Here is a 446533-nt window from a genome sequence, read left to right on the forward strand (position 1 = left end):
CCAGGGCCACCACCCCCAGGCTGTAGAGATCCATCCAGGCCGCTGCCGGTGCGCCGCGGCCCAGCTCCGGCGGGGCATAGCCAGGCGTCGCGCCCGTGGCAGCACGACTGTCGTTGCCGAGGCCAGTCGTCAGACCGAAGTCCAGCAGGACGGGCAACCCATCGCGGTCGCGGCGCAGCAGGTTGGCGGGGCAGAGATCGCCATGGACCAGCTCCTGGCCATGCAGCACCGCCAGCACCGGCAACAACTGGCGCAGCAACAGCATCACCTCCCCGTTGCCGAAGACCAGCTGGCGTTCACGCCTCGCCTCGATCAGCTCCCGGTAGGTGCGACCCCCCTGCCACTCGCGCACCAGCCAGAGATCGCCGTCGCGGCTGATCACCTCTCCGAAGCGGGGGACCTGGGGGTGAAGCACCCCCCGCAGCTGGGCCCAGAGCTCCTGCAGCCGGGGCTGGTCCTGATCGGGCCCCAGTTGCCGCAGCACAATCGGCGCCTCAGCCGCCAGCTGGTCGCTGGCGCGCCAGAGCTTGCCCTGGGTTCCATCGCCCAGTTCCGCCTCCAGTCGGTAACGCTCGGCGATCACCACTCCAGGTGCCGCGCTGGCCATGCTTTCCATCAGGTTGCCGCGTCCATCAAGGCGCTCGCCGGGGCTGGCTGAGCCCCTTGGCGGCCAGCCAATCGTGGTTGTAGAGGCGGGAGCGGTAGCGGTCGCCGCTGTCGCAGAGCACCGTCACGATCGTGTGGCCAGGCCCGAGACGGCGGGCGGTCTCGACGGCCGCGGCCACATTGATGCCCACGGATCCTCCGAGGAACAGCCCTTCGCGCCAGAGCAGGTCGTAGATCGTGGCGAGGGCGCTCTGATCGTCGATCCGAACCGCGTCATCCACCGGAGCCCCTTCCAGGTTGGCGGTGATGCGGCTGTTGCCGATCCCCTCGGTGATCGAGCTTCCCTCGGCCTTCAGTTCGCCAGCCGTTGCCCAGCTGTGGAGGGCGCTGCCATGGGGATCGGCGAGCACGCAGCGCACGGCGGGCGAACGCTCCTTGAGATAAAGCGCCACCCCGGCATAGGTGCCGCCCGTGCCGGTTGCCGACACCCAGGCATCCACATGGCCGCCGGTCTGCTCCCAGATCTCCGGACCGGTGGTGCGGTAGTGGGCGCGCCGGTTGGCGAGATTGTCGAACTGGTTGGCCCAGATGGCTCCGGGGGTTTCGGCCGCGAGCCGGCCCGAGAGCTTCACGTAATTGTTGGGGTCGCGGTAGGGAACCGCCGGCACGGTGCGCACATCGGCCCCGAGCGAGCGCAGCAGGTCGATCTTCTCGGCTGACTGGGTGTCGGGAATGACGATCAAGCTGCGGTAGCCGCGGGCATTGCAGAGGTGGGTGAGGCCGATGCCGGTGTTACCGGCGGTGCCTTCGACGACCGTGCCCCCTGGCTGCAGCTGGCCGCCTTCCTCCGCCTCCAGCAGGATTCCCAGGGCGGCCCGATCCTTGACGGAGCCGCCGGGGTTCATGAATTCGGCTTTGCCGAGGATCTCGCAACCGGTGAGCGCACTGAGCTGGTGCAGGCGAATCAGCGGCGTGTTGCCCACCGCCCCCACGAATCCCTGGCAGATCGTGCCTGGACGGTTCGTGCCCTGGTTCACCGTTGGCTGGCTGCTGCCCATCACGCCGGCCCTGCAGAAGTGAACGAACTTTGCTGATCGTACGGTCGGCGGCTGACCCGCCTGCGCCCCTTACGATCAGAATCAGCAACAGTTAGGCCATGGCCACCGCCGCCCCGACCGAGGCCTTGTTGGAACGCCTGGGGTCCACACGGCGGCGAAGCGAAGAGATGGTGGCGGGGCTGGAGCCCGAAGACCTCGGCCTGCAGGGGATGGCTGACGCCAGCCCGCCGAAGTGGCACCTCGGCCACACCACCTGGTTTTTCGAAACCTTCCTGCTGCGGCCCCATCTGCCCGGCTACACCCCGGCCGACAGCCGCTGGGGCTACCTGTTCAATTCCTATTACGACGCCATCGGCGCCCGCCATCCCCGTCCGGAACGGGGTCTGCTCAGCCGCCCGGTGATCGCTGAGGTGATCGCCTGGCGCCGGCGGGTGGATGCCGGCCTGACGGCCCTGCTGGAGCGGCTCGGCAAGGAATCGGGCCCCGAGGCCGAACCCCTGCTGGAGCTGTTGGAACTGGGGCTGCAGCATGAGCAGCAGCACCAGGAGCTCCTGCTCATGGACCTGCTCGACGGGTTCAGCCGCAATCCGCTCGAACCGGCGGCCTGGGCGGGGGGCGCTGGTCCCGAAGCCGGCTATGGCCCCAGCCAGGTGGCCGGCCCCTTGCGCTGGCTGGCTGGCCCCGCCGGATTGGTGGAGATCGGCCATCCAGCCAATGGCGGCGGCTTCCACTTCGACAACGAGGCTCCCCGTCATCGCGTCTGGCTGGAGCCCTACGCCATCGCCAACCGGTTGGTGCGCAACGGCGATTACGCCACCTTCATCGCCGATGGCGGCTACCAGCGCCCGGAACTGTGGCTGAGCGAAGGCTGGGCGGCCGCGCTGGCTGAGGGCTGGCAGGCGCCCCGCTATTGGCGTGGCAGCGGGCCTGCCTCCGGTTGGGAGTGGGAATTCAGCCTGGCCGGCCGCCGCCCCCTGCATCCCGAGGCTCCCGTTCGCCATCTCAGCTGGTTCGAAGCCGACGCCTATGCCCGCTGGGCCGGTGCCCGGCTGCCCAGCGAGGCCGAGTGGGAGGCCGTTGCCTGTGCCGAAGAGCTCCAGGCAGGGGCAGATGGCTGTGGCGAGCGGATCGCAGAAGTGGATGGGCTGCTCTGGCAGTGGACGGCCAGTCCCTACCGCCCCTACCCGGGCTTCCAGCCAGCGGCCGGTGCCGTGGGCGAATACAACGGCAAGTTCATGAGCTCCCAGATGGTGCTGCGCGGCGGCAGTTTCCTGACGCCGGCGCAGCATGCGCGCCCCACCTACCGCAACTTCTTTCCGCCGGGCAACCGCTGGATGGCCAGCGGCCTTCGCCTGGCTAGGGACGCCTCATGAGCACCCAGTTCCTGGAGCGGCAGTCTTTCCTGGAGCGACAGGCCGTTGCCCTGATCGATCTCCACCCGGTTCCCGCCGATCTGGAGCGGCTGGCAGTGGAAGGCCTCAGCCGCGTCCCTAAACAACTGCCCGCTTGGTTCCTCTACGACGCCGAGGGCTCCAGGCTGTTCGATGCGATCTGCCGGCAACCCGAGTACCGCCTCACCGCCACCGAAACCGCCCTGCTGGAGCAAGAAGCGGTGGCGATGGCCGCGGCGATCGGCCCCGGCCTTCCTATTGAGTTCGGTGCCGGCAGTGCCCGCAAGGTGTCGCCCCTGCTGGAGGCCCTTGCCCCTGCGGCCTATGTGGCGCTGGACATCAGCTCCAGCCACCTGACGGCAGCCTGCGGCACTCTCCAGGCCCGCCATCCGGCCACCGCCGTGCTCGGCATCTGCTGTGATTACAGCCAGTTGCAGGACCTGCCGGCCCATCCCCTGCTCGAAGGCCAGCGCCGGATCGGTTTCTACCCCGGCAGCTCCCTGGGCAACTTCGAGCCCCCCCAGGCCAGGGCGTTGCTGGCCCAGTTCGCCCGGCTGCTCGGCCCCGATGGCTGTTTGCTGATCGGTATCGATCAGCCACGGGCGGTGGCCAGCCTGGAGGCGGCCTACAACGACCGAGCCGGCTATTCCGCCGCCTTTGCCAGCAACCTGCTGGTGCGGCTCAACCGTGACCTCGGCGGCAGCTTTGACCCCGAGGCCTTCAGCTATCGGGCCCGCTGGCAGCCTGATCAGTGCCGCATCGAGATGGCCTTAGTCAGCCAGGGGCAACAGGTGGTGCGGCTCGCCTCCCAGGACTGGACCTTCGCCCCCGCTGAAGCCCTGATCACTGAGTACAGCTACAAGTACACGCCGGAGGCCTTCGCGGCCCTGGCCGGCTCTGCAGGCTGGCGGCCGCGCCAGCGCTGGAGTGATCCGGCCGGTACGTTCTCTCTGCATCTTCTGGAGCCTCAGCCATGAGCCGCGACGACCAACGCCAGGCGATGCGCCAGGTGCGGGAGGGGCTGATCGACCAGCTCGAAACGCTCTACCGCCAGGCCTTCGACAGCATCGGCGCCCAGGATCTGGGCGAAGGGGCCATCGCCCGGCTCACCCAGCTATTGCTGCGTTCGCGCGAAGCGGCGATCACGCCGCTGCAGGAAGAGATCGAGGCTCCGCTGATCACGCGGGCCCCGGAATGAACCACTTCTGATGGGCCGTCGCCGATGACCTCTCCCCGATGAGCAGCAGCTGGTTCGATCAGCTTGAGGCCCAGCTGGATCGTCAGCTAGAGGCCTTTTTGGGCTCTCACCCGGAGCAGCAGGTGCTGCTTGAGCTGGAGGAGCGCCAGGAGCGGCAGCGGCGCCTGAACCGCCAGCGCCTGCAGATTCAGGGCCAAGCTGAGAGCGCCCGAGCGGCGCTGCTGGAGCTGGCGGCCGAGATCACCCAGTGGCAACAGCGGGTCGAGCGGGCCCGAAAGGCCGGTGCCGAGGCGCTGGCCGATCAGGCGGAGGCCCACCTGCGCCAGCTGATGGGGCAGGGCCGCGACCGCTGGCAGGTCCTCAACGACCTGGGCCTCACGTTCAGCCAGGTGGAGACGGAGCTGGCGGAGCTTGAGGCCTCTGGCGGCCCGGCCACCCCGTCGGGTGGACGCCCCAAGGCCGCTGCTGATCGCTCCGAGCCACCTGACCTGGAGCAGGCCTGGGCCAGCTTCGAGAAGGAGCAGGCCCTGGAGGATCTGCGCCGCCAGCGCCGCTCCCCGAGGGCCTGAGCAAGCAACGGCGATGGGATTTCTGCTCTCCAAGTTGCTGCCGCTGCTCGCCTATCCCCTCGGTCTCAGCCTGGTGCTGCTGCTGGCCGCCCACTGGGGCCGCAGCCGCCGCTGGTCTGGCTGGCTGGGCAGCAGTGGTCTCGCCCTGCTCTGGATCAGTGCCATGCCGCTGACGGCCCGGCAGCTGGTCTGGGGGCTGGAGGAAGCCAGCGCCGCCCTCACCCCGGTGGTGGTGCCCCGCGCCGATGCCGTCGTCGTCCTGGGCGGCGGCCTGCAGGCCCAGCTGCCGCCCCGCGCTGCCGTGGAGGTAACAGGCGCCGGTGACCGGCTGCTCACCGGGGTGCGGCTGATGCGGGCCGAGAGAGCGCCGCTGCTGTTGCTCAGCGGCGGCAAGGTCAGCTTCCGCCGTGACGACCCCGCCCCGGCTGAAGCCGTCACGGCCCGCACCCTGGCCCTGGAGCTGGGTGTTCCCACAGCCCGCATCGCCATCAGCGACACGGCGCGCACGACCGCCGAGGAGGCCGCCGCGGTGGACCAGATCGCCAGGGAACGGGGCTGGAGCTCGGTGCTGCTGGTCACCAGCGCGCTGCACATGCCCCGCGCCCTTGCCAGTTTTCAGCGCCGCACCGGCCTCACGGTGATCCCGGTGGCCTGCGATTACATCCTGCCGAGCCGTAACCAGCTCGGCACCGTCACGCCTGGATCGCTGCTGATGTCCCTGCTTCCCGATGCCAACGCGCTTCAGCTCACGACATTGGTGGTCAAAGAGCGGATCGGCCTGCTGGCCTATCGCTGGCGCGGATGGGGTTGAGCTGAACCCAACGGAGCCGAACGGGCTCGGGCCAATTACTTCTTGGGGGCCGGTGGTACCAGGCTCACCCCTTCCGGCGGCGGGGTGGGATCGGGATCGGCGATCAGCATGTGCTGCAACACGATCTCGGGGCGCTCACTGTCGCGCCAGCGGATGCGGTAGGCAGGCATCTTGGTGCCTCGGCTGGTGGTCTGCTCCACCGGCTCCATCACCCAACCCCGACGGGACCGGCCCTGGGGATTCCGCTTGACCACCGCATCGGCGTGTTTGAAGCGAAACCCGACGCGCTCACCACTCATGGGCTGGGATGGATGCCAACGTCTCCCAATTATCCACTGTGGCCGTCTGCGCCTCCAACCGGAGCCGCCACCGCCACCGCCTCAGCAACCGCACCGGTCTCTGGCCTCATCAGCGGAAAGGCGATCACATCACGGATGCTGGGGCTGTCGGTGAGCAACATGGCCAGCCGGTCGATGCCGATACCCAGCCCGCCGGTGGGAGGCAAGCCCACCTCAAGGGCTGCGAGGAAGTCTTCGTCAACGCCCTGGGCCTCGAGGTCGCCGGCGAACCGGCGCTCCTGCTGGGCCTCCAGCCGCCGGCGCTGGTCGAGGGGATCGATCAGCTCGCTGAAGGCGTTGGCCGTTTCGCGCCCGACGATGAACAGCTCGAAGCGTTCCACCAAGCCCGGCTTGCTGCGATGGGCCCGGGCCAGTGGCGAGATCTCCACCGGGTAATCCAGCACAAAGGTGGGCTGGATCAGGTTCGCTTCCACCGTCTGCTCGAATGCTTCGTTGAGCAGACGACCGACGCTGTCGGCCGCCGCCGGCACCTCCAGGCCCACGGCGGCCATCGCGGCCGCTGCTGTCTGCCGCTGCTCGAAGTTGTTGAAATCGAGGCCGGTGGCCTGCTCCACCAGCTCATGCATGGTGGCCCGGCGCCAGGGGGGCGTCAGGTCGATCGGCGTGCCCTGATACGCGATCTGCGTGCTGCCGCAGACCTGCTGAGCGGCCTCGGCGATCAGCGCTTCGGTGAGCGCCATCATGTCGGTGTAGTCGGCGTAGGCCTGGTACACCTCCACCGAGGTGAACTCGGGGTTGTGGCGGGTGCTGATGCCCTCGTTGCGGAAGATGCGGCCGAGTTCGTAGACCCGCTCGAAGCCGCCAACCACTAGTCGCTTGAGGTGGAGCTCGGTGGCGATCCGCAGGAACAGCGGCAGATCGAGGGTGTTGTGGTGGGTGGTGAACGGCCGGGCGTCGGCGCCGCCGGCCTCGGCATTGAGCACGGGGGTTTCGATCTCCAGAAATTCGCGCTCATCGAGCCAGCGGCGGATGCAGCTGACGAGCTTGGCGCGGCGGCGGAAGGTCTCCCGGGTCTGGGGAGAGACGATCAGATCGAGATGGCGCTGCCGGTAGCGCTTCTCCACATCGGCCAGGCCATGCCATTTGTCGGGTAGCGGTTGCAGCGCCTTGGAGAGCATCTCCCAGCGCTTCACCTTCACCGACAGTTCGCCCTTGTCGGTGCGGCGCAGACTGCCATGCACCCCGATCAGGTCACCGGCATCCACCAGGGAGGTGAGCTGGGCGAAGCTTTCGGGCTGGTCCGGCAGCGCGGCGGCGAGGGTGGCCTTCTCAATGAACAGCTGGATGGGGCCGCTTTCATCCACCAGGGTGAAGAAGGCGAGCTTGCCCATCACCCGCCGGGTCATCACCCGCCCGGCCACTGCCACGGCGAAGTCGCGGTCCTGGCCATTGGCCAGATCGGCATGGGCCTGCTGCAGCTCGGCGTTGCGGTGCGTTGGATCGAAGCGCAGGGCATAGGGGCCCTGGCCGATGGCCGCCAAGGCCTCAGCCTTCTCCAGGCGGGCCTTCTCCAGGCGGTTCAAACGCGGCTCAGGCAAGGGAAGAAGGAGCGGTTGCAGCCCTCCATCCTGCAGGAACGGGCCTGCACGGGGTTGGCCCCAGGCCGTTTTCACCGGATCTAGGTGGTGGCGGTGCCCACCGGTTCACCCGTCCGCTGGGAGGAATAGCCGGTGCCGCGCACGGTGAGGATCAGCTCGGGGTTGCGGGGATCCGGTTCGAGCTTGCCGCGCAGGCGGGCCACATAGACATCAACAACGCGCAGGTCGGCGGCGCGACGTGGTGGGTAGCCCCAGAGCTGCTCGAGGATCTCAGCGCGGGGCACCACACGGCCGGGCTCGCGGAACAGCATCTCCAGCAGGCTGAATTCGGTGTAGGTGAGCCCGATGCGCTCGCCGGCCCGGGTCACCTGGCGGCGGTTGGTGTCCACCATCAGATCGCCCACCCGCAGGATGCCCTGACCAACCGGAACGTCGCGGGGCTCGATCGTGGCCGAGCCCCGCCCGACCCGGCGCAGGATCGTTGAAATCCGTGCTTCGAGCTCCTTGGGGCTGAACGGTTTGGGGAGGTAGTCGTCGGCTCCGAGATCGAGGCCAGACACCCGCTCGGTGATCGCATCGAGCGCCGATAGAAAGATGATCGGAACGCAGGATTCAGCCCGCAGACGCCGGCAGACCGCGAAGCCATCAAGCTTCGGCAGCATCACATCGAGAACCACCAGATCCGGCTGCTCCCGGTGGAAGAGGGTCAGGGCCTCTTCGCCATCGACGGCGCAGAGCACCCGATAGCCAGCGAGTTCCAGGCGCATCTGCAGCACCCGCCGCACCGTGGCTTCGTCATCCACCACCAGCACCGTGGCAAGCGGTGCACCGACTGGTTCTCTGGAGGCTTCACCCTGAGCAGGTCTGGGTTGTGCTTCCAGGGACATGGCACCAGAGGCATTAAGAAACGCAACCCTACAACTCAGCAAGTCGTCGCTGAGAGCTGGCAGCCACTGGGGAGTGGCCCCATCAGGGCCAGCGGCCCACCGCATAGCTGTTCCACTCCCGCTCGGCGGCAGCCAGCGCTTCATCGCTGCTCGACTGGCCCAACATCGCCCGTTGCAGCTGCCTGTAGAGGATGGCTTGCAGCCGTTTCACCCCCGGGCTGGCGGGCACCAGCACCTCGGCCATCTCGAGCGTCTCGAGGGATTGCAGCCGGGCCCGACGCACCAGCTCTTCCTGCGCGTCGCCCAGGGCTGGCTGACGCAGGCCCTGCTCGATCTTGGCGAGGGCGCCGCTGGCGGAAGGCAACACCCGGGCTTCCTCGGCGAAGCGGGCCTGGTTGGTGGCATTGGTGAGGAAGAGGGCAAAACTCAGCGCTTCCTCTGGAAAGGCGCTCTGGCGTGGCACCGCCAGGTTCATCATCGCCACATTGGCTCTGTCCTTTGGTCCGGTCAGCGGGGGGTGCGGTTCGGTCTCCGCGGCGATCTGGGGGGCGTTGGTCTGGATGCTGCGCAGGAACTCGGCGCCGCTGGCCAGGGTGGCCAGCTCTCCGCTCTGGTACAGCTCAACGGCGCGGCGGTAGCCCTGGCTGACCACCTCCCTGGGGAGCAGGCCGCGGCGGTAGAGATCGGTCCAGAAGGCAAAGGCACGGCGGCCGGCAGGGCTGTTGAAGGCGGCACGGCGCCGCTGGTCCTGGAGGGTCACCCCCATCTGTACCAACGACTCCAGCAACTCGGCGGAGTCGTCGGGAACTGCGGTGACGAACAGGGCGTAGCGCCCGGTGCGGCGTTTGACCGCTTCAGCGAAGGCGGGAACCTCCTGCCAACGGCGGGGCGGAGCGCTGTAACCGGCGCGTCGCAGCAGGTCGTTGTTGGCCAGCGTGATGCGGGCGGTGAGATACCAGGGGATGCCGATCTGCTCGCCTTCGATTCGGCCGGCCTGCCAGATCCGTGGCAGAAAGGTGTCGCCAGCGCCAGGTGGCAGCAGTGGATCCAGTGCCAGCAGTCCCCCTTTGCTGGCCAGGTTGGCGGCGAACAGGGGGTTGAGGTTGACCACATCCGGTGCCGTTCGGGCGAACACCGCCGCCAGCAGCTTGCGCTCCACCGATCCCCAGGGCAGGTCGGTCCAGCGCACCTTGATCCCGGGATGGAGCGCTTCCCAGGCGGCGATCACCGAGGTGATGTAGGTGTCGAACTTCGGTGAGAGTTCGAGGCTCCAGAACTCCAGCTCCCGGCCCGGGCGGCGGCGCGGCGCGCAGCCCGCCGCCAGCAGCAAGGCCGACCCCAGCACGGCGCGCCGGCTCCAGCGAATCCCGCCGCTCATCGCTGCCGCCCGCTTGCAATCGGCCGCCGGCCGGCCTGGCATCGGTTCAAGTTCATCAGATCGGCTCTTCTAGATCGCGCCCTGCCGTCGCCAGAGCAGCAGCAGTAATGAACAGATCATCGGTGCCAGCAGCGCGGTGACCAGGGTCTGGGCCAGCAGGGTGTGCAGGCCAGCCTGCCGGAGGAGCGGTTCCGACAAGCTGATGCCATGGCGCTGCAGCAGCAGGCTCAGGCCAAGAAAGAGGGTTCCGAGGAGGGCCAGCAGCCCCAGGCTCAAGCTGCGCTCGATCGGGGCCCCCTTGCGGGCCAGGCGCCCCCACCACCAACCCAGCAGGGCCAGGGCGGGGATCTGGGTTTCCGGGCCCACCTGCAGGGAATCAACGAGCAGCCCCAGGCCCACCCCGGCCAGGGCGCCGGAGAGCGGGCCATCGGCCAGGGACCAGGGCAACAGCCAGAGCACGGCCCAGCTGGGCGACACCCCAGCCACTTTCAGAAAGGACGGGGAGGCCAGGGTGAGCAGGGGCACAACGCCAGCGCTGGCCACGGCCCACCGAAGGCGATGCAGGACCCCCATCGCTCAGGGTGCCTGCCTGCTGGCGGGCGACGTCACCAGCACCTGCACCCAGTCGATCGCACCAACCGGTGCGCTCAGCTGCACCACCGCCGTGGGGGCCGGCACCGCCTTGTCATCCACCGCCTGGAGGACCCCCACGCTCAGCCCCGGCGGCACCAGGGTGCTGGCCGGAGAGGTGACCACCAGATCCCCCGGTCGCACTTGTGGGTCTTTCTCCAGGAAGACGAGCTGCGGCCGGCTGGTCCCCAGGCCAGTGAGCAATCCATGGCGCTGGGTGCGTCCCACCCAGACCCCCACCCGGCTGGTGCGATCGGTGAGCAGGGTCACCCGGGCCGTGGTTGGGGTCACGCTGGCCACCCGGCCGATCAATCCGCCCGGACCCACAACCGCGTCGCCTGGGCCGATTCCCTGAGCCTGACCGGAGCCGAGCACCAGCTGCTGCCACCAACCCTCAGGCTCCCGCGAGATCACGGCGGCGGTGAGTTTGTCGGGATTGGCCCGTTGCAGGTCAAGCAGCATGCGCAGCCGGCGGTTGTCCTGCTCCAGATGGGCCTGACGGGTCAGCAGCTCCAGACCCGTGCCCGACTGCAGCCACTCGCGCTGGGCCGTACCGGGCCAGAACGGCCTGCTCAGTAGGGCATAGGCGTCGCTGAGCACAGCCCCCTTGCTCAGCCTCACCGCAACCAAGGCCAGTACCAGCAGCCCCCAGGGCCAGGAGCGGAGCACCAGCCGCAGGGGCTGGAGGCGTGGCAGACGCCCTATGGGCATGGCGATCAGCTGGAGAGGCGGCTGAAGCTAGGGGTGTCGAGAACCCGCTCCAGTCGCTTGTAATCCTCAAGCACCTGACCGCAGCCGTTGACCACGCAGAGCAGGGGGTCCTGGGCCACGTGGGTGAGGATGCCGGTTTCGTGGCTGATCAGATCACCGATGCCGCGCACCAGAGCGCCGCCGCCGGCGAGCATGATTCCTCGATCGACGATGTCGGCGGCGAGCTCGGGCGGGGTGCGCTCCAGGGTGCGCTTCACCGCCTCCACGATCACGTTGAGCGGATCGGCCATCGCCTCGCGGATGTCGCCGGCGCGGATATTGATCGTGCGGGGCAGGCCCGAGAGCAGGTGCAGGCCGCGCACGTCCATCGAGCCGTTGTCGTGGGCGTCGTCGGGGAAGGCCGAGCCGATCCGGATCTTGATCTCCTCGGCGGTGCGTTCGCCCACCACCAGGTTGTGCACCTTCTTGAGATAGACGCTGATGGCGTCACTGATTTCATCGCCCGCCACCCGCACCGACTCGCTGACCACCGTGCCGCCGAGGCTCAACACGGCCACTTCGGTGGTGCCGCCGCCGATGTCCACGATCAAAGTGCCGACCGGTTCGGTCACCGGCAGGCCGGCGCCGATCGCGGCTGCCACCGGTTCGTCGATCAAATGCACCTCCCTGGCCCCGGCCAAACCGGCCTCGCGCACGGCCCGCCGCTCGACGCCGGTGACGCCGCTGGGGATGCCGATCACCAGCCGGGGCGCCACGATGCCGCGACCCTCGTTGCCCTTGCGGATGAAGGTCTTGATCATCATCTCGGCGGCGTCGAAGTCGGCGATCACGCCATCGCGCAGCGGCCGCACCGCCCGGATGTTGCCGGGGGTGCGGCCGAGCATCAACTTGGCCTCATCGCCCACCGCCAGGGGGATGCCGCGCTCGAGATCCAGGGCCACCACCGAGGGCTCCTGCAGCACGATCCCCTTGCCGGACACATACATCAGTGTGTTGGCCGTTCCCAGATCGATGCCGATGTCACGGGAGAGCTGGAACCGTCTGAAAAACACGGATGTGCCGCACTGCGGCGCGAATCATAGGAGTGAAGGATCGAGTGCTTGGCCTACGTCAGCGCCAGCTGTTCAGGCCCGCCGTGCGCTGGCGATGGAGCCCGAACCCTTCGCTGAAAACCTGGCTGAAACCCGTTTCTGATACATCCGGGTCAAAGGGTGGAACCTGCGGAGTGAAGCGCCTTGAACCAATGGCGCATCATTGATCCAATCAACCTCTAGCCCCCGTCCAAGGAGAACCCCATGGGTGTCAATTCCATAACCCTCGTCGGCCGTGCCGGCCGTGATCCCGAAGTGCGCTACTTCGAATCCGGCACAGTGGTGGCCAACCTCACCCTGGCGGTGAACCGCCGCAGCCGCGACGACGAACCCGACTGGTTCAACCTCGAGATCTGGGGTAAGCAGGCACAGGTGGCCGCCGACTATGTGCGTAAAGGCTCCCTGCTCGGCATCATCGGCAGCTTCAAGCTCGACCGCTGGACCGATCGCAGCAGCGGCGAGGAACGCTCCAAGCCGGTGGTGCGGGTTGACCGGCTCGAACTGCTGGGCTCCAAGCGCGATTCCGACCAGGGCGCCTATGGCGATGGCGGCCCCAGTGGAGGATCGAGCTACCAGGGTGAGCCGAGCGACCAGGAAGTTCCGTTCTGAAGCAGCGGGGTTGCAGGTGGGAGAAGCAAAGGGTTAGTGGTTGTGGATGTTCTGGCGTTGGCGCCAGACCCGCAGCCCGAGCCACACAACGAGGGCGAGCCCGCCGATCACCACCGCCACCTTGATCACCTGGGCCACCGGCTCGATCCACACCTCCACGTTGGTGTAGCCCTCACCCAGCAGGATGCCGGCCACGGTGAGCAGCACGGTCCAGATCAGGCTGCCAGCAGTCGTCCAGATCAGGAACGGCACCATCGGCATCATTTCGATGCCCGCTGGCACGGAAATCAGGGTGCGAATGCCGGGTACCAGCCGGCCCCAGAACACCAGGGCGGTGCCGTGGCGGCTGAACCAGGCGCGGCTGCGGCGCAATTCCTCGGAGCGCACACCGATCCAGCGGCCGTGGCGATCGAGCCAGTGCTCGATGCGCTCCTCATTGACCAGCCGGCCGATGCCGTACCAGGGCAGGGCCCCGAGCACGGTGCCGAGCAGGCCGGCCAACACCACCGGCACCAGGGCCAGCTGGCCTTGGTGCACGTAGAAGCCCCCGAGGGGCATGATCAGTTCCGAGGGAATGGGCGGGAAGAGATTCTCGAGAAACATGGCGAGAAAAATCGCGCCATAACCCGCCCATGGATTGGCTTCCACCGCTGCACCGATCAGTTCGGGCAGTTTCTGGACCAGTTCAGCAAGGCCCATCAATACCGGTAGTGCTCGGGCTTGTAGGGGCCCTCCACCGGCACGGCGATGTAATCGGCTTGTTGCTGGCTGAGTTCGGTGAGCTTGGCGCCGATCTTCTCGAGGTGGAGACGGGCCACCATCTCATCGAGGTGCTTGGGCAGCACATAGACCTCCTTGCCGTAGGCGTCGGGTTTGGTGAAAAGCTCGATCTGGGCCAGCACCTGGTTGGTGAACGAGTTGCTCATCACGAAGCTTGGGTGGCCGGTGCCGCAGCCCAGGTTCACCAGCCGGCCTTCGGCGAGCAGGATGATCCGCTTGCCATCGGGGAAGATCACATGATCCACCTGGGGCTTGATCGTGTCCCATTCGTATTGCTTCAGCGAGGCCACATCGATTTCGTTGTCGAAGTGGCCGATGTTGCAGACGATGGCCTGATCCTTCATGCGCAGCATGTGCTCATGGCCGATCACCTGGAAGTTGCCCGTGGCGGTCACGAAGATGTCGACATCGCCGACCACCTCTTCGAGCCGCACCACCCGGTAGCCCTCCATGGCCGCCTGCAGGGCGCAGATCGGATCCACTTCGGCGATCATCACCGTGGAGCCCAGGCCCCGCAGCGACTGGGCCGAACCCTTGCCCACATCGCCGTAACCGATCACCAGCGACACCTTGCCCGCCACCATCACATCGGTGGCGCGCTTGATCGCATCCACCAGGGATTCGCGGCAGCCGTAGAGGTTGTCGAACTTGCTCTTGGTGACTGAATCGTTGACGTTGATCGCCGGGAACGGCAGCTCACCAGCCTTCTGCATCTGGTACAGGCGAGCCACGCCGGTGGTGGTTTCCTCGGTTACGCCCTGGATCTGGGCATGGATGCGGGAATAGAAGCCCGGCTGAACCGCCAACCGCGCCCGGATCGAGGCGAACAGGGCGATCTCCTCTTCGCTGCCGGGGTTATCGAGCACGGAGAGGTCTTGCTCCGCCTTAGTGCCGAGCACGACGAGGCCGGTGGCATCACCGCCGTCGTCGAGAATCATGTTCGGCGTGCCGCCGTCGCCCCACTCCAGGATCCGGTGGGTGAAGGCCCAGTATTCGTCAAGGGTTTCGCCCTTGTAGGCGAACACGGGAATGCCCGCTGCCGCCATCGCCGCAGCGGCGTGGTCCTGGGTGGAGAAGATGTTGCAGGAGGCCCAGCGCACCTCGGCGCCCAGGGCTGTGAGCGTTTCGATCAGAACGGCCGTCTGAATCGTCATGTGGAGGCTGCCGGCGATCCGGGCTCCCTTCAGCGGTTGTTCGGTGCCGTACTTCCGGCGCAGGGCCATTAGCCCCGGCATCTCGGTTTCGGCGATGGCCAGTTCTTTTCGTCCCCAGTCGGCAAGGCCGAGGTCGGCGATCACATAGGACGAGGGGGCCGGGAGGCCGGATGCAGTCGTTGCTGTTGCGGGCGTTGCTGTTGCGGCCGTTGCGGCGTCAGACAGCACAGAGGTAGGTGCAGCCACCATGGTGGGATAGCTCCCATTCGGGAGGAAGAAGTGGACGGGGAATATCTGCAGAGACGCCGAGGCTTCGGGCTCGCTTCTGGCGAATCTACAGGGACCTCGGTGAGCCTGGAGACAGGCACACGGTTTCGGGCCGACCTGGTTCTGGCCGACCTTGCGGCCACGCGCGCCTTGGGCAGTGAGCTGGCGGTGTGGCTGTTGGAGCTGGAGCCACCGCGGCCGCTGCTGCTGCTCAAGGGCGAGCTGGGGGCCGGCAAGACCAGCCTGGTTCAGGGGCTGGCAGCCGCCCTGGGCATCGAGGAGCCTGTCACCAGCCCGAGCTTCGCCCTCGCCCAGCACTACAGCGGCCGCCGCGAGGGCCGTATCAGCCATCTCGTCCATCTTGACCTCTACCGCCTGGAGCAGGCCGCTTCCGCCGATGAGTTGTTCGCCCAGGAAGAGGAAGAAGCCCAGTCGCTTGGTGCCCTGCTGGCGGTGGAATGGCCCGAGCGCCTGAGCCAGCCGCCCGCGCTGGCCTGGACGGTGGAACTGTTCCATGGAGGCGAAGGCCGCCATGCCCTGATCACGCCGGCGGATTCTCTGGGTTAGCCCCGCTGCTGTCTGCAGAGAACTGCTGCAAAAAGGTTTCTACCTCTGCCGCGCTGGGCTGGGGCTCGATCGCGCCGGACCCCGCGCAGACCAGGGCCCCGCAGGCACTCCCGAAGCGCATGGCCTGCCGCACCCCATCGGGATTGGCGGTGGTGTTTTCGGCAGCAGTGAGCAGGCTTGGATCCAGGCAGAGGCGATGCAGCAGGCCGGCCAGGAAGGCGTCGCCGGCGCCGGTGGTGTCGACCACCTCCAGCTTGAAGGCCGCCATCGAGCCGGCCTGGCCGCCCAGCCACCAGGCCAGGCCGTTGGCGCCGTCGGTGACGATCACCGCAGGCTTCTGGGGTAGGCCGGCGCTGATCGCGGCCGGATCCCGGCTGCCGGCGATCCAGTCGGCCTCTTCGGCGGAGAACTTGAGCAGGGCGGCGTGGCTGAGCAGGGGCCGGATCGATTCGAGGGCCTCAGCGGCCCCACAGCTCCAGAAGGTGGGTCGCCAGTTCAGATCGATGGCCAGGGCCACGCCGCGGGCGGAGGCCCGATCAATCGCCAGCTGCAGCGCAGCGGCGGAGGCTGGGCTGGCCAGGGGGATCGTGCCGATCAGCAACCACCTGGCCCCTTCCAGCAGTGGCTCCAGGGGCGACGCCAGGGCCGCGGCCTCGATCGCCTGGTCGGCGAAGCCAGCGCCTTGATCGCCGCTGAAGCCACCGAAGCTGCGCTCGCCATCGGCATCACGGCGTACCAGCACGATGCGGCTGGGCCGGAGCGGATCGCTCTGCAGGGCGGTGGTGTCGACGCCGCGTTCGGCGAAAAGCTGGTTGAAGGCTGCAGCGATGCCGTCGTTGCCGAGCCGGCCGATCAGGGCGGCGCCGCTGCCGAGCCGGGCCAGGGCGCAGGCCACGTTGGCCGGGGCCCCGCCGAGGCAATCCTGCAGCGGGCGATCGCTGGCCGGATCACCCCCCAGCGGCCCGAGCCGGTCGATCAGGGCCTCACCGAAACAGAGCACCTGGGGGGGCGAACACCGGTTCATCAGCAGGCAAGGTGTGAGCGCCCAGCATGGCTGGATTCACTGCTTCATTTACTGCCTTTAAGTAGCGCTGCTTCGGCCCAGCTGCTCTAACAGGGCCGCCATGATCCGGCTGTTGGCGGCGGGGAAGGGAAAGTCGGCCAGCTGCTCCGGCTCCACCCAGCGCACCTGTTGGCTGGCCAACGGGCGGGGATCACCGGAGCACCAGCGGCAGAGATGGACGATGAAACGCAGCCGCTTGTGGCTGTAGATGTGCTCCAGGGTGATCAGCTCTTCGCCGACCTCCACCGTGATCCCCAGCTCCTCGGCCAGCTCCCGCCCGATCGTGGCGGTGATCGCTTCGCCGGCTTCCTGCTTGCCGCCGGGGAACTCCCACAGCCCGCCCAGCAGCCCCACATCTAGGCGTTGATCGATCAGCACCCTGCCGCCGGCATCCAGCACCACGCCCACGCCAATCACCTGAAACGGCAAGGGTCTCGTGGCGTCTTTCACGGGGTAAGCAGCGGGATCGCCGGCAGCGTAGGCAGCGCAGTGCCCCTGCCAGGGGCAGCGGTCGCAGGCGGGTTGGCGGGGCGTGCAGACCGTGGCGCCCAGGTCCATCAGGGCCTGGTTGAACGCCCGGGGCCGCTGCGGGTCGAGCAGTGAATCACTGAGTTGCCAGAACCCGGCCAGCTGCCGCTGCGGAGGCCGGGGGCTGGCGGTCAGTCGCGCCAGCACCCGTTGCACGTTGCCATCGAGGATCGAAAACGGCAGGTTGTAGGCGGAGCTGAGGATGCTGCCGGCGGTGCTGAGGCCGATTCCCGGCAACGCCAGCCAACCCTCCAGCTGCCGCGGCCAGGGATCGACCGCCGAGGCCTGATCGCCGTCCAGCCCCGCTGCCAGCAGCTGGCTTGCCCCCTGCTGCAGTCGCCGGGCCCGGGCGTAATAGCCCAGGCCCTGCCAGAGCATCAGCACGTCGTGCTCGCCTGAGCCAGCCAGCGCCGCGAGGGTGGGGAAGGCGGCCATCCAGCGCCGCCAGAAGGGCAGCACCACCGCCAGCTGGGTCTGCTGCAGCATCACCTCAGCCACCCAGAGCGGGTAGGCGGGCAGGGGCTCCCCATCGCCAGGCCGCTGGCCGTCGGGCCTCAGTTTCCAGGGGATGTCGTGGCGACCGTTCGCCTCCCACCAGGCCAGCAACAAAGCGCGCAGTGACGGGGCCTGCTCCAAGACCCCTTCCCAGCCGCCATCACAAGCCCAACGTAGGGGCCAACTGAAAAGGTGTTCGTAGGGTTGGTCTCTTTGGCTTGGAGGCCTTGGTGCCAGCGCTCATTGCCGGAATCTGGCCTGACTCCCGCAGCCATGGGCTGCGTTCCATTCGACGACCAACGACATCCCGCTCGCTAGGCAGGGCCTTGCCGCCCTTGTGTGGCGCCACCCTGGCTCTGGCTACCGCCTTGGCCACAGCTTTTGCCACGGCCTTCGCCTCCTTCTTCATCCCTGTCCGTGCCGCCGAGGGTCTGCCGGGCTTTGCCCCAGGCAAGGGCGTGGATGCCGCAGCGGCAAGGCGAATCAGCCGCTGGGCGCTCAACACCTACGCGGTGCCCGGGATGGCGATCGCCCTGGTGCAGGACGGCCGGCTGGTGATGGTCGAGGGCTTCGGGGTTCGCGATCTCGCCACCGGCGCGCCCACCAGCGCCGACACCGTGTTTCAACTGGCCAGCGTGTCCAAGACCTTCACCGCCGCCACGGTGGCGGCTTTGGTGGATCGCAAGCAGCTGGCCTGGGAGCAGCCGATGGTGGAACTGTTACCGAACGTCCGCCTCCAGGACGCCTACGCCGGCCAGTGGGTGAACGTCCGCGACCTGCTGAGCCACCGCGCCGGCTTTCCGGCCTTCTTCGGCGACCTCTTCGACCATCTCGGCTACGAGCCCCGCGATGTGCTGCGCCGCATCCGCTACGTGAAGCCAGCCACCAGCTTCCGCGACCGTCCTGCCTATTCCAACATCGGCTTTTTCCTTGCCGGCGAACTGGCGGCAGCGGCCGGCGGCCAGCCCTTCACCGATCTCAGCCGCAACTTGATCTTCCAGCCGCTGGCCATGACCCGCACGGGCATCGCCTCGGCCCTGATCGGTGAGCGGCCGGGCCAGAGCGGCGCGCTGACGGATGTGAGCCGTTCCCACGCATTGGTGGGGGATCGCCTGCAGGTGGTGCCCCCGAACCTGAGCGGTGTGTTCATCCCCGCCGGCGGCTTCGCCAGCAGCGCCAACGACCTCGGTCGCTTCGTGGCGATGCTGGCCCGGGGCGGCGAGCTGGGCGGCCAGCGGGTGCTCTCGGAGCAGGCCGTGAAGGATCTGTTCGAGCCGGTGATCGCCGAAGAGCCCGGCTTCGCCGAGTTTCCCCCGATCGATGAACACTCCGGCTTCGACTACTCCCCCGGCTGGGGCGTGTATCAATACAACGGCCTGAAGGTGCTGGAGAAGGGCGGCGCCCTCGATGGCGTGCGCACCCTGCTGCTGGTGGTGCCCCAGAAGCGCTTCGCCGTGGCGATCGTGGCCAACCGCAACCTCACGGCCTTGCCGGAAGCGGTGCGCGCCGCCCTGCTGCAGCAGGCCTTCGGCCGACCGGGCGAACCCGACATGCAGCCGGAGATCAGGGCCAAGGCCAACGAGCTCGAAAGCCTCCTTCTGGCTGTCGAAGTGAAGCCCACCAACTCAAAGCCCCCCTCGTTGCCCCTGCCGGCCTACACCGGCACCTATGTCAACGATCTGTTCGGCTCCTGGACCGTGGCCCAGCGCGATGGGGCCCTGCAAGTGCTGGCGGGGCCAGCCGACTACCGCGGTTCGTTGACGCCCTGGAACGGCGATACCTTCCAGTTGCTCTGGCCCGGAGTGATCTCCTCATCGGTGGATGTGCCGTTCCAAACCGATGCCAACGGGCAGGTGAGTGGCTTCCTCTACGAGGGGTATCAGTTCACCCGCCGCCCGTAGAGCGCTGCCGCACGGCTGACGCGATGAACCCTCAGGCAAACCCCCCGGGCCGTTGCCGCGAGCTGGAGAGGGAGATATTGGTAGCAGCGGCCGGTGCCGGCCCAGCAGGCTGCGCCGGCGTTGGCACGGCCACCACGTTGAAGGCCAGAGACCAGCGCTCGCCGTCGCCACGGAAGGGCGGCACCGAATGGGGTTGCCAGGCGGGGAACACATACAGCTCGCCGGCCACCGGCAGCATGTATTGGGCCATGCCGGTGCGAAAGCTCTGGATGTGCCACTCCTCGGGGCCGTGAAAACAGAGCTGGCCGTCGAAGCTGTCGTTGTGGATCTGGGGCGGCACCTTAAGGAAGATCACACCGGAGAAGGAGCCACCGTGGGTGTGCATCGGGTTGTAATCCCCCGCCACCTGGGAATTGAGCCAGACATCGATCATCTGCAGCCGGTAGCGGCCAGGCGTCCACGGCCCCCGACCCTGGGGCGGCTGGCGGTCGATCACATGGCGGATCCAGTGCTCACAGGCCGGCAGAATCACTTCGGCGCAGAGGGCCTGAATACAGGGGTGCTGGGGGCCCAGCTCCCGCTGCTGGGCCAGCTGACCGGCCAGCTTGGTGGAAGCATCGGGGCTCTGCTCGGGGCGCTCCAGCACCTGAACTCCCAGTTGCAGCAGCTCAGCGAGCAGGGGCACGGACAGCCGGCTCTTGAGCACGTAGCGCGGGAAGAGGGCGAGAACTTCGGTGCTGCTGTCCATGGCAGGGGAACGATCAGCTGGCCGCGTAATCCTCCACGCAGGCGCTCAGGCGCCGCAAGCCCACGAGGCCATCCCGCTCCAGGTTGCGCACCCGATCACGGCTCATGCCCAGGATGCGGCCGATGCCGGTGAGGCTCATCGGCTCCTCCACGTCCATGCCGTAGCGCATCTTCAGCACATCGCGCTGCAGCTCCGGCAGTTGCTCCAGCAGCGCCCGCATGTCACCGCGTAGGCACTCGTTATCGACGTTTTCCTCGGGCAGGGTGCCATCGCCCTGCAGCAGATCGAGCAGCTCGGTGTCTTCGCCGTCGCCCACCTTTGTTTCCAGGCTCACCGGTTGCCGCGCCCGGCAGAGCAGTTCCTTCACTTCCTCCTCCGGCAGCTCCACCGACACCGCCAGCTCGCTCAGGCTCGGGGTGCGGCCCAGTTCCTGGCTCAGCTCACGCTGACCTTTCTTGAGCTTGTTGAGCGTTTCGGTGATGTGGATCGGCAGCCGGATCGTGCGGCTCTTCTCGGCAATCGCCCGGGTGATCCCCTGGCGAATCCACCAGTAGGCGTAGGTGGAGAACTTGTAGCCGCGGGTGGGGTCGAACTTCTCAACGCCGCGCACCAGACCGATCGTGCCCTCCTGGATCAGGTCGAGCAGCTCCATGTTCCGCTTGGTGTATTTCTTCGCCACGCTCACCACCAGGCGCAGGTTGGCCGCCACCATCCGCTCCTTGGCGCGGCGCCCGCAGGCCAGCTTGCGCTTGAGCACGGGCTGACTCAGGCCCAGGGCCTGGGCCCACTCCAACGAACTCGGCTTGGCGCCGCTGCGGATTTCCAGTTCCTGCTCCATTTCCTCGAGCCGCATCAGGTCTTGAACCTGGCGGCCGAGGGTGATCTCCTGCTCATGGCTGAGCAGGGGCACCCTGCCGATGTCGCGCAGGTAGGAGCGCACTAAGTCGCCATCCACCGGAGGCATGGAGCGGCCGGCCGTGGCGGGCTTGGCGTCAGCAGCTGCCTTGGGCTGCGAACCAGCCTTCGTTTCCGAACCAGGCTTCGCTTCTGAGAAAGCCTTGGACTTGGACGGGCGATCCAACGAGAGTGCGACAACCACAGCGAAATCCAGAACGTGTGTAAAGCCTAACCTGAAGAAGTGTGAAGCAACTCTCAGGAAGCCTGCGGATTTCCACCGTTCAGGGGGTCAGGCCCACGTGGTTCAGCAGCCAGGAGGCGGTCTGCAGGTAGATGAACACCCCGGCCACGTCGGTGGCGGTGGTGATGAATGGAGCCGACATCAGGGCTGGATCCAGGCCCAGCCGGTGAAACAGCAGGGGCAGGGACGCCCCGGCCGTGGCCGCCAGGGTGGTGATGCAGACCAGGCTGATGCCGGCGGCGGTGGCCACCAGCATGCCGCCGCCCACCTGCCAGGCCCAGGGCACCACCACGATCACCAGCAGCAGGCCCAACAGCAATCCTGAGAACGCTTCGCGGCCCACCGTGCGCCACAGGCCCAGGGCCTGGATCCGCTGGGTGCTCAGGCCGCGGATCACCACCGTGGAGCTCTGGGCGCCCACGTTGCCGCCGGTGCCGATCAGCAGCGGGATGAAGGCGGCCAGTCGCACCACCTCCTGCAGCACCCCCTCCTTCGAGGCGATCACCGCCGAGGTGCCGGTGTTGGCCACCAGCAGCACCAGCAGCCACACCACCCGGCGCCGGGCCACGGTGAACAGGTTGCTCTGGAAGTAGTCGTCCTCGTCGCCGGCCTGCACGGCACCGGCGGCGTAGAGGTCGCGGGTGGCCTCCTGCTGGATCACGTCGATCACGTCGTCGACCGTGACGATCCCGACCAGCCGCTCCTCCCGATCGACCACCGGCACGGCCAGGAAGTCGTAGCGCTGGATGATCCGGGCCACCTCTTCCTGGTCGGTGGTGGTGGTCACGTTGACCAACTCCCGGGTCATCACATCGCCAATGCGGTCGTCGGGCTCGGCGGTGACCAGATCCCGCAGCGAGAGGATGCCGGTGAGATGGCGGGAGCCATCGGTGACATAAAGGCTGTAGACGGTCTCGGTTTCGCGGGCCCGGCGGCGGACAATGGCGAGGGCCTGGGCGGCGCTGTGGAATTCCTTGAGGTCGATGAACTCGGTGGTCATCAGCCGGCCTGCCGTCTCGGCCTCATAGCCCAGAAGTTGGGCGGTGACGCGCCGCTCGGCCGGGCTGAGCTGCATCAACAGCCGGCGCACCACCTTCGCCGGCAGCTCGTCGAACAGCCGCACCCGGTCGTCTGGTGACATCTCCTCCACCAGCTCCAGCACTTCGCCGGAGCGCAGCCGCTCCAGCAGGCTCTGCTGCACACCGGGATCGAGATATTCGTAGACCTCAATCGCCTCGTTTTTGACCAGCAGCCGAAAGGCCAGGGCCTGCAGGGTGCGGGGCAGGCGGCCGATCGCCTCGGCGCAGTCCACCGGCTGCACCGGCTCCAGCAGCAGCTTGACCCCGTCATAATTGCCGGCCGTGAGCAGGCCCTGCAATTGGCGGGCCACCACATCGGCCACCTGCAGGCTGTTGTTTCCCGCCGCAGTGGGACTGCTGGCGCTGGTTGCCTCGCTCATCGCCCCAGAGGATCGCAGCCTTCCGAAGTGTATGGGGAGAGCCCGAACGCCTAGGGTCCGCTTCGACTGCACTTGGTCCCATGACTGTGAATGTATCGGACGTGGTGGTGAAAAACGCCATCGGCAGCGAGCAGCGGCTCGGTGATCTCGGCGGTGAGGTGCTGCTGATTGTCAATGTGGCCAGCCGTTGTGGCTTCACCCGCCAATACGCCGGCCTGCAGGCGCTTCAGGACAGCTACGGCCCGCGCGGCCTGAAGGTGCTCGGCTTCCCCTGCAACGACTTCGGCGCCCAGGAGCCCGGCAGCCTCAGCGAGATCCAGCAGTTCTGCGCCACCACCTACGGCGCCAACTTCACCCTGTTCGACAAGGTTCACGCCAAAGGGAACAAGACCGCCCCCTACGACCTGCTCACCCAGGTAGAGCCGGCCGGAGACGTGGAGTGGAATTTCGAGAAGTTCTTGGTGGGCCGTGACGGCACGGTGCTGGGGCGCTTCAAGAGCGCCGTTGAACCCGACAGCGCCGAGCTCAGCGCTGCGATCGAGGCGGCCCTGGCGGCCTGATCCACAACCAGCGGCTGGTCGCCAGGCCGGCGGCGGCGGCGGCCAGGCCCAGCACCAGGCTGAGGATCAGCAGGGCCTGGGCCTCTTGGGGTTGACCCTGGCCGTTGAGGCGCACCAGATCCAGCATCCAGGAGCTGAAGGTGGTGAGCGATCCACAGAAGCCGATGCCGCCGAGCAGCAGCAGGGGAGTTCGCCGGGGGATCGGTCCGGCCAGCACGCCGAGCAGGAACGATCCCAGCAGATTGGAGAGCAGGTTGGCTGCGGCTACCCCGGTGGCGCCGTCGGCGAGGAGGGGCCCGATCTGCACCCCCAGGCGCCAGCGCAGCATCGCGCCGGGCACAGCACCGGCGGCCACCAGCCCCAGTTCCCATAGGGCGAAGCGCAGGCGGCGTTTCATCTCAGCCTGCTCCCAGAAGCAAGCCCAGCTGCACGGCCAGGACGCCGGCGAGCACCGAGGCGGCTGCCAGCAGCGCCGCATCGCCGGGTTGGCCCTGGCGCAGGTTCTGCAGAACTTCCACCATCAAGGTGGAGAAGGTGCTCAAGCTGCCCAGGAAACCGGTGGCGATCAGCAGCAGCAGCTCTTGGCCGTCCGGGCCGCCACGCTGCACCAGGGCGACCAGCAAGCCGAGGGCGAAGGCGGCGCCCACGTTCACTCCGAAGGTGGCCCAGTGCCGACGGGGCAGCATCGGCTCGAAATGGTTGACCAGGCGCAACCGCAGCCAGGCGCCCGGCACCGCTCCGAGTGCCACCAGAAGGGTGCTATGCCAGGTCAAGAATCAGGCATGTGATCATCCGGGCAGCCAGCCGCGGCGGGGTTGGCCGACCGTGGGGCTGGAAGCTTGAACCTGCAGCCAGCGGTTGCCACCGGGTTCCCGCCAGGTGCGCAGCAGCCGCACGGGCTCGCTGCGCTGCAGTTGGGTCAGGACAGGGGCGGAGTGCTGGGGCGCGCAACGCAGCGACAGCGGCCCGGCGGCCAAGAGGGGATCTTTGCTCTGGCGCCGACGCAGCTCCGGCGAGCGGCGCTCACCGCCCCCGGCCGGCAACGCTGCTGGAGCGATCAAGGCCAGCCCCAGCACCCATGGCAGACGCCAATCCATCAGATGTCGAGCTGGGCGAAATCGAGTTCGGCGCTGTGGGCCTCGATGAACTCCCGCCGCGGGGCCACCTTGTCACCCATCAGGATTGTGAAGATGCGATCGGCTTCGGCAGCATCTTCAATCTCGACCCGCTTCATCGTTCGGGTCGTTGGATCCATGGTGGTTTCCCAGAGCTGCTTGGGCATCATTTCGCCCAGGCCCTTGAAACGCTGGATTGTGTAATTGGCCTTGCCGCCAAAACCATCGAGGGTGGTTTTGAGATCCTGCTCGTTGTAGCAATAGGTGTGATTTTTACCGCGCTCCACTTTGTAGAGAGGCGGGCAGGCGATGTAGATGTAGCCACCTTCCAGCAGAGTTTTCTGATAGCGATAGAAGAAGGTGAGTAGCAAGGTGCGGATGTGGGCGCCATCCACATCGGCGTCGGTCATGATCACGATGCGGTGATAACGCAGGGCCGATTCGTTGAACTCCTCCCCCTTGATGCCCAAGCCCAAGCCTGTGATCAGGGCCTGAATTTCGGTGTTTTTATAGATCTTGGCATCGTCGGTTTTCTCGATGTTGAGGATCTTGCCGCGCAGCGGCAGGATCGCCTGGAAGCGCCGATCCCGGCCCTGCTTGGCTGAACCACCGGCGGAGTCGCCCTCCACCAGGTAGATCTCGGATTCGGAGGGATCGCGGGAGCTGCAGTCAGCCAGTTTGCCCGGCAGGGTGGAGCTCTCCAGCACCGATTTACGCCGCACCAGCTCCCTGGCACGCCGCGCGGCCTCAGCAGCGTTGAAGGCCTGGATCGCTTTCTCCAGGATCAGGTCGATCACCTGGGGATGGAATTCCAGAAATTCAATCAGCGATTCGCCCACCACCGTGTCAACGATGCCACGAACCTCGGTGTTGCCGAGCTTGGTTTTGGTCTGGCCTTCGAATTCAGGATCCGGCACCTTCACCGAGAGCACAGCGGTGAGGCCTTCGCGGATGTTCTCGCCGGCCAGATTGGAATCGGCGTCTTTGCGTTTGCCGCGCTTTTTGGCAAAGGTGTTGAAGGTGCGGGTGAGCACCGTTTTGAGGCCCTCGATATGGGTGCCCCCATCGACGGTCCGGATGTTGTTGGCGAAGCCGAGGATGCTGTCGGAGTAGGCATCGACGCACCACTGCAGGGCGGCTTCAACCTGAACGCCGTCCTTCTCGTTGTTGACGTAGATGATGTCGGGATGGAGAGGATCCTTGCCCGCATTCATGTAGGTCACATATTCGCGAATGCCGCCTTCGTAATGATAGATCTCCTCATGGGCTTCACCCTCAGGGCTCAGGGCTGCCGCCCTTTCGTCGCGGAAGACGATCCGCACCCCGCCGTTGAGGTAGGCCAGCTCGCGCAGGCGTCCTGAGAGGGTGGCGTAGTCGAAGACGATGCCGACGGTGAAGATCTCGGTGTCGGGCTTGAAGCGCACGGCTGTGCCGGTTTTGCCGCTGCTGTCGGCTTCAGAGCGCAGTAATCCGATCGGTGTGCCCTGCTCAAAGCGCTGGCGGTGCACCTGGCCCTGGCGGCGCACGGTGACTTCCACCCATTCGCTCAGGGCGTTGACCACCGAGATGCCCACCCCGTGCAGACCGCCGGACACCTTGTAGCCGCCACTGCCGAACTTGCCGCCGGCGTGCAGCACGGTCAACACCGTTTCCAGGGCCGACTTGCCGGTGCGGGGATGGATGTCGGTGGGGATGCCGCGGCCGTTGTCGGTGACTTCCACCGAGCCGTCGTCGCAGAGGCGAACGAAGATTTCGTCGCAATGGCCCGCGAGGGCCTCATCCACAGAGTTGTCGACCACCTCATAAACGAGGTGGTGCAGACCCCTTGGCCCGGTGGTGCCGATGTACATGCCCGGGCGCTTGCGCACCGGTTCCAGCCCTTCAAGGACCTGGATCTGCTCGGCGCCGTAGGCGTGCTCGATTCTGGAGGGATCGGTCATGGTCAGATGCTCAGCGGCTGGCGCCGGTCGGTGGAAACGGCCCTAGCCCCAGCGGCGATGGCCAGATCTGCGCCAGCCCCATCGGCGAGATTCATCTGAATTGGGAACGCTGAGATTGGAAAGCGAGGTTCTGAGGGCTTCAAGAGACGCTCAAAGCCCAATCAAGAGGTTGACTTTATCACCCTGGGCCCTGAGAGGCTCCCAGGGGGCTCTGAGAGCCTGTTCGGGTATGGAGACCAACCATGCCTGGACTGTCTCCTGCTCCAGTCCCCTGTTTTCGCCTCCGCCCAGCGGCCGACCCGATGGCTCCCCAACCCCTGCCCGTGATCGTTCTGCTCGGCCCCACGGCCGCCGGCAAGACCGACCTGGCGATCGAGATCGCCGGCGCCCTCGACCTGGCTGTTCTGTCGGTGGATTCCCGCCAGCTCTATGCCGGCATGGACATCGGCACCGCCAAGCCCACAGCGCTGCAGCGGGCCCGGGTACGCCATGAGCTGCTCGAACTGCGCTCACCGGATCGGCCGATCAACCTCCACGACTTCCGCCAGGCCGCAGACGCCAGCATCGCCGCCGAGGGGGAGCGTCGGGGTATGGCCTTCCTGGTGGGCGGAAGCGGCCTCTACCTCCAGGCCCTGATCCAGGGACTCGAGCCCCCGGCCGTGCCACCCCAGCCGGCCCTGCGTGACCAGCTGGGGCGCCTGGGTCAGGCCAGCTGCCACCAACTGCTTGCCCAGGCCGACCCGATCGCCGCCGCCCGGATTGCCGCTGCCGATTCGGTGCGCACCGTGCGCGCCCTGGAGGTGCTCTATGCCACCGGCCGCCCCCTCACGGGCCAGCGCAAACGCAATCCGCCTCCCTGGCGCGTGCTCGAACTCGGCCTCGATCCACCTGACCTGCCAAGCCGCATCGCCGCGCGCAGCCGCCAGTTGTTCAGCGGCGGCCTGCTCGAGGAAACCGCCGCACTGATTGGTCGCTACGGCGAGGCTTTGCCGCTGCTCGACACGATCGGCTATCGGGAAGCCAGGCAGACCCTGGCCGGCGAGCTCAGCGAAGCCGAGGCCATCGCTCTTACCGAGCGGCGCACCCGCCAGTACGCCAAACGCCAGCGCACCTGGTTCCGCCGCCAGCACCAGCCCCTCTGGCTCGAAGGCCAGGATCTGCTGGGACAGGCCTTAAGGGCGGTCAAGAGCGGCCTAGAGTGAAGGTCTGGGTGTTTCCAGGGATTGATCTGTCGATCAGGCTCTCGGAAAGTTCAAGCTCTTGCCTCCCGCCCAGACGTCCTAAGAGCGGCACCTCCGCTCCGTCCCCTCGCTTCTTTGAATGCCACCTCGTCCCCGTTTTGATCGCCGCGCTCCTGTGCGGGAGCTCCCCAACATCAACGACCGCATCAGTTACCCCCAGTTGCGGGTGGTCGATGCCGACGGCAGCCAGCTCGGGGTGATCACCAGGGAAGCGGCCCTGGAGGTGGCCAAGGATCGGGATCTGGATCTGGTGCTGGTCAGCGAGAAGGCCGATCCGCCGGTCTGCCGGATCATGGACTACGGCAAGTTCAAATTCGAGCAGGAGAAAAAGGCCAAGGAAGCCAAGAAAAAATCTCACCAGACGGAAGTCAAGGAGGTGAAGATGCGCTACAAGATCGACTCCCACGACTACCAGGTGCGCATCAGCCAGGCCGTCCGCTTCCTCAAGGACGGTGACAAGGTCAAGTGCACGGTGATCTTCCGTGGTCGGGAAATCCAGCACACAGCCTTGGCTGAAGTGCTGTTGTATCGCATGGCCAAAGACCTCGAAGAGAGCGCTGAGATCCAGCAGGATCCGAAGCGGGAAGGCCGCAACATGAGCATGTTCCTCACCCCGCGCAAAACTCCACTCACCAAGGAGAAGGATGCTGCTGCCCTGGCAGCCAAGGCGGTGCGCACCATTCCCTCACCGGTGCGTCAGATCACCACGGCCGACCACGCCCCTGCCGAGGCCTGAGCAGCGCTCCTGGCCCCAACCGGCACAGCCCCGTATGCCAAAGGGGGAATTGTCACCGGGACAGAAGCTCCGTAGGGTGGCGGCAAAGCTGCAGGTTCCCACCGGCGTGCGATTCCACATCCAGCAGGAAAGCGACATCCCGGCGTCGACCCAGCTGTACAACCAGATCTGTTTCGCCATCGCGGCGCGCCACTACCCGCCCGGCCACCGGCTGCCCAGCACCCGCCAGCTGGCGATGCAGACCGGCCTGCACCGCAACACAATCAGCAAGGTCTACCGCCAACTCGAAAATGACGGCGTTGTAGAGGCCATGGCTGGTTCCGGCATTTATGTGCGCGACCAGCAGAAGCCCCGCGAGCTCAAGGTGCCGCCGGGGCTGCGCAATCGCCTCCGCCCCGACATTGACCGGGAAGTGCGGCAGTCGGTCGACGGGCTGCTTAATGCCGGTTGCACCCTGCAGCAAGCCCGCGAGCTGATCACCCGCGAGATCGACTGGCGCCTGCGCTGCGGCGCCCGGGTGCTGGTCTCCACACCCCGGGAGGACATCGGCGCCTCCCTGCTGATCGCTGAGGAGCTGGAGCCTGTTCTGGAGGTGCCGGTGGAAGTGGTGCCGCTCGAGGAGCTCGAAGCGGTGCTCGAAACCTCCAGCAACGGCACCGTGGTGACCAGCCGCTACTTCCTGCAGACCGTCGAAGAGCTGGCCCATCGCTATGGGGTGCGGGCGGTGGCCGTCGACCTCAATGATTTCCGCCACGAGCTCGACCTGCTCAAGGAACTGCGCACCGGCAGCTGCGTGGGGCTGGTGAGCATCAGCCCCGGCATCCTGCGGGCGGCCGAGGTGATTCTGCACAGCATGCGCGGCAACGATCTGCTGGTGATGACCGCCAACCCGGATGTCGGCAGCCGCCTGCTGGCGCTGCTGCGTGCCGCCAGCCATGTGCTCTGCGACAGGCCCAGTTTGCCGCTGGTTGAGCAGACCCTGCGCCAGAATCGGTCCCAGCTGATGCGCCTGCCCCAGGTGCACTGTGCCCAGAGCTACCTGGGGGCTGCCACCATCGACCTGCTGCGTAAGGAGATCGGCCTGACCTCCCCGCCCGACGGCCTCCTGGATCGGGAGTCAGCCCAGGCCGGCTGAGCTGCCTCGCCCCCCTCCCAGCAGGCCTTCCCCGTTCTTCTCCCGTCCACCTTTCCCCGTCTGCCTTGGGTTCCTCGTTCCGGCAACTCCTGAGCACCGTGGCCGCCGATCTCCGGATCATCCGCGAGCGCGACCCTGCCGCCCGTGGCAACCTGGAGATCCTGCTCTGCTATCCGGGATTCCACGCCCTGGTGCTGCATCGGTTCAGCCACCGGCTCTGGCGCTGCCAGATTCCTCTGCTGCCGCGGCTGCTCTCCCAGCTGGCCCGCAGCCTCACCGGCGTGGAGATCCACCCCGGCGCCAGGATCGGCTCCGGGGTGTTCATCGACCACGGCATGGGCGTGGTGATCGGCGAAACCTCCGAGATCGGCAACCGCTGCCTCCTCTACCAGGGCGTGACCCTGGGCGGCACCGGCAAGGTGCACGGCAAGCGTCACCCCACCCTGGGGGAGAACGTGGTGGTGGGCGCCGGCGCCAACGTGCTCGGGGCGATCAGCGTTGGATCGAACACCCGCATCGGCGCTGGATCGGTGGTGCTGCATGACGTTCAACCCGACAGCACCGTGGTGGGCATCCCTGGCCGGGTGGTGCATCAATCGGGGGTGCGCATCGACCCCCTGGCCCACTCCCAGCTGCCGGATGCGGAAGCCAGGGTGATTCGCAATCTGATGGAGCGCATCGACGCGCTCGAAGGCGACCTCAGCCGTCTGCAGCACTGTCTGCGCGAGGTGGCCGCCGGGCGTCCGCTGCAGGAAGCCTGCGGCGGCACCTCCCAGAACCTCAAGGATCGCGAAATCATCCAGTTCCTCGGCGAGGATGCTGCCAGTGATTCCGCCGCCACCAGCACCAGCAACTGAGCGGGGCGGGGGCCGCTGGGCGGCTCGGCTTCAGCCGGTGGCCACGGCCGGGCTGTTTTCCATGCGGGGCTGGAACATGAACATTGAATAGATCACATTGCGGCGCATCGAAGTCATCATGTCGAGGAACATGTCGTAGCCCTCGTTCTTGTATTCGATCAGGGGATCTTTCTGGCCGTAGCCGCGCAGCCCCACCGATTCACGCAGGGCGTCCATGGCCTGGAGATGCTCGCGCCAGAGGGTGTCGATCTGCTGGAGGATAAAGAAACGCTCGGCCTCGCGCATCAAGTTGGGACGGGATTGATCCACCTGGCTTTCCTTGAGGTCATAGGCATTGCGCAACTGCTCGCGCAGGAAGGCCTTGAGCTCCTCCATCGACAGGCCCTGCAACTGCTCAGGCGTGAGATCGGCCAGCAGATAAACGAATTCCTGCACCTTCGAGACCAGCCGGGCCAGATCCCACTCCTCCGAGGGCAGGTCGGGGTTGACGTAGGCCTCGACGACGTCGTCCATGGTGCGCTCCCCGTAGCCGATCACCTGCAGCTTCAGCTCCCGGCCCTCCAGAACACGGCGGCGTTCGGCATACACGGCACGCCGCTGGTTGTTCATCACTTCGTCGTACTCGAACACCTGCTTGCGGATGTCGTAGTAGTAGGTTTCGACCTTTTTCTGTGCTCCCTCGAGCGAGCGGGTGAGCATGCCCGATTCGATCGGCATGTCCTCTTCCACCCGGAAGGCATTCATCAGACCGGCCACCCGATCCCCACCGAAGATGCGCAGGAGGTTGTCTTCCAGCGAGAGGAAGAAGCGGGTGCTGCCCGGGTCCCCCTGGCGGCCGGCGCGGCCACGCAGCTGGTTGTCCACCCGTCGCGATTCATGGCGTTCGGTGCCGATCACGTGCAGGCCGCCGGCCTGCCGCACCCGTTCCTCCTCCTCTTGGACCACGCCATCGTATTCGGCCCGCACCCGGGTGATCAGCTGGCGCAGGCTCTGGATCTGGGCGTCGTCGGTGGGGGCCTTCTCGGCCGCCTGGGCGATGCGGTCTTCGAGTTCAAGCACCGAGAGGGCCCGATCGCCCCAGGCCTTGACCAGTTCCCTTGCCAGCTCCACCAGGGATTGTTCGGTGGCGTCGGTGAGGGCGCAGGGGTAGAGGGCGCCGATGGCGCGGGCCTCGCTGGGGGCATGGGCCAGGCCGGAGGGGCTGCTGCCGAAGCCACCGCCGGCAGCCTCCCGCGGCAGTGGAACGGGGGGACGGTGGCCCTCCTCCGGACGCACCAGGCGGGGCAGCAGCACCTCGCGCAGTTTGAGGCGGGCCATGTAATCGCTGTTGCCACCGAGGATGATGTCGGTGCCGCGTCCAGCCATGTTGGTGGCGATCGTGACGGCCCCGGCCCGGCCGGCCTGGGCGATGATCTCAGCCTCCCGCTCCACGTTCTCCGGCTTGGCGTTCAACAGGTTGTGGGGGATGCCCTGTTCGGCAAGAAGGGCACTGAGCAATTCTGATTTCTCCACGCTGGTGGTTCCCACCAGCGCCGGCCGATCGGCCCGGTGGATGCCAGCGGTTTCGGCGGCCACGGCGCGCCATTTGGCGGCCTCGTTCTTGTACACCTGATCCACCAGATCCAGGCGTGAACGGGTGCGGTTGGTGGGTACAACGGTCACTTCGAGCTTGTAAGTTTTCTCGAATTCCACTTCTTCGGTCTTGGCGGTGCCGGTCATGCCAGCCAGACGCGGATAGAGCAGGAAGAAATTCTGATAGGTGATGCTGGCAAGAGTCTGCGTTTCCGGTTGAATCGCCAGGTTTTCCTTGGCTTCAATCGCCTGGTGTTGGCCGTCGCTCCAACGGCGACCAGGCATTACCCGACCAGTGAACTCATCGACGATCACGGCATCCTCGCCGCGCACGATGTAGTTCACATCCTTGATGAACAGGGATTTGGCCTTGAGGGCGTTGGTGATGTAGTGGGCCCAGGGATCTGCAGGATCGAACAGATCCTGAACATTTAGCAGCTCTTCTGCCTTCGCGTAGCCCTCGTCGGTGAGCGTCACGTTGCGCTGTTTTTCATCTACCTCGTAATCACCTTCGGGGTCGATCCCGTCTTTGGAGGTTCCTTCGGCCCGCAGTAGCTGATCGGCGATCTCGGCAGCCCGTCGATACTTTTCCTGGGGCCTCTCGATCTGGCCTGAAATGATCAAGGGTGTGCGCGCTTCATCCACCAGAATGGAGTCGACCTCATCGATGATGCAGTAATTGAAGCTTCGTTGTACTACCTCTTCGATGTCGTTGGACATGTTGTCGCGCAGATAGTCGAAGCCCAGCTCACTGTTGGTGGCATAGGTGATGTCACAGCCGTAGTTGCGCCGTCGCTCGGACGGGGGCATGTCCTGTTGGATCAGCCCCACCGAGAGGCCAAGGAAGCGATGCACCTGGCCCATCCACTCGGCATCGCGGCGGGCCAGGTAGTCGTTCACGGTCACCACGTGCACCCCGGCGCCGGTGAGGGCGTTGAGGTAGGCCGGCAGGGTGGCCACCAGGGTTTTGCCTTCGCCGGTCTTCATTTCGGCGATCTGGCCTTCGTGCAGCACCATGCCGCCGATCAGCTGCACGTCGAAGTGGCGCATGCCCAGCACCCGCTTGCCGGCTTCGCGCACCACCGCAAAGGCTTCCGGCAGCAACTCATCAAGCAGCTGGCGCTGCCTGGCCGGGGATTCCGCCTTCGCCAGCATCTCCTTGAAGCTGGCAGTCTTGCCACGCAGCTGGTCGTCGCTGTATGGGGCGATCTCCTCCTCCAGCAGGTTGATGTCCGACACCAGGGGCTGAAAGCGCTTCAGCTTGCGGGCATTGGGATCACCCAGCAGGAATTTGAGCATTGCAGCGGCCACCTTATTGGCTTCAGCTTATCACCGCTGAACCTCTGAACGTTTGCAAGAAGCAAGGCAGGGCAAGGGGTTTGGCCTCACCAGCGTCCGCTAATGACGGCTCAAGGCAGGGTCTGCCGGCAGATTGGAAAGGGGCTGGCCGGTGAAGCTTGAGGATGGCAGCCGGCCCTGGAACGCCATGCCTGCCCGCCCACCCTCTGCTGAAGCTGTGTCTGGCCCTGCGGCCATCAGGCTGATCGCCCACGGACCGCTGAAGCTGCGGCTGCTTTGGCGTCTTGGCGCCCTGCAGCAGTTTCTCGATGCCCACAGCTTCTGGGCCTGCGGCCGCAGCCGCCACGACCTGCGCCGCATGCTGGGGGGCAGCAGCGCCGTGGTGAGTGCCTGGCGGGAGGGCGAATTGCTCGGCTTTGGCAGAGCCACCAGCGATGGGGTGTTCCGAGCTGTGCTCTGGGACGTGGTGGTGGCCGAGGCAAGCCAGGGTCAGGGGCTGGGCCGCAGCATCGTCGAGGAGTTGCTGCACGCACCGGCGATCAAGCGGGCCGAGCGGATCTACCTGATGACGACCCAGGGAGCTGGCTTCTACGAGCGACTCGGTTTCAGCTACGGCCACGCCCAAACCTTGCTGGTGCGCGACCGATTGGCTGATTCAAGCGGATGAAGAGATTCGAACTCTCGACTTTCTCCTTGGCAAGGAGATGCTCTACCACTGAGCTACATCCGCGATTCGACGCTTCCGCCGAATCAAGAGCATGCCCTAAAGGGTGCCCCCCAGTCAAATCAGAGGAGCTGGTGCCGTCGCTGGGGTCGTCTAAGTTCAAGTCCATGACACCGCGTTTCGTCCAGAGCCTCTGGAACAATCGGGAACTCTGGTGGACCCTGGCAACAGGGCGGATTCAGAGTCTCAGCAACGATTGGCTTCTGGCTGTTTCCGTACCATTGCCAGCAGTTAATTGATGTCGTGGGACACGAACTGCAAGCCGGCCTGGATCTGTTGAAAGCCGGCCAGCCTCAGCAGGTTGAGCGCTGCTGTTCAAAAAATCGCCAAGGCACCCGCCTTAGTGGTGCACATCAGAATTAGGGACGAACTAGCTCATCACTTCGAAAGACCTCCTTGCGTCTTCGCTTCCACTTCTATTGCCCCATATTCAGGAACCAGGGCTCGAAAGCAATTGCTCTAAATGGCTAAGCAATTAAATAGCACCAGTCAGATGCTGGCTCCTGCTACTCTGGACCTGGAAAACACCACTCTGAAACCATATGATACCACTCAGGGACTAGAAAACGCTAATCTGAAACTACAAAATGCCAGTCATGAGCTGAATCAAAGTAATTCCAGCAAAAGCTGCAGATTTATTCATTAAGTTGGGGAAACCACTCTATTCCTCGAATTCTAATACATAACAAATGAGCAACACAGCACTCATCGCCGGCATCACCGGCCAAGACGGGGCATATTTGGCTCGCCATCTACTTGAGTCGGGTTACCGGGTAGTGGGCAGTAGTCGCGATGCCCAAAGTAGTGATACCAGTCGTCTGCGCAGGCTCGGCGCCGATCAAGACATTGAGCTCATCTCCTTGGCCCCCAACGATTTCCGAAGCGTGCTTAAGGCACTGTCATCTATCGAGCCAACTGAGGTATATAACCTTGCCGGGCAAACGAGTGTGGGGCTCTCGTTTGAGCAGCCTGTTGAATGCATGGAGTCAATCGCCAGTGGTACGTTAAATTTTTTAGAGGTGCTGCGCTACCTTGACGCACCAACACGTCTCTTCAGTGCTGGCAGCTCGGAGTGCTTCGGTGATACCCAGCAGAAACCGGCAAATGAGACAACTGCCTTCCATCCCAGAAGCCCCTATGCCGTCGCCAAAAGCACAGCCTTCTGGCAGGTGGCAAACTATCGTGAGGCCTATGGTATTTTCTGCTGCACGGGTATTCTTGCCAACCACGAATCACCGCTCAGGCCTTCACGCTTTGTGACCCAGAAGATCATTGAAGGAGTACGAAGCATCAAGCGGGGAGATAGCCATGAGTTAAGACTCGGCAATCTCGACATTTGGCGCGACTGGGGTTGGGCGCCTGAGTATGTGCTGGCCATGCACCAGATGCTCCAGGCCCCAGAGCCCAAGGACTACTTAATTGCATCGGGTGTTACCACATCACTGCGTGAGTTTGTACGCCTGGCCTTTGTTGCTGCTGGGCTGGACGTAGAAACCTACCTGATCAGCGACGCCACCTTCCTGCGGCCAAGTGATCTTAGATACTCTGCCATGGATCCTAGCCTCATCGCCGCCGATCTCGGCTGGAAGGCTCAGGTGTCACCGGCTGAGATCGTCCAACGAATGTACGAAGAGAGACTCATCTAACACAGAAAACTACGTTCTGGATCCCTGCGTTTTGGTGACCTTCACTTCTCCAATCAACCTTTAACTTCTATGGCCAAAACGCATTGATCACTGGAATTACCGGTCAAGAGGGTTCCTGTCTTGCGGAACTACTGCACTAGAAGAGTTGTGAGGTACAGGGGCATCCAGCGACGCGCCAGCAGCTTCAACACCAACCGCCTCGACCACCTCTATCAGGACCCTCATGAACGCAATCCACATCTGAACCTGCACTATGGCGATCTCACGGATAGTACCAACTTGATCCGCATCATCCAAAAGGTGCAGCCCGCATAAATCTATACTCAAGGTGCTCAAAGTCACGTGGCTGTGAACTATGAAACTACTGAATACACAGCCAATTCCGACGCTCTGTGAACCCTTCGCCTCCTCGAAGCCGTGGCGGATCCCCTTGGGCTCACCAGCAAGGCTCGCATTTATCGGTCCTCTACAAGTGTGTTGTATGGCTTGCTGTAGAAAATATACAAGAAGGAGAGAGCTATCTTCTTTCCCTGCAGCCACTATGGTGTTGCCATCCTTTATGCCTGCTGGATCGGGGTCGATTACTGTAAAGCCTATTAAATGCATGCTTACACTGGCACTCTGTTCAGCCATGAATCACCACAGTGGGGCGAAATCTTCGTAGCCCGCAAGATCACACGAGGCCTTGCCCGCATTGATGGCGGGCTTGACGATTGCATCTTCATGGACAACCTCGACTCGCTTCGCGATTGGGGCCATCCACGTGATTATGTGGAGATGCAGTGGCTGATGTTGCAGCAGGAGGGGCTACCGGAGAATTTCGTGATCGCCACAGGCCGTCAGGAAAGTGTAACGCGGTTCATTGAACTCACCGCCAAGCACCTGGGATGGAATGGTATCACTTGGAGCGGTGAAGGCCTCAGCGAGATCGGCTCTCCAGTTGACAATGGAACACCCATCGTAAGGATTGATCCCCGCTACTTCCGTCCAGCGGAAGTGGAAACGCTCCTGGGTGATCCCACCCGAGCCAAGGAAAGACTGGGCTGGACGCCCACCACCACACTGGAAGAGCTGGTGGCAGAAATGGTCGCCTGCGACAAGGAAGAAGCTGCGAAGGAATCCATTCTAAGGCGGGAGGGATTTGACGTTGTGGGATCAATGGAAAACCCCACGACGAAACCCTTGTCATTAACAACAAAGCAAACAGCTGAGTCCTGAAACCGTGTCTTCTGTGGCCTGCCTTCTGCCAAGAAGGCACATCAGAGATGTGAGCCAAAACGGGCGTAGGCCTCAAGATGTTGCCGCACTAAACGATCCATTTCGTAATGGCGGCGAAGACGCGTGTAGTCCTCAGACCCGAGGCGATGGCTGGGGCGCTGCTGATCCACAGCTTCACCACTCCCGAGCCAGTCCGCCCATGCCTGAGCATTGAGAGGCGACAAAAAGGTCACGAAACCCTGACCAACCTCCCGATGCACTTCAAGATCGGAAGCTACAACCGGCGTGTCACAAGCCAAGGCCTCAATCAGGGGTAGGGAGAAGCCCTCGGCAAGCGAGGGAACCAGCACCGCCTCAGCATGGCGATAGAGCCAGGCGAGCATCGGGTCAGTCACCGAAAGCTGGAGAACGGCATGCTGGAGAGCGTGGTTGGCGATGCACTGATGCTCTTGAGGGGTCCAAGAACCGCCACCTGCGAAGACAAGGAGCGGAAGATCACAGCCTGCCGAGCAACCACGATGCAATATCGCCAGTGCTCGCATCAAGGTCTGACCATTCTTGTAGGCGTGGCGTTTACCCACCATCAGCCAGAAGCGCCGATCCACAAGCCCATCCACCTGCTGGGGGGGGATCTGATCCATGGCCGTAGCCAGATGAATCACATGGACAGGGGTACGAATACGCGGGTAAAAGAAATTGAGGTCATCAACAGATGCTGCACTGATGCTGATGATCAAATCAGAGGCAGCAAGCCAGCCTGGCTTGTTTGCATGGGGGGAGCGCAGAGCTGGAAGAAAGAAGTGTTCAGGATGTCGCTCTGGGGTCATGTCAAACAGGGAGCTCACAAGACGCTGCTCGCTGTGTAGCCGGTAGGGGCGGCCGCCATAGAAGGTGGCATGAACCACATCAGCCCGACGCCATGATGACGGGTTCAGCCAACATCTGGGTGGCCTTGAGGCACGGCTCACGCATACACCAGCCTGCAGAAGCTCAGCGGCAAGAGAATCGAAATAACGGCTGATACCACCTCGGCTCTGACGCCGAAAGATCTGAGCGTCAAAACCAATGTGCAGAGAATCCACAGATTGAACGCCGGTTGGAAAGGATAAGGAATAAAACGCTTGGGATGAAACAAGCGCGGATTGCCTAACAATCGACCTGGAACCATGATCGCTATGGCAGGCTGTGATCAGCTTACAAGCTCCCAGCCTATGGCCAAAGCCCCTGAAGGCATGGACTGTGAGGTATCTGATCAGACTGACACAGAGGCCGCTGGCCATCCACAACCGTTGATCACGGTCATTACACCCTGCCTGAATGCGATTGCCACCATTGCCGAAAACCTCCTGAGCGTCCTGGCGGCCCGTGAAGCTCTGAAACGAGATGGATGGCTTCTGGAACATCTCATCATTGATGGTGGCTCTGACGACGGCACGACCGAACTGGTGGCTGAGTATGCGGACAGATATTCATTCTGCCGGTGGATCGCCAACATCCGAGGCGGCCCCTATGCGGCCATGAATGCAGGGCTGGAGCAGGCCAGCGGCCACTACACCCACGTGCTTAATTCCGACGATCTGCTGCTGGATTCAGCTGGCTATGCCGCGTTCTTACAGGAGGGGCACAGGAAGGGGGCCAAGGTACTGATCACTTCCATCGGCTACTTCCGGAGACCCGATCGTCAGCTCAAAAGCCTATGGCTCGTGAATCCTGTGCCGATGAACACAAGCGAATGGAAACAGCAGCTCTTACGAGGGCTGCATTACCCACATCCGGGCTTTATTGCAGAGACAGAACTATACAGAGATGAAGCCTTTGACGAAAAGTACAGCCTATCGGCAGACTACAAACTGATGCAGAAACTTCTGCTGGGGCCCGCACGACCAGAAACAACGCTGCTTTACACCCAACCGCTCGTGGCGATGGCGGAGGGAGGAGCAACAGGCAGCTGGAGAGCCATCCTCAAGGGCTGGAAGCAACTGACGGCCATCAATCAAGAACTGGGGATCCAGGCATCGAGCGCGAAGCGCTATTGGAAAAAAGCACGACGTAGGTTACTGCCCCTGGCTGAAAAGATCATGATCGAAAAGCTGGAAGGCTGTGAGCGATGAGTGGATTAAAGGTCGCCTTTGATGTGAGTCAAACGGGTGGGCGCAAGGCTGGATGCGGATACTATGCGGCCTCTCTGATTGAGGGTCTGCTGACCTCAGACGTGACCAATGAGTTCACATTGCTGACCAGCTTCGGTGACTTCTTCCATGACCCCACACTGGCTTTTGCCCTGCCCCATCTCGGCCAGGGTATTCGCTATGGGCCACGTCTTCTGCGCCGAAAAGATGCAGAAATCTTTTGGCGCGACCATGACAGGGGTGGTCACTTTCTGGAGCAATTTGACGTCGTTCATGCCAACAACTTCTGGTGCCCTCCCTGGCCGATGCCAGGAGCACTCATCTACACGCTCTATGACATGAGCTTTCTCGACCACCCCGAATGGACAACCGAAAAGAACCGACGGGGCTGCCTTGAGGGCGTTGAACGGGCCGTCACGCTGGCCGACAAATTCGTGGCCATTTCCGAAGCAACCAAGCAGTCCTTTCTCAAGCACTTCCCACAGATCACACCAGAGAAAGTGCATGTGATTTATCCAGCCTCTCGCTTTGGTCAACCTGGCTTCAATGCAGCACCAAAAAGACCAAGACAGGAGATCTTCAACATCGGAAACCCTTTCTTCCTATCAATAGGAACCATTGAGCCAAGGAAGAATCAGACCTTCCTCCTGGACGTTTACCATCAATATCGGCACCGAGGTGGAGAAGCGACTCCTCTTGTACTGGCTGGCAAGAAAGGATGGCTAATGGATGACTTTGAAGAAAAGATTGTGGCATCACCCTGGGCTAGCGACATTTTCATATTGGGCTACGTGAGCGATGGTGAGTTGGCTTGGCTTTACCAGCACTGTCTTGTCAATCTCTACCCCAGTCACTATGAAGGGTTTGGTTTGCCCGTTCTGGAGGGAATGGCCTTTGGAGCTTGCACGCTCTGTTCTAACAGTACGTCCATGCCAGAAATAGTAGGAGATGCAGGGATCCTGCTCCCGCCAGATGATTTGGAGAGGTGGGTTCACGCTCTGGAATCGGTGGTGTCTGAAACCGAAAAGCGCATCAGCCTTAAGGAAGAAGCTCTAAAACGCTCAACCAGCTTCCAATGGGAACAAAGTATTATGCAGACTTTGAGTCTATACGAAAAAGCAACAAGGTGATATCCTCCTCAAGCCCAAGTGTAGATGACCAAGACTCAACGGATGGCCAAGAATATCTAGGGACTCCTAAAAAAGGAGCGTCTACCTACCTACCATGTAACCTTCCAGAAAGGTTAGCTAGAAAATGGGACAGGCTTTGTTGATGTCCGAAAGGGAAAAGACTCCTCGCATTGAAGGAGCATAGTAAGAAGCCGCTTTGAGCAGGAAGACAAGTCCAACTCCACGGCTACAGAGGTGTCGTCAGATGCAAGATCAATATATTCGATCATAAGCGTATGAGACTGGATACTTTTTCTGCCCTTAATCCAGTCAAGCAGCCCATCCGCTACTTTTCTAGAAATGCATATCGCGCCATAGTCTTTAACAACTACCTCAAGCCAATTCGCGAAGCTATCGGCCAAAGGAGGAGGGCAGTGATAATAATGCTCAACCAAGAGCAGATCATGGATAAAAAACTTCACCTTCAAGCCCCGGCAGCGAAGATACTGATAATAATCCGCATAATTAGACTGAAATTCAGGGCGTAGATCCATAGCAAAGAAAATATCGCCTGATGCGAAGTCTATAGGATCATCATTCAACCCCTCATTCTGCACATCAAGGAAAGTAGTAGTGAATTTACGAGCATATCTGTATGACTGATCCAATGTGGCGTAAACAGGTTCAATGCGCCAGCCGACAGGAGGATTTAACAACCACTCTCTCAATATGTACCTAACGTCTTGCGCAATCCCGGTAACTACTTGGTTGTTGATCAGGCCTGAGACATCTACGAGTAACTGCATTTGCGCCTGCGGTGGCGGGAATGTCAAGGCAATCGCTTGAGCAATCGACAATAAATCATCATCAGATGGCTCTTCGGAAGAAAGTGCCGCAATAGAGGGAATCAAGGTTTTAGGCATGAATCGTCTAGTAGAATAAAAATGCTCAACTGCATTCATATAGCGCTCAGCACATCGTAAAGGATCATGCGTTGTACGTATTTCGTTCAAGGCATTAGTACCAAGTTGTTGGCGCTTTTCGCAATCACGCCAAAGAGCCTCCAAAGCTTCAATAAGATCTTGGTCTGTAAAATCATCTGGCAACATCAAAACATTATCGTTGGCCAAGTCGGCCATGCTGCCATTGGCATTAACGATCGTGGGGTGGCCATAGTTCATGCAGTCAAGAACGGCTGCCGAAGTTTCACCACGCGTGAGTGATCGCAACTGAATCGTCAAGTCTGCAGCAGCCAGATATAGACGATAAACCTCCTGCTCTAACCAGCCAGTGATGCAGACTCTTGAACCGCCGGGGTGGCGAGTGATGGATGAGAGAAGTTGTGATCCGTAGTCACCAGGTAAGCATTCACCGACAAACATTAAGCGACAACTACTTGCCTCCGCCAGATCAGAACTTTGCCATGCTTGCAACAAGCGGTGGTTGAGCTTTGTGGGTGCAATGATCCCGAAGGAGCAAACCACAAAATCAGTAGGAGACAATCCGAGCGCAATACGCGCTTCAGGCTTATCAAATTGCAATACGGGCGCACGCAGAAGTGGAATCACCGTCAAACTATGCTCGTCAAGCCCATACCACTTCTCGGCGAGTTTGAGCGCATGATCTGAGTGAACAACTGTGCCCAAGCCATCTTCAATCACCTCCCTACTACAAGGATACTTCAATACTACTTCTGTAGCATCCTTGCATTGGGCTTTGTCAACAAGGCCAAGGTATCCGTGAGAACGATAAATGCTTCGATTAAAGTAGCCAAAAGCATATCCATGCATATCTATATGATGAAGTATGCCAGAAAGAAAAAAGTCATGTAACACAACAACACCTGGAACCACTTTCAGCAATCCGAACATGTGTTCATGAAATGTGGAGTTACCAAAGTGGTAAAGAACACGGTCAAAACGGTCAGCGTTGGCGACAAACCATTCAAGAGTGCGGATTGGGCAGTTGGCCATTATCCAAGGATCCGTAACATTCGCTTGAGCAACTACAACTTCAATCTCGTAATATTTCGACAATGCAGGCAGCAATGCGGCGCTGTAGTCGGAAATTCCCGAGCGCTCCGGCGGAAGTGGAGAAAGATAAGCAAGGAGAGGCCGAGTAAGATCGCTAATATTAAGCTTTTGTTCTGCATCGCGCTCGGCATATTTACGTTCCATTGCAGATATTGAACGCCGTGCGCTTTCGTTCCACGAAAATCTTGCCGCCTGTTGAGTGCCATGCGAGATAAGATGCTCGCGGAATGCAGCATCGGCAAGAGCACGTTCCATTGCGTTAGCTATGGCAAAATCGGAATATGGATCAAACACGGCTTCTGATAGATCAACAACTTCCGGCAGGCTTGATGTATTCGCTGCAATCACCGGTGCCCCGCAGCGCATGGCCTCCAGTGCAGGCAAACCAAAACCTTCATGCAATGATGGAAAAACAAATAATGCACACAAGTTGTAGAGAGATATCAGATCTTGTTCAGGGACGAAGCCGGTCAGGATAAGTTCATCTGCTCCGAGCCCTTGTTCCATCGCCAGTTTCACCAGAAGGCGTCGGCTCTCCGGTTGCACTGAACACACTATGGCCAATTGATGGTTTGTTCTCAGTTGAGTTTCCAGCCGAGCAAATGCGCGAATAAGGCCTTCTATGTTTTTGCGATGATCAATACCGCCGGTATACATCACAAATTTGCGAGTAAGGCCATACTTTATCCGTAAACTTTTCTGAGCATCAGGAGATATCGTAATTTTCTTGAAGCAACTGTCCGCGTCTGATGAAATATTTATGCAGCGCTCAGACGGCAGGTCTAGATGATGACAGCCTTCTTGTCGGGAAGACTCAGAGATCGCTAACCATAAATCAGCTCGACGCAGATATTGGGCCTTCTCAAAGTACCAGCCCTTGACTAGCGGATTATTCAGATACGATTTTGAATGTATGAGCGGGATAAGGTCGTATAGGATAACCACATATATAATGTCTGTCGAAAAGTGCTTGATGCTGGTCACAGCATCGTCAACCAACCCTTCGAAGAGGCTACTGACAAGAACTATATCTGGTTTAAGGCTTACGAGAAAAGCCTCTCGGATCAGCTCACTGGCTTGACACCGCCAATAGTTGGCAGCATCCTTTCTAGCCGTAGACCTAGGAGAATTCCAGATACGAATACATTCCGGTTGTAATAAACTTACGAAATGAGCGCGCACACGAGCAATAGAGTCTGGGAATGCGCCATTCAATACAAGAATAACTTCATGAGATCCGCGGTTGCTAACGATCGCAGAGGCAAGTGACATTGTATAGCGTCCAATCCCACGATTCCATGAGCCTGTAGATTGAGCGCCTTGCATATCGATAACGATCCGCATCAGCGTTGCCCTTCCTGATGAACTTTAATCGCGCCCTTTAGATCAGCATAGATCTGTCTAGCTCGAGGGCTTAACTGGTTAAGATCCTCAGGCGCTTTAGGTAAAAAATGCTGGAATCCAACAGGGTGAACTTGCCAAGCGAAATACAACTCTCCCAATTTGTTAGCAGCGCCAAGCCTTGAGGCCGAAGTGATGACGGCGCGTTTTAGACGTGGGTGATTATTGACAACCCGGATCGCCCGGAACAGCATACGTTTAGAAACCTCCTTCACCTTTACCTGAACACGAAGTCTCCTCATTCTGTGAATGAAGTCCATCGACCAACGCAGTGGCTTGGTTAGGTGCCAAGAGGTGCTTGCAAGAACAGCAGCAAGTTGAGCATGGTATTGATCTGCAGTGGCTAGAACTCGCAGGGCTTTGCTCTCAGCTTGCTGGGCTTTGTTCTCGGCTTGCTGGACTTTGTTCTCGACAAACCTGCAGAAAGGGTGCGAGGCACTCCCACTCAAGACAAAACCATCAAATACATTTGGCGGAGAACTAAATGAACTCACAAGTTCAAAATGTCTATGGGAAACATAGAAACGATTCAACCCATCGAAATATACAAACTTATAGCCCTTGCGTAGGAGTAGTTGCTCCCACTCGTTATAGCTTTTGTCTTGCGTCAAAGGGCGAGTACTCTCTATCACTAACACCCAAGGGAGCATCAACTCGCTCTGCCAACTCTCCAAAACAGGCCCCTCCGACTCTTCGACATCAATCTTCATCCAATGAATATCCTGAACACCAATACGGTCAAACAACATGTCAAGTGATATCACTGGGACCAATGTTTCATGATACCGAAAGCCTTCTTCTTGGTGCCTCAGAGCGAGATCAGTGACGGCGGTAGAAAGACCGGTGTCTGCAAACTCATAGAATTTTAAGGTGCCCGATTGGTTGCCAATAGCCACCTGCATTACAATTTCATCTGGGCGAGCCAGCTTTAAAAGCTCTGAGTATTGCTGCGTCGGCTCGACATTTACACCCCGCCAGCCATGCTCATAAAATGCAAGGCTTACAGAATCAACAAGCGGGTCTTGCGCACCGATATCAACATAAAATCCCTTCTCGACATGCTTAAGCGCACGCCAAAGCATAACGTCCTCAAAGTTCTGAGCATATGAAGTAATACCCATTAGATTTCTTTTCGAATGATGATCAGCATAGAGGTACTGACATACTCGCCAATCATCAGCTTTACATGCTGACGACCATGGGTATAGTAAGGAGGGTAATCAAACGCAATATCATGTTGTTCCGATCCTGCATCAAAATCCAGTGCCTCGATAGCACAGCCAAGCTTTCGTAAGCGATAATCAAAAGCTTCAATATCTCCCTTGCGATAAATCACGCTTTCACCCACTTCAATGGTATCCTGGTTTGAAGATACGTTAAACTCTGTAGTGTGGACTGCTATCCCACCGGGCTTAAGGCAGTCCAAAGAATTTATCAGAAATTGCAAGCCAGCTTCCAAGCTGCCTAAGTGTTCGAAAGAGCAGGAGCTCCAACTGAAATCATACATCTCACTTGGAATACGACTCAGATCGCGCATGTCGATGTTTTGATAACTTACTCTGGCATCAAAGTCGCAAAAACTGAGAATGCCGGGCCAATGAATACTAGCGAGTGAGTCTCCAAGCTGGCCTGTTTCCTCCCAGCTGGAATCATCAGTTTCGCCATGAAAATCTGACGCGATCAATTGAACACCGCGTTCAGCAAAGAGTGAGGCCAATGGCTCCATTCCTACCACAAAACCAATGCCTTTATGATCCGGAACCAGCAGGCCGCGTTCTTCCAGCACTTGTGCAATAGCACACCATTCCCAGAGTTTTCGGTGCATCGTCTTCTCGTTATTCATACCGTCCCATACAACGCCCCAAATGGCTTTCCTCTCGAGCTCTAGTAGCGGGGCTCCTTTGGCAATACGTTGCCTCCAGATCTGGTACCAAGAGGATGCGAAATGTTCTTGCCGGCATAACATAGAACGAATAACAGGTAAACTAAATTGCTTAGGCATGACACTCGCCCTGTCGCGACGACTTCATGACACGACAGATAAAGTCTCCATCGACAATATCCTCCACAAGCTGTAGATTAGCCAGTTGCATCAAGAGATCTTTTGATTTTCCGGTGAAGAAGTGCAAGTGAAACCTCGTGTACTCATAGAGGTATTCAAAACATGGTGTTGCGTGTGCCATGCTCCCCCCTTCATGTAGCAAGCGTTCCATTCGTTGCAACTCCTGAACAGGATGCCTAAAGTGCTCCAAGACATTGTTCGAAAAGATTCCGTCAAAGCGCATAAGTTGTAATTGCTCTGAAGAGCAAACACACCAATCTTGAGCTAAGCTGTGAGTGGCAGAGATATGAGGCTCATAGGCATAGACAATCCATCCTTGAGCTCGTAATTCCTGAACAGTGCGGGACCAACCACCTGCCCCATAATTCAGATAAACACCGCGTTTGTCTGGATTGAGTGCAAAAAACGCCCGTAGCTCACGCTCAGTCGAGTCTCCTTCTTGATAGACTTGATAATGCCATTCATAGTCCTCGGCGAGTCCAGCCTCAGTTAAAGCAAACATCTTGTCTGGCCCATAGATTACTTCGCATGCAGGGCAAATATGTCTCAGTAAATCACCACCACCAAAGATACAGTGAGACCTTAGTTTGCTAAATTGGTTGTCTGACGCCTTAAATCCGCATAACGGACAGCCTCTTGTTGACGTCTCCTCTAAGTTCTTCCTGAAAACGAAATCAACAATACTCCACTTGGCAGCTATCTGACTGCGTAGGAGCGTGCTCTGGATTTCCTTCAACAACGCATCAACACCGGCTAAGCCTAGCGAATTGGATGTCTCGCCAACAGGCAAGTTTCTGATAGCACTACGTGGCGCAATTACCATGCCAGTAGGGCCTAATATGTTATTAATTACTTGTAGAAGACTCACGGGTGCTCCACTTGCTGTGAATGAACAACAAATCGTGCATCTAGCCAAGTACACCCTGCAAAAAGGGGTTTTCCAACATTAATGACACTAAAGTGCAATGCTTGCTCACGCCATTCATGGTTGTCAACAAAGTGTGTGCCTGAACTGGTAAGCGCCGTGTGAATAGAGTAAGTACCAGGTCCAAGAAGCATTAAAAAGCTGATTTCGAAGTAAACGATGCCATCGGGTGATATGCTTTCAACAGCTTGACCTTGTAAATCAGTATTGGTTCCGTAGATCATTAGCCCGAGTCTGTCTTTGATACCAAAGCCTAGAACTAAGCGCTCATTGTATTGCCGAACCTGCACTGCAATGCGAAGTAAGACCGGCTGTCCGACGCGAACTACGTCAACTCGCAAGCCCTCACTGTCGAACAATGCAATATCCGTAACTTCAGCCTTGCCGGTCCCCGAAATGATTTGTATCTTGTTATCTTTCCCAGCCTGCTGGGAAATTTTGGCGGCTGACTCAACGCTGAGCAGCAAGGCATTATAGTAATCCATGACTTCTTCCGGCTCCCCTTCCCTGACCAATCTACCAGAATTGAGTAGTATAGCTCGGTCACAAATAGCCTGAATAGCTCCTTTATCGTGACTGACAAGTAACAAGGTCGTGCCCCGCTCACGGAACTCACGAATGCGGGCAAAACTCTTATGTTGGAAATAGGCATCTCCCACTGACAGCGCTTCGTCGACGATCAACACATCAGGGCGATGGGCTGTGGCGACACTGAAGGCCAAGCGCATTTGCATACCGCTGGAGTAAACGCGCACCGGCTGGTCGATGTAGTCTCCGATTTCGGCAAAGGCCTCAATTTCCGGCATCAGATGGGCGATCTCATCGACCCCGTAGCCAAGGAGCTGGCCCGCCATGAAGGCATTCTGACGGCCGGTGAAATCGGGATGGAAGCCCATGCCGAGCTCAAGCATCGCCGCAACACGACCGGTAATGTGCACTCCGCCAGTGGTGGGCTGGGTGGTACCAGTGATCATCTTGAGCAGGGTGCTTTTCCCCGCGCCGTTGATGCCGATGATCCCCACCGCCTCGCCGGGATTCACTGTGAAGTCAATGTCTTGCAACACCCAGTGCAGGTGGTGGCGACGCTGATGGAATGGACTGATCCACTCGGCCAGCCGAGCCCAGCGGCTGGGATACTTCTTGTAGGCCTTGCCTAGATGGGAAACTGTGATCGTGCCCATTACAGTTCATCCACCATTTCACCCGAGTGTCTGCGGAACAGGCGTAAGCCGACAGCACACAGTGCAAACGCGCATATCGTCATATAGGTCAGGCTGCTCCAAGCCGGCCATGTTCCCCTCACCAACACACCCTGAACCGCGCCAATGAAGGCGGCCAATGGATTGAACGCCATCAATGACTGCGTCCACGGCGGCAAGATGGTGGGAGAATAAACGATCGGCGTCAGCCAGAACCAGAACGTGACAATGATACCGAAGGCCTGGCCGACATCCCGGAAAAAGACGTTGAGCACCCCCAGCACCATGCCCAAGCCTGTCGAAAAAGCGACCAGCAGAACCAGCAGCGGAAACAATGCCAAGTAGGCCGAACCAGGAAAACTGCCGCTGATTAACAGAAAAACGGTGAACAACGAAAAAATAATGGTAAAATTTAGCAAAGCATTAGCAACCACCACGGCTGGTAAGCAGATGCGCGGAAATCTCAGCTTCTTCAGAAGATTCGCATGTTCGATGAACATCGTTTGCGACCGGCTCGTGATCTCGGCAAACAAGCCCCAGGAGAGAACGCCGGCGCAAAGGAAGATGCTATAGCCAAATGTATTGTCAACTCCTGGGAGCCTGGTACGCATGATTTGAGCAAAAATCACAGTATAAACAAGGATCGTGGCCAAAGGATTGACCACGTTCCACGCAAAGCCAAAGATCGAATTCTTGTATTTGCTCTCAAACTCTCGCTTCACACTGCTGGAGATGAATCCGCGGTAGGCCCAGAGTTCCCGGATCAATCGCATCAGTCAAAAACCTCCGATAGCACATGGGTAGATGATGGTCGCAAGACGTCTCATTGTTACGAAGGAACGAATGCAGTGCTTGAGTGCAAACTAATTTAAGCAAAAGGGCGAGCGGTACTAACATTCTCCATAGGAAGCAGTATCGACAATCTAGGTCATTGGATTGTCTTGATCCACACACCCTTAATCATACAATAACTCCCTTGGCCCCGGGCGTCACAAAGAAGCATCCTTGTGAATCGAAAGGCCTTGATGCTCGGTCTGATCGGAACGAGCCCAGGGCTGATTGAAAGTCTGATCAAGTCGCCCATCCTGGCCTGATCCCAGCCATTGTGAGCAGCTTGGCGATGTCGTGGGCCACCTCAGCCAGCCCAGCTCTCACCGAGTAGTGGCCGTGCAGCCCGAGCAGGTTGAGGGCCAGGGTCCTCAGCGTGGCCAGCACGGCAGCGCCGGGGCCGCCATAACGGTGTTCATCTTCATGGAGCTGGGTATCGCGGATCCAGTGCCAGCTTTCAATGCACCAGCGGTCCCTCACCAGTTGCAGCAGGGCTTTTGGCGTGGTGCGCAGGCTGGTGAGAAAAAGGTGCCGCTGGAGGGAGGGCTTGCCATGACGCTTGCCACTGACGACAAGTTCAACAATCCAGCTACTGCCGGGCCAGGCCTCGTTGATGAAGTCAGGAGCCTGTTTGGCCCTGAGTATCCAGGTGGTGTCGCGTCCATGGCTGCGTTCAGAAACCATTGCTGTGAGAGGGATCTTGCGGGAGTAGAGGAACTGCTCGCCGATCTGGCGATGCAGGGTCCTTTGGTTTGCTTTCACTGTGAGGAGGAAGTCGGCCCCCTGCTCCGTGAGCTGCCGAAAAACGGTTTCTGGGTATGAAGCGCGTCGGCCTGGATCAAGACGCCGTCGAGATCCATCGTGGCCAACAGCTCCCGCAGTACGGCACGCTCGTGAGATTCACGGGTGTCGTAGGTGGCCTGGGCAATGGCCACACCCAGGGTCTTGGAGTAGAGCGTCACCTGAGAAATGAACGCACCGCCGCCACCGTCGGTCTGGACAATCGAGCCGCGGAGTGTCTTGCCGTCGCACACGAGCTGATCAAGACCCATCGCACCACCTGGGATCTGGGCGAGCATCCACCCCTGCAGCTGCCGGCAGATCTCGGCCACATCAACCTGCAGGAACAGATAGCGGAAGGTGGAATCAGTGGGTGGCCGCCTGAGCTCAAGACCCAACGCCTGGTTCAGCGCAGCGTGATGGCGGAGGGCAAAGCGCTCCAGATCCCGCAGGCTCTGGCAGCCACTCAAGATCCCGAGGACCGCCACCAGGAGCAGAAACCACTGGGGGAAGCGCACCCCACGACGCATCCGTCCCTCTGGGATCGCCTGCAGAAAGCTGATCAGGTCGGCAGAGGCATTAGCAGGAGAGGGTTCTGGCAAAGAAGGGATCCATTCCCGCCGACCAAACCCAATGCTCGCAGCAACGCCAAGCTCGCTTGTGACAGACTTTCAATCAGCCCTGGGAACGAGCCAGAATAGATTCAACTCAATTACAATTAGCAGTAAGTAGGGCTGTAGCCATTCAGTGGTCGTGACAGCGAACATCGCTACGGCTGACCCTGACGGCGGCCTGATTGCCGGTTGTGTCTCATGTAGAGACTGCCTGAGACGAGAGCCCCTCCTGCCGGGATTTCAGAAGCGGACTGGTTGGCATGGCCGGCCAGTGCCCGTTTTCTGATCCTGCATCAACAGCAGGAGATTCAAGTGCTGCGCCAAGAGAACGAACAGCTCCGAGCTGAACTCACCGCCCTGGCGACGGAACTGGCCAGCCTGCGCGACCGGATCGGGCGAACGTCTCGCAACTCTTCCAAACCACCCTCCAGCGACGGGTAGGGTTTTAAGCCGTCTGAACGCCGTAAAGGCAGTGGCCGCAAGCGGGCTGGCCAGCCGGGCCATCCCGGATCCGGGCCGGAGCTGCTGCCGATCGAGCGGGTGGATGAAGTGCTGGAGTACCACCCCCAGGCCTGCCGCCGTTGCGGGCAGCTGCTGGACGGTGTGGGTCCAGATCCGCTGCGCCATCAAGTGATCGAGATCCCGCCGATCACACCGCTTGTGATCGAGCACCGGCTGCACCGGCTGGTCTGCCCCTACTGCTCGACCAGCACCTGTGCCACCCTGCCGGCGCATGTTGGGGGCAGCCGTTATAGGCCAAGGCTGAGTGCTCTGGTGGGCCTGTTTGGCAGTGCTTTCCCGTTGAGTTTCAGCAAGACCCAGGCGCTGCTCCATCAGCTGCTGGGGGTGGTGATCAGCCGCGCAGGGATTGCTGGGATCCGCCAGCGGCTGAGCCCAACCCTGGCCCCACCGGTGGCAGAAGCGCTGGCAGCTGCTCGGCAGCAGCCGGTGGCCTACGTCGATGAAACCGGCGCCCCCACAGGCAATGCCGACGGCCGCAATCCCGATGGCCGCAGAGGTTGGCAGTGGGTCATGGTCACCCCGGTGGCAACGGTGTTCCTGCAGGGCCTGAGCCGCTCGGCTGCAGCGGCCACGGAGCTGTTGGGGGACTCTTTTGGCGGAATCGTGGTGAGTGATCGGTTCTCTGCCTACAACCATCTGCCACTGGGGCAACGCCAGCTGTGCTGGGCGCACCTAATCCGTGATCTCACCGCTATCGCCGAACGCACAGGCGCCAGCGGTGAGATCGGAGCGGAGCTGCTAAGCCTGCAGCAGCAGCTGTTTGGGCAGTGGCACCGCTGGAAGGACGCCGCGATCGACTGGCCGCAACTCCAAAAGAACTGCCGGCCAATCCGACAGGCATTTGAGGCCACGCTGCAGCAGGTGGTGGAGCTGGGATACCAACGCGGCGAGCGAACGCCATGGGCCCAGACCGTTCGCACCTGCCAGCAACTGCTGCAACGCAGCGATGCCCTCTGGACCTTCCTGGAGCACCCTGGCGTGGAACCCACCAACAACGCCGCCGAAAGGGCCCTACGCCAGTCGGTGATTCAGCGCAAAATCAGTCACGGTGTCCAGTCGACCAGCGGCGCCATCTGCCGCAGCCGATTGCTCACGGTGACCACCACTCTGCGCCAGCAAGGCCGTGATGTCTGGCAGTTTCTGGAGCAGGCCTGGATTGCCCACCACCGCGGCGGACTAATGCCATCACTCCTGCCCAATACCTGAGCCGCTCAGCTCACAGCCTCAAGTCCTTGGTTGCTCAGCGCTGCGGGATCAGGACGATTGGCGCCATCGGCTTCCCGACCCCTGAATCGGTACTTGAAGTCTTACTAAAAGCCAAGTGAGGCACTGGCGCCTGTTAGCCCGGCAACACCCCCATCAAACTCCCCATCTCCAGCGCCTGCAGCGCGTAGCTCCAGCCCATGTTGCTCTTGATGCCGGCCCGCTCCAGTGCCTGCTGCATGGTGTCGGTGGTCAGAACGCCGAAGATCACCGGCACGCCCGTGTCGCGGGCCACGCTCGCCACTCCCTTGCTCACCTCGGCGCAGACGTAGTCGAAGTGGGGGGTGTCGCCTCGGATCACGGCCCCCAGGGTGATCAGCACCTGATAGCGGCCAGTGGCAGCGAGGCGCTGGGCGACCAGGGGAATCTCAAAGCTGCCGGGTACCCAGGCCAGGTCGAGCTGGCTGCTGCTGGGAGTCACATCGATCCCGTGCCGCGAGAGGGCATCCAGGCAGGCGCTCAAAAGCTTGCCTGTGACCAGGTCGTTGAAACGACCAACAACCACGGCAATCTGAAGGTCACTGACCTCGGTGAACCGTCCTTCAAAAACCGCCAATGGAACTCAGACCACGAAGTAGCTCATGCCCCAGTTGAGCAGAACGAGGACCAGCCAGGTTGCTCCTCCGAGCAGGATCAGGCGGTTGGAGCGGCCGCTGTCGTCGGTGCTGGCGTAGAGCACGGGCACGGCCACCACCAGGGCGAACGACATCACCACCAGGGCCAGAACGGTGAGGGTGTTGAGAATCTGCATGGAATCTGCGGGGCCTGGGCGGGCAGAAATGGATTGTCCCACGGCGTCTCTGGCTGCCTGGAAGGCGCCCTTGGATCCTTCACAACTTGTCGGGAGGTGACCCTCGTCTTACGATTGCCTCATCGATAACTTTGTTGTGGAATGGCGACGACGACAGTCTCTTCCAAGTTCCAGGTGGTGTTGCCCAAGGCGGTGCGTCAGCTCTACGACCTGAAACCAGGCCAGGTGCTTCAGCTGATCTGTCTGCCCGATCGCATTGAGCTCCTGCCCCTGCAGGCTGCCTCGGCCCTGCGCGGCTTCCTCAAGGGGGCGAACAGCTTTGAGCGGGAGCCCGATCGGCTGTGAGTGAAAGGCTCGTGGTGGATTCCTCAGGCTGGATCGAGTTCTTCACGGATGGCCCCAACGCTGACCCCTTCGCCGAAGCCATCGAGCAGCCGGAGCGCTTGGTGGTGCCCACCATCAGCCTGTTTGAGGTGTTCAAGTGGATCCTGCGTGAGCATGGCGAAGGCCCAGCCCTGCAGGCCATCGCTTTGATGCAGGGCGCTGAGGTGGTGGGCTTGAGCCCCGAAATCGCCCTCCATGGGGCCCAACTGAGCCTGGAGCTCAAGTTGCCCATGGCCGACAGCCTGATGCTTGCCACCGCACAGGCCTTTGGCGCCCTCTTGATCACCCAAGACTCGGATTTTCAGGGGCTTGCCGGGGTGCGCTGGCTGCCCAAGGTCGCGGGCTGAGCCTCCTACGATCGGGGACGTGCTGCAGGGGAAGCGTGGCGGGGGAAGCCCAGGAACAGCTTTCGCTGATGGCCGCCCCGACGCTGCAGGGATGTCTGTTCGGCCCTGCCGATGCCTCCACGGATCGATCACCCCAAGCTCCTGCCGGGGCCGATCCAGGAGAAGCTGATCCAGATGAAACCGGGCTCGACGACACAGCCCTGATCTCCCAGGCTGCCGCCAGGCCCCGTCAGCGCCAGGTCAGGCCCGAGGCGAGCCCAACGGAAACCAGCGCCGCCGATGGATCCGAACTGCCCCGTTGGCACCACCACAGCCTGTTGGATCCGGCGGCCCTGCCGCCGATGCTGCGCCACTACGTATCGCTCAAGGCGGCCCACCCCGATCGGGTGCTGCTCTACCGCCTGGGGGATTTCTTTGAGTTCTTTTTCGAGGACGCCCTGCTGCTCTCGCGCCTGCTGGAGCTGACCCTCACCGGCAAGGAGGCGGGCAAGGGGATCGGCCGCGTGCCGATGGCCGGCATCCCTCACCACGCCGCCGAGCGCTATTGCACCGAGCTGGTGCGCCATGGCCTGAGCATCGCCCTCTGCGACCAACTCGAAGCGGTGGCCGCCAAGGGCAGCCTGCTCAAGCGGGACATCACCCGGGTGATCACCCCCGGCACCGTGCTGGAGGAGGGCATGCTGGCCGCCCGTCGCAACAACTGGCTGGCGGCGGCGGTGGTCGAGCAGGGCCACTGGGGCCTGGCGATCGCCGATGTCAGCACCGGCGAATTCAGGGTCAGCGAGCGGGTGGGCAGCGACAGCCTCTACCAGGAGCTGCTGCAGCTGGAGGCCGCTGAGCTGCTCTGGCCGGCCGTAGAAGCGGCCTCTCCCAGCTGGTGCCCTGACGCTCTCCACCTCACCCGCCTGCCGCTCACGCCGTTTTCAGCGCCGGAGGCCCGCCGCACCCTGCTGGAGCGCTTTGAGCTGGCCAGTCTCGATGGCCTGGGCCTGGGCGAAGCGCCACTGGCGCTGCGGGCGGCCGGCGGTTTGCTTCGCTACCTCGATGACACCCAGCCAGGCCAGGGTGGCGAGCCGGGCGAAAGAGCGGATCGGGCTGATGGCCGCCGCGCCGTGGTGGTGCCGCTTGATCCCCCCACGCTCACGTTTGCTGGCGATCAGCTGGTGCTCGATGCCCAGACCCGCCGCAACCTGGAGCTCACCCGCACCCAGCGGGACGGCCAGCTGCAGGGCTCCCTGCTCTGGTCGTTGGATCGCACCATGACCGCCATGGGCGGGCGGGCCCTGCGCCGCTGGATCGAGCAGCCGCTGCGGGCTTTGGAGCCGATCCGTGCCCGCCAGGAGGCCGTCTCTGCCCTGGTGGCCCAGCGTCCCCTGCGTCAGGCCCTGCGCCGCCTGCTGCGGCCGATGGGGGATCTGGAGCGGCTGGCAGGCCGTGCCGGGGCGGGCAGCGCCTCAGCCCGGGATCTGGTGGCCCTGGCCGATGGCCTGGAGCGGCTGCCCCAGCTGGGCTCGCTGCTGGAAGCGGCGGACAGCCCCCCGCTGCGGGCGCTCCACCAAGCGGCCCCCGAGCTGGCTGAACTGGCCGCCAGCCTGCGCCATAGCCTCCAGGATCCGGCGCCGCTAAGCCTCTCGGAGGGTGGCCTGATCCATGACGGCGTCGACCAGACGCTCGATGGCCTGCGCAACCGCCTCGACGATCACCAGGCCTGGCTGGCTGAGCAGGAGGCCCAGGAGCGCCTGGCCAGCGGCATCCCCTCCCTGCGCCTGCAGTTCCACCGCACCTTCGGCACGTTCCTTTCGGTGAGCCGGGCCAAGGCCGCCACCGTTCCCGGCCACTGGATCCGGCGCCAGACGCTGGCCAACGAGGAGCGCTTCATCACGCCCGAGCTCAAGGCCCGCGAAGCGAAGATCCTGCAGCTGCGCGCCCGCGCCGCCGGCCGTGAATACGAGCTGTTCACCCAGTTGCGGGCGCTGGTGGGCGAGCAGGCCGCCCCGATCCGGGCCTGTGCCCGCCGGGTCGCGGCCCTCGATGCGCTCGCCTCACTGGCCGAGGTGGCGGCCCTCGGCGGCTACTGCTGCCCCGAGCTCAGTGATGACCGCGGCCTGTTCATTGAGGCCGGTCGCCACCCGGTGGTGGAGCAGCTGCTGGTGGCCGAGCCCTTCGCCGCCAACGACATCCATCTCGGTACGCCCGGCCAGCCCGACCTGATGGTGCTCACGGGGCCGAACGCCAGTGGCAAGAGCTGCTATCTGCGCCAGACGGGCCTGCTGCAGCTGATGGCCCAGATCGGCAGCTGGATTCCGGCCCGCTCCGCCCGGCTGGGTCTCTGCGACCGGATCTTCACCCGGGTGGGTGCCGTCGATGATCTGGCCGCCGGCCAGTCCACCTTCATGGTGGAAATGGCTGAAACGGCCAACATCCTGCACCACGCCTCCGACCGCTCCCTGGTGCTGCTCGATGAGATCGGCCGCGGCACCGCCACCTTCGATGGCCTCTCGATCGCCTGGGCGGTGGCCGAACACCTGGCTGAGGGCTTGCGGGCCCGGGCGGTGTTCGCCACCCACTACCACGAACTCAATGAGCTGGCCTCCCTGCTCCCCAACGTGGCCAATTTCCAGGTGATTGTGGAGGAAACCGGCGACAGGCTGGTGTTCCTGCACCAGGTGCGCCCCGGCGGGGCCAGCCGCAGTTATGGCATCGAAGCCGCCCGCCTGGCCGGGGTGCCGGCGCCGGTGGTGCGCCGTGCCCGCCAGGTGCTCGGCCGGATCGAGGCCAACAGCCATGTGGCCGTGGGCCTGCAGAGCGCGGCTGAACCCTCAATGGCCGAGGTTGAGCCCCTTAAGCCGAACGATCCAGATCCAGCCAGGCTCGCCGCAGCAGGGCATTGACGGCCGCAGCAGCGAGGCCGGCGCCGCCCCTGCTGCCCTCCAGCCGGATCTGGCTCAGGCCGCTCTCGGCCAGGTGACGCTTGCTGCGCTCCACCCCCACGAACCCCACCGGCATGCCGATCACCAGGGGCGGAACTGCCTCCCCCCTGGCGGCAGGCCCGGCGATCAGCTGCAGCAAGCGCTCCAGGGCGGTGGGGGCGCTGCCGATCAGCACCACCGCCCGTGGATGTGCAGCCAGCGCCGCCGCCATGCCCTCGGCGCTGCGGGTGCCCCCCTCCGGCGCCAGGGCGGGGGCCCAGTCGAGGATGGAGTGCACGGGGTTGGCGAAGGTGCGCCCGGCCATCGGCCTCACGGCCGCCGCTGCCATGGCGGTGTCGGTGAGGATCACGGCCCCGGCCGCCAGGGCGTCCATGCCCGCCTCACACGCACCGGGGCTGAAGCGCAGCGCTGGGCCAAGGGTCAGGTCGCCGCTGCTGTGCACCAGCCGCTCCAGCACGTCCTGGTGCACCCCATCGAGGCCGGTCGGCCCCAGGCATTGGCGGATGTGCCGCACGCTTTCGGTGAAGATCGGGTGATCCACGGCCTGCCCTGATGCCGATCCATCTCTACTGGGGAGACGACGAGGCCGGCCGGCAGCGGGCCGTCGACGCCCTGATCACGGCGGTGGTGGAATCCAGCTGGCAGAGCATCAACCTGACCAGGCTCGATGGCAACGATGGGGCCCAGGCGGCGCAGGCCCTCAGTGAGGCGCGCACGCCGCCCCTCGGTGGCGGTCACCGGGTGGTGGTGCTGCAGCGCAGTCCCTTCTGCAGCGCCTGCCCTGCCGATCTGGCTGGCCCCCTGGAGGAAAGCCTGGGGCTGATCCCCGAGCACACCCATCTGGTGCTGGTCAGCCCGGGCAAACCGGATGCCCGGCTGCGCACCACCAAGAGCCTGCGGGCCGTGGCCGAGGAGCAGAGTTTTGCCCTGCCGGCGGTCTGGGATGGCAGTGGCCAGCTGGACCTGGTGCGGCGCACGGCCCAGGGCCTCGGCCATGCCCTCACCCCCGAGGCGTTGGAGGCCCTGGCTGAGGCGATCGGCAGTGACAGTGCCCGCCTCGCCAGCGAGCTGGAGAAGCTGGCGCTCTATTGCTGCCAGCGGCCGATTGATGGCGCCGCCGTGGCGGCTCTGGTGGGCAGCCAGGCCACAACCAGCCTGCAACTGGGCGATGCCCTGCTGCGCGGCGATCTCGGCGAAGCGATCGCCCTGCTCGATCACCTGGTGACGGCCGGGGAGCCCCCCCTGCGGATCGTTGCGGCGCTCACCAGCCAGATCCGCGGCTGGCTCTGGGTGAGCCTGCTGGAGGCCCAGGGGGAGCAGGACGTGGCTGTGATCGCCCGGGCCGCCGGCATCGGCAACCCGAAGCGGATCTACGTGATGCGCAAACAGATCCGCGGCCGGCCCGCCCAGCTTTTTCTGGCCCTGCTGGGCCAGTTGCTGGAGATTGAGGCGTCGCTGAAGCTGGGAGCCAAACCTGGCGACGCCTTCCGCGATGGGCTGTTGGCGGCAGCCCCCCGATAATCAGCTCCTCACGACAGCGTTGCGCGCAGACCGGGATGGCCCTGCTGGTTCAGAAGTTCGGGGGGACCTCCCTCGGCAGCATCGAGCGAATCCAGGCCGTGGCCGGGCGCATTGCCGCCAGCCGCGAGCAGGGTTACGACCTGCTGATTGTCGTCTCGGCGATGGGCCACACCACCGATGAGCTCACCGGCCTGGCGCACGCCATCCATGCCGATCCACCCCAGCGGGAGCTCGACATGCTGCTGGCCACCGGCGAGCAGGTCTCGATTGCCCTACTGGCGATGGCCCTCCACGCCCTGGGGGTGCCGGCGGTCTCGATGACCGGCACCCAGGTCGGGATTGTCACCGAGTCGGCCCACGGCCGCGCCCGCATCCTTGAAGTCCGCACCGATCGGCTCAGGAAACTGCTCGACGATGGCTGCGTCGTGGTGGTAGCCGGCTTCCAGGGCACCAGCTGCGGCAGTGCAGGCACCCCGGAGATCACCACCCTGGGCCGGGGGGGATCGGACACCTCGGCCGTGGCCCTGGCGGCGGCGATGGGGGCGGAGGCCTGCGAGATCTACACCGATGTGGCCGGGGTGCTCAGCACCGATCCCCGCCAGGTGGCCGGGGCCCAGCTGATGGAGACGGTCAGCTGCAACGAGATGCTGGAGTTGGCCAGCCTCGGGGCGGCCGTTCTCCATCCCCGCGCCGTGGAGATCGCTCGCAACTACGGCGTGCCGCTGGTGGTGCGCTCCAGCTGGAGTGAGGCCGCCGGCACCCGCCTGACCAGCGGCTCGCCGCGACCGATCGGCAGTGGGGGTCTGGAACTGGGCAAGCCGGTGGATGGGGCTGAACTCGAGGATCACCAGGCCGTGGTCGCCCTCACCTACGTGCCCGATCGCCCCGGCGTGGCGGCCCTGCTGTTCGAAGCCCTCTCAAACGCCGGTCTGAACGTCGATTTGATCGTCCAGGCCACCCACTCAGGCGCCACCAATGACATCGCCTTCACCGTCAGTGAAGACCAGCTGGAGGCGGCCACAGCCGTTTGCCGCAGCTTGCTGGCAGAGCTGGGGGCCGATCAGACGGCCCTGACCAGCCAGGCTGGGCTGGCCAAGCTGAGCATCTCCGGGGCAGGAATCATGGGACGGCCTGGTGTCGCCGCCCGCCTGTTCGACACCCTGGCCCGCTACGGGATCAACCTGCGCCTGATCGCCACCAGCGAAGTGAAGGTGAGTTGTGTGCTGGAGGGCAGCCAGGCCTTCAAGGCCCTGCGGGCCACCGCCGAGGTGTTTGAGCTGCAGGATCAGCAGCTCCGCCAGAACCCGGTCCCCTGCAACCTCGGTGATCCCGCCGTGCGCGGTGTCGCCCTCGACCGCCACCAGGCCCAGGTGGTCGTGCGCCAGGTGCCCGATCGCCCCGGCAGTGCCGCCGCCGTCTGCCGCGCCCTGGCCGATGCCGGCATCAGCCTTGACACGATCGTGCAGTCGGAGCGCACCCACAGTTGTGAGACCGGCCCGGCCCTGCGCCGCGACATGAGCTTCACCCTGCGCCGCGACGACCTCGGCAGAGCCAGCCTGGCGCTGCAGCCGCTGCTGATGCAGTGGCCTGCCGCCAGCTTTGAGGAGGGGATCGCCATTGCCAGGGTGAGTGCGGTCGGTGCCGGCATGCCCTGCACTCCTGGCACCGCCGCGCGCATGTTCCGCGCCCTGGCTGAAGCGGGGGTGAACATCGAGATGATCGCCACCAGCGAGATCCGCACCAGCTGTGTGGTGGGCGAGGCCGATGGGGTTCGCGCCCTGCAGGCCGTGCACGCCTGCTTCGGTTTGGATGCGGCCTGCGTTGAGGCGGCCTGTTAGATGCACTGGCTGCGCCACCGCCGCTTGCTCGCCCTGGCCGCGAGTCTCGACGCCCTCGGGGTCAGCCTGTTGGCCGTTTGGATCGATCGGGCCCGCAGCGGCCAGATCGAACAACAACTTGGCCTGCTGCTGCTGATCGTGGCGATCTATTGGACCCTGGGCTGGTTGCTCGGCTCTTACACCCTGCTCAAGCAGGCCCGGCTGCGCTGGAGTCAGCTTGTGATCAGGGTGGGGATAGCCTGCCTCGGCACGGTGCTGGCGGCGGCAGTGCTGGGCTGGTTGCTCCAGGCCCCGCCTGCGATCACCCTGTTGCATCGGGGCAGCCTGATCCCCTTGTTCGCCTTAGCCGGCCTCTGGAGCGCCGGGGTGAGGCTGTGGATTCGGCGGCTGTCGCAGACCAACGGCGATGGGTCCTGGCTTGTGCTGGCCCTGGCGGAGGAGAAGGCCCCGGTTGGCTGCGAATGGCGGCGCCTCGGCCCCCAGCCACTGCCATTGATCGAAAGCCTGCCGGCCTCCCTGTCGATGCCAGAGGCCCTGGCAGGCCAGGGCCGGGTTCCGGCCGGAGTGGCCTTCAGCCCGGGGGTGCTCGCCCAGGCGAATCTCCAGGCCGATGTGGAGGCATTGGTGGGGCGCGGATGGTCGGTCACCACACTGGCCCAGCTGGCTGAGCGGGAGCTGCAACGCATCCCTCCCCAGTGGGTGGGTTCCCAGTGGCTGCTGTTCGCTGCTCGGATCGAAGCCAGCCGCTTCGGCTTTGAGCACCAGCTCAAGCGCTACGCCGATGTGTTGATCAGCCTGCTGTTGCTGCTGTTCAGCGCACCGTTGTTGGTTGTGGCGGCCCTGCTGATCAAGCTCGGGGATGGGGGCCCGATCCTTTATCGCCAGTGCCGCAGCGGCTTCCTCGGACAGCCCTTCATGGTGATCAAACTGCGCACGATGATCTCGGATGCGGAAGTTGCCCAGGCCGTCTGGTCGCAGCCCAACGATCAGCGCATCACAGCGGTGGGCAGCTGGCTGCGACGCACCCGCCTCGATGAACTGCCCCAACTTCTCAACGTGTTGCGCGGCGAGATGAGCCTGATCGGGCCGCGGCCGGAGCGCCCGGAACTGGAGGAGGAACTGGAGCGTCGCATCCCCCATTACCGGCTGCGGCACTGGGCCCTGCCTGGGCTGAGCGGCTGGGCTCAGGTGAACATGCCTTACACATCCTCAGTGGAAGATGCCGCCCTGAAACTCAGCTATGACCTCTTCTATCTGCGCAACAGCAACATCTGGCTGGATCTGTTGATCCTGTTCAAAACAATCAAGATCGTACTTAAAGCTGCGGGCCGTTAGGCATTGCTTGCACTGCTCTTCTGAGTGATCACTTCAGTGACGGCCCACCAGCTTCTGGCGCAGTTTCTTGATGCGGTCACGCAGGTTGCCGGCCTCTTCAAATTCAAGATTCTTGGCCGCCACTTTCATCTTGTCTTCGAGCTCGAGGATCACTTCCGGTAAGGCGTCGAGGGGCACATCCCTGTACAAGGCCCAATCGTCAACCACCTCCGGGATGTCATCGTTGAGCCGGCGGCTGAACTCAAGAGAGGAGAGGATCGAGTTGCCGGCCCGCTTGCCGGCCGGAGAGGGGGTGATTCCGTGCGTTTCGTTATATGTTTGCTGGATGACCCGGCGCCGTTCCGTTTCGGAGATGGCTTTGGCCATCGAGTCCGTGAGGTTGTCGGCGTAGAGCAGGGCTCTGCCATCCACATGGCGGGCGGCCCGGCCGATCGTCTGAATCAAGGAGCGCTCGGCCCGCAGGAATCCTTCCTTGTCCGCATCGAGAATGGCCACCAGAGAAACCTCCGGCAGGTCGAGGCCTTCGCGTAGCAGGTTGACACCAATAAGGGCATCAAAGAGGCCATTGCGGAGATCCTGAATGATTTCAATCCGCTCGATCGAGTGGATCTCCGAGTGCAAATAGCGGACTCGCACCCCATTCTCGGCCAGGTAATCGGTGAGATCCTCGGCCATCCGCTTGGTGAGGGTGGTGATCAAGCAGCGTTCCTGGCGCTCGGCCCGAACCCGGATCTCCCCGAGCAGGTCGTCGACCTGGCCCGCACTGGGGCGCACCTCCACAACCGGATCGAGCACGCCCGTCGGACGGATCACCTGCTGGGCCACCTGGCCAACACTCTGCTCCAGCTCCCAGGTGCCTGGGGTGGCCGAGACGAAGATCGTCTGGTGGGCTTTTTCCCAGAATTCCTCGGCCTTGAGCGGCCGGTTGTCGGCGGCGCTGGGCAGCCGGAAGCCGTGGTCGATCAGCACCTTCTTGCGGGCCTGGTCGCCGTTGTACATGGCGTGCAACTGGGAACAGGTGACGTGGCTTTCGTCCACCACCAGCAGCCAGTCATCGGGGAAGTAGTCGATCAGGCATTCCGGCGGAGTTCCCGCTTGGCGGCCGGCCAGGTGGCGGGCATAGTTCTCAACCCCGTTGCAGTAGCCCACCTCCTTGAGCATCTCCAGGTCGTAGGCGGTGCGCTGCTCCAGCCGCTGGGCTTCAAGCAGCTGGCCCTGGCTGTTGAGGACGTCGAGTCGTTGCTTCAGTTCTTCCCGGATAGCGGCGATGGCGCCTTCCAGTCGGTCTTTGGGTGTAACGAAGTGTTTGGCCGGATAGATGTTCACCGTCTCCAGGCTCTGGAGAATCTCACCGGTGGTGGGATCCACATAACGGATCGCCTCCACCTCATCACCGAACAGTTCGATTCGCACCAATCGGTCTTCATAGGCGGGGCCGATCTCGAGCACATCGCCCTTGATACGGAAGCGACCTCGGCTCACGTCGATATCATTGCGCGAATACTGGTTATTCACCAACTCCCGCAGGGAGCCGCGCAGATCGAGGCTCTCGCCCACCTGAAACTTGACGGCGGCCTTGAGGTATTCCGAGGGGATGCCGAGCCCGTAGATGCAGCTGATCGAGGCCACCACAATCACGTCCCGCCGCTCGAACAGGGAGCGGGTGGCCGAGTGACGCAGCATGTCGATCTCTTCGTTGATCGAGGCCGTCTTGGCGATGTAGGTGTCCGAGACCGGCACATAGGCCTCGGGCTGGTAATAGTCGTAGTAGGAGATGAAATATTCGACGGCGTTGTTCGGGAAGAATTCCCGCAGCTCGTTACAGAGCTGGGCCGCCAGTGTTTTGTTATGGGCGAGAACCAGAGCTGGCCGCCCCGTGCGCTCGATCACATTGGCGATCGAAAAGGTCTTGCCGGTGCCGGTGGCACCCAACAAGGTCTGGAAGCGCTCCCCACCATCCACTCCCTTGGTGAGAGCGGCGATGGCGGAGGGTTGGTCGCCTTTCGGTACGTAGGGCGCCTGAAGATCGAATCGGGCCATGCCCGTGGGAAATCAGGCGGAGCCTGGAGAATGGGGCAATCAGTCTACGGAGGGTTCAGGCCACACCGCCGCTCACCAGGGTCATGGCCCGGGTCAGGCCCACATCCAAACCGAGCAGTCGCAGGATCAGAGCGCTCAGAACGCTGTACACCAGGGCACCGAGAATGGCGCTGACCAGCCCGTTCTTGAGCTGGAAGCCCTTGATCAGCCAGGCCGCCAGGGCGAACAACACGATGGTGATTAGCCAGTTGAACAACAGCGACACCGGGCTGATCAGGCCACCGAGCGACGTGACAGCCCAGATCGGCCCGAGCAGGAGCCGCAGCGGAAAGATCAGCAACGTGCCCAGCAGGCCGATCACGACCGCCGAGAGCAACGCCGTGCCGAAGTTCGCCATGACCACGCCGAGGGGCAGGGCCGCGACGATCAACAGCACCACGGCCCGGATCGGCCATTGCAGCAGCCAGATGAAAGCACCCATGGATCAGGGAAAGCAACGCTGTAACCGTAGGCAGCGAAGGGCCATGGCGCCAGAACCAGGCGGTCCACTGCCATGGACTGTTACTGGATCAAGAAGCGATCCCAACCGCCAGCGGTGCGCCCAGGGCTTCGCGCAGGCTGCGCACCGCGGCTATCATGGCCGGCTCATCATCGAGGCGGCTCACCGCTGAGCCGACGCCCACACCGCTGGCCCCTGCGGCGATCGCCAGCGGCAGGGTCACCGCTGAGAGGCCCGAGGCGCAGAGCACCGGCAGCGGCGCCTCCAGTGATTGCAGGGCCCGGCTGATCGCATGGGCTGCGGCCAGGGTCGGAGCCGCCTTCTCGATCAGCCCCAGGGTGCCGGCGCTGAACGGACGGGCTGCGGTTCCCCCCTCGGTCTGGATCAGGTCGGCACCAGCCGCCGCCAGATCGATCGCCAGCTGCTCCTGTTGATCCAGGGGAAGGATGTGGGGAACGGTGACCGAAAGCACCACGCTTGGAAGCAGCCGACGGGTCCGGCGGGTCAAGGAGAGCACCTCGTCGGCGCCGAAGCGGCGGCCCAGGGGGTAAAAAGCATCGAAGTTGCCGATCTCCACGATCGTCGCTCCGGCGGCCACAGCCGCCGGAAACAGGTCAGGATCCACCGCTGATGCGCAGATCGGCAGCCCGGAAACCTTGGCTGCCAGCTGAACCAAAGCGGGGTCGCAGGCCACATCGATCAGATCGGCGCCCCCACCGCCGGCGGCCCGGCTGATGCGCTCCACCGCCAGCGGATCGCGATTGGTGAGCCCCGTGATCACCTTCAACAGACGCCGTGACACCAGCGCCGCATGGAGTTCGGCGGGCAGGCTGGAGAGACGCGACATCGGCAGGGTCAGCAAGTGGCAGCCATTCTCCCACCTGAAAGCACACCAGCCCAGACCAGTCCCCGGCATCCAGGGCCGGGCTGGGGGCCCCTGCACCGGCGGCTGCATCGGCAGTTATTGGCAGACCCATTCCTCCTGCCCAGGGGAGAGCGGTTGCTGGTGGCTGTCTCCGGCGGCCAGGATTCGATGGCGCTGATCCGGCTGCTGCTTGATCTGCGCCGTCTGCACCACTGGGAGTTACGGCTCTGGCACGGGAACCATGGCTGGCGGCCGGAAGCCGCCGCCCAAGCGGAGGCCCTGGCTGACTGGGCTGGGTCGTTGGGCTTGCAGGTCCAGCAGGATCAGGCGCAGCCGCCACCGAGCAGCGAAGCCGCCGCCAGGGACTGGCGCTACGCCCAGCTTGAACATTGGGCAGCCGAGCTGGATTGTGGCCATGTGGTCACCGGTCACACCGCCAGCGACCGGGCCGAAACCGTGCTGCTGAATCTGGCCCGGGGCGCCGATCGGCGTGGGCTCAGCAGCTTGCGCCGCCGTCGCCGTTTAGGGGAGAGCCGCTGGCTGGTCCGCCCGCTGCTGAGCCTGAGCCGCGAGGAGACGGCAGACTTTTGTGCCGCCTGGGAGTTGCCGGTCTGGATCGATTCGAGCAACGCCAGCCCCCGCTTCAGCCGCAACCGCATCCGCCACGACGTGATGCCCGTGCTGGAGGCCCTCCATCGCGGCGCCAGCCGCAGGATCAGTGCCCTGGCCGAACGCCTTGAGCAGTACCCGGGCGAGGAACTACTGGGCCTGGCCCTGGTGCCGCTGCTGGATCCAGCCGAGCCGAGACGGTTGTGCCGCCAACCCCTGCAACGGCGTAGCCCGGCCTGCCAGGAGTTGCTGCTGCGCCATTGGCTGGAGCAGGAAACTGGTAGGAGTCCGGCGTCGCGAACGCTGCTGGAGCTCTGCCGCAGCTTGCGCAGCTCTTGCGAGCCTGGCAGCCTCAACCTGGGCGGGGGCTGGCGGCTGGCGTGGCAGGCCCAACACCTTCTGCTTCTGGAGCCAACAGTCCGATGACGTCAGACCGTTTCGATTCCGACGCGTTCGATCAGTCCTACAAGGAGGTGGAACTCGCCTACAGCGAGAGCCGTTTCCAGAAGGCCTTTCGCCAGGCTGATGCGTTGCTCAAGCAGCAAGCACCAGAGGAAGGAGACCCCAGGACCCAGCGCCTTCAACTAATCCTTGGCCATATCCACCTGCATGGACTGCAGGAGCCTGAGCTGGCCATTCCGCTTTACCAGACCGTTCTGGAAAGCGGAGACAGTGCCACTTACAAGGAGCTGGCCGAGCAGGGTCTGGCGTTGTGTCAGGAGGCCCTAGCCGCACGTGACATGAGTGAGAAACCCGATCTGCTCGCGGCTGACCAGGGCGTCGCTCCGGCTATGCCATGGCTGGATCAGCCAGAGGCGCTTGACCCGAGCCCGAAAGCCGACCTGAGGATCGAAGCGGTCAGCGTCGATGAACTCAGGCCGGTGGCGACGGCAGAGGAGAGCGAACTGGCCCAGGGCCTGTTGCGCGTGGTGTTGGGCTGAGGCTTCAGCCGGCGGCGGTGGAGCGGCGGCGACGCACCCGGTTGGCGGGCATCTCCGGCTCAGCTGGCACAGAGACCGCTGGGGCTGCTTTGACCACGGGGGTCACGGCTGCAGCCGGAGCTGCGGTAGCTGTTACTGCTGCCGGGGCCGGCAGGGTGGCCACGGCTTGGCGCGCGCCAGCCGGAGCGGCTTCGCTGCGGGAGCCGACGTTGCGGATGATCTCCCGGCTGGTTTCCCGACCGCCCTGGCGACCACCCCGACCAGCCGGACGGCTGTCGGGCTCGGCATCGGCACGGCCCTTGTAGGCGGGCGTCCCGGCCGGTGCCGGTTGAACCAGGCAGATGATCAGAGGTTCCACCTGCAGCTCGCGGCGCAGGCGGCGCTGCAGGCCCACCTCGATTTCGCGTTGCACCCCCACCCAATCCACATCGGGGGCGGTGCCACCGGTGTGGCGGCAGAGCTGGTTCCAGCGGTTCTCGAGCACCCATGTGATTTCCCTCTCTGCCCAGATCGAGAGTTTGCGGGCATCGGCGGTTGTGACCACGCCCCGCAGGTTGACCCGTGGCGGTGCACCCATGGCCCCGTCGGTGCTGATCACGGTCAGCAGGGTGATCACGCCGTCTTCGGCGAGTTGCTGGCGTTCTTTCAGCACGCGGGCATCAACAATGCCGTTGCGGGACGCATCGAGCAGTTCGATGCCGGCCTTGACCGGATCACCCTTACGGATGGAATCGGGGGTCAGTTCGACCACGTCGCCGTTGTCGATGATCAACATGTGATCGGCCGGCACACCCATCGATTGGGCGGTCTTGGAGTGAGCCACCAGCATGCGGTGCTCACCGTGAACCGGAACGAAGTACTTGGGCCGGGTGAGGGCAATCATCAGCTTGTGGTCTTCCTGGGAGCCGTGCCCGGACACGTGGATGCCCTCGCCCTTGCCGTAAACAACCTTGGCGCCCAGCATCATCAGCCGGTCAATGGTGTTGACCACGGAGATGGTGTTGCCCGGAATCGGGCTGGCCGAGAAGATGATCGTGTCGCTGGCTTTGACCTGCACCTGGGGGTGCTCGCAACGGGAGATGCGGCTCAGGGCAGCCAGCTCCTCGCCCTGGCTGCCAGTCATCAGCAGCAGGGTTTCACGGTCGGGTAGATCACGGATCTGCTTGATCGGCACGAACAGTTCATCAGGGCAGCGGATGTAACCGAGTTCCCGGGCCTTGGCGATCACGTTGAGCATGGAGCGGCCGAGCAGGCCCACCTTGCGGCCATGCTTCATGGCCAGTTCGAGAATCATCGAAACCCGGTGCACCGAGCTGGCGAAGGTGGTGACGATCACCCGACCTTCGGCCTTGGCGAAGTTGCGATCCAGGTTCGGGAACACGGCCCGCTCCGGGAGCGTCGAGCCGGGAAGCTCGGCGTTGGTGGAATCACTGAACAGGCAGAGCACGCCTTGTTCGCCGTAATGGGCCATCCGCTGGATGTCGAAGTATTCGCCATCCACGGGCGTGTGATCGAACTTGAAGTCGCCGGTGAAGACAATCACACCCACTGGAGTGGTGATCGCCAGGCTGAAGCTGTCGGCGATGGAGTGGGTGTTGCGGATGAACTCCACTTGAAAGTGCTGGCCCACCTTGACGATGTCGCGGGGGCTCACCGTCTGGATGATGGTGCGATCGGTGACCGCCGCTTCCTCCATCTTCCCTTGCAGCATCGACATGGCCAGGCGTGGGCCATAGATCACCGGAATGCTGAAGTTCTTGAGGTGATGCGGGATGCCGCCGATGTGATCTTCGTGGCCGTGGGTCACGATCATGCCGCGGATGCGCTTCTGGTTTTCGCGCAGATAGCTGGTGTCGGGCAGCACCACATTGACGCCGTGCATGCCATCACTGGGGAAGGCCAAGCCGGCATCGACGAGCATCAGCTCATCGCCGTACTCGAACACGCAGGTGTTCTTGCCGATTTCATGGAGGCCGCCGAGGGGAATCACCCGCAGGGTGGGCTTGTTGCCGTTGGTGCTTGTGGGCATGGGTTGGGAATCCGGGGTGGTCCCGGGAGAGGGAAAACTTGGGGGTGCTGAAGCTGAAATCACCGGGCCAGGCTGCACCGGAGAGAAGCCATCGCGTCAGGTAGGACGCAGGGCAGCCAGGGCGGTGGTCAGGCGGTCGCGCACGTCGCTGTCAGCGGAAACAAGGGGAAGCCGGGGGGCGCCGACGGCCCAGCCCTCAAGCTCCAGGGCGGCCTTGACGGGAATCGGATTGGTGCAGGAGAACAGGGCCCGGCAGAGGGGCAGCAGCTGATCGTGAATGGCCAGGGCGCCGGGATGGTCACCGCCCAGGAAGGTCTGGATCATCTGCTGGATCTGGCGCCCGACCAGATGGCTGGCCACGCTGACCACACCAACGGCTCCGACGGCCAGCATCGGCAGGGTGAGGGCGTCATCACCGCTGTAGACCGCCAGACGGGAGCCGCAATGCTGGCGCAGGCGGCTCACCTCATCGGTGCTGCCGCTGGCCGCCTTGAAGCTGACCACGTTGGGCAGGTCCATGAGGCGGGCGGCGGTTTCCGGCGCCAGGCTGCAGCCGGTCCGACCGGGGATGTTGTAGAGCATCACCGGCAAGGCTGGCGCCGCGGTGGCGATCGCCCGGAAATGGGCTTCGAGGCCGTCCTGGGGAGGCTTGTTGTAATAAGGAACCACCACCAGCGCCCCATCCGCCCCGTGGGCCTGGGCCTGGCGGATCGCCTCCACCGCTTCGCTGGTGCAGTTGCTGCCAGTGCCGGCGATCACATGGGCCCGATCAGCGACGGCGCGCTTGACGGTGGCAAGCAGTTGATGCTGCTCCTGCCAGCTGAGGGTGGGCGATTCACCCGTGGTGCCGGCGACCACCAGACCATCGGAGCCATGGCTCACCAGGTGTTCGGCCAGCCTGGCCGCCTGGGGCAGATCCACGGAACCATCGCTGGCGAAGGGGGTCACCATGGCGGTGATCACGCGCCCGAATGGAGCGGTGCTGGCGGCTATGGCACTCAAAGCACACCTCCGGCTACGGCTGAGTGGGCTGGGTGAGCGGCCTGGGCGGCTGGATGGAGCAACAGCTCGGCGATCTGGATCGCGTTGAGGGCAGCGCCCTTGCGGATCTGATCGCCGCAGAGCCAGAGCTCAAGGGCGTTGGGGTCGCTGAGGTCCTGACGGATCCTGCCGACCGCCACCGGGTCCCGCCCGGTGACATCGGTGGGCATCGGGAAGCGGTTGGTTTCAAAATCTTCGATCAGCTCGACGCCGGCCGCCGCCGCCAGGGCCGCGCGCGCCTCCTCCAAAGGGAAGGGCTCGGTGAAGGCGATGTTCACCGATTCGGAGTGGGCCCGCAACACCGGAACCCGAACGCAGGTGGCGGACAGCCGCAAGCCCGGCAAGCCGAGGATTTTGCGGGTTTCATGGAGCATTTTCAGCTCCTCCTCGCAGTAGCCGCTGGGCTGAAGCGGTGAGTTGTGCAAGAAGAGGTTGAACGCCAGGGAGTGGGGCAGCACGGTGCTCACCGCTTCGCCGCCATCAAGCACGGTGCGGCTGAGCTGGCGCAGCTCCTCCATGGCGCGGGCGCCGGCCCCACTCGCGGATTGATACGTGCTCACCACCACCCGCTCGATCGCCCGGTGGGCCTGCAGCGGAGCCAGGGCCAGGCAGAGCAGGATCGTGGTGCAATTCGGGTTGGCGATCAGGCCCCGATGGCGGATGGCAGCCAGCGGATTCACTTCCGGCACCACCAGCGGAACGTCTGGATCGAGGCGAAAGGCGCTGGAGTTGTCGATCACGATCGCCCCAGCGGCCATGGCCACAGCAGCCCATTCCCTGGAGATCGAACCGCCAGCCGAAGCCAGTACCAGATCGACACCGATGAACGATGCGGCGCTGACCGCCTGCACCGTCAGGGTCTCCCCGTTCCAGCAGATGGTTTGGCCAGCCGAGCGGGGCGAGGCCAGCAAACGCAGTTCGCGGATTGGAAAGTGGCGCTCGGCCAGCAGCTCCAGCAACTCCTGACCAACGGCGCCGGTGGCACCGAGGATCGCCACGGTCAGGGGACGGTCGGGGAGTTGGGAGGGAGGTGCGGCGGTGGTCAAGGGCAGCGGGGAATCGGTACGGAGGAGGGAGAAATCAGTGGGCTAGGGCCAGGCTGAGGGTTGCTGTTCGCGTCGCTCTGGTGCGTCAAGACCATGGACTCAACCAGGTTTGTGGCCCGATGCTTCCGCCTGATGAAGGGGGAATGGGGCTGGGAAGCCTGAGTTGAAAATCGAGAATGGCCGAAGCGCTGGTCGGTGGCTGAGCGGAGAAAAGGCTGTAAATTGAAGGTTGCGTTAGGTGCTGAGAAATGAAAAGAAAAAGCTGATCAACTGAGCGAGCATCCGATGAATCACAGGGCACTGACAGGCCTCTATGAATTCAGGCTTATTCAATCAAGCCTGCCCAGATCTGTCCCAGATCCGTGAAAAACCTTGCCGGTTTCAGTCACGTCGTCGTTCTTTAACCATAGTACCCAGAACTGCTTCTCTGTTGTCAAGATTCTGGGTTGTCAAGCCGCTGAGCGGTTGCCCGGCACGCCGATGGCAGAGCCCGGTTTGCAGAGCCTGTTGCATGGGTTTCTAGGATCAAAGGCTGTCCTGCATTGCCGGTCCGGCCGGTTCAGCCATGAGCTCCGCCCTGAAGGTCAAGACCAGCCCCCGTCCCGGCAGCCGCTTGGCGCTGGAGGTGGAGATCCCGGGCGGCCGCTCCAAGGCCAGCTACGAAGCAGCGGTGACCAAGCTCAGCCGCAGCGTGCGTCTGCCGGGCTTTCGCCAGGGCAAGGTGCCCCGTCCGGTGTTGCTGCAGCAGATCGGCCCCCTGCGCATCCGCGCCACGGCCCTCGAGGACCTGGTCGATAGCGTCTGGCGCGATGCCCTCGAGCAGGCAGCCATCGCTCCGCTCAGCCAGCCTGAATTGAGCGAGGGATTCGAGGCCCTGCTGGCCCGCTTCAGCCCCGGAGAGGAACTGACCCTCACCCTCGAACTCGACATCCAGCCCTCCCCCAGCCTGCGCACCACCAAGGGCCTGGTGGCGGAGGCCGAAGCTGTGGCCTACGACCCGGCCCGGATCGAGGAATTGATTGAACAGTCGCGGAAGCAGTTGGCCGCGCTGGTTCCTGTGGAAGATCGCCCCGCCGGCCGTGGTGACCAGGCCGTGGTCAGCTTCAGCGGCACCTATGTCGACAGCGGCGAAGCGATCGAAGGTGGCAGCGCCGACGACCTCGAAGTGGAACTCGAAGAGGGCCGGATGATCCCGGGTTTTGTCGAAGGGATCCTCGGGATGGCCCTGGGCGAGAACCGTGAGGTCAGCTGCCGCTTCCCCGACGACTACCCCCAGGAAGACGCGCGCGGCCGGGAAGCCTGTTTTGCCATGACCCTGAAGGATCTCAAGGCTCGCGAGCTGCCCGAGCTCGATGATGCCTTCGCCCAGCAGGCCAGCGAAAAGGCGACCCTCGCTGAGATGCGGGCCGATCTGGAACAGCGCCTTCGCGATGATTCCGAGCGCCGTTCGCGCAACAACCGCCACGAGGCCCTGCTCGCCGCCCTGGTGGAAGAGCTGGAGGTGGAGCTGCCGGAAACCCTGATCCAGCAGGAGATCCGTGCCTTGATCGAGCAGACCGCCAGTCAGGTGGCCCAGCAGGGCATGGACATCAAGAGCCTGTTCACCCCGGAGCTGGTCCGCAGCCTGATGGAAAGCTCGCGCCCGGAGGCCGAGCTGCGCCTGAAGCGCAACCTGGCGCTTGAGGCTCTGGCGACGGCAGAGCAGATCGAGGTCGAGGCCGGGGCGATCGACGCCAAGCTCAAGGAGGTCAGCAGTGGCCTCAAGCAGCAGGAAAGCATCGATCCGGCCCGGCTGCGCGCAGCCCTGGCTGAAGATCTGCTCCGCAACAAGCTGCTCGACTGGCTGGAGGAACACAGCACGGTTACGGAGAAAGCACCTGACCAGGCCGCTGACCAGGCCGCCGATGGGCCCGATGACGGTCAACCCGCCAGCGGCGAGGGCTGAGTCGGCCATAGATTGCAGCCTCCACCCGTTCCATTCGTGCCTGCCGCGTGATCAACGCCTCTCGCCCCCATCCGATCCGTAGCCAGTGGCAGGGACCCTTCCCTGCGGCGGTTTCAGGGGCTGCCCGCCCGCTTGCTCCCCAGGGCGCTCCCGGTGTGTTGCCCACCGTGGTGGAGCAGTCGGGCCGGGGAGAGCGGGCTTTTGATATTTATTCCCGGCTGTTGCGGGAGCGAATCATCTTCCTGGGTACTGGCATCGACGACGCCGTTGCCGATTCCCTGGTGGCGCAGCTCCTCTTTCTCGAAGCCGAAGACCCAGACAAGGACATTCAGATCTACATCAACTCACCGGGAGGTTCGGTCACCTCGGGTCTGGCCATCTACGACACCATGCAGCAAGTGGCCCCTGATGTGGTCACGATCTGCTATGGCCTGGCCGCCAGCATGGGGGCCTTCCTGCTGACCGGTGGAGCCAAGGGCAAGCGCCTGGCCCTTCCCAGCGCGCGGATCATGATCCACCAGCCGATGGGTGGTGCCCAGGGCCAGGCCGTCGATCTCGAAATCCAGGCCAGGGAAATCCTCTACCTCAAGGACACCTTGAACAGCCTGATGGCTGAACACACCGGCCAGCCACTGGCCAAGATTGCCGAAGACACCGATCGCGATTACTTTCTTTCTCCACCTGAAGCCGTCGCCTACGGCCTGATCGATCGTGTCGTGGATGACGAGACTCCAGCCGATGCCGAACAGGTGGGAGCCAGCCTGGCCTGAGCTCTACCGTTGCATCGACGCGATCGACATTCCCCCGCGCTTTCGCCGCAGCTTTCCCCTTCGCTCTGAAGCCTCCGCCTGATGGCCAAGTTCGACGCCTATCTGAAGTGTTCGTTCTGCGGCAAGTCCCAGGAGCAGGTGCGCAAGTTGATCGCCGGGCCCGGGGTCTACATCTGCGATGAATGCATCGATCTCTGTAACGAGATCCTTGATGAGGAACTTGTTGAGGTTCAGGGCGGTACCCGGCCCGCTGCGGATACGGCCCGCAAAGCCGCGCCGAAAAAAACCGCCAAGCCAGCTCCCACCCTGGCCACGATTCCCAAGCCCCTGCAGATCAAATCGTTTCTCGATGCCCAGGTGGTGGGCCAGGAGGAGGCCAAGAAAGTGCTCTCCGTGGCTGTCTACAACCACTACAAGCGCCTGGCCTGGCAGGGCGATGGCAATGGCGAGATCGATCGCACCGCCACCCGGCTGCACAAATCCAACATCTTGCTGATCGGCCCCACCGGCTGCGGCAAGACCCTGCTGGCCCAGACCCTGGCCGAACTGCTTGATGTGCCGTTTGCGGTGGCGGATGCCACCACGCTCACCGAAGCGGGCTACGTCGGTGAAGACGTGGAGAACATCCTGCTGCGGCTGTTGCAGAAGGCGGATATGGATGTGGACCAGGCCCAGCGCGGCATCATCTACATCGACGAGATCGACAAGATCGCCCGCAAGAGTGAAAACCCCTCGATCACCCGGGATGTCTCGGGTGAGGGGGTACAGCAGGCCCTGCTGAAGATGCTGGAGGGCACCGTCGCCAACGTGCCGCCCCAGGGGGGCCGCAAGCATCCCTACCAAGACTGCATCCAGATCGACACCAGCCAGATCCTGTTCATCTGTGGTGGTGCTTTCGTGGGTCTCGACGATGTGGTGCAGCGGCGGCTGGGCCGCAATTCGATCGGCTTCCTGCCCAACGACGGCCGCGCCCGCCACCGCAACCAGAAGGAACAGCAGGCGGCCCATGTGCTGCGCCACATGGAGCCCGAAGACCTGGTTCGCTACGGCCTGATTCCAGAGTTCATCGGCCGCTTGCCGGTCAGCGCGGTGCTTGAACCCCTCGATGTGCGCGCCCTCAAGGCGATCCTCACCGAGCCGCGCGATGCACTCGTCAAGCAGTTCCAGACCTTGCTGAGCATGGACAGTGTCCAGCTGGAGTTCGAGCCCGAGGCCGTCGAGGCGATTGCCCATGAGGCCCACCGGCGCCGTACCGGTGCCCGAGCCCTGCGCGGCATCATCGAAGATCTGATGCTCGACCTGATGTATGACCTCCCGACCAGCACCGATGTCAGCACCTTCACGGTTACCAGGGAGCTGGTCGAGCAGCGCGGCAAGGTCAAGGTGCTGCCCCATCCCAGTGTGATCAAGCAACAGGAGTCGGCCTGAGGCCGGAAGGACGCCGCCATGGCCGCCGCTGACCATCTGCAGGTGCCTCGCCAGCATGGTCTGTTCGACCATCACGGCATCGACCTGGGCGACGGCACTGTCGTCCACTACCTCGAAGGCAGCCAGATCCTGCGCAGTCCGCTCGAGCAGTTCCGCCGCGGCGAAGACGCCACCGTGGTGTCCTACGACCCGGCCGCCATCTCCCCTTCGGGCGTGACCCTCAGGCGGGCCATGGGCCGGCTCGGCGAGCAGCGCTACAACCTGGTGTTCAACAACTGCGAACACTTCGCGATCTGGTGCAAGACCGGCCACCACCGCAGCACCCAGGTGGAGGACTGGCTGCGCAACGGCAGCTTCGGCGCCCTCGCCATCGGCCAGTTCGTCCCAGCGGCCCTGCTGGTGGCCGTTCGTCTGCTCCTGCGCCAGGGCCTCTCGCTCGATAACGGCCGCGACCTGGCCCTGAAGAGCCTGGAGCAGCTCGATGGCCTGCGCCAGCGCCTGCAGCAGCGGCTTGAGCAGGAACTGGAGCAGGCGGAGCTGTGGTGGTCGAGCAAGAAAAGCGCCGACCAGTTCGGCAGGCTGCAGCTGCAGGCCCAGAACCTGGCCGACCAGCTCGCCACGGTGGAGGAGCTGGAAGGAAGGCTGCAGAAGCTGATCGGAGAGGGGACATCCGGCCCGGGACCCACCGCCCCATGAGCGAGGCCCGCGCCTATGAACCGCTGCACCAGAAGTACCGGCCGCAGCGGTTCGACCAGCTGGTTGGCCAGGAGGCGATTGCGGCCACGCTGCGTAACGCCCTGCTGCAGAACCGGATCGCCCCCGCCTACCTGTTCAGTGGCCCGCGGGGCACCGGCAAGACCTCCAGTGCCCGGATCCTGGCCCGTTCGCTGAATTGTGGCGCCAGCGCCGCCCCCACCCCGGAACCCTGCGGGGTCTGTGAGATCTGCCACTCGATCACCGCAGGCAACGCCCTCGATGTGATCGAGATCGACGCGGCCTCCAACACCGGCGTCGACAACATCCGCGAGCTGATCGAGCGTTCCCGTTTCGCACCGGTCCAGGCCCGCTGGAAGGTCTACGTGATCGACGAGTGCCACATGCTCTCGACCGCGGCCTTCAACGCCCTGCTCAAAACACTGGAGGAGCCGCCGCCCCGGGTGGTGTTCGTGCTGGCCACCACGGATCCGCAGCGCGTCCTGCCGACGATCCTCTCCCGTTGCCAGCGCTTCGATTTTCGCCGCATCCCGCTGGCGGCCCTGGAGGGCCACCTGCGCTACATCGCCGAGCAGGAGCAGATCGGCATCACCCCGGAGGCCCTGCAGGTGGTGGCGCAACGGGCCCAGGGAGGGCTGAGGGATGCGGAGAGCCTGCTCGACCAGCTCAGCCTGTTGCCGGCTCCGATCGAAGTCGGGGCGATCTGGGAGCTGCTCGGGGCCGTGCCGGAGCAGGAACTGCTCAACCTGGGCATGGCTCTGGCTGCCTTTGAGCCCCTGGAGCTGATCGAGGCCTGCCGCCTGCTGCTTGACCGCGGCCGCGAACCTTCCGCGGTGCTCCAGGGGCTGGCCTCCCTGTTGCGCGATCTGGTGTTGGCCGTAGCCGCCCCGGATCGGCCCGAACTGAGCAGCCTTTCCCCCCAGTACCGGCCCCAGCTGCTTGAGCTGGCCCAGCGGCTCAGCAGTGATCGGTTGCTGCGCTGGCAGAGCCAACTGAGGGGCAGCGAACAACAATTGCGCCAGAGCATCCAGCCGCGGCTCTGGCTGGAGGTGTTGCTGTTGGGGTTGCTGGCCGAACCAGCAGCCGTTGCCATCGCCAAGCCGGTACACCCAGCTCCCTCAACCGCCCCTCGCGTTCAGGCCGCCCCTCTGCCCGTCCCCCGATACGCCGCTCCTCCGCCCCTCGCCCCTGAACCCAGCCCTGATCCGCCGCCGCTTCCCGTTGGGGTGCCAGATGCGACCAGCCAGAACCTGGCTGAGTTGTGGCAGCAGATCCTTTCCTGCCTGGAGCTGCCTTCGACGCGCATGTTGTTGTCCCAGCAGGCGTCGCTGGCGCGGCTCGACAGCCAGCGGGCCGTGGTGCAGGTCAGCGGAAACTGGATCCCGATGGTGCAGAGCCGGTTACCCCTGCTGGAGAAAGCACTGCTGAGTGCGCTGGGCAGCCCGCGCCAGCTGCTGCTGGAAAGCCACCAGGGCCCTGCAGTCCAACCTGTGGCCCCGAGTCCAAGTGCTCCGGCTGTCCCAGCTGCGATCCCCAGGGCCCCAGCGGTTCAACCTGTGGCGCCCGTTGCAGCATCGCCTGCGCCCCAAGCCCCTAGTCCCGCTGCTGCTCTGGCTCCCACGGCCCCAGCTCCGACGGCCCCGGAACCCCAGCGGATCGCGCAACCGCTTGAAGAGCAGGCCCGCCGGCTGGCGGAGTTCTTCAACGGAGAGGTGGTCAGCCTGATCGAGGAACCTGGGAGTGAGGGCGAAACTCTTGCCGAGTAAGTCAGCAGCCGACTAGGACACCTGGGTGGTCAGATCGGGATCGCCGGGCAGGGCGTCGTCGTCGTCGGGATCGTCATGGAAGACGCCGAGATGGAGGGTCTTGGCCCAGACCAGTCGCTTCGGCAAGAGGGCCATGCGCAGCGCCACCCAGGGGATCACCACGAACCAGTGGGCCAGATAGCCCATGCCCAGGGCGATGGAGAACGGGTTCATCGGCGGCAGGGCAGGCCCCTCGGCTGAACGGCGGCAACCGATCACCATGGCCCCGCCCGTCAGTCCTGATGCCACGAAGGTCAGGGGCCAGATGGCTGGCTGGGAGCGGGTCAGCAGGGCGGTGAACAGATCGAACGCTCCAATCACCGGCAAGGCGTACTGGATGAAAAAGAAGACACCGAGATCCAAGCGCTTGCGCAGCGATAGGCGGGAGGAGGTAAGGCCTGGCCAGTAATCGAAGAAGCGCTGCAGCCCCCCTTCGGCCCAGCGCTGCCGTTGTCTCCAGAGCGAGGGCAGGGTCAGAACCGCCTCTTCCTCCACTGGCGGATTCCACAGCATTCCAACCGGATGCCCAGCCAGCAGCAGGCGGAAGCTGAGGTCAAGGTCATCGGTAACGGTCTCTTCGTTGAATCCACCGCAAGCCGCGAGCGCGTCACGGCGGAGCAGCTGGCCATTGCCGCGCAGCTCAGCGATTCCGCCGGCAAGCAAGCGCCCCTCCTGGATCCCAGCGTCGAGAGCCATTTCCATGGCCTGGCCCCGGGTGAGCAGGTTGCGCTCGGTGTTCACCACCGCCTTGCGCAACTGAACCGCCGACCAACGGCCGGTTTCGGCATGGGCCACCAGCCGCTGGAGCAGATCGGCCTGCAGCCCGGCATCGGCATCGAGCACCAGCATCCAGCGGCCCTGAAGGCGGTCGAGAACGGTGTTGAGCGCCCCTGATTTGCCGCCGCCCGCCTCGCGGCTGCGCCGGATCACGGTGAGCTGGGGTGTCTGACGCTCAAGATCGGCCAGCAGCCCTGCCGTGCGGTCTTCACTGCCGTCATCGACCACCCACAGCCTCAGGCAGTTGGGCGGATAGTCCAAACGGCAGACCCGCTGCACCAGCCGCACGATCACCGCTTCTTCGTCCCGGGCGGCCACCACCACATCCACCTCGGGCCAGACCTGATCACCACCAGGCCAGGGCGAGGGGGGATCCGGCGTCGTTGACGACGGACCGCGCCAGAGGGACTGAAAGACGGTGCGCGCCAGGTAGGTGGCCATCAGCAAGCTGACGCTGATCGCCGGCAGCAGCATGCGGGGTGGCTCAAGCCAGTGGGGAGCTACCCCGGCCCAGCCGCAGAGGATCACAAACACGGCCGCCTTGCCCCTTCGCCGCCCTGGGGCGGCCATGGCCTTCGCTGTGCCTGTCACGACGACCTCTGCAGCTTCAAGACATCACCTTCAAGAACGTGCCCTCCAGGGCCTGGATCCGTGGACGTTGAACGGTGTGGTTTCAATTCTAGAGGTCACCGCCAAAGGAGCTGATCGGCCTTAGATCCGTGCCCGGGTAGTAGTGCTCGAGGATGCGCGTCAGGCTCCAGCCCCGTGCCGCCAGATCGATGGCTCCAGCCTGGGACAACCCAGCCCCATGGCCAAAGCCGCCTCCGACGAATCGCCAGGCACCGGCACCATCAGGAACCAGCTCGAACAGGGTGCTGGGCAGTTGGCGGAAGGTGCGACGGATCGCATCGAGCCGCAGAACCCGCTCCCCGGCGCTGCCCTCGACGGCCAGTGCCACCACCCGCCCGCTCGGCCCCCGCTCCAAGACCTTGAGCCGCAGGGGGGTGCCAATGCTGGGGCCGCCGCTGCGAGCTAAATCCTGGCCAATCTGGGCGCCAGTGAGCCTTCGTTGCCAGCGGAAACGGGGGTGGTCGGCGCCATAGGCGCTGCCGCCCTGGCTCAGGAGTCCGGGCAGCAGGGTCGCTGGCAGAGGGACGGCGAAGCGTTGGGCAAAGGCGCTCGGCCCATCCGGACGGGCCTGCAGATAGGGGCGGGCCTCGCCGCTCCAGACCTCCTCGAACCCAGCGGAGATGCCGCCATTGGTGGCGTGATACACCGCGTGAATCGGTTCGTTCCCAAAGCTGAGTACCTGGCCCTGGGTGGCCTGAATGGCCCCACGCACGGCAGCGCCGGCCTGGCGGGGATCGGCATAGACCTGGCACTGGGTGTCAGCGCAGAGGTGGTAGCCATCGGTGGCGAAGCGGTGGCGGTTGCGCAAGGCCCAGGTGCGTGCCAGCACCGCCTGGGCCGCCAGGGCCGCCGCTGGCGAGCGGGCGCCAATTTCGTGGGGAACCACCCCGAGCAGGTAGCGCTCGATCGGCACCTGCTCGATCAGGCTCCAGCCGCCGTAGGCGTTCGCCTGGAGGCGGAACGGTCCTTGGAACACCCCGCCGTCCCAGCGCAGCCCACCGGGAGCGCTGACCTGAATCGGACCCTCCAGCAGCGCGCCCGCCGGGGTTTCGAGCGTCAGACGGCTGTTCAGCACCTGCCTCTGCTCGCGGGCCGTGAACCCTTGCGGAGCGGTCGATCCCAGCGGTGCCCACACCTCAAATTCCCTGGGGAAGGCGACCTGGGCTGGCACACCGAGTGCTTGCCAGGCCGTGGCCGCCTGCTCGGCACTCTCGAAGCTGGCGAACGGCCCCAGCACACTGCGCTCCAGGGGCAGCGGTTCGGCGAGGGGCCGCTCCCGCCAGCGCAGGGTCAGGCTGGCCGCGCTGCTGCTCTGCCCGGAGGCATCGGTGAGGGTCACAGCTCCACTGGCCGCCTGCAGCACCAGCGGAGCTGCAGGGCCCAGCCTTGAGGCCAGACCAATCCAGAGCACGGGATTGTTTCCGTTCAGTGGCGGCGGCGGCTGGGTCGGCCAGTGCAGCGCCACTGGAGCGGACGCGGCACGGCACCCCGCCGCCATCGACAGCGAAGCACCGAGACCCAGCAAGGCGGCCGCTAGGCGTTGCTTGGAAAGGAAGTGCCTGGAAGGGCGGTGACTGGAGCGGGCCTGAAGCAGGGTCAGGTGAGGCATGGGCGGCAGCAAGGCGGCAGGGGTTCAGAAAGGACAGGGAAGCAGGGGGGAGTTGGCGGAAGGCGCTTCCACGTCGTACTTTGGTTGTTTGTGGTTGGGCGGAAGAGATGCCGAAACTCAAGACCCGCAGAGCTGCGGCCAAGCGCTTCAGGCTCAGCGGTAACGGGAAATTCATGCGCCGCCGCGCTTTCCACAATCACCTGCTTGATCACAAGAGCCCGAAACGCAAGCGCTATCTCGGCACGATGGCTGTCGTCGACGAGCGCGATGTGGACAACGTGAGGGGCATGCTCCCTTACGCCAACTGATCGACCACCCCATTCACTCCCGAAACTGATCCATGGCTCGCGTCAAGAGGGGCAACGTTGCCCGCAAGCGCCGCATCAAGGTTTTAAGACTGGCCCGCGGCTTTCAGGGCAGCGGCAGCAAGTTGTTCCGTACCGCCAACCAGCGGGTGATGAAGGCCCTGTGCAATGCCTACAGGGATCGCCGCCGCCGCAAGCGTGACTTCCGCCGCCTCTGGATTGCCCGCATCAATGCGGCGGCACGCCTGAATGGCCTCAGCTACAGCCGCCTGATCGGTGGGCTCAAGCGGGCCGATGTGCAGCTGAACCGCAAGATGTTGGCCCAGCTGGCTGTGGCCGATCCCGCCAGCTTCGCCAGTGTCGTTGGCGCAGCCAATCGCTGATTCACCCTGAACCGGGAGGCCCCATGGACATGCTCCTGCCTCAGGCTTACCTGATTGGACTGATCGTCCTGTTGGGTGCCGCTGCTGTGCTGATCGGCTTCCAGTTGGTGCGGGTGCGCCGGGATGAAGCCACCCTCTCCCGGCTGGAAGGGAAAGGAAAGGAAGCGAGCCAGGATCCGGCCACTCTCTATGAACTGGCTTCGGTGCAACTGCGCAAGCGGATGTATGCCCAGGCCGTCGCCTCCTTGCAACTGGCCCTGAAGCGCTCAGCCGGTGAGCCCGATGAGGCCCAGGCCCTGATGCAGAACGCTCTGGGCTTCTCACTGGCCGCCCAGAACAACTTCAGTACGGCCACCCGTCACTACAAGGCGGCCCTGCAGGCCAAGCCTGATTATCCCGTTGCGCTCAATAACCTGGGCTATGCCCTTGAGCGTCAGAGCAAACCGGACGAGGCGCGGCAGGCGTACCAGCAGGCTCTTGTTCTCGACCCCGGCAACAAAACAACGGCCAAACGACTCAAACTGCTTGATCGCCGCAACCCTCAGGACGCTGTCGATCCCGCTCCCAGCAGTGGGGCAGGCATGAAGAAGGCGTCGTCAGTTGTGAGCAAACCATCGCCATCCTCGGCGAAGAAACGCAAACCGCCTTCTGGAAAGCCGCCGTCTGGCAAGAAAGTGGCCTGACGTCTTCAGGAATTGCCTGCGGATTCAGAAGAGCTCTGCGGAACCTTGCTTCGCCTCACCACAGACCTCGGATCGCTCCAGGAGATTGGTTGCCCAGCGGCGCTTGGTTGGCTGGTCCAGCCCCTTGCAGTGGTGACAGCACCAGCCGTCCGCCGGGATTGGTCAGCCTGGGTGCATTCCAGCCGCTCAAGCTCAACCCCTCCAGGCCGAGAAAGTCACCACCGGGCTCCAGGCCGGTGCTGAGATTGTCGATCAGGGGCAGCAGCTCAAATTGATCCGACTTGGCATTGAGATTGCCCTGCACGGCCGTCGTGACGGATCCGATCGTCATCGCGCCGCGCAGATCAACGATCTGCCCGATGGCGGTGAGCGTGTCGAGCCGCAGCTCCACCGGCACAGGGGTGGCCGAGCCGAAAGCCTGATAACTGCCCCCCCAGCGGCGGGGTAGTTGCTCAACCAGTTGCAGGGCGCGGAGGCTGGGATCGAAGGTTTCAACCGAGCCGAAGTCAGTTTGGAACGATTCGACCGTGTTGGGATTCGGCGGGTTGAAGGGCACCATCGAGCCGATCGGAACCGGCGTGGCGGCGAGCAGCAGCGGAAGGACCAGGGACAAGGGGCTGACCAAGCTTTGATCAAGATTAAGGGCCAGCGCCAAGGTCAGCTGCGCTGATGAAGCCACGCGCTGCCGGAGCAGCTGCCTGAGGCCCGGTGGCCTGATCCCGATGGACCCCGCCCACGCCTGCGACCTTAAAGTTGCTGATTCATCCGCAGCGGCAACCGTGGCCGAATCGGAAATCCTGGCTAGACGCGAAGCAGTTGCTGTGCCGGAAACAGTGTCTGCAACGGATCCAGCCGCATGCGACAGCCTGATGATCGGTGGCCGGCGCTTCGGCAGCCGGCTGATGACCGGAACCGGCAAGTACCCCAGCCTCAGCGTCATGCGGGCCAGCCTGGCGGCGAGCCGCTGCGAGATCGTCACCGTGGCGGTGCGCCGGGTGCAGAGCTCAGCTCCGGGCCATGGCGGCTTGATCGAGGCCATCGACTGGAGTGCGATCTGGATGTTGCCCAACACCGCAGGCTGTGCCACCGCCGAAGAGGCCGTGCGGGTGGCGCGGCTCGGCCGGGAGCTGGCCAGGCTGGTCGGTCAGGAAGATAACAACTTTGTGAAGCTGGAGGTGATCCCGGAGGGGCGCCACTTGCTCCCCGATCCCTTCGGCACGCTCCAGGCGGCCGAGCAGCTTGTGGCCGAGGGCTTCACCGTGCTCCCGTACATCAATGCCGATCCGCTTCTGGCCAAACGGCTTGAAGAGGCCGGTTGTGCCACGGTCATGCCGCTGGCCTCACCGATCGGCTCCGCCCAGGGGATCCGCAATGCCGCCAATATCGCCCTGATCATCGAAAGCGCCGGGGTTCCGGTGGTGGTGGATGCGGGCATCGGCGTTCCCAGCGAAGCGGCCCAGGCCATGGAGATGGGTGCCGATGCCCTGTTGATCAACAGCGCCATCGCCCTGGCCGGTGACCCTGCCGCGATGGCTGAGGCCATGGCCATGGCCACAGAGGCTGGTCGGATCGCCTGGCGGGCTGGCCGCTTGCCCTTGCGCCAGGAGGCTCGGGCCAGTTCTCCCGTTCAGGGGCTGGTCGGCCAGGCGGGCGGGCGGAGCGCATGAACTTCCCCCCGAGCATGCCGATCCGCCAACGACGCGTGCTTACTCTTGCCCTCTCTTCAGGGGGGTTCTGCGATGTCGGTGACACGGGAAGACGGCGGCCGCCTGAATGCCTTTGCCAAGGAGCCCCCGATCCAGGTGGTGGTCCCCGGTGGTGGCCTCAGCCGCCCCACGCTCCTGTTGCTGATCGGTGGGTCCTTGCTGGTGCTGGCGATGCTGGCTGTGGCTGTGGGGATCAGCTGAACGGGCCGGGCCCCGGCGGAGGCGCTGAATGCCTGTAGTAGCTTGCCAACAGGGAGCATTCGCTCGTTCAGCAGGAGTTCAGACGTGAAGGTTCTCGTTCTCGGTGGCGATGGCTTCTGCGGCTGGCCGTGCGCGGTGAATCTGGCCGATGGCGGCCACGAGGTGGTGATCGTCGACAATCTCAGCCGTCGCAAGATCGACATCGATCTCGGCGTTGAGTCGCTCACCCCGATCGCCAACCTGCAGGACCGCCTGCGGGCCTGGGAGGAAACCGGCGGCCAGCCCATTCGCTTTGTGCCGCTCGACATCGCCCAGAACTACGAGGGCCTGCTGGAGTTGCTGCGCCAGGAGCGGCCCGAAGCGGTGGTGCATTTCGCCGAGCAGCGCGCCGCGCCTTACTCGATGAAATCCAGCGCCACCAAGCGCTATACCGTCGACAACAACGTCAACGGCACCCACAACCTGCTCTGCGCCATCGTCGAGAGCGGCCTGGATGTGCACATTGTCCACCTCGGCACGATGGGGGTGTACGGCTACGGCTCCCACCGCGGCGCCACGATTCCCGAGGGCTACCTCACCGTTGAGGTTCCCCAGCCCGATGGCACCCGGTTCCGCGAGAAGATTCTCCACCCCACCGATCCGGGCAGCGTCTATCACATGACCAAGACGCTCGACCAATTGCTGTTCTTCTATTACAACAAGAACGACAACATCCGTGTCACCGATCTCCATCAGGGGATCGTCTGGGGCACCAATACCGATCTCACTGACCGCGATCCCCGGCTGGTCAACCGCTTCGATTACGACGGCGACTACGGCACGGTGCTCAACCGTTTCCTGATGCAGGCCGCGATCGGCTATCCGCTCACCGTCCACGGCACCGGTGGTCAGACCCGCGCCTTCATTCACATCCGCGATTCAGTCAAGTGTGTGGAGCTGGCCGTCGCCAACCCGCCCAAATCTGGCGAAAAGGTCCGGATCTACAACCAGATGACCGAAAGCCACAAGGTCAAGGATCTGGCCGAGAAGGTGGCCGCCGTCACCGGCGCCAAGGTGAGCCATCTGCCCAACCCACGCAAGGAAGCGATCGAGAACGATCTGATCGTCGATAACCGCTGCCTGATTGAGCTGGGCCTCAAACCCACCACCCTGGAAGATGGTCTGCTGGCCGAAGTGGTCGATGTGGCCCGCCGCTGGGCTGACCGCTGCGATCGCTCCCGAATCCCCTGCGTTTCCGCCTGGACCTCCTCCCAGGCGCTGGCCGTCGAGGCCAAGGTCTGAACCCGCCAAGACCTCACCTGGACATGCGGCCCCCCTTGAAGATCGTCTTTTTCACCGAAACCTTCCTGCCCAAGGTCGACGGGATCGTCACCAGGCTCACCAAGACGGTCGAGCATCTGGTGGCGGCGGGCGAGGACGTGCTGGTGTTCTGCCCTGAAGGGGGTCCAGACACCTACATGGGCGCCCGGGTGATCGGCGTTCCGGCCATGCCCCTGCCGCTCTACCCCGAGCTCAAACTGGCGCTGCCACGGCCGGCGGTTGCCGAAGCCCTGGAGGCGTTCGCGCCGGATCTGGTCCATGTCGTCAATCCAGCCGTCCTCGGGCTGGGCGGCATCTGGCTGGCCAAGTCGCGCCAGATCCCTCTGGTGGCCAGCTATCACACCCATCTGCCCAAGTACCTCGAGCACTACGGCGTCGGCCTGCTGGAGCCCTTGCTCTGGGAACTGCTCAAAGCCGCCCACAACCAGGCCGAGCTCAACCTCTGCACCTCCACGGCGATGGTTGAGGAGCTCAGCCAGCGGGGCATCCAGCACACCGCCCTCTGGCAGCGGGGCGTTGACACCGAACTGTTCCGGCCGGAGCTGCGCAATCCCGGCATGCGCCGCACCCTAATGGGGCAGCACGCCGACAGTGACAGCCTGCTGCTCTATGTCGGCCGACTCTCGGCCGAAAAACAGATCGAGCGGATTCGGCCCGTGCTCGATGCCATGCCCCAGGCCCGTCTGGCGCTAGTCGGTGACGGCCCCCATCGCCAACAGCTCGAAAAGGTGTTTGCCGGCAGCGCCACCACGTTCCTCGGCTACATGGCCGGTGAAGAGCTGGCCAGCGCCTATGCCAGTGCCGATGCTTTCCTGTTCCCCTCCAGCACCGAAACCCTGGGGCTGGTGCTGCTGGAGGCCATGGCGGCGGGTTGCCCGGTGGTGGGCGCCAACCGCGGCGGCATCCCGGACATCGTTACCGATGGGGTCAACGGTTGTCTCTATGACCCCGATGAGCCCAGCAGCCTGGCGTCGGCAACAGCCCGCCTGCTGGCCAGCCCGCAGCGTCGCGAGGAATTGCGGCTGGCCGCCCGCTCAGAAGCGGAGCGCTGGGGCTGGGCGGCCGCCACCGACCAGCTGCGCGGCTTCTACCGGCAGGTTTCCAGGCCGAAGCTGCAGTTGGTGGGCTGATCGGCGGCTGGCCCGATCAGTTGCTGGCAGGCGTTAGTGGGCGGATTTCGTTGCTGGGCGGTGTGGACTTGAACCAGGTGGTCATCAGGGCCTTGACCATCGGCGCCGCCACGGTGCCCCCGTAGCCCCCACTGTTTTCCCCGAAGGCAATGATCACCAGTTCGGGCTTGTCGGCCGGCGCATAGCCGCCGAACCAGGAGTGGTCCTGCCGGGGTGGGTCTTCGGCGGTGCCGGTTTTGCCTGCCACCGGCGGCAGGCCGGGGATGTTCAGCAGGGTGGCGGTGCCGCTGGTGACCACCTGACGCAGGCTTTGTCGCAGCACCTTCAAGGTGGAGGGCTTGAGCCCCAGGTTCTCGCGAGAGCTTGGACCCTCCACCAGATGGGGCGTGACCAGCCAGCCGCCGTTGGCGATCGCGGCGTAGAGACGGGCCATCTGCAACGGTGTCACCGAGACCGCGCCCTGGCCGATCGAGGAGGTGATCGTGTCAACGGAGGTCCACCTCTCCTTGAGCGTCTCCAGCTTCCAGGCGGGATCCCCCAGCAGGCCAGCGCTCTCCTCCTCATCGAGCTCGATCCCGGTGGGGCTGCCGAAGCCCAGCCGCCGGGCGGCCTTGAACAGGTCTTCGGCCCCCAGTTGCAGGCTGAGCCGGTAAAAGAAGCTGTTGCTGCTCACGGCCATGGCAAAGGCGAAGCCGATGCTGCCGTAACTACCGTGATCGGCATAGCACTGGCCGTCAAAGCAGAAAGACTTGGAGGTGAGAATCTTGGAGTCGGGGTGGAAGCGACCCGATTCCAGCGCGGCCAGGGCCGTGATCACCTTGAAGGTGCTGGCGGGCGGAAAGGCCCGCAGCACCCGGTTCAGCATGGGCGCTTCGGGTCTGTTGAGTTCGTTCCACTCGGCGGTGGTCGGACCCTTCGAGAACATGTTGGGATCAAAGTTCGGGCGACTGGCCATCGCCAGGATGGCTCCGGTCTGGGGATCCATCGCCACGATCGCCCCCTTTTTCACCCCATCGAGGGCCTTCTCCGCAGCCCGTTGCAGTTCCAGATCCAGGGTGAGATTGAGATCCTTCCCGGATCGGGCCTGCTTGTCGCCCAGCACCCGCTGCACCTCCCCTGCCGCATTCACCTCCAGCTGCTGACCGCCCCACTCACCACGCAGGTGGGACTCGAACACCCGCTCCAGGCCGCTGCGGCCGATGCGGTCCTGAACCCGGTAGCCCTCGCGGGCCAGGCGGCCGTATTCCTCCTCGTTGATGCTGCTGGTGTAGCCGAGCAGATGGGACGCCAGCGTTCCATTCGGGTAGGAACGCAGGTAGTCGACGTCGATGTTGATGCCGTCGAAGGCGGTTCCCTGCTCCTTGAAACGCAGCACCTGGACGCTGCTGAGTGGTCCGGCCAGCGGAATTCGATAGCCGTCGCCGCTACCGGCGTTGCGCCGCTTCTGCTCCAGCTCGCCGACGGACACATCCAGCACGGCGGCGAGCCGATCGCGCAGCGATAGCCAGCGTTCCTCGGTGACCACCCGGGGTAGGAGGTAGAGGTTGTAGCTGAGGAGGTTGGTGGCCAGCACCTCGCCGTTGCGATCCAGCAGGCGGCCCCGCATCGGGTGGCGGGGCAGCAGCCGGATCCGGTTCTGATCGGCCATCTCCCGGTTCTCCTGGCCGTGGACCAGCTGGAGCCAGGCCAAGCGGCCGCCGATCGCTGTGGCGACCAGAAGAACCAGGCCCAGCAGCCAGGCCGGTTGGTGGCGCATCCCCGCCTGGCGTGACCCGCCAGCCAGCAAGCCGATGGCCATGGCCTTCAGGCCTCAAGCCGTTGATCCAGCAAGGCCAGCCGTGCGGTGATCCCGGCCAGCGCCCCGTGCAGGGCTTCACGATCGGCGTTGAGGTCGCCCTCGCCCGGGCCGGCTGGGCTGGTGGTCACCGCTTCACTGACTGGGATGTCACGCACCTCCACCTTCATCACCGGATTTCCCAATCCCGGCTGGATCTGATCGAGGCTCTCGCGCACGGCCTGTGCGGCGGGATCTCCCTCCTGTTTGAGCCGGGCGAGGGGATCGGTCGAACCGGTGAAGGCATCCACCACCTGGCGGGGGCCGCCACGGCGGGCCCGCTCGACGACAGCCATTCCCACCGGCAGCAGATCCTGCATCAAGGAGAGCCTCAGGGCATCGAGGGGATCAGTGGCCATGGCACGGGCAGCAGCGCGGCGCAGCAGGAAGAATGTCCTGTTGCAGATGTCCCAGTTTGCCGCCCTTCGGACCTGGGCTGCTCAGAGATTGCGTTCAATTCCTGGCTGGACCAGTCCGGGCCGGCAGAATTGCCTCGATCCCAGCCAGGATCCGGCCAGTGCCGAGAGCACCAGCAGGGTGGTGAGGGGCAGCAGGGCCTGGCGGGTTGTGTCCAGACCCAGCCATTCGCCCCAGCCACGCAACCAGCGCTCCCGATCAAAGCGACGCCGCTCCCTGCGTTCACCCTTGAGCCGTCGCCCCAAGGCCTTCTCCACCCAACGCTCGAAGGAGCGCTTCTTGGTGACCGCCATCTTGCGCTCCACCTCGAGCAGATGGCCGGCACTCAGATCGGGGTTGAAGGTGCTGATCAGCTCGAGGGTCTTGAGAAACATCTCAACGGCCCCGTCCTTGAGTTGCCGTTCCTGATCGGACAACTCATCCCAGAGCAGTTCGGGGTAGAAACGGCTGCGGTTGGCCTGGATCTGCTCCTCCGGGAGCTGACCTGGCTCGCGCAGCCAGCGGTCGGTATTGGCGTCGAAGCGCCTCCAATAGAGAAAGGGATTCAGGAAGATCGTCTTGGCGCCGAGCTGGATGCTGTCCTGCTGCAGGCGGCGCTGCAGCTGGGGATCCGGCTGGGTGGCGACGGTCACGGGAATCACGCTGGTGCCCGATGGTATCGAAGCTGCCGGGGGCTTACCAGTGGAGAACGCGCGCTCTGGCGGCAGGTTTCCTCATTCCCACTCGATCGTGCCGGGCGGTTTGCTGGTGATGTCGAGCACCACGCGGTTCACGCCCTTGACTTCGTTGACAATCCGGTTCGAGATCCGCTCCAGCAGGTCGTAGGGCAGCCTGGACCAGTCGGCAGTCATGCCGTCTTCGCTGGACACGCAACGCAGCACGATCGGATAGGCATAGGTGCGCTTGTCGCCCATCACCCCAACGCTGCGCACCGGCAGCAGCACGGCGAACGCCTGCCAGATCTCGTGATATAACCCCGCCTCCTGCACTTCCTCACGCACGATCAGATCGGCGTCCCGCAGGAGGTTGAGTTTCTCAGCGCTCACCTCACCGAGGATGCGGATCGCCAGGCCGGGGCCAGGGAAGGGATGTCGGCGGACGATCTCCTCGGGCAGGCCCAGGCTGCGGCCCACCTTGCGCACCTCATCTTTGAACAGGCGGCGCAGCGGCTCCACCAGCTTGAACTGCAGATCCTTGGGCAGGCCGCCCACGTTGTGGTGGCTCTTGATCTTCACCGCCACCCGTTCACCGGTGTTGGGGTCCACGCCCGTTCCAGCCGATTCGATCACATCGGGGTAAAGCGTGCCCTGGGCGAGGAAATCGAAGGGACCGAGGCGCTTGCTTTCCTCCTCGAACACCCGGATGAATTCAGCGCCGATGATCTTGCGCTTGTCTTCGGGATCGCTGATGCCGTCGAGCTTGTCGAGGAAGCGATCGCGGGCGTTGATGTATTCGACGCGAATGTGGAATTGATGGTCGAAGAACTCAGTGAGGAATTCAGGTTCCCCCTTGCGCATGAACCCCTGGTCGATGAACATGCAGGTGAGCTTGTCGCCGATGGCCTTGTGCAGCAGGAACGCCAGAGTGGATGAATCCACCCCTCCAGACAGGGCCAGCAGCACGCGCTTATCACCAACCCGTTCGCGAACATCGGCGAGGGCTTCATCGATGAAGGCTTCTGTGGTCCAATCAGGCTGGCAGCCACAGATCTCGTACACGAAGTTGCGGATCAGCGTCATGCCTCCGCTGGAGTGAATCACCTCCGGATGAAACTGAACGCCGTAAAGATGGCGCCGGTGATCAGCGATCACCGCCTCTGGCGTGTTGGCGGTGTGGGCCAGTCGCACGAAACCCGCGGGCATGGTGGTGACCGAATCGCCATGGCTCATCCACATCGTGGAGCCATCGACCACGTTGCTGAGCAGACTGTTCGGATCGTCCACGAGCAGAGGCGCCTTGCCGTATTCGCCCCGTCCGGCTGCTTCCACAGCCCCACCGAAGTGCTGCACCATCAACTGCATGCCGTAGCAGACACCGAGGATCGGAATGCCGAGATCCCAGAGGCCGGGATCGCAGAGCGGTGCCCCCTCGGCATAGACGGAGTTGGGCCCACCGCTGAGGATGATTCCCTTCGGGGCAATTTGGCGTAATTCTTCAACGCTGGTGCTGTAGCCCATCACCAGCGAGTACACCTCCGTTTCCCGCACCCGGCGGGCAATCAGCTCGGAATACTGCGAGCCGAAGTCGAGGATGACGATGGCTGGATGGCGCTTGGATTCCGGTTGTTCAGAGGATTGTGAAGCGTTCGACATACGACCGTTGCGGCGGCCAGGCCCTTTCAATTCACCCTAGAGGGTGCCCGAAAGCCTGCAGCAACCGCTTTCCCTCAGAGCCGCAGGCGCGCAGCTGGCGCGCCTGATCGAACAGCACCGCTCCGACACGCGTGTCGAAATCGCCGTAGCGGGCCAGGTAGGCCTGGCTGCGCTGCTCGATCGTGTCCGCCAGTCGCTGCTCCAGCCGTGCCGCCAGCTGGGGATCGAGCAATGCAAGTCCAGCGAGGGCTGCCTCCACCGTGGCGGCGCCATGGAGCTGGGCCAGGGGCTCGCCGCTCACCCCCTCCAGGGCCGCCAGGCTGGTGAGGATTTCGGCTCTGCCGTCGGCCAGATGGTGGTGGGTGTGGAAGATACCGCCAGCCAGCTTGATCAACTTGCCGTGGTACCCGAACAGGATCAGCTGCCGCACACCCGCCTCGCCCGCGGCCACGATCACCGGCCCCAGCCAGTTGCCGGCCTTGAGCAACAGCTCCGCCGGCAGGCCCAGCCGCGGCGCCAGATCCAGGCCGTTCTCGCCGATCACCACCACCAGATTTCCGCTGAAACCGGGTGCGGCGGCACGCTGACGCAGCTCGGCCAGGCAAGCCTCCAGCTGGTCGGGGGCGGCACTGCGCTGAACGATGGCCTGGGTGCCAATCAGGGCCAGGCCATCCACCACACCGAAGGCCGCGTTGCTGGTGCGCTCGGCGAGCCGGCGCCCCTGGGGAAAGATGATCCGCAGCCGCAGGCCCTCGCCGTCGGGCCAGAGCGGCCGCAGGTTCACGTCCAGCAGCTGACGGGCGTAGTTGGAGAGGCAAAGCTCGGAACTGCCTCCTTGGCCAGCCCCCCCATCGATACTCCCCGCGTGCACACCGACGCCTTCGCCTGCCTCCAGCCGCAACCACTCGCCTGTGCCCTGCCGGGGGGGCGCTTCGCCGGCAGGCCAGGCGCTCGCCCACACCCAGATGGCCAGATCGCGGGTGAGATCAAGCCCCTCGCCGGGTTGGCAACGGCTGATGCCCAGGGCCGTTCCCCCTCCCAGGCGGGCGGCGGCTTCGACGGGCACAGGCCGCAATCCCGGCGGATCGAGCAATTCCAGCAGTGGAGCTGGATCCAGCGGACCGGCGGCCTGATCCGGGCCAGCCACCAGGGCCTGCACGGCGGCGCGCGCCGCTGCTGCCACCCAGACCGGCAGGGTGAAACCGCTGGGGGAGGTCATCGCGGCGGCGCTGATCGGAGGGTCGCAAGGCCGTTTTTTAAGCTGGATGATCGCGCCGCCGCGCACCCACCTTCCGCGCCACTGCCATGCAGGACAAGCTGACCCTGATGATCCCCGGTCCTACCCCGGTGCCGGAGAGCGTCCTGCTGGCGATGAGCCGCCATCCGATCGGCCACCGCAGCGCTGAGTTCCAGGCGATTGTCCAGCGCACCACCGCCCAGCTCAAGTGGTTGCATCAGACCGAAGCGGATGTGCTGGCGCTCACCGGCAGCGGCACGGCGGCGATGGAAGCCGGAATCATCAACGTGCTCAGCACGGGCGACAAGGTGCTCTGCGGGGACAACGGCAAGTTCGGCGAGCGCTGGGTGAAGGTGGCCAGGGCCTACGGGCTCGAGGTGGAGGTGATCGAGGCGGAGTGGGGCCAGCCCCTGGATCCTGAAGCCTTCCGCACCGCCCTTGAAGCTGACACCGACAAGCGGATCCGGGCCGTGATCCTCACCCATTCGGAAACCTCTACCGGCGTGATCAATGATCTCGAAACGATCGCCCGCCACGTTCATGCCCATGGCCAGGCCTTGGTCGTTGCTGACTGTGTCACCAGCCTTGGCGCCTGCAACGTGCCGATGGACGCCTGGGGCCTTGATGTGGTGGGCTCCGGTTCCCAGAAGGGTTACATGATGCCGCCTGGCCTTGGCTTCGTGGCGATGAGCCAGCGGGCCTGGAAAGCCCAGGAACGCTCCAATCTGCCGAAGTTCTATTTCAACCTGGCCACTTATCGCAAAGCCGCGGCCAAAGACAGCAACCCCTTCACCCCTCCGGTGAATCTCTACTTCGCCCTGGAGGCAGCCCTGGAGATGATGCAGGCCGAAGGGCTTGAGGCCATTTTTGCCCGCCATGCCCGCCACCGCCGCGCTGCCCAGGCGGGCATGAAGGGGATCGGTCTGGCGCTCTATGCCGCCGACGGCCACGGCAGCCCCTCGATTACCGCCGTGGCACCGGAGGGGATCGATGCCGAAATCTTGCGCAAAGCCGTGAAGGAGCGGTTCGACATCCTGCTGGCCGGCGGACAGGATCACCTCAAGGGCAAGGTCTTCCGGATCGGCCACCTCGGTTTCGTCTGCGACCGCGATCTGCTCACCGCCGTGGCGGCCATTGAGGCCACCGTGGCGGCGCTGGGACTGGCCAAGGGAGCGGCTGGTGCGGGGGTGGCCGCTGCTGCCGTCGAGCTGGCCAAAGGCTGACACCCAGGGGCGGCGGTAAGTTCAGGCCGAACAAAACGCCCTGTCTGACATGCGCCGCTCCCTCGCGCTGGCTCTGGCTGTTGTCTCTCTCGCTGCGGCGGGCTGCCAGCAGGACACCGAGAAGACCGAAGCAGAGCTTGAGGCCAAGATCTGCAACAACCTGGCGGGCGTCGGCACGGCTCTTGAGGAGGTTGCGGCCCTCGAGCCAAGCTCCACGGTGGGGGAGGCCAAGGTGGCCAACCTGGCTCTCAGCTCTTCCCTGGCCAGCCTGAACCAGTCGGAAGCTTTGCTAGAGAAATATCGCCTGCGCGATTTCCGCGACCAGCTCAAGGCCTTCGACGCCGCAGCCACCCGGGTGACCACCAACAAGACCCTGACCCTCCAGGAAGCCGCCGGCGAGCTCAAGACCGAGGCTGCCCCCGTGATCGCTGCCCGCCGCAGGGTCTCGCAGCAGGTGAATTGTCCAGAGGAATCGGCAGAAGCCTCACCCACCGCCCCGCCAGCGCCGGGCAACGGCACGTGATGGGATGGCCCCGCGAGCAAGAGGTTTGCTACTTTGGGTGAGTGCGGGTGTAATTCAGTGGTAGAATGTCAGCTTCCCAAGCTGAACGTCGCCGGTTCGAATCCGGTCACCCGCTTGCTATTAACAGTTTAAAGCTTTTTCAGACAAAAGGCAAAAGCGCGGCCAAAAATTGAGTCAGTTCATCCAGCGAAACGTCGCGCGCGCAACCTCTTCCTGCTGGCCGCTGGGCTGGATGAAACAAAAATGGGTCTGTAACGCTTAACCCTGAATTGAGAAGCGTCTGGCTGGATCAAGAACGGGGCTTGATCAATTGGAGCACCTGTGGGCCCAAGCCGCTGACGCGCCTCTCGCAATCAAGAATCTTGAGGATTCCACGGCCCGCCTTGCCCAGGTCTCCTTGGGCTGCTGCCTGCTGTGCTTCAGCTTCCAATCCTTCAAGCTCCAGCAGCAGGGCCGCCCGCTGCCCTTTTTGCTGGAGGCTGACGTTGCGCAGGGAATCGTTCAGATGAACAGCGTTCGTTTGCGTCAAAACAGACGTATTCCTCTGCGAAGTCCTCGGTGAATTGTCCTTTAAGATGGAGCGGGGCTTGCTTAAAAGTTGAAAAGGAGCCACAGAAAAATCAACTCTGATTGCCAAACCTCTGCAGATTACATTGCAGCGTTATCAAGTGCCTGGTTCTTCCCCTTCTCCGCCGAGATCAGCAATCATGGAGCGGAGCTGATCAGCCCTCGAAAACTCCCCTTTGGCCATGGCGACAGCAAGGGAGAATTCAAGTTTTTCAAGCTGATGTCCTCCCTCGATGAACACCGAAGCGGGCTGACGGGGTGAGCCTGACTTGTGCTGCTCTGCGCTGAGGGGACGGGGCAGAGGGCAGGCCGGAAACGAAGGCGCCATGGTTGCATTTCTTTTCATTTTGACATCCCAGGCCGTGTGATGCGATACGGGCTCAGTGCTCAAGCGGCGTTGGCGAAGCCTTCCGGTTTTTCGGCGGCCGTGGTCAGCGGCGTCGAGAACGGTTCCGGTCCCTGCACGGAGTTCTCAACGGAGTCCTGCAGGGAGTCCTGAATGGGAGGATCGGAAGCCTCGGATGAGTCATCTAGAAGCAGCCGGCAATCACGGAGCAGCCCCTCCACATTCGTCAGAGCAGCCAGTTCGCCGGGATCGCCCTCCTGGCGATGATCCAAAGCCAGCTCCAGCGTCCCGAGCCGTTGTTCCAACTTCACCAGTCGGTGGGACAGGGCGCTCACCGTCTGGGCGAGGTCTTCGGCCGTGCGCGTGATCCGAAAGGAAACCGATTCAGGTGCCATCAAGGAGCGGCAGTAGAGCCGATGACAGCACAAAAACTCGCCGGACTCAAGTCAGCGTCCAGACTGCGGAAGCTCTGATCGACCACCCGGGCATGGCCCTGACGAGTTCTTTGCTGCCCTACATGCTCTGCGGTCTGGTGGGTGGGCTTTTGGCACTGCGCACGGGGATTCCAGCGGCCCCCCTGGCTGGCGCCCTGCTCGGGGCTGGCCTGGTCAGCATGAGTGGCCGTCTTGAGGCCGCAGAGTGGCCGATGGGAACGCGCACCCTGTTGGAAATCGGCATCGGCACGGTGATCGGTACCGGCCTGACCGGTTCGGCGCTGAGTGAACTTCGTCTGCTCTGGCGGCCGGCCATCTTGATCACCGTGACGCTGGTGGCGGCCGGCCTGGTGGTCGGGCTCTGGTGCAGCCGGCTGCTCGGGGTTGATCCGGTGATCATGTTGCTCGGGGCCGCGCCGGGTGGGATCACCGGCATGAGCCTGGTGGGCGCGGAGTTCGGGGTTGGGGCCGCGGTGGCCACCCTTCATGTTGTGCGGCTGATCACCGTGCTGATCGTGCTGCCGCTGGCCGTGCGCTTGCTCGCTTCGACCACAACGGGTCATCCCTCCGGTTGATCAAGACAGGCCCTGGCCCTCGACAGTTGGAAGTTGGCCGATACGTTGGGCCCATAGGTCCGGGTTCACCAACGCTTTCCATGGTTGCTCTGCGTTCGCTTCGTCTCTCGCCGCTGCTGCGTCTTGGCGTCGTTCTGGCACCGGTGCTGGCTGCCTTGGTGCTGCCGGCACCGGTTCGCAGCCAGACCACGGTGGCTGCAGGCTCCGATCCTTCCTCCAAAGGGGCGGAGGTGTATTGCTTCATGCGCCAATCAGGCAATGACCATGAGGTCAGTTGGACGGCCGCCTATGCCTTGATCAAACGGCAGAGCGCCAGCCTGTTCAAGACATCGCCTCAGCACGGGGCGGTGATGATCACCGAGGCCGTGGTCAACAATCCCAGTGCCTTCCCCGATTGCGGCCGCTACCTGGGGGCTTTGTTCGGCTCGGAACAGGGAGCCTCCGCCCCGACCCAGCGGGGTACGGCGGACAACAGCGCTTTCGCTGAAGGCCCCATGGCCATTCCCAGTGGTGGGACCACCAGGGATGATCGCTACAACTATTGAGATCCGTTCTGCGGTGATCCGTTCCCTGCGGCTTTTGGTGATTGCTCTTGTCGGGGTCTGCCTGGGGGCCTGCCGGGCTTCGCCACCGCCGCTCGACCCCAATCGCCTCAGCCGTGACGACTGCCTGAAGGACGTCAGGGTGGACGCGCTGGAGAAGGCCTTGCTGGCCTGTGATCAGGTGGTAGCGCAGTTCCCCCAGGATCCGCAGCCCTTGAACGATCGCTTCGTGCTTCATAGCCTCAACGAAGATCCCAAGGCAGCCTGCAGGGATATCGATCAAGCCGCCGCCCTGCTCGATAGCGGTGAGGTCGATGGGGATCCCCAGCTGGGCATTGATGTCCGCGTCCGCCAGGAAAGCTGCCGCGAGCGTGCCCCGCTGCCGCAGTCGTTGCGTTAATCCGGCTGATCAGGCCCAGCTCTACCAGCCTTCGAGCAGCTCCCGAACCATGGCCGGCAGGGCCCGCCGCCGCAGGCTGGTCTGCCGCCCTTCAAGCAACAGGGCGATGCGTTCGGCCTTGCTGGTGATCAGGCCATCGACCAGCTGATCGGCAACGCCAAGTTGGAGCCAGTGGCTGGTCAGGGGGCCCGCCATGCCGATGCGATGGCAACGGTCTTCGGCCTGCTCGGCGTCGCCTGGGGTCCAGGGACGCTCGATCAGGATCACGTGGGCTGCGCGGTGCAGGTTGAAACCAATGCCGCCGCTGCCGAAGGTGGCGACCAGCAGTGAGGTTTCGCCGGCCTGAAAGCGATTCACCTCTCCCTGGCGTTCGGCGGGCTTCAAGCGGCCGGTAATCAAGGCACCGCCCAAATGCTGCTGCAACAGCTCGGCGGCGGCCACGAACGCCGTGAACACGACCACGGCCTCCTGGCGCTGCAACAATTCCGCCACCAGCTCCCGGGCTGCGGGCAATTTGTACTGGGCCCCGATCTGGCGCAGGGCGGTGAGCATGGCCAGCGATTCGGCGCCGGGGCGCACCTCGCCGCGGGCCGCCCGACGGCGGTAGTCGTTCACCTTGGCCTGCAGCAGGTGTTGGAATCCCCTGCCTTCCGTTGTGCTCAGATCCACCGCCTGAAATCGGCGCCGTTTGGGGGGGAGTTCCAGGCAGTCCTGCTTGCGGCGATGCAGTAACAGGGGACGGGTCAGAGCCTGGAGCTCTTCGAGGCGTTCCGCACCGCTGGCCTGCCACTGACGCCGTTCGCCGATCTGACGCCAATGGCCCTGGCAGTAGCGCTGCTCAAAGGCCAGCTGATTGAGACCAAGTGGGTGGCCGATCGCCATCAGCAAGGGGAACAGCTGGGCTGGACGGCCGTTCTTCATCGGCGTGCCGGTGAGCAGCCAAATGGCGCGCAGACGGGGGTGACGCGCCAGGCGCAACAGGGCCTGGGTGCGGGCGGCGCCAAGATTCTGGGCATAGTGCGCCTCATCCACCAGCAAAACGGTTCCGGCTGGGGGCAGGCAGCGGGGAAGTCGGCCCCAGCTGATCAACTCCAACTGCAGTCCGAGTGCGATCGCTTCCTGGCGCCAGTGGGCATGGAGTCCGCCCGGGGCGATCACGGCGATGCGGCAGTCGGCCAGGCGGGCCATCGCCCGGGCGGCGGCCAGGGCGGTGAGGGTTTTGCCCAGGCCCATCGGATGGGCCAGCAGGGCGCCGCGGCGGGCCAGCAACCAGCGGACGGCTAACCGCTGATGGGCATACAGCCGGCGACCATCGGGCAGGCAGCGCTCAAGATCGGCGGCGGCAACAAGCTCGCGGTGGGCCGGCAAGGGCGGCAAGGGCTGCTCCAGCCAGTCCATCCACTCGCTCAGTTCGGCGTCGATGCGAAACTGTCTCCCCAGCAGCTGGCGCAGGGCCAGCGAGGCTTCCAAGGGAAACTCCCAGCAGTGCCGACGGGCCCGCCACTCACCCCGGGGCCTGACGGCGCGCAACTGCGCCTGGGTGACGGGATCGAAGGGAGAGATCACCTCGATCAATCCGGCCGGGCCCAGGGCAAGCCGGCAACTGGCACCGCTGCTGCTGTTTGCTGCCGCAGCAGCGGTGGGGGCTCGGCTGACCGGAGCAGGAGGGGCGCCAGACAGAAACAGGCCGCGCAGCTCGGTTGGAATCTAAGCCAGCCCCCCGGAGGACAAGCCGGATGGCAAGCCGTTAAAATGCAGTGGTCGACACATTGACAGCAGAGCTTTCCGGTGCAAACTGGCCCAAATTGAATCAAGGAGATGCACGCCAGAGATGCGGTCTTTCTTGAAGAACTCTGCCCCAAACTTAGGGTCAGACACTGGCGTCAATCTCTCCATAAATACACCCATCACCGTTGCATTTATTGCGGTGATCGCTCCGAATCCATTGATCACCTCATGCCCCGTTGTCACGGTGGTCTGAGTGTGACCGCCAATTGCGTGCCGGCCTGCCTGGCCTGCAACGGCCACAAGAGCGATGCCGATGCCTTCGATTGGTACCGGCAGCAACGCTTTTACGATCCCCGGCGGGCCATGGCGATCCGCGCCTGGATGGACGGTGATCTGCGGCTGGCTGTGCGACTGCTGCAGTGGGCCACCCCAGAGCTTGCGGCTGCGACCCAACAGACCCCCACGGAGCAGGGCCCTGCCGGCATGGTCTGGCAGGCCGCCTGAACCGGTGGCCCCAGGTCACCAGACCCGGCAGGCCGCAGGGTTCTGGTGACGCTGGCAGATCTGGCCATCAACCCAGGGGCGCTCCGGTGCGATCACCACGGCGGCCGCCAGCAGAGCAAGGGCACAGGCGGCGGGCATGGCCCGTTGCCAGGCCTGGCTTGATCGCCGGCGCGCGGCCCGTTGTTGGCCGCTGGCGACGGGCCTGCGGGCAGCGACCACGGAGCGGACTGGGTCGCGGGATAGGGAGCTGGATGTAGAGAAACAGGAGGCCGCCATCGGTCAACAGAACAACACTGATACAGGTGTACTCATGCCATCGAGCGATGTCAAGGCCGCGGCCGCGAAGCTGCTGGTGATCGGCGGCGGCTACAGCGGTCTTCGTTTCGCTCGCGCCGCTGCGGCGCAGGGAATGGCTGTCACGCTCACCCGCCGCCAGGTGGCCGGGAGCGATGCGTCCCCTGGCCTCCGCTGGCTGGTCTGCGACCCTGACCGTGGCCTGGTGCCGCCGTTATCCGAGCTGGCAGGCACCACCGAGGTGTTGGTGACGGTGCCACCGGACCGGCAGGGACGTGACCCCGTGTTTGCCAGCCTGGCGCCGCTCCTCGCCCAACTGCCGCTGCAATGGCTGGGCTATCTCTCCACCACTGGGGTCTACGGGGATCAGGCCGGCGGCTGGGTTGGCGAGGGCGTGATCCCAAGGCCGGGTCTGCCGCGCAGCCAGGCCCGGCTCGCCTGCGAGCAGCTCTGGCTCGGAAGCGGCCTGCCGGTGCAGGTGTTCCGGCTGCCGGCGATCTATGGCCCCGGTCGTACTCCTTTTCAAAAGCTGCGTGATGGCAGCAGCCGCATGATCCACAAACCCGGCCAGGTGTTCAGCCGCATCCACGTCGATGACATCGCCTCCAGCCTGCTGTTCTGCCGCCAATTACCGGCAGCCCAGCGCCCGGAGTTGCTGAACCTGGCCGATGACGAGCCCTGTTCATCGAGCCAGACCCTGGGCTATGCCGCCCACCTGCTGGGCTGCAAGTTGCCATTGGTGGAGTCCTTCGACCAGCTGGCTGGCGAGCTCAGCCCGATGGCCCTGAGTTTCTGGGCCGAAAATCGCCGCGTCAGCAACCGCCGGCTATGCCGTGAGCTGGGCTACCAGCTGCGCTATCCGAGCTACCGCCAGGGCTATCGCGCCTGTCTTGCCGAGGAGCTCAGCGGTGTCGGTACACCAAAATGACGTGGAGGCTCATCGGCCGGCAGGAGTGGCCTGGCCGGAGACCACCGAAGGGCAGACCACAGGGGCTTCCGGTTGAAGACTGTTCAGGCTTGGCAAATTGGTATCCGCCAGGAAACGACACCAATCGATTGCCACCCAGCCCCGTCGCAGCCCCGTTCCCAGGCCGAAAAACATTGAACCAATCAGCAGCCAACGGATCATGAGCGAGGCGATCCCCAAACTCCAGGGTAGGCAGCGGCGCATCGCCCTCTCCCTCGGAGATCCCGCCGGCATCGGCGTCGAGGTGACCCTCAAGGCACTCGCCGAGCTGGAGGGCCGGGGCCTTGAGGTGGTTCTGGTCGGTTGCCGCCGCTGGTTGGAGCACAGCCATGCGGCCTTGCAGGGGGTCAGCGCAGTGCCCCTGGCCAATCCCGCCAACTATCCGATCCTCGATCTGCCCCTGGCCGAGGACCTGCCGCCCGGCTGCGGCAGTGCGGCCAGCGGCCGGGCCAGCTTCGCCTGGCTGACGGCAGCAGCCGAGCTGGTGGAACGCGGCCAGTGCCATGCCCTCACCACCGCCCCGATCGCCAAACAGGCGTGGCACGCGGCCGGTCACGCCTACCCGGGCCAGACCGAGCGGCTGGCGGAACTCAGTGACAGCGCCGATCCCTCCATGCTGTTCACCGCCCGCTCCCCCCACGGAACCTGGCGACTCAACACCCTGTTGGCCACCACCCACATCCCCCTGGCAGCGGTGGCCCAGCAGCTCGGCCCCGCCCTGGTGGAGCGCAAGCTGGAGGTGCTGCTGGCCTTCTGCCGTCGCTTTGTCCCCAAACCCCGGCTCGTGGTCGCCGGGCTCAATCCCCATGCCGGCGAAAGCGGACTGCTCGGCTGCGAGGAGCAGGACTGGCTGATTCCAGTGCTGGAGCGCTGGCGGCGCTCCCATCCCGAGGTGGAACTCATCGGCCCCCTGCCACCCGACACCTGTTGGCTGGGTGCTGCCGCCGCCTGGCGCGGTGAGGCCCTTGGTCCGGATGGCTACCTGGCGCTGTACCACGACCAGGGCTTGATCCCGGTCAAGTTGCTGGCCTTCGATGCCGCAGTGAACACCAGCCTGGGGCTGCCCTTCTTGCGCACCTCACCGGATCACGGCACCGGTTTCGACATCGCTGGCTTGGGGATCGCCCGATCGATGAGCATGCGGGCCGCCCTGGAAACCGCCTGGGAGCTGGGTTGAGCGGCGCCCCTGTTCAGCCTGGTTTGAGGCGCACCAGCACCTGGCCATATTCCACCGGTGTGCCGTTTTCCACCAGGATTTCGACCACTTCGCCACTCACTTCAGCCTCGAGCTCGTTCATCAGCTTCATCGCTTCGAGGATGCAGACCGGCTGTCCAACCGTGATCCGGCTGCCGAGTTCAACAAACGGCGGATCATCCGGGCTCGCCGCCCGGTAGAAGGTGCCCACCATCGGCGCGGTGATCTCGACCAGATCGGCGCGCAGGGCAGGGGCAGCCGGTGGTGGGACCGAGGGGGCGGTGGCCTGGCTGCCGCTGACGGCCTGAGCCGGAGCTGTGACAGTGGCCGCAGGGGCCTGGGGCACGGCTAGGGCAGCCGGGGCAGGCAGATTGCGGCGCACTTCAAGCCGGAAGTCGTCCCCTTCGAGCTTGAACTCCTGAATATCGCTCTGCTCAAGGACGGCGAGCAGACGATGGAGCTGGTCATGGTCGAGCTGCATGGTGCCTCAGGACTCCCTGCCGAGATAGCTGTCGTTGCGCGTGTCGATCTTGATCTTCTCCCCAATCGTGATGAACAGGGGCACCATGATCTGGGCCCCGGTTTCGACGATGGCCGGTTTGGTGCCCCCCGTGGCGGTGTCACCCTTGACGCCGGGATCGGTCTGGGTGACCTCCAGGACGACGGAGTTGGGAAGTTCCACTTCCAGCGGCACGTCGTTCCACGACACCACATTCACCTCCATGCCCTCCTTGAGGTACTTGCGGCCGTCGCCGATCTGTTTGGCGGACAGGCGGGTTTCTTCAAAACTCGCCATGTCCATGAACACGAAGTCCTCGGCTTCCATGTAGGTCAGCTGAAGCGTCGATTTCTCGAGCACGGCCTGGGCAACGGTTTCACCGGCGCGAAAGGTCTTGTCGACAACGCTGCCGCTTTGAACGCCTTTCAGCTTGGTGCGCACGAAGGCCGAGCCCTTGCCCGGTTTGACATGAAGAAATTCGACGACTCTCCAGACCTGGCCATCGAGCTCGATCGTGGTACCGGTGCGAAAGTCGTTGCTGGAGATCATTCCGGCGGAACGTTTGAGCGGGATTGTACGGCTGCCCTTCCTCGGCGGGTCTTCCGCTGCCGGGCTGGCTGTGGGGGGCTGGCCGGCTGGTTGTGCCAAAGTCCGCTGAGAGACTCAATCAGCCATGAAAGGGATCCGGTTGGCTCTGAAGCAACGCCTGCTGGCCCCGGGGCTAGCCCTGCTGCTGGCGCTTGTCGTCAACCTCTTGGCGGTGCACCCCGCCGCCGCTGGCCTTCCCCCGGCAATGCGGTCAGCGATCCTTCCGCTCTGCTGCGCAATGCCCTGCCGATTCCAGAGACGGATCTGCAAGACCTCCAGCACCGCCTGGAGGGCACCAGTGACGACCTGCGTGCCAAGCGCTGGAGCTCCCTGAGCAACGCCGTGCGCCGCGGCCAGTCGTTGCTGACCAGTCGCCGCGCCAGGCTGATCAGCAACTTTCCCTCCGAGCAGCAGGCAACGGCCGAGAGCCTGCTCGACCAGCTGGAGCTGGATTGGCGGACGCTTGCTGAAGCAACCGAAGCCCGCGACCGCGACGCCTTTCTCACCAGCCGCCGGGCTGCCTTGAGCACGATCGGCAGCGCGGAATCGTTGCTGGTGGGGCCGTTCCCCTTCGAGATCCCCGAAACGTTCGTGGCTCTGCCACGGCTGCTCGGCAGGGCCACGATCGAGCTGGCCACCACCAAGGGCACCCTTACCGCCGTGGTCGACGGCTACAACGCCCCCCTCACGGCCGGGGCCTTCGTTGATCTGGTTCAGCGCGGCTTCTACGACGGCCTGCCGTTCGGCCGCGCCGAGGACTTCTATGTGCTCCAGACCGGAGATCCCATCGGCCCCGCCGATGGCTACATCGATCCCACCAGTCAGCAGCAACGCCGCGTTCCTCTGGAAATCATGGTGCCCGGCGAGGACCAGCCCTTCTACAACCAGACATTCGAGGATCTGGGGATCTTCAAGGCCACCCCCGTGCTTCCCTTCGCCACCAAGGGAACATTGGGCTGGGCCCACTCCGATGAGGCCCTCGACGATGGCTCGTCCCAGTTCTTTCTGTTCCTGTTTACGGCGGAACTCACCCCCGCTGGCCTCAACTTGATCGACGGCCGCTACGCCGCCTTCGGCTATGTGGTCGATGGCTTTGAGGTGCTCGAGGAGCTGACCGGGAGCGATGGGATTGTTAAAGCCACCGTGCTGGAAGGGGCCGAGAACCTGCGGCCCCATGGCTGAGGGCAGCGATCCGACCCTGGCTGACCTGGGCGAATCAGGGCTGCTGGAGCGGATCGCCGCTTTTGCGCCGCCCGGACAGCTCGATGATGATGCCGCCCTGCTGCAGGAACGCAGCGGAGGTGTGCTGGTGCTCAACACCGATGTCTTGGTGGAAGGCGTTCACTTCAGTGATGCCACCCTCGATCCCGAGGATCTGGGCTGGCGCGCCGCAGCCGCCAATCTCTCTGATCTGGCGGCGATGGGCTGCCAGGAGGTGATCGGACTCACCGTCGGCCTGGTGGCGCCACCCGCCACTCCGTGGAGCTGGGTGGCGGGGGTGTACCGGGGCCTGGGCCAGGCCCTCGATCGCTATGGCGGCGATCTGTTGGGCGGCGATTGCAGCAGCGGCCAGCAGCGCCTGCTGGCGATCACCGCCCTGGGACGCCTGGGGCCGGCCGGGGCGATCCGGCGCCGCGATGGACGGCCCGGAGACCGGTTGATCAGCACCGGTCCCCATGGCCTGAGTCGGCTCGGTCTGGCGGTGCTTGGCCGGGAGCCGCTGCCGGCCTCCCTGCCCGCCAGCTTGCTGGAGCGGGGCCTGGCGGCCCACCGCCGCCCCCAACCCCGCTTCGACGCCGTGGACGCCTTGGTCGACGCCAGGCCCGCCGCTCAGCCCTGGCGGGTGGCCGGAGCCGACAGCAGTGATGGCCTGGCCGCCGCTGTCGCGGCGATTGCCCGCAGCAGCGGTTGCGATGCCCAGCTCGACCGCGGTGCCCTGCCGATGGCCGCCGGCATGGATGGTCTTGCCCAGGCCGAAGCCTGGTGTCTGGGGGGAGGTGAAGATTTCGAGTTGATCCTTGGCCTGGATGCGGCCTGGGCCGAGGCCTTGCTCAAAGCCCTGCCTGGGGCCAGCCCGATCGGCCAGCTCTGCGCGGTTACCGGTTCAGAGGCAGGCGGACACCTGAGCTGGTGGCCCAGCGGCGAACCGCTGGATCGGCGGATGATGGGTTTCAGTCACTTTCACTGAAGGGCCTTGAAGTTGGCCCGGCAGGTCAGTCAGGCCTGACTGAATCAGGCCCAGTTGCGGGCGACAATTTCGGCCAGGTCGACGACCCGCTGGCTGTAACCCCACTCGTTGTCGTACCAGGAGATCACTTTGACCATGTTGTCGCCCATCACCAGGGTGAGGTCAGCGTCAACGATGGCTGACTCATCGGTACCGGCGTGATCAGACGAAACCAGGGGCAGATCGCAGTACTTGATGATTCCTTTCATGCCATTTTGCGAGGCATTTTTGAGGACTTCATTCACCTCTTCCTTGCTGGTGCCGCGGCTCACTTCCACCACCAGGTCCACCACCGACACGTTCGGGGTCGGAACCCGCATGGCAATGCCGTTGAGCTTCCCCTCCATCTGCGGATAAACCAACGCCACGGCCTTGGCGGCGCCAGTTGAAGTGGGCACGATGTTGATCGCCGCAGCCCGGGCCCGGCGCAGATCGCGATGGCTTGCATCAAGAATGCGCTGGTCACCTGTATAGCTGTGGGTCGTGGTCATCGTTCCTTTGATGATCCCGAAGTTCTGGTCAAGGACCTTGACAATCGGAGCTAGGCAGTTGGTGGTGCAACTGGCGTTGCTGAGGAGGTCGAAATCGGCATGGTTGTAATCACCTTCGTTGACACCGACCACAAACGTGCCGATGCCGGGACCCTTGCCGGGGGCCGTGATCAAGACTTTTTTGGCGCCAGCCTGGATGTGCTTGCTTGCTCCATCTTTGTCAATGAAGACGCCTGTGGCTTCGATCACCAGATCCACTCCCCATTCTTTCCAGGGAAGGTTCAAGGGGTTGCGGTCTGAGAAGCAACGGACCGTTTGGCCGTTGATGATGAGTGAATCTTTGGCGTAATCAACCTCAGCATTACGAATCTTGCCGAGCATCGAATCGTATTGAAGGAGATGCGCGTTGGTGTGCGGATCAGATGTGTCGTTGAGACCAACAACCTCAATATTCGTGTCAGTCCCGCGGCTCAGCCAGCAGCGCATGAAGTTGCGACCAATTCGGCCAAATCCATTGATCGCAACACGCAAGGTCATGGCAACGGCGGGAAACCCGCAAACGCAATAGGTTTTGGATGCTGATCATACAGAAATGGCCTCTGGCAACCTTTCAGGGCCAGCGAGGCCAGCTCCCAGAAGCTTCTGACTGGCAGCGCTGACAAGGGGGGTCATCCACGATTAAGTTTCTGGGCGTCTGGGTGGGGCCGTTGGGACTTCTGCTTGATCGTCAGCAGCCGCTGCATTTCATTGGAATCGGTGGCATCGGCATGTCCGCGCTAGCGGTGATCCTCGTGGAGCGGGGCTTTCAGGTCAGCGGATCTGACAGCCGCGAGAGTGCCGTGGTTGAAGACCTGCGCCGTCGGGGCGTGCGCATCCACACAGCGCAGGACGCCGCTTCGTTTGAGGCCCTGTGCCAGGCCATGGCTGTTCCACCCCAGGTGGTGATCAGCACGGCGGTAAGGGAGGGCAACCCTGAGCTGGAAGCCGCCCGTGCCGCCGGTCTGCCGATCCACTACCGCTCGGATGTGCTGGCGGCCCTGATCAATGCCCAGCCTTCAATTGCTGTGGCCGGCAGCCATGGCAAAACGACTACCAGCACCCTGGTCGCCACGCTCCTGGCCGTCACGGGCCAAGACCCCACCGCCGTGATCGGTGGGATGGTTCCGGCCTTTCAGAGCAACGCGCGGGTCGGCCAGGGACCGCTGCTGGTTGCCGAAGCCGACGAATCCGATGGCTCGCTGGTCAAGTTCAGGCCCAGCCTTGGGCTGATCACCAACCTGGAGCTGGATCACACCGACCACTACCCCAACCTCGAAGCCTTAGTCGAGACCCTGACTGAGTTCGCCGACGGCTGTGGCCTTGTCCTGGCGAACAGCGATTGTCCGGTGCTGCGGAAACATTTCCTGCCCGGTGCCTGGTGGTCGATCGAAACGTTTGAAGGGGTGGACTTCGCCGCCCTAGCCGTCGAGGCCCATGGCGGCGGCACTGTTGCTGATTTCTATGAATCCGGGATCTGTGTGGGCCGCGTTCGCCTGCCCCTGCCCGGCCGCCACAACCTCAGCAATGCCACGGCCGCCCTGGCTGCCTGCCGGTTGCAGGGCCTGTCCTTCGCTGATTTGAGCGTCGCGATTGAATCGCTGCAGTCGCCCGGGCGCCGCTTCGACTACCGCGGCTGCCTGGACGGGCAATTGATTGTTGATGACTATGCCCACCATCCCAGCGAGGTCGACGCCACCTTGAAGCTGGCCCATCTGATGGTGGAGAGCGGCCGCTCGCCTCTGCCTGCCACCCCCCAGCGGGTGGTGGCCGTTTTCCAACCCCATCGCTACAGCCGCACAGCGGAGTTCCTCCTCCCGTTCGCCGCAGCCCTGGCCCAGGCCGATGCGGTCTTGCTGGCACCGCTCTACAGCGCTGGCGAAGCGCCCCTTCCAGACATCTCAAGCCAGCGACTGGCCACGGAGATCCGCCTGGTTCAACCGGCGTTGCCGGTTCAAGTTGCCGCCGATCTCGATGATCTGGCCCAGCTTGTTTGCCGTTACGGGCGCCAGGACGACCTGGTGCTGGTCATGGGCGCCGGGGATGTGAACAGTCTCTGGGACCGGTTGCAGGTCCAGCGGCAAGCGCAGGCAACGCCGCCCCCCCTGGCCGCATGACGGCGGCTTCTCCACGGCCGGCCAGCGGCAGCTTCCAGCCTGCTGGGCTGCGCCAGCGGGTGCCGCTCCTCAACTACACCACCTGGAAAGTGGGCGGAGCGGCCGAATGGTTCGCCGAGCCCGCCGCCTGCGATGAACTGATCGCCCTGGCCCGCTGGGCCGGCAGCGAACAGCTGCCCCTGCAGCTGATCGGCGCCGGCTCGAACCTGTTGATCAGTGATGAGGGGCTCGATGGGCTGGTGATCTGCAACCGGCGCCTGCAGGGAAGCCGGCTCGATGCCAGCAGCGGCTGGCTGGAGGCCCAGGCCGGCGAACCCCTCCCCAGCCTGGCCAGGCGGGCGGCGAAGGCCGGGCTCAGTGGCCTGGAATGGGCGGTGGGCATCCCGGGCACGGCCGGCGGTGCTGCGGTGATGAATGCCGGCGCCCAGGGGGGCTGCACGGCCGAATGGCTGGAGACGGTGACCGTGCTGGATCCGGCGGCCGGCGGTGAGCCCTTCACGCTCAAGGGCTCCGAGCTGCAGTTCGCCTATCGCCACAGCCGGCTGCAGCTGGAGCCGCTGCTGGTGCTCTCGGTCTGTTTCAGGCTCAGTGCCGGCCACGATCCAGCCGAGATCAGCCGCCGCACCACCGCCAACCTGCAGAGCCGAACCAGCAGTCAGCCCTATCACCAACCCAGCGGCGGCAGTGTTTTCCGCAACCCCGAACCGCTCAAAGCAGGCCGGCTGATCGAGGATCTCGGCCTCAAGGGCCTGGCTGTCGGCGGAGCGATGGTTTCGCCGCTGCATGCCAACTTCATCGTCAACACCGGCGAGGCCAAGGCTGGGCATATCGACCAGGTGATCCAGCAGGTGCAGGCGGCCGTGCGCGCCAGTCACCAGATCGACTTGCACCCTGAGATCAAGCGGCTCGGTCACTTCGCCCCCTAGCGGCCGGCGGGAGTGAGCTGAAGCCCAGGCCCTAGCCTGTGGGCCACACGCATGTCAGGCATGGCCGGCTTCGGGCTTCCCAACTTCGGACAACTGACCGAGGCTTTCCGCAAGGCCCAGCAGATTCAGCAAGACGCCCAGAAACTCCAGGACGAGCTCGATGCCATGGAGCTGGAAGGCACCAGTGCCGATGGCCGCGCCAGTGTCTGGGTCTCAGGCAACCAGCAGCCCCTGCGGGTGCGCCTGGCGCCGGAGCTGGTGGCGGAAGGTGCCGCTGTCACCGAAGCGGCCACGTTCGAGGCACTCAAAGCCGCCTACGACCGCTCCACGGCCACGATGAAGGAGCGGATGGAGGAGCTCACCGGCGGCCTCAGCCTGCCGGGGCTGGGGGGATGAGCTCGCTGGGGGCCTCGTCGCGGTCGCGCTCCTGGGCTTCCCCCTGCTGCGACAGGCGCCGCCGCGATGACTCCCGCCGCCGGTCGATTCTGAGCTCGGGCCGTTGGCCCGCCGGCTGCCGGCTCGCTGCTGGTGCGCGGGATTCGCCCAGCTCCTGCAGGCACTGCCGATAGATCGCGAAGCGGTCCCAGTCGGTGCCGACCCGGCAGCCCGGATCGCCTTGGTGCAGGCAATTGCTGTAGCGGCAGCCGCCTTCGGCCAGGGCTGGGGCCAGCTCCGGGAACAGGGCGGCCAGCCGGGTGGGATCAGCGGGAAGGTCCGGGCGGTTGAAGCCGGGCGTGTCGGCCAGCAGGGCACCGGGGCCCAGCGGGAACAGCTCGACATGGCGGGTGGTGTGGCGCCCCCGCTGCAGCTTCCCGCTCACCGCCGCCACCCGCAGGCTCAGGTCGGGGATCAGGGCATTGAGCAAGCTGCTCTTGCCCACCCCCGACGGCCCGCAGAGCACGGCCAGGCCTGGCCTGGCGAGCTGGCGGCGCAGGGCGAGCAGCCCTTCCCCCGTGGACAGGCTCACACTCAAGGCCTGGTAGCCCCAGCCTGCGGCCCGCTCTGTCCAGGCCAGCACAGCCTCCGGGGCCAGCAGATCGGCTTTCGAGAACACCAGCTCGACCGCCTGGCCGGTCGCCTCGGCGCTGAGCAGGAAGCGGCTGAGTTGCAGCGGATCGAGATCGGGCTCGGCCAGGGCCACCACGATCACCACCCGGTCGCAGTTGGCCACGGCCGGGCGCTCGAGCAGGCTCTGGCGTGGCCGCACCTGGGCGATGGCACCCCGCCTGGCTGGCCAGTCGATGCCGTCGAGCTCCACCCGATCACCCACGCAGACCTGCAGGCCGGTCTTGCCGAGGCGGGTCCGCCGGATGCAGAGCAGCCGTTGGATGGCTCCTGGGCCCGGGAGATCCAGCTGCACCTGGCAGAAATTGGCCTGCAGGGCCACCACCAGGCCGGAGACGACCACGCCTAGGCGCCGTCGCGGCGGATCAGTAACCGCACCGCTGCGGGGGCCTCGGCGGCGCTGATCGGGTTCTGCAGAGGGCTGGATTCGACCCAGTGTCCTTCCGATCTGAGGCCCTCGCTCACCATCCGCTCGGGCTCGCCGCCATCGAGGTCCACCTGGAGCCAGGCGCCAGGCGCGATGGTTTCCAGCTTGAGGCGGCTGCGAATGAAATTGACCGGGCAGGGGGTGCCGCGCAGGTCGACGCTGGCCTCAGGATCAACCTGTCTTTGGGACTCTGGACCGTCCACCTTTTCATCCACCCCCTTGTCCACCGCCATTCAGTGCCGCTGCAACGGTCCTAACCGAACAGGCCTCCGAACAGGCCGCTCTTGTGGGGATGCCCCTTGTCGGAGTGGTGTCCGGCCAGTTGTTCGAGCAGCTCCCGTTCATGGCTGCTGACCTTGGTGGGAAGTTGCACCTTGATCGTGATCAGGTGATTGCCTCGCGCCACGGGATTGCCCAGCCGCGGCACCCCTTTGCCGCTGAGCGTGAGCACGGCGCCAGGTTGACTGCCGGCCGGAATCTCCATGGTTTCAGGGCCATCCACGGTGTCCACTTCGATCTTGTCGCCGAGGATGGCCTGGAGATAGTTCACCGCCACGTCGGAGTGGATGTGGATGCCTTCGCGGTGCAGCTTGTCGTGGGCCTGCACCGACAGGTAGACGTAGAGATCGCCAGGGGGGCCACCCCGCTGGCCAGCGTTGCCTTCACTGCTGACCCGCAGGCGGGTGCCGGAATCGACGCCGGCTGGAATCGTGATCCGCAGTTTCTTGCGCACCTGCTGCACCCCCTGGCCGCCGCAATCGCCGCAGGGGTTGGCAATCACCTGGCCGCTGCCTTCGCAACTGGGACAGGGGGCCACCTGGGTGAAGCTGCCGAAGGGGGTGCGGGTGGCGCGACGCACCTGGCCGGCTCCTGCGCAGGTGCCACAGGTGGTGGGGCCGCTGCCGGTCTTGGCGCCCGAGCCAGAGCAGGTGCTGCAGGTTTCCAGGTGGCGGATCTGGACGTCACGCTCCTGGCCGAACACCCCTTCGTTGAAGCTGATGTTGAGGTCGAGCCGCAGGTCGTCGCCCTGGCGGGGGCCGCGGCGACGGGGGGCGCCGCCCTGGGCCCCGCCACCGAAGCCGCTGAAGAAGGTTTCGAACAGGTCGGCGAAGCCGCCCACATCGCCCATGTCCGGCGCCCCGCCGCCGCTGACGCCGGCCTCACCGAACTGGTCGTAGCGGGCGCGGGTCTGGGGATCGCTGAGGATTTCGTAAGCCCGACCGATCTCCTTGAAGCGGTCTTCGGCCCCGGGATCCCTGTTCACATCAGGGTGATACTGACGGGCAAGACGTCGGTAGGAACGCTTGAGTGAGTCGGCATCGGCATCGCGCCCCACCCCCAGCAGGTCGTAGTAGTCGGCCATCAGAGTGTTGCCCCATCTCCGGCTGAACTGTCCTGGCCTGCGTTGGGCTCGGCCGGGTCCGTCGTCGGGCCTGGACCCATCGACACTTTCACCAGAGCATGGCGCAGGACCCGTCCGTCGAGCTGGTACCCACGCTGCAGCTCTTCGACGATGAAGTCTTCGGGGTAGCGCTCACTGGGCTCGCGCAGCACCGCCTCGTGCAGCATCGGATCAAACACTTCCCCCTCCACCCGCATCGGGGCCACCCCCAGCTGCTTGAACACTTTCACCAGCTGCTCGTAAAGCACCTGATAGCTGCGGTGCAGGCCCTGGGCTTCTTCGCTCTGGGGATTGAGCTGCTGCCGGGCGCGATCGAAATTGTCGACCACCGGCAGGATTTCGCTGAGGGTGGAGCAGGTGATCTGCAGACGCAGATCCTCCTGATCCCGGCTCTGGCGCTTGCGGAAATTGTCGAAGTCGGCGGCGATCCGCATGTACTGGCTTCGGACCGTGTCGTGTTCCAGGCGCAGGGCAGCCAGCTCCTGGGCGATCTCAGCGGCGCTGGGGGCGCCACTGCCCCGGTCCGCGCCTGGCTCCTCCGCAGGATCTGGGCCACCCGCAGGCTTGCCCTGTTGATCACTCTGAGAGCCGCCTGCGGGTTGTTCACCCCCGGCTACAACGGGGGAATCGATCGTCTGGGGATGGCCATCTTGCAGGGCATCCGCCTCGGCGAACGGTTCCCGACCAATGGGTGAGGCTTCTCCACTCATGCTGACTTAACCGCCAATCGCTCCTAGACATGTTGGACGCCAGAGCGTGCCTCCCACAAGCGGCGGAAGCCCGCACCTCCTGAACACCCCCAGCGGCCATGACGCGTTCCAGCCACGGACCGGTCCCCAATGCCACGGAACGCGAAGAGCCGCTGCTCCGCATCGGTGAGCTGCAGCAGGCGGACCGGCGGGCGATCGAGGCCTGCGCGGCGATCGATGCCCGTGGCTGGCAGCAGCACAGCTGCCTGCCGCTGCAGCAGCTCGGCGAGAGCCTGGTGGTGGCGGTGCCGGCCAATTGGGAGGCCCAGCAGCGCAACGCCCTGGCAACGGCCGTCGCTAAAGGCGGGCTTCAGATCGAGTTCCGCTTCGCTCTGAAGCAGGAGATCGATACCGTGCTGGCCGAGCGGATGGCGCAACGCCAGCTTGAACGGGCGCCCAGGCCGGCCAACCCGGGCCTCCCCCCCGCACCGGCCGCTGCCGTGAGCCGGTTTTCGCTGCTCGATGACCTCAGCCTCGAGGATCAGCAGACCGAGGTGCCGGACGACCAAGACCGGGACGCCACGCTGGATCTGGAGGCCAACCTCTCGGCCCCACAGTCCTCACCGGTGATCAGCCTGGTGAACCGGATCCTGATCCAGGCCCTCGACACCGACTCCAGCGACATCCATGTAGAGCCACAGGAAGATGGGTTGCAGATCCGCTTTCGACAGGACGGGGTGCTCCACCCCCTGGAACAACTGCCGAAACGGCTGATCCCAGCGATCACCTCCCGGCTGAAGATCATGGCCGAGCTGGATATCGCCGAGCGCCGCATGCCCCAGGACGGGCGCATCCGCCGGATGTACAAGGGCCGCCGCATCGAGCTGCGGGTCAGCACCTTGCCGGGCCGCTGGGGAGAAAAGGTGGTGCTGCGGCTGCTCGACAGCAGCAGCACCCAGCTCAGCCTCGATGCCTTGATTACCGAACCCGCTGCCCTGGCCCAGGTGCGGGCCCTTGGCTGCAAACCGTTCGGAATGATTCTGGTCACCGGACCGACCGGATCGGGCAAGTCCACCTCCCTTTATGCCCTGCTCTCGGAGCGCAACGAACCGGGCATCAACATCTCGACGGTGGAAGATCCGATCGAATACATGCTCAAGGGAATCACCCAGACCCAGGTGAATCGGGACAAGGGCTATGACTTCAGCACGGCCCTGCGGGCCTTTATGCGCCAGGACCCCGACGTGCTGTTGGTGGGCGAGACCCGCGATGGTGAAACTGCCAAGACGGCGATCGAGGCCGCCCTGACGGGACATCTGGTGCTGACCACCCTGCATTGCAACGATGCGCCGAGTGCGATCGCTCGCCTGCAGGACATGGGCGTGGAGCCGTTCATGGTCAGCGCCTCCCTGCTGGGCATCGTTTCGCAGCGGTTGCTGCGCCGGCTCTGCATGACCTGCCGCAGCCGTTACCACCCCAGCGAAGAAGACCTGGGCCATTTCGGCTTGTTTGCCAGCCAGGAGGAAACGATTACTTTTTATCGGGCCAATCATTCCCCCAATGCCGAACAGTCTGTCTGCCCAACTTGCCAAGGAAGGGGATACAAGGGACGGGTCGGAGTGTATGAGGTGCTACGAATCAATGAGGCCCTGTCTACCGCAATCGCCCAGGGGGCCAGTACGGATGTGATCCGCCGACTTGCCTTGGATTCAGGCATGAAAACCTTGCTCGGTTATGGCCTGGATTTGGTCAGGAGGGGATACACAACCCTGGAAGAAGTTGAACGAATGCTGCTCACGGATACCGAACTGGAATCCGAGCGCCGTTTGCGCGCTCTCACCACCTTGACCTGCCAGGGCTGCGGAGCTGGCCTCAGGAGTGAGTGGCTGGAATGCCCCTACTGCCTCGCGCCAAGGGCCTGATCTTGTGCCAAGTGCCTGACCAGTGGCTCGGCTGCAGTATTGGACTGGCGGGGAGATCAGGAGATCCATTGGATTCAGCTCTAGATCCTGAGCGATTCTTTCGTTAAAACAAGCCAATGGAGCTGCAGATTCAAGACTTGATGGGGCAGCTGATCCAGGAGAAAGGCAGCGATCTCCATCTCAGTGCTGGCCAGCCCCCCTTCGGCCGCTTCAATGGGGAACTGCGGGTCATGCAGGCCGCCAGGCTCTCAGAGGACGACTGCAATCGCATGATCTTCTCGATTCTCAACGATGGGCAACGCCAGCACCTAGAGCAGACCTGGGAGCTCGATTGCGCCTATGGCCTTCGTGATATCGCCAGATTTCGCGTCAATGTCTATAGCCAGAATGGGTCCTACGCTGCTTGCCTTCGTGCTCTGAGCAGCAAGATCCCGGCTGCTGGGGAGCTGGGACTGCCTGCCGTTGTGATCGAGACAACAAAACGACCTTCCGGGCTTGTGCTGGTCACAGGGCCGACCGGCTCCGGCAAGAGCACCACCCTGGCTTCGCTGCTTGATGAGATCAATCACACGAGTTCTAAGCATATTCTGACGATTGAAGATCCGATTGAGTTCGTCTATCAGAGTGATCGCAGCTTGATTCATCAGCGCCAGCTCAACGAAGACACCAAGAGCTTCAGCAATGCCCTCAGAGCAGCGTTGCGTGAAGATCCCGACGTGATCCTGGTGGGGGAACTGCGCGACCTCGAAACGATTCAGTTGGCGATCACGGCCGCCGAAACCGGTCATCTCGTTTTCGCCACGCTCCACACCAGCTCCGCCGCCCAGACGGTGGATCGGATGGTCGACGTGTTTCCCTCCAACCAGCAGACCCAGGTACGGGTCCAGCTCAGCGGCAGCCTCGCGGCGATCTTTGCCCAGACCCTCTGCCTGCGCAGCGACCCCAGTGGCCATGCGTTCGGCCGGGTGATGGCCCAGGAAATCATGGTCAACACACCGGCTGTAGCCAACCTGATCCGGGAAGGCAAAACAGCTCAGATCTATTCCCAGCTCCAGACCGGCGGCCAGTTCGGCATGCAGACCCTGGAGAAGGCCCTCGCCGCGTTGGTCGCCGAGGGTGCCATCAGCTTCGATGAGGCCCGCTCCCGATCCACCAGGCCCGACGAGCTCAGCCGCCTGATCAGCAGCCAGCGCTGAGCGGATCGCCATGGCCGCCTTCCTCGCCACCTTCACCACACCCCGAGGAGTCACCAAGCAACTCCGGGTCACGGCGCACGACCTGGTCAGTGCCAAACGGGATCTGCGGCGTCGCGGCATCCTGGCTCGCTCGATTGTTCCGCTCACGGCCAGTTCCTCCGCTTTGGCCGCCAAAGGCAAGCCGGGCCATCGACTCCAGCTCGACCTCGGCAAAGTGTTCGAGGCCAGCCCCAGCGTTCGGGACAAGGCGCTGTTCGCGAACAAGCTCGCGGTGCTGATCGACTCGGGTGTGCCGATCGTGCGCAGCCTGACGCTGATGGCCAATCAGCAGAAGAAGCCCCTGTTTCGGCGATCGCTGGAGGCGATCAGCCAGAACATCAGCCAGGGCGAAAGCCTCAGCAGTGCGATGCGCCAGTGGCCCAAGGTCTTTGATCGGCTCAGTGTGGCGATGATTGAAGCGGGAGAAACGGGTGGTGTCCTCGATGAAACCCTCAAACGATTGTCGATTCTGTTGGAGCAAAATGCCAAACTGCAGAATCAGATCAAGGGAGCCTTGGGGTATCCGGTCGCCGTTCTGGTTATCGCGGTGGCCGTGTTCCTAGGGATGACGATCTTCCTGATCCCCACGTTCGCGACGATCTTCGATCAGCTCGGTGCCGAACTCCCTTGGTTCACCCAGATGATGGTTGGCATCAGTGCGTTGTTGCGCTCACCGTTTTCGATCTATTTGATCGGTGCCCTGATTCTGGCGGCCTGGTTGTTGCGTGGCTTTTACAAAACCCCGACTGGCCGCCGCAGGGTTGACGCTGCATTGCTGAAGCTTCCCCTGTTCGGCGATCTGATTCTGAAAACCTCCACGGCTCAGTTCTGCCGCACGTTCAGTTCCTTGAGCAAGGCGGGTGTTCCGATTCTCACGGCCCTTGAAATTGTGCGCGATACGGTCGGCAATGCGATTATTGCTGATGCAATCGCCTTCTCAAGTCAGGAACTCCAGAACGGGATTCCCTTGAGTGAGGCGCTCGCCCGAAAATCCGTCTTTCCAGACATGGCACTGAGCATGCTGGAAGTGGGAGAAGAAACCGGTGAAATGGACAAGATGCTCTCCAAGGTTGCCGATTTCTACGAAGATGAGGTTGCATCCACGGCAAAAGCGCTCACGGCCCTGCTGGAGCCAGCCATGATCGTGATTGTGGGCGTCATCGTGGCGGCCATTCTGCTGGCCATGTACATGCCGATGTTCTCGGTTTTCGACAAGATCAGGTAGGCGTTTCCCGGGTTGGCAACTTTCCTGTAGGCACCGCTGCCACCGCCTCAGTTGCAGCCGCTGCCGCAATCGCCTGGCCGGCCAGCCAGCCTGAGGTCCAGCAATGCTGAAAATTGAACCCACCGGTCACGCCGTCGATATCGAGCAGTTCCCCGGCGAAGAACAGCCCAGGTTGCAGGCGGCTCTCCATCGTGGCCATCGTCACCTCCCCCAGGTTCACTCCACCGGCGGTGACGAATTCCTCGCCGAAGGGGCCGCGGCCGCTCACCGCATAACAGCTGGCGCGCAGGGCCGTGATCAGGCGCCGTTGCTCGCTGCGGCCCAGGTCAGCCCAGCGCTTCTGCCCGCTCACGTCGTTGGCTTCCAGCAGATGGATCCAAAGCCGCCGGCTCAGTTCCGGCCACGGGCGCCAGTTGCACAGCAGCCGCTTGGCTTGCTCGATCCGGGCCGAGCTGAAGGCCGCCTCCAGCTCGGCGGCGGGCCTGCCGCCGCTCCAGTCGACCCGCAGCTGGGCGTGGTAGTTCTGCTCTTTGAGGGCACGGGCGGCGAAGGCGGTCAGCCGCAGGGTGGCCGGGCCGCTCAAGCCCCAGTGGGTGATCAGGGCCGTTCCCTGCTGCTCGAAGCGCTGGCCTGGCAGTAGCAGTTCCAGACCCACCGGGTCCATGACAACGCCGCTGAGCTCAGCTAGGGGGTTGGCGTCCAGCGCCAGGGTGAACAGCGAAGGCACCGGAGCCACCACCCCATGGCCCAGCTGGGTTGCCAGTGCCCGCCCGCTGGGGTGCCCGCCGGTGGCCAGCAGCAAGCGGCGGCTGCGCAGCTGGGCTTGTTGGCCGCGCTCCTGGCTGTGGGCCGGCAAGCGCAATTGCAACTCAAATCCCCCCTGCTCCAGGGGCTGGGCGCCCCGCAGGGCCGCGCCGCGCCAGACGCTGACCCCGGCGGCGGCGGCCGTCGCTTCCAGCAACGCGACCACGGAGCTGGAACGGTTGCTGCGCGGGAACAGGCGCCCATCGGGCTCTTCCACCAGCTCCAGGCCGCGGCTGGCAAACCAGGCCAGGGTGTCGCCGGCGGCAAAGCGACTGAAGGTTCCGCGCAGGGCCTTGCTGCCCCGGGGGTAATGGCCCACCAGCGCTCGCGGATCCCAGCAGCCATGGGTGACGTTGCAGCGGCCACCACCACTGATCAGGACCTTGCCGAGTGGCTGCAGGGTGGCTTCAAGCAGCAAGACTCCTTTGAGCCCCCTCTCCGCTGCTGTGATGGCAGCCATGTAGCCGGCCGGACCACCGCCGGCCACCACCAGGGACTGATCAAAAGGCAGCATGGGTGGATGGGAGAGGGGCACGGTCAGCCGACGGCGACAGCCGCGTATCGCTTCAGTGTGGCGCCGATGATGGACTGCACCGATCGCCACTTCCGGGTGTTGATGCGGCAGATCACTCGCCACAGCCTTCTCTACACCGAGATGGTGGTGGCGCAGGCCCTGCACCACGGCCGTCGCGACAGCCTGCTGGATTTCGACCCCTGCGAAAAGCCCCTCGCCCTCCAGGTTGGCGGTGACGATCCCCGCCTGCTCGCCGAAGCGGCCCAACTGGCAGCGGCCTGGGGGTATGACGAGATCAACCTGAACGTGGGCTGCCCAAGCGAGCGGGTGCAGAAGGGGCGCTTCGGCGCCTGCCTGATGGCTGAGCCTGCCCATCTGGCCCGCTGCGTCGAGGCGATGGCCCAGGGGCCCCTGCCGGTGACGGTGAAACACCGGATCGGCATCGACGACCAGGATTCCTACGCCGAACTCCTGGCCTTCGTGGACACCCTGGCTGCCGCCGGCGTCGCCCGCTTCAGCGTCCATGCCCGCAAGGCCTGGCTCTCGGGCCTTGATCCCAAGCAGAACCGCACGATTCCGCCGTTGCGTTACGACCTGGTGCACCGGCTTAAGCGCGAACGACCGGAGCTTCTCTTTGAGCTCAATGGCGGTCTGCTGGAGTTGGCCGACTGTCAGGCCCAGCTGCCGCATGTGGATGGGGTGATGGTGGGTCGTGCCGCCTATGACCACCCGCTGCGCTGGGGGAGCGTGGATCGGGAACTGTTCGGGGTGGCTGACCACCAGGCCGCGTTGGCCTCGGCGGTGCTGCGCGGCCTGATTCCCTACGTCAGCCGTTGGTGTGAGGGCGGCGGCCGGCTCTGGCCGATCGCCCGTCACCTGGTGCACTTGGTGGAAGGTGTGGCTGGTGCCCGCCACTGGCGGCGTCAGCTGGGGGAGGCCGCTGGTGTGCGAACGGCCGGGCCCGAAGTGCTGGAGCAGGCCGCTGTGACGCTGGAGCAAGCAGGCCTCTAAGGCGGTTCGCCACCGGCCTTCACGGCTTGCTCAGAGGGGGCGACTGCGGTCTTCCCAGCCCACGCTGCCGCGCTGGTAGCGCGGACGGGGGCCTCCATCCACCGGCTCAGGGCGCGGCGCGGCTCCCCGGGGCTCCGCCTTGTTGATGCGCAGGGGACGACCCATCAGCTCTGCGGCCTGCAGGGCCTCAATGGCCCGGTTTTCGCTGGCCGGCTCCGCCATCTCGACAAAGGCGAAACCGCGCTTGCGGCCGGTTTCCCGCTCTACAGGCAGGTTGCAGCTGGCAATGGCGCCAAAAGGAGCAAACAGTTCGGCTACATCACTCTGCTCTGCATGAAAGGGAAGATTACCTACGAAAATACTCACGACAGGAAGGGATTGAATAGATCAGCAGTTGATGCAAAATGCTGCTGCGAAGCGAAATAAAGCTGACTCAAAAATATGAATTCCTCAATCAAATTCATTATCCAGATTCATCGTCTGATGATTTTAAGGCCGATCTGCAAAGCCAGCAGGTTCTGGATCAAAGATTTAAGAATCAATCCCTGATCGGTGGTTGCTCGCCAGTGGTCCCGGGGCCGAGCCGCACGCGGGCGAGGCGAACCTGCTCCTTCACCTGGGCAAATCCGGTGCCCCCTTCGCTGCGACGGGCCGCCACCACCTGGCGCGGGGCGATGGCGGCGTAGAGGTCGGCGGCAAAGGCCGGATGCAGCAGCTGCCAGCGCTCCAGGGGCAGGTCGCGCAGCAGCACCCCTTCGCCCAGGCAGGTTTTCACCACACCGCCGACCAGCTGGTAGGCCTCCCGGAACGGCACCCCCCGGGCGACGAGATAATCGGCCACATCGGTGGCATTGGAGAAATCGGCCGCCACGGCCTGCTCCAGCCGCTCGGGGCGGAAGCTGATGCCCTCCTCGATCAAAATCGCCATCGCTTCGAGGCAATCTTCGGTGGTGCGGACCACATCGAAGAGGGCTTCCTTGTCTTCCTGGAAATCTTTGTTGTAGGCCAGGGGCAGGCCCTTGATCATCGTCAGCAGGCCCTGGAGATGGCCGAACACCCGCCCGGTCTTGCCGCGCACCAGCTCCGGCACATCCGGGTTCTTCTTCTGCGGCATCAGGCTGCTGCCGGTGGCGCAACGGTCGGTGAGCCGCACGAAGCTGAACTCCTCGCTGGCCCAGAGGATCACCTCTTCAGCCAGGCGGCTGAGGTGCACCAGGATCAGGCTGGCGGCGGCGCTGAATTCGACGGCGAAATCGCGATCGCTGACCGCGTCGAGGCTGTTGGCGTAGAGGCTTTCAAACCCCAGTTCGGCGGCGGTCTGGCGCCGGTCGATCGGGACGGGGGTGCCGGCCAGGGCCGCGGCGCCCAGGGGGCAGATGTTCACCCGCCGGCGCACGTCGGCCAGCCTCTGTCGGTCGCGCTCGGCCATCTCCAGGTAGGCCATCAGGTGGTGGGCCAGGCAGAGAGGCTGGGCCCGCTGCAGATGGGTGTAGCCGGGGATCAAGGTGTCGGTGTGGGCTTCGGCCTGCAGCAGCAGGGCCAGCTGGAAGCGCTCCAGACCTTGATCGATCCCGTCGATCTTCTGGCGCAGCCAGAGGCGCAGATCGGTGCCGACCTGATCATTGCGGCTGCGGCCGGTGTGCAGCTTCTTGCCCAGCGGGCCGAGCAGCTCGATCAGGCGTCGCTCCACCGCGAAGTGGACGTCCTCCGCTTCCAGGCCAGGGTTGAAGCTGCCGGCGGCCGCCTCGGCCCGCACCGCCTCAAGCCCGGCGATCAGGCCGTCGGCCTCAGCGAGGCTGATCACACCGCAACGGCCCAGCATGCGGGCATGGGCGATCGAGCCATCGAGATCCTGGGGAAGCAGGGCGAGATCGAAGCCGATCGAGGCATTGAAGCGCTCGATCGCCGGATGCAGGCCCTGCTCGAAGCGGTCGCTCCAGCCGCTGCTGCTGCCTGTGGTTCCGCTGCCAGTGCTCAGCCCTGCCTCCGCTGAGGAAATCTCCCCTTCCATCCAACTCCGTTGCGGCCCTGGGGCTCAGCTTGACGCATCAGCCGGGCAGGAAGGGAAGCCTCACTTCGTCGCGCACTTTCAGCACCACCATCGAGGCATCGTCATCGAGTTGGTGGCCAGCGCCGACGAAGCGATCCAGGCGGGCGAACAGGCGATCAAGGATGCCCTGGGCAGGCAGACCGGACCGGCTGGCGGATTGCAGGCATTGGATCAGCCGGTCTTCATCGAAGCGCTCCCCGCCCGGGCCGGCGGCTTCACTGACCCCATCGGTGTAATAGAGGATGACATCTCCGGGTTCGAGCACCACCTGCTGGCAGCCATAGTCCGCTTCGAGCTGCAGGCCGATCAGCAGGCCGGGGGCATCGAGCCGCTCGACCCGGTAGCCCTCGCGACGACAGATCAGTGGTGGATTGTGGGCCGCGTTGGCATAGCGCAGCACCCGGGTGAGTGGATCGAAATCGGAATAGAACAGCGTCACGAACCGATGCGAATGGGCCAGGTCTTCCTGGGCCAGCGCGTTGAGGTCGTGGAGGATGCGATCGGGCGGCAGACCGCTGAGCACCTCGGCCCGCAGCATGCCGCGCAACAGGGTCATCAGCAGGCCGGCCGGCACACCCTTGCCCATCACATCGCCCATCACCAGGGCCCAGGGCGAGGTTTCCCGCTGACGGCCGAAATGCTGGGGGTGGGTCGGGATGAAGTCGTAGTAGTCACCGCCCACCTGGAAGGCCGGCCGGCAATGGGCTGCCAGCTCGATCCCCTCGATCACCGGGCAATCGTTGGGCAGGAGCTGGGCCTGGATTTCCGCGCCCGTACTCAGCTGGCGATCGAGCCGTTCATGGCGGCGGCTGTCCTCCTGCAGCCATTCACTCTCGATGGCCACAGCGGTGAGGTCGGCCACCAGCTGGATGTGACGGCGATGGCTGTCGCTCCAGCTCAGGCCCTGGCTGGAGCCGAACACGTACAGCCGTCCCCACGGGTGGTTGCGGGCCACGACCGAGGTGCCGAACACCTGGGTCTCACCCAGCAACATGCCGACGTCCCGATCGAGCCGCAGGGCCACGGCTTCCTCTGCCGCTCCTTCCACTGGGGGTTGATTCGCCGGGGAGTGATGGGCCCTTGGCTGATCGGCCAGGCTGATCAGCTGTCGCAGCAGGTCGTGGCTGCGCTCCGGCGGCGAGGCCTGGAACTGCTCCTTCCAGAGGCGCCCATCGGCATGGAACGGCACCAGCAGGCTGCCCTCGGCTCCCACCAAGCGAGCGCTCACCAGTGGCACCAGCTCCAGAAACCGATTCAGATTGGTGAAACTGCGCAAGGCAAAGCCAAGCGAGGCAAGGAGTTCCTGGTTGCGGCTTTGTTCCCGGCTGAGGCTCTCGAGCAGCTGGCGCATCGAGGCCGTTGCCGTGAGCGAGGGATGCGGCCGAGGCGGCGGGGGTGGCACCCGTGGCGACGGCGCTCGGCTCAACGGGGCTCACCCCTTGGGTCGCGCAGGTTAGCAAGGTTTATTTGGGGCCCTGAGGCTGCTGCGTTCACCTGGTGGCTCAGGTCGCCAGCAGCGCTTCAACGAATTCGAAGCTGTTGAACGGCCGCAGATCACCAATGCCTTCGCCGGCGCCAACAAAGCGGATCGGCAGACCGGCTTCCGAGGCCACCGCCAGGGCCACGCCGCCGCGGGCGCTGCCGTCGAGCTTGGTGAGCACCACGCCGGTGAGGCCGGCGGCGCTCGCGAAGGCCATCGCCTGGCGCAAGCCATTCTGACCCTGGCTGGCATCAAGCACCAACAGCGATTCCACCGCCGCCGAAGGCGCCAGCCGGTCGATGATGCGCCGCACCTTGGCCAGTTCTTCCATCAAGTTGTGCTTGGTCTGCAGCCGGCCGGCCGTGTCGACAAGCACCAGTTCGGTGCCCTTGGCCTGGGCGGCCCCGATCGCATCGAACACCACGGCGGCGGGATCGGCGTTGGCGCTGGGGTTGGCGATCACCGGCACGCCGCTGCGCTCTCCCCAGACCGTGACCTGCTGCACCGCGGCCGCGCGGAAAGTGTCGGCGGCGGCGATCAGACAGCTGTAACCGCTGCGCACCGCCAGGTTGGCCAGCTTGCCCAGGGTGGTGGTCTTGCCGACCCCGTTCACGCCCACCAAAAGCCAGACATTGAGCTGATCCCGCTGGGGGGCCAGCAGGCTCTGGCCACTGGCGGTGATCGGTTGCTCCAGCAGGCCGCGCAGCTGCTCCTTGAGGAAACGGAAGCCCTCGGCAGGATCAACCACCTCGATGTTGAGCCGCTGGCGCAGGGCCTCCAGCACCTGATCGGTGGCCTGCACCCCGACATCGGCCCGCAGCAGGAGGGTTTCCAGATCGTCGAGAACCTCGGGCGTGAGTGGGTCATCGCCGAGGGTGTCGAGCAACTGGGAGACAAAGCCCTGGCGGGATTTCTCCAGCCCACGGCGGAGCCGGCTCAGCCAGTCGATCTCCTCAAGCGACACCTGATCGACGCGGCGCCCCTGGGCGGCCAGCACCTCGGCCGACCAGCTGAACTCGGCATCGAAGCTGCCCAGCTGGAGTTGGGGGGCTTCCGCTCCGGTGGTGGCGGCTGGCCTGGCGCTGGGAACAGCAGTGCTGGATTGGGAGGCCCCGGGTTCAATCGGGTCTGGCAGGAGTTCTGGGGCCTGCAGCTCGGACTGGCGTTGCTGACGCGCCGCCGCCGCCTGCTCCAGGAGCGACAGACCGGTCGCAGGTTTCTGGTCTGGCTCGGCGCTGGCGGGCTGGGTGGATTGGGGAGGCTGCTGCGGGGGAAGAGCGCCCGTGCGTTCTGGGGCCAGCTCAGCGGCTGGAGGGGTTGGGCTGGGTTCCTGCTTGGCCTGTTGCTCGGCCTTGAGTCGGGCGTAGGCCTGGCGCGCCCAGTCGAGGGCGTCCTGATCAACTCCCCCAGCCGCCAGCTCTGGCTCTAGCGGCGCCGGCGCGGCCAGCGGGGCGGCCTGGGAGGGTGCCTCCACGGCTGTCTGGCTGGCCTGCTTGGCTATCTGACTTGGCTCGGGGCTGGCCGGCTCAGCCTGATCGGCAGGACTTGCAGGCTCCGCAGCTGGGGCAGCTCTTCGTTTGAACCAGTCGAAGACCATGGCTTGCTCAGGAGCGCGGAGTTCAGGCGGCCGTGGTGATCAGACGCCGCAGGACGCCATTGATCATCCGCCGGCCCTGGTCGTCGCTGTAGCGGTTGGCCAGCTCCACCGCTTCATTGCAGGCCACCGCCGCTGGCGTGCCAAAGCTGTAGAGGTCGACAGCAGCCAGGCGCAGGATGTCGCGGTCGATGCGGGGCAGCCGGGTCAGGCGCCAGCCCTCCATCACGCCATCGAGGCGCTGATCGAGATCGTCGCGTCGTTCCAGCACGGCCCGGGCCCGATCGAGGGCTCCGCGACGGATCTCCTCCTGATCGGCGAGCATCAGCAGGCGAGGCAGTTCCAGGCTCGCCGAGAGGCGGTTGAGGGCTTGCTCGGCATGGGCCAGACCGTTGCGCAGGTGTTCGCGTACCCGGGGGATCTGGGCTTCGCCATCGATCAGTTCGCTGTCGAGCAGTTGCTGCTGGGCGTTCTGCAACTCCAGTTCCGAGCTGTCGAGCGTTTCACGCACGTGCTGATTGAGGCTGGCCAGGGCCTGACGCAGCAGGTGGTCGAGGGGAAGATCGGCCGGCGGCAGGCGGTCGCTGATCTGGCCGAGCATCAGCAGGGCCAGTTCTCGGGAGACGGATCGACTCTGCATCAAGAGGTTAGGGAAGGGCTTGAGCGGACTCAGGCCTTGGTCGGGGGGGTGGAGGAGAAGACAGGGGCGCGCAACTGGGCCAGAAGGCTGGAAAAACTGCGGCTGGCCTTGCCGGCGCGATCATCATCGGGGCTGACGATCCCCGCCGAGATGATGGTGCGGAAAGCTTCTTCAACCGAGAGGTCGATGTCGCGCACGGAAGGTTCGGGCACCACCGCATACCAGCCGGTGGTGGGGTTGGGTGCCGTGGGGATGAACACGCTGAGCATGGGTTCGGGGAATCCGCTCTGCAGGGCTGCGCCCATTACCCCGGTGACAAAGCCGATCGCAAACAGCCCCTCGCGCGGGTATTCCACCAATACAACCCGACGGAAGCGGGTGGAATTGTCCCGAAAGACGGTTTCGAGCAGCTGCTTGAGGGTTTTGTAGACGGAGCCGGCCAGGGGAATGCGCTGCAGGGTTCCCTCGCCGAAATCAAGCAGCCAGCGCCCAACAATGTTCCGCGCCATCAGACCGATCAGCAGGATGGCCAGCAGCGGCACCGACAGGCCAACTCCCAGGTTGATCAGGTCCTGGAGGAGCGGATTGAGGGTGTTGAACGGGTTGAACTGTTTCGGAATCGTGGTCAGAAAGGCCAGCACGAAACGGCTGAGCGTGGTCGCCAGCCAGATCGTGGTCGCCAAGGGGATGACCACCAGAAGCCCGGCGATCAGATCGTTCTTGAGGTCCTGCCGCAAGCGCCCTGCCAGGAGTTGATCAGATCTCGGACTCGATTCAACCAACGGTGGAGTCCGGCAGACCGGCGTTCAGAAAACTGGCACCAACTTAGCCAGCCATCGACTGGAGTGTTCCTTACAGGACAGCGGCCAGGGCCACCAGGGTGAAGGCGATGGTCAGGGCGATCGCGGCTGCCGTGCCTCCGTAGAGACGCTGGTTCACGGCAATGCCGCTGGCCCGTTCCTCCTGTTGGAGTTGCTGCTCCATCTGCTGGAGCTGGCGGTCGATGAAACCGCGCGCCGCCTCAAGTTTCTGCTCGGGGGTGGCTTGGGCTGGAACCTGTCCGGCCTGTTCGGCCTGCTGGACGAGTTGCTGGATCACCTCCGGATTCTCGCTCTGCTGCTTGGCCATCTCGAACTGGCTGCGTCGGGCGGCCAGGGCCTGCTCGTTCTGGGTCGTGAGCTCTCCGTCACCCGTGATCGTCAATGGCACCGCCACGGCGAGGGCGACGGCCAGCACGGCGGCCAGCGCCATCACCAGCCAGCGCAGCGGTGTGCGTGTCTGATCGGGATGGTCGAGGCGGGAGCCGAACAGCATCAATAACAGTCCCACCAAGGCCATGGGCGCCTGGCTGATCAGCCGCTCCAGCACCACCTGAACGAAGGCCGGCTCGTCCCAGTTGCCAAGGGCGGCGACGGCCATCACCTGGAAAAGCAGCAGCACGACCAGAGTGAGGCCGAGCCAACGCAGCAGATAGCCGAGACGTCCGGAGGTTGCAGTGGTCACAACAAAATGAATGGTGTACGGGAACTTTACGGATGAGCTCGGAGCCCCCCCAGCCCCGGCCAGCCAGCAGTGCCCCCGGCGGCGCCACAGAATCGATGGCGGCCCTGGCCTTGGCTCTGAAGCGGGAAGCGGCTGCCCTGGGGTTTGAGCCGGTCGGTATCGCCGCCGTGCCAGGCGGGGAGAGGTTGCAGCTGCGCACCGCCTCGCTGCAACGCTGGCTGGCGGCAGGCCATCAGGCCACGATGACCTGGATGGCCGACCCCAGGCGACAGCGGATCGAGGACCTGCTGTCGGGGGTGACCAGCCTGCTGGCGGTGGGGCTGAATTACCACGTGGCCGTGGAGCGGGCACCAGGCAGCCTGGCGGTGGCGCGCTACGGCTGGGGCCGCGACTATCACCGGCTGATCGATGGCCGCTTGCGTCGGTTGGGCCGCTGGCTGGAGCGTCAGCGGCCGGGGGTGCGCTGGCGTGTCTGCGTCGATAGCGCACCGCTGCTGGACAAGGCCTGGGCCGAGCAGGCTGGTCTGGGCTGGATCGGCAAGAACGGCAACGTGATCCACCGGCGTCGGGGCTCCTGGTTCCTGATCGGCCACCTGCTCACCAACCTGGAGTTACCGGCCGATGCTCCGGCCGAACCCCTCTGCGGCAGCTGCAGCCGCTGCATCGATGCCTGCCCCACCGGCGCCATTGCCGAACCGTTCGTGGTGGATGCCCGCCGCTGCATCGCCTTTCACACGATCGAGAACCGCGATGCGCGCTTGCCGGCGGAGATCAGCGCCGCGATGGGCCCTTGGGTGGCCGGTTGCGACATCTGTCAGGACGTCTGCCCCTGGAACCACCAGCCTTTGATCAGCAGCAGCGATCCCGATCTGCAACCGAAGCCGTGGATGCTCGATCTGAAGGCCGAGGAGGCCCTGGGCTGGAGCGATCAGCACTGGGACAGTCAACTGCGGGCCTCCGCCCTGCGCCGCATCAAGCCCTGGATGTGGCGCCGCAATCTGCTGGCTGGCCGCGGCGGTTTCGGCCCCTAGGCTGAATTCTGAAACGAATGGCAGCCATGGCACCGCGCTGGATGCAAACTCTGGCGGCTGCGCCCCTGGCCCTGAGTCTGGCCATGGCCGGGGTTGTGCTGCCGGCCGCGGCGGCGCGTGCCCTGGTTCCCTACACCTTTTTGCCCAGTTCCAAGGAACTGGAATCTGCTGGTTTAGGCATTGCCCAGGCCGCCTCTCGCCTGTTGCGTCTCGGCCAGGCCGAAGATGCGGCCCGGCTGGCCAGCCTCACGGTCCAGTTGCTGCCGGACGATCCCCGGGGCTGGGTGTTACTGGCCGAGGCGCAGTTGCGCAGCGACAATCCGGCCCTGGCCAGCATTTCCCTGGCCAGGGCCAAGGAGCTCGACCCCCGCAATCCCGGCATCTGGTTCGCCCAGGGCTCGATCGCCTTGCGACAAGGCCAACCGGAGCAGGCAGTCGGCCTCCTGCAACAGGGCCTGAAATTCGATGGAAAGAACGCCGGCGCCTACTTCGATCTGGGCAACGCCCACCTGCTGCTGAGCAATCCCAACGGTGCCCTGGCCGCCTTCGGGCGCGCCTCGGAGCTGCGCAAAGACTTCTGGGAGGCGATCAACAACCAGGGCCTGGTGCTCTACGAGCTGGGCCGGCGTGACCAGGCGATCGAGCGCTGGCGCCGTTGCCTGAAGATCAATGCAACGGCCGCTGAGCCGATGCTGGCCCTGGCCACGGCCCTGCACACCGGCGGCGGTTCCGCCCAAGAGGCCCAGCGGCTGGCCAGCGAAGCCCTGGCGATCGAGCCGAACTACGTGCTCGATGCCTATCAGAAAGAACAGCTTTGGGGGGAGCGTCTGCGCCTCAGCGCCCAGACCCTGCTCAGCCAGCCGGAGCTGAAGAGTGCCGTTGACCGAGCGAACGCCAATGCCACCGGCAGCACCGATTCTGGAGAAGAGGCTGGCGAGGGGGGCTCCCGGAACGAGTAAGCGAGCCCCAGGCCGGCCCAGCCCACCCAGACGTGATCTGTAGGCTGAGCCCCTTCCGCCCCAAGACACCAGACCCGGATGGCTGAGGAGCGCGTTCTGCCGATTGCTCTGCATCAGGAGATGCAGCGCTCCTACCTCGAGTACGCCATGAGCGTGATCGTGGGCCGGGCCCTTCCCGATGTGCGCGATGGGCTCAAGCCGGTGCAACGGCGCGTCCTCTTCGCGATGCAGGAGCTGGGGCTCACCCCCGATCGGCCCTACCGCAAGTGCGCCCGGGTGGTGGGTGATGTGCTCGGCAAATACCATCCCCACGGCGACCAGGCTGTCTATGACGCCTTGGTGCGGATGGCGCAGACCTTCTCCAGCCGTCACCCGCTGCTGGATGGCCACGGCAACTTCGGCTCGGTCGATGACGATCCGCCGGCGGCGATGCGCTACACGGAGATCCGGCTGGCCCCGATCGCCAACGAGGGCCTGCTCGACGAAATCAGCAGCGATACCGTCGATTTTGCGCCGAATTTCGACGCCTCCCAGCAGGAGCCCACCGTGCTGCCGGCCCTGCTGCCCTTCCTGTTGCTCAACGGCTGCACCGGCATTGCCGTGGGCATGGCCACCAGCATTCCGCCCCACAACCTGGCCGAGGTGGTGGAGGCCCTGATCGCCCTGATCCGCAACCCCGAGCTCAGCGATGACAAGCTGCTCGAGCTGGTGCCCGGACCCGATTTCCCCACCGGCGGTGAGGTCCTCACCGGCAGTGGTGTGCGGGACACCTATCTCAACGGCCGCGGCAGCATCCCGATGCGAGGCGTGGCCCATATCGAGGAGATCCAGCCGGGCAAGGGGCGCCACCGCCGCGGTGCCGTTGTGATCACCGAGCTGCCCTATCAGCTCAGCAAGGCGGGCTGGATCGAGAAGCTGGCCGATCAGGTCAACGACGGCAAGATCGGCGGCATCGCTGACATTCGCGATGAAAGCGACCGCGACGGCATGCGCGTGGTGGTGGAGGTGCGCCGCGACGGCGATCCCGAAAAGGTGCTGGGCGAGCTGCAGCGCCGCACCGCCCTGCAGAGCAATTTCGGCGCGATCCTGTTGGCCCTGGTGGACGGCCAACCGCGCCAGCTCAGCCTGCGCCAGCTGCTCCAGCACTTTCTGGAGTATCGGGAGCACACGATCATTCGCCGCACCCGCCACGCGCTCAAGCGCACCGAAGACCGCCTCGAGGTGGTCGAAGGCTTGATCCGGGCGCTGGATTCCCTGCCTGAGGTGATCGAGCGGATCCAGGCGGCCACGGATGCGGCGAGCGCCAGGGCCAGCCTGCAGGTCCACCTCGAATTAACGGAACGCCAGGCCGAAGCGGTGCTGGCGATGCCGCTGCGGCGGCTCACCAGCCTGGAGCAGGACGGCCTGCGCAAGGAAGCCGGCGAACTGGCCCAGGAACGGGAGCGGTTGCGTCACCTGCTCGACGACCGCCAGTCGCTGCTCGACGCGATGGTGGTAGAGCTCAGGAGCCTGAAGAAGCGCTTCGCCACGCCCCGGCGCACCCGCCTGGTCAGTGGTGGTGATGCCCTGGTGGCCCAGCGGGCTGCGGCGATTCGGCCTACCACCGAACTGCAGCGCCAGCAGGCCCTTAATGCCCTGCCGCCTGACGGTCGCCTGCTGATTCAGGCCGACGGTCAGCTGCGCATCCTCGGTCCCCAGATGCTGGGCCGCCTCCACCTCGACGAGGCAGCGCCGATCGGCGAGCACCCATCCCCAGCCCGGCTGATCCTGCCGATCGCGGCCAAGCCGGCCCTGCTGGCCTTTAGTGCCACGGGCAAGGTGGCCATGCTGCGCTGGGAGTTCGCCGCCCAGCAGAACGGCGGCATTGAAAAGTTCCTGCCCGAGAGCCTGGGCGGTGATGGCGTCCGCCAGTTGTTGCCGCTGGGCAAGAAACCGCAGGGCAGCCTCGGGCTGCTCAGCAGTGATGGCCGCTTCAAGCGCCTGCCGATCGAAACATTTCTGGAGCTCTCCGGCCGCGCCGCCACGGTGCTGAAGCTCAAGGACGGGATCGAGCTCTGCCGGGTGGTCGAGTGCCAGGAGGGGGAAGACCTGCTGGTGGCCAGCAGCACCGGCCGGATGCTGCGCCTTGTGGTCAACGACGCCACCGTGCCGCTGATGGGCAAGACGGCCCAGGGGCCTGTGTTGATGCGCTTGTTGCCGGGAGAAACAATCGTCGGAGCCGCCTCGGTTTCAGCGGATGGCGACGTGCTTCTGGCCAGCCGGCATGGCCAGATCAAGCGCCTGCAGGTCAAGAGTCTGCGCTTGTGTGAACGGGGCGATCTCGGCCAGATCGGCCTGCGCTTCGAGCGCCGCGACGATGTGCTGGTGGATCTGCAGGCCGCCACGGCGGCCGTGGTGGCGGCCGTGATGGTGGGCGGGCGCAGTCTGCGGCTGAAGGTGGCGGACCTGGAGCGGCAGGGCAGCTCGGGCTGCGGCCAGCCATGTGCGCTCAAGCCGGGAGAAATCCTGCAGGAACTGGTGCCGCTGCTCGAGTCGCCCGCCTAGAGGTTCCCTCCCCGCCGCTGAGCTCCAGCAGTTGCACGGGATGGAGCACCTCGATCGGGCGGGCTGTGCCGCCCATGTGTTGGCGGATCTGGAGGCTGCAGCCGATGTTGCCGCTCACGGCCAGTTCGGCGCCGGTGTTGCTGAGGTCGGCGGCTTTGATCCGCCCCAGCTCGGCGGCTTCGTTGGGTTGCACCAGGTTGTAGATGCCGGCACTGCCGCAGCACACCCCAGCTTCCACCGCTTCGAGGAGCTGCACATGGGGGATCTGACGCAACAGACGCCGGGGTTGGTCGCGCAGGCCCTGGCCGTGGATCATGTGGCAGGCGTCGTGATAGGCCAGGCGCAGGGGCCGCTCCGCCGTCGCCGCTGTGCCGTCGCTGTGCCGGAGCGGCTGGAGCTGGGCGGCGAAGTGTTCGCTCAGTCCGACCCGATCGAGGAATTCCTGCACATCGGCCACCCGATCGGTGAAGGCTCCGGCGCGGGCCGCCCAGGCGGGGTTGCCGGCCAGCAGCTCGTCGTATTTCTTGAGGGTGTGGCCGCAGCCTGACGCCGTGACCAGCACGGCATCGAGGGGTTCGGGTCCCGCGGCTTTGCCCGCGCCGACCACGGCCTCGAAACAGTCGATCAGATCTTTGGCCAGACCCTGGGTCTGCTCCAGCTCTCCCTGGTGATGGGTCATCGCGCCGCAGCAATTCTGGTCGGGCGGAATCACCACTTCAATGCCGTTGGCGCTGAGGACGCGCACCGCCGCGCTGGTCACCGCCGGATCGAACAAACGCTGCACGCAGCCCAAGACCAGTCCCACCCGATAGCGCCGCGGACCGGTGGCGGGCACCACCAGCGGGTAGGGATCGCTGAACGCCTCTGCGCTCAGCGGCGGCAGCAACCGTTCCATCGCCGCGATCTCTGGCCCGAACAGGCGGGTGAGTCCGCTGCGTCTCGCCAGATCCTGCAGGGGGCTGCCGGCGTAAAGCCGCAGCGGCTGCAGCACGGCCCGCAAGCGCTTGGGGTAGGGCAGCAGGCGGAACAGCAGGGCGCGGAAACTGTTCTGCCAGGGGCTACGCAGCTCCGGGGCATTCAGCTTCGGCCGCGTGGCTTCGATCAGTTCGTCGTAGCGCACCCCCGACGGGCAGGCGCTGACGCAGGCCAGGCAGCCCAGACAGGAATCGAAATGCCCCGCCACCGTGGCATCGAGGGCCAGCTCTCCAGCTTCGATCGCCTTGAGCATGTGGATCCGCCCCCGCGGCGAATCCATCTCCGTGCCCAGCACCCGGTAGCTGGCGCAGCTCGGCAAGCAGAAACCGCAATGGATGCAAGGGTCGGTGGCGCTGAGGCTTCCAGCGGCGCCGGCAGATGAACAGCTCATGGTTCTCAGTTTGCCTGGCTCGCGTCCAGCACCGGTTGCTCCAGCCGCCGCACCGCTGTGTCGGTGAGATGGTCGTCGTCGGCCAGCAGCTTGCGCAGATCGACGAGCGTGCAGCCCTGCGGGCAGATCCAGGGCATCGGATCGATGAAGCGCACGCCAGCGGGCAGCGATTGGCTCAGTTGAGTGTTGATCTGCTCGGCATTGACGGCTTCCTGCTGGAGCGCCTCCAGGCAGGCCGGGTTCCAGTCACCCGGGCGGAACCATTCCGGCAGGCAGGTGTCCCGCCCAACCAGCCGCGGCCCCGCCCCGATCACGATCACCCGCAGGCCCTTGGCCTCGGCCCTGGCCGAGAACGTTTGCAGGGCCTGGGCATAGATCGTCACCTTGGCGTTGGTGCCTTGGATCGGCTCGCCGGCAGGATCGAGGAAGCCATCACGGCTGGCCTGCACATCTCCACCCAAGTGGCTCAGCTGATAGGCCGCGATCAGCACGGCGTCGCCGGGCCGGGCCTCGGCAAGAATCCTCTTGGCAATTTTTCGCTGGAAGCGGGCACAGCCAGGGTCGAGATGGCCGTGGGCTGTGGCCGGGAACGGACAGCCGGCCTTGGCCAGCAGCGTGATGCCCAGGCCTTGCTGGTGCAGGTCAGCGGCCAGGGGAATCAGGGCTGCGGCGTGGCTGTCTCCGACCACGAAGAGGGTGCTCCCCTGGGTGGTCTCGGGCGGAGCCGAGCAGGTGCGGAAGAGCGCGCCGATCTGGTTGGTCTTGGGTTGTGCCTTGCGGTTGACCAGACAATCCGAGGATGTGATGGATGTGCCGGCGATGCGCTGCTTCTGCCGTTGCTCCGACAACGTGGCCGGCCGCTGGCCTGCATAGAGAGAGCTGCCGAGCTCGCCGCTGATCAGCAGCAACAGCAGGGCTGCAACGGCGGCATTGATGCCGAAGCCGATCAGGAGGCTTCGGATGCTTCGGGTTACCCATGGCTTGGCGCCCAACGGAGTTTCGATCCAGCGGTAGGAGAGTTCGGCCAGCCCCAGGATCAGCAGCAGCTGGAACGGCACACTCCAGGCGTGGATGCCGATCGTCCAGCGGCTGAGGGCAATGACGCTCCAGTGCCAGAGGTACAGCGAATAGGAGATCACCCCGAGGCGCAGCAGCGGCGGCCAGTTCAGGACCCGTCCCAGGGGCGATTCCTGCTGCAGGGTTGTGATCAGGGCGGCGGTGGCCGCCACGCTGACCAGCATCGGGATGGGAGCGGCGTCCTGTGGCGCCAGGGTCACCCCGATCAGGGCGGCCAAGGACCCCCAGGCCACCCCGTTGCGGATGCCGCTGGCCTGGTCCGGAGTTCCGCGCTGGCTCTCCCCGGCGGTGGCCAGCAGGCAGCCCAGCGCCAGTTCCCAGACCCTGGCGCCTGGCAGGAAGAAGGCGGCGGATGGATCCAGCTGCCTCTGGATCAGGAACAGCAGGAACGAAAGCGCGGCCACGACGGCCATCGCCAGGCGGAAACGCCGGCGACCCGGAGCGCCTGCTCGCCCGAGGCCGAGCTGCCAGGCCGCCAGGGGAAAGATCAGATAAAACTGATAATCAACCCCTAGATACCAGGTCTGGGTGAAGGTGTTCAGCAGCCCACTGCTGCCGAAGTAATCCGTGGCCTCCTGATAGAGGAACACGTTGGAGCTGCCCACCAGCGCCAGAAGACCGGTCCAGAGCGAGGCGGTGGGATCGGGAACCACCAGGCAGGTCAGCAGGGCTGTGACAACCACACAGATCGCCAGGGCCGGCACCAGCCGCTGAATGCGCCGCCGGTAGAACTCCAGCAGAAAGGCCCCCCGATTGGCGGCGGCTCGCTTCTTCTGGATGGAACGCGTGATTACATAGCCGGAGATCACGAAAAAAACGTCAACCCCGATGAAGCCGCTGGGTAACAGCGCTCCGTTCAGGTGATTGACGATGACGGCGATGATCGCGACGGCCCGCAAGCCGTCGATTTCGCCTTTGCGGCTGCTCTGGTGCTGGGTCTCCCTGATCGCTGCAGTTCCATGGGAGTGCGACCTTACCCAAGGTGGGTTGGCTGGCCTGACTCAGCTGTCGAAGTGCTGGATCACCGCCTCAGCGAAGCCTGAGCAGCTCACCGGCTCCAGCCGTGGCTCCATCAGTCGGGCGAGGTCGTAGGTGACCTGGCCACTAGCGATAGCGGCGCCGAGGCCTGCTGTGATCAGGTCGGCGGCCTCCTGCCAGCCCATGAACTCCAGCATCATCACGCCCGAGAGGATCACCGAGCCGGGATTGATCCGATCGAGGCCCGCATGTTTGGGTGCTGTGCCGTGGGTGGCCTCAAAGATCGCGGCGTGATCACCGATGTTGGCTCCCGGTGCCATGCCGAGGCCGCCTACCACCGCGGCAGCGGCATCGGAGATGTAATCGCCGTTGAGGTTGAGGGTGCACAGCACCGAATACTCCTGGGGCCGGGTCTGGATCTGCTGGAAGATGCTGTCGGCGATTCGGTCATCGACCATCACCATCTGTTTCCACTTGCCGCCGCCGTGGCTGGCGCCGATCGCCGCGATCACCCCGTCCACCTCCGCATCGATCGCCGCTTTCTTCTCCGGGGTGAGACTGTCGTAGCCAGGTTCGATCAGGCGGGCATTGGCCTCGGCACTGAGTCCGGGATCCTGGTCCAGGTTGCCAAGAATCCAGCTTTCCCGCTCGGTGATGCACTGATCACGGAATTCGCTGGTGGCCAGTTCATAGCCCCAGTCACGGAAGGCCCCTTCGGTGAATTTCATGATGTTGCCCTTGTGCACCAGGGTCACGTGGCGCTTGTTGCCCTCCAGGCCCAGAGCGTGCTGGATCGCCTTGCGCACATGGCGCTGGGTGCCGTTCTTGCTGACAGGCTTGATGCCGATGCCGGAGCCGGCAGGGATGCGGCGCTGGCCCAACTTGCCGTTGGCCGGAATCACGGTGTCGTTGAGGTGGGCGATCAGTTCGACGCAGACCGGATCATCGGCGGCCCACTCGATCCCCATGTAGATGTCTTCGGTGTTCTCCCTGTAAACGATCACATCGAGATCCTCGGGCCGTTTGTGCGGGCTGGGGGTGCCGGCGTAGTAACGGCAGGGGCGCACACAGCAATAGAGGTCGAAGATCTGGCGCAGGGCCACGTTGAGCGAGCGGATGCCACCGCCGATCGGGGTGGTCAGCGGGCCCTTGATGGCCACGCCGTAGGCCTCGATCGCCGTCAGGGTGTCCTGGGGCAGGTATTGATAGGTGCCGTAGAGCTCGCAGGCTTCGTCGCCGGCGAACACCTTGAACCATTCGATCCGGCGTTCGCCGCCGTAGGCCCGCTCCACCGCCGCATCGAGCACCCGCTGGGTGGCGGGCCAGATGTCGACGCCGGTGCCATCGCCGCGGATGAACGGAATGATCGGGTCGCTGGGCACCACGGGCTTGCCGTTCTCGAAGCGGATGGCGGTGCCGCTGCTGGGGGCGGTGAGCTTGTCGTACTGGGCGGTAGAGGCGATCACCATTGGGCGGTCAAGCGGGGTTGGAGGCGGCAACCAGGGAATGACCCGTGGTTGATTGACGACCATGGCTCACGGCGGCCGCGAAGACGCTGCAGCATGAATCGGTCGGCGGAGCCTAGGTTCAGCCCGATCTGCTTGTCTGCTCAAGGGAAACGCCATGAATGCGGCAGACCTGGCCCGCAGTCCTGAAATGGCCCAGGCCATCGCCTCGGCGGCCGCCCTGTTCCGCCTCCACTTCCCTGATGCCCGCGCCAATCTCACCCCCTGGCGCGACGATCCCCTCACCCGTGAATTCCGGGAGGAGGAATCGGTGGACCTGGCCTTTCATTTCCCCGGCTGGAGCCCCCGCCTCCAGTGCCGCAGCCTGCTGATTCAGCTGCGGCTGAGTGAAGCCCCCGCCCAGGCCGGCAGCGGCGGCAAGCCCCGGCTGCTCGGCGTGTTGATCAGCGGCATGACGTTTCAAGGGGAGCAGTGGCGCCTGGCCACCGTGGGCGACTGGCAACCCAGTGGCCCCCACCCGCCCCAGCCGGAAGTGGCCCAAACGCTCCAGCAGATCTGCCGGCAACTGTTCGATCTGCTGGCCCGCGGTCCGGCCGCTGAGTCTGGCCGCTGAGCCCAGCCAGGCTGCGTAACCCTTCGCAATCAACTTCAGACCCCAAGGGCCCAGGAGGCCTACCGTTTTCGTCTGTACCAACGACACCCAAACGGCGATGAGTGTTGCCCTTGCTTCCCAGTTGCGTGAAGGCACCAAGAAGGCCCACACGATGGCCGAGAACACCGGCTTCGTCACCTGTTTCCTCAAGGGTGTGGTCGATAAGAGCAGCTACCGCAAGCTTGTGGCCGATCTCTATTTCGTGTATTGCGCCATGGAGGAGGAAATCGGCAAACTCAAGAGCCATCCGGTTGTGGGCCCGATCGCCAGCGACGCGCTCAACCGTCGCTCGTCCCTTGAGGCCGATCTGGAATTTTATTTCGGCTCTGACTGGCGCAGCACCGTTCAGCCCACCTCCGCGGCCCAGGAGTATGTGGCCCGGCTGCATCAGGTGGCCCAAGAGACACCCGAGTTGCTGGTGGGCCATCACTACACTCGCTACATCGGCGATCTCTCCGGTGGTGTGATCCTCAAGAACATTGCCCAGAAGGCGATGAATCTGGGCGAACACGAGGGATTGCGGTTCTACGAATTCGACGCCATCCCCGATGAGAAGGTCTTCAAGGCGGCCTACCGCCAGAGCCTCGATGCCCTGCCGATTGATCAGGCCATGGCCGATCAGATCGTGGCGGAGGCCAACCATGCCTTCCACCTCAACATGACGATGTTCCAGGAGCTGGAAGGCAACCTGGTGGCGGCGATCGGCAAACTGCTGTTCGGCTTCCTCACACGCCGTCAACGCGCCGGCAGCACCGAGCCCGTGGTGGCTTGAGTTCGGTAGCGGCCAGGGCCTGAGCCAGAGTTGGTGGCGATCGAGCCAGCTCCCTTGCGCTATCTCCGCTTTCTGGTTCCTGGCACCACAGGTCGTTTCCGCTGTGGTGGCCTTCAGGTGGAACTCCAGACAGCGCAGCTCACCGCTGGGCTGGTTCCCACCGAGCTGGTCACCTACCGGCAACGGGAACCGGGCCGCCCCTTCCTCGCTGACCTGCTGCGTGGCGAGCCTTCCCCGGGCGAGGCCCTCTGGATCGTCAGCTGGGGTTTTGATGTGCCGCAGCTGCTGCGCCGGCTGAAAGGGCGGCCGGTGGCGTATCACGCCCACAGCAGTGGCTATGGCTTTGACCTCCCGCCCGGAGTGCCGGTTCTGGCGGTGAGCAAGAATACTCTGGGTTATTGGGGAGACCGGGCGCCCCGCAATCCCCTTTTCCTTGTGCCCAATGCCCTGGAGCCCCAGTGGCTGCAGCGCGGAGCGCGCCAGCCGGATCAGGTCGCTGCGGGGTCTCGGCCCATCGACGTGCTGGTGCAGGAGCGCAAGAGCAGTGCCTATGTGCTGGATCGGCTCGCGCCTGCCCTGCGGGGCCGGGGCCTGCGGGTGGAGGTCCAGCGCGGCTGGGTGGAGGATCTTGTCGAGCTGTGCAATGGCTCCACCGTGGTGCTCTACGACTCCGCCGATTACTGGCGCGGGCGGGGCGTCAGCGAGGGTTTCGGGCTGCCGCCGCTTGAGGCCCTGGCCTGCGGCTGCGTCGTGTTCAGCAGCCTCAACCATGCCCTGGCTGACAGTCTCGATCCCTCCCTGCTCGGCCATCAGATCGGTTGCGGGACACTCGAAGCCGATCTGGAGCGGATCGAGGCGGCCGTGGCCGACCCAGCCGCCTGGCTTCCGCAGCCGGCGCGGTTGAAAGCCCTGCTTGAGACCTGCTCAGAGCCCGTGCTGCGCCGGCGCTGGCAGCGGGCCTTGACGGCGATCGATGCCCATTGGAACCGCATCCTTCTGGATCAGGCCTTGGCTCTGCGCTCACTACCGGTGTGGAGATTGCGGCTGGACCAGGTCCGGGGGCGGCTAAAGCGCTGGCTGCTTAGGCGCAGGAATGGTGGCCGTCTCCCATAGGGTTGGGTTGAACGTTTGAGTCCGTCAGGCGATTGAACCCGCTCTTGAAGAGCCGGACCTACCGACAGCTGCGCACCCTGCTCACGTTCTTGCCTCAGGAACGCATCAGACAGCTGAAAATTCTGGTGCCACTGTCGATTCTTCCGGGCCTGATCGACCTGGCTTCTGTCGGCGTGATTGCCCGATTGATGGGCGCGCTTGTCGGCCGCCCGCTCGAAGATCGCATCCCTGGGGTGCGCGTTTTCGGGGGTGATCAGGTCGATCAGAGCCTCTGGCTGATTCTGTTGTTTGCCCTGCTGGCCTGGGCGGCTTCGTTCAGCAAGCTGGCTCTGCAGTTCTTTCAGCAGCGCCTCACCGCAAGGGTATGGATCGATCTTTCGAACAAGATCCACGCCAATGTCTTGGCACAGAATTATGAATATCATCTCTCTAGGAGCACGGCCAAACTATCGGCGATGCTGCTGAGCCATATCAAGAAAACATCTAACTCCGTGGTGAATCCACTGCTGAGGATGTTTGGCAGCGTCTTCTCGATTCTGTTGCTTTCCTTGGGTGTTTTGGTGATTGGCCGCTGGGCGGCTGTTGTGCTGATCGTGTCGTTGGTGGGCTCCTACCTGGTGCTCTCCCAGTTGATCACCCCCTATCTGCGCCATGCGTCTAAGCAGAAGCTGCGGCTGGAAGCCCGTACGGCCCACATTCTGCTGGAGTCGCTCGGCTCGATCCGCGACATCAAACTCACCGGTTCGGAGGCTTTTTTCCGCAAAGGGTTCATCGAAACCGGTGAGAAAGCCAAGGAATATGCCTGGTCGGCATCCTTGCTGCCGGTGGTTCCACGCTTTTTGATTGAACCGTTGGGGATCACCCTTATTTTTGCAGTTGGTGCTGTTCCCGCCCTGCTCAACGGCAACCGCTCCAGCATCACCGAGATCATCCCCTTCATCTCCTCGCTGGCCATTGCCGCCCTGCGCCTCACCCCACCGCTGCAGGAATTCTTCAGTTCGCTCAATCAGCTGCGTGGAGGGCTGCCGGTGATCGACAAGACCATTGAGTATCTGACCCTTCCAACTGGAAGTCCCGTGCTTGGTGACCTCGGTGTACCCACCCCCAAGGGGGTGATGCCCGCGCGCACAATCGGCCTCGAGGATGTCTGGTACGCCTACCCCGGCGCCCACGACTGGGTGCTCAAAGGGATTGATCTCACCATTCCGGTGGGCTCGCGTGTGGCCTTCGTGGGGGCCACCGGTAGTGGCAAGACCACCACCGCCCAGCTCCTTCTGGCCTTGCTGAGCCCGGGGAAAGGGCACCTCTCCCTCGATGGCATTCCTGTTTCCAGCTTTGACGTGCCGGCCTGGCAGGGATGCTGCTCTCAGGTGCCGCAGTTCATCAACTTGCTTGATGCCAGTGTGATCGAGAACGTGGCGTTTGGCCGCCACGCCGATGAGACCGATCAGGACTCAGTCTGGGCGGCGCTGGAGGCGGCCCAGCTCGATGAATTTGTCAGCGAACTTCCCTACGGACTCCATACCCCCATTGGCGAAAATGGACTGCAGTTGTCTGGTGGCCAACGTCAGCGGCTGGCGCTGGCTCGTTCGTTTTATCGGGGTTCCGAGTTTCTCCTGCTGGATGAGGCCACCAGCGCGCTTGATAACCGTACGGAGAGTGATGTGATTGAAGCCCTCGATGTGATCGGCAGGCGCTGCACCACCGTGGTGATCGCCCACCGCCTCTCCACGGTGATGCGCTGCGATCGGATCTATGAGTTTGATAAGGGCAAGATCAAGGCGTTCGGTAGCTTCCGCGAGTTGTTGGAACGCTCCGATTCCTTCAGGGATCTCGCCTCGCTGGAACGCAAACTCGTTCAATCGTGACTGCCGGCCTGACCCGCTGACACAGCATCTGTTTTGTTGAGCTCCACCCTCCATCCCCCGACTCCCCGTTTGCACCGATGACCTTCACCCTGATCGCCGGTCCCTGTGTGATCGAGAGCCCTGAGCTGGTCTTCGAGATCGCCGAAAAGGTCAAGGCGATCACTGATCGCCTGGGCATCGATTACATCTTCAAGGCCAGTTTTGACAAGGCCAACCGCAGTTCGGGGGGCTCCTTCCGCGGACCCGGCGTTGCTGCAGGGCTTGATGTGCTGGCTGAAGTGAAACGGCGCTTTGGCCTGCGCGTGCTCACCGACATCCACGAGAGCGTGCAGGCGGCCCCCGTGGCAGAGGTGGTCGATGTGTTGCAGATCCCGGCCTTTCTCTGCCGCCAGAGCGACCTGCTGATCGCGGCCGCTGAGGCCACCCGCGGCACCGACAAGGTGATCAACGTCAAGAAAGGTCAGTTTCTCGCTCCCTGGGACATGGCCCAGGTGGTGGCGAAGCTCCGGCAGGCCGGCGCTCCCGAGATCTGGCTGACGGAGCGGGGCAACAGCTTTGGCTACAACACCCTGGTGGTGGATTTCCGCAGCCTGCCCCAGCTCAGGGATCTGGGCTGTCCGGTGATTTTTGATGCCACCCATTCGGTACAGCAGCCCGGTGGTCAGGGCACGAGCAGCGGCGGCCAGCGGGAATTCGTGGCGCCCTTGGCCCGCGCCGCCGTGGCCGTGGGCGTGGATGGTTTGTTCATGGAGGTCCACCCCGATCCCGAGCAGGCCCTCAGCGATGGTCCCAACATGGTGCCCCTGCATCGCCTCGAAGCCCTGCTGGAGCAGCTGCTGGCGATCCGGGCGCCGCTCCAGCAGGGGCCGCTGGCGCCCAGCACGCTCTAAGCATCCGGCAGGCTTCCCTTGCAGCATTCTTCGCTTCTGCGCCGTCTTCGTTTCCAGCTGGGGCTGCGCCTCTGCTGCCGCCGCCTTGATGGGCTGCGCTTGCTGGTGCTCGATGTCGATGGTGTGCTCACCGACGGTGGCCTGTATTACGGATCGGAAGGCGAGCCACTCAAGCGCTTCGATGTGCGCGATGGCCTGGGGATCCGCTTGATCCAGTCGCTGGGCATCGAGGTGGCCTGTCTCAGTGGCGGCCGGGGCGGAGCCACCCAGCTGCGGGCGGCCCATCTCGGCATTCGCCACGTGCTGGTGGGAATCAAGGACAAGGCCGCCGCCATCGTCGAACTGGCTGCTTTGGTGGGTGTGGCGGCGGAGCAGACGGCCTACGTTGGCGACGACCTCAATGATCTGGTGGTGCGGGATCACGTTGGCCTGCTGCTCACCCCGGCCGACGCACCCGACTGGTTCTGCCGCCGGGCCGATCTGGTGCTACCAGAGCCCGGCGGCCATGGCGCCATCCGCGCTCTGGCTGAGGCGCTCCTGTACCGCAGGGGCCGGATGGAGGCCCTGTTGAGCCAGGGCTGGACGGACCGCAATGCTTAAGCTTCGAAGAAAGGATGCCCAGTGGTGGCTGAGGGGCCTGAGACGGCGGATCCAGCCCGAACCACAGGAGCAGCAGGCGCTGGCCGCCTACGCCGGCCTGGTGCATCAGGCCTTCCACAGCCAGCCCTTCGCTCCCCGGGTCTGTGCTGATCTCTGGGAGGGAGGACGGTTTTGTCTCAGCCATGGTCTGCCGGCCTTTCACACCCCGGCGCGGCGTGAGCGCGAAAAATCCTCGCACCACTACGGCCACGACATCCAGCTGAAGCGGCATGGCGGACTGCCCCTGATCGCAGCGCCCCTGCCCTTGCTGCTTGAGCATGGCCTCAAGGTGTCACGGGAGTCGGGTTTCGAGACTCCTAAGCCGTGGTCGAAGGCCTTCCTTTGCATGGGACCGCTAAGAGCCCAGTGGGTACGGGAACGGTTTGACCTTCCGGCGCTGGCGATCGGCCCCTGGATCGCCTATGCCCGCTCCCTGCTGGAGCCCCATCGGCAGCAAGAGCTGCGACAGCAGCTCGGCCCCACCCTGCTGGTGGTGCTGGCCCACAGCTGGGAAGGGGTGGAGCGGAGCACGGATCTGCCGGCCTGCCTCTCCGCCATCGAGGCCATCCGGGCCAAAGGGGGCTACCGCTCGGTGATCTGGCTGCGGCATTGGATGGATCCGGAGTGGCCCGGGCTTCCACCCGACTGGATCGTGGCCTGCAACGGCCATCGCTCCAACCCCTGGTTCCTGGATTCCCTGCGCACCTTGATGGAGCTCTGCCATGGCCTGGCGTCCAATGCCTTCGGCACCCATCTGGGTTACGCACTGGCGCTGGATCTCAACCTGCACTGGATCGGGGTGGACCCGCAGCAGGACCTCTCCGGGTTGCGCTCGGCCAAGGTCGATGTCGAGGTCAACGAGTGGAGCCAACGCCTGGCCCTCAGCCGCCAGCTTGCTTCCCTGCTCGATACCGGCGACAGTACAGGCGACACGACAGCGGCCCTGCGCTTGCTGCTCCAGCCCTACTGGGGATTTGATCAGGTCAAGAGCCCGGCGGAGATGCGCTCTATCCTCCGTTGTGATTTCTCCGCGTGATGCGTCGCCAACGACTCTCGATGATCCGCGCTTCGGCCGCTGCCCTCTGCGGGCTGGCTCTGTTGAGCGCCTGCGGTCGGCACGACCCACCCGAGGCCATCGATCTCACCACCTTCATCGTGGCCTCCCGCAATCAGCAGACTTCGAAAACTGTGCTGGCAACCGCCGGCCAGCGGGCCATGCGATTTGATCCCGATACCCTCGCCTGTGAGGGGGTCGGCGAATACCGGCAGGTGGGCCCCAGCACCGATGTGCTGATCCGCGATGAAAGGGGCGATGTGATCGGCTCGGGTGTCCTGGGGGCGGGAACGGTGCTGGCGAAAGAGCGGGACGCCGATGGCAGTTGGGTCTACCGGGGCTGCAAGTTCTCCGCCACCATTCCGCTGCTGGGTCCAGCCAGGATTTATACCGTGGAGCTGGCCAAGGGCAAGTTCGGGGTCCGGCGCCACATCAGTGAACTTGCGGCCTTATCCGGCGTGGTGGTGATCGACCTGGAGTGAACGCTTTTGCAGGCTGGAGGGGGGATAGATCGCGGCCAGGAAATAGCCGAACAGGGCGGTGAGGATGGGGACCTTCATCATCCCCAGCTCCACCATGTGGAAGCCGAGTAAGTAGAGGAACAGGGCCGTGCTGCTGAAGGCCAGTGCCCGACCCATCTCCTGGCCGCGTCCAGGCTGAGGGCTGTGAGCCGTGTTGCGCAGCACTCGGCGGATCATCAGCACCAGGAAGAAGACGACCAGGGCAAGGGGAACGACCCCGTTCTCTGCCCAGATCTGCAGCAACAGATTGTGAGAATGGGTGAGAAAGCGGCCGGTCACCTCGGGGGTGCAAAAGAGTTGCCAGGAGTTCTGAAAGCCGACCCCATAGATGAACCGGTTCTCCCCCATGAACGGCAGTCCGAGATAACACCCCCAGACCCGGAACCTGCCGATGTCGTTGGCGATGTTCTCCGCTCCGTAAAGATTGTTGAACCAGCCGAGCAGGCTGCCCGGGGCGCTGATCTCCACGACCAGGACGATGGCCAAGAGCGAGAGCGGCACCAGCACAGCAGCCAGGCCGAGGCCGCGCCGGGCAGCTGGGGAGAGCCGATGGCGGTTGATCAGCAGAGCCGCCAGCAGCAGGGCCAGGGGCACCAGCCCCAGGGCCGCCCGAGAGGTGGTAGCCCTCGCCAGGATCATGCTGGCGGCGATGCACGGCAGCATCGGCAGCCACCAGCGCACCTGACGCCGACCCAGCAACGCGGCCATCACACCGCAGAGGGCGCCCACTCCAGCCAGCAGGGCCGTCTGGTTCTTGGTGAGGCTGTGGGCCTGATACTCGATCGCCCACCAGGCGAAATCGATGATCACTTCGGCGTTGAGCAGCACGCCCAGCAGGCAGGCCCCACTCACTAGGGCGGCCGTGCGACGCCAGCGCTGGGCGCTGCGGCCGAAGCCCACCAGGAAAGCGATGATGATCAGTACGTAGTCCATGTGCGAGACCGGGGTCGGACCGTCCTCGAGCACGATTCCCCGCACATTCAGCGCCAGAATAGCCAGTGCTCCCCACGACCAGGGCAGGGCGCTGGTTAGGCGCAGGGTCTCGATGGCGAGCCAGATCGTGGTGGCTCCGGCGCTGTAGCGCTTGCCGTCTTCGATGAACAGCATCACAACGGCCAGCACCAGGCTGGCGTCGCTGATCAGTGACACAAAAAACTGGCGGCTGAGTCGGTTGCCTGTCGTCGGATCCGCTCGTTTCAATGGAGGGCTGGCAAAGAAGGGGCAGAGGTTCGCTGTGATGGTGAGCGGACCCAGAAGCTGCAGGCCGGCAGAAAGCCGAACAGCAGGGTGAGCATCGTCACCTTCAGCGTCGTCAGCTCGAAGATGTTGAAGATCAGCAGAAACAGGCAGCTGGCCAGCAGCGCCGGCCCGATCAGATGGGCCCTTGGGCCATCGACGCCCGTGCCACTGCTGGCGCTCAGCAGCCGTTTCAGCCGACCGAAGACCAGGACCGCCGCCAGGGTCACGGCGGCAGCACTGATCAAGCCTGAGTCGGCCACGATCTGGACGATGAAGTTATGGGCGTGGCTCACGGTGATGCCCACATCCTCGTCGCAGAAGCGGACCATCGCTGCTCCATACCCTGCCCCGAAAAACCAGAAGCCCGGCTCCAGGAAGGGCAGGCCGAGATAACAGGCCAGCACGGTGAGGCGGCCGTCATCCCCACTGGATTTCCGCTCGAAAAACGTATGCAGCAAGCGTGAGTCAAGCCCGCTCTGATGCAGCAGGACCAGGGCCAGCGCCGCAGCTCCGATCACCAGGGCCAGCCTGCGGGGCCGCCACCAGTCCCGCCGCGGTGGATGGCCATCCGCTCTTGCTGGTGTGGAGGGGGACTGGCGCGTGAGCAGCAGAGCTGCTGCCACCAGCAGCGGAGGCAGCAGCATGGCCAGCCGTGAGCCGGTGGCGAAGGCCGCGATGGCGCTGCTGGTGGCCGCCAGCGTCATCAAGATCCGCAGACTCCCGCTGCTGCGGATCGCCACAGCAGCGCTCTGACAGAGGCTCAGACCACAGAGAAAGGCCGTCTGGTTCACGCTCAGGGAGCCGACCCGGAAGTATTGGCCGCCCCAGGACTGGGCGAGATAGCCGGGCAGATCGGCCTGGCCTGCCCAGATGGCCTGCAGCGAGACGCTCAAGGGGGTGAGGTTGAAGACAAAACCGATCACAGCGGCCACCGCGATGGCCACCAGGGAGGCCTGCCAGTGCCGCAGCGGTCGCCCCAGGCCAGCCACGAAGGCGGTGATCACCACGATGTACGCAATGTGAGAAAAGGGCTTGGGGCCCTCGTGCAGCACCACGCCGCGCAGATTGAGCAGCAGAATCAGAATCAGTGCCCAGTTGAAGGTCTGGCTTCCCGGGCTGATCGCCAGCCTCAGCACCAGCCAGAGCAGGCCCACCAGGGCACTGGTCACATCGCTCTGAGTCCAGGCCATCAACACGCCCAGACCAAGCAGAACATCGCTGCTCCGCTCCAAGGGTTCGCGGTGCCGCTCGATCCAGGCCCTGGATCTCTCGGCGATGGGCTCGACCCACCAGCTGGGCTCCCTCGCCTGCTTCGCGTCGATGGGGCCGGCCTCAGACATCGATGGCGCCAATCGGAGTCAGGTGGGACCCAAGAATCTTGGCCCCCGAGCCAAACAGGTGAGTGGATGGTACCAAGCTCTGCTGCTGAAGGCCTCGAATCAGCAGCAGGCTGTGCCAATCAAGCTTGAGGGGATCAAGCTGAGCCCATTTGAAATTGACAAACCTCAACTACTTGGCGCATCTCTGCAGCCCAAAGGATTGGGGCTGTTGTTCTGAATCTACGTTCAGGATCACAAAGGTGCTGGATCGCGAAAATTGTCTGGGTTCCCAGCAGGAGGCTTCTGGGTGGGAGGCGAGCAGTGGCCGGATCAATTCCTGTTCACCGTGTAATCCGATGAACGGAAGTCTGACTGTTGCCCAGCGATCCGCTTGATCACGCTCAATACGCACCACAGGGATCGTATCGAAATAGGGGCGGAGCCGCTCTTTCTTGGCAGAGTTGCTGGAGCATCCCTGGCTGCAGAGGTCTGTTGCACGCAGGAAGCTGGCTAATTGCTTGTAGTTTTGCTGGGGATAGATTTTGGCGGAAAGAACCTCTTGAGAATGCCCGAAGTGCATGGCAATGGTGACGGCCAAAACGATCGCGGTGGCTCGTCTGGTCTGGGTGCTGCCGCTGTTGAACAGGGCCTGGCCGCCATCGGCTAGGGCGAGAGCCAGGGCAGGCAGTAGAACGATGAAATACCGCTCGACAGAGAGAGGTTTGATCAGATCAATCAGACAGATCAGCCCTAGAAATGTGGCGGCGCCAGCAAGCAGCTTCAGGGCTTCCTTGCTGTTGGGATCGCAGCGCAGCTCCTGATGCAGGCGTGAAGGCCGCGATTGCTGCCGCTTTCTCTCACCCAGCGCCCAGGCCAGAGTGGTCATCAACGCCAGGGCCAGGGCAACGCTGAAGGCAGGGAAGACCCCGTTGAAGGCCGCCTTGATCACGCCGACGACTGGCTGAGGTTCAATCCAGGCGGTTCGACCGCCGCCGCCGCCGAACAGGCGATGCAGCAGCGGCCAGGCAGTCAGCGACACCAATAAGATCAGTCCATGGCGCCGGCGACCCAGGCAAGGTGCGCCTGAGCGAAGGTCTAGGGCAACCAGGGTGGCGGCATAGAACAAGCCGAAGTAATGGCTCAGGGACAGCAGCAGCAGCGATAGGCCAAAACCAAGGCGAAGTCTGTGGAGTTTCGATGGGCGGATGGCCAGGCCCGGCCGCTGTGATCGCCACAGCAAGGTCATCGTGGTCACCGCTGTTGTTGCGAACAGCAGCGCCCAGGCGTAGGGCCTGACCTCCTGGGCATACAGGCTGAATAAGGGGCTGGTGCCCAGAAACAGAATCGCGATCAGCTGGCGCGTGAATCCGCCGCCGCGGGTGGCCACGGCCATGGCAATCAGGCTCAGCCAGGCTGGAATCAGGCTCAGCAGCCGGGTGGAGATCTCACCAGACCCGAACAGGCCGATCCAGGCTTTCAGCAGAACCAAATGGAAAGGAGGGTGGGTGTCTGGAAAGATCCAGATCTTGAAAAGATCCGCCCATGACTCGACGCTGGCAGCTCCAATCGTGAACAGCTCATCGTGCCAATAGGAGTAAGCCTGAAATAATCCGCGCGAACTCAGAAGAGCTAGGCCGATCAGAGCCACCAGCAGAATGAAGCGCTGCAGCCTTGCCTTGGTGCAGGGAGCACCGCTTGATCCAGTGGTGGGATCTGGGTTGTGGACCGCCTTCATCTGGGCCGACAGGGGCTGCTCATGGCAGGGGCTCAATCGGTGCCAGGCGCGGGTCGAGGATCTTCGGGCCCATGCCCTCAAACTTCACCGCGATCGAGATCTTCTCGCCGCTACCGAACAGGTGGGTGATCGTGCCGTCGCCGAAGCTGGCGTGGCGCAATTGATCGCCAATCGCCCAGGTCCGGGCCGGCGCACGCCGCCGCACCGCATTGGCCGGGGCTGCGGGGCTGCCACCGGCGGCCACCCGTTGGCTGTCCTCGCGATCGACCCGAGTGAGGCGATCCAGCCGCTGCTCCCGCCGGATGGACGCGCCACCGCTCTGGGGGATGTCGCCCTGGATCAGCTCCGGCGGCAGTTCCGAGAGAAACACCGACGGCACCGCCGGCTCGCGCATGCCGCCCCAGAGCCGCCTTTCGCTGGCGTGGGAGAGGAACAGCCGCTCCTTGGCGCGGGTTATACCCACGTAGCAGAGGCGCCGCTCCTCCTCCAGGGCGGAGGGATCCTCCAGGGAGCGGTAGCTGGGGAAGAGACCCTGCTCCAGGCCCACGAGGCAGACCACAGGAAACTCCAGCCCCTTGCTGGCGTGCAGGGTCATCAGGGTGACCCGGTTGGCCTCGGTGTCCTTGCTGTCGGCGTCGCTGGCCAGGGCGGCAGAGGCCAGGAAGCCCTCCAGCGAGCCCTCCTCGTTTTCTTCCTGGTATTGGAGGGCGGCATTGACCAGCTCCTGCAGGTTGCGCCGCCGTTCTTCGGCCTCATCAGTGCCCTCGGTGATCAACTCGGCCAGGTAGCCGCTCTGTTCCATCACCCGTTGCACCAGCTCCGAGGGGGGCGCGTCCTGGATGCGGCTGCCCAGATCCCCGATCAGTTCGCTGAACTGCAACAGTCCCTTGGCGGAGCGGCCTGCCAGGGAACGCACGGCCTCCGGATCGCTGACCACCTCCCAGAGCGGCAGACCCAGCTGGGCGGAGGCGTCGGTGAGGCGCTGCACGGTGGTTTTGCCGATGCCGCGCCGCGGCACATTCAGCACCCGCAGCAGGCTGACGCTGTCGGCCGGGTTCACCAGCAGGCGCAGGTAGGCCAGCATGTCCTTGATCTCGCGCCGGTCGTAGAAGCGCAGCCCCCCCACAACGATGTAGGGGATGCCCCAGCGCACCAGCGATTCCTCCATCGCCCGGCTCTGGGCGTTGGTGCGATAGAGGATCGCCATGTCGCCCCAGCTCAGCTCGGGGTGGGCCGCCTCCAGCATCCGCAGTCGGTGCACCACCGCTTCGGCTTCGGCGATCTCGTCGTCGCAGCGGGTGAGGGTGATCAGTTCGCCTTCGCCGCGGGTGGGCCGCAGCACCTTGTCGATGCGCTCGCTGTTGTGGGCGATCAGGGCGTTGGCCGCCGCCAGGATCGTGGCGGTGGAGCGGTAGTTCTCCTCCAGCTTCACCATCGTGCGGGTGGCTTCGTCGCTGGCCCGATCGCCGAAGTCGTCCTGGAAGCCCATCAGGATCGTGAAATCGGCCGCCCGGAAGCTGTAGATGCTCTGGTCGGCGTCGCCGACGACGAACACCGAGCGCTGGCCCCAGTCGTCGAACTGCTCGGGGTCGCGGCCGCCCGTGACCAGCAGCTTGATCAGGTCGTACTGGGTGCGGTTGGTGTCCTGGTACTCATCCACGAGCACGTGGCGAAAGCGGCCGTGCCAGTAGTGACGCACCTGTTCGTTGCTCTGCAGCAGTTGGACGGGCAGCAGCAGCAGATCGTCGAAGTCGAGGGCGTTGTTGGCGGCCAGGGCGCGGCGGTAGAGCCTGTAGGCCTCGGCCTCCTTGCGGCCACGCATCCCTTCGGCCTTCGCCTCCATCACATCGGGCAGCCAGCCCTGGTTCTTGGCATTGCTGATCGCCCAGCGCACCTTCTTGGGCTCAAAGCGCTTGGGATCCAGTCCCAGCTCCTGGGTGACGATTTCTTTAACCAGGGTCTGGGCGTCAGATTCGTCGTAGATCGAGAACTGACGGGTCCAGCTGAGCCCTTCGGGGTCCTTGTACTTGTCGATGTCGAAGCGCAGCAGCCGCGCGAACAGGGCATGGAAGGTGCCGATCCAGAGCTCCTTGGTCACTTCCCGGTAGATGCGGTTGCGCAGCTGCCGCTGCTGCTGGGGCATGAGGGTGCTGTAGGGCTGGCCGAACTGACTGCTGGCCAGGCGCTGGGCCAGGAGCAGCTCCAGTCGGTCCTTCATCTCCCGCGCCGCCTTGTTGGTGAAGGTGACGGCCAGTAGCTGGTGGGGGTCGGCGCCGTGGTGGCCGATCAGGTGGGCGATGCGGTGGGTGAGAGCTCGCGTCTTGCCGCTGCCCGCTCCGGCCACCACCAGCAAGGGGCCGTTGTGGTGATCGACGGCGCGGCGCTGGGCCTCATTGAGTCCACCCAGGAAGCCACCCGAGTCGGAGGGGGTATGACTAGTACTAGGCATAAGTGCAGCTTAGGGTCTGGCCTCCGGATTGACTGCGACTACATCCAGCTCATGAGTGGCCTTCCATCGTTATCGCCGAGGTGTTTGAAGCCAGGGATGGAAGTGTGAATAACTTCAATAGTTTTGAGCCCAGTGGTTTAGAGGCGACTCGCCAGGATTGCTTTTTCTGTATCCTTCGCCAAGCTCCAGAGGATTTTGGCATGGTTAAGTCAGTCGTGCGTCATTGGCTTGGTCGAGCCCGCATCAACTGGCGACGGGCGGATGGTAGTCGGGAGGGGATGGTTGTAGTGGGGGTGAGTCTATTTACGGCCGGCTTAACTTTAATAACGCTGCTTCGTCAGTACTCTCTTTATGCTCGAGTCGGATCTGTTCACACCACAAGGCTGCTGAATTCGGCTCAGGCCTGGATCGATCATGGATTTTGGAATCTGGGCGGATTTCTTCTATTTCAGAGGGATTATGGAGGTGAATTTCCTGAACAGTTGTATAAGTCACATGTTTCTCTTTATGCGCTGCCTCATTTCATTGGACTGTCCCTCGGCGGCGAGGCTGGCTTTGCTGCCGTAGTGGTTGCGATCCCGGTAATCACTGCTCTGGTGATGGCCCTTGGTCTCGCCGTCATCGCCTTTTACGCTTGTCTGGGCCAGGTATCTAGCGGCTCTGATGAGGGCTCGTCCCGCAGCATGGCCTGGGTGGCGGGAGGTGTAGCCTTCTCGGTCGCATTCAGCTCTGAGCCGGTATGGGGATTGGCTTGGAACAACTTCGATGGCTCCTTGGCAATCCTTCTATTGGTTGTCTCTGTCGCCATCTCGGTGGCTAAGCCAGCATGCCGTTCGTGGCAGAAGGTCTCTACATTTTTTCTGCTTCTTTCTGCTCTCAGTTGTGGCCGGTTCGGTATTTTGCTCGCTTTTGTGCTGTCGCTGGTGAAGCTGATGGCTCCTCCTGCGCCCACGGTCATCGCCGCCTCCCTGCGCCGTCCATTCTTTAGATGGCCCATTATCGCTGGCATCTTCTTCCTTGCCGCGTCTCACTACATCAGGGTTTGGGTCTATGAAACTTGGTTTGGCTTCTCCTTCTTTGGCAGTGATGCATTGCTGAGGATGGGGCTCACCCACTGGTACAAGGAGCTGGGACAGCAGAATATCGACTACCAGACACCCCTGAGTGCCTTTACTTTCCTGTGGCGACAGTCGGAGAATGCTATCGGGGAACTTCCTGCCTGGATGAATACCTATCATTTCCTCGTTTGGGTGTTTGCAGCCGCTGTATTTGCTCTCGTGGTTGCCTCCAGGAGCTCCTATCCGGCGCGCCCTTTTCTGGAGGTGTTTCTGCTTGTGCCGCTCTGCTGGTCGTTGCTACTGAATCAATCTGCTGCGGAGCATCCCGATCTTGTGGCCATCCTTTGGTTGCCGGTTTACGTTCTCGGCTGGTCGCTTTTCTTGGCCGGGTTGTTCCGCTTTGTCTGTCATCGATGGAGGCGCACAGCGGCACTATGGTGTGTTGGCTCAATTCTGTACTTACTATTCCTGTGGCAAGTTCAGTATTTCCTCAGGGCCTATCCCAAGTTTCACTGATTGAGGGTTGAGTAAGCTTTTTTAGAGCAAATGGTTGGAGTACACCAGTCGGCGGTTCATGGCCTGCAGGGGCGGGAGCTGGGCGGCGAGCCCGATCCAGGGATGACTGCCGCTGAGCCACTTGCCGTCGTAACGGATCGCGCTCGATTTGGAGGGATCGAAGCGCATGCGGTTACCCGAGAGGATGTGACTCCCTTCGATCGTTTGAGCCGGGCTGAGCATCGTCGGCTCATAGTCGAGCTCGAGCCAGCTGCAGAGCTTGCGCAGCGCCGCCTCCGGAGCCAGGGCCAGCTCCTCGTAGCCGAGCTGGAACACGGGCTGGCCGGAGCGACGCAGCACCTCGGCCACCTGCGCGTTGGTGCGGGCCCAGCGGGCCAGCGATCGCCAGGCGGCCCCAGGGGCAGAGCGCGAGCCACCGGCGCGTGAGTGCACCCAGGAGCGAACGTCGCGTACCAGATGGATCATCCGCACCTCCACCCCTGGCAACGGCAGCAGGGGGACCTCCAGATCGGACTGATAGGAGTCAACCGCCCAGCTGATCGGCTGGGCCGTGGGGCTCAAGGCCTGCACCTGAGCCAGCAGCCGCTGCAGTTTGTCGCCGATCGGGCGCTCGTCATGGCCCGGCAGCCACTCCAGCAGCGGCCCCCAGAGCGGACACTGCGCCGCCGTTGCCCCGCAGGTGCAGCGGCGCGTGTGGCGGAGCTCCAGGCGCAGCTGGGCTGGTCCCCGTTGCTCGTCGCCAGGGCGGATCGGCTCAAGGATCCGCACGGCCTCGCCCAGCCCGAGCATGCGCGAGTGGCTGCCGAGGATGAGATCGAGAATGGTGGTGCCGCTGTGGCCCAGGCCCCGGATCAGCAGCAGATTCGGGGCCTGGGCCACAGCGGGAAGGCGGGTCGACAGGGGGCTGACCTTACGGCGCCCGCCGGAAGGCGGAGGGGGGGCCGTCAGCACGGACGCGCTCGATCAGGTCCATGAGCTGCTCGATGTGATGGCTCACCGTGAACTGGGCTGAGCAGCGGGCGCGGCCGGCGAGCCCCAGCTGCTCCGCCAGCGCCGGGTCGTCGGCCAGGCGGCCGATCGCAGCGGCCATGCCGTCGCGATCGCCTTCCTCCACCAGAAGGCCCGTTTCCCCCTCCAGCACCACCTCCGGAATCCCGGCATGGCGCGTGGCCACCACGGGCAGGCCGCTGAGCTGGGCTTCCATCACCGCCACCGGTGAGCCCTCCTGGTCGCCGTCTGGTCCGGTCAGCGAGTGCTGCAGGAAGGCACGGCTGCGGCGCATCCAGTCGGCGATCTGCTCCGGTGTCTGCAGGCCGGGGAACTGCACCTGCGCCTCCACCCCCAGGGCCAGCGCCAGCTGCCGGGCCTGCTCCAGCAGCGGCCCCGCTCCCACCATCACCAGCCGCAGCCCGGCGGGACGCCCTTGGCTGGCTTGGGCGAAGGCCTCCAGGGTGATCAGCGGACCTTTCTTGGCCACGAAGCGTCCTACCGCCAGGAACAGGGGCGCTGCCGCCGCCGGATCGGCCCCGCTGAAGCGATCGGGATCGGCGCCCGATGGACTGATCAGCACGGGCAGTGGCGTGGCCCGCTCGCTCGCCAGGCCGCGCAGGGTGCTCGCCATTGGCTGTGATTTCACCACCACGGCGCTGCAGAGCTGCAACAGACGCCGGTAGCGCGGCTTCAGCCGCTGCAGGTAGCGGCTTGAGGAGGCATCGGCCCCGCGGAAGTGGACGATCAGCGGCAGCCCGGTGGCGGGCACCAGCTCCATGACCCGCACGGCGTGGAAGCCGAATTCGGCCAGCACCACATCGGGACGCTCGCGGCGGCAGATGGCGATCGCCACCTGCGCGGGAATCCAGCTGGCCAGCCGCTGGCAGCCAAGCCGATCCAGCACCTTGCTGGCCAGGATCGCCAGGCCATAAGCCAGCCGCAGCGGCGGCCCACACCAGGGCCGCTCATCACCGCAGTAGACGGTGGTGGCGCAGGGCAGGGCGCGCAGGTTGGCCCGGATGAACGTTTCCGAGGGGGCGCGGCGGCTCGGGGCGAACACCAACAGCTTGAGCAGGACCGGTGATGCCTTGCTGCCAGTACGAGAGCTCATCTCGTGCTCCCGCCCCCAGCTCCGCCTAAAAACGGCTGGAGCAGCTCCAGGAACTGGTCCTGGATCCGCTCGGGCGCAAAGCGCTCCCTCACCTCCCGGGCCTCTTCGCCCAGGGCACCACGACGCTGTGGATCACCCATCAGCCGGGAGAGGGCAGCGGCGAGCTGGGTCGCCTCGGCGTCAGCCGGCAGCAGCAAGCCGTTGCGCCCGTTCTCGAGAATCTCCGCCGGGCCGGTCGGGCAGTCGAGCGCCAGGCAGGGACAGCCGCAGGCCATCGCTTCGAGCAGCACGTTGGGGAAGCCCTCGTAGCGGGAGCTCAGCACGAACAGGTCGGCTCGGGCGTACCAGTCGGCCACGTTGCCGGCTTTGCCGGGGAACACCAGCCGCTGCTGCAGCTCGGCCCCACCCGCAAGCAGTCCGCGCAGGGCGGCCACCTGGTCGACACCGTGATACGCGCCGGCGTCGAGCCCCAGGATCACCAAGCGCCAGCTGGGGTGGTCGGCCGCGATCCGCGCAAAGGCGCCCACCAGCCGGTCGAAGCCCTTTTGATGGGATTTGGTTCCCACCGCCAGCAACACCGGCCAGGCGGGATCGAGCCAGTCGGCGGGGTCGAGGCGGGGCTCGAAGCCCGCCAGCGGCCAGGCCACCGCATTGGGCAGGCAGGCCGTCTGGCGGGCCAGCCCCTGCCGCCTCAGCCAGGTGGCGATCGCCTCGGTCTGAACCAGGTGCAGGGCCGCTTTGGGGTAGACGAGCCGCCGCAACAGCCGCCAGGGCGCTGCGGGGGGTTTGGCGGGCGGATAGTTCCGCTCCGACACCACCACGGGCAGGCCCAGGCCGCAGCTGGCCAACAGCAGCTTGATCGCCGGCAGGGTGGTCATGCCGATGGCCAGCTCGATCCTCAGCTGCCGTAATTGCTGCCGCAGGGCCAGCAGGCGCCAGGGAAAGCCGAGCGGACCAAGGCCGCGGGCGGCGTCGCGCTCGACGACCCGCCGCAGATCGGCGCCGACCGGATAGAAATCCCAGGCGGGCCCCTTGCGGGTGAGCACGGTCACCTCATGGCCCGCCTGGCTCAGCCAGCCGGCGAACTGAAGCGTGACCCGTTCGGCGCCACCGGCCTTGAGCGAATCGATGTAGAGCAGGATCCGCATCAGGCGCTCAGGAACTCCGTCAGCCGCTGCTTCAGCTCCGGTGTGGCCACGTTGAGGAGGCGTTCCGGTTCGATCGGTTCCGGCCGTGGCATCGGCCCCGAACTGGCCGGCTCCCCAAGGCCCGTGGCATACGACTCCAACAGTCCGGCCACGAAGCGCCGGTGGTTTTCCTGGGCGCCGCTGCCACCGTGGCGTGGGCTGAGGGTTTCAAGCCGAACGGCCTCAAGGGCGGCGAGCGCCCGCCGCTGGCCCGCGCCGTCGCCTCGGCGCCAGGCGTCGAGATAGCCGCTGCCCAGGCTGCGCGCGAAGTTGGAGGTGAGGCGATAGGCCACGTCGGCGGGCAGCTGCCCGTAGTCGATCCGCCCGGCCAGGGCCAGCGCCCGCTCGCCGAGGCCCGCCACCGCGTCTTGGTTGCCGATCAGCAGATACAGGTGGAGCAGGGTTGCGTAGGAGGAGATCAGCAGCTTGGAGCGGTTGCGGCGGTTGTTGCGGCCGCAGGCCAGGGTGGCGGGGTCGTTCTCCAGCGCCGTGGCCATGGCCTCGATCGGGGGGATCAGCAGCTCCGCCTGGGCGTGATCCCCATCCTTGAGGCTGCGGTAAGACAGCCCGATCAGGGCGTAGGAGCGGTGCGACTCCTGGAACACCGGATCGCCGGCCACCCCCCAGAGCAGCCGGCGCTGGCTGGCGGGGTCCTTGGGCCGGAAGCCGCGGCGGAACAGCAACCGATGCACCAGGTCGTGCCGGCCGTGGCCTTCGGCCAGGTTGTGGAGGTCGGCGAGGGCCATGGCGTCGTCATTGCGGCCGACGGCCCGGTGCACCCGGGCACCTAGCAGCAGGCTGCGCAGCGGTGCGGGCAGCCTTGGCCCGATCGGAGCGGGCAGCAACCAGCTCGCCAGCGCCCCGCTGCGCCGCTCCAGCATCAATCGCAGGGCGGCTCGCCGACTCACCGCATCCTCCGCGTCGTTTGCAGGGAGCCACGCAGGCCGGCCAGGGCATTCACCGGCAGTTCAATGAGCCGCCGGATCGTGTGCCAGTAGCCGCGATGCCACCAGGTGATCGCTGGGCCCTGGTGCGCACCGGCCGGTAACAGTTTTTCGGGCAGCCGCTCCACGCAGATCTCCGGAATGGCCAGGAAGCGGCTCCAGAACACCACCCGCCGCAGGCGGTTCAGCTCCTTGGCCACCGCCGCGGGCGGCTGCGGCAGGGAGCCGGCCTCAGCCAGCCAGTCGCCGGCGCTGGTCTGGCTATAGCGGCTGGGGGTGGCGCCGGCGTGCCAGGGGCAGTGGGCCGCCACCACCCGGTTGGCCAGTGATGTGGCCGACTTCAGGGCCTGGCTGCGGCGCAGCTCGAGGCCGGGCGTCTCGCGCTGTGACTCCCTGCCATCGCGGTGAGCGGCCCGGTAGTGGATCGAGTGCTGGATGATTCCGATGGCGGCCTCCGGCAGTTCCTCAAGCGGCAGGGGCAGCAGGCAGCCCAAGCGTGCCTTCAGGTCCTTGTCATCGAAGCCGTAGCCCCAGAGCAGTTCGTTGAAGCCGCCCACCCGCTCGATCAGAGTCCGGTCCATGATCCACTGCCCCAGCCTGCCGTGGGGCCCGCTGCCGAAGCGGCAGAGCGTCGCCCCTGTGGCCAGCGCCTCAGGGTGATCGAGCTGCTCGGGCCAGCAGTCGGCATCGAGCTTGAACAGGCAGGAGCCGCGGGCGCGCGCCAGGGCGAAGTTGTAGGCGCGGCAGAGGTTCCAGTGGCCTTCGCCGTTCACCCGCAGCAGGCGGATGCGCGGATCAGCGGGCAGATCACTGCGCCGCAGGGGGATCGCGCTGCTCCAGTCGACGATCAGATGCTCCTGGTGGTGAGGCCAGGCCGCGACCCGCTCCGCCGACTCCAGCAGGTGGGCCTGGCGGTTCATGCAGGCCGTCACGATGCTGGTCGATCTCGGCATGGGCCCGCTTCACTCCAGTCGGCTCAGATCCTGCAGCATCGCTTCGGTGCGGCCCCGGTAGGTGTGGGCCGCGGCTCCGGCAAGCCGCTCGGCTAGGGCCGGCCCTTCACCCCGCAGGGCTGCGGCGATGGCTGTGGCGAAGGCTTCTGCGGTGGGTGGGCGCAGCAGGGCCAGGCTGGCGAACGGCTGCAGGGCGTCGATGGCCGTGGCCACCACGGGCAGGCCCGCCGCCAGATACTCGAAGAATTTCATCGGAAACATCGCCTGGGTGTAGGGGGTCAGGCGCAGGGGCAACAGGCCCAGATCAAGGCCCTTCAGGTAGGCGGGCAAGGCGTTGTACGGCCTGGTGCCCAGCAGGTGCACGTTGCCCAGGGCCGCCAGTGCCGCCACATCCGTGGAGGGATCCCCTTCGCCCACCGGACCGATCAGCACAAACGACCAGTGGGGATGGCGCCGCGCCAGGGTCTCCAGCAGCGTCAGATCCAGCTTGTAGGCGCTGATGGCACCGACGAAGCCGATCCGTGGCGCTGGCAGGGCGGCCAGTTCGGCCGGCACGGCCAGGGCTGGATCCATGGCCCGGGCGAAGTGGGCGCCATCGGCCACATTCGGGTAGTGGAGGGTGGCTGGATTGAGGGCCCGCAGGTCGGCCAGCAGCTGGGGCGAGGTGACGAACACCGCATCGGCCTCGGCGCAGAGCCGCGCTTCAGCCCGGTCGATGGCGGCCGCCGGCATGTCCGGTTGGGCCTGGATCGCGTCGACGCAGTGATAGACGAGCCGTGAGTAAGGGCGGGCATCGAGCACCTCCAGGGTGCGGGGGTTGTAGGTCCAGAGCCAGTCGCGCCGCAGCCCCAGCCGGCGGCGGCAACGGGCCAGGCCCAGCCGCAGCACCTGGCGATTCAGCCAGGCGGCTACGCCGCCGCTGGCCCCCGGCAGCACCAGCGGCGACCAGACCCAGAGCCGCTCGCGCACCTGCCGCGGTGGACGCAGGCCGTGGCGCAGCCGCTGCAGCACCCGTCTCCAGTCGGAGCCACCGGCGCGCAGCGCGCGCAGGCCCAGCGACTCCACATACAGCACCCGGTGGCCCAGCTCGGCGAGGCTGCAGGCCACATGCTGCTTGTTGGTCCAGAGCGGATGGTCCCAATCGGCCGTGGCCAGGAGCGTGACATCGGCCGGCTCGGCCGGGCGCCCGCTCTCGGGCACGATCCTGACGGTCTCCATCTCGACCCTTACCCTCTATCCATGAGCAGACCCGTCCCCATCTTCATCGGTTACGACCCGCGGGAACGGGTCGCCACCAACGTGCTGATTGACAGCCTGTATCAACACAGCAGCCTGCCCTTAGCGATCACCCCGATCGTGGCCGAACAGCTGGGCGAACACCACACCCGTGCCCGCGATCCAAAGCAGAGCACGGCCTTCTCCTTCACCCGCTTCCTGGTGCCCCATCTGATGGGTTACGAGGGCTGGGCCATCTTCATGGACTGCGACATGCTCTGCCGCACGGACATCGCCGCCCTCTGGGCGTTGCGCGACGATCGTTTCGCCGTTCAGTGCGTGCAGCACGACCACGTTCCGACGGAAACCGCGAAGTTTCTGGGGGAAGTGCAGAGCGCCTATCCAAAAAAGAACTGGAGCTCGCTGATGTTGCTCAACTGCGCCCGCTGCACCGCCCTCACACCCGCCTACGTCGAAACCGCCAGCGGCCTGGAACTGCATCGCTTCCACTGGCTGGCAGGCGACCATGAGATCGGTGCGCTTCCCACCGCCTGGAACCATCTGGTGGCCGTGCAGGCCGGGCCGGAAGCTGGAGAAGGATCTGAGCAGACCGGTCCCAATCTGTTGCATTGGACCCTCGGCGGCCCCTGGTTCCGCCAGGACCGCGCCATGGGCGGTCCACTGGCGGCCGAATGGTTCGGAGCCCGCGACGACGCCATGGCCCTGTGGGACTGAGCGGAGTGCTCGGCAGCGACGCAGCGGTGGCTGGTCTCAACTGCGGGGTCTGCGAGATCCAGGCGGAGCTTGAGCCCGCTGCCGATTCGTTGCTTTACTGCGGCGGCCCCTGGTTGCTGCGGCACCATCCCCATCCCAGTCCGCTGGTGGGCTGGCTGCTGCTGGATACCCGCCGGCACGTGCCAGGCCCAGACGCTTTTGATGAGGCGGAAGCCGCCGCATTCGGGCCGATGCTGCGGCGCTGCAGCGCGCTGGTGAAGGAGCTGGCTGGCTGTGATCGGGTTTATGCCATCGCTTTCGGGGAGGGGGCGCGTCATTTTCACCTGCACCTGATCCCCCGCCATGGCGCTGATTCAGGCACCGAGAGCTGGCGGGTGGCTGATCTCTACCGGGCCGTGGTTGCTGGAGAACAGCTCCCGGCTGATCCGGTCGCCGTAGCCTCGTTCTTGTGCCAGGCCCGGGCCCGTTGTGCCTGCTGGTGAAGGCGGCCGCACCCGGCTCCGGGATGATGCACTCACTGCCCACTGGTCCGCTCGACGCCGTGGAGATTCCCGGCATTCCCGCTTCCCTCTGGCCGCTGCTGCAGCGAGCGGCCGCTGGAGATCGCCTGGCGCTGGTGGGAGGCGCCGTGCGGGATCTGCTGCTGCATACCGTGCACCGCGACCCCTGGCGGGGCGTCACCGATCTGGACCTGGTGGTGGATGGCTGCGAGGGGGCGACTCCCGATGCTGAAGGTTGTGACCCGCAGGCCGCCCAGCGGCTGGGGCAGGCCTTGGGCAGGCAGCTCGGGCCGGCCTCGCTGAAGCTTCAGGAACACGGGGCCTACGGCACGGTCGAAATGGAGCTGCAGCTGGCGGAGGGCCCACTGCTGATCGATCTGGCCACCGCCCGCCTGGAGCGCTATCCCGTGGCGGCGGAGAACCCGCTGGTGCAGGCCGGCCGGCTCGAAGACGATCTGGCCCGCCGCGACTTCAGCATCAACGCCATGGCCCTGGTGCTGACCCCCCAATCCGCTGAAGAGTTCAGGAGCGATTCCAGCGGCGATTGCGGCGGGGCAGATCTTCTGGCTGGCCCGTCGCTGGTCCTGCTCGATCCCCATGGCGGGCAGGCCGACCTGGCCCACCGGCAGCTGCGCTTCCTGCACGCCGGCAGCGTGCGCGACGACCCGACCCGCCTGATCCGGGCGGCCCGCTATGCCGCGCGTCTCGGCTTCCGCCTCGCGGCGGAGAGCCGGAGCCAGGCGCAAGTCACCCTGGTGGCCTGGCCCTGGTCGTGGTGCCAGGGCCAGGATCCCGCCCTGGCACCGGCGGCGCTCGGCACCCGCCTGCGCCGGGAGCTGGAGTTGCTGCTGGAGCGGGAGCCGTGGCAGGCCGCCCTGGCGGCGTTGCAGGATTGGGGCGCCCTGGCCCTGCTCGATGGCGGGCTCCAGGCCGACCGCCACTGGCGGCGGCGCTTGCGCTGGGCAGCTCGCTTCGGCCTTCCCCCGCTCGTGGCTCTGTTGGCCGGGGCCAACGATCCGCTGGCGTTGGCCGAGCGGCTGCAGCTTCCCCAGCGCCAACAGCACCTGCTGGCCCAGTGGTTGTTGCTGGTGGAGCGCCTGGAGCAGGCCAGCTGGCCGGGTTCCACCGGCGCCTGGTCGCCATCGCGCTGGTCGGCGCTGCTCGAGGGTGGGGGGGGCACCCCAGCGGCGGTGGCCCTGGCCCTGGCCGCCGGCAGCGGCCCCCGCCGACCCCTGCTGCGCTGGTGGCTGCGCTGGCGCCATCTGCGCGGGGACCTGACGGCGGCGGATCTGCTCGCCGCAGGGATCGCGCCTGGCCCGGAGCTGGGGGAGCGGCTGCGCCACGCGCGGGCGGAGCGGCTCGATCGCGAACGGCTTTAGGGCTCACGGCCGCGGCGATAAGCTCCGCAGCAGCAACCGGGGCCCAGCGGTGAACGAGGCGGACCTGCAGCAGGAGGCCGTGTCTCCTTGGCGCTGCCTGGTGGCGGTGCCGGCCCGGCTGGAGTCGTCGCGGCTGCCGAACAAGGTGATGGCCGACATCGGCGGCCAGCCGATGCTGCGGCGGGTGTTGGAGCGCTGCCGCCAGTCCCGACGGGCGGCAGCGGTGGTGCTCTGCACCGACAGCGACCTGTTGCGGCAGGAGGCTGAGGCCTGGGGATTCCCCGTTCTGATGACAGCGGCCTCCTGCAGCTCCGGCAGCGACCGCCTCGCGTCTGTGGTGGAGGCGCTCATGGCCCTGGCCGCAGAAGCCACCGCCGGGCCGCAGTCGGGCCCGCCCGATCCCGCCCGCACGGTGATCATCAACGTCCAGGGAGATCAGCCCTTCCTTGATCCGGCGGTGATCGATGCGATGGCGGAGGCCTTCAGCGCCACCACACCAGCCCCTGCCGTGCTCACCCCGGTGTACCGGATGGCGGCCGAGAAGGTGCACAACCCGAATGTGGTGAAAACCCTGTTGGCAGCAGACGGCCGCGCCCTCTACTTCTCCCGCTCGGCGATCCCCCACGTGCGCGGTATCGAGCCAGCCGACTGGCCCCAGCACGCCCCCTACTGGGGCCATGTGGGCATCTACGGCTATCGGGCCGATGTGCTGGCGCGCTGGGCTGGCCTGCCCGCCTCGCCGCTGGAGCAGATCGAGAAGCTTGAGCAGCTGCGTCTGATCGAGGCTGGCATCCCCGTGGGCACCTTCCCCGTTGACGGCGATTTCCTCTCGGTGGACACCGCCGAGCAGCTGGAGCAGGCCCGGGCCCTGGCCCTCAGCGCGCCGTTGGGCTGAGCCCCGCCTGCACCAGATCATGCAGCCGCAACAGGCCCACCACCATTCCCTCCTGCCCTAAAACCGGCAACACGCCGATCGGTTTGCGGCGGTTGCGCTCCATGCGCTCCAGGGCGGTAACCGCCAGCAGATCCGCCGTCACGGTGATCGGGTCGGCGGTCATCAGTGCGGTGGCCTGCAGCTCGGCCCAGGCCGTGGCCGGATGCTGCTCCAGGGCCCGGCGCAGATCGCCGTCGGTGATCAGGCCGGCCAGCCGTTCGCCCGGCCCGCTCTTGCGCACCCAGCAGGCCCCGGCGCCATCGCGGGTGAGCAGGGCGATCACGGCCTGGAGGCTGGCCGATTCGGCCACGGGGTGGAGCCGCTCGGCCGGCACCATCAGATCACCCACCGTGAGGGTGAGCTGCTTGCCGAGCGCACCGGCTGGGTGGTTCATGGCGAAGTCGGCGGGTGAGATCCCTCGCCGCTCCATCCAAACCGCCGCCAGGGCGTCACCAATCGCCATGGCCACGGCCGTGCTGGCGGTGGGGGCCAGGTTCAGTGGGCAGACCTCACGATCGACGCCGCCATCGAGCACCACTTCACAGCCGCGGGCCAGGCTTGAGTTCAACCGGCCCACCAGGGCGATCCGGCCAGTGCCCCGCCGGCGCAGGTGGGGCAGGATCTCGATCAGCTCCTGGGTTTCGCCGCTGTTGGAGAGCAGCAGAGCCACGTCTTCGGGGGCGACGACGCCCAGGTCACCGTGCAGGGCATCGAGCGGGTTGAGGTAGAGCGCCATCAGCCCGATCGAGGAGAAGGTGGCGGCGATCTTGCGCGCCACGATCCCGCTTTTGCCCACGCCGGTGATCACCAATTTGGCCCGCTGGTCGGCACAGCGCTCCAGCAGATCCAGGGCCGCATCCACCTGGCTTGCCTCCAGCCGCGTGGCCGCCGCCGCGATCGCCGCGGCTTCCTCGTTCAAGCAGCGCGTCAGTGCAGACATCCAGGCCCCACCTCCTCTGCCGCGACTGTATGGCTAAAGCGGGATGGCCAGAGCCGGAGGGCTAAAGCCTGGCCATGGCTGAGCGCACTTCCCGGTCGGCATCCTTGCGGCGCTCGTCCTGGCGCTTGTCGTGCAGCTTGCGGCCCTTGGCCAGCCCGATGGTGAGCTTGATCCACGATCCCTTGAGGTGGAGGTTGAGCGGGATCAAGGTGAGCCCCTTCTGGTCGAGGGCGATGCGCAGCTTGTCGATCTCGCGGCGGTGGGCCAGCAACTTGCGGGTGCGCAGCGGCTCGTGGTTGTAGTAGGCGCTGGCGTGGCTGTGGGGGGAGATGTGAACGTTGTGCAGCTGCAGCTCGCCGCTGCGGATCAGGCAGAAGCCATCGCGCAGGTTGGCCTTGCCGGCCCGGATTGATTTCACCTCCGTTCCCACCAGCTCCAGGCCGGTTTCGATGGTTTCGAGGATTTCGTACTGATGGCGGGCGAAGCGGTTGTCGGCCAGCAGGCGGTTGGCGGCATCCCGGGCCGCCTTGGCGGCTTTCTTGCCTCCTCCCTTGGCCATCTCCCTCACCAGCGCAGGCCTTGACCCTAAACAGCCTCCGGCCTGCCTACTGTCGGGGCCATGGCGATCGTTTCCTCCGGAGCCGGGCGCGGTGGAGTTCAGCCACCTGCCCGCCCGCCCGCCGCAGCGGCGGCGCGTTTGCTCGATCCCCGTGGCCAGCCGCTCCAGGAAGGGGAAGCCGAGGCGCCGCTGCCCAACCGGGAAGACAGTCTGCGGCCGCGGCGGCTGGCTGATTACATCGGCCAGCGGGAACTCAAAGAAGTGCTCGGCATCGCCGTGGAAGCCACCCGCAACCGCGGCGAGGCCCTCGACCACGTGCTGCTCTACGGGCCCCCTGGCCTCGGCAAAACCACCATGGCCCTGGTGATCGCCGAGGAGCTGGGGGTGCGCTGCCGCATCACCAGTGCGCCGGCCCTGGAGCGCCCCCGCGACATCGTCGGCCTGCTGATCAACCTGCAGCCCCACGAGCTGCTGTTCATCGATGAGATCCACCGGCTCAACCGGGTGGCCGAGGAGCTGCTCTATCCGGCCATGGAGGACTACCGCCTTGATCTCACCGTTGGCCGCGGCAGCACCGCCCGCACCCGCTCGGTGCCTGTGGCGCCGTTCACCCTGGTGGGAGCCACCACCAGGGCCGGCGCCTTGAGCTCACCGCTGCGTGACCGCTTCGGCCTGATCCAGCGGCTGGAGTTCTATGGTCTCGCCGATCTCCAGGCGATCGTGGAGCGGGCCGCCGGCCTGCTCAATCTGGAGCTGGACGCCGAGGCCGCCGCCGAGGTGGCCCGCCGTTGCCGCGGCACGCCGCGTATCGCCAATCGCCTGTTGCGCCGGGTGCGCGATGTGGCCAGCGTGCGCGGCCAACCCCGCATCGGGCCGGCCTTGGTGGCCGAAGCGCTCAGCCTGCATCGGGTCGACGACCGGGGCCTTGATGCCAGCGACCGGCGCCTGCTGGAGCTGCTGCTCACGGGCTATGGCGGCGGGCCGGTGGGCCTCGACACCCTGGCTGCCGGGCTTGGCGAGGATCCGATCACCCTGGAAACGGTGGTGGAACCCTATTTGTTGCAACTGGGCTTTCTGCTGCGCACCCCCCGTGGTCGGGTGGCCACGCCGGCGGCGCGCCAGCATCTCGGCTGGCCGGAGGCGGCCTGATGGGCTGGCTGCTGGCCTTGCTGCTCACCACCCAGCTGGCCTTTCCCCAGCTGTTCGATCAGGCCCTGAACGCCAGCCGCGAGGGCCGCTTCGGCGACGCACTGCCGCTCTGGGATCGGGTGCTGGAGCAGGCCCCCAACGACGCTTCGGCCTGGAGCAACCGCGGCAACGTGCAGTTGGCGCTTGGCCGCCCTGAAGCGGCTATCGCCGATCAGGCCAAAGCGATGGAGCTGGAGCCAGGCAGCCTCGATCCCCATCTCAACCGCGGCATCGCCGAGGAGGCCCTCGGCCAGTGGGAGCTGGCGGAAGCCGATTACCGCTGGGTCCTGGCCCGTGATCCCGCTGAGGCCTCCGCCCTCTACAACCTGGGCAATGTGCAGGGATCGCTGCAGCAGTGGGAAGAGGCCGGCCGTTGCTTTGAGGCGGCCGCCGCCGCCCGGCCCGGGTTCCCGATGGCCCGCTCCAGCGCCGCGCTGGCGGCCTTCCAGCAGGGTGATCTGGCCGGGGCGGAAGCGGAGTTCCGCAAGCTGATCCGTCGCTATCCGCTGTTTGCCGATGCCCGGGCAGGGCTTACTGCCCTGCTCTGGTTGCGCGGGGCCTCAGGGGAGGCGGAAAGCAACTGGGCGGCGGCCTCAGGCCTCGACCCGCGCTACCGCCAGCCAGAATGGTTAGCGGCTATTCGCCGCTGGCCTCCGAAACCCGTGAGCGCCCTTGAAGATTTTCTGAACCTGGCGAGCCGATGATTCCCGCTGCCACGTCTGCTGCCTTCCCCGCTTCTTCTGCCTCGCCAGGCTCCGCGGCGGCCCGCCTGCGGCCGGCGGAGATTCTCGAGCGCTTTGGCCTGGAGCAGGCCCTGGAGCAGGCCCTGCCGGACCTGATTGGTTTGCGCCGCCATCTCCATGCCCACCCGGAGCTGAGCGGGGCTGAATATCAGACGGCGGCCCTGGTGGCCGGGGAGTTGCGGCAGCTCGGCTGGACGGTGCGTGAGGGTGTGGGCCGGACCGGCGTGGTGGCCGAGCTGGGCCCCGTGGGGGCGCCGCTGGTGGCCTTGCGCGTGGATATGGATGCCCTGCCGGTGGAAGAGCGCACGGGTCTGGCCTTTGCCTCCTGCCAGCAGGGTCTGATGCACGCCTGCGGCCATGACCTACACACCAGCGTGGGGCTCGGGGTGGCCCGGCTGCTGGCTCCCTTTGCCGGAGAGCTCAAGGCCCGGGTGCGGCTGTTGTTTCAGCCCGCCGAGGAAATCGCCACAGGAGCCGCCTGGATGCTGGCCGATGGCGCCATGGAGGGGGTGCAAGCCCTGTTCGGCCTGCATGTGTTTCCAAGCCTGGAGGTGGGCAGCATCGGGGTGCGCAGCGGCAGCCTCACGGCCGCAGCTGGCGAGCTGGAGGTGGAGGTGCTGGGCGAAGGCGGCCATGGCGCCAGACCCCACCAGTCGATCGATGCGATCTGGATTGCGGCGCGGGTGGTGAGCGGCCTGCAGGAGGCGATCAGCCGCCGCCTCGACGCCCTTCAGCCGGTGGTGGTCAGCTTCGGGCGGATCGAGGGGGGCAAGGCCTTCAATGTGATCGCCGACCACGTGCGCCTGCTCGGAACCGTTCGCTGTCTCGACACCACCGTGCACGCCCAGCTGCCGGGCTGGATCGAAGACACCGTCCAGGCCATCTGCCGCGGCTACGGCGGTGAGGCCAAGGTGCGCTACCGCTGCATTGCACCACCCGTTCACAACGACCCCGCCCTCACGGGCCTGGTGGAAGAGGCGGCCGTGACGCTGCTTGGAGCCGAGCAGGTGATCCGGCTGGAGCAGCCCTCCCTGGGGGCGGAGGATTTCGCCGAACTGCTTCGGGCCGCTCCCGGCACGATGTTCCGTCTGGGGGTGGCCGGAGCTCAGGGATGCGCCCCGCTCCACAACGGCAGCTTCAATCCCGATGAACGCTCGCTGGCGGTGGGGGTGAAGGTGCTCGCCCTCAGCCTGCTGCTTTGGATGGAGCGGCAGGGTTGAGATCCCCTCTGCCGGCGATTCGTCCCCTGCTGGCCCTGGCGGCGCCCCTGTTGATCCTGTTGGCGATGATCAGTCTGTTGGCGCGCCACGGCAGCCAGCGTCTCCAGGCTGTTCCCGCCCTGGTGATCGGTTCTGGCCTGATGGTCACCAGTCGTCTGCGGAGGTCTCGCCGGCGCCGCAGGCTGGTGGAGGCCCTCCGTGGCCAGCCGTTGGCGTCGCCACCGCCGCACCCCAATCCACCCGTTTCCATGGGAGGGTGAAGGCATGGTTCAACCTCGATCGGATTCTGATTCTCCAGGCGATCTGGAGGCCCTGCGCCAGGCGATCCTCTCCGGCGACCCGGTTCGGGCCATGCCGGCCCTGGTGGACCTGCGGCGATTTGAGCCTGAGCAGGCCGTTCCCCTACTCCTGCTCGGCCTGGAGCAGGAGCCCTTCATCGTGCGTTCGATGAGTTGTGCTGGCCTGGGTATCAAGCGCAACGAAGAAGCCTGGCAGGTTCTGATCACGGCCCTCAGTGAGGATCAGGACGCGAACGTGCGGGCCGAAGCGGCCAATGCCCTGGCCAGTTACGGCGTCGAGCGGGCCTGGCCCTTGCTGCGCGATGCCTTCGCCCGTGATGGCGAGTGGTTGGTGCGCTGCAGCATCCTCTCCGCCCTGGCTGAGCAACCGCAGATTGATCCGGAGGCTCTGTTGGAGCTCTCGGAGATGGCGATCGCCGATGCTGACGGCACCGTGCGGGTGGGCGGCGCTGAAATCCTCTCTCGACTGGTGCGCGACTCAGCCGCGCAGGCCGCGCCGGCATCGCCGGCCTGGGCAGAAGCGGCCCGCGCGTTGTTGCGGGGTCTGCAGCAGGACGGAGACCACCGGGTGGTGGCCGCGGCCCTGAACGGACTGCAATCCTGAAATCTTGCTAGGTTTGGCCAGTCACTAGGGGTGCCGGGCCCGAGCACACTTCCCACAAGAAGAGCGCTTCACGCCCCGGCTGAGATCACACCCTCCGAACCTGATCCGGGTCATGCCGGCGCAGGGAAGTGTCCCGAATGCAACCGCAGGCCGATCGGCCCCGGTGGCGTCCGGATCCGGAGTTGTGCCCTCGCCTCCCAGCGGCCCCCGGTCCGAACGCCCCTTTTTCGAGTCGATCATGCGCAGCGCCTGGATTGAGAAGCGTCGTGGTGACGCCAACGTGTCGCAGATGCATTACGCCCGTCAGGGCGTGGTGACCGAAGAGATGGCCTTCGTGGCTAAGCGCGAGAACCTACCCGAATCACTGGTGATGGAGGAGGTGGCCCGGGGCCGCATGATCATCCCGGCCAATATCAATCACCCCAACCTGGAGCCGATGGCGATCGGCATCGCGTCGAGGTGCAAGGTGAATGCCAACATCGGCGCTTCCCCCAACGCTTCCGACCTTGATGAAGAGGTGGCCAAGCTGCGCCTGGCCGTGAAATATGGCGCCGACACGGTGATGGACCTCTCCACCGGCGGCGTCAACCTCGATGAGGTGCGCACGGCGATCATCAATGCCTCCAGCGTGCCGATCGGCACCGTGCCGGTATATCAGGCGCTCGAGAGTGTGCACGGCTCGATCGAGAAGCTCGACGCCGATGATTTCCTGCACATCATCGAGAAGCACTGCCAGCAGGGAGTTGATTACCAGACCATCCATGCCGGCCTGCTGATCGAGCACCTGCCGCTGGTGAAGGGGCGCCTCACCGGCATTGTGAGCCGCGGCGGCGGCATCCTGGCCCAGTGGATGCTGTATCACCACAAGCAGAACCCGCTGTTCACGCGCTTCGATGACATCATCGAGATCTTCAAGCGCTACGACTGCAGTTTTTCGCTGGGTGATTCGCTGCGTCCCGGCTGCCAGCACGATGCTTCTGATGCCGCCCAGTTTGCTGAGCTGAAAACCCTCGGCCAGCTCACCCGCCGCGCCTGGGAGCACGACATCCAGGTGATGGTGGAAGGTCCGGGCCACGTGCCGATGGACCAGATCGAGTTCAACGTCAAAAAGCAGATGGAGGAGTGCAGCGAAGCTCCCTTCTATGTGTTGGGTCCGCTGGTCACCGACATCGCCCCCGGCTACGACCACATCACCAGCGCCATCGGCGCGGCGCTGGCGGGCTGGCACGGCACGGCGATGCTCTGCTACGTGACCCCCAAGGAACACCTGGGCCTGCCCAACGCCGAAGACGTGCGCGAGGGCCTGATCGCCTACAAGATCGCCGCCCACGCCGCCGACCTCGCCCGCCACCGCCCGGGCGCCCGCGACCGCGACGACGAACTCAGCCGCGCCCGCTACGCTTTCGACTGGAACAAGCAGTTCGATCTCTCGCTCGATCCCGAACGCGCCCGCGAATACCACGACGAAACCCTGCCGGCCGACATCTACAAAGAAGCCGAATTCTGCTCAATGTGCGGCCCCAAGCACTGCCCGATGCAGACCAAGATCACCGATGAGGATCTGGCCGGATTGGAAGACGTGCTGAAGGCCCAGGAGCAGTCCAAAGCAGTTGCGGTTGTGTGATGTTCTAGAGGCGGGGATTCACTCCTCCCTATTGATCTGAACTTGGTGGGGTTTGGGCGGCTCTTGCTCCCTTATCCCTGCCGCTTTACTCCCCTTCAGGTAGATGAGGATGATGGATCGATAGAAGACGCATAACCGCAAAGAACAGTACGCTGCGCTTCTTCAAAACTCAACCCAGGTAGGTGCGTAAGCCTGTGTGGCCAAGATGGGGTTGGCCGAACGGCAGATATAGATACTAAAATATTCCAAACTCCTTCTTCTCGCAAGGCCCGTTGCCGGTATTCATTCACTCAAATTTATAAACTATTCGATAGCTTGACCTTGGTGCGATGTGAATCGGTAAAAATGGCTGGCGCTGACATTGTCAATTTAGCGAAGACGGTAAAGGGATTGCAACTTCGGAATCTTCTTCGGCGGCGAAAGCCGATGTGATCAGATTGCTTACACCAAGGAAGAGCCATGGGAAGAGTCGTCCTGTTGCAGCGGTAAAGAGTTCCCATTCGGTCAACGCCATGCTTGATGCCGAGATCGAGATTGTTCCCTATAACTCTGGATGGACTACTGCATTTCTTGAGGAGCGGAAACTGCTTCGCGCTGTCCTAGAGCCTTGGCTGATTGGTGAAATTGAGCATGTAGGCAGCACTGCCGTTGCTGGTATGTCAGCCAAGCCAACCATCGACATCATGGCTCCAGTGGAATCGCTCGGTCGGTCTCGTGCAGCCACCGCTGTGGCTGTGGAGGCGGGTTATGTTCACTATCCCTACAAGCTTGAGCAAATGCTCTGGTTTTGCAAGCCTTCACCCGAGCGGCGTACCCATCATCTGTATCTTGTTCCGTACAACAGCTTATTGTGGTTGGAGCGATTGGCCTTCAGAGACATCTTGCGACAAGACAAAATACTTTCTTCTGCCTACGCCAACCTGAAAGTTGAGCTGGCGAGTAGATTCAGGTCTGACCGCGAAGCCTATTCTCAGGCCAAAGCACCGTTCATTCAAGCTGTTCTTGCATCAAGATGCAGCATTGGACCGGCCTGAAACTCCAAACCAAAGGAGATCATTATTAATGAGAGAAACAGTTAGTAGTGCTGATCAAAATACAGTGAGCTCTCGCTCCTATCGCCTGCAACGCTTCCTTCGGGGCCTCCTGCTGGTTGTTGTCTTAATCGTTGCTTGCCAAACGACAACGACCCTTCATGCCCAGGAAAAGACTGGTCCGGAGCGGATTGTTGATGTCGGGGTTTCTCTCAGCCCTCCTTTCGTAATGGTTGATGACGGGCAATATTCCGGCTTGGCGATTGAGCTTTGGGAAGATATCGCAAAAGATCTGAACTTACAAAGCAACTATCGTTCTTATCAAACATTCCGGGAGCTTGTCGATGCCACAGCAGCGAGTGATATTGATATTGCAGTAACGAATCTCACGATTACCAAGGCGCGTGAAGAGCGCATCGATTTCACTCAACCATGGTTTGATGCCGGTCTGCGAATCATGGTTCGTGCTGACCAAGGCGTTGACATCAGAGCAGTGATCGCGGGGCTGATGGATTCTGGGCACTTTGGTGCTTACGCTTGGCTGGCTATTATTATACTGGGTGCAACTCTGGCGGTTACGTTGTTTGATCGGAGATTTGATCCGGATTTTCCAAAGCGTTGGCGCGATGGAATTGCCGAAAGTTTCTATACCGTGATGTCGGTGGCAACATCAGGAAAGCCTGCTCGTCGCAAGAGTTTGACTGGTTGGCTTGGACGTATTTGGGCGGCCGCGTGGCTGATGTGTGGAGTTGCCGTTCTTTCCTATATCACCGCTTCGGTTACAAGCGTTATGACAATGCTTTCCTTGAACAATCAGATCAGCAACTTAAGTGATCTTCCCGGTAAGACGATTGGGGTTTTCTCTGGAAGCACAGCAGAAGACTATGTGCGTGAAGTCGGGATGATGTTTCAAGCCTTTCCAAGCATCGAGTCCGCAGTGGCATCGTTACGAAAAAAAGATGTTGCGGCCATTGTTGCTGATGCACCTGTTCTTGAATACTATCAGCATAATAATCCTAATTCAGCTGTCGAAGTTGTGGGCCCAATATTTGAACCCGATAAATATGGATTTGCGCTTAATCCTGGTAATCCCCTCACCGAGGCTGTGACCCTCGAGCTGCTCGAAGGCAAAGAAAATGACTTGATAGAGAAACTACGCGCAGATTACTTCGGGAGATAGGCCCTGAGGGGAACCGTGGCTCCGTTTGCGGTAGAGCTTCAGAAGCACGGCCCAGCACGCCACATCATTCCAAGGCTGATCTGTGCATCAATCTACCTTTCCTAGGCCATTAGGAATCGGTCAATGGACGCAATCCTTCCTGTGGACGTAGTTGCTCAATAGCGCATGCGCCAACTTGTGATGCGCCCATCCTCCACGGTGAATAGGAAATCGGCTTGGCTGCTGTAGCCATTGCTTTGATACTGGCCTGTTGCAACAACCTCGTTTCCGCTGGCTGTGAGTTGAGCGTTCTCCACACGGCCGTTGCGTTGGATGATGTCGCTATCAAGCCAGCGAAAGAAGGCCTCTCCTGATTTCGCTGTTCCATTGCCATAGGCCTGGGAGGCGTTAGCGGCAAACAGAGAGCGAATCTTCTCCCCATCATTGGCAGCCATGGCCGCCATCAAGGAGTCAACAACACTCTTGGGATTGTTGGCCGGAGCTGTAGCGGGAGCTTGGGCCAGCTCAGATGCCGCCACTGGCCTTGGATTCTCGGCAGGTGCCTGAGAGGTTGCGCATTGCGGCAGGATGGCAAAAACCATGACAGCGGCAAACGGCGACGCCAATCCGCCGGGGTTTTTCAACCTGAGCCACTGCAAGGGAGAACGGTTCGTTCTACTTCTGATGGATACAGTAAGCCATTTCCAGCTTGAATGTATGGCCCCAAAAATGGCCCTGTTCACGAAGTTCTGCATGCTTTCTGCACGGATGGTTTAGGGAATCGGATCAACAGGGAGTAGTGAAGGGTATTCTGCTCCCTGGCTTGAGCCTCTGCTACTCCGCTGCAGTGCCAGAACTTGCAATTTAACGTGTTGTGTAGCCACCATTGGCGAAAATCGTCTGCCCGGTAATCCATCAGCCCTCGGTTGCCAGAAATCTCACAATCGGAACAATATCTTCAATCTGGGTGAGTTGGTTGCCCATCCCCTGGGATTTGTGAAAGGCCACCCGCTCAGGTGTTTCCTGACCATAGAAGAAGGGTGTATCCATCGGGCCTGGTCCGATGGCTGTCACCGAGAGGCCACGGGATGAAAATTCCTTGGCGGCCGCGCGGGTGAAGTGCTCCACCGGGGCCTTGCCGCCCGCATAGGTGGAGTAACCATCGGTAAAGGCCGCCAGGAGAGACGTCACCAGCGAGATGATTTTTCCATTGTCGTGGAGATGCTTGCCCGCTTCTTTGATAAAGAAATAGGCTGTCTTTGCATTGATATCAAACATCGAGTCAAACTCGTCTTCGCTTGTTTCCAGGATTGGCTTGCGCAACACTTTGCCTACGGTGTTAATGGCGATATCAATGCGACCAAAGCGCTCCTTTGCCTTCTCGAAGAGCAGGCTGACATTCTCTGGCTTTGTCAGATCGCCTTGGACGGCTATCGCCTCCCGGCCGAGTTCTCCAATGGCCTGCACGGTTTGCTCAGCTTCTTGTTCGGCCGATGGGCTGTGGTAGTGAACAACAAGATTGGCCCCTTTGCGGGCAAGATCGCGACTGATCAGTCCGCCAAGATTCTTGGCGCCACCGGCAACAAGCACCACTTTTTGATTCAAGTTATCGCTGGGCATGGCTGACTCCTGGAAGATTGAGGATCGCCCGCAGTGATCGCCCCTGTGGAATCGGTGGGGAGGTCTGCAGACTACAGAACCCTACCGAGTTGACGAAACTATGGGTAGTGGGTAAAATTGCAATTATATATTGCGATGAGAGCAATAAGCATGCCGAGCCTTCAGCAGCTGTTTGTCCAGGTGGTTGAAGCAGGAAGTTTCAAGCAGGCAGCAGAGCAGATGCAGATGGAGCCATCCTCGCTCAGTCGCAAGATAGCGGCCCTGGAGCAGCATCTCAACGTGCGATTGCTGCATCGTTCGACCCGCCATACCCATCCAACCGAACTTGGCCAACGTTATTATGCTGGCCTGTTTCGCTCGTTCGTTTCAGGGGGTGTTCCAGACGAAGCGCGAGGAGGCCGCATAGTTCCAGACAAAGACCACCAGGATTCCGGCTAGCTGGGCCCAGAGCCGGTCTGCTGAAACGTGGCTGTAAAAGGCCGAAGCCACACCCACGTTCGCCAGGACCGGCAAGGAGGCCACCAAGAGAAACTTCAGCAGGCCCCGCAGCAGGGCCGCTCCCTTCTGCCGTTGAAAGCGGAAGGTGAGGGCATTGTTGATCAGGTAGTTGGTGGTGGCCGCTGTGAGCACCGCCACCGGCAGGGCCTGGTCAAAACGCAACGAAACCAGGCCCATCAGGGCCTGTACGACTAGAAGTTGAATGACCACGCCTGTGGCGCCCACCAGCGCAAAGCTGATGGCACGGCGCGGAATGGCCCGCAACAACAGGGTGTGCAGGATCGAGATGCCGAGATCCCAGACGATGGCCAGATCCAGCTTCGAATCTCCGGTGATCCGGGCCTGGAAATTCAAGGGAATTTCGCTCACGTTCAGCTGCCCGTCGCTGATAGCCAGCAACTCGTAGAGGAACTTGAAACCATTCACATCCACCCGCCGCACCAAAGGAATCGTGCGCTCCGGCCTGAGGGCGAAAAAGCCACTCATGTAATCGCTCAAACGGCGATAGCGGGGCAAGCTGAAGCGGGCCATGCCATTGGCCCAGGTGGAATGGAGGGTCCGTTGGCTGCTGAGGCCAACGATGGCGGCCTCGCGATGGAAACGACTGCCGATCACCAGATCGCAGCCACTGTCGATCAGTTGGCGCACAGCCGTTTCGATTGCAGTGGGCTCATGCTGGCCGTCGCTGTCCATGACGACCACCACATCACCGGTGGAGTCGAGAATGCCCTCTTTGATCGCGCTGGCCAGCCCCCCGCGTCCCACCCTGCGGATCAGGCGAACGCAAGCCTGCTGATGGGCCAGCTCCCTGACGCGATCCGCCGTGCCATCGGCTGAATCATCATCAACAAACAGGATCTCGAGGATGAACCGTTGCTGGAGCGGCAATAGCTGATGGAGGATCCGCTCAACGTTGTCGAGTTCGTTGTAGGTGGGGAGCACGATGGACAGTCGCTCCACGCTCAGATTCCCGTGACGCCTTTGCGTTTCCCGCAACGACGCCGGGAAGAATCCTGAGGATTCCGCCCGGACGCCTTTTGCTCCAACGAGGCCACATTCAAGCCGTTGACCCTCAACGAGTTGACACTCAATGGATTGACAATCAACGACTCAACGCTCAAAGAGCCTTGGCCGTGGCGACCACGTTGGCCACGGTGAAGCCGAACTTCTCGAGGCAGACAGCGCCAGGGGCCGAGGCACCGAAGCGATCGATCGAGACGGTCGCACCGTCGAAGCCGCTGTACTTGTGCCAGCCGAAGGAGCCGGAAGCTTCCACCACCACGCGTTTACGCACGGCGGCCGGCAGCACCGACTCGCGATAAGAGGCGTCCTGCTCCTCAAACAGCTCGACGCAGGGGATCGAGACCACCCGCACTTTCCTGCCCTCGGCGCTCAGCTGCTGGGCCGCCTTGACGCAGAGATCCAGTTCGGTGCCTGAGCCGATCAGGATCAGCTCCGGTGTGCCATCGCAGTCTTCGAGGACGTAAGCCCCTTTGGCCACCTGGGCCGCTGAGCTGTTCGCCTGGTTAGCCATGGCCTGGCGGCTGAGGGCCAGCACGGTGGGGCGCTTGCGGTTGCTGATCGCCACTTCGTAAGCACCACTGGTTTCATTGCCGTCGCCGGGGCGGATCACCAGCAGGTTGGGGATCGAGCGCAGCGAGGCGAGCGTCTCAACCGGCTGGTGGGTGGGGCCGTCTTCGCCGAGGCCGATCGAATCGTGGGTGAGCACGTAGATCACCCCGAGTTCGGAGAGGGCCGAGAGGCGCATGGCGCCCACCATGTAACCGGCGAAGACCAGGAAGGTGCCGCCATAGGGGATCAAGCCACTGCCGTGGTACGCGATGCCGTTGAGGATCGCCGCCATGGCGTGCTCGCGCACACCGAAGTGCAGATAGCGGTTGGCTTCACCGCCCTTCTGGAAGCTGGCCTCTCCCTTGATGTCGGTCAGGTTGGAGTGGGTGAGGTCGGCGGAGCCGCCGATCAGCTCGGGCAGGCTGGGGGCGATCGCATTCAGGCAGTTGTAGGAGTACTGGCGGGTGGCCAGGCCCTTGTCAGCTGGGGTGAAGGACGGCAGCGTCGCTTCCCAGCCCTGGGGCAGCTCACCGCGCAGCATCCTCTCGAACTCGGCCGCTTCAGCTGGGTACTGGCTGCGGTAGGTGGCCAGGGTGGCGGTCCACTCGGCTTCGGCGGCCTGCCCGCGGCTGATTGCTTCGCGCCAGTGGTCGTAGGCCGGCTGGGGCACCTCGAAGTTGCCGTAGCTCCACTCCAGCGCCGTGCGGGTGAGCTCGGCCTCATCGGCCCCGAGTGCGGCGCCGTGCACGCCGGCGGTGTTGGCCTTGTTGGGTGAGCCGTAGCCGATCGTGGTGGTCACCTTGATCAGGCTGGGCCTGTCGGTGACGGCCTTGGCGGCTTCGATCGCCTGGGTGATGGCGGCCACGTCGTCAGCGTTGCCATCGGCCACGTGCTGCACGTGCCAGCCGTAGGCCTCGTAGCGCTTGAGCACGTCCTCGGTGAAGGACACACCGGTGTCGCCATCGATGGTGATGTGGTTGTCGTCGTAGAGGGCGATCAGCTTGCCCAGGCCCAGGTGGCCGGCCAGGGAGGCGGCCTCACTGGAGATGCCCTCCTGATGGCAGCCGTCACCCATGATCACGTAGGTGAAGTGGTCGACCAGATCGACCCCAGGCCGGTTGAACTTGGCGGCCATGTGGGCTTCGGCGATCGCCAGGCCCACCGCGTTGGCGATGCCCTGACCGAGCGGGCCGGTGGTGACCTCAACGCCCGGGGTCTCGAAGGTTTCCGGGTGGCCCGGCGTCTTGGAGCCCCACTGCCGGAATTGCTTGAGGTCTTCGAGGCCGACGCTCTTGTAGCCGGTCAGATGGAGAAGGGAATAGAGCAACATGCAGCCGTGGCCGGCTGAGAGCACGAAGCGATCACGGTTGAACCATTTCGGGTTCTCCGGGTTGTGGCTGAGCACCTTGTCCCAGAGGGCATAGGCCATCGGTGCGGCGCCCATGGGCAGCCCTGGGTGGCCGGAATTGGCCTTGTTGACCGCATCAATCGCCAGAAAGCGGATGCTGTTGATGCAGAGAGTGTCGATGGACAGGGTGTCCACGGAGGGGGCGGCGACCATGGCGATGGCAGAAGGGGTGGGGAGGGGTTCCTCTGGGGAGCGGAACGGAGGTTCAGCTCATCCGGCGGAAGGCGAGGCAAACATTGTGACCGCCGAACCCAAAGGAGTTGGAGAGCACGACATTCAATTTGAGTTCCCGTGCCTTGTTGGGAACGACATCCAGATCACAGGCCGGATCGGGATTGTGGTAATTGATCGTAGGAGGCACCAGGTTGTGCTCGATCGCCATCACGGCGGCAACGGCTTCAATGCCGCCGCTGCCGCCCAGCAGATGGCCGGTCATCGATTTGGTGGAACTCACTGGAATGGTTCTGGCGTGCTCCCCGAGGGCCGACTTGATGGCTGAGGTTTCGTTGCTGTCGTTGGCCTGGGTGCTGGTGCCGTGGGCATTCACGTAATCCACCTGTTCCGCTTCCAGCCGGGCATCGGCCAGGGCCAGCCGCATGGCTTCGGCGCCGCCGACGCCACCCGGTGAGGGCGAAGTGATGTGATGGGCATCGCAGGTCATGCCGTAGCCGACGACCTCCGCGAGGATGGTGGCGCCGCGGGAGCGGGCGTGCTCGAGGCTTTCAAGCACCACCACGCCGGCCCCTTCGCCGATCACGAAGCCATTGCGCTCCGCATCAAACGGGCGGCTGGCCGTGGCGGGATCGTCATTGCGGCAGGAGAGGGCCTTGGCACTGGCGAAACCGGCCACCCCCAGGGGGGTGATCGCCGATTCGGCTCCGCCGCAAACCATGGCATCGGCCAGGCCGAGCTGGATCAGGCGATAGGCATCGCCGATGGCGTTGGAGCCGGCGGCACAGGCGGTGGAAGCTGCCGTGCTCGGTCCCTTGGCGCCGATGGCGATGGCGGTCAGACCAGCCGCCATGTTGGGAATCATCATCGGCACGCAGAACGGGCTGACCCGATCGGGCCCCCGATCAGCCAGCACATGGGCCTGGGTTTCCATCATCAGCAGCCCACCCACGCCGGAGCCGATGGCCACGCCCACCCGCTCGGGCCGCGCCTCTTTGATCGCCAGACCCGCCTGGGCCACCGCCTGCTTGGCAGCCACCACGGCGAACTGGCAGAAGCGATCCCAGCGCTTGGCCTCTTTGCGCTCGATACTGCCGCTGGGATCAAAGTCCTTGACCTCGGCCGCCAGCCGGCAGGCATGGCGGGACGCATCAAACAGTGTGATCGGCCCGACGCCGTTACGACCCGTGCTCAACCCTTCCCAATATTGGGAAATGGTGTTGCCGATCGGTGTGACCGCGCCCAGCCCTGTGACGACGACGCGGCGGAGACCCTCCACCATCAACAACCTCAGGCCTGCTTGTCCTGGATGTACGTCACGGCATCACCAACGGTGGTGATGCCTTCGGCGGATTCATCGGGAATCTCGATGTCAAAGGCTTCTTCCAAGGCCATGACCAGCTCGACGGTGTCGAGAGAGTCGGCGCCGAGATCGTTCTGGAAATTCGATTCGGGCTTCACTTCAGCGGCGTCGACGCTGAGTTGCTCGGCAACGATCGAGCGCACTTTCTCGAAGATCGCTTCCTGTGACATGACCGATGAGTGAGAGGCCGCATCCTACGGGTCGCCCTGTCTCAGGCCTTGGCCGATATGAAAAAGGGTGACGGCCCGGCGACGGCTTGCCCAGCGGACCGTTCGCTGTGGGTACTTTGACCCCACGACGTTCGCTACCAGGCAGGGCATGTCCCATTCCGTCAAGATCTACGACACCTGCATCGGTTGCACCCAGTGCGTCCGGGCCTGCCCTCTCGATGTCCTTGAGATGGTCCCCTGGGATGGCTGCAAAGCGTCCCAGATCGCTTCGTCACCGCGCACCGAAGACTGCATCGGTTGCAAGCGCTGTGAGACAGCGTGCCCCACTGACTTCCTCAGTGTTCGCGTCTATCTCGGTGACGAGACCAGCCGCAGCATGGGCCTCTCCTACTGAGTCCGGCTCCGTCCTGCAGACCACCCGGCTTCGGCCGGGTTTTTTTTTGGTTGTGAGTTCTGCCCTTCTGCTGTCCGATTGGGTCAGGCGCCGGTCAATCCTTTAGAAACAGCCCAATTCCGGCCCATCGGCCATGTGTGGCATCGTCGCGGTGATCGGTTCCAGGGAGGCTGCCCCCCTGTTGCTCGAAGGCCTTCGTCAACTCGAGTATCGGGGCTATGACTCCGCCGGGCTCGCCACGGTCGAGGCCCTCGCGCCAGGAGGCCTCGGCAGTCCTGCCGGCGCGCTCACCTGTCTGCGGGCCGAGGGCAAGTTGGTCAACCTGCAGCTCCGCTTCGACCAGCTCGGCGCTGGCGGGCAGTGCGGCATCGGCCATACGCGCTGGGCCACCCATGGCAAGCCTGAGGAACGCAATGCCCACCCCCATCTCGATGGGGCCAAGCGGCTGGCCGTGGTCCAGAACGGCATCATCGAGAATCACCGCCAGCTGCGTGAGCAGCTGCAGGCCCGGGGTGTTGTTTTCCGCTCCGAGACCGATACGGAAGTCATTCCTCACCTGATCGCCCAGCGCCTTGGGGAGCTTGACGCCGCCGGTGGAACTGCCAGCGCCGGCCTGTTGCTCGAAGCGGTGCAGCACGTTTTACCCCTCCTGCAGGGGGCCTACGCCCTGGCTGTGGTCTGGGCCGAATGCCCTGGTGTCCTGCTGGTGGCACGGCGTCAGGCACCGTTGCTGATCGGTCTGGGTGAAGGGGAGTTCCTCTGCGCCAGTGACACCCCCGCCCTGGCCGGCTTCACCCGCACGATCCTGCCGATGGAGGACGGCGAAGTGGGCCTGCTGACGCCGCTGGGCATCGAGCTCTACAACCAGGCCGGTGAGCGGGTGCAGCGCAGCCCCAGCCTGCTGACGGGCACCGAACACGTGGCGGACAAGCGCAGCTTTCGCCACTTCATGCACAAGGAGATCCACGAGCAGGCCGAAACGGCGGCGCTCTGGGTGGCCCGTCACCTGCCGGAATCTGGCGGCGTCGCCGGGCTCCCGTCCCTGGTGGCCCTGCCCCTGGCCGATCAGGTGTTCGATCGGGTCGAGCGGATCCAGATCCTGGCCTGCGGCACCAGCCGCCATGCCGCCCTGGTGGGCGCCTACCTGCTCGAGCAGCTGGCCGGCATTCCCACCAGCGTGTTCCACGCCAGCGAGTTCCGCTATGCCCCCACTCCCCTGATGGCCCACACGCTCACGATCGGGGTCACCCAGTCAGGAGAAACGGCCGACACGCTTGCCGCTCTGCTGATGGAGCGCGATCGACGCGCCTTGATCGCTGACCCCGCTTTCGCCTCCAACCAGCTGGGCATCACCAACCGGGTCGAAAGCTCCCTTGGTCGGCTGGTGCCGCACATCCTTGATATCGGCTGCGGCATCGAGGTGGGGGTGGCCGCCACCAAGACCTTCCTGGGCCAGCTGTTGGCTTTCTACGGCCTTGCCCTCTCGTTCGCCGAGCGGCGCAGCAGCCGCAGTTCTGACGACCTGCGCGCCCTGGCGTGTGGGCTGCGGGCCCTGCCCGCCCAGATCAAGGCGCTGGTGGCCGATCACGACCGCCGCTGCGCCGAGCTGGCCCATTTGTTTGCCGATACCCAGGATGTGATTTTCCTGGGCCGTGGCATCAACTACCCCATTGCCCTGGAGGGGGCCCTCAAACTCAAGGAGATCAGCTACATCCATGCGGAGGGGTACCCAGCCGGCGAAATGAAACACGGACCGATCGCCCTGCTCGATTCCCGGGTGCCGGTGGTGTCGATCGCGATGCCCGGCAGCGTCTTCGACAAGGTGCTCTCCAATGCCCAGGAGGCCAAGGCCCGCGATGCCCAGCTGATCGGTGTGGCGCCGCCCGGACCTGACACCGAGCTGTTCGATGTCTTGCTGCCGGTGCCTGCGGTTGACGAGCTGCTCTCGCCTCTGCTGACGGTGATTCCGATGCAATTGTTGAGCTATCACATCGCGGCCCATCGCGGTCTTGATGTCGATCAGCCGCGCAACCTGGCCAAGAGCGTCACCGTGGAGTGACCGTCTTCCCCCTGTCCCCGCAGCTTTTGATGCGTCTGTTCGCGCTTCTCGCCGCGTTGATCGCCCTGCTGGCCTTCTTCGCCGCCGCTGAGTTCGCCATGATCCGGCTGCGCCCGAGCCGGGTTCAGGTGCTGGCTGCTGAAGGCCATCCCGGTGCCGCCGCGGTCGACCGGCTGCAGAAGCGTCTGCGGCGGGCCTTGCTCTCCACCCAGCTGGGGGCCGCCCTGGCCCTGGTGGCCCTGGGCTGGGCCGGCCGTGGGCTGGCCGTCCGCCTGGATCCCCAGACTGGGCGGCCCTGGATCGATGTATTGGTGTTTCTGGGTCTGGTCTGCCTGGCCACCCTGCTGGGCGGCTTGTTACCCAAAGCCTGGGTGATGCACAACCCGGAGGTGTCGGCCCTGCGCCTGGCACCGGTGCTGGAGTCGGCGAACCGCACCCTCTCGCCCCTGCTCTCGCTGCTTGAACGCCTGGCCGATGGCCTGCTGAAGCTGCTGGGGCTGCCGCGCCACTGGGACGCCCTGGTGCCGGGCCTCTCAGCCGGGGAGCTCGAAACCCTGATCGAATCCAACAGCGTGACCGGCTTGATGCCCGATGAACGCAACATTCTTGAAGGGGTGTTCTCCCTGCGCGACACACCGGTGCGCGAGGTGATGGTGCCCCGTTCCGGCATGGTCACCCTGCCGCTCGATGCCTGCTTCGCCGAGATGATGGATGCCGTCCATGCCACCCATCACGCCCGCTTTCCAGTGATCGGTGACTCCCTCGACGATGTCCGCGGCCTGCTCGATCTGCGCCGGTTGGCCGAACCAATCGCCCGGGGCCTGCTGCAGGGAACCACCCGGCTGGCCCCCTTCATCTCACCGGTGACGAGCGTGCAGGAAACGACCTCCTTGGCTGAGCTGCTGCCCCTGATCCGCAGCGGTCAGCCGCTGCTGCTGGTGGTGGATGAACATGGAGGCACCGAGGGCCTGGTCACGGTGGCCGATCTCACCGGTGAGATCGTCGGCGATGAGGACAACAGTCAGTCAGGCGTGGCCGATCTCCAGCAGATCGATGCCGACAGCTGGCTGGTGGCTGGGGATCTCGAGGTCGTCGAGCTCAACCGTCAACTGGGATTGCGCCTGCCCGAAGCCGAAGGGCACCACACCCTGGCTGGCTTCCTGCTGGAGCGCTTGCAGCACATTCCCAGCCGGGGCGAGAGCATGCGCTGGAAGGGCGATCACTTCGAGATCAGCTCCATGGATGGTCCCCGGATCGAGCGGGTGCTGATCACCCGCCGGGCTGCCGAAGAGACGGCCCACGAGCCCAATCCCTGATCATTGATAATGATCTCTTCAGGTCGAAGGATGGTCGCGTTGACGCGAGTGCTGGGGATGCGATGACCACCGTTCCGATCGAACCGGTCAAGGTGGGCGTCATCGGCATCGGCAACATGGGCTGGCACCACGCCCGCGTCCTGAGCCTGTTGCGCGATGGCGAACTGGTCGGTGTTGCCGACCTCAACGAGCGTCGCGGGCAACTGGCGGTCGAGCAGTTCGGCTGCCGCTGGTTTTCCGACTTCGAAGCCCTTCTGCCCCATGTCGAGGCGGTGTGCATCGCTGTTCCGACCCTGTTGCACCATCGGGTCGGCATGGCCTGCCTGCGGGCCGGCGTGCACGTGATGATCGAAAAGCCGATCGCCGCCAACCAGGAGGAGGCCACCGAGCTGATCCAGGCTGCCGAGGTCGCCCAGCGCCAGCTGCAGGTGGGCCACATCGAGCGCTTCAATCCCGCCTTCCGGGAGTTGCTCAAGGTGGTGGCCGATGAGGAGGTGGTGGTGCTCGAAGCACGCCGGCACAGCCCCCATGCCGATCGCGCCAACGATGTGTCGGTGGTGCTGGATCTGATGATCCATGACATCGATCTGGTGCTCGAGCTCGCCCAGGCTTCGGTGGTGCGGCTGGCGGCGGTCGGTGGTCGCAGCGCCGAGGGCCCGATCGACTACGTCAATGCCTCTCTAGGTTTCGACAACGGTGTGGTGGCCAGCCTGACGGCCAGCAAGATGGCTCACCGCAAGATCCGCAGCCTCAGCGCCCACTGCCGGGCCAGCCTGGTGGAAACCGATTTCCTCAACCGCAGCCTCCATATTCATCGCCGCACCCACGAAACGGTGTCTGCCGACCACGGCGATCTCCTCTACCGCAACGACGGCTTCATCGAAGAGGTGAGCACCACCTCGATCGAACCCCTCTATGCCGAGCTGGAGCACTTCCTGCAATGCGTGCGCGGCTGCGAGATTCCGGCGGTGAATGGCCAGCAGGCCTCCAGGGCCCTGTTGCTGGCCAACTTGATCGAGCAGGCCGTCGATCAGCCCTCGCTCTGCATGACGCTTGACGCCCCGATCTGAACGGGGCCTGATTCGATTCCCTTGGTGAGATCACGCAGGGCCAGGATCTGCCAGCGGCGGCAGCTGGCCGGTGAGGCGCGGTAGAAGCTGTCCCAGGCCTCCGCTTTGTGCAGTCCGTAGGCTTCGGCGCTGCTGTCGCCGTGGTCCTGCTGCCAACCGACGCGGACGGCGTGGCCGATCACCACGTCAAGGGCCAGGTTGTCATCGAAGCGAACCTCAGGATTGGCCCCCACGAAGGCCACCAGGGAAAGCAGGGTCTCGCAGCAGAGCCGCCGATATTCGGGAGCTTCGATCTTGCTGAGCAGATGCTCCACCAGGGCGGCGAAGTTGCGCTCACCGGGGGTTTTCTCGGAGATCAGAGGGGCGCTCTCTAGCCGATTACGGCGTTCCAGTTTGTCGCCGATCACCAGGCCGCGGCAGTGGTGGAGCAGATCCCAGACACCGGCATAGAAATCGCGGGGGACCCGTTGCAGGGCCCCGAGCCGCTGGCGGTGCTGCAGCCAGCGGGTTTCCCCGCTTGGCAGGGTTTCGAGTGCCACCGGTACGTCCCAGCGGACCCGGCCGCTGAGGTGGAGCTGTTCCTTGCGCCGCAGGGCATCGCGGGCATGGTCCACATCGGCCAGCACGGCCCGGAGGCGGCGACGGATCGCGTGCGGGGGCAGGCTGCACAGCGCTTCGAAGGCGTCGCCGGGGCTGAGGTCCTGCTCGGCGGCCAATTCACCGGTGAGCAGCAGTAGCAACTGACCCAGCTGCAGGGTGAGGCTGCCGCTGAGCAGGGCAGGTTCCAGCCGAGCCAGGCCGTCCAAGGCCAGCAGCAGCTCCTGTTGCAGCATCCATTCGCGCCCGTCTTCGCCGCTGAAGCGGCGGATCATGGCGGCGATCGTCGCGCTGCCCTGGGGCTGGGTGATCAGCGAGTCGTGGGTGTAGTTGCGGCCCACCACCAATTGTTTCTGGCGCACCAGCAGGTCGGTCATGGCATCTTCGAGCTGGGGGTGGACCAGGTCGATCAGGCCGGCGCAGCGGCGCACCACCGACCAGTCGGATTCGCCCAGGCTGCGGCGGTAGATCTCCTCCACCAGGGCCTGCAACCGCACCGGTCCTCCCTGCGATGGTCCCTGCAGGATCGCGTTCTGACCGAGGCGTCGCACCAGCTGTTCGAGCAGCTCCGCCTGCTCGCTCAAGGAGGTGCTTCCCCAGAGCCGCTCCGCCAGGTCGGCGATCGGGATCTCTTCGAGCTCCTGCTCCTGCTCGATGGTGAGCGGGTGGTGGCTGCTGCTCGGCAGCATCGGGGTGGCGGCGATCGAGGCTGCGGAGCTGCCGATCGCCTGGGCCGGTAGGTCCACCCAGCAGGCCCAGGCGCTGAGCGCTTCGAGCCGATCCAGCCGCACCGGCACCCCCTCGAGGCAGCCGCTGGCCAGGGCGTGGCCGAGGCGAAGGATGGCGTCTGGATCGCGCTGGAACGGCCCGGCCGCCACCGGGATGACCAGCAGCGGCTGGCCGGATCCGCGCCAGTGGCGCTGGAGCAGGCGCAGTTCACCGATCACGGTGTCACCGAGCTGTTCGGGGTCATCGACGAGGTAGAAGGTGCCTTCCTCCAGCACCGCCGGCAGGAAGGCGATCAGGCCGGCGCTGTCTCGGTAGACCCGGGCGGTGGCCATGGTCTCCATGCGCACAGGCGGATGGCCGCTGAGGCCGAGCTTTGCGTTGGCGCCCACCTCGGCCATGCGGGCGGCCAGATCCCGGGAGCCCGCCAGCCGCACCGGCCTGGCCCCACCAGCCCAGTCATCCTCCGTCACGCTGTCTGCGCCGCTCACCGGCAGGCCCGCCGCTTCCAGTGCTGCGGCGATCGAGGCATTGGCGGGTGCCAGGGCGACAAGCACCTGCTCGGCGCCCGGCTGGCTCGGGTGGCGACGGCCAATGGGATCGATGTCTTCGGGTTTGATCAGCCCATTGAGCAGCAGATCACCCAGCCAGGTGAGGCTCTGGGTCCAGAGCAGGGGAACGTTGGCATTGGCGATCCGCGCCTGGCTGCCGGGCTGGAGCCGTTCCGCCTCGATCGCCTCCTGCGGCACCAGGTAGAGCTCGGGAAGGAGCGGCAGGCCGTCCACTTCCAGGCTCACCGCCTCCAGCCGCCGCCGCCAGCCCCAGGCTTCCTCCCAGCGCGCTTCGCAGCAGGCTGTGACCAGCTCATAGGCGAAGAACAGCGGCCATTCGCACTCGATTGCTTCGAACTGGGCCAGTTCTTCGCGCTCGTAGTGGAGGCGATGGTGGTCTTCCACCACCGTCTGGTGGCCATCGCGACGAAAGCGTTTGTAGCCGTACCGGCCGCCGAGCTCCCGCCGGATCTTGTCCCTGGTGCGTTCGACCAGCAGGGGATCTTCCACGGCCCAGGCGGGGTAGCCGATCACCGATAGGCAGGCACTGTCCACCTCCTTGCTCGCCGACTCCCGCGGCAGCAGGGCCTGGAGGGCGCGGCGCAGGCGCATCACCGGCGGCTGGGGGATGTGCAGACAGCAGCTGCCGTCGCCGTGGGGGCCATAGAGGTCGAGCCCATCGAGGGCCTCCAGGGCCGCCTTGACCAGGCCGATCGAGCTGGCGTTGCGCTCCGGCTCGCCATGGTTGCCCTTGTCACCCCGCTCCCAGATGCCGTAATCGGCCACCCGGTAGGCCCGGGCCACGTAATACACCAGGTTCTGCAGAAAATCCCGTTCGTGGTGGCTCTGAACCACGACCAGGCCGCCCTTGGTGAGCTGGGCGAGCTGGAGCAGATAGAGCGCCGTGGCATCGAGCTGCAGATGCCCCCAGCCGTCATCGGCCACCACCGGCTCACCGCGGGACGTGTCGAATTTGGCGTGGATCGCATCGCCGCGGTTGAGGCTGTTTTTGAAGCGCTCCACCTTGTCGGCCTGGCGCAGCATCGCCACCAGCAGGCCGCGCATCAGCATCAAGACCCGCTGCTCCAGCTCAAACACCCGCTGGCTGGCTCCGTTGAGGCGGCGGTGCGCCAGCGCCAGCCCCCAGACGCATTGAATGGAGTACACGCAGTCGCGGACCCAGGCATCGCCGTAGTTGCCATGGACGGTGTTGGCGGTGCTGGCCGGCAGCAGGCCGCTGATCGGGTGTTGACGCACCAGCACGGCCCGCTCGATCTGGCCATCGAGGAGCTGAAGCATCGCCTGGGCTTCGGCATCGGCCAGAACCCTGGGCCCTTGATCGTTGCCGCTGCCTGGGTCTGCCATCCTGCCGCTGAACTCCTGGATCGATGGGTGCCGGCGCGGATGTCGCCGGTAGTCTCCGTAGATTCTCCCCTGCCGTAAACGCGGCCCTCAGCAGCGATGGCGACGGAATCGGTTCAGGCTCCGGCACCTAGAAGCCGGGTGCTGGGCGTTCCAGTGCATGTCTGCCCCGATGTGTTCGAGGCTGCCCTCGCCCTGCAAGCCAGGGGCGGCGGTCAGATCGTCACGCTCAACGCCGAGATGACAATGGCGGCGTTGGAGACCCCCCAGCTCCGCGCCGTGATCGAGGCGGCCGAGCTGGTGATCCCCGATGGGGCTGGCGTGGTCTGGGCGTTAGGCCGGCAGGGCGATCGGGTGCGCCGCAGCCCCGGCATCGAGCTGGCCCAACGTTTGCTCGGCCATGCCGCTGCTGCGCACTGGCGCGTCGCCCTTGTCGGGGCCAGCCCGGTGGTGATGGCGGCCCTGGTGGAGCGGCTGCACGCGCGCTGGCCGGGCCTGGATCTGGTGTTCAGCAGCGATGGCTACCACCAAGCGCAGGAGTGGCCAGCCATTGAGCAGGGCCTGCTGGCTGCCAGGCCCGATCTGGTGCTGGCAGCCCTCGGTGTGCCACGCCAGGAAACCTGGATCCAACGCCTGCATCGGGGCCAGCCTGGCCTGTGGATGGGGGTGGGCGGCAGTTTCGATGTCTGGGCAGGGACAAAAAAAAGAGCCCCCGCCTGGATGGGAGCTCTGCAGATCGAATGGTTGTACCGGCTCTATCAGGAACCCCACCGCTGGCGGCGGATGTTGTCCCTGCCCGCGTTTGCCTGGGCGGTGCTCCGCGGTGGCTGAGCCCTGCTGCGTTGAGCTCTGGTGATGCCTGGAGCCTGCCGTTGATTCGCGATTCAGCGGAAGCCGACGGAGGCTTGCCAGACGAAGGCCAACAGCAGGAAGAAAAGTGGAATGATCGGCAGGATGTCGACCAGCGGGCCGAAGGCCTGGTACGCCTCAGGAAGCTGGGCCAGCGTCAACACAGCCATGCCAGTGAATACTGCCATTCCTGGTGCTTAGAACAAGATCAAATCGGACGCTACCACGTGTGGGCCGCCGCAGAGCCCGGCTCCCAGGGAGCGAAATCCTCTGCAAAACAACCGTCGGCAATGGCGCGGCCCATCGCCGTGGTGAAGCGGATCAGGTGGGTGAGGTTGTGCAGGCTCAGCAGGGTGCGTCCCAGCATTTCATCGCTGCGAATCAGGTGGCTGAGGTAGGCGCGGCTGTGGCTCCTGCAGGCCAGGCAGGGGCAGCTGGCATCAAGGGGGGTGTGGTCGTGGCGAAAGCGGGCATTGCGCAGGTTCCAGCGTTCGCCCCCGACTAAGGCGGTGCCGTGGCGTCCCAGTCGGGTCGGCAGGACGCAGTCGAACAGGTCGATCCCCTGGGCCACGGCGATCGCCATTTCGCGCAGGCTGCCGATGCCCATCAGGTAGCGAGGTTTGTGCTCCGGCAGCAACGGGGTGACCTGGCGAACGATTCTGTGCATCTCCTCCACCGGTTCACCGACGCTGACCCCGCCGATCGCGATGCCCGGCAGGTCCATGGCCGCCACGGCCCTGGCGGATTGGTCCCGCAACTGGGGATAGAGACCGCCCTGGACGATGCCGAACAGGGCCTGGTCGGCACGGTTGTGGACGACCGCACAGCGCTCCAGCCAGTCCTGGGTGCGCCGGCAGGCCACGGCCACTTCGGCTTCGCTGGCCCCATAGGGAGGGCACTGGTCAAAGGCCATCACCACATCGGCCCCCAGGGCCATCTGAATCTCCATGGAGCGCTCCGGCGTCAGCGTGATCCGAGCGCCGTCGCGGGGGGAGCGGAAGACAACGCCGTGGTCGTCGATGCGATTGAGCGCCCCCAGGCTGAACACCTGATACCCGCCCGAGTCGGTGAGCAGGGGCCCGGGCCAGCCCATGAAACGGTGCAGTCCGCCGGCTTCCGCCACCACCGCTTCGCCGGGCTGGAGGTGCAGGTGATAGGTGTTGGCCAGCACCATCTGGGCGCCGGTGGTGGCTAATTGATCGGCGCTGACCCCCTTGACGGTGGCCGCGGTGCCCACCGGCATGAAGCGTGGCGTCGTGATCACGCCGTGGGGGGTGTGAAACCTGCCGCAGCGTGCCTGGGTGTGACGGCAGGAGGCGGTGCGCTCGTAATGAAAAGGAATGGCCGGAGTCGATCGACTGGCCCCTGCCCCAGGGGGTGACAAGGCTGGGTTCGCTCAACGGTGGGTTGAACTTAAGGGGTGCCCCTCACGCCTGCCCCGCCGGTGATTCCCGCTCCGCCCGTGACGCCTCCCTCTTCCGGCCGTGCACGCGCCCCTGGATGGCTGCGGGATCTTGCTGGAGCCTGGGTCTTCTACAGCGTGCTGCCGCCCTGGCCCAGGCTCCAGCCGCGCTTCGAGCGCATCGCCCGTTTTGCGCCCTGGATCGGGCTGGTGCTGGGTGGCTTGCAGGCCCTGCTCTGGGGGGGCACCGCCCTCTGGCTGCCTGCGGAGGCCCGCGTGGCCCTGGTGCTGGCCCTGGGCTTCTGGCTCAGCGGCGGCCTTCATGTCGATGGGGTGATGGACACCGCCGATGGTCTGGCTGCCGGTGAGCGCTCGCTTGAGGCGATGGACGACAGCCGGGTGGGGGCCAGTGGTGTGCTGGCCTTCACGCTGCTGCTACTGCTGCGGGCCGCCGCCCTGCTGAGCCTGGCGGCGGCCGCCTCTGCGGCAGTGGTGGCGCAGGTGTTGATCTGGTCAGCGGTCTGGGGACGGATGGCGCCGCTGCTGGCGATTGGGGCCTTCCCCTATCTGCGCCAGGACGGCACCGCTGGCTTTCATCGCCGCCACTGGCTCGGCATCGGCCGGGAGTTGCGTCCCTCGTTACTGCTGCTGGCCGCACTGGCGCTCCAGGGGGCAGGGCCGCTGGGGGCAGGCTGGTTCTGGCAGGGCTGGCTGGGGCTGCTGCCGGCGCTGCTGGTGCCGCTCTGGCTGGGCCGGCGACTGGGCGGCCACAGCGGCGACAGCTATGGGGCCTGCGTTGAGTGGACCGACAGCCTGGCCCTGCTGCTGATGGCCCTGGTGATCTCAGCGGGCTGGCTGATCTGAGGGCAGGCTGAGGCAGAAGGCATTCCCTTCGCCGGGCAGGTCCGCAGCAACGGCCTGGGGGGGCTGGATCAGCTGCAGCTCACCACCCAAGCTGCGGGCCAGCTGCCTGGCCAAGGCCAGGCCCACCCCCGTTCCCGAGAGCCCCTCCGACGTGGCGCCGCGGACCCCCCGTTCAAAGATCGCCTCTCGCTCGTTGAGGCTGATCGCCGGCCCCCCATCCCAGACCGTGAGACGGAGCTGGCCTGGCTGGCTGTCGTTCTGGCTGACTGGCTGGCTGCAGTGGAGTCCAACGGCGCTGCCTTTCGGGCTGTAGCGGAAGGCATTTTCAAGCAGATTCGCCAGGATTTCAGCCACGGCTCCGCTGTCGCCGCTCCAGTCGGGACGCCACCCGGGCCCGAACCAGTCGCGGTCCTGCAAGGACGCGGTGGCCGCGGCCCGCTGCAGCAAGGGGTCCAGGCGCTCCTGCAGAGGCTGCGCTTGCCCGGAGCTCAGCGAGGGGGGCAGCAGCAGGGGGTGGGGCTCGGCGCTCACCGAGTCCAGCTCCAGGCGGCTCCCCAGGCTGTCGATGGCGTCGACGTAACGATTCAGCTGGCGTTCTTCCTCCAGCAGGCCGTCGACGAGGGAACGGTTCTCGGGATCACGTTCCAGTCGCCGTTTCAACAGTTGGCCGAAGGTGCGCAAGGCAGCCAGCGGATTGCGGAGCTGGTGCACGAGCAACCGCAGATCCCGGTCCTGGCCCTCCAGCTGACCCTGCAGGCGCTGATTGTCGAGGTCAAAGCAGCGGGCTTCGGTCAGGCAGTGCGCCACCGCCTGGAGACGGACGCTCAGGCTCGGTGGCCAGGGAAGTTGGGCTGTTTCCACCCGCAGGGCTCCCAGCAGCAGTCGGTCCTGACGCAAGGGCAGCCAACGCCGCTCGGCGCTGGGCAGTTGCAGGCTGCGGTCCTCGTCAACGGCCGGCAGAATCCGATCGTCGCGGGGCCAGTGGCCGACGGGAATCAGGCCGGGTTTGCCATCGCCCCCTGGCAAGGCGAGGTAAACCACCAGAGAGCGAAGGTCGGGACGGTCGGAGAACTGGGCCAGCTGATGGCCGAGCAAGGTCAGGAAGCGGGCGGAGATCTCCATCGGTGACTGGGCTTGACGCTGAAACCGTGAAATTTGCGCTCGGATGTTGGGATCCAGTAAAAAAGGCGTAATATTTGAGTATCGACCAATACTTCGCACTCCGGGAGCCGGATCACCAAGCGAAGCAGAGGCGGCCTTCGTTGCATCCCCTTGCAGCTGAGGTTACAGCAGAGGCAGACACGTCCCTCTGTTGTTTGATGGCCTGTTTTCAGGCCATCGCGTCACTGTTGGCCTGGTTGCAGAGAGTCCCTTATCCGGGTGATCCTCTGTTATCTCCTCCACCCGGCAGAAAGTTGTTTGGGAGTTGGCAAGCATGCTCCTTTTGAGTGTGCCGCCGCTTTGGCTCGCCCCTGGCCCGCCATTTTCCTACCCATCCTCATCCTCCTCCCCTTTGGGAGTGGTTTCATGTCAAAGAAGCGCAAGCGGATCAGCCGCCGTCGTCTTGCCGGTCAGCGCGTGCTAGCCCACATTCCCACCCATAACCTTGAAACTGGTGAACACAAGCCGGTCACGGCCGCCCGTCGGTTCATCGCCGAATCCGGCCTGCAGCCCCCGGCCTTGCTGAATGTGCGCCGCAACGAGCACACCACGGATCGTTTTTTCTGGGGTGAAAAGGGCCTGTTCAGCGCCCAATACGCTGAGGAGAATCACTTTCTGTTCCCTTCCCTGCGGCTGATCGTGGATCAGATCGGTGAAGACGCGCTCTTTGCCGGCCTTGAGCCCACCGGCTCCGACGACTGGGAAGAAATGGAAGAGTACGAATACGCCTTCGTTTGACGCCGAAGGCCTGATGCCGAAGCAGGCCCAATCATCCTCTTGCCGGTTCATCCCGGCTCCGGGGTGATTGGGGTGGCCGATCTAAGCCTGGCTTGCTTGTTCAAGGCCACTCCTTCGCTCACGGCAATTGTTCCTTCAGGAACGTCCGCAGCATCGGAAACAGGCCGACGTCGATCGTGTGTCCACCGCTGAAGCGCAGCAGCTCGGCGCTGCCGCCCGCTGCACGCAACTGGCGCAGCACCTCTTCACTCGCTGCCACCGGCACCACCGGGTCTTGTTCGCCATGGGTGAGTAACACCCGGGCCAGCGGTGCTTGTGGGGCCCAGCCGGGGTGGGGATAGCCGCTGCAGGCGATCAGGCCGGCCAGCGGCAGGCCGCTAGCCACATCGAGGGCCATGGCCGCCCCCTGGGAAAAGCCCAGCACCACGGTGGCCTCCAGCGGAATCGACTCCGCGAGCACCAGCAGCCGCTGGCGCAGATCCATACGGGCGGGCGGCAGCCCTGGCCATTCCGGTTGCTGCAGGTCGTACCACTGCCTGCCCACCCCGTGGGGATGGGGCTCCGGAGCTCGTAAAGCCACAAGGGCCACGGCAGGCCCTCCCAGTTCTTCGCCGAGATCGAGCAGGTCGTCGGCGTCCGCGCCCCAGCCATGCAGGAGCACAAGGCGCTGTTTGGCGTCGGCGGGGCCTTGCTGCAGCTGGTCCTGGGTCATGGGGAGGGAAGCAAATGGGAGCTCTGGGTAGGTTGTGGCGATTCAGTTCGGCGATCGCCATGCCACCCACGGCCCTCCTGAGTGTGTCGGATAAGGAAGGGGTCGTGGCCCTGGCTGAAGCGCTCCACCGCAGCCACGGCTACCAGCTCCTCTCCAGCGGTGGCACCGCTTCGGTGCTGGCGGCGGCTGGCCTGCCGGTGACGCGGGTGGCCGATCACACCGGATCCGCTGAGATCCTCGGTGGGCGCGTCAAAACCCTGCACCCCCGCATCCATGGCGGCATCCTGGCCAGACGCGATGACCCGGGTCATCAGGCCGACCTGCAGGCCCAGGCCATTCCCTTGATCGACCTGGTGGTCGTGAACCTCTATCCGTTTGTGGCCACGGTGGCCGATCCGGCCGTGGACTGGGAGCAGGCGATCGAAACCATCGACATCGGCGGCCCGGCGATGCTGCGGGCCGCGGCCAAGAACCATGTCGATGTGGCCGTTCTCACCCGCCCCGAGCAGTACGGACCGTTTCTCGCCGCCCTGGCGGAGGGGCGGCTTGATCAGGCGTTCCGCCGCCAGCTGGCCCTCGAGGCCTTCCGGCACACCGCCGCCTATGACGCGGCCATCAGTGGCTGGCTCGAATCCCAGCTGGCCAGCGCGGCCGCTCCGCCCCTGCAGCTCCAGTTGCCGGCCCGGCAAACCCTGCGCTACGGCGAAAATCCCCACCAGAGCGCCGTCTGGTACAGCGCCCCGGACGCTGGCTGGGGCGCCGCCCGCCAGCTGCAGGGCAAGGAGCTCAGCACCAACAACTTGCTCGACCTCGACGCTGCCCTGGCCACCGTGCGTGAGTTCGGCTACGGCGTGCCGTTGCCTCAGGGAGGCCAGCCGGCGGCGGTGGTGGTGAAGCACACCAACCCCTGCGGTGTGGCGATCGGCGCTGACGGCATCGAGGCCCTCAGCCGGGCCCTCGATGCCGACAGGGTCTCGGCCTTCGGCGGCATCGTGGCCGTCAACAGTCCGGTGGAGCTGGAGGCCGCCCGCCTGCTCAGCGGCCTGTTTCTCGAATGCGTGGTGGCCCCGTCTTACAGCGCCGAAGCCCTGGCGCTGCTGGCGAGCAAGGCCAATCTGCGGCTGCTGGAACTGAGCGCCACCCTGATTCAGCGGGCCTCCCGCCGCCAGCTGCGCAGCGTGCTCGGTGGGGTGCTGGAGCAGGAGCTCGACGACCAATCCGCCTCCGAGGACAGCTGGCAGGTGGTCAGCCGCCGGGCGCCGAGCAGCGCCGAACGCGACGACCTGCGCTTTGCCTGGCGCCTGGTGCGCCATGTGCGCTCCAATGCGATCGCCGTGGCTCGGGGCGGGATCAGCCTGGGGATCGGTGCCGGCCAGATGAACCGGGTGGGCTCCGCCCGGCTGGCCCTGGAAGCGGCCGGTGAGCAGGCAAGGGGCGCCGTGCTCTCCAGTGATGGCTTCTTCCCCTTCGCTGATACCGCGCAGCTGGCGGCCAGCCATGGGATCACCGCGCTGATTCAGCCGGGAGGAAGCAAGCGCGACGGCGAATCGATCGCGGCCTGTGACGACCACGATCTGGCCATGATCGTCACAGGCCGCCGCCATTTCCTGCATTAAGCGGCGCAGGGGTGCGTGCCAGTTGTAACTTCGCTAGCAACGCCCCACCTCTCCATGCCAGACGCCATCGCCTTCAACCTCAACTTCCTCCATCCCTTGTTGATGTGGTCGTTGCTGGCCCTCTCGGGCTATGCCCTTTTCCTGGGCATCAAGGCGAAGAAAACCCGCACGGCCGAGCTTGAACAACGCAAGGAACTGATCAAAGGCAAGTACGCCCAGCGCCACTACGTGATCGGCAGTCTGGTGCTGGCGGTGATGGTGCTGGGCAGTTTTGGTGGCATGGCCGTCACTTACTTGAACAACGGCAAGCTGTTCGTTGGCCCCCACCTGCTGGCAGGCCTCTCGATGGTGGGCCTGATCGCCGTGGCCGCCTCCCTCTCCCCCTGGATGCAGCGCGGCAATCTGATCGCCCGTAAGGTCCACGTGGGCCTGAATATGACGGTGATGAGCCTGTTCCTCTGGCAGGCCGTCAGCGGGGTTCAGATCGTCAACAAGATCTGGGTCAATCGCTGACATTCATCAGCCGGATCAAGACTCAGCAGGATCAAGCCCTGCCTGGTGGCCACAAGCCACAACAGGCTGTCCGCGATGGCCGGCTCCGCGTTCAGAAGTGAGCCCGGCGCCTTGGCGGGCAGCTGAGGTTGTGGTTGGCGTGAAAATCTTCCTGAACCTTCCAGGTGAGTTTGCGGGAGACCTGACGCACGATCTGGCGAAGCAAATGGTCTCCACTTGACTGCACCAGGCCATCTGGGAGCAGACCGATCACGGCAGGCAGGCGAATCCAGACACTCAGGTCGAGTTCCCAGCACACCTGGGTGCCAGGCCCGTGCTCAAGCTCCAGCCGCTCAAGCTGCAACGTGGCCTTGAAATCCACGTCGTAGATCTCCTGGAGTGAGGGATCGCCATCGGCCAACGGGACGGTGACGATGCGGTAAATCCCTTCGCTCTGGGGCAGCAACTCCAGGGCGATCGTGGGTTCGACCTCAAAGCCGAAATTCCCGAAACGACCCAGGGTCAGGGCATAGCCGTTCTGGCCGATCGACAGCACCTTCATCGGGGCGGCGCAGCGGCGGAACCAGCCGTCGTGGTGGTCGAGGTAGTTGGCAACCAGCGGTGCCTCCGAGCGCATTTCCATCAGGTCGGCGAACTGGCTGCTGTAGCAGCGCACGCGCGGATCGGACCCGTCTCGTAGCCGGGCACTGGCCACGGTGGCGGATGGAATGCGGGGATGGGCGATGGACAAAAGACTCCGATTTCCCCCCTTGCCCGGCCAGGAGAGCAGATCAATGAGGGCAATCCCAATCTAGGTGTCAAAAGCCAGCCGAGTTGGCGCCGCTGTGACAGCGATCAGTTGTCGCACAGGTCCATCAGATGGCGGATGACGTCTTCAACCACCCGGTCGGGGGTGGAGGCCCCAGAGGTGATGCCCACCCGCAGCGGGCCGGCGGGCAGGAATGGGGTGACCGATTCAAGATCGCCGCCCAGGGGCATGTGCTCAATCTGGTTGCCAGGACCGATCCGCTCCGGCGTATCGATGTGAAAGGAGCGGATGCCCCGGCTGATCGCAATCTCCTGGAGGTGGGTGGTGTTCGAGGAGTTGTAACCGCCGATCACCACCATCAGATCAAGCGGTTCGTCCACCAGGGAGAACATGGCGTCCTGACGTTCCTGGGTGGCGTCGCAGATCGTATTGAAGGCGAGGAAGTGCTCGTTCAGTGCGACCGGGCCATGGCGTTGCAGCATGGTGCGCTCGAACATCCGGCCGATTTCCTCCGTTTCGCTCTTGAGCATGGTGGTCTGATTGGCCACGCCAACCCTGGAGAGGTCTCGGTCGGGGTCGAAACCGGGCGAGCAGGCTTTGGCAAAATGCTCGATGAACGCTTGGCGATTGCCCTTGCCGAGGATGTAGTCGCAGACCATCTGGGCTTCGGTCAGGCCGAGAACCACCAGATAGGTTCCGGCGAAGGAACTGGTGGCCAGGGTTTCCTCGTGCTTCACCTTGCCGTGGATGATCGAGGTGAAGGCATGTTTCTTGTGCTTCTCCACCGTGTTCCACACCTTCGACACCCAGGGACAGGTGGTGTCGACGATGTGACAGCCCCGCTCGTTGAGGAGTTGCATCTCCTGCACCGTGGCGCCGAAGGCCGGCAGGATCACCACATCACCGACGCCCACCTCTGAAAAATCCTTGACCCCATCTTCGACCTGGATGAACATCACGTTCATCTCGCGCAGATGGTCGTTCACCGAGGGGTTGTGGATGATCTCGTTGGTGATCCAGATCCGTTCGGTGGGGAAGTGACGTCGGGTTTCGTAGGCCATGGCCACGGCCCGCTCCACACCCCAGCAAAAGCCGAAGGCTTCGGCCAGTCGAATCGTGAGCCGGCCATGGCGCAGTTCGTAGCCGTTTTCACGGATGGTGGCGATCAGTTCGCTCTGATAGGCCTCCTCCAGGTTTCCGGACACCTCTTCAGCCCGACCGAAGCCGCGGCGGTTGTAGCGCTCGGAATGGTGCAGCGAGCGTTTGAAGGCGCGGGTGTCCATGGCAACGCCGTCTCAATGTCCGCTGACTCTATGGGCCAAGCCCAGCGGTTGGCGCAAAAAAAACCCACGGCCGAAGCCGTGGGTGCAAGAAGCCAAACAGGGGTGGATCCGATCAGCCCACAGAGGAGACGAAATCGGGATAAGCCTCCATGCCGTGCTCGCTGATGTCGAGGCCCTCGGTTTCTTCCGATTCGCTCACCCGGATACCTCCGGAGACCGCCGAAAGCACCGACCAGAGGATCCAGGAGGTGACAACGGCGAAGATGCCGTAGGCCAGAACTCCAACGATCTGATAGCCAAACTGGCCAAAGCCATGGCCGTAGAGCAGGCCTTTGTCCTTGTTGAACAGGCCAACAGCCAGGGTTCCCCACATGCCACAGGTGCCGTGAACGGAGAAGGCACCCACGGGATCATCGATACTCAGCGAATCGAGCATCGCCACGGAGAAGACCACCAGGCCACCACCGATGAAGCCGGCGATCCAGGCACCGGCCATGGAGAAACCATCGCAACCGGCCGTGACGCTCACCAGACCGGCAAGGATGCCGTTGATGGTCATCGTCAGGTCAGGTTTGCCGCCGCGAATCTGGGACACCAGGGTTCCGGAGATGGCACCACCGGCTGCACCGAGGGTGGTGGTGACGGCCACGTAGGGGACGGTCTGATCCATCGCCAACACCGAACCCGGGTTGAAGCCGTACCAGCCGATCCAGAGGATCAGGCAACCCAGCGTGGCAATGGCCATGCTGTGTCCAGGCAGGGCCTGGGTTTTGCCATTGACGAACTTGCCGATGCGGGGGCCGAGAATGATCGCGCCGACCAAGCCGGCCCAGGCACCAAAGGAGTGAACAATCGAGGAGCCGGCAAAGTCAATGAAGCCCATCTCACTCAGCCAGCCACCATTCCACTGCCACGATCCGGCGATGGGATAGAGCAGACCGACCAGAACCAACGAGAACACCACAAAGGCGCTGAACTTGATGCGCTCGGCAACAAGGCCAGAAACGATCGTGGCGGCGGTGGCGGCGAAGGCCACCTGGAAGAAGAAGTCAACGGTTGGAACCAGGGAGCCGTCCGTGACCATCTCCGGGGTTACCGCAGGATCAAAGAAGATGCCCTTGAAGAACAGCCAGCCGCCGATCACGGCGTTGCCGTACATGATCGAGTAGCCAACGAACCAGTAGGCCGTTGCGGCAAGTGCAAAAACAATCAGATTCTTGAGCAGGATGTTGACGGCATTCTTCTGCCGGCACATCCCGGCTTCGACCATGGCGAAGCCCGCATTCATGAAAATGACGAGGATCGCTGCGACGAAGATGAACAGGTTGTTGATCAGGAAGGCTGGTGTCAGCTCTGGCAATTCAGCGGCATGGGCCGAAAGATTGAAAACTCCAAGCCCGAAGAGGGCGAGGGGAATACAGGCCAGCCAGGTCAGGGTGCCCTGATCTTTCAGACCCTTGATGCGGCCAAACAGCAGGGATGGAGCATCGAGCAGGCTGGTGTCCTTCAGCCGCCGTGGCTTGGGCCGGCGAGGAGCATGGAGAGCAACGGTCATGGAGCGATTGATCGCAGAGGACGTCATGTGGACATTGCAACGCTGAAAAAAGCGTTCCATCGTGGCTAAAAGTGCTCGCAAGTGCCCCTTTCTCAGGTCGCATCCGCTACAGAAGTCCTGAAATCTTCGTTCAGGTTGCGATCTTGGGACCTCTCGGCAGCACCGGCGCCACCCCCAGCCAGGTCACGGCCGTGGCTTCGAAGCGGTAGCGGCAAGGCAGCACCTCCACCCCTTGGGTCAGGGCCTCGCGGAACAGCTCCCCGTAGCGGGGATCGGCGGAATCCCCGGGAGCGAATCGGCTCACATCCCAGCGGCTCAGGCATGGCACCAGCACGGCCCGCGCGGTGGGGATCAGGGCGGCCAGTTCAATCAGATGCTTCTGGCCCCGCTCGGTGACGGTGTCGGGGAAGAGGGCCAGATCCCCCTGGCTCCAGGTGGTGTTCTTCACTTCCAGATAGATCGGCCGGGGATCAGCCGCCGCCGCCGGCGGGCTCAGCAGCAGGTCGATGCGACTGCGACGGTTGGCGCCATAGGGGACCTCGGCCCTGATCGACTCGATCGGGCCCAGCCAGGGCTCGAGGCAGCCTGCCTCGATCGTGGCCCGCACCAGTCGATTCGGCAGGGCCGTATTCACCCCCACCCAGCCGGTCTCACCATCGGCGCCCACCACCTGGGCCTGCTCCCAGGTCCAGTCGAGTTTGCGTTCCGGCCGCGGGTCGTGCCGCAGCCGCACCAGGCCTCCGGGCTTGAGCACCCCGGTCATCGGCCCGGTGTTGGGGCAGTGGCAGGTCACCACCTGCCCGCCTGCCAGCTCCACATCGGCCAGAAAACGCTTGTATCGCTTCAGCAACACCCCTTCGACCAGGTTCTGGGGCCAGAGGATCTGGGTGGGCATGCTGCGAGGCCGGCAGACCATGCTGCACCGCCAGAGGGGAGAATCAGCCGGCGATGCGGCTTCGGCAGCGACTGGATGGCGAAAACCCTGAGGCGGATCGCCCTGATCGTGGCCATGGCCACCGCCTTGAGCAAGGTGGCCGGCCTGGTGCGACAGCAGGTGATCGCCGCCGCCTTCGGGGTCGGGGCCGCCTACGACGCCTACAACTACGCCTACGTGCTGCCGGGGTTTCTGTTGATCCTGCTGGGGGGGATCAACGGTCCGTTCCACAGCGCCATGGTGAGCGTGCTGGCGCGCCGTCCCCGCCAGGAAGGGGCCCACGTGCTAGCTGCGATCAACACCCTGGTGGGGGTCGGATTGCTCGGAGTCACGATCCTGCTGGTGGCCGCGGCCGATCCGTTAATCACCCTGGTGGGGCCGGGGCTCGGGGCTGATCGCCATGCCATTGCCGTTCTGCAGTTGCGCTGGATGGCACCGATGGCCCTGTTCGCGGGGTTGATCGGTCTTGGCTTCGGCGCCCTCAACGCGGCCGATGTCTTCTGGCTGCCCTCCGTCAGCCCGCTGGTCTCCAGCCTGGCGATGATCGCTGGAATCGGCCTGCTCTGGTGGCAACAGGGCGCCGCCATCAGCCTGCCCGCCACGGCGCTGCTCGGCGGGGTCGTCCTGGCCGGCACCACCACGCTCGGAGCCTTGCTGCAGTGGTTGATCCAGCTGCCGGCGCTCGCCAAGCAGGGCCTGCATCGCTTCCGGCTCGTCTGGGACTGGCACCATCCCGGCGTTCGTGAGGTGCTGCAGGTGATGGGCCCGGCCACACTCTCCTCGGGAATGCTGCAGATCAATGTGTTCACCGATCTGTTCTTCGCCTCCGGCATCGTTGGAGCCGCCGCCGGCCTCGGCTACGCCAATCTGCTGGTGCAGACCCCGCTGGGCCTGCTCTCGAACGTGCTGCTGGTGCCCCTGCTGCCGGTGTTCGCCCGGCTCACGGCTCCCGCCGACCGGCCGGCCCTGGTGGGCCGCATCCGCCAGGGCCTGATGCTTTCCAACGCCAGCATGTTGCCGCTCGGCGCCTTGATGGTGGGCCTGGCCGGCCCGATCGTCGCCCTCGTCTACGAGCGGGGGGCCTTCGACAGCCAGGCCGCCGCCCTGGTCGGTGGTCTGCTGATGGCCTACGGACTGGGGATGCCGGCCTATCTGGGGCGCGATGTGCTGGTGCGGGTGTTCTATGCCCTGGGTGATGGCGTGACGCCGTTTCGCTTTTCGATGGCCGGGATCGGTTTCAACGTGATCTTCGACTGGGTTCTCGTCGGCGGCCCGACGCCCTGGGGGCTGCAGCTGAGCGCCCTGAATTTTGGAGCTCCCGGTCTGGTGTTGGCCACCGTGGCCGTCAACCTGATCACCTGCGTCGCCCTGCTGCTGGCCCTGCGCAAGCGTCTCGGCGAGCTCCCCCTGCGCCGCTGGGCCAGCGACACGGCCCTGCTGATGGGAGCGGCGCTTGTGGCCGGTCTGGCCGCCTGGATCTTGTCGAACGGTGTGCGCTGGCCGGCCGGGCTGCCTGGCCTGCTGCTGCAGGGTGGCCTCAGCGCCGGCCTCGGCCTGGGACTGTATGGCCTGCTGGCCACCGCCGCCGGGGTGCCGGAAGCCCAGCAGCTCAGCCAACAGATCCGGCAACGGCTCAGCCGTCGTTCTTGAGCCGCACCTGCCGTTCTTCGCGCACGTGAACAGGGATCTCCAGGTGGTTGCGGCCCAGCATCACCGGACCATCAAGGGAATAGATCTTCGCCTCGATGCCGAATTCCCGAAAAGCTGTCTCCAATTCCTGGATCAGGGCCTTCTCGACCTGGGCTTCGGCATCGACCACCTTGCCGATCAGCCGCCCGCCCAGCTTGCCCATGCGCTGGCTCACCACCTCACGGGCATTGGTGACCTCGATGACCAGCATCCAGCGCCTGCGGGAGGGGCAACACTATGCGCCAGTTGGTGCGCCTGTTGGTCCCCCTGCACAACCGCTTAGGAGCAGAAGGATTCGAGGATGTCTTCGAGATCCCGCAGTTGGCCCGCCGGAATCAACCGGGCCAACGGCAAGCGGCCGGGCCCTCCGCCGATCGGCACCTGAAGGGCTTCGAGGGCCTGGCGTGCGCAGATCCCAGCGCCCTGATCGATCCGGGCGGCGCACTCGATCGCCAGCGGATCGGCCAGTCCGGCGTCCCCCAGGTAGAGGTGCCAGCCAGCGATCTGGATGTAGAGGCGGTCGGCCAGAGCCAGCGAGAGCTCTTGGAATTGGCTTGTCGTCAAACTCAAGGTTGCAGTTGCGATCCTTTCCTCAGGATGGAGCCACTGGTGCCGACTTCGCATGTAGTCGCAACACGATGAGGAGATGCATCAGCAGAGCAGCGGCCCAGGCCAGCGTCAGCCAGCCCAGGTGCTGGAAGGGATGGCGCAGCCCCTGCAGGAACCAGAGGCCGCTGTTGAAGGCGGCGAACACCCCGCCATGGACGCAGAGGTTGACGACCCGCTCGAAGTGGCGATAGGTGGGATCGGCGGGGTCGGCGGGCCCGTACCAGCGGATTGGCATGGAGGAAAGGAGCAAGGCCCCCAGACGCTGGATCCATTCTCTCCTTCTGTCGAAACGTCAGGGCAGTTGACGGATGGCACCCCCGTGCGGTGAGAATGTCGGTTCAAGCGCTTGTAGCTCAGCGGATTAGAGCATCTGACTACGGATCAGAGGGTCGGGAGTTCGAATCTCTCCAGGCGCGCTTTCAACCGTCCCCAGGGGCGGTTTTTTATTGATCAGCCACGGTTTGTTCGTCCACGGCCACGGTTGTTCGTCGTTGCTTGCGTTCGTCGTTTCTTACGATGAGCCACTAGCGCCTTGACTTGCAGCGATGACGGATTTCACCGGTGCCGCCCTGAACCAGTCCCTCGCGGCCGGCGATCCCGCCATCGCGGCCCTGATCGCCAAGGAGGGCGAGCGGCAGCAGCACCATCTCGAATTGATCGCCAGCGAGAACTTCACCTCGCGGGCGGTGATGGAGGCCCAGGGATCGGTGCTCACCAACAAGTACGCCGAAGGCTTGCCCCACAAGCGCTACTACGGCGGCTGTGAGCACGTTGACGCGATCGAGGAGCTGGCGATCGCCCGGGCCCGCCAGCTGTTCGGGGCCGCCTGGGCCAACGTGCAGCCCCACAGCGGCGCCCAGGCCAATTTCGCCGTTTTTCTGGCCCTGCTCCAGCCCGGTGACACGATCCTGGGGATGGATCTTTCGCACGGGGGCCATCTCACCCATGGCTCGCCGGTGAATGTGTCAGGCAAGTGGTTCAAGGCGGTCCACTACGGCGTTTCGCCCGACACCGAGCATTTGGATTTTGCCGTGATCCGTCAGCTGGCCCTGGAGCACCGCCCCAAGCTGATCATCTGTGGCTACTCGGCCTACCCGCGCACGATTGATTTCGCGGCCTTCCGCGCCATCGCCGACGAGGTCGGCGCCTACCTTCTGGCGGACATGGCCCACATCGCCGGCCTGGTCGCCGCTGGGGTGCACCCCAGCCCCATTCCCCATTGCCATGTGGTCACGACCACCACCCACAAGACCCTGCGTGGGCCCCGCGGCGGCTTGATCCTCACCAACGACGCCGACTTCGGCCGCCAGTTCGACAAAGCGGTGTTTCCCGGCAGCCAAGGGGGGCCGCTGGAGCATGTGGTGGCCGCCAAGGCGGTGGCCTTCGGAGAGGCGCTCCAGCCAGGCTTCCGGGCCTACAGCCAGCAGGTGGTGGCCAACGCCCAGGCCCTGGCTGAGCGGCTGATCGAGCGCGGCCTGCGGGTCGTCTCCGGTGGCACCGATAACCACCTGGTTCTGATCGATCTGCGTTCGGTCGGCCTGACCGGCAAGGTGGCTGATCTGCTGATGAGCGATGTGAACATCACCGCCAATAAAAACACCGTTCCCTTTGACCCTGAATCCCCGTTCGTGACCAGTGGCCTGCGCATTGGTAGCGCCGCCCTGACGACACGAGGTTTCGATACCGAAGCCTTCGAGGAGGTGGCCGAGGTGATTGCTGATCGCCTGCAGAAGCCCGCCGATGCCGTCGTCGAGCTGCGTTGCCGCGAGCGGGTCAAGGCCTTGTGTGACCGTTCCCCCCTCTATGGGCCGTCCAAGGTCGCCCAGATGGTCTGACCCCCATCCCTAAGCTGTCGCTCACAAGCTGATCGGTTATGACCAGCCCGGCCGATCTGTTCGGCAGTCCGCTCAAAGTGGCTGTCGTCACGTTCGGCATTGCCGCCGTGCTCACGGCCCTGATCGTTCCGCTGGTCCGGCGTCTGGGCCTGCGCTATGGCCTGATTGACACCCCCGATCCGCGCAAGCAGCACGCCGTCCCGATGGTTCGGCTCGGTGGTGTCGGCATGGTGGCCGGCTTTTCCCTGGCCCTGGCGATCACTTGGTTTCTCGGTGGCTTCGGCAGCCTGGCGCCGGCCAAGGATGAACTGATCTGGACGACCCTGGCCGGAGCTCTCTGCTTCTTTGTGATCGGCCTTGCCGACGACCTCTTCGCCCTGCCTCCCCTGCCCAGGCTGGCCGGTCAGGTGGCGGTGGCGATGGTGGTCTGGAGCGAAGGGGTGCGCATCGGCGGGATTGATCTTCCCCTCGGTCTGGTCGGCTTGCCAGGGTCGGCCCTGGTGCTGCCCGATGGGCTTAGCCTGCTGGCCACGGTGATCTGGCTGGTGGGCATCACCAATGCGATCAATTGGATCGATGGCCTCGATGGCCTGGCCGCCGGTGTGGGTGGCATCGCCGCGATCGGCTTGCTGTCGGTGAGTTTCAGCCTGCAGCAGAGCGCCGCTGGCCTGCTGGCTGCCGCCCTGGCCGGGGCTTGTTTCGGCTTCCTGCGTCACAACTTCAACCCCGCCCGCATCTTCATGGGCGATGGCGGCTCCTATTTCCTCGGGTTTGCCCTGGCGGCTATCAGCATCGTGGGCCCCGCCAAGGGGCTCACCACCGTCAGCCTGCTGTTCCCCCTGCTGATTCTTTCGCTGCCGCTGGCGGACATGTCGGCGGTGATCATGGGCCGGCTGAGTGAGGGCCACTCGCCCTTCTACCCCGACCGCCGCCATCTTCACCACCGGCTGCTGCGGGCCGGCTTCAGCCATCGCCGCACCGTTGTGCTGATTTATGCCTTCACCCAGTGGCTGGCGGCCCTGGCTCTGGTTGTGGCCGATGTGGAGATGCGCTTTCTCTGGCTGGCGATCGCCACGGCGGTGCTGATCGGGGCCTTGGTGCGCTCCCGCCAGAAACGCCTGGTGGCGGGCGTTTCCGAACGTCCATGCTCCGGTGATGCCGATGGCTGACCCCAGCTGTTCCGCTGAGTCTCCAGAAACCAGCAGTGCAGCGATCAGCAGTGCCGCGAAAGGAGCCCTTGCTGCCGAGATTCTCTGCATCGGCACCGAGCTGTTGCTCGGCACCATTCTCAACGGCAACGCCCGCTGGTTGGCCGAGGAACTGGCGGCCCAGGGCCTCCCCCACTACCGCCAGACCGTGGTGGGCGACAACCGGGAGCGGCTGATCCAGGTGGTGCGCGAGTGCGCCCAGCGCTGCAGCCTGCTGGTGTGTACCGGCGGCCTTGGCCCCACCCCCGACGACCTCACCACCGAGGCGCTGGCCGCGGCCTTCGGCGCACCGTTGCAGGAGCGGCCCGAGATCTGGGCTGACATCAGCGCCAAACTCGCGGGCCGCGGTCGCCCGGTGGCGACCAGCAATCGCAAGCAGGCGCTGTTGCCCGTCGGCGCCCAGGTGTTGCCCAATCCCACCGGTACGGCGCCGGGAATGATCTGGAGCCCCCGACCGGGCTTCACCGTGCTCACCTTCCCGGGGGTCCCCGCCGAGATGCGGGCGATGTGGAATGGCACCGCTGTGGACTGGCTGAGCGGGCAGGGCTTCGGCGGTGGGGTGTTCCAGAGCCGCCTGCTGCGCTTCTGGGGCATCGGCGAATCCAGCCTGGCCGAGCAGGTGGACGATCTGCTGGCCCTGGAGAACCCCACCGTGGCCCCCTATGCAGGTGCCGGTGAGGTGAAGCTGCGACTCACTGCCCGGGCTGACACGGCCGCGGCAGCCCGGGGCCTGCTGGTGCCGGTGGAGGCGGAGTTGCGCGAGCGCACCGGCCTGCTCTGTTTCGGCGCCGATGACGACAGCCTGGCCTCGGTGGTGCTGGAGTTACTGCGTCAACGGGGGCAGACGCTCGCTGTTGCCGAATCGTGCACCGGTGGGGGCCTCGGTGCTGCCCTGGCCGGGGTGGCAGGGGCCTCCGATGTTTTTCTTGGCGGCGTGATTTCTTACAGCAACCGCATCAAGCAGGAGCTGATGGAGGTGCCGGCGGGAACCCTGGCGGCATATGGAGCTGTGAGCGACCCAGTGGCGCTGGCGATGGCCGAAGGGGTCCGTCGCCGGCTGGGCAGTGACTGGGCCATGGCGGTGACCGGCATTGCCGGCCCTGGCGGCGGAAGTGCCGACAAGCCCGTCGGGCAGGTTCACTTCGCCGTGGCGGGCCCCGATGGCAGCGAGGCGGCTTCTGTTCGCTTCGGTGCCCGGCGCGGCCGTGCCTGGATCCAGACCCTCAGCGTTGGCGAAGCCCTCAATCAACTGCGCCTGCGCTTGGGCCGATCAAGCCGCTGATTCCCCCGTCTCGGCAGCCCAGGTGATGTGCGGGTCTCCTGCTGCGAGAGCCGGCCGGCCGTTTCGCGCCCACCCTTCGGTTTTAGGCTGCTGGGATCGGCGGAGGTCACGGTGAGTTCCGGAACGCTGTACGACAAGGTTTGGGATCTGCACCGCGTGGCTGAGCTGCCCGGCGGCGCCACCCAGCTGTTCATCGGTCTGCACCTGATCCACGAGGTGACCAGTCCCCAGGCCTTCGTGGCCCTGCGGGAGCTGGGCCTGGGAGTGCGCCACCCGGAGAGGACGGTGGCCACCGTGGATCACATCGTGCCGACTACCTCCCAGGCGCGGCCCTTCGCTGATCCCCTGGCCGAAACAATGCTGGCCACCTTGGAGAGCCACTGCGAGGAGCACGGCATCCGCCTTCACGGCATCGGCAGCGGCCGTCAGGGGATTGTGCACGTGATTGCACCGGAGCTGGGTCTCACCCAGCCAGGCATGACCGTGGCCTGTGGCGATTCCCATACCTCCACCCACGGGGCCTTCGGAGCAATCGCCTTCGGCATCGGCACCAGCCAGGTGCGTGATGTGCTGGCGGCCCAGAGCCTTTCGATCGACAAACTCAAGGTGCGTCGCATCTGGGTGGAAGGCCGGCTGCCTTTTGGTGTGTACGCCAAGGACTTGATCCTCCACATGATCCGCCAGCTCGGGGTCAAAGGTGGCGTGGGCTATGCCTATGAATTTGCTGGTCCGGCCATCGAAGCCCTCTCGATGGAGGAACGCATGACCCTCTGCAACATGGCGATTGAGGGTGGCGCCCGTTGCGGCTACGTCAATCCCGATGCCACCACCTTCGCCTACCTGCACGGCAGGCCGATGGCTCCGAGCCGGGCGAACTGGGAGCGGGCGGTGGCTTGGTGGCAAAGCCTGGCCAGCGGGCCTGAGGCCCACTTCGACGACGAGGTGCGTTTCGATGCCTCGGCCCTGGCGCCCACGGTCACCTGGGGGATCACCCCCGGCCAGGGGATCGGCATCGATGAGGCCGTGCCGACCCCCGAGCAGCTCGAACCCAACGAGCGCCCCCTGGCCGAGCAGGCTTACCTCTACATGGACCTCACCCCGGGGGCTGCGATGGCCGGTCTACCTGTGGATGTCTGCTTCATCGGCAGTTGCACCAACGGTCGGCTCAGTGATCTGCGCGCCGCTGCGGCCGTGGCCCGGGGGCGAACGGTGGCCAGCGGAATCAAGGCTTTTGTGGTGCCTGGCTCTGAGCAGGTGGCCCGCGCCGCTGAAGCCGAAGGGCTCGATCAGGTCTTCCGCGCCGCCGGGTTTGAGTGGCGCGAACCGGGCTGCTCGATGTGTCTGGCCATGAATCCGGACCGCCTCGAAGGCCGCCAGATCAGCGCCAGCTCCAGCAACCGCAACTTCAAGGGTCGCCAGGGCTCGGCCGTTGGCCGCACCCTGTTGATGAGCCCGGCGATGGTGGCGGCCGCGGCCGTTCGTGGTCACGTCACCGATGTGCGCGAGCTGCTGCTGGCGCCGCCACACCCCGAGCCAGCCCAACCGGAGCCAGCGCTTTCCTGAGTCAGTTTGTTGCCCGCACCCTGCCATCAATGACCACTTCCACTTCTCCCACCAGCTCGCGGCCCAGCTCACCCCCGCGTTCGCACGCCGCCTTCCCCTCCGGTCCGATCCGCTCGGTTCAGGGGCAGGCGGCGGTGATCAGTGGCGATGACATCGACACCGACCGCATCATTCCGGCTCGTTTCCTCAAGTGCATCAGCTTCGAGGGCCTGGGGGAACAGGCCTTTGCCGACGACCGTCTTGAGCTGGCCGGGGCCCATTCCCTTGATCGGCCTGAGCGCCGGGATGCCCGGATCCTGTTTGTGAACCGAAATTTCGGCTGCGGCTCGAGCCGGGAACATGCCCCCCAATCGCTGATGCGCTGGGGGATCCGGGCGGTGGTGGGCGAGAGCTTTGCTGAGATCTTCTTTGGCAACTGCCTGGCGCTGGGGATTCCCTGCCTGCAGGTCAGCCATGACAGCCTCGTCGACCTTCAGGACCTCTCCACCGCCGACCCCGCCCTCGACTTCCAGCTCGACCTGGTCACAGCTGTCTTGAAGGCTGCCGATCGGCACTGGCCGCTGGAGATGGCGCCCGGGCCGCGCCATCTGTTGCTCAGCGGTCAATGGGATGCCACCAGCCAGCTTGTGGCCCACGATCAGGAGCTGCGCGCTACGGCGGCGCGACTGCCTTATTTGGTCAATTTCGCCCCTAGCTGACGCGTGCTCAGAACCAGCGGCCGCGGGGCTGACCGGGAACAACCGGGCGGAAGGGCACAAAGGGTACGCCGGTGCCGTTGAAGCCGAAATCGTTCAGCCTGACCCGCACGCCGCCGATTCCCTCAAAGGGGCTATAGAACACGCTTAAGGCATAGGCGCGCCGTTGCCAGCGCAGCTCCACGAACGAGCCGGTCAGCTCGCCATAGTTTGGAGACGATGGATCCACATTCAGGCCGATCCCCCCGTTGAACAGCAACGGTCCGGCCAGTTGCTGGGTCAGGCCGACCCCCACGGTGCCCAGGTCAACGGCCTGATCGAAGCCAAATGGGCTGAGCCCATCACGCACGGCGATGCCGCCGGTGAGCGTGATCTGGGTGAAGTCGAAATAGGGTTTGCTGAAGTTCCCCAGGGTGAGGGTGGGCCCGCCGGAGAACGACAGGACGTTCTGATTGGTGCCGTCGCCGAAGTAGGCCAGATCGGCAGAGAGATTGGTGTTGAAGGTCAGGCCCGGCACGATCGGCACGGGCGAATAGCGCAGGGCGCCATCCGGGGTCAGGGGTAAGGTTTGGCCTCGCCAGATGTTGAGGGAGCTGTTGATGGCGCCGAAGGCATTGGCGCGCCAGAGCTGGGCGAAATTATCCGATTCATTGCCGTTGATGAATTCGTTGCTCTGGTAGTTGCCGACGCCGAGCCGCCAGAAATAGCTGTTCCTCAGCCGTCCCAGATTCGGCAAGACCCCCTGCTGTTCCAGGGAGCCTCCAAAGGCGGAATAGACATCCTGTTCACCGAGGGAGCCGTTCCAGATCCGAAAGCGATAGGCGGCAAACAGGCGTGCCACCGTGTCACCCAGCAGCGGTAGCTTCAACGGCCGGCTCATTTCTCCCCAGCTGCGGGTGCCGTTGGCGATGTTCTCCGGGTTGAAGCTGGAGAGATCGAGGTTGAACTCGGCGTCGAAGCCCAGTAGGGGCAGGTTGAGCTGGGCCTCCAGGCCGAACAGATCCCCCAATTGCGCGTCCTGCTCGACAGACGAGGACCCCGCCGAAGTTCCTGGCAGCGGGTAGCTGTTTGTTGTGCCCTGGACGGCACGCTCCAGCAGGAACTGGGGTTCCAGTTGCAGAGTTCCGGTCGATCCGATCCCGATTGGTCTGAGGCGGCGGCCGACGAAAAAGCCGTCGCGGTCCTCCTCGTCGAAACCGAACACCCAGCGGTTTTCCACCTCCTGTTCCTGCTGGATGCGGGTGCTGCTCGCCACGGGGACCGACAGACGATCCTCAAAAATCAGGCGGTTGCGGTTGGCGCGGATCACCGTGTCGCCGTTCTCCTCTTGGACGGCCACCACGTTCTCGGCGTCCATCCACACCTGGGCTGGGGTGAAGGGATCGTTGCTAAAGCTGACCCGGTTGGCGCGCCAGTCGGTGTTGGTCATCTGGATGCGCGGCGACTGAAAGCGCAGCCGCGTCAGGGTGCCCTGGACCAGACCCTGCTGCCTGTTGCTGCGCAGACGGCGCACCTGGGGGGGAGTGGCAGGACCGAAATTGCTGTTCTGCTCGCCCTCGGTCAGGTCGGTTCCGCCGGGTACGGAAAACTGACGGTTCAGCACCAGTCCCTCCCGGGCCTGAACGTTGCTGATGCGCTGCTCGATCGTGGCGATCGCCTCGTCCCGCTCACGTTCTTGCTGACGCAGGTTGAGGAAGGAGGGCTTCTTCGGAGCTGGTAGCGGCCCCTGGGTTGTTTCAGGGGCTTGGGACCTGGGTTCAGCCCCAGCTTCTGGAAAAAGCTTGGGCGCTCCTCCGCCCATCGCCGCTTGCTCTAGGGCCTCGGGCAGCGAGCGCGGCCGCTCCGGGGGCTCCTCCGGGCGATTCGGGCAGCCTTTGGCGGGCGGCATTGACGCTGCCGCCTGCAGGGCGGCTTTCGGGGTGGCATCTTCGCCAAAGCGGTAGCGCAGCCCCAGAAGATAGGCATTGCTGCCTTCCTTGACGCCGTTGAAGGTCCCGAAGGCACCCGAGCGATGGTGGATGCGCCCCACCACCGACCATTGCGGGGAGAAGGATCCCTCCACCTCGAAACCCAGGTAATTGAGAATCCGGGACGATCGTTCGCGGAAGGTGTCCTCAAAGTTGCTGAGGCTGGTGGTGACGCTCACGCCCTGGACAACGCCCACATTCAGCCAGGGCTGCAGCCAGGCCCGCAGGCCGATGCCTGCTGTGAACTCGCCGAAGCTCTGGGCGGCGGTCCGCTGCCCTGAGGCGTCGTTGGTGAAGCGGCTGGTGAAGCCGCTGCCTCTCTGGGCGGCGGCCCAGTGGCCGAGGGCCGTGAAATCCAGTTCAAGGGCAAACGGTCCTGCCTTGATCAGCCGCCGCTGCAGGCCTGCGCCGAGCAGCAGCTCCTCCCTGAGCTGGCCCTTGAACTTGAAGGTGTCACCGAAATTGGCGTCGAACAATTGCCCGCCCCAGAGGGTGGCCGCCCAGGGATGGGGGTGCCAATCCGGGACCGGCGGCAAAATGGTCGGGCAGGCGATCGGCTCAGGGTCCGGCAGGGGTGTGGAGACCGGCAGCTCTGGATTGAGATCCACCTCGCTGGTGCTGAGATCCAGGACCCCATAGACGTCCTCCATCTCGCCGGTCGCCTCGATCAGGCTGAAGCGCAGGCGGCTGGCCTGGAAGTACTGGTTGCCGCGCCGGAAGCGCACACTGCCGCTGGCATAAACCGTGCGGTTCGTGGTGTCGTACTCGAGGCGTTCCGCCATCAGCCGGCCACCGGCCAACACAGCTTTGACATTCCCCGTCGCGACAAAGCGCTGGATCAGCTGGTCAAAGCCCTGCTGATCGGCTGTGATCTCAAGCACCTTGGCCAGCGACTCCGGCGTGTCCACTGGTTCTGCCAGCTCGGGGCCCATTGCCGCAGGATCGGCCGATGGGCTGCCTGGCTGGTTAGCCAGCGGGCTGCTTAGGAGTGGGTTCGGCGGCTTCTGGCTGGGAGGTGCTTGCCAGGATCCACTCGGGTCAGCGCTGGTGGCAGGGTCGCCTGTTTTTGGATCCCTGAGTTCCGGATCGGTGCTCTTTTTTGGATCGCCGACCTCTCGATCGCCAACTTCTGCCTGAGCAGCTGGCGTTCCAGCGGGCAGCTGGCTGGCTGGGGTGCGTACTTCCAGGGCAGAGTCTGCATCCAGAGCAGAGCCCGCCTCCTTAATGCCAGGCAGAGGGTCAACCTGCGCGTGAGCTGTGGACCCCAACAAGCCAGCCGCACCGACCAACCCGATCGTCCAGTGGATGGGGTTGACCAGAGTCACCGCAGATTCTGAACAACGGCTGATCTTGCCACGTCAAGGAAAGGCTGAGCCGATCAATGGACCAGCTGGAGAGTGGCTAGCTAAAGAGTGGCTAGGGAGGGGGTGGCTAGCTAGTGAGTGACCAGCTGGAGTGGCTCAATCCTCAAGATCCTTGCGGCTTGGGGTGCGGGTCGGATCGCTGGCCAGGAAGCCGAACACAAAAATGCCGATGAAGAAGAAAACGACCGAATAAACGGAAATCTTGAGAGCGAGCATGGTCCGTCTGGCGGGTGACAGGGAGTGACAGGCCCCAGGTGGGCCCTGAACGACCCTTCGGCAGCGGCATCATCCTATGGGTCACCCATGGCCACCTCCGATGCCCAAGGCCCTGGAAACGACACTTCCCACCTGGATTGAAACGTTTCAGTCACGTTCAAGGCTGGATCTGCTGCCGCAATGGGAGCGCCGCACGGCTTCCGGGTGCTGGCAGAACGCCGCCGCCGACCCCTGGGGAGGGCTGCACCGGCCCGACTGGCAGGCCCGCGGCCTGTTGATCTGGCCGCGGGGCGGCCTCAGCCTGAGGCTCAGGTTGCAGCTCCACTGTCCCGAGGCCTGGCGGTTCCATCAAGCCTGCGGCGCCCGCCTGGCGCTGCGTTGGTGGGCCATTGAGGCGCAGTTGCGCGTCGATGGGCTCGCGGTGCACCGGGGCGATCTCTACGACTCCGCCTGCCGCTGGCTGCTCCCCCCCCGCTGGTGGCAGGGCGAACCGCTGGAGCTCGAACTCGAGCTGCGCAGCCCTCTCCACGATGACGGCGCCCTGATCCTCAGCCGCCTGGAGCTGGAGCCCCTGCAGCCAGCCGACCCGGAGGGTCTGTTGCTGGCTACGGGCCTGGAGCTCGAGCAGCTGCGTCAGGCCCACCGCCTTGGCGAGCCGGCCGGACGCCTGGGGGGTGGGGCGACCCTGGGCTCACGAGCTGACGCTGAGGCGCTGGCCCGCTCCACGACCCCGTCGCCGGGGACCGTTCAGGTGCTGGGCCATGCCCACCTCGATCTGGCCTGGTTGTGGCCGGTGGCCGACACCTGGCAGGCCGCCGAGCGCACCTTCCGCTCTGCCCTGGCGCTGATGCGCCGCCATCCCCAGCTCCATTTCGGCCATTCCACCCCCGCGCTCTATGCCTGGCTGGAGCAACACCGCCCGACCCTGTTCGAAGAGATTCGTGGGGCGATGCGGGCCGGACGCTGGGAACCCCTCAACGGCCCCTGGGTGGAGAGCGACTGCGTGCTGATCAGCACGGCTTCGCTGCTGCGCCAGTTTCAGGAAGGACAGGCCTACAGCCGGCGCGCCTTCCCGGAATGGACCCATGAGCTGGCCTGGTTGCCCGACAGCTTCGGCTTTGCTGCCGGCTTGCCGCCGGTGGCGGCGGCCACCGGCGTGCGCTGGTTCTGCACCCACAAGCTGGCCTGGAATGCCACCAACCCCTTTCCCCATCGACTGTTTCGCTGGCGGGGCCGCTGCGGAGCGGAGCTGCTGACCCTGGTCACCGCGCCGATCGGCAGCGATGGCGATCCGGTGGCGATCGAGCGCTACCGGCTGGAGTGGCAACAGGCCACCGGCTGTGCGGATGCCCTCTGGCTGCCAGGGGTGGGAGACCACGGCGGCGGCCCGACGGCCGAGATGCTGGAGCAATTGGCGTTGTGGCAAAACCAGCCGGTGGCGGCTGTCCAACGCCACGGCACCGTGCGGGCCTACCTGGCCGACCTGGAGCAGCACCGCGAGCAACTGCCGGTCTGGCGCGACGAGCTCTACCTGGAATTGCACCGCGGCTGTGCCACCAGTCGGCCGGATCAGAAGCGTCACAACCGCAGCCTGGAGCGTCTGCTGCGGGAGGCGGATCTGGTGGGCGCCTTGCTCTGGGCCATTCCGGTTGCAACCGCTGGCCAACCCCCTGAGTCTGCCCCGCCAGCGGACACGGTCGACTGGCGAGCGCTGCTGTTTCAGCAGTTCCACGACATTTTGCCGGGCACCGCCATCCCCGACGTGTTCGAGCAGGCCGAACCCCAGTGGCACCGCGCCCGCCGTCAGGCGCGGTGCCAGCGCGATCAGGCGCTCCTGGCCTGGCTGAGTGGCGCCGGACCGGCAGCGCCGGCAGGGCCCGGCCAGCTCTGGTGGCTCGCGTGCCTGCAAGCCCTGCCGGCGGCCTTCCGCACGGTGCGTTTGCCGAAGGGGGTTTGGTGGCAGGGTGATCAGCGCCTCCCCAGCCAGCCGACGGCGGCCGGGGGGGAGTGGGTGCAGCTCGCCAGCGCTGGTGGGGTGGCGGCGCTGGCCCTGCGTCGTCTGGTCTCTGCCGGCGCGATGACTGAGGCGTCAGCCGGAGGCACGGCGCTGGCCATGAACGGGATGGACGAGATGTTGCCCGGCGCCATCGAAGGACCCGTCACCCTGCAGCGCGCAGACGGATCAGCTGGTGCCCGTTGGCGGCTGGGCAATGGGCTGGTCCGCGCCGAACTCGGCCCCGCCGGGGTGGAGCAGCTTTGGGGTGCCGACGCCCTTCCCCAGCTTGCCAGCCCGCTCGAATGGCGCCGCTGGCGGGATCGCGGCGAATTCTGGGATGCCTGGGATCTGGCCGGGGACTACCGCGATCACCCCCTGCCCCTGAGCTGGCAGGGCGAGCTCCAGGTGGCTGAACAGGGGCCGCTCTGCTGCCGACTGGTCTGGCGCGGCCAGTGCGGCAGCAGTGCCCTGCGGCTGGATCTGCAGTTGCTGGCCGGCAGCCCCTGGCTTGAGCTGACCTTGCGGGTCGACTGGCGCCAGCGCCATGAGCTGTTGCGGCTCGAGCTGCCCCTGCAGCAGCAGGCCTTGCGCTGGGCGGCGGACACCTCTGGTGGCGTGCTGGAGCGGCCCGCCCGGGTCTGCACGCCGCGGGAGGCCAGCCGCTGGGAGGTCCCTGCCATCAGCTGGGTGGCCAGCCAGGCCGCTGACGGTGGACTGGCGGTGCTGCTCGATGGCCCCCAGGGTGTGTCGGCCGGCCCGCAGGCGCTGGGGGTGTCGTTGCTGCGCAGCCCCAGCTGGCCTGATCCTGGTGCCGATCAGGGCGTGCAACGGCTGCGGCTTGCCCTCTGCCCCTGCCCGGGTGGCTGGCGCCAGGCGGCGGTGCCGGCCGCGGCGGTGCAGTTCCGGGAGCCTCTCTGGCTGCGGCCAGCCCCGCCGGGAATGGCGGCCGGGCCGGCGGGCTGGCGGCGGATTCTTGACCTGGGCAGCCGAGCGCTGCAGCTGGTGGCCCTGCGCCCGGATCCGGAGCAGGGCGTGTTGCAACTCACAGCCCAGAACCTCTCGCCCTGTCGCCAGACCTTGGCGCTCGGCGGGAGGTGGCAGCTACTGGGGCGCCTGAATGCCGGTCAACGAAGCACTGCTGGCCGCTGGGCGTCAGCGGGGCCGGAGCGGCTCGGGCCCTGGGAGTTGGTGACCTGGCGGATTCGGGCTCAGTCGTCGTGATCGTCGAACGGGTCGGTGAGGCCCTTGGAGGGCGGACCGAAGGCCAGGTACACGCCAAAACCTGTCAGCGCCAGAAGCGCCAGCAGCACGGTGATCGCGATCGAAAGGGCGGGGGAGGTTTCTGTCACAGGGGGGGGCTGGGAGACGGGCAGGACAGGGCCGGTTGTTCCATCACAACTCTCGACCCTGGCGGCTCGGTGCAGCGGCGGGAGCTTTACAGTAACGACCCAGACACCTGTGTCAGAGAGGTTCAGCCGCCATGGCCCAACGCACTCCCTTGGGGAACCTGCTTCGCCCGCTCAATTCCGAGTACGGCAAGGTCGTGCCGGGTTGGGGGACGACCCCGGTGATGGGCATCTTCATGGTTCTGTTCCTGGTCTTTCTGCTGGTGATCCTGCAGCTGTACAACAAGTCGTTGTTGCTCGATGGGATCACGGTGAACTGGAACGGCCTCGGCTGAGCGATCTGCGCTCCTGCTCCATCGCCCTCTGGCCATGAATTTTTTCGGGATCGGTCTTCCGGAGATGGCAGTGATCGCTGCTGTCGGCTTGTTGGTGTTTGGTCCCAAACGCCTGCCGGAGCTTGGGCGCACCCTTGGGCGCACTCTTAAAGGTTTTCAGTCGGCTTCCCGGGAGTTCGAGCAGGAATTCCGCCAGGCGATCGATACCGAAACGGTCACGGCCCAACCCACCAGCCAGGCCATGGCTCAGTCCGCTGAGCCGCTCGTCTCCGAGGCTCGCGCCTCAGAAGCGGCTTCGCTGCAAGCTGCTTCCTCTGAAGCCACGTCCGCCGAAGCCGCTGTCGCCCCGCCAACGGCTTCGTCCAGTGGCCGGCCCGTTGAGCTGCCTGTGACGCCTGAAGCGGAGACCATCAGCGGTTCTGTCCCTGCTTCAGAACGGCCTGCTTCAGAACAGTCCACTTTAGAACGGTCTGCATCAGCGCAGCCTGCTTCAGAGTCTGCTTCGGCAGAATTGCCCCCTGAATCCTTGCCGGTCTCGCCGTCCTGATCGGGCCGGGCGGCTTCCTCAAGCGGCCTTGCCGAAAGGTTTGGCAATGGCGTTTGAGTATTCCGGTCGCCCTTCGGCTCGCCACCACAGCGCCGCAGCGACTGAGCTTCACCCGCATGGCCCGATGACTGCCGCTCCTGCCCCCGCTGGGGATCTCCAGTTGTTGGTGGGGTTGGGAAATCCGGGCAGCAACTATGCCAAAACTCGCCACAACGTCGGCTTCATGGCCCTGCAGCGCCTGGCCCAGGCCGAAGGCGTCAGTTTTCGGGTCAACACCAAACTGAAGGGAGAGGTCGCCGACCTGCGTCAGGGCGCTCGGCGCCTGCGCTTGCTGATGCCCACCACATTCATGAACGAAAGCGGTTGGTCGATTCGTGCCACTCTCGACTGGTTTGATCTGAAGCCCCACCAGTTGCTGGTACTCGTTGACGACATGGACCTGCCTCTGGGCCGCCTGCGGCTGCGCCGCGAGGGTGGCGCCGGCGGCCATAACGGCCTGCGCAGCACCATCGAGCAACTCGGCAGCCAGCAGTTCGCCCGACTGCGCATCGGCATCGGTGCCCCATCGCTCGATCCTGCCGTGCGCAGGGAGCGCACCGTCTCCCATGTGCTGGGCCGTTTCTCCGCCGCCGAAGGTCCTGTGGTCGATGCCGTGCTCGAGGAGGTACTGGCTGGCATCGGCCTGATTCAGCGTCTCGGCTACGAGCGGGCCGGCAACCGCCTCAACAGCTTTCAACCCAACCCCGCCTGACGGGGCGCTCCCCATCCTGTTCGCCGACCCCGTGCCGTGAGTCGCCTGCCTGCCACCACCGCCCAGCTGCGGGTGCTGCATCAGAGCTTCAGCCAGAAGCTGGTGGAGGGCGAGGTGGTGGCGGGCGGATTTCAGTGGTCGTTTCGCTGGGCCTTCGACCGCGGCGAGCTGAGTGTGGAGCCCTCGCTCGGCCGTGCCCTGATCCAGGACGCGCTGCTGCGGTTTCTGCTCAAGGCCGACTACCAGCTCGAACCAGGCAGCGATTACGCCTTTACGGTCCGGGCGAAGATCTAAGTCCAGGTTTTAGGTTCAGGTTCTAGGTCCGTGGCCCAGTGCCCCCAGCCTGTCGCCTCCAGTCTCGCGCTCAAGGCGGTGGCCCAGGGCCTGCTCCACCAACAACTGGGCGACGACGTCGTCCCAGGGCCGTGGTGGCTGGCGCAGGCCCATCGGCAGCAACCGCCTCCAGCCCCGTGCCGGGAACAGCTGCCAGTAGCGCGAACGGGCCGCCAGGGTGCTGCCCCGTTCCTCGATCAGCAGCACCGGAGCGAGGGGCGCCAGCTGCTCCAGCCAGGCCCTGCTGCCGGTGCCATTGCCCAGCAGGATCGCGCCAAGCAGGCGCTCTTGCAGCCAGGTGTCGAGCTCCCTTTTGGTGTCCTCCGGGCTGAGGATCAAGGCCACCTCGATCCGCTGGCGGTCAGGGTCGCTGCGGACCAGACCACACTTGCTCCGGCCCGGGTCGATGCCGGCAAGCGCTCCGTGCGCGGGCAGCTGGCTCATGGTCGCCGGGGCTGGGGCTGAACAGCGTCCCCACTGCTTTCTCCCCCCACACGACGCAGCTCCAGGAAGATCGGATCGGCGGTGTCGGCATTCCGCAGTGCCACCGCTTCGAGCTTGACGCTCTGACCGGCCGTTCGCTCGCTGAGCTCACGGCCGAGCTGGTTGAACAGATTCACATCGAACTGAACCCCATCGACCACGGATCCCTGGCGCTGTGCTTTGGCGAAGGAGGCCGCCAGCAGCAGGTTGAGCCGGTTGCGCACCTGATTCGGCGAGAGCTCCTCCCCCTCGAGATTGGTGGTGGCCATCACCTCACCGGCGCGCATCACCTGACGGTTCGGGCGCAGATCGGGAAAGGCCAGCACCTGGCGCTCGCCCCGCAGCACGTTGGCGGCGGAGCGGATGCTCACCACCCAGGCACCTCCCTGGCTGATCAGGCCTTCCAGTCTTTCGATATCGCCACGGGGAACGAGCAGCATCTGGCGATCGGGCGCTGTTCCCGGCAGGACCCGATCGAAGGCGGCCACGTTGGCTTGGCGCAGCAGCTCTTCGATCACGGGCTTGGCCTCCGCTCGCCGCTGGATGGCGACCTTGACGGTGGCGAGCGTCTGGCCGCTGCTGATCACCACGTCCCCGCGCCTGAAGGCGATCAGGTTCTCCTCCAGCGACTTGAGTTCGGCTTCGCCGGCGCTGATCTGCTGCCTGACCCTGGAGAGTTCTGCTTCGTTGCGGCGGATGTCCTGATCCCGGCTGGCGATGTCGCCGTTGAGCCGGTCGCGCTCGCTGATCAGTTGCTTGCGCTGATCCTGCAGGGGTTTCAGTTCGCTGCGCAGGCGCTGGGCCTGAACTTCGACGGAGGCCAGTTGCTGGCGTGCCTGCTGACGGCCCTGTTCGGCCCGGACCACCCCCCGCTGGGCCTGGCGCTGGGCCGTGGTGCTGCGTTCCAGGGCGGCTTTGCTGCTTTTTAAGGCCTCGGCGCTGCGATCAAGGGCGCTGCGGCTGTCACGCAGTTTCTGCTCCAGGCTGTCGAGTTCAAACAGCCCCACCCGCAGGCGCTCGCTGACCGCGAGCATCAGCCCCAGCGACACCGCGCTGATCAGGCTGCCGGTGAGCACCGTGATCAGTACGGCGGTTTTGCGGGGGCGCAGATTGAACAGGCTGAGCCTGGCCTTGCCAACCCGGCTGCCAAGCCGATCGCCCAGGGTGGCCAGCACGCCACCCAGCACCAGCAGAGCGAGGATCAGCAGCCAGCCGGACACGGTTCAGCTCGAGGAGCTCCAGTATCGGTGCCGCGGGTTGCGGCGCTGCTGTGGCCAGCTCAGCTGAATCGTTTCGCCAGGGCCACCGGATCGAAGACGGTGATTTTCTTGCGGTCCACCTGGACCAGGCCGGCCTGGCGGAGGTCGCCGAGCAAGCGGGTGATCGTGACGCGGGTGGAGCCGATCGCTTCGGCGATTGATTGGTGCGAGAGGCGCAGATCAATGGTGATCCCTTCGGCACCCGGCACGCCGAAGTCACGGCAGAGCACCAGCAGAAAGCTCACCAGCCGGGACGACATGTCCCGGTGGGTGAGGGTTTCGATCATCGTTTCGGTCTGGAGGATGCGCGAGGAGAGGCCCTGCAACAGCAGAAGCCCGACGCTGGCGTCCTGCTCGATCGCCCGACGCACCGAGGTGGCCGGTGCCGCGACCATCTCCACCCGGGTGAAGGCAACGGCGTGATAGAAGCGATCGGAGCGTTGGCCGGTGAGCAGCGAGAGCACCCCGAACAGGCTGTTTTCGCGCAACAACGCCACGGTGATCTCCTCACCGGATTCGTAAACCCTGGAGAGGCGAACGGCTCCGCGGCGGAGGAGATAGACCCGCTCGGCTGGATCGCCAGGGAAGAAGATTGTTTTGCCCCGCTCCACTGCCTCAAGGGTGCAGCCACTGAGGCCACGCATCACTTCAAGCAGGGTGGTGGCTCCGCTGGCCGTGGAGCCGACGCCGGTGGTCGTCAGTGCTGGGGTGGTGCTGGTGCGGCTAAATCCGCGCATTGCGCCGACCATGACGGCGAGACGAGTGAACGGAAGCTACGGATCGCCCAGGTCAGGCCACGTAGCAATCGACACTAATCCCTTGGATCCACCCAGGCTGGCAGGCATTCCCATGAGCGCAAGCCCAGGCAGTAGTACGCCTGTTTGCGCTAGGGATGGTGCCTGCCGCTTGTTTCCGGGCTCGACACCGCTACATTCGGTTTCGCGTGCCCAGCGGGGTGTTGATGACGGCCAGCCTGATCACCCCTCACCAGGAGGCCCGCCATCCGTTGCGGCCCCTGGCCCAGGTGCGCCCACCGGCCCTGCCACCCCTCCCCCCGCAGCAGGTCACAGCGGCCCGGCCCGAAGGATTGCTGCAGGTTCACACCGCGGCCTTTCGTGGCAGTTTTAGTGGTGTGTTCAGCCAGGCCCTGCGCACGGCCGGACTGGGCAGCCGGGTCCTGATCAGCCAGTTTCTCAAAGGCGGCGTCGACCAGGGCCCGGAGCGCAGTCTCTGGCTGTGCGGACGCCTCCAGTGGATGCGGCCAGCGCTGAGCAGCTGCCTGATCCATCCAGCCGCTGATCCGCTCACCGATCCGGCCGATCGGCGCGCGGTCGAGGCGGCCTGGACCTTCAGCCGCGAGCAGCTGCTCGCCGGCGCCGTCGACCTGGTAGTGCTCGACGAACTCGGCCTGGCGATCGCCCTGGGCTACCTTCCGGCCGATGACGTGGTGTCCACCCTGGAGCAACGACCAGCCCAGCTCGATGTGATCCTCACCGGGCCGTCCATGCCAGCCGACCTGATCGCGATGGCCGATCAGGTCACCCAGTTGTGCCGGGGTGCCTAGATGCTCAAGTGTGACCGCTGGATCAACGCCCAGGCCGCGGAGGGCATGATCGAACCGTTCCAGGCCAGCCTGGTGCGTCACCTCGATCCGCAAGCGGCGGGCCGGCCGGTACTGAGCTTCGGCTGCTCCTCCTACGGCTACGACCTGCGCCTTTCGGCTAACGAATTCCTGATCTTTCGGCATGTGCCGGGCACGGTGATGAACCCCAAGCGGTTCAATCCTGCCAACCTCGAACCTGCCGCGCTCCACCACGACGAGGACGGCGACTCCTTCATTCTTCCGGCCCATTCCTACGGCCTGGGTGTGGCCTTGGAGCGGCTGCGGGTGCCGCCCAACATCACCGTGATCTGCCTTGGCAAGAGCACCTATGCCCGCCTGGGGATCATCGTCAACACCACGCCGGCCGAAGCGAGCTGGGAGGGGCACCTCACCCTGGAGTTCAGTAATTCTTCCGGTGCCGACTGCCGCATCTATGCCAACGAGGGCATTTGCCAGCTGCTGTTCTTTGAAGGCGACCCCTGCGACACCACCTACAGCGATCGCCAGGGCAAATATCAAGACCAGCCCGAGCGGGTGACCCTCGCCCGAATGTGAACCCCTTGAACCCCCGGCACTGCTTGCTCAGCCAGCCCAGATCAGGGGGCTAGGCGGGCTTTGTGCAGGCGGCTTTTCTCGTACCAGGCGGCAAATTCCGGCGCCCAGGTTTCGAGATGGGGCCAGATCAGGTCGCAGAGCTGGCGAATTTCCAGCTGGGCATCGAGCTTGGCGCGCAGATCGAGAAAGTGCAGCAACGCCCGCAGGGTGAAACTGACCACGAAGTGCTGGCGGTAGTCGAAGGGGAGGATGCCCCGGGCATGTTCCTCGGCGAAGCCGGCGGCCAGCAGGTCGCGGTAACGCTCGGCGGCGGCCAGGCACAGGGCCAGGTCGACCTGCCGTTGCTCCTCGGTGTAGGCGTACTTCTTGCCCTGGCGGTCGCTGTAGCTGCCGACCGGCCGTAAATAAAACACCTCCTCGAGCTCAAGTTCGCCATTGGCGGCCCGACAGATCCGCTCGCCCGTGTAGCGCATCGACTGCACATCGAAGCTCACGCCCACCCGGTGGGTGCGGGCCTGCTGCATCACCGAGTGGGGGAACCAGCCCACGTTGAGCACGATCTGGGCATGTTCCATGGGTCCGTAGTGCCCCCGTTCCCCGGCCAGCAGCCGTTTGACGCAGATCTCACCAGCGCTGGTCTCATCGGGCCAGGCGCTGCGATCGGCAGCCACGAACCCTTCGCAATAGTCCTGGTGCATGCCGGCGTAGACGCACAGCTGCGGATTGGGGGTGGCGGCAATCAGCTCGACCCGGAAGCGGTCCATGGCGGCAAACGGTTGGTGGTGGAGTGGTGGGGGCTAGGGCGCTCAAGGGCGCTTAACCGTGGCTGCGCGGGCCCGCCAGGGGGGAGATGGTCTCCTCCAGCCTGCTGACCGTGCCGATTCCCGCCAGATCCGGCAGGGGGGTGCCATCGATCAGGGCGGTGGCGATGGTTTCGAGTTCAAGCTGGCTGCGGCCGCCGAGCGAGCGGCCGACCACCTGGCCGTCTTTGTCGAAAAACTCCAGCTGGGGGATGCCGTTGACGCCGTAGCGCTCGATCTCAGGGCTCCAACGGGGGTTGTCCACATTCAGCAGCACCAGGTCGACGGCGCCGCGATGCTCGGTTTCGATCGCTTCCATCGCCGGTGCCATCGTCCGGCACACCTCACACCAGTCGGCGTAGAACTCCAGGATCGTCGGGCGGCCATTGGCCAACGCCACCGGCAGCTCCAGGGAGCGACGAGCCATCTGCTCCAGGGGGGCCTGGGGATGCAGTCCGCCGCGCAGCTGGAACAGCAGCAGACCGAGGGCGGCGGCGATCGCCGCCAACAACACCCTCTCCCTGCGACCGAGCAGCGGCAGGGCCGGGTCACGGTTGTTCGATGCGCCCATCGCTTCGGCCAAAAGTTGGTCAGCTGGTCTGCACTCTGGCAGCGCCCCAGCTGCGGCCGGGCCAAACTGAAGATCGCACGCGGCCATTCCCGGTGAAGCACCGTCTCACCATTCATTTCCCCAGCGAGGCGGTGCACCAGCCGATCACCTATCGGCTGGCGGTCGATTACGACATCGCCGCCAAGATCCTGCGGGCCCAGATCGCACCCAACCGGAGCGGCACGATGGTTGTTGAACTCTCCGGTGACATCGACGAGCTGGCCGCCGCCGAGGAGTGGCTCGAGGGTCTGGGTCTGCAGCTGGACAGGGCCCAGGGCGAAATCCGCATCGACCGCCAACGCTGCGTTGACTGCGGCATCTGTACCAGCGTCTGCCCCAGCGGCGCCTTGAGCAGCGGCCTTCCCTCCTGGCAGCTCAACTTCGATGCCCAGCGCTGTCTGGTCTGTGAGCAGTGCATCCCCAGTTGCCCGCTCGACGCCATCGCCCTGGTGTTGGAGTCGCGATGACCCGCCCTTTCCACCCAGCTCCCAACCTGGTGAGATCGCTGCCGGTGGCCGGCCGCCCCAGGGTGGTGCCAAAGCCGTTGCCCTGGCCGTTGCGCCTGCTGAAAGCCCTGTTCAACTTCACCATGGTGCCGCTGCGGGCACCGCTGCTGCTGCTCTTGCTGGCGGTCAGTGTCTATCTCGGCATGCATTGGTCGACGCTGGATTCACCGCCTAAAACCCTGCTCTGGACCCTGGACCTCAATCACCATATTTCCTGGACGCTGGAATGTTTTCAGGCCATCCTGGTCGTCGTCGTCTGCACGATGCCATCACTGCTGATGCGCCAGCTTTCGGCACTGATGGCCGCCAGCCGGGTGATGACCCTGGTCTTGACCCTTTTTCTGGTCACCATCGCCGCCCTTTATCTGCTGCGGCTGAGTGTGCTGGCCGACATGCTGATTCTGGCCACGTCGGTGCTGTTGGCCCGGCTTGATCTGACGCGAATTCGAATTGTGCCGCCGCCTATCCCTGCCGCCATTGCCCTGAGCGCCTACGTGATGCTCGGGGTCTGGCTGGGCCGGTTTTGGCATCTTTCGGCGCAGGCTTAGGGAGCCGCGCAGCGCAGCCCATCAAACTGCTGGTAGGTCCAGAGATTGCCCAGCACCTTTTTGGTGTAATGCCGGGTCTCGGGGAAGGGAATGGCCTCCACCCACAGCTCCGGTTCCGTTTGCAGCTGGGGCTCAAGCCAGCCCTGCACGGCCCCGGGACCGGCGTTGTAACTGGCGATCGCCAGAAAGGGATTGCCCTGCCACAGGCGCAACAGTTCAGCGAGATAGCGCGCTCCCAGCGGGGCATTAATGGCTGGTTGCTGCAGCTGCTCGGTGCTCAGCGGCTTGCCTGCTAGCTCGGCGGCGGTGGCCGGCATCAGCTGCAGCAGGCCGACGGCGCCTGCTGCTGACGTCACCGCCGCGGCGAAGCGGGATTCCTGCTTGGCCACAGCCAGCAAAAACCTGGGATCGATCCCGGCCGCCTGGGCCGCCTGGGAGAACACCGTTCCGTAGCGCACGGGATGGAGTGAACGCTCCAGGTCGAGGCTGCTCGGACAGGGGGGGGCAATCCAGCGCAGGTTCGCCCGCTCCAGCTGGTCCAGCCCGGTCCAGTCATCGCCGACCCCCTGACGCAGCCGGCCCTCCAGGACCAGCAGTTCCGGGGTTGTGGGCTCGGTGTCGCCCCGCTGGTGTCGCCACATCTCCCAGGCTTCCAGGGGCTGGCCAAGCCGCCAGAGCTGATCCAGCCGAGGCTCACCACTTTGCAGCGGTTGCCAGCTCAGCGGTTCCAATGGCGCGGTTGGTTCCACGGTTGCGAGCAGGAGGCTGCGTTCCCCCTGGCCCAGCCTCACCTTGGCGCGCCAGCCGTAGTACCCCCAGGGGGAGCGCAGCAGCAGGTCCTGCCAGCGGCGGCGAGCCAGCGCGCTCTGACCCTGGCGCTGCTCGGCAAACGCAAGCCAGAACTGCTGGCGCGCGGCCTGGGGTTCCGGCAGCCCTTCGGCGGGCAGCGCGCCGAGAACCGCTGCGGCTGCCGCCCACTGCTGCTCCAGCAGCAGTGGGCGGGCCAGGTCCCACTGCAACTCCCAGCTGGCCGGATCGGCTGGCCAGCGCTTCAGCACCGACTGCCAGCCTTCGCCGCTCTCGATGGCGCGGCGGGCCTGCACCGGGGCGGTCTGCTGCAACGGGCCGGGCAAGCGGTCCAGCAGCGTCAGGCCCTCTGGCCTCTGACTGAGCAGGCGGGTCGCTTCCATGGCCGCAGAGCTGGCGGGCTGGCGCCGGCTCAGGGCCAGCAACCGCTCCGCTCCCTGGCTTTGCTGCTCCTCTTGGCCCTGGAGCAAGGTGCGGCCCAGGGCCAGCTCAGTGGCGGCCTCGCCGGGCTGGTTACCGCCGGGCTGGTTACCGAGGCAGGCCAGGGCTCCGGCGCCATCGCCCAGCTCCGCCAGGGCTCCGGCCAGCTGGCTGCGGGCCGTGGCGCTGAGGTTGGCAGCCTGGAGACGGCAGGCCTCGCCGATCTTGCCGGCCGCTCCCGGCCAGCGCGCGCCCCAACGGGCCAGGTGAAGGGCTCCCTCTAGCAGGGCGTCCGGGCTGGGGCCGGCCTCCACGGCGGCGGCTAAGGCGGCGGGATGGGCCGGGAAGCGTTGCTGCAGCAGCGCTCGCCTGCTGGGTTCCTGGCGACCGAGCGCATAGAGCGCATCGGCGGTGGCCGGAGCCGACGGGAACCGCCGCAGCAGCTGACGCCAGAGGAGTTCGGCTTCGCCGTCCTGGCCCAGGTCCGTGGCGGCCTGAGCGTCGAGTTTGAGCACCAGTGCCGCCAGAGGGTCGCTGCCCCAGGCCTGACCAGCCAGCAGGAGGCGCTGCCGGGTGGGTTCGGCCTTGGCGCCAGCCTGGAGCAGCAGGCTGGCCTCCCGTCGCCGCTGGGGATCGGGATCCCAGCGGCGACTGCGCACCAGTTGGTCCGAGGGTGTGGCGGGGGTCGGCAGGGGCCGCCGCTGCAGGGCCTGGCGGCCGAGGAAGAGCACGGCGCCGCTGCCCACGATGGTGAGGGCAAGGGTCAGCAGGCCCCGCGCTGGAGAGGCGATGGCAGGGGGTTGGGGCACGGAGAGGGACGGGAGCGGCCGAGGCCTTCCTCAGCTGCCGGCATTCTGGGGGGACAGCTTCACCGCACCATGGGCCTGTTTCCATCGCTTCCAGCCCGTTTCACCACCCTGCCCGGAGCTGCCCAGCGCCGCCGGGCCGTGGCGGTGGTCCTGACCGCTGGGCTTGTGGTGGCCCTGCGGCCGATCTGGCCGCTCCAGGCCCTGCCGGGCTGGGTGGTGGGCAGCCTGTTGCTCTGGGCCATCGCTGAATTGGTGCGCTGGGCCTGGTGGCCCCGCCGCAGCGCGTAACCTGCAGCCCAGCGATAGGTGCCCGGATGACGGAGCTGGCGTCCCTTCCCGTCGGTCCACCCCAGGGTTCCTCCACCCCCGGTTTCGGCACCGATGGCATCCGTGGCCGGGTCGGCACCCTGATCACCCCAGCGCTGGCCCTGCAGGTGGGCTACTGGTGCGGCCATGTGCTGCCGGCCAAGGGGCCCGTGCTGATCGGCATGGACTCCCGCACCAGCAGTCCGATGCTGGCTGCGGCGCTGACGGCGGGCCTGACCGCTGCGGGCCGTGAAGTGTGGAACCTCGGGCTTTGTCCTACCCCGGCGGTTCCCGGCAGCATCCGCCGCCTGGGAGCGGCCGGAGGGTTGATGGTTTCCGCCAGCCACAACCCACCGGAAGACAACGGCATCAAGTTGTTCGGCTCCTCCGGCGCCAAACTCAGCAGAGAGGTGCAGCAGGCCATCGAAGCCGGTCTGCGCGGTGAGCCTGGGGCCACCGCCACGAACGACCGGGGGGAAGATGGGGCCTACCGCTGCGGCCCGGCCCACCAACGCACCGACTTGCTGGCTGACTACAGCACCGCGTTGCTGGAGAGCGTGGCGGGAAGCCGTCTGCAGGGCTGCAAAATCGTTCTCGATCTCTGCTGGGGATCGGCCACCGCCTGTGGCGTTGAGGTGTTCCGGGCCCTGGGCGCCGACCTCCAGGTGCTGCATGGCGAGCCCGATGGACGCCGCATCAATGTGGGTTGCGGCAGCACCCACCTGGAGCCATTACGCCAGGCTGTGCTGGCGTCAGGGGCCCAGATGGGCTTTGCCTTTGATGGCGATGCCGATCGCATGCTGGCCGTCGATGGCCGCGGCCGGGTGGTGGACGGCGATCAGATTCTCTTTCTCTGGGGTGGGGCCCTGCAGGAAGCCGCCCAGCTGCCGGACAACCGCCTGGTGGCCACGGTGATGTCCAACCTCGGCTTCGAGCGGGCCTGGCAGGGCCGTGGCGGCCTACTCGATCGCACCGCCGTCGGCGACCAGCATGTCCACGCCGCCATGGAGGCCAGCGGTGCGGCCCTGGGCGGTGAACAATCCGGCCACATCCTTTCGCTGCAGCACGGCATGAGCGGCGATGGCCTGCTCACAGCCCTGCAGGTGGCCAGCCTGATCCATGGCCGGGGCGGGTCCCTGGCTGAGTGGATGGAGAGCAGTTTCCGTCCCTACCCCCAGCGGCTGGTCAATGTCATCGTCCCCGCCCTGGAACGCCGCCAGCACTGGCAGCAGAGTGAGCCATTACGCCGGGCAGTGGAGCAGGCGGAAGCCTCGATGGCCGGCTCCGGCCGGGTGCTGGTGCGGGCCAGCGGCACCGAACCACTCCTGCGTGTGATGGTCGAGGCGGCCGAGCAGGACCAGGTGGATCACTGGTCGTCCCATCTGGCGGCCCTGGCCCAGTCCGAGCTCAACCCGGCCTGATCCGCAGGCTGTTGATCGGCAGGCTGTCGGCGGCCAGCCACAGGGCTCCCTGACAGGCATCACCGCGGGCAGTCACGCTGCTGGCATCCGGCAGGACATGGCCCAGGGCGGCGGTGAAGGCGGCGGCGAAGCGGGGCAGGTGCGTCAGGGCGCCCCCGAGTCCGCAGACCTGCGCCTGCTCCATGGCCAGGGCGCGGGCGACACCGTGCACCAGGCCCGCCAGACCGAGGGCCGAGGCGTCGAGCACGGCCTGGGCTTCGGCGTCTCCCCTGGCGGCCAGAGCGTCCACCGTCGGCGCGAGCCGGGCAAAGCCTGCCGCGCCGAAGTTGGGGTCCACCGCCAGGGCCTTGATGGTCTGGGCAGAGGCTGGCTGGGCTAAGGCCTGCCAGATCGCCTGCCGCAAGGGGGATTCGCCGCGGCGTCCATCGGCCATCTCCAGGGAGAGGCTCAAGGCGTCGCGCCCGATGTCGCAGGCGGAGCCGGAGCGATCCAGCAGCCAGCCCCAGCCTCCGCAGCGGTGTTCCCGGCCGGCCGAATCCTGGCCCAAGGCGATGCTGCCGGTGCCGCTGATCACCACGATGCCGGCGCTGTTGCCCTGGAGGTCGCCATGGGCCCCGCGCAGGGCCGTGCGCTCATCGCCGGTGACCAAAACCTGGGGCAAGGGCATGGCCAGCGCGGCGGCCGCCAGGGCCCTGCCTTGTTCTTGGATGGCGGTGCCCTGCTCGATGCCGCTGGCCCCGACGGCGGCCGCTGCGAGATCGGGCTGCGTTCCGGGCCCGAGGGCCTGGCCAAGGCTGGTTGTCAGCGCCAGCGCAAAACGCTCCGGCCCCCCGCTCGCCGCCAGATGGCTGACCCCCGGACCTCTGCCCTCGGCCACGGTGAACAGGCGTCCATCGCCGCGCAGGCGGGCCAGTCGGCAGGTGGTGTGGGTCTGGCCGGCATCGAAGCCAGCCAGCAGGGGACCTGCGATCGCTCCGCTTTCAGTGGTTGCGGTCATCTGACGGGGGCAGGACGGCCAGGGTGGCCAGGCAGAGCCAAGCGGTCAGTTGAACTTCCGGCCGGAAAAAGATCGTGTCGGTGAGGCCCTGCACCCCGAGGCCGACGATGGCCGCCAGGGCCCCGATCGCCGGCAGGGCCAGGCCTGCCGGGCTGCGCAACTGGCTCAGGCCGCAGCGGACACTGCTCCAGAACAGGCCAAGTCCGGCGAGCAGCCCCGGCAGCCCCCCCTCGACGGCCAGTTCCAGGGGAATGGAATAGGCGCTGAGGGCATTGAACTTGGGCTGTTGGTAGAGGGGGTAGATCAGGTTGAAGGCGTTGTTCCCCGGGCCGATGCCCAGCCAGGGGCGGTCCTGAATCATCTGCAGGACCGCCATCCAGACGTTGATGCGGAAATTGTTGGAGCTGTCTTCCCGACCTGCCAGCAAACTCATCAGCCGCACCTGCAGCGGCTCCACCAGGGCGATCGCTACCGCCAGGGCCGCAGCTCCGAGCAGCAGCAGCAACAACGGAAACAGGCGTTGCCAGAGCACGGGCCAGTGTCCGATCCAGCGCCAGACCAGCAACAGTCCCAGGCTGCCCAGGGCTGCCACCAGGCCCAGCCAGCCTCCGCGGCTGTAGGTGAAGTAGAGGGCCGTACTGCCCAATAGCAGCGAGGTGAGCGCGAAAAGGCGGCCACCTACGCCCCGCCAACGCAGCAGGGCCACCACCGCCAGCGGCAGGATCGGCAGCAGATAGCCCGCCAGCAGGTTGGGGTTCCCCAGGGTGCTGTAGATCCGCACAGTGCCGCGGGCGACTGAATTCGGATCCGACCAGCGGGCCAGGGCAGAGGAATCGACGTAAAGCTGGCGGATGCCGATCACCGACGCCAGCAACTGACCAGCCAGCAGGGCGGCCACGATCCGGTCCCACCAAGCCGGAGAGTTCGCCAGCAACTGGCGCATCAGGGCATAGACGCCGAGGTAGCTGAGCAGCTTCAGCAGGCCCTTGGCGGCGGCGGTGGGAACCGGCGAGAAGCCTGTGGCCAGCACCGCCACCCCCAGCAGCAGCAGCAACCAGCCGCTGATCGGTCCGATCCGCCCCGCTGGCGTCCGCAGCGCCCAGAGCATCCAGAGCAGGCCGCAGGCCAGAACCAGCAGGGCCAGGCCCGCCCGGGTCAGGAACGGCAGGCCGGCCATCAAGATGCAGAGCACCAGCCCCGAGAGGCCGGCCAGCTGCCGTGACAACAAACCGGTTGGGGCGTCAGCCAGCAGGCCCTGCCAGCGCAGCAACCAGGGAACCGGCGCGGGGATCGGCGCAGGGATGGCCGGTGGAATTGGCGGGGCTGGAGCGGCGGCCGGCATCAGACGGGTTGGGAAATCGCTGCGGAAGGTGCTGGATCGGGGCCTTACGCAGCGCTGATGGCGCGATTATGGGTGGCCTCGGCAACCGCCTCCAGCCTGGCGAGGGGTCGCAACGCTGCCGTTGTGCGCTGGTAGAGCACCCGGTAGACGGGTTGGCCTTGGCTGAGCACGTGCTGCTCCCGCTCGCTGGCCACCGGCAGCGGATTGGTCGTTCGCCAGGGCCGTGGGTCAGTTCTGGGCCGATCGAAGGCGCCGCAGGCTTCGCTGAGCGCCACCATCGGCTCGATCACAGCGGCGACATCGCTCTGCAGGAACAGCTCGCCTCCCGGGGCGAGGGCGCTGGCGATGGCATGGAGAAGCGCTGGTTGCAGCACACGGCGCTTCTGGTGTTTCCGCTTGAACCAGGGATCGGGAAACTGGATCGTCACCCGTTGCAGCTGGCCGGGCGGCAGAGCGGTGAGCCAGTCCTGGAGGCTCACATTGGCGTTGCAGAACCGGAAAGCAACATTGCCGAGCCCCAGATGCTCGCGGTCGCGCTCGGCGGCGTCAACGAGGCCTCGGCGAATTTCGACTCCGAAGAAGTTCCAATCCGGCTGCTGGGGAGCCAGCGCCAGCAGGAAGCGGCCCCTGGCGCTGCCGATGTCGAGGTGAAGGGGTTGGCGCGGATGGCTGAAGAGGGCCTGTGGCGGTGGCAGGGTCCGCGGCTGCTGGTGGACGCTGCTGAGCGGATTGACGTGCTGACGCACCATCCGCTCACTCCCCCGCCGCCGCCTGGTCCGGCGGGATGTTGGGCACCAGAAAGCCCCAGCTGGCGGTGTAGCCATGCAGATAGGTGGTGCCGGCCACGGGGCCGATTTCGCCATTGCAGAAGGCGCCGGCGATGGGCAGGGCGGGGAACTGCTCATGGCAGAGCGTCACGTCGCCATCCGGCTGGCCATAGAGCCCCTGGCCCCGACCCAGGCAGGCAAACACCAGGGCGGCGAGCGGGGTGCTTTCGTGTGTGGCCTGGCGGCGCAGCAACAGGCGTAGCTCCTGGCGTGAGGCGGCGGCATCACGGAGCTGAAACTGCACCTGCTGGCCGACCCGCAGGCGCTCGGCCACGGCCACGGCGCCATTGCGGGGATCGACGCCCAGCAGGTTGCGTACAAGAAAGGCGGTGGGCTCGGGAGGGTTGCCTGGGCCTGCAAGGCTGAAACTGCTGCGACCCACGCCCAGAAACAAGGAGTGCCGGACCTGCTCCCGTTCAACGGGAGTCAGCGACTGGAGGATTCCCTGCAGGCAGTTCACCGGCGTGTTGCGTTCCTGTCCTGCACTGAGTTGCAGAACAACGTTGCGCTCGGCCTTCTCGATTTCAAAGACCGGGCCGATCGGCCGGCAGCCCTGTGCCACCACCGGGTCAATCCGCCAGCCGCCGCCGATCAAGCAGCCCACCGCACCACGCACGACCCGGTCGTTGATCAACAGCGACCCGTGGTTGGAACTGTGATGGCCAGCGATTCCACCGATCTTGTCGACGCCGGGAAAGCCGTAGTCGATGCCGCTGATCAGATCATTGATCGACTCACTGGTGGGATCGACGAACAGCAACATCGAGCGCGCGAGGGCGGGATCGGCACCGACCCAATTCACCCAGTCCTGGCTGTCGCCGTCGAGATCCGGCAGGACTTTGGTGTCGAGCTCGAACAGCTGCAGCTCGGCGCCCGGCAGACGGAGCAGGATCACGCTCAGCGCCGGTTGCTGCTCCACTTCATGGGCAGCCCCTTGGGCATCGCTGCCGACCACACCACCACCGGCGCAGCCGATCCAGTGGCATGCATTGATTTTGGCGCGCAGCAACGGCAGCAGGCGCGGCAGGTCGCTGGCATAACTGGAGGCACAAAACACCAGGGCGAGGTCTGCCGGAGACCGCCTGTCGAGGTTTTGCACCACCTCGTCGACAGCGCCCTCAATTGAGGCGTTGCGGGAAAGAGCCGTCTGGGCGGAGGCCGTTTCGTCGCTCCCTGGAAACCAGGAGGGCTTAACCCAGGACGACCCAAGCCAGGAAGATCCAAGCCAGGAAGATCCAAGCCAGGAAGGCAGTGAGAGCGGAGACATGGCTCGGACCCTACTGCCGATGCACGACTACGGATAATGGCGCTTCCCGTACCCCGTCTGTGCCAGATCCGCTCTACCGCACCCTCGTGTGGCTCGACTATCGACTGGCGGTGGTGTTCACCGTTGGCCTGCCCTTGGTGTTGCTGGTATGGGCGGCGCTGCGACGGGAGGGGGCGATGGTGCGCCTGATGACCCTCTACTGGAAGGTGGCCAGCCTGCTGGCGATCACGGTGCTGCTGCTGGTCGACGCCAGGCCGCTGGGCTACGCGCTCGGCGTGCTGGCCCAGCTGCTGATGGTGGCCTCAGTCTGGTTCTGGGTGGATCTCAACGAGGAGCTCGCCGACCTGCCGCCCTGGCGCCCCCTGCCGCTGACGGTGCGCACCTGGCGCTGGGCGCTCAGCGTGCTCGGCCTGCTGGGGGCGGCCCTGAGCGCCTCCGCCCTCAGTTGCCTGTGGGGGCAACTGGATCGTCCCGTCTGCCAGGTCTGGCTGGAGGCACCCCAGAGGCTCCATCTCCTGGTCGCCAGGGTGTTCGCCTTCGTCTTCGGGGCAGATCTCACTGCGACCCTCACGGCGTTCATCGGCTATGTGGCTCTGGTGGCCTATGCGGTGGGTCTGCTGCAGTGGCTGCTGGTGCGCTTCCCCCGGCAAGGCCGGGTGGCTGGAGAATTCTGATGACAGGCGATCTGGTTGGCCAGCTCGAAGCGATCAGCCGCGGCCGGCCGGACCGGGTGTTGAGGCTGCGGGGCACGCTGCCACTGCCAGCATCACAGGACCCAGCAGCGCAGGACCCATCGGGGCAAGAACCCTTCGAGTTGCTGATCTTCCGTGGCTTCTCGAGCAGCGTCACCCATCCCACTGCCTTCGATCCAGATCAAGCGGCCCTGCCAGCGGGGGCGGAGCTGGAGAGTGCCGACCTGCTGCAGGGGCCGCTCAACCCCCGCGATGAGCAACTGCTGGCGGGGCCTCTGATGCCGGATGCCCTGCTGGGCCCGCAAGCCTGGCTTTGAAGCTGGAGAGCCTCGAAGGTTGTTAGTGCACGAAGGTTCTCAGGGGCGAGGTAGCAGCGATTCGAGCTCGCGCAGCCTGCCCTCGAGAACTTCCATGCGCTCGAGATAGGTCAGCGCCAAGGCCATGCCCGGAGCGTTGAGGCCGAAATCGTCGCGCAAGCGGGCAGCCCGGCGGGCCTGATGCAGGGTGCGGGCCTGAAAGGTCCAGGTGGAAGCGGTTCCAAGGGGCTGGAACACACCGATCGCGACAAGCTCGATGACGTCGTCGTGAACCAGGCCGGACGCGTCGAGAAGTTCATCAAGCCCGATCGGTTGGTCGTCGTCCGTAATCAGAAGGATCTCTTCAGCCATTGCTTTGGTCTCCTTGTTGACCGTCTTGAAGATGTAACCGTGGCTGGAATGTGGAGAGTTTCGCAAGCTCTTGATAGAGCTCTCGCTCCCGATCGCTGAGCGAGGGAGGGGTGGCGATTTGAAGCACGCAGTATAGGTTCCCTGAACCTTGCTTCCGTTTCGGCAAGCCTTTGCCGGCCAGGCGCAAGGTCTGCCCACCCCGCGTTCCCGGTTTCACGTTCAACGTCAAGCGACCGTCCAGGCTGGGCACTTCGATGTCGCCGCCAAGCACGGCCTCTGATGGCGTGATCGGTACTTCCAGATAGAGATCGTGGCCGACGGCCTTGAACAGTCGATGCGGCTGCAGACGAATGGCGAGATAGAGATCACCGGCTGGCCCCTTGCCGATTCCAGCAGCGCCACGGCCCGCCACGCGCAGTCGTTCGCCGTCGATGACGCCTTTGGGGACGCGCAGACGGACTGTTTTTGAAACCCGATGCATGGTGCCATCGAGGCCTATCTCCGGTACATCGAGGTCCAAGGCGACTTCGCTGCCACGGGCCGCATCTTCAAGACTGATGGTGGTCGCCACTTCGTAGTCCTGCCCGCGCCGTGAAAAGGCGGCCTCGCCAGAGCGCCCCTGATGGGCTGAGCGGAACCCCATCTGCTCGAACAGATCGGCCAGATCAATGGTTGGATCACCGGTTGGGGCACTAGCGCCTTGAGATGCGCCGTCTTGCCAGAAGCGGCTGTCCCATTCCGGTGAGGGGCGGAAGTCCTCGCCGGGGCTGTGTCGACCCAGCTGGTCATAGGCCTCACGTTTCTCTTGGTCAGAGAGGGTCTGGTAAGCCTCATTGATTTCCTTGAACTTATGGTCTGATTCCTGATCCTTGGCAACGTCGGGATGGTATTGGCGTGCAAGCTTTCGGAACGCCTTTTTGATCTCGTCGTTGGAGGCCTCCCTCTCAACGCCAAGGGTGGAGTAGTAATCCTTGAATTTCATCAGACCAACCAGAGCGTCACTCGCTCTTGGGGAAGGCTAGGTGTGATTCCCGTCAGCTTGTTCAGGAGTAGCCGCAACAACAGCAACAGCAGCTTTCTTGCGGTGGTTACTGCGCTGGTCACTGAGAAGGTCACTGCCGAGTGCAAGGGGAGTGCAAGGGGAAATGCATGGACGCGCAAGCAAGCCAATCGCTTTGCTGGCCCCAGAACAACTGAGAAGGCCTCGCTTTTCCCAGCGCTCTTATTCAACCGCGAGGGGGGCTTGCGTCGAGAGGATGGTGTGGCAGCGGCCGCAGAGGCGACCATGCACCGTGGCGTTGAGCACGTGCGCGCTGATGTCGGTTTCGTAGTGCCAGCAGCGCTCGCACTTCTCGCCCCTGGCCCGGGCAATGCGCAGGGTGATTCCCCCTTCGCTGGCTTCTGCCAGTAGCTCGGCAAACGGTTCGGCCAGTTGATCGCGGCCTTCGCCGCTGCCAATCTCCAGCTCCGACACCAGCAGCCAATCGGCCAGGTTGTCCACATCCGCTGAGGCGCTCTGCTCAAGTTGGTCCAGGGCGGAGCGCAAGGCCGCCGCGCCTTCGCCCTGGACCAGCTCTAGCTGCAGCCTGGTTTCCAGGGAGGAGCCGATGCCGCCCTGTTCTTGCTTGGGTTTGCGGCAGGCCTCCAGTTGGCGGTTCACCTGGCTGCGCAGTCCCTGCAGGGTGCTGATCGTCGCCTGCTCGGCGGGCGTGAGCGTCCACTCGGCTGCCGATTGGGGCCAGCCGCGTTCGAACACCGAGGTCTCGCGCACGGGGTAGGGGAGGTTCTGCCAGATGTCTTCAGCCATGTGGCAGAGCACCGGGGCAATCAGTCCGGCCAGGCGCTCCACCACCAAGGCCATTACGGTCTGGCAGCTGCGGCGGCGCGGCGAATGCGCCGCGCTCACGTAGAGGCGGTCTTTGGCGATGTCGAGGTAGAAGTTGGAGAGATCCACAACGCAGAAGTTCTGCAACGCCTGGAAGAAGCGGTAGAACTCGTAGCGCTCGAAATCAGCGCTCACCTCCTCGATCAGCTCGGCGGTGCGATGCAACATCCAGCGATCGAGCAGGGGCAGCTCGGCCATCGGGACCGCTGAACCGCCCTCGCTCTGCGGCCTGGGGTCGAAATCGTGCAGATTGCCCAGCAGATAACGGGCCGTGTTGCGCACCTTGCGGCTCACATCGGCCAGCTGTTTGACGATCCCCGGCCCCAGCGGCACATCGGCGGAATAATCCACCGAACTCACCCACAGCCGCAGCACATCGGCGCCGAAGGCGGGCTCCTGTTTCTCGTTGCGGCCGCCTTCAACGATCACGGCCGGATCGACCACATTGCCCAGGGATTTGCTCATCTTGCGACCCTTCTCATCGAGGGTGAAGCCATGGGTGAGCACCCGTTTGTAGGGCGCCTGGCCGTTGACGGCCACCGACGTGAGCAGGCTGCTCTGGAACCAGCCGCGGTGCTGGTCGGAACCCTCCAGATAGAGATCGGCGGGGTAATGGAGGGGGCTCGGGTCAGCGCCTTGGCCGCCTGGGGCCGCCAGCAGGTCGTCGCCTGTCGCCTTGGCAGGGTCCAGGCCTCCCAGCACCGCCGCCCAGGAGGAGCCGGAGTCGAACCAGACATCCATGGTGTCGCTGCCCTTGCGCCATTGATCGGCCTCGCCGGCCAGCTCCGGTGGCAGCAGCTCGGCCTCGCTGCGCTCCCACCAGACGCCGGCACCGTGCTCGGCGATCAGGGCCTGGATGTGATCAAGGCTGGCGGCATTGAGCAGCACCGCCCCGTTGTCACGGTGATAGAACACGGGGATCGGCACGCCCCAGGTGCGTTGGCGGGAGATGCACCAGTCGCCCCGATCGCGCACCATCGCCTCGATCCGGTTGCGGCCGCTGGTCGGCAGCCACTCCACCGAGGCGATCGCGGCCATCGCCTCGGCGCGGAAGCCCTCCACCGAGGCAAACCACTGCTCGGTGGCGCGAAAGATGGTCGGTTTCTTGGTGCGCCAGTCGTAGGGGTAGCGGTGGGCGTAGCTCTCTTGCTTGAGCAGGGCGCCGGCCTCTTCGAGGGCGGCGATGATCGCGCCGTTGGCGTCTTTGAGCACGTTCAGCCCGGCGAACGGCCCGGCTTCCGCCGTGAGGGTGCCGCCGGCATCCACCGGGCAGAGCACCGGCAGGTTGTACTTTCTGCCGGTGTTGAAATCATCCACGCCGTGGCCGGGGGCGGTGTGGACCAGGCCGGTGCCCGCTTCGGTGGTGATGTAGTCGCCGCCGATCACCACCGGGCTGCTGCGATCCAGCAACGGATGGCGATAGGTGAGGCCTTCGAGCTGCTGTCCCTTCACGGTCAGCAGGGGTTCCAGGCGCAGCCCCAGGCTGGTTTGCAGGCTCTCCACCAGCGCCGCCGCCACGATCAGGTGCTGGCAGTTCGCCGCGGCTCCATCTGCCGCGCCATCGGTCCGACTGGCGCGGCAGATGGCGTAGTCGAGCGTGCCGTTCACGGACACCGCCAGGTTGGCCGGCAAGGTCCAGGGGGTGGTGGTCCAGATCGCCACCGCCAGGGAGGCGGGCCCCAGGGGGGCAAGCCCAGAGCGATCGCTGCTCGGGCTGATGCCAACGGCGGCCAGCGCCTTGGCCATGTCCTCTGGAGCCGCGGTCACCGGGAAGGCCACGTAGACGCTCGGGGACGTGTGGCCGTCGGGATAGTCGAGTTCGGCCTCGGCCAGGGCGGTGCGGGAGCTGGGGCTCCAGTGCACGGGCTTGAGGCCCCGGTAGATGTGGCCCGCCAGCACCATCTGCCCGAAGACGCCGATCTGGGCCGCCTCGTAGCCCCTCTGCAGGGTGAGGTAGGCGTCGTCCCAGTCGGCCCAGATCCCCCAACGCTGGAAACCGGCCTTCTGGCCTTCCACCTGCTCGAGGGCATAGGCGTGGGCCTTCTGGCGCAGGGCGATCGGGGTGAGAGCGCGGCGCTCCTCACTGCCCATGCTCTGCAGCACCTTCAGCTCGATCGGCAGGCCGTGGCAGTCCCAGCCCGGCACGAACCGCGCCCGCCGGCCCCGGAGCAGGGCGTATTTGTTGATGATGTCCTTGAGGATCTTGTTGAGGGCGTGGCCCACATGCAGGGCGCCATTGGCATAGGGCGGCCCGTCGTGGAGCGTGAACACCGGCCCGGGGTTGTCACGGCTCAAGCGTTCGTAGAGCCGCTCCTGAGCCCAGAAGGCCTGCAGCTCGGGCTCGCGGGTCTTGGCGTGGGCCCGCATGCCGAATGGAGTCTCCAGCAGGTTGAGCGTGTCCTTGTAGGAAGCCGGGCTGGCGGTCAAAGCGCCTGGATGGCAGCAACCACCGATTATCGGCCCCGGCCCTTCAAGGCGCGATTGGTGGCTCCTCGGCCTCGGGTTCGCTCTCCTCTGCAACCGGTGCAACAGCGCGTTGCAGCAGGGCGTCGATCTCAGCGAACGAGCTCACCTCAACCACGGCTGCAGGGGTGATGAGCTGCGGCTGGATGGCGGGTTCCGGTTCGTCGGCTGGTGCGGGCAGGCCATTGGCTTCGGCTGGAGTTTCGCTTGAAGGTTCAGTTGGGTTTTCGGTTGAAGGTTCCGCTGGGGTGATCGGCGCCTCGGGCCGCACCCAGCGTTTGGAGGTGGTTGCTGGGTTGGGCAGGGACCGTTGCTTCAGCCAGTCCGCCACGCCGGCGACGCGGGCCACCCCCAGGCTCAGCAGCCTGGCGGCGGCGGCCCCGAGCTGCTGCAGGCTGCTCTGCCAGCGTTCCTGGGCCCAGAAGCGCTGCTGTTCCTCGCCGCTGAGTTGGCGCCAGCGCCCCAGGCCAACCTCTGTGGAGAGTCGGCCGATCAACAGCCCGCCGCAGAGCACGGCCAACATGGGCGCTCCGCTGAGCCGTTCAGCGCTGGTGACCAGCACCAGGCCCAGCAGCAGCACCAGGGCACCCCAGAAGGCATCGCGGGGCCGGCTCAGCTCGGGCACCAACAGTGGAATCACCAGCACCACCAAGCCGGCCAGCAGGGCCAGGATTCCGCCGAGAGTGGCAAGCATGGGCTCTGGTGAGGACTGGGGCCATTCTGAGCCGCTCGATACAGTTGGACCTACGCCCACCTGGCGGAATTGGTAGACGCGCTGGTTTTAGGGTCCAGTGGCTTCGGTCGTGGGGGTTCAAGTCCCCCGGTGGGCACTTGGGGCGGAGGCCCCGTGATCGACGGGGTTACTGGCTTGCCTTGCCGGTTGCTGGGGCTTCCTCTTTGAGGTCCACCATCAGTTGCATGGTCTCGATGGAGAGTTCGCGCAGATCCACGGTCAGGGGGGCCGCACTGTTGGGGCCGAACCATTGATCAAAAATGGCCGTTTCCTTCGGTTGTCTATCTAGGAAACCCTGCATATAACGGATCAGCGCTATGTCAACAATACGTTGAAATGCCGAATCATCCTGAGGCAGCATGCAGGCGATGCCTTCTTTGGAATAAGCATCTGCTGCCACCTTGAACAAGGCTGGCTTGGGTTGACGCGCCAGCCATGAATAGAGCAGAACGCCATCATCGGCAAAGGCATCAACCTCGCCTGACCTCAAGGCCTGATAGCCGCTGTCACGGTCTTCCATCAAAACCACAATCGCCTCGGGTTGATGCTTTCGAATGGCGATTTCACTGGTCGTTCTCGGCAGCACTCCAACCCGTTTCCCCAGCAGTGATTCCGGCGAGGAAAGGCTGGAATCACTGGGCACCAACAGCTGGGTGCCCGTGATTCCGTAACTCACGGAAAAATCAACCTTGCGATCACGCTCCCAGGTGAAGCTGCTGGCATCACACACCAAGCTGACCTTGGAGGAAGCAAGCATGGGAATGCGCTCGTCTGTATCAAGTGCCTTCAATTCCAGGCGCACAGGACGCCCCAGCTCGAGCGCGAGCTCTTGACTGATGCGCTGCATCATGTCGATTGAATATCCGACCAGATCACCCTGCTTGTTCTTGTAGGCGTAGGGGAAGGCGTCTTTGCTGGTTCCTGCCGTTAGTACGCCGGTTCGGGCGATCTGCTCCATGACAGGTCCTGCCTGGGAGGGCCCTGCCGCAAAAAAGGCAGCCAGGATCCCTAACGACGAAAAAACTAGTCTAGAAATCACTAATACTAATCTGAATTAGCAGCTAAAGTACCATGGGTGCCTGCTACTGCGCGGGAACTTATCGAGTCTTCGGTTCTCCCGGCAGCCCCGAGGTTTGCTCCCACCATGTCCCCTTCCACTCTTGAGCTGGGCTCCGATGACTGGCAACGCCTGCGCGATGCGTTGCGGTATCAGGCCCGTGACCTCCATCACCGTTCCTATGCGGTTCCTGCCGATCGCCGGCAGCTTCTCTGGGAGGAGATGGATCGCTGCCTCAACCTGGCTGCTCGCATCGAAGACCTCTCCGCCAATGAACGCCCCTGAGCTCTTGGGCCCCTGAGTCTTGTCAGAACGCCTGGCTTGATGACGCGACTTGATGCACCCGCTGGTGCTCGGCATTTATCGCCCGATGTGTTCGTCATTCAAACAACAGCATTGTCTTGGCGCCACCCATCGATACCCGTCGATCCAGCTGACAACAGCCATCCATCTGACAACAGCCATCCAACACAATGGCCCTATCCGTTTTCCTCTCTCCGATGACTGACTCTCCTTCGCTCCAGCAGGATGCGCGTCCGCCTGGGGAGGGCGGCTCCCCCACCGGCCTGCTGTCGTTGCGCTGGCCCATCGCCCTGGTAGCCACAGCGGCGATTTTCTCGTTGGGGCTCGGCCGGCTGCTTCAGCAGCCAATCAAGATTGAACTGGTGATGGATGCCCCCCTGCCTGTGGCGGGCCTGGTGGATGTTGGCGGCATCAGGACGCCACTGTTGGTTGAGAAGATTCAGGCGCCAATCCGCACCGAGCCGATTGTGACCAAGCCGATCGCTGCCAACGTCACCTTGGTCGAGGGAGTGGAACTGGCTGCGCCCCTGTCTGTCACGGTGCCTCAGCTGACCAAGGACCTGGGAGTTTCGGTGCGTGGTCCGATCAATGCCACGGTGGGAGGCCGTGTCAATGCCCAGGTGGCCGGCAACGTCGAAGCCAGCGTGAACGGTGATGTGTCGGCCCTGCTGCGGGGCCAGGTTGATTCCAATGTCAACGGCAAAGTCGATGTTTCAGCCAGCGAACCCCTTCCCCTGCAGCGCATCAAGCTGGGCTTCTGATCGGGCCTCCAATCAGGCCCTTGTCGGATCCACCTCAACGCCACCACCTCAACGCCACCGCTTCACATCACTGCCGCAACGCCACCCCTTCAACGCCACTTCAATCCTATGGAACCCTGGACAACAAAACTACAGATCCTCGTAGCGGTTTTGTTGCCGCTGCTGTTGCTGGCTGTATGGCTCAACAGCAAGGGTTTCTGGAGCCCGCTCTAAACCATTCTGTCGATCTGTCGATCTGTCGATTCCGGCAGCACAACCCAAACCAATCAGGGTGACGACGTTGCAAGACAAGACAATGCAACATAAAACTGTGCAAGACAAAACTGTGCCCAATCAAACCGTGCAAGACAACGTCGCATTCCAGCCAGATTCTGAGGATGAGGTCTATGGATCATCGGATTTTTCTCTGGGTCTGCCGAAGGCTGACTTTCCGCATCGGCAGAGTGATCCTCGCCATGTTTATGAGGCTCTCCATGATGAGTTGATGTTGGATGGAAATTCGAGGCAAAATCTGGCCACCTTCTGCCAGACATGGGTGGAGCCTGAGATCCATCAACTGATGGATGAGTGCATTGACAAGAATATGGTCGATAAGGATGAATATCCACAAACGGCAGAAATTGAACGTCGCTGCCTTCTGATGCTTGCGGATCTTTGGAATGCACCAAGGGTCACCGATTCAATCGGCAGCTCCACCAGCGGCTCCAGCGAAGCAGCGATGCTGGGGGGGATGGCGATGAAGCGTCGCTGGGAAGCCAGCCGCAAACAGCTTGGGAAATCTACGGAGAAGCCCAACTTGATCACCGGTCCGGTGCAGGTGTGCTGGCATAAATTCGCCCGTTACTGGGATGTCGAGCTTCGGGAGATTCCGATGCAAGAGGGCCGCCTGATTATGACAGAGGCGGAAGTGATTGCCCGCTGCGATGAAAATACGATCGGTGTGGTGCCAACTCTTGGAGTAACCTTCACAGGAGAATATGAGCCTGTTGAGGCTGTATCGATCGCCTTGGATGCCTACCAGGCGAAGACAGGTCTTGACATCCCGATCCATGTTGATGCGGCCAGTGGCGGCTTCCTCGCCCCTTTCTGCTCCCCGGATCTTCTTTGGGACTTTCGTTTGCCAAGGGTCCGTTCGATCAATGCTTCGGGCCACAAGTTCGGCCTGGCTCCACTTGGGGCTGGCTGGATCCTATGGCGAACGGCTGAGGATTTGCCTGAGCAGATGGTCTTTTGGGTGAATTATCTCGGCGGCAACATGCGTGATATTGCGCTTAATTTTTCGCGTCCGGGCGGACAGGTGATTTGTCAGTACTACAACTTCCTGCGCTTAGGAATGGAAGGCTATCGAAAAATTCATATGGCTTGCTATGAAACAGCCCAATATCTTGCTACTGAAATCAGCAAGCTCGGACCCTTTGAGATGATTTATGGAGGTGCTCCTGATTACGGGATTCCAGCGTTGTGCTGGAGGATGAAGCCGGGGATTGAGCCTGGATTCAGTTTGTTTTCTCTGGCCGACCGCTTGCGGGTCAGGGGCTGGCAAGTGCCGGCCTACCTGCTGCCCGCCCACTGCGAAGAGCTACCGGTGCAAAGGATTCTTGTGCGTCATGGGGTCAGCCGTGACTTGGCAACCATGCTCCTAGACGACATCCGCCAAGCACTGGAATTTTTAGGACGCCACCCTGAACAAAGGCCTATCAGCGGCGATGAAGCCGGTGGCTTTCATCATTGACCTATCAGTGATTGATGTGCTGGGGGAAGCCAATTGGCCTGCGCTCGCCTTATCCCGATGTGCTCTGACGATGTCGAGCAGAAAACTGCTTGATGGGATGGCAGCCCAGAGGGGCTGCGCGACCACGGTAGACAAATCTTTACACTAGGATGGAAAAACTTAGACGAACTGACCATGGAAGCACTTTTCGGAATTGTTTACTTCACCTGCTTTGCCGTGATTGCTGGTGGGGCATTTGCTCTGATGCGCCAAAGCATTGACCAGACAGGCTTGAAATCGAAGGCCAAGACGAATAATCGCCATCCTGAAGCACCTCTTGAAGGGGAATCGGTGATGTATGTAGACCTCAGTCGGGAGCGCCTTGAGCGTCTCTATGAAAAAGCCAGCTAAGCCTTCTTTCCGTGACTTAATAGATGAAATAGCTTTTTCTTCTGAGCTACAAAGTCGGAATTATTTGACATTCATTGTTATTTTGTTGGCAAAGTTGTATTTCCTAAAGATCCACAGGATGTAGTTGCGCCTCATGTACTAATTAGTTTGAAGTGCGGTCTAATTCTGTATGTAAGATTAGGTGGTTATTTGGCAACAGCTTAATTTTTTGGCTTTTCAGGCTGCTTGATATGCAATCTGCATTTCGATTTTGATTGCGATCACTCGATCTAGATTTGTTGAAAGTTGCCAATTTTCTTTTGGCCTTTCTTGCTGTCCTGTCATATCAATTTATTGATGCCAAGCAAAATGCCAGGCCCCAAAAAATTGGGAAACCTGGCAACTTGAAAATATGCTTTAAATTCAGCCGAGACCGATCTGAGTCAGGATGCCTTGGCCGGTCAGCAATTCAGTGCCGAGGCCGATCACAAAACCAAGCATGGCAAGACGGCCATTCCAGGTTTCGGCAAATTCAACGAAGCCAAAGCGGGAGGTGGGCTCAGTCATGGGATTGAGTGGGTGGACTTCATCAACCTTAACACCACCATTGCGATCTGTGACGAATTCCCGCGCCTTTGCTTCTGCTTCCCCTGAATCAGGGTGCCTTTGGCGTGGCCTTGGCTGGCTCGACCACTGCAGGGGGTGTTCTGGGTGAGGCTGTTGTCCCGGCTGCTCCTGGGATTGGCTGGGCGTTGGCGCAGAGCGTTGCGGCCATCCGGTCCTCGCCGCCATTGGTCTTGGACTCTTCGATGGAGAGCGGCAAGCGCCACCCCTGCCAGGCCTCAGTGCCCGTCCTGCGGTTCAGCTTCAGGCTGGCGCAATGAACTGCCACGCTGCCCAGCACCGGGGGATCGCCACATTCCACGCTCGTGGAACGCACCGCTCCTTCGCTTAGGCGCCAAGCACTCCAGTCGTAACGACAGGGGCCAAAACTGCGCCAGCGCGGTGCCTTGAGCTTGCGGATCCGCTCGAGCAGCTCTTTCTCTTTTGCGCTCAGATCCTCAGCCGGTGGTTTCCCTGCTTCGACAGCAGGTTTGGCGTTCGGCTGTTCCGCTGGCTTGGGATCTTGTTCGCTCTGCAGCGTTGGCGGCGTTGTTCCCTGGGCAAGGGCATCACTGGCCCAGGGAACAACGCCAATACCAAAAGCTTGAAGTAAGCCGGTGATCAAACCGGGAACAAGCCACTTTGCGGAAATTCCCATTCCGAGAAACGCCACGAACAGATACCAAGCCTGACATGTCTGTGCCCTGTTGCCAGGGCAGCAAATTGGATCGTTTCAAGCGGGCTTGACGATCTGTTCGTTTCAGTCTTCGTCGCTTTCTTCGCTGCCGACAGGGACTAGGCGAATCTGCTTGCGCCCCAGCTTCAGTTCGAACTCATCACCGGGCTTGAGGTCGAGAAGCCCAGTGTAGGCCTTGCCGACCAGCAGATTTCCATTGCCCTGAACCGTGGCGATGTAGCTGAGTTTGCGGCCAGCTTTGAGACCAACTCCGCCACCGTTGCCATTGCCAAGGGTGACTCCCTTGGCTTCGAGCAGGGCCTCATAGAACGCGGTGAAATTGAGCCGCTCACTGCCATCCTTCTTGGAGCTCAGGTAACCGCAGCTACGCACCAGGTCAGATTTGGAAGCATCGCCAAGTTCCTTGACTTTGCTCAACAGTTCGGTGCCAGTCAGCATGATGTTTGAATTGGTTCGCTTTATCAATGTAGCAATCGATGGGCCTCTCTTCAATGGCAACCGCCAGGCTGTTTTTCGCTTTGCTGTGAAGACTCCTAGCTCGCCCAGCTTGTATCAACACTTCCGATCGGCATGGCCGCCAGGCCCATTTTTGGCGCCATTTCTTTTAAATCGTTAGTGTGAGCTTCCAGACGCGGATGGGTTGGGGTTCCCACCGCTCGATCCTCGTGATGCAGGCACTCTTCCTTGATATCAACGGAGTCCTGGTCGAGGACAGGGCTCCGATCCCCGGCGCCATTGAGGTCTTAAGCGAGGCCCGGGGCAGGGGACTGACGCTTCGCTTCGTGACCAATACGGCCACCAGGGGCCATGGCTCGATCTTGCGTGATCTGCGCGAGATGGGCTTTGCCCTCGAAGCCGCTGAGCTGTTCACGGCCCCATTGGCCGCCCGGCACTACCTGCTGCGCCATCACTTGAGACCCCATCTCCTGGTGCATCCAGCCATTGCCGTTGCCTTCGCCGATCTGGCCGGTGATCCACCGGATTGCGTTCTGCTTGGCGATGCCCGCGACGGTTTCAGTTATGGGGCCTTGAACCGGGTCTTCCAGCTCGTTCAGCAGGGCCTGCCGCTGATCGGCATCGGCCGGAATCGCTATTTCCGCGAAGGGGGCGAGCTTTTGCTCGACGCCGGCGCCTTTCTTCAGACGATCGAATGGGCCGCCGGTATTCAGGCGGTGGTGCTTGGTAAACCGTCGGCTGCCTTCTATGCCGAGCTGGTGGCGTCGACGAATTTCTCCGCCCAGCACTGCCTGATGGTGGGCGACGATCTGGAGGCGGATGTGATCGGGGCGATGGCTGCTGGCCTGGCTGGCTGCCTGGTGCAAACCGGCAAATACCAGCAGGCTGACCAGCTGCGGCTGCCCCCCCAGGCCAGCCTGATCGCCAGTGTCGCCGAGCTACCGGCCAAGTTCGCTTGGTCAAGCAGGACTTAGCTCGGAGGTTCGTTTTGCCAGCCCGCCAGGTGGGACGCGGCTGTGGAGCGAACCAGGGCCCTGGCGGCGGGCAGGGCCGGCTCCAGGTGTAGGGAGTCGAAGGGCGGCAGGCTGCGGCTGCGCAGCCAGGCACCCCAGCGAAATTCATGGAAAGGAATCAACGGCGCCGCGGCGATCCGTTTTTCTTGTTTGAGGGCCCAGACCAGGCTGCGGTAGGGGTCGTCCTGAAGATCTGCCAGGCCCGTGGGCAAGGTTTCGGGCGGAAGCGGCCCCCGACCACGGGCGTCGTGGAGGTAGAGCCAGCCCCGTTCTTTGAGCGCTTGCAGAATCTCAAGGCGATCGCTGCTCTCCAGCTGCAGAACCACATAGCCGAAGGTGGTGGCTGCGGGATCGACCGCGATCAGACCGCCCAGGCGGTGATGGCGGTCGAGCATCCAGAGATCTCCGCTGGCGCTGCGCACCAGCGGCACTGGTTTGCCGCGCAGGTAAGCGCGCCGCTCCTTGGCGCTCTGGCGAGTGAAGTCTGCCCTGCGACGCCGCACCTCGGCAAGACCAATGCAGAGCTGGGTGGGCTGCAGGGCAGAGGCCGCAACCTCAAGCAGCTCCTTGCCAGAGTCTGGCGGGGGCGGCAGGGGTTGGCAGGAAGGAAGGTGGAAAGCCATCAAGGCTGGGCGCTACAGGCCAGTGACAGAGGTTTGATCTGCCACCCGTTGGCCATGGTTGACCGCCCCATCTTCGTTGATGGGCCGAAATCTGCGACTAATGCCTAACCTCAATCTTGATATCTTCTTAACTCTCATATAATGCAATCCTTGCGGATTTCCTGCTAACTATTGATTGGATTTTGCTTCCTTGCTCTGATGACCTTCGCAACGAAGGCTCTGGTACTCAGTGTTATTACCGTTATTGGCACGGGCGCAACGGTCTCAGCCCAAAATCTGCTGAATGGCGCTGGTGCCAGCTTCCCTGCTCCCTTCTATCAGCGCGCCTTCTCAGATCTTGCCAATTCAGGCGGTCCCAAGGTGAACTACCAGTCGGTGGGTTCAGGAGCTGGAGTCCGGCAATTCATCGCTGGCACCGTTGATTTTGCCGCCACCGATGAACCGATCAGCTCGGCTGATGCTGCCAAAGTACGCCGAGGCGTTGTTCAGTTGCCTACCGTTGGCGGCACGATTGCCATTGCCTTCAACAAGCCTGGTTGCAACCTCAGGCTCACCCAGAAGCAAGTGGCGGATGTCTTCCTTGGTGTGATCACCGATTGGAAGCAACTGAATTGCTCTGCCGGAAAGATCACGGTGGTGCATCGCTCCGATGGCTCCGGTACCACCTTCGCCTTCACCAACTCCCTCTCCACCTTTTCCCCAACCTGGAAAAGCAAGGTGGGTGAGGGGAAGGCAGTCAAGTGGCCCGTTGGCGTGGGCGGCAAAGGCAACGAAGGAGTGTCCGGTGTGATCCAGAACACGCCGGGCTCGATCGGCTACCTCAACCAGGCTTTCGTGAAGGGCAAGATCAAAGCGGCGGCCGTTCAGAACAAGGCCGGTAAATTCGTGCTTCCCAACCTCAAGAGTGGGGCCGCTGCTCTCAATAACATCCAGCTCAACAGCATGCTGGCTGGGGAAGAACCCAACCCCGCCGGAGCTGACAGCTACCCGATCTCCACCCTTACCTGGGTGTTGGCCTATCGGAGTGGCAATGGTGCCAAGGCTGGCAACATCCGCAGAGCCATCAGCTATCTGCTCAGCCCAGTCGCCCAGGGCAAAGCTGACGACCTTGGCTATGTGCCCTTGCGCGGCGCCATTCTCAACAACGCCAAGAAGGCGGTGGGAAGGATCGGCTCCTGACCTGACCTGGTGGCTGGGGCCAGGCAGCCTGCCAGCGCTGCGCTGATTGTCGGGGGCCTTCGGGCCCCCTTTTTGCTCCCTCTGGTGAAGGGAGCCGGAGCCCTCCTTAGCCCATGGTTAACCAGCCGCTCATCGCCCCTTTGCCTAACGGTCTGTCTTCTTCCATACAGTCGTTGAGCGTCTTTCTACGAAGACCATGGTCACGAGTCCGTTTCGCCATACCGGTCGCAGTGATGCGATTCGAGATGTCCTTGAAACCAGTTATCGCAATCACAACTTGCTGCACATCACAGCAGGTAGCGCCGTTCCTTTGCTCAAGAATTGCATCTGGCTGGTGGTGCGGGGAATGGTGAAGCTGGAAGCCGTCACCATCCATGGCGATCCCCTGTTGCTGGGGCTGGCGGGGCCCAATGAGCCGTTCGGTGAACCGCTTACCAACGTGCTGGCCTTTGAAGCGTTCACGCTCTGCGATAGCGACATGCTCTGTTTGTCCTGTGCCGAGATTGAGCAATCGCCCCATCTCGCCATGGCGATGATGCAGGCAGTGGTCAGCCGTTATCACCAGGCGGAAACGATGTTGTCCTTGCTGGGGTTGCGCCGGGTTGAGGAGCGAATTCGCGGTTTTCTGGAGCTGCTGGCCCAGGATTACGGCCAGGTCTGCGAGCAGGGTCTGCGGCTCAACCTTCGCCTCACCCACCAGGAACTAGCGAGTGCCCTCTGCACCACCCGCGTCACGGTGACCCGGGTGCTTGGTCTACTCAAAGACGAGGGCTGGCTTCAGATGGATGGCCAACGTCACCTGGTGATCAGCCATCTGCCGAAACAGAGCTGATTTGGCAGGCAGAGCTGAAGCGGCAGATGGATCACCTAGCTTGAAGGATCAGATTGCCGACTGCATGCCGCGCCTGCTCATTGTTGATGATGACGATGGCATCCGCACCACCTTGGCGGACGTTCTGCAGCACGAAGGTTTCGATGTGGCCTGCGCTGCTGACGGACGTCAGGCGATTGAGCAATTCGATGCCAGCCAGGCCCAGGGAACGGCAAGATTCGATCTTGTTTTGCTGGATCTGATGCTTCCGGGCCTGGGCGGATTGGATGTCTGCCGCCATCTGCGCCGCTCTGATTCCTTGACACCGATTCTGATGGTGAGTGCGCGTGACACCGAAACGGACAGGGTTCTTGGCCTTGAACTTGGTGCCGACGACTATCTGATCAAACCGTTTGGCCTGCGCGAGTTAGTGGCCCGTTGCCGTGCCCTGTTGCGCCGTTCCAAACACAGTGCTGAAAAATTTCCGCTGGGCGCCGTGCTCACCCACGCGGAGCTGACGCTCTATCCCGATGAGTTCCGCGTCACGCGAAACGGTCAGACTGTGTCTCTCGCACCCAAGGAGTATCTGCTGCTTGAATTCTTCATGCAGAACCCTGGCCGGGTCTGGAACCGCAACCAGCTGATCGATCAGGTCTGGGGAACGGATTACGTCGTGGACACCAAAACGGTGGATGTCCATATCCGCTGGTTACGGGAAAAGCTTGAGGCCAATCCCTCCGCTCCGCTGCACATCCTCACCGTGCGGGGCTTCGGCTACCGCTTCGGGTGACAGCATCCCTGCCATGACAGCCGTGATCGCTGCCGGGCTGGGCCTCCTGCTTGGCCTGGGCTTTGGCCTTCGGATCGGCTTCGCCCGGGGGCGGCATCGGGCCGGCGTCGCCCGACCTGGGACCGACCTGATGCTGCGCCGGGGGCAACTGCAGCGTTGGTTGGAAGCGGCGCCGTTGGGGTGGCTGTTGCTGGATGACGACCTCCAGGTTCATTCGATCAATGCCAAGGCCGAGCGGTTGCTGAACATTCCAACCGGCCAGCTGGTGCGCGGGCAGCCCTTCCGTGAGCTGGTCCAATCAAGCGATCTGGAGGAGGCCGTGCATAGCGTGCTGCGGCACCAGCTGCCGGAGCGGCGGGAGTGGTCCCTGGGCGAGGACCCGATCGAGGTCACCTTGCTGCCGGGAGGGGATGGATCTGTGGCGCTGTGGCTGAACAGCCGCCGATCCCTGGAATCGCAGTTGGACCAACAGGGCCGCTGGGTGAGCGATGTGGCCCACGAACTCAAGACACCGCTCACCTCATTGCTGTTGCTCGGGGACAGCCTGGCGGCCCAGTCCAAGGGCCCCAACCGACAGTTGATCGAGCGCCTGCAGCGGGAACTGCAACGGCTGCAGAGCCTGGTGGGCGATCTGCTCGAACTCTCCCAGCTGGAGAACAGCCTGCCCCGTGATGAGCGGCGCTACGAGGTGCTCGATCTCGCCGAACTGGTGCAGGAGGTCTGGACGACCCTGCGCCCCCTGGCCGAGCAGCGCGGCGTACAGCTCAGCTTTCCCGAGCCACCTTCCAGCCTGCTCTGGGGGGATTCGTCCCGCCTGCACCGGGCCCTGCTCAACCTGTTGGACAACGCTGTGCGCTACAGCCCGGATCACGGTGTGGTGGAGGTGCGCTTGCTGGGTGCGAACCAGTGGTGGGAGCTGGAGATCCGCGACCACGGTTGCGGCTTCAACGACGACGACCTCGAGCGGATGTTTGAGCGCTTTTATCGCGGCGATCCCTCCCGGGTCCGCTCCCACCGGGCGGGCAGCGGCCTTGGTTTGGCGATCGTGCAGCAGATCGCGATCACCCACGCGGGACGGGTGCGCGGGCGCAACCACCCCGGCGGTGGGGCGGTGATGGAGCTGGTGCTGCCCAAGGGGATCTAGGGGCAGGGTTCGGCGGGCAGCAGGCAGCGTTCCTGCAGCTGGGCCAACCAGCTGCGCAGGCCTTCAAGCGCCTCAGGTTTGAGCTGGTAGTAGATCCAGCGGCCCCGTTGGCGGTCGCTGAGCAGGCCGGCGTCCTTGAGCACCTTGAGGTGGAACGACAACCGTGACTGGGAGAGATCCAGGTCGGTGGTGAGATCGCAGACGCAGCGCTCTCCCTGCGCCAGCGCCTGGATCACCTGCAGCCGCAGCGGATCGCCGAGGGCCTTGAGCAGCTGGCGGGCCTGGCTGTCATCGAGTTCGGTGGCAGCTGCAGTTGGGGCGGTGACTGGGGCGGGCTCAGGGATGGGAGGCAGAGGGCTGGGCTGGCTTAACCGGAGCATAATCCAATCAAGTTTGATTGATGCGAGGCTGGCTGGACGCCGTCGCGCCCCTGTCGCCAGCGGCGGCGGACACCTCCATGAAACTCGGAATCAATGGGTTTGGGCGGATCGGGCGCCTGGTTTTACGGGCCCTCTGGGGCCGGCCAGGTCTCTCGGTGGTCCACCTCAATGACCCCAAGGCCACCACCGTCAGTGCCGCCCATCTGCTGAGCTTCGACTCGGTTCATGGCCGTTGGTCCCAGCCCGTGCATCCAGCCGCTCCCGGTGACCCCGCCGGTCTCCTGATCGGGGCCGGCGGATCAGGCGGAACCGTTGGTTTCAGCGCGGAATCCGATCCCACCGCCGTGCCATGGAGGGAGGCGGGTGTGGACGTGGTGCTCGAGTGCAGTGGCCAATTCAAGACTCCAGCGGCGCTGGAGCCCTACTTCAGCCAGCTGGGCCTGCAACGGGTGATCGTTGCCTGTCCGGTGCGTGGCCTGATTGCCGGCGAGGAAGCCCTGAACGTGGTGTTCGGCATCAACCACCGGCTCTACGACCCCAGCCGCCACCGCCTGCTCACCGCGGCCTCCTGCACCACCAACTGCCTGGCCCCGCTGCTGAAGGTGGTTCATGAGTCCTTCGGGATCCGCCACGGCTCGATCACCACCCTTCACGACGTCACGGCAACCCAGCTGATGGTCGATGGCTTCGCCAGCGACCTGCGCCGGGCCCGCTCCGGCCTGCAGAGCCTGATCCCCACCACCACCGGATCGGCCCGGGCGATCGGCCTGATCTTCCCCGATCTGGCCGGCAAGCTCGACGGCCATGCCGTGCGGGTGCCTTTGCTCAACGCCTCACTCACCGATGTGGTCCTGGAGCTGGAGCAGCAGGTGAGTGCTGGCCAGGTGAATGCCGCGTTTGAGGCCGCCGCCAACGGCCCCCTGCAGGGAATCCTGGGCTACGAAACCCAGCCCCTGGTGTCCTGCGACTACGTCAATGATCCCCGCAGTGCGATCGTCGACGGTCTCTCCACCCTGGTGACCGGCGGCAGCCAGCTCAAGGTCTACGCCTGGTACGACAACGAGTGGGCCTACAGCTGCCGCCTGGCCGATCTGGCCTGCCATGTGGCCGCTGTGGAGGGGCGCTGAGCCATGGGCCGTCCCGATTTCCAGCCTCCGGCCCCAAGCCTTTCGCCGCATCATCTCTCGCCGATCGGGCAGTACGCGGTGATCACCGCGTCGTACTGGGCTTTCACGCTCACTGACGGGGCCCTGCGGATGTTGGTGGTGTTCCACTTCCACCAGCTCGGTTACTCCTCTTTGGAAATCGCCTTCCTGTTTCTGTTCTACGAATTCTTCGGCATCGTCACCAACCTCACTGGCGGCTGGCTCGGGGCCCGCTTCGGCCTGCGACTCACCCTCTGGGCCGGGCTGGTGCTGCAGATCGTGGCGCTGGTGATGCTGGTGCCGGTGTCAGCCAGCTGGCCCCGGTTGTTTTCGCTGGGTTACGTGATGGCCGCCCAGGCGATCAGCGGCATCGCCAAAGATCTCAACAAGATGAGCGCCAAGAGCGCCATCAAAACGGTGGTGCCGGAAACCCCGGAGGATCCTGGACGCGGGCAGCAGCAACTGTTCCGCTGGGTGGCGATCCTCACCGGCTCCAAGAATGCCCTCAAGGGCGTCGGTTTCTTCCTCGGCGGTCTGCTGCTCACCAGCATCGGCTTCTCCGCCGCGGTGGCGGCCATGGCTGGCGGCTTGCTGCTCACCTTGCTCGGCACCCTGGTGCTGCCCGCCGAGATCGGCCGCATGAAGCAGAAGCCGGCCTTCTTGAGCCTCTTCTCCACGAGCGCCGGCATCAACAGGTTGTCGCTGGCCCGTTTCTTTCTCTTTGGTGCCCGCGATGTCTGGTTCGTGGTGGCGTTGCCGGTGTTCCTCGGGACGACCCTGGGCTGGGCGTTCTGGGAGGTGGGCGGCTTCATGGGCCTCTGGGTGATCGGCTACGGGATCGTTCAGGCCGCCGCCCCAACCCTGCGACGGGCCTGGGGCAGCGGCGGCCCGCCGGGCCCTGCAGCAGTGCAGTTCTGGAGCGCCCTGCTCACCGCCGTTCCAGCCCTGATCGCCGTGGCGCTCTGGCGCGGGCCGACCCATCCTGGCGTGGTGATTGTGGTGGGCCTGGCAGTCTTTGCAGCCGTCTTCGCCATGAATTCCTCGATTCACAGCTACATGGTTCTGGCCTATGCCGATGCCGAATCGGTGAGCCTCAACGTGGGCTTCTATTACATGGCCAATGCGGCGGGCCGCCTGCTGGGGACCTTGCTCTCGGGGGCTGTGTTCATGGTCGGCGGGCTACAGGCCTGCCTCTGGTGCTCGGCTCTTTTGGTGGGGCTGTCCTGGTTGAGCAGCCTGCGGTTGCCTGTGCCTAGGTTTCAGCGGACCGTCAGTGCTGGCTCATCGGGCTGAAAACGGCTTGTTCTGGGTTGGCGTTCCCCCTTGGTCCCAGCCCTCTGGAAGCAAGGCACCGTCGAGTCGGGCCTGGTTCAGAGCTGCACCGCTGAGCTGGCAATCACGCAGGTCGCAGCCCCGCAGGTCCGCCTGCGCCAGGTTGGTCTGCCTGAGATCGGCGCCATAAAGGCAGGCTCCACGCAGCTGAGCTGCAGCAAGTTGGGCGCCCTTGAATACGGCATAACTGAGGTCGGCGCCTGAAAAATCGGCGCCGCCGAGATCGGTGAGCTGGTCGAGCGCGGCGCTGAAATCCGCTTCCACCAAGCCCGCCTTATGCCAGCAGCAGCCAGCGGCGACCACGCCACGCAGGCAGCAGCGATGCATCATGGCCTCACTGAAATCAGCCTGCTGCAGCCGTGAGCCGGAAAAATCCGCCCCATGCCAGCGGGAGCCCGTTGCTTGAAGGCCAAAGAGGTCGGCGCCCCAGATCAGCGCCTGGGCAAAGTTGGCCCCCTCGACCCGGCAGTGCCGCAGCGACGCTTTGCCGAGCCGGGATTCACGAAAGCAGCCCTGGCTGAGGTCGCAACCGGACAGATCCAGATTCACCCCATCGAGATCAGCCAGCCGCAGGCCCTGGAACTGACGCCGACCCTCTGCCAGGGCGAGGCGTAACTCCTGGCCTGTGCTGGGCAGCCGCGCTTGGTTGGGCTCCATTGGGTTGGCATCCACTTGCTCGGCCTCCATACAGACACTGGTCCCCAGGCTTCACGTTGCTGTCTTTTGGTGATGGGTGGGGTCTGCAGGCCCGATGTCCAGCACAACAATGGCCACACTAAATTTCAGCAACCCACAGCAAAGAGCGAAGGTCCGCCATGGCCTGCCTCGGTCCATTCAAGGTGTGGGCCACCTTGATCCTGGGCCTGGCTGCCTGCTCCCCCCCGCCGGATTCGCTCACGGTTGCTGCGGCCATCAGCCTGCGGGAGCCCCTGATCCAACTGGCTGCAGCGGCAGTGCCACCGCCCCCCCAGTTCAGCTTCGCCTCCTCAGGGGCGCTGGCCAGTCAGATCACCCAGGGAGCTCCCGTGGATGTATTCCTCTCGGCCAGCCCCCGTCAGCTCGATTGGTTGGAGACCCGCGGACTGCTGCTCAAGGGCAGCCGACGCGAGTTGCTGACCAACCGTCTGGTGCTGGTGGTGCCCGAACGGCAGCCGCTCAGCCGCTTGCGCTTCCAGGATCTGAGCCGTCCCTCGATCGCTCGGATTGCCATTGGCGATGCCACCGTGCCCGCCGGCGACTACGCCCGCGAGGCCCTGGCCTTTTTCGGGCTTGCCGCCAGGCTGGAGCCGAAGTTGATCCCGTTGGGGTCAGTGCGGGCTGTTGCCGTTGCTGTGGCCGCTGGCAACGTCGATGCCGGTCTGCTTTATGCCAGTGAGGCGCGTCTTGGTTCCGGCTTGCGGGTGGTGGATACGGCTCCGGAGGCCAGCCACCGGCCGATCCGTTATGCCGGAGCGGTCATCGCCGCCAGCCGGCAACCTGAGGCTGCCCGTGCCTACCTGGCGTCGCTCAGTAAGGCTGCTGCCACCGCGGCGTTCCAGCGCCAGGGCCTGATCCCTCTGACGCGGCCCTGAGCCCGATGCTGTTCGTTCTCCCGGCTGACCTCACCCCCCTCTGGCTCTCCCTGCGCAGCGCCACGCTCGCGGTTCTGCTGGTCGCTCCGCTCGGGGTGCTGGCGGCCCGCCGGGTGCAGCGCTGGCGCGGTTTGCGCCGCAGCCTGGCCGATTTGGTCCTGCTGGCGCCGTTGGTGTTGCCGCCCACGGTGCTGGGGTTCGTCTTGTTGCAACTGCTGGGAGGCCAGGGGCCGATCGGGATGCTGCTGGAATCGCTGGGGGTTTCGCTCGTGTTCAGCTGGCCCGCCACGGTGCTCAGCTCTGCCGTGGTGAGCTTCCCGCTGATGTACCGGGCGGCACTGGCGGCCTTCGAGCAGATCGATCCCTCCCTGCCAGAGGTGGCCCGCAGCCTCGGTGCCGATGAAAGCCAGGTGCTGTGCCGGATCCTGCTGCCGCTGGCGCTGCCGGGCCTGGTGGCCGGGGTAAGCCTCAGCTTTGCCCGGGCGCTGGGGGAGTTCGGCACCACCTTGATGCTGGCGGGCAACATCCCGGGCCGCACCCAGACCCTGCCGCTGGCGATTTTTGCTGCTGTGGATGCCGGCGATATCGGCGGGGCCTGGCGGCTGACGGCCCTGGTGCTGCTGCTCAACGCCTGCAGCCTGTTGCTGCTGGAGCGGCTTGTGGCCCCTGCTGCCAGCCGCAGGCAGGCGCCGGATACACGGAACCCTGCTGATTTCGGCGAAGCCGCTGTGGAGACGGGAATCTCCCTGGTCCACACGGTCGCCGAAGGGCCCCCGCCCGCCCAGGGCCCCTTCCAGCTGGAGGTGCGGCTGCTGCGCCCCTTGGGTGGCTTTCCCCTGCGGATCGCCTTTGGCAGCCACTGCCGCCGGCTTGCGGTGCTGGGGGCTTCGGGGGCGGGCAAGAGCCAGTTGCTGCGCTGCCTGGCGGGCCTGGAGCGTCCCGCCAGCGGGCGGATCGCCCTCAATGGCCGCACGCTGTTCGATGCGGAGGGCGGCATCGACCTGCCGTTGCGCCGGCGGCGGATCGGCCTGGTGCCGCAGCACTACGCCCTCTTCCCCCATCTGACCGTGGCCGCCAACGTGAGCTTTTCGCTGGCGTCCCTGCCCCGGGCTGAGCGGGGCAGGCGGGTGGGGCTGCAGCTGGAGCATCTGGGCCTGTCAGCCCTTGCGGAGCGCTATCCCGCCCAGCTCTCCGGAGGCCAGCAGCAGCGGGTGGCCCTGGCCCGGGCCCTGGCGAGTGAACCTGAGCTGTTGTTGCTCGATGAGCCCTTCGCCGCCCAGGATGCCTATCTGCGGCCCCAGTTGCAGCAACAGCTCGCCGACGTGCTTGCGGCCACCGGCGTGCCAGCCCTGCTGGTGACCCACGACCTGGAGGAGGCCTACCGGCTCAGCGATGAGTTGCTGGTGATCGATCACGGCCGGGTGCTGGCCCAGGGCCAGCCGCAGCAGGTGTTTGAGCAGCCCAGTGAGCTGGCGGTGGCGCGGTTGAGCGGCTGCAAGAACCTCTCACGCCTGCGGCCGCTGGCGGGGGGGCGGCTGAGCGCGCTCGATTGGGGGCTGGATCTGCCCCCTGGCCTGGAGAGCAGGGCAGGCTTCTCCCATGTGGGCATCCGCGCCACCCACCTGCGGCTCGAAGCCACGCCAGCGCCCCAAGAAGTCCTGCCACCTGATCCGGGGCCGAATCAGTTCCTGAATCAAAGATTGGATCAGAGATTGAATCAAGAGTTGAATCAGTGGCCGGTCTGGCTGTTGAAGGCCAGCGAGGGGCCTTTCCAGGTGAGCGCCTACGTGGTGCTCGAGGCCAGCCATGGTCTGCCGGGTGGGGATGAAGGGGCGGCTCCGGCGGCGCTTCATGTGAAGCTGACGCGTGCCCAGTGGCTGGAGCTGCGCGAGCAGCCCCAGCCCTGGTGGCTCACCATGCCGATCGAGCGGCTGCTGCTGCTGCGCCAGAGCCAGCCGCTTCCTGCTGGGGCCTGATCAGTTCTTGATCTTGGCCACCTCGGCCTTGGCCCGCTCCAGCACGTCGCCCTTGAGGGGCACGTAGCCCAGCTCCGCCGCCATCTGCTGTGGTCCTTCTTGCAACGACCAGTTGAGGAAGGCGCGCACCGCATCGGCCTTGGCTTCTCCGCCGTTTTCGTAGGCGAGGATCCAGGTGAAGGCGACGATCGGGAAGCTTTCGGCACCGGGAGGATTGCATTCTTCACCGCCGAGGCGCTCATCGAGGGTGACGCCGTTGAGGCCCGCCGCTCCGCTCTCCGCAGTGGCCAGCACGAACTGCCCCTCCTTGTTCTCCAACGCCGCCGGCAGGATCACGCCACGCACGAAGGCCTGGTTGACGTAGCCGATCGAACCGGGGGTGTTCTGGATCAGGCCAGCCACGCCTTCATTGCCTTTGGCGCCAACGCCGACCGGCCAGTCCACCGCCTTGCCCCGCCCCACTTTCTCTTCCCACTCCGGCGAGAAGCAGCTCAGGGAGTTGGTGAAGGCATAGGTGGTGCCGGAGCCATCGGAGCGGTGGGCCACGGTGATCGGCTTGCTGGGGCAGCCCAGCGCACTCCAGTTGGTGATCTTGCCCAGGAAGATATCGGCGAGCTGGGCCTGCGTGAGCTTGAGATTCGGGCAGTCGGGGTTGTTGTAGGCGGGAGTGACGGTGCCGCCCAGCATCGGAATCTGCAGAGCGCCCCGTTCACCGGCGGCGCCAGAGGTGAAATCTTCGCCCTTGAGTTGCTCGTCGGTGGCGCCGAAATCGACGGTGCCGGCGATGAATTGCCGGACTCCGGCGCCCGAGCCCACCGACTGATAACTGACCTGATTGCCGGTTTCCTTGGCGTAATCGGCAGACCAGCGTTGGTAGGCCGCGCTCGGGAAACTGGCGCCGGCTCCACTGATTGAGGGAAGCTTGGCGGCCGATTGGCCGCAGGCACTAATCGTGGCACCCAGGGCAAGCAGAGCGACTGGAAGCAGGGCCCGGCGCTGGGGGCTTTGTTTCAACTGCTGATTGTTGGACACGTTGGACTATTCGCGGCGCCCTATCCCTAGCCGAGATTGCTGCCATTTTCGTTATGCAGGCGTTAAGGGGGCGCAGCCTCTGCGTGGCCATTCTCAAGCGCGGGTTCTCACCTCCCGGTTGCCAGCTCGTAAGCTGAGTCGACCTTGATCGGGGAGGCGCAGCATCCAGGCGATGACACAAGCTCCGGCCTTGACGCCTGTTCAGTGCGCCCCCACAACCCGCCAGGCCGAGCTGCCCCGTTCGGTACCGCGCGAATTCCTCGGCCCACCGGCGGCTTGGAACCCAACTGTGGGCCTTTTTTTGGCCGGCTATGGACTCGCCGGGTTGACGATCTGGGGCTGGTTCGTGGGCCACTGGCCCCTGGCCGTACTGCTGGCCCTGGGCTTCCTGGCCCTGCATCTCGAGGGCACCGTCATCCATGACGCCTGCCACAACGCCGCCCACCCCAGCCGCTTCTGGAATGCGCTGATGGGGCACGGCGCTGCCATCCTGCTGGGCTTCAGCTTTCCTGTCTTCACCCGGGTGCATCTGCAGCACCATGCCCATGTCAACGATCCGAAGCGCGATCCCGATCACATCGTTTCCACCTTCGGGCCGCTCTGGCTGATCGCACCCCGGTTCTTCTATCACGAGGTTTTTTTCTTTCGCCATCGCCTCTGGCGACGCTGGGAGCTGCTGGAGTGGGGGCTGGCCAGGGGCTTGTTCGTGGCGATCGTGCTGGCGGCCGTTAAGCACGATTTTCTGCCTTTCATCTTCAACTGTTGGTTTGCTCCAGCCCTGATGGTGGGGGTCACCTTGGGCCTGTTCTTTGATTACCTCCCCCACCGTCCATTCCTGTCAAGAAGCCGTTGGCACAACGCGCGGGTCTACCCCAGCCGCTTGATGAATTGGCTGATCATGGGGCAGAACTACCATCTCGTGCACCATCTCTGGCCCTCGATTCCCTGGTTTCAGTATCAACGGGCCTATCTGGCAACCAAACCATTACTGGAAGCCAAAGGCTCACCCCAGCGTCTGGGATTGTTTGAAACGCGCCACGATGGAATTAATTTTCTCTACGACATCTTTCTGGGAATCCGCAGCCACAAGCGTGGCCGTAGTCGGCTGCGTCCGATTGCGGCATTGATGCCCACGGCACGAACCCGGCGTCACGTGCTCAACCTCCTGCATCGCACGGCCGTTACGCCGGCGCCCCGTTCGTCTTGATCGTTTCGGCCATGATCTGGGGAACACGGATGAAGTCTCCTTGCCTCTGGGGGGCCAGCTCCAGGAGCTCCTCTCGCACCGGGGTTGGGTCTACCTGATCGCTGCGGGTCACGTTCACCACTTCCACGGCCCGGGTGGTGGGGGGAACCCCGGTGGTGTCCACCTGCTCGAGATGTCCCACGTAGTCGAGGATTCGCTCCAGCTGGCTGGTGTAGGTGGTGATCGTGTCTTCGGCGAGGTCCAGCCGGGCCAACACAGCCACCTTGCGCACGTCATCCGCTGTGATCCTGCCCATCGCCGTGATCTCCCTGAATGGGGCTGAACCTAGCGGCAGGGCGGCGGCAGGGCGGCAGGATCAACCTGAGGTCGCGCCCCTTACCCCGAGGCGATGTCTTCGCTCAGGAAGGCTTCGAGATCCTTGGCCAGGGCGCTGGCGGCCTGCTCCAGGAACAGGGCGCCGTGGGCGGCGCTGGCCAGGTAGGGGTCAGAGCCCATGCGTCCATCGGGATGGCGCCGCCGGAAATCCTCCGGCCCATGGATTGGCCCGGCCGCAGCAGGCTCTGGCAGCGGCCGCTGCTTGGCGACCAGGCTCGGTTCGAGATGGAGGGTGAGGGCAATTTCACTCGGGGTGGCGTGGTGGCCCTCCCGATCGCCATACAGCTCCCTGGCCTGCCGCATCACCGGTCCGGCCAGAAACCAGTTAGCCAGCTTGCAGCGCAGCCCTGGAGCCGCGGCCAGACCCCGTGCCGCGGCCGTGCCGTAGGCCTCGGCGAACGCCGCCCGGCAGGTGGCGATGTTGCCGCCGTGGCCGTTGATCACGAAGATCCGCTCAAAGCCATGCCGGGCCAGGGAGAGCACCACGTCATGGAGCACCGCGAGCAGCGTGGTGGGCTGAAGGCTGATCGTGCCGGCAAAACCGAGGTGGTGCTCCGCCATGCCGAAGGGTTGGGGTGGTGTCACCAGCACACCGGTGCGGCGCCCCACCTCCAGGGCGACGGCATCGGCGGTCAGGGCATCGGTGCCGATCGCTCCGGTGGGGCCGTGCTGCTCGGTGGAGCCCAGGGGCACGATCACGGCTTTGCAGGTCGTGAGATAACTCTCCACCTCAGGCCAGCTGCGCAGCTGCAGCCGGATGGCCTCCACATGCTCCACCGGACCTGGGCAACCCTGGGCTGTGGTCATGGCGGCGTCAGGAATGGTTCGTTGCATCTTCCCTAGGATTGGGGCGGTCCGGGGTCGATCCGGGCGGGCCTGCAGCCGAGGACGTCGGAATGCTTGTACGCAAGCTGGATCAGTTCCGCAAAGAGAAACGCCCGATCTGGGTGTTCTTGCGCGATCAACAGCGCTGGATCGAGCAAGCACTCGTCGTGGAGATCGAAGGGGACTTGGTCACCTTCCGCTATGACGCCGAGGAAGACGATGAATCGCACAGCTGGGAGGAGAGCGTCCGCCTGCGATCCATTGGTGCGGTCAGCACCCGGCTGGCCTTCTTCAACCGCAGCACCCAGGCCGACGAACTGGCCACCGCCGACGACTGCCCGGAATCCGAGCAGTTGCGCCATTAGGAGCAGCTATGGATTCAGTTGCGGTTTCTGAGAGGGCGTTGGCGTGGCTCAGTGGGCGATGGCTCAGTGGGCGGTGCCGTTGCCGTCGTAGGCGTCGGTGTCGTAGTAGCCGCCACGGGTAGCGAAATAAAGCGTGGTCAGGCAGAACAAACCGCTTCCCAGCAGCAACACAGTGCCGAGGTTGAAGCTGGAAAGAGCGCTGGACATGGGAATGCTTGCTCAAAAGTCGTTAGGGCCAGGCTAGGTCGCCGCCGCATTCGAGCGGGAGATCGTCAATTGCCCGTCCAGTCGCTCTTACGTTGGCCATGGATCATGGCTTGGCCCCCTGCGTGAATGTGGTGATCGAGCGCTGGAGTCACCGGCACGTTCTGGATCTGGCCGCCTTTTCCCAGGCCGATTACACCACGGTGCTGGAGCTGGCCCAACGCTTTCGATCCCTGCCGACCAGTGGTCCCCGCCGCTTGCCGGCCCTGCAGGGCAAGCTTGTCACCAGCCTCTTCTTTGAACCGAGTACCCGGACCCGCAGCAGTTTCGAGCTGGCTGCCCGGCGGCTTTCGGCCGATGTCCAGAGCTTCTCGCCCGGCTCCAGTTCCCTCTCCAAGGGCGAGAGCCTGCTCGATACGGCCCGCACCTACGTGGCGATGGGAGCTGATGTGCTGGTGGTGCGCCACCGCTGCGCCGGTGTTCCCGAAAACCTGGCGCGCCAACTTGATCGCAGCGGTGAGCGGGTGGCGGTGCTCAATGGGGGCGATGGCTTGCACAGCCACCCGAGCCAGGGATTGCTCGATCTGTTCACCCTGGCGCGTCAGTTCGCGCCTGAGGCCCCCACGCCGCAGGCCCTGGCCGGCAAGCGGATCGCGATCATCGGTGATGTGCTCCACTCGCGGGTGGCCCGCTCCAATCTCTGGGCTCTGAGCGCCTGCGGTGCCGATGTGGTGTTGTGTGGCCCGCCCACCCTCCTGCCTGATTGCTTTGCTGATTTCGTGGCGGCGCCCCCACCTGGCCAGCGCCACGATCCGGTGCTGAAGCGAGGAGCCATCAGCGTGGTGCGCAGCCTCGAGGAGGCCCTGCCAGGGGCTGATGCGGTGATGGCCCTGCGGCTGCAGAAGGAGCGGATGCGTGAAAACCTGCTCACCAGCCTGGAGAGTTATCACCGCCGCTACGGACTCAGCCACCGGCGCCTGGCTCTCTGCGGCCAGGGCGTGCCAGTGCTCCACCCCGGGCCGGTGAACCGTGGGGTGGAAATGAGCGGGGAGTTGCTCGATGACTCAGCTTTTTCTCTGGTGGACGAGCAGGTACGCAACGGCATTCCGATCCGCATGGCCCTGCTCTATCTGATGGCAGCAGCGGAAGTCCCCCTCCCCTGAGCTCTCCGTGCTGGCTCAGAGCAGTTTGAAACCTTCCATCAGCAGCCCGTAGAGCCAGCCAACCCTGGCGGCATCGATGAGTTGGAGGTTGAGTTTGTCGCCGGCTTGCTGTTGCAGCCGCCGCCGGGAGCGCACGCTCACTTCGATTGGCACGACACAGGCCAGGGCCGCCAGCGGATCGAGGTAGTTGACGGCACCGGTGAGCATGCCAATCGCGCCACCGAAGAAAAAACCACCCAACAGCAGGATCAGCTGCAGCGAGAAGCGGCGCCACGGGTTGGCGGCCCAGGTCTGCAGCCGCTGGCTGAACAGCCCCACCTGGCGATGCAGGCGCGTTTGCTGGTAACGGCTCACGGCATGGGGGGGCAGGCCTTCTGGTTGGCGATCCCCATCACCCGACCCAGCAACCTGCCGAACCTTGTTTACACCATTTCTGGAGTGACGCCATGGCCCTGGCGCCATCCATAGGTGATTTCAATCAAAACCTGCCCGCGACCAATCTTTGACAGCCGGGACTCAGCAAGAGACCCGGTTCAGCTGTCGCTTTCCTTGCTCTTGCGGGAGCCCTTGCCCTCAAGGAGTTCGAGCAGGGCTTCCATCTGGGCCATCACGCCGCGGACTTCGCCAGCTTCAGGCAGCAAACCGTCCTCCATGACGCCTTGGTGCATCTCGCGCAACTCCTGGCGGATGTAGCGAAGGTGACTCACCACCTGTTCTCGCTTTGATTGCGACATGGAGCAGGCGTCTGATGGCTCACTCCCTTTTACCCGATCGCCGGTTCAGCAGCCATTCTGCCGATGCGCAAGAAGCCGCTGGTCTTATCCGAATTTGGCTTTGGCCTGCTCGTAAAAGTCGAGATCGATGCTGGATCGCTTTGATTCCGCCGCCATCGCTTCGATCTTGCGTCGCACCGCCGGCCGCACAAAAAAAGGTACTTCTTTGAGTTTTGCTTCTGCTGCTGGCGTCCAATCCATCAATCCAGTTGCGAAATTGAGAATCCAGTTGCGAAGTGGAGAATAGGGGACTCGAACCCCTGACCTCTGCGGTGCGATCGCAGCGCTCTACCAGCTGAGCTAAATCCCCCTGGCTGGAAAGCTATCACCGTTGCCCAGGCGGCCGTTCGATCTTCCGATGCGATGGAATAAGAGCTCGTTCCTCGTTCATCACCTTGGGCGAGTCCACCGCACCCGACTCCATGCCTTCCGACTCCACGCTTCCCGACTCCCAGGCGGGCCAACCATCGTCTGAGTCGATCACCCTGGAGCGGCTGGCGGCCTTCGATGAGGCTGCCACCGCCGAGCTGGCTCAGCGGCTCGATGACGATGACTATCCATCCCCGTTTGCTGGCCTGCAGGACTGGCATCTGATGAGGGCGCTGGCGATTCACCGGCCCGAACTGGCCCGCCCCTACGTCCACCTGGTCGACCAGGAACCCTTTGATGAGGAGTAAGGGCAAGGGCCTTGATGGCCTTGATCGCCTTGCCGATCCCCTGGCGGGGCGCCGCATTCTTGTGGGGATCAGCGGCAGCATCGCCGCCGTCAAGTTGCCCCTGGTGGTCAGCGCCCTGGCCAAACGGGGTGCCCTGGTGCGCTGTCTGTTGACGCCGAGCGCCGCTGCCCTGGTGAGCCCCCTGGCGCTCGCCAGCCTCAGCCGCCACGCCTGCTTCCTCGACGCAGACCAGTGGAGCCATCGGGCCCCCCGCCCCCTGCACATCGAGCTGGCCGAGTGGGCCGAGCTGGTGTTGGTGGCGCCGCTCAGTGCCAGCAGCCTGGCCCGCTGGGTGCAGGGGCTGGCCGACACCCTGCTGGCCAGCACCTTGCTCGCCTGCGAAGCGCCGGTGCTGGCGGCCGCTGCGATGAACACCGCGATGTGGCGCGCGGCCCCTGTGAGGCGCAACTGGAAGCAGCTCAAAGGGTTCGAGCGGGTGCTCTCCCTGGAGCCGGAGGCAGGATTGCTGGCCTGCGACCGCCAGGGCGATGGCCGCATGGCGGAGCCGGCGTTGCTGTTACTGGGGCTGGAATCCCTTCAGCTCTGGGGTTGGCGGCGCGACTGGCTGGGCAGACGGCTGCTGGTGACGGCCGGCCCCACCCAGGAATTTCTCGATCCGGCCCGCTGTCTCACCAACCCAAGCAGCGGTCTGATGGGGGTGATGCTGGCCCAGGCCGCCCGCTTGCGCGGTGCCCAGGTGGAACTGATCCACGGGCCGCTTCGCCTGGATCCGGCCCTGCTTGATGGGCTGATCTGCCACCCGATCGAGAATGGCGCCGAGCTGCAGGAGGCCCTGAGGCGGCGGCAGCCCGAGATGGACGCCATCGCCATGGCGGCGGCTGTGGCCGATCACCGGGCCATCACGCCCCTGGCCCACAAGGGCGAAAAGCAAAACTGGAGCACCAGCCTGGAGGGGAGATGGCAGGAGGTGCCCGACCTCCTGGCCGAACTGGTGCAGCGCCGGCCGGCCGGCCAGAAGCTGCTGGGCTTTGCGGCCCAGTCAGGGGACGTGTTGCCCCAAGCCGTCGCCAAATTTGCCCGCAAGGGCTGCGATCTGCTGTTCGCCAATCCGATCGATCAGGCCGGTGCCGGCTTCGGCGCGGCAACCAACCAGGGCTGGCTGTTGGGCCCGGGCGAGCAGTGCACGGCCGTGGCGCCTGCCAGCAAGCTGGCCGTGGCCCATGGGCTGCTCACGGCCCTAGGCGCCCTGCTCGAACCTGTTGTTCCGCCTGGAAAGGCCGCCGCAGCAGCGGCTCCATCCACGGGTTGTTGAGAGCCGCTACAGGGTGCCAGCAGCAACGATTTCCATCGGTAGGATCGCCAGTGGCGCACCCTGCCTAAGGGTTTTTCACCCTGCCCGTTCGGCTTCTCCCCATGCGTTTCCGACCCCTGCTTGCCCTTGCGCTGGCGCTCTGCCTCACCGTCGTCACAGCGTGCGGCGGCGGTGCCAAAGCCGTCGAACGGGCCAACGTCACCTATGACGACATTGTCAATACCGGCAAGGCGAACGACTGCCCGACCCTGCCTGATTCGGCCCGTGGCTCGATCCCCCTGGATAGCTCGATCCGCTACCAGCTCCGCGATCTCTGCCTCCACCCCTCCGAGGTGTTCGTCAAGGGCGAACCGGCGAACAAGCGCCAGGAGGCCCAGTTCGTGCAGGGCAAGATCCTCACCCGTTTCACCTCCAGCCTTGATCAGGTGTACGGAGACCTGACGATCTCCGGCGACAAGCTCAGCTTCAAGGAACTCGGTGGCATCGATTTCCAACCGATCACTGTGCTGCTGCCCGGTGGTGAGGAGGTGCCGTTCAGCTTCTCCAGCAAGGAACTGTTGGCTACGGCCGAGGGCTCGTCGATCAGCACCAGCACTGACTTCGAGGGCAGCTACCGCGCCCCCAGCTACCGCACCAGTAACTTCCTCGATCCCAAGGGTCGGGGCCTGACCACCGGTTACAGCAGCGCAGTCGGCCTGGTTCCCGCCGGTGACGACGAGGATCTCAATACCGAGAACATCAAGCAGTACGTCGAGGGCGTCGGCAACATGAACCTCTCGATCACCAAGGTGGACAGCGCCACCGGTGAGTTCGCTGGGGTGTTCACCGCGATCCAGCCCTCCGACACCGACATGGGCGGCAAGCTTGCCGTCGATGTCAAAATCACCGGCCAGCTCTTCGGGCGCCTTGAGGAGGCCTGATCGCCTAGCTCCCTTCTTTTCCGTCCCTAGGTTTGGAAGGGATCGATTTCGTCGATGAAAAAGAAGGGACTCACGATGTGGGCCCCTTCGCCCGTTAACATTCCTTTACCTTTTCTTCAGGAGCTCGCAGGGTGAACAATCGCTGGCGCAATGCTGGGCTTTACGTGCTCTTGGCCATCGTCGTGATCGCAATCGGCACGGCCTTCCTCGACCGGCCCGATCCGGCCAACGCCCCACGCAACCTGCGCTACAGCGACTTCATCGAGGCCGTTCAGGACAAACAGATCGCCAGGGTCTTGATTTCCCCCGATCGGGGTACCGCCCAAGTGGTTGAAAACGATGGCAACCGGGCCGTCGTCAACCTGGCTCCCGACAAGGATCTGCTGAAGCTGCTCTCTGACAACAACGTCGATATCGCCGTTCAACCAAGCCGTCAGCCGGCGGCTTGGCAGCAGGCCATCGGCAGCCTGCTCTTCCCGCTGCTCCTGCTCGGTGGGCTCTTCTTCCTGTTGCGTCGCGCCCAGGGAGGCGGCGGCAATCCGGCGATGAGCTTCGGCAAGAGCAAGGCCCGGGTTCAGATGGAGCCCCAGACCCAGGTCACCTTTGGTGATGTGGCCGGCATTGAGGGCGCCAAGCTCGAACTCACTGAGGTCGTTGATTTCCTCAAGAACCCCGATCGCTTCACAGCTGTTGGGGCCAAGATTCCCAAAGGTGTGTTGTTGGTCGGTCCTCCAGGCACCGGCAAAACTCTCCTGGCCAAAGCCGTCGCCGGTGAGGCAGGGGTTCCTTTCTTCTCGATTTCCGGTTCCGAGTTCGTTGAAATGTTCGTCGGTGTCGGCGCCAGCCGCGTCCGTGATCTCTTCGAGCAGGCCAAGAAAAATGCGCCCTGCATCGTCTTCATCGACGAAATCGATGCTGTCGGCCGCCAGCGCGGCGCTGGTCTCGGTGGTGGTAACGACGAGCGGGAGCAGACCCTCAACCAACTCCTTACCGAGATGGATGGTTTCGAGGGCAACAACGGCATCATCATCGTCGCGGCTACAAACCGTCCCGATGTGCTCGACTCGGCCCTGTTGCGCCCAGGCCGTTTCGACCGCCAAGTGGTGGTCGACAGGCCCGATTACAGCGGGCGGCTGCAAATTCTTAAGGTCCATGCCCGTGGCAAGACCCTGGCCAAGGATGTCGATCTCGATCGGGTCGCCCGCCGCACTCCTGGATACACCGGCGCTGATCTTGCCAACTTGCTGAACGAGGCGGCGATCCTGGCGGCCCGCCGTCAGCTCACCGAAGTGGCGATGGATGAGGTCAACGACGCCATTGAGCGGGTGATGGCTGGTCCTGAGAAGAAGGACCGGGTGATGAGCGAAAAGCGCAAGCGTCTTGTCGCCTACCACGAATCAGGCCATGCCTTGGTTGGTGCCCTGATGCCCGATTACGACCCTGTTCAGAAAATCAGCATCATTCCCCGCGGTCAGGCTGGCGGTCTCACCTTCTTCACCCCCAGTGAGGAGCGTATGGAGTCAGGCCTTTATTCCCGTGCTTACCTGCAGAACCAGATGGCCGTCGCCCTTGGCGGTCGGGTTGCCGAGGAGATTGTCTACGGCGAGGACGAAGTCACCACGGGTGCTTCCAACGACCTTCAACAGGTGGCCCGCGTGGCTCGTCAGATGGTGACCCGCTTCGGCATGAGCGACCGTCTTGGCCCCGTTGCCCTTGGCCGTTCTCAGGGAGGCATGTTCCTCGGACGTGACATCGCCTCCGACCGTGACTTCTCTGAGGAGACCGCCGCTGCCATTGACGATGAGGTCAGCATCTTGGTTGATGAGGCCTACCTCCGCGCCAAGTCGGTCTTGGTCAACAACCGCCTGGTGCTCGATGAGCTCGCTGGCTTGCTTGTGGAGAAAGAAACCGTGGACGCCGAAGAGCTGCAAGAGCTCCTGATCCGCAGCGATGTCCGGGTTGCTGAATACGTCTGAATCAGGCGAGCTGCTTGTTGGACTCTGGGCACTGCCGCTCCTTGCGGTCCTGCCCCCGGTTCGTGCTGACAGGGCCTTTCGCCAGTTTTGTGCCGCTGCCGCCCCTGGCCTAGCCAGATATTTTTTATGCCGCGCGGGGAGAGACGGATCTGCCGCCGTATTCTTTCGGCCCTTCCGCTCAGCAGCTCCAGCAGCGCCAACACCCCACGCACGCACTTCGCCGGCTTCTGGCAGGAGTCCGTTCTCCATCACGCCATGGTGCATCTCACGCAGTTCCTGGCGGATGTAGCGGAGGTGGCTCACCACCTGTTCACGCTTGGACTGCGATATGAAACGGGCTGGGCGACGATTCCCTTTAACAGCACGGCTTGACAGGAGCAGGTTCGCCCAACAACAGTTGATAATCTGCTCTTGTTTTGAGGCTGTCTAGCCTGCCATGTCCCTTCGTCGATCTTCACACCACTGGCTGCTGCGCCGGGCAGCCCGGCCGCTGGGCCTCGGCCTGCTTGCGGGCGGGGTGGTGCTGGGGGCTCAGGGTGCTGCTCAGGCGCTGCAGTATGTATTCACGGATGCGAATGGCGATGCATCCGCAGGGCTGACGTTGGATTTTCAGTCCCCCTTTAACACTAGAAATGCAACTGGCTCGATTACGGGCGGATTTTTTCTCAACGCCGATAACACTTTAACCATACTCGACCCGATTATCATTACAGCAACGCCCAATACCGGTTTTAATGGGACCGTAAACAACACCTTCGGAATTGGAGGTGACGCTTATTATAATTCTACTACAAATAGCCTGATTTTCGGGGCATTGTCAGGAGATTGTGTTCAGGGTAATTCTTCTAATCCCTGCCTGGCCATTAGGGTTCCTGGTGGCCAGCTTGATAATCCAACTGCCGGTGAGCAAATCAGTCTGCCTACGGGCGGGGACAGCCTCGGAAGCTATTTCGACACTGACAACGCTGGGTCTGTTTTTTTTCAGATTGACTTCCGGTTCAGGGATCTTACACTCACCAATCAAGGACAACTGCGCCAGATCCCCTCTGCCCTTTCAGCCCTGGCGCTCCTGCCCCTCGCCGGCCTGAAGCGCTACCGCCGCCGCGTTCAGCGCCTCAACCAGGACTGCGGTGAATCTGAATCTGGCAACGAGCTGGGCTGATCGCTGCAGGCTTACTGATCGCTGCAGGCTTAGAACGTTCGCTGGCCTCGCTCAACTGGTTGATGGTCGAATTACCCGGCGCGTCGGCTACACCAGACACACCCGATAAATCAGGTATACAGCGATCAGGCCAGAGTTAGTTCATGGCTCCCTTGATGAGACTGACACAGGCTGGAAGTTGGGTGCTCTTGGTGACTCTGTCGTTGACCCATCTCAGAACGATCACCTGGCAGGTGGAGGGTAAGCGAACGAACTGCAGGTCCTGCTGAACGAACTGGGCCTTTTGCCCCTTATCGCGGTGGCATGGCCTCAGGCTCCGTTTGCCCTTTCGGCTGCGCCTGGTCCCGGCGCACCCATTGCCTAGGCAGCGGTGGAGTCGCTGGAAAAGTCCCGCTGAGCCAGGTGGTGCGGCACGGTGGTATGAGGCCCAGGAGCAGGTCCTGATCGTTGGACTGGAGCTTGTCCACTATGGCCGGGAGTCCGAATTTCTGACGCCAGCGCTCCAGGCCCATATTCTTGGAACGCTTGTGCGGTGTTTCATCGGGTTACAAGTTAAATCCCGTGCCTGATAAGCTCGCCACGGTTTTAAGCTGTTGATGTTATCGAGCTGCTGTAGCTCCTGATCCGCTGAGCCGTGAAGGTTGCCGAGTACGTCTGAGGAGTTGATCGGGTCCTTGCACCAGCAGCCACTCCTGCTGGTGCTGAGGCCCCGAGCACCCATCGATGCCGCTCCCATGCTGGAGCGCCTTCATGCGCTTGGCCTGCAGCACGTGGAGATCGCCTGGCGCTCCTCATCCGGCTGGTCGGGGCAGTGCCGTGAGCTGATCGCATCGTTTCCCGCCCTGTGGTTCGGAGCCGCCTCGATCGGCAGCAGCGAAGCGGTTCTCGCTGCGAAAGAAGCCGGCTTTCGTTATGCGCTGGCGCCGATTCTTGAGCCTGCCTTGCTCCGCCAGGCGAACGCACTGGGTATCACCCTGGTCCCAGGAGTGATGACCCCGACGGAGATTCACCAGGCCAAGGCTCTTGGATGCCGACTGGTGAAGCTGTTTCCGGCGGCGGCGTTGGGAGCCTCCTACTGGGCAGGGTTGCGGGAGCCCCTGGGCGGTACGCTGCCGTTCTGCATCGCTGCTGGCGGCCTGCTTGCCGCGGATGTGCGGCCGTGGTTGGATGCGGGAGTGGATGCCATCGCCCTCGGGGCCGGACGTCAGGGCTGGTCAGAGGAGTTCTGCGGCGGTCTGGCTCAGGTTTTGGAGGATTTGCCCAGGCCTCGATAGCGGCGCCGAGCCTTCAGCAGAGTCCCCAATACCAGGCCCGGAGCCAGCAGCGGCAGAGGTGCAGGCACGGGAATGCCGACTCCAAAAGCGGCGGCATCAAGAAAGTTGCCGAATGAGGCGGGACCCGTTGAGGATACCGCTGTCCAACCGAACCGGATGTCATTCCCTAAGGCCACGAGGCCGCCACCTTGATAGAAGCCCCAGGCGCTATTGCCTGTTGTGAATTCCTGTGAGAAGAGTGTGGTGTCATCCGAGCTGTTAAAAATGTTGTCAAATCCGAGATCGACGATCGTCAGACTTACGGTGTCATCACCATTGCGTCCCCGGTGGGCAAATTGAAATCCAACAACGGCGTTCGCTGGGATCCCACTGGCCACCTGAAATAGTTCACCAAAATTGTTGGCGTTGATTTCGGCGAATTGCTCTCCACTGAAGGCTGGCACACCTTGAAAGCCAGAGTCCCAGAGTTCAATTCGACCATCCGTCGCCGTGGTTTGCCACCCCGGCACGTCTGATTGATCAATGATCGTGAAAGATGGTGGGTCACCTGCTGGGGTGAAGTCAGGCAGTTCGAAATCCCCATTCACCAGGCTGCCAATCGCCTTGGCGGGCTCAGGCTGTGCTGCAACGCTCAACGCAGCCAAGGCGGCAGTGAGGAATAAAGCAGCGGCCTTGAGGTGCATGGTGCAGAGCTAAAGATAGTAATTTTACTCATCAGCTCCCCCGAACTCGGGCTTCAGCCCTTTCCTCACCAGAGGCTGCACTGACCCTGCTGGCGCAGCAGGTGGTCGGCCAAGACCAAAGCCACCATGGCCTCCACCATCGGCACTGCTCGCGGCAGCACGCAGGGGTCGTGACGACCCTTGGCAGCCAGGGTGGTGGCCGCTCCAGTGGCGTCGATGGTTTGTTGTTCCTTGCGGATCGTGGCGGTGGGCTTGAAGGCCACCCGCAAAACGATCTCCTCGCCATTGCTGATCCCCCCTTGTATCCCACCGGAGTTGTTGGTGGCCGTGCGCAGGCTTCCGTCGCCGGTAGGCAGGAAGGCATCGTTGTGCTCGCTCCCTTTCAGCAGGGTGCCACTGAAGCCGGAGCCGATCTCGAATCCCTTGGTGGCCGGCAACGACATCACCGCCTTGGCCAGATCAGCCTCCAGCTTGTCGAAGACAGGCATGCCCAGGCCCATAGGCGGACGCCGCACCAGACATTCGATCACGCCGCCGCAGGAATCTCCGTCGCGGCCGATCGCCTCAATGCGCTCGATCATCCGCTCGGCAACGGCCTGATCAGGGCAGCGCACCATGGTGGCTTCCACCGCTTCGAGCGTCACCAGGGTTGGATCGATGGCCGCTTCAATCGTGTGGATGCGCTTTACCCAGGCGATCACTTCGCTGCCATGGGTGTGGGCGAGCAGTTGCTTGGCGATCGCCCCGGCGGCCACCCGGCCGATCGTTTCGCGCGCTGAGGACCGTCCGCCGCCGCTGCGGGCCTGGATGCCGTACTTCGTCTGGTACGTGGCATCGGCATGGGAGGGGCGGAAGGCCACCGCCATGTCGCTGTAATCGCCGGGACGTTGATCCTTGTTGCGCACCAGCATCGCAATAGGCGTTCCCAGGGTCACCCCATCGAGCAGGCCGCTGAGGATCTCGACCCGGTCGTCCTCCTTGCGGGGCGTGGTGATCTTGCTTTGGCCCGGTTTGCGGCGATCCAGTTCCGCCTGAATGGCCGCCAGATCCAGTTGGAGCCGTGGCGGGCAACCATCGACGATCACCCCAACGCCACCCCCGTGGGATTCGCCGAAGGTGCTGACACGAAAGAGCTGGCCATAACTGCTTCCCATGGCCTAGTGCCGTTGGCAGGAGCCTACAAAAAAGCCCCCCTCGCAGTGAGGGGGGCTTGAGGTGAAAGGCATGGCTGGAGCCAACAGGGTTGACTCCGCTGCGATCAGCCGATGGAAGGCGTGATCAAAGCCACAGGGGTGGCTTCTGCAGAGGCCAGGTCAAGCGGGAAGTTGTGAGCGTTGCGCTCGTGCATCACTTCCATGCCCAGACCGGCACGGTTCAGCACGTCAGCCCAGGTGTTGATCACGCGGCCTTGGCCATCGAGGATCGACTGATTGAAGTTGAAACCGTTGAGGTTGAAGGCCATCGTGCTCACGCCAAGGGCGGTGAACCAGATGCCCACAACCGGCCAGGTGGCGAGCAGGAAGTGCAGGCTGCGGCTGTTGTTGAAAGAGGCGTACTGGAAGATCAGACGACCGAAGTAGCCGTGGGCCGCCACGATGTTGTAGGTCTCTTCCTCTTGGCCGAACTTGTAACCGTAGTTCTGGCTCTCGCTTTCGGTCGTCTCACGCACCAAGGAGCTGGTGACGAGTGAACCGTGCATGGCCGAGAACAGGGAGCCGCCGAAGACACCAGCCACACCCAGCATGTGGAAGGGGTGCATCAGGATGTTGTGCTCGGCTTGGAACACCAACATGAAGTTGAAGGTGCCGGAGATGCCGAGGGGCATGCCATCAGAGAACGAACCCTGACCGAAGGGGTAGATCAGGAAGACAGCCGAGGCAGCCGCCACAGGGGCGCTGTAGGCGACACAGATCCAGGGGCGCATGCCGAGGCGGTAGGAGAGTTCCCACTCGCGGCCCATGTAGCAGAAGATGCCGATCAGGAAGTGGAAGATCACCAGCTGATAGGGACCGCCGTTGTACAGCCACTCATCGAGGCTGGCGGCTTCCCAGATCGGGTAGAAGTGCAGGCCGATGGCGTTGCTGGAAGGAACAACAGCACCGGAGATGATGTTGTTGCCGTACATCAAGGAGCCGGCGACAGGCTCGCGGATGCCGTCGATGTCGACAGGGGGCGCGGCCACGAAGGCCACGATGAAGCAGATGGTGGCAGCCAGCAGGGTGGGGATCATCAGCACACCGAACCAACCGACATACAGGCGGTTGTTGGTGGAGGTGACCCACTCACAGAACTGACTCCAGGCAGAAGCGCCGGAGCGCTGCTGAACGGTGGTGGTCATAGGAACGGGAGGTTATGCCCCAAAAAGGAGCGAGGATAAGGACGAATGGCAGGCGGGACGTTTTCTCTAAGGAAGTCTGTGAAGGAACTCCGAAGAGGAAAAGCCTTGCCGCAACAGGCCGAAGCTCTGCCGTTGCCTTAGGCACTGTAACGGAATCTTGCGCTAGGTGTGGAAATCTTGCGGACTGGTTTACCGAAGGCCCGGATGCGGCCCCATGGGATCCAGCTGTCCTGGTTAGCGTCAACCCCTTCTCCAAGGGCCGATGACCCAGGCCGTATGGCTGCCACGGCAGGCTTCCCAGCCCCAGCCGCCCCTTTCGGCTGAGGGGCGGGTGCTGCTGATCCGCCTGCCCTGCAACCCGATTTTTCCGATCGGGCCGATTTACCTGGCCGATCACCTGCACAAGTGTTTCCCGCAGCTTGACCAGCGCATCCTTGACCTGGCCGCCCTGCCAATCCTGGATGTGGAGCGAACCCTGCTCGCCACCGTCAAGGCGTTTCGCCCCACCTTGTTGGTGTTTTCCTGGCGCGACATTCAGATCTATGCGCCTGTGGATGGGCGCGGCGGCAACCCGCTGCAGAACTCCTTTGAGGTGTTCTACGCCGCCAATCCACTGCGCCGCCTACGTGGCGGTCTGGGTGGCCTGCGGCTGATGGCGGCTTTCTATGGCGAGCTCTGGCGCAACCTTCGCCTGGTGCGCCGTGGTCTTCGCCAGGCCCGCCGTTTCAACCCCGAGGCACGGGTGGTGCTCGGTGGCGGAGCGGTGAGCGTGTTCTACGAACAGCTGGGCAAGAGTTTGCCCAAAGGCACCGTGGTCTCCGTTGGCGAAGGGGAGGTCCTGTTGGAGAAATTGATCCGCGGCCAATCGCTGGCCGGTGAGCGTTGTTTCGTTGTTGGCGAGGCGCCTCGGCTGGGCCTCATCCACGAACCACCTGCAGGCCTGGTCAAGACGGCTTGCGACTACTCCTACATCGCTTCGATCTGGCCCCAGCTGACTTGGTATTTCGAAGGCGGCGATTTCTACGTGGGCGTGCAGACCAAACGCGGCTGTCCCCACAACTGCTGCTACTGCGTCTACACCGTGGTGGAAGGCAAGCAGGTTCGCGTCAATCCTGTTGACGAGGTGGTGGCTGAGATGCGCCAGCTCTATGACAGAGGCGTGCGCGGCTTCTGGTTCACCGATGCCCAGTTCATCCCCGCCCGCCGCTACATCGACGATGCCAAGCAGTTGCTGCGGGCCATCGCGGCGGCGGGAATGGCTGACATCCACTGGGCGGCCTACATCCGCGCTGACAACCTCGACCAGGAACTAGCCGAGCTGATGGTGGCCACCGGCATGAGCTACTTCGAAATCGGCATCACCTCCGGCAGCCAGGAGCTGGTGCGGAAAATGCGCATGGGCTACAACCTTCGCGTTGTTCTGGAAAACTGCCGGATTCTTGCTGCAGCTGGATTCCGGGAGCAGGTCTCGGTGAATTATTCGTTCAATGTGATTGATGAAAGGCCCGAGACGATCCGGCAGACCGTGGCCTATCACCGAGAGCTCGAGAGCATCTTCGGAGCCGATAAGGTGGAGCCCGCCATCTTCTTCATTGGCCTGCAGCCCCACACGCACCTGGAGCAATATGGCTTTGAGCAGGGCATGCTCCAACCGGGCTACAACCCGATGAGCATGATGCCGTGGACGGCCAGAAAGTTGCTCTGGAACCCTGAACCGATGGGCAGCACCTTTGGCCGCCTCTGCCTGGAGGCATTTGAAACCAATCCCCAGGATTTTGGCCGCACGGTCATGGATCTGCTGGAGCGTGACTATGGCCTCGCTCCCCTCGAAGAAGCCCTCAGAGCTCCTGTTGAAGGCAAAGCGGCCCTAGCCACGGCAGTGCGTTAGCGGCCCCAGTGCGGCCGCCGCACCCAGATCAGCGCAGCGAGCCCCAGCCAGCCAATGGCCCCTCCGATCGGGTTGGGGTTGGGGGCACCCGGTCCGCTCAGCCAGGCGGGCGCACCGGCAGAGAGCTCGATCAGCCCCATCTGCAGCACGAACCAGCCGCCGACTAACCCCCCATGCAGCCCGATCGCTCCCCAGAGGGCGCCGGCGTCAGTACGACGTTGCAAGGCCAGGGCGATCCCGAGCATGATCAACCCGCCCAGCTGGCCGATGGCTCCAGGCCCCTCCGTGCGGTACCAGGGGTGGATCAGGGCGAAGATCACCGCCTGAAGCAGCAGGGCCGTGCGGGCCTTGAGTTGGAGTTCAAGCTCCCCCCAGAGCCAGCCTCGGAACAGCAGTTCTTCGGCGAAGCCCACGCCGGCCAGCAGCGCCAGTCCATTGAGGGCGATGCCGCCATCCAGGCGCCAGGATCCCCGCGCCGCCCCAGTGGCGATCAGAACCATGGCCAGGAATCCCAGCAAGCCAGCGGCCTTGAGCAGCCCGCGCAGCAGGGCCTTCAAGGCCGGCGGCAGCGGCATGACCAAGCCCAGGCGCTGCCAGGGTTTGGACTCTCCCCAGGCCTGCTTCAGGCGCCATGGCAGGGTCAGCAGCAGCAACACCAGGGCAAGAATCAAGCCCACCAAGTTGAGCTGATCGGCACGCAGTTCGGGGGCTAAGAGGGCCAGCGGACGGGAAATCAGCCAGCCGACGCCATAGAGCAGCGGGACGTACAGCAGGGTGCCCAGCCCGTGGGGGGAGCCCCGGCTGGGGATCCGCGCTCGAGCGCCGGGTGCCACTTCAGTCCTCGGGCTCGATCGTGCTGGTGAGCCCCTTGCCCTTGAGCGTTTCGGAGTAGAACTCCGCTGGTTCGAGATCACACACGATCACCAGGCCGACGCCGGTCTTGTGGGCTTCGAGCATCACGGCAATCGCGTCCTGTTCACTGAGGGAGGGCACCACCTCGCGCAGGCTGGTCACCACGTACTCCATCGAATTGACCGGATCGTTGTGCAGCAGCACCCGATAGAGCGGCGAGGGCTTGCGCACCCTCTGCACCTCTTGATCGATCACCGCCGCTCCGCCGGGGGAGCGGGGAGCTGTTTCAACGGACAGTTGCACGGCAGCAGACGACAGAACCACGGCGGCAGGGGGTCGATTCACGCTCAGATCGCCACTTTATTGGAAACGGCCAGGGAGCTTTGGGCGATGCGTTCCATGGCTTCTGCCACATTGGCGCGGCTGTTGAAGGCCGAGAGCCGGAAGTAGCCCTCGCCGGCGGCGCCGAAACCGCTGCCCGGGGTGCCCACCACGTGGGCCTCGCTCAGCAGCCGGTCGAAGAAGCTCCAGGAATCCACGCCCTCAGGCGTCTGAATCCAGACGTAAGGGGCCTGCTCGCCACCGAAGACGCGCAGCCCGGCGCGGCTGAGATCACGGCGGAGGATCGCCGCATTCTCCATATAGAAGTTGACCAGTTCCTTCACCTGGGCCTGGCCCTCAGAGGAATACACCGCTTCAGCGCCCCGCTGCACGATGTAGCTCACCCCATTGAACTTGGTGCTCTGGCGCCGGTTCCAGAGGCTCCACAGCTCCACCTCCTGCCCATCGGCGCCCACCCCCATCAAGCCCCGTGGCACCACCGTGAGCGCGCAGCGGGTGCCCGTGAAGCCGGCGTTCTTCGAAAAGGAGCGGAACTCGATGGCACATCGCTTGGCTCCCTCGATCTCGTAGATCGAATGGGGCAGTTCCGGGTCACGGATGAAGGCCTCGTAGGCGGCATCGAACAGGATCAGCGCCTGGTTGGCCAGGGCGTAGTCGACCCAGCGTTGGAGCTGCTCGCGGCTGGCCACTGCACCGGTGGGATTGTTGGGGAAACAGAGATAGATCAGATCCACCGGCCCCTCCGGCAGGGGCGCGCAGAAGCCGTTGGCGGCGGTGATCGGCAGATAGGTGAGCCCGGCGTAACGCCCCGTCTCGTCGGCCTCGCCAGTGCGGCCTGCCATCACATTGCTGTCGACATACACCGGATAGACCGGATCGGTCACGGCGATGCGGATGCCCTCGCCGAGGATGTCGAGGATGTTGCTGCTGTCGCATTTGGAGCCATCAGAGACGAAAATCTCTTCGGCACTGATGGCACAGCCTCGCGCCTGGAAATCGTTGGAGGCAATCGCCTCACGCAACCAGAGGTAGCCCTGTTCAGGCCCGTAGCCATGGAAGCTCTCCCGACGTCCCATCGCGTCGACGGCCTGCTTCATCGCTTCGCGGCAGGCGGCCGGCAGCGGCTCGGTCACATCGCCAATGCCGAGGCGAATCAGGGAGGCTTCGGGGTTGGCGGCCGAGAAATCCTTCACCCGGCGAGCGATCTCGGGAAAGAGATAGCCCGCCTTGAGCTTCAGGTAATTGGAATTGATCTGAACCACAACCGCTCTGCCCATGCATTCCTGCTGGCCATCTTCCTACGTGACATGACCTGGGCGATGGGGGCCTAGGCGTTCTGGGGGGATTGTTCCCCCTTGCGGCCTGCTGCTGGGCCTTGCTTCAAGGCGGTGTGGTGCCTGGGATCATCGTGCTAAATTCCCGAGAAGACGGCAGTCCCGTTTGCAGTTTCTGAAGCTGTAAACGCTTCTCAGCGGGCATCGCCTCATGCGGCCCATCATCTAGTCGACACGGTTGCGTGCACTGGTCGTTCTTCACCAGTTCCCCCAGCACCAACGTGATCCGGGCGATGAGCTTCTAGGGGTGCTTCCTCACCAGACTTTTCCTTCCGTCCCCCTTCTGCTTCAGCAGCAGTCGAGCGGCATTGCGGCACGCTCTGCGCAGCAGTTGGTTTCTTCCGGGGTCGATCCCCATCCCTTGGCAGGGCTCCACCGAGCCAAACCCTATCCTCCATGCCCCAGCAGATCGTCATTGCGGAGCAACTGCGCATCGCTGCAGTGCTCAACGACGAACGTGTTGATGAACTTGTCGTCGCCCAGGGCCGTTACCAGATCGGTGATGTCTATCTCGGCAGGGTCGAAAACGTCCTGCCCGGTATCGATGCGGCCTTCGTCAACATCGGTGAAAGCGAAAAGAACGGCTTCATCCATGTCACCGACCTCGGCCCCCTGCGCCTGAGGAAGGGAGCAGCCGGCATCACCGAGTTGCTTGAGCCTCGCCAGAAGGTGCTGGTTCAGGTGATGAAGGAGCCCACCGGCACCAAAGGGCCTCGCCTCACCGGCAACCTCACGCTCCCCGGCCGCTTCCTGGTCCTCCAGCCCCACGGCCAGGGAGTGAGCATTTCCCGGCGGATTAACGGCGAAAACGAACGCAACCGGCTGCGTGCTCTCGGTGTGCTGATCAAGCCTCCCGGCGCAGGTCTGCTGGTGCGTACCGAAGCCGAGGGGATCAGCGAAGACCTGCTGATTGATGATCTCGAGACCCTGCTGCGCCAGTGGGAAGGCATTCAGGAAGCGGCCGAAATCGCCAGCCCACCTGTGCTGCTTAACCGTGACGAAGACTTCATCCATCGCGTCCTGCGTGACCTCTACAGCCCCGAGGTTCTGCGGGTCGTCGTCGATACCCCAGCGGCCGTGGCCCGGGTCAATGCCTTCCTCGGTGCCGATCAGGCCAGCCTGCAGGTTGAGCACCACGCCGAATCCAGCGACATCCTGGAGCATTACCGGGTGAATGCGGCAATTCGCGATTCGCTCAAGCCCCGGGCTGATCTTCCCTCAGGCGGCTACGTGATCATCGAGCCCACCGAGGCGCTCACGGTGATCGACGTGAACTCAGGTTCGTTCACCCGTTCGGCCAATGCCCGGGAAACCGTGCTCTGGACCAACTGCGAAGCGGCCGCTGAGATCGCCCGTCAGCTCAAGCTGCGCAACATCGGTGGCGTCGTGATCATCGACTTCATCGACATGGAGTCGAGGCGCGACCAGTTGATGCTGCTGGAGCATTTCACCCAGGCGGTCCGCGATGACACCGCCCGCCCCCAGATTGCCCAGCTCTCCGAGCTCGGCTTGGTTGAACTCACGCGCAAGCGCCAGGGCCAGAACATCTATGAGTTGTTCGGTCGTGCCTGCCCCAGTTGTGGTGGCCTCGGCCATGTGGCGGTGCTCCCCGGCACCGATTCGCTCCAGCCCCTGGCCACGGTGAGTGGCCTGGTGCGCTCGGCGGCTTCGGCCCGGGCCGACGTTGTCAGCCCTGCCGCCACCGAATCCAGTGGCCGTCGCCGCGGTGGCCGTGGCAGCCGCGGCGGCCGCTCCAGCGAAGCCGTGGAGGCACCGGTCAGTGCACCGGTTCAGGTCCCTGCTAGTTCCAGCGAGCCCAGTGAAGCGGCTGCGGGCTTTGTCAGTGAACCGGTCAGTCGCCGCCAGGAACCCGAACTGGTGGCCGTGCCGATGGAGGAAGAACAGGAGCTGGTCTACGGCTGGCTTGGTCTCAACCCCACCCTGTTGCTCGATCCCCAACCCAGTGGCGAACACCTGATGGTGCGCGTCGTCAGGCCAGGCGAGGATCCGGAGGCCGTGCTCGAAGCGGCCCGTCAACAACAATCGTCCACAGCTTCCCGCCGCCGCCGTCGCGGTGGACGGGGCAATGGCGATAACAACAGCACCGATAACAGCAGTCGTGATGACAGGACTGGCGACAACGGCAGTGGCGATAACGGTGCCAGCGCCGCCAGTGGCCAGACCGGCACTGCTGCCAGTTCCACCTTGGTTCGGCATGAGCCGTCCCCTGACGTGCTGGTCGAAATCACGCCCCTTCCCCTGGAGCCTGATGAGCCGATGGCCACCGTCACAACCGTGATCGAGGCTCCTGTGGTGCAGGTGCCGCTCACGCGCAAGATCACCCGTTCACGCCCCTCGGCAACCGCTGCAGCGGCTCCTGAAACCTCGGCTTTGCCGGCCAACGGCAGTGGCAGCCTTGGGATTCCGCCGGCCGAAACTGCAGCGGAAGCAGCAGCCCAGCCGGCTCCCGAAGAGCAGGACGCTGGTGAACCGCGGCGGCGTCGCCGGCGCTCCTCGGCCACGGTCTGAGGCGTTTGTCGTCCTCGGGGTCGCTCTTTGGCGGCCATGACCCACGGACCTGTGCCGGGGTTGATGAGGTCGGTCGAGGTTGTTTGTTCGGACCCGTCTTCGCCGGGGCGGTTGTGTTGCCGGCTTCGGCCCTGGAGCCTCTGGCCAGGGCAGGTCTCACCGACAGCAAGGCGCTCTCGGCCCGCCATCGCGAACGCCTGGTTCCGTTGATCACGGCCCTGGCTCAGGCCTGGGGACTGGGCCAGGCCTCAGCCAGCGAAATTGACCGCCACGGCATTCGCTGGGCCACCGAAGCGGCCATGCTGCGGGCCCTGCAACGCCTGCCCCGGCGCCCGGTCCTGGTGCTGGTCGATGGCGTTCTGCCCCTACGACCCTGGTCTGGCCGGCAGGTCACCCTGGTGCAGGGTGATCGCCGTTGCCTGGCCATTGCCGCAGCCAGTGTGCTCGCCAAACAGGCGCGTGATGGGCTGGTCCGGCGGCTGGCCTCTCGCTTCCCTGGCTACGGACTGGAGCGCCATGTCGGCTATGGCACGGCGATGCACCGAGCGGCCTTGCGCGAGCTCGGGGCCACCCCACTCCATCGCCAGTCCTTTCTCTCCCGGGTGCTCAGTTCTCCCGGCACCAGGCGCTGAAGTCATCGAGCAGCTGCCGGCCGACCCGTTTTCGCATCGCAATCAGGATGCCAGCCAGCAAGGAACGACCGGTGGCTTCGAGCACGCGGGGTGGCAGCAGGCCCAGAATGGCCGGCCGGCTGACCGTAACGGCCAGATGGGCTTCCCCCTCCAGGCCGGTTTCGTTGACCACCAAATGGGAGTGGAGCTGGAGTGCGAAGTCGTCGACCACTTCGAGACCCTCCAGTTGGCAATCGAGGGCCTCAATCTCGAGTCGGCCTGGCTGTCGCGTGGCTTGCAGCTGAACGATCGGCTGGACCTGGAGCTGGAAGACGTTCAGTTGCTGGACGGCGTAGCGATAGCGCCCGTCGCCAAGCCGTTGTAGTTGGTCGGCAGCCAACAGGGTGCGCACGATCCGATCGTCGTTTTCGAGGTAGGGCGCCAGCCTTTCGCTCTGGCTGGATACCGGAATCCGGAGTTGCTGGCGGGCGCCGAAAGCCAGGGGCATCGCCAGGGTGGGGAGTCGGCGGGAGATGATCCTATCGATCAGCGTTCGCCGCTCCGTTGCTCCCCTGTCATGCGTCTTGCCTTTCTTGGTCCCGCTGGAACCTATGGCGAGCAGGCCGCCAGAACCCTGGCTGACCTTGAAGGATTGGGCGATGTGGAACTGGTCCCCCAGAGCGGGCACCGGGCCGTGATCCGGGCCCTCGCTGACGGCCACTGTGATGCAGCCGTGGTGCCCGTCGAGAACTCGGTCGAGGGCGGGGTCACGGCCAGTCTGGATGCCCTCTGGGAGCATGAGGAATTGGGAATCCGGCGAGCCCTGGTTCTGCCGGTTCGCCATGCCCTGCTCGGCAGCGGTCCGATCGGCCGCATCAGTGAGGTGCTCTCCCATCCCCAGGCCCTGGCCCAGTGCAGCCAATGGCTGGCCGAACATCTTCCCGATGCCTTGCAGCTGCCCACCAGCTCCACGGCGGAGGCTTCGCGCCTGGTGGGCGGCAGCCACTTCCGCGCTGCCGTGGCCTCGCTCCAGGCGGCCAGCCAGCACGGCCTGGAGGTACTGGCCTATCCGATCAATGACGTGGCCGGAAACTGCACCCGTTTCCTCCTGCTGCAGCGTGCGCCTGCCATCCCTGCGGGCCGCGCCAAAGCCACCCACTGCAGCCTCGCCTTCTCGCTGCGGGCGAACAACCCCGGCGCCCTGCTCGATGCCCTGCGCTGCTTCGCCCATCGGCAGTTGAACATGAGCCGGATCGAGTCACGCCCGTCCAAGCGGGAAATGGGCGAATACCTGTTCTTCGTTGACCTGGAGCTACCAGCCGATTCGGGCTCCCTTGAGCAGGCTGTCGCGGAATTGGCCGGTCACTGTGAGCATCTGGTCCTGTTCGGGACCTACCCAATCAGCATCGTCGAAGAGAACGGCGGCTAGGTCGTTGGTTTGCGGCAGCGGAACACACCGAACTGCATCAGGCCGTTGCGGAAAGCCCAGTCCATCAACAGCAGGGTCGGGGTTTCGCGGAGTCCCTGCAGCACGGCCATCGGCCCCAGGCCCAGCACCGCCCCGGGGCGGCGGATGCCTTCCATGATCGAGTCGATCCAGGAGGGCAAGGTGGCCTTGGTCCAGTCGCCTGTGGTCACGCTGGCTCCATTGGCGAAGGGGCTGCAGGCCAGGTTGTGCCTGAAAGAGAGGATGCTGGCGAACTCGGGGTGGGCCCATTGGTCGAGCAGCTGACGCATCACCCAGCGCTCGCGGCTCGTCAGCGCGCCGTTGCTTGGATCGCGCCGGTTCCAGTCGGCCACGGCCAGCAGGCCTTCCGGCGCGAGCACGCGCAACAGCTCATCGGCGTAGCGCTGCTTGTCGGCCATGTGCGGTCCGGCCTCCACACTCCAGACCGCATCGAACTGACCATCGGCGAGATCGAGGGCCAGGGCATCCATCACCGCGAAACGGCAGGGCAGGCCGGCGGGGGTGAGCTGGCTTGCCCGGGCGATCTGGGCTTGGCTGATACTGATTCCCAGCACTTCAAAGCCGTAATCCCGGCTGAGGATCCGGGCACTGCCGCCGATGCCACAGCCCACATCCAGCACGCGGGCGCCACTGGGCAGTTGATCGAGGCCACTCCAGCGCACCAATTCATGCACGAAAGCTGCTTTGGCGGCGCGGAAATCGGCGCGCCGCGGCTGCTCTCCGTAGTGTCCGAGGTGGACGTGGTCCCCCCAGAGGCGTTCGAGCAATTGGTCGTCGGTCCAGCGGTCATAGGCCGCCGCGACCGTCTCGGTGCTCTGATAGCGCCGGTTTCGCCGTTGCCAGAGCTGGGTGGCATACCACCCCAAGCCAGCTGCACCCGCACCAAGAAGCAGGGCCCCAGGCAGGAGATTGAGTGCCATCAGCTTGGATCCTGGCCGTCCTCACCCATTCCTTTAAAGGTGTCCTTGAGAACGGTTCGAGCCGCCAGTTGACGGCGGGTCTGGTCAAGGAGGGAATACTCCAGGCGTAAACGCTCGGTGGTGTCGGTCAGCTCAAGCAGGGCCTGCTGATGGTCAGCCACGGGGCCACCCAGGTGGGAGCCGATCCAGAACGACAGTTCCCGGGGCAGATCAGGCAGGTCGTTGGGCAGGCTGGTGGGCTTGCCGATCAGCTTGCCGGTCAGATCGACCACATCACGCAGAGCCTGGGTCACTTCGCCAGCGAGCTGCTCGAGTGAGTTGTCGCTGTCGCTGGCCTGGTCTTCGATCCAGCTCACCATGCCGACACGGAACGGTGCTTCACGCACCACTTCGAGCACGCGGAAGCGCTGCTGGCCCATGGTGACGATGTTGCTGCGATCGTCATCCTGCGTCTGACATTGCAGGATCTCGGCGCAGCAGCCAACGCTGGCCATTTTCTTTTCCTGGGGGTCCCAGCGCACCACCCCGAAACGCCGATCGGTTTCCAGAACCGTGCTCAGCATCATCCGGTAGCGGGGCTCGAAGATGTGTAGAGGCAGTACCTCCTGCGGGAACAACACCACATCCGGCAGGGGGAAGAGGGGGAGTTCCCGGACGGCCAAATCGGTCACAAAGGTCCTGCGTGGTTGCAAAAGAGTGAGGCTCTAAACCGATCTTAGGGATCTCGGCACGGCCCTGAACGTAAAAACCCGCCTTGAGGGCGGGCGATCCACAATCCATCGGCCGTTGGTCTGGGCCGAAAGGTTAATGGCTTGGCCTGGGCGATTGGCTCAGGCCGCTCGACACCAGGCACTGCTTCCAAAGCTTCGTTTTCAGAGCTTTGTTTTCAGAGCTTCACTTCGATGTCAACTCCGCTGGGCAGGTCCAGCTTCATCAGAGCGTCAATGGTCTTGGCGGTGGGGCTGTAGATATCAATAATGCGGCGGTGGGTGCGCGTCTCGAAGTGCTCACGGGAATCCTTGTCCACGTGGGGGGAGCGCAGCACGCAATAAATCTTGCGCTTGGTGGGCAGGGGGATCGGTCCAATCGCCGTGGCGGCGGTGTGATCGGCGGTTTCGATGATCTTGTCGCAGGAAAGATCCAGCATGCGGCGGTCAAACGCCTTGAGGCGAATGCGGATTTTCTGCTGAGCGATGGCGGTGGACATGGGAGGGATAGAAAAGCCCGTTGAAGGCACGCGAGGGTCTCAACGGGAGGGAACGGATGGAACCTGGGATCCATCAATTGTCAAGGAGCGAGCCGGCGTCAAGGAGAAAGCCGGTGTCAAGGAAAGAGCCGGTGTCAAGAAGCGAACCGGTCTCCAAGAGCATTGGCCCCGTAAAGGGCTGGTTTTGGCGGGGGGTAAGCATTTGGCGCCACCCCCACACCGATCAAATCGCGCTCAAGCCACGATCTTGGAGACAACACCGGCACCGATGGTGCGGCCGCCTTCGCGAATGGCGAAGCGCATGCCCTGCTCGATCGCCACTGGGCAGATCAGCTCGGCGCTCATCTTGATGCGGTCACCCGGCATCACCATCTCGACGTTGGTGCCGTCATCGGCGGTGAAGGCCGTGATCTGCCCGGTCACGTCGGTGGTGCGGATGTAGAACTGCGGGCGGTAGCCAGCAAAGAAGGGTGTGTGGCGGCCGCCTTCCTCCTTTTTGAGCACGTACACCTCACCCTCGAACTTGGTGTGGGGCTTGATGGAGTTGGGCTTCACCAGCACCATGCCGCGCTCGATGTCCTCCTTCTGAATGCCGCGCAGGAGCAGGCCGGCGTTATCACCTGCCATGCCTTCCTCGAGCTGCTTACGGAACATCTCTACACCGGTGACGGTGGTTTCGCGGGTGTCCTTGATGCCGACGATCTGGACGGTCTCGCCGACCTTGACCTTGCCACGCTCGATCCGGCCGGTGGCCACGGTGCCGCGACCGGTGATCGAGAAGACGTCTTCGACGGCCATCAGGAAGGGCTTGTCGATCTCACGCTCGGGCTCGGGGATCGAGGCATCCACGGCATCCATGAGGTCGAGGATCTTGTCGACCCACTCGTTCTCACCGCGCAGACCTTTGCCGCCTCCTTGAATGTGCTCAAGGGCCTTGAGGGCGGAGCCGGTGATCACGGGGATGTCATCACCGGGGAAGTCATAGCTGTCGAGCAGCTCGCGCATCTCCAGTTCGACGAGCTCAAGGATCTCCTCGTCGTCGACCATGTCGGTCTTGTTGAGGAACACCACCAGGGCGGGAACGCCGACCTGCTTGGCCAGCAGGATGTGCTCCTTGGTCTGGGCCATCGGGCCGTCGGTGGAGGCCACCACCAAAATGCCGCCGTCCATCTGGGCGGCGCCGGTGATCATGTTCTTCACGTAGTCGGCGTGACCCGGGCAGTCCACGTGGGCGTAGTGACGGCCCTCGGTTTCGTACTCGACGTGGGCGGTATTGATGGTGATCCCCCGCTCTTTCTCCTCAGGAGCGCCGTCAATGTCGTCATAGGCCTGAGCTTTCGCCTGGCCGATGGACGCCAGCACGTTGGTGATGGCGGCAGTAAGGGTGGTCTTGCCATGGTCAACGTGGCCGATGGTGCCGATGTTGACGTGAGGTTTGGTCCTCTGAAACTTCTCGCGGGCCATTGAAGGAAAGAATCGGGGGGTTGGTTGGGGTTGTAAAGATCAGGAATTGCCCTGATTCTTGGAGATGATGGCCTCAGCCACATTGCGAGGAACTTCCTCGTAATGGCTGAACTCCATCGAGAAAACACCCCGACCCTGGGTCATGGATCGGAGCTGAGTGGCATAGCCGAACATCTCGGCCAGGGGCACCTTGGTCTGGACTTTAGATTGTCCATTGTCGATGGACTGGCCTTCGACCTGACCGCGCCGGGAGGAGAGGTCGCCGATCACTGATCCAAGGAAATCCTCGGGGATCTCGACTTCCACCTTCATCATCGGCTCAAGCAGTACAGGATTGCACTTCTTGACGCCGTCCTTGAAGGCCAGCGAGCCGGCAATTTTGAAGGCCATTTCGGAGGAGTCGACGTCGTGGTAGGAGCCATCGACCATACTGACCTTGATATCAATCATCGGGAAACCAGCAATCACGCCGGACTGGCAGGTTTCCTTCATGCCGTTTTCGGCCGGTCCGATGTACTCCTTCGGCACGATACCGCCAACGATCTTGTTGACGAACTCGAAGCCTGTACCCGGCTCACCAGGCTCCATCTCGATTACGACATGGCCGTATTGGCCCTTGCCACCGGTCTGTCTGGCAAATTTGCCTTCGCCTTTGGCGCTGCCACGAATGGTTTCGCGATAAGAAACCTGAGGAGCGCCGATGTTGGCTTCGACATTGAACTCCCTGAGCATGCGATCCACCAGGATCTCCAGGTGAAGCTCGCCCATGCCGGCGATCACCGTCTGGTTGGTTTCCGGGTCAGTGGATACGCGGAAGGTGGGGTCCTCTTCGGAGAGTGATTGCAGAGCCTTGGAGAGTTTCTCCATGTCCCCCTTGGTCTTGGGCTCCACAGCAACCGAAATGACCGGTTCGGGAATGAACAGCGACTCCAGAATGATTGGATCGGTTTCAACGCAGAGGGTGTCACCCGTTGTGGTGTTCTTGAGACCAAGAACAGCGCCAAGATCACCGGCACGCAGTTCATCGACCTCTTCCCGGTCGTCGGCCTTGAGCAGGATCAGCCGGGAGATGCGTTCCTTTTTATCCTTGGTACTGTTGAGCACATAGCTGCCTTTCTTGAGGGTTCCGCTGTACATCCTCACGAAGGTGAGTTTGCCGTAGGGATCAGCCATTACCTTGAAGGCCAGGGCGCTGAACGGGGCATTGTCGTCGCAGGGCCGGCTGGCTTCTTCGCCATCGGGCAAGAGGCCATGGATCGGCGGAATATCGATCGGTGCGGGCAGATAATCCACAACTGCATCCAGCATCAGCTGAACACCTTTGTTCTTGAAGGCTGAACCACAGAGGATCGGCACCAAACCGTGCTTGACCACACCGATCCGAATGCCTTTCACCAATTGTTCATCGGTGAGATAACCGTTTTCCAGGTAGTAATCAGTCAGTTCGTCATCGGTTTCGGCCACCGTTTCCATCAAATTGCCGCGCCAGAGTGCGACTTCTTCCTGCATCTCGGCGGGGATATCTCCCTCGACGATGTCAGTGCCGAGGTCATTGGTGTAGATGATCGCCTTCTGACGCACCAGATCGATGATTCCCTTGAGGTCGCCTTCAGCGCCGATCGGAAGCTGGATTGGGGCAGCTTTGGCCTTCAGGCGATCCTTGATCTGGTCGTAGACCTTGAGAAAATTGGCGCCGGTGCGGTCCATCTTGTTGACGAACACGAGGCGCGGCACTTTGTAGCGATCGGCCTGCCGCCAGACCGTTTCCGACTGGGGCTGGACCCCGCCGACAGCGCAGAAAACGGCAACCACACCATCGAGCACCCGCATGGAGCGCTCCACTTCGATCGTGAAGTCGACGTGGCCAGGCGTGTCGATGATGTTGATCCGGTGGTCTTTCCAGCTGGTGGAGATAGCAGCCGCCGTGATCGTGATGCCACGCTCACGCTCCTGGGCCATCCAGTCGGTGACGGCGGCGCCATCGTGGACCTCGCCCATCTTGTGGACCACACCGGAATAAAAAAGAATGCGCTCGGTGGTGGTGGTTTTGCCCGCGTCAATGTGGGCGGCGATGCCGATATTTCTGACGCGATCTAAGGGGAAGGCGCGGGCCACGGGTGAAGGTCTCCGAAGGTAAATCGACGAAAAAAATGCGGGTTGACTGTAACTGGTGATACCGCTAGTTGCTGGGCCCGCGACCCAGCTGGTAGCTCCCCGCTCAGTAGCGGTAGTGGGCGAAGGCCTTGTTCGCTTCAGCCATCTTGTGGGTTTCTTCCCGTTTGCGGACCGCGTTGCCGGCTTCGTTGGCGGCATCCATCAGTTCGCCCGCCAGTTTCTGGGACATGCTGCGGCCGTTGCGAGCCCGTGAAAAATTCACCAGCCAACGCAGGGCCATCGCTGTTCCGCGCTCCTGCCGCACTTCCATCGGCACCTGATAGGTGGCGCCACCGACCCGCCTTGCCCGCACTTCCACCAGGGGAGTGGCGTTGCGCACGGCTGTCTCGAACACCTCAAGTGGATCGGTGCCGGTTCGGTCGTTGATCAGGCCAAAGGCATCCGAGAGAATGCGCTGGGCGGTGGACTTTTTGCCGTGCTTCATGAGCCGTGCCACCACCATCGAGGCCAGACGGCTGTTGAACTGGGGATCGGGATGAACCGGGCGCTTCTCAGCAGCATTGCGGCGGGACATAAACCTGAAGGAAGGAAAGCGAGGAAGGAAAAGGAAACGGGGCGGGCTCGATCAGCCTTTGGGTGCCTTGGTGCCGTACTTGGAGCGGCTTTGGCGCCGGTCCTTGACACCGGAGGTGTCGAGGGTGCCACGGATGATGTGGTAGCGGACACCGGGCAAATCCTTGACGCGACCGCCGCGGATCAACACCACGGAGTGCTCCTGCAGGTTGTGGCCGATGCCGGGGATGTAGGCCGTGACCTCAAAGCCCGAGGTGAGCCGGACGCGGGCCACCTTGCGCAGCGCGGAGTTCGGTTTCTTGGGGGTGGAGGTGTACACGCGGGTGCACACGCCTCGGCGCTCCGGGCAGGCCCGCAGCGCAGGGGATTTGGTCTTGCGGGTGAGGTGCTGCCGCTCGGTGCGGATCAGCTGCTGAATCGTGGGCATCGAGGGCCGAAGAGAGAAGCCGGACGTCCGACCGTTTTCACAATTGATCACCCTACGCCGTCGGCGGACCGTCATGGTTCTGACGACTGAAGGCGGCCCCGCAGGCGCAGCACTGCAGCCCGTCGGCGGCCCTGATCAGGAAGCCGCCGCCACTGAGATCCCCTCGGTAGTCCAGGTTGAGGCCCGCCATCAGAGCGAATTGGTCCTCAGGGGCGTGCAGGGTGATGCCGTCGGCCCTGGCGACCGCCATCCCGGTCAGGTCGCCGGGACGGATCCTCAGCACCCAGCGCTCACAGCCTCCTTCCACCAGATCCAGATGCATCAGCCCCGGTGTGCCGGCCACGGCGGCCTGGCGGCCCAGCTCAGCAGCGGCAGCGGCGCTCAGGTGAACGGTCAGTCCCTTCGGCATGGCGGCTTCGCTCAGGGTGTAGGGGAAGAGTCTGCGACGGAATCCCGTGGCACCAGACCAAGACCATTGTGAATCGAGGCGGAGACTCCACGGCCCAACACGGTCATCGCCCCACCGACCATCAAGCCAGTGGAGCCGCCGCCATCGAGATTGAGGGCATCCCGCAGCCCCATCTGCCTGAGCAGTCCGGCGGTTTCCTGCAGGGTTGGCCCAGCATTGCCCTCCCCTTGAACAGTGAGCAGCCAGAGCTGACGCCCGTCGCTGCCGACCACCGTGCGCGGCGCCCCCTGCTGTTGAAACGCGGCGCCGAATCCTTCCGCTGTCCCATTGAGCACCAGCCTGCCGTCCTGAAGCAGCAACGGGCCGCCGCCAAGCACGAAGGGGTTCATCCCCACCGCATCGAGCGGGCGGCTGTTCAAGCTCAGGCGGCTGCCCACGGGCCAGGGAGCCACCGCCCCGGCTCTGGCCACCACCAATGTGTCACCGGCGCCAAGCCCAACCCCCTGGGCGAGTTCCGCGCGGCTCCACTGCCTTTGAACGATGCCACCCCTGATCAACACAGCCGTCTCGGCGCCGCTCAGGGGCCGATACCCGCTCCCCCAGTCGGCCGTGTAACGGGCCAGGCCGCGCTGGACATACCCACTGTTCACTGTGGTCAGCGGCCAGCGCCTGCCGGTCTCGTCAGTCAGCCATTCCTCCAACCGCAGCCGGCCGAACTGGGGTAGCTCCCTGGGTCGCCAACCGACGGCGCCACGGTTCAGGATCGGTCCGGAGAGCCAGCGATCCTGTTCTTTGAGAGCACCCAGGGGCATCCGCCTGATCCGGTTGAAGAAACCGCCGTTGATCGCCACCAGGGCCTGATCGCGCGCTGCCAGCGCCGGCAGGGAACTGAGTCCCTGCATGCCGTCGGGCCTGGTGAGCAGGCGTAGTTCGAGGGGATTGCGCCGTGGATCCAGCCGCACGCTGTTGATCAGCATCCGCCGGTTGCCGACGGCACGGACCTGCCGCTCGACGGTGACGCTGCTGCTCAGTAGGGCCTGCAACCGTGGATCCAGCCGGGGTGGCGGCGTCGCGACCGCACCGGCGCCAGGGGTGCCAGCCAGCCCGACCCCGGCGAGATCGAGCACCACCCGGGCCGGCCCTCCCAGGGTCAGAACCTTGGGAACCACGCCAGGGCGTTGGAGGGTCAATCCCTGATCGCTCTGGCGCGCCGCGAAACCAAGCCCCTGGAGTTCAGCACGCTGCGCGGCGGTGCTGCGCAGCCCCAGCAGCAGCTGGCCGCTCTCCTGGCGCACCAGGGCGATGCCATCGAGATCCAGCACCACGCGGCGGCCGCCCATAGCGGCGGTTCCCCCCGCTGAGGAGACCCGGATTCCGACTAAGCCCGCCGGCGGAATTTCAATCTTCAGTGTCTCGGCCGTGGCTTCAAGGCGGACTCCGGCGGCAGCGAAGGTTGGCCCCACATCCAGACCGACTTCATCATCGAGGCTGCGCAGTTGAGCCGGGGCCACCTTGAGGGTCTGACCGAACCATTCCAGCTCAAGGCCGCCATCTGGCCTGCTTTCGCTGCTGAAGCCGAGCTGGCCCTGGAGCACCTCCAAGGGCAGCCACAACTGCGATGCGGCGGCTCCATCGCTCTGAAGCCATTGCCAACGGGCCTGTTGGGCCAGGCCGTTGATCACCAGTCGGCTGCCTTCTTGCTCTCTGGCCTGTTGTCTTGCCGGCGTTCTCGCCGGAGGCGGCTCAGCCGGTTGACGTCCCGGTCGCCAGCCGGACTGAGCGGAAGCTCCCGGCCCAGTGGCGATCGGAAGCAGAGTCAAAACTGTCAAGCAGAGCCAGCGGCCATAGCGCGCTGGCGGGATCGGCCACGCCATCAGCCTTTTCCGTTGCTGGTGAACGCTAAGCCCAGGCACCTGTCCCTAGAGTTGTTGTCCGCTCACTGGGGTGGCCACCTGCGTCAATCAGGGCTGCCGCTTGTTTCTGCAGGTTGTTCCGGTCCATGCCGCATTCCTCCCGTCCCCTCTGGCCCCATTGCGACAGCCCGGCACCGGCGGCTGTCGCCGGGGAAAAGGACGCCTGCGGGGTTGGTTTTCTGGCCCAGTTGGATGGTGCTGCCTCCCATGGCCTGCTGCTGCAAGCCCTGGAGGCGCTCAGCTGCATGGAGCACCGCGGTGGCTGTGGCGGTGACAGCGACTCCGGCGATGGCGCCGGCATTCTCTCCGGCATCCCCTGGAGTTTTCTCGAAGCGGTCTGGCCGGAATCGCGCGCAACGGTGCCCAACCGGCGGGGTCTGGCCATGCTGTTCCTGCCGGCCGATCCGGAGCGGCTGCAGCAGGCCCGCCAATTTTGTGAACAGGCCGCCCAAAGCCTTGGCCTGCGCAGTCTGGGTTGGCGCCCGGTGCCGGTTGATCCCAGTGTTCTCGGCCCCTTGGCCCGCCAGACCGCCCCGGTGATCGAGCAATGGCTGGTGGAGTCCGACGCCAGCGGTGATGCCCTGGAGGCGCTGCTGTTTCGCTGCCGCCGGCGGGTCGGTGACCTGGTCAGGGAAACCTGGGGGCCTGAAGTTCGAGACCTTTACTTCGCTTCGTTCAGCGGCCGCACCCTGGTTTACAAGGGGATGGTGCGCTCGGAAGTGCTGCCGGCCTTCTACAACGACCTGAGAGACGAGCGCTTTGCCGTGAGTTTCGCGGTGTATCACCGCCGCTTCAGCACCAACACCCTGCCCCGCTGGCCCCTGGCCCAGCCGATGCGGTTGCTGGGCCACAACGGTGAAATCAATACCCTGCTGGGCAATCTCAACTGGGCCCAGGCCGCCGAATCCCACCTCGATGCCGCCTGGGGTGCCGCCGCCGCCGACCTCAAGCCCGTTGTGAACGCGGCCTTCAGCGATTCTGCCAATCTCGACGCCATGCTCGAGCTGATGGTGCGCAGCGGCCGGCCAATCACCGACTGCCTCCTGACCCTGGTGCCTGAGGCCTTTCGCGAGCAGCCGGAACTCGATTCCCGCCCAGAGGTGCGGGCATTTTACGAGTACTCCGCCTGCCTCCAGGAACCCTGGGATGGCCCGGCGTTGCTGGTGTTCAGTGACGGACGCAGTGTGGGTGCTTCGCTGGATCGCAACGGACTGCGGCCTGCCCGCTACTGCATCACTCGCGATGGCCTGGTGGTGATGGGTTCGGAAACCGGTGTGGTGCCCATCGAGGAAAGCCGGATCATTGAAAAGGGTCGGCTCGGCCCTGGCCAGATGCTGGCCGTCGACCTGGAAAACGGTCGCTTGCTGAAGAACTGGCAGGTCAAGGAAGAGGTGGCGGCCCGCCATCCCTATGGCGCCTGGCTCCAGGAGCAACGCCGCAGCCTTCAGGCCCAGCCCTGGCAGGACGCCAAGTCGATGGGCGAACTCGATCTGCTCCAGCACCAGACCGCCTTCGGGCTCACGGCCGAGGATCTCGATCTGGTGATCGAGGACATGGCCGGTCAGGGCAAGGAGCCCACCTACTGCATGGGCGATGACATCCCCCTGGCGGTGCTCTCCACCAAGCCCCACCTCCTCTACGACTACTTCAAGCAGCGTTTTGCCCAGGTCACCAATCCGCCGATCGATCCGCTCCGCGAAGAGCTGGTGATGAGCCTGGAGATGCATCTGGGCCGCCGCGGCTCAGCCCTCAGGCCCGAACCCTCCTCCGCCTCGGTGCTGCACCTCGATAGCCCGCTGCTCAACGAGCGTGAACTGGCCGCCCTTGCTGGTCAGGGCCTCTCCACCGTCAGCTTGTCGACCCTCTTCTCCGTCGGCACCGGGCCAGGCGGACTGGAGTCGGCGGTGCAACAGCTCTGCGCCGACTCGGAAGCCGCCGTCAGGGAGGGGTGCCAGATCCTGGTGCTCTCTGACCGCTCCAACGCCGACCGCTGTGCCCAAGGCCGTCCTGAACCCGGTCTGACAGCCACCACCACCTACATTCCGCCGTTACTTGCGGTTGGAGCGGTTCACCAGCACCTCCTGCGCCTGGGGCTGCGTCTGCAGGTCTCCCTGGTGGCCGACACCGGCCAGTGCTGGAGCACCCACCACCTGGCCTGCCTGATCGGCTTCGGCGCCAGCGCCGTCTGCCCCTGGCTCACCTGGGAAACCACCCGCCACTGGCTCGACCATCCCAAGACCCAGTCGCTGATGGAGCGCGGCAAGCTGCCACGCCTCGATGCCGCCGCCGCCCAGGCCAACGTGCGCCAGGCCCTGGAGGCCGGCTTGCGCAAGATCCTCTCCAAGATCGGCATCTCGTTGCTGGCCAGCTATCACGGCGCCCAGATCTTCGAGGCCATCGGCATCGGCGCCGATCTGATCAGCCTGGCCTTCAAGGGCACCACCAGCCGGGTCGCCGGCCTGAGCCTGGCCGATCTGGCCAGCGAAACCCTGGCCTTCCATGCCAAGGCCTACCCGGAGCTGAACCGCAGCAAGTTGGAGTTCATGGGCTTCGTCCAATACCGCACCGGCGGAGAATTCCATCTCAACAGCCCGGAGATGGCCAAGGCCCTGCATGCCGCCGTAGCTGCAGGCCCTGGCTACGACCACTTCTCCACCTACCGCACCCTGCTCGAGCACCGGCCGGTCACGGCCCTGCGCGACCTGCTTGAACTGAAGCTGGCGCCCACACCCTTGCCGCTCGACCAGGTGGAGAGCGTTGAGAGCATCTGCAGCCGCTTCTGCACCGGTGGCATGAGCCTTGGCGCCCTTTCGCGCGAAGCCCATGAGGTTCTGGCCGTCGCCATGAACCGGATCGGCGGCAAGAGCAACAGTGGCGAAGGCGGTGAGGATTCCGCCCGCTTCCGCGCCCTTGAGGATGTGGATGCAGGTGGGCACTCGCCCACGCTGCCGACGATTCGGGGGCTGCGCAACGGAGACACGGCCTGCTCAGCGATCAAGCAGATCGCCTCCGGCCGCTTCGGTGTGACCCCGGCCTACCTACGCAGTGGGCGGCAGCTTGAGATCAAGGTGGCCCAGGGGGCCAAGCCCGGCGAAGGCGGCCAGCTTCCCGGCCCGAAGGTGGACGCCTACATCGCTGGGCTGCGCAACAGCAAGCCTGGTGTGGCCCTGATTTCTCCACCCCCGCACCACGACATCTATTCCATTGAGGATCTGGCCCAGCTGATCCACGATCTTCACCAGGTTCACCCCGCCGCCAAGGTGTCGGTGAAGCTGGTCGCCGAGATCGGTATCGGCACCATTGCCGCCGGTGTGGCCAAGGCCAATGCCGATGTGATCCAGATTTCCGGCCACGATGGCGGCACCGGCGCCTCGCCGCTCAGTTCGATCAAACACGCCGGCAGCCCGTGGGAGCTGGGGCTCTCCGAAGTGCACCGCAGCCTGCTGGTCAATGGTCTGCGTGATCGCGTGCTGCTACGCACCGATGGCGGCCTCAAGACCGGCTGGGACGTGCTGATGGCTGCGCTGCTGGGCGCCGAGGAGTATGGCTTCGGTTCGGTGTCGATGATCGCCGAAGGTTGCATCATGGCCCGGATCTGCCACACCAATAACTGCCCGGTCGGGGTGGCCTCGCAAAAAGAAGCCCTGCGCAAGCGCTTCACCGGCCTGCCGGAGCATGTGGTCAATTTCTTCCTGTATGTGGCCGAGGAGGTTCGCCAGTTGCTCAGCCTGTTGGGTGTCGCCCGGCTTGAAGATCTGATCGGCCGCAACGAGCTGCTCGTGCCCCGGGCGGTTGAGCTGACCAAAACCGGCTCCCTCGATCTCACCTGCCTGCTCGAGCCCATCCCCCAGGCGGCCGACCGCAGCTGGCTGAAGCACCGGGCAGAAGCCCATGGCAATGGGCCGATCCTTGAAGATCAATTGCTCAGCGACCCGCAGGTTCTTGCCGCCATCGAGTCCCATGGCCAGGTCAGCCGCAGCCTGGCGATCGTCAACACCGACCGCAGCGTCTGCGCTCGCTTGGCGGGTGAAATCGCCGGGCGCCATGGCAACACCGGTTTTCGTGGCCGCCTCGATCTCCACTTCGAGGGTGTCGCCGGTCAGAGTTTCGGTGCCCTGCTGCTGGAGGGGATGAACGTGCGGCTGGAGGGCGATGCCAACGATTACGTCGGCAAAGCCATGAATGGCGGCCGGATCGTCCTGGTTCCCCCAGCTGGCTGTGTCAATCCGGGCGCCCAGGTGATCCTCGGCAACACCTGTTTGTATGGCGCCACCGGCGGCGCTCTTTTTGCCCTCGGCCGCGCCGGTGAACGCTTCGCGGTTCGCAACAGCGGCGCCCATGCCGTTGTTGAGGGCAGTGGTGATCACTGCTGCGAATACATGACCGGCGGCATCGTGGTGATCCTGGGCAGCACCGGTCGCAACGTCGCTGCCGGCATGACCGGCGGTGTCGGCTTTCTGCTCGATGAGCAAGACGCCCTCTCCGGTCGCCTCAACACCGAGACCGTTGCCATCCACCCCCTTGAGACCACCGAGCAGGAGGCGTTGCTCAAGCCGTTGCTTGAAACCCATCTGGAAGTCACAGGCAGCCGCAAGGCCGCCGAAATCCTCGCCAACTGGCCCCAGTGGCGTGGACGCTTCAAGGTGCTCGTTCCCCCCAGCGAGCTGGCCGCCCTTGGCCTCAGCGAGCGGGTGAAGGTGGCGGTTTAGTGGCCGTTCAGCGGGGATACTCCCGCATCAGCCGTCGCACCTCACCGGCGTGGTAGCTGCTACGGGTGAGCGGCGAGCTGACCACCTGCAGGAAGCTCAGCTCGGTTTCGCCATGGAGCCGGAAGGCCTGGAACTGCTCCGGGCTCACAAACCGCTGCACCGGCAGGTGCTTCGGGCCTGGTGAGAGGTACTGGCCGATCGTGACGATGTCGACCCGGTGCTGGTGGAGATCGCCGAGCACGTCCAGCACCTCCTCGTCGCCTTCGCCCAGCCCCACCATCAACCCGGATTTTGTATAGGCGCGAGGCCAGCCTTCGCGCACCCGTTGCAGCAGTTCCAGGGAGCGTGCGTAGATCCCCTGGGGTCGCACCTGCCGGTAAAGCCTGGGCACCGTCTCGATGTTGTGGTTGAGCACATCCGGCCCGGCCGCCATCACGGCGGCAAGGGCGTCCCAGTTGCCGCAGAAATCCGGAACGAGCAGCTCAATGGTGGTGCCGGGGGAGCGCGCGCGCACCTGCTGGATGCAGGCAACGAACTGGCTGGCCCCCCCGTCGTCGAGGTCGTCGCGATTGACCGAGGTGATCACCACATGGCTCAGGCCAAGCCGTGCCACCGCCTCGCCCAGCCGCAGCGGTTCGCTCGCATCAAGCGTGCGCACGCTCTTGTCGAAGTCGATGTCGCAGTAAGGGCAGGCGCGGGTGCAGCCCGGCCCCATGATCAAGAAGGTGGCGGTGCCGCTGGCGAAGCATTCACCGATGTTCGGGCAACTGGCCTCCTGACAGACGGTGTTCAGCGCCAGGTCGGTGAGCAGGTCGGCAACGGCCCCAATGCGCTCCCGTTGCGGAGCTTTGACACGCAGCCACTCGGGTTTCAGCAAGAACGCAGGGCCTCCCAAAGGCTGGGGTTCAAATGTAGGGGGGAGCGTTGATTGATCGCCTAAGCTCTTCCCAACGGGATGTGGCGCAGCTTGGTAGCGCACTTCGTTCGGGACGAAGGGGCCGCAGGTTCGAATCCTGTCATCCCGATTGATCAGGCCTGGCCCAGTTCAGCGCCTGGATAGCCGCGCGGGGTCACGATCCGGCCGTCCTGCAGCCGGGTGGTGCTGTTGCCCACCAGCACCAGGCTGAGCATGTCGACCTGGTCGTGGGGGAGGTCGCCGAGCCGGTGCAGGCTGACCTGCTCCTCCTGGCGGCCCAGTTGGCGGGCCAGCACCACGGGAATGGCGGTGGTGCGCCCCTCGGCCAGCAGCTCCAGGGCCCTGGCCAGCTGCCAGTCGCGGCCGAGCGAGCGAGGGTTGTAGAGAGCCACCACAAAATCGCCCAAGGCCGCAGCCCGCAGGCGCCTCTCGATCGATGGCCAGGGCGTGAGCCGATCGCTGAGGCTGATCGTGCAGAAGTCGTGCATCAGCGGCGCCCCGACCCGGGCCGCCGCCAGCTGCAGGGCAGAGAGGCCGGGGTGCACGCTGAAGCCCGGTCTGCTGCCGTCCTCGCGCTGCAGCCACAGTTCCAGGGCCAGCCCGGCCATGCCGTAGATGCCGCTGTCTCCTGAGGAGACCAGGGACACCGTCAGGCCCTGGCTGGCCAGATCCAGGGCCTGGGCACAGCGTTGGCGTTCCTGGGTGAGTTGGCCGTCGCAGCGCCACTGGTCGGGTCGCCGCAGCGGCTCAAGCAGGTCGAGATAGAGCCCGTAGCCCACCCAGACCGTGCTGAGGGCCAGGGCCTGGCGGGCGTCGGGAGTGAGCAGATCGAGGCTGCCTGGGCCACTGCCAATGAGGTGGAGGTGCCCCTGGGCGGGCGCCCATTGGCTGGCGGCCTTGGCGATCGCCAAGGTGGCGGCCCCCTGCTCTGGCGCCCCTTCTGGGCCCACGTCCAGGCCCAGTGCGGCGCTGGCTGCCCGCTCGATCCGTTTGTTGACCAGCAGTGAAGCCTCCGGTCCTGCGGCGAGCAGGGCTGCGGCCTCGGCGACGCTGGCGGTGCCCATTTCCTTCTCTACAGCCAGCGATGGGGTGGGTACCGCCACCGGGGCCAGGCTCGTGGCCCCAAACAGGCGCAGCGGCCAGCCTCGCTGCTGCGCCAGGGCCAGAAGGGCCGGTTCATCCCCTTTGCGATCGACGCTGGCCAGCCCGGCCACCGCTTGCGGCGCCAGTTGGTGCTCGCTGAGGGCCTGATCGACAGCCCGTACCAGCAGGCTGAGGCTCGTGTCTCGCTCACAGCCGATCCCCAGCCATAGGCAGGGCGGGTGCCAGCGGCAGCCTGGGCCCTGGCGGTGGCTGACGTGCAGCGAAAGGCCCGACTCCAGTTGCGCTTTGGGCCCGGCGGCCGCCGCGTCCAGCTGCTGCCAGAGGGTCAGGCCGGCCTCCTGCTGGAGCTCAGGGCCCCGGCCCCGCGCCGCCGCCTTCATCAGCCCATCCCAATCGCCGCCGCCCCGCCGCCAGCCCCAGTCCCGGCCGAAGCAATCGAGGGCCAGGCGACCCGCGGCGCCGCTTGATCCGCTCAGCACCGCTTGCCCCCCCAGCAGGGCGGCCACCCGCTGGCTGAGGGATTCGCCACCGGCCCCATGCCCCCCCAGCAGGGGGATGGCGAAGCGACCAGCCGGATCCACCACCACGACGGCGGGGTCCTCGGCTTTGCCTTTGAGGAGGGGCGCGATCAGTCGGGTGATTGCGCCACAGGCGCCTACCACCACGAACGCGGCGGCGCTGTCCCAATGCTGGGCCAGAAACTCAGCGAGCGGTGCGTCCGCAGCTGCTCGCTGCAGCAGGCCGGCCTGCTCCAGCCGACTCAGAACCGACCCACTGGAGCGACTCAGACCCAGACCCCAGCAGATGTGTTCGCCCATCAGCTCAACTTGTCATCCGGCCGGTCCAGGCCGTTGCCAGCCGCGTCGGGCGGGACGACAGCTTCGTTGGAAAGGACGACGGCATCGGTTTCGGCGCTGGTCTCCGGATCCTGCCGCTGGGGTGGATCGCTCTCTGCTGTTACGGGTTCAACGTGTTGGTCTGGTTGGGCTGGCGGCTCTTCTGCGGAATCGGAATTGGCTGGGTCCGGTTCTGCCGCGTCAGCAACGGTTGGCTCCGGGCTTTCGCCGGTTGGCAGCGGCAAGCTGGTTGCGTTGGGGCCCATCGGCTCGGCTGCCGCCCGGCCAAGGATCTGATCGAGCTCAGCGGCCGAGAGTGTCCCCTGAAGCCAGCGGTTGTCGCCTTCCGGAGCGAGGGTCACCTCTTCGACCAGGCTGTTGTAAGGAGGGTTGAGGGAGTCGCCGAGGCTGTCGAGAAGCTCCAGTTGCACCGCATTGCCGCCTTGGCGCAAGCCCGTTAGCCAGACGGTGGTCTGGCGATCGACCAGGAAACTGTCGCCGTTCACCGTGACCCGCAGCAGCCAGTGGCGATCGTCATCACGCAGCCTCTGCAGCGGAGCATCCACCAGCAACCAGTCGATCGGGACAGGCTGCTCCCTTACCTGATCAAAAGGAATGGCGCTGATCAGCTGGGCAGAGCCCGCGACGGGTAGTTCGGCAGGATTGACGGCGGCGCGGTGCAATCTGACCTGGCGGAAACCACCAGCTGATTTCACCGCCTCACCCCCGGGTTTGGCGGCATAGACACTGAGCCTGTGGCTGCCGGGCCTGAGTGGGGCCATCGTCAGGTGCAAGCGCACGGGGGCCAGGCCGTCGCTGGGCGGATCACTCAGCCGCAGGGGTTCCTGTTGGTCGAGCTGAACCACGAGGTGGGGGCCGATCCCGAGGGGGCCTGGTCCCACCAGGGGCCAGTCGTCGATCTCGAGCTCCAGATCCCAGGGGCCTGCGGGGAGCATCGCGTCGTTGGCGGGCGAGAGGATCCTCAACCGCGGTTGCCGCTCAGCCAGCAGGGCCTGCACCTGCTGAACCGCCAGCGGCGGAGCAACCTCCTGCAGGGCACCAGCTGGATTGGTGGGGGAGGGCCCCCGGTTGGTTGGAGCGGCCGGACCGGCAGATGGCCACACACTCCAGGCTCCGCAGAGGAGCACGGTCAGGGAGAGCAGCGTCGCTGCCAGCCATCGAAGTCCCAACGAGATCATCGGATCACCCTTGAAGGCCCCTGTCCCTGGGACCAGTCTGCGCGCCGCTTGCGTGGGTCCCTTGCCTGGCGGGCCTGGCTCTGCTGGCGACTGATGGTTGGAATAGCAAATTTTTGAATAACAAAAGCAATGCAGAATTCCTTGGCTCGTTGATAAGTATCCCTTGCTAGAGCCCTGTCGCTGACAGGAGAGCCGCTGGATTGAACCTTTGTTACTTCCGCGCCTAGGGGCCCGAAACACGCCCTTATACTCTCGCCAGCGGTCCCTTCATTGGGACTTCAGCTCCAGTTGTGGCAGGGGGTTCTGGCGATTAGCTGGTCCTCTGTCTCCCTGGTTTCCATGGCCGCGGCGGGCCTGTTCTGCCAACGCCATGAGACCCACCGGCCAGGCTTCCCGCCTGCGCCCGAGGGGTGGACCCCCACCTCGATCCCGTCCCTCGAGGAACGTCTCGATGACCATCAGCCCACCAGAGCGTGGGACAAAGGCGAAGGTCTCCGTCGATCGGAACCCTGTTCCTGTCGATTTCGATGTGCTCGGCAAGCCCGGCCACTTCGATCGCAGCCTCGCCAAAGGTCCCAAAACCACCACCTGGGTTTGGAACCTCCACGCCAACGCTCACGATTTCGACAGCCACACGAGTGATCTTGAGGAAGTTTCCCGCAAGATCTTCAGTGCTCACTTCGGCCACTTGGCCGTCATTTTCATCTGGCTCAGCGGCGCCTTCTATCACGGTGCCCGCTTCTCCAACTACACCGGTTGGCTGGCCGATCCCCTGCACGTCAAGCCCAGTGCGCAGGTGGTTTGGCCGATCTTTGGCCAAGAGATTCTCAACGCCGATGTGGGCGCCGGTTTCCACGGCATCCAGATCACCTCAGGCCTGTTCCATGTGTGGAGAGCCTGGGGTTTCACCAATGAGTTCCAGTTGCTTTGCACGGCAATCGGCGCCTTGGTGATGGCCGGTCTCATGCTCAATGCCGGTGTCTTCCACTATCACAAGGCAGCTCCAAAGCTGGAGTGGTTCCAGAACGTTGAGTCGATGCTCAACCACCATCTGGCCGGTCTTCTCGGACTGGGCTCCCTCTCCTGGACTGGACACCTGTTGCATGTGTCCCTGCCCACCACCCAGTTGATGGATGCCATCGACGCTGGGGCCCCTCTGTCGCTCAATGGCAAGGTCATTGCTTCGGTGGCGGACATCCCCCTGCCCCATGAATTCATCAATCAGGACCTGATTGCCCAGCTCTTCCCAGGCTTTGGAGCAGGGCTTGCGCCCTTCTTCACCGGGAACTGGGCTGCCTACAGCGATTTCCTCACCTTCAAAGGTGGATTGAATCCCGTCACTGGCAGCCTCTGGATGACAGACATCGCCCATCACCACCTGGCGATCGCGGTCCTGTTCATCATTGCCGGCCACCAGTACCGCACCAACTGGGGAATTGGTCACAGCCTGAAGGAGATCCTTGAAGGCCAGAAGGGTGATCCCCTGCTGTTCCCCGCTCCGAAGGGCCACGATGGTCTGTTCGAGTTCATGACCACCTCCTGGCATGCCCAGTTGGCCGTGAACCTGGCCCTGCTTGGGTCGCTGACCATTATCGTGGCGCATCACATGTATGCGATGCCTCCCTATCCCTACATCGGGATCGATTACCCAACTCAGTTGTCGCTATTCACCCACCACATGTGGATTGGTGGCTTCATCATCGTTGGGGCTGGTGCCCACGCGGCTATCGCACTCATCCGCGATTACGACCCGGCCAAGCATGTGGACAACGTGCTCGATCGCGTTCTCAAGGCTCGCGATGCCCTGATCAGCCACCTCAACTGGGTGTGTATCTTCCTGGGCTTCCACAGCTTCGGCCTCTACATCCACAACGACACCATGCGTGCTCTGGGCCGTCCCCAGGACATGTTCAGTGACTCCGCCATTCAGCTGCAACCTGTTTTCGCTCAGTGGATTCAGGGACTGCATGCCGCCGCTGCCGGCACCACAGCGCCTAACGCGCTCTCCGGTGTCAGCGAGGTGTTCAACGGAGCCGTTGTTGCTGTGGGTGGCAAGGTGGCCGCCGGTCCGATCCCCCTGGGAACGGCCGACTTCATGGTCCACCACATCCACGCCTTCACGATCCACGTCACCGTGCTGATCTTGCTGAAGGGTGTGCTTTACAGCCGCAGCTCCAGGCTCATCCCCGATAAGGCGAACCTGGGCTTCCGCTTCCCCTGTGACGGCCCCGGCCGTGGCGGTACCTGCCAGGTTTCAGCTTGGGACCACGTGTTCCTGGGTCTGTTCTGGATGTACAACTCCATCTCGATCGTGATTTTCCACTTCAGTTGGAAAATGCAGAGCGATGTCTGGGGAACCGTCAATCCGGATGGCACTGTTCAGCACATCGCCAACGGCAACTTCGCTCAAAGCGCCATCACCATCAATGGTTGGCTGCGTGATTTCCTCTGGGCCCAGGCCTCTCAGGTGATCAACAGCTATGGCTCCTCCTCGAGTGCCTATGGCCTGATGTTCCTCGGTGCTCACTTCGTCTGGGCCTTCAGCCTCATGTTCCTGTTCAGCGGCCGCGGCTACTGGCAGGAGCTGATTGAGTCCATCGTCTGGGCTCACAACAAGCTGAGGGTTGCTCCAGCGATTCAGCCACGGGCGCTGAGCATCATCCAGGGTCGCGCCGTTGGCGTTGCCCACTATCTCCTGGGCGGTATCGCTACCACCTGGGCGTTCTTCCTGGCCCGACTCGTCGCGGTCGGCTGACCTCCTCCTGACCTTTCCACATGGCAACGAAATTTCCTTCGTTTAGCCAGGGTCTGGCACAGGACCCGACAACCCGCCGTATTTGGTACGGCATCGCCACGGCTCACGACTTCGAGAGCCATGACGGGATGACGGAGGAGAAGCTTTACCAAAAGCTCTTCTCCACTCACTTCGGTCACCTGGCGATCATCGGCCTCTGGGTTTCGGGAAACCTGTTCCATATCGCCTGGCAGGGCAACTTTGAGCAGTGGGTCGCCGATCCGCTGCACGTCCGTCCCATCGCTCACGCGATCTGGGATCCTCACTTCGGCCAGGGGGCCATCACCGCCTTCACCCAGGCGGGCGCAACCTCCCCGGTGAACATCGCTTATTCCGGTCTGTACCACTGGTGGTACACGATCGGCATGACCACCAACGCCGAGCTTTATCAGGGATCCATCTTCATGATGATCCTCTCGGCTTGGGCGCTTTTCGCCGGTTGGCTCCACCTTCAGCCCAAGTTCCTGCCTTCCCTGGCCTGGTTCAAGAACGCTGAATCCCGGCTGAACCACCACCTGGCTGTTCTGTTCGGTTTCAGCTCCATCGCCTGGACCGGTCACCTGGTCCACGTGGCCATCCCCGAGGCCCGAGGCCAGCACGTCGGTTGGGACAACTTCCTCAACGTGCTTCCTCACCCAGCCGGTCTGGCTCCGTTCTTCACCGGCAACTGGGGGGTCTATGCCGAAAATCCCGACACTCTCAATCAGGTCTTCGGAACTTCCGAAGGTTCTGGTACAGCGATCCTCACCTTCCTGGGTGGCTTCCAGCCCCAGACCGAGGCGCTCTGGCTCACCGATATCGCCCACCACCACCTGGCGATCGGCTGCCTGTTTGTGATCGCTGGCCACATGTATCGCACCAACTTCGGGATCGGCCATTCGATCCGGGAGATTCTGGAGGCTCACAATCCTCCTCAGGGCACACCGTTCGGTGGCGCGCTTGGTGCCGGTCATAAGGGCCTTTATGACACGATCAACAACTCCCTGCACTTCCAGCTCGGACTTGCCCTTGCTTCGCTCGGGGTGATCACCAGCCTGGTGGCTCAGCACATGTATGCGTTGCCGTCCTATGCGTTCATCGCCAAGGACTACACAACGCAGGCAGCGCTTTACACCCACCACCAGTACATCGCCATCTTCCTGATGGTCGGTGCCTTCGCTCACGGTGCGATCTTCTTCATCCGTGATTACGACCCCGAAGCCAACAAGAACAATGTTCTGGCTCGGATGCTCGAGCACAAAGAAGCGATCATCAGCCACCTGAGCTGGGTATCCCTGTTCCTCGGTTTCCACACCCTGGGCCTCTACGTCCACAACGATGTGGTCGTGGCCTTCGGTACCCCCGAGAAGCAGATCCTGGTGGAGCCGGTCTTCGCTCAGTTCGTTCAAGCCTCCAGTGGCAAGTTGCTCTACGGCATGGATGTCTTCCTGTCGAATGCCGACAGCATTGCCTCCACGGCCTGGCCTAACTACGGCGCTGTCTGGCTGCCTGGCTGGATGGAAGCGATCAACTCGGGAACCAACGATGTGTTCCTGCAGATCGGCCCTGGTGACTTCCTTGTTCACCACGCCATCGCCCTTGGACTGCACACCACCACCTTGATCCTGGTCAAGGGTGCACTCGACGCCCGGGGTTCCAAGTTGATGCCTGACAAGAAGGACTTCGGCTACTCCTTCCCCTGCGACGGCCCCGGCCGTGGCGGCACCTGCGATATCTCAGCCTGGGACGCCTTCTACCTGTCGGTTTTCTGGGCCCTCAATACCGTCGGTTGGGTCACCTTCTACTGGCACTGGAAGCACCTCGCCATCTGGCAGGGCAACGTGGCTCAGTTCAACGAATCAAGCACCTATCTGATGGGCTGGTTCCGCGACTACCTCTGGCTCAACAGCTCCCAGCTGATCAACGGTTACAACCCGTTCGGGACGAACAACCTGGCTGTCTGGGCCTGGATGTTCCTCTTCGGTCACCTGGTCTGGGCGACAGGATTCATGTTCCTGATCTCCTGGAGGGGCTACTGGCAGGAATTGATCGAGACCATCGTCTGGGCGCACCAGCGCACACCGCTCGCCAACATGGTTGGCTGGCGTGACAAGCCGGTTGCACTCTCGATCGTTCAAGCCCGTGTGGTTGGTCTGGCGCACTTCTCTGTGGGTTACATCCTCACGTACGGTGCTTTCCTGATCGCCTCTACATCCGGGAAGTTCGGCTAACGCCTCACTCCCACCTAATTCTCGAGGGACGAACCTCAACCATTCCCCCCGGCTACTGCTGGGGTTTTTTATTGGGAAAAGGATTGCCCGCCTGCCTGCCTAACTGTCTGTTGCCCGTCTTTCTTGCTGGCTGCCAGGTCCAGGGTTCAGCCTCTTTGTGTATGGCCACAGTTTTCTCTGCCTGGCCCTGCGAGCCCTGCTGGCCCTACGAGCCGCTGCTCCCTTTGGGCAGCAAAACCCACGTATATTCAATGATGTGCTGATCTGTTCGCCCTGTCCCAGAGTCGGTGATTCGCTCTGATCTGACGACTGTTTACTGTTCCGATTCGCTTGGGGAAGAGCCGCGCTTGGGCCACCATTTCCTGCCTTCCAGTAATTTCATTTCCAGATAGACCACCGGCACCACGAACAGGGTGAGTGCCGTGGCCACCAGCAGGCCGGAGAACACCACAGTGCCGATACTCACCCTGCTGGCAGCGCCGGCACCCGTGGCGAAAACCAGGGGCAGAAAACCCGCCAGTGAGGTGAGGGCTGTCAGCACAATCGGCCGCAGGCGGCTGATGGCGGCCTCTTCGATCGCTTCGCGCAGGGCCATCGCTTCCTGCAGACGTTGATTGGCAAATTCAACGATCAGGATTCCATTCTTTGCCGCCAGACTCACCAGGACCAGCATTCCGACCTGGGCGTAGATGTCCAGAAAGAGTCCCCGACCAGCCAGACCTAGCAACGCTCCCAGCAAGGCCAGCGGAACGGTGATCAAAATGATGATCGGATCGAGGAAACTCTCGTAGAGGGCGGCCAGCACCAGGAACGTCGTCACGAGGCCCAGCACAAAAAGCTGCTGGGTCTTGCCGCCCGCCTGACGCTCCTCTCGGGCCAGTCCCACCCATTCGAGGTCGGTGACCGGACTGCCCTGCTCCTGCTTGACCTGCTCAAGGATGGCGATGGCCTGGCCTGTGCTGACGCCGTCCTTGGGCAGGGCCTGCACGGTGATTGAGCGTGACAGGCGACTGCGGTTGATGGAGGTGGGCCCGGTGGCTGGAACCAGCCGCGCCACTTCCCCCAGCGCAATCAGGTCACCGCCGCGGCTGCGCACTTTCAAGGCCAGCACGTCTTCGGCATTGCGCCGGTCTTCGCCATCAAGCTGGACCACGACCCGCCGCACCCGGTCCCCTTCAAAGCTGTCGTTCACATAGCGACTGCCAAAGCTGGCCCCGAGGGTGTCGACGACGGTGTCGAGATCGAGGTCGAGGGAGGCCATCCGCAGCCGATCCGGTTCAAGCCGCAGCAAGGGGGCGTCGGCACTGAAGCGTGTGCTGACCCGCTCAAAGGCGTCGGTGGCGTTGGCCGCTGCGATGAAGCTCCGCACCTCGGCCTCGAAGTCGCTGAGATTGAGCCGGCCGCCGCTGATGTCGAGCAGTTCGAGCTCCAGCCCCCCCTCGCTGCTGAATCCCCGCACGGGGGGAGGGACACTCAGCAGCACCGTGGCCTCGGGGATCTGTTCGCGCATGGCCGCCCCCAGCCGTTGGGCGATGGCTTCGTTGCTGTTTTCTTTGGCGTTGCCCCGCTGCTCCAGCGGTTGTAGGCGCAGGAAGAAGATGCCTCTGTTTGGGGCGCTGTCGCCGAAGGAGCGGCCGGCGTAGAAGTTGCCGACCCGCACCAGCTTTTCTTCGGCCACCACCTGCCGGACCTTCTCCACCACCCGCTCGGTGCTGCGCAGTGAGGCACCACCGGGGAGCACCACGACGCCGCGCACCTGGCTGTCGTCTTCTTGGGGGATGAAGCCGGTTGGCAGCTGGCCAAGGCCCCAGCCCGCCAGCACCAGCCCGCCGAGTAATCCGAGCAGCACCAGGCGGCGGCGCCGAAAGCTGCGTTCCAAGGCCTTGCCGTACCAGTGGCGCAGCCGGTCCAGCCAGCGTTGGGGGCGCTGCAGCAGCCGGCTCAGCCAATCGGGTTCCTTCCAGCCATGGCCGAGCAGCCAGCTGGCAGCCACGGGAGTGAAGGTGAGGGCGTTGAGGGTGGAGAAGAGAATCGTGGCGCCAATCGTGATCGCGATCGGTTGGTAAAGCCGGCCGACACTGCCGGGAATGGCCAGCACCGGCAGGAAGACCACCACCAGCACCAAGGAGGTGGCGATCACGGCACCCCCCAGTTCCTGCATGGCATTGCGGGCGGCCCGCATCGGCGATTCGCCGGCTTCCAGCCGCCGACCAATGTCTTCGCTGACGACAATGGCGTCATCCACCACAAGTCCGGTGGCGAGCACCATGCCGAACAAGGTGAGCGTGTTGATCGAGCTGCCTGTGAGCCGTAAGACCGTGATGCTGCCAATCAGGGCAACCGGGACCGCCACAGCGCTGACCAAGGCCAGTCGACTGTTGCCCAAGGCCACCAGCAGCACGAGCAGCACGAGCAGCACCGCATCGCGCAAGCTGTTCCAGGTCAGCTGAATGCTTTCGCGCACCGTATCGGCCACATCGACGATCCGTTGCAGCTCCATGCCTGGCGGGAAGCTGGTCTCGATCTCGGCGAGGGAGGCATTGACGGCATTGCTGACATCCAGGGCATTGCTACCGTCCCGCTGGAAGATCAGCACCGCCACGGTGGGATCGCCGCCCAGATTGATGGCCGTGCTCTCGAAGTCTTCGAGATCCAGGCTCACCCGCCCCACCTCCTTGAGCAACACCACCCCGCCGTTGGGGGTTTTGGCGACCACCAGCTCTTCGAGTTCAGGCACGCTGCGCAGCCGCCCTTCCATCTCCAACGGGAAGGTGGTTTCCTGATTTTCTGGGCTGGGGGCATCGCCCACCTGGCCCAGGGCCGCCAGCACGTTCTGCTCGCGCAGGGCGTCCACCACATCGCTGATCGTCAGCCCACGTGTTTCGAGAGCCCTGGGATCCAGCCATAGCCGGAAGGCCAGCGGGCTGCTGCCGACGACGGCCACATTGCCGACCCCTGGCACCCGTTGCAGCGTGTCCCGCAGCTTTTCATCCAACCAGCCGCTCAAGAAAGCGGGTTCGAACAGCCCCTCGGGCGCGCTGAAACTCAGCACCATCAGCAGATCGTCGGAGCTGCGCCTGACTTGTACCCCCAGCCGCGCGACCTGGGGCGGCAGGCGCGGGTTGGCCAGGGAGGCTTCGTTCTGGGCGTTGATCTGATTGAGCTCGGGATTGCCCCCCTCAAAGGTCAGGGTGATCGAGCTGCTGTTGGCCGAGCTGGTGGAACGGATCGTTTCGAGTCGCTCCAGCCCGTTCAACTGGCGCTCCAGGGGGGTGGTGACGCCCTGCTCCACCACGGCGGCGCCGCCACCGGGATAGTTCGCTCGCACATTGACCCTGATCGGCGCGATCGGTGGCAGGTTTTCCACCTGCAGTCCCTGAAGGCTGATCAGGCCAACCATCACCACCAACAGGCTCACCACCAGGGTGAGCACGGGGCGTTTCAAGAACGGGTCCGACACCGACATGGGGCTGTTGCAGCCGCTCGGCTGATCCGTGTTTCAAGGGCTGTTCTAAGGCGTCGGCAAAGGGGGCTGGATGGAGGCCTGCGGTAGGGGTGGCGATAGCGCATGAAAAAGCCCCACCTGAGTGGGGCTCAGAGCCTGGGCCCGCCCTTGGATGGCGGGTGTGACTCAGCTGAGGCCGGCCAGGCCGCCGGTGAGCTTCATCAGTGGCGAGCCCATCAGGCTGCCAGCCAGGAACCAGGCGAAGGCGGCGCCGCCGCAACCGCCGAGCCAGAAGCCGCTGGCGAATTCGGCCCAACCGGCTTTGGTGAACAGGTCGGCAGGTGGGTTGTCGATCGTGGCGTCGGGGGGCTGGACATTGGGACCAGTGCCCGCCGTGCCGTAAATCGACAGGCAGATCGTGAGGATCGAGACCAGCCCGATCGTGGCCAGCAGGCCAGAGGTGCTGGCGTATTCGGTCAGACGCAGGGGACCGGTGAGGGCGAACGGTCCGTAGAGCAGAAAGCCATGGGCCATGCCCACTTCAAGGCCGCGACGGTTCGGCGACAGGGAAGGCCGGTAGGCCGGCAGGGCATTCAGAAACGCCTTGGAGAAATAGCTGCTGTTGACGGGAGTGGCCAGATTGCCGACGGTGGCATCAGCGACGGGTTGCACGGTCATGGAAAAGAACGGGGAAGGGAACGAACGCAGCAGGCCACGCGCAGGGAGGCAATCCGCAGGGGATCGCTGGGCTCAGTCGCGGGCTTCGATCACGTTGAACAACAGGGCCATGGCGATGGCCGGGCCAAGGATTCCAACGAATGGAACGAGGATGGACGGCAGCCAGGCGGCGGCGAATTCTCCAGTCATGGCTCGGGCCAATACAGCAACCGGCGGTACTGTATCGAGCACTTCCGGGCTCACCTGGCAGGGTCGCCAGGGGTGACATAAAAATCAATCCCCCATGGAGCTCTTCAGCTGATGGCGTTCTTCAGTGGCGTCCTGATCACCGGCATTTTTCTTGTCGCCTGGCTGCTCGGTCGTCCCGGCCTGGGCCAGCGGGCTTCGGCCCGGGGAGGGACCAGCCCAGGGCGTGCTTTGCCGGCGGCCAGTCTGGTCGCAAAGACCAAGACCAAGACCAAGACCAAGATCCAGGACAAGGCCACTGGCTGGGCAGCGGTCACTGATTTGGAGTTTGGGTCGTTCAGCGCTGGTGAGCGGCAGAAGCAACGGCTCCTGCGCGAACTCGCTGTCGCCTTTCGCGGCAGAGGCGACGATCGGCTCGCGGCCATCCACCTGGCCCTGCGATCGGGGGATCGCTCCGTGCTGCCCTTTCTGCGGCGGGGCCGTCTTGATTCCGATCCACGGGTGGCGGCCCTGGCCGCCGAGGGGCTGGTCCGATTCCGTGGCAAGCCGGCGGCTCAGCCGCTGCCGCTGCCACTGAGACGGCCGCGCAAGGTGTCCCGCACCCGGTAGATCGGCCGACCCTGGCTTTCGTGATAGGTGCGCATCTGCAGTTCGGCCAGCAGGCCGAAGCAGAACAACTGGACGCCGGCCAGGATGGCGAGAACGGCCACCGACAGCAACGGCCGGTTGCCGATATCGGCATCGAAGATCAGCTTTTCGCCCAATAAAACCAGGCTGATCACCAGCCCAACAGCCAGGGAGGCCAGACCGCCGAAACCAAAGACATGCATGGGTCGGGTCAGGAATCGCTTCATGAACCAGACCGTCAGCAGGTCCATCAGCACCCGGAAGGTGCGATCGATGCCGTACTTGCTGCTGCCGAAGCGGCGGGCGTGGTGGTTCACCTTCACCTCGCTGATCCGAGCTCCCTCGATGAAGGCCAGGGCCGGCAGGAAACGGTGCAGTTCGCCATAGAGGTTGAGATCGGCCACCACTTCGCGGCGGTAGGCCTTGAGCGAACAGCCGTAATCGTGGAGCCGTACGCCCGTGACCCGGGCGATCAGGCGATTGGCGATCTTGGAAGGGAGCAGCCGCTGCAGCGCCGCATCCTGGCGCTGGTGGCGCCAGCCGCTGACTAAGTCGTAGCCCTGATCCAAGCGCTCCAGCAGCAGGGGGATGTCGGCAGGGTCGTTCTGCAGATCGCCATCCAAGGTGATCAGCACCTCCCCAGCGCTGGCATCGAACCCTGCCGCCATCGCCGCTGTCTGGCCGTAGTTGCGGCGCAGCACCACCGCCACCAGTTCCGGAATCCGGCTGGCCTGCGCTGCTAGGGCGGCGGCGGTTCCGTCGCTGGAGCCGTCATCCACCAGCACCAGCTCAAAGCTTCGCCCCATCGGCCGCAGAACGGCCAGAAGCTGATCCAGTAGCAACGCCACACTGTCCTGCTCGTTGTACAGGGGGATGACCACCGAGAGCTCGAGTTGGCTCGGTTCGCCCATGGCGTTTGGCAGGTATGGGGGCCTGCAACCTACGGGAGCCGCTGCCTCCAGCCGCCTGCTCAGGGAAGGGTTGTGCCGTCATGGCAGCGCACCACCCGGCCGGCTCCGCGCAGTTCGCTGCGGTAGTGGCTGGCCACCGGATCGCGACTGTGGGCGGCAAGCTGATCCACCGCCAGCCCGTTGTGGCCATGCTCGGCTCCTGAGCTGTGCAGATAGCGGCCTTTGCCCAGATACAGCCCCACATGGGTGCAGCGTTGTGGTCGGCCGAAGAAGATCAGATCCCCAGGCCGCACCAGGCTGAACAGGCTGGGGCGGATCGCCACCGCCTGGCAGAAGCGTTCCTGTTGATAGGCATCCCGGGGGATCCAGATTCCGGCACTGGCAAAGGCGCTCTGGACCAGGCCGGAGCAGTCGTAATTCGGGCCCGTGGTGCCACCCCAGAGGTAGTGGTTGGGTTTGTCAGCCGCCTGGCTGGCGTAGTGCAGCACAGCCGGGAGCGCCGCCTCGATCCGGCCTGGATCGAGCAGGCGGCGCCGGGGTGGCTCTGCGGCCAGGGCTGCGCCCAGCAGGTCGGCCTGCTCTAGCCAGCAGGGATAGCCGTCTTCGAGCAAGCGCACCTTTAATCGCCCGCCCCTGGCCGAGCAGGGCTCAAGCACGTCCAGGCAGCGCCCGGCGGCGACCTGGGTGGCCAAGCCCGAACCCCGCATCCGGCTGTAGCCATCAAGTGGCCGCCCCAAGCGCCAGCAACTGCCTGCGATCAGCAGCTCTTCTGCCGCCGGCGTGCCCGCTGGCAGCGCAGCCCGGGGCCCAGAGCTGGGGATTGAGGTGCCTAATCTCAGCATTGTTGCGGTCTTGGCTGATGGCGTTTTACCGCCTTGAGGGGGCGATGGGCGACATCCTGCACGAGCGGATCCGCGAACTGGAGCAACAGGGCCGCCCCGGACTCGCGGCCCAGCTCTCGGTGTGCTGGCTGCGTTACGACCGTTCCTTGATCGGCAGGGCGGACAGCCTGAGCGATCCACAGGCCTTCTGGACCGAGCCCGTCTCTGGCGCCTGCTGGCGGGGAGACCAGGCCGTTTATCCAGCCAGTGTGGTGAAACTGTTTGTTCTGGCCGGGGTGGAGGCCTGGTTGCAGGCTCGCTTGATCGAGGACGGCAGCGAACTGAGGCGGGCCATGGCCGACATGATCAGGGATTCCAGCAATGACGCCACATCCCTGCTGGTGGACGTGCTGAGCGGCACCAGCAGTGGCCCGGCTCTGCCTGAGGCCAAGCTGCAGGCCTGGATCGCCCAGCGTCAGCTGCTCAATCGCTGGTTCGGCGGCCTGGATTGGCCCGAGTTGACGGGTTGCAATCTCTGTCAGAAAACCTGGGGTGATGGCCCCTATGGACGGGAACGCCAGTTCTATGGACCGGCGATGGAGAACCGCAACCGGCTCAGTGTTGAGGCCACCGCGCGCCTCCTGCACGCGATTGTGGCCGGCAGCTTTGTCTCACCCCCGGCCTGCAGCCGGATGCGTCACCTGCTCAGGCGATCGCTGGATCCAGGTGAACGACGGGCCGATCCGGAGAACCAGGTGGATGGCTTCCTCGGTGAAGGCCTACCGGAGAGGGCGAGGCTGTGGAGCAAGGCCGGCTGGATGAGCCAGGCGCGCCACGACGCCGCCTATGTGGAGATTGATGGCCACCATCCCTTCATCCTGGTGGTGTTCAGCGAGGGTGCTGCCCGCGCTACCGACCACACCCTGCTGCCGGAGCTGGCCCGCCGGCTGGCCCAGGCCTGCCGGCGCCCTGACTGAAGCTGGGGGCAGAACGCCCAGCACGCCGGTCTTGGCGCCAGCGGCGCGAGCCAGGGCATCAAAGAAACGGAGAGGGAGGGATTCGAACCCTCGACAGAAGTTGCCTCCTGTAACTCCTTAGCAGGGAGCCGCTTTCAACCACTCAGCCACCTCTCCAGGGGCGATCCGAGCTTATCAGCGCTCTCGCCGACCTGCCTCGGCCTGGAGCCTCGGCAGGCGGTGCTTGAAGCCGCAGAGGATTTCCCAGGAGATGGTGCCCGAGGCCTCGGCCCAGTGCTCCGGTCCGATCACCTGGCCACCTTCTTTGCCGAGCAGGGTCACCACCGATCCCTGCACCAGTTCATGGCAGTCGGTGGCATCGATGATCAGCTGGTCCATGGTGATGGCACCGACCTGGGCCAGCCGTTTCTCGCCGAACAACACCGTCAGCGTGTTGGAAAGGCGCCTGGGCACCCCATCGGCGTAACCAATCGCCACCACCGCCAAGCGACTCGGCCGCTGGGTCAGGAAACGGTGCCCGTAGCTCACCCCTACCCCGGTGGGCACCTCGCGGATCAGGGTCACCCTGGCGCGAACGTCCATCGCCGGCTCCAGTGCGACGCTGCCACCGAGATGGGGAGCAGGGCAATGGCCATACAGGGCCAGCCCCACCCGCACCAGGTCGTAGTGGAGGGATGGGCTGCGCAGGGTTCCTGCCGAGTTGGCCAGGTGGCGGCGGCCTGTGGACAGCCCCTGGCTGGCCATCGCCTGGAGCGCCGCCCCAAACCGCAGCTTTTGCAAGGCGGTCAGGCTGGCGTCGCCATCATCGGGGCTGTCGGCATCGGCCAGATGGGAATACACCCCGGCCACCTGCACGGCATCGAGCCCGTTGAGCACCGCCAACAGCTGGGCCCCGTCTGGCCAGTCAATGCCCAGACGGGTCATGCCCGTATCGAGCTTGAGATGCAGGGCCATGCGGCGGCCACTGCCACTGGCCAGGCTCTGGCAGAGCAGGGCTTGGCGTTGGCTGCTGATCGTGGGCATCAGCTGCCAGTGCAGGCAGCTCCTCAGTTCCTCGGGTTCGCTGAGGTTGCCCATCACCAGCAAGGGGGCCTCGATCCCCGCCTGGCGCAGTTCCACTCCCTCCTGGAGGGTGGCCACACCGAGGCTGTTGGCCCCCCCGGCGAGGGCCGCCTGGGCCACCGGCAGGGCACCGTGGCCGTAGCCATCGGCCTTGACAACCGCCATCAGCTCGCAGCCTTGGGCCAGCAGGGCCTTGAGACGGCGAGCATTGCGGGCGATGGCGGCCCCGTCTACCTCCACCCAGGCCCGTTGGCGGGGATGGAGCAGTCCACAGGTTGGGGAGGCAGAGCCTGGCTCAGCGGCCATCGAAGTGGAAGGTACCCAATCGACCGTAGGGCGGACCCGTGATCAGACGTGATTGAACCGTTAGCATGGCGCCATCGGCCGGAACTGGCACCCACTTCATGGGTCGAGCACCGTGAGCCAGGTCCTCGTTCTCAACGCCTCCTACGAGCCGCTCAACATCACCAGCTGGCGCCGCGCCACTGTGATGGTTCTCAAAGGAAAAGCCGAAGGACTGGAGCACGATTCAAGTCACTTCATCCGCAGTGATTTGCTGCTGCCCACGGTGATCCGTCTGCGGCAATTCGTGCGGGTTCCCTTCAAGCAACTTCCGCTCACCCGTCGCAACGTCTTTCAGCGCGACAGCCATTCCTGTCAATACTGCGGCTACCAGGGGGATCAGCTCTCGATCGACCATGTGATCCCCCGCAGCCGCGGCGGCATCGATAGCTGGGAGAACGTCACCACAGCCTGTTTGCGTTGCAATGTGCGCAAGGGCAGTCGCACGCCACGGGAAGCGGCGATGCCCCTGGCGAAAGTGCCCCGCCGGCCGGTGAGCACCTTGTATTTTGAAGCCACCCGCCACATCCGCTCCGGCCGAGGGGAATGGGCCAAATATGTGATCGGGGCCTGAATTGGCCCGCCCTCTGATCACCCGCTCCCACTGGCCTCAGTGGCCAGCTTCTCCATCTGCTGGCGCTGGTCGTCGGCGATGCAGGCGCCGATCAGCTCATCGAGTTGCCCCGCCAGGACCGGCTCCAGGCTGAAATTGCGGTGCAGACGGTGGTCGGTGATGCGGTTGTCTTTGACGTTGTAAGTGCGAATCTTCTCGCTGCGATCACCCCGCCCCACCTGGGCCCGCCGGGCGGAACTCTCCGCTGCTGCCGCTTCGGCCAGCTCCCGCTCCAGCAGCTTGGCCCGCAGGATCTCCAACGCCCGTTCCTTGTTCTGAAGCTGGGAGCGCTCCTGGGTGCAGAACACCCGGATGCCCGTGGGCTTGTGCAGCAGGTCGACCGCCGTTTCAACCTTGTTGACGTTCTGGCCACCGGCGCCACCGGAGCGGGCGGTGCTGATCTCCAGGTCGCCGGGGTCGAGCCGAACTTCAACCGGATCGGCTTCCGGCATCACCGCCACGGTGGCGGTGGAGGTGTGCACCCGTCCCTGTGATTCGGTGGCCGGGACCCGCTGCACCCGATGAACGCCGGCCTCGTACTTGAGCTGGCTGTAGACCCCTTCGCCACGGATCGAGAGGATCAGTTCCTTATAGCCACCAAGATCGGCTTCTGAGGCACTCAAAGGTTTCACGCTCCAGCCCAGGGTCTGGGCATGGCGCTCGTACATCCGGGCCAGATCACCGGCCCACAGCGAAGCTTCATCACCGCCGGCTCCTGCTCTGATCTCCAGCATCACGCTGCGCCGATCGCGCGGGTCGCGGGGCAGCAGGGCGAGAATGAGGCGATCGCGCAGAACCTCGATCTGGGCATTGAGCTCCTGCAGCTCATCCTCTGCCAGCGCTTCCATCTCAGGGTCGCCGCGGTTCTCCCTTAGCAGTTGCCGCGTCTCGCCGAGCTGCCTCTGGAACTGCTGAAGTTGGCCATGGCCCAGCACCAGGGGTTCGAGGCGCGAGCGCTCCCGGGCGAGTGATTCCAGCTGGGTGGGATTGGAAGCCACGGCCGGATCGGCCAGTTGTCGCTCCAGGGTGGCGAAGGTGCGGCAGGCCACCTCCAGCCGCTCGCTCAAAAACGAGACATCCATGGGCCCAGCTCAGCGGACAACAAAAAGCCGGAAGCCCAGAGGCTTCCGGCAACGGCTGGGGGCAGACCCCTTGGCCGCAGGGCATGGGGACCCTGATCAGGACGCGACGTCGTCGGTGGCGGCAGCGGTCTGCTCAGCCTGGCTGGCGGCACTGTCGATGCTGCCCATGCCGTACTTGCGCATGAAACGATCAACGCGCCCTTCGGTGTCGAGGATCTTCTGGGTGCCGGTATAGAAGGGGTGGTTGCCACTCCAGACGTCGACATGGAGCTCGCTCTGGGTGGAGCCTGTGGTCATCACCACTTCTCCGTTGCAGATCACCTTGGCGTCGGGATACCAGGTGGGATGAATGTTGGCCTTGGGCATGGGAGGAGAATCAGCGCTTGGAGAACTGGGGAGCTTTACGGGCTTTCTTCAGGCCGTACTTGCGGCGCTCTTTGGCGCGGGGATCCCGGCTGAGGTGGCCTTCGGTCTTGAGCGGCTTGCGGTTGTCAGGCGAGAGATCGCAGAGCGCACGGGCCGCACCTTGCTTGATCGCATCGGCTTGGCCGGTGAGGCCGCCGCCCTTGACGTTCACCAGCAGGTCGTAGGCGCTGGCAAGGCCGAGGGTGTCGAGGGGGGCCTTCACCGCTGCCAGGTAACTGGGGTTGTAGTTGAGGTAGTTGTCACCGGGGCGGCCGTTGATGGTGATCGAACCGGTGCCGGGAACCACCCGCACCCGTGCCACAGCAGTTTTGCGGCGGCCGGTGCCCCAGTACACGACGCGGTTGGAAGGGGTGCTCATTGGGCGGAGGCGGAAGGATCGAGGGTCATGATCTGGGGCTGTTGGGCCGTGTGGGGATGGTCAGTTCCCTTGTAGACCTTGAGTTTGCGGAACAACTGCCGGCCCAGGGCGTTGTGGGGCAGCATGCCCTTGATCGCCTTCTCGACGATCCGCTCGGGCAGCCGGGCCTGAAGGGCGGCAAAGGTTTCCGTCTTCATGCCGCCTGGCCTGCCGGAGTGGCGGCGGTAGATCTTCTGATCGGCCTTGTTGCCACTGATGCGGATCTTGTCGGCGTTGACAATGATCACGAAATCACCAGTGTCGAGGTGGGGCGTGAAGGCGGGTTTGTTCTTGCCCCGCAGCACGCTGGCCACTTCAGTGGCCAGGCGGCCAAGGGTCTGATTCTCGGCGTCTACCAGGAACCACTGGCGTTCGAGGGAATCCAGGGAGGGAACGGAGGTCTTGTTCATCGCACCGGCAGGCCGGATCACATAACGCCCCATCTCGGCGGAGGGGCTGGACAGGGAAGGAACGGCAGGGAATCCGCAGAACGGGCTCTGGTCTGCGCATTCACAGCTCTTGAGCTTAAACCTTGGCCTGCCCCCCATTGCCAAACCCTGGAGGAAGCGGTGGTGGATCGTTGCCCTGGAGGACGAAGTGCGGCTGGCCATCGAACCAGAGAGCTGGCGCAAACAGCTCCTCGGGGTACCCCACGCGCAGCAGGCAGAGGCCCTGGGGCGGGGCCGCTTCCTTGACCTCCTCCCGAGCCTGCTGGCGCCAGCGCCGCTCGAACTGGGCTAGCGACAGCCGGCCTTCGCCGACCAGGACGAGTTGGCCCATGAGCAGGCGCACCATGCCGTAGAGGAAGCCGCTGGCCTGGATCTCGCAGACGATCAGATCACCGCGCCGCTCCAGAGCCACCTCCTGGACCGTGGTGCGGGAATGCAGCCGCCGGCTGCCGGCTTTGCGAAACGTGGAGAAGTCGTGGTGGCCCAGCAGACCCTCCAGCGCTTCGGCCATCGCCCGCTCGTTGAGGCGGAAGCGGTAGCGGTGCCAGCTGTAGGGCGCCAGGAAAAGATTGGGCGTGCGGCCGTTATAGAGGGTGTAGCGGTAGCGCCGGTAGGTGGCCGAGTAACAAGCATGCCAACTGGAGGGCACCTCGGCGGCGGCGCGGACCCGAACCGTGGGCGGCAGCGGACCATTGAGTGCCTTCGGCCAGCGCGGGGCGGGGATCGGGCCGCTGGCGTCGAAATGAACCACCTGGCCGGCCGCATGCACGCCGCTATCGGTGCGACCGGCGGCCACGCAGGCCATGGGCCGCAAGGGATCGAGCCGGGCTAGGGCCAGCTCAAGGGTGGCCTGGACACTGGACTGGGCGGTTTGGCGCTGCCAACCGCAGAATGCTGAACCCTCGTATTGGAGGCAGAGGGCAATCCTGCGCAGGGCGCTCAGACCAGCTCGATGATGGCCATCTCGGCATTGTCGCCGCGACGGGGCACCGTGCGAATGATCCGGGTGTAGCCACCCTGGCGCTCTCCGTAACGCTCCTGCGCCTTGTCAAACAGGGAGTGGACCAGCTGCTTGTCGAAGATGTAGCCCATGGCCCGGCGGCGGGCGGCCAGGCTGCCTTCCTTGGCCAGGGTGATCATGCGCTCGGCCTCATTGCGCAGCGCCTTGGCGCGCGCTTTGGTGGTGGTCACGCGACCCTCCCGGATCAGCTGGGTGGTCAGGCCACGGAGCAGGGCTTTGCGTTGGTCGGCGGGAAGTCCCAGCAGGGGGACTCGGCACTGGTGTCGCATGGTTCCGGGGCGGTGAAAGAAAGGGGAGGCTGGCCGAGGGGCCGGGCCGTTCAGGCTGTGGTGCGGCTCTGGGGCAGGGAAATGCCGATGCGCTCGAGGGCTTCGATCACTTCGTCGGCCGACTTGGAGCCGAAGTTCTTGATCTCGAGGAGATCCTCATAGCTGAAGCCCATCAGATCGGAGACCGAATTGACCTGGGCGCGCTTGAGGCAGTTGTAGGCGCGAACCGAAAGGTTCAGCTCCTCCAGGGGGATCTGGCTTTCGGCGGAGGGTTCTGGCTCCAGGCCAGGCTCCTCAACCATGGTGAGGCTGGCCAGGGGCTGGAACAGGGCGATCAGTTGATTGGCTGCCTGGGCCATGGCGTCGTCTGGGGTGATGGCGCCGCTGGTGTGGATGTCGAGGCGAAGGCGCTCACGGGCCGAGCCGCCTTCGCCCACGGCCGTTTCATCGATCGTGTAGTTGACCCGCCGCACCGGCATGAACACGGCATCGATCTGGAGCAGATCGATCGAACTGGTGTCTTCCTGATGACGATCCACCGGGCGATAGCCCACACCTCGCTCGACGTGAACCTCCAGCTCCAGGCTGTGGCCATCGGCCACTGTGGCGATCGGGCGATCCAGGTCGATGACCTGTACCTGCGAGGAGAATTGGAGATCGGCGGCAGTGACCGTGGCGGGGCCGGTAACCACCAGCCGGCCGATCTCCACTTCGCGGGTGCGGCTGCTGACAACCACTTCCTTGCAGTTCAGCAGGATGTCGAGGACGTCTTCACGCACCCCAGGGATGGTGGCGTATTCGTGGTTCACACCGGCGATGCGCACGGCGGTGATGGCACTACCTTCCATGCCACCCATCAGGACACGCCGCAAGGCGTTACCCAGGGTGACGGCTTGACCACGGTCGAGGGGCCCGATCACGAACACCCCGGTCTGGGAGCGGTCGTCGGCAATCTCATGCTCGACGCGATCGATCTGATACTGATGCACGGCCGGAAGGAGGGGGGAATGGAACGCCCGAGGGCTTGGTGAAGCCGAGGGCTTAATGGAAACGACGACTCAGACCCGGCGCCGCTTGGAACGGCGGCAGCCGTTGTGCGGCAGGGGGGTGACATCGCGGATCAGGGTGATCTCCAGACCGGCCACCTGCAGGGCACGGATCGCGGTTTCCCGGCCTGAGCCTGGGCCCCTGACCAGCACTTCGATCTGGCGCATGCCCTGATCGAGGGCGCGGCGTCCAGCGGCTTCTGCGGCCGTCTGCGCAGCGAAAGGGGTGCCTTTGCGAGCGCCCTTGAAACCGCTGGCACCAGCCGACGACCAGGAGATCACTTCACCTGCCGAGTCGGTGATCGACACGATGGTGTTGTTGAAGGTGCTCTGGATGTGAGCAACGCCATTGGGGACGTTGCGCTTGGTTTTTTTGGCGCCGGTTTTCTTGGCTGGCTTTGCCATGGATCGTGGCCTGGGGTAGGGGAATGGAGAACCTGAGCGCCGCAGCTGGCATCAGGGGGACGGCTTATTTCTTCTTGCCGGCCACGGTTTTGCGAGCACCCCGGCGGGTGCGGGCGTTGGTGCGGGTGCGCTGGCCGCGAACAGGCAAGCCCATGCGATGGCGACGACCGCGCACACAGCCGATGTCTTGCAGACGCTTGAGGGCCATGCCCTCCTGCCGGCGCAGATCGCCCTCGAGGGTGAAGGATTCGGCGGCGGCACGCAGCTTCTGAATGTCGCCGTCTTCGAGATCCTTGACGCGGATGTCGGGGCTGACACCAGCCTTGGCCAGGATCTTGTGGGACCTGGTCAACCCCACGCCGTACACGTAAGTGAGTGAAATCTCGACCCTCTTGTCACGAGGGATATCAACACCGGCAATCCGAGCCACGAATGAAAACAATCAGTTGGGAAGGTTGGGTCGCCCGGCCCCTTGGGGTCTGGGCGGTTGCGCCCCCGAAGCGGGGACGGCAAAGTTAGGAGAAGAGCCGTTCGGCTCAGCCCTGGCGTTGCTTGTGCTTGGGATTGGAGCAGATCACCATCACCCGGCCGTGGCGACGAATCACCCGGCACTTGTCACACATTTTCTTGACTGAGGCACGCACCTTCATGGGCGTCGGCTCTCCAATTTTTCAAACAGCTAAGCTATCACAGGGGCTTACCGACAACAGCAGCCACCCGCTGGGCGATGGCGTCGATCGAACCGGTGGCATCGACCGGCACCAGCAGGTTGCGTGAGCGGTAGTAGGCGATCAGGGGCTCCGTTTGCTCCTGGTAGACAACGAGGCGATTGCGGATCACCGCCTCGTTGTCGTCGTCGCGGCCGCGGTTGAGCAGTCGTTTGATCAGCTCGTCATCATCGAGCTCGAGCAGCAGAACCGATTCGATCGGTTGCTGGAGTTCTTCGAGCAACAGAGTGAGGGCTTCGGCCTGGGCGACGTTGCGGGGAAAGCCATCCAGCAGCCACCCTCCGGTGTGGGCCTCCAGTCGGTGGCGAACGATCGCCAGCACCAGGGCATCGCTGACCAGCTCGCCCCGGGCCATCACCGCCTCGGCTTCCTGGCCAAGCGTGCTGCCGGCCTTGACTTCGGCCCGCAGCAACTCGCCGGTGGAGAGGTGAAGCAGCTCGCGATCGGCTGCCAGCCTCTCGGCCTGGGTGCCCTTGCCGGCCCCAGGCGGACCAAGGAACAAAATACGGTTGGTCATTGACGCACCATCCCTTCGTAACGTTGAGAGATCACATAGGTTTGCACCTGCTTGGCCGTGTCGATGGCGACGCCCACCAGGATCAGCAGGGATGTGGCCCCCAAGCCTTGAAAGGTGCGCACCTGGGTGGCACCCTCGACGGCTGAGGGAATGATGGCCACGGCACCAAGGAAGAAACCGCCGAGCAGGGTGAGACGGTTCTGAACACCGCTCAGGTAGGTGGCCGTGGCGGAGCCGGGCCGGACCCCCGGGATCGCCACACCGGTGCGCTTCAAATTGGTAGCGATGTCGACAGGGTTGACAGTGAGCGAGGCGTAAAAGAGTGAGAAGCCGATGATCAAGCCGAAAAACACCAGCGCATAGAGCCAAGGCGTGCTGCTGTTCGGGTTGAGATAGCCGGCCAGACGGATCAACCAGGGCGATTGCGTCAGGTTGGCGACCGTGAGTGGCAGGAACACCACCGCTGAAGCGAAAATGATCGGCATCACCCCGCCGGCGTTGAGTTTCAACGGCAGATAGCTCTGGCGTGCCGCGAGCAGGCTGACCTGGCCCACCTGGCGCTTGGCACTCACGATCGGGATGCGGCGGCTGCCCTCCTGGACGAAGATGATGCCGACGATCGTGACGAGAAAAATCACCACCAGGATGATGATTCCGCCCACGGTGGCCCGGTCACCGCTCTGGGCGAGCTCGACGGTGGAGCCGAGCGCCCTGGGCAGGGTGGCCACGATGTTCACGAAGATCACCAGGGAGGCACCCTGGCCGATGCCGCGCTCGGTGATCACCTCACTGATCCACATCACCACCATCGAACCGGTGACTAAGGCCAGGGCGGTCTGAATCACGAAGACAGGCTCGGGTACACCCGGCAGGGCGTACTGCCGCAGGATCAGGGCAAAGACGGTGCTTTGCAGCACGCCCCAACCCAGGGCCACATAGCGGGTGATCTGGGCGATCTTGCGCCGTCCGGCCTCCCCTTCGTTCTTCTGGAGATCTTCGAGCTGGGGAATGGCCGCTGTGAGCAGCTGCAGGATGATCGAAGCGTTGATGAACGGCAGAATCCCCAGCGCGAACACGCCGAGGGTGGAGATGCCGCCGCCGGTGAAGATGTCAAGGAAGCCGATCAGCTGGCCGCCCTGCTGGATGAATTCCTGAAAGGCCACCCGATCGATGCCTGGCACAGGGATGTAGATCCCCAGCCGCACCAGAAGCAGCAGGCCGAGGGTGGTCAAGACGCGGTCGCGCAGCCCCTTCGATTGGACCAGTTGGGTGAGGATTTCACCGGCACTGGGGTTACGCCCCCGGCTGACGAGCATGGTGTGAGCGAGCGAAGAACGGGGGCGAGATAGTCAAAGCCGCCTGCGCAGCCGGTGATCGGTGGCAGACGGCTCAGGTTGCGGAGACCGACTCCGGTTCCAGCAGTTCATTCAAGCGGTTCAAGGGGATGGCGGCGGTTGCGGCCTCCTTGTCGATCAGGGTTGATCAGGCAATCAGTTCACAACTGCCACCAGCCGCTTCGATCTTCTCACGGGCACTGCTGGTGAAACCAGCGGCCTGGACAGTGAGGCTGACGCCCAGATCACCATCCCCGAGCAACTTGAGGGGATGCTTCGGGCTGGTCACCAGCCCAGCGGCCTCCAGCGAATCGAGGTTGACCGTGCTGCCAGCAGCCAGGCCGGCGAGTTTGCCGACATTCAGCACGGTGAAGGCTTTCGGATTCACCAGGGTGAAGTGCTTGAGCTTGGGCAGACGGCGATAGAGGGGCATCTGGCCACCCTCAAAGCCGGGCCGGGTCGGACGGCCGGAGCGGGATTTCTGCCCGCGCATGCCGAAACCGCAGCTGGCGCCCTGACCGGCGGCGATGCCGCGCCCCTTGCGCAGCTTGCGGCGGCGGGAGCCGACCTGGGGTTTGAGGGTTTGGAGTGAAAGTGTCATCAGGGGGCTCAGGAGTAGATCTGCTCGAGGGAGATGCCCCGCTCTTTGGCGGTCTCCTTGTGGGTGCGCAACACCTGCAGGGCGTGGATGGCGGCGCGGGCGTTGTTGAGGGGTGTTTTGCTGCCCAGGCGCTTGGCCAGGACGTTCTTGATGCCGGCGAGCTCAAGGACCGTGCGAATCGAACCACCCGCGATCACGCCGGTGCCCGGTGCGGCCGGCCGCATCATCACGCTGGCGGCACCGTCTTCGCCGCGGCTGTCGGTGGGGATCGAACTGGTGCGGGTCAGGGGCACCTTGACCAGATGCTTTTTGCCATCGGCCACGCCCTTGCGGACGGCACCGATCACATCACCGGCCTTGCCGACACCGACACCGACCTGGCCGCGCTCGTTGCCGACGACGACGATCGCCCGGAAGCTCATCTTCTTACCGCCTTTGACGGTTTTGGAGACGCGGCGGATCTGGACCACCCGCTCCTGCCATTCGGAGTCGCGCTCCTGACCACGCCGGTTGTCGCCCCGACGTCCACCACCGCGTCGGTCACCCGACCTGGCATCGCCACCCCTGCCGCCGCCGCCACCGCGGCGCTCCTGCTGGCCTTCGGCCGCTGCTGGGACAGCGGCGGCTCCTGGAATCTCGCTGGACTGGACCTGTTGGTTGATTTCGCTCATGGTTGGATCCGGTTCAGAACAGGAGGCCCGCTTCTCGGGCGGCATCGGCAAGGGCCTTGACCCGGCCGTGGTACAGCTTGCCACCGCGGTCGAAGACGACCTGCTGGATGCCCTTGGCCAGGGCCCGCTGGGCCACCAGCTGCCCCACGGCAATGGAAGCATCGCAACAGGCGCTCACTTCGAGGCTGGCGCGCAGGTCTTTGTCGAGGGTCGAGGCGGCACAGAGGGTGTTCTGGGCCTCGTCGTCGATGACCTGGGCGTAGATGTGGTTGTTCGAGCGGAACACAGCAAGCCGCGGCCGTGCCGCCGTGCCGTTGAGGTGGCGACGCAGGCGACGGTGACGCTTCTGGGTCTGCTGTTTGCGTGGAAGGGAGGACATGACGGATAGGGGTAGGGAGGCTTAGGCCGTCCTCATTTCTTGCCAGATTTGCCGGCCTTGCGCAGGATGCGCTCGCCCTCGAACTTGATGCCCTTGCCCTTGTAGGGCTCAGGAGGACGAATGGCGCGGATCTTGGCGGCTTCATTGCCTACCAGCTCCTTGTTGGAACCGGAGACCATCACCTGGGTGTTGTTCTCAACGGAGAAGGTGATCCCCTCGGGAGGAACCATCTCAAGCGGGTGGCTGTAACCGGCGCTGACCATCAGCTTGCGGCCTTGGACTGCGGCCCGGTAGCCGACGCCGATGATCTCGAGCTTGCGGGAAAAACCTTTGCTCACCCCTTCGACCATGTTGGCCACCAGGGTGCGGCAAAGCCCATGGCGTTCGCGGGAGCGACGGCTGCCGTTGGCGGCCTCAACGCGGACAAAGCCATTGTCCTGGCTGACAACAACGCCATCGGGGAGGACGCGGCTGAGCTCACCCTTGGGACCTTTGACCGACACGGCCAATCCGCTCAAGGTGACGGTCACCTTGTCGGGGATGGGGATCGGCGCTTTACCTATGCGTGACATGGATGACCTTCGTATCAGTAGATGTAGCAGAGCACTTCACCGCCCACGCCCTGCTTACGGGCGTCACGGTCGCTCATCACACCCCGGGAGGTGGAGATGATCGCCACACCCAGGCCACCCAGCACCTTGGGCAGCTGACGGGTGTTCTTGTAGATGCGCAGACCGGGCTTGCTGACGCGCCGCACGGAGCGGATCGTCGGCTGGCGATGCTTGCCGCTGTACTTGAGTTCGAGGACGAGATGCCTGAGAACGCCTTCGCCTTCTTCGCTGATCTCAGCGATGAAGCCCTCTTTCTGCAGCACCTTGGCGATGCTGTGGGAGAGGCGCGAAGCCGGAACTTTGGTGGACTGGTGCTTCTTCTCACTCGCATTGCGAATGCGGGTGAGCATGTCTGAAATCGGGTCGTGGTTGGCCATGGTGGGTCCGAAGAGGGCTCAGTTGCTGCGGAACGGCATTCCCATCTCGCGGAGGAGGGCCCGGCCCTCTTCGTCGTTACGGGCACTGGTCACGATGGTGATGTCCATACCGCGGATGGCGTCGATCTTGTCGTAGGAGATTTCGGGAAAGATGATCTGTTCCCGCACCCCGAGGGTGTAATTGCCCCGCCCGTCGAAGCTTTTGGGGCTGACGCCACGGAAATCCCGGATCCTCGGAAGGGCCAGGTTGATCAGGCGCTCCAGGAAGGCGTACATCCGCTGACCACGAAGGGTGACGGCCACGCCGATCGGCATGCCCTCGCGGATCTTGAAGGCCGCAATGGCCTTCTTGGCCCGGGTCACCACCACTTTCTGACCGGTGATGGTGGCCAGCTCCGCGATCGAAGCCTCCAGGGCCTTGGCGTTCTGGGCGGCTTCGCCAAGTCCCCTGTTCAGGGTGACTTTGACCACCTTGGGAACTTCGTGGACGTTGGAGAGGTTCAGATCCTTGAGCAGCTTGGGCTGGATCGTCTCCCGGTAGCGCTGTTTGAGTGACATGGCGGGCTGGGGTTTGCGCTTCTGGACGTGGTCAGAAAGCGAGGAGAGGGGGGAAAGGAAAGGACGCTGTGGCGTCGGTGGTCAGAAGGAAGGCTGATCAGTCGATCAACTCACCGGTTTTCTTGAGCCGGCGTTTTTTGCTGCCGTCGGCCTGGATCTCGATGCCGACCCGGCTGGCCACGGACTTGCTGGTGGAGAAGACCATCAAGTTGGAGGCATGCACGGAGGCTTCCTCGGTGGAGATGCGTCCGCTCTCCCCTTCCTGGACGGGTTTGATGTGGCGTGTGCGCAGGTTGACCCCTTGCACAACAGCCCGGTTCAGGTCGGGAAGGGTGCGCAGAACCTCGCCGGTTTTGCCCTTGTCCTTACCGGCAATCACCTTGACGGTGTCGCCTTTACGGATCCGCATCTTGATGCGTTCCGTTGGCTTTTTCTTAGCGATGGCAGTGGCCATTTCAGATCACCTCCGGGGCGAGCGACACAATCTTGGTGAAGTTCTTTTCCCGCAGTTCGCGAGCGACCGGACCGAACACCCGTGTGCCTTTCGGGTTGTTGTCCGCGCCGAGGATCACCGCCGCGTTGTCATCAAAGCGGATCGAATTGCCGGTGTCGCGGCGCATGGTGGCGCGCGTCCGTACGACCACCGCCTTCACCACATCCGACTTCTTGACTCCCATGTTGGGCATGGCGTCCTTGACGGCGGCAACGATCACATCACCGACGTGGGCGTAGCGGCGGTTGGTGCCCAGAACGCGGATGCACTGGATGCGTTTGGCGCCGCTGTTATCAGCGACATTGAGGTAAGTTTCCTGCTGAATCATGGGGTGACCTCAGTTGGCGCCGGTGGGGTTGAGCACCTCGGCGACAGCCCAACGCTTGGTGCGGCTGAGCGGACGGGTCTCGGTGATACGGACTCGGTCGCCGACTTGGCAACGGTTGTCTTCGTCGTGGGCTTTGTAGCGGATGGTGCGGCTGACGGTCTTTTGATAGATGGGATGGGGAAAGCGGTTTTCGACCGCTACCACCACCGTTTTATCCATCTTGTCGCTGACGACGGTGCCGACCCTTTCCTTGAGTGCCATGGTGGGTATCGGGGGGATCAGGAGGCGGTGAGAGCGGAGCGCTGCCGCTCCTTCTGCACCGTCAGCAGCTGGGCCAGCTTGATGCGGCTCTGCTTGAAGCGGTGCGGGTGCTCCAGACGGCGGGTGGCCCGCTGGAAGCGCAGATCGAACAATTCACGGCGGCAACCGTTGATCTGATCGATCAGATCGGCGTCATTGAGGAGACGCACTTCGGCGATGTCAGGACGGGCCATGGTTAGGACTCTCCAGCGGGAACGGCGTCGAGAATGGGCTCGGGACCGGGAAGATCACCCAGCTCCGTTGCCATTTCGGCTTGGCCGATGAACTTGGTTTTGACCGGCAGCTTGTACTGGGCCAGACGCATCGCTTGCTTGGCGATGGCTTCGGTGATCTCAGGTCCACCCATCTCAAAGAGGATGCGACCGGGTTTGATCACGGCCACCCAGAACTCCGGGTTGCCCTTACCGGAGCCCATCCGTGTTTCGGCAGGGCGCATGGTGACCGGTTTGTCGGGGAAGATCCGGATCCAGATCTTGCCCCCCCGCTTGACGTAGCGGGTCATGGCCCGGCGGCTGGCTTCGATCTGGCGGGATGTGATCCAGCCACATTCCTGGGCCTGCAGTGCAAACTGACCAAAGGCAATGGTGTTGCCTCGGGTGGCGACACCGCACATGCGGCCTCGCTGCTGTTTGCGGAATTTGACGCGTCGTGGACTCAGCATGGTTCAGGGCTCCTGATCACTCTTTGTTGGAGCGGTCTTCAAATTCTTGGGGACGCCGGTTGGCGCGGCGACGTGGTGCTCCAGCGGCGGGCAGTTGCTCCTTCTGCCCGGGAAGCACCTCCCCTTTGAACACCCAGACCTTGATCCCAAGCACCCCGTAGGTGGTGGTGGCCACCTTGGTGGCGTAATCAATGTCGGCGCGCAAGGTGTGCAAGGGCACCCGACCTTCCCGGGTCCATTCGGTCCGGGCGATCTCGGCACCGTTGAGGCGCCCGCTCACCTGGATCTTCAGGCCGAGAACACCGGCACGCTGGGCCCGTTGGACGGTCATGCGCATCACCCGCCGAAAAGCCACACGCTTTTCCAGTTGTTGGGCGATGTACTCGGCCAACAAAAAGGCGTCGGCGTCGACCCTTTCGATTTCCACCACGTTGATGCGCACCTGACGGTTGCGATCGCCGAGGGTGGTTTGGATGCCCGTCCGCAAATCTTCGATGCCGCTGCCTTGGCGACCGACCAGCACGCCGGGGCGTGCGGTTTTGAGTTCCACCTCAAGTTGGTCGGCCTTGCGGGCGATCAGCACATCGCTGATGCCGGCACTCGCATACTTCTTGTGGATGAATTTGCGAATCCGATGATCCTCCTGGAGCAGGAGGGGATAGGTCTTGCTTGGGGCGTACCAGCGGGAGCGGTGCTCCTGGGTAATCCCCAGTCGCAGGCCGGTTGGATGGATCTTGTGTCCCATCAGTCGGTGTCCTCGGGATTCAGGTGATGGGTGCTGCCACAGCAATGCTGATGTGGCAGGTTTGTTTTTTGATGGCGAAGGCCCGCCCCTGGGCGCGGGGACGGAATCGCTTCAGGGAGGGTCCCATGTCGGCGATCGCCGTGCTGATGATCAGCGAGGCGGGGTCAAGGCCGAGATTGTTTTCGGCATTGGCCACTGCTGAGCGCAGCACCTTGGTGATCGGTCCTGTGGAGCGGTAGGGCATGAACTCAAGCAGGATCAGCGCCTCGCGATAGGAGCGGCCGCGGATCTGATCGAGCACCCGGCGCACCTTGGAAACGGATCCGCGGATGTAGCGGCCGTGGGCGCGGGCTTCTGTGCTGGGTGGGGTTGGATTGACCATGGTGTTTCGCTCCTTAACGGGCACCTTTTTTGTCCTTGATGTGGCCGCGGAAGGTGCGGGTGGGGGCGAATTCCCCCAGCTTGTGGCCCACCATCTGCTCGGTCACGTAGACCGGCACATGGCTCTTGCCGTTGTGAACGGCAATGGTGTGGCCGATCATCATCGGCAGGATCGTCGAAGCCCGTGACCAGGTTTTGATCACGGATTTATCGCCGGAGCTGTTCTGCGTCTCGACCTTGCGCAGAAGGTGATCGGCGATGAATGGTCCTTTTTTGAGTGAACGTCCCATGGCGGATTAAGCAGAGTGCAAAACGGGGTTGATGACCATCACGAATCCCGTCCGCCACGGCTCCGCTTGGAGGTGCGGCGACGTTTCCGCAGCACAAACCGGTTGCTCGGCTTGTTGCGCTTTCGGGTTTTGAGGCCGAGGGCAGGCTTGCCCCAGGGGGTGACCGGACCAGAGCGGCCGATCGGAGCGCGGCCCTCGCCACCACCGTGGGGGTGGTCACAGGGGTTCATCACACTGCCGCGCACCTGGGGACGGCGGCCGAGCCAGCGCTTGCGTCCGGCTTTGCCCAGGCTGGTGTTGCGTATTTCCGCGTTGCCCACTTCCCCGAGGGTGGCGTAGCACTCGCGACGCACCAGCCGCACTTCGGTGGATGGCAACTTGAGGGCGACGTAATCACCTTCTTTGGCCATCACCTGGGCACTGGCCCCTGCGGTGCGAACCATCTGGCCACCCCGGCCGGCGTAGAGCTCGACGTTGTGAACGCTCGAACCCAGGGGAATGGCCGAGAGGGGCAAGGCATTGCCGGTTTCGATCGGCACCTGAGCGCCGGCGACAACCGTTTGGCCCAGCTCAATCCCAGCAGGCGCAAGGATGTAACGCTTTTCGCCGTCGGTGTAGAAGAGCAACGCCAACCGGGCGTTGCGGTGGGGGTCGTAGTGGATGGCGGCCACGCGGGCGACCACATCGTGCTTGTCACGGCGGAAGTCAACCATGCGGTAGAGCCGCTTATGGCCGCCGCCACGGTGGCGGCAGGTGATCACGCCGCGGTTGTTGCGACCCTTGCTGCGGTGCTTGGCGACGACCAAGCTGCGCTCGGGTTTGCGCTCAGTGATTTCACTGAAGTCGCTGACGACGCGGCCGCGGGTGCCGGGGGTGTAGGGGCGGTACTTGCGAATTGCCATAACGTTTTAGATCCCTCAGGCCTCTGGGAACAGCTGGATGGCATTGCCTTCGGCAAGGCGCACCACCGCTTTTTTGACTTGGGCGCGTTTGCCCGCGAACCGACCGATCCGCCGGGAGCGACGCGGTGGGTTCATGGTGCTCACGCCGATCACCTTCACCGAGAACAACTCCTCGACGGCGGCCTTGATGTCGGGCTTGGCCGCACGCGGATCCACTTCAAAGGTGTACTGATTCAATTCAAGGCCTCGGGTGGCCTTCTCGGTGATCAGTGGCCTGCGGATCACATCCGCCAAACGGCCTGCAAAACGTTCAGTCATCGTTGTAGACCTCCTGAATCTTGGCCAGTGCCTCCTCGCTCAGCACCAATTGCTTGGCATTGAGCAGGTCGAACACGTTCAACTGGTCGGCGGCGATCAATTTCACCGTTTCGAGATTGCGAACCGAGAGACGCACCGCTTCAGACGGCCCGTCGAGGATCAGCAACACTTTCGCCCCTGCGGCAATATCGAGGCGTTGCAGGGCTGCCACGATCTCGCGGGTTTTGGGGGCTTCCAGGTCGGCGGCGAAACCCTTGACCACGACGATGTCAGCGGCCCGGCTGATCAGGGCCGTACGCAGGGCGAGCCGACGCTCTTTGCGGTTCATGGCCACGGCATAGGAGCGAGGCTTGGGACCGAAGATCACGCCACCACCGGGGCGGAGTGGTGTGCGGATGGAACCCTGGCGAGCGCGACCCGTTCCTTTTTGCTTGTAAGGCTTGCGGCCACCGCCCCGCACCTCGGCGCGGGTGAGTGTGCTGGCCGTGCCCTGTCGGGCATTGGCCAGTTGCCGCACCACGGCGCGATGGACCAGTCCGGCGGCGGACGATTTCTTGGCGACTTTCAGGTCGAGGGAAGCTTCACCAGCTTCCTTGCCTTGCCAGTCGCGAACGACGCATTGAATCATGGTTGCCATCCTCAGTTCGCGTCCTTCGCACCGACACGCAGCGCCGGACGGATGTTGAGCAGGGCGCCGGGCTTGCCCGGAACCGAACCCTTCACCACCAGCAAATTGCGCTCGGTGTCCACCTTCAGGATCGTCAGACCCCTCGTGGTGATTTGCTTGCCGCCGTAGCGGCCGGCCATCCGCTTGCCGGGATAAACCCGGCCCGGCGTGGTGCCGGCACCGGTCGAGCCGGGCTGGCGGTGGTTCTTGGAACCGTGGGTCATGGGGCCGCGGCTGAAGCCGTGGCGTTTCTGATAACCACTGAAGCCGCGGCCGATGGTGTCACCACTGACATCGACCTTCTGACCGGCTTCAAAGCGCTCGACTGTGATCGGTTCACCCAATTCCAAACCTTCAACTGTGTTGAGGCGGTATTCGGTGAGATGACGCAGCAGCTCGCTGCCTGATTTGGCCAGGTGCCCCCGAGCTGGCTGGTTGACGAGTTTCTCGCGAATCTCGCCAAAACCAACCTGCACGGCGGTGTAGCCGTCGCTGCTGGGGGTTTTGAGTTGGGTGATGCGGCAAGGACCTGCCTCGATCAAGGTGACCGGGATGGACTTGCCCTCCGCGTTGAAGAACTGGGACATGCCCAGTTTCTTCCCAAGAATGCCGATGGCCATAGGAAGGGAATAACGCCAGCAAGGACAGCGCCTCAAAGCTTTTGCAAGCCTGAAGACGTGAAGCTGATTCGGGCGAACGCGCTGGACCAGACTGGAAGTCTGATTCCGGGGCTGCACCTGAAAATTCAGGGCAGAACCGGTTGGGCTAGCGGTAGGGCGAAACAGCAGGCTGGGACTTTCCCGCCCGATCGAAATCAGGCGACAGTTTCCCGCCATTCCGATGAATTGCTCTTCTGTCCTTTCAAACGGAAGTGAAAAACCTGGAAATGGACTGGCCTAGGTAGACCTCACCGACAGCGGTGAGGTCCTGCAATGGTCCGGAGGCCCGGCTAGCGGTCGGGCGCAGATCAATTGCACAGCTTTAAACCATACCCCACAGCCTTTCTGACCGGTTTAGGCTTCCGGCTGTCAGATTCAGTCCAGTTGTTCTGGAGCCTCCCATGCCCCTCTTGCTGACTGGCCGCCGCTTCCGTGACGACCTTGAGCAAGCAGGAGCGTTGGCCCTTTATGCCCCGCTCGAAGGCGGAGCCGAAACTCGCCTGATGCGCCGCCTGCGCGCTGCCGGCTACCGGGCCCAGATGACCTCGGCGCGAGGGTTGGGTGACCCCGAGGCCTTTCTATTTGAGCTTCATGGGGTTCGTCCACCCCACCTCGGCCACCACAGTGTTGGCCGTGATGCGGCGGTAGGAACCGTTCAGCGGGTCATGCCGCAGTTGGGTTCCCTCTTGGTCGGTAGCCAACCGATGTTGTTGTGGTTGCTTGAGGCCCAGGTGTTGTCCTCGGCGGAGAGGACATCCCTCTGCAACCTGACCCGCAGGGAACCACGATTGAAGATCGTGGCGGAGATGGGCGGCTCGCGCAGTTTGCGCTGGGAGCCTTTGGAGCAGTGTGTCGACGCCTGAGCAGGCCCTTGCCGCTGGTCGCTGGGTCAAGTTGATCTGCGGGGCCAGCAATCAGGACCTTGCCGGGATCGAGGATCTCTGCGGGATCTACACCCTGGCTGGGGTTCATTGTATTGATGTGGCCGCAGACCCCGCTGTTGCCGCAGCCGCTCGTCGGGGCATGGCCTGGGCGCTTGATCAGGCCATGCCCCGACGAGCGGCTGCGGCTCCGCCCTGGTTGATGGTCAGCCTCAGCGATGGGGACGATCCCCACTTCCGCAAGGCCTGGTTCGATCCGCTGTGCTGCCCAGCTGATTGCCCCCGTCCCTGCCAGCAGGTCTGCCCTGCCCTGGCGATTGCAGCGACCGGTGCTGTTCAGTCCGATCGCTGTTATGGCTGCGGCCGCTGTCTGCCGGTCTGCCCCCATGGGCTGATTGAGGAGCAGGGGCAGATCCTCTCGGCCTCGATGGTGGCGCCGCTGCTGGCCCGCCTCCGGCCCGAGGCGGTGGAGATTCACACCCGCGTTGGTCGTGGCGAGGCCTTCGCCAAGCGCCTGCTGCAGGTGGAGGCTTCCGGGCTGAGCCTGCGGCGGCTGGCTGTGAGCTGTGGCCTGGAGGGCCCTGCCGGCGTCCGCCCGCTCCAGCTGGCCGAGGAGCTCTGGGGGCGGTTTGCCCGGCTGCGCGCCGGTGGCCTCCGCCCGCTCTGGCAGCTCGATGGGCGGGCCATGAGCGGGGATATCGGCCAGGGCACGGCCCACGCGGCTCTGCGCCTGCTCGCGGCGGTGCGACCGATCGCTCCTCCAGGCCCCCTCCAGCTGGCCGGCGGAACCAATGCCTCCACCCTGCCGTTGTTCCGCCGCCAGGCCGGTTCCGCCCTGGCGGCCAGGAGCCAGGCCGCTGGCGTGGCCTTCGGCGGTGTGGCTAGGGCGTTGCTGCAGCCTTTGATCCTCCAGGCCGAACAAAGAGGGCACCGTCTGCTTGATGACCGGCTGCTCTGGCCCCGGGCCCTTGAGCTGGCACGGGGGCTGGTGGCTCCCTGGCTGGCCTGCTGATCGCTAGAACTGCTGGTCAGGGCTTGCCAGACTGCCCTTCGAGTGAATTCGTGATCCCTCCCGGCCCTATCCCGCCGTCTGCTGTCGTCCCGCCCGTTCTCCCTCGGCGGGTCATCGATGACCTCGACCTGCTCCTGGAGATGTTGCCGGATGGCGTGCGTCTGGCGCTGGCGAGTCCTGCCAGCCGCGAGGATCTCCTGGAAATTGTCCTGGATCTGGGCCGCAGCCCCCAGGCGCGCTATTCCGGCCGTACCGTTCAGCTGGAGGCTCGGCTGATCGAGCGCGCCGACCTGGCCTCGGTGGTTCAGCGGCTCGGTCCATTCGGCGGCGACAACCGGGCCGGAATCGAGCGCACCCTGCACCGGATCAGCGCCATCCGCAACCGGGTGGGCGAGGTGGTTGGCCTCACCTGCCGGGTGGGCCGGGCCGTGTTCGGCACCGTGGCGATGGTCCGTGACCTGCTCGATTCCGGCCAGTCGCTGCTGTTGCTGGGCCCGCCTGGCGTTGGCAAAACCACGGCGCTGCGCGAGATCGCCCGGGTGTTGGCGGACGACCTGGAGCGTCGGGTCGTGGTAATTGACACCAGCAATGAGATCGCCGGGGACGGGGACATCCCCCATCCCGCCATCGGCCAGGCCCGGCGCATGCAGGTGGCGCGGCCGGAACTTCAGCACGAGGTGATGATCGAAGCGGTTGAAAACCACATGCCCGAGGTGATCGTGATCGATGAGATCGGCACCGAGCGCGAGGCCCTGGCGGCTCGCACCATTGCCGAGAGGGGGGTGCAGCTGGTGGCCACGGCCCATGGCAACGAGCTGGCCAACTTGATCCGTAACCCGACGCTCTGCGACCTGATCGGTGGTCTTCAGTCGGTCACCCTGGGCGATGAGGAGGCGCGCCGGCGCGGCAGCCAGAAGGCGGTGCTCGAGCGAAGCGCCGCCCCCACCTTCCCGCTGGCGGTGGAGATGCGCAGCCGCAGCCGCTGGCTGGTTCACGTCGATGTAGCCGCCACCGTCGATGGCCACCTGCGCGGCCAGCCGCGCCAGCCCCAGATCCGTGAGCTGGAGGCGGACGGGCGGGTGCGGCTGGAGCATCCCGTTGCGCCGCAGGCGGGCCTGCGGCCGCCACGGCGCCAGACTGCCGCTCTGAGCGCACGCCAGCCCCTGGCCCCGCTCCCCCTGCCTGATCCGGCCGCAGCGCGCCCCGATCGACTGCCAGAGCGACTGCTGGAGCGATTGCCAGATCAACCGCCGCCGCCAGCTCTGATGCGGATCTTCTGCTGCGGTGTCAGTTCCCAGCTGCTGGAGCAGGCGGCGCGCAGCCGTCAGTTGCCGGTGCAGCGGGTGTGTGACCTGGAGCAGGCCGAGGCAGTGCTCAGTCTGCGCCTGCAGCTGGGCCGCGACCCGGAGGTGCGCCGCCTGGCCCAGCGCCATCGCCTGCCGATCCTGGTGATCAAGGCCGACACCCTGCCCCAGGTTGTACGCGGGCTTGAGCGGTTGTTGCGCCGTCGTCAGGAGCTGCCGCCAGGGGGGATCACCCCTGGGGAGTTGGCCCCAGGGCAGGCAGGGGTGGCCATGGGTCCTGTTCCGTGGCCCGAGGATGAGTCTGAGGCGATCAAAGAGTGCCGCCTGGCGGTGGAGCAGGTTGTGCTGCCGATCGGCCGCCCGGTGGAGCTGCTGCCGCGCAGCCCCAGGGTGCGGCGGCTTCAGGCGGAGGAGGTGAGCGGTTACGGCCTTCGCAGTGCGGAATTCGGCAGTGGTGATCAACAGCGTCTGCGCGTCTTCCCCCGTTGAAGGCCAAAAGCGTCGGTCGGCTTCGGCGCGCCGAGGGAGAGGAGATTGACGAAGGACGGCCCGCTGTGGGTAACTAGCAAAGCAACCGGTCCCGAGACGTTCGGCTCCACCGGGTTATTGGGCCGTCGCCAAGTGGTAAGGCAGCGGGTTTTGGTCCCGCCATTCCTAGGTTCGAATCCTAGCGGCCCAGTTTTTTCAGTCAGCGCCTGCCCCTGTGTCTTCCAGACCCCTGCTGGTCTTCGATTTTGACGGGGTTCTGGTCGATGGCATGGCGGAGTACTGGTGGAGTTCCCGCCGGGCCGCTCTGGGCCTCGATCCCAGCCTGGTGTTGCCGGAGCAGGCACCAGTTGGTTTTGCCCGTCTGCGCCCCCTGATTCACAAGGGCTGGGAGATGGTGTTGGTGGCCGCCGAGCTGGCTCGCCCCGGCGCTGATCCGGCTGCGATTGAGGCCGATTACGCCGGAGCACTGTCGGCGGCCCTGGCCCGATCCGGTTGGCAGCCTTCCCTGCTGCAGGCGGCCCTGGAGGAGGTGCGCCGTGGGGCGATCGCCAGCGACCGAGGGCGCTGGCTGGCTCTGCATCGTGCCTATCCCGGCGTGCCCGAGCGGCTGCTGGCCCTCTCTGGCGAAGGTGCCGACTGGGCCGTTCTGACCACCAAGGGTGCGGCCTTTGCCCGCGAGCTGTTGGCCGCCTTGCAGCTGAGCCCCTGGCGGCTCTACGGCCACGAGCAGGGTAGTAAGGCGGAGGTGCTGCTGCAGCTGCGTGGCCTGGGGCGGCCGCTGTGGTTCATCGAAGACCGCCGCCCCACCCTCGAGACGATCCTCTCCACGCCCGGCCTGGAGCAGGTGCGCTGTTTCCTGGCCGCCTGGGGTTACCTGGGGCCAGGCGATCGCACCGCCCTGCCGCCGGGGATCGCCCTGCTGGAGCCCGACCGCTTCGCCGGCCCCTTGGCGATCTGGCCTTGACCCGCTAGCGTACGCCTGTACTAATCTCAGTTGATACGCCAGCTCCCATTGGTGGCATCTGTGCCTTGAGGCCGCTGCCGCTCCCGTGCCGGGATCTTCGCGCCGCAGCCTGTTCCTTTGCTTCCCCTGCTCCATGGCCTCCGATCCCAAGACCACTGACCTCCGGCTCGCCCATCCCCGCTCCGGCGGCTCCAGCCCTGCCGCCTCATCGGAGCGCGACAAGGCGCTCAGCCTGGTGTTGGGACAGATCGAGCGCAACTTCGGCAAGGGCTCGATCATGCGCCTGGGCGATGCCTCCCGCATGCGGGTTGAAACCGTGTCCACCGGCGCGCTCACCCTGGATCTGGCCCTGGGCGGGGGCTATCCCAAGGGCCGGGTGGTGGAGGTCTATGGCCCGGAAAGTTCGGGTAAAACCACCCTCACCCTGCATGCCATCGCCGAGGCCCAGCGCCGCGGCGGGGTGGCGGCTTTCGTCGACGCCGAACATGCCCTTGATCCTGTCTATGCCGCTGCCCTGGGCGTCGACGTTGAAAATCTGCTGGTCTCCCAGCCGGATACGGGCGAGATGGCGCTGGAGATTGTTGATCAGCTGGTCCGCTCTGCCGCCGTTGACATCGTCGTGGTCGACTCGGTGGCGGCCCTGACCCCCAGGGCTGAAATCGAGGGAGAAATGGGTGATCTGGCTGTGGGCAGCCAGGCGCGCCTGATGAGCCAGGCGATGCGCAAGATCACCGGCAACATCGGCAAATCGGGCTGCACGGTGATCTTCCTGAACCAGTTACGCACCAAGATCGGCGTCACCTACGGAAACCCGGAAACCACCACCGGTGGTAACGCCCTCAAGTTCTATGCCTCGGTGCGGCTGGATATCCGCCGCATTCAGACCCTCAAGCGCGGCACGGAGGAATACGGCATCCGCGCCAAGGTGAAAGTGGCCAAAAACAAAGTGGCGCCACCATTCCGGATCGCTGAATTCGATATTTTGTTTGGCCGCGGCATCAGCACCCTCGGTTGTGTTCTCGATCTGGCCGAGGAAACCGGCGTGGTGGTGCGCAAGGGCGCCTGGTACAGCTACGAGGGGGACAACATCGGCCAGGGACGTGACAACACGATCACCTGGCTGGAGCAAAACCCGGAGAAGAAAGAGGTGATCGAAGCAGCCGTGCGCCGCAAACTCACCGAAGGGGCCGATGTCACCGCTAATTCGATGAAGCCTCTGGCAGCGGCTGCCGCCAAGTTGGCGAACACGGCCTCCGCTGTAAACGAAGCAGGGGGCGAAGTGGTTGAAGCCAGCTCGAGCTGAAGGACCTGGCCGTTCAGCTCTCCCTCCCGGCCTTGCTAGTCAGCTGGCCAGGGCCACCGGTACCTGGCTGACGCTGACGGTCTGAGAACCTGTTTCCTGGAGGGAAAGGGCGAGCCGCTGCAGCTCCTGGATCGCTTCGGCACCCTCCAGTTTCACCAGCTCACGACCGTTGCGTGATTCCACCCAGGTGATGCCGAAATCGGAAACGAGGAATCGCACCATGTGGCCATCACCAAGATCGGCCACAAAGGAAGCGCCCTGGGCTTCAAGTCCGTCGCCGCAGGCATAACAGGTGGCAGCCAGTCCCTTGGCCTTGAGGCTGCTGGCCAGAGCCTGCAGGCTCATGACAAGGTCTTGGACCAGGCAGCGATAGTGCTCAGCCAGGCGAAGAAACATGGGAAGGTGCACAAGTAGTGCCGCGATCCTAAGGTTTTCTTCTGATTGTTGAGAGTATAAATACTCAGACCCAGACGGGTTGCGCTCAGCGCCCGTCGGCCAGGTCCCACCAGCCGACAGCGGGGCCGATGAAGCGCACGGTGAGCCAGAACAGCACCAAGGCTGCGATGCCCACCCAGGCACCCTGCGTGGAGAGTTGCACGAAGCGGTCGGCCTGCTGCCGGCTGAGGGGGAGCCAGGAGACCAGCCGCGGCGAGGTGTCCTGGTTGGCCTCCTGTTTTTTTTGGCGGGGGGGCAACCCCTGGGCGAAACGCCTCTTGGCTTCTCCCATCGCGCTGCGTCTGACTGAATGGGCTCAGATTAGGTGGGCAGCAACCGGTTGAGTCCTGACCAGGGTTCCAGCTTGGCGAAGACCTGCTGGCCCCAGCTGCGGCTGCGCACCCGGCCATCGAGGATGGCCAGCCGGCCGGGGCCTCTGCGCAGGCAGGCTGTGGCCCGCTGCAACTGGCCAAGGGCCTCGGGGAGCAGCAGTTCCCGGAACCAGTCCCGACCCTGTTCCCGCAGCCTGGCCACCCGGGCAGCGGTCAGGGGATCCTCGAGGCTGTTGATCGGCAACGGCCCGACGATCAACTGACAAGGCAAGGGCAGCCGGTCTTGGTGGTCGAGCCACCAGGCCCAGCCGCAACAGATCACCCCGTTGCTGGCCGGTGCGGTGTTCTGGTGGCAGACCCGGCTGCCGAACTCGGCGGCCAGGCCGCTGGCCAACGACAGCCTCAGGGCTGGATCCTCCACCAGCACGATGCTCAGACCTGCCTGGGCCAGAACCAGCCGACGGCTGTGGTCCAGTAGGTGGTGGCCGTAGTGGGGGCTGTTCGGTAACGGCTGACGCAAGGGCACGTAGAGGGGCAGTGGGTCGCTCAGGGGTGGTTCAGCGAAATCAACCACTACCCGGGGATTGATGCCGGCGAGGGTGGCTTCCTTGCCGAGCTGGCCCACCAGCACCACGCCCCGTCCGTTGAGCAGCCCCTGCATCAACTCCAACGGTTCCAGGGGTTGGCGGTGCAGTTGCCACTGCAGCTGCTGGCGGTCGGCCGTGGCCCAACTGGCCCAGCGGGGGCCGGCTGAGGCCAGCCAGTCAGGCCATGGATCGGGCAGGGGGCCGAACAGCTTGAGGAGTTGCCGCAGCGGGGCCTCCTCCTCTGCGGCCAAGGGAACCTGGGTTGTCGGGCTCTGCGGGTGGCTGAAGATGCGGCGGCTGAGCCGTTGATGCAGGGAGAGCAGGCTGGCATCAGCCGCGGGCAGGCCACGGCGCAGCTGCTCCCAGTGGCCGTTCTCCAGGCTGATTTCAAGGGCTTGGCGCAACCTGGTCTCCAGCAGCTCCGCCTCCGGGACTACCAGCTGGCGGAGGCCCAGGTCATCGCTGCGCCACGCCTTCACCAGGTCCGTGTGGCTCAACAGCCACAGTCGGGCTTGATCCGGGGCACGTTCCCCTTCCCAGCAGGGCAGGCCAAGCCCCGCGGCACGCAGCCGGGGCAGTTCCACCTGCAGCAGGCGGCGGCGCAGCGGTTCGCTGACCACCAGGGCCAAGGGAGCCTCGCTCATCGCCAGGGGCACCAGCAGTCCCACCAGCCAATCGGGGTCACTGCCCGGCGCCAGCCGGATCAAGGTGTGATCGCTGCGGCGCAGGCTGCGCCCCACCAGGCGGCAGAGCGTGAGGTGATGGGGCCAGCCGCTTCCACCTTCAAGCCGAAGGAGTTGCTTGAGCTGATGGTGGGCTTGGGCTTCCAACATCGCCAAAGCGTAGGAAGCTGGGCTGAGCGGGCCGTACCGGTGATGACAACCCTGTGGCGCGACCAACCGGTGGGCTTAGTCGGACTGGGCCTGATCGGTGGCTCGATCGGGCTGGATCTCCGGGCGGCTGGCCTGGAGGTGCGGGGCTGGGTGCATCGCCAGGCGACGGCGGAGCGGGCCAGCCAACGGGGCCTGGCAAGCCAGGTGGGCACCGATCCAGCCGTGCTGGCCGGCTGTGGCCTGGTGGTGCTGGCTCTGCCACTCGATCGGCTGCTGGATCCGGCCGCCGAGCTGATCGCGGCTTTGCCGAATGGTGCTGTGATCACCGATGTCGGTTCGGTGAAAGGCCCGGTGCTCCAGGCCTGGCATGGCAGGGTGCCGCGCTTCGTGGCCAGCCATCCGATGGCCGGCACAGCGGCGGCGGGGGTGGAGGCCGGCCAGCGGGATCTGTTCCGCGGCCGCCCCTGGGTGGCCACCCCGTTGGCCGACACCGACCCTGAAGCCCTGGCGGTGGTGCGTGAGCTGGCCACGCTGCTGGCGGCCCAGTGGCTGGAGTGCGCCGCCGCCGCCCACGACGAGGCCGTGGCGCTGATCTCCCATCTGCCGGTGTTGGTCAGTGCGGCCCTGTTGCAGGCTGCGGAGCGGGGATCGGCTGCCGCTGTCGCCGGGGGTGTGCCGGCCCTGGTGCGGGCCCTGGCCTCCAGCGGCTTTGCTGACACCACCCGGGTGGGCGGTGGCAACCCGGAGCTGGGCACGCTGCTGGCCCGCTGCAACCGGGAGGCGCTGCTGGACGCGCTGAGCGATTACCGGGGCTGCCTTGAGCAGCTGGAGGGGCTGGTGGCTCAACAGCGCTGGGCGGAGCTTGAGGCCACACTGGCGGCCTGTCAGCAGTTGCGGCCTCCTTTCCTCAAGCCTTGAATGGCGATCGGGGTCTCAGGGCCCCAGCTGCGATCAGGCCAGCGCCAGGTTGAGGCCCCGCCCGGCCAGCAGTTGCCGGCAGACCATCAGCGCCGAGAGGCTCACGCCTGCGGTGCCCTCGCCCGGGTGGATGCCGTCGCCGCACAGCCAGAAGCCCGGCAGCGGGGTGCGGCTGGCCAGGCCGAAGGGGCCGAAGCGGGACGGGCGCTGGCCGAGGCCGCCGACGAAGCCAAAGGGCCTTCCTGTCCAGTGGGCAAAGCCCCGCGGCGTGGCCAGCTCGCTGTGGCGGTAGTGCTCCGGCCGCAGCCCGAGGAGTTGGCCCAGCCCCGCCTGGATCTCTGCCAGCGCTTCCTGCTTGCGGGCCTGATAGGTGGGCTCGTCACCATCGAACCAGGGCCGGGCCGGTGTGAACACACTGGCAATCACGGTGGCCTCCCCCGCCGGCGCGCGCCCATCCCCCTCCCGGCTGATGGACACAAACAATGAGCCCGGCTCGGTGCCGTCCAACTGGAGGTGGGCGGGACAGCCTGCGGGAAGGGCGCTGCGGGCGACCGCGGCGTAGAGAACCAGGGCGCCGCTGGGATCGCTGAACCCCTGCAGCCGTCGCTGGTACCCCGCCGGCAGGGCCTCCCCCAGCAACGCCGGCAGGGCCTGCGGGGGTGCCGTGCAGATCAGATCGCGGCAACCCAGTTGGAACGGCCGGCCGCCGGGACCCTGGCCCTGGATGTTCCAGCCGGAAACCTGCTCTGGCCGCAGCCGGCTGACGCGGTGACGGAGCCGCAGACTGCCGCCCGCAGCAGTGAGCCCCTGCTCCAGGGCGCTGCTCAGGGCCTGCATCGAGCCCTCTAGGTGCCACAGACCCTGGGGCTCCTGGGCCATGGCCAGCACCGTGGCGCCGTAGAGGGCAGCGGTGCGATCAGCCGGTTCCTGGGAGTAGAGCCGCAGCTGCAGATCAAGGAAGCGGCGCAGCCGCTGGTTGTCCGCGCAGCCGCTCAGCTGCAGCAGATCGGCCACGCTCGCTCCCACCAGCAGGCCGCTGGCCAGATTGCCTGGCCGCAGCGACCCGATCAGCTGGCCCAGGTCCCAGAGGTTGCGGGGCGGCAGCACCGGATCGCGGCCGGCAAATCCCCAGCTGGCCTGATGCAGCCAGTCGCAGAGGTTCCAGAACGGGTCACTGCCGGGAAAGTGTTGCTGCCGCTCCTGCTGCCAACGCCCAGGATCGCGCCAGAGCCTGATCGGCGGCTCGCCATCGCCCAGATCCACCACGCAGCCGGGATCGAGGGGTGTGGCGGCCGGCGCCGGCAGACCCAGATGCCGGAACAGACGGCTATGAATGCCGCCCGGCTCCAGCCCAGCCACCTGGGTCGCCCCCACATCAAAGGTGTAGGCCCCCCGCCGGAAGGTGCCGGCGCAGCCGCCGCTCTGCAGGTGGCCCTCCAGCAGCTCCACGCTCAGCCCTTGGCGCGCCAGCAGGGCCGCTGCCGTGAGGCCGGCGATGCCAGCGCCGACCACGGCCACATCGCAAGTGGCCTGCGGAGGTAATCGGCTCTGGGCCACGCGTGTCCTGCGTCAAAGAGCCGGCATGCTGGCAGCCGGATGAGGGCCTCCGATGGTGGAACCACTGGCGAGCTGGGTGGAGCGTCAGCTGGGAACCAGTCTGGTTCGCTGCCAGCCGGTGGCGGGCGGTTGCATTCATCGGGCCTGGAGTCTGGAGCTGGGCGATGGCCGCCGCTTGTTTGTCAAAACCAACAGCGCGGCGATGTTGCCGCTTTTTGAGGCGGAAGCCGAGGGGCTCAGGGCCTTGGCCGCTGGGGCGGATGCCGAGCTGCGGATCCCGGCCCCGCTGTTCTGCGGCCTGGAGGGGGAGCGGGCCCTGCTGGCAATCGAGTGGCTCGATCTGAGGTCCTCCGGCGATGGCAACGGTTGGACCCGTTTGGGAGCTGCCCTGGCGCGGTTGCACCGGCGCAGCAGCTCGCTGAAGCCCGGTGCCTTCGGCTGGGAACACGACAACTACATCGGCTCCGGCCTGCAGATCAACGGCTGGTCGCCTGACTGGGGCTGGTTTTTCACCGAACGCCGGCTCCGCCCCCAGTTCGAGGCGGCGGCGGCCAGTGGCGGCCCTTGGCAGGAACGGCTGCAGCAGCCGATCGAGAACCTGCTCAAGCGAATGCCGGCTTGGCTCAACGGCCATGGCGCCCTGCCGAGCCTGGTTCACGGCGACCTCTGGGGCGGCAATGCTTCGCTGTTGGCCTCAGGGAGCGAGTGGGCTCGCCCGGGAGCTTCGGCCTGCGGCGCTGTCTTCGATCCGGCGGTGTATCGCGGTGATCGGGAGGTGGATCTGGCGATGGCGCGCCTGTTCGGAGGGTTCCCCGAGCCCTTCTTCAACGGCTATGAAGCCGAATGGCCCCTCGCCCCTGGCCACTGCCAACGCGCACTCTTCTACAACCTGTATCACCTGCTCAACCACGCCAACCTCTTTGGCGGTGGCTACTGGCAACAGGCGGAAGCACGGGTCTGGGAGCTGAACAAACTGATCGCCGCCCGCGCCGACACCTCCGCCGACTGACCTGGGAAGGGGAAGGTGAAGGTTGGCCGGCCTGGCAAGCCATCGGCTTGGCGGTCTAGCTGGCGATCAGCCCAGATATTCCTGACGCAGGGTCTGAAGCTTGCTGATCACGGCGGAGCGTTTCTCGCTGGTGGTCAAGTTGTGCCAGCTCCACTGGCCGACCACCACCAAGCCGAGCAGCTCCAGCAAACCAGGCACCACTGGCAACAGATTGATGGTGTCGAGCACACCCTTGATCAGGACCTGGGCGATGATCACCGCCAGCAAAATACCGACGGCCTTGCCCACCCGGCCGGCCTGGCTCCAGTCGACCTTGTCAAGGGTTTCGTTGACCTTGCCAAGGATTTCGCTGTAGCGCTCGGTGAAAGGGGTGGTGACGGTTTCTGCCGCAGCGTCCGTGGATGATTCGGTCATCGGTCGTTCCGTTTGGGCCGTTTGCTCCTGTTGCTCGGTGCTGGCTTCGCTCATCAACAGAGAGGCAGTGGATTGGGATTCAAACCCATAACGTATCGGCATGGGACAGCCCTGGCCAGAGCTGGTGCACATTGGTCGCGATCGGCTGACCGAGCTCGAAGCGGTTCTGGTGGCCCAGAGCCCCACTGAAAGTTGCGCCTTGCTGCTGGGAACCTGCCTGCCTGCTGGTGATGGACCTGCCTGCCCGCCGGCGTTGCGGATCGAGGCGGTCTGGCCCTGCCTGAATGTCTGGGAGCCTGCTTCTGAGCGCCCCAGACGCTTTGCGGTTGATCCCAGAGAGCAGCTGCTGTCACAGAAATGGGGACGCCGGCACGGCTGGCAGCTGATCGGCACGGCCCACTCCCATCCGCTTGGAGAGGCGTTGCCTTCCGATCTCGACCGGTCCCTGGCTTTCCCGCCGGCGCTGATGTTGATCGCCTCCGGCCTGGTGGCAGGCCCCGGCCGGGCCGAAGGCAGAGGACGCAGCACGGCAACGACGATCCGGGCCTGGTGGCTGAGTGAGCCTGCCGAGCCAGCTTCAGGGCTGGCTGAGGCCCACCCCCTTCCACTGGGGATCGAAGATTTGGGAGAATAGGGACATAGCCGCGACAGGCGGCTGCCCATGGCCCCGGCCCTCTGCCCATGCTTCCTCCCGATACCAGCGGCGTTCAGCTCTGCCCCGATGAGGTGGCGCGCTTCTCCCGACATCTGATCCTGCCGGAAGTGGGCATGGAGGGCCAGAAGCGGTTGAAGGCTGCCTCGGTTCTCTGTGTCGGCACCGGTGGGCTGGGCTCACCGCTGCTGCTGTATCTGGCGGCGGCCGGCGTCGGGCGGCTCGGCATCGTCGATTTCGATGTGGTCGACACCAGCAACCTGCAACGCCAGGTGATTCACGGCACCAGCTGGGTGGGCAAACCCAAGATCGAATCGGCCAAGCACCGCATCGCTGAGATCAACCCCCACTGCCAGGTGGATCTCTACGAAACCGCCCTCACCAGCGACAACGCCCTGGAGATCATTGCCCCCTACGACATCGTCTGCGACGGCACCGACAATTTCCCCACCCGCTATCTGGTCAACGACGCCTGCGTGCTGCTGGGCAAGCCGAATGTCTATGGCTCGATCTTTCGCTTCGAGGGTCAGGCCACGGTGTTCAACTACCAAGAAGGGCCCAACTACCGCGACCTGTTCCCCGAACCGCCGCCGCCGGGCATGGTGCCCTCCTGCGCCGAAGGCGGGGTGGTGGGGGTTCTGCCCGGCATCATCGGCATGATCCAGGCGACGGAAACGGTGAAGCTCATCACCGGCATCGGCACCACCTTGAGTGGTCGTTTGCTGCTCTTTGATGCCCTGAAGATGGCCTTCCGCGAATTGAAGTTGAGGCCGAGTCCGGATCGGCCGGTGATCGATCGCCTGGTCGACTATCAGGAATTCTGTGGTGTGGGGGGCAGCGAGCCCGGCATGGAGGAGGCTGGGGCAATGGACACGATTTCTGTCACCGACCTCAAGGCCTTGCTGGATGCCCAGCCCGCCGATCTGCTGCTGGTGGATGTGCGCAACCCACCGGAAGCCGAGATTGCGGTGATCCCCGGTGCCGTGCTGATCCCACTCGATCGCATCGAGAGCGGTGAGGCGGTGGAGGAGCTGCGCCAGCTCGCCGCAGGCAAGCGGCTTTACATGCACTGCAAGGTTGGAGGCCGCTCAGCCAAGGCCTTGATCGCCCTTCAGCGTCATGGCATCGAAGGGGTCAACGTGGCAGGCGGGATCAATGCCTGGAGCCGGGAGGTTGATGAGGCTGTGGCGCTTTACTGAGCCAGCTTTTGAGGCTGGGGCTCAACGGGGCGTGACTTAGTAGTCGACTCCCCGTTTGAGTTCCACTCCCCTCTCGGCGTAGTGCTTGTGGCAGACCATCTCCGAGTGGATGCTGGCCAGATCAAAGTAGGTCGGAGCATTCTTGCAACGACCGGTGATGATCACCTCGGTTTCTGCTGGTTTGCGCAGCAGGGTCTGCACGATCGGCTCCACCGGCAGTAGCTCGAGATCCACAGTGGGATTGAGCTCATCGAGGATGACTGTTTTATACAGACCGCTGGCGATGGCCGCCCGGGCGATTTCCCAGGCGCGCTCTGCTTCGACATAGTCGATTGTTTGCTGCTGGCCGCGCCAGACGATCGCATCGCGGCCGGAGCGCAGGTGATCAACCAAATGGGGGAAACTCTCGCGCAGGGCGGCAATGGCCGCATCCTCGGTGTAGCCGCTCCCCCCTTTTAGCCACTGCAGGATCAGGACCCGATGGCTCTTGTCCTGGCTGATGCCCCGACCGATCGCCTGGAGTGCCTTGCCCAGAGCGCTGGTGGATTTGCCTTTGCCGTCCCCTGTGTAGATCTCGATTCCCGAGAGGCCTGAGATTCCGGCCTGGGGATGGTGGTGAGCCCGCATTTCCGAATGCAGATCAGCCTGCTGGATCAGTTGTTGGGGGGCACCACGGCCTGTCACGATCACTTCCATGCCCGGCGGTCTGGCGGCCAGGGTGTTCACCACGTCGGCGGTGTCGAGCAGGCCGAGGTCGAGAACGGGGTTGAGTTCATCGAGAACCACCACTGAATACAGGGCGCTGGCAATGGCTCCCTTGGCGATGTCCCAGCCCCGCTGGGCTTCCTGTTTGTCGAAGCGGTTGGCCTCCGTTGCGGTGAAGAAATCACCACGGCCGGTGCGCACCTGATCAATCAGGTGGGGGAATCCCTGCTGCAGCGCTTCGATCGCGGCGTCTTCGTCGTAAGCGCGGCCGGGCCCCTTCAAGAAGCGGAGCAGCAACACGCGCGTCCGCTTCTGCTCGCAGATCCCTAGACCGATCGTGCGCAGCACCACCCCGAGGGCCGCCTGACTCTTCCCTTTGCCTTCTCCGTCATAGAGGTGCAACTGACCGTGAAGACGTTCGTTGCTGTCGGCGGCTGTGCGGATGCCAATGCCTTGGCCCGTGACCCTTGAAGTCGCTGTCATCACCAGCCTTCTACCGTTGGATTCTAACGAGCTGTGCCTGGGGCCATGCCATCAAAAGGACAGCATCAGCATCCTCTCGTTGAATCCCTGGGCGAGGAGCTCTGGCCGCAACTCCAGGGACTGCGGGATGTCCTGGCCCGATCTGGTTCTGTCGTGGTGGCCTATTCCGGCGGGGTCGACAGCGCCCTGGTGGCAGCCATCGCCGCCGAGCAACTTGGCGATAGGGCCCTGGCCGTCACCGGTGTCTCGCCGGCCCTGGCACCCCATCTGTTGGAGGAGGCCCGCCGCCAGGCTGCCTGGATCGGCCTGCGCCATCAGGAGGTCGCCACGGCGGAACTCGATGACCCGGCTTACGTTGCCAACCCCAGCGAGCGTTGCTACGCCTGCAAGCGTGAGTTGCACGGTCTGCTCGCCCAGGTGGCCGCTGCCGCCGGCGGGACCCGGGTGGTCGATGGGGTGAATCTCGATGATCTCGGTGACCATCGGCCAGGAATCCGCGCGGCCAGGGAGCGTGGCGTTGGTTCACCGCTCGTCGAACTGGGTATCGGCAAGGCGGCGGTGCGCCAGATCTCCCGGGCCCTAGGCTTCCCCTGGTGGGACAAACCGGCCCAACCCTGCCTGGCTTCCCGGTTTCCCTATGGAGAGCCGATCAGTGCCTCGCGGCTCTCGCGGGTCTCAGCGGCCGAAGATTGGTTGCGCCAGCAGGGCCTGCGCGAGATGCGGGTGCGAAGCCAGGGCGAAACCGCCCGGATTGAAGTGCCCGTCGATCAGCTCGGCTTGCTCGTTGAAGATGGCGCGCGCGAAGACCTTGTTACAGCTTTCCGGCAGCTTGGTTTTACGGCCGTGAGCCTGGATCTTGAGGGTTTGGTGAGCGGCAAGTTGAATCGACGTCCCGAAAACCAACCCCCCAACCCCAGCAGCCACAAGATCCCGGGCAACGGGGCTGGCTGAACCATCCCCCGCCGCTTGGTCGTCAGGCTGTGAGCACGGTCGTCAGGCTGCCAGCACGATCGGCAGGCGGAGCTCGCTGCCCAGGGCCGCCGGGGTTTCCCGCCGGAAGCTCTTGAGTTTGTGATGGCCCGCGGTGAGTTCCTGGCAGAGCACCTGACAGGCCCGCTCCGGCATGGTGTGATCGCCGCAGGTGAACACATCCACCGCCGCATAGCCCGATTCCGGCCAGGTGTGGATGGAGATGTGGGATTCAGCCAATAGGGCCAGCCCGGTCACTCCCTGCGGTTCAAAGCGGTGGGTGATCAGATTCAGAAGGGTGGCGCCAGCCCGTTTCGCTGCGTTGGTGATGGCGCTTCTGAGAAAAGCTTCGTCGTCGAGCTTGCCTTTATCGCAGTCGTAGAGCTCGAGGATGCAGTGTTTTCCCACCATCTCGGTGGCACTGGGAGTGGGCGGCTTAAGGCTCTCGTTGCTTTGGGCTCCACTCCATCCCGGGTTGGGGTGAAGGCAGGGCAGGCTCTGGGTCATTGAATCTGATCAACCAACCCCCCATCCTAGTCTCCTCTCAATCGCAGCTGGTGACTATTCCTCCGTGGATCTCGATGCGCTGCGACTGCGCCGACCAGCTGGCATTGAAGGCCTCGACGTGGGTGGCGCTGATCAGGCACTGATGGCCTTCCCCCACGGCCTCCAGCAGCAGTTGCTGGCGCTGCGCATCAAGCTCGGCCAGCACGTCATCGAGCAGCAGCAGGGGGGGCTCTCCCCAGAGCTGGCGTACCAGCTCCAGTTCGGCCAGCTTGAGGGCCAGCACGAGGCTGCGTTGCTGGCCGGCCGAGCCGTAGCGACGGGCCGATTGCCCGCCCAGCAGCAGGCCCACCTCATCGCGATGCGGCCCCACCAGGCACTGGCCTAGGCGCAGTTCCTCGCTGCGTTGCTGCCTCAGCTGCTCAGCCAGGGCGTCGCGCCAGGGCCCCTCCTCCTCCTCCCCCTCCAGGCGACTACCGGCCTGATAGCCCAGCTCCAATCGCTCCCGGCCGGCGCTGAGCCGCTCCTGCCAGGCGGCGGCCAACGGCTGCAGCCGGGCGAGGGCGCGGCGGCGGCGGCGGTGCAGGCGTGTGCCCACCAGGGCCATTTGTTGGTCGAAGGCGTCGAGCAGGCCGCCTTGCTCCCCAGGGGCGATGCCGCGGCGCAGCAGCTGGCTGCGCTGACGCAGCAGCCGCCCGTAGCGCCGCAGCAACTCGCTGTAGACGGGCTCAAGCTGCAGCACCACCCGATCCAGCCACTGGCGGCGCAGGGCCGGCTCGCCGCGGACCAGGTCCAGATCCAGGGCACTGAACACCACCACCCGCAGCGGGCCGATCAGGTCGTGGTGGCGCTCCAGGGTCTTGCCATTGCGGCGCGCCTGCCGTCCTCCCCTTCGCCGCAGCTCAAGTTCCAGCTGATCGTCGCCACAGCTGGCCCGGATCAGGGCGGCCGGGTCACCGTGGCGGATCAGATCCTGATCGCTGCCGGTGCGATGGGAGCGCAGGCTGCCCAGCAGCTCGACGGCCTCCAGCAGGTTTGATTTCCCCTCACCATTGGCGCCAATCACCAGCAGCCTCGGGGCCGCCAGGTTCAGCCCCAGCTGGGCGTAGTTGCGAAAGTGGTGCAGCTCCAGGCGGTGCAGCCGAATGGGTCTGGGGCGGCATGCGGTTAAGGTACCTCTGTCAGTAGAAGCGACAGCTTTTCACTGAGCGGCTTTCAGTCGCTGTCAGGGCATGTAGCTCAGCTGGATAGAGCATCAGATTCCGGTTCTGAGGGTCGGGGGTTCGAATCCCTCCATGCTCGTTTCACTCCACCCTCCCCGCCGGAGTTCGCAGGGAGAGTCCCATCGCCCGGATCCCGCCCGGATCCACAAGGAATCCATAGCGTTGCAGGGCCTGGAGAGCTTCCGGTGGGGCCGCCACCGACACACTGCAGCCACTGAGTTCCTTCTTCAGCCGGCTCAGAGCGGTGTGAACCAGGACCGAGAGCACGGCCTGCTGTTGGGGATCCCCGGGAGAAGCGGCCAGGTCCCAGAGGTTGGCGTTGAGTGCCTGATCACTGGTGGCGCGCACAAATCCCACCAGACTGCCGGCCGGATCATGGATGCTCAGCTGCCAGGCGCTGCGTTGCAGCACCAGGCCGAGACGTTGCTCGTTTCTGCTCCTCTCCCCGCAAGCGATCAGCAGCGCATTGAGCTCGCCCACGTCGGGAAAGACGTCACTGCTGATCGCATAACCCTCGGGCAGGCGAGGGGCGGGAGGCTTGTTGCGAAAGGGGATCAAGCGTTCCTCAGCCCGTGTTGCGCATGCCGGCCGCGATCCCGTTGATCGTCAGCAGCGCTCCCCGCAACAGCTCGCTGCGGCTGTAGGTGCGGCTGTCGGGGCTGTCGTCGCTCGCTTCGCTCATCGGTGGCTGGCGGTTCTGGTCCCTGAGTCGGCGCAGCAAGGCAACTTGAAGAAAGCCCAGGGGGATGATCGTGCGGTTGCGCAGGTCGACCGAGAGCTGCAGGGCTGGATCGCCATCGAGCAGGCGGCCATGGCCGGAGATCTGCAGCACCAGATCGCGGGTGAGGGTGAACTCGGCGGCGATCTCCGCGAAAATCTGCTCGAAGGCAACGCGATGTTCCGGGCGGCCGAGCGCTTCAACGTAGTGATGGGCCAGATCCAGGTCCACCTTCGAGAGCGTCATCTCCACCTTGGAGATCAACATCCGGAAGAACGGCCAGCGCTGGTAGAGCAGCCGCAGCAACTCCAGCTGGCCCGGGTCACTGTCGAGTTCCTCCTGCAGGGCCGCCCCCACCCCAAACCAACTCGGCAACAGAAAGCGGCTCTGGGTCCAGCCGAACACCCAGGGGATCGCCCGCAGACTGGAGAGATCCTTGGCCCCGCTCTTGCGCCGCGCCGGACGACTGGAAATCTGCAGCTTGCTGATCTCCTCGATCGGGGTGACCTGCTGGAAAAAAGCGACCAGATCCGGATTGTCGTGGACGAGTTTGCGGTAGTGCAGACGTGAGCTGGCGCCCAGCCGGGCCATCAGCTCGTTCCAGCTGGGGGTGTCGTCGAGGCTGGTGCTCACCAGGCTGTTCTGGAGCACAGCGGTGGTCATGGTTTCGAGGTTGTAGAGCGCCAGCTCTGGCAAGGAATACTTCGACGCCAGCACCTCGCCCTGCTCGGTGATCTTGATGCGGCCGTTCATGGTGCCGCTGGGCTGGGCCAGGATCGCCTGATAGGCGGGCCCACCGCCACGCCCCACCGATCCACCGCGGCCATGGAAGATCCGCAGTGCCACGTCGTACTGACAGGAGAGGCGCTGCAGGGAGATCTGGGCTTTGTGGATCTCCCAGTTGCTGGAGAGGAAGCCGGAATCTTTGTTGCTGTCGGAGTAGCCCAGCATCACTTCCTGCAGGGGCTTGTCGGCCTCGCCGCTGCTGGCCAGCAGTTGGCGGTAGAAGGGCTCGGCGAACAGCCGATCCATCACTGCCGGGGCGCGCTGCAGATCTTCCACCGTTTCGAACAGGGGCACCACCAACAACTGGGTGCTGACCGTTTTCGGGTCGACCAGGCCGGCTTCTTTCGCCAGCAGCATCACTTCCAGCAGATCCGAGACCGTATGGCACATCGAGATCACGTAACTGCGGCAGATTCGCGCGCCGAATTCCCGTTGCAACCGCTCCAGCATGCGAAAAACCGCGAAGGTCTCGGCGGTGGCCGGGCTCCAGCTGGCGGCTGGCGGCAGCAGGGGCCGGCGGGTCTGGAGTTCCGCCAGCAGCCAGGTGATCCGCTGGTCTTCGTCCATGGCGCCGTAGGCCACGGGTAGCTGCAGGTAGCGGCTCAGTTCGTCGAGGGCATCGCTGTGGCGGGTGCTCTCCTGGCGGATGTCGAGGGTGGCCAGGCTGAAGCCGAAGATGTGCACCTGGGAGAGCAGTTTGCGCAAGGGCTCGCAGCTCAGACCGGTGTTCTCCAGGCTGTCGCGGAGCAGTTCCAGTTCGGCCCGCAGTTCGCCCACGGAGCCGTAGTGGAGGTCTTCAGCGGGTGAGGAGACCATGCCGGTGCCGAAGGAGAGGCCGGCCGTGTTGCTGGGACCGTCGCAGGGGGATTCCCAGCCCGCATCGGCGAGTTGCTGGTTGCGTTGCTGGGTCAGCTGCAACCGCTCCAGGGTGTAGCTGAGTTTCAGCCGATAGGGCTCAAGCCGGTAGCGCGCCGCTCGTTCTTCATAGATGTCGGGGAAGCGCAGCCGGTCGATCTCCAGCGATTCGAGCAGCGGTGCACTCACCTGGCTCCACTGCATCGAGATGCTGAGCTGATCGCGCAGATCCTGCACCGAGGCGATGTAGCGCTCGATCATCAACTGACGCTGAAAGCAGGCGGTGCGCCAGGTGATGTCCGGGGTGACGGAGGGGTTGCCATCGCGATCCGAGCCCACCCAGGAGCCAAAGGTGCAGAAGGCATCCCGCGGTGGTTCCACATCCGGATAGCTGCCGGCTAAGGCGCTGTGGATGCGCAGGCGCAACAGGGGCATGGCATCGAAGAGCACCTGCTGGAAGTAGTGCAGGGCGTAATCCACCTCATCGAGCACCGAGGGCTTGAACTGGTGGAGTTCATCGGTGCGCCACCAGAGCCGAATCTCTTCTTCGAGCTGGAGACGCAGGTTGCGCTTGTCATGGAGCTCGGCGGGGCTGTCCTGCTGGAGCTTCTGGATCAGGGAGGCGACCCGGCGTTGTTTGTGCCGCACCGTATGCCGCACGATTTCGGTGGGGTGGGCTGTGAAAACGAGGCGGATGTCGAGTTCCCGCAACAGGGTTTCGAGCTGGGCGGGCGGCACGTTCAGCCCGCGCAGCCGCGTGAACAGTTCCTTGAAGGTGGCCGGATCGGTCTGGCTGGCCAGCGGCGGGGCAAAGGGGTCGGGGCTGGGCGGAGGCAGCCCGTCTTTGAGGCTGGCGAGATAGCTGTCTTCCTCGATGTGCTGCTCAAGGATGTTGACCAGCTGGAAGTAGAGCGAAAAGGCCCTGGCCGCGGCAATCGCCTCAGCCAGATCCATCTCCCGGATCAGCTGAACGATCGGCGCGTTCTTCTCCGGCTGCAGCGCCGACTCACTGGTTTCTTCGCTGAGCTCCTTGAGCCTCAGCAGCCGCTCAGCCTGCTCGGGCGGACACTCGCTGCGCAGCACCGTTTTCCAGAGATCCTCCACCAGCTCCAGGCGCTCGCCCAGAAGCCGGGTCACGCGCGGTGCCGGCTGGGTGGGGTCGGGGCCAGGGGACTCCTCCATGGCGGCTGAAGCTGCGGTCAGAAACTGCCGCATGGGAGCCGGCTCAGCGAAGGAAGGAACCATGATCATCCCAAAGGGTTCAGGGCTTCTGTGTTGTGTGGTGCCGGTTGCCGCTCAAGGTTGGCCATCGCCTCGATCTCAGAAGTCAAGATCGACTCGATGCTTTCCCCCCGTTGGTGACGCCCCAGCCAGCGCATCGCCTCATTGCCACCGTCATGGGCGCCGTCATGGCCACCGTCCAGCACCTTGGCCAAGGGAGCCAGCCAGGGCCCAAGGCCCAGTTGGATCGCCAGCGGCTGCATGGATTCAAGCTCCCGCCGCAGCCAGGTGCGGGCCGGCAGGGGCTCGCCGCTGCGCCAGTCGAGCAGTTCGGCGTCCAGGCTGGCCCTGGCGGCGGCCAGGTCGTTGGCGTCAGATAGTTCGGCCAGCTCGGCATGGCTGAGGCTGCTGGCGCGTAGGGGGTCATGGGCCTCTGGATTCGAGTCGAGCTGCAACAGCCGCAACTCGATGAAGGCCGTGATCGCCAGCAGCACCAGGGGGTCGCTGATCAAATCGCAGATGCGGATCTCCAGCCGATTGAGATCGTGGGGGCGGCTCTCCCCGTTGGGGCGCACCGAGGTCCAGAGATGGCGGACGTTCTGCATGCTGCCGGCCGCCATCTGCTCCTCCATCCAGCGGATGTAGTGGTGGTGATCGAGGAACAGCGGCACCTTGGCCGGGGTGAGCGGGAACTGCAGCCAGCGCTGGGAATGGGCTCCGCTTGCTTTGCCATCGAGGAAGGGCGAACTGGCGCTCAAGGCCAGTAGCAGGGACGCCTCGCAGCGCATCAGCCGGCAGGCGGCGAAGAGTGATTCCATCGCCGTGATGCCCAGATTGATGTGAACGCTGGCGGTGACCACGCTGGTGCCGTAGGTGCTTTCAATGAAGCCGTGGTACGCGTTGGTGGGATCGGAGCGCTCGAAGCGGCTGCTGTCGCCCAGGCTCAGGGTGCTGCCGGGAATCAGGGTCAGCCCCTGCTGCTTCAACCAACGCCGCAGCTGCCGGCGTGGCACCTGGAGCATGGTCAGTTGGTCGGTGTAATTGGCATCGGGGTGGGTGATGTATTCGAGATTGCGGTGATCCGGCTCGGTCACGAAGCCAGGAAGCGCCGCCGCCACCTGCTCGGCCATCCCGACCACAGTGCCGTTGGCCTGGCCGGTGAACAGCTCCACCTCGAATCCCTTCAGCAGCAAAGGGCCACTCATGGCGTTCCATCCTCAAGGCAGGCCAGCGCCTTGAGCAGGCCACGGGCCTTGTTGAGGGTTTCTTCGTATTCGGCTGCCGGCTGCGAATCGGCGACCAGACCGGCGCCCGCCTGCACCTGAACACGCCAGCCGCCGGCTGGGTCAGGCAGCACCACCATGGTGCGAATCGTGATGGCGGTGTTGAGGGCGCCGCCCAGATCGACGGCGCCGTAGACGCCGGAGTAAGGCCCCCGGGCGTCGGGTTCAAGCTCGTGGATCAGCTGCATGGCTCTGATTTTCGGGGCTCCGCTGACCGTTCCTGCCGGAAAGGAGGCCTGGAGCAGGTCCCAGATGTCCTGGTCTGCTGCCAGCAGACCCTCCACCTGGCTGACGATGTGCATGACGTGGGAATAGCGCTCAATCACCATTAAGTCGGTGACCGCGACGCTGCCAGGTCGGCAGACCCGGCCCAGATCGTTGCGGCCCAGATCGACCAGCATCACATGCTCTGCCCTTTCCTTGGGATCGGCAAGCAGCTCCTGCTCCAGCCGCTGGTCCTCCGCCTCGCTCTGGCCCCTGGGGCGGGTTCCGGCAATGGGCCGAAGCGAGGCCAGCACGCCCTGCTCGCTCGGCTCGGCCTTGACCATCACTTCAGGGCTTGAACCGATCAGATACCAGCCGCCGAAGTTGAAGAAGGCCATGTACGGGGAGGGATTCACCATCCGCAGGCTGCGGTAGAGCTCAAAGGGATCGCGTTGGATCGGCGTTTCCAGCCGTTGGCTGATCACCAGTTGGAACACGTCACCGGCGGCGATGTGGCCCCGGGCCGCCTCCACGGCCGCTTCGTAGTCGGCCTGACTGCGGTTGCTGGTGGTGGCCAGCGGCTGGGTGGGCTCGGCGTTCCAGCGCAGGGGTTTGACACCCTTGGGCAGGGGGGCCTGCATGCGTTGCTCCAGGCTGTGGATCCTGGCTTCGGCGCTGGCGTAGGCCTGCTCGGCACTGCTGCCGTCGCTGAGATCGCCATAGGCCACAGCAATCAACTGCCGTTTCACCTGGTCGAAGACCAGCAGGCTGTCGGCCAGCATCCAGCAGCCGTCGGCAGGCCCGGCTGGATCATTGGCGTGGACCGGCACGCTGGGCTCGATCCAGCGGATCAGTTCGTAGCCCCAGAAGCCAAACAACTGACCCACCGGTGGCAGACCCGGCACCGGGGTGGAGTGAAGGTGACTGAGGCGTTCTCGAAGTAGTTCGAATGGATTTCCCTGGTGGTGGCAGATCCGGCCATCCCGCCAGACCTGCTCGGCGCGTTCGCCTCGCACCGTCAGGGTCCAGAGCGGATCGGCCACCACGTAGCTCCAGCGCCCCAGGTGCTCCCCTCCTTCAACGGATTCGAGCAGCACGCCATGGCGACTGGCAGCCCCCACCTTCAGCCAGGTGGTCAGCGGCGTTTCCAGATCGGCGGGCCAGCGCTTGGCGATCGGGATGAAATTGTTGCCGGCGCTCGCCAACGCAAGGAAGGCAGCGTGATCGGGAGAGGTCTTCACGGCGACGGCCAGGCAAAAAAAACGGGGCCCCGGGCCCCGCCTTTCTAAATGGTGATCGGTTCAGGTTCTCAGGACCTGCCTGCCGCTCAGGAGTCGAAGGTGTTGCGACCGGTGAACTTGATCGTGGATGGGTTGGGGTTATCGCCGATGCGACGGGAATTGAAGCCCACCATGGAGCGGCCTTCGTTGACCTTCTCGGGGAAAACACCATCCTTGGGGTGCAGATATTCGGTGTCACCACCGGGGAAGATCCGGTAGATCTTGAAATCTTCGATGCGGGGCTTGAACTTGGTGCGCAACTGAGTGCCGAGGGCCAGGCACTGCTCCTTGCGTGCAAAATACATGATGTTCTCACCTTCGTTCATCTCGGCGGCCCCGCCGGTGGGAAGTTCGAAAACCTGGGAGGTGCTGCTTGTCCAGGTGATGGCGTATTTCTCCTCGGTTTCCGCTGAGTTCAGCAAACCTCCGGTGCTACCGATGTACTTGGGGAGTTGACCGCTCAGCGCCGTTGCTGTCATGGCTGTTGGGGGAGGGGAGTGGGCGTTCCCGGAGGAGCTGCCGGACCGTTTCGGCTGGAAGCTAGCACCGTGTTTCCAGCCCTTATCTCAGGAGGTGCCCTCTCTTCACACCCGTCAACAAATTCAGATCTCGCTGGCCTCCGGGCTGGCGGCCAAGGGAAAGAAGACGGTGAGTCCGCTGCCTGCTCTCTCGGTCAGGCGGCCGCCGAGGCTATGGAACAGGCGCTGGGTGGCCTCACGGCTCAGCTGCAGGCTGCCGGTGAGGGGATCCCAGCTCAGCACCGGACCGAGGGCCGCCGTGGGGGCCGCAGTCGCCGTTTCCGCCCCTGGCGTGCTGAGGCCGTTGAGTTGCAGTTTCAGCCGAGAGCCGGCCGGTTGCAGACGGATCAACACCGCGGTGCCGGCCGGCAGGCTGCGGGTGAAGCGATCGATCAATCCCCCGAGCATGGTTTCGAGCAGGTTGGGGTCACTCATCACTGGCGGAAGCTGATCCTCGATCTCCAGCTTCAGGACTAATCCCCGCCGCCCCAGCTGCCGCTCCCACAGCGGCAGCAGCTTTTGCAGCAGGGTCGCCAGATCGGTTCGCGCCAGGGACTGGCTGGGGCGGGGGCGGCGCTGCAGTTCGGCGGCATGGAAGATCAGGCCGAAGCGGTCGATCTGTTCACTGCATTCGCTGTCGATCTGCTCGAGCCGGTGGCGCACCACGGCAGGCAGGTCGGTGCGGCGCAGCAGGGAGCGGATCAGGGTCCGGATCGTGGCCAACGGCGTGCGCACCTCGTGGGTGAGGGCCTCAAGCAGGGCCAGCTCGCCGTTGGCTGGATGCGGCGTCTGCTTGTCCCTGGCGGGGGCGGCCTGGACCACGGGTTGCAGGGTGACGCTCGGCGCCATAGCGGCGAGCCGTTCGCCCAGTCGCGGCCAGAAGGCCTGCGCCGTCTTCTCCTCGCTGCGCAGGGCTCCGAGTCCTTGCATGGCGCTGCGCAGACTGCGGGCTGCGCTGGGGCTGCGGCACTGCAGGCGTTCATCCACCAGTTGCAGGGCCGCCGCCAACGTGGCGGGGTCGAAGCGCAGGATCAAGCGCCGCCGTTGAGGCTCCCCCTCCAGGGCCATCGCCATCTGCAGCTGGGGGGTGAACAGCAACAACAGCGGATCGGTGCCGTCGTCGTCCTCGAGGGTCAGGCGCTCGAAATCTGGTGTTGGCCCTGGGTGAGGGTCAGCGGATTGCCGCCAACGCCCCGGCAGCAGGGGCGCAGGGGGCTCCAGCAGGGTTCCGACCGCCTTGGGCGTCCAGACCCAACCCTGCAGTTCCCGCAGCAGGGCGGGCTCGTGCAGCGCTGGCAGCGGCGACGCCAGCCAGACCCCTTTGAGGGGTTGGAGCGGCAGCAGAAAATCTTCCTGCAGGGTGGCCAAGGCTGCCCACCACTGCCGGCGTACGCCGTCCTCATCGCTGCGGCCTGGCGGAACGCCCTGGGCCAGACGTTGCCGTAACTGCTGCAGGGTCGGGCCGTTCACCAGCCCCCCTGGCTGGAGCGGCTGCGACGCAGCACCGAGGCGCAGAGCCCGAGGGCGATGAAGTTGACCAACATCGCCGAACGGCCATAACTCATCCAGGGCAGGGGGATGCCGGTCACGGGGCCGAGGCCGATCGTCATGAAGATATTGACCACCACCTGGAACATCACCATGGCGCCGATGCCGACCACCACCAGTGACTCGAAGTCGGTGCGGGCCTTGCCGGCGATCTGCAGCAGGCGCCCCATCAGGGCGATGAAACCGACCACCACCAGCATGGAGCCCACATAGCCGGTTTCCTCGCCCAGGGCACTGAAGATGAAGTCGGTGTGCTGTTCCGGGATGAACTGAAGCTTGGTGAGTTGGCCATGCATCAGGCCCGTTCCCCAGAGACCGCCGGAGCCGATGCCTACCTTGCTCTGCAGCAGGTGGTACCCCCCGCCGAGGGGATCTTTGGACGGATCGAGGAACAGCACCAGGCGGTCGCGTTGGTAGTCCTTGAGGCCATGGGCCCAGAGATAGGGGGTGAGCAGGGCGAACAGGCCCTGGAGGCCGACCGCCAGGGCCACACCGGGCCAGCGCCAGGGCAGGGAGCGGTAGGCCAGCCAACCCATCAGCGGAATCCAGCCCAGCAGGGCCAGCGGCAGCGTGCCGGCCAGCAGGGCCGCCGCCAGCGGCGAGAGCAGCAGCACCACCCACTGGAGCGACATGCCGGCCCAGAACAACATCACGAGCAGCACGACCCCGAAGACCAGCGATGTGCCCAGGTCAGGCTGGATGAACACCAGAAACCAGGGGATCAGGATCACCCCGGAAGGCCGCAGCAGGTCGATCGGTCGTTCGATCGGAAAGCGGCTGAGCACCCCGGCCAGCAACAGGATTGCCGCGAGTTTGGCGAATTCCGAAGGTTGCACATGGAAGCCGCCGATGCTGATCCAGCGCTGGGCGCCAAGGGCGGAGGTGCCCACCAGCCTCACCGCGATCAGGCTGACCACGGTGAGGCCATAGATCGGCAGCAATAAGGTCTTGAGCCGATCCAGCGGCAGGCGGGCCAACAGCAGGGCGAGGCCCAGCCCCACCGCCGCCGAGAGCCAGTGCTGGTACCAATCGGCGTAATCGGCCTGCCGCTGGGTGCTGGCGATCAGAATCCCCGCCAACAGCGACAGGGCCAGGGGAATGCCCCAGAGCACCAGATCGATCTCCTTGAACCACGAACGTTTTCTCGGGCGGCTGCTGGAGAACACCCTGCGCCGACCGCTGAGCATGGCCATGCCGCTCAGGCTGGGTTGAGCGTCGGCACCTGAAGGGTTGCAGCCAGCTCCATGAAGGCGTGTGCCGTCGGCGAATCAGGCTGGGACACCACAAGGGGAAGGCCCCTGTCTCCGCCTTCCACCACGCCCATCTCCAGGGGCAGCTGGGCAAGCAGGGGCACGTTGGCCTCAGAGGCCAGCAGCGCTCCACCGCCGGAGCCAAAAATCGAGTAGCGGGCTTCGGGCCGATCCGGTGGGATGAACACGCTCATGTTCTCGATCACTCCCAGCACCGACACCCCCATCTGCAGGAACATCGCCAGGCCGCGGCGGGCATCCTGCAGCGACACCTTCTGGGGGGTGGTGACAATCACGACCCCGGCCATTGGAACGGCCTGGGCCAGGGTGAGCTGGGCATCACCGGTGCCCGGCGGCAGGTCGACGACGAGCACATCGCGCTCCCCCCACTCCACCTGATAGAGAAACTGGCGGATGATCCCATTCAGCATCGGCCCGCGCCAGACCACCGGTTGGTTCTCCTGAATCAACAGGCCCATCGACACCATCGCCACACCGCAGACCTCAATCGGGGTCAGAACCTGCTGGTCGCCGCTGCCGCGCACCTCAGGGGTTCGATCGGCCACCCCGAGCATGGTCGGAACGTTGGGCCCGTAGATATCAGCATCCAGAAGTCCCACCCTCAGGCCCTGCCGGGCCAGGGCACAGGCCAGGTTCACGGCCACGGTGCTCTTGCCCACCCCGCCCTTGCCGCTGCTCACGGCGATCACCCGACCGACGCCGGGGATTCCCTTGCGCTCGGGCAGTTGGCCGACGCCGGCCGGTCCGTGGCTGTGGCCGGCATCGGCTTGCTCGGGCTGGGCCAGCTCGACCTGCACCTCGACGATACCATCGACGGCCAGCAGGGCGCTGCGGGCATCGGCGGCGATTTTCTCCCGCTGGCTGGTGGCATAGCCCGGTAAGGCGAGGCGGAACACGGCCCGATCGCCCTGTACCCGAACCTGGCTGATCCAGGCCAGCTCCAGCAGGGTGCGGCCACTGCCGGCATCACACAGGGATTTCAAGGCATCGAGGGCCCGATCAGCGCTGGCCATCCCTTGAGCACCCATAGGTGAATCAATCCTACGGGTCGCGCCCATGACAGAGCCTCTCGAAAGGTTGTGAGCGGGTAAGGCAGGCTGGAAAGGTGAACAGGATTCCAGTGCCCCGTTAGGGGCTCAGCTCGCGTGCCCGAACAACCACGGATTGACCCAGCCACGGCTCCGGAGATCGGACCGCCGCTCCAGGCTCCGCCGCCCGATTCCCGCCAGCGGGCCAGGCAGCTACTGATGGGCCTGCAAGACAGCATTTGCGCCGGCCTCGAAGCCCTCGATGGTGAAGGCCGCTTTCAAGAGGAGAGCTGGGAGCGGCCGGAGGGAGGCGGTGGCCGCTCCAGGGTGATGACGGCCGGCCGCATCTTCGAGCAGGGCGGCGTCAATTTCTCCGAGGTGGAGGGGGACCGGCTGCCTCCGGCGATCCTCAACCAGCGTCCGGAGGCGGAAGGGCAGCGCTGGTTCGCCACCGGCACCTCGATGGTGTTGCACCCACGCAACCCCTATGTGCCAACGGTGCACCTGAATTACCGCTACTTCGAAGCGGGGCCGGTCTGGTGGTTCGGCGGCGGGGCTGACCTGACGCCCTTCTATCCCTTCCTCGACGATGCCATCCACTTTCACAGCACCTTGAAGGGAGCCTGTGACGGCATCAACCCGGCCTATTACCCGGTGTTCAAGGCCTGGTGTGACGAGTACTTCCTGCTCCGGCACCGCGGCGAAACCCGTGGCGTTGGGGGCATTTTCTTCGACTACCAGGACCCTTCAGGAATCCTCTACAAGGGTCAGGATCCCCAGTCTGCGGCCGCAGCTCTCTCCGGCGCTGCCGGGCCGCAGACCCAGAGCTGGGAGCAGTTGTTCCAGTTGGCCAGCGCCTGCGGCCACGGTTTTCTGCCGAGCTACGCGCCGATCGTCGAGAAGCGCAACCCGCTGGCCTACGGCGAGCGCGAACGCCAGTTCCAGCTCTACCGCCGCGGCCGTTATGTGGAATTCAATCTCGTCTTCGATCGGGGCACGATCTTCGGTCTGCAGACCAACGGGCGGACCGAGTCGATCCTGATGTCGCTGCCGCCTCTGGTGCGCTGGGAGTACGGCTACACGCCGGAGCCAGGCAGCCGCGAGGCCTTGCTCACCGATCTGTTCACCTGCCCCCAGGACTGGTTGCAGGACGAATCACTGAAGGATCGCTGCCAACCCCATCAGGCTGTTGGCTGAGCCGTGGCCTGAACGGGGCCTGGCTGTCAGCCAGCCCCGCTTCGATCGCCTCAACCACCCGCAGGGCAATCGCGTCGAGGGCTGAATCGCGGCTGCTCGGGTTGCGCAGTGACGCTTCGAGGGTGCCCTCCAGCTTGCCGATCTCCAGCATGGCAATACCCCGCCGCGGGGCACCAAGCCCACCGCGGAAGTCAGCGGGGAAGGCGCCGAAGGCGGCGGCGAGGCTCTCATCGAGTTGGCTGAAGGGCCCCATCAGCGGTGGAATCAGGCCCGAGCCGATACCGTCAGGGCCGTAGGCATCGAAGTGGATCTCCAGGGCGTAGCCACCCCGACGCACGTGATCCTTGCCCACACTCCAGTTGGTGCGGGGATCGTCTCCATCGGCGATGGTTCTCAGCGGAGGCAGGTAAAGGCTGATGTTGAGCCCCCGCTGCTGCCCGAGGTCCACGATCCGCTCAGCGGTCAGTAGGTTCCAGTGGAGCTCGTCGCGGATGGCGGGATTCATCGGCGCGGCGCCGTGGATGTCGACGGCCTCGCCGGGGGTGCCAGCTCCCGCCATGGCCTGGGAGTCGGCGTGGCCAGCCAGCACCAGGATCGGGGTGCCGGCAGCCAGACTGCGGCGTCCGATCCAGTTCTTGTTCAGCGGCGCTCGGGGACCGGTGAGCGGATCGATGGCCGGAAGAGCTGGGGCCCGCGCCGCCGCCGCCGCCGCTGCCGCCAGGATCAGGCTGAACACCCCCAGCGCCGCCCATCGGATCGAGGAGGCCCGGGGAACAACGCGGCTGGGCGCCGTTCTGGAATGTGAACGCGTGGACACAGGTCAATCAGATCGGGGAACGAAGCAGGGAGCCGTCACTGGCGAGCTCGAGAGAGGCGGCCATCTCCTGTTCAAGGGCAATCAGTTCATCGCGGTGGGCGCGCAGCCGCAGGGTGCTGCCCGGGGCCGTGTCGTCGCTGATCAGCCGCAGCTCAACTTGCTCTTGTCGAGCCGCTCGGCGCCCGTACACCAATCCCGCCAGGGGGCCGAGCACGGTGAGCAGCAGCGGCGACCAGCCCAGAGCTGGGAGGAGCTGGCGCACCACCAAACCGAGGCAGGCCGCCCCGACGCCTCCGAGCACCGACAGCAGCAAGGCCAGGGGCAGGCTGGCGGCGACCCGGCCGGAGAAGCGCAGCAGGCGCCGTTCAGGATCGCCGGTCTCAGCCTGCCAGCCCCGTTGTTGCAGCCACCGACTGAGACCGTCGAGCACCTCCAGCGCCGGCCTAGGTGAGTGGACATCCACAACAGTGGTGCGGTCCTTGCTGGCGGCCCGCAGGAAGAACACCAGCCCCACGGTCATCAGCAGGGTGAGCAGAAGGGTGGAGCTCAAGGCGGGGGGCATGCGAAGGGCTGACAATCACCCCATCCTGGCCCAGACGGCAGCGGATGGGAGAGCGGGCAGCGGTGCGGGCGCTGGACGCGACGATGGCGGGGTTGCGCATTGCCCCGATGGCCTCCCCCTCTGCCCATCCGTCATCCTCAGCCTCTGCTCCAGCCAGCTTTGCCGTCTTCGACGACGATCTTGATCCGGCCTGGCTGGCCCTGCTCTCGGAGGCGTCGGCCCTGGCCGTCGATACCGAGGCGATGGGGCTGGTCCATGGCCGCGATCGTCTTTGCCTGGTCCAGATCGCCGATGCCCGTGACAACGTCTGCTGCATCCGGATTGCGCGCGGTCAGCGGCTCGCCCCCCGGCTGCAGCAGCTGATGGAGAACCCGGCAATCGAGAAGGTGTTCCACTTTGCCCGCTTCGATGTGGCCGCCCTGGGGGAAGGCCTGGGGATTGCCGTGAACCCCCTGTTCTGCACCAAGGTGGCCAGCCGCCTGGCCCGCACCTACAGCTCCCGCCACGGACTCAAGGAGGTGGTTCAGGAGCTGGTGGGTGTGGAGCTCGACAAGCAGGCCCAGAGCAGTGACTGGGGCCGGGTCGAGGAGCTCGGCGAGGCCCAGCTGGCCTATGCCGCCAACGACGTGCGCTTCCTGCTCCCTGCCTGTGGGCGCCTCAAGGAGATCCTGGAGCGGGAGGAACGCCTGGAGCTGGCGCGCCGTTGCTTCGCCTGCATCCCGGTGTTCTCTGAACTCGATCGCCGCCGTTTCGGTTCGGTCTTCGAGCACTGAGGCAAGATCGCCCAGCCAGTCCTCAGCCGCCAGTCCTCAGTCTTCGTCGAGGTAATTGGCTTCGTCAGATTCGGCGATCAGCAGGGAATCGAGCAGGCGCACCTGCTCCTGGCGGCTGCCGCTGAGCTCCTCAACCATCTGCTCGGCCATGGCCACCCGGCCGGCGATGTCGCGAATCTCCGCCTTGGCGGCCCGCTGGTCGACCCGACGCCGCGCCGAGGCGATGCTGATGCCAAGCAGGGAGGCCAGGTTGCCGGTGATGGTGGCGTAGGCCCGATCGGTGGGGGCGGGCATCAGAAACCTGCAGGGGCGATATCAACCCCCATCATCGCCAGTCGTCGGCCCGGCCCCCTCGCGGCAGGTTCTGATCCAGCAGCTCCCTCTCCAGCACGGCGGCGAGGCGCTCACTGCCGCCAGCCCCTCCCATGCGCCGCCTGCCGATCCTGCCAAGGGCGTCCCTGGCGGCGGGGTCGACCAGCAGCCGGGCCAGCTCCTTGGCCAGGGCTTGCGGTGTGGGGCAGACCCGCACCGCCCCTCCCAGCAAGCGGCTCTGGCGGCTGGCAAAGCTGGTCTTGAACTGGGGCCCCGGGCCTGGCAGCGACAGGGCCGGAACCCCTAGTCCGACGAGTTGTTCGGTGGCGGTGCCGGCCATGGCCAGCCCCACCTCCCCCCAGCTGGCCCAACGCTCGAAGGCGCCGCTGGCCACCAGCAGCAACACCCTGCCCCGCTGCCAGGCCGCCTGGGCTCCGCTGCCCTCGGGTGGATCACTGGGGACGTAACCGGCGGCGCGCAGCAGCGGTGCCAGTTCGGCATCGCTGGGCCTGGAGCCGGTGGCGCAGAGCACCGCGATCGGCTCGTTCAGCCTGCCTGGCCCTTCCAGCCCGCCTGGCCCGAGCCACTCCATGGCCCCAAGCAGGCGCTGCAGGTTGCCCAGGGCCTCCGGCAGGCGACTGCCCGCCAGCAACACCAGGCGCCGTTGGTTGGCCAGGGCGGGCGGTACGGGCTGGCAGAGGAAGCCATCCATCATTGAATTGCCCGGTGCCAAGGCCCGCACGCCATGGCGCCGAAGCCCCCGGGCCGTCAGTCCGTCCCTGACAGCCACAACCCGGCAGCGACGCTGGCCCATCAGGGCCCATTCCCATGGGTCCCATTCGCTTCCCTTGCAGCGGTGATAGCGGTCGGCAGGCCAGTTGTGGCCAGGCCCGCTGCGCCAGGTGTAGTCGCTCTTCGGGGTGCCGACGAAGCCGTAGGGCGCACCGCTGGCAAAGGCCAGCAGCAGAGGCAGCAGATCGCCGACGGCGAGCACGGGCTGGCCGCGACGCCCCCAGCGGCGCAGGATCTGTAGCTGCCGCCAACTCAGCAGGGGCAGGCCGGCGCTGAGATCACCCAGCAAACCCGGCAGGCTCTGGTTGCTGAATCCGCCGCTGGGCAGCGCCAGGCGGGGTCCGATGCGTTTGAGCTCGCCGCCGGCCTCAGCGGCCTTGAAGGCCGATCCCTCTCCCACCAACGGCAAAACCAGCACCTGGAGGTCGGGCCGGCGCCGCCGTAGGGCCCGGATCAGGCGCAGGGCGATCTGGTCCTCGCCGTGGCCGTTGCTCAGGACCAGCAGACGGGAGGGCATGCCACGGCTGATACGATCCGGTTCAGGGAGTCTGCTCCCGGCTGGCGGCATGGCCAAGTGGTAAGGCAGAGGATTGCAAATCCTTTATCCCCAGTTCGAATCTGGGTGCCGCCTCTCTCTTCCAGGTTCCACCAGGACCTGTCTTCGTTTGGGCTCAAGCGCAGCCCAAGCGCTGGCGTTCAGAACTCGGCGACGGCACTCCAGGACTCCTGACTCGGGGCCTTGGCGCTGCAACGCACCTGGCGCTGTTCAACGCTGCAGCGCCCTTCGGCCGGCCAGGCTTTCGGCAGGCCGGTGGCCAGGCCGCGGTCATTGAAGCTCCGTTCGCTCATGCTCGACACCGTTGTCGTGAGCGGGCCCATCAGCCGGCAACGGCCCTGGTCGCACGCCATCGGCGTGCTGGCCGGTGCCAACACGCCAACAAAATTGAGCTGGGCGCTGGCGGCTCCGCCCTGGCCGGGAGAAAGGAAGCGAATGTTCAGCAAACCCTGGGAGGGTTGCTCGAACAGAACACTCGTACAGGCGGTCGCAGGCGCGTCCGCCAGATTGTTCTGGCAGGTCTGGGCCCTGCTCTGCAGCCGGCCAAAGTTGTCGGCTGGGCGCGAATGAGGCGTGGCCGCCTCGGCTGCTCCCGGAGTCGCCGCCAGCGCCCCCACCGGCCAGCTCAGTAGTAGGGCGAAGGTGAGAACCAATCGGTGCAGGGAGCTGGGCACGGGAGACCTTTCTCAGCCATTCATTCTGGAGGCCAGAGGCCGGGGCAAGAGGCCAAAGGCCGGGGCTTGGAGGTTCAGCTGTCGCCGTCAGCTACGCAGAAACCCTGGCAGCGGATGCCATTGCTGGCCGTACGACCACAGTGGCCGCAGAGGATGGGTTCTGAGCTGGTCTTTGCGTTGGCCTGCGAGCTGGCTTGCGATTCCGCCCCAGATCCCTCTCCGTCGCGGGCGGAAGACGATGGGGCCGGGGCGTCGGGCCCCGGGGAAGACGGCTGTGGATTCAGCGGTCGGTCGCAGCTGGGAGGATCATGGCGTCGAAGCCCTTGGCGGTGCGGCGTGATGGCGACGGCTCTCCCCCTCGGCGGGTTCCTTGGCCCCGATAGCGACCTGCCATCGATCGGCGTCGGCACCTGGGCCTGGGGCAACCAGTTCCTCTGGGGGTACGAACCGGAACGGCACGACGCGGCCCTGGCAGCCACATTTCAGCGGGCCGTGGACCTGGGCCTGACCTTCTTCGACACGGCCGATTCCTATGGAACGGGCCGCTTCCAGGGCCGCAGTGAGGTCTTGCTCGGCGGCTTTCTCGCCACCCTGCCGGCGGCCAGGCTTGCCGGCCTCTGCGTGGCCACCAAGCTGGCGCCGTTCCCCTGGCGGCTGGGTCGAAGCGGCTATGCCAGAGCCTTCGAGGCCTCGCGGCAGCGCCTGGGAGGAAAGCTCGACCGGGTGCAGCTGCACTGGAGCACGGCCCGCTACGCCCCCTGGCAGGAGGGGCCCTTGCTGGAGGGTCTGGCCGATCTGGTGGACCGCCAGGAGGTGGCCAGCCTGGGGCTCTCGAACCTGGGGCCGCGGCGCCTGGAGCTGATCCTCCAGCGGCTGGCCGCCCGTGGCATCCCGCTGGCCAGCCTGCAGGTCCAGCTTTCCCTGCTCGCTCCAGACGCCCTCGCCCCCGGTGGGGTGGCCGAGGTCTGCCGCCACGCCGGCGTCGAGTTGATTGCCTACAGCCCCCTGGCCCTGGGGCTGCTCAGCGATCCCGGCCGCAGCGGCCGGCCCTGGCCTGTCGGGCCGCGGGGTTGGCTCTACCGCCGGCTGCTGCCGAGGATCGAACCGCTGCTGGTGGAGATGCGAGCCATCGCTGCCGCCCACGGCGCCTCGATGGCTGAAGTGGCGCTCAACTGGTGCCGGGCCCACGGGGCCCGGCCAATCCCCGGCCTGCGCACGGTGTCCCAGGCAGAGACAGCCGCGGCAGCCGTGGGCTGGCGGCTCGAAGCGAGCGAGGTGGGAGCTCTCGATCGCCAGGCGATCGCCCTGCCCGTGCGGATGCCGGCCAATCCGTTCCAGTCGAACTGACGTCAGCCGGTGGTGAGCGACGGGGAGGGGTCGGGGCTGAGGACCACCGGTAAGGAGGCCGGACGGGGCAGCTCCCCTGCAACTGTGCGGGCTGGGGCGGGGATCAGCCGGGCTGGCGGGCTGGCCTTCGCCGCGGCCTCTGCGTCTGCTGCGATTGGCTGACGATCGTCGCTGCTGGGGCCAGGCTCGGTTTCAGGGCTGCTTGCTTCGCAGGCGGCGAGTGTTTCCTGGATCAGGGAATCGAAGAGGGGACCCGGCAGCCGCAGCCGCGCCAGTTCCAGAAAGGTTCTGGACATCGATTCACTGGCCACGGCCCCCACGGCCGGATTGTTGCGGCGCTGCTCCTGCTCTTCGAGCACGGAGCGAATGAAGCGTTCGGTGACATCGCGTTTGGTGCCCGCCCGGATCCTGGTCTCCTGCTCCAGTGTCGAGAGCAGGCTCTGTTGCTCAAGTTCCTGCAGGCGCCGCGTCAGGCTGTCGAGCACCTCCCGCGCCTCGTTCAGCACATGGCCCAGCTGGCCATCGGAGAGGCGGGGCAGATCCGAGACATACACCTTGCCGTGGTCTCTCAAGGCCAGAAAGGTGGGCCGGATCAGCGGGGCGTTGCTTGGAACCTGACGCGGCCGGCGCGGTGGATTGGGGGGTAAGGGGCCGGCGGAACTGCGACGACGGGTGCTGCGGCCGTTGATTGGAATCATCGAATATCCATCCTCAAAACTGGCGCCAGAGGCTTTTGACGGCTTAACAACTCCATCATCTGACTTCGCCGAGTCCCGAGGCGGCTTCAGTTGCTCGGCAGGCCGGCCACCGGGCCGCCTCCGCTCGGGCCCGCCACAACCTCGCCCAGGTGCCAGGCGCGCACACCCAGGCCCTCGCTGATAGCGATGGCGGCCGCTTGATCCTTCGCTGGCACCACCAGGCAGTAGCCGACACCGAGGTTGAAGGTGTTCCAGAGGTCCTCCTCCGGCACCTCGCCTTGTTCCTGTAGCCAGTGAAAGAGGGCGGGACGCTCCCAGCTGCCTGGATCGATGCGGGCGTGAACGCCCGCCGGCAAGCAACGGGGCAGGTTTTCCGGCACGCCTCCCCCGGTGATGTGGGCCATGGCGTGGAGAGGGATTCCGCCGGCCTTCAGGGATCTGACCACAGCGCCGTAGAGCTGGGTTGGCTTGAGCAGGGCCTCGATCACCGGCTCGTCACTGCCGTTGAAGGTGCTGGCGGCCGTGATGCCGCGCGCGTCGAGAATGCGGCGCACCAGGCTGAAGCCATTGCTATGGACCCCGCTGCTGGCCAGGCCGAGGATGGCGTCACCGGCCTCCACCTGCTTTCCGTCGATCAGGGCGTCGGCTTCCACCACTGCCACACAGAAGCCGGCCAGGTCGTAGCGGCCAGGGGCATAGAAGCCCGGCATCTCGGCCGTTTCACCTCCGAGCAGGGCGCAACCGCTTTGCCTGCAGCCGTCGGCAATCCCTTCCACCACTGCGGCCATGGCCTCGGGGCTGAGCTTGCCGGTGGCGATGTAATCGAGAAAGAAGAGAGGCTCGGCGCCACTGGTGATCACGTCGTTCACGCACATCGCCACTAGATCGATGCCCACGTCATGGTGGCGGCCATGGGCCTGAGCCAGTTCCAGCTTGGTGCCCACCCCATCGGTGCCGGCCACCAGCAGGGGGTTGCTCAAGCCGCTCGGCAGGCGGCAGAGCCCACCGAAGCCCCCCAGGCCGCCGAGCACCTCGGGGCGCCGGGTGGATTCAACGCTGGTCCGGATCCGCTCGACAAAGGCCCGACCTGCGGCCACGTCCACTCCTGCTGTGCGGTAGTCCATGGCATCCGTTCTGTGGGAACAACTCTGGATCCTGGTGATCCTCTGATGGGACACGGCACTGGCTGCTCCCGGGGCTGACCACCCGTGGCGGTGGACGGCTGCGAGATTGACACCCAGCTCCATCACCACTGCTGATAGCAGACATCCTTTCTGCTGATTGATCGAGGCGGTGTTGGCCCGCTCCATCCTTGATGGGGCCGGCGATGTTGGCTTCGATGATGATTCCTGATCATTCTTGTGATCCCATTCCTCCACACAATCTTTTCAGGATTGCCATTAAGTTTCCTGAGTCTTTGATTTGGTCAGGAACTTCACCACCTCGATCATTCCTCTCATGCTTTTCGATTGAGTGGATTGGTCGTCGGTTTGATCGTTGATCTTCAGGTGATTGCTGTTTTAGGCAGCGGGTTTCGTTTGTTATGCCTTCCTCCCTTTCCCTCGGAGCTCTTGCTCTCCTGCTCTCCAGCAGTGGTGTTGCCATCCCCGCTTTCGCCGATTCCACCAAGGGCCCACAACCCCTTGCCTTGGCGATGTCAAGCGAGCAACCTGCCCAAGCAAAGCCCTCCACCAGCCCCAACGGCAACGTGGTGATCCGCGACGTTCAGGACCAACCTGACTTTGAGCCTGTCATCAGGCCGGTGGTTCCCCAAACGGTGGCTTCGGCTCCCAGCCAGTCCAATGTCAGGCATGTGACCACCGGCGAGGCCAGCTGGTACGGCCCTGGTTTCTTCGGAAACCGCACCGCCAACGGTGAAATTTTCCGTCCTGGCACCCTGACCGCCGCCCATCGCACCTTGCCCTTCGGCACTCGGGTGCGGGTCACCAACCTTCGTAACGGCCGCATCACCTACGTGCGCATCAACGACCGTGGGCCGTTCGTCGGCAACCGGGTCATTGATCTGGCCCACGGAGCCGCCCAGAAATTGGGGCTCATCTCCAGTGGCATCGCCCAGGTCCGCCTTGAGGTTCTCCAGTAAGGTCTGACACCTCTCTGATCTCCGGCCCATCCGTCCCTTTGGCGTGGTGGGTCTTTGTTTTGTCAGCCGATGTTGTTGCTGCGAACCTGCGCCGAGCTGCTGCGCTGGTGCGCTTCTCTGCGATGGCAGCAACGGCCTTTGCACTTCGTGCCCACGATGGGTGCTCTGCATGAGGGCCATCTCAGCCTGATTCGCCGGGCAGCCCTGGCTCAGCCAGTCGCGGGCGCTGAGCCGGTTCAGCCCGGGGTTCTGGTGAGCGTGTTCGTGAACCCACTCCAGTTCGGGCCGGGCGAGGATTTTCAGCGCTACCCCCGCGATCTCGAGACCGATGCCGCAACAGCAGCGGTGGCTGGTGCCCACGCTCTGTTTGCACCCTCCGTTGAAGATCTCTTTCCGGGTGGAGAGGCCGAGGTCACCCGGGTCATTCCGCCGGCGTCCTTGCTGGAGACTCTCTGCGCCCGATCCAGGCCTGGCCATTTCGACGGCGTGGCCACCGTAATCGCCCGTCTGCTGGCGTTGATTCGTCCCGATCGCCTCCTGCTCGGAGAGAAGGACTGGCAGCAACTGGTGGTCTTGCGCCGGGTCGTGGCGGCTCTTGGTCTGCCGGTGCGGCTGCAGGGCTGTCCCACCTGGCGCGAAGCCGACGGACTGGCCGGCAGTTCTCGTAATCGCTACCTTTCCCCGGCTGAGCGCCAAAGGGCCAGCGCCATTCCCGTGGCCCTGCTAGAAGCCGCTGAGGCCTGGCGCTGCGGCGGCCTGAGTGAGGAACGGCTGCTGGCAGAGTTACGAGACGGGTTGGAAGCCTCCGGTCTGCAGGTTGACTACGCCGAGCTGGTCGGGGCCCAAACCCTCCAGCCACCCCCATCCGGTCATCGGGGTCTTGCTTTGCTGGCTGTGGCTGTGAACTGTGGGTCCAGCCGTCTGATCGATCACCACTTTCTGATGTCCCGAGCCCCGATTGTTGCCATCGACGGCCCCGCCGGTGCCGGTAAGAGCACCGTTACCCGGGCGTTCGCCCGCCGGCTGGGTCTCCTCTACCTCGATACAGGAGCGATGTACCGCGCCGTGACCTGGTGGGTGCAGCGCCATGGGGTCGATCCGGCGGATCCGGAGGCCGTCGCCCTGCTCCTGGGCGATCTCGACCTGCGGCTGGAGGGCGGGCTTGGTGCCGAGCAGCGGGTCTGGATCAAGGGCCACGAGGTCACCGCGGCGATTCGTCACCCCGACCTGACCGCCGCGGTGTCTGCGGTGGCGGCCCATGCGGCCGTGCGTGAGGCCCTCACCGGCCAGCAGCAGGCCATGGGCGAACGGGGAGGGCTCGTGGCCGAAGGCCGCGATATCGGCACGGCGGTTTTCCCCGACGCTGATTTGAAGGTGTTCCTGACCGCCTCGGTGCAGGAGCGTGCCAGGCGGCGCGCCCTGGATCTGGAGCAGCGGGGATTTCCCCCGGTTTCGCTCCTTGAACTGGAGGGCCAGATTGCCGAACGCGACCGTCTTGATTCCTGTCGGGCGGTTGCCCCGCTCGCTCAGGCCGATGACGCGATCGAGCTGATCAGCGATGGCCTGGAGATCGAGGCGGTGATCCAGGCCCTGGTGGATCTGTTCCGCGAACGGGTGCCTGAGGAAGCCTGGCCAGGAACTTGACGGTTTGTTTCGACTCCCCCTTAAGTCCCTTCTCCTCAGCAGTAGGGTTGAAGAGCTAAAAGAGCGTGAAACAGCTACACACCATAGGATTCAATCAATAGTTTTAAGCGAATTCCGCGCAATCAGCGACACCCGTCACCATGACACTGAGCTCAACGTCTTCCATTGCAATGACCTCCAACCTTTCGGCGTCTGTGGATCGCCCAATCGTTTCGTCATCGGCGATGCGGCATCCATCGGAGCGTCCCCAAAGCAGTGGCAATCAGGCTTTTGGCATGATGATTCATTCGATGGTGAGCATGGTCAAGAATGGTTCCTGTCGCTAAGGAACGCAAGTAAACCCTTGCAGGCATCTTCCAAGAGATCGAGCACATCCTCAAAGCCGCTTTCCCCGCCGTAGTAGGGGTCTGGAACTGATGTGGCTGAAAACTTGGAGCAATACATGGTGATCGGTTCGATCAGGGCCATGCTTTTTTGGTCAAAATTACTCTGTTTGGCCATTCTGCAGACCTGATCAAAGTTGTCCTGATCCATCGTCAGGATCCGATCAAACTTCAACAAGTCAGCCTTTGTGATCTGTCTTGCCTTGCTGGGTAAGTGGATACCGCGTTGAGCGGCAGCGGAACGCATTCTTGAATCGGGATCATTCCCGACATGCCAGGCGCCAGTTCCAGCGGATTCGACAAGATAATCCCCGTTGTGTTCGCTTGACTTGAGTAGATGAACGAAGATCCCCTCGGCAGCTGGGGACCGGCAAATGTTGCCTAGGCAGACGAAAAGTAGGCGCTGGGTCATGGTTGATTCAGGCTGAAAGCTCAGGTGTAGAGATGCTGCGATCAAGCCGTTGATCGTTCAGTCGCCGCAGGGCCAGATCGGCTCGCAGTCTGACCACCACCACGGGCTCGCTCGCTTCATTGGCAAGGCTGCGGAGGTTGGTGATCAACTGGGTCACCACGTCTGGATGGCTAAGGAGAGCCGGTGCGAGTTGTTCCAGGCCTGCCGCAACGGCGTAGCGAACGATCCACTCGCCATCGCTTTGGCCCTTCTCCAGGGAGGTAAAACAGCGCAGGGTGGCTTCTTCGCGCTCCTCAGGCCCCAGGCCATCGAGCACAAGCTGTCCGAGGCCCCGGGCAGCGGCTCGGCGCACACTTGGCACCACATCTTCGGCCAGGGCTTGCTCTAAAACGGCCAGTCCTCGGACGTCGCCGATACCAGCGAGGACCCGGACCGCCCAGGCCCTCGCTCCGTAGTTGTATTGATCAAGATTGGCGAGCAGCGGAGCAACGGCTGGCTTGCCAATCTTGATCAGGCCCTCCACGGCCGCCACAGCCGCTCCTGGGTTGTTGAACGTAAGAATCTCCATCAGGCACCCCAGACTTCCAGGGTCTGCCTTGGCACTGAGGGCTTCGGTGGCTTCCAGCAGTGCTTCGCCCGTGCAGGCTCCTTGAACCGCTGCAATCAGAGTGGCCAGTTCGCCGTGGGGCGTGGATGTCGTCATAGCAAGTCGTCCATTGCCGTCAAAACGGCTTCGGCGCTGCCTGGGCTGGGAGCGGCTTCGGCAAGTCCTCGCAGGGCGATCAGTTTGAGGCTGTTCTCCGCCAGGGTTGCGCAGATCGGCCCCAGTGCTGGCAGCCAGCCACAGGCACCAATGTCCAAGAGCGCTGAACGGCGCACCTGGAGCTGGGGGTGACGAAGCATCGCCACCAGTCGCTCACCCCAGCAGGGTTGACCTGTGAGCTGAAGCAGGGCTCGGGCGGCGGCATTGCTCACCACCGGTCGTTCATGGTCGAGGAAGGGCGTGATCACCTCCAGCACCTCCGAATTCGCCACGCCCAACTCCCCCAGGGCCTCCAGCAGGGCCTCACAGGGCTCCACCAGACGAGCTGATCCCTGCTGAGCACGTCCGGGCCCAGCAGGGCCACCCTTCAGGCGGCGCGCGAGCGGCTCGACGGCTTCGCGCGCGCCCAAGTTTCCAAGTGCTCTTGCCGCGGCTTCGCGCAGTCCTGGGTCGTCATCATCAAGTGCGCGGAGAAGATCTGGTATGGCCTGATGGGCCGCCTGCCCGAGTTTGCCAAGGGCTCTGGCCGCATTTCTGGCTACCGCCGTGGCATCAAGATCTTGATCTGGATTGTGAACACTGCGTTGTCGCAGGGCCTCAAGTAACAATGTGATGGTTCTTGGATCATCGCTGCGATGCCGCCCTAGCCACCAGGCGGCGTAGTAACGGGAGGAGGCATCATCAGTCAGGCCGAGTCTGCGTAGTGCCTCGTCTTCGCTGATGGGGCTTCCAATCAGCTCCGAATTTGCTTGCCTCTCCATCAAATCAACGCCCAATGATTCCATAAAAAATGGGGGCTTGAAGCCCCCAAGATAGACACTGATCCTTTTGCCAAGTCAGACTAGTGCGTTGATCGCATAGTCAAGATAGTTATTGGCTTCGGTTGCAGCTTCGCCACTCAGGCCGTGGTTCGCCTTGATATAACGCAGAGCTTCCACATACCAGGAGGGTGAAAGTTCGAAGGTGCGGTTGATCTCGTCGAGACCGGCGATCAGGTAATCGTCCATGGGGCCGGTGCCACCGGCCACCAGGCAGTAGGTGACCTGACGAAGGTAGTAGCCAATGTCACGGGCACACTTGGCTTTGCCTTGGGGAGTGGAGGCGTAGTTGGGACCCTGCTGCTGGGTTGTGAACGGGAACTTGGTGTAAACCGCTTGGGCGGCACCGTTCACCAAGGCATCAGCCTTGGCTGTGAGCTGCTTGGCGGCTTCCAGGCCTGCCTTGGCACGGCCGAAACGGCCGAAGGCGGCTTGCATCTCAGTGTTGCTGAGAAAGCGAGCCTGGGAATCAGCTGTAGAGACGGCTTCTGTGAGTGGGGATTTCATGGAATGGGAGAAGGGAAGTAAGGGTTGAAAGCTTCTCTAAAGCGTCAAGCGACAGAGGATGCGGCCCGGTCAAAATAGGTGCCAATCTCTGAGGAGAGAGCCGTGCAATCACCTTGGGTGATACCACCGCGATCGTTCACAATGCCGAGGGCGGCTTCCTTCATCTTGCGAACACCTTCTGCAACCGAAGCTCCAGGGGTGCCCAAGGCCAGATATGTCTCACGCAGGCCATTCAGGCAACGATCCTCCAGAACGCTGGAGTCTCCGTTGAAGATTGAATAGGTGACGTAACGAAGAATGATCTCCATGTCGCGCAGGCAGGCAGCCATGCGACGGCTGGTGTAAGCGTTACCACCGGGGGCGATCAGGCCGGGTTGCTCAGCGAAAAGGGCGCGAGCCGCGTTAGCGATGATGGTGGATGAATTGCTGGTGATGCGATTAACAGCATCAAGACGCTTGTTGCTGTCTGAAACCATTGAAGCTAAAGCATCAAGCTCGCCAGCGGAGATGAAACTGCCACGGGCATCAGCCTGAGCAATAACCTTTGTGAAAGCATCAAACATGGGGAAAGCACCTATTCTTGGAGGCAGTGTCTTTGATAATACCCTGACAAACTCCAGGACGTCGAAACGCCAGAGGCTAGGGCTTCGCTGGCTTGCCGATGCCGAGCACTGGAGGGCCAAGCGACCTGTCTATTATTTAATAGGCAAGCCCCGGATCAAGCGGGTGTTAACAAAAGGTCACCCCCTTTCGTCAAATCGACTGTGAGATCCACCTTTTTCTGCCCAGTAGTGTAAAAGCTCCACCCAGTGTTGATTCATCAATGAGGCCTTCCCCTGCAGCACCCGGATGATGCGATTGCCAGAATAAAGACTTTTATCAGTATTGACACTGAGGAGGCGTCCGCCAAGGCTCTCCACGGCTTCCGCGAAGCGATCGATCGCGTTCTGCTCAAGGGACTCCATGACCAAAAAGTTGCCTTTCAAGACAAGGTGCCGGCTGCGAATCCAGCTCCTGAGCCGTTGTTTGGCCATGGGTGGCAGATCGGCCCTCGTCATACAAGTGACTGGGTTGCGCTCAACGAACAGGGTAATTCGTTTGCAAAACTTTCTATCAGTTCAAACTCAAACTGTCGATCTGTTAGACCCCAGAGTTGTTCGTGGCTGTTTGGATCACAGCCAAAGTCGCGGCTACGCCAAAGACCTTCTTCAAGTAAAACCTCACTGACAAGGTAAGTCAGCTGGCCATTGCGCGGAACCAGGCACTGGCAGCCTTCTTCAAGCTGGCCGCGGAAGGTGCTACTGGTTTCAGGGAAAAATTCCATCGCGCAGCCCTGCCTTGCGATCAGCTCGCTACGCTCCAACTTCTGAAGAAGACTGGGCTCATGACTTGCACCTGCTACTAGGAGGGAATCTGGAGGGCTGAAGTTATCAACTCTGAGTCGATCAGGCAGCTGCCGGACATGGTGAACTCCTTGGCGATAGGGACGCCATAGATCAAAGGTATAAGCTTGTTCTGAGTAAAGCCAGCACCCATCAAAACCCGAAGTAGTAATAGGCCTGAAGGCCAGTTGAATATGGGATAGCTCTGTTGAGTGGGCCGCAAACTGGCGATCATTGCGGTAGAGACCCGCAATCAGTTGAAGGCATTGAAAAGCTTGGGTATCACTCAAGGCCTTTGCAGCCATTGTGGGTTTCTTCTCAACTTCCATCGTGCTGGCGAATTTCAGAGGAAAAAGAAGCTTGGACGATACCTTGGCCACTTTGCGTGCGCATCATGGAGACCCTTAATCTCACATCTTTGGTTGCAAACCAGATGCGTTCTTCGGCGCTGGATCCTTCATAGGGAGTGATCAATGTGAAGGCACCATCGTCATCAATATTATATCGGCCGATGGCTGGAATCTTTTCTGTATAACCTATGCTACGCAAAAGTATGCCGCTTTTGCTGTCTGTTGGCACTGGCACAAGCAGGCATTCACCAGCGCTGACATCTGATTCATCCCAATCAGAAGTACCGCGCCAACTCATCCGAAAGGGATTGGTGATCGCTTGTTGCGCGATGCCATTGAGGTCAAGTAATTGGGCAAGCTCAATCGATTCATTGGGCTCCGCCATAATGACAATTGTGGAATCAATTTCCTCAACGTGCCGGAAAGCCAGATTGTGGCCACTTCGCTTTGAATGCCATGTGCCAAGCGACTTCTTGACAAAATTTGAAATCAAAATGTCAGTCGAGGTCGCCAATTCGTTGAAGTGCGGATGAGCCAGATGATTGTGGATTCTTTGGTTTAAGCAACTAACCAATCGCAGAAAAAGCCGCCATTGTAAACATGGCGGCAATGGGATGCTGATTGTTTTGAGCTAGTTCGCAACAGGCTTGACAGTGCGTATACGAGCGCCCTGACGCTGAATCACATTGATTCGCTGAGTGAGCTGAGCATAGTCAACAGTGATAACTTGGGCCGCTCGTCGGTTGACAGAGCTATTGCGAGGCATGTCAATCACAATCTCGAAGCGTCCATTCTGATTGCCGCCTGATCTTGTCGCGATCGGCGGGTTGGCCGACTCTGAAAGGTTGGACGCCAAACTGCGAGCATTGGGCTGATTCTGACCCAAGTCACTGCTGGCATAACCACGGCATTGATTAACTGTACGAAGAAAATCCTTCGTTTGGCTCAGCTGAGCAGAATCCGTGCGGGTGTAGGGCGCAATATTTTCCCCGAAGGCTAAGCCGTATTCGTCACTATCTATATAAGAAAGGATCTCAGCCTCGTAGCCTCCAGCAGCATAGATCGCTGTATGCTCGGCGATTTCGGCTTGGTTGCGTGGCGCCCGGCCGAGCAAATGCTTGAAGTTCAACTCAATGAAACGATATTGTGAGTTCGTGTCAAAGAATCGTTGCCGATAGGCGTCAGAGAGGGCAACTGCTGCTACAAACTGCCTGACAGAAATGTCACGATTGCGTAGTTGTGACTCTAATGTGCTGAGCCTGTCGGATTCAATGAGGTGAGCATTTCCCAGCACCTGACGATAGACCGATGTCATGACATCGTCTAATTCCATTTCATTCGAGCTGGCCCAGAGTTCACTCGTGGGATTCGCTTGTATCCAGAGAGACATTATTTTAGGGTAAGGGGAAGTGAATAGACGCGGCATGGTGCTGCGTCAAAGCATCAGCTAAGCCGTTATAAGTGGATCTCAGGAGATCTCGCTTATGCTGGTAATGCGGCCGCTTGTGCTGTGAATGAACTTTAGCTGGCTTGTCATGCGGTCTCCAGCAACTTCATAAGTCGTTTGAGCTTTACGGCGACGGCTTCCGAAGGTTTGGCTTGTGACCACAATCCTGTAGCGCTTGCCTGGCGGTTCAGTTGATCCACTTGCTGCAGTGGAACGCAACGGAATGATCTGATTGGCACCACCAGTGACCTGGTTGAGAAGGCGAGAGCTGGTGACTTGTCGGTCCCCTCCGCTATAGCCATTGACGAGCGCAAGGGTGCGGTTGAAACTGTTTTGACTGCGGCCTTCGGCAGATTTGACACCTCGGAGGTACGGAACAATATCCTCACCGAAGTTATTGATGTATTCTTCACTATTCAGGAAGTGGTCAATCAAGGCTGCGTATCCTTGGCGAATCACGATGTCAAGGGGGACACGGAATTCAGCTTGACTTTCTGGAGCACGGCCGAGCAATTGCTTGAACAGCAATTCCACAAAGCGATAGGGAGAAGACTTTGTAAAGAACCGCTGCCGATAGTGCTCAGTGAGGCAGACGTTGCGAATGAAGCCCCTGACGCTCACTTCCCCGTCAATCAATTGGGATTCAAGCGATGTCGGAATATCCCCTTCCATCAGGTGTGGGTTCCCCATCACTTGGCGGTAGACGGCGCGAATAACCTGCTTCACCTCCTCGGCGCTGCTGCCAGCCCAGCGCTCAATCCTTTGCTGATCTTGTTGTGATACCCCAAACCCTGCGTAAAGCGAGGCGCTGAACGGGGCGCTATCTTGACCGGAAGTGGAACGCATCGGCTTGAAGACAGCGGTTGGAGAAGGGTTGTATCGGCCGAAATTCAAGCCCGACATAGCTCTTGCTGCAGCGGCAAGATAGGGAAGGGTCTGCGAACGTTTCGGTTGCGCATTATCACTACTGCTGTTGCTGCCCTTCAGTGAGAGCATTTTGGTGTAATTATTCTGGCCAAGACTGACTTGACTCACAACAGAGCGTAGGTATGGAACTGTGTCTTCACCAAAAGCATTCTGGTATTCATCACTACCCGTATAACTTCTAATTTCTTCTTCAAGGCCTTTGCTTTGAAGAATTTCAACTTGTCTGGAAACTTCAGCTTCTGACTGTGGCGCCCGGCCAAGAAAATGCTTGAAGTTCAGCTCAACAAAACGATGCGGTGAGCATGTTTCAAAAAAGCGACGACGATAGAGTTCGGAGCAACCCAGCTCCGTGACGAATCCACGGACGGAGAGTTCGCCGTTAGCCAAGCGAGATTCGGAAGAGCTCAGTCGCTCGCTCTCCATCACTCCGATATTTCCAAACACCTGTTTGTAGGCGGCACGAATGGCCACTTGGCAGGCTTCGGTCCCGGCTTGAGGCCAGAAACTTGTAGGGGCCATGTTTGGCTGCATCAGATTAGCTTGAGGAGCTTGAAACCGATTGAGGGTAGGCATGGCAGAAACAAGATTAGGACTCAAGGGGATTGATCAATTGACAGGTGTAATGCTGGCTATTTTCCCGCCCTCGGCGTGAATTCGTTGGTATTGTTCGGAGAGTTTTTCGAATGGGACGTAATACACCCGGCTTGATTGGCGGTAACGCGAAAACTTTTGAACTTTGTTCGCTTGATTGCCACTGACCTGAACTCGAAACACCTTTCCCTCTTGGCCGGCTCCGACGCCTGAGCGGGTCTTGCCTATGCCATTCGGAGAAGCCAGGCGGAAGCTGCTGGCCGTATTGCTGGGGCTGATCACTGGGAAACTGGTGTTCTGGTAAGCGGCACTGCCGAGCTTGGGAGCAATGCCAGCGACGTCTCCCTTGAGATCGCTGCTGCTGGCTCCCCGGGTGAGCTGGAACATCCAGGTGAATTCCCGCATACTCTTGCCAGCGCCGGTTTGCCAGCCGTGCAGATAGGGAACGGTGTCTTCGCCAAAGCGATTTTGATATTCGACGCTATCGATAAAACTGTCGATGTCGGCTTGAAATCCAAATTCGTCAAGAATGGTGCTATGGCTGCGAAGCTCTTCGAAGTTGTCTGGTGCTCTGCCCAGTAAGTGCTTGAAGCTGAGCTCAATGTAGCGATACCGGCTACAGGTATCGAAAAAGCGGCTTTGGTATGTATCGCTTTTTGCTAATTGCCTGACGAATTCACGAACGCTGATTCGACCGAGCTTGAATTGTGATTCTGCAACGACTTGGCGCTCTTCTTCCATCACATAGGCATTGCCAAGAACTTGGCGGTAAATTGCTCTGATGATGACGTCTTTATCAGCGTTTTCATCACCCGTGAAATGCTCTTGAGCGCCGATTGATGTGAATCGCTCTACGCCAAGGAAGGAAGCAGGTCCAAAGGTCATGCTGGGAGTGCTCGGGGGACTAATGGCATACCCAGGGGGCTTGGGTGCCATGGTTCAGTTCTTCAAGATCTTACTAATGGGCACCGGCCCATTCTCTTCTCATGCGTCAATTGTTACATCAATCCGACGATCAGGGCTTGATCGTTTTGTTGAGTTCAATCAGCGAATCTGACAAAAAAGCGGCCCCGAGTGGGGGCCGCAGAAGAGGCTGCAAAAGAACAACGTGAGGCGTTGCCCTAGGGCAAGGCTGTGATCAGGAGAGGGACTCGATCACATAGGAGAGGAGCGACTTGAATTCCTTGGCGGCTTCAGGGCTCATGTCACGAGGAGCACAGGCGCGCTCACGGGTGTAGGAGAAGGCTTCGACATAGGCCGCGGTGGGCAGATTGAGGGCACGGTAGACCTCACGAGCGCCGGCAATGCCCCACTCATCGATAGGACCGGTGCCGCCAACGACGAGGGAGTAGTTGATCAGACGCAGGTAGTGAGCGATGTCGCGGTAGCACTTGTCGGTTTTGACCTGATTTTCACCAGCTTCACCGGCTTGCTTGAGGTAGGGGTACTTCTTGAAGCAGGCATCACCGGCTTCCTGCACCACTTTGTCGAAGCCAGCAGCAAGCTTTTCAGCAGCTTCAAGGCGAGCAGCGGAACGCTGGATGGACCCTTGGACCGACTCGAGATCGGACTGGGTGGGGAAGCGACCGGCAGCGTCAGCGGCAGTGACGACGGTGGTAACGACAGATTTCATTGGAAACTTCGAAGCGAATGGGTTTGGGAAGGATCAGTCAGAGACTGGAGGAAATCAGCCGAGTGCGCTGATGATGCGATCGAAGTAGCTGGCGGCTTCTGACGCGACAGCGGAGCAGTCACCCTGGATGGTTTCCATCTTGTTGAAGCGGGTGCCACCCATGCCTGGGGTGTTGGTCTCGCTGATGTGGGCGCAGGAGGAAGCCTTCATGATGGCAACGGCGCGACCAGCGGACTGGAGGGGCACACCCAAAGCGATGTAGGTCTCCTTGAGGCCGTTGAGGCAGCGGTCGTCGAGGACGGAAGCGTCGCCGGCGAGCAGGGCGTAGGAGATGTAACGAAGAACGATTTCGCCGTCACGCAGGCAGGAAGCCATGCGGCGGTTGGGATAGCAGTTTCCACCAGCCTGGATCAGGCCGGTGTTTTCGCAGATCATGCCCGAAACGGCGTCCGAAACGATGCAGCTGGCGTTGCTGGCGATCGCGTTGACGGCATCAAGGCGCTTGTTGCCATTGGCCACGTACTGGCGCAGAGCGGCGAGTTCGGACTCACCGATGGTGGCGGTCTTGGCGTCGGCGCTGACTACAGCGCGGGAGAAGGCGTCGAGCATGGGTTCTTGAAAAGAGGGTGAGCCGCGTCGTGATGAGCGGCGTGGTTGTTGGTGAGGACGATGTGCTAGCGGCAGGCGTAGGCATGCCGAAACCGACACTTCGCTCGCCAAGGCGCTAAGCAATCCCTAAGGTCGAAGGGTTGGTTCTCAACTTGAGACCTTTGCGGCTGTCCGCCCAGAAAGGCTAGATCTCATCGGTTTTCCTTTCCCCTGAGTTGGTGGACTCATAGGATTTCGTAACAAGCTTTTCAGCGCAAAAGCTTTTCAGCCCAGCCCGCCGACTCCAGTCAGGGGGGAAGATGGGTCGGTTGGGCCCCAAAACGCCTTGATGCCAGACCTCAGCGATCGTTCCATCACCAGTTCAGAAGGCCCGGGGGAGCTTGAGCTCGCCATTCAAGACCTGCAGGCCTACCGGCAGCGGTTGGTGCAGGACGTGATGACCATGGGCCACAAGCTGAAGCTTCCCCAGGCACGGGTGGAGCGTGACCTGCTCGAGCATCCCGAAATTAAGGAGGTTGACCAGCTGCTCAGTCAGTTGGGCCAACAACGCGCCGGCAACGCCTAGCCCGTAGGCCAACCAGCCGATCTCCGTCGCTCAAGCACGCCTCTGGTGGGTTGAGGCCGAGGCTTTCCAGGGCCATCACACAGGCGTAGCGCAGCTCCCAGCTTCTGGCACTGACCGCATGCTCCTGCAACACGCTTCCGGCCTCCGTTGTTTGCAGCCGTGCCAGGGCCAGGGCTGCAGCCGGTCGGGATTTCAGAAATTGGGGCCGCTGGTTGTTGAGCCCATCGATCACCAACGGCAGCAGCATCGGGTCGCCCAGTCGTCCGAAGAGATGCATCATGTGGTAGTGGGCTCCGTAGTCGTTCCAGCCCTCCTGCTCAAAGCTGCTAACCAGGGCCGGTAAGGCCGCTTTGCCGAACTGCTCCTCCAAGGAGACGATCGCCAGGTAGGTGCGTCCGAAGTCGGTTCCGTACAGCTCACGTACCAAGGATTCAAGCGCTTGGGGCTGGTCGTAACGATGAACCAGTTGCAAGCTTTCGGGGCGATCATCGAGTTGACGATCGAGGACATCTAACAGCAGCTCATCGGAGAGAGGCTCGCCGAAGCAGGCCGCGTCTGTGTTGCCGGCAAGGCTGGCCAGATGACGGATTCCCCGTAACCGGAACACAGGCGAGACAGGGGCTTGTCCGATGCGTGGAATGGCCGGCAGCCAACCCACGTCCATCAGGTCTTGGATGACGCCTCGCCTGACGTTCACATTGGGGTGAAACAGGAACGGCTCCAATTGCTCCAACTCTGAGCCATTGCCCGAGATCAATGCGCAGGCTGTGATAGCGGCCGTGGCCAGCATCCCGTCGTCGGCATCCACGAAAGCCGCGATGGGTTCGAGGGCGGCCTGGCATCGCTGGCGGGCGAGAACCTGCACGATGACTCTCCTGCTCTGGCTGGGGTCGGCCAGCAACTCGATCAGGCTGGCCTGGATTCCCGCATCGTCTGCGCCCAGTTGACCCAAGGCCCAGGCTGCATTCTCGACAAGATAGGGATCCTGACTTGTCAGACAGTCGACGATGCCCGCTGTGGCACGCCGGCAGCCCAGCCGGGCGAGGGTTTCTACTGATTTGCGCCGCGCAATCCTCTGGGCTTGGGCCCCGTCTGTGTCCTGGAGGCAGGCCATCAGTGCCGCTTCGGTGTCCTCTCCAGGAAAATTGATCAGGTGCGCGGCTGCCGTGTAGCGGTCACTCTCAAGGTCGAGATCCTTGAGCGGTCTCAGCAGCATGGAGATGGCTTCATCCTTGCCGAGGCCGGGATGAATGTTGAAAAAACGGTGATCTGACATGGTCTGAAGTCACTGGCACTGAGGTTCCCAGATTTCGAAGACGGCATCGATCGGACGAGCGCCCTTCAGGGCCTCCCAGGAGATCCCCTTGAGAAAGGCTTCGGGACTGTTGGTCTCCACCAGGTCGACACCCCACCCTCCGAGCTGCAGTGGAGATCCAAGCTGTCCTGGTTGATCCTTTCGGCCTCCTAAAAGCAGCACGGTATAAGCATCAGATTCCCCGGCCCGCACACGCTGGTTGCGCAAGGTCTGGCCGAGAAGGCGGGCCAAAGCGATTGGCTCCAGTGGTGCGGTTACCTTGGCGCGCCAATGCGGGTGCACAAGTTCTTTAATGGCGATTCCATTGGCCGCTCCAGTGGTGATTCCGGTGTCCAGCCCGTCTGTGAGAAGCTCAACCAAGGCGCTTCCCCGTAAATCAGCGTAGCTCTCGCTCGGTAACTGGAAGTTGTGGGAGATCACGAAGCTGGTGTCAGTGGCCATAGCTGGTGATCTGTCTTGATTCATTTTATCTGATTGTGGTTCGCGCTACCGCCATGCAGTCGTCACGGGGAAAGCCAATAATCTGGTTCCAAGGACATTAACCAGTGGTGCTCCAGCTCAAGTGGTGGGATTCCTCAAGGGCCGAGTGGATGCCAGCGAGGCCCAAGAGCAACAGCTGCTGGGTGGCGGAGATGGCTGAAGGTTGGAGCTGCGCGCGATAGGTGCTGGCCATGTCCAGCAGGGCTGAAGCCATGGCGTCGACCGGAACATCGAGCAGCCGATAGAGCTCCATGGTCGCGGCATAGCCCTGCTGGTCGCAGAAGCCCGCCTCACCGATGGCTGCGCCATAGCTGGCGATGCGCAGAAAATGCCAGAGATCGCGCCAACAAGCCTTGGATCGATCGGGAGTGTGCAGGGAACCGCCGATTGTGAACAGCTGTGGAAACTGCCCATGAAGGGTTGATTTGGCATGCTCCACAAGCGATGGCATCAAGCGTTGAAAATTCAGAATGTCTTCCTGATCTGCCTGTGATTCGCTACAGAGGGCTTGGAGCTCTTCGCCATGCAGCAGTCGCTTCGCTTGATCCGCCTCAAGGAGGTATTGGACGTGCTCATTGCTGAGTGACAAGGAATTGGGCAGCGTGAATAGGCGAGCCTGGGCGATCAGTGCTTTCATGTGCGCCGAAGGCGATTGTTGTTCCATCGACGAGCGCATGATCTGAGTTGGCAACGACAATAATGAAAGCTTTGGGCCAGAAGTCTGAGGTAGCAGTCTTGAAGAAACGACAGGGCCACTGCTTTTGAGCAGGATCAAGGTTAGACGGGCCTGATTCGAAGCTGTAGGGCCTCAGCTCGTGAGTAGTCGCTCGATCAATTTGGCTTTGGAAAGTTTTCCTGCATTGTCAATGCCTTGCCGTGCGGCCTGCTTGCGAAGTTCAGATAAGCTGAGTTTTGCTAAAGAATTTTTGAAACCCGAATCAGTTATTACAGTTGTTGGTTCGCCATGTTTTGCCGAGCCCATAGACTCATCTGAAGTAGGGTATTTCCCGGTTCTGGTAAGGAAATGCCAGGGGCGTTGGTGAGCCACTGGAATCAGTTTTTCCATACTTGCGAACATTGGGCCTGTTGATGGGGCCCTATCTAGGACCAGGCTTTGGTATTGGCAAGAACTCTTCAGAACTCGTGATCCAATACCGAGGTGATGCTGCATGTTGGAGAATGGCTTTCCAAGACCAGGACTCTCAATGAGCGGTACGGTTTCACCTCAGTTCACGCCGAAGGAAAATGATGCCCTGCTGGCTGAAGTGCGCTCTGCCCTGGCCAACGGTCAATTCTGCGGCGATGACCCGAAGGCCTTGGCGCGCGTTGTTGAGGGATTGGCGGATCCCCGCGGTCTTGTGCGCTTCAACTTCGCCGAGACGCTCGGAGCGATTGGCCGCCCAGCCATTCCGTTCCTGCTCAAGGCCCTGCGCGGGCACGAGAATGTGGCGGTTCGTCGTGCTGCTGCCAAGACGCTGACCCTGATTGAGGCCCCAGAAGCCCTGTCAGATCTTGATGCTGCCCTCAGTCATGATCCCGATCCGGTGGTGCAGGGCTCGGCGGCTGGTGCCATGGCCCGTTGTGGCGCCGACGCGGTTCCGTTCCTGATGAAACAACTTCAGGATCCTGATGCGGGTGCCATCGTTAAAGGATTGGCCCGGTGGGCCCTCTCGTTTATTGGCGCTGAGGAGGTTGGGCCCTTGGCTGAAACCATGCAGACGGGGAACCCGGATCAGCGCGCGGCCTTGGTGGAGGTGATTGCGGAGCAGATACGCTCCAGTCAGGATGCTGAACTGATCGCACTGCTGATTCAGTGTTACTCGGATCCTTCGGCGGATGTTCGCGCTGAGGTTGTCACGGCTTTAGGTAATCTGCTCGATCCTCAATACCTGCCTCAGCTTCTTATCGGGCTTGCCGATTCATCTGGAGTTGTGCGCAGGGTCGCAGCACTGGCTCTCGTCAAACAAAAAGATCCTGGTGTGCTCAGCCAGGTGAGAGATGCCGCCCATGCAGAGAAAGACCCCAGTGTGATCCCCGTGATGGAACTGGCAATTCGCCAGCTTGAGCAGCTCATCAAAATCGATTGATTCAGCTCTGCCAAGCCTGTTCGCTGAAGCGATCCAGGGCCTGGGTTGCCGCTTGCTGAATCATGCTGTCTTCCCTGTGGGCTCCATCAGCCAGGAACTGTTCGACCAATAGCTTGCCCTCGGCATGATTCATGGAGGCCAGGGCATTCAGTGTTGCCATGATCACAGCAAGATCATCACTCTTGAGAGCAGATTCCAGGGCTGGCAGAGCCAATGAACCCATTTCCCCGAGTGCCATCACAGCGGTCAGCTGGACCACGGGATTGGGCTCCAGACATTTTTGACCCAACAGATGGATCGTCTCGGCGCTGAAATTGTGATCCGGCCAAGCCACGGCGATCTGGGCCATGCCCTTGCAGCAACTGGCGCTGATGGTTGGATCGACGCTCTCGGCGAGCTTGTCTCGGATCAGCGGCTCCACCGCAGGACCGATGGCCCCCATCGCCCGAACTGCGCTCCGGCGCAGGCTCACATCTTCAGCATCGAGAAGGCCGAGTAGCCGAGTGCTGACGCTCGGATCACCACTGGCGATGATCTCATGCATCAGCCTGTCGCGCTGGTGGGGATTCGGATGGCTGAGTTGGGCGAACAGTCCGTCGATCGACATTTCTGGCAGAACCCGGGGTGTTGTTGTGAGGCGATAGGGGAAGTCTGCCAGACAAAAAAGCGGCCCCGAGGTGGGGCCGCAGAAGGGGCTGCAAAAGAGCAACGGGAGGCTTTGCCCTAGGGCAAGGCTGTGATCAGGAGAGGGACTCGATCACATAGGAGAGGAGCGACTTGAACTCCTTGGCGGCTTCAGGGCTCATGTCACGAGGAGCACAGGCGCGCTCACGGGTGTAGGAGAAGGCCTCGACATAGGCGGCGGTGGGCAGGTTGAGGGCGCGGTAGACCTCACGAGCACCGGCAATGCCCCACTCATCGATAGGACCGGTGCCGCCAACGACGAGGGAGTAGTTGATCAGACGCAGGTAGTGAGCGATGTCGCGGTAGCACTTGTCGGTTTTGACCTGATTTTCACCAGCTTCACCGGCTTGCTTGAGGTAGGGGTACTTCTTGAAGCAGGCATCACCGGCTTCCTGCACCACTTTGTCGAAGCCAGCAGCGAGCTTTTCAGCAGCTTCAAGGCGAGCAGCGGAACGCTGGATGGAACCTTGGACCGACTCGAGATCGGACTGGGTGGGGAAGCGCCCGGCAGCGTCAGCGGCAGTGACGACGGTGGTAACGACAGATTTCATTGGAAACTTCGAAGCGAATGGGTTTGGGAAGGATTCAGTCAGAGACTGGATGAAATCAGCCGAGTGCGCTGATGATGCGATCGAAGTAGCTGGCGGCTTCTGACGCGACAGCGGAGCAGTCACCCTGGATGGTTTCCATCTTGTTGAAGCGGGTGCCACCCATGCCTGGGGTGTTGGTCTCGCTGATGTGGGCGCAGGAGGAAGCCTTCATGATGGCAACGGCGCGACCAGCGGACTGGAGGGGCACACCCAAAGCGATGTAGGTCTCCTTGAGGCCGTTGAGGCAGCGGTCGTCGAGGACGGAAGCGTCGCCGGCGAGCAGGGCGTAGGAGATGTAACGAAGAACGATTTCGCCGTCACGCAGGCAGGAAGCCATGCGGCGGTTGGGATAGCAGTTGCCACCAGCCTGGATCAGGCCTGTGTTTTCGCAGATCATGCCCGAAACGGCGTCTGAAACGATGCAGCTGGCGTTGCTGGCGATCGCGTTGACGGCATCAAGGCGCTTGTTGCCATTGGCCACGTACTGGCGCAGAGCGGCGAGTTCGGACTCACCGATGGTGGCGGTCTTGGCGTCGGCGCTGACTACAGCGCGGGAGAAGGCGTCGAGCATGGGTTAGGGGAGAAACAAGGATGATGACGCAGTGAATAGAACGAAAACCGCTCTGTCACTTGAAGGAGAGTTTTTCAGGTCTCTCGCCCCCGGACGGGTTAACAAGGGACGCCACCAACAAAACTTCAAACAGAAGAAAGTATGAAGTCTTTCGATGGCTTGTGGTCTTGGTGTGGTGGCTGTCGGGCCTGCCTCGCCCTTCTGGCCACGGGGCCTGCCCAGGCCCTGACCCTGGATCCGGATCCGAGCAGGCAGAGGCGTTGTCCCGATTGTTGCCCGTACGCACTGCTAACCGGTGGACCCCCCGGCAGCCAAGGGAAACGCTTGTTGCTGCCCATCAGCCTCAGGCGCCTGGCCCCCGGCAACCCAACCCAGATGTCGGCGCCTGTTCCCTTGGTTCATCAGCTGTTTGATCAGCTGTTTGATCGGTGGATCGGCGCGTCACGGAGTGAGAAGGCTGTCGCGGCTGCTGCAACGCGCCAGGGGATTCCAGCAATCCAGTTCCTGGTTGGAGCGTGTCAGCAAGGAAGGGGCCCATTCCTCGATCCCCAGCGCTTCTGAGAACACCGCCCCTTTGATGCTGCGAGCCTGGGCCAGATCGGCTCCGCGCAGGTCAGCCCCGCGGAAGTCGCAGCCTTCGAGCTCGGTGTCCCGGAAGCGGCAGCGTGCCATCAAGGCTCCGGCAAAACGAGCCCCCCGCAGGTCTCCGCCCACAAAGGAGATGTCTTCGAGAATGGCTCCGCGCAGATCGGCACCACTGAGATGCACGCCGAGCATCGAGCAACCGCGCAGATCCATCCCACGCAGGTCGGCGGTGCAGAGGTACTTCCCAGACAGGTTGGCACCGGGGCCGACGGCACCCGAGTGGCGATAGTCGAACCCTTCAGGCCAGCGTGTCGCCGAGTCGTAGCGGGCCTGGCTCAGGCGCGCCTGGTCCAGCCGGGCTCCGCGCAGGTCTGCGGCCCTCAGATCGGCACGGCAGAGGTTGGCACCGGTTAGGTCCTGATTGCGAAGGTTCGCTCCCTGCAGGACTGCGGCACGTAAGTTCTGGGTCATGACAAAATCTGTTAGGCCTGCTGGAAACTGCTTCCGATCATGCAGCATGCAACAAGAGACGATTTGTCTGTGCCTGCATCAAGGTCGTTGACCTCTCCGCGCACGATGGCGGAGTTCCTGGCGAAAAGCGCTGGAATGTGGCTGTCACATCGATCCGTGCACCATTTCGAAGAGAGCGATGATGAGTCTGGATGTTCTAATCTGGTCATTGTTCCATTCGGTGCTGATGATCCTGCCGTGGAGCGGGTGTCTGAGCAATTCAACATTTCGGGCGGAGGCGCTGTAGGAGGCGCTCGATTTTATTGGCAGAGCAATACGATGAAGATGGATATCGTCAATGATAATGCTGCTGTATTGGTGGATATTCCTGACCCGAAAGATGTCACTCGAGGTGTGATGTATCGCGATATTGGTTATCTTGAAGGCTTGGCAGTCGCCAGTCGCTACGATATCAGTGAGGCTGGCGTGATGACCCTCCATACAGAATATGATCGCAACTCTGGGGTGGAGCGTTGTTGGTTTTTGAGTGACGACACGCGAGTCCGCGTGGGATCGTCACAGGTGATGGGAGGAGTCAATCTTGTCAGTTACTCTACGGAAACTAGGTGCCATGAAATGCAAGACTTTCACGCCCTCCGCCGGGACGCTGAATTGAGGCGTGAGGCACTCATGAATTTGGATTTGGATGCTGTTGATTTGGATGGAGCTCGCCGTTAATGTTTGACCATTGTCATAGTAGCCTGATTGAGCAAATTAAGAGTCTAGGAGGTACGCAGCTTCCCTTGGATTCTGATTTGGCTGAGCAAAGTAATCCACGCAAAGGAGCAGTTATTCGCAGTAGCCTTTGGCAGGCGCCAGGTATTCGCCGGTGGAGAGTGACGCAACTAGATGGCGGTGATGCTGTCCAAGTTCTCAATGCTGTGGCCTACCCTGAATTCGGTCGAGAGGAACCGATTCTTGGCATCGATCTTCTTGGTTTTGCCGTTCGAGATAAGTTGGTTGCTGTCATGGACTTCCAACCTTTGGAGCAGGGCAGCAGCTATGCCGAGCGGTATTTGTGTGGATTGAAAGCCATTCAGGCTCGCCATCCAAGCCTGGCTGCTGGTGAAGCGATGCGTGCGTACGATGCAGATCAATATTTTTCGCCGTTTCTTTTATTTGCGCGGGGGTCTATCACCGAGCTTGAGCCGCTGGTGGAGCAGTCTTTTCAGGAAATCATTCAGGCCTATGCGGCGATGCACTTAGAGGCAGTCAGCACACCTGAACAGAGTGATCGTGTCGAAACTCTGCAGCGTGCTTACGATCAGTACAGCGCGGAACGTGATCCTGCCCACGGTTTATTTACCAGTTATTTTGGGGAGGAATGGAGTAATCGTTTTATGCGAGCGTTCCTTTTTCCCCTTTCTTCTTTTGTGTCTACTCCTGTCAAACACTTATGACCTGGCGCTGGGAACCTTTCTTCAACCATGCTGTGACTCAGATCACGGCAAAACTCGCGTTGGAGCCTTATCCGATTCCGGCAGGTATGGCGGAAAAGGTGGGTAGCACCGGGTCTCGTGCCAAGCCGATCGCTGTCACGACCACAAGCTGGGGAGTGCGAAATGACAAACTCCGTCAGGCGAGGGCTGCCTGTGTGGATGCAGAGCCGAATCCCCAGGTGCTGAATCTTGTGATCAGCCCGGAGCCCCGCTTTGATCTTCCCTTCTTTGGTGCTGACCTGGTGACGTTGCCGGGAGGTCACCTGATCGCTTTGGATCTTCAACCCGTCTTGAAACGAGATCGTCTCCATACGCAGGCTGTCTGGTCAAGATTGAGGCCGGTGTTTGACCACTTCCGCGCACTGTTACCCGATGGAGGCCCTATTCCTGATGAGGCAGAACCATACTTCTCTCCCTGCTTTCTCTGGACCCGGTTGCCACTGACAGCAGAGAGTGAGACCTTGATTGAAGGGCCTTTGATGGCTGCATTTGTTGCCTATCTGGATCTCTATCTTGATCTCATTGCAGAGGCCAATCCAGTGGATGATTCACGGATGCAGCAATTAAAAGAGGGGCAACTTAGATATCTCGACTACCGAGCTGAGAAAGATCCTGCCCGCGGTATGCTAACAAGATTTTATGGTGAAGAATGGACCGAGGCCTACATCCATGGATTTCTTTTTGACCACCGCTGAGTGAGGAGCGGTGCTTTAAGAATTCAGCCATCGCTGCTCATTAAACTTGCAGCGAATTCAGTGTTCATCAGTGGCACTGCAATGAGAAAATCATGACGATCTCGGTAAAATGACCACACCATCCCAAGGTCAAGACCTTCGCAATGGTCTGCCACAAGCCATGCATCGCGAGAATCGACACCAATCCCCATCATCAATGCATAGAGTTCATCGGGATTATGGGCGCCAGTCACCTTCAACGCCGAGCCAACGACGTAGGTGAGGATGCACGGCTTTTCGTTTTCCTGTTGATCTGAAGCGAAGACAATATTGTTATCTGTGGTTAAGTGAAGACCTGCCACTGCTGACTGCCAAGTCGATTGGATATCGGCCTCAAGACTGACAATTAGCTTGCCCCCCCCGGCGTTGATTTCCAATCTTTTGCCCCAGTTCTGAACCAGCAGTGCTTGGAGCCGCGTTTGCTGCTCAAAGGCGGAGCGATGGTTCAGGGGATTTGCCATGGGTTGATCAGATCTACCAGTCTTGTAGATGGACAATAAACTCTAAGTGGCCAAGGCTGGACTTGCCACGAATTAGCGGTAAAGTCGATTCGTGTATCCGCGATCTTTCCCGTGGACCGATCTCATCAGAGGTTAGCAGAGCAGGTTGAGGCTTTATCGCAGATATGTGAAACCTTGGTCATACGCCTTTTGGAGGCAGAAGAGCAGCTTGAACTCTTATCTGCCTTAATGAATGAGGGCACTATAACCGGATTGAAGGATGGTTTGAGCTGTCAGGCGAGTGATCAAGCCTTAAGTGAAGCAGCTGCCACGATCCAGAGACTTGGGCTCTATTTAGATGCCAAAACCTCAGCGGTGGGTCAACCCCTGGAGTCCTTCGCACAACCGAATCATTCTGACCCTCAGCGAATTCAAGCCAGCCATGCAGAACCTTTGCTGGATGACTCTGATTTTATCGATGACGTTAATCAAGAATTAAATGCCAACTACGAGGAAAGCCTTGATGATCGTCAAGACTTTCTCGCGGCGTAGCAGGCCTGCAAAGTTATAGAGTTTATCGGCTTTAACCTGTCCCATCAATTCTGGCATTACAGGCACCTACAGCCTATTTCCAGCCCGTGCTCAACATGGCCCCGGCAGTGGCTAGTAGAATTCCAATAATGGCTACGCCGCCGAAGGCCGCCAAGCCCAGCCAGATCTGCAAAATAACTTTTGGGGGCTGGCCATTCACCCATCCAGGCAAATTCAGACCAGCTTGGCCGTTCCCTGAGGGGGCTCGTTGCTGGCTGACCTCACGCCAGTAGGCGTCATAACGAGGTGCTTTCTGGTTGAAAGGCAATTCGCCTTGTTGACGGCCCGGTAGAGATCTGGAGCGTTGATGGGGGATCTGGTCATAACCGAAAGCGTCAAGATACTCTGGCGAATCAAGCAGAGTATCGATGAATCCCGCAAATCCCTTTGTTGCAATAACAATCGACCACGCCATTTCTTCGTCGGCTCCGAAGGTGTCGCGCCCTAAGACTCTCCCGACGACTTGCTCTACGACGCGGTAATTACTGTTACATTGATAGAAGCCATCTTGAAATTTCTTGGACAAAAGCAAGCCTCGCACGAAGTCACGAGCTTGAATTTGTTCGTTGGTGAATTGCGACTCCAGCATCGCTTCGCGGTCATAGGCGAAAGCATGAAAGAATATCTGACGGTAGGCGCTTTCTATTTGTTCTGTACGGCTTGTTTTTTGGCGTATGGACTCATCGTTCCCAACCGAAAAAGATGCAACGCGTGCGTTCTGGGTTGTGCGCGCGTAAGGGAGAAGCGTCAGTGCCATACGTGTCAATGTTCTTTTCAAGATACTAAGCAATAGTGCTAATATTTATACCAAGATAGGTGAAATCATTACATAGCTTCACTGGCCTCCTGGGCGTCCTCACTTGGCAAGCCAGTCCATCGGTAGCTCATCGCTGTGGTCGGCCAGGCGTTCAAATACGAAGGGTCCTGCCAGTGATCCCCACAGTTGCTCGTGACTCTGGGGATCGTGGCCGCGGTCGACGGTTTGCATGGTTTGACTATCCAGTTGGAAGTTGCTCACCAGATAGGCCGGCACTCCTTGGCGTTTGACGATGCAACGGCAGCCAGGTTCCACTTCTCCGAAGAACCCTTCGCCCTGCTCCTGCACGTAGTAGGTACAACCTTCCAGGCTTTCGAGATCATCCATTGTGATTTCAGCCCTCCTGCTGGGATCCTCTACGGCACCCCAGAAGCGTTTGGAGTCTCGAAGGGTGTGGTTGACGATCACAAGTCCGCGGTGATCTTCCTTCACTGTGAGGACACGAATTCGATAGGGTTGCAATGGAGTGACGGCATAAGCCTGCTCCAGTAGCAGTGAGCCTGGCATCAACTGGGGCAAGGGCCGGAATCGAACCAGGATGTGGCCATAGAGAGGAGGATTCTCGAAGGCCTGGCGTTGATTGCTGAAACTCGCAGCGAGTTGGATCAGTAATCGGGAGGATGGGGTCATCATTCCGTCACCCTATTCGTTTGGCTTTGGCTCTTCTGGTTCGTCCTTTCCTGGCTGCAGAAGGACCTGTTGCAAGGTTCTAAAGGCTCCATGAGCTCTGCCTTAACTGGCGACTGACTGGCAACGGACTTGAAACTGCTGGATTCAGGCAAGGCCGCGTTGATCAACGTTCCATCGGCATCGGCATCGGCAGCTGGCTGAGCTTGAGTTGTGCCATGCCATGCTGTGCCGAGCCTGTGCCGAGCCTGTGCCGAGCCTGTGCCGAGCTGGCCGCTTGGCGCTGGTGCGTGCTTCCTCACCGTTCCCGCAGGCGCAAGCGGAACAGGGCGACCTGCATGACCAACTCGGGCTTGCTGATGGCGAATGGATGGTCACTGAGTTCAGCGATGGCTTGCTGCAGCGTTAACTCACGGTTGGCTGGCTCGCCTGTGGTTGCTGGGTTGAGCTTCTCCCAGACAGCGTCAAAGGCCACTCCGTAGCTGTCGGCATTGGTGAACTGCCGATCAAGTGGCTGCTCGGGAGGGATGGGCATGGAGAAACCTGGGAGGGAGGTTGGGCGACTCAGGAATGGGGCGTGGGCCGCATGGGTCAGCCGACTGCTGTGAGTGGGCCCTTTCATGGCCGGCATCTCAGCGAGCTGACGGGAACGGAGCGGAGCAGCGCGGACGCTGGATGGGATGGTCTGATCAATGAATGCCAGGACCCAGATTTGAACTGGGGACACGGCGATTTTCAGTCGCCTGCTCTACCAACTGAGCTATCCCGGCTTGCTACTGAGGTAGCAGATGTGGATCTTAGATCACGGCCTGGAGCTGGGGTGCGGGCCAAGCAGAGCAGGCCAGCCACGCGAAATCCTGCGTCTTGCAGAGCCACTGCGGCGGCGTTGGCCGTCGCTCCGGTGGTGAGGATGTCATCGACAATCAAGATCGGCTGCCGGCGCCAGCCAGGCGGCTTGCCCATGGCACTGGCCTGGCAGCGGAAGGCCTCCGCCTGGTTGAGCGCGCGCATGGCCCGGTTCAGGTGGTGCTGGCCCAAGGTGGGCCGGCGCCGTTGCAGCGGCTGGATTTCAGGTAGCCCAAGCCCTTGGCAGATCAGTTGGGGTAAGGGATTGCACCCCCGCTGCTTCCAGCTGGGAATCGCCACGATCCGGCCGTTGCCCTGGAGTTCGGCAGGCAGGGTCTGGCGCAGACTTCCGGCCAGGCTGCGCAGCATTTGTGGCTGGGGGTTGGTTCGCTGGCGGAGCAGCAGCTGGCGCAGGGCCCCTTCGTAGAGCCCAAGGCTCCACCACGGCAGCGGCCATTGCCCCTGGAGTCCGCCGGCGGGTAGGGCGAGGCGGCTCTGGCAGGGCTCGCAGAGTGCGGCCTCGCTGCCGGAGCGGATGGCCTGGCGGCAGATTGCGCAACAGGGCTGGCAGACAAGCTCCAGGCTTCCGCGCAGAACGGCGTGAATCCAAGACAAGGCTTCGCCCCCAGGCTGGGTTGCCTGCTCAGGGTTCCCACCTTGAGCGCTCACGGTTGCGGCCTCTTTGCAGAGCGAAGCGACCAGAACAGCGGGCTGTACGCAAAAGGCAATCCGGTTCACAGCTCCTGGGCCTACTCAGCCCTTGGGCCTGCTCAGCCTTTGGGCATGGAACGCAGCATGGCCACCAGGGTGCGATGGGCATCCTCGCTGTCGGTGAGGGTGTGATCAAACGGGACGGCCACGGTGCTGCCGTCCACCTCCAGTTCCATGGCCTCGGGGAGCACCTGCAGCATCCGGGCCGACTGGGGGGCTTCAACGCCGCCGTAATGGCGGGCGTAGGAGAGCACCGCTTCGGCATGGTCGTTGTTCATGTGCAGGCAGATCCTTGCGCTGACATCGGGAGTGAGTGGATCGGCGGGCATTGGCTTCCAGGTGACAGGGACGCCGATTCTGGCCCGCCCGGCTTTCAGCCGGCTCCGAAGCGCTGCCAGAGCAACAGGGCCAGGCGCGTACTGCTGAAGGCCACAAATCCGGCCAGCACAACGAACAGGGCCATCGACACCACGGATTTGATGCGTTCGTTCATGGCTCTGGGGGCAATGGGAGCAGGTCGCCTCCATCTTCGGGCCCTAGCCCCCGACAGGCCAGCCGGGCGCTGCCCAGGGCCGACGACAATCCCGGACGGTTGATCACCGGCACACCCAGGGCCTGCTGCCTCAGTCGGCGCCACTGGGGATTGCGGGCGCCGCCACCGAGGGTGATCACCCGCCCGATCGCTGGAGCTCCAAGCGCCTGCAACCGTTGCCAGCCTTCGGCCTCGATCTGGGCCATCCCCTCCAGCAGCCCCTGCAGAAACAGGGCATCGCTCACAGGCCTGGGACCCAGCACCGGCTGCCGATCGGGATCGTCGACGGGGAAGCGCTCACCCCGGCCCGGCAGCGGCTGGAGCTGGAGGCCGCTCGGCCGGCTGGGGTCGATCTGGCGGCTTAGCTCCGCCAGCTGCTGATCGCTGAAGAACTGGCGTAATACGCCGCCACCGCTGTTGGAGGCTCCCCCCACAAGCCAGCGTTGATCCAGGCGGTGCGCGCTCACCCCAGGGGCCTGAATCGGGCGGTCGACGAACTGTTTGAGCACCAGCGTGGTGCCCAGAACGGTGAGGCCGTCGCCGCTCGCCAGGCCGGCAGCCAGCACGGCGGCATTGGCATCGGTGGTGCCGGCCACCACCTGGCAGCTCGGCGGCAGGCCCAAGGCTGTGGCCGCCAGCGGGTTCAAGCTGCCGAGCCTGCTGCCGCTTGGAACCACCTCAGGTAGGGCTGCGCTCCAGGGTTGATCCAGGAGTGTTCCCAGCCAGCGCCCGCCGGCTAGATCCCAGCCCAGGCGCAGATTGTTGCCTTCTTCGCCCCAGCGCCAGTGACCCAGCAACCAGCCCATCAGCCAGTCGGCCTGATGGCGGAGCAGGAAAGGGCCACCCTGGTGCTGGTTGATCAGTCGCAGTGCCCTGGCCAGACTGCTGCTTGCGCTCGCTGCCGAAGTCCCCTCCGGCACCAGGGCCTGGAGCCTGCCGGCCTGCTCGGGGCAGGCCTTGTCGTAGGGCAGGGCCTCAGCCAGTGCCGAGCCGTCCGGCCGGCAGAGCAGCAGGGTGCCGGATGTGCCATCGAGGCTGATCGCACCAACGCGGCAGCGCAGTTCCCTGGGCAGGGAGCCCACCAAGGCAACCAAGCCGAGGCGCCATCCCTCAGGATCGGAAAAGGGTCGTCCATAGGCCAGAGCCCGTTCGCAGCCACGAATCGCGAGACCTTCAGCATCCATCAAGGCGAGCCTCAGCCCACTGCTGCCGAAATCAACGCCCAGGGCCAGGGTGTCTGGTGGTGCCGGCCGCACCATCTCCGCTCAGATGGCGCTGCCGGCGGCAATCTTTCCAACTGTGGCCTGCCGCAAGACCGTGGCGTTGGCCTCCACGTTCTCCCAAGGGAGATTCAGATCATCCCGGCCGAAATGGCCATAGGCCGCCACATCCTGGTAGAAGCGGCCGCCGCGCTCCTGGGGAAGGGTGCGCAGGCCAAAGCTTTCGATGATGGCGCCGGGGCGCAGATCGAAGTGCTCCTGGACCAGGGCGGTGAGATCCTCGTCGCCCAGCTTTCCAGTGCCGAAGCTCTGCACCAGGATGCTGGTCGGCCTGGCCAGCCCGATGGCATAACTGAGCTGCACTTCAAGGCGCTCGGCCAGGCCTGCCGCCACCAGGCTCTTGGCCACATGGCGGGCCGCATAGGCAGCGGAGCGGTCCACCTTGGTGGGATCCTTGCCGGAGAAGGCACCACCGCCGTGGCGGGCGGTGCCGCCGTAGGTGTCAACGATGATTTTGCGGCCGGTCAGGCCCGCATCGCCCTGGGGCCCCCCCACCACGAACTTGCCGGTCGGGTTGACCAGAAAACGGGTGGAGCCGCGATCGGGCTGGATCATCAGATCGGCCGTGGCGGGGACGACGACGTGCTCCCAGAGGTCGTCGGCGATGCGCCGCTGCAGGCCGGCCTCATCACTGATGCCATCGATCACGGCCGTGTGCTGGGTGGAGATCAGCAGGGTGTCGATCGCCACCGGTCGATCGTTCTCGTACACCACGCTGACCTGGGTTTTGCCATCGGGCAGGAGATAGGCCAGGAGGCCGTTGTGGCGCACCTCGGCCAGGCTTCTTGCCAGCCGGTGGGCCAGGCTGATCGGCAGGGGCATCAACTCAGGTGTTTCGTCGCACGCGAAGCCGAACATGATGCCTTGGTCGCCGGCGCCCACCTGGTCGAGCGGATCTCCGGCGTGATCGTCGGCCTCGTCCACCCCTTGGGCGATGTCTGGGGATTGCTGATCGAGTGCCACCAGCACGGCGCAGCTGTGGGCATCGAACCCACCGGCTCTGGCTCCGCTATAGCCGATCTGCTCGATCACCCCGCGCGCCAGGGTCGTGAAGTCGACCTTGGCGGTGGTGCTCACTTCGCCGGTCAGCAGGCAGAGGCCTGTGTTCACAACCGTTTCACAGGCCACCCGACTGAGTGGATCGATGCTGAGCAGGGCATCGAGAACGGCATCACTGATCTGATCGCAGATTTTGTCGGGATGCCCTTCTGTGACCGATTCAGAGGTGAAGATGTAACGGCTCATTCAAGGATGATCCAAGACGTTGGCCATGAGCTTATCGCCTGTTCCCAGCATCCTTTCTCACATCAGGCTTGCCTGATTCACTGTGCCGCCGCCCCTGAACTTGTTGGCTTCAGGCGTGATTGGCTGGATCTGTGGCCTGCACCGTGAGCTCCGACCAGTGATCGATCAGCAGGTGCCCGCCGGCCAGCTTCGGCTTGGTGGCCCAGCCGGCCGTGTAGCCCAGTGCATGGGGAATCCCGGCCGCGACCGCCATGGCTAGATCGCTGTCGGCGTCGCCGATCAGCGCGCAAGCGCCAGGGTCAACGCCCAGTTGGGCGCAGAAGTGATGGACGGCCAAGGGATTGGGTTTGGCCGGCAGGTGATCGGCGCTCCAGATGCCCCGGATGTGTTTCTCCAGGCCATGGGCCGCTAGGAAGTGCTTGATGCCATGGGTCTGATCGTTGCTGATCACCCCGAGGACAACACCGGCCCGATCGAGAGCAAGCAGCAGCGGCGCCAGCCCTTTGGTGGTCGGGGCGGAGGCTGGTTCGCTGCCAGCAGCCGCGTCGATGCTGTCGAAGAGGATTTCGCTGCGATTCAGGGCCTCAGGCCAGCCAAGACCCACCTGGGCGAAAGCCGTTGCCGTGGCGATCAGGTTGTGCATCCTGCTGGCCACAGCGGTGATCCCGGCCGGATCGATCCGGCCAGCCCTGACGCCATAGGCACTTTCCAGAAGATCCCGAAGCCTGGCGCGATGCCCTGAACCCACCTGGCTGAGGCAGGCCAAGATCCTGGCTTCAGCCAGGGCAAGCAGCTTGGGTTCGCTGCGGCTCATGGTGCCGTCCTTGTCGAAGAGAACGGCCTGAAGCCAACCCAGTGGAACACCTTTAAGCCGGAGTTGGGCCACCGGCGCCACGGCAGACCCTGGGAACGGCTCAGTCGAGGGTGACACCCATCGGTTCGTTCTCTTCAGCCTGCTCCAGCAGCATCTGCTTGTAGCGGGCCGCCATCTCCTCGGCCTTGTCGAACACCTTCTGGGGGTCGGTGAGCATGTCACCGGGTTCCGGCTCCAGGGCCTTGGTGGAGAGCGAAATCCGACCCCGCTCGGCGTCGAGGTCGATGATCATCACCTTCATCTGATCATTCACATTCAGCACCGTGTGAGGTGTTTCGATGTGCTCGTGGCTGATCTCAGAGATGTGCAGCAGACCGCTGACTCCACCGATGTCGATGAAGGCGCCGTAGGGCTTGATGCCGCGGACGGTTCCGAGCACTACCTCGCCCACCTCGAGGCGATTCATCTTGCGCTCAACCAAGGCGCGGCGATGGCTGAGCACCAGGCGGTTGCGCTCTTCATCGACCTCCAGGAACTTGAGGGGAAGGAAATCGGCAACGAGATCTTCCTTGGGCTTGCGGGTGCTGATGTGGCTGCCTGGGATGAAGCCCCTGAGGCCTTCCACCCGAACCAGGGCACCGCCGCGGTTGGTGGCGAAGACTTCGCTGTAGATGGTGGCGTCTTCCTTCTGGAGCTGACGCACCCGCTCCCAGGCCCGCTGGTATTCAATGCGGCGGATCGAGAGCGAGAGCTGGCCGTCCTCGTTCTCCTCACTCATGATGAAGAACTCACGCACCTCGCCAGGCTGCAGCACATCGCTGAGAGCCTCGACCCGGTTGATCGAGACCTCCTGCAGGGGCATGAAGGCGGCCGTTTTGGCGCCGATGTCGATCATGGCGCCCTTGGGCTCCATGGCGAATACCGTGCCGTTCACCACATCACCCGGCTTGAAGTTGTAGTCGTACTTGCTGAGCAGGGAGGCGAACTCATCGAGCGTGAAGCCGGCGCTCTCAAAGTCACGGGAGACGGCCCGGCTGGCTGGGTCATCCGCAGTGGGAACCTCTTCCGGGATGTCGAGGTCCAGATCTGCCGCTGGTTCGTTGGCGAGATCCAGATTGGCCTCGGTGCTGCTGATCTCGGAAGGGGTCACGGTCATGAAGGGATGGCGGTCTGCCTTTGGCAGAACGAGGGAGTGGTGCCCTGCCCGCCGACAGAAAACACCTGACCATCGATCATACAAAAGCCCCCTGCGCAGACCAAGCTCAGCCTGGGCTGATCAACGCGCCACGACCGCCAGGCTGGTGGAACTGCCATCGCCCTGGGGCCGTGACGTTCGCAGACTGAGGCCTTTCAAGGTGGCCACGAAATCGTGGATGCCCTGGAACTGGCGATAGACGGAAGCGAAACGCACGTAGGCCACTTCGTTCATCTCGCTGAGCTGGTGCAGAACGAGTTCACCAATTTCGCTGCTGCTGACCTCGCGGCTGTTGCGCTGCTGAAGCAGCATTTCGATCTCATCGACCACCAACTGCAGCCTGGCGGGCTCGAGGCCGGTTTTTTCACAGGCCCGAATCAAGCCATTGAGAAGCTTGGAGCGATTGAAGATTTCCCGGACACCGTTGCGTTTGATCACCGTCACCGGCACAGTTTCGACCCGCTCGTAGGTCGTGAAGCGAAAGTCACACTGCAGGCATTCGCGCCGCCGCCGCACACTGCGGCCACTGTCAGCGGAGCGAGATTCGAGCACCCGGCTGTCGGTGTGTTGGCAGGAGGGACATTGCATCCCACGGACGCCCAAAAGTTTGACTCAAGTGTAAACAGTAACTCTCGAAATAAGAAGGCTGTTGTTGCAGTCGTTCTGGATTCCGGAACCGGCACCATCCTGCTGTAGCCACGAGGCAGCCATAAAACAACCCCCTTGCCGAAGCAGGGGGGTTGGAGTTGAGGGGAGACCCGGTGGTTCCCTCGGTGTTACTTGCCGATCTTGGGGGGATCGCGGAAGGCGATGGCGAAGAACAGCGTGGCCAAGGCCAAGGTCAGGATGAGGATGTAAGCAAAGCTTTCCATCTGGATTCTCCGGGAGTGAGGGGATCAGCTGATCGTGCTGCCGGCAGAAGGTGTGGCGCTCTGGGCCGTCCGGCGTGTGGTTTTGTCGCCCAGCTTCTGGAAGAGACCGAACTCAATCTGCTCACCGAGATCGGGGTCGATGCCGGCAAACACATCCCGGTAAAGGGTGCGGGCCCCGTGCCAGATGTGTCCGAAGAAGAAGAGCAGCGCAAAGGTGGCGTGGCCGAACGTGAACCAGCCGCGAGGTGAACTGCGGAAGGTGCCATCGGAGTTGTAGGTGGTGCGATCGAATTCGAAGGCCTCACCCAGTTGCGCCTTGCGGGCCAATCGCTTGACCGCGGCCGGGTCGGTGAAGACCTGACCATTGAGGGCTCCGCCATAGACCGTGGCGGTAACGCCGGTCTGCTCGAAGGAATACTTGGCCTCGGAGCGTCGGAAGGGGATGTCGGCCCTGACGATGCCCTGGCTGTCTTCCAGCACCACCGGGAAGTTCTCGAAGAAGTTCGGCAAGCGCCTCACTTCAAGTTCACGTCCTTCCTGATCGGTGAAGCTGATATGGCCGATCCAGCCTGTGGGCAGGCCGTCACCATTGACCATGGGGCCGACACGGAACAGGCCTCCCTTGGCAGGACTGTTGCCGACGTAGTCAAAGAAGGCGAGCTTCTCAGGAATCGCGGCATAGGCCTCTTCCTTGGAGGAACCGTTCTCGAGGGCCGTGGCCACACGACGGTTGATTTCTGTCTTGAAGTAGCCCTGATCCCACTGATAGCGAGTGGGTCCGAACAACTCCACAGGAGTGGCCGCTGAGCCATACCACATCGTTCCAGCCACGATGAAGGCGGCAAAAAACACGGCGGCGATGGCACTGGCCAGCACCGTTTCGATGTTGCCCATCCGCAGGGCTTTGTACAGCCGCTCCGGTGGACGGGTGGTGATGTGGAAAATGCCGGCGATGATGCCAACGATCCCCGCCGCAATGTGGTGGGCCACAATTCCGCCTGGATTGAAGGGGTTGAAACCCTCTGGCCCCCAGGACGGTTGCACCGCCTCGATGTGGCCATTGAGTCCGTAGGGATCGGTGACCCACATCCCCGGACCAAAGACCCCGGTTAGGTGGAAGGCGCCGAAACCGAAGCAGCCAAGACCTGCCAGCAGCAGGTGAATGCCGAAGATCTTGGGAAGATCGAGCGCCGGTTCACCAGTGCGGGGGTCTTGCCAGATCTCCAGATCCCAGTAGGTCCAGTGCCAGATGGCGGCAAGGAACAGCAGACCGCTGAAGACAATGTGTGCTGCAGCGACGCCTTCGAAACTCCAGAAACCGGGGTCAACCCCGGTTTCACCGGTGACACTCCAGCCGCTCCAGCTTCCAGTCACGCCAAGGCGGGCCATGAAGGGCATGACGAACATGCCCTGGCGCCACATCGGGTTGAGAACCTGATCGGAGGGGTCGAAAATCGCGAGCTCGTAAAGAGCCATGGAGCCGGCCCAGCCGGCGACCAGAGCGGTGTGCATGAGGTGCACGGCCAGTAAGCGGCCCGGGTCGTTGATCACGACTGTGTGCACCCGATACCAGGGCAGTCCCATGGGGGTAGATCCGGCGAAACAAACAGTTGCCGCAACGCAAGCGTTAGCGGTGGACGATCGATTGGATCGATCCGTCGGCTGATCGTAAGGGTTCTCGGTGGCATGGGGCGGGCGAACCCCATCAGCTGAAACGAGCCGTGACCGTGGATCCTGTCGATTGACGCCAACGCGGTTACAAATCGCAACCTCTTCCCTGAGAATGGGGTCTGTCGCCTGACCCTCCATGCCCGTGATCCGATTCGTCCGCGAGGGGCTCGATGTGGAGTGCTTCCCCGGAGAAAATCTGCGTGAGGTGGCCCTGCGCGAGGGCGTCGAGCTCTATGGCCTTAAGGGCAAGCTTGGCAACTGCGGCGGCTGCGGCCAGTGCATCACCTGCTTTGTGGCGGTGGCCCCGGGCGACTCCACCGCGCTCAGTGCCCGCACGGCCGTGGAAGACCGCAAGCTCCAGAACCGTCCTCTCGATTGGCGCCTGGCCTGTCAGGCACTGGTGGAGCACTCGGTGGTGGTGCTGACCCGTCCGCAGCTGGGGCTTGCCGATGGTCAGGCCCAGCTGGAAGCGGCCCTGGCTGCCCCCCTGCCGGCCGGCCCCACCGCGTGGCCGGAGCAGCCGGAGACCGCTGAGCAGCAATCCGCAACGACCGATGAAGACAGCCCAGAAGGGCCGATGGCCGGTGATACGGTCCGGTGACTCCCGTCAACACCGATGGAAACCAACGATCTCGGTTTCGTGGCCAGCCTGCTGTTCGTTTTGGTGCCGGCAGTTTTTCTGATCATCCTTTACATCCAGACCAACAGCCGCCAACAGGGCTGAAGCTCAGTTGTTCCTTTCGGGCTCCCGCACCAGCAGCACGGGGGCCTGGGCGTGGACCCGGATGTAATCGCTCACCGAACTGCCGAGCAGCCGGTCGATGTCGACCAGGCTCTTGGCCACGAGAGGACGCCGGTCTTGGGAGGCGATCACCAGGAGATCCGCGTTGACCTCTTGGGCCGTCTCGCAGACCCCGCGACCGATGTCACCGGTGCGGTGCAGCCCCTTGAGCTCCACACCGAAGCTGCGGGCGCGTTGCACCGCTTTCTCGAGCACGTCATCGGCCGGGCTTTTGCCGCCCCGGCTGGGAACGATGTCCTTGCGGCTCACGTGGACTCCCGTGAGCACGCCACCGGGAATGTCACGCACCAGTTCGCAGGCGATTCGCAGAGCGTCGTCTCCCACTCCGGTGCCGTCAATCGCGACCAGGACTCTGTTGACGTGCCTCACGTAGAGGTCGTCGCGGACCAGCAGCATCGGCCGGGTGGCGAGCTGGAACACGTATTGGCTGGAGCTGTTCGAGAGGATCGACTGCAGTCGACCCAGACCGCGCGAGCCCATCACGATCAGGTCGACATCGAGCTCGTCGGCCACCGTGAGCACGGTCTGTTTGGCATCGCCCTGGCGGATGACTGCGTTCACCTCTTCGGGGTTGAGGCCCAGGCGTTGGATCGCTTCGGCCACGAGCCCGGAGGCCCGCTGCCAATGCTCCTGAAAGCCAGCGCCAGCCTGTTCGGTGACGACATGGAGCAGGTTGAGGCGAGCCTGCCTGAAGGAAGGAAGGGCACGCAACATGCGCACCATCTCCTCGACATTGCCCTTGCCGGAGTCGGCGATCAAAAGATTGCGAAACACGAGGCCATCGCGGTTCTGAAGCAGCTTATGGCTCAGCCCCCTGTAGGGATCGCATGGACGGAAAGGTCGTAATGCAGCCGCAACTGAATCCGCCTGCCCGTGAGTGGTGCCTCCGGCGCCTGGTGTTGCCCCAACACACCGACCACGCCGGCGTCATGTGGCATGGCGCCTATCTGGGTTGGTTGGAGGAGGCCCGGGTGGGAGCCCTGGCCTCGGTCGGGCTGGCCTACAGCGCGCTCTCGGAGCGGGGGCTGGAGCTGCCGGTGGTGGCCTTGGCGATGGATTACCGGCAACCCCTGAGGCATGGCGATGCCGTGGAGGTGCGCAGCGTGGTGGAATCGCGCCGGCGGCTACGTCTGATCTGGAGCAGCCGCTTTCTCAATGGGAGGGGTGAACTGGCGGCGGAGGCGCGGGTGGACCTGGTGGTGCTGGATCTTGGCCCTGACCGCGGCCAGCGCCGACTGCTGCGGCACTATCCGCCTGATCTGGAGACTGCCTTGAAGGCCTTGGCGCTGGGCCCTCCCGAGGACCCGGAATTTCATTGCTTGTAGTATTTTTGTACTGCTAAGTGAAGAGCGGAGGCCGTGGGCGATCTTGTGGCCGGAGTGTTCCCCAGCTGCCTGGGGCCTTGGCCCCGCCAGCGGCGGCTCTGGTGGTTGCTTTGGAGTGGCTGCCCGGGGTTGGGCTGGGCTCGCCTTGGCCAGCTCGAATCCGCCTTCGGCTCGCTGCAGGCAGCCTGGCGGACCTCCGCTGAGCAGTTGCTCGAGCTGCCAGGGCTGGGGCGAACCCGGGTGGCACAGATCGAGGCGCATCGCCGCCGCTGGGGGGCGGATCCATGGCGCAACGGCAATCTCCCGTTGCCCTCCCCCCGGCGGGTGCTTCTCCCCGGTGATCCGGCCTCTCCCCGGGCCCTGGCCCAGTTGGACCGTCCACCCCTGGCCCTCTACTGGGATGGTCACGGCACGCTTTGGCCGAGGCTGCGCGAGCGCCTGGCCATTGCCGTGGTGGGAACGCGCCGGCCCTCCCTGCATGGCCTCTCGATGGCGCGGGAGCTGGGGGCGGCCCTGGCCAAGGCGGGCTGGCCCGTGGTGAGTGGTCTGGCCGAAGGCATCGATGCGGCCGTCCACCGCGGCTGCCTCGAGGCCGGCGGCCGGCCTGTTGCGGTGCTGGGCACACCCCTGGAGCGGGTTTATCCCCGCCATCACGGCAGCCTCCAGGCCGCCGTGTCCACCAACGGGCTGCTGATCAGCGAGCTGCCTGCGGGGGCAGCGGTAGCGCGCGGCCATTTCGCCGCGCGCAACCGTCTGCAGGTGGCGCTCTCCCAGGCCGTAATTGTTGTTGAGTGCCCCGAGCAAAGCGGTGCGCTCCACTCCGCCAGCTTGGCCTGGGAGCAGGGGCTGCCCCTCTGGGTGGTCCCCGCCGATGCTGGCAAGGCCTCAGCCGCCGGTAGCAATCGGTTGCTGTTGCGGGGGGCGACGCCGTTGCTTGCTGCCGCTGATCTGATCGCCCAGCTGGGCCAGGGCCCCCTGGGCTGCCCTGGAAAGGCGGGGGTGCCGCTCACTCCTGGGCCGCTCCAGGGGGGGCATCCCGCCCATCAAGCCTCAGCCTCTGACCGGGCCCTGCTCGCTGCCCTCGGTGGGGGAGCCTCGCTGGAGCAGCTCCGCTTGGCCCTGGGCCTGCCTGTCAAGGATCTCGCCTCTCGGTTGCTGGGCCTGGAATTGGCTGGCCAGATCAGGGCAGAACCCGGACTCTGCTGGCGACCATGCGGGGGATCAGGTTTCTAGGCTGATGACCAGCTCCTGCCCAGCGTCTGGCGTGGCACTTCAGGTGGTTGAAAACCTCACCGGTTCCGAGTTGCTGGCCTGGCGCCTCACCATGCTGGCCGAGGGGGGCGAGGCCGCGTCGTTCGATTGGCTGCTGGATCTGGCCGCCGGGTTAAGAGGGCCGGAGCGTCAGCATCTCTGGTTGGATCCAGAGCGTGCTGTTGTTTTGCAGTGCAGCTGTGAGCAGTTGGCCGGGCTCTGGCGCCAGCATTTGCGCGAGCACACCCCCTTGCAATATCTGGTCGGGCTCTGCCCCTGGCGTGATCTCGAGCTGCAGGTGGCCCCCGGCGTGCTGATCCCGCGCCAGGAAACCGAGCAGCTTGTGGATCTGGCCCTGGAGCTGATGGCACAGCAGGCGCCCGATTCCCCAGCCCACCTCCTGCGCTGGGCCGACCTGGGCACCGGCTCCGGATGTCTGGCGGTGGCCCTGGCCAGGGCGTTGCCCACCAGCGCTGGTGTGGCTGTGGATTGCAGTTCTGCCGCCCTCCTTCAGGCCGAGGCCAATCTTTTGGCGGCAGGGGTTGCTGATCGGGTCGACCTGCAGCTGGGATCGTGGTGGGGCCAGGCGGCCGCCTTTTGCGGTGCCTTTGATCTGGTGGTGAGCAACCCTCCCTACATTCCCTCCTCACTGCTGGCCAGCCTGGAGCCGGTGGTCCGTCTGCATGAACCGTGGTTGGCGCTCGATGGTGGTGAGGACGGCCTCGATGCCTTGCGCCTGATTGCCGCTGGTGCCGCCAGCGGGCTGGCTCCCGGGGGGTGGTTGGTGCTGGAACACCATCACGATCAAAGTGAGAGGGTTCAGGCGCTGTTGGCGGGCGTAGGCCTTGAGCAGGTGGCCTCGTTTGCTGATCTCCAGGGCCATGGCCGCTTCAGCTGCGGCCGCCGCCCGGAGCCTGCTCGATAACCCCCCAGCTTTCCCGCGCTGTCATCTCGCTCCGACACCCCGCGCCTTCACCCCGTGCAGTTGACCGACCCACCGCAGATCCAGCCCCCAGAGACTGGCGCCAAAGGCCTTCTCATGGCCGGCGAGCTTGCCGCGGCGCTGGCTGCTGGATCTGCTGGAATCTTCCCCACCGACACCCTGCCGGCCTTAGCGGCCGTGCCAGCCAGTGCCGGCCAGCTCTGGCGCTTGAAGGGGCGGCCATCAACGAAAGCGATGATCCTGATGGGCGCCGATCCCGGCAGCCTGCTTGCGGCCCTGGAGCTGGCTGTGCTGCCGCAGTGGCGGGCGATGGCGGCCCGTTGTTGGCCTGGTCCGATCACCCTGGTGCTGCCGGCCCGCGGCGTGGTGGTGCAGGCCCTGCAGCCCAATGCCCCCGCCCATGGCGCGAGCCTGGGCCTGCGCATTCCCGCCAGTGATCCCGCCCTGGAGCTGCTGGCCTGCAGCGGTCCGTTGGCGACCACCAGCGCCAACCGCTCAGGGGCGCCCCCCTGCCGCACGGCCGGCGAGGCGGCGGCGGTTTTCCCGAACGTTCCCCGCCTCGCCCCGCTGCCCTGGCCGTCGATGGCTGGCTTGGCCAGCACCGTGTTGCGCTGGGAGGCCGATGATCACTGGCGGGTTCTGCGGGGCGGTGCTGTGATGCCAGAGGGTTGGCCTGGTTCGTTCAGCCTCGAGTGAGATCTGGAACTGCCGATGCTTCTGCTCAGCCTGGCGATCGTGGTGATTTTCAGCTTCTTCCATGCGGTGATGGAGCCGCTGATGCAGTGGGGCACCCCGTTGTTCGAGTTGCGTGGCCTGATCTGGCTGCCCGTGCTGGCAGCGGCCTGGCTACTGGCCGGTAAGCGGCACTGAGTCCCTGCTCAGAGGAATTCTCTGCTCAGAGCAAACCCCTGTAGCGAACGAACAGTTGCAGAATCGCCCAGGAGCCCAGGGTCACCTTGAGGGCCACCAGCACGTTCAGCCAGGGGATCCAGCCCCCACTGACGAGGCTGCCGAATGGCCCGGAAGGTAGCCCCAGGCCGATCAGGCTGAACGACGAGAGCACCACAAAGCCAATTACCGCCACCTTTTCCCAGATGTCGGCCCGGTAACGGCTGTAGAGGGCCTCGGTCGCGGCGGCGGAGCCACTGATCACCAACAGGCCGATCGCGGTGCCACCGGCGACGCCGGCGGCAAAGCCGCCGCCCGGCGAAAGGTGACCGCGCAGGGCCAGTTCCACGGCCACCAGGGCGCTCACCATGGCTCCGAGCTGGCAGAGCACGATCGAGGGTCCATCCTTGACCCCACGGATCCGTGTGGCTGGCGTCTCTCCAGAGAGCGACGACTTCACCCCGATCGAGGCGAGGGTGAACACGATCACTTCACCGACGGTGTCGTAGAGGCGGATGTCGAAAATGATGCCGGACACCGTGTTCGGCACGCCGGCCGCCAGGGCGATCCCGGCGACTAAGCCCGGGGTGGGCGACTGGCGTACCAGGTCGAACAGTGGCGCCAGGCAGAGGGCGGCCGCGCTGATCAGGTAGAGGATCGTCATCCGTTCGCCACCCCTGCCCCTGTGGCGATCAGGCCGCCAGCGCGTTGCCAGAGCTGGGCTCCGGCGAGACCCTGAAGCTGATTGCTCAGCCAAGGCGAGGCGATGGAGAGCTGGTCAGCGCTGAGCAACCAACCATGAACAGGTAGCCCAGCAGGGTCAGTCAATACGGGCTTCTCTTTGGTTGGGGAAGCCGCTTGGGCGTTCTTGGCAGGCGAGATCACCTCAAGGCGCAAAAAGGCCTGCTGCAGCCAACGTTCCAGCAGCTCGCGCCGCTCGGGTGCCAGCTCGACCCCTGCCTTGAGTTCGAGGCGAAAGACCATCGAGGAGCGCAGGGCGATGGCATAGAGGGTGGTGGAGAGCAAGGTGCCCACCAGGGCTTCGGTCAGGGCCACATCGGCGGCGCCCAGCAGCGCATACACGAGGGTGGCGATCGCCCCGAGAACGCCCCGCAGCACCAGGGTCTGGTACGGGCTGCGCTGGTTGACCAGCAGGATCGCCGTCAGGGGCAGCAGGGCTGTGATCGGCACCAGCAGGCCAAGACCCGTGATCATTCCGGCCGGCCTGTCGCAGGCCTGCTCAGCGAGCACACCGCCAGCACGTAGCCGAACAGGGTGTTCCAGACCACCAGGCTGAGCAGGGCCAGGCTGAGCAGGGGCCACTCACGCGGCAGCTTGAGCAGCAAGCCCACCACGATCAAGGCCGATCCCAGGGTGTCGGAGATCGAGAGGCTGTGGAGCTTGGCGAGGTAGCTGGCCCGTCCAAGCAGTGGCCAGGTGCCCCACAGCCAGAAGACCAGTCCGAACAAGAGCAGCAAGTCACTGATCAGCGTGACCAGGGTGGGCAGGGTGATCAAGCCTCCACCTCCCGCAGCAGGTTGGCGAGCAGCATCACCCCGGCATTGCCGACGCTGAGCACGATCACGCCGACCACGCCGATCATCCAGTCGTCGCGGAACACCGAGAACACCAGCAGCAGGATCGCCATCTTGGTGGAGATGCTCGCGAAAGCGGCCAGTCGATGCCAGAGGTCGGTGGTACGGCAGGTCATCAACACCGGCAGCAGCAACGCCAGCACCATCGCTGACACCAGAACACCAATCACGGATTCCCTCTCTCGAGCCGGTGAACCTGGTACGAGCCATCGGGAAGCCTGCCCAGGGCGATTGTCAGGGGGGTAAGCGTGATCAGAAACACCTCCAGAAACACCACCAACGAGGAGCGGGAGCCGGAGCCCGGCACGATCGCCAGCCGTTCACGGCCATGGTGTCGGCTGAGCATCTGAATCGCCTCCCCATAGGCTTCGGGCAGGGCCATGATCACCTTCCAGACCAGGCCCAGCACTAGCCCCGGTGCTACCGCGATGGCCCGGGAGCGGGGCAGGGCCACGGCCAGCAGCAGCCCTACGAACAGGTTGAACTGGCTTGTGTCAGATGTGAGCAACAACCAAATGCCCAGCCGGAAACCGATGGTCAGCAGCCAGAACACCCAGAGCTTCATCGCTCGCATCGTCGGGCCTCCTCAAGCGTCAATTGGGTCGTCCCAGCTCTCCAGAGTTCCATTCGGAGGGCTGTTTTCATCGGACCATTATCACAATTAAAGCCGTCCCCACCACAGCCAGGCCGCCCAGAAGGTCGTCGAGCCGCTCGAGATTGGGCATCTTCAGCAGTGGTCGCACGGTCTGCAGGAGTTGGTGCAGCAGCCAGCCAGCGGCCAAGATGGCGAGGGCCTTCAAGCTGGCGGCCCCTGGCGCCACCAACAGAAACCCCTCCCAGCTCGGTCCAGCCGGTCCGAGCCCCACCGCCAAAAGCAGAGCAAGGCTCAACAGCAGCACTCCGCCGGAGGCCCGCCAACCGGGCGCTTTCGAGCCTTGATCACTGGATCCTTGATCACTGGACCCTTGATCACGTTGGCCTAGCAGGGGCCACCCCCAGAGCCTGGCGTAGACCGCCGCCGTGCCCACCGCCAGGCTGGTGACCAGCAGGCCACTGGGGCCTGGCAATTGTTTGAGCAGACTTTCCTTGGCGAGGAACCCCACCAGCAGGGGACAGCCGGCGATCGATAGCGCCGCCAGTTGCAGGGGGAACCAGACCTGCAGCGGCAAAGGGTTCTGGGTCCAGATCTCAAGCCGCCGGCTTGGGAAATGGCGACTCAACAAAAAGAGGCTGGCCTTGGCCAGACCATGGCTGAGGGCGTAGAAGCCGGCCACAGCGGGCACCAGCACCGCCAGGCCCATCTGGGAGAGCGTGCTCCAGGCCAACATCCGTTTGGCATCGGTTTCGATCAGGGCAAGGCCAACCCCGAAGCAGGCACTGGCCAGTCCGATCCCCAGCACCAGGGGGGCGAGTGGCTCGACCAGGGTCGTGGCCCGCACGAGCGGGCAGGCGCCGGCGGTCACAACCACCCCGGAGAGCATGGCGGAGACCTCCGCTGGCGACTCGGCATGGGTGCGCGGCAGCCACAGACCTGACACAAACAGCCCGGCCTTGGTCAGCAGCCCCACCAGGATCAGGGCCATCGCCGTGCTGGAGGCACCGGCCAGATCGATCAGCCGGAAGGAGCCGCTGCTGCGGTACACCTGCGCGGTTCCGATCAGGAACAGCAGCATCGCGGTGTTGCCCACCAGCAGATAACGCAGGCCGATCCAGAGGCTCTTGGCGCTCTGGGGGCCGACGATCAGCAGGAAGGAGGCCAGACCCACCACTTCGAGGGCCACGTAAAGGCTGATCAGGTCTTGGCAGACCAGGGCGGAGTTCACGCCGCCATGGAGCACGAGCAGCACCAGCACGAAGGTGCCTGCCCGGGGGCGGCTTCTCCGGTCCAGCAACACCGCCGCGGTGACCAGCCCATTGAGGAGCAGGAACGGGGCGACGAACCGATCCATGAGCAGTGCAATGCCGTAGGGGCCCACCAGCTGCAGGCTGAGAGGTTCGGCGGCCATGGCGCCGAACAAGCCGGCCAGCACGGTTGCGATGGCGACAATCAGGGCCAGGGTTGTCTCAATGCCCGGCAGCAGGGCCCCGGTGAAGGCCATCAGAAATGGCAACACCAACCAGATGATGGCGGGGGTGGTCATTCGGTGCTGATCTCCTCCATCGCGCCGACTTGGAGGGTGGGCTCGCGTCGGGAGAGCTGGGAAATCGCCACCAGCATCAGGGCCTGGGTCGAGAAACCGATCACGATTGCCGTGAGGATCACGGCCTGGGGGATCGGATCGGCATAGGCCGCGTCGGCTGTGCGATCTGGAAGGGTTTCGAGAATCGGGGTATACAAACCACGACGGGCCGCCAGCAAGACGAAAAAGCCGATCACCCCGGTCGACATCACGTCCATGGCCAGCAGCTTGAGAAACAGGTTGCGGCGCAGCAAGAGCCCCAAGAAGCCTGCCAGCACGGTCAGCAACAGGAACGCTTCGAGCAGCAGTGGCAGGGAAAAGGCAGGCATGGCAAAGAGCAGTGGTGCTGGTGGGGAGTCGCGCGCGATTCCTGGTCAAGGAAGCCGGCTAACGGATTTGAACCGATGGCCTTCGCTTTACAAAAGCGCTGCTCTACCACTGAGCTAAGCCGGCAAGGCGCCAGCTTATCGCTCGCCCAGAGCCCAAAGCAGCAGCTGGCTGCGGTTGCCGCAGCCGGTCTTGGCCAGCAGGCTGGAGACATGGCTCTCCACCGTGCGGTGGCTGAGAACGAGCACCGCGGCGATGGCCTTGTTGCTGAGCCCCTGGCGCAGATGCTCCAGCACCCTTTGCTCGGCGGGGCTGACGCGCTCTGCAGTGCTGACAAGCTCGGTCGGGCTGGTCACCAGGCTGGGGAGGAGCGAAGGCATCGGCGAAGCGGGCAACTGGCTCCAGGGTTCCCACGGCCGCAGCGGCTGGTCAGCCGGGCCGGCTCAGGCCGAAGCAGTCGCCGTGTCAGTCGGAGTGTCAGTGGCCGCTTCGGCCTTGGACTCAGGATCGGGCTTGGCTTCAGCAGCCTCCAGTGGCGTGGGGCGGGCCCGCTTGATCGGCAGGTTGGCCACCAGGGCCGTCACCCGTTCCTCGGTTTCCAGGCTCACATCCACTTCCTCAAGGTCGATCTCCACATACCGCGAGACCACTTCGAGAATCTCGCGCCGCATCTGCTCAAGCAACTCGGGGTTGAGATCGCTGCGGTCGTGGGCAAGCACCAGCTGAAGCCGCTGGCGGGCGGTGGTGGCGCTGGCGGTCTGACGGCCCAGCAATCTGTCGATGAAATCGCGCAGGGTCATCGTGGCTCAGAAGATCTTGGTTTGCATCAGCCGGCTGAGCCTGGCGCGAAAGCCCTGCGACTCCTTGCTGGGGTCGATGATCGGCACGTCCTCGCCCCGCAGCCGCCGGGCCACGTTCGTGTAAGCCAGGCCAGCGGGAGATCGGCTGCCGTTCAAGGTGAGCGGCTCACCCCGGTTGGTCGAGACGATCACCTGTTCGTCTTCGAGCACGAGACCGACCAGGGGCAGGGCCAGGATGTCGGTGACATCGCTGACCGCCAGCATCTCCTGATTGACCATCATTTTCGGTCGCACGCGGTTGAGAACCAGCTGGATCGGTTGGATGTCTCGGGTCTGGAGCAGGCCAATCACCCGGTCGGCGTCGCGCACCGCTGACACTTCCGGTGTGGTGACCACGAGGGCTTCCTTGGCCGCGGCCGCCGCGTTTTTGAAGCCATCTTCGATGCCGGCCGGGCAGTCGATCAACACGAACTCGAAGCGTTCCTCCAGCATCCCGACGATCTTTTTCATGTCGTCGGGGGTAAGCCACTCGAGCATGCGCGGATTGCCGGCTGGCAGCAGCGAGAGCTTGGGCTCCTGCTTGTGTTTGACCAGGGCCTGCTCCAGCCGGCAGCTCTCGGCCAGCACCTCCTGGGCGGTGTACACGATGCGGTTTTCCAGGCCCAGCAGCAAATCCAGGTTGCGCAGGCCGAAGTCGGCGTCCAGCACAGCGGTGCTGGCACCCTGCTTAGCCAGGGCGATGCCCAGATTGGCGGTCAGGGTGGTCTTGCCGACCCCACCTTTTCCAGAGCAGATCAGGATCGTGCGGCTCAAAGCGGTTGTCACGGCGCTGCCAGGGGTGGGGTCAGGCTAAGCCCAGCGGCCAGGTCGCCTGGGCTGGATCGATGCGGATCACGCCATCGACCAGACGGGCCTCCTCGCTCAGGCCGGCGGGAGGGGGATCACTGGGGCCTCTGGCCACGGCGGCGGCGATCCGCAGTTGCAGCGGGCGCAGCTCCAGAGCAACGATCCGGGCGCTGCCATCGCCCAGGCAGCCGGCGTGGGCAATGCCCCGCAACCGGCCCCAGACCAGCACGTGTCCGGCGGCGCTTGCCCGCGCGCCCGGATTCACATCACCGAGCACCAGCAGCGATCCCTCCACCTGGAGGTGATCGCCGGAGCGCAGTGTGCCGCGATGGATGGTCAGCGGGTCAGGCGGGATTACTGGCTGTGGCGATGGTTCTGCCGGCGAAGACGAAGCTGTTGCTACTGGCGGCGTTGTGGGCGTGAGATCTGCTCCTGCGCTGGCGGTGACCCCCAGGGCCGCCGCCGCCACCAGGGTTTCAGTATTTCTGCATTCCACGCCGATCAGGGTCAGGCCTTGCCGCTGCAGCCGTTGCCGCAAGGCCTGCAGCTCGGGAAGGGTGAGCCGCCAGTGGTTGGCATGCAAGATCACGGCCCCGCCGGGGGGGGAGTGCTGCTCCAGGTCGTGGCGCAGCACGTCGTCTACAGCGCCCGACTGACGCGTCCACTCCGGCAGCAGCAGGTGATGGGACAGGCCCGGCCGTGCCGCCGCAAGAAAAAGCGCAGCCATCGCCCCATCCGAAGGCGACCAATTTAGGCAGGATGCCCGGATTCGCCGGCTCTCAGGTCTCGCTCTTCGCGCTTGAGGGCGACGCCAACTTCAGCCGGGTGGATCAACCAGGCCAGTTCGACGGGTTCAGTCAGGCTGGCCACCAGGTTGGAGCTGGTCTCCAGAGCCCGGAGTGATTCGCCATCCCACAGCCTCAGGCCACCTTTATAGGGGTGGTAGCCCTGGCTCTGGCGCTGGTGCAGGGCGCAGCAGAGGGCTGGATCCAGGCCGGCGGCCGTGCTCAGGCGCTGGGCCTTGGCAAGAAGCTGCAGTTGGCCGCCACGGTCCAGCCGTCCCACATCCATGGCCTTGAGCAGTTGGCGGTCGAGCAGGCGCCGGCTGAAGGTGCGCAGGGCTTCGGGTCCTTCCTGCCGCCAGCGCATCAGGTGATAGCCGGTGCGGATGTCGTCGTTGCCTAAAAAGGTGGGCAGGTCGATGGCCTCGGGATGCCAGAGCCAGCGGGCCATCACCGGGTCGGCGAAAACTAGTCCTGGCCCAAGGGCCCGGGCGGTGGCGATCGCCTGGTTCAACAGCCAGTTGCAGACCACGTTCAAGCGGTGGTTGTAGACGCTCCTGTACATCAGATTGCGCACCACCAGGTAATGCTCCACGGCCATCAGACCCTTGGGGTGGAGCGCCAGGCTGCCGTCGGGGGCCATGCAGAGCGCCGCCAGGATCCGCTCGAGATCCAGCTGGCCGTAGCAGGTCCCGGTGCTGTGGCTGTCCCGCAGCAAGTAGTCGAGCCGGTCGCAGTCGAGCTGACTGCTGACCAGGGCGGCCACGGCGGCGCAGTTGTGCCGGCCGCTTTCGAGCAGGTCGGCCACCGCTCTGGCCGTGCCGGGTTCAAAGGCCTCCAGCCGGTCCCGTAGGGCTGGGTCCTCGCGTACCAGCCGCGCTGACCATTGCTCATGGCGCAGCCCAAACATCTCCTCACCGGAGTGGCTGAGCGGAGCGTGGCCGAGATCATGCAGAAGGGCGGCGGCATAGAGCACTCCTTGGTGTCTGGCCAGATCGGGTTGTTGGCGGCTCAGCCCAGCCAGGGCTCGGCGCGCCAGATGCAGCACACCGAGGCTGTGGGTGAAGCGGCTGGATTCGGCGCCATGGAAGGTCAGGAAGGCTGGTCCGAGTTGGCGGATGCGCCGCAGCCGCTGAAAGGGCACCGTTTCGACCAGGTCCATCACCAGGGCTTCGGCCGGCAGGGAGCGATCCAGGCGAATGGCCCCGTGCAAGGGGTCGTGATACGTGCGGCTGGTCATGGCCTTGGATCCAGCAGGTCCACGAGCTGCTGCTGGGCCTCCTCCAGCCAGGTGTCATCAGTGCCGCCGGGGTTGAGTGGCTCCGGCTCGGCCAAAAGACGATCGGGGGCGATGCCGAGGTTCTGGATGTCCCGGCCGCTCGGCGTCACGTAGCGCGCCACGGTAACGGCAAGCCCGCTGCCGTCACCCAGGCCGATCAAGGTCTGGATCAGACCTTTGCCGAAGGTACGGCTGCCCAGCAACAGGGAGCGGCCATCGTCTTGAAGGGCCCCAGCCAGGATCTCGCTGGCGCTGGCGGTTCCGCCATTCACCAGGGTGACCATCGGTCCGGCGAACCACAGGCCCGGGGAGGTGCGGATCTGTTCCCTGAGCCCCTGGCGATCCATGGTTTCCACCACCGGCTCCCCGTCGAGCAAGCCATCGGCCACGGCCAGCCCCGACTCGACCAGCCCACCGGAATCGTTGCGTAGATCCAGGATCAGCCCTTCGATTCCAGCGGCGGACCAGCGCGTCAATGCTTCTTTGACCTGCCCTGGCACCGGTTCACTGAACTGGTTGATGCGTAGGTAGCCAAGGCGGTGGCCCTGCCACTCCAGTTCCCGACTGCGCACCGGTTGCAGGTCCAGCTCACGGCGCTCCAGCACCAAAGCCTGCTGGCTGCCCTCTGGAGTGAGCAGTAGAAGTTCCACTTTGGTTCCGGCGGCCCCGCGCAGCCGGCCGGCTGTGGCCTCGAGCCCCAGGGCAGCTGCTGACTGCCCTTCGACCTCAAGGATCTGGCTGCCCGTCACGATGCCCGCCAGCGCGGCCGGCGACCCTTCTATTGGTGTGATTGCCAGGATCCTCTCCCCGTCTGGGCTGAGGCCGAGCTGGAGGCCAATGCCGCTGAGGCTGCCTTCGGTGCTGGAGCGCAGCACCTGGTAATCGACCGGCCGCAACAGCCGGGTGTAGGGATCGCCAAGCGGCGCGAGCATGGAGGCGATGGCGTCGTAGGCGGCGGCACTGGTCTCGATCGGTTGCTCCAGTGCTTTCTGCCGCAGTTGGCGCCAGCGAATCGCCTCGAAGCGATCGGGGTCCACGTAGCTCTGATTGACCAGCCTCCAGGCTTCCACCACCAGTTGCTGGGTGTCGCTCAGGGCGAGGGCTGGGCCCGCTGGAACCCAGATGGCCACGGCCATGAGCAGGGCCAGAGCCCGTGGCAACCAACCTCGCCGCAGGATCACGGGCGTCGCACGCGCATCGGTAGACTCTGCCAACCCACCGCCTCCATCCATTGCATGGCGAATTCGTCTCCTGCCGGCCAATCTTCTCCGGTTTATGACTGGTTCGAGGAACGCCTGGAGCTCCAGGCGATCGCAGACGATATCTCGTCCAAGTATGTGCCGCCCCACGTCAATATCTTTTATTGTCTTGGCGGCATCACGTTGGTTTGTTTCCTGATCCAGTTCTCCACTGGATTTGCGATGACATTTTACTACAAGCCCACCGTCGCCGAGGCCTACACCTCCGTTCAGTATTTGATGACGGACGTGAGTTTCGGTTGGTTGATCCGTTCGGTTCACCGTTGGAGCGCCAGCATGATGGTGCTGATGCTGATCCTGCACGTGTTTCGCGTGTATCTCACCGGCGGCTTCAAGCGTCCCCGTGAGCTCACCTGGATCACCGGTGTGGTTATGGCTGTGATCACGGTGGCTTTCGGAGTCACTGGTTATTCACTTCCTTGGGATCAGGTCGGTTACTGGGCCGTCAAGATCGTCTCGGGAGTTCCAGCTGCCGTTCCAGTGGTTGGCGATTTCATGGTGGAGTTGCTTCGCGGCGGTGAAAGTGTTGGTCAGTCCACCCTCACGCGCTTCTACAGCCTTCACACCTTTGTGATGCCCTGGCTCTTGGCCGTGTTCATGCTTCTGCACTTCCTGATGATCCGCAAGCAGGGTATTTCAGGTCCGTTGTGATTCCATTCGCTTCTGGTCTGACCCATTAGCCTCTGCTTCAACCGTCGTCCCCTTCCACCGCCCTGGGTTCTGTCATGCACATTCTCAAGAAGCCCGACCTCAGCGACCCCAGCCTGCGCGCCAAGCTCGCCAAGGGCATGGGGCACAACTACTACGGGGAGCCAGCCTGGCCGAACGACCTCCTCTATATCTTCCCTGTCGTGATCCTCGGCACGATCGCCTGTGTGGTCGGTCTGGCCGTTCTGGATCCCGCCATGCTGGGTGATCAGGCCGATCCCTTTGCCACCCCGTTGGAGATTCTCCCCGAGTGGTACCTCTACCCGGTATTCCAGATCCTGCGGGTGGTTCCCAACAAGTTGCTTGGCATCGCCCTGCAAACAATGGTTCCTCTTGGCTTGATGTTGATCCCCTTCATTGAGAGCTTCAACAAGTTCCAGAATCCGTTCCGCCGCCCCGTGGCCATGGCCGCTTTCCTGTTTGGAACGGTCTTCACGATCTATCTCGGCATCGGTGCTGCCATGCCGATCGACAAATCGCTGACCCTGGGCCTGTTCTGAGACCGGGTGGCCTGATCAACTCGGACCAACCATTGGCCCTGATCAAAACTGCGGCGGTAGCCGCAGTTTTTTTTTGTGTGTCACTCAAGCGCTCGTCTGCTCACCCAGCCTCAGCTGAGGTCAGGGGGAGCATCAATGTTGAGGGCCGTCACGTCCTGGGGCTTGACCCGCAGCAGGTGATGCAACAGCAGGAAGCCAACAATCGTCCAGGTCTGGTAGGTGCGCGACTGTTGGCCCACCCAGGTGCCGGTGGGGCCATCAAAGTACTCGGCCCATTGCTGCCTGGGCAATTGGTTCAGGTGTGACCAGTAACACTCTTCCAGCATGGCCTTGGTCTGCCCCATCAGCAGGACGTCGGCCTCGGGGTAGAGCTGTTCATGCAGAAGGATCGCGCTGCCGTAGAACCAGAGCAGACTGGGCCAGTGGCCCCCGTTGTGGTAACTCCACGGCCAGTTCTTGGGGTCGGAGCCGGTCTTGTTCGCCCAATCCGCAGCATCCATGGGGGGATGACAGATCCGCATCGGCATCTGGGCCATCAATTCAGAGCGGTTGTGACTGACCAACCGGAACAGGGCCCTCTGCTGGGGGGAGGTCAGCAGGCCGAACAGGCAGGCGAGTGAATTGCCCAGGCTGTAGAAGCGGAAATCGGGTCGTCCGGTGCGCATATTGCCGATCAGGTAGCCACCCCGGTTCTCCAGCCAGTCCTGCAGCCAATCCGGGATCACCTGGGGTTGAACGTTGAACTCGTTTTGGTGCTGCTGATCGCCGTACTGCTCGGTGGGCCTGCGCCGCAGTACCTGCATGGTCTTGCTGGTGACCCAGTAGTGCTTGAGCAGGAAGGAGCGCAGGTTGTGGATCCACTGGCGCGTCAGGCCCAGCCGTTGCTCAAGCAGCCGGCTTCTGTTGTTCTTCTGCCCCAGTTCCATCAGCTGGCAACAGCTCTTGAGGCAGCCGTAGAGCAGCACCTCCACTTCCAGCGGCGCTCCCCAGACATCCATCGGCCGATCAATCATGAAGGCGCAGTCGGGCACGAAGAGCACAGGTGTGCCTTCAAAGCTTGGATGCAGCACCAGATCAAGCAGCAGCTGAACACCTCGCTGCACCTTCTGGCTGGCCGCGAAGTCCCAGTCCTTGCTGCGTCGCACGTAGAGCCAGCAGAGGATGGGCCACCAGAGACTGGCATCCACAGAGGTGATCCTGCCGATCGACCGCTGGCCGTAGTCAGCAATCAGGCTGCCGTCCTGTTCGGTGAAACTGGTGGGGAACACCCCACGGGTCTGGTAGGTGCTGCTCTGCAGATCCAGGCAGACGCTGAGAAAGTGACGAACGATGTCAAAGCGTCTTTGCAGGATCAGATACACCATCACCGGAACGTTGTCCCGCAGGAAAACTTCGCCGTAGTTGAGGGCGATGCTGCTGCGTGGATGCTCCAGTGCCGCCACCGATCCCACCAACTGGCCTTGCACCGTCACAAGGGTGCGTTCGAACTGTTGGCGGGCCTTGTTGACGACGGCCTCTTCCTTGGAGCTTGGCCTGACCCGGAGGCGTTCCTGGCTGAAGTTGATCGGCAACCTGAGCTCCCCTGACGCCTGGTTTGAAACGCCTCAATCCTAGGAAGGGCAGGCCTGGTGACCACCAATGGAGTGGCAGAGAAAAGGCTTGGCAGAACCTGTGCTACATTTTTGGACTGCGCAGGAGCCGCGAGGCGAGTGCTGCAGAACCGAACAGAGGAGAAGGCGCAAGCCAACGATGCTGTAGGTTTCAAAAGCGGTTGAGAGACCGCCGAGTCGTGAGCCTGAGAGGGCGGAGCGACGCACCTGGACAAAAGAAAAGTTTAGGAACCGACGCTTTTGCTGCGTTGAGGCCCTGAGTTTGTGAGCGTGAATGAGCGGAAGCGAAAGCGACGCGCGTTGGCGGTTAGCAGATTTGGGTTTTTAACGAACGAGCAGCAAAGGTGTGAGGTCCCGTCAAAAAGAAACAAGCAGCTTGTTTGTTGGGATGTTGCCGGTAGCGCTTTCACGGGCGCTGCGGGCGATGAAAAGTTCCAGCAGGTAAGACTGCGACCGGATCTGAGTGATTTGGAAAGTCATTGATGCGCTGGTTGTTGCTGCAAGGTGATGACGAAGTGGTTGATGCACTCTCGAACCCTTCTTGCGAGAAGGAGGCCCTGGGTGAAGCGATTATCGTAAGGTAAGGCGATTTGTTCAGTGGCGGCACTGGTTGCGATTGGTGAGATTAGTTTAAGACGAAAGTTTTAGGTTGGTTGAGCTGGTTTACAGGACGAGTGACTACAACGGAGAGTTTGATCCTGGCTCAGGATGAACGCTGGCGGCGTGCTTAACACATGCAAGTCGAACGGGCCTTCGGGCTAGTGGCGGACGGGTGAGTAACGCGTGAGAATCTGCCCTCAGGAGGGGGATAACAGCTGGAAACGGCTGCTAATACCCCATATGCCGAGAGGTGAAACGAATTTCGCCTGAGGATGAGCTCGCGTCTGATTAGCTTGTTGGTGAGGTAAGGCTCACCAAGGCATCGATCAGTAGCTGGTCTGAGAGGATGATCAGCCACACTGGGACTGAGACACGGCCCAGACTCCTACGGGAGGCAGCAGTGGGGAATTTTCCGCAATGGGCGCAAGCCTGACGGAGCAACGCCGCGTGAGGGACGAAGGCCTCTGGGCTGTAAACCTCTTTTCTCAAGGAAGAAGACATGACGGTACTTGAGGAATAAGCCACGGCTAATTCCGTGCCAGCAGCCGCGGTAATACGGGAGTGGCAAGCGTTATCCGGAATTATTGGGCGTAAAGCGTCCGCAGGCGGCCCAGAAAGTCTGTTGTTAAAAAGTGGAGCTCAACTCCATCCAGGCAATGGAAACTACTGGGCTAGAGTGTGGTAGGGGCAGAGGGAATTCCCGGTGTAGCGGTGAAATGCGTAGATATCGGGAAGAACACCAGTGGCGAAGGCGCTCTGCTGGGCCATAACTGACGCTCATGGACGAAAGCTAGGGGAGCGAAAGGGATTAGATACCCCTGTAGTCCTAGCCGTAAACGATGAACACTAGGTGTCGGGAGAATTATCCCTCTCGGTGTCGTAGCCAACGCGTTAAGTGTTCCGCCTGGGGAGTACGCACGCAAGTGTGAAACTCAAAGGAATTGACGGGGGCCCGCACAAGCGGTGGAGTATGTGGTTTAATTCGATGCAACGCGAAGAACCTTACCAGGGCTTGACATCCTGCGAACCCCTGAGAGATCGGGGGGTGCCTTCGGGAACGCAGTGACAGGTGGTGCATGGCTGTCGTCAGCTCGTGTCGTGAGATGTTGGGTTAAGTCCCGCAACGAGCGCAACCCACGTCTTTAGTTGCCAGCATTTAGTTGGGCACTCTAGAGAGACCGCCGGTGATAAACCGGAGGAAGGTGTGGATGACGTCAAGTCATCATGCCCCTTACGTCCTGGGCTACACACGTACTACAATGCTACGGACAAAGGGCAGCAAACTCGCGAGAGCTAGCAAATCCCATAAACCGTGGCTCAGTTCAGATCGTAGGCTGCAACTCGCCTACGTGAAGGAGGAATCGCTAGTAATCGCAGGTCAGCATACTGCGGTGAATACGTTCCCGGGCCTTGTACACACCGCCCGTCACACCATGGAAGTTGGCCATGCCCGAAGTCGTTACTCCAACCCGTAAGGGAGGAGGACGCCGAAGGTGGGGCTGATGACTGGGGTGAAGTCGTAACAAGGTAGCCGTACCGGAAGGTGCGGCTGGATCACCTCCTAACAGGGAGACAAAACTGACTTTGATGTCTGACCCAATTTGTGGTGAGGCCAAAGTCCTGTCATCTCGATGGATAATCGGTACCTCGATGACTTAGCTGATATGAACATGGTGGTGACCAGCAATGGTGATCATGATGGTGATGTCAGTTTAAGTTTATTCTGTTCCTAAACTTTGTCTAGGTCACACCCCACAAGGGTTCCCCTGGGCCATTAGCTCAGGTGGTTAGAGCGCACCCCTGATAAGGGTGAGGTCCCTGGTTCAAGTCCAGGATGGCCCATTCGTGTTTGGGGGTTTAGCTCAGTTGGTAGAGCGCCTGCTTTGCAAGCAGGATGTCAGCGGTTCGAGTCCGCTAACCTCCACTGACCAAACCTTCCTTTAGCGAAAGCAACAGGAGAAACTTTGATGGTGAGACTAGATTTTTTTGCTGTGAATGGATTTCAGCTTCCTTTCATTTGATTAGATTAGAGTCATTCTATTGGATTTATTTTTTTGAATAGATTCTACTAGAGTTATTTTAACATTTTAATCCATTGAAAAGACGCTGGACTCTTGCTCTGTTGGCTGTAAGGCTGATGGAGTGGTGGTCAGCAGAACCTTGACAACTGCATAGGTAAGTCTGAATATTAAGCATCTCATAGATGCTCAATTCCAGATCCAGTGATAGCTCCATTGGCTTGATCGCTTGCTTTGGTGAGCGGCGAGCGGATGGCGTTGTTGCTGAGGAGGAATTGAGAGATTCTAAAGTAAGAGCCGAGACTCTGCATGGTTCCTGGTTGTTGCCGAAACAACTGGGTTTGATCTTGTTTTTACCTCTGAAGTCTTTAATCTTTTAATCCTTGTGGTTGAAAGGTTGCAGAGCTGATGATGGTAAAACCAGGAGAATCTGCGTACAACCGCAGCAATGCTGTGTGGAGAAACATTGGTCAAGCTACAAAGGGCTCACGGTGGATACCTTGGCACACAGAGGCGATGAAGGACGTAGTTACCTGCGATAAGTCTCGGGGAGCTGGAAACACGCTTTGATCCGGGAATTTCCGAATGGGGCAACCCCTAGAACGGCCAGCTGAATCCATAGGCTGGCTCGAGCCAACCCAGCGAACTGAAACATCTTAGTAGCTGGAGGAAAGGAAAGTAAAAACGACTCCCTGAGTAGCGGCGAGCGAACGGGGACGAGCCTAAACCGATGGTTTCGACCATCGGGGTTGTGGGACAGCAATGTGGACCAGGGACGTTAGAGGAAGCGTTTGAATGGCGCGCCAGAGAGGGTGAAAGCCCCGTACTCGAAAACGAAACTGGCCTAGCTGTATCCCGAGTAGCACGGAGCACGTGAAATTCCGTGTGAATCCGCGAGGACCACCTCGTAAGGCTAAGTACTCCTGTGTGACCGATAGCGCAACAGTACCGCGAGGGAAAGGTGAAAAGAACCCCGGGAGGGGAGTGAAATAGAACATGAAACCGTGAGCTTACAAGCAATGGGAGTCCTACTCATAGGATGACCGTGTGCCTGTTGAAGAATGAGCCGGCGACTTATAGGCACTGGCAGGTTAAACCGGAAATGGTGGAGCCATAGCGAAAGCGAGTCTGAATAGGGCGATCGTCAGTGTTTATAGACCCGAACCCGGGTGATCTAACCATGGCCAGGATGAAGCTTGGGTGATACCAAGTGGAGGTCCGAACCGACTGGTGTTGAAAAACCAGCGGATGAGCTGTGGTTAGGGGTGAAATGCCAATCGAACCCGGAGCTAGCTGGTTCTCCCCGAAATACGTTGAGGCGTAGCGTTTAGTGCTATAGCAGGGGGGTAAAGCCACCGTTTCGGTGCGGGCTGCGAGAGCGGTACCAAATCGATACGAACTCTGAATACCCTGTGTGAAACTAGGCAGTCAGACTGTGGGGGATAAGCTCCATGGTCGAAAGGGAAACAGCCCAGACCGCCAGCTAAGGTCCCTAAATCAATGCTGAGTGATAAAGGAGGTGGGATTGCCCAGACAACCAGGAGGTTTGCCCAGAAGCAGCCATCCTCAAAGGAGTGCGTAATAGCTCACTGGTCGAGCGATCCTGCGCCGAAAATGAACGGGGCTAAGCATTGTACCGAAGCTGCGGATTTAATTGTTCTTAGGAACATTCAAATGGTAGGGGAGCGTTCCATGTGGGGTGAAGCGTTAGCGTAAGCGGGCGTGGACTGCATGGAAGTGAGAATGTCGGCTTGAGTAGCGAAAACATGGGTGAGAATCCCATGCCCCGAAACCCTAAGGGTTCCTCCGGCAGGCTCGTCCGCGGAGGGTTAGTCAGGACCTAAGGCGAGGCCGAAAGGCGTAGTCGATGGACAACAGGTCAACATTCCTGTACCTGTCATGTTTTGGGAAGGGGGACGGAGAAGGCTAGCCCAGCCAGATGTTGGTTACTGGTTCAAGCGTTCGAGGCGTTGAGGAGCGGAGAAAACGCTCTGAGCTGAGGCGTGAGTACGAGCTGCTACGGCAGCGAAGTGGGTGATGTCAAGCTTCCAAGAAAAGCCCTATACCCGTTAAGGCATGATGGCCTGTACCCGAAACCGACACAGGTGGGGTGGTAGAGAATACCGAGGGGCGCGAGATAACTCTCTCTAAGGAACTCGGCAAAATGGCCCCGTAACTTCGGGAGAAGGGGTGCCACCGCAAGGTGGTCGCAGTGAAGAGGCCCAGGCGACTGTTTACCAAAAACACAGGTCTCCGCTAAGTCGCAAGACGATGTATGGGGGCTGACGCCTGCCCAGTGCCGGAAGGTTAAGGAAGCTGGTCAGCGAAAGCGAAGCTAGCGACTGAAGCCCCGGTGAACGGCGGCCGTAACTATAACGGTCCTAAGGTAGCGAAATTCCTTGTCGGGTAAGTTCCGACCCGCACGAAAGGCGTAACGATCTGGGCGCTGTCTCGGAGAGAGGCTCGGCGAAATAGAATTGTCTGTGAAGATGCGGACTACGTGCACCCGGACAGAAAGACCCTATGAAGCTTTACTGTAGCTTGGTATTGTGCCCGGGCTCTGAATGCGCAGGATAGGTGGGAGGCTTTGATCCATGGCTTGCGGGTCATGGTGAGCCAACGGTGAGATACCACTCTTTCAGAGCTAGGGTTCTAACAGCCACCCGTTATCCGGGGGCTGGACAGTATCAGGTGGGCAGTTTGACTGGGGCGGTCGCCTCCTAAAAGGTAACGGAGGCGCGCAAAGGTTTGCTCAGGCTGGTTGGAAATCAGCCGACGAGTGTAAAAGCAGAAGCAAGCTTGACTGTGAGACCAACAAGTCGAACAGGGACGAAAGTCGGCTTTAGTGATCCGACGGTTCTGAGTGGAAGGGCCGTCGCTCAACGGATAAAAGTTACTCTAGGGATAACAGGCTGATCTCCCCCAAGAGTTCACATCGACGGGGAGGTTTGGCACCTCGATGTCGGCTCATCGCAACCTGGGGCTGAAGTCGGTCCCAAGGGTTGGGCTGTTCGCCCATTAAAGCGGTACGCGAGCTGGGTTCAGAACGTCGTGAGACAGTTCGGTCCATATCCGGTGCATGCGTAAGAACATTGAGAGGAGTTCTCCCTAGTACGAGAGGACCGGGAGGAACGCACCTCTGGTGTACCAGTTATCGTGCCAACGGTAAACGCTGGGTAGCCATGTGCGGAGAGGATAACCGCTGAAAGCATCTAAGTGGGAAGCCCACCTCAAGATGAGTGTTCTCATGGCTTAAGCCAGTAAGGTCACGGGAAGAACACCCGTTGATAGGCTCTACGTGGAAGCGCAGCAATGCGTGAAGCGGAGGAGTACTAATAGACCGAGGGCTTGACCAACACTTCGCTCTTGCTGCAGATAGCATGAGCTGTTTGATATTCAGAAGGATTCTGCCAACGGCCTGAAAGGGTGTGTTGATGGGATTCTACTTACCTAGGCAGTTCTCAGGGTTCACCTTGGGGGCAAGAGATTATTTCCTGGTGTTCATGGCACTGTGGACCCACTCCGATCCATCTCGAACTCGGTTGTGAAACGCAGTAGCGGCGACGATAGTTGGAGGGAAGCTTCCTGCAAAAATAGCTCGATGCCAGGATAAAACTCTTGTCCATCCATTTTTGGTTGAGCGCGGCTAGATCTAGCGGCTAGACCAAGACGAAAAGGCCACCGCAAGGTGGCTTTTTTTGTGGTTTGAAATCAAACAATTTAAGCTTGTAACATCGCTAAATTCGCAATCTCCGCTCTGTTCGGGGTCTAAGAATTATCCACGGCAATTGGTGACTCGACACGTTCATCGTGCGCGTAGGGCCCATGAAGTTCCGGCCTTTGCCTCCAGGGCGTTCTCGCTGTTGGTCAGAGATGGCTGGCACAGCGGCTGGGCTGTCGGTGGCGGGCTGGGTTGGCCGATTGATACGCTGGATCTTCTGTTGGGGGGCTGATTGGCATTGATTCTGATCCCAGGTTGCTTACAGTGGTTGAGTACTTCTCAAGATAAGAAATTTACCGGGTTTCCAGACAGATTCGTCAATGGCTGCGTACCGCCTGGCTGGCCTACCGCCTGTGGGATCGACATGGTTGCATTGACCTCAGTGCAGCTTTTGCCTATCACACTCTCCAATCAATCTTTCCTGCCCTGCTGATTGCCCTGGCATTGGCTAGCCGAATCCTGGGACGGGATGAAGGACTGATGGATCAGATCGAAGTCTTTGCTAGTCAGCTGCTACCTGCGACGGCATCACCGTTAATCGAGACAACGATGCGGAAGCTCTACAGCCAGAGAGGCGGAGCTGGCGCTATCGGCGTCATTGCTTTGCTCATCACTTCGACGAATACCTATCTCACGCTGCAGAGAGGTGCCGATCGGCTTTGGGGTTGGAGGCTCTCGGGCTCAGATCGGATGAGCGGAACTTCGTTTCCTTTCCTTGCCGCCATTCGACGTTTCATCACCTCAAGGCTCAAGGCTCTGGCTCTGGTGGGTGTGGCAGCCCTTTTGCTTGTTGTCGACCAGCTCACCAGCCACCTGCAAGTGATCAGCGCCCAAACCTGGGAAGATCTCTTCAATCAACCTCTGCCTTGGCCATTTCAGATCTCGATCCCGATTTCTGATTTTGCCGGTCTTGTGCTCTCGGCATGGGTCTCTTCGTTGGTGGCACTTGCCTTGTTGTTGATCATCCCCTCGCGCATCCACCCGATTCGATCACTGGTTCCAGGTGCCCTTTTGATTGGCCTGGCTTACACCCTGCTCAATGTGCTGGTAGGCCAAAGTCTTGTTTCTCTTGGTGCCAGGTTTCAGGCCTATGGGGTGGTCAGTGGCGTCCTTGTTTTGACGCTCTGGGTCTGGTTGGTGGGGTTGATCCTCTATTTCGGGATGGCTCTCAGTGTGGTGGTCGCCCGTCGGATGCGGGGGGGCGATCCACACCTGAGCTCACGTCATCAAGCTTCCTTGCAGGGGCGAAGATAGTAGTCTCCGCATCCACGTCAATGGCCCGAGCAGGTCTTAGCTTGCGTCCCCTTCCTGCCAGCTTGGCCCTGCTCTGCGCAGGTGTCGGCGCCATGGTGGTGGTTGGATTCCTGACCGTTGCCCTGTTGCCGCTTTTGATGGGTGCCGGCCTGCTGCTTGCCTTGCTGGTTGGAGCTGTGGTTTTTGGTTGGGCTGGTATCGAGGGCTTGGCAGCCTTTGAGCGCTGGATTGAAAATGACCCTCGCTTTCAGCGTTGATGGGCCGTTCCATCCCCTGGTTCTGGATCGGTCTTGTTGCACTGGTGCTCCTTGCTCCAGGCCCGCTGGGACGCTTACTGCTTAATTTTCTTGGCGGACTCACCCTGCTGGTTCTTCTGTTGCCTGTCCTTCTTGCTGGAGTGGGCTGGATTGCCTGGCGGATACTGCGCAGCCGAATCAGGGTTTGTGCAGCCTGCGGTACTGCCACCCTCGCCTCTGGCCAATGTCCAGCCTGTGGGGCCTCATTGGTTTCGCCATCCGCTTCGGGAGATGGCAGTGTCACTTGGGAACCGTTTGCTTCGTCTCCACAACCCTCTGGCGTTGCTCAGATGCTGTTTCGATTTGGAGTGGCCTCTAATCGGGATGACCAGGCTTCTGAATTTGCAACAACTTCCGATCCCTCCTCAGAGATTGACGCTGGCAACGCCACGATTGATATTCCCTCAAGGCCGGTTAACGACGACTAGGCGATCACTCGCAAAATCCTCCTATTAATTTAGCCTCGCCTGGTAACAAACCTGAAGATTGGCTGATGCGTTCAACACAGCTTGGTATTGGACCTAACTCTCCCATTCTTCGGGTTGGATCCCTATTAATTTGAGCTCGGCTAGACGGCGTTCCCTCATCCACAGGAACAGGGGAGCTCCGCAGGCAAAGGCTATCGTGACGCTGCAGATCAAGGGCAGCCACAGCCCCCTGATCTTGAGCCTGCGGCCTTCGACCACCATCCAGATCGTGATAGCCGTGGCCCCGACGAACAGATCCCTGGAGAGTGATTGGGCCGCTGGATTGGCATTGGCCAGCGACACAAATGAGGCGAGATCAAAGTTGTTGCCGCTTGTGCGAATGAAGGCGATGTTCGCCATCCAGGGAAGGATCGCTCCAGCTATCGCCAGGGCTAGATACAGCCACTGCACAACATTGTCGAACGGACTCGTGGATTTGCTCAAGGCTCTTGCTCCAGGTCAGTGATATTCAATTGCATGATCTCCTGCTCCACTCGCCCAAGAATCTGTTCACAGCGCTCGGCGTAGGCCTGTGCCCGCCTATAGAGCTCAGCCATGGTTTCCACTTCCAGTTCATCGGATTGAAGCTGGCTCAAGGCCAGCTCAAGGGCGGTACGAGCCTGGTTGTAGGTCAGTTCCTTGACCTCGGCTTTCCAGCTTTCAACTGTCAGGCTGCCCGTGCCCTGCGCGGAATCCTTGCTGGGGGCCGTGGCGTTTTTTGATACTTGCTTCTTGGCTGGAGGCATGGCTGGTAGGCAGGACTGAAAAGCTGAGCTTGTTGACTGGCTTAGAAGCTGAGACAGAAGTCAGGTTTAGGACGTAGTGGCGGAAGACTGGTGCTCAAGTCGAAGGCTGATCAAGATGAAGGCTGATCGAGGTAAGGGCTGCTCAGGGCGAAAGACTGGCAACAACTTCGGTGATGCGGCTTTCGGCATGGCCATCCGCCCAGTGCAGCTCCACCATGCTGCCGGAGCTCACCTGGTGGACCGATCGCACCAGCTGCCCAGACGGTGTTCGCACCAGGCAAAACCCCCGTTCCAGCAAACGCTGAGGGGAGAGGGCCAAAAGCAAGCGGAGGTCATGGGCCAGCTGTTGGCGTTGACGTTGGAGCAGTAGCTGTGGATGGCATTGGTATAGCCGTTCGCGGATAGAGGTGGTCTGCTGCTGCTCGATGCGTAGCCGCCAGGCGAGCTGGCGGCTGAGCTGTTGCCGGATTGCCGTGAGCTCCTGCTGGGCATGACCCCGATCCGGCAGCAGGGCCACCAAGGCGGCGGTCGGGGTGGCGGCCCTGTAGTCAGCGACCAGGTCCGCAATTGTGGTGTCATCTTCATGGCCCAGGCCGGTGACCACCGGGACAGGGCAGAGAGCCAGCGCCTGGGCCAGAACTTCGCCATCAAAGACGGCCAGATCCTCCCGGCTGCCCCCTCCCCTGGCGAGCACCAAGGCTTCAATGCCAAGTGCTTCGGCTCGCTGGCCAACGGCCAGCACAGCGCGGCAAATCTCCGCTTCGACGGGGCCTTGAACGGGTATCGGCAGCAGGTAGATCTTGGCCGCAGGCCAACGCTCGTCCGCCGTTCGCAGCATGTCGGCGAGGGCGGAGCTTGGAACGCTGGTGAGCAGACCGATCGCGGTGGGTTGGGCCGGTAGAGGGCGTTTACGCCGAGCATCGAACAGTCCCGTTGGCTCCAGCAGCTGCCGCACGCGTTCAAAACGAAGCAGCACGCCGCTGAGACTGGGGCGGATGTCGAGGATCTGGACGCACAGGGAGGCGCGACTGCTCCAGAAATTGAGCTTGCCGACCACCGTGACGCCATCGCCGTCTTCAGGCTTGAAACTGAGCCTTGGCAATACCGAGGCCCACACCACCCCGCTCACGGAGGCGAGCTCGTCGGTCAAGGTCAACCAGAGATGGCCCTTCTTGAGCTGGGCGCGAGAAACCGTGGCCTCTAGCAGGAAGCGAGGAGCAAAGCCCCGCTCGAGCAGCTTGCCGATCGCTTCGTTGAGTTCCGAAACATTGAAGCGGGGCAACCCGCCGGCAACAGCGTTGTCGAAGGGGCGCTCAGTGTTCAAGGCGGCCGTAGCAGAATCCCCAGTAGCAGCTCAGGGAGCCGGCACTGATCGCCACGACTTGGCCGATCCAGTGGTCCAATCGGATCAGGCCCACGGCGCAGATCACCATGGCCGTACTGAGGAGGCGAGATCCATCCCGGCGATTCTTGACGAAAAAAGGAGCCAAGGGTTCCGCACGGCTTGGTTTGCCTGCAGTCTTGCCGATGCCGCCTCGGCTTGCCGACGTCCGCGGCGCTGTCCTCAGCCCAGACCGATCTGGGAGAGGATGCCTTTGCCGGTGAGTAATTCGGTCGCCACTCCGATGACGAAGCCAAGCATGGCCAGTCGGCCATTCCAGGTTTCAGCGAAGTTGACAAAGCCGATGCGCGGCGCTGGGGTGCTGTTTGTCATGGCCTAAAACGTTGCAAAACTGATTTGACTATATCGAATAGTGACGACAGCTTGACAGGTGCAAGAGAAATTCTTTGTTTTCTCAATGCTGCTATTTGCTCCGTCCCTGGGCAGGCAGCCCCTTCTGGATCGCTCAATCCTGAGGCTGTGTTAGCCCCTTTGCTCGGCCCTCGGCGGCCGTTGTACGGCGTTGGCTCAGGGCCGTGGCTGTGGCGTGAAGTGGGTCCTCGGGCCATGGATGTTTCGGATAGCGACCCCGCAGGTCGGCCCGTACCTGCCGGTAACTGCCTTGCCAGAAGCCAGCGAGGTCACGGGTGATCTGGATCGGCCTGCCTGCCGGTGAGAGCAGGTGGAGAGTCACCGCCAACCGTCCCTCCAGAACGGTTGGGGTGAGCGTTGAGCCGAACAGCTCCTGCAGCTTCACGGCCAGAACCGCTTCGCCGTTGCCATAGGCCAGTTCCACCGAGCGACCGGATGGCACGACCAGCTGGCTTGGCAGCAGGCGGTCGAGCTCCTGGCGCCTCTGCCAGGTTTGCCAGCTCCAGAGGGCTTCAGGCAGATTGATTCCGCTCAGATCACTCAGGCTTCGGCATCCTGCTGGCAGCTGCTCGGCCAGCCAGTCAGACAGCGTTGCCAGCAAGGCAGTGTCCGAGCGATCCGGCCAGCTGTCGCCGAGATGGTGGCGGGCTAGGCAGAGCCGCTCCTGAAGCTGGCGGCTGCTTTTGGTCCAGGGCAGGGCGGAAAGCCCCTGCTCGCGCAGCCCCTCCAGCAGCGCGGCCTGGACCTGCTCGATCGGTACGTCGGGCCAGGGCTGCCGGTCCAGCACCAGGGCATCAAGGCGGCGCTCGCGCATGGCTTGAACCCGCTGGGCCTGGCGATCCCAACGCACCACGGCAAGCCGCTGACCTTCCGTGGCAGCGGTGGCCTCCAGCGCCGCGAGGCTCAATGGCAGGGCCAGGAGAATCCGTGCATCCTTGCCGGCCTGATCGACAGCGGCGATGGCCATGGCTTCAGCACCTGCCAGCGGATCCTGGGGGTGGACTCTGGCGCCACAACCATTGCGCATCAGAAAACGTCCACCCCGCTCCGGCCTGGCCAGGGCAACCCGATCGGGGTAGGCCCAAGCGATCAGCTGGGCGGCGCACTCGGCCGTGGGCCTGCGCTCACGGGCCTGAGGCGGTCGATCGGACTGGTCTGTCTGTGGTTCGAGCGGCAGCGGCTGCTCACGGGCTTGATCACGGGCTTGCTGCTCAAGCTGACGCCGCAGCAACTGCCGTTGCTGGCGCTGCGGATTGGCTCCCTTGTGCCGCAACCAATCGAGCCTGAGCAGGAGATCACAGCCCAGTTCCGGCAACGACAGGGGGTCGCGGCCGTCGAGCAGGGCCGCCAGTTCACAGGCCAGGGGAAGTTCGCCAACCTGGCGGGCCTTCAGCAGCATGTGCGCCAGCCTGGGATGGAGGCCAAGCCGGGCCATGGCTTTGCCATGGTGGCTGATCCTGCCGTTGCGCTCGAGGCCACCCAGCTGTTGCAGCAACGCCTGGCCGTTCTCCAGTGCGGCCCGAGGGGGAGGCTCCAGCCATGGCAGCTGTTCCCCGAGCCCAGCACCCCAGAGGGCCAGCTGGAGCACAACGGGAAGCGGATCGGCCTCCTGCAGCCCTGGTGGATCGAAGGCCCGTCGTCGTTGCTGCTCCGCCGCCGACCAGAGCCTGATGCAGCGGCCAGGCTCCAGCCTTCCGGCCCTTCCCTGTCGCTGGGTGGCTGAGGCCTGACTCGCTGCAGTGGTGACCAGCGCGTCCATGCCAGTGCGTGGATTGAAGCAATTGCGCCGGGTCAGTCCGCTGTCAATGACCAGCCGCACCCCCGCGATGGTCAAGGAGCTCTCGGCAATCGAACTCGCCAACACCACCTTCCCGCCCTGGTGTCTTGCCGGGCGGATCGCTGCGGCCTGGTCGGCCAGTGAAAGGATGCCATGCAGTGGGACGACTTCGAGATCTTCCCCCCAGGATCTGGAGCGAATGGCGCCAAGGGCTTCGCGGATCTCCCTCTGCCCGGGCAGGAAGACCAGAACGGTGTCTTCGATCCCCCGTTGATCGAGCCAGTGGTGCTCGAGGGCACGCAGCAGCTGCTCGGGCAGGGATTCCCGCTCCCGTGGCGGTTGATAGTGCAAGTCGACCGGATGGCTGGCCCCTTGGCTGCGGATCAGCTCAGCCTCCGGCAGCTGGCAGGCCAGGGGGGCCAGATCGAGCGTGGCCGACATCAGCAGCAACCGGAGCTCAGGGGCGAGCAGGGGACGCGCTTCGCGCAGCAGCACGAGGGCGAGTTCCGCTTCGCTTCGGCGTTCGTGAAATTCGTCGAAGATCACACAGGCCACGCCGGCCAGAGCGGGATCGGCCTGCAGACGCCTGAGAAACAGCCCGTCGGTGATCACTTCGATCCGGGTGGTGGCGGAACAACAGTGCTCAAGCCGCACCCTGTAGCCAACCCGGTTTCCAACCGCTTCGTTCAGCCCTGCAGCCAGGCGTTGGGCGGCGGCTTTGGAAGCCAGCCGCCTGGGCTGCAGCAGCAGGATCTTGCCGCTTGTCCCCTGACTCTCGAACTGCTCCAGCAAAGCAAGGGGAACCCTTGTTGTTTTGCCGGCTCCCGGTGGAGCCTGCAGCAGCAAGGTTCCACCGGAGGTGAGCTGCCTGAGAACATCAGGAAGGACTTCATCAATCGGCAGCGAGGCGCCGATGGAGGGGGTCAAGAAAAGGAGATCAGCTGACCAGCTCGAGCACCAAGGCCAGCATGACGGTGCTGATCAGCCCGAGGGAAGCCAGCAGCCTGACCAGAGGCCCTATCGACAGGCCCAGGGAGGACATAAAGAAAAACGGAAGACATTGAATGCCATCGTTTTAGCGGCCTCCCCGAGGGCAGACGGTGCGATCGGCCACGCTTTTTCTTGAGGTTTTGATCAGCGCACATGCCGCGCTCCATCGACGGGGTGGTAGTCCTCGCCGGTGGTTTCCTCGTAGACAATCGCTGGCAGTCCCGTTTCGAACATCGTCTGCAGGGCCTCCTTGAGGTAGGGATTCCAGCCCCCAGTGGTGACCTTGCCGTGGCGCACCGTCCAGTCCCAGGTTCCCTGCAGATCCCTGGGGATGCGGCCTTCGCGATCACGGCGGGCCACCAGATCCTGGGATTCCACGAGACCCACCAGGATCGGGTCTTTGCCGTAGGCGGGCGTGATGCTCAGCTCCAGCCTGACGGGGTCGTCCTTGGTTAAGTGGAGCCTGAAGCGGGGGGGCAACTTAAGGCTGCGCAGCACGGCTGCCACGATTCGGGTTCTCTGGTCCAACGTTTGGCCTCCGCCTGGAATCTGGTCTGCCCCATGGTTGTACCAGTTAGCGCGACCTGATCAGGCCATGAACCAGCTGGATCGGCACTGGCTGGAGCCCATTCAGTTGGTATCCGGGGGCACGGCAGAGCCCTCACTCTCACTGCTGAAACGCACGGTCATCAGGTCATCACGGATGAGTTGGCCGTCGCTGCCGATCAGTTCCGGGTGAATCGTCAAGCGTCCGGTGCGGTCGGCGTCTTGGGGACTTGGGCTTGGGAGGTTGTTGCTGCCGGTGCCATCACCCTGGCGAGGAACGGACGTGAAGCCCCGCGCCATCACCTGAAAGGCCTGGACGAGCAACAGCAGGAAGCAGGCTCCGTAAAGCAGGGGAAAAATCTGGTCCATGGGCGACACCATTCAGGGAGAAACAAATCAGGCCGACTCAATCAGGCCGGAGCTATTGGGCTGGCTGTGGCCTCTGCTGCCATCATTGCCTGGATGAGGCGCTTTGGGCGAGCCTCCAGGCCCACAGGCTGCTGCAGGCCGCTCCAAAAGCCAAAAAGAGGAGCAAAAGCGAGCTGGTATCCATGTCGATTAATAAATCTTCTTAAAGATTAGGCCCAAAGCCGCTGCAGCGTGGCAGGCCCTGTCAGGTGAGTGCTTCGGCTTGGCCGCGCACTTCGTCACATCTTCTGCGCCCTTTGTTCTCCCTTGGTTACGGCGTCTGCCGTTACGGTCGAGACAGTTGTTAGCTGTTCTCTATCAGTGGATCTGCGAAACATCCCGCGCCACGCCCTGCTGCCAGTGCTGCCCCTGGCCCTGGTGATCGCTTCCCCTGCCCTGATTCAGAGAGCCGACACGGCCCAGGCCCAGCAGGCCCCACGCAGCTCTGGGCTCTCCCGCCAGTCGTTCGTTACCGAGGCCGTCAACCGGGCGGGCCCTGCGGTGGTGACGATCGACACAGAACGGACGGTCACCAGCACCGGGCGCTCAAGGTTTCCCTCCCGGCTGATGGCAGACCCCCTGTTTCGGCAATTTTTTGGAGCGCCTCAGGCCCAACAACGCCCCAGCCAACGCACCGAGCGGGGCCTGGGCAGCGGTGTGATCTTTCAGGCCGACGGTCTGGTTCTCACCAATGCCCACGTCGTTGAGAAGAGCGACCGCGTTTTTGTGGGCCTCAAAGATGGACGTCGGGTGGAGGGCAAGGTGGTGGGCCTCGATTCGTTGACGGATCTGGCCTTGGTTCGCCTGATGGAGCCTGGACCCTGGCCGGTGGCCACCCTGGGCAATTCCGACGCCCTTCAAGTCGGGGATTGGGCGATTGCTGTCGGCAACCCGTTTGGGCTCGACAACACCGTGACGATGGGAATCATTAGCAACCTGAGTCGCAATGTCAGCCAGCTGGGGATCACCGACAAGCGTCTTGATCTGATTCAGACCGATGCGGCGATCAATCCAGGCAATTCCGGTGGGCCCCTGCTCAATGCCGATGGAGAGGTGGTGGGGATTAACACGCTGGTGCGCTCAGGCCCGGGAGCCGGGCTTGGCTTCGCAATCCCGATCAACCGTGCCCGCAGCATTGCCACCCAACTGCTGGCGACCGGATCGGTCAGCCACCCGATGATCGGCGTTGGCCTTGATCAGGCTCCTTCTGACCAGGGGCGTGGGGGCGGGCAGGGCGCGCTGGTTCGTTCCGTCCTGCCCGGCAGTCCCGCCTCACAAGCGGGTCTGAGACCAGGAGACGTGATCGTCTCCGCAGCGGGAACCCGGGTACCGGGGCCGGCTGAAATGATTTCGGCAGTGGAAAAAAATGGCGTCGGTAAGCCGATGGCCATCGGTATCCTGCGGGGTGGGTCCAGCCTGCAATTGCAAGTGATCCCAACTGAGATTGCCAGGTCCAACGAAGGCCGCTGAGGGAGATTCGGCGGCCTTAACTGGCTTCAACCGTCTTCAGAGAATGTCGGTTGCGCCGAAGGGAGGCTGGCTTTGCGGCTGAGTGGCTGGGCCCTCATCAGCGGGGGATGGTTGTTCGGACTGTCTCTTTGCTACGGCTGCGGCCAATCCCGGCGGAGTCCCCAGTTGTTGGCGCATCATCCACTCGGTGGCTGCCCGCTGGGACTGCCAGGCGTGCAGGAGCTGCTTCGCCAGACCACGCAGGGACTGGGCATCGCCTGTGGAATCGATGGCGCGTGTCATGCGCTCCAATTCAAACTTTTGACCCAGGCTGAGGGCGAGCGGTTCGGACATTCCAGGCATCGCGGTGGGGCTTTGAATCCACCTTAATGCTACGAAGTGTTTCGAGTGCTCTCGTAGCAACCGGCACACAGGTAAGGAATTCCTGTCAGGATGCCGCCACTTCGGCGGTGGTCCGGACCGCTTGGCTCTGGGTTTCAGTTGTTCGTCCGCAGCTCCTCCACGCAGGCGGTGATGCAGGTGCCGTCATCAAGGGAGCAGGTGGTGATGCATTCGAAGTAGGTCTCAACGGAATCCCACGCCTGATCGGCAGGAGCGGCAGGGGCAGGATTGAGATCGGCAGAGCCAGAGGAAGAACCGATGGGGGTGTTCATGGGAGGGATGCCCTAGTGGATTCCGTCAGGCTATGAACACCATTGGTGAAACACCAGAGAATTGAATATTTCTATTCACCGCTTGATGAAGTTATTTGTGCAAGCGCTTCAGCCCTTTGACTTGCTTCTGGCGGCGCGGGCTTTCTGCTTCTCGCGGTTGGCGCTCTTTTTGGCCTCCTGCAGCGAGGCGGTGGCGGCCGCCAGGCTCAGTTCCGCCTCTTCGGCCTTCTTGGCCTGGTAATAGGCGTAATCGCCGCGGTAGAGCACCAGCTCGCCGTCGCGGATCTCGACGATCCGGTTGGCCACCCGCGAGATGAAGTAACGGTCGTGGGAGACCAGCAGGGCCGCCCCTTCGTACTCACGCAGGGCGTCTTCGAGCATCTGTTTGGCAGGGATGTCGAGGTGGTTGGTGGGCTCATCGAGCACCAGCAGATTGCAGGGAGAGAGAAGCATCAGGGCCAGGGCGAGCCGTGCTTTCTCGCCACCGCTGAGTTTCCCTACCTCCTTGAACACCGCGTCGTTGCTGAAACAGAAACTGCCCAGCAGGGAGCGCACCTGGGTCTGGGTCCAATCCGGCACGGCCTCGAACAGGGTGTCGATCACCGTTTTGCCCAGATCCAGGGCCTCGGCCTGGTTCTGCTCGAAATAGCCGGCCACCACGTTGTGCTCCCCCAGTTGGGAGGTGCCCTCGTCGGGCTGCTCCAGCCCCATGATCAGGCGCAGCAGGGTGGATTTGCCTGCCCCATTGGGTCCCACGAAAGCGATGCGATCGCCCCGCTCCACTTCCAGGCCGGCGCCGAGAAACAGGATCGACTCGCCGTAGGCGTGGCTGAGGTTCTCGATCAGGGCTACCTGGCGCCCGGAGCGGGGGGCATCGGGAAAGCGGAACTTGGGGCCGGAGAGGCTCTCCACCGGGGCCTCGATCCGGTCCACTTTCTCCAGCAGTTTCTCGCGGCTCTTGGCCTGGGTGCTGCGGGTGGCACTGGCCCGGAATCGGTCGATGTAGGCCTGCTGGCTGGCCAGCTCCTTCTGCTGCCGGTCAAAGGCCGACTGGCTGGCCTCCCGCTCCAGCTGTTTCTGCTCCAGGTGCTGGCTGTAGTTGCCCAGATAGGTGCGGGCGATGCCGCGCTCGGTGGCCACGATCTGGTTGCAGACCCGATCGAGAAAGGTGCGGTCGTGGCTGACGACCACCAGGGGCACATCCCGCTCCACCAGGTAACCTTCCAGCCACTGGATGGTTTCCACATCCAGGTGGTTGGTGGGCTCATCAAGCAGCAGCAGGTCAGGGTCCTGCAACAGGATCTTGCCCAGGGCGATGCGCATCTGCCAGCCGCCTGAATAGTCGCCCACCGGCAGATCAGCCCCGCCGGGGGTGAAGCCGATCGTGGGCAGCAGTTTGTCGATGCGGGCTTCGAGTTCGTAGCCATGCAAAGACTCAAAGCGGCTGTGCAGCTTGCCGAGCTCCTCAATCAGCTCGTTGAGATGCTCTGGATCGCTGGCAGCCTGCTCACTGGCCATGGCGTGCTCCACCTGGTGCTGGCGGATCAGCACGTCGGCCGCTTCGCCGAAGGCCTGGAACAGTTCTTCGCGCACCGTTCGCGTCAGATCCACGTCGAACTCCTGCTTCAGGTAGGCGATGCGCGGATCGCCCTGGCGCACCACCTGGCCGCTGCTGGGCTCCTCCAACCCGGCGATCAAGCGCAGCTGGGTGGATTTCCCGGCTCCATTCACACCCACCAAGCCGATGCGGTCGCCCGGCTTCACCTCCCAGGTGACATCCCGCAGCACCTCGCCAGTGGGATAAAGCTTTGATACACGTTCCAGACGAAGCACAGGAAGGGGACTATCTGGGGATCTTTGCTTCCATCATCCCTGCCCGCTGATCCTTCGTCAGCCGCTTGGGCGATCACTCCCTTCACTCAGACTGGAATTCATTCGGCGCGGCTGCCCATGCTGGTCAAACGTCTGGAGCAATTGGCTGCCTTGGTGGTGGCCGCAGGGTTGGCGCTGGTCAGTTACTGGCTGTTTTTCAGTTGGGCCCAGGGAGATCGGGCTCCACGGCCGCAGCCTCGGCTGACTCCGCCAGCCTCGGCTCCATCTCCAGCCTCTGGTTCTTCTTCTGGACCTTCCTCAGCAAGCCCGACGGCGAGGCCCTAGAGCCCGCCTCTGGCCTTGATCAGCCATTGCTTGGTGTCGTCATCGAGGGAGGCGAGATGCTCCTTGACAGCAGCTTCTGAAACGGGCAAATCCCAGTCTTGGCCAAGGGCGAGGATCGTGTTGATGGTTCCCTTGGGATCTTGAAGAGCCTGCCTGAACAGGGTTTTCGTGAGCTCCTCATCGGCTCTGATCCGTTCGTAGAGGCGAGCGGCATTGGTTTCGGTCATGGAATGGCTCTGGGGCGGCCACGCTGAACGCTGGCCAGACCCTATGGGTGGGTGCCCTGTTTTCACCAAGTTCCGAGCCGGTTGTTGGATTTTGGCAACATGCCACGGCCTGATGCCACGGCCTGATGTCCTGGCCTACTCAGGCGGCGCAGGGTGGTTCGACCTCGAGATGGGCAACGGCGGAGGTGTCTTCCACTTCCATGCTGCGGGCATCAAGGCAAAGCACCTTGCGCAGTTGAGCGTAATTAGCGGCCAGGGGCTGGTGTCCTTCCTGGTTGGCGGCGTATTCGGCCCGCTGCAGGATGTGGTGGAGATGGGTGAGCAGGTAGGTGCTGATCACCGCTGAAACCTGCACATCGCTCTGTCCGGCGACCCTCTGTTCGGCGCTGCGCTGGCCCGAGCCCCTCTGGCCGCTGGCCTTGGCCGTGGAGTTGTTGGCCTTGCTGGTGGCGCCACGAGCTGCTGATCTGACAGCCGCTGACCTGCCCCGTGCCGGCTTGGTGGCCGCTGGATTGCTTGTGTCCAGATTCGTGCTTGCGGCCGCCCTAGCGGGCTGGCCTGACGACGCGGAGCCAGCGGCCTTGTTCACTGCTGCGGTACCCATGCTTTGGAGCCCGGCTCGCTCTGGGTTGCCGAGGGCCTGGCGTGCGGACTGGGTGGAGGCCTTGCTCATGGCGGGACTCATCAAGGTGCCTATGGCAGGTAGGCAGATGGGCTCAAGCATAGTGCTGGATAGTATCCCTGGGGATCTCTGTACACTCAGTGGTACTTCGTCTGATCCCTGAGGCCTTGGCCACCCGTCAGACCTCTACGAGCGGCCGGCCCAAGTCCCCTCGGGTCCAGGTGGTGCTTCCGGAAGATTTATGTGAGCGCCTCAATGCGGCCGCAGACAGTGAATCCCGCACGGTCAGCAACATGGCCAAAGTGCTGATCCAGCAGGGTCTCGATCGCCTCGATCAGGCCCGCCAGACCCAGGCTGGCGTTGGGGCTCTGGCCAAGGAAAAGGCGGTTGATTCAGCCATGCCCGCCGAGCGCTTCCGCACGGTGCTCGAGCAACAGGAGCTTCAGACGCCGAGACGATTGCGCGGTTTGCCGAAACGTGTGCGTCTGTACCGCCCCAGCCGTTGAGCGGCTCCCGGGTGAGCGCAGACCCCGAGAACTGCTGCCTGCTCCGCTCCGGTCACGGAAGGCAGGGATCCGTGGTGTTCCTGCTGATGCCACCAGGCCAGCAGGGCGAAAGCAAGAGCTTCCCGGTCTGTTTCGCCGATGCCCAGATCGGCCAGTGGCCGCACCCAGAGGCCCCGGCAACGGTGGCGAAGCTGGTTGATCAAGGTGCCATTTCTGGCCCCACCCCCGGCCACGACCAATTCGAGCGGCCCGGGGCCTGGGCTGCGCGCCAGGTCAGCGGCCACCACTGCGGCGCTGAAAGCGGTCAGCGTTGCCAGGGCGTCGGACTGGGCCTGGTGATTGTCCAAGGTGCCGCAGGCGCCGGCGAGAGTGGCCAGCCGCTGGTTCAGGTCGTCTTCGCCGAACACTTCTCGCCCGGTTGATTTTGGTGGCGGAGTCTGGAAATAGGACTCGGCCAGCCAGCGCCGAATCACGTCTTCATGGACGCGGCCCTGGGCGGCCCAGCGGCCATCGGCATCAAAGCGTTGCTTGCCCTGGCTGAAACGATTCACCGCCAGGTCGATCAAGGTATTGGCCGGGCCGCAGTCCCAGCCGAGCACGTCACTGAACCGCTCCGGTCCCGTCGCTGGAGGCAGCAGGGTCAGGTTGGCGATGCCGCCGAGGTTGAGCAGGGCACGCCAGCCGCCGATCGCTGGCAGTAGGGCGGCATCGGCGGCCGGCACGAGCGGTGCCCCATGGCCACCGAGGGCGAGGTCGTGGCTGCGCAGATCAAAGACCACCGGGCGCTGCAGCAATTCAGCCAGCAAGGGAGCCTGGAGCAGCTGCCAGCTACACCCCCGCCGCAAGCCATCAGGTGGGCGATGCCAGAGGGTCTGACCGTGACAGCCCACCAGGCTGGCGAGGCCGTCCGGGTCGCAAAGGCGGGCGCAGTCAGCCTGGACTTCGGTCACGGCTTCAGCCAGGTTCAGCACCGTGGCCGCCGTGGCTGCCTGGCCCTGGCCGATGGAGATCAGTTGCTGCTGAAGCGCTTCTGGATAAGGAAGGAACTGGCTCTTGAGCAGGCGCCAGCGGGGGCGGGCTCTGGGGCCGGCGAACGACACCAGAACGGCGTCAACACCATCGGCGCTGGTGCCGCTCATCAAGCCCAGAACCGTGGTTGGCTTCACGTCTGGGGCAACCCTTCAAGAGCCTTGATGGTTCCCATCACCACCAGCAGGTCACCCTCGCTGAGCACATGGGACGCGGGTGGATTCACCGACAGATTGTTCACAGGCCCGGCTGCCAGGAGGTTCACTTCGTAGTTCTTGCGCAGGTTCAGATCGCGCAGGGATTGGCCGATGAACGACTGGGGAACCTTGATCTCTTCGATGCTGTTGCGATCGTCAAGGCGGAGGCGATCCAGCAGGTTGGGGCGCATCAGCTGGCGACCCAGCTCCTCGCCCTGCATCCGCGAGGGAAACACCACCTTGTCGGCGCCGACGCGGCGCAGCATTTTTTCGTGAAGGTCGGTGGTGGCCCGGGCGATCACCTGTCTCACCCGGCTGCCGTCGCTGTCCTTGACGATCAAAGTGGCGGTGATGCTGGCTTCGATCGGTTCACTGATGCCGATCACCACGGTGTCGAGTTCAAGCACTCCGGCGGCCCGCAGGGCCTCCTCTTCCGTGCAGTCGAGCACCCGGCCTTCGATGGCCGGGTCCACCTGGCGGAGTTCATCGATGGCGCGCTGGCTCCTGTCGACAACCAGCACATCGGCCCCACAGCGAACCAGTTCCTTACTGACGGCCCGGCCAAAACGGCCGGCTCCGATCACCGCAAAGCTGTTCGGTTGGCTTGAGGAAATCCCCTGCCATTGCCACCAGTTGGTCATCGAGCGTCGGAGAGGCAGGCGTCATTCTGAAACCTGCCCGATCCCGGCGGCATGGTGAGGGCGTCCAAGCCAACCGAAACCTGCCGAAGGGGAGGCTCAGCGATTGGGCTGGGGTGTGGTGCGCAGGTAGGGCTTGATCTCCGTGACTCCCTTAGGGAATTTCACCCGGGCATCGTCGGTGGAAATCGAAGGCACCACAACGCAGTCTTCGCCGTCCTTCCAGTTCACCGGCGTGGCCACCTGGTGGTGGTCGGTGAGCTGGAGGGAATCGATCACCCGCAGAATCTCATCAAAGTTCCGGCCGGTGCTGGCGGGATAGGTGATCTGCAGCCGCAGTTTCTTGTTCGGATCGATGATGAACACCGAACGCACGGTCAGATTGTTGAGGGCCTTGGGATGGATCATCCCGTACAGCTCGCTCACCGATTTATCGGCATCGGCCAGGATCGGGTAATCGACGCTGGTGCTCTGGGTTTCGTTGATGTCGCCGATCCAGCCCTTGTGGCTTTCGGCGGAATCAACGCTCAGGGCGATGGTTTTGACGTTGCGCTTCTCCCACTCCGGGCGCAGCCGCGAGACTTCGCCCAGCTCGGTGGTGCAGACCGGGGTGTAGTCGGCGGGGTGCGAAAACAGCACGACCCAGCTCTCTCCGGCGTAGTCGTAGAGGTTGATCGGGCCCTGTTGCGAATCCTGGGTGAAATCGGGAACGGTGTCACCGAGCTGAAGGGCCATGGAACAAAGAAGAATCAGCTTCCTATGCTGCCACAACCGCTACAGCCCATTCTGGTGCGTGGTTCGGCGTTGAAAGCAGGGCTGCCTACAAGCCTGTCTCAAAGGTTGAACTGCCGGCAGATCAGCCAGGGCACCAGGACGGTCATCAACAGGGTCAGCGGGAATCCGTAGCGGGCCACATCAAGGAAGCGATAGCGACCTGGACCGAAAACCATCAAGTTGGTCTGGTAGCCCACGGGGCTGAGAAAGCTCTGGCTGGCACCGAACAGCACGGCGAAGATGAAGGCCATCGGTGGCATCCCGAAGCCGATGGCCACCTTGGCCGCTATCGGGATCACCATCGCAATGGTGGCGGCATTGCTCATCACCTCCGTCAGCAGGGTGGTGAACAGGAAAATGGCAGCCAGGGCCCAGTAGGCCGGCAAGTTGCGCAGGCCATCAAGCAGCGTATTGGCCACGGCTTCGGCCAGTCCGGTCTTCTCGAGGGCGACGCTGAAGCTGCTCAGGGATCCCAGCAGCAGAATCACATCAAGCCGGATGGATCGCAGCATTTCACCGGTGCGCAGGCAGCCGGTGGCCACCATCGCCACGGTGCCCAGCAGCACCGACGCCACCAGAGGCAGCACCTTGAAGCTGGGCAGGAGGATCACCAGCACCGCGATGAGGATCGCCACCCCTTTGCGGCTCACGGTGGGCAGATCGTCCTCGATCTGCTCGAGAACGATCAGGTCATTGGTGCCCTGCAGGCCTCGGATGGCGTCTTGGGGGCCTTGCAGTAGCAGCACGTCGCCTTCCCTCAGGGTGGCCTTGCCAAGCCGCTCGCGCAGAACCACATTGCCGCGACGCAGTGCCAGAACGGTGGCGTTGTAGCGCTGGCGGAAGCGCAGTTCTCGCAGGCTCTGGCCCGCCAGGGTCGAACCTGCGGGTAGCAGAACCTCCACCATCCTCAGATGGCTCAGCTCCTGGGGAGCCAAGACGTCGTCTGCGGCTTCAGGAACGGGAGCCAGAACGATGGTGCGCTCCTGTTGCAGCCGAAGCAGGTCGGCGCGGGTGCAACGCAGCACCAGGCGATCGCCTTCCATCAAGCTGCGGTCGGCCAGCGGTGGGGTGTGACGCTCCTCCTGGCGATGGAGTTCGAGCACGTCGACGTCGAAGCGACGCTGCAGGCGGGTGCGATGCAACGACTTGCCCACCAGCTCCGAGCCCGGGGGGATCAGTACTTCGGTGAGATAGCCGCTGAAGCTGCCCACCAGGTCGTTGTTATTGGCGCCGCGATCCGGCAGGAAGCGGTCGGAGAGCAGCACCATGGTGAGGCTGCCCGCCAGCCAGACGCCAATGCCGATCGGCGTGAATGTGAACAGATCGAAGCTGCCGTAGCCGAGTTTGCTGCTCACTTCGCTGGCCAGCAGGTTCACTGAGCTGCCGATCAGGGTGAGTGTTCCCCCCAGAACCGTGGCAAACGAGAGCGGCAGCAGCACCTTCGAGGGAGAGATGCCGCGGCGATGGCACCAGCCCTCGATCACCGGCAGCAGGGAGGCCACGATCGGTGTGTTGGGCACGAAGGCTGAAACCGGCGCCACCAGAGTGGTGAGCAGCAGAATCATGCGCTTGGGGCTGCGGACCGCATCGGAGCCGATCAGCCCTCGGAGCTGATCGAGGCCACCGGAGCGAAACAGGCCGGCAGAGATCGCGAACAGACCCAGCACCGTGAGCAGGGCCGGACTGCCGAAACCCTCCAGAGCTTCTCCAGGCTGGAGCACGCCCGTGGCCATCAGCAAGCCGACGACCAGCAGACCGGTGACTTCCGGGGCCAGCCATCCGCTGATGAACAAGACCATGGAGCCCACCAACACCACCAATGTGATCAAGGCGTCAGGCGCCAAGGCGGTTTGGAGGAAGGCGTTCAATGAGCTGAACGTTATGGATGATTGAATCTACTGTTGAGCCTTGGAACCCAGTCTTCAGTGTCGGGATCCTGATCAAATCCCAAGGACTTGATATAAGTTTGATTGCAGCTAGAGGCTGGGTAAATGCACCGAACGGTGATCGCCGTTTGGTGCATTTGCCTTCGTGATTGCCGATGAAGTTCAGGCAGTATCTGATCGTCTGCTGGCATGGTTGCGTCGCTGGCTTGACGTTCGTTCAGGCCAGAAGCGTTGCGCAGGTTCAGGAACAGGATTCTCCCCTGAGACTGGCTAAATTGGTTGGTTGTTGCGCTCTTGCTATGGCCGCGACGTTGGTTCGGCCATGGGTTGGTTCGGCTATGGGCCAACGGGGGCATCGGCTTGAGGCAAGGCCACTTGGCGATGGAGAGGGCTCTCAAGGTCTTAATGCGATGAGTCGGGTCTGCCCGGCAAGGCTCGCTGCACTCACTGAAAACAATTTCAATCTCATAAGTTGTGAGCGAGATGCATCGCTACGGCGAATCCTGCTCCAGCCGTGCCGATGGAGCAGTGGGGGTGGTTGTGTATGTTTTGATATGCAACCTTGGCTGCTTGCTGGCACCATTTCTCCATTCGGCACGGTAGTGGCCTGCTGGAGGAGGATAATCCAGTTCTCAAGAACAATTCTCAAGAACAATGCTGGAGACAAGCGGATAGTCCGCAATTTTTGATCTCCAGAATCAATGCCGAAGAGTGAGGTGTCATCGAACTGGCCGGGCCATCGCCATCCTTGATTTCTGGCTTCGAATCTGGAGCGATCAGATCAATCCTTCTGCTGAGCCGGAGGCAGCAGCCACTCCCGCAGGCGGTGCAATCCCAGTCCGGCGGTGGCGGAAACGAAAAGAACATTCGGGCTGATCGCCTCGGCGCGTTCCAGTTCGATGGCCGGGCAGCGATCGATCTGATTGCCGATCACCTGGCGGGGGGCCTGGCTGCCAAGCGAATCGAGGATCGCGTGGACGGTGCGCAGTTGTTCGGACCAGGCGGGATCGGAGAGATCCACCACGATCAGCAAGCCATCGGCCTCCAGGGTTTCCTCCAAGGTGGAGCGGAAGGCTTCCAGCAGCGGTGGGGGGAGCTCCCGGATGAACCCCACCGTGTCGGTGAGCAGTAGCCGTTGGCTGGTGCCGCCTGGCTGATGGGAGTCCAGCCGTCGCGTGGTGGGATCGAGGGTGGCGAAGAGCTTGTTCTCGGCCAGAACCCCTTCCCCTCCCTCGGGCGTGGTGAGGACATTGAGAAGGGAGCTCTTGCCGGCGTTGGTGTAACCCACCAGGGCCAGCCGGCGCACACCAGCTCGCCCCTGGCGCAGGCGTGCGCGGTGGTCACCCAGCCGCCTGACCTCCGCCTGCAGCCGATCGATGCGGCTGGCGATGACGCGGCGGTCCTTCTCCAGTTGGGTTTCGCCAGGTCCCCGGGTGCCGATTCCTCCCCCCTGACGTGACAGGCTCTGGCCGCGGCCACTCAGCCTCGGCAGTCGGTAGCGCAATTGGGCCAGTTCCACCTGCAGGCGCCCGGCGCTGCTGGCGGCCCGCTGGGCAAAGATGTCGAGGATCAGTTCGCTGCGGTCGCTCACCGGCAGATCCAGCAGGCGCTCGAGGTGTCGGGTCTGGAAGGGGCTGAGTTCCCGATCGGTGACTACCAGGCTGGCCTCCAGCCGCCGGGCTTCCAGGGCGGCCTCCCGCAGCTTTCCATCGCCCCAGATGGTCTGGGCTCCCGCTGGGTGACGTTTCTGCCGGACCAGTCCCACCGGCAGGCCGCCGGCACTGCGCACCAGTCCCTCCAGCTCGGCGATCTCCCGTTGACTGGCCTCGCTGTCCTGCCCGACCAAGGCCAGCAGCAGGACCCTCTCCGGCCCTGGCTTCTGCTCACCCTTGATGGCCTCCGCCCCATTGTTGGCAAGGGTCGCTGGCGTGGCCATGGGGTCACTCAGCTCGCTGAGATCTCCTTCCAGCTGCACCTGCCAGGGCTGGCCCTCCTGGTGGCTGGGTCGGTAGCAGCAGGCCGGCCAATGGCCACCGGCGGCGGCTTGCTGGGGGAAGCGCAGCCAGTGGATGGGTCTGAGGTCGAGACCCACCAACGCCTCACTCCCCAGGGGCTCCAAGCCAGGCCCCCGCCCCACGCAGCTGATCAGTCGCCAGGCCTGACCATGGCGCCGCTCCGAGCCGGGCAGCCGATCGAGCAAGCGTCCGGATTGCTCCAGGGGGCCGACCCAGAGCAGCCGGCAGAGCCCACGCCCATCCACCACTAGACTGAGCGGCAGATCCAGTTCCCGCGATTCGGCGGCGAGGCGTTGCAGGCAGAGCAGATCGGCCCCACCGGCTTCCGGATGGCGGCGCTGGGATAGCCGCTCCAGCCGCCGCTTCTGGGCCGGACGCAGGCCACTGACCCGACCGAGCAGAACGGCCTGTTTCAAGGCCGGAGGATCCGTAGGCAGATCACACCGGCGGCCATGGCGGCCTGCTCGTCTTCGGGGCTGTCGCCCACGTGCCAGACCTCGCTGGGCTGGAGGCCGATGGCCTCGATGGCGAGCTGCAAGGGAATCGGGCTGGGCTTGGCCGCACCGGCCGCACTCGAGACGATCACCGTTTCGAGGAGGCCATCGAGTTCGAGCCCCGCCAGGATCGCGCCGAGCCGTTGGTCAAAATTGCTGACCACCGCCAGACGCAGCCCAGCCTCATGCCAGCGCCGCAGAGGCTCGATCACATCGGGGTAGATCTGCCAGAGGCCGGCATCGGCGAACCGATCGAACAGCTCCCGTTCCAGGTTGGGCGTGCTCGAGCACGCACCGCTGGCGCTGAACACCTCGGCAATCCGCTCCCCCCACCACCGACGTTCTGCCTCAAGCAAGGCTTCTCCGGCCAGGCCAGGGAAGGCCAGGGGGGGGGCCTGGGGGTAAACGGCCGCGAAGGCCCGATCGATCGCCTCGGCTTCCGCCGCGATCCCGTGGTCAGCCGCCAGCTCCGCGTAGGTGTTGCCAACGGATCGACGCAGGCCGATCAAGGTCCCCATGGCATCGAGCAACAGGCCACGGGGCTTGGCCAGAGCGAGGGGCGATGGGATCACAACTCGTGTCAAGAACGGGAGGCCTGGCCGAACAGGGGGCGACCCAGGTCGCTGAGCCAGCCCGCTGCCACACGCAGCTGGTGGGAGCGGCCCGGCAGACGTGACAGGTAGGTGAGTTGGCGGATGCGGTAGGCGGCGGACCCGGCCAGGGTCAAGCCCAGGCCGGTGAGGCTGGCCTCGCCAACACCAAGGCTGATCATCTCGCCGAGATCGCGCCAGAGAAAGGGCTCAAGCGGCTCAGCCGCGATCGATCGCAGCAGGTTGCCTGCCAGCTGATCCGCTTGCTGGAAGGCCACCTGGGCGGTGCCCGGCAGGACTTCCCCATCGGCATCCTCCACGTGGGCCAGGTCCCCGCTCACGAACACACCCGGGTGATCCCGCAGCTGCAGCTCTGGCGTGCAGAGCAGGCGGCCGCCGCCATCGATGGCCGCCGCCGGATGGATGGACGGACTGTTGGCGGTCACCCCCGCCGTCCAGATCACCCCATCGACGGCCAGTCTTTCCTCGCTGCTGCTGCCATCGGCTGCCGCTGGCAGACCCAGCTGGATGTGGTCGGCTTCCACGGCCAGGACCCTGGTAGAGGTGCGCAGCCGCACGTCCCGGCGCAGCAGGGCCGTGCGGGCCTGCTCACGGTTGAAGGATCGGGCCTTGGGCAGCAGCTCGGGGCCCTGCTCGATCAACTCCAGCAAGGCCGCTCCCTGCAGCAAATCAGCCAGCTTGCAGGCCAGTTCAACGCCGCTGGGGCCAGCGCCAACCACCGCCAGGCGCTGCAGAGGCCGCTGCCGGCCGCGAAGCTCCTGCACCAGGCCCTGTAGGTGCTCGACATCGGCCAGGGTGCGAAAGCCGATGGCGTGGTTCTCCACCCCAGGCACGCCGAAGCTGGTCGGACGGCTGCCGGTGGCGATCACCAGCTTCGAGAACTCCAGCTCCCGGCCCTGCTCGGTGCGCAGGGAGGAGGCGTGAGTATCAATCGCGCTCACCCGATCCCGCAACCAGGCCACGCCGTGGCCAGCCAGAAGGGTGTCATAGCGAGGAGCCACTTCCCAGGAGCGCAGTTCGCCTGAGAGCAGTTCGTAGAGGAGCGGCAGGAAGACGAACCGATCGTTCGGCTCGATCAGCAGGATCGGCGGGTGGTGGCGTCGTTCGGCCAGGGCCAGGGCTGTGTACAACCCAGCGAAGCCGCCACCGGCAATGACGACCGCTCCAGTAGCTCCCGCTTGCTGCTCTGGGCTGGGCTCCGTCATGCTGGCCAGACCGCGTCGTCAGGAAAGGATGGTGAACCCTAACCAGCGTCGTTGGAGGAAACGCAGAGGATGGAGGCCATGAGCAGCTTGATGGCTTCGCGGCCTCCCACCGATCGTGACGGCCCTCTGCTGAATGCCGCTGCCGCCACGGCCCTGCTCCAACCCCTCGATCCGATGGCCCGCCTCCGTTGGGGTTTGCAGACCTTCGGTGATTCCTTTGCTCTGACCACCAGCTTCGGCATTCAGTCGGCGGTCCTGCTGCACATGGTCAGCCGAATCAGTGCCGCCATCCCGGTGATCTGGGTGGACACCGGCTACTTGCCGGCGGAAACCTACCGCTATGCCGAAACCCTTTGCCAGCTGCTCAAGCTCAACCTTCAAGTGGCGCAGCCGGAGCAAAGCTCGGCTCGCATGGAGGCGCTGCATGGACGGCTCTGGGAGACCGGCCGACTCGAAGACATGGATCTCTACCTGCGGATGCGCAAGGTGGAGCCGCTGGATCGGATGTTTGAGCAGCTTCAGGTGCACGGCTGGGCCAGTGGGGTGAGGGGCAACCAGACTGACCATCGCCGCGCGATGCGCCCGTTGGACAGCGTGCGCGGCCGCTGGTCGCTGCGTCCCTTGCTGAGCTGGACCAGTCGAGACGTTTTTTATTACATGCAGGATCAGGCGCTCCCCCATCACCCCCTGTTCGAGCAGGGCTACTCCACGGTCGGTGACTGGCATTCCAGCGGCCCGGATGCTGGCAGCGATCCAGGCGAAGACGGCCAGCGCGAAGATGGCCAACGCGGCAGCCGTTTTGCAGGGCTCAGGCAGGAATGTGGCATCCACCTGCCTGGCGTGATGGGCGAGGGCATCTGAGATGGGCGTGCCGGGGCCTGCCCCACCGGCTCGCTGGCTGTTGATCGGCAACAGCCGCTGGCACTGGGCAGAGGCGGCAGCAAGCGCCACCTCCGGCTTGCGCTGCTGGCACAGCCAGGCACCGGCCAGCCTCAAGCCAAAGGAGGGCGAGCGGCTGCGCTGCTGGGCCTGTGTGGGACAGCCCGCACCCCAGCTCCAGTTACCGCTAGGGCGCCGCTTTCACCAGGCCGGCGTGCCGCTGGTCTCGATGCCGCCCTGGCTCGGCGTTGACCGGGCCTTGGCTGGATGGCAGGCCTGGCGCCGGCAGCGTGAGGGGGCGGGAGGTGCTGTGCTTGTGGCCGATGCCGGAACCTGCCTGAGCCTGACCCGGGTGGACAGCCAGGGAGGCTTCGCCGGAGGGAGATTGATGGCTGGAGTCCAACTCCAGCTGACGGCGATGGCAAGGGGGACGGCCCAGCTGCCGGCGCTCGCCTGGGCGGCACCGACGGGGGGATTGGAACCGGGCTTCGACCCCTGGCCTGCCGCCACGGCGGAGGCGATGAGCGCCGGCTGTCTCTGGGGTCTGGCGGCAGCGATCGCTCAGGCGCTGGAGGCGGCCAGGTCTGAAGGGCCGCACACGCTCTGGCTGACAGGGGGCGATGGGCCGAGCTTGGCCCCCTTACTCAAAGAGC

General features: G+C 64.0%; 453 protein-coding genes, 14 tRNA genes, 3 rRNA genes, 4 pseudogenes and 1 riboswitch (2 of these 475 running past the window's edge). Of the genes and pseudogenes, 191 read left to right on the top strand and 283 right to left on the bottom strand.

Going from position 1 to position 446533, the window contains the following annotated elements; genetic code table 11:
- Positions 1 to 607, bottom strand: partial view of a protein kinase gene (locus BM449_RS07270; RefSeq protein ID WP_233830551.1) — the 5' end (the start) only. Its footprint begins 1463 nt before the window's first position; the window shows 607 of its 2070 coding nt (coding positions 1–607); the start codon lies at positions 605 to 607; its stop codon lies off the left edge, out of view.
- Positions 608 to 632: 25 nt separating this feature from the next.
- Positions 633 to 1664 carry a cysteine synthase A gene (locus tag BM449_RS07275; RefSeq protein ID WP_071800681.1) on the bottom strand — a complete coding sequence of 344 codons (1032 nt, stop codon included), beginning with the start codon at positions 1662 to 1664 and terminating at the stop codon, positions 633 to 635.
- Positions 1665 to 1762: 98 nt separating this feature from the next.
- On the opposite strand from BM449_RS07275, the gene egtB reads away from it, so the two are divergent.
- From egtB to BM449_RS07300, 5 genes are read left to right on the top strand one after another with little or no spacing between them, the layout of a single operon-like run.
- Positions 1763 to 3037 (top strand): ergothioneine biosynthesis protein EgtB, encoded by a 1275-nt coding sequence (gene egtB / locus BM449_RS07280; RefSeq protein WP_186437623.1) that lies wholly within the window; start codon positions 1763 to 1765, stop codon positions 3035 to 3037.
- A complete protein-coding gene (gene egtD / locus BM449_RS07285) occupies positions 3034 to 4032 on the top strand; it encodes an L-histidine N(alpha)-methyltransferase (protein WP_071800682.1) in 999 nt (332 codons plus the stop codon). Before egtB ends, egtD begins: the two co-directional genes overlap by 4 nt.
- A complete protein-coding gene (locus BM449_RS07290) occupies positions 4029 to 4253 on the top strand; it encodes a hercynine metabolism small protein (protein WP_071800683.1) in 225 nt (74 codons plus the stop codon). Before egtD ends, BM449_RS07290 begins: the two co-directional genes overlap by 4 nt.
- 38 nt (positions 4254 to 4291) lie before the next feature.
- On the top strand, positions 4292 to 4822 hold the full coding sequence (locus tag BM449_RS07295) for a hercynine metabolism protein (RefSeq protein ID WP_071800684.1): 531 nt from the start codon (positions 4292 to 4294) through the stop codon (positions 4820 to 4822).
- Between the two features lie 13 nt (positions 4823 to 4835).
- The gene (locus tag BM449_RS07300) at positions 4836 to 5633 is read left to right on the top strand and encodes a YdcF family protein (protein ID WP_071800685.1); all 798 of its coding nucleotides are present in this window, start codon (positions 4836 to 4838) and stop codon (positions 5631 to 5633) included.
- Between the two features lie 35 nt (positions 5634 to 5668).
- Here BM449_RS07300 and BM449_RS07305 read toward each other — a convergent pair whose 3' ends face one another.
- From BM449_RS07305 to BM449_RS07335, 7 genes are all read right to left on the bottom strand, one after another.
- On the bottom strand, positions 5669 to 5932 hold the full coding sequence (locus BM449_RS07305) for a hypothetical protein (RefSeq protein WP_048016474.1): 264 nt from the start codon (positions 5930 to 5932) through the stop codon (positions 5669 to 5671).
- 29 nt (positions 5933 to 5961) lie between these two features.
- A complete protein-coding gene (gene lysS, locus BM449_RS07310; protein ID WP_233830553.1) occupies positions 5962 to 7530 on the bottom strand; it encodes a lysine--tRNA ligase in 1569 nt (522 codons plus the stop codon).
- An 80-nt stretch (positions 7531 to 7610) separates the two neighbouring features.
- Positions 7611 to 8417 (bottom strand): response regulator, encoded by an 807-nt coding sequence (locus BM449_RS07315; RefSeq protein WP_071800686.1) that lies wholly within the window; start codon positions 8415 to 8417, stop codon positions 7611 to 7613.
- A gap of 82 nt (positions 8418 to 8499) precedes the next feature.
- Complete coding sequence (locus BM449_RS07320) at positions 8500 to 9795, bottom strand: sugar ABC transporter substrate-binding protein (protein WP_071800687.1); 1296 nt, start codon at positions 9793 to 9795, stop codon at positions 8500 to 8502.
- Positions 9796 to 9864: 69 nt separating this feature from the next.
- The gene (gene mreD, locus BM449_RS07325) at positions 9865 to 10368 is read right to left on the bottom strand and encodes a rod shape-determining protein MreD (RefSeq protein WP_071800688.1); all 504 of its coding nucleotides are present in this window, start codon (positions 10366 to 10368) and stop codon (positions 9865 to 9867) included.
- Between the two features lie 3 nt (positions 10369 to 10371).
- A complete protein-coding gene (gene mreC, locus BM449_RS07330; protein ID WP_071800689.1) occupies positions 10372 to 11136 on the bottom strand; it encodes a rod shape-determining protein MreC in 765 nt (254 codons plus the stop codon).
- A 5-nt stretch (positions 11137 to 11141) separates the two neighbouring features.
- Positions 11142 to 12188 carry a rod shape-determining protein gene (locus BM449_RS07335; protein ID WP_071800690.1) on the bottom strand — a complete coding sequence of 349 codons (1047 nt, stop codon included), beginning with the start codon at positions 12186 to 12188 and terminating at the stop codon, positions 11142 to 11144.
- A 243-nt stretch (positions 12189 to 12431) separates the two neighbouring features.
- Between BM449_RS07335 and BM449_RS07340 the strand changes: the two genes are divergently transcribed.
- Positions 12432 to 12836: a single-stranded DNA-binding protein gene (locus BM449_RS07340; RefSeq protein ID WP_071800691.1), complete on the top strand. Its 405-nt coding sequence runs from the start codon at positions 12432 to 12434 to the stop codon at positions 12834 to 12836.
- Positions 12837 to 12869: 33 nt separating this feature from the next.
- On the opposite strand, the gene BM449_RS07345 is transcribed toward BM449_RS07340, so the two are convergent.
- Positions 12870 to 13535 (bottom strand): DedA family protein, encoded by a 666-nt coding sequence (locus BM449_RS07345; RefSeq protein ID WP_071800692.1) that lies wholly within the window; start codon positions 13533 to 13535, stop codon positions 12870 to 12872.
- Complete coding sequence (gene ahcY / locus BM449_RS07350) at positions 13535 to 15019, bottom strand: adenosylhomocysteinase (RefSeq protein ID WP_083544453.1); 1485 nt, start codon at positions 15017 to 15019, stop codon at positions 13535 to 13537. Before ahcY ends, BM449_RS07345 begins: the two co-directional genes overlap by 1 nt.
- Positions 15020 to 15118: 99 nt before the next feature.
- Here ahcY and tsaE point away from each other — a divergent pair, with 99 nt between their 5' ends.
- Complete coding sequence (tsaE, locus tag BM449_RS07355) at positions 15119 to 15604, top strand: tRNA (adenosine(37)-N6)-threonylcarbamoyltransferase complex ATPase subunit type 1 TsaE (RefSeq protein WP_233830555.1); 486 nt, start codon at positions 15119 to 15121, stop codon at positions 15602 to 15604.
- Here the strand turns inward: tsaE and BM449_RS07360 are convergent.
- The gene (locus tag BM449_RS07360; protein ID WP_071800694.1) at positions 15579 to 16628 is read right to left on the bottom strand and encodes a carbohydrate kinase; all 1050 of its coding nucleotides are present in this window, start codon (positions 16626 to 16628) and stop codon (positions 15579 to 15581) included. The genes tsaE and BM449_RS07360 overlap by 26 nt on opposite strands.
- 57 nt (positions 16629 to 16685) lie before the next feature.
- Positions 16686 to 17831, bottom strand: coding sequence for an A/G-specific adenine glycosylase (locus tag BM449_RS07365; protein ID WP_071800695.1), 1146 nt, complete (start codon positions 17829 to 17831; stop codon positions 16686 to 16688).
- A gap of 227 nt (positions 17832 to 18058) precedes the next feature.
- On the opposite strand from BM449_RS07365, the gene BM449_RS07370 reads away from it, so the two are divergent.
- Positions 18059 to 19591, top strand: a complete 1533-nt coding sequence (locus BM449_RS07370) for a serine hydrolase (RefSeq protein WP_145536875.1) — start codon at positions 18059 to 18061, stop codon at positions 19589 to 19591.
- Positions 19592 to 19622: 31 nt separating this feature from the next.
- On the opposite strand, the gene BM449_RS07375 is transcribed toward BM449_RS07370, so the two are convergent.
- The 3 genes from BM449_RS07375 to mgtE all read right to left on the bottom strand — a co-directional run bounded on the left by BM449_RS07375 (position 19623) and on the right by mgtE (position 22936).
- Complete coding sequence (locus tag BM449_RS07375; protein WP_071800697.1) at positions 19623 to 20339, bottom strand: putative 2OG-Fe(II) oxygenase; 717 nt, start codon at positions 20337 to 20339, stop codon at positions 19623 to 19625.
- A 13-nt stretch (positions 20340 to 20352) separates the two neighbouring features.
- A complete protein-coding gene (locus tag BM449_RS07380; protein ID WP_071802072.1) occupies positions 20353 to 21303 on the bottom strand; it encodes an RpoD/SigA family RNA polymerase sigma factor in 951 nt (316 codons plus the stop codon).
- A gap of 214 nt (positions 21304 to 21517) precedes the next feature.
- Positions 21518 to 22936 carry a magnesium transporter gene (gene mgtE, locus BM449_RS07385; protein WP_071800698.1) on the bottom strand — a complete coding sequence of 473 codons (1419 nt, stop codon included), beginning with the start codon at positions 22934 to 22936 and terminating at the stop codon, positions 21518 to 21520.
- Between the two features lie 80 nt (positions 22937 to 23016).
- Between mgtE and BM449_RS07390 the strand changes: the two genes are divergently transcribed.
- A complete protein-coding gene (locus tag BM449_RS07390) occupies positions 23017 to 23496 on the top strand; it encodes a glutathione peroxidase (protein ID WP_071800699.1) in 480 nt (159 codons plus the stop codon).
- Here the strand turns inward: BM449_RS07390 and BM449_RS07395 are convergent.
- From BM449_RS07395 to gyrB, 4 genes are read right to left on the bottom strand one after another with little or no spacing between them, the layout of a single operon-like run.
- Positions 23462 to 23893 (bottom strand): CrcB family protein, encoded by a 432-nt coding sequence (locus tag BM449_RS07395; protein ID WP_071800700.1) that lies wholly within the window; start codon positions 23891 to 23893, stop codon positions 23462 to 23464. The genes BM449_RS07390 and BM449_RS07395 overlap by 35 nt on opposite strands.
- A 1-nt stretch (position 23894) precedes the next feature.
- Positions 23895 to 24269: a CrcB family protein gene (locus BM449_RS07400; RefSeq protein WP_071800701.1), complete on the bottom strand. Its 375-nt coding sequence runs from the start codon at positions 24267 to 24269 to the stop codon at positions 23895 to 23897.
- Positions 24270 to 24284: 15 nt separating this feature from the next.
- Positions 24285 to 24593 (bottom strand): hypothetical protein, encoded by a 309-nt coding sequence (locus BM449_RS07405; RefSeq protein ID WP_071800702.1) that lies wholly within the window; start codon positions 24591 to 24593, stop codon positions 24285 to 24287.
- On the bottom strand, positions 24593 to 26551 hold the full coding sequence (gyrB, locus tag BM449_RS07410; RefSeq protein ID WP_071800703.1) for a DNA topoisomerase (ATP-hydrolyzing) subunit B: 1959 nt from the start codon (positions 26549 to 26551) through the stop codon (positions 24593 to 24595). Before gyrB ends, BM449_RS07405 begins: the two co-directional genes overlap by 1 nt.
- Positions 26552 to 26853: 302 nt before the next feature.
- Here gyrB and miaA point away from each other — a divergent pair, with 302 nt between their 5' ends.
- From miaA to cysE, 4 genes are all read left to right on the top strand, one after another.
- Positions 26854 to 27753 carry a tRNA (adenosine(37)-N6)-dimethylallyltransferase MiaA gene (gene miaA / locus BM449_RS07415; protein WP_071800704.1) on the top strand — a complete coding sequence of 300 codons (900 nt, stop codon included), beginning with the start codon at positions 26854 to 26856 and terminating at the stop codon, positions 27751 to 27753.
- Positions 27754 to 27871: 118 nt separating this feature from the next.
- Positions 27872 to 28528, top strand: a complete 657-nt coding sequence (gene infC, locus BM449_RS07420) for a translation initiation factor IF-3 (RefSeq protein WP_071800705.1) — start codon at positions 27872 to 27874, stop codon at positions 28526 to 28528.
- 106 nt (positions 28529 to 28634) lie between these two features.
- Positions 28635 to 29663, top strand: coding sequence for a GntR family transcriptional regulator (locus BM449_RS07425; RefSeq protein ID WP_071802073.1), 1029 nt, complete (start codon positions 28635 to 28637; stop codon positions 29661 to 29663).
- Positions 29664 to 29728: 65 nt separating this feature from the next.
- On the top strand, positions 29729 to 30520 hold the full coding sequence (gene cysE / locus BM449_RS07430) for a serine O-acetyltransferase (RefSeq protein ID WP_071800706.1): 792 nt from the start codon (positions 29729 to 29731) through the stop codon (positions 30518 to 30520).
- A gap of 30 nt (positions 30521 to 30550) precedes the next feature.
- Here cysE and secA read toward each other — a convergent pair whose 3' ends face one another.
- The gene (gene secA / locus BM449_RS07435; RefSeq protein WP_071800707.1) at positions 30551 to 33391 is read right to left on the bottom strand and encodes a preprotein translocase subunit SecA; all 2841 of its coding nucleotides are present in this window, start codon (positions 33389 to 33391) and stop codon (positions 30551 to 30553) included.
- Positions 33392 to 33578: 187 nt separating this feature from the next.
- Here secA and BM449_RS07440 point away from each other — a divergent pair, with 187 nt between their 5' ends.
- Entirely contained in the window at positions 33579 to 34058 is a 480-nt protein-coding gene (locus tag BM449_RS07440) for a GNAT family N-acetyltransferase (protein WP_071802074.1), read from the top strand.
- On the opposite strand, the gene BM449_RS07445 is transcribed toward BM449_RS07440, so the two are convergent.
- Positions 34050 to 34121: transfer RNA gene (locus tag BM449_RS07445), tRNA-Gly, on the bottom strand. The two genes, BM449_RS07440 and BM449_RS07445, sit on opposite strands and share 9 nt — an antisense overlap.
- A gap of 683 nt (positions 34122 to 34804) precedes the next feature.
- Here BM449_RS07445 and BM449_RS07450 point away from each other — a divergent pair.
- Both BM449_RS07450 and BM449_RS07455 read left to right on the top strand, forming a co-directional pair.
- Positions 34805 to 35761 (top strand): GDP-mannose 4,6-dehydratase, encoded by a 957-nt coding sequence (locus BM449_RS07450; protein ID WP_071800708.1) that lies wholly within the window; start codon positions 34805 to 34807, stop codon positions 35759 to 35761.
- Positions 35762 to 35844: 83 nt separating this feature from the next.
- A pseudogene (locus BM449_RS07455) lies at positions 35845 to 36979 on the top strand (GDP-mannose 4,6-dehydratase).
- A 41-nt stretch (positions 36980 to 37020) separates the two neighbouring features.
- On the opposite strand, the gene BM449_RS14980 reads toward BM449_RS07455, so the two are convergent.
- Positions 37021 to 37806: a glycosyltransferase gene (locus BM449_RS14980; protein WP_162922854.1), complete on the bottom strand. Its 786-nt coding sequence runs from the start codon at positions 37804 to 37806 to the stop codon at positions 37021 to 37023.
- Between the two features lie 384 nt (positions 37807 to 38190).
- Here BM449_RS14980 and BM449_RS07465 point away from each other — a divergent pair, with 384 nt between their 5' ends.
- A complete protein-coding gene (locus BM449_RS07465; protein WP_071800710.1) occupies positions 38191 to 39090 on the top strand; it encodes a glycosyltransferase in 900 nt (299 codons plus the stop codon).
- Entirely contained in the window at positions 39087 to 40238 is a 1152-nt protein-coding gene (locus BM449_RS07470) for a glycosyltransferase family 1 protein (protein WP_071800711.1), read from the top strand. Before BM449_RS07465 ends, BM449_RS07470 begins: the two co-directional genes overlap by 4 nt.
- A gap of 113 nt (positions 40239 to 40351) precedes the next feature.
- On the opposite strand, the gene BM449_RS07475 is transcribed toward BM449_RS07470, so the two are convergent.
- The 8 genes from BM449_RS07475 to BM449_RS07510 form a co-directional block, all read right to left on the bottom strand.
- Positions 40352 to 43594: a glycosyltransferase gene (locus tag BM449_RS07475; protein WP_083544456.1), complete on the bottom strand. Its 3243-nt coding sequence runs from the start codon at positions 43592 to 43594 to the stop codon at positions 40352 to 40354.
- On the bottom strand, positions 43594 to 44772 hold the full coding sequence (locus tag BM449_RS07480) for an FkbM family methyltransferase (RefSeq protein WP_071800713.1): 1179 nt from the start codon (positions 44770 to 44772) through the stop codon (positions 43594 to 43596). Before BM449_RS07480 ends, BM449_RS07475 begins: the two co-directional genes overlap by 1 nt.
- Complete coding sequence (locus BM449_RS14985; RefSeq protein ID WP_145536872.1) at positions 44772 to 45653, bottom strand: SAM-dependent methyltransferase; 882 nt, start codon at positions 45651 to 45653, stop codon at positions 44772 to 44774. The genes BM449_RS07480 and BM449_RS14985 overlap by 1 nt, the downstream gene beginning before the upstream one ends.
- A complete protein-coding gene (locus BM449_RS14485) occupies positions 45646 to 46536 on the bottom strand; it encodes a methyltransferase domain-containing protein (RefSeq protein ID WP_083544457.1) in 891 nt (296 codons plus the stop codon). The genes BM449_RS14985 and BM449_RS14485 overlap by 8 nt, the downstream gene beginning before the upstream one ends.
- Positions 46537 to 46577: 41 nt before the next feature.
- Positions 46578 to 47819 carry an ABC transporter ATP-binding protein gene (locus BM449_RS07495; protein ID WP_071800715.1) on the bottom strand — a complete coding sequence of 414 codons (1242 nt, stop codon included), beginning with the start codon at positions 47817 to 47819 and terminating at the stop codon, positions 46578 to 46580.
- On the bottom strand, positions 47819 to 48604 hold the full coding sequence (locus tag BM449_RS07500) for an ABC transporter permease (RefSeq protein WP_205526818.1): 786 nt from the start codon (positions 48602 to 48604) through the stop codon (positions 47819 to 47821). Before BM449_RS07500 ends, BM449_RS07495 begins: the two co-directional genes overlap by 1 nt.
- A gap of 304 nt (positions 48605 to 48908) precedes the next feature.
- Positions 48909 to 49427: an ISAs1 family transposase gene (locus BM449_RS07505; protein WP_071799869.1), complete on the bottom strand. Its 519-nt coding sequence runs from the start codon at positions 49425 to 49427 to the stop codon at positions 48909 to 48911.
- On the bottom strand, positions 49424 to 50047 hold the full coding sequence (locus BM449_RS07510; RefSeq protein WP_071799867.1) for an ISAs1 family transposase: 624 nt from the start codon (positions 50045 to 50047) through the stop codon (positions 49424 to 49426). Before BM449_RS07510 ends, BM449_RS07505 begins: the two co-directional genes overlap by 4 nt.
- A gap of 267 nt (positions 50048 to 50314) precedes the next feature.
- Between BM449_RS07510 and BM449_RS14490 the strand changes: the two genes are divergently transcribed.
- Positions 50315 to 50500, top strand: coding sequence for a DUF6444 domain-containing protein (locus tag BM449_RS14490; protein ID WP_083544458.1), 186 nt, complete (start codon positions 50315 to 50317; stop codon positions 50498 to 50500).
- Positions 50501 to 50563: 63 nt separating this feature from the next.
- Positions 50564 to 51787: pseudogene (locus tag BM449_RS07515) on the top strand (IS66 family transposase); the annotation flags it as partial.
- 133 nt (positions 51788 to 51920) lie between these two features.
- Here BM449_RS07515 and ribH read toward each other — a convergent pair.
- Entirely contained in the window at positions 51921 to 52400 is a 480-nt protein-coding gene (gene ribH / locus BM449_RS07520; RefSeq protein WP_071800717.1) for a 6,7-dimethyl-8-ribityllumazine synthase, read from the bottom strand.
- A gap of 6 nt (positions 52401 to 52406) precedes the next feature.
- Positions 52407 to 52595 carry a photosystem II reaction center protein PsbZ gene (gene psbZ / locus BM449_RS07525; protein ID WP_071800718.1) on the bottom strand — a complete coding sequence of 63 codons (189 nt, stop codon included), beginning with the start codon at positions 52593 to 52595 and terminating at the stop codon, positions 52407 to 52409.
- Positions 52596 to 52736: 141 nt separating this feature from the next.
- On the opposite strand from psbZ, the gene BM449_RS07530 reads away from it, so the two are divergent.
- From BM449_RS07530 to mutS, 3 genes are all read left to right on the top strand, one after another.
- A complete protein-coding gene (locus tag BM449_RS07530) occupies positions 52737 to 52940 on the top strand; it encodes an AbrB/MazE/SpoVT family DNA-binding domain-containing protein (RefSeq protein WP_071800719.1) in 204 nt (67 codons plus the stop codon).
- Entirely contained in the window at positions 52937 to 53326 is a 390-nt protein-coding gene (locus tag BM449_RS07535) for a type II toxin-antitoxin system VapC family toxin (protein ID WP_205526819.1), read from the top strand. Before BM449_RS07530 ends, BM449_RS07535 begins: the two co-directional genes overlap by 4 nt.
- Before the next feature lie 68 nt (positions 53327 to 53394).
- Positions 53395 to 56217, top strand: coding sequence for a DNA mismatch repair protein MutS (gene mutS, locus BM449_RS07540; RefSeq protein ID WP_083544635.1), 2823 nt, complete (start codon positions 53395 to 53397; stop codon positions 56215 to 56217).
- On the opposite strand, the gene BM449_RS07545 is transcribed toward mutS, so the two are convergent.
- Positions 56168 to 56797, bottom strand: a complete 630-nt coding sequence (locus tag BM449_RS07545; RefSeq protein ID WP_071800720.1) for a precorrin-8X methylmutase — start codon at positions 56795 to 56797, stop codon at positions 56168 to 56170. The genes mutS and BM449_RS07545 overlap by 50 nt on opposite strands.
- Before the next feature lie 11 nt (positions 56798 to 56808).
- Between BM449_RS07545 and holA the strand changes: the two genes are divergently transcribed.
- From holA to BM449_RS07560, 3 genes are read left to right on the top strand one after another with little or no spacing between them, the layout of a single operon-like run.
- On the top strand, positions 56809 to 57777 hold the full coding sequence (gene holA / locus BM449_RS07550) for a DNA polymerase III subunit delta (RefSeq protein WP_071800721.1): 969 nt from the start codon (positions 56809 to 56811) through the stop codon (positions 57775 to 57777).
- 35 nt (positions 57778 to 57812) lie between these two features.
- Complete coding sequence (locus BM449_RS07555) at positions 57813 to 59615, top strand: aspartate kinase (protein WP_071800722.1); 1803 nt, start codon at positions 57813 to 57815, stop codon at positions 59613 to 59615.
- Positions 59616 to 60950, top strand: coding sequence for a sugar transferase (locus BM449_RS07560; protein ID WP_071800723.1), 1335 nt, complete (start codon positions 59616 to 59618; stop codon positions 60948 to 60950). It abuts the gene before it with no gap.
- Between the two features lie 33 nt (positions 60951 to 60983).
- Here the strand turns inward: BM449_RS07560 and uvrB are convergent, their stop codons facing one another.
- The 3 genes from uvrB to BM449_RS07575 form a co-directional block, all read right to left on the bottom strand.
- On the bottom strand, positions 60984 to 62990 hold the full coding sequence (uvrB, locus tag BM449_RS07565; protein WP_071800724.1) for an excinuclease ABC subunit UvrB: 2007 nt from the start codon (positions 62988 to 62990) through the stop codon (positions 60984 to 60986).
- 55 nt (positions 62991 to 63045) lie between these two features.
- The gene (locus BM449_RS07570; RefSeq protein ID WP_071800725.1) at positions 63046 to 63471 is read right to left on the bottom strand and encodes a phage holin family protein; all 426 of its coding nucleotides are present in this window, start codon (positions 63469 to 63471) and stop codon (positions 63046 to 63048) included.
- Positions 63472 to 63559: 88 nt separating this feature from the next.
- Positions 63560 to 64336 carry a DUF561 domain-containing protein gene (locus BM449_RS07575; RefSeq protein ID WP_071802078.1) on the bottom strand — a complete coding sequence of 259 codons (777 nt, stop codon included), beginning with the start codon at positions 64334 to 64336 and terminating at the stop codon, positions 63560 to 63562.
- A gap of 15 nt (positions 64337 to 64351) precedes the next feature.
- Here BM449_RS07575 and tilS point away from each other — a divergent pair, with 15 nt between their 5' ends.
- Entirely contained in the window at positions 64352 to 65389 is a 1038-nt protein-coding gene (tilS, locus tag BM449_RS07580; RefSeq protein WP_233830558.1) for a tRNA lysidine(34) synthetase TilS, read from the top strand.
- The gene (locus BM449_RS07585) at positions 65386 to 65904 is read left to right on the top strand and encodes a hypothetical protein (RefSeq protein WP_071800726.1); all 519 of its coding nucleotides are present in this window, start codon (positions 65386 to 65388) and stop codon (positions 65902 to 65904) included. Before tilS ends, BM449_RS07585 begins: the two co-directional genes overlap by 4 nt.
- Before the next feature lie 4 nt (positions 65905 to 65908).
- Here the strand turns inward: BM449_RS07585 and BM449_RS07590 are convergent, their stop codons facing one another.
- From BM449_RS07590 to BM449_RS07600, 3 genes are all read right to left on the bottom strand, one after another.
- A complete protein-coding gene (locus BM449_RS07590; RefSeq protein ID WP_071800727.1) occupies positions 65909 to 67933 on the bottom strand; it encodes a ribonuclease J in 2025 nt (674 codons plus the stop codon).
- Between the two features lie 96 nt (positions 67934 to 68029).
- A complete protein-coding gene (gene dapA, locus BM449_RS07595) occupies positions 68030 to 68935 on the bottom strand; it encodes a 4-hydroxy-tetrahydrodipicolinate synthase (protein WP_071800728.1) in 906 nt (301 codons plus the stop codon).
- Positions 68932 to 70020, bottom strand: a complete 1089-nt coding sequence (locus tag BM449_RS07600; protein ID WP_071800729.1) for an aspartate-semialdehyde dehydrogenase — start codon at positions 70018 to 70020, stop codon at positions 68932 to 68934. Before BM449_RS07600 ends, dapA begins: the two co-directional genes overlap by 4 nt.
- 565 nt (positions 70021 to 70585) lie before the next feature.
- On the opposite strand from BM449_RS07600, the gene tig reads away from it, so the two are divergent.
- From tig to BM449_RS07625, 5 genes are all read left to right on the top strand, one after another.
- Complete coding sequence (tig, locus tag BM449_RS07605) at positions 70586 to 71965, top strand: trigger factor (RefSeq protein WP_071800730.1); 1380 nt, start codon at positions 70586 to 70588, stop codon at positions 71963 to 71965.
- A gap of 47 nt (positions 71966 to 72012) precedes the next feature.
- Positions 72013 to 72735 carry an ATP-dependent Clp endopeptidase proteolytic subunit ClpP gene (gene clpP, locus BM449_RS07610; protein ID WP_071800731.1) on the top strand — a complete coding sequence of 241 codons (723 nt, stop codon included), beginning with the start codon at positions 72013 to 72015 and terminating at the stop codon, positions 72733 to 72735.
- An 81-nt stretch (positions 72736 to 72816) separates the two neighbouring features.
- Positions 72817 to 74163, top strand: coding sequence for an ATP-dependent protease ATP-binding subunit ClpX (gene clpX, locus BM449_RS07615; RefSeq protein WP_071800732.1), 1347 nt, complete (start codon positions 72817 to 72819; stop codon positions 74161 to 74163).
- Between the two features lie 18 nt (positions 74164 to 74181).
- Positions 74182 to 74859, top strand: a complete 678-nt coding sequence (locus tag BM449_RS07620) for a lecithin retinol acyltransferase family protein (protein WP_071800733.1) — start codon at positions 74182 to 74184, stop codon at positions 74857 to 74859.
- A complete protein-coding gene (locus tag BM449_RS07625; RefSeq protein ID WP_071800734.1) occupies positions 74856 to 76643 on the top strand; it encodes a DNA polymerase III subunit gamma/tau in 1788 nt (595 codons plus the stop codon). Before BM449_RS07620 ends, BM449_RS07625 begins: the two co-directional genes overlap by 4 nt.
- Before the next feature lie 12 nt (positions 76644 to 76655).
- Here BM449_RS07625 and BM449_RS07630 read toward each other — a convergent pair whose 3' ends face one another.
- Positions 76656 to 78029 carry a glycosyltransferase family 2 protein gene (locus BM449_RS07630; RefSeq protein WP_071800735.1) on the bottom strand — a complete coding sequence of 458 codons (1374 nt, stop codon included), beginning with the start codon at positions 78027 to 78029 and terminating at the stop codon, positions 76656 to 76658.
- 109 nt (positions 78030 to 78138) lie between these two features.
- Positions 78139 to 79698: a SpoIID/LytB domain-containing protein gene (locus BM449_RS07635; protein WP_083544461.1), complete on the bottom strand. Its 1560-nt coding sequence runs from the start codon at positions 79696 to 79698 to the stop codon at positions 78139 to 78141.
- A gap of 107 nt (positions 79699 to 79805) precedes the next feature.
- Between BM449_RS07635 and rpmI the strand changes: the two genes are divergently transcribed.
- From rpmI to BM449_RS07650, 3 genes are read left to right on the top strand one after another with little or no spacing between them, the layout of a single operon-like run.
- Positions 79806 to 80006, top strand: a complete 201-nt coding sequence (rpmI, locus tag BM449_RS07640; protein ID WP_071800736.1) for a 50S ribosomal protein L35 — start codon at positions 79806 to 79808, stop codon at positions 80004 to 80006.
- A gap of 32 nt (positions 80007 to 80038) precedes the next feature.
- A complete protein-coding gene (gene rplT, locus BM449_RS07645) occupies positions 80039 to 80386 on the top strand; it encodes a 50S ribosomal protein L20 (RefSeq protein WP_071800737.1) in 348 nt (115 codons plus the stop codon).
- A gap of 23 nt (positions 80387 to 80409) precedes the next feature.
- Positions 80410 to 81069 carry a tetratricopeptide repeat protein gene (locus BM449_RS07650; protein ID WP_083544462.1) on the top strand — a complete coding sequence of 220 codons (660 nt, stop codon included), beginning with the start codon at positions 80410 to 80412 and terminating at the stop codon, positions 81067 to 81069.
- Between the two features lie 55 nt (positions 81070 to 81124).
- Here the strand turns inward: BM449_RS07650 and BM449_RS07655 are convergent, their stop codons facing one another.
- A complete protein-coding gene (locus tag BM449_RS07655) occupies positions 81125 to 81682 on the bottom strand; it encodes a hypothetical protein (protein WP_071802080.1) in 558 nt (185 codons plus the stop codon).
- 256 nt (positions 81683 to 81938) lie between these two features.
- On the opposite strand from BM449_RS07655, the gene BM449_RS07660 reads away from it, so the two are divergent.
- The 4 genes from BM449_RS07660 (at position 81939) to BM449_RS07675 (ending at position 85426) form a co-directional block, all read left to right on the top strand.
- Positions 81939 to 82736 carry a thiazole synthase gene (locus BM449_RS07660; RefSeq protein WP_071800738.1) on the top strand — a complete coding sequence of 266 codons (798 nt, stop codon included), beginning with the start codon at positions 81939 to 81941 and terminating at the stop codon, positions 82734 to 82736.
- A 72-nt stretch (positions 82737 to 82808) separates the two neighbouring features.
- On the top strand, positions 82809 to 82976 hold the full coding sequence (locus BM449_RS07665; protein WP_071800739.1) for a ssl1498 family light-harvesting-like protein: 168 nt from the start codon (positions 82809 to 82811) through the stop codon (positions 82974 to 82976).
- Positions 82977 to 83060: 84 nt separating this feature from the next.
- Positions 83061 to 84257, top strand: coding sequence for an NAD-dependent epimerase/dehydratase family protein (locus BM449_RS07670; protein WP_071800740.1), 1197 nt, complete (start codon positions 83061 to 83063; stop codon positions 84255 to 84257).
- 35 nt (positions 84258 to 84292) lie between these two features.
- The gene (locus BM449_RS07675) at positions 84293 to 85426 is read left to right on the top strand and encodes a glycosyltransferase family 1 protein (protein WP_071802081.1); all 1134 of its coding nucleotides are present in this window, start codon (positions 84293 to 84295) and stop codon (positions 85424 to 85426) included.
- Between the two features lie 16 nt (positions 85427 to 85442).
- Here BM449_RS07675 and mrdA read toward each other — a convergent pair whose 3' ends face one another.
- The 5 genes from mrdA to cbiD form a co-directional block, all read right to left on the bottom strand.
- Positions 85443 to 87224: a penicillin-binding protein 2 gene (mrdA, locus tag BM449_RS07680; RefSeq protein ID WP_071800741.1), complete on the bottom strand. Its 1782-nt coding sequence runs from the start codon at positions 87222 to 87224 to the stop codon at positions 85443 to 85445.
- A 5-nt stretch (positions 87225 to 87229) separates the two neighbouring features.
- Positions 87230 to 87619: a hypothetical protein gene (locus tag BM449_RS07685; protein ID WP_071800742.1), complete on the bottom strand. Its 390-nt coding sequence runs from the start codon at positions 87617 to 87619 to the stop codon at positions 87230 to 87232.
- 81 nt (positions 87620 to 87700) lie between these two features.
- Positions 87701 to 88309 (bottom strand): hypothetical protein, encoded by a 609-nt coding sequence (locus BM449_RS07690; RefSeq protein WP_071800743.1) that lies wholly within the window; start codon positions 88307 to 88309, stop codon positions 87701 to 87703.
- A gap of 81 nt (positions 88310 to 88390) precedes the next feature.
- Positions 88391 to 89989, bottom strand: coding sequence for a glutamine-hydrolyzing GMP synthase (gene guaA / locus BM449_RS07695; RefSeq protein ID WP_071800744.1), 1599 nt, complete (start codon positions 89987 to 89989; stop codon positions 88391 to 88393).
- A gap of 31 nt (positions 89990 to 90020) precedes the next feature.
- Entirely contained in the window at positions 90021 to 91208 is a 1188-nt protein-coding gene (gene cbiD / locus BM449_RS07700) for a cobalt-precorrin-5B (C(1))-methyltransferase CbiD (RefSeq protein ID WP_120352841.1), read from the bottom strand.
- An 86-nt stretch (positions 91209 to 91294) separates the two neighbouring features.
- Between cbiD and BM449_RS07705 the strand changes: the two genes are divergently transcribed.
- From BM449_RS07705 to BM449_RS07715, 3 genes are all read left to right on the top strand, one after another.
- Complete coding sequence (locus tag BM449_RS07705; RefSeq protein ID WP_071800745.1) at positions 91295 to 92449, top strand: alanine--glyoxylate aminotransferase family protein; 1155 nt, start codon at positions 91295 to 91297, stop codon at positions 92447 to 92449.
- Positions 92450 to 92498: 49 nt separating this feature from the next.
- On the top strand, positions 92499 to 92972 hold the full coding sequence (locus BM449_RS07710; protein WP_071800746.1) for a hypothetical protein: 474 nt from the start codon (positions 92499 to 92501) through the stop codon (positions 92970 to 92972).
- A 43-nt stretch (positions 92973 to 93015) separates the two neighbouring features.
- Positions 93016 to 93087, top strand: a tRNA-Gly gene (locus BM449_RS07715).
- Between the two features lie 174 nt (positions 93088 to 93261).
- Here BM449_RS07715 and BM449_RS07720 read toward each other — a convergent pair.
- The 3 genes from BM449_RS07720 to BM449_RS15425 are packed head-to-tail and all read right to left on the bottom strand — an operon-like array spanning position 93262 to position 94280.
- On the bottom strand, positions 93262 to 93609 hold the full coding sequence (locus BM449_RS07720; RefSeq protein ID WP_145536717.1) for a hypothetical protein: 348 nt from the start codon (positions 93607 to 93609) through the stop codon (positions 93262 to 93264).
- 27 nt (positions 93610 to 93636) lie between these two features.
- On the bottom strand, positions 93637 to 93867 hold the full coding sequence (locus BM449_RS07725; RefSeq protein ID WP_071800747.1) for a hypothetical protein: 231 nt from the start codon (positions 93865 to 93867) through the stop codon (positions 93637 to 93639).
- A gap of 59 nt (positions 93868 to 93926) precedes the next feature.
- Complete coding sequence (locus BM449_RS15425; RefSeq protein ID WP_233830561.1) at positions 93927 to 94280, bottom strand: LysR family transcriptional regulator; 354 nt, start codon at positions 94278 to 94280, stop codon at positions 93927 to 93929.
- Positions 94281 to 94357: 77 nt separating this feature from the next.
- On the opposite strand from BM449_RS15425, the gene BM449_RS07735 reads away from it, so the two are divergent.
- From BM449_RS07735 to BM449_RS07745, 3 genes are all read left to right on the top strand, one after another.
- Positions 94358 to 94894 (top strand): AbrB family transcriptional regulator, encoded by a 537-nt coding sequence (locus tag BM449_RS07735; RefSeq protein ID WP_255448100.1) that lies wholly within the window; start codon positions 94358 to 94360, stop codon positions 94892 to 94894.
- Positions 94895 to 94974: 80 nt separating this feature from the next.
- Positions 94975 to 95439 carry a DUF6554 family protein gene (locus BM449_RS07740; protein WP_233830564.1) on the top strand — a complete coding sequence of 155 codons (465 nt, stop codon included), beginning with the start codon at positions 94975 to 94977 and terminating at the stop codon, positions 95437 to 95439.
- A gap of 13 nt (positions 95440 to 95452) precedes the next feature.
- A complete protein-coding gene (locus tag BM449_RS07745) occupies positions 95453 to 95836 on the top strand; it encodes a hypothetical protein (RefSeq protein ID WP_071800749.1) in 384 nt (127 codons plus the stop codon).
- A 21-nt stretch (positions 95837 to 95857) separates the two neighbouring features.
- Here the strand turns inward: BM449_RS07745 and BM449_RS07750 are convergent, their stop codons facing one another.
- Positions 95858 to 97411 carry a DEAD/DEAH box helicase gene (locus BM449_RS07750; RefSeq protein ID WP_233830567.1) on the bottom strand — a complete coding sequence of 518 codons (1554 nt, stop codon included), beginning with the start codon at positions 97409 to 97411 and terminating at the stop codon, positions 95858 to 95860.
- Positions 97412 to 97654: 243 nt separating this feature from the next.
- Between BM449_RS07750 and BM449_RS07755 the strand changes: the two genes are divergently transcribed.
- Positions 97655 to 98068: an HNH endonuclease gene (locus tag BM449_RS07755; RefSeq protein ID WP_083544464.1), complete on the top strand. Its 414-nt coding sequence runs from the start codon at positions 97655 to 97657 to the stop codon at positions 98066 to 98068.
- A 15-nt stretch (positions 98069 to 98083) separates the two neighbouring features.
- Here BM449_RS07755 and BM449_RS14990 read toward each other — a convergent pair whose 3' ends face one another.
- Complete coding sequence (locus BM449_RS14990) at positions 98084 to 98287, bottom strand: serine protease inhibitor (RefSeq protein ID WP_145536721.1); 204 nt, start codon at positions 98285 to 98287, stop codon at positions 98084 to 98086.
- 91 nt (positions 98288 to 98378) lie between these two features.
- Here BM449_RS14990 and BM449_RS07760 point away from each other — a divergent pair, with 91 nt between their 5' ends.
- Together BM449_RS07760 and pdxA are read left to right on the top strand one after the other, a co-directional pair.
- Positions 98379 to 99290 (top strand): NAD(P)-dependent oxidoreductase, encoded by a 912-nt coding sequence (locus BM449_RS07760; RefSeq protein WP_071802085.1) that lies wholly within the window; start codon positions 98379 to 98381, stop codon positions 99288 to 99290.
- Positions 99291 to 99489: 199 nt separating this feature from the next.
- A complete protein-coding gene (gene pdxA / locus BM449_RS07770) occupies positions 99490 to 100506 on the top strand; it encodes a 4-hydroxythreonine-4-phosphate dehydrogenase PdxA (RefSeq protein WP_071800752.1) in 1017 nt (338 codons plus the stop codon).
- A 13-nt stretch (positions 100507 to 100519) separates the two neighbouring features.
- On the opposite strand, the gene accB is transcribed toward pdxA, so the two are convergent.
- Both accB and efp read right to left on the bottom strand, forming a co-directional pair.
- Positions 100520 to 101005, bottom strand: a complete 486-nt coding sequence (gene accB, locus BM449_RS07775) for an acetyl-CoA carboxylase biotin carboxyl carrier protein (protein WP_071800753.1) — start codon at positions 101003 to 101005, stop codon at positions 100520 to 100522.
- 6 nt (positions 101006 to 101011) lie between these two features.
- Positions 101012 to 101572 carry an elongation factor P gene (gene efp, locus BM449_RS07780; protein ID WP_071800754.1) on the bottom strand — a complete coding sequence of 187 codons (561 nt, stop codon included), beginning with the start codon at positions 101570 to 101572 and terminating at the stop codon, positions 101012 to 101014.
- A gap of 90 nt (positions 101573 to 101662) precedes the next feature.
- Between efp and BM449_RS07785 the strand changes: the two genes are divergently transcribed.
- Entirely contained in the window at positions 101663 to 102793 is a 1131-nt protein-coding gene (locus tag BM449_RS07785) for a peptidylprolyl isomerase (protein ID WP_233830570.1), read from the top strand.
- On the top strand, positions 102786 to 103799 hold the full coding sequence (gene thiL / locus BM449_RS07790) for a thiamine-phosphate kinase (protein ID WP_071800755.1): 1014 nt from the start codon (positions 102786 to 102788) through the stop codon (positions 103797 to 103799). Before BM449_RS07785 ends, thiL begins: the two co-directional genes overlap by 8 nt.
- Before the next feature lie 44 nt (positions 103800 to 103843).
- On the opposite strand, the gene BM449_RS07795 is transcribed toward thiL, so the two are convergent.
- Positions 103844 to 104866, bottom strand: a complete 1023-nt coding sequence (locus BM449_RS07795; protein WP_071800756.1) for a type I glyceraldehyde-3-phosphate dehydrogenase — start codon at positions 104864 to 104866, stop codon at positions 103844 to 103846.
- Between the two features lie 170 nt (positions 104867 to 105036).
- On the opposite strand from BM449_RS07795, the gene murC reads away from it, so the two are divergent.
- Genes murC through BM449_RS07810 form a run of 3 tightly spaced genes read left to right on the top strand, consistent with a single transcriptional unit; the run spans position 105037 to position 107804 of the window.
- Positions 105037 to 106482, top strand: coding sequence for a UDP-N-acetylmuramate--L-alanine ligase (gene murC, locus BM449_RS07800; RefSeq protein WP_120352772.1), 1446 nt, complete (start codon positions 105037 to 105039; stop codon positions 106480 to 106482).
- Positions 106479 to 107408, top strand: coding sequence for a UDP-N-acetylmuramate dehydrogenase (murB, locus tag BM449_RS07805; RefSeq protein ID WP_071800758.1), 930 nt, complete (start codon positions 106479 to 106481; stop codon positions 107406 to 107408). Before murC ends, murB begins: the two co-directional genes overlap by 4 nt.
- Before the next feature lie 60 nt (positions 107409 to 107468).
- A complete protein-coding gene (locus tag BM449_RS07810; protein WP_071802086.1) occupies positions 107469 to 107804 on the top strand; it encodes a YbaB/EbfC family nucleoid-associated protein in 336 nt (111 codons plus the stop codon).
- Here BM449_RS07810 and rsgA read toward each other — a convergent pair.
- Genes rsgA through grpE form a run of 4 tightly spaced genes read right to left on the bottom strand, consistent with a single transcriptional unit; the run spans position 107779 to position 111012 of the window.
- Positions 107779 to 108816, bottom strand: a complete 1038-nt coding sequence (rsgA, locus tag BM449_RS07815; protein WP_083544465.1) for a ribosome small subunit-dependent GTPase A — start codon at positions 108814 to 108816, stop codon at positions 107779 to 107781. The genes BM449_RS07810 and rsgA overlap by 26 nt on opposite strands.
- A 2-nt stretch (positions 108817 to 108818) precedes the next feature.
- A complete protein-coding gene (locus tag BM449_RS07820; protein ID WP_071800759.1) occupies positions 108819 to 109133 on the bottom strand; it encodes a sulfurtransferase TusA family protein in 315 nt (104 codons plus the stop codon).
- A 20-nt stretch (positions 109134 to 109153) separates the two neighbouring features.
- The gene (gene dnaJ, locus BM449_RS07825; RefSeq protein WP_071800760.1) at positions 109154 to 110263 is read right to left on the bottom strand and encodes a molecular chaperone DnaJ; all 1110 of its coding nucleotides are present in this window, start codon (positions 110261 to 110263) and stop codon (positions 109154 to 109156) included.
- Positions 110263 to 111012 (bottom strand): nucleotide exchange factor GrpE, encoded by a 750-nt coding sequence (grpE, locus tag BM449_RS07830; RefSeq protein ID WP_071800761.1) that lies wholly within the window; start codon positions 111010 to 111012, stop codon positions 110263 to 110265. The genes dnaJ and grpE overlap by 1 nt, the downstream gene beginning before the upstream one ends.
- A gap of 98 nt (positions 111013 to 111110) precedes the next feature.
- On the opposite strand from grpE, the gene BM449_RS07835 reads away from it, so the two are divergent.
- From BM449_RS07835 to BM449_RS07845, 3 genes are all read left to right on the top strand, one after another.
- Positions 111111 to 112913 (top strand): GspE/PulE family protein, encoded by a 1803-nt coding sequence (locus tag BM449_RS07835; protein ID WP_120352773.1) that lies wholly within the window; start codon positions 111111 to 111113, stop codon positions 112911 to 112913.
- A 116-nt stretch (positions 112914 to 113029) separates the two neighbouring features.
- Complete coding sequence (locus tag BM449_RS07840; RefSeq protein WP_071800762.1) at positions 113030 to 114109, top strand: type IV pilus twitching motility protein PilT; 1080 nt, start codon at positions 113030 to 113032, stop codon at positions 114107 to 114109.
- 10 nt (positions 114110 to 114119) lie between these two features.
- Entirely contained in the window at positions 114120 to 115373 is a 1254-nt protein-coding gene (locus BM449_RS07845; RefSeq protein WP_071800763.1) for a type II secretion system F family protein, read from the top strand.
- On the opposite strand, the gene BM449_RS07850 is transcribed toward BM449_RS07845, so the two are convergent.
- Positions 115366 to 116691 carry an NAD(P)/FAD-dependent oxidoreductase gene (locus BM449_RS07850; protein ID WP_071800764.1) on the bottom strand — a complete coding sequence of 442 codons (1326 nt, stop codon included), beginning with the start codon at positions 116689 to 116691 and terminating at the stop codon, positions 115366 to 115368. The genes BM449_RS07845 and BM449_RS07850 overlap by 8 nt on opposite strands.
- 6 nt (positions 116692 to 116697) lie before the next feature.
- Between BM449_RS07850 and dusA the strand changes: the two genes are divergently transcribed.
- Positions 116698 to 117702, top strand: a complete 1005-nt coding sequence (gene dusA / locus BM449_RS07855) for a tRNA dihydrouridine(20/20a) synthase DusA (protein WP_071800765.1) — start codon at positions 116698 to 116700, stop codon at positions 117700 to 117702.
- A 111-nt stretch (positions 117703 to 117813) separates the two neighbouring features.
- On the opposite strand, the pseudogene BM449_RS07860 reads toward dusA, so the two are convergent.
- From BM449_RS07860 to BM449_RS07890, 7 genes and pseudogenes are all read right to left on the bottom strand, one after another.
- Positions 117814 to 118068: pseudogene (locus BM449_RS07860) on the bottom strand (RNA-binding protein); the annotation flags it as partial.
- Positions 118069 to 118240: 172 nt separating this feature from the next.
- A complete protein-coding gene (gene argH / locus BM449_RS07865; RefSeq protein ID WP_071800766.1) occupies positions 118241 to 119713 on the bottom strand; it encodes an argininosuccinate lyase in 1473 nt (490 codons plus the stop codon).
- Between the two features lie 37 nt (positions 119714 to 119750).
- Positions 119751 to 121103 carry a GAF domain-containing SpoIIE family protein phosphatase gene (locus BM449_RS07870; RefSeq protein WP_071800767.1) on the bottom strand — a complete coding sequence of 451 codons (1353 nt, stop codon included), beginning with the start codon at positions 121101 to 121103 and terminating at the stop codon, positions 119751 to 119753.
- 151 nt (positions 121104 to 121254) lie between these two features.
- Positions 121255 to 122829: a signal recognition particle-docking protein FtsY gene (gene ftsY / locus BM449_RS07875; protein ID WP_071800768.1), complete on the bottom strand. Its 1575-nt coding sequence runs from the start codon at positions 122827 to 122829 to the stop codon at positions 121255 to 121257.
- Positions 122830 to 122851: 22 nt separating this feature from the next.
- Positions 122852 to 123466, bottom strand: a complete 615-nt coding sequence (gene nusB, locus BM449_RS07880; protein ID WP_071800769.1) for a transcription antitermination factor NusB — start codon at positions 123464 to 123466, stop codon at positions 122852 to 122854.
- 29 nt (positions 123467 to 123495) lie between these two features.
- Positions 123496 to 124248 (bottom strand): DUF502 domain-containing protein, encoded by a 753-nt coding sequence (locus tag BM449_RS07885; RefSeq protein WP_071800770.1) that lies wholly within the window; start codon positions 124246 to 124248, stop codon positions 123496 to 123498.
- Between the two features lie 70 nt (positions 124249 to 124318).
- Positions 124319 to 124969, bottom strand: coding sequence for an HpsJ family protein (locus BM449_RS07890; protein ID WP_071800771.1), 651 nt, complete (start codon positions 124967 to 124969; stop codon positions 124319 to 124321).
- A 95-nt stretch (positions 124970 to 125064) separates the two neighbouring features.
- Here BM449_RS07890 and queG point away from each other — a divergent pair, with 95 nt between their 5' ends.
- From queG to BM449_RS07905, 3 genes are all read left to right on the top strand, one after another.
- Positions 125065 to 126000, top strand: coding sequence for a tRNA epoxyqueuosine(34) reductase QueG (queG, locus tag BM449_RS07895; protein ID WP_071802088.1), 936 nt, complete (start codon positions 125065 to 125067; stop codon positions 125998 to 126000).
- A 26-nt stretch (positions 126001 to 126026) separates the two neighbouring features.
- Complete coding sequence (locus BM449_RS07900; RefSeq protein WP_071802089.1) at positions 126027 to 126959, top strand: tetratricopeptide repeat protein; 933 nt, start codon at positions 126027 to 126029, stop codon at positions 126957 to 126959.
- Positions 126960 to 127037: 78 nt separating this feature from the next.
- Positions 127038 to 129503 (top strand): DNA topoisomerase (ATP-hydrolyzing), encoded by a 2466-nt coding sequence (locus BM449_RS07905; RefSeq protein ID WP_071800772.1) that lies wholly within the window; start codon positions 127038 to 127040, stop codon positions 129501 to 129503.
- Here the strand turns inward: BM449_RS07905 and BM449_RS07910 are convergent.
- The 3 genes from BM449_RS07910 to BM449_RS07920 form a co-directional block, all read right to left on the bottom strand.
- Positions 129448 to 130869: a (Fe-S)-binding protein gene (locus BM449_RS07910; RefSeq protein WP_083544467.1), complete on the bottom strand. Its 1422-nt coding sequence runs from the start codon at positions 130867 to 130869 to the stop codon at positions 129448 to 129450. The genes BM449_RS07905 and BM449_RS07910 overlap by 56 nt on opposite strands.
- Before the next feature lie 5 nt (positions 130870 to 130874).
- A complete protein-coding gene (locus BM449_RS07915) occupies positions 130875 to 132845 on the bottom strand; it encodes an acyltransferase family protein (protein ID WP_071800773.1) in 1971 nt (656 codons plus the stop codon).
- A 102-nt stretch (positions 132846 to 132947) separates the two neighbouring features.
- Positions 132948 to 134393, bottom strand: coding sequence for an NADP-dependent isocitrate dehydrogenase (locus BM449_RS07920; RefSeq protein WP_071800774.1), 1446 nt, complete (start codon positions 134391 to 134393; stop codon positions 132948 to 132950).
- Positions 134394 to 134547: 154 nt separating this feature from the next.
- Between BM449_RS07920 and BM449_RS07925 the strand changes: the two genes are divergently transcribed.
- The 8 genes from BM449_RS07925 to BM449_RS07960 all read left to right on the top strand — a co-directional run bounded on the left by BM449_RS07925 (position 134548) and on the right by BM449_RS07960 (position 141860).
- Complete coding sequence (locus BM449_RS07925; RefSeq protein ID WP_071800775.1) at positions 134548 to 135003, top strand: hypothetical protein; 456 nt, start codon at positions 134548 to 134550, stop codon at positions 135001 to 135003.
- A gap of 97 nt (positions 135004 to 135100) precedes the next feature.
- Positions 135101 to 135814 carry a biliverdin-producing heme oxygenase gene (locus BM449_RS07930; RefSeq protein WP_071800776.1) on the top strand — a complete coding sequence of 238 codons (714 nt, stop codon included), beginning with the start codon at positions 135101 to 135103 and terminating at the stop codon, positions 135812 to 135814.
- A 54-nt stretch (positions 135815 to 135868) separates the two neighbouring features.
- Positions 135869 to 136927 (top strand): glycosyltransferase, encoded by a 1059-nt coding sequence (locus BM449_RS07935; RefSeq protein ID WP_071802090.1) that lies wholly within the window; start codon positions 135869 to 135871, stop codon positions 136925 to 136927.
- Positions 136928 to 137052: 125 nt separating this feature from the next.
- Positions 137053 to 138795, top strand: a complete 1743-nt coding sequence (locus BM449_RS07940) for an ABC transporter ATP-binding protein (protein WP_233830572.1) — start codon at positions 137053 to 137055, stop codon at positions 138793 to 138795.
- 77 nt (positions 138796 to 138872) lie between these two features.
- Positions 138873 to 139685 (top strand): 3-deoxy-8-phosphooctulonate synthase, encoded by an 813-nt coding sequence (kdsA, locus tag BM449_RS07945; RefSeq protein WP_071800777.1) that lies wholly within the window; start codon positions 138873 to 138875, stop codon positions 139683 to 139685.
- 18 nt (positions 139686 to 139703) lie between these two features.
- Positions 139704 to 140285 (top strand): phosphatase, encoded by a 582-nt coding sequence (locus tag BM449_RS07950; protein ID WP_233830574.1) that lies wholly within the window; start codon positions 139704 to 139706, stop codon positions 140283 to 140285.
- Positions 140278 to 141360 carry a hypothetical protein gene (locus BM449_RS07955; protein WP_071800778.1) on the top strand — a complete coding sequence of 361 codons (1083 nt, stop codon included), beginning with the start codon at positions 140278 to 140280 and terminating at the stop codon, positions 141358 to 141360. The genes BM449_RS07950 and BM449_RS07955 overlap by 8 nt, the downstream gene beginning before the upstream one ends.
- Before the next feature lie 20 nt (positions 141361 to 141380).
- Positions 141381 to 141860 carry a hypothetical protein gene (locus BM449_RS07960; RefSeq protein ID WP_145536726.1) on the top strand — a complete coding sequence of 160 codons (480 nt, stop codon included), beginning with the start codon at positions 141381 to 141383 and terminating at the stop codon, positions 141858 to 141860.
- On the opposite strand, the gene BM449_RS07965 is transcribed toward BM449_RS07960, so the two are convergent.
- The 4 genes from BM449_RS07965 to BM449_RS07980 all read right to left on the bottom strand — a co-directional run bounded on the left by BM449_RS07965 (position 141828) and on the right by BM449_RS07980 (position 148641).
- Positions 141828 to 143099 (bottom strand): O-antigen ligase family protein, encoded by a 1272-nt coding sequence (locus BM449_RS07965; protein ID WP_071800780.1) that lies wholly within the window; start codon positions 143097 to 143099, stop codon positions 141828 to 141830. The two genes, BM449_RS07960 and BM449_RS07965, sit on opposite strands and share 33 nt — an antisense overlap.
- Positions 143096 to 144478, bottom strand: coding sequence for a hypothetical protein (locus BM449_RS07970; protein ID WP_071800781.1), 1383 nt, complete (start codon positions 144476 to 144478; stop codon positions 143096 to 143098). Before BM449_RS07970 ends, BM449_RS07965 begins: the two co-directional genes overlap by 4 nt.
- Before the next feature lie 169 nt (positions 144479 to 144647).
- The gene (locus tag BM449_RS07975) at positions 144648 to 146192 is read right to left on the bottom strand and encodes a hypothetical protein (RefSeq protein WP_162922855.1); all 1545 of its coding nucleotides are present in this window, start codon (positions 146190 to 146192) and stop codon (positions 144648 to 144650) included.
- A gap of 19 nt (positions 146193 to 146211) precedes the next feature.
- The gene (locus tag BM449_RS07980; RefSeq protein WP_071800783.1) at positions 146212 to 148641 is read right to left on the bottom strand and encodes a UvrD-helicase domain-containing protein; all 2430 of its coding nucleotides are present in this window, start codon (positions 148639 to 148641) and stop codon (positions 146212 to 146214) included.
- A gap of 80 nt (positions 148642 to 148721) precedes the next feature.
- Here BM449_RS07980 and BM449_RS07985 point away from each other — a divergent pair, with 80 nt between their 5' ends.
- Positions 148722 to 150215 carry a hypothetical protein gene (locus BM449_RS07985; protein WP_145536732.1) on the top strand — a complete coding sequence of 498 codons (1494 nt, stop codon included), beginning with the start codon at positions 148722 to 148724 and terminating at the stop codon, positions 150213 to 150215.
- 21 nt (positions 150216 to 150236) lie between these two features.
- On the opposite strand, the gene BM449_RS07990 is transcribed toward BM449_RS07985, so the two are convergent.
- From BM449_RS07990 to BM449_RS08015, 6 genes are read right to left on the bottom strand one after another with little or no spacing between them, the layout of a single operon-like run.
- The gene (locus BM449_RS07990) at positions 150237 to 151166 is read right to left on the bottom strand and encodes a sulfotransferase (RefSeq protein WP_311134016.1); all 930 of its coding nucleotides are present in this window, start codon (positions 151164 to 151166) and stop codon (positions 150237 to 150239) included.
- Complete coding sequence (locus tag BM449_RS07995) at positions 151126 to 152316, bottom strand: glycosyltransferase (protein ID WP_071800785.1); 1191 nt, start codon at positions 152314 to 152316, stop codon at positions 151126 to 151128. Before BM449_RS07995 ends, BM449_RS07990 begins: the two co-directional genes overlap by 41 nt.
- Positions 152313 to 153464 (bottom strand): glycosyltransferase family 4 protein, encoded by a 1152-nt coding sequence (locus tag BM449_RS08000; RefSeq protein WP_071800786.1) that lies wholly within the window; start codon positions 153462 to 153464, stop codon positions 152313 to 152315. The genes BM449_RS07995 and BM449_RS08000 overlap by 4 nt, the downstream gene beginning before the upstream one ends.
- A complete protein-coding gene (locus BM449_RS08005; RefSeq protein ID WP_145536735.1) occupies positions 153464 to 154411 on the bottom strand; it encodes a hypothetical protein in 948 nt (315 codons plus the stop codon). The genes BM449_RS08000 and BM449_RS08005 overlap by 1 nt, the downstream gene beginning before the upstream one ends.
- Positions 154408 to 155400, bottom strand: coding sequence for a glycosyltransferase family A protein (locus BM449_RS08010; RefSeq protein WP_083544469.1), 993 nt, complete (start codon positions 155398 to 155400; stop codon positions 154408 to 154410). The genes BM449_RS08005 and BM449_RS08010 overlap by 4 nt, the downstream gene beginning before the upstream one ends.
- Before the next feature lie 9 nt (positions 155401 to 155409).
- Entirely contained in the window at positions 155410 to 156618 is a 1209-nt protein-coding gene (locus BM449_RS08015) for a glycosyltransferase (RefSeq protein WP_071800789.1), read from the bottom strand.
- Positions 156619 to 156639: 21 nt separating this feature from the next.
- Here BM449_RS08015 and BM449_RS08020 point away from each other — a divergent pair, with 21 nt between their 5' ends.
- The 4 genes from BM449_RS08020 to kdsB all read left to right on the top strand — a co-directional run bounded on the left by BM449_RS08020 (position 156640) and on the right by kdsB (position 160124).
- Complete coding sequence (locus tag BM449_RS08020) at positions 156640 to 157350, top strand: hypothetical protein (RefSeq protein ID WP_071800790.1); 711 nt, start codon at positions 156640 to 156642, stop codon at positions 157348 to 157350.
- Entirely contained in the window at positions 157341 to 157832 is a 492-nt protein-coding gene (locus BM449_RS08025) for a diadenosine tetraphosphate hydrolase (RefSeq protein WP_120352774.1), read from the top strand. Before BM449_RS08020 ends, BM449_RS08025 begins: the two co-directional genes overlap by 10 nt.
- Before the next feature lie 23 nt (positions 157833 to 157855).
- Positions 157856 to 159229 carry a CCA tRNA nucleotidyltransferase gene (locus BM449_RS08030; protein WP_233830576.1) on the top strand — a complete coding sequence of 458 codons (1374 nt, stop codon included), beginning with the start codon at positions 157856 to 157858 and terminating at the stop codon, positions 159227 to 159229.
- 79 nt (positions 159230 to 159308) lie between these two features.
- Positions 159309 to 160124, top strand: coding sequence for a 3-deoxy-manno-octulosonate cytidylyltransferase (gene kdsB, locus BM449_RS08035; RefSeq protein ID WP_071802096.1), 816 nt, complete (start codon positions 159309 to 159311; stop codon positions 160122 to 160124).
- On the opposite strand, the gene BM449_RS08040 is transcribed toward kdsB, so the two are convergent.
- Together BM449_RS08040 and smpB are read right to left on the bottom strand one after the other, a co-directional pair.
- Positions 160105 to 161103, bottom strand: a complete 999-nt coding sequence (locus BM449_RS08040) for a KpsF/GutQ family sugar-phosphate isomerase (protein ID WP_071800791.1) — start codon at positions 161101 to 161103, stop codon at positions 160105 to 160107. The genes kdsB and BM449_RS08040 overlap by 20 nt on opposite strands.
- Before the next feature lie 61 nt (positions 161104 to 161164).
- Positions 161165 to 161662 carry an SsrA-binding protein SmpB gene (smpB, locus tag BM449_RS08045; RefSeq protein WP_071800792.1) on the bottom strand — a complete coding sequence of 166 codons (498 nt, stop codon included), beginning with the start codon at positions 161660 to 161662 and terminating at the stop codon, positions 161165 to 161167.
- Between the two features lie 60 nt (positions 161663 to 161722).
- Between smpB and ruvB the strand changes: the two genes are divergently transcribed.
- The 8 genes from ruvB (at position 161723) to BM449_RS08085 (ending at position 169551) form a co-directional block, all read left to right on the top strand.
- On the top strand, positions 161723 to 162811 hold the full coding sequence (ruvB, locus tag BM449_RS08050; protein ID WP_071800793.1) for a Holliday junction branch migration DNA helicase RuvB: 1089 nt from the start codon (positions 161723 to 161725) through the stop codon (positions 162809 to 162811).
- Positions 162811 to 163554: a tetratricopeptide repeat protein gene (locus tag BM449_RS08055; protein ID WP_071800794.1), complete on the top strand. Its 744-nt coding sequence runs from the start codon at positions 162811 to 162813 to the stop codon at positions 163552 to 163554. Before ruvB ends, BM449_RS08055 begins: the two co-directional genes overlap by 1 nt.
- Entirely contained in the window at positions 163551 to 164813 is a 1263-nt protein-coding gene (locus BM449_RS08060) for an amidohydrolase (RefSeq protein WP_083544470.1), read from the top strand. The genes BM449_RS08055 and BM449_RS08060 overlap by 4 nt, the downstream gene beginning before the upstream one ends.
- Positions 164810 to 165073, top strand: a complete 264-nt coding sequence (locus BM449_RS08065) for a DUF3188 domain-containing protein (RefSeq protein WP_071800795.1) — start codon at positions 164810 to 164812, stop codon at positions 165071 to 165073. The genes BM449_RS08060 and BM449_RS08065 overlap by 4 nt, the downstream gene beginning before the upstream one ends.
- Before the next feature lie 4 nt (positions 165074 to 165077).
- Positions 165078 to 165716, top strand: coding sequence for a HEAT repeat domain-containing protein (locus BM449_RS08070; RefSeq protein WP_071800796.1), 639 nt, complete (start codon positions 165078 to 165080; stop codon positions 165714 to 165716).
- 16 nt (positions 165717 to 165732) lie between these two features.
- Positions 165733 to 165860, top strand: a riboswitch (TPP riboswitch).
- Between the two features lie 94 nt (positions 165861 to 165954).
- Positions 165955 to 167340 (top strand): phosphomethylpyrimidine synthase ThiC, encoded by a 1386-nt coding sequence (gene thiC, locus BM449_RS08075; protein WP_071802098.1) that lies wholly within the window; start codon positions 165955 to 165957, stop codon positions 167338 to 167340.
- A gap of 512 nt (positions 167341 to 167852) precedes the next feature.
- Positions 167853 to 168374 (top strand): GrpB family protein, encoded by a 522-nt coding sequence (locus tag BM449_RS08080; protein ID WP_071800797.1) that lies wholly within the window; start codon positions 167853 to 167855, stop codon positions 168372 to 168374.
- The gene (locus BM449_RS08085) at positions 168361 to 169551 is read left to right on the top strand and encodes a transporter substrate-binding domain-containing protein (RefSeq protein WP_205526820.1); all 1191 of its coding nucleotides are present in this window, start codon (positions 168361 to 168363) and stop codon (positions 169549 to 169551) included. Before BM449_RS08080 ends, BM449_RS08085 begins: the two co-directional genes overlap by 14 nt.
- A gap of 155 nt (positions 169552 to 169706) precedes the next feature.
- Here the strand turns inward: BM449_RS08085 and BM449_RS14495 are convergent, their stop codons facing one another.
- The 6 genes from BM449_RS14495 to acpP all read right to left on the bottom strand — a co-directional run bounded on the left by BM449_RS14495 (position 169707) and on the right by acpP (position 176332).
- On the bottom strand, positions 169707 to 170285 hold the full coding sequence (locus BM449_RS14495; RefSeq protein WP_083544472.1) for a nuclear transport factor 2 family protein: 579 nt from the start codon (positions 170283 to 170285) through the stop codon (positions 169707 to 169709).
- Between the two features lie 160 nt (positions 170286 to 170445).
- The gene (locus BM449_RS08095; protein WP_071800799.1) at positions 170446 to 171150 is read right to left on the bottom strand and encodes an SDR family oxidoreductase; all 705 of its coding nucleotides are present in this window, start codon (positions 171148 to 171150) and stop codon (positions 170446 to 170448) included.
- Between the two features lie 366 nt (positions 171151 to 171516).
- On the bottom strand, positions 171517 to 172608 hold the full coding sequence (locus BM449_RS08105; protein ID WP_233830578.1) for a glycosyltransferase: 1092 nt from the start codon (positions 172606 to 172608) through the stop codon (positions 171517 to 171519).
- Between the two features lie 157 nt (positions 172609 to 172765).
- Positions 172766 to 174781 carry a transketolase gene (gene tkt / locus BM449_RS08110; RefSeq protein ID WP_071800802.1) on the bottom strand — a complete coding sequence of 672 codons (2016 nt, stop codon included), beginning with the start codon at positions 174779 to 174781 and terminating at the stop codon, positions 172766 to 172768.
- A 52-nt stretch (positions 174782 to 174833) separates the two neighbouring features.
- Positions 174834 to 176081, bottom strand: a complete 1248-nt coding sequence (fabF, locus tag BM449_RS08115; RefSeq protein WP_071802100.1) for a beta-ketoacyl-ACP synthase II — start codon at positions 176079 to 176081, stop codon at positions 174834 to 174836.
- Positions 176082 to 176089: 8 nt separating this feature from the next.
- On the bottom strand, positions 176090 to 176332 hold the full coding sequence (gene acpP / locus BM449_RS08120; RefSeq protein WP_071800803.1) for an acyl carrier protein: 243 nt from the start codon (positions 176330 to 176332) through the stop codon (positions 176090 to 176092).
- Positions 176333 to 176480: 148 nt separating this feature from the next.
- On the opposite strand from acpP, the gene psaC reads away from it, so the two are divergent.
- From psaC to BM449_RS08140, 4 genes are all read left to right on the top strand, one after another.
- Positions 176481 to 176726, top strand: a complete 246-nt coding sequence (gene psaC / locus BM449_RS08125; RefSeq protein ID WP_071800804.1) for a photosystem I iron-sulfur center protein PsaC — start codon at positions 176481 to 176483, stop codon at positions 176724 to 176726.
- A gap of 133 nt (positions 176727 to 176859) precedes the next feature.
- On the top strand, positions 176860 to 178785 hold the full coding sequence (gene glmS / locus BM449_RS08130; protein WP_071800805.1) for a glutamine--fructose-6-phosphate transaminase (isomerizing): 1926 nt from the start codon (positions 176860 to 176862) through the stop codon (positions 178783 to 178785).
- 29 nt (positions 178786 to 178814) lie between these two features.
- Positions 178815 to 180101: a hemolysin family protein gene (locus BM449_RS08135; protein WP_071802101.1), complete on the top strand. Its 1287-nt coding sequence runs from the start codon at positions 178815 to 178817 to the stop codon at positions 180099 to 180101.
- A gap of 62 nt (positions 180102 to 180163) precedes the next feature.
- Entirely contained in the window at positions 180164 to 181171 is a 1008-nt protein-coding gene (locus BM449_RS08140) for a Gfo/Idh/MocA family oxidoreductase (protein WP_071800806.1), read from the top strand.
- Here BM449_RS08140 and BM449_RS08145 read toward each other — a convergent pair.
- Positions 181132 to 184410, bottom strand: coding sequence for a glycoside hydrolase family 15 protein (locus tag BM449_RS08145; protein WP_071800807.1), 3279 nt, complete (start codon positions 184408 to 184410; stop codon positions 181132 to 181134). The genes BM449_RS08140 and BM449_RS08145 overlap by 40 nt on opposite strands.
- 96 nt (positions 184411 to 184506) lie before the next feature.
- Here BM449_RS08145 and BM449_RS08150 point away from each other — a divergent pair, with 96 nt between their 5' ends.
- Positions 184507 to 185238, top strand: a complete 732-nt coding sequence (locus tag BM449_RS08150) for a WecB/TagA/CpsF family glycosyltransferase (RefSeq protein WP_071800808.1) — start codon at positions 184507 to 184509, stop codon at positions 185236 to 185238.
- A 53-nt stretch (positions 185239 to 185291) separates the two neighbouring features.
- Here BM449_RS08150 and BM449_RS08155 read toward each other — a convergent pair whose 3' ends face one another.
- Entirely contained in the window at positions 185292 to 185444 is a 153-nt protein-coding gene (locus tag BM449_RS08155) for a photosystem II reaction center protein K (protein ID WP_071800809.1), read from the bottom strand.
- 32 nt (positions 185445 to 185476) lie between these two features.
- Positions 185477 to 186598, bottom strand: coding sequence for a tRNA guanosine(34) transglycosylase Tgt (gene tgt, locus BM449_RS08160; RefSeq protein ID WP_071802102.1), 1122 nt, complete (start codon positions 186596 to 186598; stop codon positions 185477 to 185479).
- 120 nt (positions 186599 to 186718) lie between these two features.
- On the opposite strand from tgt, the gene BM449_RS08165 reads away from it, so the two are divergent.
- On the top strand, positions 186719 to 187522 hold the full coding sequence (locus tag BM449_RS08165; RefSeq protein ID WP_071800810.1) for an adenosylcobinamide-GDP ribazoletransferase: 804 nt from the start codon (positions 186719 to 186721) through the stop codon (positions 187520 to 187522).
- On the opposite strand, the gene BM449_RS08170 is transcribed toward BM449_RS08165, so the two are convergent.
- Entirely contained in the window at positions 187502 to 188644 is a 1143-nt protein-coding gene (locus tag BM449_RS08170) for a HAMP domain-containing sensor histidine kinase (protein ID WP_071800811.1), read from the bottom strand. The genes BM449_RS08165 and BM449_RS08170 overlap by 21 nt on opposite strands.
- A 405-nt stretch (positions 188645 to 189049) precedes the next feature.
- Here BM449_RS08170 and BM449_RS08175 point away from each other — a divergent pair, with 405 nt between their 5' ends.
- Positions 189050 to 189421, top strand: coding sequence for a DUF3155 domain-containing protein (locus tag BM449_RS08175; protein ID WP_071800812.1), 372 nt, complete (start codon positions 189050 to 189052; stop codon positions 189419 to 189421).
- Between the two features lie 118 nt (positions 189422 to 189539).
- On the opposite strand, the gene BM449_RS08180 is transcribed toward BM449_RS08175, so the two are convergent.
- Positions 189540 to 190133: a dienelactone hydrolase family protein gene (locus BM449_RS08180; protein ID WP_071800813.1), complete on the bottom strand. Its 594-nt coding sequence runs from the start codon at positions 190131 to 190133 to the stop codon at positions 189540 to 189542.
- Between the two features lie 59 nt (positions 190134 to 190192).
- Here BM449_RS08180 and purH point away from each other — a divergent pair, with 59 nt between their 5' ends.
- Both purH and BM449_RS08190 read left to right on the top strand, forming a co-directional pair.
- Complete coding sequence (purH, locus tag BM449_RS08185) at positions 190193 to 191749, top strand: bifunctional phosphoribosylaminoimidazolecarboxamide formyltransferase/IMP cyclohydrolase (protein WP_071802103.1); 1557 nt, start codon at positions 190193 to 190195, stop codon at positions 191747 to 191749.
- A 54-nt stretch (positions 191750 to 191803) separates the two neighbouring features.
- Positions 191804 to 192262, top strand: coding sequence for a DUF4079 domain-containing protein (locus BM449_RS08190; RefSeq protein ID WP_071800814.1), 459 nt, complete (start codon positions 191804 to 191806; stop codon positions 192260 to 192262).
- A gap of 91 nt (positions 192263 to 192353) precedes the next feature.
- Here the strand turns inward: BM449_RS08190 and BM449_RS08195 are convergent, their stop codons facing one another.
- The 4 genes from BM449_RS08195 to sfsA all read right to left on the bottom strand — a co-directional run bounded on the left by BM449_RS08195 (position 192354) and on the right by sfsA (position 196743).
- Complete coding sequence (locus BM449_RS08195) at positions 192354 to 192986, bottom strand: DUF1997 domain-containing protein (protein ID WP_233831297.1); 633 nt, start codon at positions 192984 to 192986, stop codon at positions 192354 to 192356.
- 110 nt (positions 192987 to 193096) lie between these two features.
- The gene (locus BM449_RS08200) at positions 193097 to 194293 is read right to left on the bottom strand and encodes a 4-hydroxy-3-methylbut-2-enyl diphosphate reductase (protein ID WP_071800815.1); all 1197 of its coding nucleotides are present in this window, start codon (positions 194291 to 194293) and stop codon (positions 193097 to 193099) included.
- A 112-nt stretch (positions 194294 to 194405) separates the two neighbouring features.
- Positions 194406 to 195848 carry an ammonium transporter gene (locus BM449_RS08205; RefSeq protein WP_071800816.1) on the bottom strand — a complete coding sequence of 481 codons (1443 nt, stop codon included), beginning with the start codon at positions 195846 to 195848 and terminating at the stop codon, positions 194406 to 194408.
- A gap of 130 nt (positions 195849 to 195978) precedes the next feature.
- A complete protein-coding gene (sfsA, locus tag BM449_RS08210; RefSeq protein ID WP_071800817.1) occupies positions 195979 to 196743 on the bottom strand; it encodes a DNA/RNA nuclease SfsA in 765 nt (254 codons plus the stop codon).
- Between the two features lie 75 nt (positions 196744 to 196818).
- Here sfsA and murJ point away from each other — a divergent pair, with 75 nt between their 5' ends.
- Positions 196819 to 198432: a murein biosynthesis integral membrane protein MurJ gene (gene murJ / locus BM449_RS08215; protein WP_071800818.1), complete on the top strand. Its 1614-nt coding sequence runs from the start codon at positions 196819 to 196821 to the stop codon at positions 198430 to 198432.
- Here the strand turns inward: murJ and BM449_RS08220 are convergent.
- From BM449_RS08220 to BM449_RS08230, 3 genes are all read right to left on the bottom strand, one after another.
- Positions 198416 to 198682: a cytochrome-c oxidase gene (locus BM449_RS08220; protein WP_071800819.1), complete on the bottom strand. Its 267-nt coding sequence runs from the start codon at positions 198680 to 198682 to the stop codon at positions 198416 to 198418. The two genes, murJ and BM449_RS08220, sit on opposite strands and share 17 nt — an antisense overlap.
- Positions 198683 to 198750: 68 nt before the next feature.
- Positions 198751 to 199041 (bottom strand): DUF3181 family protein, encoded by a 291-nt coding sequence (locus BM449_RS08225; protein ID WP_071800820.1) that lies wholly within the window; start codon positions 199039 to 199041, stop codon positions 198751 to 198753.
- 22 nt (positions 199042 to 199063) lie between these two features.
- A complete protein-coding gene (locus BM449_RS08230) occupies positions 199064 to 199315 on the bottom strand; it encodes a hypothetical protein (protein ID WP_071800821.1) in 252 nt (83 codons plus the stop codon).
- 107 nt (positions 199316 to 199422) lie between these two features.
- On the opposite strand from BM449_RS08230, the gene BM449_RS08235 reads away from it, so the two are divergent.
- The 6 genes from BM449_RS08235 (at position 199423) to BM449_RS08260 (ending at position 205666) form a co-directional block, all read left to right on the top strand.
- Positions 199423 to 199496: transfer RNA gene (locus BM449_RS08235), tRNA-Arg, on the top strand.
- 129 nt (positions 199497 to 199625) lie between these two features.
- On the top strand, positions 199626 to 200915 hold the full coding sequence (glyA, locus tag BM449_RS08240; RefSeq protein ID WP_071800822.1) for a serine hydroxymethyltransferase: 1290 nt from the start codon (positions 199626 to 199628) through the stop codon (positions 200913 to 200915).
- Positions 200916 to 200953: 38 nt separating this feature from the next.
- Positions 200954 to 202084 carry an MraY family glycosyltransferase gene (locus tag BM449_RS08245; RefSeq protein WP_071800823.1) on the top strand — a complete coding sequence of 377 codons (1131 nt, stop codon included), beginning with the start codon at positions 200954 to 200956 and terminating at the stop codon, positions 202082 to 202084.
- On the top strand, positions 202077 to 203405 hold the full coding sequence (locus BM449_RS08250) for a competence/damage-inducible protein A (RefSeq protein WP_083544642.1): 1329 nt from the start codon (positions 202077 to 202079) through the stop codon (positions 203403 to 203405). Before BM449_RS08245 ends, BM449_RS08250 begins: the two co-directional genes overlap by 8 nt.
- A 111-nt stretch (positions 203406 to 203516) precedes the next feature.
- On the top strand, positions 203517 to 204968 hold the full coding sequence (leuC, locus tag BM449_RS08255) for a 3-isopropylmalate dehydratase large subunit (protein ID WP_071802106.1): 1452 nt from the start codon (positions 203517 to 203519) through the stop codon (positions 204966 to 204968).
- A 29-nt stretch (positions 204969 to 204997) separates the two neighbouring features.
- Positions 204998 to 205666, top strand: coding sequence for a 3-isopropylmalate dehydratase small subunit (locus BM449_RS08260; protein ID WP_071800824.1), 669 nt, complete (start codon positions 204998 to 205000; stop codon positions 205664 to 205666).
- 7 nt (positions 205667 to 205673) lie between these two features.
- Here BM449_RS08260 and BM449_RS08265 read toward each other — a convergent pair whose 3' ends face one another.
- On the bottom strand, positions 205674 to 208562 hold the full coding sequence (locus BM449_RS08265; RefSeq protein ID WP_071800825.1) for a DUF3769 domain-containing protein: 2889 nt from the start codon (positions 208560 to 208562) through the stop codon (positions 205674 to 205676).
- 528 nt (positions 208563 to 209090) lie between these two features.
- Positions 209091 to 209210, bottom strand: coding sequence for a photosystem II reaction center protein I (locus tag BM449_RS08275; RefSeq protein WP_071800827.1), 120 nt, complete (start codon positions 209208 to 209210; stop codon positions 209091 to 209093).
- A gap of 100 nt (positions 209211 to 209310) precedes the next feature.
- Here BM449_RS08275 and BM449_RS08280 point away from each other — a divergent pair, with 100 nt between their 5' ends.
- Positions 209311 to 212427 carry an alpha-mannosidase gene (locus tag BM449_RS08280; protein ID WP_071800828.1) on the top strand — a complete coding sequence of 1039 codons (3117 nt, stop codon included), beginning with the start codon at positions 209311 to 209313 and terminating at the stop codon, positions 212425 to 212427.
- Here BM449_RS08280 and psbN read toward each other — a convergent pair.
- On the bottom strand, positions 212415 to 212555 hold the full coding sequence (gene psbN, locus BM449_RS08285) for a photosystem II reaction center protein PsbN (RefSeq protein WP_071800829.1): 141 nt from the start codon (positions 212553 to 212555) through the stop codon (positions 212415 to 212417). The two genes, BM449_RS08280 and psbN, sit on opposite strands and share 13 nt — an antisense overlap.
- Before the next feature lie 131 nt (positions 212556 to 212686).
- Here psbN and psbH point away from each other — a divergent pair, with 131 nt between their 5' ends.
- From psbH to BM449_RS08305, 4 genes are all read left to right on the top strand, one after another.
- Positions 212687 to 212887 (top strand): photosystem II reaction center protein PsbH, encoded by a 201-nt coding sequence (psbH, locus tag BM449_RS08290; protein ID WP_071800830.1) that lies wholly within the window; start codon positions 212687 to 212689, stop codon positions 212885 to 212887.
- A 34-nt stretch (positions 212888 to 212921) separates the two neighbouring features.
- Complete coding sequence (locus BM449_RS15580; RefSeq protein ID WP_083544473.1) at positions 212922 to 213434, top strand: TatA/E family twin arginine-targeting protein translocase; 513 nt, start codon at positions 212922 to 212924, stop codon at positions 213432 to 213434.
- A 124-nt stretch (positions 213435 to 213558) separates the two neighbouring features.
- Positions 213559 to 214185, top strand: coding sequence for an aminoacyl-tRNA hydrolase (gene pth, locus BM449_RS08300; protein ID WP_071800831.1), 627 nt, complete (start codon positions 213559 to 213561; stop codon positions 214183 to 214185).
- 36 nt (positions 214186 to 214221) lie between these two features.
- Positions 214222 to 214479 (top strand): DUF3146 family protein, encoded by a 258-nt coding sequence (locus BM449_RS08305; RefSeq protein WP_071800832.1) that lies wholly within the window; start codon positions 214222 to 214224, stop codon positions 214477 to 214479.
- Between the two features lie 15 nt (positions 214480 to 214494).
- Here the strand turns inward: BM449_RS08305 and BM449_RS08310 are convergent, their stop codons facing one another.
- From BM449_RS08310 to ntcA, 3 genes are read right to left on the bottom strand one after another with little or no spacing between them, the layout of a single operon-like run.
- Positions 214495 to 214962 (bottom strand): resolvase, encoded by a 468-nt coding sequence (locus BM449_RS08310; RefSeq protein ID WP_071800833.1) that lies wholly within the window; start codon positions 214960 to 214962, stop codon positions 214495 to 214497.
- Positions 214959 to 216221 carry a DUF3084 domain-containing protein gene (locus BM449_RS08315; protein WP_071800834.1) on the bottom strand — a complete coding sequence of 421 codons (1263 nt, stop codon included), beginning with the start codon at positions 216219 to 216221 and terminating at the stop codon, positions 214959 to 214961. The genes BM449_RS08310 and BM449_RS08315 overlap by 4 nt, the downstream gene beginning before the upstream one ends.
- A gap of 59 nt (positions 216222 to 216280) precedes the next feature.
- Complete coding sequence (gene ntcA, locus BM449_RS08320; protein ID WP_071800835.1) at positions 216281 to 217009, bottom strand: global nitrogen regulator NtcA; 729 nt, start codon at positions 217007 to 217009, stop codon at positions 216281 to 216283.
- Between the two features lie 212 nt (positions 217010 to 217221).
- On the opposite strand from ntcA, the gene BM449_RS08325 reads away from it, so the two are divergent.
- Together BM449_RS08325 and dcd are read left to right on the top strand one after the other, a co-directional pair.
- Complete coding sequence (locus BM449_RS08325; protein WP_071800836.1) at positions 217222 to 217824, top strand: cob(I)yrinic acid a,c-diamide adenosyltransferase; 603 nt, start codon at positions 217222 to 217224, stop codon at positions 217822 to 217824.
- The gene (dcd, locus tag BM449_RS08330) at positions 217825 to 218418 is read left to right on the top strand and encodes a dCTP deaminase (RefSeq protein ID WP_071800837.1); all 594 of its coding nucleotides are present in this window, start codon (positions 217825 to 217827) and stop codon (positions 218416 to 218418) included. It begins immediately after the preceding gene.
- Positions 218419 to 218459: 41 nt separating this feature from the next.
- Here the strand turns inward: dcd and thyX are convergent, their stop codons facing one another.
- Together thyX and BM449_RS08340 are read right to left on the bottom strand one after the other, a co-directional pair.
- The gene (gene thyX, locus BM449_RS08335) at positions 218460 to 219182 is read right to left on the bottom strand and encodes an FAD-dependent thymidylate synthase (protein WP_071800838.1); all 723 of its coding nucleotides are present in this window, start codon (positions 219180 to 219182) and stop codon (positions 218460 to 218462) included.
- 52 nt (positions 219183 to 219234) lie between these two features.
- Positions 219235 to 219789 (bottom strand): thioredoxin domain-containing protein, encoded by a 555-nt coding sequence (locus tag BM449_RS08340; protein ID WP_071802107.1) that lies wholly within the window; start codon positions 219787 to 219789, stop codon positions 219235 to 219237.
- Between the two features lie 92 nt (positions 219790 to 219881).
- Between BM449_RS08340 and BM449_RS08345 the strand changes: the two genes are divergently transcribed.
- Both BM449_RS08345 and BM449_RS08350 read left to right on the top strand, forming a co-directional pair.
- The gene (locus BM449_RS08345; RefSeq protein ID WP_071800839.1) at positions 219882 to 220295 is read left to right on the top strand and encodes an NIL domain-containing protein; all 414 of its coding nucleotides are present in this window, start codon (positions 219882 to 219884) and stop codon (positions 220293 to 220295) included.
- Positions 220292 to 220882 carry a hypothetical protein gene (locus BM449_RS08350; RefSeq protein ID WP_233830580.1) on the top strand — a complete coding sequence of 197 codons (591 nt, stop codon included), beginning with the start codon at positions 220292 to 220294 and terminating at the stop codon, positions 220880 to 220882. Before BM449_RS08345 ends, BM449_RS08350 begins: the two co-directional genes overlap by 4 nt.
- On the opposite strand, the gene BM449_RS08355 is transcribed toward BM449_RS08350, so the two are convergent.
- Positions 220879 to 222918: a lytic transglycosylase domain-containing protein gene (locus tag BM449_RS08355; protein WP_071800840.1), complete on the bottom strand. Its 2040-nt coding sequence runs from the start codon at positions 222916 to 222918 to the stop codon at positions 220879 to 220881. The genes BM449_RS08350 and BM449_RS08355 overlap by 4 nt on opposite strands.
- Positions 222919 to 222987: 69 nt before the next feature.
- Between BM449_RS08355 and BM449_RS08360 the strand changes: the two genes are divergently transcribed.
- Entirely contained in the window at positions 222988 to 223206 is a 219-nt protein-coding gene (locus BM449_RS08360; protein ID WP_071800841.1) for a hypothetical protein, read from the top strand.
- A gap of 26 nt (positions 223207 to 223232) precedes the next feature.
- Complete coding sequence (gene glmM, locus BM449_RS08365) at positions 223233 to 224645, top strand: phosphoglucosamine mutase (RefSeq protein ID WP_071800842.1); 1413 nt, start codon at positions 223233 to 223235, stop codon at positions 224643 to 224645.
- Here glmM and BM449_RS08370 read toward each other — a convergent pair.
- The 4 genes from BM449_RS08370 to BM449_RS08385 are packed head-to-tail and all read right to left on the bottom strand — an operon-like array spanning position 224632 to position 228913.
- Positions 224632 to 225642 (bottom strand): BadF/BadG/BcrA/BcrD ATPase family protein, encoded by a 1011-nt coding sequence (locus BM449_RS08370; protein ID WP_083544474.1) that lies wholly within the window; start codon positions 225640 to 225642, stop codon positions 224632 to 224634. The two genes, glmM and BM449_RS08370, sit on opposite strands and share 14 nt — an antisense overlap.
- Positions 225626 to 226984 (bottom strand): IctB family putative bicarbonate transporter, encoded by a 1359-nt coding sequence (locus BM449_RS08375; protein WP_071800843.1) that lies wholly within the window; start codon positions 226982 to 226984, stop codon positions 225626 to 225628. The genes BM449_RS08370 and BM449_RS08375 overlap by 17 nt, the downstream gene beginning before the upstream one ends.
- 44 nt (positions 226985 to 227028) lie before the next feature.
- A complete protein-coding gene (trmB, locus tag BM449_RS08380) occupies positions 227029 to 227730 on the bottom strand; it encodes a tRNA (guanosine(46)-N7)-methyltransferase TrmB (RefSeq protein WP_071802113.1) in 702 nt (233 codons plus the stop codon).
- Between the two features lie 7 nt (positions 227731 to 227737).
- Positions 227738 to 228913: an FIST N-terminal domain-containing protein gene (locus tag BM449_RS08385; RefSeq protein WP_233830582.1), complete on the bottom strand. Its 1176-nt coding sequence runs from the start codon at positions 228911 to 228913 to the stop codon at positions 227738 to 227740.
- A 224-nt stretch (positions 228914 to 229137) separates the two neighbouring features.
- On the opposite strand from BM449_RS08385, the gene BM449_RS08390 reads away from it, so the two are divergent.
- A complete protein-coding gene (locus tag BM449_RS08390) occupies positions 229138 to 229752 on the top strand; it encodes a DUF3177 family protein (RefSeq protein WP_071800844.1) in 615 nt (204 codons plus the stop codon).
- Entirely contained in the window at positions 229752 to 230087 is a 336-nt protein-coding gene (locus BM449_RS08395) for a hypothetical protein (protein WP_071800845.1), read from the top strand. Before BM449_RS08390 ends, BM449_RS08395 begins: the two co-directional genes overlap by 1 nt.
- A gap of 39 nt (positions 230088 to 230126) precedes the next feature.
- On the opposite strand, the gene BM449_RS08400 is transcribed toward BM449_RS08395, so the two are convergent.
- The 4 genes from BM449_RS08400 to BM449_RS08415 all read right to left on the bottom strand — a co-directional run bounded on the left by BM449_RS08400 (position 230127) and on the right by BM449_RS08415 (position 235480).
- Positions 230127 to 230438, bottom strand: a complete 312-nt coding sequence (locus tag BM449_RS08400) for a chaperone modulator CbpM (protein ID WP_071800846.1) — start codon at positions 230436 to 230438, stop codon at positions 230127 to 230129.
- Complete coding sequence (locus tag BM449_RS08405; protein WP_071800847.1) at positions 230431 to 231420, bottom strand: DnaJ C-terminal domain-containing protein; 990 nt, start codon at positions 231418 to 231420, stop codon at positions 230431 to 230433. Before BM449_RS08405 ends, BM449_RS08400 begins: the two co-directional genes overlap by 8 nt.
- Before the next feature lie 240 nt (positions 231421 to 231660).
- On the bottom strand, positions 231661 to 234750 hold the full coding sequence (gene ileS, locus BM449_RS08410) for an isoleucine--tRNA ligase (protein WP_071800848.1): 3090 nt from the start codon (positions 234748 to 234750) through the stop codon (positions 231661 to 231663).
- Positions 234751 to 234793: 43 nt separating this feature from the next.
- A complete protein-coding gene (locus tag BM449_RS08415) occupies positions 234794 to 235480 on the bottom strand; it encodes a Ycf66 family protein (RefSeq protein ID WP_071800849.1) in 687 nt (228 codons plus the stop codon).
- Positions 235481 to 235534: 54 nt separating this feature from the next.
- On the opposite strand from BM449_RS08415, the gene BM449_RS08420 reads away from it, so the two are divergent.
- Positions 235535 to 235616, top strand: a tRNA-Leu gene (locus BM449_RS08420).
- Positions 235617 to 235646: 30 nt separating this feature from the next.
- Here the strand turns inward: BM449_RS08420 and BM449_RS08425 are convergent.
- On the bottom strand, positions 235647 to 236477 hold the full coding sequence (locus tag BM449_RS08425) for an amino acid ABC transporter substrate-binding protein (RefSeq protein WP_083544476.1): 831 nt from the start codon (positions 236475 to 236477) through the stop codon (positions 235647 to 235649).
- Between the two features lie 186 nt (positions 236478 to 236663).
- Here BM449_RS08425 and BM449_RS08430 point away from each other — a divergent pair, with 186 nt between their 5' ends.
- From BM449_RS08430 to BM449_RS08445, 4 genes are all read left to right on the top strand, one after another.
- Positions 236664 to 236861, top strand: a complete 198-nt coding sequence (locus BM449_RS08430; RefSeq protein ID WP_071800851.1) for a hypothetical protein — start codon at positions 236664 to 236666, stop codon at positions 236859 to 236861.
- Between the two features lie 215 nt (positions 236862 to 237076).
- Positions 237077 to 237640, top strand: coding sequence for a hypothetical protein (locus tag BM449_RS08435; RefSeq protein WP_071800852.1), 564 nt, complete (start codon positions 237077 to 237079; stop codon positions 237638 to 237640).
- 271 nt (positions 237641 to 237911) lie between these two features.
- Complete coding sequence (locus tag BM449_RS08440) at positions 237912 to 239372, top strand: glutamate decarboxylase (RefSeq protein WP_233830585.1); 1461 nt, start codon at positions 237912 to 237914, stop codon at positions 239370 to 239372.
- A gap of 174 nt (positions 239373 to 239546) precedes the next feature.
- The gene (locus BM449_RS08445) at positions 239547 to 239762 is read left to right on the top strand and encodes a hypothetical protein (protein ID WP_071800853.1); all 216 of its coding nucleotides are present in this window, start codon (positions 239547 to 239549) and stop codon (positions 239760 to 239762) included.
- Positions 239763 to 240164: 402 nt separating this feature from the next.
- Here the strand turns inward: BM449_RS08445 and BM449_RS08450 are convergent, their stop codons facing one another.
- From BM449_RS08450 to BM449_RS08460, 3 genes are all read right to left on the bottom strand, one after another.
- Positions 240165 to 240308, bottom strand: a complete 144-nt coding sequence (locus BM449_RS08450) for a chlorophyll a/b-binding protein (RefSeq protein WP_071800854.1) — start codon at positions 240306 to 240308, stop codon at positions 240165 to 240167.
- A gap of 88 nt (positions 240309 to 240396) precedes the next feature.
- Positions 240397 to 241002, bottom strand: coding sequence for a hypothetical protein (locus BM449_RS08455; protein WP_071800855.1), 606 nt, complete (start codon positions 241000 to 241002; stop codon positions 240397 to 240399).
- 102 nt (positions 241003 to 241104) lie between these two features.
- A complete protein-coding gene (locus BM449_RS08460; RefSeq protein WP_071800856.1) occupies positions 241105 to 241479 on the bottom strand; it encodes an AbrB family transcriptional regulator in 375 nt (124 codons plus the stop codon).
- Between the two features lie 197 nt (positions 241480 to 241676).
- On the opposite strand from BM449_RS08460, the gene BM449_RS08465 reads away from it, so the two are divergent.
- A complete protein-coding gene (locus BM449_RS08465) occupies positions 241677 to 242471 on the top strand; it encodes a TIGR01458 family HAD-type hydrolase (RefSeq protein ID WP_205526821.1) in 795 nt (264 codons plus the stop codon).
- Here the strand turns inward: BM449_RS08465 and BM449_RS08470 are convergent.
- Positions 242468 to 243133 (bottom strand): ParB-like protein, encoded by a 666-nt coding sequence (locus BM449_RS08470; RefSeq protein ID WP_071800857.1) that lies wholly within the window; start codon positions 243131 to 243133, stop codon positions 242468 to 242470. The two genes, BM449_RS08465 and BM449_RS08470, sit on opposite strands and share 4 nt — an antisense overlap.
- Before the next feature lie 198 nt (positions 243134 to 243331).
- Here BM449_RS08470 and pstS (BM449_RS08475) point away from each other — a divergent pair, with 198 nt between their 5' ends.
- From pstS (BM449_RS08475) to BM449_RS08490, 4 genes are all read left to right on the top strand, one after another.
- The gene (gene pstS, locus BM449_RS08475) at positions 243332 to 244312 is read left to right on the top strand and encodes a phosphate ABC transporter substrate-binding protein PstS (RefSeq protein WP_071800858.1); all 981 of its coding nucleotides are present in this window, start codon (positions 243332 to 243334) and stop codon (positions 244310 to 244312) included.
- 196 nt (positions 244313 to 244508) lie between these two features.
- Positions 244509 to 245144 carry a Crp/Fnr family transcriptional regulator gene (locus BM449_RS08480; RefSeq protein WP_071800859.1) on the top strand — a complete coding sequence of 212 codons (636 nt, stop codon included), beginning with the start codon at positions 244509 to 244511 and terminating at the stop codon, positions 245142 to 245144.
- Between the two features lie 64 nt (positions 245145 to 245208).
- The gene (locus BM449_RS08485; RefSeq protein ID WP_071802121.1) at positions 245209 to 245913 is read left to right on the top strand and encodes a response regulator transcription factor; all 705 of its coding nucleotides are present in this window, start codon (positions 245209 to 245211) and stop codon (positions 245911 to 245913) included.
- Positions 245914 to 245926: 13 nt separating this feature from the next.
- Complete coding sequence (locus BM449_RS08490; RefSeq protein ID WP_071800860.1) at positions 245927 to 247057, top strand: HAMP domain-containing sensor histidine kinase; 1131 nt, start codon at positions 245927 to 245929, stop codon at positions 247055 to 247057.
- Here BM449_RS08490 and BM449_RS08495 read toward each other — a convergent pair.
- Entirely contained in the window at positions 247054 to 247437 is a 384-nt protein-coding gene (locus BM449_RS08495; RefSeq protein ID WP_083544478.1) for a metalloregulator ArsR/SmtB family transcription factor, read from the bottom strand. The two genes, BM449_RS08490 and BM449_RS08495, sit on opposite strands and share 4 nt — an antisense overlap.
- 77 nt (positions 247438 to 247514) lie before the next feature.
- On the opposite strand from BM449_RS08495, the gene BM449_RS08500 reads away from it, so the two are divergent.
- Positions 247515 to 248564, top strand: coding sequence for an ArsJ-associated glyceraldehyde-3-phosphate dehydrogenase (locus BM449_RS08500; RefSeq protein WP_071802125.1), 1050 nt, complete (start codon positions 247515 to 247517; stop codon positions 248562 to 248564).
- Positions 248565 to 248567: 3 nt separating this feature from the next.
- Complete coding sequence (gene arsJ, locus BM449_RS08505; protein ID WP_071800861.1) at positions 248568 to 249875, top strand: organoarsenical effux MFS transporter ArsJ; 1308 nt, start codon at positions 248568 to 248570, stop codon at positions 249873 to 249875.
- Here the strand turns inward: arsJ and BM449_RS08510 are convergent.
- Positions 249864 to 250571 carry a pentapeptide repeat-containing protein gene (locus BM449_RS08510; RefSeq protein ID WP_071802127.1) on the bottom strand — a complete coding sequence of 236 codons (708 nt, stop codon included), beginning with the start codon at positions 250569 to 250571 and terminating at the stop codon, positions 249864 to 249866. The two genes, arsJ and BM449_RS08510, sit on opposite strands and share 12 nt — an antisense overlap.
- Positions 250572 to 250729: 158 nt before the next feature.
- Between BM449_RS08510 and modA the strand changes: the two genes are divergently transcribed.
- Positions 250730 to 251485 carry a molybdate ABC transporter substrate-binding protein gene (modA, locus tag BM449_RS08515; RefSeq protein ID WP_071800862.1) on the top strand — a complete coding sequence of 252 codons (756 nt, stop codon included), beginning with the start codon at positions 250730 to 250732 and terminating at the stop codon, positions 251483 to 251485.
- Between the two features lie 5 nt (positions 251486 to 251490).
- Positions 251491 to 253461 (top strand): molybdate ABC transporter permease subunit, encoded by a 1971-nt coding sequence (gene modB / locus BM449_RS08520; protein WP_071800863.1) that lies wholly within the window; start codon positions 251491 to 251493, stop codon positions 253459 to 253461.
- Here the strand turns inward: modB and pstS (BM449_RS08525) are convergent, their stop codons facing one another.
- Entirely contained in the window at positions 253462 to 254493 is a 1032-nt protein-coding gene (pstS, locus tag BM449_RS08525) for a phosphate ABC transporter substrate-binding protein PstS (protein ID WP_071800864.1), read from the bottom strand. It lies immediately after the preceding gene.
- A gap of 172 nt (positions 254494 to 254665) precedes the next feature.
- Here pstS (BM449_RS08525) and crtR point away from each other — a divergent pair, with 172 nt between their 5' ends.
- Complete coding sequence (gene crtR / locus BM449_RS08530) at positions 254666 to 255700, top strand: beta-carotene hydroxylase (RefSeq protein ID WP_071800865.1); 1035 nt, start codon at positions 254666 to 254668, stop codon at positions 255698 to 255700.
- Here crtR and gatC read toward each other — a convergent pair.
- Complete coding sequence (gene gatC, locus BM449_RS08535) at positions 255675 to 255995, bottom strand: Asp-tRNA(Asn)/Glu-tRNA(Gln) amidotransferase subunit GatC (RefSeq protein WP_071800866.1); 321 nt, start codon at positions 255993 to 255995, stop codon at positions 255675 to 255677. The genes crtR and gatC overlap by 26 nt on opposite strands.
- A gap of 80 nt (positions 255996 to 256075) precedes the next feature.
- Complete coding sequence (locus BM449_RS08540; RefSeq protein WP_071800867.1) at positions 256076 to 256882, bottom strand: creatininase family protein; 807 nt, start codon at positions 256880 to 256882, stop codon at positions 256076 to 256078.
- 89 nt (positions 256883 to 256971) lie between these two features.
- Between BM449_RS08540 and BM449_RS08545 the strand changes: the two genes are divergently transcribed.
- Entirely contained in the window at positions 256972 to 257265 is a 294-nt protein-coding gene (locus tag BM449_RS08545; protein ID WP_071800868.1) for a DUF6679 family protein, read from the top strand.
- A gap of 63 nt (positions 257266 to 257328) precedes the next feature.
- Here the strand turns inward: BM449_RS08545 and BM449_RS14995 are convergent, their stop codons facing one another.
- On the bottom strand, positions 257329 to 257472 hold the full coding sequence (locus tag BM449_RS14995) for a hypothetical protein (protein ID WP_162922856.1): 144 nt from the start codon (positions 257470 to 257472) through the stop codon (positions 257329 to 257331).
- Between the two features lie 134 nt (positions 257473 to 257606).
- Here BM449_RS14995 and BM449_RS08550 point away from each other — a divergent pair, with 134 nt between their 5' ends.
- The gene (locus tag BM449_RS08550) at positions 257607 to 258632 is read left to right on the top strand and encodes an aspartate carbamoyltransferase catalytic subunit (RefSeq protein ID WP_120352842.1); all 1026 of its coding nucleotides are present in this window, start codon (positions 257607 to 257609) and stop codon (positions 258630 to 258632) included.
- Positions 258633 to 258647: 15 nt separating this feature from the next.
- Here the strand turns inward: BM449_RS08550 and BM449_RS08555 are convergent, their stop codons facing one another.
- The 4 genes from BM449_RS08555 to BM449_RS08570 all read right to left on the bottom strand — a co-directional run bounded on the left by BM449_RS08555 (position 258648) and on the right by BM449_RS08570 (position 259715).
- Positions 258648 to 258986, bottom strand: coding sequence for a DUF565 domain-containing protein (locus BM449_RS08555; protein ID WP_071800870.1), 339 nt, complete (start codon positions 258984 to 258986; stop codon positions 258648 to 258650).
- Between the two features lie 179 nt (positions 258987 to 259165).
- Positions 259166 to 259366 (bottom strand): hypothetical protein, encoded by a 201-nt coding sequence (locus BM449_RS08560; RefSeq protein ID WP_071800871.1) that lies wholly within the window; start codon positions 259364 to 259366, stop codon positions 259166 to 259168.
- A gap of 84 nt (positions 259367 to 259450) precedes the next feature.
- A complete protein-coding gene (locus BM449_RS08565) occupies positions 259451 to 259606 on the bottom strand; it encodes a PCP reductase family protein (protein ID WP_071800872.1) in 156 nt (51 codons plus the stop codon).
- 36 nt (positions 259607 to 259642) lie between these two features.
- Positions 259643 to 259715: transfer RNA gene (locus tag BM449_RS08570), tRNA-Ala, on the bottom strand.
- Positions 259716 to 259827: 112 nt separating this feature from the next.
- Between BM449_RS08570 and BM449_RS08575 the strand changes: the two genes are divergently transcribed.
- From BM449_RS08575 to BM449_RS08610, 7 genes are all read left to right on the top strand, one after another.
- Complete coding sequence (locus BM449_RS08575; RefSeq protein ID WP_071800873.1) at positions 259828 to 260082, top strand: DUF2555 domain-containing protein; 255 nt, start codon at positions 259828 to 259830, stop codon at positions 260080 to 260082.
- Positions 260072 to 261394: a bifunctional phosphopantothenoylcysteine decarboxylase/phosphopantothenate--cysteine ligase CoaBC gene (gene coaBC, locus BM449_RS08580; protein WP_071800874.1), complete on the top strand. Its 1323-nt coding sequence runs from the start codon at positions 260072 to 260074 to the stop codon at positions 261392 to 261394. Before BM449_RS08575 ends, coaBC begins: the two co-directional genes overlap by 11 nt.
- A 101-nt stretch (positions 261395 to 261495) precedes the next feature.
- Positions 261496 to 262314 carry a photosystem II manganese-stabilizing polypeptide gene (locus tag BM449_RS08585; RefSeq protein ID WP_071800875.1) on the top strand — a complete coding sequence of 273 codons (819 nt, stop codon included), beginning with the start codon at positions 261496 to 261498 and terminating at the stop codon, positions 262312 to 262314.
- Positions 262315 to 262445: 131 nt separating this feature from the next.
- The gene (gene ftsH3, locus BM449_RS08590) at positions 262446 to 264290 is read left to right on the top strand and encodes an ATP-dependent zinc metalloprotease FtsH3 (RefSeq protein ID WP_071800876.1); all 1845 of its coding nucleotides are present in this window, start codon (positions 262446 to 262448) and stop codon (positions 264288 to 264290) included.
- 126 nt (positions 264291 to 264416) lie between these two features.
- Positions 264417 to 264662 carry a hypothetical protein gene (locus BM449_RS08595; protein WP_071800877.1) on the top strand — a complete coding sequence of 82 codons (246 nt, stop codon included), beginning with the start codon at positions 264417 to 264419 and terminating at the stop codon, positions 264660 to 264662.
- 64 nt (positions 264663 to 264726) lie between these two features.
- Entirely contained in the window at positions 264727 to 265452 is a 726-nt protein-coding gene (locus tag BM449_RS15000) for a hypothetical protein (protein WP_145536739.1), read from the top strand.
- 674 nt (positions 265453 to 266126) lie between these two features.
- Complete coding sequence (locus tag BM449_RS08610; protein WP_162922857.1) at positions 266127 to 266726, top strand: bifunctional 4-hydroxy-2-oxoglutarate aldolase/2-dehydro-3-deoxy-phosphogluconate aldolase; 600 nt, start codon at positions 266127 to 266129, stop codon at positions 266724 to 266726.
- On the opposite strand, the gene BM449_RS08615 is transcribed toward BM449_RS08610, so the two are convergent.
- The 3 genes from BM449_RS08615 to psbA form a co-directional block, all read right to left on the bottom strand.
- Positions 266693 to 267409, bottom strand: coding sequence for a hypothetical protein (locus tag BM449_RS08615; RefSeq protein WP_071800881.1), 717 nt, complete (start codon positions 267407 to 267409; stop codon positions 266693 to 266695). The genes BM449_RS08610 and BM449_RS08615 overlap by 34 nt on opposite strands.
- A gap of 65 nt (positions 267410 to 267474) precedes the next feature.
- Positions 267475 to 268563: a chorismate synthase gene (gene aroC, locus BM449_RS08620; RefSeq protein ID WP_071800882.1), complete on the bottom strand. Its 1089-nt coding sequence runs from the start codon at positions 268561 to 268563 to the stop codon at positions 267475 to 267477.
- Between the two features lie 104 nt (positions 268564 to 268667).
- Entirely contained in the window at positions 268668 to 269747 is a 1080-nt protein-coding gene (gene psbA / locus BM449_RS08625) for a photosystem II q(b) protein (protein ID WP_071800883.1), read from the bottom strand.
- 262 nt (positions 269748 to 270009) lie between these two features.
- Here psbA and BM449_RS08630 point away from each other — a divergent pair, with 262 nt between their 5' ends.
- Complete coding sequence (locus BM449_RS08630; RefSeq protein WP_071800884.1) at positions 270010 to 271635, top strand: photosystem II high light acclimation radical SAM protein; 1626 nt, start codon at positions 270010 to 270012, stop codon at positions 271633 to 271635.
- Here the strand turns inward: BM449_RS08630 and BM449_RS08635 are convergent.
- The 3 genes from BM449_RS08635 to BM449_RS08645 are packed head-to-tail and all read right to left on the bottom strand — an operon-like array spanning position 271632 to position 274091.
- Positions 271632 to 272468: a CPBP family intramembrane glutamic endopeptidase gene (locus BM449_RS08635; protein WP_233830591.1), complete on the bottom strand. Its 837-nt coding sequence runs from the start codon at positions 272466 to 272468 to the stop codon at positions 271632 to 271634. The two genes, BM449_RS08630 and BM449_RS08635, sit on opposite strands and share 4 nt — an antisense overlap.
- 1 nt (position 272469) lies before the next feature.
- Positions 272470 to 272790: an ATP-dependent Clp protease adapter ClpS gene (gene clpS, locus BM449_RS08640; RefSeq protein WP_071802132.1), complete on the bottom strand. Its 321-nt coding sequence runs from the start codon at positions 272788 to 272790 to the stop codon at positions 272470 to 272472.
- A 44-nt stretch (positions 272791 to 272834) separates the two neighbouring features.
- On the bottom strand, positions 272835 to 274091 hold the full coding sequence (locus tag BM449_RS08645; RefSeq protein ID WP_071802134.1) for an LL-diaminopimelate aminotransferase: 1257 nt from the start codon (positions 274089 to 274091) through the stop codon (positions 272835 to 272837).
- A 468-nt stretch (positions 274092 to 274559) separates the two neighbouring features.
- Here BM449_RS08645 and BM449_RS08650 point away from each other — a divergent pair, with 468 nt between their 5' ends.
- Together BM449_RS08650 and BM449_RS08655 are read left to right on the top strand one after the other, a co-directional pair.
- The gene (locus tag BM449_RS08650) at positions 274560 to 276692 is read left to right on the top strand and encodes an Rne/Rng family ribonuclease (protein ID WP_071800885.1); all 2133 of its coding nucleotides are present in this window, start codon (positions 274560 to 274562) and stop codon (positions 276690 to 276692) included.
- A gap of 5 nt (positions 276693 to 276697) precedes the next feature.
- Entirely contained in the window at positions 276698 to 277324 is a 627-nt protein-coding gene (locus BM449_RS08655; protein ID WP_120352776.1) for a ribonuclease HII, read from the top strand.
- Here BM449_RS08655 and BM449_RS08660 read toward each other — a convergent pair.
- Positions 277299 to 277811: a DUF1997 domain-containing protein gene (locus BM449_RS08660; protein ID WP_071800887.1), complete on the bottom strand. Its 513-nt coding sequence runs from the start codon at positions 277809 to 277811 to the stop codon at positions 277299 to 277301. The genes BM449_RS08655 and BM449_RS08660 overlap by 26 nt on opposite strands.
- Before the next feature lie 69 nt (positions 277812 to 277880).
- Between BM449_RS08660 and pheA the strand changes: the two genes are divergently transcribed.
- Complete coding sequence (pheA, locus tag BM449_RS08665; RefSeq protein WP_071800888.1) at positions 277881 to 278732, top strand: prephenate dehydratase; 852 nt, start codon at positions 277881 to 277883, stop codon at positions 278730 to 278732.
- Here the strand turns inward: pheA and BM449_RS08670 are convergent.
- The 9 genes from BM449_RS08670 to BM449_RS08710 all read right to left on the bottom strand — a co-directional run bounded on the left by BM449_RS08670 (position 278729) and on the right by BM449_RS08710 (position 287568).
- Positions 278729 to 279691, bottom strand: coding sequence for a methyltransferase domain-containing protein (locus BM449_RS08670; RefSeq protein WP_083544481.1), 963 nt, complete (start codon positions 279689 to 279691; stop codon positions 278729 to 278731). The genes pheA and BM449_RS08670 overlap by 4 nt on opposite strands.
- The gene (locus BM449_RS08675) at positions 279691 to 280362 is read right to left on the bottom strand and encodes an LON peptidase substrate-binding domain-containing protein (RefSeq protein WP_071800889.1); all 672 of its coding nucleotides are present in this window, start codon (positions 280360 to 280362) and stop codon (positions 279691 to 279693) included. Before BM449_RS08675 ends, BM449_RS08670 begins: the two co-directional genes overlap by 1 nt.
- A 215-nt stretch (positions 280363 to 280577) precedes the next feature.
- Positions 280578 to 280898, bottom strand: coding sequence for a 30S ribosomal protein S10 (gene rpsJ / locus BM449_RS08680; protein WP_071800890.1), 321 nt, complete (start codon positions 280896 to 280898; stop codon positions 280578 to 280580).
- Between the two features lie 234 nt (positions 280899 to 281132).
- A complete protein-coding gene (tuf, locus tag BM449_RS08685; protein WP_071800891.1) occupies positions 281133 to 282362 on the bottom strand; it encodes an elongation factor Tu in 1230 nt (409 codons plus the stop codon).
- 39 nt (positions 282363 to 282401) lie between these two features.
- Positions 282402 to 284477 (bottom strand): elongation factor G, encoded by a 2076-nt coding sequence (gene fusA / locus BM449_RS08690; protein WP_071800893.1) that lies wholly within the window; start codon positions 284475 to 284477, stop codon positions 282402 to 282404.
- 103 nt (positions 284478 to 284580) lie between these two features.
- Positions 284581 to 285051: a 30S ribosomal protein S7 gene (gene rpsG / locus BM449_RS08695; protein ID WP_071800895.1), complete on the bottom strand. Its 471-nt coding sequence runs from the start codon at positions 285049 to 285051 to the stop codon at positions 284581 to 284583.
- A gap of 51 nt (positions 285052 to 285102) precedes the next feature.
- Positions 285103 to 285477 (bottom strand): 30S ribosomal protein S12, encoded by a 375-nt coding sequence (gene rpsL / locus BM449_RS08700; protein WP_071800897.1) that lies wholly within the window; start codon positions 285475 to 285477, stop codon positions 285103 to 285105.
- 52 nt (positions 285478 to 285529) lie between these two features.
- The gene (locus tag BM449_RS08705) at positions 285530 to 285886 is read right to left on the bottom strand and encodes an AIR synthase (RefSeq protein WP_071800898.1); all 357 of its coding nucleotides are present in this window, start codon (positions 285884 to 285886) and stop codon (positions 285530 to 285532) included.
- 11 nt (positions 285887 to 285897) lie between these two features.
- Entirely contained in the window at positions 285898 to 287568 is a 1671-nt protein-coding gene (locus BM449_RS08710) for a phosphodiester glycosidase family protein (RefSeq protein ID WP_233830594.1), read from the bottom strand.
- Positions 287569 to 287885: 317 nt separating this feature from the next.
- Between BM449_RS08710 and gltB the strand changes: the two genes are divergently transcribed.
- Positions 287886 to 292508 (top strand): glutamate synthase large subunit, encoded by a 4623-nt coding sequence (gene gltB / locus BM449_RS08715; protein ID WP_071800903.1) that lies wholly within the window; start codon positions 287886 to 287888, stop codon positions 292506 to 292508.
- Positions 292509 to 292515: 7 nt separating this feature from the next.
- On the opposite strand, the gene lipA is transcribed toward gltB, so the two are convergent.
- Positions 292516 to 293385, bottom strand: coding sequence for a lipoyl synthase (lipA, locus tag BM449_RS08720; RefSeq protein WP_083544482.1), 870 nt, complete (start codon positions 293383 to 293385; stop codon positions 292516 to 292518).
- 74 nt (positions 293386 to 293459) lie between these two features.
- Here lipA and BM449_RS08725 point away from each other — a divergent pair.
- A tRNA-Pro gene (locus BM449_RS08725) sits at positions 293460 to 293533 on the top strand.
- Positions 293534 to 293537: 4 nt separating this feature from the next.
- On the opposite strand, the gene cobJ is transcribed toward BM449_RS08725, so the two are convergent.
- On the bottom strand, positions 293538 to 295346 hold the full coding sequence (gene cobJ / locus BM449_RS08730; RefSeq protein ID WP_071800905.1) for a precorrin-3B C(17)-methyltransferase: 1809 nt from the start codon (positions 295344 to 295346) through the stop codon (positions 293538 to 293540).
- Positions 295346 to 296554 carry a hypothetical protein gene (locus tag BM449_RS08735; RefSeq protein ID WP_162922858.1) on the bottom strand — a complete coding sequence of 403 codons (1209 nt, stop codon included), beginning with the start codon at positions 296552 to 296554 and terminating at the stop codon, positions 295346 to 295348. The genes cobJ and BM449_RS08735 overlap by 1 nt, the downstream gene beginning before the upstream one ends.
- A 460-nt stretch (positions 296555 to 297014) precedes the next feature.
- Between BM449_RS08735 and psaA the strand changes: the two genes are divergently transcribed.
- Together psaA and psaB are read left to right on the top strand one after the other, a co-directional pair.
- The gene (psaA, locus tag BM449_RS08740) at positions 297015 to 299318 is read left to right on the top strand and encodes a photosystem I core protein PsaA (protein ID WP_071800907.1); all 2304 of its coding nucleotides are present in this window, start codon (positions 297015 to 297017) and stop codon (positions 299316 to 299318) included.
- Between the two features lie 20 nt (positions 299319 to 299338).
- Entirely contained in the window at positions 299339 to 301567 is a 2229-nt protein-coding gene (psaB, locus tag BM449_RS08745) for a photosystem I core protein PsaB (RefSeq protein WP_071800908.1), read from the top strand.
- A gap of 313 nt (positions 301568 to 301880) precedes the next feature.
- Here psaB and BM449_RS08750 read toward each other — a convergent pair whose 3' ends face one another.
- From BM449_RS08750 to BM449_RS08760, 3 genes are all read right to left on the bottom strand, one after another.
- Positions 301881 to 305033 (bottom strand): efflux RND transporter permease subunit, encoded by a 3153-nt coding sequence (locus BM449_RS08750; protein WP_071800909.1) that lies wholly within the window; start codon positions 305031 to 305033, stop codon positions 301881 to 301883.
- Between the two features lie 165 nt (positions 305034 to 305198).
- On the bottom strand, positions 305199 to 305690 hold the full coding sequence (locus BM449_RS08755) for a photosystem I reaction center subunit XI (RefSeq protein WP_071800910.1): 492 nt from the start codon (positions 305688 to 305690) through the stop codon (positions 305199 to 305201).
- A gap of 72 nt (positions 305691 to 305762) precedes the next feature.
- Entirely contained in the window at positions 305763 to 305879 is a 117-nt protein-coding gene (locus BM449_RS08760) for a photosystem I reaction center subunit VIII (protein WP_071800911.1), read from the bottom strand.
- A gap of 111 nt (positions 305880 to 305990) precedes the next feature.
- Here BM449_RS08760 and BM449_RS08765 point away from each other — a divergent pair, with 111 nt between their 5' ends.
- Positions 305991 to 306485 carry a hypothetical protein gene (locus BM449_RS08765; protein WP_071800912.1) on the top strand — a complete coding sequence of 165 codons (495 nt, stop codon included), beginning with the start codon at positions 305991 to 305993 and terminating at the stop codon, positions 306483 to 306485.
- Here the strand turns inward: BM449_RS08765 and BM449_RS08770 are convergent.
- Both BM449_RS08770 and BM449_RS08775 read right to left on the bottom strand, forming a co-directional pair.
- On the bottom strand, positions 306431 to 307414 hold the full coding sequence (locus BM449_RS08770) for a glycosyltransferase family 2 protein (protein ID WP_071800913.1): 984 nt from the start codon (positions 307412 to 307414) through the stop codon (positions 306431 to 306433). The genes BM449_RS08765 and BM449_RS08770 overlap by 55 nt on opposite strands.
- A gap of 59 nt (positions 307415 to 307473) precedes the next feature.
- Complete coding sequence (locus tag BM449_RS08775) at positions 307474 to 308208, bottom strand: C40 family peptidase (RefSeq protein ID WP_071802138.1); 735 nt, start codon at positions 308206 to 308208, stop codon at positions 307474 to 307476.
- Between the two features lie 65 nt (positions 308209 to 308273).
- Between BM449_RS08775 and BM449_RS08780 the strand changes: the two genes are divergently transcribed.
- Positions 308274 to 309212 (top strand): serine hydrolase, encoded by a 939-nt coding sequence (locus BM449_RS08780; protein WP_071800914.1) that lies wholly within the window; start codon positions 308274 to 308276, stop codon positions 309210 to 309212.
- A gap of 67 nt (positions 309213 to 309279) precedes the next feature.
- Here BM449_RS08780 and BM449_RS08785 read toward each other — a convergent pair.
- Both BM449_RS08785 and alr read right to left on the bottom strand, forming a co-directional pair.
- Positions 309280 to 309368: transfer RNA gene (locus tag BM449_RS08785), tRNA-Ser, on the bottom strand.
- Positions 309369 to 309386: 18 nt separating this feature from the next.
- The gene (gene alr, locus BM449_RS08790) at positions 309387 to 310580 is read right to left on the bottom strand and encodes an alanine racemase (protein WP_071800915.1); all 1194 of its coding nucleotides are present in this window, start codon (positions 310578 to 310580) and stop codon (positions 309387 to 309389) included.
- 112 nt (positions 310581 to 310692) lie between these two features.
- On the opposite strand from alr, the gene BM449_RS08795 reads away from it, so the two are divergent.
- Positions 310693 to 311190 carry an HNH endonuclease gene (locus BM449_RS08795; protein ID WP_071800916.1) on the top strand — a complete coding sequence of 166 codons (498 nt, stop codon included), beginning with the start codon at positions 310693 to 310695 and terminating at the stop codon, positions 311188 to 311190.
- 17 nt (positions 311191 to 311207) lie between these two features.
- Here BM449_RS08795 and prfA read toward each other — a convergent pair whose 3' ends face one another.
- The 30 genes from prfA to rplC form a co-directional block, all read right to left on the bottom strand.
- Entirely contained in the window at positions 311208 to 312311 is a 1104-nt protein-coding gene (prfA, locus tag BM449_RS08800; protein ID WP_071800917.1) for a peptide chain release factor 1, read from the bottom strand.
- Positions 312312 to 312407: 96 nt separating this feature from the next.
- Positions 312408 to 312677, bottom strand: a complete 270-nt coding sequence (gene rpmE, locus BM449_RS08805) for a 50S ribosomal protein L31 (protein ID WP_071800918.1) — start codon at positions 312675 to 312677, stop codon at positions 312408 to 312410.
- Positions 312678 to 312687: 10 nt separating this feature from the next.
- Positions 312688 to 313095, bottom strand: a complete 408-nt coding sequence (gene rpsI, locus BM449_RS08810) for a 30S ribosomal protein S9 (protein ID WP_071800919.1) — start codon at positions 313093 to 313095, stop codon at positions 312688 to 312690.
- Positions 313092 to 313544, bottom strand: coding sequence for a 50S ribosomal protein L13 (gene rplM, locus BM449_RS08815; protein ID WP_071802139.1), 453 nt, complete (start codon positions 313542 to 313544; stop codon positions 313092 to 313094). Before rplM ends, rpsI begins: the two co-directional genes overlap by 4 nt.
- 115 nt (positions 313545 to 313659) lie before the next feature.
- Positions 313660 to 314526, bottom strand: coding sequence for a tRNA pseudouridine(38-40) synthase TruA (truA, locus tag BM449_RS08820; protein ID WP_071800920.1), 867 nt, complete (start codon positions 314524 to 314526; stop codon positions 313660 to 313662).
- Positions 314523 to 314873 (bottom strand): 50S ribosomal protein L17, encoded by a 351-nt coding sequence (rplQ, locus tag BM449_RS08825; RefSeq protein ID WP_071800921.1) that lies wholly within the window; start codon positions 314871 to 314873, stop codon positions 314523 to 314525. The genes truA and rplQ overlap by 4 nt, the downstream gene beginning before the upstream one ends.
- A 50-nt stretch (positions 314874 to 314923) precedes the next feature.
- Positions 314924 to 315862, bottom strand: a complete 939-nt coding sequence (locus BM449_RS08830) for a DNA-directed RNA polymerase subunit alpha (protein ID WP_071800922.1) — start codon at positions 315860 to 315862, stop codon at positions 314924 to 314926.
- A 69-nt stretch (positions 315863 to 315931) separates the two neighbouring features.
- A complete protein-coding gene (rpsK, locus tag BM449_RS08835; RefSeq protein WP_071800923.1) occupies positions 315932 to 316324 on the bottom strand; it encodes a 30S ribosomal protein S11 in 393 nt (130 codons plus the stop codon).
- A 64-nt stretch (positions 316325 to 316388) separates the two neighbouring features.
- Positions 316389 to 316754, bottom strand: coding sequence for a 30S ribosomal protein S13 (rpsM, locus tag BM449_RS08840; RefSeq protein WP_071802141.1), 366 nt, complete (start codon positions 316752 to 316754; stop codon positions 316389 to 316391).
- A 106-nt stretch (positions 316755 to 316860) separates the two neighbouring features.
- Positions 316861 to 316974 carry a 50S ribosomal protein L36 gene (gene rpmJ / locus BM449_RS08845; protein WP_071800924.1) on the bottom strand — a complete coding sequence of 38 codons (114 nt, stop codon included), beginning with the start codon at positions 316972 to 316974 and terminating at the stop codon, positions 316861 to 316863.
- Between the two features lie 37 nt (positions 316975 to 317011).
- Positions 317012 to 317569 (bottom strand): adenylate kinase, encoded by a 558-nt coding sequence (locus BM449_RS08850; protein WP_071800925.1) that lies wholly within the window; start codon positions 317567 to 317569, stop codon positions 317012 to 317014.
- Positions 317566 to 318885, bottom strand: a complete 1320-nt coding sequence (secY, locus tag BM449_RS08855) for a preprotein translocase subunit SecY (protein WP_071800926.1) — start codon at positions 318883 to 318885, stop codon at positions 317566 to 317568. The genes BM449_RS08850 and secY overlap by 4 nt, the downstream gene beginning before the upstream one ends.
- Positions 318886 to 319051: 166 nt before the next feature.
- Positions 319052 to 319504, bottom strand: a complete 453-nt coding sequence (rplO, locus tag BM449_RS08860) for a 50S ribosomal protein L15 (protein ID WP_071800927.1) — start codon at positions 319502 to 319504, stop codon at positions 319052 to 319054.
- A gap of 8 nt (positions 319505 to 319512) precedes the next feature.
- Entirely contained in the window at positions 319513 to 320175 is a 663-nt protein-coding gene (gene rpsE, locus BM449_RS08865; protein ID WP_071800928.1) for a 30S ribosomal protein S5, read from the bottom strand.
- 13 nt (positions 320176 to 320188) lie between these two features.
- On the bottom strand, positions 320189 to 320554 hold the full coding sequence (gene rplR / locus BM449_RS08870) for a 50S ribosomal protein L18 (RefSeq protein WP_071800929.1): 366 nt from the start codon (positions 320552 to 320554) through the stop codon (positions 320189 to 320191).
- A gap of 32 nt (positions 320555 to 320586) precedes the next feature.
- Positions 320587 to 321126, bottom strand: a complete 540-nt coding sequence (rplF, locus tag BM449_RS08875) for a 50S ribosomal protein L6 (protein WP_071800930.1) — start codon at positions 321124 to 321126, stop codon at positions 320587 to 320589.
- A gap of 14 nt (positions 321127 to 321140) precedes the next feature.
- Positions 321141 to 321542 carry a 30S ribosomal protein S8 gene (rpsH, locus tag BM449_RS08880; protein ID WP_071800931.1) on the bottom strand — a complete coding sequence of 134 codons (402 nt, stop codon included), beginning with the start codon at positions 321540 to 321542 and terminating at the stop codon, positions 321141 to 321143.
- Between the two features lie 18 nt (positions 321543 to 321560).
- Positions 321561 to 322100: a 50S ribosomal protein L5 gene (gene rplE, locus BM449_RS08885; RefSeq protein ID WP_071800932.1), complete on the bottom strand. Its 540-nt coding sequence runs from the start codon at positions 322098 to 322100 to the stop codon at positions 321561 to 321563.
- A 97-nt stretch (positions 322101 to 322197) separates the two neighbouring features.
- Positions 322198 to 322554 (bottom strand): 50S ribosomal protein L24, encoded by a 357-nt coding sequence (gene rplX / locus BM449_RS08890; protein WP_071800933.1) that lies wholly within the window; start codon positions 322552 to 322554, stop codon positions 322198 to 322200.
- Between the two features lies 1 nt (position 322555).
- Positions 322556 to 322921 (bottom strand): 50S ribosomal protein L14, encoded by a 366-nt coding sequence (gene rplN / locus BM449_RS08895; RefSeq protein ID WP_071800934.1) that lies wholly within the window; start codon positions 322919 to 322921, stop codon positions 322556 to 322558.
- Between the two features lie 9 nt (positions 322922 to 322930).
- Positions 322931 to 323182 carry a 30S ribosomal protein S17 gene (gene rpsQ, locus BM449_RS08900; RefSeq protein WP_071800935.1) on the bottom strand — a complete coding sequence of 84 codons (252 nt, stop codon included), beginning with the start codon at positions 323180 to 323182 and terminating at the stop codon, positions 322931 to 322933.
- Between the two features lie 17 nt (positions 323183 to 323199).
- Positions 323200 to 323415: a 50S ribosomal protein L29 gene (gene rpmC, locus BM449_RS08905; RefSeq protein WP_071800936.1), complete on the bottom strand. Its 216-nt coding sequence runs from the start codon at positions 323413 to 323415 to the stop codon at positions 323200 to 323202.
- Between the two features lie 2 nt (positions 323416 to 323417).
- Entirely contained in the window at positions 323418 to 323903 is a 486-nt protein-coding gene (gene rplP, locus BM449_RS08910) for a 50S ribosomal protein L16 (RefSeq protein ID WP_071800937.1), read from the bottom strand.
- A gap of 16 nt (positions 323904 to 323919) precedes the next feature.
- The gene (rpsC, locus tag BM449_RS08915; protein WP_071800938.1) at positions 323920 to 324648 is read right to left on the bottom strand and encodes a 30S ribosomal protein S3; all 729 of its coding nucleotides are present in this window, start codon (positions 324646 to 324648) and stop codon (positions 323920 to 323922) included.
- Positions 324649 to 324667: 19 nt separating this feature from the next.
- Entirely contained in the window at positions 324668 to 325030 is a 363-nt protein-coding gene (gene rplV, locus BM449_RS08920; RefSeq protein WP_083544485.1) for a 50S ribosomal protein L22, read from the bottom strand.
- Positions 325031 to 325043: 13 nt separating this feature from the next.
- Positions 325044 to 325319, bottom strand: coding sequence for a 30S ribosomal protein S19 (gene rpsS, locus BM449_RS08925; RefSeq protein ID WP_071800940.1), 276 nt, complete (start codon positions 325317 to 325319; stop codon positions 325044 to 325046).
- 38 nt (positions 325320 to 325357) lie between these two features.
- Entirely contained in the window at positions 325358 to 326221 is an 864-nt protein-coding gene (gene rplB / locus BM449_RS08930; protein WP_071800941.1) for a 50S ribosomal protein L2, read from the bottom strand.
- A gap of 15 nt (positions 326222 to 326236) precedes the next feature.
- Positions 326237 to 326539 carry a 50S ribosomal protein L23 gene (locus BM449_RS08935; RefSeq protein WP_071800942.1) on the bottom strand — a complete coding sequence of 101 codons (303 nt, stop codon included), beginning with the start codon at positions 326537 to 326539 and terminating at the stop codon, positions 326237 to 326239.
- Positions 326532 to 327167, bottom strand: coding sequence for a 50S ribosomal protein L4 (gene rplD, locus BM449_RS08940; protein ID WP_071802143.1), 636 nt, complete (start codon positions 327165 to 327167; stop codon positions 326532 to 326534). The genes BM449_RS08935 and rplD overlap by 8 nt, the downstream gene beginning before the upstream one ends.
- An 11-nt stretch (positions 327168 to 327178) precedes the next feature.
- A complete protein-coding gene (gene rplC, locus BM449_RS08945; protein ID WP_071800943.1) occupies positions 327179 to 327826 on the bottom strand; it encodes a 50S ribosomal protein L3 in 648 nt (215 codons plus the stop codon).
- 440 nt (positions 327827 to 328266) lie between these two features.
- On the opposite strand from rplC, the gene BM449_RS08950 reads away from it, so the two are divergent.
- From BM449_RS08950 to recA, 6 genes are all read left to right on the top strand, one after another.
- Positions 328267 to 328728: an NAD(P)H-quinone oxidoreductase subunit N gene (locus BM449_RS08950; RefSeq protein ID WP_071800944.1), complete on the top strand. Its 462-nt coding sequence runs from the start codon at positions 328267 to 328269 to the stop codon at positions 328726 to 328728.
- Positions 328715 to 329758 (top strand): LdpA C-terminal domain-containing domain, encoded by a 1044-nt coding sequence (locus BM449_RS08955; RefSeq protein ID WP_071800945.1) that lies wholly within the window; start codon positions 328715 to 328717, stop codon positions 329756 to 329758. The genes BM449_RS08950 and BM449_RS08955 overlap by 14 nt, the downstream gene beginning before the upstream one ends.
- Positions 329759 to 329898: 140 nt before the next feature.
- Complete coding sequence (locus BM449_RS08960) at positions 329899 to 331551, top strand: AAA family ATPase (protein WP_071800946.1); 1653 nt, start codon at positions 329899 to 329901, stop codon at positions 331549 to 331551.
- Positions 331552 to 331669: 118 nt separating this feature from the next.
- Positions 331670 to 331741 (top strand) — tRNA-Gln (locus tag BM449_RS08965).
- A gap of 24 nt (positions 331742 to 331765) precedes the next feature.
- On the top strand, positions 331766 to 332515 hold the full coding sequence (locus tag BM449_RS08970; protein ID WP_071800947.1) for an HAD family hydrolase: 750 nt from the start codon (positions 331766 to 331768) through the stop codon (positions 332513 to 332515).
- A 133-nt stretch (positions 332516 to 332648) separates the two neighbouring features.
- Positions 332649 to 333818, top strand: coding sequence for a recombinase RecA (recA, locus tag BM449_RS08975; protein ID WP_071800948.1), 1170 nt, complete (start codon positions 332649 to 332651; stop codon positions 333816 to 333818).
- Between the two features lie 39 nt (positions 333819 to 333857).
- On the opposite strand, the gene BM449_RS08980 is transcribed toward recA, so the two are convergent.
- From BM449_RS08980 to BM449_RS08990, 3 genes are all read right to left on the bottom strand, one after another.
- Complete coding sequence (locus tag BM449_RS08980; RefSeq protein WP_071800949.1) at positions 333858 to 334214, bottom strand: DUF1815 family protein; 357 nt, start codon at positions 334212 to 334214, stop codon at positions 333858 to 333860.
- Between the two features lie 85 nt (positions 334215 to 334299).
- A complete protein-coding gene (locus BM449_RS08985; RefSeq protein ID WP_071800950.1) occupies positions 334300 to 334545 on the bottom strand; it encodes a DUF2839 domain-containing protein in 246 nt (81 codons plus the stop codon).
- A gap of 29 nt (positions 334546 to 334574) precedes the next feature.
- Entirely contained in the window at positions 334575 to 336005 is a 1431-nt protein-coding gene (locus tag BM449_RS08990; RefSeq protein ID WP_071800951.1) for a helicase, read from the bottom strand.
- A 42-nt stretch (positions 336006 to 336047) separates the two neighbouring features.
- On the opposite strand from BM449_RS08990, the gene BM449_RS08995 reads away from it, so the two are divergent.
- On the top strand, positions 336048 to 336923 hold the full coding sequence (locus BM449_RS08995; RefSeq protein WP_071802145.1) for a prephenate/arogenate dehydrogenase: 876 nt from the start codon (positions 336048 to 336050) through the stop codon (positions 336921 to 336923).
- A 33-nt stretch (positions 336924 to 336956) separates the two neighbouring features.
- On the opposite strand, the gene crtD is transcribed toward BM449_RS08995, so the two are convergent.
- On the bottom strand, positions 336957 to 338480 hold the full coding sequence (gene crtD / locus BM449_RS09000) for a C-3',4' desaturase CrtD (protein WP_071800952.1): 1524 nt from the start codon (positions 338478 to 338480) through the stop codon (positions 336957 to 336959).
- A gap of 52 nt (positions 338481 to 338532) precedes the next feature.
- Here crtD and BM449_RS09005 point away from each other — a divergent pair, with 52 nt between their 5' ends.
- Positions 338533 to 339489, top strand: coding sequence for a fructosamine kinase family protein (locus BM449_RS09005; RefSeq protein WP_071800953.1), 957 nt, complete (start codon positions 338533 to 338535; stop codon positions 339487 to 339489).
- A 66-nt stretch (positions 339490 to 339555) separates the two neighbouring features.
- Here the strand turns inward: BM449_RS09005 and BM449_RS09010 are convergent, their stop codons facing one another.
- Positions 339556 to 339957, bottom strand: coding sequence for a CAAD domain-containing protein (locus BM449_RS09010; protein WP_071800954.1), 402 nt, complete (start codon positions 339955 to 339957; stop codon positions 339556 to 339558).
- Between the two features lie 46 nt (positions 339958 to 340003).
- Between BM449_RS09010 and BM449_RS09015 the strand changes: the two genes are divergently transcribed.
- Positions 340004 to 340537, top strand: a complete 534-nt coding sequence (locus BM449_RS09015) for a M67 family metallopeptidase (protein ID WP_071800955.1) — start codon at positions 340004 to 340006, stop codon at positions 340535 to 340537.
- 47 nt (positions 340538 to 340584) lie between these two features.
- Entirely contained in the window at positions 340585 to 341754 is a 1170-nt protein-coding gene (gene moeB / locus BM449_RS09020; protein WP_071800956.1) for a molybdopterin-synthase adenylyltransferase MoeB, read from the top strand.
- A gap of 36 nt (positions 341755 to 341790) precedes the next feature.
- Here moeB and BM449_RS09025 read toward each other — a convergent pair whose 3' ends face one another.
- Positions 341791 to 342942, bottom strand: coding sequence for a cob(I)yrinic acid a,c-diamide adenosyltransferase (locus tag BM449_RS09025; protein WP_071800957.1), 1152 nt, complete (start codon positions 342940 to 342942; stop codon positions 341791 to 341793).
- A gap of 45 nt (positions 342943 to 342987) precedes the next feature.
- Between BM449_RS09025 and larE the strand changes: the two genes are divergently transcribed.
- A complete protein-coding gene (gene larE / locus BM449_RS09030; protein WP_083544487.1) occupies positions 342988 to 343893 on the top strand; it encodes an ATP-dependent sacrificial sulfur transferase LarE in 906 nt (301 codons plus the stop codon).
- Between the two features lie 42 nt (positions 343894 to 343935).
- On the opposite strand, the gene speD is transcribed toward larE, so the two are convergent.
- The gene (gene speD, locus BM449_RS09035; RefSeq protein ID WP_071800958.1) at positions 343936 to 344418 is read right to left on the bottom strand and encodes an adenosylmethionine decarboxylase; all 483 of its coding nucleotides are present in this window, start codon (positions 344416 to 344418) and stop codon (positions 343936 to 343938) included.
- Positions 344419 to 344455: 37 nt separating this feature from the next.
- Positions 344456 to 345547 (bottom strand): DNA replication/repair protein RecF, encoded by a 1092-nt coding sequence (recF, locus tag BM449_RS09040; protein WP_071800959.1) that lies wholly within the window; start codon positions 345545 to 345547, stop codon positions 344456 to 344458.
- Between the two features lie 96 nt (positions 345548 to 345643).
- Between recF and BM449_RS09045 the strand changes: the two genes are divergently transcribed.
- Positions 345644 to 345717 (top strand) — tRNA-Arg (locus BM449_RS09045).
- A gap of 2 nt (positions 345718 to 345719) precedes the next feature.
- Here BM449_RS09045 and BM449_RS09050 read toward each other — a convergent pair.
- From BM449_RS09050 to BM449_RS09085, 8 genes are all read right to left on the bottom strand, one after another.
- Positions 345720 to 346196 carry a GNAT family acetyltransferase gene (locus BM449_RS09050; protein WP_071800960.1) on the bottom strand — a complete coding sequence of 159 codons (477 nt, stop codon included), beginning with the start codon at positions 346194 to 346196 and terminating at the stop codon, positions 345720 to 345722.
- Between the two features lie 7 nt (positions 346197 to 346203).
- The gene (gene ppc / locus BM449_RS09055; protein ID WP_071802147.1) at positions 346204 to 349179 is read right to left on the bottom strand and encodes a phosphoenolpyruvate carboxylase; all 2976 of its coding nucleotides are present in this window, start codon (positions 349177 to 349179) and stop codon (positions 346204 to 346206) included.
- Between the two features lie 65 nt (positions 349180 to 349244).
- Complete coding sequence (gene gshA / locus BM449_RS09060) at positions 349245 to 350423, bottom strand: glutamate--cysteine ligase (RefSeq protein WP_071800961.1); 1179 nt, start codon at positions 350421 to 350423, stop codon at positions 349245 to 349247.
- Entirely contained in the window at positions 350420 to 351946 is a 1527-nt protein-coding gene (locus tag BM449_RS09065; RefSeq protein WP_071800962.1) for a chorismate-binding protein, read from the bottom strand. Before BM449_RS09065 ends, gshA begins: the two co-directional genes overlap by 4 nt.
- A gap of 86 nt (positions 351947 to 352032) precedes the next feature.
- On the bottom strand, positions 352033 to 352464 hold the full coding sequence (locus tag BM449_RS09070; protein WP_071800963.1) for a photosystem I reaction center subunit II PsaD: 432 nt from the start codon (positions 352462 to 352464) through the stop codon (positions 352033 to 352035).
- Between the two features lie 123 nt (positions 352465 to 352587).
- Positions 352588 to 353976, bottom strand: a complete 1389-nt coding sequence (locus BM449_RS09075) for a HAMP domain-containing histidine kinase (protein WP_071802151.1) — start codon at positions 353974 to 353976, stop codon at positions 352588 to 352590.
- Complete coding sequence (rodA, locus tag BM449_RS09080) at positions 353970 to 355238, bottom strand: rod shape-determining protein RodA (protein WP_071802149.1); 1269 nt, start codon at positions 355236 to 355238, stop codon at positions 353970 to 353972. Before rodA ends, BM449_RS09075 begins: the two co-directional genes overlap by 7 nt.
- A gap of 11 nt (positions 355239 to 355249) precedes the next feature.
- Entirely contained in the window at positions 355250 to 356335 is a 1086-nt protein-coding gene (locus BM449_RS09085) for an Mrp/NBP35 family ATP-binding protein (protein ID WP_071800964.1), read from the bottom strand.
- A gap of 234 nt (positions 356336 to 356569) precedes the next feature.
- On the opposite strand from BM449_RS09085, the gene hemF reads away from it, so the two are divergent.
- On the top strand, positions 356570 to 357547 hold the full coding sequence (hemF, locus tag BM449_RS09090) for an oxygen-dependent coproporphyrinogen oxidase (RefSeq protein ID WP_311134069.1): 978 nt from the start codon (positions 356570 to 356572) through the stop codon (positions 357545 to 357547).
- On the opposite strand, the gene BM449_RS09095 is transcribed toward hemF, so the two are convergent.
- A complete protein-coding gene (locus BM449_RS09095; RefSeq protein WP_233830598.1) occupies positions 357474 to 358364 on the bottom strand; it encodes a dehydrogenase in 891 nt (296 codons plus the stop codon). The two genes, hemF and BM449_RS09095, sit on opposite strands and share 74 nt — an antisense overlap.
- A 7-nt stretch (positions 358365 to 358371) precedes the next feature.
- Entirely contained in the window at positions 358372 to 358926 is a 555-nt protein-coding gene (locus tag BM449_RS09100) for a cofactor assembly of complex C subunit B (protein ID WP_071800966.1), read from the bottom strand.
- A gap of 107 nt (positions 358927 to 359033) precedes the next feature.
- Here BM449_RS09100 and BM449_RS09105 point away from each other — a divergent pair, with 107 nt between their 5' ends.
- Complete coding sequence (locus tag BM449_RS09105; protein ID WP_071802154.1) at positions 359034 to 359699, top strand: ribonuclease D; 666 nt, start codon at positions 359034 to 359036, stop codon at positions 359697 to 359699.
- A gap of 36 nt (positions 359700 to 359735) precedes the next feature.
- On the opposite strand, the gene BM449_RS09110 is transcribed toward BM449_RS09105, so the two are convergent.
- Both BM449_RS09110 and BM449_RS09115 read right to left on the bottom strand, forming a co-directional pair.
- Positions 359736 to 359993, bottom strand: a complete 258-nt coding sequence (locus tag BM449_RS09110) for a hypothetical protein (protein ID WP_071800967.1) — start codon at positions 359991 to 359993, stop codon at positions 359736 to 359738.
- A gap of 31 nt (positions 359994 to 360024) precedes the next feature.
- The gene (locus BM449_RS09115) at positions 360025 to 361320 is read right to left on the bottom strand and encodes a lipid-A-disaccharide synthase-related protein (RefSeq protein ID WP_071800968.1); all 1296 of its coding nucleotides are present in this window, start codon (positions 361318 to 361320) and stop codon (positions 360025 to 360027) included.
- A gap of 43 nt (positions 361321 to 361363) precedes the next feature.
- On the opposite strand from BM449_RS09115, the gene BM449_RS09120 reads away from it, so the two are divergent.
- Positions 361364 to 361434 (top strand) — tRNA-Cys (locus tag BM449_RS09120).
- Between the two features lie 65 nt (positions 361435 to 361499).
- Here BM449_RS09120 and BM449_RS09125 read toward each other — a convergent pair.
- Positions 361500 to 362033, bottom strand: a complete 534-nt coding sequence (locus tag BM449_RS09125) for a hypothetical protein (RefSeq protein ID WP_145536797.1) — start codon at positions 362031 to 362033, stop codon at positions 361500 to 361502.
- A 339-nt stretch (positions 362034 to 362372) separates the two neighbouring features.
- On the opposite strand from BM449_RS09125, the gene BM449_RS09130 reads away from it, so the two are divergent.
- Positions 362373 to 363380, top strand: coding sequence for an aldo/keto reductase (locus tag BM449_RS09130; RefSeq protein ID WP_071800970.1), 1008 nt, complete (start codon positions 362373 to 362375; stop codon positions 363378 to 363380).
- A gap of 2 nt (positions 363381 to 363382) precedes the next feature.
- Here the strand turns inward: BM449_RS09130 and BM449_RS09135 are convergent, their stop codons facing one another.
- Positions 363383 to 364078, bottom strand: a complete 696-nt coding sequence (locus BM449_RS09135; protein ID WP_071800971.1) for a hypothetical protein — start codon at positions 364076 to 364078, stop codon at positions 363383 to 363385.
- Positions 364079 to 364164: 86 nt separating this feature from the next.
- Entirely contained in the window at positions 364165 to 365202 is a 1038-nt protein-coding gene (gene purM / locus BM449_RS09140; protein ID WP_071802155.1) for a phosphoribosylformylglycinamidine cyclo-ligase, read from the bottom strand.
- A gap of 419 nt (positions 365203 to 365621) precedes the next feature.
- Here purM and BM449_RS09145 point away from each other — a divergent pair, with 419 nt between their 5' ends.
- Positions 365622 to 366179 carry a septal ring lytic transglycosylase RlpA family protein gene (locus BM449_RS09145; RefSeq protein ID WP_071800972.1) on the top strand — a complete coding sequence of 186 codons (558 nt, stop codon included), beginning with the start codon at positions 365622 to 365624 and terminating at the stop codon, positions 366177 to 366179.
- Positions 366180 to 366248: 69 nt separating this feature from the next.
- Positions 366249 to 367823, top strand: a complete 1575-nt coding sequence (locus tag BM449_RS09150) for a bifunctional pantoate--beta-alanine ligase/(d)CMP kinase (protein WP_071800973.1) — start codon at positions 366249 to 366251, stop codon at positions 367821 to 367823.
- A gap of 303 nt (positions 367824 to 368126) precedes the next feature.
- Here BM449_RS09150 and BM449_RS09155 read toward each other — a convergent pair whose 3' ends face one another.
- From BM449_RS09155 to cpeB (BM449_RS09215), 14 genes and pseudogenes are all read right to left on the bottom strand, one after another.
- Positions 368127 to 368618: a low molecular weight protein-tyrosine-phosphatase gene (locus BM449_RS09155; protein WP_071800974.1), complete on the bottom strand. Its 492-nt coding sequence runs from the start codon at positions 368616 to 368618 to the stop codon at positions 368127 to 368129.
- Between the two features lie 7 nt (positions 368619 to 368625).
- Positions 368626 to 369321 (bottom strand): HEAT repeat domain-containing protein, encoded by a 696-nt coding sequence (locus BM449_RS09160; protein ID WP_071800975.1) that lies wholly within the window; start codon positions 369319 to 369321, stop codon positions 368626 to 368628.
- Positions 369318 to 369698, bottom strand: coding sequence for a hypothetical protein (locus tag BM449_RS15585; protein WP_311134070.1), 381 nt, complete (start codon positions 369696 to 369698; stop codon positions 369318 to 369320). The genes BM449_RS09160 and BM449_RS15585 overlap by 4 nt, the downstream gene beginning before the upstream one ends.
- A 45-nt stretch (positions 369699 to 369743) precedes the next feature.
- Positions 369744 to 370166: pseudogene (locus BM449_RS15590) on the bottom strand (HEAT repeat domain-containing protein); the annotation flags it as partial.
- A gap of 51 nt (positions 370167 to 370217) precedes the next feature.
- A complete protein-coding gene (gene cpcA / locus BM449_RS09170; RefSeq protein WP_071800976.1) occupies positions 370218 to 370706 on the bottom strand; it encodes a phycocyanin subunit alpha in 489 nt (162 codons plus the stop codon).
- 44 nt (positions 370707 to 370750) lie between these two features.
- The gene (locus BM449_RS09175; RefSeq protein ID WP_071800977.1) at positions 370751 to 371269 is read right to left on the bottom strand and encodes a phycocyanin subunit beta; all 519 of its coding nucleotides are present in this window, start codon (positions 371267 to 371269) and stop codon (positions 370751 to 370753) included.
- Between the two features lie 177 nt (positions 371270 to 371446).
- Positions 371447 to 371740: a hypothetical protein gene (locus tag BM449_RS09180; protein ID WP_083544489.1), complete on the bottom strand. Its 294-nt coding sequence runs from the start codon at positions 371738 to 371740 to the stop codon at positions 371447 to 371449.
- 20 nt (positions 371741 to 371760) lie between these two features.
- A complete protein-coding gene (locus BM449_RS09185) occupies positions 371761 to 372468 on the bottom strand; it encodes a chromophore lyase CpcT/CpeT (protein ID WP_162922859.1) in 708 nt (235 codons plus the stop codon).
- The gene (locus BM449_RS09190; protein ID WP_205526822.1) at positions 372407 to 372952 is read right to left on the bottom strand and encodes a phycobiliprotein lyase; all 546 of its coding nucleotides are present in this window, start codon (positions 372950 to 372952) and stop codon (positions 372407 to 372409) included. Before BM449_RS09190 ends, BM449_RS09185 begins: the two co-directional genes overlap by 62 nt.
- Positions 372953 to 373069: 117 nt before the next feature.
- Positions 373070 to 373864: a phycobilisome rod-core linker polypeptide gene (locus BM449_RS09195; RefSeq protein WP_083544491.1), complete on the bottom strand. Its 795-nt coding sequence runs from the start codon at positions 373862 to 373864 to the stop codon at positions 373070 to 373072.
- 42 nt (positions 373865 to 373906) lie between these two features.
- Positions 373907 to 375385: a phycobilisome rod-core linker polypeptide gene (locus BM449_RS09200; protein WP_083544492.1), complete on the bottom strand. Its 1479-nt coding sequence runs from the start codon at positions 375383 to 375385 to the stop codon at positions 373907 to 373909.
- 33 nt (positions 375386 to 375418) lie between these two features.
- Complete coding sequence (locus BM449_RS09205; protein ID WP_071800981.1) at positions 375419 to 376288, bottom strand: phycobilisome linker polypeptide; 870 nt, start codon at positions 376286 to 376288, stop codon at positions 375419 to 375421.
- Between the two features lie 253 nt (positions 376289 to 376541).
- Positions 376542 to 377036, bottom strand: a complete 495-nt coding sequence (cpeA, locus tag BM449_RS09210; RefSeq protein WP_071800982.1) for a class 1 C-phycoerythrin subunit alpha — start codon at positions 377034 to 377036, stop codon at positions 376542 to 376544.
- A 54-nt stretch (positions 377037 to 377090) separates the two neighbouring features.
- Positions 377091 to 377645 (bottom strand): class 1 C-phycoerythrin subunit beta, encoded by a 555-nt coding sequence (cpeB, locus tag BM449_RS09215; protein WP_071800983.1) that lies wholly within the window; start codon positions 377643 to 377645, stop codon positions 377091 to 377093.
- Between the two features lie 328 nt (positions 377646 to 377973).
- On the opposite strand from cpeB (BM449_RS09215), the gene BM449_RS09220 reads away from it, so the two are divergent.
- The gene (locus BM449_RS09220; RefSeq protein ID WP_071802159.1) at positions 377974 to 378210 is read left to right on the top strand and encodes a hypothetical protein; all 237 of its coding nucleotides are present in this window, start codon (positions 377974 to 377976) and stop codon (positions 378208 to 378210) included.
- Here BM449_RS09220 and BM449_RS09225 read toward each other — a convergent pair.
- The 4 genes from BM449_RS09225 to BM449_RS15005 form a co-directional block, all read right to left on the bottom strand.
- A complete protein-coding gene (locus tag BM449_RS09225; RefSeq protein WP_071800984.1) occupies positions 378173 to 379486 on the bottom strand; it encodes a HEAT repeat domain-containing protein in 1314 nt (437 codons plus the stop codon). The genes BM449_RS09220 and BM449_RS09225 overlap by 38 nt on opposite strands.
- A gap of 9 nt (positions 379487 to 379495) precedes the next feature.
- Positions 379496 to 379966, bottom strand: a complete 471-nt coding sequence (locus BM449_RS09230) for a DUF2656 family protein (RefSeq protein ID WP_071800985.1) — start codon at positions 379964 to 379966, stop codon at positions 379496 to 379498.
- 97 nt (positions 379967 to 380063) lie between these two features.
- Positions 380064 to 380594, bottom strand: coding sequence for a hypothetical protein (locus BM449_RS09235; RefSeq protein WP_162922861.1), 531 nt, complete (start codon positions 380592 to 380594; stop codon positions 380064 to 380066).
- 219 nt (positions 380595 to 380813) lie between these two features.
- Positions 380814 to 381071: a Rho termination factor N-terminal domain-containing protein gene (locus tag BM449_RS15005; RefSeq protein ID WP_145536785.1), complete on the bottom strand. Its 258-nt coding sequence runs from the start codon at positions 381069 to 381071 to the stop codon at positions 380814 to 380816.
- Positions 381072 to 381210: 139 nt separating this feature from the next.
- Here BM449_RS15005 and BM449_RS09240 point away from each other — a divergent pair, with 139 nt between their 5' ends.
- Positions 381211 to 382092: a HEAT repeat domain-containing protein gene (locus tag BM449_RS09240; RefSeq protein ID WP_071800987.1), complete on the top strand. Its 882-nt coding sequence runs from the start codon at positions 381211 to 381213 to the stop codon at positions 382090 to 382092.
- 1 nt (position 382093) lies between these two features.
- Here BM449_RS09240 and BM449_RS09245 read toward each other — a convergent pair whose 3' ends face one another.
- The 4 genes from BM449_RS09245 to BM449_RS09260 form a co-directional block, all read right to left on the bottom strand.
- Entirely contained in the window at positions 382094 to 382699 is a 606-nt protein-coding gene (locus tag BM449_RS09245; RefSeq protein WP_071800988.1) for a HEAT repeat domain-containing protein, read from the bottom strand.
- A gap of 133 nt (positions 382700 to 382832) precedes the next feature.
- The gene (gene cpeA / locus BM449_RS09250; protein ID WP_071800982.1) at positions 382833 to 383327 is read right to left on the bottom strand and encodes a class 1 C-phycoerythrin subunit alpha; all 495 of its coding nucleotides are present in this window, start codon (positions 383325 to 383327) and stop codon (positions 382833 to 382835) included.
- A 55-nt stretch (positions 383328 to 383382) separates the two neighbouring features.
- Complete coding sequence (gene cpeB / locus BM449_RS09255) at positions 383383 to 383937, bottom strand: class 1 C-phycoerythrin subunit beta (protein ID WP_071800983.1); 555 nt, start codon at positions 383935 to 383937, stop codon at positions 383383 to 383385.
- Positions 383938 to 384378: 441 nt separating this feature from the next.
- On the bottom strand, positions 384379 to 384993 hold the full coding sequence (locus tag BM449_RS09260; RefSeq protein ID WP_162922862.1) for a pentapeptide repeat-containing protein: 615 nt from the start codon (positions 384991 to 384993) through the stop codon (positions 384379 to 384381).
- 105 nt (positions 384994 to 385098) lie between these two features.
- On the opposite strand from BM449_RS09260, the gene BM449_RS09265 reads away from it, so the two are divergent.
- The 3 genes from BM449_RS09265 to BM449_RS09275 are packed head-to-tail and all read left to right on the top strand — an operon-like array spanning position 385099 to position 387166.
- Complete coding sequence (locus tag BM449_RS09265; protein ID WP_071800990.1) at positions 385099 to 385710, top strand: phycobiliprotein lyase; 612 nt, start codon at positions 385099 to 385101, stop codon at positions 385708 to 385710.
- Positions 385710 to 386432 (top strand): 15,16-dihydrobiliverdin:ferredoxin oxidoreductase, encoded by a 723-nt coding sequence (locus BM449_RS09270; RefSeq protein WP_071800991.1) that lies wholly within the window; start codon positions 385710 to 385712, stop codon positions 386430 to 386432. Before BM449_RS09265 ends, BM449_RS09270 begins: the two co-directional genes overlap by 1 nt.
- On the top strand, positions 386429 to 387166 hold the full coding sequence (locus BM449_RS09275; protein WP_071800992.1) for a phycoerythrobilin:ferredoxin oxidoreductase: 738 nt from the start codon (positions 386429 to 386431) through the stop codon (positions 387164 to 387166). The genes BM449_RS09270 and BM449_RS09275 overlap by 4 nt, the downstream gene beginning before the upstream one ends.
- 23 nt (positions 387167 to 387189) lie before the next feature.
- Here BM449_RS09275 and BM449_RS09280 read toward each other — a convergent pair whose 3' ends face one another.
- Positions 387190 to 387666: a hypothetical protein gene (locus BM449_RS09280; RefSeq protein WP_145536782.1), complete on the bottom strand. Its 477-nt coding sequence runs from the start codon at positions 387664 to 387666 to the stop codon at positions 387190 to 387192.
- A gap of 174 nt (positions 387667 to 387840) precedes the next feature.
- On the opposite strand from BM449_RS09280, the gene BM449_RS15010 reads away from it, so the two are divergent.
- Positions 387841 to 388197, top strand: coding sequence for a hypothetical protein (locus tag BM449_RS15010; RefSeq protein ID WP_162922864.1), 357 nt, complete (start codon positions 387841 to 387843; stop codon positions 388195 to 388197).
- Positions 388198 to 388270: 73 nt separating this feature from the next.
- On the opposite strand, the gene BM449_RS09285 is transcribed toward BM449_RS15010, so the two are convergent.
- The 13 genes from BM449_RS09285 to psbB form a co-directional block, all read right to left on the bottom strand.
- On the bottom strand, positions 388271 to 388993 hold the full coding sequence (locus tag BM449_RS09285; RefSeq protein ID WP_071800994.1) for a phycobilisome rod-core linker polypeptide: 723 nt from the start codon (positions 388991 to 388993) through the stop codon (positions 388271 to 388273).
- Positions 388994 to 389092: 99 nt separating this feature from the next.
- Complete coding sequence (locus BM449_RS09290; protein ID WP_071800995.1) at positions 389093 to 389686, bottom strand: chromophore lyase CpcT/CpeT; 594 nt, start codon at positions 389684 to 389686, stop codon at positions 389093 to 389095.
- 292 nt (positions 389687 to 389978) lie between these two features.
- Entirely contained in the window at positions 389979 to 390215 is a 237-nt protein-coding gene (locus tag BM449_RS09295; RefSeq protein ID WP_071800996.1) for a hypothetical protein, read from the bottom strand.
- 162 nt (positions 390216 to 390377) lie between these two features.
- Positions 390378 to 390450 (bottom strand) — tRNA-Phe (locus BM449_RS09300).
- Positions 390416 to 391141 (bottom strand): ComF family protein, encoded by a 726-nt coding sequence (locus BM449_RS09305; RefSeq protein WP_145536775.1) that lies wholly within the window; start codon positions 391139 to 391141, stop codon positions 390416 to 390418. The genes BM449_RS09300 and BM449_RS09305 overlap by 35 nt, the downstream gene beginning before the upstream one ends.
- A gap of 155 nt (positions 391142 to 391296) precedes the next feature.
- A complete protein-coding gene (locus tag BM449_RS09310) occupies positions 391297 to 391566 on the bottom strand; it encodes a DUF2470 domain-containing protein (RefSeq protein WP_071800998.1) in 270 nt (89 codons plus the stop codon).
- A 160-nt stretch (positions 391567 to 391726) separates the two neighbouring features.
- Positions 391727 to 393028: an FGGY-family carbohydrate kinase gene (locus BM449_RS09315; protein ID WP_071800999.1), complete on the bottom strand. Its 1302-nt coding sequence runs from the start codon at positions 393026 to 393028 to the stop codon at positions 391727 to 391729.
- 6 nt (positions 393029 to 393034) lie between these two features.
- Complete coding sequence (metK, locus tag BM449_RS09320; protein WP_071801000.1) at positions 393035 to 394294, bottom strand: methionine adenosyltransferase; 1260 nt, start codon at positions 394292 to 394294, stop codon at positions 393035 to 393037.
- Between the two features lie 109 nt (positions 394295 to 394403).
- Positions 394404 to 395189: an HAD-IA family hydrolase gene (locus tag BM449_RS09325; RefSeq protein ID WP_233830603.1), complete on the bottom strand. Its 786-nt coding sequence runs from the start codon at positions 395187 to 395189 to the stop codon at positions 394404 to 394406.
- 19 nt (positions 395190 to 395208) lie between these two features.
- On the bottom strand, positions 395209 to 396264 hold the full coding sequence (locus tag BM449_RS09330; RefSeq protein WP_071801001.1) for a 30S ribosomal protein S1: 1056 nt from the start codon (positions 396262 to 396264) through the stop codon (positions 395209 to 395211).
- Between the two features lie 120 nt (positions 396265 to 396384).
- Positions 396385 to 396891, bottom strand: coding sequence for a transcriptional regulator NrdR (gene nrdR / locus BM449_RS09335; RefSeq protein WP_071801002.1), 507 nt, complete (start codon positions 396889 to 396891; stop codon positions 396385 to 396387).
- 188 nt (positions 396892 to 397079) lie between these two features.
- Complete coding sequence (locus BM449_RS09340; protein WP_043368769.1) at positions 397080 to 397175, bottom strand: photosystem II reaction center protein T; 96 nt, start codon at positions 397173 to 397175, stop codon at positions 397080 to 397082.
- A 24-nt stretch (positions 397176 to 397199) separates the two neighbouring features.
- Complete coding sequence (psbB, locus tag BM449_RS09345) at positions 397200 to 398759, bottom strand: photosystem II chlorophyll-binding protein CP47 (protein WP_071801003.1); 1560 nt, start codon at positions 398757 to 398759, stop codon at positions 397200 to 397202.
- 223 nt (positions 398760 to 398982) lie between these two features.
- Here psbB and BM449_RS09350 point away from each other — a divergent pair, with 223 nt between their 5' ends.
- Positions 398983 to 399447, top strand: coding sequence for a 2Fe-2S iron-sulfur cluster-binding protein (locus BM449_RS09350; protein WP_071801004.1), 465 nt, complete (start codon positions 398983 to 398985; stop codon positions 399445 to 399447).
- A 15-nt stretch (positions 399448 to 399462) separates the two neighbouring features.
- Entirely contained in the window at positions 399463 to 399570 is a 108-nt protein-coding gene (gene psbM / locus BM449_RS09355) for a photosystem II reaction center protein PsbM (protein ID WP_071801005.1), read from the top strand.
- Between the two features lie 3 nt (positions 399571 to 399573).
- Here psbM and BM449_RS09360 read toward each other — a convergent pair whose 3' ends face one another.
- A complete protein-coding gene (locus BM449_RS09360) occupies positions 399574 to 400422 on the bottom strand; it encodes a universal stress protein (RefSeq protein ID WP_071801006.1) in 849 nt (282 codons plus the stop codon).
- Between the two features lie 53 nt (positions 400423 to 400475).
- Here BM449_RS09360 and BM449_RS09365 point away from each other — a divergent pair, with 53 nt between their 5' ends.
- From BM449_RS09365 to BM449_RS15015, 5 genes are all read left to right on the top strand, one after another.
- Positions 400476 to 400973: an acyl-CoA thioesterase gene (locus BM449_RS09365; protein WP_233830605.1), complete on the top strand. Its 498-nt coding sequence runs from the start codon at positions 400476 to 400478 to the stop codon at positions 400971 to 400973.
- A 33-nt stretch (positions 400974 to 401006) separates the two neighbouring features.
- Entirely contained in the window at positions 401007 to 402206 is a 1200-nt protein-coding gene (locus tag BM449_RS09370) for a DNA-processing protein DprA (protein WP_071801008.1), read from the top strand.
- Positions 402207 to 402210: 4 nt separating this feature from the next.
- The gene (gene prmC, locus BM449_RS09375) at positions 402211 to 403149 is read left to right on the top strand and encodes a peptide chain release factor N(5)-glutamine methyltransferase (RefSeq protein ID WP_071801009.1); all 939 of its coding nucleotides are present in this window, start codon (positions 402211 to 402213) and stop codon (positions 403147 to 403149) included.
- 114 nt (positions 403150 to 403263) lie between these two features.
- A complete protein-coding gene (locus tag BM449_RS09380) occupies positions 403264 to 403863 on the top strand; it encodes a Sua5/YciO/YrdC/YwlC family protein (protein ID WP_071802161.1) in 600 nt (199 codons plus the stop codon).
- A 15-nt stretch (positions 403864 to 403878) separates the two neighbouring features.
- On the top strand, positions 403879 to 404037 hold the full coding sequence (locus BM449_RS15015) for a hypothetical protein (RefSeq protein ID WP_162922865.1): 159 nt from the start codon (positions 403879 to 403881) through the stop codon (positions 404035 to 404037).
- Between the two features lie 25 nt (positions 404038 to 404062).
- Here BM449_RS15015 and BM449_RS09385 read toward each other — a convergent pair whose 3' ends face one another.
- The 14 genes from BM449_RS09385 to ctpZ all read right to left on the bottom strand — a co-directional run bounded on the left by BM449_RS09385 (position 404063) and on the right by ctpZ (position 413000).
- Positions 404063 to 404719, bottom strand: a complete 657-nt coding sequence (locus BM449_RS09385) for a Na(+)/H(+) antiporter subunit B (protein ID WP_071801010.1) — start codon at positions 404717 to 404719, stop codon at positions 404063 to 404065.
- Positions 404716 to 405270: a hydrogenase subunit MbhD domain-containing protein gene (locus BM449_RS09390; RefSeq protein WP_071801011.1), complete on the bottom strand. Its 555-nt coding sequence runs from the start codon at positions 405268 to 405270 to the stop codon at positions 404716 to 404718. The genes BM449_RS09385 and BM449_RS09390 overlap by 4 nt, the downstream gene beginning before the upstream one ends.
- Positions 405267 to 405569 (bottom strand): monovalent cation/H(+) antiporter subunit G, encoded by a 303-nt coding sequence (locus BM449_RS09395; RefSeq protein WP_233831303.1) that lies wholly within the window; start codon positions 405567 to 405569, stop codon positions 405267 to 405269. Before BM449_RS09395 ends, BM449_RS09390 begins: the two co-directional genes overlap by 4 nt.
- Entirely contained in the window at positions 405569 to 405817 is a 249-nt protein-coding gene (locus BM449_RS09400) for a hypothetical protein (protein WP_071802163.1), read from the bottom strand. Before BM449_RS09400 ends, BM449_RS09395 begins: the two co-directional genes overlap by 1 nt.
- The gene (locus tag BM449_RS09405) at positions 405817 to 406215 is read right to left on the bottom strand and encodes a hypothetical protein (protein ID WP_071801012.1); all 399 of its coding nucleotides are present in this window, start codon (positions 406213 to 406215) and stop codon (positions 405817 to 405819) included. The genes BM449_RS09400 and BM449_RS09405 overlap by 1 nt, the downstream gene beginning before the upstream one ends.
- A 76-nt stretch (positions 406216 to 406291) precedes the next feature.
- Positions 406292 to 407791, bottom strand: a complete 1500-nt coding sequence (locus BM449_RS09410) for a proton-conducting transporter membrane subunit (protein WP_071801013.1) — start codon at positions 407789 to 407791, stop codon at positions 406292 to 406294.
- Positions 407788 to 408159, bottom strand: coding sequence for a cation:proton antiporter subunit C (locus BM449_RS09415; RefSeq protein ID WP_186437618.1), 372 nt, complete (start codon positions 408157 to 408159; stop codon positions 407788 to 407790). Before BM449_RS09415 ends, BM449_RS09410 begins: the two co-directional genes overlap by 4 nt.
- A gap of 52 nt (positions 408160 to 408211) precedes the next feature.
- Positions 408212 to 408283: transfer RNA gene (locus tag BM449_RS09420), tRNA-Thr, on the bottom strand.
- An 11-nt stretch (positions 408284 to 408294) separates the two neighbouring features.
- A complete protein-coding gene (locus BM449_RS09425) occupies positions 408295 to 408537 on the bottom strand; it encodes a helix-turn-helix transcriptional regulator (RefSeq protein ID WP_083544497.1) in 243 nt (80 codons plus the stop codon).
- A gap of 63 nt (positions 408538 to 408600) precedes the next feature.
- Entirely contained in the window at positions 408601 to 408957 is a 357-nt protein-coding gene (gene minE, locus BM449_RS09430) for a cell division topological specificity factor MinE (RefSeq protein ID WP_071801014.1), read from the bottom strand.
- Between the two features lie 6 nt (positions 408958 to 408963).
- On the bottom strand, positions 408964 to 409782 hold the full coding sequence (minD, locus tag BM449_RS09435) for a septum site-determining protein MinD (RefSeq protein WP_071801015.1): 819 nt from the start codon (positions 409780 to 409782) through the stop codon (positions 408964 to 408966).
- Positions 409783 to 409801: 19 nt separating this feature from the next.
- On the bottom strand, positions 409802 to 410530 hold the full coding sequence (locus BM449_RS09440) for a septum site-determining protein MinC (protein ID WP_071801016.1): 729 nt from the start codon (positions 410528 to 410530) through the stop codon (positions 409802 to 409804).
- A 23-nt stretch (positions 410531 to 410553) separates the two neighbouring features.
- Positions 410554 to 411825, bottom strand: a complete 1272-nt coding sequence (locus tag BM449_RS09445) for an HD domain-containing protein (RefSeq protein WP_071801017.1) — start codon at positions 411823 to 411825, stop codon at positions 410554 to 410556.
- Entirely contained in the window at positions 411822 to 413000 is a 1179-nt protein-coding gene (gene ctpZ / locus BM449_RS09450; RefSeq protein WP_071802166.1) for a carboxyl-terminal processing protease CtpZ, read from the bottom strand. Before ctpZ ends, BM449_RS09445 begins: the two co-directional genes overlap by 4 nt.
- A 99-nt stretch (positions 413001 to 413099) precedes the next feature.
- Here ctpZ and BM449_RS09455 point away from each other — a divergent pair, with 99 nt between their 5' ends.
- Complete coding sequence (locus BM449_RS09455; RefSeq protein ID WP_071801018.1) at positions 413100 to 413774, top strand: cytochrome b6; 675 nt, start codon at positions 413100 to 413102, stop codon at positions 413772 to 413774.
- Positions 413775 to 413848: 74 nt separating this feature from the next.
- On the top strand, positions 413849 to 414331 hold the full coding sequence (gene petD, locus BM449_RS09460) for a cytochrome b6-f complex subunit IV (protein ID WP_071801019.1): 483 nt from the start codon (positions 413849 to 413851) through the stop codon (positions 414329 to 414331).
- Between the two features lie 110 nt (positions 414332 to 414441).
- On the opposite strand, the gene BM449_RS09465 is transcribed toward petD, so the two are convergent.
- Positions 414442 to 415902 (bottom strand): glycoside hydrolase 100 family protein, encoded by a 1461-nt coding sequence (locus BM449_RS09465; protein WP_071801020.1) that lies wholly within the window; start codon positions 415900 to 415902, stop codon positions 414442 to 414444.
- 719 nt (positions 415903 to 416621) lie between these two features.
- On the opposite strand from BM449_RS09465, the gene BM449_RS09470 reads away from it, so the two are divergent.
- The 7 genes from BM449_RS09470 to BM449_RS09500 all read left to right on the top strand — a co-directional run bounded on the left by BM449_RS09470 (position 416622) and on the right by BM449_RS09500 (position 423791).
- A 16S ribosomal RNA gene (locus tag BM449_RS09470) occupies positions 416622 to 418106 on the top strand.
- 203 nt (positions 418107 to 418309) lie between these two features.
- Positions 418310 to 418383, top strand: a tRNA-Ile gene (locus tag BM449_RS09475).
- 9 nt (positions 418384 to 418392) lie between these two features.
- Positions 418393 to 418465: transfer RNA gene (locus BM449_RS09480), tRNA-Ala, on the top strand.
- Positions 418466 to 419027: 562 nt separating this feature from the next.
- Positions 419028 to 421915: ribosomal RNA gene (locus BM449_RS09485) — 23S ribosomal RNA — on the top strand.
- Between the two features lie 137 nt (positions 421916 to 422052).
- A 5S ribosomal RNA gene (gene rrf / locus BM449_RS09490) occupies positions 422053 to 422169 on the top strand.
- The 16S, 23S and 5S rRNA genes sit together here with 2 tRNA genes alongside, the layout of an rRNA operon.
- 483 nt (positions 422170 to 422652) lie before the next feature.
- Entirely contained in the window at positions 422653 to 423534 is an 882-nt protein-coding gene (locus BM449_RS09495; RefSeq protein ID WP_255448134.1) for a YihY/virulence factor BrkB family protein, read from the top strand.
- Positions 423535 to 423575: 41 nt separating this feature from the next.
- The gene (locus BM449_RS09500; protein WP_233830607.1) at positions 423576 to 423791 is read left to right on the top strand and encodes a glypican; all 216 of its coding nucleotides are present in this window, start codon (positions 423576 to 423578) and stop codon (positions 423789 to 423791) included.
- Between the two features lie 560 nt (positions 423792 to 424351).
- Here BM449_RS09500 and BM449_RS09505 read toward each other — a convergent pair.
- From BM449_RS09505 to BM449_RS09535, 8 genes are all read right to left on the bottom strand, one after another.
- Entirely contained in the window at positions 424352 to 424741 is a 390-nt protein-coding gene (locus BM449_RS09505; protein ID WP_071801023.1) for a DUF2834 domain-containing protein, read from the bottom strand.
- Complete coding sequence (gene xseB, locus BM449_RS09510) at positions 424738 to 425043, bottom strand: exodeoxyribonuclease VII small subunit (RefSeq protein ID WP_083544499.1); 306 nt, start codon at positions 425041 to 425043, stop codon at positions 424738 to 424740. Before xseB ends, BM449_RS09505 begins: the two co-directional genes overlap by 4 nt.
- A 142-nt stretch (positions 425044 to 425185) precedes the next feature.
- Positions 425186 to 426367 (bottom strand): exodeoxyribonuclease VII large subunit, encoded by a 1182-nt coding sequence (gene xseA / locus BM449_RS09515; protein WP_071801024.1) that lies wholly within the window; start codon positions 426365 to 426367, stop codon positions 425186 to 425188.
- The gene (locus tag BM449_RS15020; protein ID WP_162922866.1) at positions 426357 to 426533 is read right to left on the bottom strand and encodes a hypothetical protein; all 177 of its coding nucleotides are present in this window, start codon (positions 426531 to 426533) and stop codon (positions 426357 to 426359) included. Before BM449_RS15020 ends, xseA begins: the two co-directional genes overlap by 11 nt.
- Positions 426534 to 426607: 74 nt before the next feature.
- Positions 426608 to 426757 (bottom strand): chlorophyll a/b-binding protein, encoded by a 150-nt coding sequence (locus BM449_RS09520; RefSeq protein WP_071801025.1) that lies wholly within the window; start codon positions 426755 to 426757, stop codon positions 426608 to 426610.
- A gap of 133 nt (positions 426758 to 426890) precedes the next feature.
- Positions 426891 to 429500 (bottom strand): ATP-dependent helicase HrpB, encoded by a 2610-nt coding sequence (hrpB, locus tag BM449_RS09525; RefSeq protein WP_233830610.1) that lies wholly within the window; start codon positions 429498 to 429500, stop codon positions 426891 to 426893.
- A gap of 207 nt (positions 429501 to 429707) precedes the next feature.
- Positions 429708 to 430091, bottom strand: a complete 384-nt coding sequence (locus tag BM449_RS09530; protein WP_071801026.1) for a hypothetical protein — start codon at positions 430089 to 430091, stop codon at positions 429708 to 429710.
- Between the two features lie 102 nt (positions 430092 to 430193).
- Positions 430194 to 430478, bottom strand: a complete 285-nt coding sequence (locus BM449_RS09535) for a DUF2973 domain-containing protein (protein ID WP_233830613.1) — start codon at positions 430476 to 430478, stop codon at positions 430194 to 430196.
- A 435-nt stretch (positions 430479 to 430913) separates the two neighbouring features.
- Here BM449_RS09535 and BM449_RS09540 point away from each other — a divergent pair, with 435 nt between their 5' ends.
- Positions 430914 to 431987, top strand: a complete 1074-nt coding sequence (locus BM449_RS09540) for a trypsin-like peptidase domain-containing protein (protein WP_233831310.1) — start codon at positions 430914 to 430916, stop codon at positions 431985 to 431987.
- 476 nt (positions 431988 to 432463) lie between these two features.
- Here the strand turns inward: BM449_RS09540 and BM449_RS15025 are convergent, their stop codons facing one another.
- Both BM449_RS15025 and abc-f read right to left on the bottom strand, forming a co-directional pair.
- Positions 432464 to 432640, bottom strand: a complete 177-nt coding sequence (locus BM449_RS15025) for a hypothetical protein (RefSeq protein WP_162922867.1) — start codon at positions 432638 to 432640, stop codon at positions 432464 to 432466.
- Positions 432641 to 432748: 108 nt separating this feature from the next.
- A complete protein-coding gene (abc-f, locus tag BM449_RS09550) occupies positions 432749 to 434473 on the bottom strand; it encodes a ribosomal protection-like ABC-F family protein (RefSeq protein ID WP_071801029.1) in 1725 nt (574 codons plus the stop codon).
- A gap of 117 nt (positions 434474 to 434590) precedes the next feature.
- On the opposite strand from abc-f, the gene BM449_RS15435 reads away from it, so the two are divergent.
- Complete coding sequence (locus BM449_RS15435) at positions 434591 to 434797, top strand: hypothetical protein (protein ID WP_071801030.1); 207 nt, start codon at positions 434591 to 434593, stop codon at positions 434795 to 434797.
- Here the strand turns inward: BM449_RS15435 and BM449_RS09560 are convergent.
- Positions 434794 to 435024: a hypothetical protein gene (locus tag BM449_RS09560; RefSeq protein WP_071801031.1), complete on the bottom strand. Its 231-nt coding sequence runs from the start codon at positions 435022 to 435024 to the stop codon at positions 434794 to 434796. The two genes, BM449_RS15435 and BM449_RS09560, sit on opposite strands and share 4 nt — an antisense overlap.
- A gap of 139 nt (positions 435025 to 435163) precedes the next feature.
- Complete coding sequence (locus tag BM449_RS15440) at positions 435164 to 435550, bottom strand: hypothetical protein (RefSeq protein WP_233831314.1); 387 nt, start codon at positions 435548 to 435550, stop codon at positions 435164 to 435166.
- A gap of 263 nt (positions 435551 to 435813) precedes the next feature.
- Here BM449_RS15440 and BM449_RS09570 point away from each other — a divergent pair, with 263 nt between their 5' ends.
- On the top strand, positions 435814 to 436152 hold the full coding sequence (locus BM449_RS09570) for a hypothetical protein (protein WP_071802171.1): 339 nt from the start codon (positions 435814 to 435816) through the stop codon (positions 436150 to 436152).
- Here BM449_RS09570 and BM449_RS09575 read toward each other — a convergent pair.
- The 7 genes from BM449_RS09575 to BM449_RS09605 all read right to left on the bottom strand — a co-directional run bounded on the left by BM449_RS09575 (position 436089) and on the right by BM449_RS09605 (position 445001).
- Complete coding sequence (locus BM449_RS09575) at positions 436089 to 437318, bottom strand: anhydro-N-acetylmuramic acid kinase (RefSeq protein ID WP_071801032.1); 1230 nt, start codon at positions 437316 to 437318, stop codon at positions 436089 to 436091. The two genes, BM449_RS09570 and BM449_RS09575, sit on opposite strands and share 64 nt — an antisense overlap.
- Positions 437315 to 438019 (bottom strand): TrkA family potassium uptake protein, encoded by a 705-nt coding sequence (locus BM449_RS09580; protein WP_071801033.1) that lies wholly within the window; start codon positions 438017 to 438019, stop codon positions 437315 to 437317. The genes BM449_RS09575 and BM449_RS09580 overlap by 4 nt, the downstream gene beginning before the upstream one ends.
- A 96-nt stretch (positions 438020 to 438115) precedes the next feature.
- Positions 438116 to 438751, bottom strand: coding sequence for a peroxiredoxin (locus BM449_RS09585; RefSeq protein WP_071801034.1), 636 nt, complete (start codon positions 438749 to 438751; stop codon positions 438116 to 438118).
- Between the two features lie 98 nt (positions 438752 to 438849).
- On the bottom strand, positions 438850 to 440589 hold the full coding sequence (locus BM449_RS09590; protein WP_233831316.1) for an SLC13 family permease: 1740 nt from the start codon (positions 440587 to 440589) through the stop codon (positions 438850 to 438852).
- Positions 440590 to 441457: 868 nt separating this feature from the next.
- Positions 441458 to 443107 (bottom strand): GTPase HflX, encoded by a 1650-nt coding sequence (hflX, locus tag BM449_RS09595; protein WP_071801036.1) that lies wholly within the window; start codon positions 443105 to 443107, stop codon positions 441458 to 441460.
- A complete protein-coding gene (locus BM449_RS09600; protein WP_233830616.1) occupies positions 443104 to 443769 on the bottom strand; it encodes an HAD-IA family hydrolase in 666 nt (221 codons plus the stop codon). Before BM449_RS09600 ends, hflX begins: the two co-directional genes overlap by 4 nt.
- On the bottom strand, positions 443766 to 445001 hold the full coding sequence (locus BM449_RS09605; protein WP_071801037.1) for an NAD(P)/FAD-dependent oxidoreductase: 1236 nt from the start codon (positions 444999 to 445001) through the stop codon (positions 443766 to 443768). The genes BM449_RS09600 and BM449_RS09605 overlap by 4 nt, the downstream gene beginning before the upstream one ends.
- 78 nt (positions 445002 to 445079) lie before the next feature.
- Here BM449_RS09605 and BM449_RS09610 point away from each other — a divergent pair, with 78 nt between their 5' ends.
- Together BM449_RS09610 and BM449_RS09615 are read left to right on the top strand one after the other, a co-directional pair.
- Positions 445080 to 445862, top strand: coding sequence for a phosphoadenylyl-sulfate reductase (locus BM449_RS09610; RefSeq protein ID WP_071802173.1), 783 nt, complete (start codon positions 445080 to 445082; stop codon positions 445860 to 445862).
- Position 445863: 1 nt separating this feature from the next.
- A protein-coding gene (locus tag BM449_RS09615; RefSeq protein ID WP_071801038.1) for a type III pantothenate kinase crosses the window boundary here: on the top strand, positions 445864 to 446533 show its 5' portion. 77 nt of this gene lie beyond the right edge of the window; only the first 670 of its 747 coding nucleotides appear in the window; the start codon lies at positions 445864 to 445866; its stop codon lies beyond the right edge, outside the window.

It is taken from the genome of Synechococcus sp. SynAce01 (assembly GCF_001885215.1).
GTDB lineage: Bacteria > Cyanobacteriota > Cyanobacteriia > PCC-6307 > Cyanobiaceae > Regnicoccus > Regnicoccus frigidus.

Bases quoted from the DNA above. Each gene is read 5' to 3' on its own strand.
- BM449_RS07560 (WP_071800723.1), top strand. From the start codon at position 59,616: ATGCACTGGCTGCGCCACCGCCGCTTGCTCGCCCTGGCCGCGAGTCTC.
- rplX (WP_071800933.1), bottom strand. From the start codon at position 322,554: ATGGCCACTGCCATCGCTAAGAAAAAGCCAACGGAACGCATCAAGATG.
- speD (WP_071800958.1), bottom strand. From the start codon at position 344,418: ATGACCCAGAGCCTGCCCTGCCTTCACCCCAACCCGGGATGGAGTGGA.
- murJ (WP_071800818.1), top strand. From the start codon at position 196,819: ATGGCGAAAACCCTGAGGCGGATCGCCCTGATCGTGGCCATGGCCACC.
- BM449_RS07685 (WP_071800742.1), bottom strand. From the start codon at position 87,619: ATGGCCACTGATCCCCTCGATGCCCTGAGGCTCTCCTTGATGCAGGAT.
- BM449_RS09410 (WP_071801013.1), bottom strand. From the start codon at position 407,791: ATGACCACCCCCGCCATCATCTGGTTGGTGTTGCCATTTCTGATGGCC.
- argH (WP_071800766.1), bottom strand. From the start codon at position 119,713: ATGGAAGGGGAGATTTCCTCAGCGGAGGCAGGGCTGAGCACTGGCAGC.
- BM449_RS14985 (WP_145536872.1), bottom strand. From the start codon at position 45,653: ATGCCTAAGCAATTTAGTTTACCTGTTATTCGTTCTATGTTATGCCGG.
- BM449_RS08500 (WP_071802125.1), top strand. From the start codon at position 247,515: ATGAAACTCGGAATCAATGGGTTTGGGCGGATCGGGCGCCTGGTTTTA.
- BM449_RS07315 (WP_071800686.1), bottom strand. From the start codon at position 8,417: ATGTCCCTGGAAGCACAACCCAGACCTGCTCAGGGTGAAGCCTCCAGA.
- BM449_RS08020 (WP_071800790.1), top strand. From the start codon at position 156,640: ATGAGCAGACCCGTCCCCATCTTCATCGGTTACGACCCGCGGGAACGG.
- gshA (WP_071800961.1), bottom strand. From the start codon at position 350,423: ATGAGTGGCCCTTTGCTGCTGAAGGGATTCGAGGTGGAGCTGTTCACC.
- BM449_RS09005 (WP_071800953.1), top strand. From the start codon at position 338,533: ATGGTGGAACCACTGGCGAGCTGGGTGGAGCGTCAGCTGGGAACCAGT.
- mutS (WP_083544635.1), top strand. From the start codon at position 53,395: ATGGCCGCCCCGACGCTGCAGGGATGTCTGTTCGGCCCTGCCGATGCC.
- BM449_RS08275 (WP_071800827.1), bottom strand. From the start codon at position 209,210: ATGCTCGCTCTCAAGATTTCCGTTTATTCGGTCGTTTTCTTCTTCATC.
- aroC (WP_071800882.1), bottom strand. From the start codon at position 268,563: ATGGGAAGCAGTTATGGCCAGCTCTTTCGTGTCAGCACCTTCGGCGAA.
- BM449_RS09130 (WP_071800970.1), top strand. From the start codon at position 362,373: ATGGCGACGGCTCTCCCCCTCGGCGGGTTCCTTGGCCCCGATAGCGAC.
- BM449_RS15580 (WP_083544473.1), top strand. From the start codon at position 212,922: ATGAATTTTTTCGGGATCGGTCTTCCGGAGATGGCAGTGATCGCTGCT.
- BM449_RS07375 (WP_071800697.1), bottom strand. From the start codon at position 20,339: ATGGACAGCAGCACCGAAGTTCTCGCCCTCTTCCCGCGCTACGTGCTC.
- cpeB (WP_071800983.1), bottom strand. From the start codon at position 383,937: ATGCTCGACGCCTTCTCCCGCGCTGTAGTCAGCGCCGACGCCAAGACC.
- rpsK (WP_071800923.1), bottom strand. From the start codon at position 316,324: ATGGCAAAGCCAGCCAAGAAAACCGGCGCCAAAAAAACCAAGCGCAAC.
- gltB (WP_071800903.1), top strand. From the start codon at position 287,886: ATGCCGCATTCCTCCCGTCCCCTCTGGCCCCATTGCGACAGCCCGGCA.
- crtR (WP_071800865.1), top strand. From the start codon at position 254,666: ATGACACAAGCTCCGGCCTTGACGCCTGTTCAGTGCGCCCCCACAACC.
- BM449_RS07650 (WP_083544462.1), top strand. From the start codon at position 80,410: ATGGACATGCTCCTGCCTCAGGCTTACCTGATTGGACTGATCGTCCTG.
- BM449_RS07465 (WP_071800710.1), top strand. From the start codon at position 38,191: ATGGCCAAAGCCCCTGAAGGCATGGACTGTGAGGTATCTGATCAGACT.
- cpeB (WP_071800983.1), bottom strand. From the start codon at position 377,645: ATGCTCGACGCCTTCTCCCGCGCTGTAGTCAGCGCCGACGCCAAGACC.
- sfsA (WP_071800817.1), bottom strand. From the start codon at position 196,743: ATGCCCACCCAGATCCTCTGGCCCCAGAACCTGGTCGAAGGGGTGTTG.
- glmS (WP_071800805.1), top strand. From the start codon at position 176,860: ATGTGTGGCATCGTCGCGGTGATCGGTTCCAGGGAGGCTGCCCCCCTG.
- BM449_RS07810 (WP_071802086.1), top strand. From the start codon at position 107,469: ATGGCCGGCTTCGGGCTTCCCAACTTCGGACAACTGACCGAGGCTTTC.
- BM449_RS14485 (WP_083544457.1), bottom strand. From the start codon at position 46,536: ATGGTAATTGCGCCACGTAGTGCTATCAGAAACTTGCCTGTTGGCGAG.
- BM449_RS08575 (WP_071800873.1), top strand. From the start codon at position 259,828: ATGCCTTCCGACTCCACGCTTCCCGACTCCCAGGCGGGCCAACCATCG.
- BM449_RS09390 (WP_071801011.1), bottom strand. From the start codon at position 405,270: ATGATCACGGGTCTTGGCCTGCTGGTGCCGATCACAGCCCTGCTGCCC.
- rpsI (WP_071800919.1), bottom strand. From the start codon at position 313,095: ATGAGCACCCCTTCCAACCGCGTCGTGTACTGGGGCACCGGCCGCCGC.
- gyrB (WP_071800703.1), bottom strand. From the start codon at position 26,551: ATGACCGATCCCTCCAGAATCGAGCACGCCTACGGCGCCGAGCAGATC.
- BM449_RS08490 (WP_071800860.1), top strand. From the start codon at position 245,927: ATGACAGCCGTGATCGCTGCCGGGCTGGGCCTCCTGCTTGGCCTGGGC.
- cbiD (WP_120352841.1), bottom strand. From the start codon at position 91,208: ATGACCTCCCCCAGCGGTTTCACCCTGCCGGTCTGGGTGGCAGCAGCG.
- BM449_RS08510 (WP_071802127.1), bottom strand. From the start codon at position 250,571: ATGGAGCCCAACCAAGCGCGGCTGCCCAGCACAGGCCAGGAGTTACGC.
- BM449_RS09160 (WP_071800975.1), bottom strand. From the start codon at position 369,321: ATGACGACATCCACGCCCCACGGCGAACTGGCCACTCTGATTGCAGCG.
- BM449_RS08465 (WP_205526821.1), top strand. From the start codon at position 241,677: ATGGGTTGGGGTTCCCACCGCTCGATCCTCGTGATGCAGGCACTCTTC.
- moeB (WP_071800956.1), top strand. From the start codon at position 340,585: ATGCTTCCTCCCGATACCAGCGGCGTTCAGCTCTGCCCCGATGAGGTG.
- BM449_RS07820 (WP_071800759.1), bottom strand. From the start codon at position 109,133: ATGGCGGTGGACAAGGGGGTGGATGAAAAGGTGGACGGTCCAGAGTCC.
- rplR (WP_071800929.1), bottom strand. From the start codon at position 320,554: ATGTCCTCCCTTCCACGCAAACAGCAGACCCAGAAGCGTCACCGTCGC.
- BM449_RS07450 (WP_071800708.1), top strand. From the start codon at position 34,805: ATGAGCAACACAGCACTCATCGCCGGCATCACCGGCCAAGACGGGGCA.
- BM449_RS07835 (WP_120352773.1), top strand. From the start codon at position 111,111: ATGACGCGTTCCAGCCACGGACCGGTCCCCAATGCCACGGAACGCGAA.
- BM449_RS09195 (WP_083544491.1), bottom strand. From the start codon at position 373,864: ATGCCGCGTCTATTCACTTCCCCTTACCCTAAAATAATGTCTCTCTGG.
- BM449_RS09105 (WP_071802154.1), top strand. From the start codon at position 359,034: ATGGCCTCCCCCTCTGCCCATCCGTCATCCTCAGCCTCTGCTCCAGCC.
- psbA (WP_071800883.1), bottom strand. From the start codon at position 269,747: ATGACCACCACCGTTCAGCAGCGCTCCGGCGCTTCTGCCTGGAGTCAG.
- BM449_RS15425 (WP_233830561.1), bottom strand. From the start codon at position 94,280: ATGGCACCTGAATCGGTTTCCTTTCGGATCACGCGCACGGCCGAAGAC.
- BM449_RS07980 (WP_071800783.1), bottom strand. From the start codon at position 148,641: ATGCCTAGTACTAGTCATACCCCCTCCGACTCGGGTGGCTTCCTGGGT.
- BM449_RS07840 (WP_071800762.1), top strand. From the start codon at position 113,030: ATGGAGCTGCAGATTCAAGACTTGATGGGGCAGCTGATCCAGGAGAAA.
- BM449_RS09145 (WP_071800972.1), top strand. From the start codon at position 365,622: ATGCCTTCCTCCCTTTCCCTCGGAGCTCTTGCTCTCCTGCTCTCCAGC.
- BM449_RS08935 (WP_071800942.1), bottom strand. From the start codon at position 326,539: ATGACTGAACGTTTTGCAGGCCGTTTGGCGGATGTGATCCGCAGGCCA.
- BM449_RS08080 (WP_071800797.1), top strand. From the start codon at position 167,853: ATGCTTGATGCCGAGATCGAGATTGTTCCCTATAACTCTGGATGGACT.
- rpmC (WP_071800936.1), bottom strand. From the start codon at position 323,415: ATGGCCCGTCCTGACATCGCCGAAGTGCGTCTCCTCAATGACGCCGAT.
- BM449_RS09415 (WP_186437618.1), bottom strand. From the start codon at position 408,159: ATGCCTGCCTTTTCCCTGCCACTGCTGCTCGAAGCGTTCCTGTTGCTG.
- pdxA (WP_071800752.1), top strand. From the start codon at position 99,490: ATGAGCGAGGCGATCCCCAAACTCCAGGGTAGGCAGCGGCGCATCGCC.
- BM449_RS07725 (WP_071800747.1), bottom strand. From the start codon at position 93,867: ATGGCGCCTTCGTTTCCGGCCTGCCCTCTGCCCCGTCCCCTCAGCGCA.
- psbB (WP_071801003.1), bottom strand. From the start codon at position 398,759: ATGGGACTGCCCTGGTATCGGGTGCACACAGTCGTGATCAACGACCCG.
- BM449_RS09100 (WP_071800966.1), bottom strand. From the start codon at position 358,926: ATGCCCCCCGCCTTGAGCTCCACCCTTCTGCTCACCCTGCTGATGACC.
- BM449_RS08370 (WP_083544474.1), bottom strand. From the start codon at position 225,642: ATGACCGCAACCACTGAAAGCGGAGCGATCGCAGGTCCCCTGCTGGCT.
- BM449_RS07925 (WP_071800775.1), top strand. From the start codon at position 134,548: ATGAATGCGGCAGACCTGGCCCGCAGTCCTGAAATGGCCCAGGCCATC.
- rpmI (WP_071800736.1), top strand. From the start codon at position 79,806: ATGCCGAAACTCAAGACCCGCAGAGCTGCGGCCAAGCGCTTCAGGCTC.
- BM449_RS08415 (WP_071800849.1), bottom strand. From the start codon at position 235,480: ATGCTTGCCACTCTCGGCGGAATCCTGGCCCTGCTGGCCGGCTTGGTG.
- psbM (WP_071801005.1), top strand. From the start codon at position 399,463: ATGGAAACCAACGATCTCGGTTTCGTGGCCAGCCTGCTGTTCGTTTTG.
- efp (WP_071800754.1), bottom strand. From the start codon at position 101,572: ATGATCTCCAGCAACGACTTTCGCACCGGTACCACGATCGAGCTCGAT.
- BM449_RS08400 (WP_071800846.1), bottom strand. From the start codon at position 230,438: ATGGCTGAAGAGATCCTTCTGATTACGGACGACGACCAACCGATCGGG.
- nrdR (WP_071801002.1), bottom strand. From the start codon at position 396,891: ATGCAATGTCCCTCCTGCCAACACACCGACAGCCGGGTGCTCGAATCT.
- BM449_RS07395 (WP_071800700.1), bottom strand. From the start codon at position 23,893: ATGAAACGCCGCCTGCGCTTCGCCCTATGGGAACTGGGGCTGGTGGCC.
- BM449_RS07295 (WP_071800684.1), top strand. From the start codon at position 4,292: ATGAGCAGCAGCTGGTTCGATCAGCTTGAGGCCCAGCTGGATCGTCAG.
- BM449_RS08190 (WP_071800814.1), top strand. From the start codon at position 191,804: ATGCCAGACGCCATCGCCTTCAACCTCAACTTCCTCCATCCCTTGTTG.
- rpsH (WP_071800931.1), bottom strand. From the start codon at position 321,542: ATGGCCAACCACGACCCGATTTCAGACATGCTCACCCGCATTCGCAAT.
- BM449_RS08310 (WP_071800833.1), bottom strand. From the start codon at position 214,962: ATGAGCCAGCTGCCCGCGCACGGAGCGCTTGCCGGCATCGACCCGGGC.
- BM449_RS08040 (WP_071800791.1), bottom strand. From the start codon at position 161,103: ATGTCTGCACTGACGCGCTGCTTGAACGAGGAAGCCGCGGCGATCGCG.
- BM449_RS07345 (WP_071800692.1), bottom strand. From the start codon at position 13,535: ATGGGCCTTGCTGAACTGGTCCAGAAACTGCCCGAACTGATCGGTGCA.
- BM449_RS08480 (WP_071800859.1), top strand. From the start codon at position 244,509: ATGGTCACGAGTCCGTTTCGCCATACCGGTCGCAGTGATGCGATTCGA.
- psaC (WP_071800804.1), top strand. From the start codon at position 176,481: ATGTCCCATTCCGTCAAGATCTACGACACCTGCATCGGTTGCACCCAG.
- cpeA (WP_071800982.1), bottom strand. From the start codon at position 383,327: ATGAAATCTGTCGTTACCACCGTCGTCACTGCCGCTGACGCTGCCGGG.
- coaBC (WP_071800874.1), top strand. From the start codon at position 260,072: ATGAGGAGTAAGGGCAAGGGCCTTGATGGCCTTGATCGCCTTGCCGAT.
- BM449_RS07320 (WP_071800687.1), bottom strand. From the start codon at position 9,795: ATGAGCGGCGGGATTCGCTGGAGCCGGCGCGCCGTGCTGGGGTCGGCC.
- BM449_RS07300 (WP_071800685.1), top strand. From the start codon at position 4,836: ATGGGATTTCTGCTCTCCAAGTTGCTGCCGCTGCTCGCCTATCCCCTC.
- BM449_RS09440 (WP_071801016.1), bottom strand. From the start codon at position 410,530: ATGGCTGCGCTTTTTCTTGCGGCGGCACGGCCGGGCCTGTCCCATCAC.
- pheA (WP_071800888.1), top strand. From the start codon at position 277,881: ATGCGTCTTGCCTTTCTTGGTCCCGCTGGAACCTATGGCGAGCAGGCC.
- BM449_RS07755 (WP_083544464.1), top strand. From the start codon at position 97,655: ATGCACGCCAGAGATGCGGTCTTTCTTGAAGAACTCTGCCCCAAACTT.
- psbH (WP_071800830.1), top strand. From the start codon at position 212,687: ATGGCCCAACGCACTCCCTTGGGGAACCTGCTTCGCCCGCTCAATTCC.
- BM449_RS08485 (WP_071802121.1), top strand. From the start codon at position 245,209: ATGCCGCGCCTGCTCATTGTTGATGATGACGATGGCATCCGCACCACC.
- BM449_RS08660 (WP_071800887.1), bottom strand. From the start codon at position 277,811: ATGCCCCTGGCTTTCGGCGCCCGCCAGCAACTCCGGATTCCGGTATCC.
- BM449_RS08450 (WP_071800854.1), bottom strand. From the start codon at position 240,308: ATGACTGAGCCCACCTCCCGCTTTGGCTTCGTTGAATTTGCCGAAACC.
- BM449_RS08015 (WP_071800789.1), bottom strand. From the start codon at position 156,618: ATGGAGACCGTCAGGATCGTGCCCGAGAGCGGGCGCCCGGCCGAGCCG.
- BM449_RS09560 (WP_071801031.1), bottom strand. From the start codon at position 435,024: ATGACCGAAACCAATGCCGCTCGCCTCTACGAACGGATCAGAGCCGAT.
- BM449_RS08980 (WP_071800949.1), bottom strand. From the start codon at position 334,214: ATGTTTCTTCGCCTGGCTGAGCACTATCGCTGCCTGGTCCAAGACCTT.
- rplP (WP_071800937.1), bottom strand. From the start codon at position 323,903: ATGCTGAGTCCACGACGCGTCAAATTCCGCAAACAGCAGCGAGGCCGC.
- cobJ (WP_071800905.1), bottom strand. From the start codon at position 295,346: ATGGGCGAACACATCTGCTGGGGTCTGGGTCTGAGTCGCTCCAGTGGG.
- BM449_RS08750 (WP_071800909.1), bottom strand. From the start codon at position 305,033: ATGTCGGTGTCGGACCCGTTCTTGAAACGCCCCGTGCTCACCCTGGTG.
- BM449_RS09205 (WP_071800981.1), bottom strand. From the start codon at position 376,288: ATGACCTTTGGACCTGCTTCCTTCCTTGGCGTAGAGCGATTCACATCA.
- tuf (WP_071800891.1), bottom strand. From the start codon at position 282,362: ATGGCCCGCGAGAAGTTTCAGAGGACCAAACCTCACGTCAACATCGGC.
- BM449_RS09230 (WP_071800985.1), bottom strand. From the start codon at position 379,966: ATGGCCACTGACACCAGCTTCGTGATCTCCCACAACTTCCAGTTACCG.
- BM449_RS08230 (WP_071800821.1), bottom strand. From the start codon at position 199,315: ATGCCAATCCGCTGGTACGGGCCCGCCGACCCCGCCGATCCCACCTAT.
- BM449_RS07625 (WP_071800734.1), top strand. From the start codon at position 74,856: ATGAGCGAGGCCCGCGCCTATGAACCGCTGCACCAGAAGTACCGGCCG.
- BM449_RS08340 (WP_071802107.1), bottom strand. From the start codon at position 219,789: ATGGGCGCATCGAACAACCGTGACCCGGCCCTGCCGCTGCTCGGTCGC.
- BM449_RS09585 (WP_071801034.1), bottom strand. From the start codon at position 438,751: ATGGCCCTTCAGCTCGGTGACACCGTTCCCGATTTCACCCAGGATTCG.
- egtB (WP_186437623.1), top strand. From the start codon at position 1,763: ATGGCCACCGCCGCCCCGACCGAGGCCTTGTTGGAACGCCTGGGGTCC.
- BM449_RS09520 (WP_071801025.1), bottom strand. From the start codon at position 426,757: ATGACAAACAGCACCCCAGCGCCGCGCATCGGCTTTGTCAACTTCGCT.
- BM449_RS08770 (WP_071800913.1), bottom strand. From the start codon at position 307,414: ATGGGCGAACCGAGCCAACTCGAGCTCTCGGTGGTCATCCCCCTGTAC.
- BM449_RS07970 (WP_071800781.1), bottom strand. From the start codon at position 144,478: ATGTCTGAGGCCGGCCCCATCGACGCGAAGCAGGCGAGGGAGCCCAGC.
- BM449_RS08150 (WP_071800808.1), top strand. From the start codon at position 184,507: ATGGCGACGGAATCGGTTCAGGCTCCGGCACCTAGAAGCCGGGTGCTG.
- BM449_RS07360 (WP_071800694.1), bottom strand. From the start codon at position 16,628: ATGAACCGGTGTTCGCCCCCCCAGGTGCTCTGTTTCGGTGAGGCCCTG.
- rpsC (WP_071800938.1), bottom strand. From the start codon at position 324,648: ATGGGACACAAGATCCATCCAACCGGCCTGCGACTGGGGATTACCCAG.
- BM449_RS08155 (WP_071800809.1), bottom strand. From the start codon at position 185,444: ATGGCAGTATTCACTGGCATGGCTGTGTTGACGCTGGCCCAGCTTCCT.
- prfA (WP_071800917.1), bottom strand. From the start codon at position 312,311: ATGGATGTCTCGTTTTTGAGCGAGCGGCTGGAGGTGGCCTGCCGCACC.
- BM449_RS08755 (WP_071800910.1), bottom strand. From the start codon at position 305,690: ATGACCGTGCAACCCGTCGCTGATGCCACCGTCGGCAATCTGGCCACT.
- rplM (WP_071802139.1), bottom strand. From the start codon at position 313,544: ATGAACAAGACCTCCGTTCCCTCCCTGGATTCCCTCGAACGCCAGTGG.
- BM449_RS08585 (WP_071800875.1), top strand. From the start codon at position 261,496: ATGCGTTTCCGACCCCTGCTTGCCCTTGCGCTGGCGCTCTGCCTCACC.
- BM449_RS07305 (WP_048016474.1), bottom strand. From the start codon at position 5,932: ATGAGTGGTGAGCGCGTCGGGTTTCGCTTCAAACACGCCGATGCGGTG.
- BM449_RS09580 (WP_071801033.1), bottom strand. From the start codon at position 438,019: ATGACCAACTGGTGGCAATGGCAGGGGATTTCCTCAAGCCAACCGAAC.
- tkt (WP_071800802.1), bottom strand. From the start codon at position 174,781: ATGGTCGCCGCCCCCTCCGTGGACACCCTGTCCATCGACACTCTCTGC.
- BM449_RS09220 (WP_071802159.1), top strand. From the start codon at position 377,974: ATGCCAGACCTCAGCGATCGTTCCATCACCAGTTCAGAAGGCCCGGGG.
- dusA (WP_071800765.1), top strand. From the start codon at position 116,698: ATGGGAGAGGGGCACGGTCAGCCGACGGCGACAGCCGCGTATCGCTTC.
- thiL (WP_071800755.1), top strand. From the start codon at position 102,786: ATGGCTGAGGGCAGCGATCCGACCCTGGCTGACCTGGGCGAATCAGGG.
- BM449_RS08460 (WP_071800856.1), bottom strand. From the start codon at position 241,479: ATGCTGACTGGCACCGAACTGTTGAGCAAAGTCAAGGAACTTGGCGAT.
- BM449_RS08220 (WP_071800819.1), bottom strand. From the start codon at position 198,682: ATGCTGGTCATCGAGGTCACCAATGCCCGTGAGGTGGTGAGCCAGCGC.
- BM449_RS09260 (WP_162922862.1), bottom strand. From the start codon at position 384,993: ATGACCCAGAACTTACGTGCCGCAGTCCTGCAGGGAGCGAACCTTCGC.
- BM449_RS09010 (WP_071800954.1), bottom strand. From the start codon at position 339,957: ATGAGCGAAGCCAGCACCGAGCAACAGGAGCAAACGGCCCAAACGGAA.
- BM449_RS07590 (WP_071800727.1), bottom strand. From the start codon at position 67,933: ATGCCCACAAGCACCAACGGCAACAAGCCCACCCTGCGGGTGATTCCC.
- BM449_RS07575 (WP_071802078.1), bottom strand. From the start codon at position 64,336: ATGTCGCGTCTCTCCAGCCTGCCCGCCGAACTCCATGCGGCGCTGGTG.
- BM449_RS15000 (WP_145536739.1), top strand. From the start codon at position 264,727: ATGTCCCTTCGTCGATCTTCACACCACTGGCTGCTGCGCCGGGCAGCC.
- BM449_RS08470 (WP_071800857.1), bottom strand. From the start codon at position 243,133: ATGGCTTTCCACCTTCCTTCCTGCCAACCCCTGCCGCCCCCGCCAGAC.
- BM449_RS09610 (WP_071802173.1), top strand. From the start codon at position 445,080: ATGAGCAGCTTGATGGCTTCGCGGCCTCCCACCGATCGTGACGGCCCT.
- pth (WP_071800831.1), top strand. From the start codon at position 213,559: ATGACTGCCGCTCCTGCCCCCGCTGGGGATCTCCAGTTGTTGGTGGGG.
- BM449_RS07480 (WP_071800713.1), bottom strand. From the start codon at position 44,772: ATGGGTATTACTTCATATGCTCAGAACTTTGAGGACGTTATGCTTTGG.
- BM449_RS07390 (WP_071800699.1), top strand. From the start codon at position 23,017: ATGACTGTGAATGTATCGGACGTGGTGGTGAAAAACGCCATCGGCAGC.
- BM449_RS09365 (WP_233830605.1), top strand. From the start codon at position 400,476: ATGGACGGAAAGGTCGTAATGCAGCCGCAACTGAATCCGCCTGCCCGT.
- BM449_RS08350 (WP_233830580.1), top strand. From the start codon at position 220,292: ATGACCCGCCCTTTCCACCCAGCTCCCAACCTGGTGAGATCGCTGCCG.
- BM449_RS09295 (WP_071800996.1), bottom strand. From the start codon at position 390,215: ATGCCCATCCCTCCCGAGCAGCCACTTGATCGGCAGTTCACCAATGCC.
- BM449_RS09245 (WP_071800988.1), bottom strand. From the start codon at position 382,699: ATGTCGATCGACGGACTGTTCGCCCAACTCAGCCATCCGAATCCCCAC.
- BM449_RS09385 (WP_071801010.1), bottom strand. From the start codon at position 404,719: ATGACGATCCTCTACCTGATCAGCGCGGCCGCCCTCTGCCTGGCGCCA.
- acpP (WP_071800803.1), bottom strand. From the start codon at position 176,332: ATGTCACAGGAAGCGATCTTCGAGAAAGTGCGCTCGATCGTTGCCGAG.
- BM449_RS08140 (WP_071800806.1), top strand. From the start codon at position 180,164: ATGACCACCGTTCCGATCGAACCGGTCAAGGTGGGCGTCATCGGCATC.
- BM449_RS09280 (WP_145536782.1), bottom strand. From the start codon at position 387,666: ATGGCAAATCCCCTGAACCATCGCTCCGCCTTTGAGCAGCAAACGCGG.
- BM449_RS08030 (WP_233830576.1), top strand. From the start codon at position 157,856: ATGATGCACTCACTGCCCACTGGTCCGCTCGACGCCGTGGAGATTCCC.
- BM449_RS08000 (WP_071800786.1), bottom strand. From the start codon at position 153,464: ATGCGGATCCTGCTCTACATCGATTCGCTCAAGGCCGGTGGCGCCGAA.
- rplE (WP_071800932.1), bottom strand. From the start codon at position 322,100: ATGTCACTCAAACAGCGCTACCGGGAGACGATCCAGCCCAAGCTGCTC.
- kdsA (WP_071800777.1), top strand. From the start codon at position 138,873: ATGACCTTCACCCTGATCGCCGGTCCCTGTGTGATCGAGAGCCCTGAG.
- BM449_RS08375 (WP_071800843.1), bottom strand. From the start codon at position 226,984: ATGCCGGCCGCCGCTCCAGCCCCGCCAATTCCACCGGCCATCCCTGCG.
- BM449_RS07660 (WP_071800738.1), top strand. From the start codon at position 81,939: ATGATCGGTGGCCGGCGCTTCGGCAGCCGGCTGATGACCGGAACCGGC.
- BM449_RS07495 (WP_071800715.1), bottom strand. From the start codon at position 47,819: ATGGGCACGATCACAGTTTCCCATCTAGGCAAGGCCTACAAGAAGTAT.
- rplV (WP_083544485.1), bottom strand. From the start codon at position 325,030: ATGGTCAATCCAACCCCACCCAGCACAGAAGCCCGCGCCCACGGCCGC.
- BM449_RS09445 (WP_071801017.1), bottom strand. From the start codon at position 411,825: ATGACCAGCCGCACGTATCACGACCCCTTGCACGGGGCCATTCGCCTG.
- BM449_RS09265 (WP_071800990.1), top strand. From the start codon at position 385,099: ATGGCGGAGTTCCTGGCGAAAAGCGCTGGAATGTGGCTGTCACATCGA.
- BM449_RS07470 (WP_071800711.1), top strand. From the start codon at position 39,087: ATGAGTGGATTAAAGGTCGCCTTTGATGTGAGTCAAACGGGTGGGCGC.
- BM449_RS09150 (WP_071800973.1), top strand. From the start codon at position 366,249: ATGTTGTTGCTGCGAACCTGCGCCGAGCTGCTGCGCTGGTGCGCTTCT.
- BM449_RS07905 (WP_071800772.1), top strand. From the start codon at position 127,038: ATGGCTGAGGAGCGCGTTCTGCCGATTGCTCTGCATCAGGAGATGCAG.
- BM449_RS08200 (WP_071800815.1), bottom strand. From the start codon at position 194,293: ATGGACACCCGCGCCTTCAAACGCTCGCTGCACCATTCCGAGCGCTAC.
- BM449_RS08950 (WP_071800944.1), top strand. From the start codon at position 328,267: ATGCCCCTCTTGCTGACTGGCCGCCGCTTCCGTGACGACCTTGAGCAA.
- smpB (WP_071800792.1), bottom strand. From the start codon at position 161,662: ATGGCCAAGGGAGGAGGCAAGAAAGCCGCCAAGGCGGCCCGGGATGCC.
- BM449_RS07530 (WP_071800719.1), top strand. From the start codon at position 52,737: ATGGCGACGACGACAGTCTCTTCCAAGTTCCAGGTGGTGTTGCCCAAG.
- rpmJ (WP_071800924.1), bottom strand. From the start codon at position 316,974: ATGAAGGTGCGTGCCTCAGTCAAGAAAATGTGTGACAAGTGCCGGGTG.
- BM449_RS09425 (WP_083544497.1), bottom strand. From the start codon at position 408,537: ATGCCTTCGCTCCTCCCCAGCCTGGTGACCAGCCCGACCGAGCTTGTC.
- BM449_RS08095 (WP_071800799.1), bottom strand. From the start codon at position 171,150: ATGCCCAGCGATAACTTGAATCAAAAAGTGGTGCTTGTTGCCGGTGGC.
- BM449_RS08430 (WP_071800851.1), top strand. From the start codon at position 236,664: ATGTCCCCTTCCACTCTTGAGCTGGGCTCCGATGACTGGCAACGCCTG.
- BM449_RS07665 (WP_071800739.1), top strand. From the start codon at position 82,809: ATGTCGGTGACACGGGAAGACGGCGGCCGCCTGAATGCCTTTGCCAAG.
- BM449_RS08205 (WP_071800816.1), bottom strand. From the start codon at position 195,848: ATGACCGTTGCTCTCCATGCTCCTCGCCGGCCCAAGCCACGGCGGCTG.
- BM449_RS08070 (WP_071800796.1), top strand. From the start codon at position 165,078: ATGGTTCAACCTCGATCGGATTCTGATTCTCCAGGCGATCTGGAGGCC.
- miaA (WP_071800704.1), top strand. From the start codon at position 26,854: ATGGCTCCCCAACCCCTGCCCGTGATCGTTCTGCTCGGCCCCACGGCC.
- rpsL (WP_071800897.1), bottom strand. From the start codon at position 285,477: ATGCCCACGATTCAGCAGCTGATCCGCACCGAGCGGCAGCACCTCACC.
- rpsE (WP_071800928.1), bottom strand. From the start codon at position 320,175: ATGAGCGAAATCAACCAACAGGTCCAGTCCAGCGAGATTCCAGGAGCC.
- BM449_RS09285 (WP_071800994.1), bottom strand. From the start codon at position 388,993: ATGGCACTGACGCTTCTCCCTTACGCGCGCACAACCCAGAACGCACGC.
- BM449_RS09225 (WP_071800984.1), bottom strand. From the start codon at position 379,486: ATGTCAGATCACCGTTTTTTCAACATTCATCCCGGCCTCGGCAAGGAT.
- BM449_RS08455 (WP_071800855.1), bottom strand. From the start codon at position 241,002: ATGGGAATTTCCGCAAAGTGGCTTGTTCCCGGTTTGATCACCGGCTTA.
- rpsQ (WP_071800935.1), bottom strand. From the start codon at position 323,182: ATGGCACTCAAGGAAAGGGTCGGCACCGTCGTCAGCGACAAGATGGAT.
- rpmE (WP_071800918.1), bottom strand. From the start codon at position 312,677: ATGCCCAAGGCCAACATTCATCCCACCTGGTATCCCGACGCCAAGGTG.
- BM449_RS07910 (WP_083544467.1), bottom strand. From the start codon at position 130,869: ATGAGCTGTTCATCTGCCGGCGCCGCTGGAAGCCTCAGCGCCACCGAC.
- BM449_RS07955 (WP_071800778.1), top strand. From the start codon at position 140,278: ATGCTTAAGCTTCGAAGAAAGGATGCCCAGTGGTGGCTGAGGGGCCTG.
- secY (WP_071800926.1), bottom strand. From the start codon at position 318,885: ATGCTCGTCAGCCGGGGGCGTAACCCCAGTGCCGGTGAAATCCTCACC.
- BM449_RS08145 (WP_071800807.1), bottom strand. From the start codon at position 184,410: ATGGCAGACCCAGGCAGCGGCAACGATCAAGGGCCCAGGGTTCTGGCC.
- thyX (WP_071800838.1), bottom strand. From the start codon at position 219,182: ATGGACCGCTTCCGGGTCGAGCTGATTGCCGCCACCCCCAATCCGCAG.
- BM449_RS08540 (WP_071800867.1), bottom strand. From the start codon at position 256,882: ATGACCACAGCCCAGGGTTGCCCAGGTCCGGTGGAGCATGTGGAGGCC.
- BM449_RS07635 (WP_083544461.1), bottom strand. From the start codon at position 79,698: ATGCCTCACCTGACCCTGCTTCAGGCCCGCTCCAGTCACCGCCCTTCC.
- BM449_RS07710 (WP_071800746.1), top strand. From the start codon at position 92,499: ATGCGCCGCTCCCTCGCGCTGGCTCTGGCTGTTGTCTCTCTCGCTGCG.
- pstS (WP_071800858.1), top strand. From the start codon at position 243,332: ATGACCTTCGCAACGAAGGCTCTGGTACTCAGTGTTATTACCGTTATT.
- BM449_RS09180 (WP_083544489.1), bottom strand. From the start codon at position 371,740: ATGGCCAAACAACGGCTCAGGAGCTGGATTCGCAGCCGGCACCTTGTC.
- BM449_RS08425 (WP_083544476.1), bottom strand. From the start codon at position 236,477: ATGGAGCAGATCGCCCGAACCGGCGTACTAACGGCAGGAACCAGCAAA.
- rplO (WP_071800927.1), bottom strand. From the start codon at position 319,504: ATGACACTTTCACTCCAAACCCTCAAACCCCAGGTCGGCTCCCGCCGC.
- BM449_RS07850 (WP_071800764.1), bottom strand. From the start codon at position 116,691: ATGCTGCCTTTTGATCAGTCCCTGGTGGTGGCCGGCGGTGGTCCGGCC.
- rplB (WP_071800941.1), bottom strand. From the start codon at position 326,221: ATGGCAATTCGCAAGTACCGCCCCTACACCCCCGGCACCCGCGGCCGC.
- BM449_RS09535 (WP_233830613.1), bottom strand. From the start codon at position 430,478: ATGGACCAGATTTTTCCCCTGCTTTACGGAGCCTGCTTCCTGCTGTTG.
- BM449_RS09380 (WP_071802161.1), top strand. From the start codon at position 403,264: ATGGCCGGCGAGCTTGCCGCGGCGCTGGCTGCTGGATCTGCTGGAATC.
- BM449_RS07620 (WP_071800733.1), top strand. From the start codon at position 74,182: ATGGCCGCCGCTGACCATCTGCAGGTGCCTCGCCAGCATGGTCTGTTC.
- holA (WP_071800721.1), top strand. From the start codon at position 56,809: ATGCCGATCCATCTCTACTGGGGAGACGACGAGGCCGGCCGGCAGCGG.
- BM449_RS08060 (WP_083544470.1), top strand. From the start codon at position 163,551: ATGATTCCCGCTGCCACGTCTGCTGCCTTCCCCGCTTCTTCTGCCTCG.
- hemF (WP_311134069.1), top strand. From the start codon at position 356,570: ATGGGCCTGCAAGACAGCATTTGCGCCGGCCTCGAAGCCCTCGATGGT.
- BM449_RS08595 (WP_071800877.1), top strand. From the start codon at position 264,417: ATGCCGCGCGGGGAGAGACGGATCTGCCGCCGTATTCTTTCGGCCCTT.
- BM449_RS07920 (WP_071800774.1), bottom strand. From the start codon at position 134,393: ATGGTGATCGCCTCTACCGCCCAGTACGACAAGCTCACCGCCCCCAGC.
- BM449_RS09115 (WP_071800968.1), bottom strand. From the start codon at position 361,320: ATGCCCTCCCGTCTGCTGGTCCTGAGCAACGGCCACGGCGAGGACCAG.
- BM449_RS09270 (WP_071800991.1), top strand. From the start codon at position 385,710: ATGTTTGACCATTGTCATAGTAGCCTGATTGAGCAAATTAAGAGTCTA.
- guaA (WP_071800744.1), bottom strand. From the start codon at position 89,989: ATGTCGAACGCTTCACAATCCTCTGAACAACCGGAATCCAAGCGCCAT.
- BM449_RS07475 (WP_083544456.1), bottom strand. From the start codon at position 43,594: ATGCGGATCGTTATCGATATGCAAGGCGCTCAATCTACAGGCTCATGG.
- gatC (WP_071800866.1), bottom strand. From the start codon at position 255,995: ATGGGCAGGATCACAGCGGATGACGTGCGCAAGGTGGCTGTGTTGGCC.
- rpsJ (WP_071800890.1), bottom strand. From the start codon at position 280,898: ATGTCCACCGCCATCGCTCAGCAGAAAATCCGCATTCGCCTCAAGGCG.
- modA (WP_071800862.1), top strand. From the start codon at position 250,730: ATGGCCTGCCTCGGTCCATTCAAGGTGTGGGCCACCTTGATCCTGGGC.
- BM449_RS07405 (WP_071800702.1), bottom strand. From the start codon at position 24,593: ATGGATTGGCGTCTGCCATGGGTGCTGGGGCTGGCCTTGATCGCTCCA.
- BM449_RS08175 (WP_071800812.1), top strand. From the start codon at position 189,050: ATGTCAAAGAAGCGCAAGCGGATCAGCCGCCGTCGTCTTGCCGGTCAG.
- BM449_RS08705 (WP_071800898.1), bottom strand. From the start codon at position 285,886: ATGCCGAAGGGACTGACCGTTCACCTGAGCGCCGCTGCCGCTGCTGAG.
- ruvB (WP_071800793.1), top strand. From the start codon at position 161,723: ATGGCGATCGTTTCCTCCGGAGCCGGGCGCGGTGGAGTTCAGCCACCT.
- clpX (WP_071800732.1), top strand. From the start codon at position 72,817: ATGGCCAAGTTCGACGCCTATCTGAAGTGTTCGTTCTGCGGCAAGTCC.
- BM449_RS08265 (WP_071800825.1), bottom strand. From the start codon at position 208,562: ATGGGCCCCGAGCTGGCAGAACCAGTGGACACGCCGGAGTCGCTGGCC.
- BM449_RS14995 (WP_162922856.1), bottom strand. From the start codon at position 257,472: ATGTCCAGCGCTCTTTCCAGCTTCAACCTCGGCACTGTGTTGCTGCTG.
- minE (WP_071801014.1), bottom strand. From the start codon at position 408,957: ATGACCCTGCGCGATTTCATCGACAGATTGCTGGGCCGTCAGACCGCC.
- BM449_RS08960 (WP_071800946.1), top strand. From the start codon at position 329,899: ATGTTGCCGGATGGCGTGCGTCTGGCGCTGGCGAGTCCTGCCAGCCGC.
- ctpZ (WP_071802166.1), bottom strand. From the start codon at position 413,000: ATGGCCGTGGCCATCTGGGTTCCAGCGGGCCCAGCCCTCGCCCTGAGC.
- rplN (WP_071800934.1), bottom strand. From the start codon at position 322,921: ATGATTCAGCAGGAAACTTACCTCAATGTCGCTGATAACAGCGGCGCC.
- BM449_RS07380 (WP_071802072.1), bottom strand. From the start codon at position 21,303: ATGCCTCCGGTGGATGGCGACTTAGTGCGCTCCTACCTGCGCGACATC.
- BM449_RS08650 (WP_071800885.1), top strand. From the start codon at position 274,560: ATGCCCCAGCAGATCGTCATTGCGGAGCAACTGCGCATCGCTGCAGTG.
- uvrB (WP_071800724.1), bottom strand. From the start codon at position 62,990: ATGGCCCGATTCGATCTTCAGGCGCCCTACGTACCGAAAGGCGACCAA.
- secA (WP_071800707.1), bottom strand. From the start codon at position 33,391: ATGCTCAAATTCCTGCTGGGTGATCCCAATGCCCGCAAGCTGAAGCGC.
- BM449_RS09290 (WP_071800995.1), bottom strand. From the start codon at position 389,686: ATGATGACCCCATCCTCCCGATTACTGATCCAACTCGCTGCGAGTTTC.
- BM449_RS15005 (WP_145536785.1), bottom strand. From the start codon at position 381,071: ATGGAAAAACTGATTCCAGTGGCTCACCAACGCCCCTGGCATTTCCTT.
- ahcY (WP_083544453.1), bottom strand. From the start codon at position 15,019: ATGGTGGCTGCACCTACCTCTGTGCTGTCTGACGCCGCAACGGCCGCA.
- BM449_RS07995 (WP_071800785.1), bottom strand. From the start codon at position 152,316: ATGAGCTCTCGTACTGGCAGCAAGGCATCACCGGTCCTGCTCAAGCTG.
- BM449_RS09155 (WP_071800974.1), bottom strand. From the start codon at position 368,618: ATGACCCAGCGCCTACTTTTCGTCTGCCTAGGCAACATTTGCCGGTCC.
- thiC (WP_071802098.1), top strand. From the start codon at position 165,955: ATGCGCAGCGCCTGGATTGAGAAGCGTCGTGGTGACGCCAACGTGTCG.
- BM449_RS08445 (WP_071800853.1), top strand. From the start codon at position 239,547: ATGGAAGCACTTTTCGGAATTGTTTACTTCACCTGCTTTGCCGTGATT.
- BM449_RS15025 (WP_162922867.1), bottom strand. From the start codon at position 432,640: ATGAACACCCCCATCGGTTCTTCCTCTGGCTCTGCCGATCTCAATCCT.
- psaA (WP_071800907.1), top strand. From the start codon at position 297,015: ATGACCATCAGCCCACCAGAGCGTGGGACAAAGGCGAAGGTCTCCGTC.
- BM449_RS08250 (WP_083544642.1), top strand. From the start codon at position 202,077: ATGGCTGACCCCAGCTGTTCCGCTGAGTCTCCAGAAACCAGCAGTGCA.
- BM449_RS08010 (WP_083544469.1), bottom strand. From the start codon at position 155,400: ATGCCGAGATCGACCAGCATCGTGACGGCCTGCATGAACCGCCAGGCC.
- metK (WP_071801000.1), bottom strand. From the start codon at position 394,294: ATGAGCCGTTACATCTTCACCTCTGAATCGGTCACAGAAGGGCATCCC.
- psbZ (WP_071800718.1), bottom strand. From the start codon at position 52,595: ATGCAGATTCTCAACACCCTCACCGTTCTGGCCCTGGTGGTGATGTCG.
- BM449_RS09350 (WP_071801004.1), top strand. From the start codon at position 398,983: ATGCCCGTGATCCGATTCGTCCGCGAGGGGCTCGATGTGGAGTGCTTC.
- BM449_RS09310 (WP_071800998.1), bottom strand. From the start codon at position 391,566: ATGCCCGCCGATCCACTCACTCCCGATGTCAGCGCAAGGATCTGCCTG.
- mreD (WP_071800688.1), bottom strand. From the start codon at position 10,368: ATGGGGGTCCTGCATCGCCTTCGGTGGGCCGTGGCCAGCGCTGGCGTT.
- BM449_RS08565 (WP_071800872.1), bottom strand. From the start codon at position 259,606: ATGGATTGGACGCCAGCAGCAGAAGCAAAACTCAAAGAAGTACCTTTT.
- BM449_RS08560 (WP_071800871.1), bottom strand. From the start codon at position 259,366: ATGTCGCAATCAAAGCGAGAACAGGTGGTGAGTCACCTTCGCTACATC.
- infC (WP_071800705.1), top strand. From the start codon at position 27,872: ATGCCACCTCGTCCCCGTTTTGATCGCCGCGCTCCTGTGCGGGAGCTC.
- BM449_RS09085 (WP_071800964.1), bottom strand. From the start codon at position 356,335: ATGGCCAGCGCTGATCGGGCCCTCGATGCCTTGAAATCCCTGTGTGAT.
- BM449_RS08545 (WP_071800868.1), top strand. From the start codon at position 256,972: ATGCTTGTACGCAAGCTGGATCAGTTCCGCAAAGAGAAACGCCCGATC.
- BM449_RS08170 (WP_071800811.1), bottom strand. From the start codon at position 188,644: ATGGAGATCTCCGCCCGCTTCCTGACCTTGCTCGGCCATCAGCTGGCC.
- ntcA (WP_071800835.1), bottom strand. From the start codon at position 217,009: ATGGTCGGCGCAATGCGCGGATTTAGCCGCACCAGCACCACCCCAGCA.
- BM449_RS08990 (WP_071800951.1), bottom strand. From the start codon at position 336,005: ATGTTGGAAGCCCAAGCCCACCATCAGCTCAAGCAACTCCTTCGGCTT.
- psaB (WP_071800908.1), top strand. From the start codon at position 299,339: ATGGCAACGAAATTTCCTTCGTTTAGCCAGGGTCTGGCACAGGACCCG.
- BM449_RS08405 (WP_071800847.1), bottom strand. From the start codon at position 231,420: ATGAAATTCAAGGATTACTACTCCACCCTTGGCGTTGAGAGGGAGGCC.
- cpeA (WP_071800982.1), bottom strand. From the start codon at position 377,036: ATGAAATCTGTCGTTACCACCGTCGTCACTGCCGCTGACGCTGCCGGT.
- BM449_RS09455 (WP_071801018.1), top strand. From the start codon at position 413,100: ATGGCGAATTCGTCTCCTGCCGGCCAATCTTCTCCGGTTTATGACTGG.
- BM449_RS15435 (WP_071801030.1), top strand. From the start codon at position 434,591: ATGCTGGTCAAACGTCTGGAGCAATTGGCTGCCTTGGTGGTGGCCGCA.
- modB (WP_071800863.1), top strand. From the start codon at position 251,491: ATGCTGTTCGTTCTCCCGGCTGACCTCACCCCCCTCTGGCTCTCCCTG.
- BM449_RS08985 (WP_071800950.1), bottom strand. From the start codon at position 334,545: ATGGGAGAAGCCAAGAGGCGTTTCGCCCAGGGGTTGCCCCCCCGCCAA.
- BM449_RS07960 (WP_145536726.1), top strand. From the start codon at position 141,381: ATGATCCGCGCTTCGGCCGCTGCCCTCTGCGGGCTGGCTCTGTTGAGC.
- BM449_RS09025 (WP_071800957.1), bottom strand. From the start codon at position 342,942: ATGACAGCGACTTCAAGGGTCACGGGCCAAGGCATTGGCATCCGCACA.
- larE (WP_083544487.1), top strand. From the start codon at position 342,988: ATGCCATCAAAAGGACAGCATCAGCATCCTCTCGTTGAATCCCTGGGC.
- BM449_RS08495 (WP_083544478.1), bottom strand. From the start codon at position 247,437: ATGCTCCGGTTAAGCCAGCCCAGCCCTCTGCCTCCCATCCCTGAGCCC.
- murB (WP_071800758.1), top strand. From the start codon at position 106,479: ATGACGGCGGCTTCTCCACGGCCGGCCAGCGGCAGCTTCCAGCCTGCT.
- rpsS (WP_071800940.1), bottom strand. From the start codon at position 325,319: ATGGGACGTTCACTCAAAAAAGGACCATTCATCGCCGATCACCTTCTG.
- BM449_RS07845 (WP_071800763.1), top strand. From the start codon at position 114,120: ATGGCCGCCTTCCTCGCCACCTTCACCACACCCCGAGGAGTCACCAAG.
- glyA (WP_071800822.1), top strand. From the start codon at position 199,626: ATGACGGATTTCACCGGTGCCGCCCTGAACCAGTCCCTCGCGGCCGGC.
- dcd (WP_071800837.1), top strand. From the start codon at position 217,825: ATGCTCAAGTGTGACCGCTGGATCAACGCCCAGGCCGCGGAGGGCATG.
- BM449_RS07930 (WP_071800776.1), top strand. From the start codon at position 135,101: ATGAGTGTTGCCCTTGCTTCCCAGTTGCGTGAAGGCACCAAGAAGGCC.
- BM449_RS15015 (WP_162922865.1), top strand. From the start codon at position 403,879: ATGCTTCTGCTCAGCCTGGCGATCGTGGTGATTTTCAGCTTCTTCCAT.
- mrdA (WP_071800741.1), bottom strand. From the start codon at position 87,224: ATGGCCATCGGCTTGCTGGCTGGCGGGTCACGCCAGGCGGGGATGCGC.
- rpsG (WP_071800895.1), bottom strand. From the start codon at position 285,051: ATGTCCCGCCGCAATGCTGCTGAGAAGCGCCCGGTTCATCCCGATCCC.
- BM449_RS08280 (WP_071800828.1), top strand. From the start codon at position 209,311: ATGCCCAAGGCCCTGGAAACGACACTTCCCACCTGGATTGAAACGTTT.
- arsJ (WP_071800861.1), top strand. From the start codon at position 248,568: ATGGGCCGTCCCGATTTCCAGCCTCCGGCCCCAAGCCTTTCGCCGCAT.
- BM449_RS09200 (WP_083544492.1), bottom strand. From the start codon at position 375,385: ATGCCTACCCTCAATCGGTTTCAAGCTCCTCAAGCTAATCTGATGCAG.
- glmM (WP_071800842.1), top strand. From the start codon at position 223,233: ATGACGGAGCTGGCGTCCCTTCCCGTCGGTCCACCCCAGGGTTCCTCC.
- BM449_RS08245 (WP_071800823.1), top strand. From the start codon at position 200,954: ATGACCAGCCCGGCCGATCTGTTCGGCAGTCCGCTCAAAGTGGCTGTC.
- recA (WP_071800948.1), top strand. From the start codon at position 332,649: ATGGCCTCCGATCCCAAGACCACTGACCTCCGGCTCGCCCATCCCCGC.
- BM449_RS07705 (WP_071800745.1), top strand. From the start codon at position 91,295: ATGCAGGACAAGCTGACCCTGATGATCCCCGGTCCTACCCCGGTGCCG.
- BM449_RS07570 (WP_071800725.1), bottom strand. From the start codon at position 63,471: ATGGGTGCTTTCATCTGGCTGCTGCAATGGCCGATCCGGGCCGTGGTG.
- prmC (WP_071801009.1), top strand. From the start codon at position 402,211: ATGACCAGCTCCTGCCCAGCGTCTGGCGTGGCACTTCAGGTGGTTGAA.
- BM449_RS09275 (WP_071800992.1), top strand. From the start codon at position 386,429: ATGACCTGGCGCTGGGAACCTTTCTTCAACCATGCTGTGACTCAGATC.
- BM449_RS07440 (WP_071802074.1), top strand. From the start codon at position 33,579: ATGCCTGCCCGCCCACCCTCTGCTGAAGCTGTGTCTGGCCCTGCGGCC.
- BM449_RS08760 (WP_071800911.1), bottom strand. From the start codon at position 305,879: ATGACTGGAGAATTCGCCGCCGCCTGGCTGCCGTCCATCCTCGTTCCA.
- BM449_RS14495 (WP_083544472.1), bottom strand. From the start codon at position 170,285: ATGCAGAACTTCGTGAACAGGGCCATTTTTGGGGCCATACATTCAAGC.
- egtD (WP_071800682.1), top strand. From the start codon at position 3,034: ATGAGCACCCAGTTCCTGGAGCGGCAGTCTTTCCTGGAGCGACAGGCC.
- rplD (WP_071802143.1), bottom strand. From the start codon at position 327,167: ATGATTCAATGCGTCGTTCGCGACTGGCAAGGCAAGGAAGCTGGTGAA.
- BM449_RS07900 (WP_071802089.1), top strand. From the start codon at position 126,027: ATGGCACCGCGCTGGATGCAAACTCTGGCGGCTGCGCCCCTGGCCCTG.
- mgtE (WP_071800698.1), bottom strand. From the start codon at position 22,936: ATGAGCGAGGCAACCAGCGCCAGCAGTCCCACTGCGGCGGGAAACAAC.
- BM449_RS09590 (WP_233831316.1), bottom strand. From the start codon at position 440,589: ATGGTCTTGTTCATCAGCGGATGGCTGGCCCCGGAAGTCACCGGTCTG.
- BM449_RS08395 (WP_071800845.1), top strand. From the start codon at position 229,752: ATGACAGGCGATCTGGTTGGCCAGCTCGAAGCGATCAGCCGCGGCCGG.
- rplT (WP_071800737.1), top strand. From the start codon at position 80,039: ATGGCTCGCGTCAAGAGGGGCAACGTTGCCCGCAAGCGCCGCATCAAG.
- BM449_RS09340 (WP_043368769.1), bottom strand. From the start codon at position 397,175: ATGGAAAGCTTTGCTTACATCCTCATCCTGACCTTGGCCTTGGCCACG.
- rplC (WP_071800943.1), bottom strand. From the start codon at position 327,826: ATGGCCATCGGCATTCTTGGGAAGAAACTGGGCATGTCCCAGTTCTTC.
- BM449_RS09175 (WP_071800977.1), bottom strand. From the start codon at position 371,269: ATGTTTGATGCTTTCACAAAGGTTATTGCTCAGGCTGATGCCCGTGGC.
- BM449_RS08850 (WP_071800925.1), bottom strand. From the start codon at position 317,569: ATGACCAACCGTATTTTGTTCCTTGGTCCGCCTGGGGCCGGCAAGGGC.
- mreC (WP_071800689.1), bottom strand. From the start codon at position 11,136: ATGCCCATAGGGCGTCTGCCACGCCTCCAGCCCCTGCGGCTGGTGCTC.
- BM449_RS09605 (WP_071801037.1), bottom strand. From the start codon at position 445,001: ATGACGGAGCCCAGCCCAGAGCAGCAAGCGGGAGCTACTGGAGCGGTC.
- BM449_RS08180 (WP_071800813.1), bottom strand. From the start codon at position 190,133: ATGACCCAGGACCAGCTGCAGCAAGGCCCCGCCGACGCCAAACAGCGC.
- BM449_RS09070 (WP_071800963.1), bottom strand. From the start codon at position 352,464: ATGACAGCAACGGCGCTGAGCGGTCAACTCCCCAAGTACATCGGTAGC.
- BM449_RS09405 (WP_071801012.1), bottom strand. From the start codon at position 406,215: ATGAAGCTCTGGGTGTTCTGGCTGCTGACCATCGGTTTCCGGCTGGGC.
- queG (WP_071802088.1), top strand. From the start codon at position 125,065: ATGGCGGCCCTGGCCTTGGCTCTGAAGCGGGAAGCGGCTGCCCTGGGG.
- BM449_RS09015 (WP_071800955.1), top strand. From the start codon at position 340,004: ATGGGACAGCCCTGGCCAGAGCTGGTGCACATTGGTCGCGATCGGCTG.
- BM449_RS07795 (WP_071800756.1), bottom strand. From the start codon at position 104,866: ATGACCTTGCGTGTTGCGATCAATGGATTTGGCCGAATTGGTCGCAAC.
- ftsY (WP_071800768.1), bottom strand. From the start codon at position 122,829: ATGGTCTTCGACTGGTTCAAACGAAGAGCTGCCCCAGCTGCGGAGCCT.
- BM449_RS08765 (WP_071800912.1), top strand. From the start codon at position 305,991: ATGGCGTTCTTCAGTGGCGTCCTGATCACCGGCATTTTTCTTGTCGCC.
- fabF (WP_071802100.1), bottom strand. From the start codon at position 176,081: ATGGTGGAGGGTCTCCGCCGCGTCGTCGTCACAGGGCTGGGCGCGGTC.
- BM449_RS09135 (WP_071800971.1), bottom strand. From the start codon at position 364,078: ATGATTCCAATCAACGGCCGCAGCACCCGTCGTCGCAGTTCCGCCGGC.
- nusB (WP_071800769.1), bottom strand. From the start codon at position 123,466: ATGCAGAGTCGATCCGTCTCCCGAGAACTGGCCCTGCTGATGCTCGGC.
- BM449_RS14980 (WP_162922854.1), bottom strand. From the start codon at position 37,806: ATGACCCCAGAGCGACATCCTGAACACTTCTTTCTTCCAGCTCTGCGC.
- BM449_RS07585 (WP_071800726.1), top strand. From the start codon at position 65,386: ATGACGTCAGACCGTTTCGATTCCGACGCGTTCGATCAGTCCTACAAG.
- BM449_RS08360 (WP_071800841.1), top strand. From the start codon at position 222,988: ATGGGCCTGTTTCCATCGCTTCCAGCCCGTTTCACCACCCTGCCCGGA.
- BM449_RS07740 (WP_233830564.1), top strand. From the start codon at position 94,975: ATGGTTGCTCTGCGTTCGCTTCGTCTCTCGCCGCTGCTGCGTCTTGGC.
- accB (WP_071800753.1), bottom strand. From the start codon at position 101,005: ATGCAGCTCGACCATGACCAGCTCCATCGTCTGCTCGCCGTCCTTGAG.
- purH (WP_071802103.1), top strand. From the start codon at position 190,193: ATGCCACCCACGGCCCTCCTGAGTGTGTCGGATAAGGAAGGGGTCGTG.
- BM449_RS09315 (WP_071800999.1), bottom strand. From the start codon at position 393,028: ATGGTGCGGCCGGCACCACCAGACACCCTGGCCCTGGGCGTTGATTTC.
- rplQ (WP_071800921.1), bottom strand. From the start codon at position 314,873: ATGCGACACCAGTGCCGAGTCCCCCTGCTGGGACTTCCCGCCGACCAA.
- BM449_RS08630 (WP_071800884.1), top strand. From the start codon at position 270,010: ATGACCCAGGCCGTATGGCTGCCACGGCAGGCTTCCCAGCCCCAGCCG.
- dnaJ (WP_071800760.1), bottom strand. From the start codon at position 110,263: ATGGCCGACTACTACGACCTGCTGGGGGTGGGGCGCGATGCCGATGCC.
- grpE (WP_071800761.1), bottom strand. From the start codon at position 111,012: ATGAGTGGAGAAGCCTCACCCATTGGTCGGGAACCGTTCGCCGAGGCG.
- BM449_RS08615 (WP_071800881.1), bottom strand. From the start codon at position 267,409: ATGCACCTCAAGGCCGCTGCTTTATTCCTCACTGCCGCCTTGGCTGCG.
- BM449_RS08325 (WP_071800836.1), top strand. From the start codon at position 217,222: ATGACGGCCAGCCTGATCACCCCTCACCAGGAGGCCCGCCATCCGTTG.
- BM449_RS07760 (WP_071802085.1), top strand. From the start codon at position 98,379: ATGCCATCGAGCGATGTCAAGGCCGCGGCCGCGAAGCTGCTGGTGATC.
- BM449_RS08670 (WP_083544481.1), bottom strand. From the start codon at position 279,691: ATGGCACTCAATCTCCTGCCTGGGGCCCTGCTTCTTGGTGCGGGTGCA.
- ppc (WP_071802147.1), bottom strand. From the start codon at position 349,179: ATGGAGGAGTCCCCTGGCCCCGACCCCACCCAGCCGGCACCGCGCGTG.
- BM449_RS08780 (WP_071800914.1), top strand. From the start codon at position 308,274: ATGGCGTTTTACCGCCTTGAGGGGGCGATGGGCGACATCCTGCACGAG.
- BM449_RS07290 (WP_071800683.1), top strand. From the start codon at position 4,029: ATGAGCCGCGACGACCAACGCCAGGCGATGCGCCAGGTGCGGGAGGGG.
- BM449_RS07555 (WP_071800722.1), top strand. From the start codon at position 57,813: ATGGCCCTGCTGGTTCAGAAGTTCGGGGGGACCTCCCTCGGCAGCATC.
- BM449_RS07870 (WP_071800767.1), bottom strand. From the start codon at position 121,103: ATGCGCCAGCTGCTCGAGAGCCTCAGCCGGGAACAAAGCCGCAACCAG.
- BM449_RS08135 (WP_071802101.1), top strand. From the start codon at position 178,815: ATGCGTCTGTTCGCGCTTCTCGCCGCGTTGATCGCCCTGCTGGCCTTC.
- BM449_RS07975 (WP_162922855.1), bottom strand. From the start codon at position 146,192: ATGAAGGCGGTCCACAACCCAGATCCCACCACTGGATCAAGCGGTGCT.
- tig (WP_071800730.1), top strand. From the start codon at position 70,586: ATGAGCTCCGCCCTGAAGGTCAAGACCAGCCCCCGTCCCGGCAGCCGC.
- BM449_RS09110 (WP_071800967.1), bottom strand. From the start codon at position 359,993: ATGCCCGCCCCCACCGATCGGGCCTACGCCACCATCACCGGCAACCTG.
- BM449_RS08435 (WP_071800852.1), top strand. From the start codon at position 237,077: ATGACTGACTCTCCTTCGCTCCAGCAGGATGCGCGTCCGCCTGGGGAG.
- rodA (WP_071802149.1), bottom strand. From the start codon at position 355,238: ATGCTCAGCGGTCGGCGCAGGGTGTTCTCCAGCAGCCGCCCGAGAAAA.
- BM449_RS08995 (WP_071802145.1), top strand. From the start codon at position 336,048: ATGACAACCCTGTGGCGCGACCAACCGGTGGGCTTAGTCGGACTGGGC.
- xseB (WP_083544499.1), bottom strand. From the start codon at position 425,043: ATGCCTCCAGCCAAGAAGCAAGTATCAAAAAACGCCACGGCCCCCAGC.
- petD (WP_071801019.1), top strand. From the start codon at position 413,849: ATGCACATTCTCAAGAAGCCCGACCTCAGCGACCCCAGCCTGCGCGCC.
- BM449_RS08055 (WP_071800794.1), top strand. From the start codon at position 162,811: ATGGGCTGGCTGCTGGCCTTGCTGCTCACCACCCAGCTGGCCTTTCCC.
- BM449_RS09330 (WP_071801001.1), bottom strand. From the start codon at position 396,264: ATGACCGTGACCCCTTCCGAGATCAGCAGCACCGAGGCCAATCTGGAT.
- rplF (WP_071800930.1), bottom strand. From the start codon at position 321,126: ATGTCACGCATAGGTAAAGCGCCGATCCCCATCCCCGACAAGGTGACC.
- purM (WP_071802155.1), bottom strand. From the start codon at position 365,202: ATGGACTACCGCACAGCAGGAGTGGACGTGGCCGCAGGTCGGGCCTTT.
- BM449_RS09240 (WP_071800987.1), top strand. From the start codon at position 381,211: ATGAGCGGTACGGTTTCACCTCAGTTCACGCCGAAGGAAAATGATGCC.
- BM449_RS07275 (WP_071800681.1), bottom strand. From the start codon at position 1,664: ATGGGCAGCAGCCAGCCAACGGTGAACCAGGGCACGAACCGTCCAGGC.
- BM449_RS07630 (WP_071800735.1), bottom strand. From the start codon at position 78,029: ATGGCCGCCCCAGGGCGGCGAAGGGGCAAGGCGGCCGTGTTTGTGATC.
- BM449_RS08260 (WP_071800824.1), top strand. From the start codon at position 204,998: ATGACCACTTCCACTTCTCCCACCAGCTCGCGGCCCAGCTCACCCCCG.
- BM449_RS07340 (WP_071800691.1), top strand. From the start codon at position 12,432: ATGGGTGTCAATTCCATAACCCTCGTCGGCCGTGCCGGCCGTGATCCC.
- cpcA (WP_071800976.1), bottom strand. From the start codon at position 370,706: ATGAAATCCCCACTCACAGAAGCCGTCTCTACAGCTGATTCCCAGGCT.
- alr (WP_071800915.1), bottom strand. From the start codon at position 310,580: ATGGCCGCTGAGCCAGGCTCTGCCTCCCCAACCTGTGGACTGCTCCAT.